General features: G+C 69.4%; 414 protein-coding genes and 2 tRNA genes (2 of these 416 cut by a window edge). 139 read left to right on the forward strand and 277 right to left on the reverse strand.

The features are described from left to right. The 7 genes from IT184_09190 to IT184_09220 all read right to left on the reverse strand — a co-directional run. A protein-coding gene (locus IT184_09190; GenBank protein ID MCC7008976.1) for an HlyC/CorC family transporter crosses the window boundary here: on the reverse strand, nucleotides 1–535 show its 5' portion. The gene continues 695 nt to the left of window position 1, outside the view; only the first 535 of its 1230 coding nucleotides appear in the window; it begins with the start codon at nucleotides 533–535; its stop codon lies beyond the left edge, outside the window. After that, a complete protein-coding gene (gene ybeY, locus IT184_09195; protein MCC7008977.1) occupies nucleotides 532–1029 on the reverse strand; it encodes an rRNA maturation RNase YbeY in 498 nt (165 codons plus the stop codon). Before ybeY ends, IT184_09190 begins: the two co-directional genes overlap by 4 nt. Beyond that, on the reverse strand, nucleotides 1029–1985 hold the full coding sequence (locus IT184_09200) for a PhoH family protein (GenBank protein MCC7008978.1): 957 nt from the start codon (nucleotides 1983–1985) through the stop codon (nucleotides 1029–1031). Before IT184_09200 ends, ybeY begins: the two co-directional genes overlap by 1 nt. Nucleotides 1986–2058: 73 nt before the next feature. Beyond that, complete coding sequence (locus IT184_09205) at nucleotides 2059–2952, reverse strand: ROK family protein (protein ID MCC7008979.1); 894 nt, start codon at nucleotides 2950–2952, stop codon at nucleotides 2059–2061. A 587-nt stretch (nucleotides 2953–3539) separates the two neighbouring features. After that, a complete protein-coding gene (gene aspS, locus IT184_09210) occupies nucleotides 3540–5312 on the reverse strand; it encodes an aspartate--tRNA ligase (protein MCC7008980.1) in 1773 nt (590 codons plus the stop codon). 9 nt (nucleotides 5313–5321) lie between these two features. Next, nucleotides 5322–6659, reverse strand: a complete 1338-nt coding sequence (hisS, locus tag IT184_09215) for a histidine--tRNA ligase (GenBank protein ID MCC7008981.1) — start codon at nucleotides 6657–6659, stop codon at nucleotides 5322–5324. Between the two features lie 8 nt (nucleotides 6660–6667). Continuing rightward, nucleotides 6668–7174 (reverse strand): gamma carbonic anhydrase family protein, encoded by a 507-nt coding sequence (locus IT184_09220; protein ID MCC7008982.1) that lies wholly within the window; start codon nucleotides 7172–7174, stop codon nucleotides 6668–6670. A gap of 225 nt (nucleotides 7175–7399) precedes the next feature. Between IT184_09220 and moaA the strand changes: the two genes are divergently transcribed. Both moaA and IT184_09230 read left to right on the forward strand, forming a co-directional pair. Next, nucleotides 7400–8425 (forward strand): GTP 3',8-cyclase MoaA, encoded by a 1026-nt coding sequence (moaA, locus tag IT184_09225; protein MCC7008983.1) that lies wholly within the window; start codon nucleotides 7400–7402, stop codon nucleotides 8423–8425. A 7-nt stretch (nucleotides 8426–8432) separates the two neighbouring features. Next, entirely contained in the window at nucleotides 8433–9644 is a 1212-nt protein-coding gene (locus IT184_09230) for an MFS transporter (protein ID MCC7008984.1), read from the forward strand. Nucleotides 9645–9648: 4 nt separating this feature from the next. Here IT184_09230 and IT184_09235 read toward each other — a convergent pair whose 3' ends face one another. Further along, nucleotides 9649–10494 carry a S1/P1 nuclease gene (locus tag IT184_09235; GenBank protein MCC7008985.1) on the reverse strand — a complete coding sequence of 282 codons (846 nt, stop codon included), beginning with the start codon at nucleotides 10492–10494 and terminating at the stop codon, nucleotides 9649–9651. A 44-nt stretch (nucleotides 10495–10538) separates the two neighbouring features. On the opposite strand from IT184_09235, the gene IT184_09240 reads away from it, so the two are divergent. After that, nucleotides 10539–11762: a TIGR00300 family protein gene (locus tag IT184_09240; GenBank protein ID MCC7008986.1), complete on the forward strand. Its 1224-nt coding sequence runs from the start codon at nucleotides 10539–10541 to the stop codon at nucleotides 11760–11762. A gap of 154 nt (nucleotides 11763–11916) precedes the next feature. On the opposite strand, the gene IT184_09245 is transcribed toward IT184_09240, so the two are convergent. From IT184_09245 to IT184_09285, 9 genes are all read right to left on the reverse strand, one after another. Then, nucleotides 11917–13197: an ammonium transporter gene (locus tag IT184_09245; GenBank protein MCC7008987.1), complete on the reverse strand. Its 1281-nt coding sequence runs from the start codon at nucleotides 13195–13197 to the stop codon at nucleotides 11917–11919. Between the two features lie 127 nt (nucleotides 13198–13324). Next, nucleotides 13325–13654, reverse strand: coding sequence for a P-II family nitrogen regulator (locus IT184_09250; protein MCC7008988.1), 330 nt, complete (start codon nucleotides 13652–13654; stop codon nucleotides 13325–13327). Between the two features lie 90 nt (nucleotides 13655–13744). Next, a complete protein-coding gene (locus IT184_09255; GenBank protein ID MCC7008989.1) occupies nucleotides 13745–14074 on the reverse strand; it encodes a P-II family nitrogen regulator in 330 nt (109 codons plus the stop codon). After that, nucleotides 14061–16640 (reverse strand): HD domain-containing protein, encoded by a 2580-nt coding sequence (locus tag IT184_09260; protein MCC7008990.1) that lies wholly within the window; start codon nucleotides 16638–16640, stop codon nucleotides 14061–14063. The genes IT184_09255 and IT184_09260 overlap by 14 nt, the downstream gene beginning before the upstream one ends. A gap of 56 nt (nucleotides 16641–16696) precedes the next feature. After that, on the reverse strand, nucleotides 16697–17587 hold the full coding sequence (locus tag IT184_09265) for a hypothetical protein (protein MCC7008991.1): 891 nt from the start codon (nucleotides 17585–17587) through the stop codon (nucleotides 16697–16699). 386 nt (nucleotides 17588–17973) lie between these two features. Beyond that, on the reverse strand, nucleotides 17974–19536 hold the full coding sequence (locus tag IT184_09270; GenBank protein ID MCC7008992.1) for a sigma 54-interacting transcriptional regulator: 1563 nt from the start codon (nucleotides 19534–19536) through the stop codon (nucleotides 17974–17976). Nucleotides 19537–19539: 3 nt separating this feature from the next. Beyond that, nucleotides 19540–21000 (reverse strand): glutamate synthase subunit beta, encoded by a 1461-nt coding sequence (locus IT184_09275; protein ID MCC7008993.1) that lies wholly within the window; start codon nucleotides 20998–21000, stop codon nucleotides 19540–19542. Beyond that, entirely contained in the window at nucleotides 20993–25579 is a 4587-nt protein-coding gene (gene gltB, locus IT184_09280) for a glutamate synthase large subunit (protein MCC7008994.1), read from the reverse strand. Before gltB ends, IT184_09275 begins: the two co-directional genes overlap by 8 nt. Nucleotides 25580–25708: 129 nt before the next feature. After that, complete coding sequence (locus tag IT184_09285; GenBank protein ID MCC7008995.1) at nucleotides 25709–26617, reverse strand: LysR family transcriptional regulator; 909 nt, start codon at nucleotides 26615–26617, stop codon at nucleotides 25709–25711. Between the two features lie 130 nt (nucleotides 26618–26747). Between IT184_09285 and IT184_09290 the strand changes: the two genes are divergently transcribed. Continuing rightward, nucleotides 26748–27731, forward strand: a complete 984-nt coding sequence (locus tag IT184_09290; GenBank protein ID MCC7008996.1) for a Gfo/Idh/MocA family oxidoreductase — start codon at nucleotides 26748–26750, stop codon at nucleotides 27729–27731. A gap of 67 nt (nucleotides 27732–27798) precedes the next feature. Here IT184_09290 and IT184_09295 read toward each other — a convergent pair whose 3' ends face one another. The 7 genes from IT184_09295 to IT184_09325 all read right to left on the reverse strand — a co-directional run bounded on the left by IT184_09295 (nucleotide 27799) and on the right by IT184_09325 (nucleotide 36776). Next, nucleotides 27799–29112 carry an MFS transporter gene (locus IT184_09295; protein MCC7008997.1) on the reverse strand — a complete coding sequence of 438 codons (1314 nt, stop codon included), beginning with the start codon at nucleotides 29110–29112 and terminating at the stop codon, nucleotides 27799–27801. Between the two features lie 110 nt (nucleotides 29113–29222). Further along, the gene (locus IT184_09300) at nucleotides 29223–30062 is read right to left on the reverse strand and encodes a fumarylacetoacetate hydrolase family protein (protein MCC7008998.1); all 840 of its coding nucleotides are present in this window, start codon (nucleotides 30060–30062) and stop codon (nucleotides 29223–29225) included. Between the two features lie 65 nt (nucleotides 30063–30127). Beyond that, nucleotides 30128–30910, reverse strand: a complete 783-nt coding sequence (locus IT184_09305) for an SDR family oxidoreductase (GenBank protein MCC7008999.1) — start codon at nucleotides 30908–30910, stop codon at nucleotides 30128–30130. Between the two features lie 36 nt (nucleotides 30911–30946). Next, nucleotides 30947–31903, reverse strand: a complete 957-nt coding sequence (locus IT184_09310) for a ThuA domain-containing protein (GenBank protein MCC7009000.1) — start codon at nucleotides 31901–31903, stop codon at nucleotides 30947–30949. Continuing rightward, nucleotides 31836–34262, reverse strand: a complete 2427-nt coding sequence (locus IT184_09315; GenBank protein ID MCC7009001.1) for a c-type cytochrome — start codon at nucleotides 34260–34262, stop codon at nucleotides 31836–31838. Before IT184_09315 ends, IT184_09310 begins: the two co-directional genes overlap by 68 nt. Before the next feature lie 242 nt (nucleotides 34263–34504). Beyond that, nucleotides 34505–36076 carry a PQQ-dependent sugar dehydrogenase gene (locus IT184_09320; GenBank protein MCC7009002.1) on the reverse strand — a complete coding sequence of 524 codons (1572 nt, stop codon included), beginning with the start codon at nucleotides 36074–36076 and terminating at the stop codon, nucleotides 34505–34507. 19 nt (nucleotides 36077–36095) lie between these two features. Then, the gene (locus tag IT184_09325; GenBank protein MCC7009003.1) at nucleotides 36096–36776 is read right to left on the reverse strand and encodes an HAD family phosphatase; all 681 of its coding nucleotides are present in this window, start codon (nucleotides 36774–36776) and stop codon (nucleotides 36096–36098) included. Between the two features lie 50 nt (nucleotides 36777–36826). On the opposite strand from IT184_09325, the gene IT184_09330 reads away from it, so the two are divergent. After that, nucleotides 36827–37930: an MBL fold metallo-hydrolase gene (locus IT184_09330; protein ID MCC7009004.1), complete on the forward strand. Its 1104-nt coding sequence runs from the start codon at nucleotides 36827–36829 to the stop codon at nucleotides 37928–37930. 125 nt (nucleotides 37931–38055) lie between these two features. On the opposite strand, the gene IT184_09335 is transcribed toward IT184_09330, so the two are convergent. The 3 genes from IT184_09335 to msrP all read right to left on the reverse strand — a co-directional run bounded on the left by IT184_09335 (nucleotide 38056) and on the right by msrP (nucleotide 41976). Further along, on the reverse strand, nucleotides 38056–40143 hold the full coding sequence (locus IT184_09335; protein MCC7009005.1) for a radical SAM protein: 2088 nt from the start codon (nucleotides 40141–40143) through the stop codon (nucleotides 38056–38058). A 185-nt stretch (nucleotides 40144–40328) separates the two neighbouring features. Further along, on the reverse strand, nucleotides 40329–40826 hold the full coding sequence (locus IT184_09340; protein ID MCC7009006.1) for a sulfoxide reductase heme-binding subunit YedZ: 498 nt from the start codon (nucleotides 40824–40826) through the stop codon (nucleotides 40329–40331). Between the two features lie 184 nt (nucleotides 40827–41010). Continuing rightward, nucleotides 41011–41976, reverse strand: coding sequence for a protein-methionine-sulfoxide reductase catalytic subunit MsrP (msrP, locus tag IT184_09345; protein MCC7009007.1), 966 nt, complete (start codon nucleotides 41974–41976; stop codon nucleotides 41011–41013). Between the two features lie 145 nt (nucleotides 41977–42121). Between msrP and IT184_09350 the strand changes: the two genes are divergently transcribed. Next, the gene (locus IT184_09350; protein ID MCC7009008.1) at nucleotides 42122–43477 is read left to right on the forward strand and encodes a nucleotide sugar dehydrogenase; all 1356 of its coding nucleotides are present in this window, start codon (nucleotides 42122–42124) and stop codon (nucleotides 43475–43477) included. A gap of 261 nt (nucleotides 43478–43738) precedes the next feature. Here the strand turns inward: IT184_09350 and IT184_09355 are convergent, their stop codons facing one another. From IT184_09355 to IT184_09375, 5 genes are all read right to left on the reverse strand, one after another. Next, a complete protein-coding gene (locus IT184_09355; protein MCC7009009.1) occupies nucleotides 43739–46480 on the reverse strand; it encodes a protein kinase in 2742 nt (913 codons plus the stop codon). A 97-nt stretch (nucleotides 46481–46577) separates the two neighbouring features. Beyond that, nucleotides 46578–46895 (reverse strand): FtsX-like permease family protein, encoded by a 318-nt coding sequence (locus IT184_09360; protein MCC7009010.1) that lies wholly within the window; start codon nucleotides 46893–46895, stop codon nucleotides 46578–46580. Between the two features lie 69 nt (nucleotides 46896–46964). Next, nucleotides 46965–47198, reverse strand: a complete 234-nt coding sequence (locus IT184_09365; protein MCC7009011.1) for a transposase — start codon at nucleotides 47196–47198, stop codon at nucleotides 46965–46967. Nucleotides 47199–47247: 49 nt separating this feature from the next. Continuing rightward, nucleotides 47248–48726 (reverse strand): hypothetical protein, encoded by a 1479-nt coding sequence (locus IT184_09370; protein ID MCC7009012.1) that lies wholly within the window; start codon nucleotides 48724–48726, stop codon nucleotides 47248–47250. An 18-nt stretch (nucleotides 48727–48744) separates the two neighbouring features. Beyond that, nucleotides 48745–49413 (reverse strand): PIG-L family deacetylase, encoded by a 669-nt coding sequence (locus tag IT184_09375; protein MCC7009013.1) that lies wholly within the window; start codon nucleotides 49411–49413, stop codon nucleotides 48745–48747. A 217-nt stretch (nucleotides 49414–49630) separates the two neighbouring features. Here IT184_09375 and IT184_09380 point away from each other — a divergent pair, with 217 nt between their 5' ends. Next, nucleotides 49631–50392 carry a PEP-CTERM sorting domain-containing protein gene (locus IT184_09380; GenBank protein MCC7009014.1) on the forward strand — a complete coding sequence of 254 codons (762 nt, stop codon included), beginning with the start codon at nucleotides 49631–49633 and terminating at the stop codon, nucleotides 50390–50392. Nucleotides 50393–50669: 277 nt separating this feature from the next. After that, on the forward strand, nucleotides 50670–53456 hold the full coding sequence (locus IT184_09385) for a chitobiase/beta-hexosaminidase C-terminal domain-containing protein (GenBank protein ID MCC7009015.1): 2787 nt from the start codon (nucleotides 50670–50672) through the stop codon (nucleotides 53454–53456). Here the strand turns inward: IT184_09385 and IT184_09390 are convergent. From IT184_09390 to IT184_09400, 3 genes are all read right to left on the reverse strand, one after another. Next, complete coding sequence (locus IT184_09390; GenBank protein ID MCC7009016.1) at nucleotides 53440–54822, reverse strand: right-handed parallel beta-helix repeat-containing protein; 1383 nt, start codon at nucleotides 54820–54822, stop codon at nucleotides 53440–53442. The two genes, IT184_09385 and IT184_09390, sit on opposite strands and share 17 nt — an antisense overlap. 13 nt (nucleotides 54823–54835) lie before the next feature. Next, nucleotides 54836–56266, reverse strand: coding sequence for a hypothetical protein (locus IT184_09395; GenBank protein MCC7009017.1), 1431 nt, complete (start codon nucleotides 56264–56266; stop codon nucleotides 54836–54838). Nucleotides 56267–56547: 281 nt separating this feature from the next. Then, a complete protein-coding gene (locus IT184_09400) occupies nucleotides 56548–57021 on the reverse strand; it encodes a hypothetical protein (protein ID MCC7009018.1) in 474 nt (157 codons plus the stop codon). 271 nt (nucleotides 57022–57292) lie between these two features. Here IT184_09400 and IT184_09405 point away from each other — a divergent pair, with 271 nt between their 5' ends. Both IT184_09405 and neuC read left to right on the forward strand, forming a co-directional pair. Beyond that, nucleotides 57293–58351: an N-acetylneuraminate synthase family protein gene (locus IT184_09405; protein MCC7009019.1), complete on the forward strand. Its 1059-nt coding sequence runs from the start codon at nucleotides 57293–57295 to the stop codon at nucleotides 58349–58351. After that, entirely contained in the window at nucleotides 58348–59505 is a 1158-nt protein-coding gene (neuC, locus tag IT184_09410) for a UDP-N-acetylglucosamine 2-epimerase (hydrolyzing) (protein ID MCC7009020.1), read from the forward strand. The genes IT184_09405 and neuC overlap by 4 nt, the downstream gene beginning before the upstream one ends. A 34-nt stretch (nucleotides 59506–59539) precedes the next feature. Here the strand turns inward: neuC and IT184_09415 are convergent, their stop codons facing one another. The 44 genes from IT184_09415 to IT184_09630 form a co-directional block, all read right to left on the reverse strand. Beyond that, nucleotides 59540–61696: a PQQ-dependent dehydrogenase, methanol/ethanol family gene (locus IT184_09415; protein ID MCC7009021.1), complete on the reverse strand. Its 2157-nt coding sequence runs from the start codon at nucleotides 61694–61696 to the stop codon at nucleotides 59540–59542. Nucleotides 61697–61744: 48 nt separating this feature from the next. Next, nucleotides 61745–63490, reverse strand: a complete 1746-nt coding sequence (gene asnB / locus IT184_09420) for an asparagine synthase (glutamine-hydrolyzing) (GenBank protein MCC7009022.1) — start codon at nucleotides 63488–63490, stop codon at nucleotides 61745–61747. 1 nt (nucleotide 63491) lies between these two features. Next, nucleotides 63492–64190, reverse strand: coding sequence for an acylneuraminate cytidylyltransferase family protein (locus IT184_09425; GenBank protein MCC7009023.1), 699 nt, complete (start codon nucleotides 64188–64190; stop codon nucleotides 63492–63494). 1 nt (nucleotide 64191) lies between these two features. Next, the gene (locus IT184_09430) at nucleotides 64192–65523 is read right to left on the reverse strand and encodes an NAD(P)-dependent oxidoreductase (GenBank protein MCC7009024.1); all 1332 of its coding nucleotides are present in this window, start codon (nucleotides 65521–65523) and stop codon (nucleotides 64192–64194) included. Continuing rightward, nucleotides 65520–66080, reverse strand: a complete 561-nt coding sequence (locus IT184_09435; GenBank protein MCC7009025.1) for a dTDP-4-dehydrorhamnose 3,5-epimerase family protein — start codon at nucleotides 66078–66080, stop codon at nucleotides 65520–65522. The genes IT184_09430 and IT184_09435 overlap by 4 nt, the downstream gene beginning before the upstream one ends. Before the next feature lie 3 nt (nucleotides 66081–66083). Continuing rightward, nucleotides 66084–66857, reverse strand: a complete 774-nt coding sequence (rfbF, locus tag IT184_09440) for a glucose-1-phosphate cytidylyltransferase (GenBank protein ID MCC7009026.1) — start codon at nucleotides 66855–66857, stop codon at nucleotides 66084–66086. A gap of 148 nt (nucleotides 66858–67005) precedes the next feature. Continuing rightward, on the reverse strand, nucleotides 67006–68013 hold the full coding sequence (locus tag IT184_09445; protein MCC7009027.1) for a glycosyltransferase family 2 protein: 1008 nt from the start codon (nucleotides 68011–68013) through the stop codon (nucleotides 67006–67008). Continuing rightward, nucleotides 68010–68741 carry an acyltransferase gene (locus tag IT184_09450; GenBank protein MCC7009028.1) on the reverse strand — a complete coding sequence of 244 codons (732 nt, stop codon included), beginning with the start codon at nucleotides 68739–68741 and terminating at the stop codon, nucleotides 68010–68012. The genes IT184_09445 and IT184_09450 overlap by 4 nt, the downstream gene beginning before the upstream one ends. A 19-nt stretch (nucleotides 68742–68760) precedes the next feature. Then, nucleotides 68761–70089, reverse strand: a complete 1329-nt coding sequence (locus tag IT184_09455) for an ATP-binding cassette domain-containing protein (protein ID MCC7009029.1) — start codon at nucleotides 70087–70089, stop codon at nucleotides 68761–68763. Between the two features lie 8 nt (nucleotides 70090–70097). Then, entirely contained in the window at nucleotides 70098–70781 is a 684-nt protein-coding gene (locus tag IT184_09460) for a 4'-phosphopantetheinyl transferase superfamily protein (protein ID MCC7009030.1), read from the reverse strand. Then, nucleotides 70778–72187 carry a 2-oxo acid dehydrogenase subunit E2 gene (locus tag IT184_09465; protein MCC7009031.1) on the reverse strand — a complete coding sequence of 470 codons (1410 nt, stop codon included), beginning with the start codon at nucleotides 72185–72187 and terminating at the stop codon, nucleotides 70778–70780. The genes IT184_09460 and IT184_09465 overlap by 4 nt, the downstream gene beginning before the upstream one ends. A 45-nt stretch (nucleotides 72188–72232) precedes the next feature. Next, entirely contained in the window at nucleotides 72233–73564 is a 1332-nt protein-coding gene (locus IT184_09470; protein ID MCC7009032.1) for an ABC transporter ATP-binding protein, read from the reverse strand. Nucleotides 73565–73590: 26 nt separating this feature from the next. Then, a complete protein-coding gene (locus IT184_09475; GenBank protein ID MCC7009033.1) occupies nucleotides 73591–74925 on the reverse strand; it encodes a 2-oxo acid dehydrogenase subunit E2 in 1335 nt (444 codons plus the stop codon). Beyond that, nucleotides 74915–76912 carry a pyruvate dehydrogenase gene (locus tag IT184_09480; protein MCC7009034.1) on the reverse strand — a complete coding sequence of 666 codons (1998 nt, stop codon included), beginning with the start codon at nucleotides 76910–76912 and terminating at the stop codon, nucleotides 74915–74917. The genes IT184_09475 and IT184_09480 overlap by 11 nt, the downstream gene beginning before the upstream one ends. A 31-nt stretch (nucleotides 76913–76943) precedes the next feature. Further along, on the reverse strand, nucleotides 76944–78620 hold the full coding sequence (locus IT184_09485; protein MCC7009035.1) for a hypothetical protein: 1677 nt from the start codon (nucleotides 78618–78620) through the stop codon (nucleotides 76944–76946). Then, complete coding sequence (locus IT184_09490; protein MCC7009036.1) at nucleotides 78617–79465, reverse strand: ABC transporter permease; 849 nt, start codon at nucleotides 79463–79465, stop codon at nucleotides 78617–78619. Before IT184_09490 ends, IT184_09485 begins: the two co-directional genes overlap by 4 nt. Before the next feature lie 6 nt (nucleotides 79466–79471). Then, on the reverse strand, nucleotides 79472–81481 hold the full coding sequence (locus IT184_09495; protein MCC7009037.1) for a polysaccharide biosynthesis protein: 2010 nt from the start codon (nucleotides 81479–81481) through the stop codon (nucleotides 79472–79474). 39 nt (nucleotides 81482–81520) lie between these two features. Further along, nucleotides 81521–82654, reverse strand: a complete 1134-nt coding sequence (locus IT184_09500) for a hypothetical protein (protein ID MCC7009038.1) — start codon at nucleotides 82652–82654, stop codon at nucleotides 81521–81523. 1 nt (nucleotide 82655) lies between these two features. Further along, a complete protein-coding gene (locus tag IT184_09505; protein ID MCC7009039.1) occupies nucleotides 82656–83060 on the reverse strand; it encodes a VOC family protein in 405 nt (134 codons plus the stop codon). Beyond that, entirely contained in the window at nucleotides 83057–84736 is a 1680-nt protein-coding gene (locus IT184_09510) for an HAD-IIIC family phosphatase (GenBank protein MCC7009040.1), read from the reverse strand. Before IT184_09510 ends, IT184_09505 begins: the two co-directional genes overlap by 4 nt. After that, nucleotides 84726–85040, reverse strand: coding sequence for a hypothetical protein (locus IT184_09515; GenBank protein ID MCC7009041.1), 315 nt, complete (start codon nucleotides 85038–85040; stop codon nucleotides 84726–84728). Before IT184_09515 ends, IT184_09510 begins: the two co-directional genes overlap by 11 nt. Nucleotides 85041–85051: 11 nt before the next feature. Beyond that, entirely contained in the window at nucleotides 85052–85939 is an 888-nt protein-coding gene (locus IT184_09520) for a polysaccharide deacetylase family protein (protein ID MCC7009042.1), read from the reverse strand. An 11-nt stretch (nucleotides 85940–85950) separates the two neighbouring features. After that, nucleotides 85951–87138: a DegT/DnrJ/EryC1/StrS family aminotransferase gene (locus IT184_09525; protein ID MCC7009043.1), complete on the reverse strand. Its 1188-nt coding sequence runs from the start codon at nucleotides 87136–87138 to the stop codon at nucleotides 85951–85953. Between the two features lie 16 nt (nucleotides 87139–87154). Beyond that, nucleotides 87155–87841 (reverse strand): sugar transferase, encoded by a 687-nt coding sequence (locus IT184_09530; GenBank protein ID MCC7009044.1) that lies wholly within the window; start codon nucleotides 87839–87841, stop codon nucleotides 87155–87157. Continuing rightward, nucleotides 87838–88884 carry a glycosyltransferase gene (locus IT184_09535; protein ID MCC7009045.1) on the reverse strand — a complete coding sequence of 349 codons (1047 nt, stop codon included), beginning with the start codon at nucleotides 88882–88884 and terminating at the stop codon, nucleotides 87838–87840. The genes IT184_09530 and IT184_09535 overlap by 4 nt, the downstream gene beginning before the upstream one ends. A 7-nt stretch (nucleotides 88885–88891) precedes the next feature. After that, nucleotides 88892–89590 (reverse strand): class I SAM-dependent methyltransferase, encoded by a 699-nt coding sequence (locus IT184_09540; protein ID MCC7009046.1) that lies wholly within the window; start codon nucleotides 89588–89590, stop codon nucleotides 88892–88894. A gap of 14 nt (nucleotides 89591–89604) precedes the next feature. Beyond that, nucleotides 89605–91008 carry a phenylacetate--CoA ligase family protein gene (locus tag IT184_09545; GenBank protein ID MCC7009047.1) on the reverse strand — a complete coding sequence of 468 codons (1404 nt, stop codon included), beginning with the start codon at nucleotides 91006–91008 and terminating at the stop codon, nucleotides 89605–89607. 10 nt (nucleotides 91009–91018) lie between these two features. Beyond that, the gene (locus IT184_09550; GenBank protein ID MCC7009048.1) at nucleotides 91019–92290 is read right to left on the reverse strand and encodes a glycosyltransferase family 4 protein; all 1272 of its coding nucleotides are present in this window, start codon (nucleotides 92288–92290) and stop codon (nucleotides 91019–91021) included. A gap of 4 nt (nucleotides 92291–92294) precedes the next feature. Continuing rightward, complete coding sequence (locus tag IT184_09555; protein ID MCC7009049.1) at nucleotides 92295–93479, reverse strand: glycosyltransferase; 1185 nt, start codon at nucleotides 93477–93479, stop codon at nucleotides 92295–92297. Continuing rightward, the gene (locus IT184_09560; GenBank protein ID MCC7009050.1) at nucleotides 93476–94825 is read right to left on the reverse strand and encodes an O-antigen ligase family protein; all 1350 of its coding nucleotides are present in this window, start codon (nucleotides 94823–94825) and stop codon (nucleotides 93476–93478) included. Before IT184_09560 ends, IT184_09555 begins: the two co-directional genes overlap by 4 nt. 83 nt (nucleotides 94826–94908) lie before the next feature. Continuing rightward, on the reverse strand, nucleotides 94909–96075 hold the full coding sequence (locus tag IT184_09565) for a glycosyltransferase family 4 protein (protein ID MCC7009051.1): 1167 nt from the start codon (nucleotides 96073–96075) through the stop codon (nucleotides 94909–94911). A gap of 1 nt (nucleotide 96076) precedes the next feature. Next, nucleotides 96077–96949, reverse strand: coding sequence for a polysaccharide deacetylase family protein (locus IT184_09570; protein ID MCC7009052.1), 873 nt, complete (start codon nucleotides 96947–96949; stop codon nucleotides 96077–96079). A gap of 1 nt (nucleotide 96950) precedes the next feature. Then, a complete protein-coding gene (locus IT184_09575) occupies nucleotides 96951–97985 on the reverse strand; it encodes a glycosyltransferase family 2 protein (GenBank protein ID MCC7009053.1) in 1035 nt (344 codons plus the stop codon). Next, on the reverse strand, nucleotides 97982–98902 hold the full coding sequence (locus tag IT184_09580) for a class I SAM-dependent methyltransferase (GenBank protein ID MCC7009054.1): 921 nt from the start codon (nucleotides 98900–98902) through the stop codon (nucleotides 97982–97984). The genes IT184_09575 and IT184_09580 overlap by 4 nt, the downstream gene beginning before the upstream one ends. Further along, nucleotides 98899–99645 carry a class I SAM-dependent methyltransferase gene (locus IT184_09585; protein MCC7009055.1) on the reverse strand — a complete coding sequence of 249 codons (747 nt, stop codon included), beginning with the start codon at nucleotides 99643–99645 and terminating at the stop codon, nucleotides 98899–98901. The genes IT184_09580 and IT184_09585 overlap by 4 nt, the downstream gene beginning before the upstream one ends. A gap of 5 nt (nucleotides 99646–99650) precedes the next feature. Further along, complete coding sequence (locus IT184_09590) at nucleotides 99651–100850, reverse strand: glycosyltransferase family 4 protein (GenBank protein ID MCC7009056.1); 1200 nt, start codon at nucleotides 100848–100850, stop codon at nucleotides 99651–99653. A gap of 8 nt (nucleotides 100851–100858) precedes the next feature. Beyond that, on the reverse strand, nucleotides 100859–102304 hold the full coding sequence (locus IT184_09595) for a hypothetical protein (GenBank protein MCC7009057.1): 1446 nt from the start codon (nucleotides 102302–102304) through the stop codon (nucleotides 100859–100861). 49 nt (nucleotides 102305–102353) lie between these two features. Then, nucleotides 102354–103199: a class I SAM-dependent methyltransferase gene (locus IT184_09600; GenBank protein MCC7009058.1), complete on the reverse strand. Its 846-nt coding sequence runs from the start codon at nucleotides 103197–103199 to the stop codon at nucleotides 102354–102356. Further along, nucleotides 103192–105555 carry a polysaccharide biosynthesis tyrosine autokinase gene (locus IT184_09605; GenBank protein ID MCC7009059.1) on the reverse strand — a complete coding sequence of 788 codons (2364 nt, stop codon included), beginning with the start codon at nucleotides 105553–105555 and terminating at the stop codon, nucleotides 103192–103194. The genes IT184_09600 and IT184_09605 overlap by 8 nt, the downstream gene beginning before the upstream one ends. After that, nucleotides 105555–106463, reverse strand: coding sequence for a polysaccharide biosynthesis/export family protein (locus IT184_09610; protein ID MCC7009060.1), 909 nt, complete (start codon nucleotides 106461–106463; stop codon nucleotides 105555–105557). The genes IT184_09605 and IT184_09610 overlap by 1 nt, the downstream gene beginning before the upstream one ends. Nucleotide 106464: 1 nt before the next feature. Continuing rightward, complete coding sequence (locus IT184_09615) at nucleotides 106465–107685, reverse strand: outer membrane beta-barrel protein (GenBank protein ID MCC7009061.1); 1221 nt, start codon at nucleotides 107683–107685, stop codon at nucleotides 106465–106467. 1 nt (nucleotide 107686) lies between these two features. Beyond that, nucleotides 107687–109069 (reverse strand): UDP-glucose/GDP-mannose dehydrogenase family protein, encoded by a 1383-nt coding sequence (locus IT184_09620; GenBank protein ID MCC7009062.1) that lies wholly within the window; start codon nucleotides 109067–109069, stop codon nucleotides 107687–107689. Then, nucleotides 109059–110081, reverse strand: a complete 1023-nt coding sequence (locus IT184_09625; protein ID MCC7009063.1) for an NAD-dependent epimerase/dehydratase family protein — start codon at nucleotides 110079–110081, stop codon at nucleotides 109059–109061. Before IT184_09625 ends, IT184_09620 begins: the two co-directional genes overlap by 11 nt. Nucleotides 110082–110152: 71 nt before the next feature. Then, nucleotides 110153–111193 (reverse strand): NAD(P)-dependent oxidoreductase, encoded by a 1041-nt coding sequence (locus IT184_09630; protein MCC7009064.1) that lies wholly within the window; start codon nucleotides 111191–111193, stop codon nucleotides 110153–110155. A gap of 541 nt (nucleotides 111194–111734) precedes the next feature. Between IT184_09630 and IT184_09635 the strand changes: the two genes are divergently transcribed. Then, nucleotides 111735–112319, forward strand: coding sequence for a UpxY family transcription antiterminator (locus IT184_09635; protein MCC7009065.1), 585 nt, complete (start codon nucleotides 111735–111737; stop codon nucleotides 112317–112319). A 262-nt stretch (nucleotides 112320–112581) separates the two neighbouring features. Here IT184_09635 and IT184_09640 read toward each other — a convergent pair whose 3' ends face one another. Beyond that, complete coding sequence (locus IT184_09640) at nucleotides 112582–112992, reverse strand: SET domain-containing protein-lysine N-methyltransferase (protein ID MCC7009066.1); 411 nt, start codon at nucleotides 112990–112992, stop codon at nucleotides 112582–112584. Between the two features lie 88 nt (nucleotides 112993–113080). Between IT184_09640 and IT184_09645 the strand changes: the two genes are divergently transcribed. Further along, nucleotides 113081–113761: an alpha/beta fold hydrolase gene (locus IT184_09645; protein ID MCC7009067.1), complete on the forward strand. Its 681-nt coding sequence runs from the start codon at nucleotides 113081–113083 to the stop codon at nucleotides 113759–113761. Between the two features lie 49 nt (nucleotides 113762–113810). Here the strand turns inward: IT184_09645 and IT184_09650 are convergent, their stop codons facing one another. The 3 genes from IT184_09650 to IT184_09660 are packed head-to-tail and all read right to left on the reverse strand — an operon-like array spanning nucleotide 113811 to nucleotide 119130. Beyond that, complete coding sequence (locus IT184_09650) at nucleotides 113811–117026, reverse strand: error-prone DNA polymerase (protein ID MCC7009068.1); 3216 nt, start codon at nucleotides 117024–117026, stop codon at nucleotides 113811–113813. Between the two features lie 19 nt (nucleotides 117027–117045). Then, a complete protein-coding gene (locus IT184_09655; GenBank protein MCC7009069.1) occupies nucleotides 117046–118389 on the reverse strand; it encodes a hypothetical protein in 1344 nt (447 codons plus the stop codon). Nucleotides 118390–118395: 6 nt separating this feature from the next. Then, entirely contained in the window at nucleotides 118396–119130 is a 735-nt protein-coding gene (locus IT184_09660) for a hypothetical protein (protein ID MCC7009070.1), read from the reverse strand. Between the two features lie 134 nt (nucleotides 119131–119264). Here IT184_09660 and IT184_09665 point away from each other — a divergent pair, with 134 nt between their 5' ends. The 5 genes from IT184_09665 (at nucleotide 119265) to rfbC (ending at nucleotide 124793) form a co-directional block, all read left to right on the forward strand. After that, on the forward strand, nucleotides 119265–120548 hold the full coding sequence (locus IT184_09665; protein MCC7009071.1) for an MFS transporter: 1284 nt from the start codon (nucleotides 119265–119267) through the stop codon (nucleotides 120546–120548). Beyond that, nucleotides 120548–121252 carry a response regulator transcription factor gene (locus IT184_09670; GenBank protein MCC7009072.1) on the forward strand — a complete coding sequence of 235 codons (705 nt, stop codon included), beginning with the start codon at nucleotides 120548–120550 and terminating at the stop codon, nucleotides 121250–121252. Before IT184_09665 ends, IT184_09670 begins: the two co-directional genes overlap by 1 nt. Further along, the gene (locus IT184_09675) at nucleotides 121249–123018 is read left to right on the forward strand and encodes a PAS domain-containing protein (GenBank protein ID MCC7009073.1); all 1770 of its coding nucleotides are present in this window, start codon (nucleotides 121249–121251) and stop codon (nucleotides 123016–123018) included. The genes IT184_09670 and IT184_09675 overlap by 4 nt, the downstream gene beginning before the upstream one ends. Before the next feature lie 321 nt (nucleotides 123019–123339). After that, nucleotides 123340–124227 (forward strand): glucose-1-phosphate thymidylyltransferase RfbA, encoded by an 888-nt coding sequence (gene rfbA / locus IT184_09680; GenBank protein MCC7009074.1) that lies wholly within the window; start codon nucleotides 123340–123342, stop codon nucleotides 124225–124227. Beyond that, nucleotides 124224–124793, forward strand: a complete 570-nt coding sequence (gene rfbC / locus IT184_09685) for a dTDP-4-dehydrorhamnose 3,5-epimerase (protein ID MCC7009075.1) — start codon at nucleotides 124224–124226, stop codon at nucleotides 124791–124793. The genes rfbA and rfbC overlap by 4 nt, the downstream gene beginning before the upstream one ends. Here rfbC and IT184_09690 read toward each other — a convergent pair. From IT184_09690 to IT184_09700, 3 genes are read right to left on the reverse strand one after another with little or no spacing between them, the layout of a single operon-like run. Beyond that, nucleotides 124779–127043 carry a tetratricopeptide repeat protein gene (locus IT184_09690; protein MCC7009076.1) on the reverse strand — a complete coding sequence of 755 codons (2265 nt, stop codon included), beginning with the start codon at nucleotides 127041–127043 and terminating at the stop codon, nucleotides 124779–124781. The two genes, rfbC and IT184_09690, sit on opposite strands and share 15 nt — an antisense overlap. Nucleotides 127044–127103: 60 nt before the next feature. Next, nucleotides 127104–128072, reverse strand: coding sequence for an inorganic phosphate transporter (locus tag IT184_09695; GenBank protein MCC7009077.1), 969 nt, complete (start codon nucleotides 128070–128072; stop codon nucleotides 127104–127106). 34 nt (nucleotides 128073–128106) lie between these two features. After that, a complete protein-coding gene (locus IT184_09700) occupies nucleotides 128107–128724 on the reverse strand; it encodes a DUF47 domain-containing protein (protein MCC7009078.1) in 618 nt (205 codons plus the stop codon). A gap of 210 nt (nucleotides 128725–128934) precedes the next feature. On the opposite strand from IT184_09700, the gene IT184_09705 reads away from it, so the two are divergent. The 3 genes from IT184_09705 (at nucleotide 128935) to asnB (IT184_09715) (ending at nucleotide 132598) form a co-directional block, all read left to right on the forward strand. After that, nucleotides 128935–129297 (forward strand): hypothetical protein, encoded by a 363-nt coding sequence (locus IT184_09705; GenBank protein MCC7009079.1) that lies wholly within the window; start codon nucleotides 128935–128937, stop codon nucleotides 129295–129297. Nucleotides 129298–129563: 266 nt separating this feature from the next. Next, on the forward strand, nucleotides 129564–130592 hold the full coding sequence (locus tag IT184_09710; protein ID MCC7009080.1) for a glycosyltransferase: 1029 nt from the start codon (nucleotides 129564–129566) through the stop codon (nucleotides 130590–130592). A 62-nt stretch (nucleotides 130593–130654) separates the two neighbouring features. Further along, entirely contained in the window at nucleotides 130655–132598 is a 1944-nt protein-coding gene (asnB, locus tag IT184_09715; GenBank protein MCC7009081.1) for an asparagine synthase (glutamine-hydrolyzing), read from the forward strand. Nucleotides 132599–132673: 75 nt separating this feature from the next. Here the strand turns inward: asnB (IT184_09715) and IT184_09720 are convergent, their stop codons facing one another. Next, the gene (locus IT184_09720; GenBank protein MCC7009082.1) at nucleotides 132674–134953 is read right to left on the reverse strand and encodes a tetratricopeptide repeat protein; all 2280 of its coding nucleotides are present in this window, start codon (nucleotides 134951–134953) and stop codon (nucleotides 132674–132676) included. Nucleotides 134954–135526: 573 nt separating this feature from the next. On the opposite strand from IT184_09720, the gene IT184_09725 reads away from it, so the two are divergent. From IT184_09725 to IT184_09735, 3 genes are all read left to right on the forward strand, one after another. After that, on the forward strand, nucleotides 135527–136264 hold the full coding sequence (locus IT184_09725) for a VPLPA-CTERM sorting domain-containing protein (protein ID MCC7009083.1): 738 nt from the start codon (nucleotides 135527–135529) through the stop codon (nucleotides 136262–136264). 517 nt (nucleotides 136265–136781) lie between these two features. Then, nucleotides 136782–138584, forward strand: a complete 1803-nt coding sequence (locus tag IT184_09730; protein MCC7009084.1) for a TIGR03790 family protein — start codon at nucleotides 136782–136784, stop codon at nucleotides 138582–138584. Further along, nucleotides 138581–139315 (forward strand): hypothetical protein, encoded by a 735-nt coding sequence (locus IT184_09735; GenBank protein MCC7009085.1) that lies wholly within the window; start codon nucleotides 138581–138583, stop codon nucleotides 139313–139315. Before IT184_09730 ends, IT184_09735 begins: the two co-directional genes overlap by 4 nt. A 171-nt stretch (nucleotides 139316–139486) precedes the next feature. Here the strand turns inward: IT184_09735 and IT184_09740 are convergent, their stop codons facing one another. From IT184_09740 to IT184_09755, 4 genes are read right to left on the reverse strand one after another with little or no spacing between them, the layout of a single operon-like run. Then, nucleotides 139487–140566, reverse strand: coding sequence for a nucleotidyltransferase family protein (locus IT184_09740; GenBank protein MCC7009086.1), 1080 nt, complete (start codon nucleotides 140564–140566; stop codon nucleotides 139487–139489). 26 nt (nucleotides 140567–140592) lie between these two features. Beyond that, entirely contained in the window at nucleotides 140593–141450 is an 858-nt protein-coding gene (locus tag IT184_09745; protein ID MCC7009087.1) for an HprK-related kinase A, read from the reverse strand. A 3-nt stretch (nucleotides 141451–141453) separates the two neighbouring features. Next, nucleotides 141454–141762 carry an HPr-rel-A system PqqD family peptide chaperone gene (locus IT184_09750; GenBank protein MCC7009088.1) on the reverse strand — a complete coding sequence of 103 codons (309 nt, stop codon included), beginning with the start codon at nucleotides 141760–141762 and terminating at the stop codon, nucleotides 141454–141456. Then, nucleotides 141753–141962, reverse strand: a complete 210-nt coding sequence (locus tag IT184_09755; GenBank protein ID MCC7009089.1) for a hypothetical protein — start codon at nucleotides 141960–141962, stop codon at nucleotides 141753–141755. The genes IT184_09750 and IT184_09755 overlap by 10 nt, the downstream gene beginning before the upstream one ends. Nucleotides 141963–142360: 398 nt before the next feature. On the opposite strand from IT184_09755, the gene xrt reads away from it, so the two are divergent. From xrt to IT184_09775, 4 genes are all read left to right on the forward strand, one after another. Continuing rightward, nucleotides 142361–143209, forward strand: a complete 849-nt coding sequence (gene xrt, locus IT184_09760; protein ID MCC7009090.1) for an exosortase — start codon at nucleotides 142361–142363, stop codon at nucleotides 143207–143209. Between the two features lie 5 nt (nucleotides 143210–143214). Next, a complete protein-coding gene (locus IT184_09765) occupies nucleotides 143215–143859 on the forward strand; it encodes an EpsI family protein (GenBank protein ID MCC7009091.1) in 645 nt (214 codons plus the stop codon). A gap of 329 nt (nucleotides 143860–144188) precedes the next feature. Then, entirely contained in the window at nucleotides 144189–144989 is an 801-nt protein-coding gene (pepA, locus tag IT184_09770; GenBank protein ID MCC7009092.1) for a flocculation-associated PEP-CTERM protein PepA, read from the forward strand. Nucleotides 144990–145077: 88 nt separating this feature from the next. After that, the gene (locus tag IT184_09775; GenBank protein ID MCC7009093.1) at nucleotides 145078–146913 is read left to right on the forward strand and encodes a hypothetical protein; all 1836 of its coding nucleotides are present in this window, start codon (nucleotides 145078–145080) and stop codon (nucleotides 146911–146913) included. Here the strand turns inward: IT184_09775 and IT184_09780 are convergent. From IT184_09780 to IT184_09805, 6 genes are all read right to left on the reverse strand, one after another. Then, complete coding sequence (locus IT184_09780) at nucleotides 146906–147763, reverse strand: class I SAM-dependent methyltransferase (GenBank protein MCC7009094.1); 858 nt, start codon at nucleotides 147761–147763, stop codon at nucleotides 146906–146908. The genes IT184_09775 and IT184_09780 overlap by 8 nt on opposite strands. Nucleotides 147764–147766: 3 nt before the next feature. Further along, nucleotides 147767–148432, reverse strand: a complete 666-nt coding sequence (locus tag IT184_09785; protein MCC7009095.1) for a class I SAM-dependent methyltransferase — start codon at nucleotides 148430–148432, stop codon at nucleotides 147767–147769. 1 nt (nucleotide 148433) lies between these two features. Continuing rightward, on the reverse strand, nucleotides 148434–149291 hold the full coding sequence (locus tag IT184_09790) for a ThiF family adenylyltransferase (GenBank protein ID MCC7009096.1): 858 nt from the start codon (nucleotides 149289–149291) through the stop codon (nucleotides 148434–148436). A gap of 36 nt (nucleotides 149292–149327) precedes the next feature. Next, on the reverse strand, nucleotides 149328–150137 hold the full coding sequence (locus IT184_09795; protein MCC7009097.1) for a hypothetical protein: 810 nt from the start codon (nucleotides 150135–150137) through the stop codon (nucleotides 149328–149330). A 202-nt stretch (nucleotides 150138–150339) separates the two neighbouring features. Continuing rightward, nucleotides 150340–150852: an OmpH family outer membrane protein gene (locus IT184_09800; protein MCC7009098.1), complete on the reverse strand. Its 513-nt coding sequence runs from the start codon at nucleotides 150850–150852 to the stop codon at nucleotides 150340–150342. Nucleotides 150853–150936: 84 nt separating this feature from the next. Further along, nucleotides 150937–151737: a hypothetical protein gene (locus IT184_09805; protein ID MCC7009099.1), complete on the reverse strand. Its 801-nt coding sequence runs from the start codon at nucleotides 151735–151737 to the stop codon at nucleotides 150937–150939. Nucleotides 151738–152235: 498 nt separating this feature from the next. Between IT184_09805 and IT184_09810 the strand changes: the two genes are divergently transcribed. The 6 genes from IT184_09810 to IT184_09835 are packed head-to-tail and all read left to right on the forward strand — an operon-like array spanning nucleotide 152236 to nucleotide 160990. Beyond that, nucleotides 152236–154509, forward strand: coding sequence for a tetratricopeptide repeat protein (locus tag IT184_09810; GenBank protein MCC7009100.1), 2274 nt, complete (start codon nucleotides 152236–152238; stop codon nucleotides 154507–154509). Beyond that, nucleotides 154510–156795, forward strand: coding sequence for a Gfo/Idh/MocA family oxidoreductase (locus IT184_09815; GenBank protein MCC7009101.1), 2286 nt, complete (start codon nucleotides 154510–154512; stop codon nucleotides 156793–156795). Next, nucleotides 156792–157592 carry an ABC transporter permease gene (locus IT184_09820; protein MCC7009102.1) on the forward strand — a complete coding sequence of 267 codons (801 nt, stop codon included), beginning with the start codon at nucleotides 156792–156794 and terminating at the stop codon, nucleotides 157590–157592. The genes IT184_09815 and IT184_09820 overlap by 4 nt, the downstream gene beginning before the upstream one ends. Further along, entirely contained in the window at nucleotides 157592–158830 is a 1239-nt protein-coding gene (locus IT184_09825) for an ABC transporter ATP-binding protein (GenBank protein MCC7009103.1), read from the forward strand. The genes IT184_09820 and IT184_09825 overlap by 1 nt, the downstream gene beginning before the upstream one ends. A gap of 49 nt (nucleotides 158831–158879) precedes the next feature. Next, nucleotides 158880–160073, forward strand: a complete 1194-nt coding sequence (locus tag IT184_09830) for a glycosyltransferase family 4 protein (protein ID MCC7009104.1) — start codon at nucleotides 158880–158882, stop codon at nucleotides 160071–160073. Further along, nucleotides 160070–160990, forward strand: a complete 921-nt coding sequence (locus IT184_09835; GenBank protein MCC7009105.1) for an FkbM family methyltransferase — start codon at nucleotides 160070–160072, stop codon at nucleotides 160988–160990. Before IT184_09830 ends, IT184_09835 begins: the two co-directional genes overlap by 4 nt. On the opposite strand, the gene IT184_09840 is transcribed toward IT184_09835, so the two are convergent. Genes IT184_09840 through IT184_09850 form a run of 3 tightly spaced genes read right to left on the reverse strand, consistent with a single transcriptional unit; the run spans nucleotide 160954 to nucleotide 164341 of the window. Next, complete coding sequence (locus tag IT184_09840) at nucleotides 160954–162090, reverse strand: glycosyltransferase family 4 protein (GenBank protein MCC7009106.1); 1137 nt, start codon at nucleotides 162088–162090, stop codon at nucleotides 160954–160956. The genes IT184_09835 and IT184_09840 overlap by 37 nt on opposite strands. Further along, nucleotides 162087–163277 carry a glycosyltransferase family 4 protein gene (locus IT184_09845; protein ID MCC7009107.1) on the reverse strand — a complete coding sequence of 397 codons (1191 nt, stop codon included), beginning with the start codon at nucleotides 163275–163277 and terminating at the stop codon, nucleotides 162087–162089. The genes IT184_09840 and IT184_09845 overlap by 4 nt, the downstream gene beginning before the upstream one ends. Further along, nucleotides 163274–164341, reverse strand: a complete 1068-nt coding sequence (locus tag IT184_09850; protein MCC7009108.1) for a glycosyltransferase family 2 protein — start codon at nucleotides 164339–164341, stop codon at nucleotides 163274–163276. The genes IT184_09845 and IT184_09850 overlap by 4 nt, the downstream gene beginning before the upstream one ends. On the opposite strand from IT184_09850, the gene IT184_09855 reads away from it, so the two are divergent. Continuing rightward, nucleotides 164326–165486 (forward strand): SGNH/GDSL hydrolase family protein, encoded by a 1161-nt coding sequence (locus IT184_09855; protein MCC7009109.1) that lies wholly within the window; start codon nucleotides 164326–164328, stop codon nucleotides 165484–165486. The two genes, IT184_09850 and IT184_09855, sit on opposite strands and share 16 nt — an antisense overlap. Here IT184_09855 and IT184_09860 read toward each other — a convergent pair. The 3 genes from IT184_09860 to IT184_09870 form a co-directional block, all read right to left on the reverse strand. After that, nucleotides 165380–166825: an O-antigen ligase family protein gene (locus tag IT184_09860; protein ID MCC7009110.1), complete on the reverse strand. Its 1446-nt coding sequence runs from the start codon at nucleotides 166823–166825 to the stop codon at nucleotides 165380–165382. The two genes, IT184_09855 and IT184_09860, sit on opposite strands and share 107 nt — an antisense overlap. A 131-nt stretch (nucleotides 166826–166956) precedes the next feature. Beyond that, nucleotides 166957–168108, reverse strand: coding sequence for a glycosyltransferase family 4 protein (locus IT184_09865; GenBank protein ID MCC7009111.1), 1152 nt, complete (start codon nucleotides 168106–168108; stop codon nucleotides 166957–166959). Beyond that, nucleotides 168105–168911 (reverse strand): glycosyltransferase family 2 protein, encoded by an 807-nt coding sequence (locus tag IT184_09870; GenBank protein MCC7009112.1) that lies wholly within the window; start codon nucleotides 168909–168911, stop codon nucleotides 168105–168107. Before IT184_09870 ends, IT184_09865 begins: the two co-directional genes overlap by 4 nt. A 155-nt stretch (nucleotides 168912–169066) precedes the next feature. Between IT184_09870 and IT184_09875 the strand changes: the two genes are divergently transcribed. The 7 genes from IT184_09875 to IT184_09905 all read left to right on the forward strand — a co-directional run bounded on the left by IT184_09875 (nucleotide 169067) and on the right by IT184_09905 (nucleotide 177379). Continuing rightward, nucleotides 169067–170269, forward strand: coding sequence for an acyltransferase (locus tag IT184_09875; protein MCC7009113.1), 1203 nt, complete (start codon nucleotides 169067–169069; stop codon nucleotides 170267–170269). Next, nucleotides 170266–171792 carry a hypothetical protein gene (locus tag IT184_09880; GenBank protein MCC7009114.1) on the forward strand — a complete coding sequence of 509 codons (1527 nt, stop codon included), beginning with the start codon at nucleotides 170266–170268 and terminating at the stop codon, nucleotides 171790–171792. Before IT184_09875 ends, IT184_09880 begins: the two co-directional genes overlap by 4 nt. Then, complete coding sequence (locus IT184_09885; protein ID MCC7009115.1) at nucleotides 171793–173187, forward strand: glycosyltransferase family 39 protein; 1395 nt, start codon at nucleotides 171793–171795, stop codon at nucleotides 173185–173187. It abuts the gene before it with no gap. Then, nucleotides 173178–174551 carry a hypothetical protein gene (locus IT184_09890; GenBank protein ID MCC7009116.1) on the forward strand — a complete coding sequence of 458 codons (1374 nt, stop codon included), beginning with the start codon at nucleotides 173178–173180 and terminating at the stop codon, nucleotides 174549–174551. The genes IT184_09885 and IT184_09890 overlap by 10 nt, the downstream gene beginning before the upstream one ends. Before the next feature lie 80 nt (nucleotides 174552–174631). Then, nucleotides 174632–175021, forward strand: coding sequence for a hypothetical protein (locus IT184_09895; GenBank protein MCC7009117.1), 390 nt, complete (start codon nucleotides 174632–174634; stop codon nucleotides 175019–175021). 189 nt (nucleotides 175022–175210) lie between these two features. Beyond that, nucleotides 175211–176332: a glycosyltransferase family 2 protein gene (locus tag IT184_09900; protein ID MCC7009118.1), complete on the forward strand. Its 1122-nt coding sequence runs from the start codon at nucleotides 175211–175213 to the stop codon at nucleotides 176330–176332. 81 nt (nucleotides 176333–176413) lie between these two features. Next, on the forward strand, nucleotides 176414–177379 hold the full coding sequence (locus IT184_09905) for a glycosyltransferase family 2 protein (protein MCC7009119.1): 966 nt from the start codon (nucleotides 176414–176416) through the stop codon (nucleotides 177377–177379). A 51-nt stretch (nucleotides 177380–177430) separates the two neighbouring features. Here IT184_09905 and IT184_09910 read toward each other — a convergent pair whose 3' ends face one another. The 4 genes from IT184_09910 to IT184_09925 all read right to left on the reverse strand — a co-directional run bounded on the left by IT184_09910 (nucleotide 177431) and on the right by IT184_09925 (nucleotide 182463). Further along, nucleotides 177431–178336 carry a sugar nucleotide-binding protein gene (locus IT184_09910; GenBank protein ID MCC7009120.1) on the reverse strand — a complete coding sequence of 302 codons (906 nt, stop codon included), beginning with the start codon at nucleotides 178334–178336 and terminating at the stop codon, nucleotides 177431–177433. A 27-nt stretch (nucleotides 178337–178363) separates the two neighbouring features. Next, nucleotides 178364–179431: a glycosyl transferase gene (locus IT184_09915; protein MCC7009121.1), complete on the reverse strand. Its 1068-nt coding sequence runs from the start codon at nucleotides 179429–179431 to the stop codon at nucleotides 178364–178366. A gap of 94 nt (nucleotides 179432–179525) precedes the next feature. Beyond that, nucleotides 179526–180476: a glycosyltransferase family 2 protein gene (locus IT184_09920; GenBank protein MCC7009122.1), complete on the reverse strand. Its 951-nt coding sequence runs from the start codon at nucleotides 180474–180476 to the stop codon at nucleotides 179526–179528. Nucleotides 180477–180639: 163 nt separating this feature from the next. Further along, complete coding sequence (locus tag IT184_09925) at nucleotides 180640–182463, reverse strand: hypothetical protein (GenBank protein ID MCC7009123.1); 1824 nt, start codon at nucleotides 182461–182463, stop codon at nucleotides 180640–180642. 699 nt (nucleotides 182464–183162) lie between these two features. Between IT184_09925 and IT184_09930 the strand changes: the two genes are divergently transcribed. The 9 genes from IT184_09930 to IT184_09970 all read left to right on the forward strand — a co-directional run bounded on the left by IT184_09930 (nucleotide 183163) and on the right by IT184_09970 (nucleotide 193127). Beyond that, nucleotides 183163–184260: a UbiA prenyltransferase family protein gene (locus IT184_09930; GenBank protein MCC7009124.1), complete on the forward strand. Its 1098-nt coding sequence runs from the start codon at nucleotides 183163–183165 to the stop codon at nucleotides 184258–184260. Further along, entirely contained in the window at nucleotides 184261–185241 is a 981-nt protein-coding gene (locus IT184_09935) for a glycosyltransferase (GenBank protein MCC7009125.1), read from the forward strand. Next, nucleotides 185238–186419: a glycosyltransferase gene (locus tag IT184_09940; GenBank protein ID MCC7009126.1), complete on the forward strand. Its 1182-nt coding sequence runs from the start codon at nucleotides 185238–185240 to the stop codon at nucleotides 186417–186419. The genes IT184_09935 and IT184_09940 overlap by 4 nt, the downstream gene beginning before the upstream one ends. A gap of 82 nt (nucleotides 186420–186501) precedes the next feature. Next, entirely contained in the window at nucleotides 186502–187011 is a 510-nt protein-coding gene (locus IT184_09945; protein MCC7009127.1) for an acyltransferase, read from the forward strand. Beyond that, nucleotides 187008–188237, forward strand: a complete 1230-nt coding sequence (locus IT184_09950; GenBank protein ID MCC7009128.1) for a TIGR03087 family PEP-CTERM/XrtA system glycosyltransferase — start codon at nucleotides 187008–187010, stop codon at nucleotides 188235–188237. Before IT184_09945 ends, IT184_09950 begins: the two co-directional genes overlap by 4 nt. A 4-nt stretch (nucleotides 188238–188241) precedes the next feature. Beyond that, the gene (locus tag IT184_09955; protein MCC7009129.1) at nucleotides 188242–188682 is read left to right on the forward strand and encodes a VanZ family protein; all 441 of its coding nucleotides are present in this window, start codon (nucleotides 188242–188244) and stop codon (nucleotides 188680–188682) included. Nucleotides 188683–188750: 68 nt separating this feature from the next. After that, the gene (locus IT184_09960; GenBank protein ID MCC7009130.1) at nucleotides 188751–190370 is read left to right on the forward strand and encodes a glycosyltransferase family 39 protein; all 1620 of its coding nucleotides are present in this window, start codon (nucleotides 188751–188753) and stop codon (nucleotides 190368–190370) included. An 8-nt stretch (nucleotides 190371–190378) separates the two neighbouring features. After that, nucleotides 190379–191803, forward strand: coding sequence for a VanZ family protein (locus IT184_09965; protein MCC7009131.1), 1425 nt, complete (start codon nucleotides 190379–190381; stop codon nucleotides 191801–191803). Further along, nucleotides 191793–193127, forward strand: coding sequence for an O-antigen ligase family protein (locus IT184_09970; protein MCC7009132.1), 1335 nt, complete (start codon nucleotides 191793–191795; stop codon nucleotides 193125–193127). Before IT184_09965 ends, IT184_09970 begins: the two co-directional genes overlap by 11 nt. Here IT184_09970 and IT184_09975 read toward each other — a convergent pair. The 14 genes from IT184_09975 to IT184_10040 all read right to left on the reverse strand — a co-directional run bounded on the left by IT184_09975 (nucleotide 193087) and on the right by IT184_10040 (nucleotide 208142). After that, nucleotides 193087–194247, reverse strand: coding sequence for an acyltransferase (locus IT184_09975; GenBank protein ID MCC7009133.1), 1161 nt, complete (start codon nucleotides 194245–194247; stop codon nucleotides 193087–193089). The two genes, IT184_09970 and IT184_09975, sit on opposite strands and share 41 nt — an antisense overlap. Before the next feature lie 25 nt (nucleotides 194248–194272). After that, nucleotides 194273–194458, reverse strand: a complete 186-nt coding sequence (locus tag IT184_09980) for a hypothetical protein (GenBank protein ID MCC7009134.1) — start codon at nucleotides 194456–194458, stop codon at nucleotides 194273–194275. Beyond that, nucleotides 194442–195635, reverse strand: coding sequence for a hypothetical protein (locus IT184_09985; protein MCC7009135.1), 1194 nt, complete (start codon nucleotides 195633–195635; stop codon nucleotides 194442–194444). Before IT184_09985 ends, IT184_09980 begins: the two co-directional genes overlap by 17 nt. After that, nucleotides 195632–196084, reverse strand: coding sequence for a hypothetical protein (locus IT184_09990; protein MCC7009136.1), 453 nt, complete (start codon nucleotides 196082–196084; stop codon nucleotides 195632–195634). The genes IT184_09985 and IT184_09990 overlap by 4 nt, the downstream gene beginning before the upstream one ends. Before the next feature lie 210 nt (nucleotides 196085–196294). Further along, nucleotides 196295–198151 carry a carbamoyltransferase gene (locus IT184_09995; protein ID MCC7009137.1) on the reverse strand — a complete coding sequence of 619 codons (1857 nt, stop codon included), beginning with the start codon at nucleotides 198149–198151 and terminating at the stop codon, nucleotides 196295–196297. Then, complete coding sequence (locus IT184_10000) at nucleotides 198148–199230, reverse strand: FemAB family PEP-CTERM system-associated protein (GenBank protein MCC7009138.1); 1083 nt, start codon at nucleotides 199228–199230, stop codon at nucleotides 198148–198150. The genes IT184_09995 and IT184_10000 overlap by 4 nt, the downstream gene beginning before the upstream one ends. Further along, nucleotides 199224–200108: a DUF3473 domain-containing protein gene (locus tag IT184_10005; protein MCC7009139.1), complete on the reverse strand. Its 885-nt coding sequence runs from the start codon at nucleotides 200106–200108 to the stop codon at nucleotides 199224–199226. Before IT184_10005 ends, IT184_10000 begins: the two co-directional genes overlap by 7 nt. A gap of 11 nt (nucleotides 200109–200119) precedes the next feature. Next, nucleotides 200120–201502 (reverse strand): TIGR03013 family PEP-CTERM/XrtA system glycosyltransferase, encoded by a 1383-nt coding sequence (locus IT184_10010; GenBank protein MCC7009140.1) that lies wholly within the window; start codon nucleotides 201500–201502, stop codon nucleotides 200120–200122. Then, complete coding sequence (locus IT184_10015; protein MCC7009141.1) at nucleotides 201495–202466, reverse strand: polysaccharide biosynthesis tyrosine autokinase; 972 nt, start codon at nucleotides 202464–202466, stop codon at nucleotides 201495–201497. Before IT184_10015 ends, IT184_10010 begins: the two co-directional genes overlap by 8 nt. A 25-nt stretch (nucleotides 202467–202491) precedes the next feature. After that, nucleotides 202492–203499, reverse strand: a complete 1008-nt coding sequence (locus tag IT184_10020) for an AAA family ATPase (protein MCC7009142.1) — start codon at nucleotides 203497–203499, stop codon at nucleotides 202492–202494. 6 nt (nucleotides 203500–203505) lie between these two features. After that, nucleotides 203506–205050: a hypothetical protein gene (locus tag IT184_10025; protein MCC7009143.1), complete on the reverse strand. Its 1545-nt coding sequence runs from the start codon at nucleotides 205048–205050 to the stop codon at nucleotides 203506–203508. Continuing rightward, complete coding sequence (locus tag IT184_10030; GenBank protein MCC7009144.1) at nucleotides 205037–206380, reverse strand: hypothetical protein; 1344 nt, start codon at nucleotides 206378–206380, stop codon at nucleotides 205037–205039. Before IT184_10030 ends, IT184_10025 begins: the two co-directional genes overlap by 14 nt. 8 nt (nucleotides 206381–206388) lie before the next feature. Beyond that, on the reverse strand, nucleotides 206389–207054 hold the full coding sequence (locus tag IT184_10035) for a polysaccharide biosynthesis/export family protein (protein MCC7009145.1): 666 nt from the start codon (nucleotides 207052–207054) through the stop codon (nucleotides 206389–206391). Then, on the reverse strand, nucleotides 207051–208142 hold the full coding sequence (locus IT184_10040) for a sigma-54-dependent Fis family transcriptional regulator (GenBank protein ID MCC7009146.1): 1092 nt from the start codon (nucleotides 208140–208142) through the stop codon (nucleotides 207051–207053). The genes IT184_10035 and IT184_10040 overlap by 4 nt, the downstream gene beginning before the upstream one ends. 430 nt (nucleotides 208143–208572) lie before the next feature. On the opposite strand from IT184_10040, the gene IT184_10045 reads away from it, so the two are divergent. The 7 genes from IT184_10045 to IT184_10075 all read left to right on the forward strand — a co-directional run bounded on the left by IT184_10045 (nucleotide 208573) and on the right by IT184_10075 (nucleotide 217474). Further along, nucleotides 208573–209742: a sigma-54-dependent Fis family transcriptional regulator gene (locus IT184_10045; protein ID MCC7009147.1), complete on the forward strand. Its 1170-nt coding sequence runs from the start codon at nucleotides 208573–208575 to the stop codon at nucleotides 209740–209742. A 357-nt stretch (nucleotides 209743–210099) separates the two neighbouring features. Then, nucleotides 210100–210477, forward strand: coding sequence for a hypothetical protein (locus IT184_10050; GenBank protein ID MCC7009148.1), 378 nt, complete (start codon nucleotides 210100–210102; stop codon nucleotides 210475–210477). Between the two features lie 63 nt (nucleotides 210478–210540). Then, nucleotides 210541–211794, forward strand: coding sequence for a glucose-1-phosphate adenylyltransferase (locus IT184_10055; protein MCC7009149.1), 1254 nt, complete (start codon nucleotides 210541–210543; stop codon nucleotides 211792–211794). A 143-nt stretch (nucleotides 211795–211937) separates the two neighbouring features. Further along, nucleotides 211938–212645: an ABC transporter ATP-binding protein gene (locus IT184_10060; GenBank protein ID MCC7009150.1), complete on the forward strand. Its 708-nt coding sequence runs from the start codon at nucleotides 211938–211940 to the stop codon at nucleotides 212643–212645. Beyond that, nucleotides 212642–215197: an FtsX-like permease family protein gene (locus IT184_10065; GenBank protein MCC7009151.1), complete on the forward strand. Its 2556-nt coding sequence runs from the start codon at nucleotides 212642–212644 to the stop codon at nucleotides 215195–215197. Before IT184_10060 ends, IT184_10065 begins: the two co-directional genes overlap by 4 nt. Then, nucleotides 215190–215996 carry an outer membrane lipoprotein-sorting protein gene (locus IT184_10070; GenBank protein MCC7009152.1) on the forward strand — a complete coding sequence of 269 codons (807 nt, stop codon included), beginning with the start codon at nucleotides 215190–215192 and terminating at the stop codon, nucleotides 215994–215996. The genes IT184_10065 and IT184_10070 overlap by 8 nt, the downstream gene beginning before the upstream one ends. Next, on the forward strand, nucleotides 215993–217474 hold the full coding sequence (locus IT184_10075) for a hypothetical protein (protein MCC7009153.1): 1482 nt from the start codon (nucleotides 215993–215995) through the stop codon (nucleotides 217472–217474). Before IT184_10070 ends, IT184_10075 begins: the two co-directional genes overlap by 4 nt. A gap of 61 nt (nucleotides 217475–217535) precedes the next feature. Here IT184_10075 and IT184_10080 read toward each other — a convergent pair whose 3' ends face one another. Both IT184_10080 and IT184_10085 read right to left on the reverse strand, forming a co-directional pair. Next, entirely contained in the window at nucleotides 217536–218051 is a 516-nt protein-coding gene (locus tag IT184_10080) for a histidine phosphatase family protein (protein MCC7009154.1), read from the reverse strand. Next, nucleotides 218035–218967: a CHAD domain-containing protein gene (locus IT184_10085; GenBank protein ID MCC7009155.1), complete on the reverse strand. Its 933-nt coding sequence runs from the start codon at nucleotides 218965–218967 to the stop codon at nucleotides 218035–218037. Before IT184_10085 ends, IT184_10080 begins: the two co-directional genes overlap by 17 nt. A gap of 153 nt (nucleotides 218968–219120) precedes the next feature. Between IT184_10085 and IT184_10090 the strand changes: the two genes are divergently transcribed. From IT184_10090 to IT184_10110, 5 genes are all read left to right on the forward strand, one after another. Next, nucleotides 219121–219918 (forward strand): phosphate ABC transporter ATP-binding protein, encoded by a 798-nt coding sequence (locus IT184_10090; GenBank protein MCC7009156.1) that lies wholly within the window; start codon nucleotides 219121–219123, stop codon nucleotides 219916–219918. Continuing rightward, nucleotides 219918–220595 (forward strand): phosphate signaling complex protein PhoU, encoded by a 678-nt coding sequence (phoU, locus tag IT184_10095; GenBank protein MCC7009157.1) that lies wholly within the window; start codon nucleotides 219918–219920, stop codon nucleotides 220593–220595. The genes IT184_10090 and phoU overlap by 1 nt, the downstream gene beginning before the upstream one ends. Before the next feature lie 81 nt (nucleotides 220596–220676). After that, nucleotides 220677–220892 (forward strand): DNA gyrase inhibitor YacG, encoded by a 216-nt coding sequence (gene yacG / locus IT184_10100; GenBank protein MCC7009158.1) that lies wholly within the window; start codon nucleotides 220677–220679, stop codon nucleotides 220890–220892. Between the two features lie 49 nt (nucleotides 220893–220941). Further along, entirely contained in the window at nucleotides 220942–222219 is a 1278-nt protein-coding gene (locus tag IT184_10105; protein MCC7009159.1) for a citrate synthase, read from the forward strand. Between the two features lie 4 nt (nucleotides 222220–222223). After that, nucleotides 222224–223135: a M28 family peptidase gene (locus IT184_10110; GenBank protein MCC7009160.1), complete on the forward strand. Its 912-nt coding sequence runs from the start codon at nucleotides 222224–222226 to the stop codon at nucleotides 223133–223135. A 39-nt stretch (nucleotides 223136–223174) separates the two neighbouring features. Here the strand turns inward: IT184_10110 and IT184_10115 are convergent, their stop codons facing one another. The 3 genes from IT184_10115 to IT184_10125 are packed head-to-tail and all read right to left on the reverse strand — an operon-like array spanning nucleotide 223175 to nucleotide 225395. After that, on the reverse strand, nucleotides 223175–223471 hold the full coding sequence (locus IT184_10115; protein ID MCC7009161.1) for a hypothetical protein: 297 nt from the start codon (nucleotides 223469–223471) through the stop codon (nucleotides 223175–223177). A 1-nt stretch (nucleotide 223472) separates the two neighbouring features. Continuing rightward, nucleotides 223473–225089 carry a SpoIIE family protein phosphatase gene (locus IT184_10120; GenBank protein MCC7009162.1) on the reverse strand — a complete coding sequence of 539 codons (1617 nt, stop codon included), beginning with the start codon at nucleotides 225087–225089 and terminating at the stop codon, nucleotides 223473–223475. Nucleotides 225090–225119: 30 nt separating this feature from the next. Continuing rightward, complete coding sequence (locus IT184_10125) at nucleotides 225120–225395, reverse strand: hypothetical protein (protein ID MCC7009163.1); 276 nt, start codon at nucleotides 225393–225395, stop codon at nucleotides 225120–225122. A gap of 86 nt (nucleotides 225396–225481) precedes the next feature. On the opposite strand from IT184_10125, the gene IT184_10130 reads away from it, so the two are divergent. After that, nucleotides 225482–226132, forward strand: coding sequence for a rhomboid family intramembrane serine protease (locus IT184_10130; GenBank protein MCC7009164.1), 651 nt, complete (start codon nucleotides 225482–225484; stop codon nucleotides 226130–226132). Nucleotides 226133–226159: 27 nt separating this feature from the next. Here IT184_10130 and IT184_10135 read toward each other — a convergent pair whose 3' ends face one another. The 5 genes from IT184_10135 to IT184_10155 are packed head-to-tail and all read right to left on the reverse strand — an operon-like array spanning nucleotide 226160 to nucleotide 232622. Next, nucleotides 226160–227152 (reverse strand): hypothetical protein, encoded by a 993-nt coding sequence (locus tag IT184_10135; protein MCC7009165.1) that lies wholly within the window; start codon nucleotides 227150–227152, stop codon nucleotides 226160–226162. A gap of 9 nt (nucleotides 227153–227161) precedes the next feature. Further along, nucleotides 227162–229663, reverse strand: a complete 2502-nt coding sequence (locus IT184_10140; protein MCC7009166.1) for a tetratricopeptide repeat protein — start codon at nucleotides 229661–229663, stop codon at nucleotides 227162–227164. Between the two features lie 4 nt (nucleotides 229664–229667). After that, nucleotides 229668–230222 carry a hypothetical protein gene (locus IT184_10145; GenBank protein ID MCC7009167.1) on the reverse strand — a complete coding sequence of 185 codons (555 nt, stop codon included), beginning with the start codon at nucleotides 230220–230222 and terminating at the stop codon, nucleotides 229668–229670. Then, entirely contained in the window at nucleotides 230219–231355 is a 1137-nt protein-coding gene (locus IT184_10150) for an NAD(P)/FAD-dependent oxidoreductase (GenBank protein MCC7009168.1), read from the reverse strand. Before IT184_10150 ends, IT184_10145 begins: the two co-directional genes overlap by 4 nt. Further along, nucleotides 231348–232622: a beta-ketoacyl-[acyl-carrier-protein] synthase family protein gene (locus tag IT184_10155; protein MCC7009169.1), complete on the reverse strand. Its 1275-nt coding sequence runs from the start codon at nucleotides 232620–232622 to the stop codon at nucleotides 231348–231350. Before IT184_10155 ends, IT184_10150 begins: the two co-directional genes overlap by 8 nt. A gap of 24 nt (nucleotides 232623–232646) precedes the next feature. Between IT184_10155 and IT184_10160 the strand changes: the two genes are divergently transcribed. Then, a complete protein-coding gene (locus IT184_10160; GenBank protein MCC7009170.1) occupies nucleotides 232647–233363 on the forward strand; it encodes an isoprenylcysteine carboxylmethyltransferase family protein in 717 nt (238 codons plus the stop codon). Between the two features lie 107 nt (nucleotides 233364–233470). Next, nucleotides 233471–233728, forward strand: a complete 258-nt coding sequence (locus IT184_10165; protein MCC7009171.1) for a hypothetical protein — start codon at nucleotides 233471–233473, stop codon at nucleotides 233726–233728. Here IT184_10165 and IT184_10170 read toward each other — a convergent pair. The 4 genes from IT184_10170 to IT184_10185 all read right to left on the reverse strand — a co-directional run bounded on the left by IT184_10170 (nucleotide 233701) and on the right by IT184_10185 (nucleotide 237882). Next, on the reverse strand, nucleotides 233701–234834 hold the full coding sequence (locus tag IT184_10170) for a hypothetical protein (GenBank protein ID MCC7009172.1): 1134 nt from the start codon (nucleotides 234832–234834) through the stop codon (nucleotides 233701–233703). The genes IT184_10165 and IT184_10170 overlap by 28 nt on opposite strands. Before the next feature lie 137 nt (nucleotides 234835–234971). Continuing rightward, the gene (locus IT184_10175) at nucleotides 234972–235583 is read right to left on the reverse strand and encodes a methyltransferase domain-containing protein (protein ID MCC7009173.1); all 612 of its coding nucleotides are present in this window, start codon (nucleotides 235581–235583) and stop codon (nucleotides 234972–234974) included. Then, complete coding sequence (locus IT184_10180) at nucleotides 235576–237408, reverse strand: bifunctional homocysteine S-methyltransferase/methylenetetrahydrofolate reductase (protein ID MCC7009174.1); 1833 nt, start codon at nucleotides 237406–237408, stop codon at nucleotides 235576–235578. Before IT184_10180 ends, IT184_10175 begins: the two co-directional genes overlap by 8 nt. A gap of 39 nt (nucleotides 237409–237447) precedes the next feature. Next, complete coding sequence (locus IT184_10185; GenBank protein ID MCC7009175.1) at nucleotides 237448–237882, reverse strand: NADH-quinone oxidoreductase subunit I; 435 nt, start codon at nucleotides 237880–237882, stop codon at nucleotides 237448–237450. A 121-nt stretch (nucleotides 237883–238003) separates the two neighbouring features. Here IT184_10185 and IT184_10190 point away from each other — a divergent pair, with 121 nt between their 5' ends. From IT184_10190 to IT184_10205, 4 genes are all read left to right on the forward strand, one after another. Further along, nucleotides 238004–239320 (forward strand): histidine kinase, encoded by a 1317-nt coding sequence (locus tag IT184_10190; GenBank protein MCC7009176.1) that lies wholly within the window; start codon nucleotides 238004–238006, stop codon nucleotides 239318–239320. A 1-nt stretch (nucleotide 239321) separates the two neighbouring features. Next, nucleotides 239322–240110 carry a response regulator transcription factor gene (locus tag IT184_10195; GenBank protein MCC7009177.1) on the forward strand — a complete coding sequence of 263 codons (789 nt, stop codon included), beginning with the start codon at nucleotides 239322–239324 and terminating at the stop codon, nucleotides 240108–240110. Between the two features lie 113 nt (nucleotides 240111–240223). Further along, the gene (lepB, locus tag IT184_10200; GenBank protein MCC7009178.1) at nucleotides 240224–240760 is read left to right on the forward strand and encodes a signal peptidase I; all 537 of its coding nucleotides are present in this window, start codon (nucleotides 240224–240226) and stop codon (nucleotides 240758–240760) included. Nucleotides 240761–240826: 66 nt separating this feature from the next. Next, entirely contained in the window at nucleotides 240827–241318 is a 492-nt protein-coding gene (locus IT184_10205) for a hypothetical protein (GenBank protein ID MCC7009179.1), read from the forward strand. A gap of 45 nt (nucleotides 241319–241363) precedes the next feature. Here the strand turns inward: IT184_10205 and IT184_10210 are convergent, their stop codons facing one another. From IT184_10210 to IT184_10235, 6 genes are all read right to left on the reverse strand, one after another. Beyond that, on the reverse strand, nucleotides 241364–243187 hold the full coding sequence (locus tag IT184_10210; protein ID MCC7009180.1) for a long-chain fatty acid--CoA ligase: 1824 nt from the start codon (nucleotides 243185–243187) through the stop codon (nucleotides 241364–241366). Beyond that, nucleotides 243184–243675, reverse strand: a complete 492-nt coding sequence (moaC, locus tag IT184_10215; protein MCC7009181.1) for a cyclic pyranopterin monophosphate synthase MoaC — start codon at nucleotides 243673–243675, stop codon at nucleotides 243184–243186. Before moaC ends, IT184_10210 begins: the two co-directional genes overlap by 4 nt. After that, entirely contained in the window at nucleotides 243668–244330 is a 663-nt protein-coding gene (locus IT184_10220; protein ID MCC7009182.1) for a redox-sensing transcriptional repressor Rex, read from the reverse strand. The genes moaC and IT184_10220 overlap by 8 nt, the downstream gene beginning before the upstream one ends. Nucleotides 244331–244496: 166 nt before the next feature. Further along, complete coding sequence (locus IT184_10225; GenBank protein MCC7009183.1) at nucleotides 244497–245279, reverse strand: 1-acyl-sn-glycerol-3-phosphate acyltransferase; 783 nt, start codon at nucleotides 245277–245279, stop codon at nucleotides 244497–244499. Nucleotides 245280–245343: 64 nt separating this feature from the next. After that, complete coding sequence (locus tag IT184_10230; protein MCC7009184.1) at nucleotides 245344–245937, reverse strand: CarD family transcriptional regulator; 594 nt, start codon at nucleotides 245935–245937, stop codon at nucleotides 245344–245346. A 207-nt stretch (nucleotides 245938–246144) separates the two neighbouring features. After that, on the reverse strand, nucleotides 246145–247905 hold the full coding sequence (locus tag IT184_10235; protein ID MCC7009185.1) for a M20/M25/M40 family metallo-hydrolase: 1761 nt from the start codon (nucleotides 247903–247905) through the stop codon (nucleotides 246145–246147). A gap of 125 nt (nucleotides 247906–248030) precedes the next feature. Between IT184_10235 and IT184_10240 the strand changes: the two genes are divergently transcribed. Both IT184_10240 and IT184_10245 read left to right on the forward strand, forming a co-directional pair. After that, a complete protein-coding gene (locus IT184_10240) occupies nucleotides 248031–248588 on the forward strand; it encodes a hypothetical protein (GenBank protein MCC7009186.1) in 558 nt (185 codons plus the stop codon). A 69-nt stretch (nucleotides 248589–248657) separates the two neighbouring features. Further along, nucleotides 248658–248746, forward strand: a tRNA-Leu gene (locus IT184_10245). A gap of 38 nt (nucleotides 248747–248784) precedes the next feature. Here the strand turns inward: IT184_10245 and IT184_10250 are convergent. The 10 genes from IT184_10250 to IT184_10295 form a co-directional block, all read right to left on the reverse strand. Further along, nucleotides 248785–249180 (reverse strand): hypothetical protein, encoded by a 396-nt coding sequence (locus IT184_10250; protein MCC7009187.1) that lies wholly within the window; start codon nucleotides 249178–249180, stop codon nucleotides 248785–248787. Nucleotides 249181–249318: 138 nt separating this feature from the next. Continuing rightward, nucleotides 249319–249765 (reverse strand): hypothetical protein, encoded by a 447-nt coding sequence (locus IT184_10255; GenBank protein MCC7009188.1) that lies wholly within the window; start codon nucleotides 249763–249765, stop codon nucleotides 249319–249321. Nucleotides 249766–249921: 156 nt separating this feature from the next. Next, complete coding sequence (locus IT184_10260; protein ID MCC7009189.1) at nucleotides 249922–251904, reverse strand: VWA domain-containing protein; 1983 nt, start codon at nucleotides 251902–251904, stop codon at nucleotides 249922–249924. Between the two features lie 103 nt (nucleotides 251905–252007). Further along, nucleotides 252008–252595, reverse strand: a complete 588-nt coding sequence (locus IT184_10265; protein ID MCC7009190.1) for a gluconate 2-dehydrogenase subunit 3 family protein — start codon at nucleotides 252593–252595, stop codon at nucleotides 252008–252010. Nucleotides 252596–252603: 8 nt separating this feature from the next. Beyond that, on the reverse strand, nucleotides 252604–254310 hold the full coding sequence (locus IT184_10270) for a GMC family oxidoreductase (protein ID MCC7009191.1): 1707 nt from the start codon (nucleotides 254308–254310) through the stop codon (nucleotides 252604–252606). A gap of 138 nt (nucleotides 254311–254448) precedes the next feature. Continuing rightward, nucleotides 254449–255312, reverse strand: a complete 864-nt coding sequence (locus IT184_10275; GenBank protein MCC7009192.1) for a class I SAM-dependent methyltransferase — start codon at nucleotides 255310–255312, stop codon at nucleotides 254449–254451. A gap of 177 nt (nucleotides 255313–255489) precedes the next feature. After that, entirely contained in the window at nucleotides 255490–256509 is a 1020-nt protein-coding gene (locus tag IT184_10280) for an SMP-30/gluconolactonase/LRE family protein (protein ID MCC7009193.1), read from the reverse strand. A gap of 195 nt (nucleotides 256510–256704) precedes the next feature. Further along, nucleotides 256705–257982 carry a hypothetical protein gene (locus IT184_10285; GenBank protein MCC7009194.1) on the reverse strand — a complete coding sequence of 426 codons (1278 nt, stop codon included), beginning with the start codon at nucleotides 257980–257982 and terminating at the stop codon, nucleotides 256705–256707. Nucleotides 257983–257989: 7 nt separating this feature from the next. After that, the gene (locus IT184_10290; GenBank protein MCC7009195.1) at nucleotides 257990–259129 is read right to left on the reverse strand and encodes an MFS transporter; all 1140 of its coding nucleotides are present in this window, start codon (nucleotides 259127–259129) and stop codon (nucleotides 257990–257992) included. A gap of 297 nt (nucleotides 259130–259426) precedes the next feature. Then, entirely contained in the window at nucleotides 259427–260119 is a 693-nt protein-coding gene (locus IT184_10295; protein MCC7009196.1) for a lectin, read from the reverse strand. Between the two features lie 138 nt (nucleotides 260120–260257). Between IT184_10295 and IT184_10300 the strand changes: the two genes are divergently transcribed. Beyond that, on the forward strand, nucleotides 260258–261301 hold the full coding sequence (locus IT184_10300; protein ID MCC7009197.1) for a YkgJ family cysteine cluster protein: 1044 nt from the start codon (nucleotides 260258–260260) through the stop codon (nucleotides 261299–261301). A 21-nt stretch (nucleotides 261302–261322) separates the two neighbouring features. On the opposite strand, the gene IT184_10305 is transcribed toward IT184_10300, so the two are convergent. Next, on the reverse strand, nucleotides 261323–262609 hold the full coding sequence (locus tag IT184_10305) for a 6-phosphofructokinase (protein MCC7009198.1): 1287 nt from the start codon (nucleotides 262607–262609) through the stop codon (nucleotides 261323–261325). Between the two features lie 8 nt (nucleotides 262610–262617). Continuing rightward, complete coding sequence (gene pruA / locus IT184_10310; protein ID MCC7009199.1) at nucleotides 262618–264261, reverse strand: L-glutamate gamma-semialdehyde dehydrogenase; 1644 nt, start codon at nucleotides 264259–264261, stop codon at nucleotides 262618–262620. 83 nt (nucleotides 264262–264344) lie between these two features. Here pruA and IT184_10315 point away from each other — a divergent pair, with 83 nt between their 5' ends. After that, on the forward strand, nucleotides 264345–264701 hold the full coding sequence (locus IT184_10315) for an STAS domain-containing protein (protein ID MCC7009200.1): 357 nt from the start codon (nucleotides 264345–264347) through the stop codon (nucleotides 264699–264701). A 35-nt stretch (nucleotides 264702–264736) separates the two neighbouring features. Here the strand turns inward: IT184_10315 and IT184_10320 are convergent, their stop codons facing one another. After that, nucleotides 264737–265273, reverse strand: coding sequence for a ferritin (locus IT184_10320; protein ID MCC7009201.1), 537 nt, complete (start codon nucleotides 265271–265273; stop codon nucleotides 264737–264739). Nucleotides 265274–265339: 66 nt separating this feature from the next. Here IT184_10320 and IT184_10325 point away from each other — a divergent pair, with 66 nt between their 5' ends. Next, on the forward strand, nucleotides 265340–266167 hold the full coding sequence (locus tag IT184_10325; GenBank protein MCC7009202.1) for a DUF3014 domain-containing protein: 828 nt from the start codon (nucleotides 265340–265342) through the stop codon (nucleotides 266165–266167). A 246-nt stretch (nucleotides 266168–266413) separates the two neighbouring features. Beyond that, on the forward strand, nucleotides 266414–267187 hold the full coding sequence (locus tag IT184_10330; GenBank protein ID MCC7009203.1) for an acyl-CoA desaturase: 774 nt from the start codon (nucleotides 266414–266416) through the stop codon (nucleotides 267185–267187). Between the two features lie 110 nt (nucleotides 267188–267297). On the opposite strand, the gene IT184_10335 is transcribed toward IT184_10330, so the two are convergent. From IT184_10335 to IT184_10345, 3 genes are read right to left on the reverse strand one after another with little or no spacing between them, the layout of a single operon-like run. Beyond that, the gene (locus tag IT184_10335) at nucleotides 267298–268395 is read right to left on the reverse strand and encodes a DUF3810 family protein (protein MCC7009204.1); all 1098 of its coding nucleotides are present in this window, start codon (nucleotides 268393–268395) and stop codon (nucleotides 267298–267300) included. Beyond that, complete coding sequence (locus IT184_10340) at nucleotides 268392–269639, reverse strand: NAD(P)/FAD-dependent oxidoreductase (protein ID MCC7009205.1); 1248 nt, start codon at nucleotides 269637–269639, stop codon at nucleotides 268392–268394. The genes IT184_10335 and IT184_10340 overlap by 4 nt, the downstream gene beginning before the upstream one ends. Nucleotides 269640–269651: 12 nt before the next feature. Beyond that, a complete protein-coding gene (locus IT184_10345) occupies nucleotides 269652–270068 on the reverse strand; it encodes a chromate transporter (protein ID MCC7009206.1) in 417 nt (138 codons plus the stop codon). Between the two features lie 171 nt (nucleotides 270069–270239). Here IT184_10345 and IT184_10350 point away from each other — a divergent pair, with 171 nt between their 5' ends. From IT184_10350 to IT184_10360, 3 genes are all read left to right on the forward strand, one after another. Beyond that, the gene (locus tag IT184_10350; protein MCC7009207.1) at nucleotides 270240–272273 is read left to right on the forward strand and encodes a molybdopterin-dependent oxidoreductase; all 2034 of its coding nucleotides are present in this window, start codon (nucleotides 270240–270242) and stop codon (nucleotides 272271–272273) included. Nucleotides 272274–272346: 73 nt separating this feature from the next. Next, nucleotides 272347–274863 (forward strand): hypothetical protein, encoded by a 2517-nt coding sequence (locus tag IT184_10355; protein MCC7009208.1) that lies wholly within the window; start codon nucleotides 272347–272349, stop codon nucleotides 274861–274863. Then, nucleotides 274860–275573 carry a hypothetical protein gene (locus IT184_10360; GenBank protein ID MCC7009209.1) on the forward strand — a complete coding sequence of 238 codons (714 nt, stop codon included), beginning with the start codon at nucleotides 274860–274862 and terminating at the stop codon, nucleotides 275571–275573. Before IT184_10355 ends, IT184_10360 begins: the two co-directional genes overlap by 4 nt. Here the strand turns inward: IT184_10360 and IT184_10365 are convergent. Beyond that, entirely contained in the window at nucleotides 275561–278608 is a 3048-nt protein-coding gene (locus IT184_10365) for a PD40 domain-containing protein (GenBank protein MCC7009210.1), read from the reverse strand. The two genes, IT184_10360 and IT184_10365, sit on opposite strands and share 13 nt — an antisense overlap. 85 nt (nucleotides 278609–278693) lie before the next feature. Between IT184_10365 and IT184_10370 the strand changes: the two genes are divergently transcribed. Genes IT184_10370 through IT184_10380 form a run of 3 tightly spaced genes read left to right on the forward strand, consistent with a single transcriptional unit; the run spans nucleotide 278694 to nucleotide 281331 of the window. Then, nucleotides 278694–278978: an oxidative damage protection protein gene (locus IT184_10370; GenBank protein MCC7009211.1), complete on the forward strand. Its 285-nt coding sequence runs from the start codon at nucleotides 278694–278696 to the stop codon at nucleotides 278976–278978. 23 nt (nucleotides 278979–279001) lie between these two features. Further along, complete coding sequence (locus IT184_10375) at nucleotides 279002–280528, forward strand: peptide MFS transporter (GenBank protein ID MCC7009212.1); 1527 nt, start codon at nucleotides 279002–279004, stop codon at nucleotides 280526–280528. Between the two features lie 5 nt (nucleotides 280529–280533). Next, entirely contained in the window at nucleotides 280534–281331 is a 798-nt protein-coding gene (locus tag IT184_10380; protein ID MCC7009213.1) for a hypothetical protein, read from the forward strand. 35 nt (nucleotides 281332–281366) lie between these two features. On the opposite strand, the gene IT184_10385 is transcribed toward IT184_10380, so the two are convergent. Continuing rightward, on the reverse strand, nucleotides 281367–282338 hold the full coding sequence (locus tag IT184_10385; protein ID MCC7009214.1) for a YvcK family protein: 972 nt from the start codon (nucleotides 282336–282338) through the stop codon (nucleotides 281367–281369). Nucleotides 282339–282508: 170 nt separating this feature from the next. On the opposite strand from IT184_10385, the gene IT184_10390 reads away from it, so the two are divergent. From IT184_10390 to IT184_10415, 6 genes are all read left to right on the forward strand, one after another. Further along, on the forward strand, nucleotides 282509–283204 hold the full coding sequence (locus IT184_10390) for a hypothetical protein (protein ID MCC7009215.1): 696 nt from the start codon (nucleotides 282509–282511) through the stop codon (nucleotides 283202–283204). Beyond that, complete coding sequence (locus IT184_10395; GenBank protein ID MCC7009216.1) at nucleotides 283201–284034, forward strand: TPM domain-containing protein; 834 nt, start codon at nucleotides 283201–283203, stop codon at nucleotides 284032–284034. The genes IT184_10390 and IT184_10395 overlap by 4 nt, the downstream gene beginning before the upstream one ends. 102 nt (nucleotides 284035–284136) lie before the next feature. Next, nucleotides 284137–284712, forward strand: coding sequence for a LemA family protein (locus IT184_10400; protein MCC7009217.1), 576 nt, complete (start codon nucleotides 284137–284139; stop codon nucleotides 284710–284712). Nucleotides 284713–284722: 10 nt separating this feature from the next. Beyond that, nucleotides 284723–285217, forward strand: coding sequence for a DinB family protein (locus IT184_10405; protein ID MCC7009218.1), 495 nt, complete (start codon nucleotides 284723–284725; stop codon nucleotides 285215–285217). Further along, the gene (locus IT184_10410) at nucleotides 285218–286693 is read left to right on the forward strand and encodes a hypothetical protein (protein ID MCC7009219.1); all 1476 of its coding nucleotides are present in this window, start codon (nucleotides 285218–285220) and stop codon (nucleotides 286691–286693) included. 70 nt (nucleotides 286694–286763) lie between these two features. After that, nucleotides 286764–287693 (forward strand): alpha/beta fold hydrolase, encoded by a 930-nt coding sequence (locus IT184_10415; GenBank protein ID MCC7009220.1) that lies wholly within the window; start codon nucleotides 286764–286766, stop codon nucleotides 287691–287693. On the opposite strand, the gene IT184_10420 is transcribed toward IT184_10415, so the two are convergent. Genes IT184_10420 through IT184_10455 form a run of 8 tightly spaced genes read right to left on the reverse strand, consistent with a single transcriptional unit; the run spans nucleotide 287686 to nucleotide 295557 of the window. Next, nucleotides 287686–288408, reverse strand: a complete 723-nt coding sequence (locus IT184_10420; GenBank protein ID MCC7009221.1) for a DUF72 domain-containing protein — start codon at nucleotides 288406–288408, stop codon at nucleotides 287686–287688. The two genes, IT184_10415 and IT184_10420, sit on opposite strands and share 8 nt — an antisense overlap. 3 nt (nucleotides 288409–288411) lie before the next feature. Further along, on the reverse strand, nucleotides 288412–289533 hold the full coding sequence (locus IT184_10425; GenBank protein MCC7009222.1) for an ABC transporter permease: 1122 nt from the start codon (nucleotides 289531–289533) through the stop codon (nucleotides 288412–288414). Beyond that, nucleotides 289530–290627 carry an ABC transporter permease gene (locus tag IT184_10430; protein MCC7009223.1) on the reverse strand — a complete coding sequence of 366 codons (1098 nt, stop codon included), beginning with the start codon at nucleotides 290625–290627 and terminating at the stop codon, nucleotides 289530–289532. Before IT184_10430 ends, IT184_10425 begins: the two co-directional genes overlap by 4 nt. Next, nucleotides 290624–291571: an ABC transporter ATP-binding protein gene (locus IT184_10435; GenBank protein MCC7009224.1), complete on the reverse strand. Its 948-nt coding sequence runs from the start codon at nucleotides 291569–291571 to the stop codon at nucleotides 290624–290626. Before IT184_10435 ends, IT184_10430 begins: the two co-directional genes overlap by 4 nt. Beyond that, a complete protein-coding gene (locus IT184_10440; protein MCC7009225.1) occupies nucleotides 291568–292911 on the reverse strand; it encodes a TolC family protein in 1344 nt (447 codons plus the stop codon). Before IT184_10440 ends, IT184_10435 begins: the two co-directional genes overlap by 4 nt. After that, nucleotides 292908–293852: an ABC transporter ATP-binding protein gene (locus IT184_10445; protein ID MCC7009226.1), complete on the reverse strand. Its 945-nt coding sequence runs from the start codon at nucleotides 293850–293852 to the stop codon at nucleotides 292908–292910. Before IT184_10445 ends, IT184_10440 begins: the two co-directional genes overlap by 4 nt. Further along, nucleotides 293852–294865, reverse strand: a complete 1014-nt coding sequence (locus tag IT184_10450) for an HlyD family efflux transporter periplasmic adaptor subunit (protein ID MCC7009227.1) — start codon at nucleotides 294863–294865, stop codon at nucleotides 293852–293854. Before IT184_10450 ends, IT184_10445 begins: the two co-directional genes overlap by 1 nt. Further along, nucleotides 294862–295557, reverse strand: coding sequence for a TetR/AcrR family transcriptional regulator (locus tag IT184_10455; GenBank protein MCC7009228.1), 696 nt, complete (start codon nucleotides 295555–295557; stop codon nucleotides 294862–294864). Before IT184_10455 ends, IT184_10450 begins: the two co-directional genes overlap by 4 nt. Before the next feature lie 108 nt (nucleotides 295558–295665). On the opposite strand from IT184_10455, the gene IT184_10460 reads away from it, so the two are divergent. Beyond that, a complete protein-coding gene (locus IT184_10460) occupies nucleotides 295666–296535 on the forward strand; it encodes an SCO family protein (GenBank protein MCC7009229.1) in 870 nt (289 codons plus the stop codon). Beyond that, nucleotides 296532–297227, forward strand: coding sequence for a hypothetical protein (locus IT184_10465; protein ID MCC7009230.1), 696 nt, complete (start codon nucleotides 296532–296534; stop codon nucleotides 297225–297227). The genes IT184_10460 and IT184_10465 overlap by 4 nt, the downstream gene beginning before the upstream one ends. A gap of 74 nt (nucleotides 297228–297301) precedes the next feature. Here IT184_10465 and IT184_10470 read toward each other — a convergent pair whose 3' ends face one another. Beyond that, nucleotides 297302–297547, reverse strand: a complete 246-nt coding sequence (locus tag IT184_10470; GenBank protein ID MCC7009231.1) for a hypothetical protein — start codon at nucleotides 297545–297547, stop codon at nucleotides 297302–297304. Between the two features lie 152 nt (nucleotides 297548–297699). Here IT184_10470 and IT184_10475 point away from each other — a divergent pair, with 152 nt between their 5' ends. Continuing rightward, complete coding sequence (locus IT184_10475; protein ID MCC7009232.1) at nucleotides 297700–298446, forward strand: endonuclease/exonuclease/phosphatase family protein; 747 nt, start codon at nucleotides 297700–297702, stop codon at nucleotides 298444–298446. A gap of 7 nt (nucleotides 298447–298453) precedes the next feature. Here IT184_10475 and IT184_10480 read toward each other — a convergent pair whose 3' ends face one another. Together IT184_10480 and IT184_10485 are read right to left on the reverse strand one after the other, a co-directional pair. Then, nucleotides 298454–298660, reverse strand: coding sequence for a hypothetical protein (locus IT184_10480; protein MCC7009233.1), 207 nt, complete (start codon nucleotides 298658–298660; stop codon nucleotides 298454–298456). A gap of 4 nt (nucleotides 298661–298664) precedes the next feature. Further along, nucleotides 298665–299195, reverse strand: coding sequence for a TlpA family protein disulfide reductase (locus tag IT184_10485; protein MCC7009234.1), 531 nt, complete (start codon nucleotides 299193–299195; stop codon nucleotides 298665–298667). Nucleotides 299196–299467: 272 nt separating this feature from the next. On the opposite strand from IT184_10485, the gene IT184_10490 reads away from it, so the two are divergent. Then, nucleotides 299468–302734 (forward strand): PD40 domain-containing protein, encoded by a 3267-nt coding sequence (locus IT184_10490; protein MCC7009235.1) that lies wholly within the window; start codon nucleotides 299468–299470, stop codon nucleotides 302732–302734. A gap of 78 nt (nucleotides 302735–302812) precedes the next feature. Further along, a complete protein-coding gene (locus tag IT184_10495; protein MCC7009236.1) occupies nucleotides 302813–303316 on the forward strand; it encodes an acyl-CoA thioesterase in 504 nt (167 codons plus the stop codon). Nucleotides 303317–303322: 6 nt separating this feature from the next. On the opposite strand, the gene IT184_10500 is transcribed toward IT184_10495, so the two are convergent. Both IT184_10500 and IT184_10505 read right to left on the reverse strand, forming a co-directional pair. After that, nucleotides 303323–304330: a type I pantothenate kinase gene (locus IT184_10500; GenBank protein MCC7009237.1), complete on the reverse strand. Its 1008-nt coding sequence runs from the start codon at nucleotides 304328–304330 to the stop codon at nucleotides 303323–303325. Between the two features lie 101 nt (nucleotides 304331–304431). Next, nucleotides 304432–304692 carry a ferredoxin family protein gene (locus tag IT184_10505; protein MCC7009238.1) on the reverse strand — a complete coding sequence of 87 codons (261 nt, stop codon included), beginning with the start codon at nucleotides 304690–304692 and terminating at the stop codon, nucleotides 304432–304434. 140 nt (nucleotides 304693–304832) lie between these two features. Here IT184_10505 and IT184_10510 point away from each other — a divergent pair, with 140 nt between their 5' ends. The 4 genes from IT184_10510 to IT184_10525 are packed head-to-tail and all read left to right on the forward strand — an operon-like array spanning nucleotide 304833 to nucleotide 309817. After that, nucleotides 304833–306053: a hypothetical protein gene (locus tag IT184_10510; GenBank protein MCC7009239.1), complete on the forward strand. Its 1221-nt coding sequence runs from the start codon at nucleotides 304833–304835 to the stop codon at nucleotides 306051–306053. A 1-nt stretch (nucleotide 306054) separates the two neighbouring features. After that, nucleotides 306055–306720 (forward strand): hypothetical protein, encoded by a 666-nt coding sequence (locus IT184_10515; GenBank protein ID MCC7009240.1) that lies wholly within the window; start codon nucleotides 306055–306057, stop codon nucleotides 306718–306720. Further along, complete coding sequence (locus IT184_10520) at nucleotides 306717–308444, forward strand: hypothetical protein (GenBank protein MCC7009241.1); 1728 nt, start codon at nucleotides 306717–306719, stop codon at nucleotides 308442–308444. The genes IT184_10515 and IT184_10520 overlap by 4 nt, the downstream gene beginning before the upstream one ends. Before the next feature lie 2 nt (nucleotides 308445–308446). Continuing rightward, complete coding sequence (locus IT184_10525; GenBank protein MCC7009242.1) at nucleotides 308447–309817, forward strand: sigma-54-dependent Fis family transcriptional regulator; 1371 nt, start codon at nucleotides 308447–308449, stop codon at nucleotides 309815–309817. Nucleotides 309818–310105: 288 nt separating this feature from the next. Here IT184_10525 and IT184_10530 read toward each other — a convergent pair whose 3' ends face one another. Beyond that, nucleotides 310106–310837 (reverse strand): metal-dependent hydrolase, encoded by a 732-nt coding sequence (locus IT184_10530; protein ID MCC7009243.1) that lies wholly within the window; start codon nucleotides 310835–310837, stop codon nucleotides 310106–310108. Nucleotides 310838–310875: 38 nt separating this feature from the next. Here IT184_10530 and lipA point away from each other — a divergent pair, with 38 nt between their 5' ends. Continuing rightward, a complete protein-coding gene (gene lipA, locus IT184_10535; GenBank protein ID MCC7009244.1) occupies nucleotides 310876–311802 on the forward strand; it encodes a lipoyl synthase in 927 nt (308 codons plus the stop codon). A gap of 16 nt (nucleotides 311803–311818) precedes the next feature. Then, the gene (locus IT184_10540) at nucleotides 311819–312514 is read left to right on the forward strand and encodes a uracil-DNA glycosylase (GenBank protein MCC7009245.1); all 696 of its coding nucleotides are present in this window, start codon (nucleotides 311819–311821) and stop codon (nucleotides 312512–312514) included. Between the two features lie 3 nt (nucleotides 312515–312517). Here the strand turns inward: IT184_10540 and IT184_10545 are convergent, their stop codons facing one another. From IT184_10545 to IT184_10595, 11 genes are all read right to left on the reverse strand, one after another. Then, a complete protein-coding gene (locus IT184_10545; protein ID MCC7009246.1) occupies nucleotides 312518–315100 on the reverse strand; it encodes a VWA domain-containing protein in 2583 nt (860 codons plus the stop codon). A 1-nt stretch (nucleotide 315101) separates the two neighbouring features. Then, on the reverse strand, nucleotides 315102–316868 hold the full coding sequence (locus IT184_10550) for a VWA domain-containing protein (protein ID MCC7009247.1): 1767 nt from the start codon (nucleotides 316866–316868) through the stop codon (nucleotides 315102–315104). Next, entirely contained in the window at nucleotides 316865–317731 is an 867-nt protein-coding gene (locus tag IT184_10555; protein MCC7009248.1) for a DUF58 domain-containing protein, read from the reverse strand. Before IT184_10555 ends, IT184_10550 begins: the two co-directional genes overlap by 4 nt. Nucleotides 317732–317881: 150 nt before the next feature. Next, a complete protein-coding gene (locus IT184_10560) occupies nucleotides 317882–318871 on the reverse strand; it encodes a MoxR family ATPase (GenBank protein MCC7009249.1) in 990 nt (329 codons plus the stop codon). A gap of 45 nt (nucleotides 318872–318916) precedes the next feature. Beyond that, nucleotides 318917–320308: a hypothetical protein gene (locus tag IT184_10565; GenBank protein ID MCC7009250.1), complete on the reverse strand. Its 1392-nt coding sequence runs from the start codon at nucleotides 320306–320308 to the stop codon at nucleotides 318917–318919. Nucleotides 320309–320781: 473 nt separating this feature from the next. Continuing rightward, on the reverse strand, nucleotides 320782–320925 hold the full coding sequence (locus IT184_10570; protein ID MCC7009251.1) for a hypothetical protein: 144 nt from the start codon (nucleotides 320923–320925) through the stop codon (nucleotides 320782–320784). Nucleotides 320926–321039: 114 nt separating this feature from the next. Then, nucleotides 321040–321351: a hypothetical protein gene (locus IT184_10575; GenBank protein ID MCC7009252.1), complete on the reverse strand. Its 312-nt coding sequence runs from the start codon at nucleotides 321349–321351 to the stop codon at nucleotides 321040–321042. A 74-nt stretch (nucleotides 321352–321425) separates the two neighbouring features. Next, nucleotides 321426–322853 (reverse strand): dihydrolipoyl dehydrogenase, encoded by a 1428-nt coding sequence (lpdA, locus tag IT184_10580; GenBank protein MCC7009253.1) that lies wholly within the window; start codon nucleotides 322851–322853, stop codon nucleotides 321426–321428. Between the two features lie 13 nt (nucleotides 322854–322866). Then, a complete protein-coding gene (locus tag IT184_10585) occupies nucleotides 322867–324216 on the reverse strand; it encodes a 2-oxo acid dehydrogenase subunit E2 (GenBank protein MCC7009254.1) in 1350 nt (449 codons plus the stop codon). A gap of 54 nt (nucleotides 324217–324270) precedes the next feature. Continuing rightward, complete coding sequence (gene aceE / locus IT184_10590) at nucleotides 324271–326946, reverse strand: pyruvate dehydrogenase (acetyl-transferring), homodimeric type (protein ID MCC7009255.1); 2676 nt, start codon at nucleotides 326944–326946, stop codon at nucleotides 324271–324273. Nucleotides 326947–327119: 173 nt separating this feature from the next. After that, nucleotides 327120–327875, reverse strand: a complete 756-nt coding sequence (locus IT184_10595) for a glycerophosphodiester phosphodiesterase (GenBank protein ID MCC7009256.1) — start codon at nucleotides 327873–327875, stop codon at nucleotides 327120–327122. 79 nt (nucleotides 327876–327954) lie between these two features. Between IT184_10595 and IT184_10600 the strand changes: the two genes are divergently transcribed. After that, nucleotides 327955–329478, forward strand: coding sequence for a sigma 54-interacting transcriptional regulator (locus tag IT184_10600; protein ID MCC7009257.1), 1524 nt, complete (start codon nucleotides 327955–327957; stop codon nucleotides 329476–329478). Between the two features lie 2 nt (nucleotides 329479–329480). Next, nucleotides 329481–330740, forward strand: coding sequence for a VWA domain-containing protein (locus IT184_10605; protein ID MCC7009258.1), 1260 nt, complete (start codon nucleotides 329481–329483; stop codon nucleotides 330738–330740). A 26-nt stretch (nucleotides 330741–330766) separates the two neighbouring features. On the opposite strand, the gene IT184_10610 is transcribed toward IT184_10605, so the two are convergent. The 13 genes from IT184_10610 to IT184_10670 all read right to left on the reverse strand — a co-directional run bounded on the left by IT184_10610 (nucleotide 330767) and on the right by IT184_10670 (nucleotide 342416). Continuing rightward, nucleotides 330767–331363, reverse strand: a complete 597-nt coding sequence (locus IT184_10610) for a hypothetical protein (GenBank protein ID MCC7009259.1) — start codon at nucleotides 331361–331363, stop codon at nucleotides 330767–330769. 52 nt (nucleotides 331364–331415) lie between these two features. Beyond that, nucleotides 331416–332018, reverse strand: coding sequence for a GTP cyclohydrolase I FolE (gene folE, locus IT184_10615; protein MCC7009260.1), 603 nt, complete (start codon nucleotides 332016–332018; stop codon nucleotides 331416–331418). Nucleotides 332019–332072: 54 nt separating this feature from the next. Continuing rightward, nucleotides 332073–333065, reverse strand: a complete 993-nt coding sequence (locus IT184_10620; protein ID MCC7009261.1) for a hypothetical protein — start codon at nucleotides 333063–333065, stop codon at nucleotides 332073–332075. A 62-nt stretch (nucleotides 333066–333127) separates the two neighbouring features. Further along, a complete protein-coding gene (locus tag IT184_10625) occupies nucleotides 333128–333964 on the reverse strand; it encodes an ABC transporter permease subunit (protein MCC7009262.1) in 837 nt (278 codons plus the stop codon). A 7-nt stretch (nucleotides 333965–333971) separates the two neighbouring features. After that, on the reverse strand, nucleotides 333972–334898 hold the full coding sequence (locus IT184_10630; GenBank protein ID MCC7009263.1) for an ABC transporter ATP-binding protein: 927 nt from the start codon (nucleotides 334896–334898) through the stop codon (nucleotides 333972–333974). After that, nucleotides 334895–335740, reverse strand: coding sequence for a hypothetical protein (locus IT184_10635; GenBank protein MCC7009264.1), 846 nt, complete (start codon nucleotides 335738–335740; stop codon nucleotides 334895–334897). The genes IT184_10630 and IT184_10635 overlap by 4 nt, the downstream gene beginning before the upstream one ends. Beyond that, nucleotides 335737–336642: an ABC transporter ATP-binding protein gene (locus IT184_10640; protein ID MCC7009265.1), complete on the reverse strand. Its 906-nt coding sequence runs from the start codon at nucleotides 336640–336642 to the stop codon at nucleotides 335737–335739. The genes IT184_10635 and IT184_10640 overlap by 4 nt, the downstream gene beginning before the upstream one ends. A gap of 140 nt (nucleotides 336643–336782) precedes the next feature. Further along, nucleotides 336783–337574 (reverse strand): hypothetical protein, encoded by a 792-nt coding sequence (locus IT184_10645; GenBank protein ID MCC7009266.1) that lies wholly within the window; start codon nucleotides 337572–337574, stop codon nucleotides 336783–336785. A gap of 38 nt (nucleotides 337575–337612) precedes the next feature. Then, complete coding sequence (locus IT184_10650) at nucleotides 337613–338098, reverse strand: NUDIX hydrolase (GenBank protein ID MCC7009267.1); 486 nt, start codon at nucleotides 338096–338098, stop codon at nucleotides 337613–337615. Between the two features lie 9 nt (nucleotides 338099–338107). Further along, nucleotides 338108–339229, reverse strand: a complete 1122-nt coding sequence (gene tsaD, locus IT184_10655; GenBank protein ID MCC7009268.1) for a tRNA (adenosine(37)-N6)-threonylcarbamoyltransferase complex transferase subunit TsaD — start codon at nucleotides 339227–339229, stop codon at nucleotides 338108–338110. Next, nucleotides 339226–340296 carry an S-methyl-5-thioribose-1-phosphate isomerase gene (mtnA, locus tag IT184_10660; GenBank protein ID MCC7009269.1) on the reverse strand — a complete coding sequence of 357 codons (1071 nt, stop codon included), beginning with the start codon at nucleotides 340294–340296 and terminating at the stop codon, nucleotides 339226–339228. Before mtnA ends, tsaD begins: the two co-directional genes overlap by 4 nt. Nucleotides 340297–340327: 31 nt before the next feature. Beyond that, nucleotides 340328–341149, reverse strand: a complete 822-nt coding sequence (locus tag IT184_10665) for a purine-nucleoside phosphorylase (protein MCC7009270.1) — start codon at nucleotides 341147–341149, stop codon at nucleotides 340328–340330. Nucleotides 341150–341156: 7 nt separating this feature from the next. Next, nucleotides 341157–342416 (reverse strand): NupC/NupG family nucleoside CNT transporter, encoded by a 1260-nt coding sequence (locus IT184_10670; GenBank protein MCC7009271.1) that lies wholly within the window; start codon nucleotides 342414–342416, stop codon nucleotides 341157–341159. A gap of 77 nt (nucleotides 342417–342493) precedes the next feature. Between IT184_10670 and IT184_10675 the strand changes: the two genes are divergently transcribed. From IT184_10675 to IT184_10700, 6 genes are read left to right on the forward strand one after another with little or no spacing between them, the layout of a single operon-like run. Next, on the forward strand, nucleotides 342494–342943 hold the full coding sequence (locus IT184_10675) for a hypothetical protein (protein MCC7009272.1): 450 nt from the start codon (nucleotides 342494–342496) through the stop codon (nucleotides 342941–342943). 55 nt (nucleotides 342944–342998) lie between these two features. Continuing rightward, entirely contained in the window at nucleotides 342999–344657 is a 1659-nt protein-coding gene (locus IT184_10680) for an alkaline phosphatase family protein (GenBank protein ID MCC7009273.1), read from the forward strand. Beyond that, the gene (locus IT184_10685) at nucleotides 344654–345037 is read left to right on the forward strand and encodes a methylated-DNA--[protein]-cysteine S-methyltransferase (GenBank protein ID MCC7009274.1); all 384 of its coding nucleotides are present in this window, start codon (nucleotides 344654–344656) and stop codon (nucleotides 345035–345037) included. Before IT184_10680 ends, IT184_10685 begins: the two co-directional genes overlap by 4 nt. Beyond that, on the forward strand, nucleotides 345027–345617 hold the full coding sequence (locus tag IT184_10690; protein ID MCC7009275.1) for an RNA polymerase sigma factor: 591 nt from the start codon (nucleotides 345027–345029) through the stop codon (nucleotides 345615–345617). Before IT184_10685 ends, IT184_10690 begins: the two co-directional genes overlap by 11 nt. Continuing rightward, nucleotides 345617–346336, forward strand: coding sequence for a zf-HC2 domain-containing protein (locus IT184_10695; GenBank protein ID MCC7009276.1), 720 nt, complete (start codon nucleotides 345617–345619; stop codon nucleotides 346334–346336). The genes IT184_10690 and IT184_10695 overlap by 1 nt, the downstream gene beginning before the upstream one ends. After that, entirely contained in the window at nucleotides 346333–347385 is a 1053-nt protein-coding gene (locus IT184_10700; protein ID MCC7009277.1) for a DUF4097 family beta strand repeat protein, read from the forward strand. The genes IT184_10695 and IT184_10700 overlap by 4 nt, the downstream gene beginning before the upstream one ends. Before the next feature lie 6 nt (nucleotides 347386–347391). On the opposite strand, the gene IT184_10705 is transcribed toward IT184_10700, so the two are convergent. The 8 genes from IT184_10705 to IT184_10740 form a co-directional block, all read right to left on the reverse strand. After that, on the reverse strand, nucleotides 347392–347823 hold the full coding sequence (locus IT184_10705; GenBank protein MCC7009278.1) for a hypothetical protein: 432 nt from the start codon (nucleotides 347821–347823) through the stop codon (nucleotides 347392–347394). A gap of 56 nt (nucleotides 347824–347879) precedes the next feature. Continuing rightward, nucleotides 347880–349523 (reverse strand): Rne/Rng family ribonuclease, encoded by a 1644-nt coding sequence (locus tag IT184_10710; protein MCC7009279.1) that lies wholly within the window; start codon nucleotides 349521–349523, stop codon nucleotides 347880–347882. A 212-nt stretch (nucleotides 349524–349735) separates the two neighbouring features. Further along, complete coding sequence (gene rodA, locus IT184_10715) at nucleotides 349736–350839, reverse strand: rod shape-determining protein RodA (protein ID MCC7009280.1); 1104 nt, start codon at nucleotides 350837–350839, stop codon at nucleotides 349736–349738. Nucleotides 350840–350872: 33 nt separating this feature from the next. Next, nucleotides 350873–352894, reverse strand: a complete 2022-nt coding sequence (gene mrdA / locus IT184_10720) for a penicillin-binding protein 2 (GenBank protein ID MCC7009281.1) — start codon at nucleotides 352892–352894, stop codon at nucleotides 350873–350875. Nucleotides 352895–352910: 16 nt separating this feature from the next. Then, a complete protein-coding gene (gene mreD / locus IT184_10725) occupies nucleotides 352911–353432 on the reverse strand; it encodes a rod shape-determining protein MreD (protein ID MCC7009282.1) in 522 nt (173 codons plus the stop codon). Further along, on the reverse strand, nucleotides 353429–354256 hold the full coding sequence (gene mreC, locus IT184_10730; GenBank protein MCC7009283.1) for a rod shape-determining protein MreC: 828 nt from the start codon (nucleotides 354254–354256) through the stop codon (nucleotides 353429–353431). The genes mreD and mreC overlap by 4 nt, the downstream gene beginning before the upstream one ends. Nucleotides 354257–354315: 59 nt before the next feature. Further along, nucleotides 354316–355341: a rod shape-determining protein gene (locus IT184_10735; protein MCC7009284.1), complete on the reverse strand. Its 1026-nt coding sequence runs from the start codon at nucleotides 355339–355341 to the stop codon at nucleotides 354316–354318. After that, nucleotides 355338–356813: a GGDEF domain-containing protein gene (locus tag IT184_10740; GenBank protein MCC7009285.1), complete on the reverse strand. Its 1476-nt coding sequence runs from the start codon at nucleotides 356811–356813 to the stop codon at nucleotides 355338–355340. The genes IT184_10735 and IT184_10740 overlap by 4 nt, the downstream gene beginning before the upstream one ends. Before the next feature lie 269 nt (nucleotides 356814–357082). On the opposite strand from IT184_10740, the gene IT184_10745 reads away from it, so the two are divergent. Then, nucleotides 357083–358996 (forward strand): peptidyl-prolyl cis-trans isomerase, encoded by a 1914-nt coding sequence (locus IT184_10745; protein ID MCC7009286.1) that lies wholly within the window; start codon nucleotides 357083–357085, stop codon nucleotides 358994–358996. An 18-nt stretch (nucleotides 358997–359014) separates the two neighbouring features. Here the strand turns inward: IT184_10745 and IT184_10750 are convergent, their stop codons facing one another. From IT184_10750 to IT184_10770, 5 genes are all read right to left on the reverse strand, one after another. Beyond that, nucleotides 359015–359623, reverse strand: coding sequence for a DUF922 domain-containing protein (locus tag IT184_10750; protein MCC7009287.1), 609 nt, complete (start codon nucleotides 359621–359623; stop codon nucleotides 359015–359017). Nucleotides 359624–359629: 6 nt separating this feature from the next. Next, nucleotides 359630–361354: a signal peptide peptidase SppA gene (gene sppA / locus IT184_10755; GenBank protein MCC7009288.1), complete on the reverse strand. Its 1725-nt coding sequence runs from the start codon at nucleotides 361352–361354 to the stop codon at nucleotides 359630–359632. Nucleotides 361355–361423: 69 nt separating this feature from the next. Continuing rightward, on the reverse strand, nucleotides 361424–362290 hold the full coding sequence (locus IT184_10760) for an SMP-30/gluconolactonase/LRE family protein (GenBank protein MCC7009289.1): 867 nt from the start codon (nucleotides 362288–362290) through the stop codon (nucleotides 361424–361426). Then, a complete protein-coding gene (locus IT184_10765; protein MCC7009290.1) occupies nucleotides 362290–363354 on the reverse strand; it encodes a mechanosensitive ion channel family protein in 1065 nt (354 codons plus the stop codon). Before IT184_10765 ends, IT184_10760 begins: the two co-directional genes overlap by 1 nt. A gap of 19 nt (nucleotides 363355–363373) precedes the next feature. Next, entirely contained in the window at nucleotides 363374–365386 is a 2013-nt protein-coding gene (locus IT184_10770) for a VWA domain-containing protein (protein MCC7009291.1), read from the reverse strand. Between the two features lie 90 nt (nucleotides 365387–365476). Between IT184_10770 and IT184_10775 the strand changes: the two genes are divergently transcribed. Next, entirely contained in the window at nucleotides 365477–365842 is a 366-nt protein-coding gene (locus IT184_10775; protein ID MCC7009292.1) for a DUF192 domain-containing protein, read from the forward strand. Between the two features lie 69 nt (nucleotides 365843–365911). On the opposite strand, the gene IT184_10780 is transcribed toward IT184_10775, so the two are convergent. Together IT184_10780 and IT184_10785 are read right to left on the reverse strand one after the other, a co-directional pair. Then, entirely contained in the window at nucleotides 365912–367351 is a 1440-nt protein-coding gene (locus IT184_10780) for a putative Na+/H+ antiporter (GenBank protein MCC7009293.1), read from the reverse strand. A gap of 4 nt (nucleotides 367352–367355) precedes the next feature. Next, a complete protein-coding gene (locus tag IT184_10785; GenBank protein ID MCC7009294.1) occupies nucleotides 367356–368300 on the reverse strand; it encodes a hypothetical protein in 945 nt (314 codons plus the stop codon). A 213-nt stretch (nucleotides 368301–368513) separates the two neighbouring features. Between IT184_10785 and IT184_10790 the strand changes: the two genes are divergently transcribed. After that, nucleotides 368514–368882 (forward strand): VOC family protein, encoded by a 369-nt coding sequence (locus tag IT184_10790; protein ID MCC7009295.1) that lies wholly within the window; start codon nucleotides 368514–368516, stop codon nucleotides 368880–368882. A 74-nt stretch (nucleotides 368883–368956) separates the two neighbouring features. On the opposite strand, the gene IT184_10795 is transcribed toward IT184_10790, so the two are convergent. After that, a tRNA-Leu gene (locus tag IT184_10795) sits at nucleotides 368957–369043 on the reverse strand. Between the two features lie 66 nt (nucleotides 369044–369109). Between IT184_10795 and udk the strand changes: the two genes are divergently transcribed. Then, the gene (udk, locus tag IT184_10800) at nucleotides 369110–369736 is read left to right on the forward strand and encodes a uridine kinase (GenBank protein ID MCC7009296.1); all 627 of its coding nucleotides are present in this window, start codon (nucleotides 369110–369112) and stop codon (nucleotides 369734–369736) included. A 119-nt stretch (nucleotides 369737–369855) separates the two neighbouring features. Here the strand turns inward: udk and zwf are convergent, their stop codons facing one another. Further along, on the reverse strand, nucleotides 369856–371223 hold the full coding sequence (zwf, locus tag IT184_10805) for a glucose-6-phosphate dehydrogenase (GenBank protein MCC7009297.1): 1368 nt from the start codon (nucleotides 371221–371223) through the stop codon (nucleotides 369856–369858). Nucleotides 371224–371279: 56 nt separating this feature from the next. On the opposite strand from zwf, the gene IT184_10810 reads away from it, so the two are divergent. Further along, complete coding sequence (locus IT184_10810; GenBank protein MCC7009298.1) at nucleotides 371280–374075, forward strand: glycoside hydrolase; 2796 nt, start codon at nucleotides 371280–371282, stop codon at nucleotides 374073–374075. 132 nt (nucleotides 374076–374207) lie between these two features. After that, nucleotides 374208–374981, forward strand: a complete 774-nt coding sequence (locus tag IT184_10815; GenBank protein MCC7009299.1) for a phosphatase PAP2 family protein — start codon at nucleotides 374208–374210, stop codon at nucleotides 374979–374981. Nucleotides 374982–375011: 30 nt separating this feature from the next. Here the strand turns inward: IT184_10815 and dut are convergent, their stop codons facing one another. Further along, nucleotides 375012–375446 carry a dUTP diphosphatase gene (gene dut / locus IT184_10820; protein MCC7009300.1) on the reverse strand — a complete coding sequence of 145 codons (435 nt, stop codon included), beginning with the start codon at nucleotides 375444–375446 and terminating at the stop codon, nucleotides 375012–375014. 101 nt (nucleotides 375447–375547) lie between these two features. Here dut and glgP point away from each other — a divergent pair, with 101 nt between their 5' ends. The 20 genes from glgP (at nucleotide 375548) to IT184_10920 (ending at nucleotide 397983) form a co-directional block, all read left to right on the forward strand. Beyond that, nucleotides 375548–377695 carry an alpha-glucan family phosphorylase gene (gene glgP, locus IT184_10825; protein ID MCC7009301.1) on the forward strand — a complete coding sequence of 716 codons (2148 nt, stop codon included), beginning with the start codon at nucleotides 375548–375550 and terminating at the stop codon, nucleotides 377693–377695. A gap of 51 nt (nucleotides 377696–377746) precedes the next feature. Beyond that, entirely contained in the window at nucleotides 377747–378205 is a 459-nt protein-coding gene (locus IT184_10830) for a hypothetical protein (protein MCC7009302.1), read from the forward strand. A gap of 90 nt (nucleotides 378206–378295) precedes the next feature. Continuing rightward, a complete protein-coding gene (locus IT184_10835; GenBank protein ID MCC7009303.1) occupies nucleotides 378296–379477 on the forward strand; it encodes an aminopeptidase P family protein in 1182 nt (393 codons plus the stop codon). A 130-nt stretch (nucleotides 379478–379607) separates the two neighbouring features. After that, nucleotides 379608–381131: a PDZ domain-containing protein gene (locus tag IT184_10840; protein MCC7009304.1), complete on the forward strand. Its 1524-nt coding sequence runs from the start codon at nucleotides 379608–379610 to the stop codon at nucleotides 381129–381131. A 38-nt stretch (nucleotides 381132–381169) separates the two neighbouring features. Further along, nucleotides 381170–381727 (forward strand): class IV adenylate cyclase, encoded by a 558-nt coding sequence (cyaB, locus tag IT184_10845; protein ID MCC7009305.1) that lies wholly within the window; start codon nucleotides 381170–381172, stop codon nucleotides 381725–381727. Next, nucleotides 381724–382638 (forward strand): NTP transferase domain-containing protein, encoded by a 915-nt coding sequence (locus tag IT184_10850; protein ID MCC7009306.1) that lies wholly within the window; start codon nucleotides 381724–381726, stop codon nucleotides 382636–382638. Before cyaB ends, IT184_10850 begins: the two co-directional genes overlap by 4 nt. Before the next feature lie 45 nt (nucleotides 382639–382683). Continuing rightward, nucleotides 382684–383688, forward strand: coding sequence for a phosphotransferase (locus IT184_10855; GenBank protein MCC7009307.1), 1005 nt, complete (start codon nucleotides 382684–382686; stop codon nucleotides 383686–383688). Further along, on the forward strand, nucleotides 383685–384569 hold the full coding sequence (locus IT184_10860) for a sugar phosphate isomerase/epimerase (protein MCC7009308.1): 885 nt from the start codon (nucleotides 383685–383687) through the stop codon (nucleotides 384567–384569). The genes IT184_10855 and IT184_10860 overlap by 4 nt, the downstream gene beginning before the upstream one ends. A gap of 15 nt (nucleotides 384570–384584) precedes the next feature. Further along, the gene (gene asnS, locus IT184_10865; protein ID MCC7009309.1) at nucleotides 384585–385877 is read left to right on the forward strand and encodes an asparagine--tRNA ligase; all 1293 of its coding nucleotides are present in this window, start codon (nucleotides 384585–384587) and stop codon (nucleotides 385875–385877) included. Nucleotides 385878–385968: 91 nt separating this feature from the next. After that, nucleotides 385969–387390, forward strand: coding sequence for a 30S ribosomal protein S12 methylthiotransferase RimO (gene rimO / locus IT184_10870; protein ID MCC7009310.1), 1422 nt, complete (start codon nucleotides 385969–385971; stop codon nucleotides 387388–387390). A gap of 86 nt (nucleotides 387391–387476) precedes the next feature. Next, nucleotides 387477–387983, forward strand: a complete 507-nt coding sequence (locus tag IT184_10875; GenBank protein ID MCC7009311.1) for a ribosome maturation factor RimP — start codon at nucleotides 387477–387479, stop codon at nucleotides 387981–387983. A gap of 16 nt (nucleotides 387984–387999) precedes the next feature. After that, complete coding sequence (gene nusA, locus IT184_10880; GenBank protein MCC7009312.1) at nucleotides 388000–389322, forward strand: transcription termination/antitermination protein NusA; 1323 nt, start codon at nucleotides 388000–388002, stop codon at nucleotides 389320–389322. A 51-nt stretch (nucleotides 389323–389373) separates the two neighbouring features. After that, nucleotides 389374–392151, forward strand: a complete 2778-nt coding sequence (gene infB / locus IT184_10885; protein ID MCC7009313.1) for a translation initiation factor IF-2 — start codon at nucleotides 389374–389376, stop codon at nucleotides 392149–392151. Between the two features lie 22 nt (nucleotides 392152–392173). Continuing rightward, complete coding sequence (locus IT184_10890; protein ID MCC7009314.1) at nucleotides 392174–392455, forward strand: DUF503 domain-containing protein; 282 nt, start codon at nucleotides 392174–392176, stop codon at nucleotides 392453–392455. A 4-nt stretch (nucleotides 392456–392459) separates the two neighbouring features. After that, nucleotides 392460–392873 (forward strand): 30S ribosome-binding factor RbfA, encoded by a 414-nt coding sequence (gene rbfA, locus IT184_10895; GenBank protein ID MCC7009315.1) that lies wholly within the window; start codon nucleotides 392460–392462, stop codon nucleotides 392871–392873. Further along, entirely contained in the window at nucleotides 392870–393871 is a 1002-nt protein-coding gene (locus IT184_10900) for a bifunctional oligoribonuclease/PAP phosphatase NrnA (GenBank protein MCC7009316.1), read from the forward strand. The genes rbfA and IT184_10900 overlap by 4 nt, the downstream gene beginning before the upstream one ends. A gap of 14 nt (nucleotides 393872–393885) precedes the next feature. Beyond that, complete coding sequence (gene truB / locus IT184_10905; protein ID MCC7009317.1) at nucleotides 393886–394803, forward strand: tRNA pseudouridine(55) synthase TruB; 918 nt, start codon at nucleotides 393886–393888, stop codon at nucleotides 394801–394803. Nucleotides 394804–394895: 92 nt separating this feature from the next. Further along, nucleotides 394896–395162: a 30S ribosomal protein S15 gene (gene rpsO / locus IT184_10910; protein ID MCC7009318.1), complete on the forward strand. Its 267-nt coding sequence runs from the start codon at nucleotides 394896–394898 to the stop codon at nucleotides 395160–395162. 91 nt (nucleotides 395163–395253) lie between these two features. After that, nucleotides 395254–397458: a polyribonucleotide nucleotidyltransferase gene (gene pnp, locus IT184_10915; GenBank protein ID MCC7009319.1), complete on the forward strand. Its 2205-nt coding sequence runs from the start codon at nucleotides 395254–395256 to the stop codon at nucleotides 397456–397458. Nucleotides 397459–397572: 114 nt separating this feature from the next. Further along, the gene (locus IT184_10920) at nucleotides 397573–397983 is read left to right on the forward strand and encodes a cupredoxin domain-containing protein (protein ID MCC7009320.1); all 411 of its coding nucleotides are present in this window, start codon (nucleotides 397573–397575) and stop codon (nucleotides 397981–397983) included. Between the two features lie 4 nt (nucleotides 397984–397987). On the opposite strand, the gene IT184_10925 is transcribed toward IT184_10920, so the two are convergent. The 5 genes from IT184_10925 to IT184_10945 all read right to left on the reverse strand — a co-directional run bounded on the left by IT184_10925 (nucleotide 397988) and on the right by IT184_10945 (nucleotide 405803). Continuing rightward, nucleotides 397988–399133, reverse strand: coding sequence for a M48 family metalloprotease (locus IT184_10925; protein ID MCC7009321.1), 1146 nt, complete (start codon nucleotides 399131–399133; stop codon nucleotides 397988–397990). Nucleotides 399134–399178: 45 nt separating this feature from the next. Then, nucleotides 399179–402868 carry a chromosome segregation protein SMC gene (gene smc / locus IT184_10930; GenBank protein MCC7009322.1) on the reverse strand — a complete coding sequence of 1230 codons (3690 nt, stop codon included), beginning with the start codon at nucleotides 402866–402868 and terminating at the stop codon, nucleotides 399179–399181. Between the two features lie 161 nt (nucleotides 402869–403029). Then, nucleotides 403030–404667: a S41 family peptidase gene (locus IT184_10935; GenBank protein MCC7009323.1), complete on the reverse strand. Its 1638-nt coding sequence runs from the start codon at nucleotides 404665–404667 to the stop codon at nucleotides 403030–403032. Nucleotides 404668–404687: 20 nt separating this feature from the next. Further along, nucleotides 404688–405491: a twin-arginine translocase subunit TatC gene (gene tatC, locus IT184_10940; GenBank protein ID MCC7009324.1), complete on the reverse strand. Its 804-nt coding sequence runs from the start codon at nucleotides 405489–405491 to the stop codon at nucleotides 404688–404690. A gap of 18 nt (nucleotides 405492–405509) precedes the next feature. Continuing rightward, nucleotides 405510–405803: a TatA/E family twin arginine-targeting protein translocase gene (locus IT184_10945; GenBank protein ID MCC7009325.1), complete on the reverse strand. Its 294-nt coding sequence runs from the start codon at nucleotides 405801–405803 to the stop codon at nucleotides 405510–405512. 206 nt (nucleotides 405804–406009) lie between these two features. Between IT184_10945 and IT184_10950 the strand changes: the two genes are divergently transcribed. Beyond that, nucleotides 406010–407851, forward strand: a complete 1842-nt coding sequence (locus IT184_10950; protein MCC7009326.1) for an OmpA family protein — start codon at nucleotides 406010–406012, stop codon at nucleotides 407849–407851. 15 nt (nucleotides 407852–407866) lie between these two features. On the opposite strand, the gene IT184_10955 is transcribed toward IT184_10950, so the two are convergent. Beyond that, nucleotides 407867–409321: a proline--tRNA ligase gene (locus tag IT184_10955; protein ID MCC7009327.1), complete on the reverse strand. Its 1455-nt coding sequence runs from the start codon at nucleotides 409319–409321 to the stop codon at nucleotides 407867–407869. Between the two features lie 79 nt (nucleotides 409322–409400). Here IT184_10955 and aroB point away from each other — a divergent pair, with 79 nt between their 5' ends. After that, the gene (aroB, locus tag IT184_10960) at nucleotides 409401–410486 is read left to right on the forward strand and encodes a 3-dehydroquinate synthase (protein MCC7009328.1); all 1086 of its coding nucleotides are present in this window, start codon (nucleotides 409401–409403) and stop codon (nucleotides 410484–410486) included. 24 nt (nucleotides 410487–410510) lie between these two features. Here aroB and IT184_10965 read toward each other — a convergent pair whose 3' ends face one another. The 14 genes from IT184_10965 to traF form a co-directional block, all read right to left on the reverse strand. After that, entirely contained in the window at nucleotides 410511–411086 is a 576-nt protein-coding gene (locus tag IT184_10965) for a hypothetical protein (GenBank protein MCC7009329.1), read from the reverse strand. Next, a complete protein-coding gene (locus tag IT184_10970; GenBank protein MCC7009330.1) occupies nucleotides 411083–411817 on the reverse strand; it encodes a hypothetical protein in 735 nt (244 codons plus the stop codon). The genes IT184_10965 and IT184_10970 overlap by 4 nt, the downstream gene beginning before the upstream one ends. A 2-nt stretch (nucleotides 411818–411819) precedes the next feature. Beyond that, on the reverse strand, nucleotides 411820–412890 hold the full coding sequence (locus IT184_10975) for a hypothetical protein (GenBank protein ID MCC7009331.1): 1071 nt from the start codon (nucleotides 412888–412890) through the stop codon (nucleotides 411820–411822). A gap of 2 nt (nucleotides 412891–412892) precedes the next feature. Continuing rightward, the gene (locus IT184_10980) at nucleotides 412893–413360 is read right to left on the reverse strand and encodes a prepilin-type N-terminal cleavage/methylation domain-containing protein (GenBank protein ID MCC7009332.1); all 468 of its coding nucleotides are present in this window, start codon (nucleotides 413358–413360) and stop codon (nucleotides 412893–412895) included. A 133-nt stretch (nucleotides 413361–413493) separates the two neighbouring features. Next, nucleotides 413494–414261 carry a prepilin peptidase gene (locus tag IT184_10985; protein MCC7009333.1) on the reverse strand — a complete coding sequence of 256 codons (768 nt, stop codon included), beginning with the start codon at nucleotides 414259–414261 and terminating at the stop codon, nucleotides 413494–413496. Next, nucleotides 414258–415151 carry a hypothetical protein gene (locus IT184_10990; GenBank protein ID MCC7009334.1) on the reverse strand — a complete coding sequence of 298 codons (894 nt, stop codon included), beginning with the start codon at nucleotides 415149–415151 and terminating at the stop codon, nucleotides 414258–414260. Before IT184_10990 ends, IT184_10985 begins: the two co-directional genes overlap by 4 nt. Continuing rightward, on the reverse strand, nucleotides 415148–415966 hold the full coding sequence (locus tag IT184_10995) for an ABC transporter permease (protein MCC7009335.1): 819 nt from the start codon (nucleotides 415964–415966) through the stop codon (nucleotides 415148–415150). Before IT184_10995 ends, IT184_10990 begins: the two co-directional genes overlap by 4 nt. Beyond that, a complete protein-coding gene (locus IT184_11000; protein ID MCC7009336.1) occupies nucleotides 415963–416904 on the reverse strand; it encodes an ABC transporter ATP-binding protein in 942 nt (313 codons plus the stop codon). The genes IT184_10995 and IT184_11000 overlap by 4 nt, the downstream gene beginning before the upstream one ends. Nucleotides 416905–416964: 60 nt before the next feature. Next, nucleotides 416965–418155 carry a thioredoxin domain-containing protein gene (locus tag IT184_11005; GenBank protein ID MCC7009337.1) on the reverse strand — a complete coding sequence of 397 codons (1191 nt, stop codon included), beginning with the start codon at nucleotides 418153–418155 and terminating at the stop codon, nucleotides 416965–416967. A gap of 119 nt (nucleotides 418156–418274) precedes the next feature. Continuing rightward, nucleotides 418275–418802 (reverse strand): prepilin-type N-terminal cleavage/methylation domain-containing protein, encoded by a 528-nt coding sequence (locus IT184_11010; protein ID MCC7009338.1) that lies wholly within the window; start codon nucleotides 418800–418802, stop codon nucleotides 418275–418277. 305 nt (nucleotides 418803–419107) lie between these two features. Beyond that, nucleotides 419108–420301, reverse strand: coding sequence for a type II secretion system F family protein (locus IT184_11015; GenBank protein MCC7009339.1), 1194 nt, complete (start codon nucleotides 420299–420301; stop codon nucleotides 419108–419110). Then, on the reverse strand, nucleotides 420298–421425 hold the full coding sequence (locus IT184_11020; protein MCC7009340.1) for a type IV pilus twitching motility protein PilT: 1128 nt from the start codon (nucleotides 421423–421425) through the stop codon (nucleotides 420298–420300). Before IT184_11020 ends, IT184_11015 begins: the two co-directional genes overlap by 4 nt. Nucleotides 421426–421427: 2 nt before the next feature. Then, the gene (gene pilB, locus IT184_11025) at nucleotides 421428–423161 is read right to left on the reverse strand and encodes a type IV-A pilus assembly ATPase PilB (protein ID MCC7009341.1); all 1734 of its coding nucleotides are present in this window, start codon (nucleotides 423159–423161) and stop codon (nucleotides 421428–421430) included. Nucleotides 423162–423185: 24 nt separating this feature from the next. Then, a complete protein-coding gene (gene traF, locus IT184_11030; protein MCC7009342.1) occupies nucleotides 423186–424169 on the reverse strand; it encodes a conjugal transfer protein TraF in 984 nt (327 codons plus the stop codon). Between the two features lie 204 nt (nucleotides 424170–424373). On the opposite strand from traF, the gene IT184_11035 reads away from it, so the two are divergent. The 5 genes from IT184_11035 (at nucleotide 424374) to fusA (IT184_11055) (ending at nucleotide 431195) form a co-directional block, all read left to right on the forward strand. Continuing rightward, nucleotides 424374–425105, forward strand: coding sequence for a YIP1 family protein (locus tag IT184_11035; protein MCC7009343.1), 732 nt, complete (start codon nucleotides 424374–424376; stop codon nucleotides 425103–425105). A 4-nt stretch (nucleotides 425106–425109) separates the two neighbouring features. After that, a complete protein-coding gene (locus tag IT184_11040; GenBank protein MCC7009344.1) occupies nucleotides 425110–426462 on the forward strand; it encodes an efflux RND transporter periplasmic adaptor subunit in 1353 nt (450 codons plus the stop codon). A 5-nt stretch (nucleotides 426463–426467) separates the two neighbouring features. Continuing rightward, entirely contained in the window at nucleotides 426468–427691 is a 1224-nt protein-coding gene (locus tag IT184_11045) for an ABC transporter permease (protein ID MCC7009345.1), read from the forward strand. 1 nt (nucleotide 427692) lies between these two features. Next, complete coding sequence (locus IT184_11050; GenBank protein MCC7009346.1) at nucleotides 427693–428976, forward strand: ABC transporter permease; 1284 nt, start codon at nucleotides 427693–427695, stop codon at nucleotides 428974–428976. Nucleotides 428977–429098: 122 nt separating this feature from the next. Further along, a complete protein-coding gene (fusA, locus tag IT184_11055) occupies nucleotides 429099–431195 on the forward strand; it encodes an elongation factor G (GenBank protein MCC7009347.1) in 2097 nt (698 codons plus the stop codon). Here fusA (IT184_11055) and IT184_11060 read toward each other — a convergent pair. From IT184_11060 to rpoC, 42 genes are all read right to left on the reverse strand, one after another. Further along, nucleotides 431192–432511 (reverse strand): M28 family peptidase, encoded by a 1320-nt coding sequence (locus tag IT184_11060; GenBank protein ID MCC7009348.1) that lies wholly within the window; start codon nucleotides 432509–432511, stop codon nucleotides 431192–431194. The two genes, fusA (IT184_11055) and IT184_11060, sit on opposite strands and share 4 nt — an antisense overlap. 105 nt (nucleotides 432512–432616) lie before the next feature. Beyond that, entirely contained in the window at nucleotides 432617–433198 is a 582-nt protein-coding gene (gene rplQ / locus IT184_11065; GenBank protein ID MCC7009349.1) for a 50S ribosomal protein L17, read from the reverse strand. Between the two features lie 112 nt (nucleotides 433199–433310). Then, nucleotides 433311–434291: a DNA-directed RNA polymerase subunit alpha gene (locus tag IT184_11070; GenBank protein ID MCC7009350.1), complete on the reverse strand. Its 981-nt coding sequence runs from the start codon at nucleotides 434289–434291 to the stop codon at nucleotides 433311–433313. A 125-nt stretch (nucleotides 434292–434416) separates the two neighbouring features. Beyond that, nucleotides 434417–435046 (reverse strand): 30S ribosomal protein S4, encoded by a 630-nt coding sequence (gene rpsD, locus IT184_11075; protein ID MCC7009351.1) that lies wholly within the window; start codon nucleotides 435044–435046, stop codon nucleotides 434417–434419. A gap of 81 nt (nucleotides 435047–435127) precedes the next feature. Next, nucleotides 435128–435568, reverse strand: a complete 441-nt coding sequence (gene rpsK / locus IT184_11080) for a 30S ribosomal protein S11 (protein ID MCC7009352.1) — start codon at nucleotides 435566–435568, stop codon at nucleotides 435128–435130. A gap of 9 nt (nucleotides 435569–435577) precedes the next feature. Further along, the gene (gene rpsM, locus IT184_11085; GenBank protein ID MCC7009353.1) at nucleotides 435578–435952 is read right to left on the reverse strand and encodes a 30S ribosomal protein S13; all 375 of its coding nucleotides are present in this window, start codon (nucleotides 435950–435952) and stop codon (nucleotides 435578–435580) included. Between the two features lie 12 nt (nucleotides 435953–435964). Then, entirely contained in the window at nucleotides 435965–436078 is a 114-nt protein-coding gene (gene rpmJ / locus IT184_11090) for a 50S ribosomal protein L36 (protein MCC7009354.1), read from the reverse strand. Nucleotides 436079–436086: 8 nt separating this feature from the next. After that, entirely contained in the window at nucleotides 436087–436314 is a 228-nt protein-coding gene (gene infA / locus IT184_11095; GenBank protein MCC7009355.1) for a translation initiation factor IF-1, read from the reverse strand. After that, nucleotides 436311–437099 (reverse strand): type I methionyl aminopeptidase, encoded by a 789-nt coding sequence (gene map / locus IT184_11100; protein ID MCC7009356.1) that lies wholly within the window; start codon nucleotides 437097–437099, stop codon nucleotides 436311–436313. The genes infA and map overlap by 4 nt, the downstream gene beginning before the upstream one ends. Continuing rightward, on the reverse strand, nucleotides 437096–437749 hold the full coding sequence (locus tag IT184_11105) for an adenylate kinase (protein ID MCC7009357.1): 654 nt from the start codon (nucleotides 437747–437749) through the stop codon (nucleotides 437096–437098). Before IT184_11105 ends, map begins: the two co-directional genes overlap by 4 nt. Before the next feature lie 29 nt (nucleotides 437750–437778). After that, complete coding sequence (secY, locus tag IT184_11110; GenBank protein ID MCC7009358.1) at nucleotides 437779–439164, reverse strand: preprotein translocase subunit SecY; 1386 nt, start codon at nucleotides 439162–439164, stop codon at nucleotides 437779–437781. Nucleotides 439165–439174: 10 nt separating this feature from the next. Beyond that, nucleotides 439175–439624, reverse strand: a complete 450-nt coding sequence (gene rplO, locus IT184_11115) for a 50S ribosomal protein L15 (GenBank protein MCC7009359.1) — start codon at nucleotides 439622–439624, stop codon at nucleotides 439175–439177. A gap of 3 nt (nucleotides 439625–439627) precedes the next feature. Next, nucleotides 439628–439813: a 50S ribosomal protein L30 gene (rpmD, locus tag IT184_11120; protein ID MCC7009360.1), complete on the reverse strand. Its 186-nt coding sequence runs from the start codon at nucleotides 439811–439813 to the stop codon at nucleotides 439628–439630. 8 nt (nucleotides 439814–439821) lie between these two features. Next, nucleotides 439822–440352, reverse strand: a complete 531-nt coding sequence (rpsE, locus tag IT184_11125; protein ID MCC7009361.1) for a 30S ribosomal protein S5 — start codon at nucleotides 440350–440352, stop codon at nucleotides 439822–439824. A gap of 17 nt (nucleotides 440353–440369) precedes the next feature. Beyond that, the gene (locus IT184_11130) at nucleotides 440370–440738 is read right to left on the reverse strand and encodes a 50S ribosomal protein L18 (GenBank protein MCC7009362.1); all 369 of its coding nucleotides are present in this window, start codon (nucleotides 440736–440738) and stop codon (nucleotides 440370–440372) included. A gap of 13 nt (nucleotides 440739–440751) precedes the next feature. Then, nucleotides 440752–441288, reverse strand: coding sequence for a 50S ribosomal protein L6 (gene rplF / locus IT184_11135; GenBank protein ID MCC7009363.1), 537 nt, complete (start codon nucleotides 441286–441288; stop codon nucleotides 440752–440754). Between the two features lie 68 nt (nucleotides 441289–441356). Next, nucleotides 441357–441755 carry a 30S ribosomal protein S8 gene (gene rpsH, locus IT184_11140; GenBank protein ID MCC7009364.1) on the reverse strand — a complete coding sequence of 133 codons (399 nt, stop codon included), beginning with the start codon at nucleotides 441753–441755 and terminating at the stop codon, nucleotides 441357–441359. A gap of 69 nt (nucleotides 441756–441824) precedes the next feature. After that, the gene (locus IT184_11145) at nucleotides 441825–442013 is read right to left on the reverse strand and encodes a type Z 30S ribosomal protein S14 (protein ID MCC7009365.1); all 189 of its coding nucleotides are present in this window, start codon (nucleotides 442011–442013) and stop codon (nucleotides 441825–441827) included. A 72-nt stretch (nucleotides 442014–442085) separates the two neighbouring features. Next, nucleotides 442086–442628, reverse strand: a complete 543-nt coding sequence (gene rplE, locus IT184_11150; protein ID MCC7009366.1) for a 50S ribosomal protein L5 — start codon at nucleotides 442626–442628, stop codon at nucleotides 442086–442088. Beyond that, a complete protein-coding gene (locus IT184_11155; protein ID MCC7009367.1) occupies nucleotides 442625–442957 on the reverse strand; it encodes a 50S ribosomal protein L24 in 333 nt (110 codons plus the stop codon). Before IT184_11155 ends, rplE begins: the two co-directional genes overlap by 4 nt. Before the next feature lie 2 nt (nucleotides 442958–442959). After that, nucleotides 442960–443328 (reverse strand): 50S ribosomal protein L14, encoded by a 369-nt coding sequence (rplN, locus tag IT184_11160; GenBank protein ID MCC7009368.1) that lies wholly within the window; start codon nucleotides 443326–443328, stop codon nucleotides 442960–442962. Nucleotides 443329–443330: 2 nt separating this feature from the next. Continuing rightward, nucleotides 443331–443582 (reverse strand): 30S ribosomal protein S17, encoded by a 252-nt coding sequence (gene rpsQ, locus IT184_11165; protein ID MCC7009369.1) that lies wholly within the window; start codon nucleotides 443580–443582, stop codon nucleotides 443331–443333. After that, entirely contained in the window at nucleotides 443582–443791 is a 210-nt protein-coding gene (gene rpmC, locus IT184_11170) for a 50S ribosomal protein L29 (GenBank protein MCC7009370.1), read from the reverse strand. The genes rpsQ and rpmC overlap by 1 nt, the downstream gene beginning before the upstream one ends. After that, complete coding sequence (gene rplP / locus IT184_11175; GenBank protein MCC7009371.1) at nucleotides 443788–444213, reverse strand: 50S ribosomal protein L16; 426 nt, start codon at nucleotides 444211–444213, stop codon at nucleotides 443788–443790. The genes rpmC and rplP overlap by 4 nt, the downstream gene beginning before the upstream one ends. A 13-nt stretch (nucleotides 444214–444226) precedes the next feature. Next, complete coding sequence (gene rpsC / locus IT184_11180) at nucleotides 444227–444907, reverse strand: 30S ribosomal protein S3 (protein MCC7009372.1); 681 nt, start codon at nucleotides 444905–444907, stop codon at nucleotides 444227–444229. 40 nt (nucleotides 444908–444947) lie between these two features. Then, a complete protein-coding gene (gene rplV / locus IT184_11185; GenBank protein MCC7009373.1) occupies nucleotides 444948–445370 on the reverse strand; it encodes a 50S ribosomal protein L22 in 423 nt (140 codons plus the stop codon). After that, entirely contained in the window at nucleotides 445370–445693 is a 324-nt protein-coding gene (gene rpsS, locus IT184_11190; GenBank protein ID MCC7009374.1) for a 30S ribosomal protein S19, read from the reverse strand. Before rpsS ends, rplV begins: the two co-directional genes overlap by 1 nt. Before the next feature lie 29 nt (nucleotides 445694–445722). Continuing rightward, entirely contained in the window at nucleotides 445723–446547 is an 825-nt protein-coding gene (gene rplB / locus IT184_11195; protein ID MCC7009375.1) for a 50S ribosomal protein L2, read from the reverse strand. Between the two features lie 2 nt (nucleotides 446548–446549). Next, nucleotides 446550–446840 carry a 50S ribosomal protein L23 gene (locus IT184_11200; GenBank protein ID MCC7009376.1) on the reverse strand — a complete coding sequence of 97 codons (291 nt, stop codon included), beginning with the start codon at nucleotides 446838–446840 and terminating at the stop codon, nucleotides 446550–446552. After that, the gene (rplD, locus tag IT184_11205; protein ID MCC7009377.1) at nucleotides 446837–447457 is read right to left on the reverse strand and encodes a 50S ribosomal protein L4; all 621 of its coding nucleotides are present in this window, start codon (nucleotides 447455–447457) and stop codon (nucleotides 446837–446839) included. Before rplD ends, IT184_11200 begins: the two co-directional genes overlap by 4 nt. Nucleotides 447458–447467: 10 nt before the next feature. Next, nucleotides 447468–448145 (reverse strand): 50S ribosomal protein L3, encoded by a 678-nt coding sequence (gene rplC, locus IT184_11210; GenBank protein ID MCC7009378.1) that lies wholly within the window; start codon nucleotides 448143–448145, stop codon nucleotides 447468–447470. A 61-nt stretch (nucleotides 448146–448206) separates the two neighbouring features. Continuing rightward, nucleotides 448207–448542: a 30S ribosomal protein S10 gene (gene rpsJ, locus IT184_11215; GenBank protein ID MCC7009379.1), complete on the reverse strand. Its 336-nt coding sequence runs from the start codon at nucleotides 448540–448542 to the stop codon at nucleotides 448207–448209. A gap of 3 nt (nucleotides 448543–448545) precedes the next feature. Beyond that, a complete protein-coding gene (gene fusA / locus IT184_11220; protein ID MCC7009380.1) occupies nucleotides 448546–450651 on the reverse strand; it encodes an elongation factor G in 2106 nt (701 codons plus the stop codon). Nucleotides 450652–450703: 52 nt separating this feature from the next. Beyond that, the gene (gene rpsG, locus IT184_11225) at nucleotides 450704–451177 is read right to left on the reverse strand and encodes a 30S ribosomal protein S7 (protein ID MCC7009381.1); all 474 of its coding nucleotides are present in this window, start codon (nucleotides 451175–451177) and stop codon (nucleotides 450704–450706) included. Nucleotides 451178–451186: 9 nt separating this feature from the next. After that, nucleotides 451187–451561, reverse strand: coding sequence for a 30S ribosomal protein S12 (locus IT184_11230; GenBank protein ID MCC7009382.1), 375 nt, complete (start codon nucleotides 451559–451561; stop codon nucleotides 451187–451189). Nucleotides 451562–451881: 320 nt separating this feature from the next. Further along, on the reverse strand, nucleotides 451882–453117 hold the full coding sequence (locus tag IT184_11235; protein MCC7009383.1) for a hypothetical protein: 1236 nt from the start codon (nucleotides 453115–453117) through the stop codon (nucleotides 451882–451884). 3 nt (nucleotides 453118–453120) lie between these two features. Then, nucleotides 453121–454203: a hypothetical protein gene (locus IT184_11240; GenBank protein MCC7009384.1), complete on the reverse strand. Its 1083-nt coding sequence runs from the start codon at nucleotides 454201–454203 to the stop codon at nucleotides 453121–453123. Nucleotides 454204–454224: 21 nt separating this feature from the next. Further along, on the reverse strand, nucleotides 454225–455337 hold the full coding sequence (locus IT184_11245; protein MCC7009385.1) for a hypothetical protein: 1113 nt from the start codon (nucleotides 455335–455337) through the stop codon (nucleotides 454225–454227). Nucleotides 455338–455349: 12 nt separating this feature from the next. Next, nucleotides 455350–456495 (reverse strand): hypothetical protein, encoded by a 1146-nt coding sequence (locus IT184_11250; protein ID MCC7009386.1) that lies wholly within the window; start codon nucleotides 456493–456495, stop codon nucleotides 455350–455352. A 5-nt stretch (nucleotides 456496–456500) separates the two neighbouring features. Continuing rightward, nucleotides 456501–457571 carry a hypothetical protein gene (locus IT184_11255; protein ID MCC7009387.1) on the reverse strand — a complete coding sequence of 357 codons (1071 nt, stop codon included), beginning with the start codon at nucleotides 457569–457571 and terminating at the stop codon, nucleotides 456501–456503. A 99-nt stretch (nucleotides 457572–457670) separates the two neighbouring features. Beyond that, nucleotides 457671–460112, reverse strand: coding sequence for a fused MFS/spermidine synthase (locus tag IT184_11260; protein MCC7009388.1), 2442 nt, complete (start codon nucleotides 460110–460112; stop codon nucleotides 457671–457673). Between the two features lie 337 nt (nucleotides 460113–460449). Continuing rightward, nucleotides 460450–461373, reverse strand: partial view of a DNA-directed RNA polymerase subunit beta' gene (rpoC, locus tag IT184_11265; protein MCC7009389.1) — the final stretch only. It continues 3294 nt past the right edge of the window; the window shows 924 of its 4218 coding nt (coding positions 3295–4218); its start codon lies beyond the right edge, outside the window; it ends in the stop codon at nucleotides 460450–460452.

The following is a 461373-nucleotide window of genomic DNA, read 5'->3' on the forward strand; positions in this document are numbered from 1 at the left end:
ATCGAAGCAGTTGGCTCTGTTCGCCCGGCTCCTGGGCGCCGCCGTCGGCCGGCGCGTGCGCATCGTCGGTCTGGCCGTCACCGGCGCCACCGCCGTTCGTCACGCGCGGCGTGCCCATCCAACTGATCACGAGCATCGTCAACGGCGCGACGACGTTGGCCGCCGCGGTGAAGGCCGGCAGCAGCATCTCGAGCACGCGTTCCGGCGCGCGCCGGACGATGAGCGTGGGGATGATCTGTCCAACGCCCACGGCGATGCCCGCTCCCGACGCCAGCAGCACGAGCCACCCGGGAAATCCGGGAGGGACCTTCTGCGCCAGCAGCGTGACGATCAGCGCGAGCAGCACGCCGCGCATCGATCGCGCCGGCACGAAGAAGCGCAGCGGGTCCTCGAGATAGGCCGCCAGGGCCTCGTTGTGGATCGCGCGCTCGGCCTCGAGCCGCTGAGGCAGGCGCATCAGCAGCCCGAACGCCGTCTCCACGAGCGCGAAGAACAGCAGCCCGCTCGACGCCAGGAGGACGAGAATCGGAATCATCGCGGTGGCCGAGGCGTCCGGCCGATCAGACCCGCCGGCAAACCGGCGCGCCGGCGCAATCGTTCTTCCAGCCGGCGCATCGTACCCCGATCCCGCTCGTGATCGTAGCCCAACAGGTGCAGCAGGCCGTGGAGAGCGAGCACCCTCAGCTCGACGGCCAGCGGGTGCCCGTACGCTCTGGCCTGCGCACGCGCGACGCCCACGGCGATCGCCAGCTCGCCCAGGACGCCCTCACGCTCGGGCGCGGCGAACGCTGCGTCGGCGGGAAACGACAGGACGTCGGTCGGCGCCGCTTTGCCGCGGAACCTCCGGTTGAGGCGGCGCATGTGCGCGTCGGACACGAGCGCGACGACGACCTCACCCCGGGCGGAGGCGGGCGCCGCCCGCGCCAGCCACTCGCCGAGGCCCGCCGCCGCGCGCGATCGCGGCCGGCCGACGATGATCACGCGCAGGTCCGCCCGGCGGCGACGGCCCGGCCTGGCTGCCGGCGTCATCAGGGTTTGTACGTCTCGTAGGCTTTGACGATCTTCTGCACGAGCGCGTGGCGGACGACGTCGCGCTCGTCGAAGTGCACCGTGAGGACGCCGCCGATGCCGGCCACCACTTTCAGCGCCTCGACCAGACCCGACACCCTGCCGGACGGCAGGTCGATCTGCGTGACGTCGCCCGTGACGACCGCCTTCGACCCGAAGCCGAGCCGCGTCAGGAACATCTTCATCTGCTCCGACGTGGTGTTCTGGGCCTCGTCGAGGATGACGAACGCGTCGTTGAGCGTCCGCCCGCGCATGAACGCGATGGGGGCGACCTCGATGACGCCCCGCTCGAGCAGCCGCTCGACCCGATCGGCGTCGAGCATGTCGTAGAGCGCGTCGTAGAGTGGGCGCAGGTACGGATTCACCTTTTCCTGGAGATCACCCGGCAGGAAGCCGAGCTTCTCGCCGGCCTCGACGGCCGGCCGCGCCAGGATGATGCGCGTGACGCGCTTGGCGACGAGGTAGGCGACGGCCTGGGCCATCGCGAGGTACGTCTTGCCCGTGCCCGCCGGCCCGACGCCGAAGACGATGTCGGCCTGATCGATCGCGTCGAGGTAGCGCCGTTGCGTGACGCTTTTCGGCACGACCTGGCGGCGTCCCGCGGCACGCGCGGCCCCCTTGAGGAAGTAGTCGCCGAGCTCGGTCTCGGGATCCTGCGTCAGCAGTTGCGCGGCGGTCTTCACGTCGCCGCGGCTGAACCGGTAGCCCTCGCGGAGCAGGCCGGCGAGCTGCCCGAACACGCGCTCGGCGCGCACGAGATCATCCGGCGTGCCTTCGACGACGACGTCGTGGCCGCGCGTCTTCAGCGAGACATTCAGAGCGGACTCGAGCTGGCGGAGGTTCTCGTCGAACGATCCAAAGAGCGTCTCGATGCCTTCATCCGGCATCGCGATGCGGCGGACGGCAGTCGCGGGCATTCCTCGGCTACAGACTAGCACGCGCCCGGACGCCGGGCGGCGCACCACCTCGCCGGGTTCGAGCCATGTCCGGTCATCGCCACAACCATGCGGCGCCGCGGACGCCGCTCGCGTCGCCGTACTTCGACGGCACGAACCGGGTGGCCACGGTATCCGAGAACACCCAGGTTCCCCAGAGCTTGGGGACGTCCGTGTAGATCGAGGCAATCCGCGAGAGCCCCCCGCCGACCACGATCACGTCGGGATCGAGCAGGTTGATGACGGTCGCGAGCGACTTGGCGAGGCGACGCGTCCAGGCCTCGAGTGACGCGCGCGCCAGCGGCTCGCCGCGCGCCGCGCGCTCCACGATCTGCTCGCCCGGCACCTCGCCACCGCCCCGCCGGCGGTAATCGGCCGACAGGCCGGGGCCCGACAGGAACGTCTCGATGCAGCCATCCAGGCCGCAGTAGCACGCCGGCCCGGGGCGTTCTTCCGCGTCCGGCCACGGCAAGGGGTTGTGTCCCCACTCGCCCGCGATCGCGTTCGGACCGGTGAGCACGCGGCCGTGGACGGCCACCCCGCCGCCGGTGCCGGTGCCGAGGATTACGGCGAACACCACGTCCGCTCCGGCCGCGGCGCCGTCGGTGGCCTCGGAGACGGCGAGACAGTTGGCATCGTTGGCGAGCCGCACTTCACGGCCGACGGCGATGTCGAGATCCTGTTTCAGCGGACGGCCGTTCAGCCACGTGGAGTTGGCGTTCTTGATCAGGCCGGTGGCCGGAGAAATCGCGCCAGGAATGCCGACGCCGACCGTGCACGTCTGCTCTACGGCCTGCTCGCCCTCGCGCACGAGACCGGCGATCGCCGCCACCGTCGCGTCGTAGTCGTGCCGCGGCGTGGGAACCCGACGCTCCCAGCGCACCTGGCCATCGGCACCGAGCACGACGGCCGCGATCTTCGTGCCGCCGAGATCAACGCCCAGCAGCATGATTCGGGTACGACGGGGACGACCGGTACGACGGGTACGACAGGTCCAAGGAACGAACTGACGCAGTCATCTTCTTCGACGGGGACGGCAGCTTCGGCGGGCACGACAGGTTCAAGGGAGATGCCGGAACGGTCATCGTCTTGTTCGTATTCCGACGGCACGATAGACGGCGGCACGCGCGGGTGCTGCGGTTGGCGTGCGCAGGGTGTGACGCAAGCTCCAGAGTCAAGTTGATAGCGTCAGCTCGTTCCCCGAACCTGTCGCGCCGGTCGTGCTCATCGTGCGTGCCCGTATCCTTCGTGTCCGTCGCACCCCAAACAACAGCTGCGTCAGTTCTTTCCTCGGACTCCTCGTACCGGTCGCACGCCTCGTCCCCATCGGGCGAAAAAAAATCGACAGCGTCAATCCGTTCCTTTGACCTGCCGTACCCATCGTACCAATCGCACCGGTCGCACCCGCCGACACTGAGTGCGTCAGCTCGTTCTTGGACTCGTCGTGTCGGCCGTACGCGTCGTTCCCGCCGCACGAAGAAGTTGACAGCGTCAGTCCGTTCCTCGGACCCGTCGTACCTGTCGTACCCGTCGAACTCATCTCAGCTTGATGTGCAGTTCCCGCAGTTGCTTCTCCGAGACCGGCGAGGGAGCGTGCATCAGCAGGTCTTCGGCGTTCTGCGTCATCGGGAACGCGATGACCTCGCGGATGTTGGGTTCCTGCGCCAGGAGCATGACGATCCGATCGATGCCCGGAGCGAGCCCGCCGTGCGGGGGCGCGCCGTATCGGAACGCCGACAGCATCCCGCCGAAGCGCTTCTCCACCTCGTCCGGACCGTAGCCGGCGATCTCGAAGGCGCGCAGCATGATGTCGGGCCGATGGTTGCGGATCGCACCGCTCGACAGCTCGACACCGTTGCACACGATGTCGTACTGGAACGCCTTGATCGACAACGGGTCCCGGCCGTTGAGCGCCTCGAGGCCCCCTTGCGGCATCGAGAACGGGTTGTGGCTGAACGCGATCTGCCCCGTCTCCTCGTCGCGCTCGTAGAACGGGAAATCCGTCACCCAGCAGCACCGGTACGCCTGAGGCTCGATCACGCCGAGCTCACGGCCGAGGTGGCCGCGCAGCCCGTCCACCGCGCGGCCGAGCGTCGCCGGCGGGCCGGCGGCGAAGAACAGCGCGTCGCCCGGACCGACGCCGGCGCGTTCACACACGTGCCGGCGCAGATCCTCCGGGAGGTACTTCGCCAGCGGCCCTCGCGGCGCCTCGCCGAGCACGAGATACGCCAACCCGCCGAGCCCGAGGGTTTCACCGACGCCGACCGTCTTGTCGAAGAAGCTGCGCGACCGCTCCGCGGCGCCGGGCGCTGGAATCGCCCGCACGACCTCGCCGGCCTCGACCGCGTTGGCGAACACGGCGAACGACGACCCGCGGAACAGATCGGTGACGTCGGCGGCACGAATCGGATTGCGCAGGTCCGGCTTGTCGGTGCCGAACGCGATCATCGCCTGCTCGTACGGAATCCGAGGGAACGGCGGCGGCGTGACCGTCCAGGTCGAGAACTCTTCGAACACCCCCGCCAACACCGGTTCGATCGCCGCGAACACGTCGTCCTGCGTGACGAACGACATCTCGACGTCGAGCTGGTAGAACTCGCCGGGAGATCGATCCGCGCGCGCATCTTCATCGCGAAAGCACGGCGCGATCTGGAAGTAGCGATCGAAGCCCGACACCATCAGCAACTGCTTGAACTGCTGAGGGGCCTGCGGCAGCGCGTAGAACTTGCCGGGATGGATGCGGCTGGGGACGAGGTAATCGCGCGCGCCTTCCGGCGAGCTCGACGTGAGGATCGGCGTCTGGAACTCGAGGAAGCCCTGCGCCTGCATCCGGTGGCGGATGCTCGAGATGATGCGCGAGCGCAGCACGATGTTCGCGTGTGGCCGCTCGCGCCGCAAGTCCAGGAACCGGTAGCGCAGCCGCTGTTCCTCCGGAATCTCCTGCGGCGCGCCCACCTGGAACGGCAGCGGCTCGGCGGCCGAGAGCACGTCGACCGCGTCGGCCGCCAACTCCACGAGACCGGTCGGCAGGGCCGGGTTGACGTTCTCGGCATCGCGGGAAACGACGCGGCCGGCGACGCTCACGACCGACTCGAGCCGAACGGACGCCGCCGTGTCGAATGCCGGCGACTCCGGCGTGAACACGCACTGCGTGATCCCGTCGTGGTCGCGCAGATCGATGAACAGCAGTTGTCCGTGATCGCGCTTGCGGCTGACCCAGCCCGCGAGCCGCGCAGGCTGTCCGACCTGTTCCGGCCGCAGCGCTCCGCACGTCGTGCTTCGATATGAATTCCCTCGTCGCTCGCCCACTCCCGCTCCCTATTCCGTGTCGCGCGTCAACTGCCCCACGAGATGCTCGACCGCGTCGGCGCGCGGCACCGTCGCCTGACTGCCGGATTGCATGTCCTTCAGCGTCACGCTGTCCTGCGCCTGCTCATCGTCGCCGGCGATGGCGACGAAGGGATACTGGCGCAGCGAGGCGTACTTGAACTGCTTGCCCGGCTTGTCCGCGTCGGGATAGACGTCGACCCGCAGGCCGCCCTCGCGGAACCTCGCGGCCAGCCGATGCGCGTCGGCACGCGACGCGTCGCTCCACAGCGCGACCATCACGTCCGCAGGCCCGCGCCCCACGGAGGCCGGAAACATCCCGCGCTCCGCCATGACGACGATGATGCGTTCGAGGCCGAGGGAGAACCCGCAGGCCGGCACGTCGCGCCCGAGGAACATGCCGATGAGCCGGTCGTACCGGCCGCCGCCGCCAAGGCTGCCGGCCAGATCCGGCACGGCGATCTCCATGATCGCGCCCGTGTAGTATGACAAACCCCGGGCGAGGCTCGGATCGACGCGGATCCGCCCCGCCGCCGGCGTCACCTCCGCCAGCGCGGCGATCGCGGCGACGTCCCGAACCGCCGTCCGCATCTCGCCGAGCTGCCGCTCGAGCCGCGCGATCGTCACGGCCGGACCGTCGTCCGGCGGCTGATCGAAGAGCGCGAGACAGGCGGACGCCGCGCGCGGATCGATCCCGCGAGCCGCCAGATCGGCGGCAACGCCCGCCGGGCCGATCTTGTCGAGCTTGTCGAGCGCGATGAGCGCCTCGGTCTCGAGCGCCGGCGGCACGCCCGCCTGCGCGAGGAGCGCCGCGAGCAGCCGCCGATCGTTGAGCCGGATCGTGAAGTCCGTGAACCCGAGCGCGGCGAGCACCTCGCTCACGGCCGCGATGACCTCCACTTCGACCGAGATCGACGTCGATCCGATCGCGTCGACGTCGCACTGGTAGAACTCGCGGAACCGCCCGCGGGCGGGCCGATCGGCCCGCCACACCGGCTGGATCTGGTACCGGCGGAAGAACTTCGGCAACTGGGCCTGATGCTCGGCGATCACGCGCGCCAACGGCACCGTGAGGTCGTAGCGCAGCGCGAGGTCTGCCTGCCCGGACGCCTCGTGCTCGCCACGCTTCAGAATCTTGAAGATGAGCTTCGCGCCTTCCTCGCCGTACTTGCCGAGCAGCGTCTCGAGGTTCTCGAACGCCGGCGTCTCCAGCGGCTCGAAGCCATAGCGCTCGTACACGCGCCGGACGATGGCGATGACGTGCTCCCGCCGGCGGAGGTCGGCGGGCAGGAAGTCGCGGGTCCCCCGCGCGGGCTGCGTGGATCCCATGCGCGCGGTCAGGCCCGATAGTCGAGACGGTACTGGACGTACTGGGCCGCCGACGCCTGCAGCGCCGCGACTTCGTCGTCCGACAACGCACGCCGGACCCTGGCCGGGCTGCCCATCACCATCGATCTCGGCGGCACCACCATGCCCTCGGTGACGAGCGTGCCGGCCGCGACGATCGAATCGCCGCCGATCACGGCGCCGTTCAGGATGATGGCGCCCATGCCGACGAGCACACGGTCGGCAATCGTGCAGCCGTGCACGATCGCGGCATGGCCGATCGTCACCTCGTCGCCGATCTCGGTGGGATGCGTGCCACGCATGACGTGGACGACCGTGCCGTCCTGCACGTTCGTCCGGCGCCCGATCCGGATCCGGTGCACGTCGCCGCGAATGACGACGTTCATCCACACGCTGCTCTCGGCGCCGATGACGACGTCGCCGATCACCTGGGCGCTCGGATCGACATAGGCGGACGGATCCACGGCCGGCTCGCGGCCCCGGTATGGGCGCAACACGACGAGATCATATTTGGAAATTTCGGAATTTGTCATTTGGGCATGGAATTCGCCGATTGGTCACCGAATCCGTGGTTCGGCCACGGACACGCCGGCAGCGATCCATCGGATGTCGGGCGTCCAGACGTCCCGATGACCAATCAGTTTCCAATGGCCAATGTCGCGATGACCGAATCAACGCCCTGACGACCATCCCCCGATTTGCCAAATGCGATAATCGCCATGATGGCTCTCCTCGACACCCTCGGCCGCCGAATGGGCACGCTGCGCCTGTCGGTGACCGATCGGTGCAACCTCCGCTGCCACTACTGCATGCCCGAGGAGGAGTACATCTGGCTCGAGCGGGACAACCTGCTCCGATTCGAGGAGGTCGTCACGCTCGCCGACCTGTTCGGGGAGATCGGCGTGGGCCGGGTGCGCATCACGGGCGGTGAGCCGCTGCTGCGCCGCAATCTGCCAACGCTCGTCGCCGCGCTCGCCGCGCGCCCCTGGGTGCGCGACCTGGCGCTCACGACCAACGGCGTGCGGCTGGCGGACGCGGCGTCGGATCTTCAGCGCGCGGGTCTCGGGCGCGTCACCGTCAGCCTGGACAGCCTGCGCCGCGATCGGTTTCTCCGGCTCGCGCGCGTCGATGCGCTCCCGGCCGTGCTCGCCGGCATCGACGCCGCCCGCCGCGCCGGATTCCGCGGCCTGAAGCTCGACACGGTCGTCACCCGCGGCGACAACGACGACGAGCTGATCGATCTGCTCGAGTACGCGCGGAGCGTCGGCGCCGAGCTGCGATTCATCGAGTACATGGACGTCGGCGGCGCCACGGCGTGGCGCCCGTCGGCGGTCGTCTCGTATGCCGACATCCTCGAGACGCTGACCGCGCACTACGGAACGATCCAGCCGCTCGAGGCCGACGACCCGGCCGCGCCGGCGAGCCGATTCCGCCTGCCGAGCGGCCAGACGTTCGGCATCATCGCGTCCACGACGCGCCCGTTCTGCCGCACCTGCGATCGCGCGCGGCTGACGGCCGACGGCGTGCTGCTGCTCTGCCTCTACGCGCAGCACGGCACGGACCTGCGTCGGCCGCTGCGCGCCGGCGCGCCGCTCGACACGCTCCGCCGGATGATCGCGGCCGTGTGGGAGGGCCGAGCCGACCGCGGCGCGGAGGAACGCGCGGCGAGCCGCGACCGGGCCCCGTTCATCCCGCTCGCCGTCCTCAGGAAGGACGCGCACCTCGAAATGCACACGAGAGGCGGCTGACGCGTCGATGTCGGGCCGCCCGTCGCGCACCTCGGTGGGGATTCTGATCGCGCTCAGCGCCGCCCACCTGATCAACGATCTGCTGCAGTCGCTGCTGCCGGCGGTCTACCCGATGCTCAAGCAGGCGCTTCGCCTGAGCTTCTGGCAGATCGGCCTGATCACCTTGTCGAACCAGTTGACGGCGTCGCTGCTGCAGCCGCTCGTCGGCCTCTACACGGACGCGCGCCCGCAGCCCTTTCTGCTGGCTGTCGGCATGGGCGTCACGCTGGGGGGCATCGTGCTGCTCGCCGGAGCGCACCAGTTCGCGTGGCTGATCGTGGCCGCGGCGCTCGTCGGCGTGGGCTCTTCGGTGTTCCATCCCGAGTCGTCGCGCATCGCCCGCGCCGCCTCCGGCGGACGCCACGGGCTCGCCCAGTCGCTCTTCCAGACGGGCGGAAACTTTGGCTCCTCGCTCGGCCCGCTGCTCGCCGCGTTCGTGGTCATCCCGTACGGACAAGGGAGCATCTCGTGGTTCGCCGCGATCGCGCTCGTCGGCGTGATCGTGCTCTGGCGCGTGGGCCGCTGGTACGCCGGCAGCGGCGCGGCGGTGCCGGCCGCCCATGCCGCCGCCGATCATCCGGCCCGCACGCTGCCGCGCCGCGACGTCCAGATCGCGCTCGGCATCCTGGTCGTGCTCGTGTTCTCGAAGTTCATCTACCTCACGAGCTTGACGAGCTACTACACGTTCTACCTGATCCAGAAGTTCGGCGTCTCGGTGCAGAGCGCACAACTGCACCTGTTCCTCTTCCTCGGCGCGGTCGCGGCCGGCACGTTCCTCGGTGGGCCGATCGGCGATCGTGTCGGGCGGAAGGTGGTCATCTGGATCTCGATCCTCGGCGCCTTGCCGTTCTCGCTGCTGCTGCCGCACGTGAACCTGTTCTGGACCGGCGTGCTCAGCGCCATCGTCGGGCTGATCATGTCGTCTGCGTTCTCGGCGATCCTCGTGTACGCCCAGGAGCTCGTGCCCGGCCGGATCGGGCTCATCGCGGGCCTCTTCTTCGGGGTGGCGTTCGGCATCGGCGGTCTCGGCGCGGCCGCGCTGGGCTGGATCGCCGACGCCGCGGGCATCGAGTTCGTCTACCGGCTGTGCGCATTCCTGCCCGCGCTCGGCCTCTTCACCGCATGGCTCCCGGACGTCCGGACGCGACCGCACGCCCAGCCCGCGATGGCCGCCGACTGACGCGTCAGCGCCCCAGCGCCGCGTTCAGCATGGCCGCGAGCCGCAGCCCGGCCAGCGCCAACTGCTCGTCGAGCGTCCGATCGAAGCGCGCGAAGTAACGATCGTCGAGGTCCGTGCCCGGTGGGACGAGCAGGCCGCTGGCGACGCGACTGCCGTCGAGCGCCCAGATGTCCGGCGCGGTCGGGCCCGCGCGCCAGAGGTTGGCCTTGATCGCGCGCTCCAGCCGGGCGGCCAACGCGGCGTCGCTCGTGTGCCGCCGCGCGATCGCCGAGGCGTCCCACGCGCCATGGAGCGTACACGCTCGGCGGTCGCCTCGCGCAGCCGACCCGCACTCGGCAGCGCCGAACACCGACACCCGTATGTCGTTGCCGCCGCGCGCGACCGCGGTCGTGTGGAGCGGCTGGTGCACGTCCGCCACGAGGTGCACGAGGAACTTCAACGCGCGAGCCCGAGCCTGCGCATCCTGGGTGCGATCGCCGAGCTGCCGGGCGAAGCCGATGATCCGATCGACCACGCAGTCGCGTGCGTCGTCGCCGCGGCGCGCCGACGTCGGACAATCCCGTTCCCGGTCGTACGTCGCGGCTCCCTGGCGGAGGTTCACGAAGTGCCAAGGAGCGGTCTCCGGCTCGGCACCACGGACGTCGTCCGCCCAGCCCGCGACGCTCGCGAGCGATGCGCCGCCGAGCAGCGCCGTCACGTCGCGGCGCGCGGCCACCCCCAGATGATTCCAGGCGACGAGGGCGACAACGCGGTGGCCCTGCGCTCCCCAGGCTTCGAGCGAACGGGCGGTCGAGAGCGCGGCCGCACACACGGCCGCTGCCGCGATCGCCCTCAGCCCGCTCGCCCGCATGGCGGTCTATAATTTCACGTTCCGCATCCCGCCCGACACACGCGATGACACCACGTTCCGCCCGTTACTCCGCAATCGTCAGCGCCGAAGGGCACCTGGTCGACTCGCAGTTGCTGAAGTCGATCTTCGATCGGATCATCGAGCGGGGCGGCGACTTCGAGGTCCTGCACTTCGAGCTCGGCCGCACGAACGACGACTTCTCGAAGCTCACGCTCAAGATCACGACCGCCGAGGAGCCGGTGCTCGCCCAGCTCGTCGAAGATCTCATCCCGTTCGGCTGTCGCGCCGTCGGCGAGCGGGACGCGCTGATCCGGCCGGCCGATCGCAACGGCTGCGTCCCCGAGGATTTCTACTCGACCACCAACCAGCGGACGCAGGTGCGCGTGAACGGCCACTGGATCGACGTCGATCGCCAGCGCATGGATGCCGCCATCGTCGTCACCGATGCGGGCGCGGTGTGCCGGAAGATCCGCGACGTGCGCGTGGGCGACCGCGTCGTGTGCGGGCTCGAGGGGCTCCGTGTCATTCCCGAGTTCCGGGATCGCGAGCGGAGCGACTTCTCGTTCATGTCGAACGAGGTGTCGTCCGAGCGGCGGGTGGAAGTGAGCGTCGCGCGCGTCGCGCGGCTGATGCGCGAGACGCGCGCGCGCGGCGAGCGCATCGTCTTCGTCGCCGGCCCCGTCGTGATTCACACGGGCGGCGTCGAGTACTTCAGCGCCCTGATCCGGAAGGGCTTCGTCAACGTCGTGCTGGCCGGCAACGCGCTGGCCGCGCACGACGCCGAGTTCGCGCTGTTCGGCACGTCGCTCGGCGTGGACCTCGAGTCCGGCACGCCGGTCGCGGGGGGCCATCGGCACCATATGCGCGCCATCAACGCCGTGAACCGCGCCGGCGGCCTCGAGCCCGCCGTCGAGACGGGCGTTCTGCCCCGCGGCATCATGGCCGAGTGCGTGCGCGCCGATGTCGAGTACCTGCTCGCCGGCAGCATCCGCGACGATGGCCCGATCGTCGACACGATCACGGACATCATCGTCGCGCAGGACCGCTACGCAGAGGCGCTCGCCAACGCCGGCCTGGTCATCATCCTCTCGACCATGCTGCACGGCATCGGCGTCGGCAACATGCTGCCGGCCTGGGTACCGGTCATCTGCGTGGACATCAACCCCGCCGTCGTCACGAAGCTCGCGGATCGCGGCTCGTCGCAGACGATCGGCCTCGTCACCGACGTCGGCCTGTTCCTCCACCTCCTGGCCACGCAGTTGCCTTGAGCCAGGTCGTCCGACCGGCGGAGCGTCCACAGCTCACGCGCAGGACCAGACAAGACGCTGGCCACCTGTCCCGGAAGACGAGGTGGCCAGCGTCAGATGGTTCGTGGAGTCTGTCGAGCCCGGCGTCTCCGCCGGGCCGGTCACATCCGCCCGCCTAGTTGCCCGTGGCGTGAATGTAGGCCTCCTCGCCGTGTTGCGTCGTGTCGAGGCCTTCCATCTCGGACTCGGCGTCGGCGCGGAGCGGGAACACGAGCCCGACGAGCTTCAGCAGGATGAAGCTGCCGATGGCGCTGAAGGCAATCGCGAAGACGACGGCCGTCGCCTGGATGCCGAGCTGCCCGGGATTGCCGTACAGCAGACCGTCGGCGACGCCATTCAGGCTCTTCTGCGCGAACACGCCGGTCAACAGCGCCCCCACCGTGCCACCGACGCCGTGCGCCGCGAGCACATCGAGCGAATCGTCGAAGCCGCTCTTCGCCCGGACGAGCAGCATGAAGTAGCTCGGCACCGCGGCGATGCCGCCGAGCAGGATCGCATTCATCGGCGAGATCAACCCGGCCGCGGGCGTGACGGCGACGAGACCGACCACGATGGCGGTCGCGGCGCCCACCGCCGTCGCCTTCTGCAGCCGCACGGCGTCGAGCAGCGTCCAGACGACCAGCGTCGCCGCCGGCGCGAGCATCGTCGTCGCGAACGCCAGGCCGCCGATGCCGTTGGCCGCGACCGCGCTGCCGGCGTTGAAGCCGAACCAGCCGAACCACAGCAGCCCGGCGCCGAGCAGCACGAACGGCACGTTGTGGGGCACGAGCGCCGCCTGCTTGTAGTCGGACCGCTTGCCGACGCAGATGACGGCGACGACGGCCGCGATGGCGGCGTTGATGTGGACGACCGTGCCGCCCGCGAAATCGAGCGCACCCATCTTGAAGAGCCAGCCGCCGCCCCAGACCATGTGCGCGAGCGGCGCGTACACCAGGATCATCCAGAGGCTGATGAACGTCACGTAGGCCGAGAATCGCATCCGTTCGACGATCGCGCCGGAGATCAGGGCCGCGGTGATGATCGCGAACGTCCCCTGGAAGGCCATGAACAGCACGTGCGGGATGAGCGCGGTGCTGACGCCGGTCGGCAGGTCCGTGCCGACGCCGTTGAGGAACAGCTTCGAGAGGTCGCCCACGTAATCGTTGCCGGCGCCGAAGGCGAGCGAGTACCCGACGCACGCCCAGAGCACGCCGACGAATCCGAGCGAGATGAAGCTCATCATCATCGTGTTCAGCGCGTTCTTCGAGCGCACCAGCCCGCCGTAGAAGAACGCGAGCGCCGGGGTCATCAGGAGCACGAGCGCGGTCGAGACGAGCATCCAGGCGGTGTCGCCGGCGTTGATCGACGGCGCCGGCGCCGCGTCCTGGGCGAACGCCACGGACGAATCCATTCCCATCACGAGTGCGAGGGCCAGCCCGGCGAGGGCGCAGCCTTTTCCGTACCGAATCGGTCCGCTGTGTCTACTGGTCATTGTCCGATGACTCCTGACGGTGCGGCGTGACGGACCCTCGCGTGAGGATCGATCACCCTTCCCGTTCCCCTGTGCGAATGTTGTAGCTCTGCTCGACGGACTGCACGAACACGCGTCCGTCCCCGATTTCCCCGGTGCGCGCCGCAGTGACGATCGTGCGAATCACGTCGTCCACGACGCCGTCGGCCACGACGACTTCGAGTTCAACCTTTGGAAGAAGACTGACGTTGTATTCCTTGCCGCGATAGATCGCGGTGTGCCCCTTCTGCCGCCCGTGCCCCCGGACCTCGGTCACGGTCATTCCCGGGATGCCCATGCTCTCGAGCGCGTCGCGCACGTCGTCGAGCTTGTTCGGGCGGATGATGGTCTTGACGAGCTTCATGGTTCGGCCTCCAAACGCTCCGCGGCACGCGAGACGTCGTTGTCGGGCGGGCCGGAGCGGCGAAGGCGGAGTTGTATCACGGCGCTCCCGTCAGGCGTCCTGCTCGCCGGTCCGGATGTTGTAGCTCTGCTCGACCGGCAGCACGAACACGCGGCCGTCGCCGATCTCGCCGGTGCGTGCCGCCTTGACGATCGCGCCGATGACGCTCTCGACCAGGCTCTCGGCGACGACGACTTCGATCTCCACCTTCGGCAGCAGGCTGACGTTGTATTCCTTGCCCCGGTAGATCGCCGTGTGGCCCTTCTGACGCCCGTGGCCGCGCACCTCGGTCACGGTCATGCCGGGAATGCTCATCTTCTCGAGCGCGTCCCGTACGTCGTCCACCTTGTTCGGGCGGACGATGGTCTTAATCAGCTTCATACGTCTCCTCCAGTGCCTGCTCCAGCGCGCGCTCGAGCTGCGCCTGGGCCGGCTCATCCAGCTTCCGTCCGTGCCGTATGACGTGCAGCACGTCCACGGCCTTCCGCCCTTCGGTGGAAATCAGGACCAGGTCGACGTCGCAGCCCTGGTCCGAGACCGTCCGGCTCACCCGGTGCAGCAGCCCCGGCGCATCGTCGGTCACGATCTCGAGCACCGTGTATTTCTGCGAGTGCGTGTTGTCGAGGTGCACGTGGGTGCCGACCTCGCGGCGCCGCCGGTAGACGATGCTCCGGCGCCGGCCGCGGAGCAGGGCGGCGACGTCGATCGATCCGGCGACCGCGCCGCGGAGCACCCGCGCGATCTCGTCGCGCGCGCTCGCGTTCTGGCGCAGGAATCCCTCCCCGTCGGTGAACTCGAAGATGTCGAGCACCAGGTGATCCGGCGTCGTCATCGCCTGCCCGCGGTGGATGTCCATGCCGAAGTAGGACAGCACGCCGGCGATGTTCGAGAAGAGATACGGCTTGTCGAGCGCGGCGACGGTCAGCTCCCAGATGTCGTCACGGCGTTCGAGCGACGCGTGCAGCTCGTCGGGCAGCAAGCCCCGCGCGAGCCGCACGTGCTGATAGATCGTCGACAGGCCGAAGACCGACAGATACCGGCGCGGCAGCCCCTGCAGGAAGCGCGTGAGCTCGGCTTCGGAGACGTCATTCGGGCGTTCCGCCATGACCGACGCGCGGCCGGCCTGGTCCTCCTGGATCAGCTCGTCGGCGTAGCCGAGCGTCACGCGGTTGTAGGCGTCGACGTACAGCCGCCACAACAGGTCCTCCTTCCAGGGCGTCAGCGTGCCGGGCCCGACCGCGTCCATGTCGACGAGCGTCATCAGGCAGAGCTTCTTGAGCTGCTCCTCGTTGCCCACCTCGACGGCGAACTGCGCGACGGTCTCCGGATCGGTGAAGTCGCGCCGGAAGACCACGCGCGACATCGCGAGGTGGTGGCGGATCAAGAACTCGACCGTCTGACGCGCCTCGTCGGGCAGCCGCAGCCGTGCCAGCATCGGGCGGGCGAGCCGCAGGCTCTCGACGGCATGGTCGTCCTCGTGCCACTTGCCGACGTCGTGGTAGAGGAGCGCGAGCGTCAGCAGCTCGGGCTCGTGCACCTCGTTGAGGATCGACGCGAAGCGCGCGCGGCTGGCGCTCGGGGGGTGCCAGAGCGACTCGAGCGCGCGGATCGCGAGCAGCGTGTGCTCGTCCACGGTGTACTTGTGGTAGAAGTCGCGGATGACCCGGCAGTGAATCTTCTCGAACTCCGGGAAGATCGCCGTCAGCAGGCCGCACTCGAGCATGTCCGACAGCCGCGCCGACAGCCCCGGCGTCGGGTGCAGCATCGATCGGAGCCGCAGCCGCCCTTCTTCGGTCGCCGTGAAGTAGTCCGCCGTGTAGCGGCCGACGTTCGCCTGCACGACCGACCGGACCTGCTCGGACACCGGCTCGCGGTTGGCGATCGCCAGCGCGAACGCTTCGAGCCAGACCGCGGGCTGCACGGCCGCCTTGTCGGGATCGACGAACTCGACGCCATCGGCGCCGATGGCGAGGCTCGCGGTCACGGGCCCCGCGTCGTCGGGCACCGCGGGCGGTCTGACGACCCGGCGCGACCAATCGAGGGCCCGGGTGACGGCCCGCGCGTGGCGGAAGTACTCGCCCATGAGCGCTTCCACCTGCTGGCGCAGATCCGCACCCGGCAGACCGAGGGCGCGGGCCACCCGATCCTGCGAATCGTGCGTCAACACGTTCGCGTCCCGGCCGTGCTCGAGGTGCAGGAGCGAACGGATGCGCAGGAGGAAGTCCTCGGCGTCCTCGAGCCGCTCGCCGTCCAGCCGGCCGCGCACGGCGAACGCCTCGCGCGCCAGCGTGCGCAGCCATCGGACCGCCGAGATGTCCCGCAGCCCACCTGGCGCGTTCTTCACGTCCGGTTCGAGCTGATACAGCGTGTTGTTGAACGACGCGTACCGCTCGTCGGTGAGCTTCAGCAGCGCGGTGACGAGATCGGCGTGCCGCGCCGCTTCCGTGCGATGCGTGCGCTCGAGCAGGTGGTCGAACAGGCGCACGTCGCCGGCGAGCAGCCGCAGGTCGAGCAATGCGAGCAGGAACTCCGGATTGTCGTCCTCCGCTTCGTCCAGCTCGCGAAGCTCCCGGATGTGCTGGCCGACGCTCAGCCGCAGATCCCAGAGCGGCTGCAAGACGGCGTTGACCACGCGCTCCTCGGCCGCACCGATGGCGCCGTCGAACACGAGGAGCAGGTCGATGTCGGAGTGCAGGCAGAGCGCACGCCGGCCGTAGCCGCCGACGGCGCAGACCACGAAGGGCGCCGCCGTGCCAACGACCGGCTCGACGAGCGAGCGGACGAGCCGGTCCATGCCGGCCGCGTACTGCGCCTGGACGCCGCGGCCCCCGCGGCCGGCCGTCGCGGCGGCCGTGTACTCGGCGCGCAGCGCGCCGAGCCGATCGGCGAGGGCCCGCCGCGCCGCTGCCTGCAGATTGAGATCCGATTCGCCGACCATGTCGTTCACCGTTCCTGCCCCGCCCGTGCGCGCATGCGCGACGATCGGCCGAGGGCGTCCCGCGCTCAGAACGTGAAACCCAGCCCGACCGTGCCGATCACCTGGGTCGCCTTGTCCTTGTTGGCCGCTTTCAGCGTGTCGCCGAAGCCGTAGACGAGCACCCCGCCGTGCAGATCGAGGTTCGGTGAGATCTTCCCGGTGGCCATGACGCCGACGCTGACGTAGCCGAACTTGCTGTCGCCGTCCGCGCCCTCGTAGTAGTCCTTCAGCGACAGGCCGAGCTTGACCGGAACCGTCAGGCTCACGGGCGAGCTCTCCATCGGAATGGCCGGCGTGACGCCGAGCTCCAGGTAGATGCCCTTGTTCGCCCCGCCGTCCGCGCTGTTCTCGCCCAACTCGAACGCCGCCGTTACGGTCGGCGCCATCGGCACGCTGCTGCCGCTGTCGTCGAACGCGGCGATGAACGCCAGCTCGTGGACCGTCTTGAACGCGTCCGCGGGGCTCGTGTAGGCGGTGTAGAGGATCGTGGGATTGACCTTGCCGCCCGGCGTCATCGCCACCGAACCGTAGATGTCCGACTCGTAGAACGCGCCGTAGCCGTCCTTCGTCGAGCCCGTATGGATGCTGTTCCAACTGCCGACGTTCACCGTGGCCTTGTCGGAGGCGGCGACCGCGACGTTGACGAACGGCTGAAACGTCAGCTTCGGATCGGCTTCCTGACGGATGCCGCGGAACAGGTAGAGCGTCGGGAAGTCCAGCGCTCCGGTGACCGTCACCTTCTTCGTCTCCGGCTCGGCCGGCGCCGCCTGCGTGGTCGTGCGCAGGAACGTCGGGCGCATCGTCTGCGCCTGCTCGCGTATCAGCGTGCTCAGCGACGGACCCGCCGCGCGCTCGTCAGCCGACGCCGGCGTGGCCACCACCCCTGCGAGAAGAAGTCCCCAAGCGATCTGCCTCATAACGCTCCCTTGTCTCGGCCGGGATCCCGAAGGCCCGGATGGGTTCACTGTCGGCAGAGAGAAGAGCAAGATGACGACCAACCCGGCCGGCGCCGGAATGATCGTGACTTCAGCCCGATGAACAGGGCTCGAAGTGCCACTCAGAGCGGCCAGCGTGCGAGCCGGCCCTAGGCTCGCCAAATCGACATAAATGTTCATGTCGAGATTGGCTTCCACACGGATGTGGAGCAGCGCCCCTAGCGGATCGGCGAGGCCGGACGCCGATCCAGACGTACGGCGGAAACGGTGGCCTCCGCGGGTGCGGGCAGCGACAGGAATGTGTACTGAACGGTCCGTTCGACAGGATTGTGGAAGGTGGAGCGGCGACGCGGGACGACGCCGGCGCGTCAGCCCTTGAAGCGGTCGCGATCGATGCCCAGCCGCTTGACCTTGTAGCTGATGATCCGCTCCGTCGAGTGCAGCAGCTTGGCGGCCTTGGAGCAGTTGCCACGGGCGCTCTTCAGCGCGTCCTGGATGAGCGTCTTCTCGTAGGCGGCCACGGCATCCGCGAGCGAAACGTCGCCGATCGTCCCCGAGGCCTCCGCCGTCTGGAGCGTGGGCGGCAGGTGGTGAGGGTGCACCACGTTGCCGTCGCAGACGAGCACGGCACGCTCGATCGCGTTCTCGAGCTCCCGCACGTTGCCCGGCCAGTGATAGCTCATCAGCATGTCGATCGCCGGCGTGGAGATCCGCTTGATCTGATGGCCGTGCTCGATCGAGTACTTCTCGAGGAAGTGATCCACGAGCAGGAGGATGTCGGGCTTGCGCTCGCGCAGCGGCGGCACGTAAATCGTGAAGACGTTCAGCCGGTAGTGCAGATCCTCGCGGAACGTCCCGGCCGCGATCGCCTTCTCGAGGTCCTGGTTCGTCGCGGCGATCAGCCGCACGTTGACCTTCACCGGGTCCGTGCCGCCGAGCCGCTCGAACTCGCGCTCCTGGAGCACGCGCAGCAGCTTCACCTGGGTCGAGAGGTTCACGTCGCCGATCTCGTCCAGGAAGAGCGTGCCGCCGTCGGCCATCTCGAAGCGGCCCTTCTTGCGGGCCTGCGCGCCCGTGAACGCGCCCTTCTCGTACCCGAACAGCTCGGACTCGATCAGCGAGTCGGGCAGCGCCGCGCAGCTCACCTTGACGAACGGCTTCTTCGCGCGCGGCGAGCTGTAGTGGATCGCGTGCGCGATGAGCTCCTTGCCGGTGCCGGACTCGCCGCGAATCAGCACCGTCGTGTTCGCGCGGGCGACCCGGGCGATCTGCTCGTACACCTGGCGCATCGGCCCGCTCGTCCCGACGATCCGGGAGAAGTCGTAGCGCTCGCGCAGCTCCTCGCGCAGGTGGATGTTCTCCTCGAGCAGCCGCTGCCGCTCCGCGTCGACCAGCCGCTCGACGCGGACGGCCAGCGCGATCATCGTGGCGACGAGCTTCAGCAGGCGGACATGGTGGTCGTAGTCCCGCTGACGGCGGAACGGGAAGTCCACGAGCAGCGCGCCGACCGTCTTCCGGTTGATCTGGATCGGCACGGCGATGAAGCTCTCGTCGCGGCGATCGAGGTCGGCGCGCGACGTGCGATCGCGGAACATGGGCTCGCGGCTCACCTGCGGCACCACCACCGGCTTGCCGCTCTCGACGACGCGAGCCGTGACACCGTCGTGCAGGCCGTAGCGCAGCCCCGACCGATCCACCGTCGCGCCATGCGCGGCGTCGATCTGCAGTTGTCCCGACGGGCTCAGCAGCGCCACCGCCCCGCGGAGGATCCCCTGCTGGCGTTCGAGGATCTCCAGCACGCGGACGAGGGCGGACCGCAGCCCCAGGGTCCCGGAGAGCGCCTGGCTGATCTCGGTCAGGCCGTGCACCTGCCGGATGTCGCCCGTCGCGTCGGCCGGCTCGCCGCCAGCGAGCGTCTCTGGAGGCGTCATGGATCAGGCCGCGCCCTGGCTCCTGACCGGCGCCGGCAGCATCGAGCTCCCCATGAGATGGGCATCGACGGCGTGCGCCACGCTCCGCCCTTCGGCGATCGCCCACACGATGAGCGACTGCCCGCGCTGCATGTCGCCGGCGGCGAACACGCCCGGCACGCTGGTCATCCAGCGCTCGTCGGTCCACACGGTGCCGCGCTCGGTCAGTTGCACGCCGAGTTCGGCCAGCATGCCCTGGTGCTCCGGCCCGAGGAACCCCATCGCGAGCAGCACCAGCTCGGCGGGCATCGTGAACTCGCTGCCTGCGATCGGACGGAACTCCGTGCGCCCGCCCTCCTGGATTCGCGCGACCTTCACGGCGTGCAACGCACGCACCTGGCCGGCGTCGCCGGAGAACCGGTCGGTCGACACGGAGAACAGGCGTTCGCCGCCTTCTTCGTGCGCGGCCGAGATCCGGAACACGTTCGGCCATTCCGGCCACGGGTTGTTCGGCGTCCGCTGCTCGGGCGGGCGCGGCAGCAGCTCGAGCTGCGTGACCGACGCGGCTCCCTGGCGGATCGCCGTGCCGTAGCAGTCGGCGCCGGTGTCCCCGCCGCCGATGATCACGACGTGCTTGCCCTTGGCGGTGATGAGCTCCCCGGCCGGGACGTGGTCTCCCTCACACACGCGGTTCTGCTGCGTGAGGTACTCCATGGCGAAGTGGATGCCGCCAAGCTCCCGCCCGGGCACGTTCAGGTTGCGGGGCCAGGCGGCGCCTCCGGCGAGCACCACGGCGTCGAACTGCGACCGCAGCTCGGCCGCCGGGATCGTGACGCCGACGTGCACGCCCGTCTTGAACCGGACCCCCTCCGCCTCGAGCACGGCGAGCCGGCGCTCGAGCACGCGCTTCTCCATCTTGAACTCGGGGATCCCGTAGCGCAGCAGGCCGCCGATCCGGTCATCGCGTTCGAAGACGGTCACGAGATGGCCCGCCCGGTTCAACTGCTGCGCAGCGGCCAGGCCGGCCGGCCCGGATCCGACCACCGCCACGCGCTTGCCGGTGCGCGCCGCCGGCGGCTCTGGCACGATCCAGCCTTCGTCGAACGCCCGGTCCGCGATCGTCTGCTCGATGGTCTTGATGGTCACCGGCTCGTCGTTGATGCTCAGCACGCACGACGCCTCGCAGGGTGCCGGGCACAGGCGGCCGGTCCACTCCGGGAAGTTGTTCGTCGCGTGCAGCCGGTCGATGGCCTCGCGCCACCGGTTCCGATACGTCAGGTCGTTCCAGTCCGGGATGAGGTTCCCGAGCGGACAGCCCTGATGGCAGAACGGGATGCTGCAGTCCATGCAGCGCGCGCCCTGATTGCGGATGTCCTGTTCCCGAACCGGCAGGTAGATCTCCTGCCAATCGTGCACGCGCTCCGCGACGGGTCGCGCCCTCGGCTTCGACCGGTGGATCTCGAGGAACCCGGTGATCTTACCCACGCGCCACCCCGACGAGCTCCTCGAACGACGCCTCGCGGTCCTCCAGCCGTGCGCGCGCCTCGGCCTGGAGCACGCGCTTGTAGTCGCGCGGCATGATCTTGACGAACTTCGCTCTCGACGTCCGCCAGCCGTTCAGGATGCGCTCGGCCCACGTACTGCCCGTGTACCGGATGTGCCGCGTGATGAGATCGCGCACGAGCGCGACGTCCTCGTCGCCCGCGAGCTTCTCCAGATCGACCATGGTGTGGTTGCAGCGCGCCTTGAACGTGCCCGACGGATCGTACACGTAGGCGATGCCGCCGCTCATGCCGGCGGCGAAATTGCGTCCGGTCCGGCCGAGCACGACCACGCGGCCGCCGGTCATGTACTCACAGCCATGATCGCCGACGCCCTCGACGACGGCGACCGCGCCGCTGTTGCGCACGGCGAACCGCTCGCCGGCGAGGCCCCGGACATAGGCTTCCCCACCCGTCGCGCCGTAGAGCGCGACGTTGCCGATGATCACGTTGTCCTCGGGGACGAACGTCGCGGTCTCCGGCGGATAGACGAGCAGCTTGCCGCCCGACAGGCCCTTGCCGAAGTAGTCGTTCGCCTCACCCTCCAACTGCATCGTCATGCCGCGCGGGACGAACGCACCGAAGCTCTGCCCGGCCGACCCAGTGAAGCGGATGTGAATCGTGTCATCGGGCAGGCCGAGGCCGCCGAACCGGCGCGAGACCTCGGCGCCGAGCATCGTGCCGACCGTCCGATTCACGTTGCAGATCGGGAACCGCAGGTCGACGCGCTTGCGAGCGGTCAGCGCTGGCTGACAGGCCTCGATGAGCTGGTTGTCCAGCGCCGCGTCGAGCCCGTGATCCTGCGTCGTGACGCGACGGCGCGCCGCGGTGGGGGCGACGGGCGGTTCGGTCAGCAGCGGCCCCAGATCGAGCCCGCTCGCCTTCCAGTGCGCCACGGCGCGGCGCACGTCCAGCCGCTCCACCCGCCCGATCATCTCGTCCATCGTCCGGAAGCCCAGCGCCGCCATCAGCTCGCGTACTTCCTCGGCGACGAACCGGAAGTAGTTCTCGACGAACTCCGGCTTGCCGGCGTACTTCGCACGCAGCGTCGGATCCTGCGTGGCGATGCCGACCGGGCAGGTGTTCAGATGGCAGACGCGCATCATGATGCAGCCGGTCACGACGAGCGGTGCGGTGGCGAACCCGAATTCCTCGGCGCCGAGCAGCGCCGCGATGACGACGTCGCGGCCGCTCTTCATCTGGCCGTCCACCTGCACGACGATGCGATCGCGCAGCCCGTTCATCAGGAGCACCTGCTGCGTCTCGGCGAGGCCCAGCTCCCAGGGCGCGCCGGCGTGCTTGATGCTCGTCAACGGCGACGCGCCGGTGCCACCGTCGTGCCCGGAGATGAGCACGACGTCGGCGTGCGCCTTGGCCACGCCGGCCGCGACGGTGCCGACGCCGACTTCGGCGACCAGCTTCACGTGGATCCGCGCCTGGTCGTTCGCGTTCTTCAGATCGTAGATGAGCTGCGCGAGGTCCTCGATCGAGTAGATGTCGTGATGCGGCGGCGGCGAGATGAGCCCGACGCCTGGCGTCGAGTGCCGGACCTTCGCGATCCACGGATAGACCTTGAAGCCGGGCAACTGCCCACCCTCGCCGGGCTTGGCCCCCTGCGCCATCTTGATCTGCAGATCCGAGGCGTTCACGAGGTACTCGCTCGTCACGCCGAAGCGCGCCGACGCCACCTGCTTGACCGCGCTGCGGCGCCAGTCGCCGTTCGGATCGCGCTTGAACCGGGCCGGATCCTCGCCGCCCTCCCCGCTGTTCGACTTGCCGCCGAGGCGGTTCATCGCGATCGCGAGCGTCTCGTGCGCCTCGAGGCTGATGGAACCGTACGACATCGCGCCGGTCGCGAACCGCTTCACGATGGACTCGACCGGCTCGACCTCGTCGATCGGCACCGGCGTCTCGGCCGGATTCAGCTCGAACAACCCCCGAAGCGTGCCGAGCTGACGGCTCTGGTCGTTCACGAGCTGCGAGTACTCGCGATAGACGGCGTACTGCCCGGTGCGCGTCGCGTGCTGCAGCTTGAAGACGGTCGCCGGATTGAACAGATGGAACTCCCCGTCCCGGCGCCATTGGTAGTCGCCGCCGGCGTCGAGCTCCGGCGTGCCGGCAGGCTGCGGCTCGTATGCGCGCGCGTGCCGGCGGCGCACCTCCTCCGCGACGACGTCGATGCCGATGCCGCCAATGCGCGACGAGGTCGCGGTGAAGTACCGGTCCACGAGCGCCGTGTCGAGCCCGACGGCTTCGAAGATCTGGGCGCCGCAGTAGCTCTGCAGCACCGAGATCCCCATCTTGGACATCACCTTCAGCACGCCCAGGTTCAGCGCCTTGATGTAGCCGGTCACGGCCTGCGTGTGCGTCAACCCTTCGATCTTCCCCTGCCGGATCAGATCGTCGAGCGTCTCGAACGCGACGTAGGGATTCACGGCGCCGGCGCCGTAACCGAGCAGCAGGGCGACGTGGTGCACCTCGCGCGCGTCGCCCGACTCGGTGACGAGCGCGCACCGCGTCCGCAGGCCCGTCCGCACGAGATGATGGTGCACGCCGGCCGTCGCCAGCAGGCTCGGGATCGGCGCCTGGCGGCCGTTCACGCCGCGGTCGGAGAGAATCACGATGCTCACGCCTTCGCGTACGGCCTCGGCCGCGCGCTCGCACAGCTCCGTCATGGCGCGCTCGAGCCCCGGGCCGTCCTGGCCGGGGTCGAACAACATCGGCAGCGTGATCGATCGGAAGCCGCGCACGCTGATGTGCCGCAGCTTCGCGAGCTGGTCGTTGTCGATGATCGGATAGGTGATCTTGATCTGCCGGCACGACTCCGGCGTCGGATCGAGCAGGTTCCGCTCGGGCCCGATCGTCGACTCCATGGACGTGACCAGCTTCTCGCGAATCGCGTCGAGCGGCGGATTCGTCACCTGCGCGAAGAGCTGCGTGAAGTAGTCGTAGAGCAAGCGCGGCCGCTCCGACAGGACGGCGAGCGCCGCATCGTTGCCCATCGAACCGATCGGCTCCTCGCCGGCCCGCACCATGGGCGCGAGGATGAGCTTCAGATCCTCCTCGGTGTATCCGAAGAGCTGCTGCCGGCGGCGAATGGTGGTGGGCTCGGGCAGCGGCAGCTCGGGCGCGTCGGGCAGGTCCTCGATCGCGACCAGGTGCTCGCGCAGCCACTCGCCGTACGGATGTTGCCGGGCGAGCTGCTCCTTCACCTCCTCGTCGTCCACGATCCGGCCCTGCGCCGTGTCGACGAGGAACACGCGGCCGGGATGCAGCCGCTCCTTGACGAGCACGTTCTCGGGCGCGACGTCGAGCACGCCGGCCTCGGAAGCCATGATGACGAGATCGTCCTTGGTGACCGTGTAGCGCGACGGGCGGAGGCCGTTGCGATCCAGCACGGCGCCGATCACCGTGCCATCGGTGAACGCGATCGAGGCCGGGCCGTCCCATGGCTCCATCAGCGACGCGTGGAACTCGTAGAACGCCCGCCGCTCGGGCGACATGCCTTCGTGCCCGCTCCAGGGCTCGGGGATCATCATCAGCACGGCGTGCGGCAGCGACCGGCCCGCCATGACGAGCAGCTCGAGCACGTTGTCGAAGATCGCCGTGTCGCTTCCGCCCTCGCGGATGATCGGCAGGATCTTCCGCAGGTCGTCGCCGAACGGATCCGACGCGAGCAGGGCTTCGCGGGCCTTCATCCAGTTGATGTTGCCGCGCAGCGTGTTGATCTCGCCGTTGTGCGCGACGAAGCGGTACGGATGCGCCAGCGGCCAGGACGGGAACGTGTTCGTGCTGAACCGCTGGTGCACGAGCGCCAGCGCCGACTCCATGTCCTCGTCCGTCAAGTCCGGGAACATCGTCGCAATCTGGTCGGCGATGAGCATCCCCTTGTAGATCAGCGTGCGCGAGGACAGGCTCACGACGTAGAACATGCGGCGGTCGGCGAGATCCAGCGCGTCGACCGCGTGTTCCACGCGCTTGCGGATGACGTACAGCTTGCGCTCGAACGCGAGGTCGCCGCCGGCCGACGCGCCCGGGGGCGGCAGGCCGGGGCCGCGGCCGATGAAGATCTGACGGAAGACGGGCTCGACCGCGACGGCGCTCGGCCCGAGGAGATGGTCGTCGCTCGGCACGTCCCGCCAGCCCAGCCACTGCTGGCCTTCTTCGGCGACGATCTGCTCGCAGATCGCCTCCACGCGCGCGCGCGCCGCGTCGTCACGCGGAAGAAAGACGAGCCCCGCGCCGTATCCGCGTTCGGCCGGCAGCGTGATGCCGATGGAGGCGCACGCCTTGCGCAGGAAACGATCCGGCATCTGGAGAAGGATGCCGGCGCCGTCGCCGGTATTGACCTCGCAGCCGCACGCGCCGCGGTGCAACAGGTTGATCAGCAACTGCAGCGCGTTCTCGACGATCGCGTGCGAGCGCTGGCCTTTGATGTGCACGACGAACCCGACGCCGCACGCGTCGCGTTCGAACGCGGGATCGTAGAGCCCCTGCGGAGATGGGAGTCCGTCGTACTGCACAAGCTGTTATCGCCCAGCGGTGCCAGCAAACGTAAGCGGAATTTTCTAATCGGGGGCATGCGTACGGCGTATATCGGGACCGGAGCCGGGTTCCGAGCCCCCCTACTGTCGTTCCACCCTTCGGAATCCCTACTCCCCAGGATCCAGCTTCAACCGAGGCTTGACCTCCTCGAGGATCCGCTTCATCTCCTGAACCGCGCGGGGCAACCTGGTAGAGCGCGCGTAGACCCAGCCCGTGTCTCGCAGCAGCTTGTGCCCGGCAATCCGGGCGCAGTGGAGCTGCCCGGCACCGACCTCCCGGGCCACCGCCTGGTACGGCACGATCGAGATCCCCATCCGGATGCGGACGAGCGCCTTGATGATCTCGACGTTCTCGGTCTCGGTCACGACCTTGGGGGCGATCTGCTCCTTGGCGAAGAACTCCTCGATCGTGCGCCGGCTGTTCGAACCGGCTTCGAACAGCACGAACGGTTGGCGCGTGAGATCCTCCGGCGCCACGATCTTCTTGCGCGCCAGCGGGTGCTGCGGCGCCGTGACGACCAGCAGTTCTTCCCGGATGACGGGTTCGGCGACGAGACTCTGGTCGTCGACCGGCAGCGTGACGAGGCCCAGATCCGCCGCGCCGGTTCTGAGCGCGCGGACGACGCGCGGCGTCGGGCCTGGCGTCAGCTTGACCTCGACGCCGGGATGCGCGCGACGGAACTCCTTGATGAGCGTCGGAAACACGTAGAGACAGACGGTCATCCCGCCCGCCAGGCGCAGCGTCCCGCCGAGCGTCTTCCGGCTCTCGAGAATCGTGGACTTCGCTTCGGCGATCTCGTCGAATACCCGCCGGCTGAGCGCGAGCAGCGTCGAGCCGGCCGGCGTGATCCGGATCTTGCCGCTGACCCGCAGGAAGAGCTGCTCCTCGAGCTCCTCCTCGAGCAGGAGGATCTGCCGGCTCACGGCCGACTGCGACAGGTGCAACTGATGGCCGGCCGCCGTGAACGACCCGGTCTCCGCCACGGCACGCAGAATCTCGAGCTGTCTCAAGTCCACGGGGAAATTCTATGCGGGTCTCGGCTCGGCTCCGCCTTCGAGTTCGGCGTCACACCGCGGCGCCCCAACGCCGACTGACCGAATCCGCAGTCACCCAATCGATGCCGGGCCCGCTACTATGAACCGACGCATGGACACGATCCGCTGGGGCATCATCGGGTGCGGCCGCGTATGTGAAGTGAAGAGCGGGCCGGCGCTGCAGAAGGCGAACGGGTCCGCGCTCGTGGCCGTCACGCGCCGAGACCGCGCGAAGGCCGAGGACTTCGCCGCCCGTCACGGCGTCCGGACCGTGCATGCCGACGCCGAGTCGCTCATCGCCGATCCCGACGTCGACGCCGTCTATGTCGCGACGCCCCCCTCGAGCCACTTGTCGCTCGCGCTCGGCGCGGCGGCGCGAGGCAAGCCCTGCCTGGTCGAGAAGCCGATGGCGCTCACCCACGCGGATTGCGTCCAGATGGTCGAGGCGTTTCGTGCGGCGCGCGTCCCGCTCTGGGTCGCCTATTACCGGCGCGCACTACCGCGTTTCAGGCTCGTGCGCCAATTGCTGGCCGACAACACCATCGGCCAGTTGACGTCGGTCCAGATCAGGCTGAACCGGCCGCTCGCCGACGACGACACGGTCGGCGACTGGCGGCTCGATCCGCAGGTGGCCGGCGCCGGGCTGTTCTTCGATCTTGGGTCGCACGCCATCGACTTGATCGACTTCCTCGCGGGCCCGGTGACCAGCGCGGCCGGCCTGGCCGTCAACACGGCTCGCCTCTATCCGCCCGAGGACGTAACCGGCGGCGTCTTCCAGTGCGAGGACCGCGCGATTGCGGTCGGACTCTGGAACTTCAACGCGGCGGCGCGTGCCGATCACTTGCTGCTCATCGGCACGGGCGGTGAGATCTCCACCGCCGTCTTCGACGACGTGGACGTCGTCGTCACGACTGGCGCGGGAACGACGACGCACGCGGTGCGGAATCCGCCGCACGTCCATCAGCCGCTCGTCCAGTGCATCGTCGACGAGCTGCGCGGCGACGGCGTCGCCGAGTCGACCGGCGAGAGCGCCGCGCGCACCTCGTGGGCGATGGAACAGTGCGTGGCCGCGTACTACGGACGGCGCGCGCGTTGATCGGCGCCGGCGGACCGCGGCCGCTCGACCAGACGTTCGACGAAGAACGGCCTCACCGATTCAGGAATCAGATTCCGTCTATCGGAGTCTCGGCATCCAGGAAGAGCCAGCAGATCGCCCCGGCGAGGTAAATCGATGCCGAGACCAGAAACGTGGCGGTCCAGTTGTCGCCCGTCCAGGTGAGCAGATACCCGACGAACGTCACCGAGAACGCGCCAGCGATGCTGCCCATCGTGTTCATGGCGCCCGAGACGGTGCCGGCATACCGGCCGCCCACGTCCATGGTGCCCGCCCACGCCGGCGGCATGATCAGGTCGTTGAAGAAGCCCGCGAGGCCCAACACGAACATCGCTCGAACCGGCTCGGCGATCGCGGTGAAGGTGAAGATCGACGCAGATGCGCCCACGAACCCGACGATGGCGACGATGCGGCGGGCCAGCATGACGCTGCCGACGCGACGCGCGAGCCGGGGCAGGACGGCGGCCGAGACGAGACAGCCGATGCCGCCGAAGAGCAGGGGCAGGCCGGCGAGCACGGCACCGAGCTGAAAGCTCGTGCCCCGCGCCTCGCGAAGATACGTCGGCAGCCAGTTGACGTAGAACCACCAGCCGTACGCCACGCACATGTACTGAATCGAGAGCAGCCAGACGGCGCGATGCGAGAAGAGCTGCCTCCATGGCACACCGCGGTGGGCGACGCGCCGTTCCGACGCAGACGGCAACAGCGCCAGCTCGGCGCGATTGACCGAGGGATGCTCGCTCGGATCGTCGCGGAACCACCGGTAGAACACCACGGCCCAGACGACGCCGAGCACGCCGAAGATCTCGAACGCTCGCCGCCAGGACACGGTGACGATCAGCCAGAGCACGAGGGTCGGCGTCAGCGCCGCGCTCAGCCGGGTCGCGAGCCACACGAACGCCTGTGCTCGTTCGCGTTCGCCCTTTGGCAGCCACCCCGTGAGGGTGCGCGTGATGCTGGGGAAGGCGCCGGCCTCGCCGGCGCCGAAGAGACCGCGCACCAGAATCAGCGACGTTGCGCCCGCGGCCCATCCGGTGGCCGCCGTGAACGTCGACCACCAGAGCACGATCCTCATGAGGACCTTGCGCGGGCCGATCCGATCCGCGAGCCAGCCTCCAGGGATCTCGAATGCCGCATAGGCGTAGCCGAAGATCGCCAGCGCCCAGCCCAGCTCGACGCGCGACAGCCCGAGGTCCTGAGAGATGAACGGCGCCGCCTGCGAGATCGCCACGCGGTCGATGTACGTGATGAGCGCGAGCACCACGCAGAACGCCACCGTGACGTGGCGCGCCCGCGACGGGCGTGATGACGGGAGCGCAGGCGATGCGGCTCGTGCGTGCCGTTCGGTCGCAAGCTCCGTCACAGGTCACTCCTCGGGTCAGGCTTGTGGTCAGGCTCACGGCTTACGGGGCGAGCTCGACTGCTCCTTGCATCCATTGCTCCACCATACGCGCGGAGCGGTAGCCTCGAGTCTCAACTGACGACGCGCTGCTGCTGCTCTCCGAGGCCGGCGACGCCGAGCCGCATCACGTCTCCGGCACGGAGGAAACGCTGCGGCTTCTGTCCCATCCCGACGCCCGGCGGCGTGCCGGTCGCGATGACGTCACCCGGTTGCAGGCTCATGAACCGGCTGATGAAGCTGACGATCGTGGGGACGCCGAAGATCATCGTCTTCGTCGAGCCATGCTGAACACGCTCGCCGTTCACCTCGAGCCACAGAGCGAGGTCATTCCAGTTTCCGACCTCGTCGGTGGTCACGAGCCACGGGCCGATCGGTCCGAACGTGTCGGCGCTCTTCCCCTTCAGCCACTGTCCCGTCCCTTCGAGCTGAAACGCCCGCTCGGACACGTCGTTGACGACGCAGAACCCGGCGACGTGCGCGATCGCCTCGTCCTCCGAGACGTACTTGGTGTGCGACCCGATCACGATGCCGAGCTCGACTTCCCAATCCGTCTTCTCGGATCCACGAGGCAACACCACGTCGTCGTATGGGCCGTTGATGCACGAGACGGCCTTCGTGAACAGGATCGGTTCCCGCGGCACCGCGGCGCCAGACTCCTTCGCGTGATCGGCGTAGTTCAGCCCGACGCCGATGAACTTGCCGACGGCGCCCACGCACGGGCCGATCCTCGGCGAGCCCGACACGAGCGGCAGCGATTCGGAATCAATGGCCTCGAGACGTTTCAGCGACGCCGGTGTCAGCACTTCCCCGGCGATGTCAGGGACCTCGTGCGACAGATCCCGGATACGCCCGTGCGCATCGAGCATTCCCGGCTTCTCTTGTCCACGGGGACCATACCGCAACAGCTTCATTCGGGCTCCTTCGATGTCGGATTACGGCTCACGGCCTACGACGTACGGCTTCCGGCTGCCAGATGTCATCTGGCCGTCCAGCCTCCGTCCACGAACAGCGCGCTGCCGGTGACGAACGACGACGCGTCGGAGGCGAGAAACACGATGGCGCCGCCGAGCTCGTAGGGTTCTCCCCAGCGTCCCATCGGAATCTGCGCGATGAATTCCTGGTACTTCACGGGATCGTCGAGCAGCGTGCGGTTCAGCTCCGTGCCGAACGGGCCGGGACAGAGCGAGTTGACGGTGACGCCCGTGCCGGCCCATTCGAGCGCGAGCGTGCGCGTCAGGTTCATGATGCCGGCCTTCGACGACGCGTATGGCGTCCGGCCCGCCATGCCGACGGCGCCGAGGATGGATCCCATGTTGATGATCCGCCCCCATCCGCGCGCCACCATGCCGGGGCCGAACGCGCGAGCGCAGAGAAACGGCCCCTTCAAGTTCGTGTCGATCACGGCGTCCCAGTCCGCCTCGGTCAACTGCTGGATCGGCCCGCGGATGTTGATGCCGGCGTTGTTCACGAGCACGTCGACGTGCCCGACGGTGTCCTCGAGATCTTTCGCAAGCCGCTCGACGTCCTCCAATCGCGTCACGTCGACCTGGAACGCGCTGACGCGCCGACCCGTCGCGGCGGCAATCTGACGGCCGGCGGCGTCGCAGCGTGCGCGATCGCGGCCGGCGAGCGCAACGTCGGCGCCGGCCTCCGCGAGCGCCATGGCCATCGACGTCCCGAGGCCGCGAGCGCCACCGGTGACGAGCGCGAGCCTTCCGTCGAGCCGAAAACCGTCGAGCACCTGGCGATGTGTGGTCATGCGTGCGGAAACAACGAAATGGCCGAGAGTCCGATGCTATGGCGTGGCGCCACGCGCCGGCGCACCAGCCCGGCCGCCACGCCCCGCGGCACCGCCTCCGCGCGCCGGCGGCGTGCGCACGGTCAGCAGCGAATCGACGGGCGCCTTGGCCGCCCAGGCGATGCCGCGCAGGATCATCGGCTGCACGCGAGCATCGGCGAAATTCGCGTAGGCGTGGCCCTGCATCCAGACGAACGCACGGGAGGGCTGGCCGCCGAACATCGTGCGCTCGTACGTCCAGACCTGCGGCACGACTTCGCCGGACGATGGCATCGGCGCGGTCGCCAGCACGTGGATCTTCGGCGACTCCGACCATGTCATCTTGAAGAACGCCTCGTCGTCGATCTCGAAGTCCGACAGCCCCTGCATGATGGGGTGCGCCTTGTCCGTAATCGTGTACTTGATCTTGCCGGCCGAGAAGTTCACTTCGCCGTGCTTCTTGGCGCCACCCACGACGGACGAGTAGAACGCGGGATCGTCGCCGCAGAGCGTGTCGTGAAAACTGACGAGCCCGCCGCCGCGCTTGATGAACGACTCGAGCACCGCCTTCTCGTCGGCCGTCATGTAGCCGGAATCACCTTTGTACATCACGATGACGTCGACGCTCGCGAGCTCCTGCGCCGTGGGAAAGTGAAGTCCGCCATCGACGACGGCGCCCCGAGCCGTGAGCACGTTGCTCCAGTCCGCGAGAAACTGCGGGTAGTCGTGGAGCCCAGGGCCGTGCGTCTTCAGACCGCCGCGAATGTACACGCGGATGGGTCTTCCCTCCATCGCCGGCGCGGCGCCGGACGGCACAGGCGGCTGCTGCGCCGCCATTGGCGTGAGCGCCGCAACGGCGAGTGCTGTCAGGCAGAACAGATGGACCTTCATAGCGGCTCCTCCAGTGTCACTGCTGCGCACCGCGGCCGGCGCCGCCTCGGCCGCCACGGCCGGCCGGAGGCTGCAGCTCCACATCGGTCCACGGCTTCGTGCGTCCTCGCGTGAGCCCGCGTACCTCGGCGACGTCGAGCGGGTTGATCGGCGACGCGGCGTGTCCCCAGGCTCGCCGCACGTACGTCAGCACCGCGGCCACGTCCTCGTCCCTCATGGTCGCGCCGGCGGGCGGCATGAGACCGAGGCTGCCCTCTTTGCCGCTCAGCATGATACGAGACAGCGCCGTGCCGTCGGGCGCCGTCACGAACGGCGATCCGACGAGATTCGCGCCGAGCCGGTCTCGACCGCGCCCATCGTCGTTGTGGCACCCGGCGCAAACGTTCCGGTAGATCTCCGCACCCGCAGCGTAGCGCTTCTGCTGTTCGACTGTGAGCGGCGTCGCCGGCACGACCGGCGCCGGCCGTCCAGGCCAGTCGAGTCTGGCGACGACGGCGGCGGCCGCACCGGCCAAGGGCCCGTTGCCGCGCGCAAGCACGGTCAACGATGCCGGCTCGGCTGGCAGCGACACGCCCCGACCTGGCGCGAGGGTGACGCGACCGCCTGGCGCGCTGATACCGGGCAGTCCGCTGCCACTTCGTCCGCGGCCACCGCCTGCGGCCGGAAGCGCGGCATCCAGCCCTTGGAGCAGCGCCCGCCGCCTCCAGAGAGGTTGGTGCTCGTCCGCAACTGCGGCGACCAGCCGCTGCACGTCAGCCGCGACGCCAGACTTCGTGATCGCCGCGGCCAGCATCGCGACGGCATCAGACGACACCGGCCGCGCACGATCCGTCGTCAACTGATCGAGGACGCGCGATTCCAACCCGTGCAGGCCGCTGAGGACGGCATCGACGACGACCGGATCGTCGCCGAGCCGAAGCAACAGCAGGCGCGCAGGATCGATCCGCGCCTCCTCCGGAAGCTCACCCATGGAGGCGGCGAGCTGACGCCGCACGCTCCAACTGCGGTCGTCCAAACGGCTCAGCACCGCGGTGCTCAGTGCATGGCCCGGCACTCGCAGCCAGCGCTCGGCGATCTTCACCGCGCCGGCCCGCACGTCGGCGGAGTTGTCCTCCAACGCTTGCCCGACGAGCTCCGGACGGATTGCCTCGAGTCCCGCCAAAGTCCACAACGCGTGCAGGCGGGTGCGCCAGTCTGGCGCCGTGGTGACGAGGCGCTCGAGCGCCAACGCGATCGAGCGATCGCCGCGCTGGACGAGCAACTGCTGCGCGGTATCGCGCCACCAGCCGTTCGGATGTGCAAGCGTCTGCACGAGCTGTCCCGCCGTGAACCGGCTGAGCTTGGGGGCAGGACCGCGCCGGCCGGCGTCGTTCCCGTGGACCACGCGCCAGATCCGGCCCTTTGCGACGGGCATCAAGAGATCGTGGGCCTTGATGTAGTCGGTCAGATACTCGGACCAGAGTCCGCCGGCCTGCACGACGCCGCGATACATGTCGACGACGTACATCGTGCCGTCGGGAGCCGACGCCAGGCTCACCGGACGGAATCGCTCGTCGGACGACGCGAGGAACTCGCCGCGCGCGTAGCCGTTCACGGCGGTCAGCCGTCCGGAGCCGTCGTCGACGATGCGCAGTCGATGCACGAGATTGGTCGGCGAATCGGTGATGAACGCGTTGCCCCAGAGATCCTTCGGATAGCGGTCGCCACGATAGATGGTCGGCGTCCCGGCCCCCTGGATGACGATCGACGATCCGTCGGCGCGGAAGAACGGCCCCGGGTGCCGATAGCCGCGATTGACGCCGACGGTCGGACGTACGGGATAGACGATCGCGGCGGACTGCTCGATCAGCAGCTCGAACAACCCTCGCGTGCGGACGAGATTCGGGTTCCGCAGGAAATAGCGCGACGGCGTGTAATCCACGTACAGCGGCGAGTCGTTGACGTTGCGGTACACGCGCCCGGCGTCGTCCTGCGAAATCAGCCACTGGCCGCGGCTGAGCGCAGGCACCGGCTCGAACTTGCCGCCGGCGTAGCGAAGGTCGAAGGTGTGCTCGGACGAGTAGAGGACGTTGTCCATCGCCCAGAGCACGCTGTTCGCGTTGTGCTCGATGTTGCCGCTGGCGTTGCCGTACGTGCTGGTGACGAGCGTCTTCGCGTCGGCTTTCAGATCGCCGTCGACGTCCGTGAACAGCCACAGGTTCGGCGGCTCGCCGACGAGCACGCCTCGCTCGAGCACCTTCAGGGCGCGCGGCATCACCAGCTCGTCGGCAAACACCGTCCGCTTGTCCATCCGGCCGTCGTCATCGGTGTCCTCGAGCACGACGACGCGGTTGATCGGCTCACGCGAGTCGCGGCCGGACAGGTCGGGCAGGAACGCCGGCATCTCGATCGCCCAGAGGCGGCCGTCGGCGTCGAAGTCGATGATGATCGGAGACTCGATCAAGGGCTCCGCTGCGACCAGCTCGACGCGAAACCCCGGCGGTACGGAGAACGTCTGCCGCTCTTCTTCTGGTGAGAGCGCCGGCGAATGTGCGCGCTGTGCCGGTCGCGGCGGCGGCCACATGTTGCCTGGCACGGCCGCGGACTGCTGCGCGGTCGGCGCTTCGTTCCCAGCGGCAACCAGCAACATCGCGCAAACGAAGGACACGGCGAACGCGAGACCAGGACGTGAACGGGGGCCGGCCTTCATCGCTGAGGAACGAGCCGTATGACGAGACCAGGCGTGGAAGCCGACAGAGGGAGACCCGTGCCGGCACCCGTGGGCTGTTGGAGCGCGATGTAGAAATACCCGTCAGGTCCCTGAACGACATCCCGAACACGGCCGAACTGGTTGAAGATCACTTCCTGGCTGACGACCGTTCGGTTCTTAATCTCGAGCCGGCGAAGCTGTTGGCCGGCGAGAGCGGCCACGAACAGGCTGGTGTTCGTCCAGGACGGATAGGTGGCACCGGTGTAGAACGAGATACCCGCGGGGCCGATCGTCGGCGTGTAGTACGCGATCGGATCCTCCATGCCGGGCTCCGAGCTCTTCGTGATTCCCGGTTGAGTGCCCTTCGTCGCCACGCCCCATCCGTAGTTGCGTCCCGGCTCGATGACGTTGATCTCGTCGCCGCCAGTCGGCCCATGCTCGGAAGACCAGAGCAAGCCCGACACCGGATCCCACGCGAGACCCTCCGGATTTCGGTGCCCGTAGCTCCAGATACTCGGCAACGCACCAGCACGAGCGACAAACGGGTTGTCCGCCGGAATGCCACCGACATCGGTCACGCGATGGATCTTTCCCGTGGGCTTCGACAAGTCCTGGGCGTCGGCGAGCACGCCGCGCTCACCGAGCGAGAAGAACAGGCGGCCTTGCTGGTCGAACAGCATCCGGCACCCGAAGTGCGACCCGCTCGGCGTGTACAGTTCGAGCGGCGCGCGATAGATGACCTCCTGATCCATCCAGCGCAGCTCCGGCGAGATGCGGCCACGCACGATCACCGTCATCGACGGAATCACGGGACCACGACCACCCCGCCCCGGCGCCGGCGTCTCTGGCGCTGCACCTGGTGGCGGCGGCACGAAGCCGGGACGGACTTCCGAGTACGCCAGATAGATCCATCCGTTCGCACGGTAGAGCGGGTGAACCTCGACGTCGAACAACCCGCCATCCTGCTGTACGTGCACCGAAGGTGTGCCGGCGACCGGCGCCGAGAGGGTGCCGTTGGAGAGGATGCGCAACCGGCCCGGGCGCTCCGTGACGAGCAGCCGGCCATCGGGCAGGAACGCGAGCGCCCATGGCGTTTCGAGATCGCGCGCGACGACCTCGACTTTCAATTGCTCGCGGCCGGCCCTCACGAGCTGCCCGCTCGGGTCGGCCATGAACGCCGGCTTCGGCGCGAGCGCACCAGCTTGCGTCCGGATGTACTGGACGATCTGCCAGCGCTCGGCCTCGTTCAAGTTCTGCGCGAACGACGCCATCTCGGTGCCCGGCTTCCCGTTCTCGAGCGCGGCGAGCATCTGCTCGTCTGTGACGGCGGCGAGCCATTTCTCGGTGAACAGACTGGGAGCGCGTCCTCCCGCGAGATCGACGCCGTGGCAGCCCGCGCAATACGTGGCGTAGAGCGACGCGCCTGGAACGCCTCGCCCACCCTGCGCGGCAGCGGCTGCCACCTGCGCGCCCGGTGGTGGCGCTCCCGCATCGGGAGCAGCCGCTCCGATCGCGAGCACACTCCCCAACACCGATATCGCGCCCGCCATCAGCAGGACGGGTCTCATGTGTGCCGGAGATGCTAACTCAGTTCACCGCAGGCCGCGACAACGACGGCACCCGGAGGATCTGTTCGAGGAGCCGGGCTGCTTCGTGGAGGGATCCGACGACGTGTGCGGCGAGCGCGCTGGTTTCGGGCGCCGGCTCCGCGCTGTCCGGGACCAGCACGGGCACCATTCCGGCCGCAGCAGCCGCCGCGATCCCCGGACCGGAGTCCTCCAGCACGACGCAGTGTCCGGGCTCCACGCCGAGCCGCACGGCAGCGTGCAGGAAGATGTCTGGTGCCGGCTTGCCGCAGGCGATCTCGTCGCCGCAGACGACCACGTCGAAGGCACCACGGATTCCGGCGCGGGCCAGCTTGTACTCGGCCAGTGCCCTGGCGGTGGATGTCGCGACCGCCCGCGGCACGTCGTGCAGACGAAGCCAGGCGAGAAGATCGTCGAGACCGGCCTTCTTCGGGACGCCTTCGGTCTCGAGCGCCTGCCGGTATCGCGACTGGGCGTGGGCAAGGAGCGCAGCCACGCCGTCGTTGAAGTGCTCTTCGAGCAGAACCCGCGTGGCGGCTTCCGGCCGTCCGACGAGGCGGGCGGCAATCTCGTCCGTCCAGACGAGTCCGAGATCCTGCGCGGCCTCGCGCCACACCCGGCGCGAGATGGCCTCGGTATCGAGCATGAGGCCGTCCATGTCCAGAATGACTGCTTCGGGCATCGAGAGTCTGGTTGATTATAGGGGTCGCCACCGACTGTGAGGAGGACTCGATGAACCCGATCGTCACCACCGTGCTGGCCGCCGCGCTCGTCTTCGGCGGCAGCCTCCAGGCGCAGCGCCGCGAGGCGCCGCTCGAGATCTACGTCGCCGATACGGAAGGCGGCAAGTCGGCGCTGTTCGTCACGCCCTCCGGCGAGACGGTGCTCATCGACAGCGGCAATCCCGGCCCGCGCGACGGCAGCCGCATCCTCGCCATGCTGCAGGAGGCTGGCGTCCGCCAAATCGATCACCTGATCTCGACCCACTACCACGTCGACCATGTGGGCGGCCTGGCGGATCTCGCGGCCAAGATCCCCGTGAAGCACTACGTCGACCACGGTCCGAACGTCGAGCCGCGGGAACAGGTCGCGAACTTCTCGCAGACCTACGCGGCGCTCTCCGGCGCCGCCAGGCGCACGGTCGTGAAGCCAGGCGACCGGCTGCCGGTCGCGGATCTCGACTGGCGGATCGTGACGGCCGCCGGGCGCGCCATCACGGCGCCGCTCGCCGGCGGCGGCCAGGCCAACCCGGCGTGCGCGGACTTCGTGAAGAAGAACGCCACGCCCGACGAGAACGATCAGTCCGTGGGCAGCGTCGTGGCGTTCGGCCAGTTCAGAGCGTTGGATCTCGGCGACCTCGTGTGGGATCGCGAGCACGACCTCGTTTGTCCGCGCAACCTCATCGGCCCGGTGGACCTCTACATGGTCACGCACCACGGCCTCGACATCTCCGGTGCGCCGGCCCTCGTCCACGCCGTGCGGCCGCGCGTGGCCGTCATGCAGAATGGCACGCGCAAGGGCGGCGCCGTCGCGACCTTCCAGACGCTGCGGTCCAGCCCGGGCTTCGAGGACATCTGGCAGCTCCACTGGTCGTACCACGCGCTCATCGAGCACAACGCCCCCGGCGTGTTCATCGCGAACGTGGACGACGCGCGGGTGATCGGCGGCGTGATCGCGCCGCCGGCCGACGCGCCGGCCTCCGGCGCGGGCCGCGCGACGGCGGCCGCCTCGGCACACGTGCCCGCGCACGCCATCAGGATCTCCGCATACCGTGACGGCACGTTCACGGTGACGAACACGAGGAACGGCTTCAGCAAGACGTACGGCCGCCGCTGAGCGCCCGGCCGGCGGCGCGCGAAAAGACAACGGGCCGGGTGACACACCCGGCCCGTTTCGGTATCGACGATCTCCTCCCGCGCCGCCATCGAAGCGGCGGCGCAGTCCAGAGAGGGCTTGCGCGCTTACTTCGCGACCGTCTCCGTCTCCGGCTCCGACTTCTTCCCGAGGCCCTGGATCTGGATCCCGGTCGCGATTTGCGGTTTCGGCTCCTTCAACACCACCTGGCGGTAGAGCTCGGCCATCTTCTCGTGTTCGTGCTGCGCCTTGCGGGCGCGCAGCTTCTCCTCACGAGCGTTCTTGGCGATGCCCTTCTCGTCGAGATCCGTCTGGCGGCCCTTGGCGACCGCTTCGGCGTCGAGCTGGAGCGAGTGCGCGGTCGAGTCGAGCGCCACCTTCTTGCCTCCAGCCACGATCTCGTGCCGGCCGTGCTCCTCGTACCACTTCGTGAGCGTCGCCGTCATGTGCATCTTCTCGACGATGTTCCGCCAGCCGATGCCGGTGTTGTAGGCGCAGAAGCTGATCTCCCCTTCCTGCGTCGCGTACGGGATGATGCAGCGCTCGGTGCGGCGGAAGTCGTAGTTGAAGAGGTCCTGGAACCACATGCCCGCGATGAACAGGAAGTTCCAGCGATCGGCGCGGCGGATCTCGATGTCCTTGTCGGTGCGATCGCCCTCGACCCTGCCGTACTTGCCCTGACGCGCGCCCTTCGTGGCGCCGAACGTCTTGTCGAACTTCTTCAGCAGGTCGGCGAGCTTGAAGTGCGTGGGCGATTGGAACGGGTCGTAGTTCTTCATGAGCGCGAGCGCCATGCCGAGGACCGACATCCCGCGTCCCCGCGCGGCGTCGTTGACCTTCGCGATGTCCTTGGCGAGCTGTTCGCCCTTGAGGAAGGCGGTCACGGGCACGGCTTCCTTGGTCTCCTTGTCGACCATGATCGCCATGCCGACGCCGCAGTTCGGGTGGCAACCGCACGAGAGCTGCCCGAACTCCGCCTGCGGCCCGTGCACGAGGTCGGCCCAGTCGCCGAACGTGCCCATGAACGAGATCGGGAACCAGTCGCGCACCGGCTCGCCGAGGCCGGTCTGCTTCTTCACGTCGTGCGCGAGGTGCGAGAGCGTATAGCGCTGCGCGTGCCGGCGCTCGTCCGTGATCTCCTCGTCGCGGCCGGTGAACGACACCGGCTGGAACGACAGGAAGGAGATGCGCTTCGGGTTGTCGAGCGCGAACTGGATGATGCGGCCGACCTGCTCGTTGTTCACGCCGTTGACGATCGTCGTCACGGGCACGATGTCGACGCCGGCGCGCCACAGGTTCTCGATCGCCCGCAGCTTGACGTCGAACAGGTTGCCGACCAGCCGGTGCGAGTTCGCGGCATTGCCGATCCCGTCGAACTGGAGGTAGGCGTAGCGCAGGCCGGCTTCCGCGGCGGCTTTCGCGAACTCCGGGCTCTTCGCGAACTCGATGCCGTTCGTCGCGGCCTGGACCGAGTTGTAGCCGACCTTGCGCGAGTACCGCACGGCGTCGAGGAAGTACGGCGACAGCGTGGGCTCGCCGCCCGAGAACTGCACCGACATCTGCCGCCGCGGCTTGATCGTGATCGCGTTGTCGAGCATGGTCTTGATCTCTTCCCAGCTCAACTCGTGCACGAACCCGACCTGGTTCGCGTCCATGAAGCACGGATCGCACATCATGTTGCAGCGGTTCGTCAGGTCGATCGTCAGCACCGCGCCGCGCCCGTACTTGATGGTCGACGAGCCGTGGTTGTGCAGCTTCTCGTCGTTGTGCGCCCGGATGTCGGAGCCGGGGAACGACTCCTCCAGGTGCTTGAAGAACGCCGGATCGATGGCCATCACGTCCTCGAAGTGGCCGTGGATCGGGCAGTCCTTCACCATCATGATCTTGCCGTCGCGCTCGACGATGGTCGCCTTGATCTCGCCGATCTTCTCGGTGAGCAGCACCTTGTAGTCGCGCTTCCCGTCGAGGATCTCCTGCCGCGCCTCGCGCACGCAGACCGGGCAGAGCGAGTCGGTCTCGCGCGGCCAGCCCAGCGGCGGCTTGACCTTCTGCCACGACTTCAGCAGCGGCTTCTCGGACCACGTCGGCGTGAACGACGCATTCGGTCGAATGCTGTTCAGCGCGTCGTAGACGACCCAGGCGCCCTTGGCCGCGACAGTCAGACCCTTCTCGAGGTACTTGACGGGCTTGTGCATACACCTCCGCGACGGAAAGGGATCGAAGCCCAAGACGGCCTCCAGCCCCTGTCGTCGATGCGAGGATAGTCGCGGACCCGTGGGGCGGCTACACAATTGTCTTCAACGGGCCGTAGCCGGGGGTGAGCTGGCAGGACGGACCGCTGAACGGCCCGCTGGCTACTTTGGCTTCAACACCAAACCGTTCAACGACTTACGGCCGGCTGGAGCCCGGGCCGGCGGCGCCGGAGAGCGTAGGCGACCCGAACTGCGAGCAGCACGGCCAGCACGGCGCCCCAAAGCAGCGGCTCCCGGATGTCCGCTTTCTGTCCCCACGCGAAGTGGACCACCCCCGTGAATGCGGCGACGTAGGCGAGCCGGTGCAACTGCTGCCACCGCCGGCCGAGCCGCCGCATCATCGCCGCCGTGGACGTCAGCGCGAGCGCGACCAGCAGCACGAACGTGAACATGCCGGCGGTGATGAACGGCCGCTCGGCGACGTCCTCCCAGATGGCACCCACGTCGCCCAGGTGGTTGAAGACGACGTAGATCAGCAGGTGCACGGCGGCATACGTGAACGACCAGAGCCCGGTCATCCGGCGGACGAGCTGAATCCGGTTCCACCCGGTCATCCGTCGCACCGGGGTGACCGCCAGCGTGATGAGCAGGATCGCCAGCGCATCACGCCCCGTCTCGTGGAGCATCGTCTCGACCGGATTCGGGCCCAGCCCGCCATCCCAGTCGAGCACGAGATCGGGCGCGAGCAGCGGGACGAGGAGCGGGGCGACCTGCCACACGAGGTACGCGAGCGGCGTCGCGCAGGCGACGAAGACGAGCCAGTAGAAGGCCCGGACCAGCCACGGCAGCGACGCGCGTCGAACCACGGGACTAGAAGTTCTTCACCAGATCGAGATTCGTGTACAGCCCGCCGACCTCGTCCGCGTAGCCGTTGAACAACTGTGTCGGCGTGCTGGCGAAGAGGCTCGGTAGCCGGCGCTCACGCGCCTGGCTCCAGCGCGGATGCGGCACGTTCGGGTTCACGTTGGCGTAGAAGCCGTACTCGTCCGGCGCCGACAGCGCCCAGGTCGTCCTGGGCATCTGGTCGGTGAACCGAATGCGCACGATCGACTTGCCGCTCTTGAACCCGTACTTCCATGGGATGTGGATCCGGAGCGGCGCGCCGTTCTGATTCGGCAGCACGTTGCCGTAGAGGCCGACCACCATGAAGGCCAGCGGGTGCATCGCCTCCTTCATCTCCAGCCCCTCGACGTACGGCCAGTCGAGGATGTTGCTCCGCTGGCCTGGCATCTGCTCGGGCCGCAGCAGGGTCGTGAACTCGACGAACTTGGCCGACGGCGCCGGCTGAACCTTGCTCAGCACGCTCGAGAGCGGCACGCCGATCCACGGGATGACCATCGACCAGGCTTCGACGCAGCGATGCCGATAGACCCGCTCCTCGAGCGCCTTGAAATCGACCAGGTCCTCGACGCCGTAGTTGCCGGGCTTGCCGACCATACCGTCCACTGTGACGGTCCAGGGCTTGACGACCAGTTGGCCGGCGTACGCGGCCGGATCGCTCTTCTCGAGGCCGAACTCGTAGAAGTTGTTGTAGGTCGTGATGTCTCGAAACGAGTTCAGCTTGTCGGAGGCGACGTACTTCGGGTTGCGGGTCGCGTTGAGCGCCGAGGGCGCCGCCTGCTCGGCCGTCGCGGCGCAGGCCTCGAGCGAGGTGGCCGCCACGGCCACGGCGCCGGCCGCGACGCTCTTCATGAACTCGCGGCGAGACCGGTAGACCGCCTCGGGCGTGACGTCCGAGTACGGCAGCTCCGATGGCCGTTTCACTCGCAGCAGCATGGGCCCTCCAGAATTGTGATCCGGCGGCGCAGGATCGTTCTACTTTACGCCGCGACACGGTGCGGGTGTTTCGGTGCTTTTTCGGATGGCGCGCCCGCAGCGAATGGCATAATACGAAGCCGTGTCGACACAGGCTTCTTCTCCGATTTCGCCGGCCACGACGGATCTCGCCGCGAGCTTGCGGCACAAGCTGCAGTCGCGCACGGCGCAGGTCGGGGTCGTCGGCCTCGGCTACGTCGGCTTGCCGCTGGCGGTCGAGCTGGCACGGGCCGGCTTCCGCGCGGTGGGCATCGACCTCGACCAGCGCAAGGTCGATCTGATCAATCAGGGCGAGTCCTACATCCAGGACGTCTCGACGGCCGACGTCGCGCGGTTCCGCGAAGCGGGACGGCTGAGCGCGACCACGGACCGCGCCGTCGTCCAGGAGCTGGACACGCTGAACATCTGCGTGCCGACGCCGCTGAACAAGACGAAGGACCCGGACCTTTCCTATGTGGTGTCGGCGGTCGAGATGATCGCGGAGTACCTGAGGCCCGGCCAGCTCGTCGTCCTGGAATCGACCACGTATCCAGGCACGACCGACGAGGTCGTCTCGCCCATTCTCGAACGGCGCGGGTTCAAGGCGGGCCGCGATTTCTTCCTCGCCTTCTCGCCGGAGCGCGTGGATCCCGGCAACGAGAAGTGGAACACGAGGAACGTGCCCAAAGTCGTCGGCGGCATGACGCCGACCTGCACGGAGCTCGCCAGCACGCTCTATCGCGCCTCGATCGACAGCGTCGTGCCGGTCAGCTCGCCGCGCGTCGCCGAGATGGTCAAGCTGCTCGAGAACACGTTTCGCGCGGTGAACATCGGTCTCGTCAACGAGCTGGCGTTGATGTGCGATCGGCTGGGCTTGAGCGTATGGGAAGTCGTCGACGCGGCGGCGACCAAGCCGTTCGGCTTCATGCCCTTTTATCCGGGCCCGGGCCTCGGCGGCCACTGCATTCCGATCGACCCCTTCTACCTCTCCTGGAAGGTCAAGGAGGTCGGCTTCGAGGCGCGGTTCATCGAGCTCGCCGGCCACGTGAACGGGGCGATGCCGCACCACGTCGTGGACAAGGTCGCCGAGGCGCTCAACGCCCACCGCAAGGCGATCAACGGCTCGTCGATCCTCGTGCTCGGCGTCTCCTACAAGCGGGACATCGACGACCTGCGCGAATCGCCGGCGCTCGACATCATGGCGGCCCTGGCACAGAAAGGCGGCCGGATCGTCTACCACGACCCCTACGTCGAGCGCATCGCGGCGCGTGACTGGCCGGGCGGGATCGATCTGGTCTCGGTGCCGCTGACGCCGCAGTCGCTGGCCGAGGCCGACTGCGCCGTGATCGTCACCGATCATCGGGCGTTCAACTACGACGAGATCGTGCGGCACGCACGGCTCATCGTCGACTCGAGGAACGCCATCAAGCGTGCCGCCGATCACATCTTCAAGCTCGGAGCGCCGTCAGCCGCACGGTCCTGAGCTCTCGATCCATCTCGCTCGAGGCACGCCGACGGCGGGCGCGTCATCGGTGTGGGTGCGATGGCGCTCGTGGTCGGGATGCTGGCGGCCCATCCCCCGGCGGCGCGCGCGCGAGTCGCGTTGATCCGCTCGTCACACTGCGGCACGACTAGGTCGCGAACGCCAATGTCTTACGTCGCGACCGCTTGAATTCGCTGCTCCGGCGTGCCCTGCCAAAACGAATCCGGTGGTTGCGATCTCGGGTTCGGACCTCCGCGCCGTTCACGGCAATCGAGCGAGCTCCGCCCGCGCATCCCGGAGAAGCGCCAGATCCGCGTCGGCGTTCTTCCACAACGTCAGCAGATCATTGTAGGCACTCTTCGCTTTCACGGTGTCACCCGACTGTGCGAGCGCCCGCGCCAACTGCAGCCGCGCCAGCGCCGTCATCGGATCGACGAGCGTGATGTAAGGATGATCGATGATGCGCTGAAACTCGGCGGCAGCGTCCGCGGGCTGGCGCGCGGCGAGGTAGGCCAGACCGCGGACGTAGATCGGATAAAGGCCGCCGAAGCGCCCGACGAAACCGAGGCGACCGAGGGCGAGATCGTACCGCGACGAGATCTGCAGCGCCTGGATCGCCGCTGCCGAATCGCCATTGCTCAGGGAGGACAGCGCGCGCAGCACCGGCAGATACATGAATTGCACCGATGTATCTTCGGGGAACTTGCGGGCGAGGTTCTCAGCCAGGGCGCGTGACTGCGGCACGTCACCGGAAAGGGCGAGCGCAAAGGCCGCCGCGTAGTCCACGTCTCGAAACTTGCCCAGGGCGAGCGCTCTGCCGGCACCTTGCCTCGCAGCCGTCGCATTCCCGTAGAACGCTTCCCACACAGCTCGTGCCGCCTCGAACATGCCGGCTCGTTCACGTCGACCCGACTGCTGCGCGATCTCGACCGGCACCGCAGATATTCGTCGGGCGTCTTGCAGACGGCCCGAACGAGCGAGGGCGAGCGCCTCCAAGTGCGGCATGAAGTCCTGCAAGTCAGAGTTCTTCTTCGCCTCGGTTCCCGTCCGTGTGATCGCGTCCGCATCGCCTTTCAAGAAGGCAACCAGGTAGGGAATCAGCACCAGCTCACTGTTGTCGATGTTGCGTTCTGTCGCGCGCTGCACCGTGAGCAGGGCATCGTCAGGACGATTCGCCAGGAGTTGATTCCGTGCCCGGCTGGAGTACGCGTTCGGTGAGTCGGGGTCCAGCGCGATGGTCTTGTCGGTCTGGGCAATCGCGCGCTCGTGCTGGCCGGTGCTGCTCAGCGCCAGACCCGCAGGCAAGTTGGTCGCATTGTCATCGCGAGGGTAATCCTGCGCCCACGCTTCCAGCGTCTGGAGTTCCCGTTCCATGTTACCGGTGACGTCGCGGTGGTACAGCGTGTCGATGTAGTAGCGTTCGACGTTGCTGGCTCGATGGCGAAGTTCGTACGCCCTGAGCAGGCTCTGCCGCGCCAGCGCCGATTCACCCACGGCACTGAAGCGGAATCCCAGGTGCGCGTGCGCCATGGCAAATTCCGGATCGAGTTCGATCGCGCGCTGGAGCAACGGTATGCGCCGCGATCCGTTCACCGCCATCCCCGCGCTATAGGCTTTCAGTGCGTCGAGGGAGGTGGTCGTGGCTTCCTCGAGCGGCATCGAATGCTCTTCGATGGTGGCGAGCGATTCGCCAACGCGCGTTCGGAATTGCGTGGCAATGACGCTGAGCGTGCCCAACACATCTTCTTTCTTTGCCGCCTGCGCCTGCTCGTTGGCCAGGATGTCGCCGCTCGTGCAGCTGGTCGCGCGGAGACCCAGGACGTACTGGCTGCCGAGCATCGCGATCGACCCTTCCAGCACGGCGGCGCTGGCCGTCCTCACGCACACACCGAGCGCCAGCTGAGGAGTCAATCTCGCGTCGGCCGACTGGTTCATCAGAAGCAGCGTTCTGCGGACGCGCTCGGTCGAGATCAGGCGGAGGAACGGCGACTGCTGAAGCTGCACGGCCAGTCCCTGTCGCAGCGTTTCATCGAAGACCGCGTCACCGGTCGTGTTGGTGAACTCCCCGAGGATGATCGTGTCCGTGTCGGTGAGCGTCGCCGCGCGCGGCCGATAGATCCATCCGGCGATCACCGCCACCACCACGGTCGCCGCAGCTGCGGCCGGCAGCCACCGGCGTTGCGCCGCCGGCCCCGCGACGGTCGACCGGGTCAGCCGCTCGAGATCGATGCGCAGGTCGGCCGCATGCTGATAACGAAGCTCGCGATCCTCGTCGAGACACTTCGCGATGATCGGCTCCAGCTCGGAATCGCCAAGGCTTCGCCGGCCGGCCGAAGAGGGTCGCGTGCCGCTGATCATCTCGTAGAGCACCATGCCGGCACTCCAGATGTCGGCACGGTGATCGACGACCTCGCCACCGGCCTGCTCCGGCGACATGTAAGCCGCGGTACCGACCACCACGCCCTGACGTGTGCCGACGACGGTGGTGGCGTCGACCGCGTGATGCGGCTGCGTTCGCATCTTCGCGACGCCGAAGTCGAGCACCTTCAGGTGATCGCGCGATCCGATGAACAGGTTGGCCGGTTTGATGTCACGGTGGATCACGCCGGCTCGATGCGCGGCGTCCAGCGCATCAGCGAGCTGCGTTCCGAGGCGCAGCACGGCGTCCCGCCGGAGTGGGCCCGCAGCCAAACGATCCTTCAGCGTCTGGCCTTCCAGGTACTCCATGGCGATGAACGACCGCCCGCCTTGTTCGCCGATGTCGTAGATGGTGCAGATATGTGGATGGTTCAGCGCCGACGCCGTCCGCGCTTCACGCTGGAATCGACCGAGCGCCTCCGCATCGGCCGCGAGACCTTCTGAAATGAACTTGAGCGCGACGGGACGATGCAGCCGCGTGTCTTCGGCTTTGTAGACAACCCCCATGCCGCCGACGCCGAGCTTCTCGACGATGCGGTAGTGAGAGAACGTCTGACCGATCAGCGGATCGCCGCCGCTGGACATCAAGCGGCGATTATATGCGCGGGACTCTCACTCCTGCCCAATGAGCTAATGTCCGTGGGGATAATCTGTAGAGATACTTCGGACAGATCCGGCCGGTTCACTGACTGCGCAGCACGCTCACCACGTCGGCGCGTGCGGCGCGTCGCATCGGTGCGTACGCGGCGAGCGCGGCAGCCGCGATCAACACGACAGCGGCGCCGCCGATCATCAACGGATCCATCGGCTGCACCTCGTACAACAGGCCGCGCAGGAAGCGCGCGCCGGCAACCGCGCCCGCGGCGCCGAGCAGTGCGCCGGAGCTGACAAGCCGACCCGCCTCAACCAGCACGAGTCGACGCACGTTCGCGCTGGTCGCACCCAGCACCAGCCGAACGGGGATCTCGCGATCCCGCTGCCGCACGTGCGTGGCCATCACGGAGTACAGACCCACGTCGCCGTACTCAAGCCGACGACGCGGCACGCCCGCCGGAGACTGACGCCGTGATCACGTTGGAGCAGGCCCACGGCGGCACGTTTCGCAGCGGGCCCCACCACCTTTCTTTTCCAGCACCGCTTTCAGCGCCTGAATGTCCAGCGCCTGCTCAGCGACCACGTGCTTCAATCGCCGGCTCTCGTCTTCGAGCTGCTTCACCCGCTGCCGCTCGCTCAGCTCCAGACCGCCGTGTTTCGCTTTCCACCGGTAGTACGTCTGCTCGGTGATCCCGTACGCGCGTGCCAGGTCGGGCGACGGTACAAGTCAGGATCCGGGCAGATGCCGCCGCAACGCGTCAGGCGTTGAACTTCCCCACATCGGCGCGGTACCGCCAGAGGTGGCTCTCGAAGCGGACGCCGTGCTTCCGAAGCACGTTGCGCACTTCGTCAGCCGCGCGGTTCATCTCGCCCTGGACCCGATAGGATTCCAGGTCGAAGTAGCAGCCGCCATAGCCTTCAGGGCATGGCCCGAATGCCGCCTGAACGATCGCAGAGCAATCGCCGGCCGGCCGGAGGCCGGTGTAGGCGGCCGATGCCGGATCCATGCCTGCCGCGCGCATCGCTTTCACGACTTCCGGCCAGACCCGCGCCCGCATGAGATGGTCCTTGGCGGCTGGGCTCAACTGGCCACGCACTGCCGTGATGGGCTTCGCCGGCACGCCGGCGACGATCGTGCGGGCCGGCACACGGCCCGTGATCAGGGAGTTGGCCAGGGCCTGCGAGCCGTCTTCCATCACGGTGCCGGGCGTGACGAGGCAGCCACCCGTGACCCAGACGTGGCGGCCGATCGTCACCGGTGCGAAGCTCGCCGTGTAGCCGTCCAGCACGTTCTGCCAATGGCTGTGCGTGTAGATCGAAACGCGAGGGCTGAGGCAACTGACGTCGCCGATCGTCACCGCGTGCGACGTGTTGATCAGACAATCGCTCGACACGAGACACGAATGCCCCACCGTCAGCGACGCCTCGGCGTTGAACGCGCCGCCCTGGCCGATCAGCACGCGGTTGACGAGAAACAGCATGTCGCCGAACCGGAGATGCCGGCACATGATGTCGTTGTCGTGGCCGAACAGACCGCCGACACCGACCACGAGCGACTCGGCCTGAATCACGGTGCGCGCGCCGAACCTACAGCCGCGCCCGACCTGGATGGAGGCGGCATAGATCGCCGCTCCCGGCTCGAACACCACATCGTCATCGACGAGCGCGCCGAACTGGCGATAGAGGCGGACCTTGAGATCGCTCGCCAAGTCCGCGAACCCACTGCCCGGCTTGCGGATGTCGGCGAGGAATGCCGGATCGAGTATTCCGGTGGCGGCCGGAGTCGCGGCTATCGAGGCAGCAGCGGCGACCGGCGGCCGAACGGCGGGCTCGGCGTCTCGTGGCGGCGCCTCCACTCGCGCTACCCCCTCGATTCGCGTTGACGGGTCCACGCGCGCCGGCGCCTCCACTCGTGTCGGCGCTTCCACTGGCGCCGCACCCTCGACTCGCGCCGACGCCCGCGGCAGCCCGGCGGACGGCGGACGGGCACCATCCGTCAACTGCCCGATTTCGGCGCCCACCGCCACGTCGTCACCTTCCGAGACCGCGAACCAGCAGTGCCCGTCAGCGGGAGACTCCACATCGAACGAGGCCTTCGTGGTCTCGATCACCGCGACGATGTCGCCGCGCGCGACGCGCTGACCAGGCTCGACGATGAGACGCGCCACGACGACGACGTCGTCGTTGACGCTGACGCGCGGGACGAGAATCGGCGTGACCGGATTCGACGATGGCATCGACGCGGGACTCGCGGCTCAGCGCCAGTAGCTGCGCAGCAGGGAGAATGGCTCGGCGGCGGGCATCATCATGCACTGCCCCCAGTAGTGCGCCCGCAGCCGCAAGTGCTCGAGCGACCGCGGATGGGGTGGATCGGGCGTCTGGCTGACGTAGCAGCGCATCGCCTCGATCTTCGTATCGAGGTAGTCGCTGATGTCGACGAAGTGGTTCGGTGAGAAGTTGTACGGCACGCCCCACTCGGTCTCGCTCGGCGTTTCGTACGCGAAGATCTGACGGATCGATCGAACCTTGCAGCGGGCGCCGACGAGCGCCGCATCCTGCGCGAGCCGATGATCGCGGTTGATGTCGCCGCGCCAGGGCACGTAGAGCACCGCCGGCTTCAACTCCTGCACGGCGCGCTCGATGGGCGCCGCGACGTCGACGAGCGACAGTTTGTCGAGCCCTTGGTCCGGCAACCCGACGAGCGTCCACGACGACAAGCCGAGCACTTCCGCCGAGGCGCGGCCTTCTCGCGACAGGAAATCGTCCGTCGCATCGGGATACCGCAGGCTCATCGCCTCACACAGCACGAGCGCGTGCACCTCGTCGCCCGCGGCGACATGCCGGGCGAGCGTACCGCCCAGGCCGAGCACCTCGTCATCGGGATGCGCGGCGACAACGAGCACGGGTCCAGCGGGCATGGTCATACGGTCGATGATCCTCCAGGCGCCGGCCCGATGCAAAAGCCGAACCCGGCGCAGCGCTGCTCGACGCGCCTGCAGATTTGACAGGCGGAGGCGTCGCTCTGGTGCAGTTGCCGGATTTCGGCCGCGAGAGTCGCCCTCCACGCCGACTCGCACCGGGGCCGCGCTGCGGCGATTCGCTGAGCCGGTGGTACACCGCTTGCCGATTCGGAAGACCAGGATGCCGTCACGTTTTTGTGTCGCGGCCGCGCGCGGCCTGATGGCCGCCGGAATCGTCGTGTCCTTGGCAGCGACGGCAGCGGCGACGCCGCTGACGCTCACCAATGCCGGGTTCGAGACCGACGAGCCGACGGCCGGGATGACCTTCAACGGGTTGCCGTCCACGACCGGACAGTGGGAGGGCGACGATTCCAGGCGCGTGACTGCGGAGCAGGGGATCGCGCCGTTCGAAGGCGAGGCGATGCTGCGCTTCCTCTCGAGCGCCAATCCCGCAGCCGGCTGGGGATGGGCGTCAGACGTCTGGCAACTCATCGACGCGGCGCCGGCGCAATCGGTCATTCAGGCCGGCGAGGCACTGGTCACGTTCTCCGCTCACTTCAATCGGATCGGCGGCAACACCGAGCCGCTGTTCTTCATCACGCTGCGCGCCTTCGGAGGCCTGCCAGCGGACTTCCCTCTCGCCGCCGAGTCGCCGCTCGCGACCGCGAACGCCTTCCTCACCTCGGACGACGACCCGAACACGTGGGAGCCGCTGAGCGTCACGCTGCTGCTCCCGCCGGGGACGACATTCATCGGCGTGCGTCTTGCCGCGAAGGAGACGATCGACGACACGCCCGTGCCGTTCGAGTTCCTGGGACACTACGCGGATGGGACCTCGCTCACGCTGACGCCGGTGCCGGAACCGGCGACCGCACTTCTCGTGCTCTCGGGCGCGGCAGGGCTCATCGCGCGACGCCGCCGCAGCCGTTCCGGGCAATTCTGAACGTCCGAGAATTCGGCGTCTCAGCGACATTCCTGTAATTTCGACACCCCCCTCTGACGTAACATCGTCGTCTCACACTGGGCGTTCGTCTTCCCCGCAGGGGAAACCCAATTCCTGATTTTGGCAGCTTTCTTGAGTTGCCGGTCCGGGCTGGGAAGATCCTCGGCCCGCGGTGTGTCACGACCGCGCAAGTACGAGCAAGAAAGTGGGAAGAAGAATGTCGAATTCCGATCGGAGCTGGTTCGCACACCGTTGCGCGAGAAGAGTGGGTTTCTGGGTGGCGGTGCTGTGCCTCGCGACGGCCGGGCCTGCTGCCGCCGCCAACTGGTACGTCGGCCCGCACGGGCGGGCCACCAATCCCGGAACCATGCTGGAGCCGCTGGATTTCGCCACCGCGGTCTCGGCTCAAAGCCCCGCGCGTGCTGGCGACACCGTCTGGCTGCTCGGCGGAACCTACGTCGGCACCTACATCGCGCGCGTGTCCGGCGCGCCGGCTGCGCCGATCACGTTCAGGCAGTATCCAGGACAACGCGCGACGCTCGACGGCGCGGGCTCGCCGCAGACCGTGCTGGAGATCTTCGGCAATTGGCTCGTGTTCTGGGGCTTCGAGATCACGAACTCGCACCCGGCGCGGCTGTCGAACGAGACGGGCCCGTGGCCGACCGATCTGACGCGCGGCCACGGCATCTTCGCCTGGGGCACCAATCTGAAGCTGGTCAACCTCGTCGTCCACGATCTGCAAAGCGGGCTCGGCCTGTGGACGGAGTCGGTCGGCAGCGAGGTCTACGGCAGCCTCTTCTACCACAACGGCTGGCAGGCGCCAGACGGTTCGCACGGGCACGGAATCTACACGCAGAACAAGACCGGGACGCGTCTCATCCGAGACAACATCACGTTCAATCAATTCAGCCACGGCATCCACGCGTACGGATCGAGCTCCGCCTTCTTGAACGACATCGTGCTCGAGGGCAACGTCGCGTTCAACAACGGCATCCTCGGGTCGAGCGGATTCGAACGGGATCTGCTCGTCGGCGGCGGCGTGGTCGCGCAGCGACCGGTGCTGAAGGAGAACTACACCTACGGCGGCGCCCAGAGCAATCTCGGCTATGCCGCCGGATGCGCGAGTGGCTCGGTCGTCGACAACTACCTCGTCGGCAGCACGCCCCTCATGCTCAAGTCGTGCGCGCCCGCGATGACGGGCAACCTGCTCTACAACCTGCAGGCCGCGCAGTGGGGATGGAGCGCGAGCGGATTCCAGCCGCAGAGCTACCCGCAGAACACGTTCCTGGCGCAGCGCCCCACGACCAACTTCGTCCGCGTGCGGCCGAACGCCTACGAGCCGGGCCGAGGACACGTCATCGTCTACAACTGGCAGCGGCTGGCGGAAGTCGCGGTCGATCTCGCGTCGCTGGGCCTCGAGCCCGGTGAGACGTTCGAAGTGCGCGACGCGCAGGACTTCTTCGGCCCGCCGGTCGCGGTGGGCACGTACGACGGGTCGCCCGTCCGGATCCCCATGGTGGGATTGCTGTTCGCCGCCCCGGTGGGCAACGTGCCGGTGACGCCGAGCCACACGAGCAGCGACTTCGGCGCGTTCGTGGTCGTCGGCACGACCGCCGGGAGCGTTGGCGCGCCATTGCCGGCGGCGTCGGCCCCGGCGATCTCGCCAGCGGGCGGGACGTTCACCGGCCCGGTCTCGGTCACGATGAGCGCGAGCGCGGGCGCGTCGATTCGCTACACCACCGATGGATCCGCGCCGACCTCGACGTCTTCTCTCTACGCGGGACCGTTCACGATCGCCGCGACCACGACCGTGCGCGCCCGCGCGTTCGCCGCGGGCATGACGGAGAGCCCGGTGACCGCTGCCGAGTTCTCGATCTCGACGCCAACGGTGGCGGCGCCGGTCATCACGCCGCCCGGTGGAACATTCAGCGCGCCGGTCAGCGTTGCGATCAGCTCCGCGACGTCCGGAGCCGCCATCCGGTACACGACGAACGGCGGCACTCCGACCGCCGACTCACCTCTCTACACCGCACCGTTCTCGGTGGCCAGCACCGCGACGATCCGCGCACAGGCGTTCGCGGCTGGCTCGACGCCGAGCTCGGTCACGAGCGTCACGATCACGATCTCCGTTCCGCAGGCGTCGCAGGCCGACAAGACGCGGCCGACGTTGACCACCCCGACCGTCGACGTGACCTCGACGAGCGCCACCGTGTCGTGGACGACCGACGAGGCGGCCGATTCGATGGTCAGGTTCATCGGGCTCTGCCCGAACGCCACCGGCGGATACGCGATCTGTGACACGCCCGTCGACGCCACGATGAGCACGCAGCACGCGGTGACGATTCAGGGCCTGCTGCCCAGCCGAACCTACACGTACCAGGCGTTCTCGAAGGACGCGGCCGGCAATGCCAACTGGACGCCGTACCTGTCGTTCCGGACGTCCGCGGCGGAGGCTCCGCCGGCCACGCCCACCGCGGCGACGCCGTCGATCACTCCGGGCGGCGGGACGTTCTCGGCGCCCGTCACGGTGAGCATCACGACCGCCACACCGGGAGCCGCCGTGCGGTACACGACCGATGGATCGGTGCCGACGACGAGCTCCGCGCTCTACGGCGGGCCGTTCGCGGTCTCCACGAGCACGACCATCAAGGCACGGACCTTCGCGGGCGGCTACCTGGACAGCGGAACCACCACGGCGCCGTTCGTGATCGCCAGCGCGCCGCCGCCGGCCGGCGGCTCGTCGGGATCGGGCGGCGCACCCGACAAGAGCAGCCCCGCCATCTCCAACGTGCAAATCGCCGACGTGACGACGCAGTCCGTGATCGTCACCTGGACGACGAATGAACCGTCGAATTCGATGATCCGGTTCATCGGGCTCTGTCCCGGCGCGACCGGCGGCTGGGCCGTGTGCGACTTGCCCGCCATTCCGGCGCTCGTGACGACGCACGTGGTCAGCGTCGCGAGCCTGATGCCGGATCGCGTGTACACCTATCAGTTGTATTCGAAGGATGCTGCCGGGAACGGGACCTGGTCGCAGTATCAGACGTTCAGGACGCCGCGGTAGGAAGGCGCCGCACGACGAAGACGCCGAAGACGGGCCCGGTGTGCCGGGGCCGGCGAGAAGCGACGCCCGCCGGCATCGCCGGCTCACGGCCGCTCATCGGCAGCATGACGGCCTGGCCCGTCCAGCGCGCGGCGAGCACGGGGGGCGCGAAGTAGTTCTGGACGTCGACGATCTCGAACGCATCCTGGTCGCGGAGAAACGCGCCGAGATCGACGGCGACGGTCGGACGCGCGTCCCAGTTGAAGACGACGAGCGACGCCCGATCGGGATCGAATCGATTGAGGCGCAGCCTCGTCACGAGGCCTTCACTCGGCGCCGTCTGGCGGTAGACGTTGTGGGGGCGGAGGAGCTCCCATTCGCCCATCGCGCCGATGAACGTGTTGCCCGTCATCTCCGGCTCACACTTGACGAGCATCAGCGGCGTCGGCGCGACGAAGTAGTTGTCGCGCACCACGCCGTCCTCGCACCCGGCCGCGTAGCCGAGGTTGTTCTGCGCGCCGAACGTCACGTTCTCCTCGAGCAGGGGCGCCACGGCGCGCCGGCCGCCGCCGAGCAGGATGTCCCGCTCGCCCCCGCTGGCCGCGATGGCGCCGTTGCCGAACACCACGTTGCCTCTGAGCTCGATGTGATCCAGCGAGGCCGCCGACGAGCCGTACGCGTGGATGCCGTGGCTGAACTGCCAGAACACGATGTTGTCGGCAATCTCTCGCACGCCCACGCGATTCTGCGTGTAGATGCCGTGCCCGTGCGCGCGGTCCGGCCCTTCCCACCCGTTGAAGAAGATCACGTTGCCGTACACGATGGTGTCGGACGCTTCCTCCCAGACGCCGAATCCGTCGCCCATGTCGTGCACGACCAGGTTGACGAACGCGTTGTTGGGTCCTTTGGCGAACACGCCGGCGCCGCGCCGGAGGTCTTCGGGCCACGGGCCCGCCTCGGCGACGTGACGGCGCCGATCCGAGTTCGTGATCTCGAAGTCCCGGAACGTCGTCCATCGGCCCAGCACCGTCAGCGCGGGCTTCGGCGACGGCTCGCTGTCGATGATCGCGCGCTCGCCCGGAAGCTGGCGGATGACGATCGGCGCCTCCGCCGTGCCCTGCAGCGTGCTCTCGAACGTGCCGCGGTACACGCCGCCGCGAAGCCAGACGGTGTCGCCTGGCCGCACCGGCCCTTCGTCGGACAGCGCGTCGCTCAGACGCAGCGGATCGTCAGAGGTGCCCGCAGCGTGCGGCCGGCCCGCTGGTGCAGCATAGAGCTGCCGATGACCGGCCGGCGTCCGCGCGGATCGCGGCGGCGCCGGGATCTCGAGGAGCGCGAACGCGCACACGAGCAGTCCGATGAGGGGTAATCGCGACGACAAACCCATCGCTTGACCGACGTCAGTTCGCGGTACGACCGGGCTGGGCAGATGAAGCAGGCAGGACGACGAGCGGCAAGAATTCCGGAGCCGTGGACTGCGGCACGGTCGGCACGGCCCCGATCGGCGCGGCTGGTGGTCGCGCCGTGGCCGGCACGCTGACCGGACGGCCCGCCGCATAGGTCCCCTTCAAGAGCGGCGCCCCGAAGAAGTCCTGCGCGTCGCGCAGCTCGAACGGTTCCCCGTCCCGCAGACCGCTGGCCGAGAGATCCACGTCGACCGAGGGTTGGCGATCCCAGTTCAGAACCGCCACGTGCGCCCGGCCCCGCACGTACTGGTTCGGCCGGACGCGCACGACCACGCCACGGGGCCGGCCGCGCTCGAACGTGTTCTGCGGGTGCGCGGTTGCGAACATCGGTTCCGAAACGAGAAACGTGTTGCCTCGAAGCTCCGGATCGCACTTGGCGAGCTGAAACGGCGTGGCGAAGTAGTTGTTTGTGATCGAGCCGCTCGTGCAGCCCGCGCCCATCCCGACGAGGCTGGGCGCGCGGCCATACATGACGTTGTCGGTCAGGATCGGGTTCTCGACGATCGACCCGCCGCCAATCAGCAGGTCGCGCTCCGCACCGCCGCGGCTGAGGGCGCCGTTGTTGAAGAAGATGTTGCCCTCGAGCGTCATGTTGTTGGTGGGATCGGTCGTGGAGGAGTACGCGATCACCCCGTGACTGAACTGATTGAAGATGAGGTTGTCCGCCAGCCGCCGGCGTCCCACGCGATTGTGGGTGTCGATCCCGTGCCCGTTGGCCGCCCCGTTCGGTCCTTCCCACCCGTTGGCATAGATGAGCGACCCGTACACCTCGGTGTCGATCGACTCCGACCCCACCTCGAACCCGCGGGTCATGTCGTGGACGATGAGGTCGATGAATCGAAGGTGGGATCCCTTCGTCGTGACGCCGGCGCCCCTGCTGAGGTCGCCCGGCCAGGCCACGGCCTCCTTGCTGCTCCGCCGCGGATCCGAGTTCGTGATCTCGAGGTCCCAGAACCAGATCCAGTCGCCGATCACGTGCAGCGCCGACTTGCCCGACGGTGCGCTGTCGATCGTGGCGCGCTCGCCCGGCGTGGCTCGGACCATGATGGGCGCGCCTTCCTGGCCTCGGATCGAGCTGACGAACTGCCCGCGGTACGTCCCGCCGCGCAACCAGATCGTGTCGCAGGGCCGCACGGGACTGCCGGCAGAGAGCGCGGTCGCCAGATCCATCGGCCGCTCGACGGCCCCGTCGTTGCCGGCGACGCCGTCGGGCGCCACGTGCCAGGCGCGGCCGGCCGCGCACGGTCCGTCGGTGGCCGACGGCTCGGCCGTCGCCGCACCGGGCGCCGAATCCGCCGACTGTCGGGACCCCATGCCGATCCACAGCGCCGCCAGGACACCCGCACCCGCCAACGCATACAACACGACGCGGCCGGCGCCGGTCGACTGACGACTCGACCGCCGTCCGGTGTGTGAATGCCTACCGGTGCCGTCCGACATGAGCATGTCCCCCGTCAACGAACAGACTGGATTGCGTTGAGATCGGCCCGGCGGGATGTTCCTTCACGAAACAACACCCGTGTGCACGACGGACCGCTCGCGCACGTGGGTCTGACAGGCGGATGCCCACCGAGGCGACAGATTAGCACAGCCAGGACGGGCGCCGAACTGCGCCCGGCCTCTGCGGAAGGATCGAGCCGCCGGCCTCAGGCCGGCATCGATTTCGGGGGAATGCCGCGCACGCGCGCGGCGAACATGGTCAACGGCGAGACGCCCTCGGACTTCCGAATCGGCCACGTGAGCTTCAGCTCGCCGTCGTTGACGACGAACTCGTCGTTCGTCAGCATGATCAGCGGCACGGCCGCGGCCGCCGGATCCGCGATCAGCCGGGCCTGCACCCGTCGCGCCCGGCGCAGCGAGTGCAACACGTCGAAGATGACCAGCACCGGCCGCTGGGCCGCGATCACTCGAATCGCCGCCTCGTCGGCGAAGGCCATCTCGCAGGTGAACCCGAGGCCGGTCAGCGCGTCGATCCGACGCAGCACGCTGATGAGCTGGTCGGACGCATGTCGCGATGGCGATCCCGTGTCCTGCGCCCGCCTGACGGCGTCGAGCACATGTTGATCGTCGAGCAGATAGAACAACCGGCAAGTCGGCTGGTCGGCCAGGTTCGCTTCCATGATGGCAGCCCTCGTACTGCGTCATGGGAACGTGTCTCAAGTCCGATGCCAATGCTGACGAACATGTCACGTCGATCAACTAGCCTGCGGCGCGGTCACGCCGCGATGACGGCGATGCCGGACCTCGGCGGCGCTTACAAAGTTGGGTGCCGGCAGACAGATCTGCGCCGCGGTTGCGCGGCGATCCGGCCGCTGCACTGGGGCGGTTCTGGACTACACTAACCTCGACGTTCTGCAGCCGATCGTCAGCACCCACACTTCACGGTCCCGGATGCCGCCCACCGACGCGCAGCAGATCTTCCAGAGTCCCGGTCGCTGCGCAGTCATCGGCGAGGTGGCGCAGACGCACGATGGCAGCCTCGGGCTCGCCCACGCGTTCATCGACGCGATCGCTGCGGCGGGCGCCGACGCGGTCAAGTTCCAGACGCACATCGCGTCGGCCGAGAGCACGATCGACGAGCCGTGGCGCGTGCGATTCAGCCTGCAGGACGAGACGCGCTACGCCTACTGGCGCCGCATGGAGTTCTCCGAGACGGCATGGGCCGGTCTCGCAGCCCACGCGCGGGAGCGCGGCCTCGCCTTCATCAGCTCGCCCTTCTCGATTGCCGCGGTGGACCTGCTCGCGCGGATCGGGGTCGATGCCTGGAAGATCGCGTCCGGAGAGGTCACGCATCACGCGCTGCTCGATCGACTGGCGCGTACGCCGGCCCCGGTCCTGCTCTCGTCCGGGCTGTCGACCGTCGACGAACTGGGGGCGGCGGTGCACCGGCTGCGCGGCCACGGGTTGCCCGTCACGGTGCTGCAGACGACGTCCGAGTACCCCTGTCCGCCTGAGCGCGTCGGGTTGAATCTGCTCGCGGAGTACCGCGAGCGCTTCGGCTGTCCGGTCGGTCTCTCCGATCATTCCGGCGCCATCTACGCCGGGCTGGCGGCCGTCACGCTCGGCGCCGCCGTGCTCGAAGTCCACGTGACGCTCAGCCGCGAGATGTTCGGCCCCGACGTGCCCGCATCCATCACGACCGCCGAACTGCGATCGCTCGTCGACGGCACGCGGCAGATCGAACGGATGCTCGCGCACCCCGTCGACAAGGACGCCGCCGCCGCGCGCCTCGCCGGCATGCGCGCGCTCTTCACGCGCAGCATCGCGCTCGTGGAGGATCTGCCGGCCGGCGCGATCCTCGCCTCCGAGCATCTGACGCTGAAGAAGCCCGGGACCGGCCTGCCGGCCGACGGGCTCTCTGCGCTCGTGGGACGCCGGCTCCGGCACGCGGTGCCGGCGCATCGCCTCCTGCAGGAATCCGATCTCGAACCGGGAGCTGCCCTCGTATGAAGCGACGTGTGTGTGTGGTCGTGACGGCGCGTCCGAGCTACAGCCGCATCAAGACAGCCTTGCGGGCGATTGCCGCCCACCCCGATCTCGAGCTCCAGCTCGTCGTCGCCGCCTCCGCGCTGCTCGACCGCTATGGCGACGTGTCGAAGCTGATCGAAGCCGACGGCTTCCGCGTCGACGCGCGCGTCTTCATCGTGCTCGAAGGCGAGACGCCGACCGCGATGGCCAAGAGCACGGGGCTGGGCCTGCTCGAGCTGGCCACCGTGTTCGACAACCTCCGGCCGCACGTCGTGGTCTCCGTGGCGGATCGCTATGAGACGCTCGCCACGGCCGTGGCCGCCGCCTACATGAACATCCCCGTCGCCCACGTTCAGGGCGGCGAAGTCACCGGCTCGATCGACGAGAAGGTCCGCCACGCCGTCACCAAGCTCGCCGACGTTCACCTCGTCTCGTGCGAGCCGGCGGCTGCCCGCGTCGTCCGCATGGGCGAAGAGCCCGGCACCGTGCACGTGACCGGCTGTCCGTCGATCGACATCGCGATGGAGATGCTCCAGAACCCGCAGATCGACTTCGAGCCGGTCGCCCGGTACGGCGGCGTCGGCGCGCCGCTCGATCTCGCCGCCCCCTACGTCGTCGTCATGCAGCACCCGGTGACGACCGAGTACGACGACGCGCGCCATCAGGTGCTCGAAACGCTTCATGCGGTCAACGGATCCGACATGCCGGCGCTCTGGTTCTGGCCCAACGTCGATGCTGGATCCGACGGCACGTCCGGCGGCATCCGGGCGTTTCGCGAAGAGCAGCGTCCCGCGCACATCCGGTTCTTCAAGAACATGTCGCCGGTCGACTTCCTGAAGGTGCTCTACAACTGCCGGTGCCTCATCGGCAACTCGAGCGTCGGCATCCGCGAGTGCTCGTTTCTCGGCGTGCCGGTCATCAACATCGGCAGCCGTCAGAGCGGCCGCGATCGCGGCCGGAACGTGATCGACGTCGACTACGATCGCCATGCGATCAGCGACGCGCTTGCCACGCATCTCGCGAACGGCGGCCGCTATCCCTCGGATCCCCTGTACGGCACCGGCCGTGCCGGGGAACGGATCGCGGACTGCCTCGCTGCCACGCAACTGACCTCCAGCAAGCGCCTGACGTACTGACGGGCTGGATGGCCGTCGCCTGGCCAGCCCGACGTCAGGGCCGCGCGGCCGATCCTCTGAGGATGGCGGCCGCGGCACCTTCGGCTGAGTCGCTGGCGCCCATGAGCTTGACGGGGGCGTCCGGGTCGAAGAGACGGAAGACGAAGAGCGTGCCGCCTTTGCGGAACGCGCGGCTCCCCTGGCTCTCGCCGGCGTAGTACATGCCGACGGCGCCGCCCATGCCGGACGCGACGGCCAGGTACTCGACGCCGTCCAGCCGGAACATGACCGGGCCGCTTCGGATGCCGGATCCGGTCTGGAAGGCCCAGAGCTTCGCGCCGGTCCGATCGTCGTACGCGACGATGTTGCCTTCGGCGTCGCCGAGAAACACGAGCCCGCCCGCAGTCGCCAGCGCCGATCCGGACATCGGCGATCGCGTCCGGACTTCCCACTTCGCATCGCCCGTGGCCGGATCGATGGCCACGACCTTGCCGTACGCGTCGATCGACCGATAGCGATAACCGCTGCCAGCCAGGCCTGCGTTCCTCGCCGCGATGTCGTCGAGGTAGAACGTCGCGCAGTTCTCGATGACCGGCAGATAGAGCCAGCGGGTGATCGGGCTGTACGCCATCCCGTTCCATTGTTTTCCGCCAGCCACGCCCGGACAGACCAGCGCGCCTTCTGCAGAAGGTATGGCTTTCGGATCCACGAGCGGCCGCCCTTCGCCGGTCAGGCCGAGCGTCCAGGTCGTCCGAACGTACGGCTTGCCGAAGAGAAACTGCCCGGTGAGCCGATCGATGGCGTAGAAGTAGCCGTTCCGGTCGGCATGGACGATGACCTTGCGGCGCGCACCCTTGAAATCGATCTCCAGCGGTATGTTCTCGTTCGTGCCGTCGAAGTCCCAGAGGTCGTGCGGTGTGAACTGAAAGTGCCAGCGTACGGCGCCGGTTTCAGGATCCAACGCAACGACCGAATCGGAGTACAGATTGTCGCCCGGGCGCCTGTCGCCTTCGTGAATGGGGAACGGCTGGCCTACGCCCCAGTAGATGAGGTTCGTCTCGGGATCGTACGTTCCGTGCAGCCACGGCGCGGCGCCGCCGGTACGCCACGCGTCCTCGGTCCAAGTCTCATGGCCGGGCTCGCCTGGCGCGGGCACGGTGTAGAACCTCCAGAGTCTCCGTCCCGTCGCCGCGTCGTAGGCATCGATGAACCCGCGGCTCGGCAGATCGCCGCCTCCGACGCCGATGAACAGGCGGTTGCCGACGACGAGCGGCGGCTGCTTCGCATTGAGATTCGTACGGCCCGGTTCCAGCTCGACGTCCCAGCGCACCTGACCCGTGCGCGCATCGAGCGCGACGAGATGCGCGTCGAGCGTCGGCACGTAGACCAGGTCGTTCCAGATCGCGACGCCGCGATTGGTGGGGCCGCAACAGTACCGCAGGTCTTTCGGCGCGGGCAGGCGCCGCTGGTAGTGCCAGATCTCCGCGCCGGTGCGGGCGTCGATCGCGAAGACATGGTTCCACGCGGTGCTCAGGTAGATGACGCCGTCGACAATCAGCGGCATCGCCGCCAAGCCATCCTGCACGCCCGTCTGGAACGTCCAGGCGGGCACGAGCCGTCGCACGTTGGTCCGATCGATGCTCGCGAGCGAACTGAAACGCCGCTGGCCGTAGTCGCCGCCATACATCAGCCACTCGTCGGGCGCGGGCGCGGCCAGACGCTCAGGCGACACGTTGACGGGTGGCCCGGTGACCGTGGACGACGGCACGTTCTGCGTGCGACTCCATTCGCGCAGCAGCCTCACAATCCCGGCGACGTCGCCGTCGTCGAGCGTCGTCCCGAAGGCCGGCATGGCGGTGGTCGGCACGCCCTGCCGAATGATGGTGGCTATCTGCTCGTCCGTACGCTCGGCGTGCCAGCGGGGGTTCGTCAGGTCCGGACCGAAAGCCCCCTGGCCCAGCGGTCCATGGCACGTCGCGCAATGATTGGCGAAGAGGCCACGGACGCCCGTCGAGGCGTCGCGCGATCGGAACGGACGCGACAGCGTCGCGACGACGTCCAGCGCGCCGAAAGCGCCCTGCGTCGCCGCGACCATCTGGGCTTGGCCCATCGACGTCACGGCCAGCCGGGCCTCGGGAACCGCCAGCGGCAACACGACAATCGCCGCCAGGGCGAGGCCGGCGACCAGACCAATCACACGACGTGAAGACATGATCAATCCAGGGACAAGCGCCTGTTCAGATGCCGGAAGTCTCGATGACTACGCGGTCGCAGTGCTCCGGCGCGCAGCACGGTCGAGCCCGCCGAGCGTGATCCACTGCCACACGTAGAAGCTGTTGTCGCTCGCGCCGGCGAGGTACGCCGCCCACTCGCGACGCACGACCGGCGCGCTCAGCCACTGACCGCCGACGCTGTCGAGCGCCTGCTCGATACGGTCCGTGGCCCAGGGGCGAAGGGGGCCCTTCAGCCATTCGCGCTGAGGCGTTTGCACGGGCCGCTTCGGCGCCTGCACGACGCCGTCGGGCACGAGCGTCGCCGCGATCTCGCGCAGCATCCACTTGCCGACCGCGCCGCGGCGCTTGCGGTCGGTGGGCTGACGCATGGCCAGCTCGACGAGCCGATGATCGAGGAACGGTTCGCGCAGCTCCGTCGACGCCCGCATGGACACGCGGTCGTTGAACCGCAGCGCGCGCGGCAGCTTCGACCGGGAGAGATCGCGATACTGCGCATTGCGCAGTGCATCCGGAAACGGCGTGTCGGCCGCGGACGGTTCGGCCAGCGCCCGGAATTCCGGTGTCAACGCATCGGGTCTCAACGGCGCGTCCGCGCTCCCCTGAATCAGAGCGGGCGGCGCCGAGTCGAGCGCGCGCGCGTAGTAGTCGTAGCCCGCCCACTGCTCGTCCATCCCCTGACCGTCGAGCAGCACGATCACGCCCCGCGCGCGCGCCTCCTCGAACAGCCGGGCATACGCAAGCGTCGGCAGGCCGCCAGATGGCCCATCCTGCGCGCGATCGACTGACGCAGCCAGGTCGGGCACCTGCTCCGGCGTGAGCCGGCAGACGACGAGCGGATGGCGAGTTCGCGCGAGCATCGCCTTCACCCACGGGAGCTCGTCGTATCGTTCGTCACCGGTGACGAACGTGAACGCCGCGACGTCGCTCTCGACGGGCTGCACGCGGTGAATCGCGCCGATCAGCACCGAGGAGTCGAGCCCGCCGCTCAGCGCGACGCCCACCGGCACGTCGGCGCGGAAGCGAAGCCTGACGCTCTCTTCGAGCAGCGCCTCGTACTCCTCGCGCACCTCGCTCTCGCTGCGCGCGTCGAACTCCGTTCCGATCCGCTGCGGCAAGTCGTACCAGCGCCACGTGCGAAGCGTGCCGTCGGTCCATTCGCCGGCCCATCCGCCTGGCAGCGCGCGAACGTCCTTCCAGAACGTCCGCGAGGTCCCGTCGAGCGTGCCGTACGCGAGATAGCTGGCCCACGCCGCCGGATCCGGATCTTCCGGTACACCGGCAGCGTGAAGCGCCTTGATCTCGCTCGCGACGATGAGCGACCCGTCGGCGCCGGTGTGCAGGTGCAGCGGTTTGACGCCGAAGCGATCGCGCGCGAGGAACAGGCGGCGGCGCCGAGCATCCCAGATGGCGAACGCGAACATCCCGAGCAGCCGATCGAGGCAGGCATCGCCCCAGCGTTCGTATGCGGCCAGCAAGACCTCCGTATCCGTGCCGGTGCGGAACGGATACTCGTCCAACTCGGTCCTGAGCTCGAGGTAGTTGTAGATCTCGCCGTTGAAGACGACCGCCGTCTGGCCGCTGGCGCTCGACATCGGCTGGCGGCCGGCGTCCGACAGATCGAGGATGGACAGCCGGTCGTGGCCCAGCACGACCCCCGGCGCGATGAGACGCGCTGCCTGCGCGTCCGGCCCCCGGTGCCCTTGCGCGGCGATCATGCGTTCGACCAGCGGCAGCGACGCGCCGGGGCCGCACATGGCGGCAATGCCACACATCTCAGCGCTCCCGCCTCGCCCGCAGCACGCGTGCGGCATCGACGAGGTCGGCCTCGGAATCGATGTTCACCGCCGAGTCGGCATCGACCTCAAGGCCCAACAACCGGCGGCCATAGAGCGTGCCGGCACGTAGGCAGTCGACCCGCGTCACGTACACGGACCCGGCGCGGTGATACGCCGGCGGCAACGCCTGGCGGCGCGCGATGGGTGCCGCCTCGCCGGTCGACAACCGCAACGAGCCGTCGTCGCCGCGGAAGTACACCCAGTGCGGGTTGTACTCGACGGGCACCGGCCTGACGGTCACGACGGCGTCCGCGGCCTCGGCATCGAGCAAGCGAACGCATGCGTCGATTTGCGCGGCCGTCACGCAAGGGCTCGTCGGCTGCAGCAGGCAGACCGCGTCGAACCGGTCGCCGCCTGCCTCGAGCACGTCGAGCGCGTGCTGGATGACCGGCAGCGTCGGCGTGTCGTCACGGCCCAGATCGGCTGGCCGGCGAAACGGCACTTCGATCCCGCACCCGCTCGCCACCGCCGCGATCTCCTCGTCGTCGGTGCTGACGATGATGCGCGCGAGGGTGGCCGCCGCAGACGCTGCTGCCGCGACGTAGGACAAGAGCGGGCGGCCCTCGAGCGATCGCACGTTCTTCCTCGGGACGCCCTTGGACCCGCCGCGTGCCGGAATCAGGCCGAGCACGCGCACGTCAGCCGGCCACCGCAGCGTCGGTCTGTCCGATCCGCGCCGACCATCCGAAGAACATCCGATCCTGCTCGTCTCGCAGCTCGTCGATGAGCCGGCCCGCCGGCAGCTCGACGTCCTCGTACGTGAGGACCTCGTCCTTGGCCACGTCACGGGTGAGGCGCCCGCCTTCGGCCACGCCGATGGGCAACAGCCGCCGCGCGTGCGTCACGTCGGCGTTCTCGCACAACCCGTAGGTCGCGTACCCTCCGAGACCGTCGAGTTCCTCCCCGGTCCTGAGGTCCCGCTTCGCCGCAGTCACGACATCCACGCGCGGCCCATGGTCGGGGGCGATGATGACGTCGCGATACAGCGCGACCCGCGCGACCGAGATCGGCACTTCCAGGGCCGTCAGGTGATAGGGCACGTAGAAGCTGTAGAGCGGGCCCTGGCCGAGCTTGCCGTAATCCAGATACACGCGCTGGATGTCGTCCTGGCGTTCGGCGAACACGAAGACCCCCGGGCTCGGTGCCGCACCGACCACGTAGTCGACGATGCCGCCGAGCGCACGCAGCTCGTCGACGTCGAACTTGCCGGTGAGCTCGTCGACGTGCCCGGTGTGCTCGAGACCGAGCATGCCGCGGCGCGCCACGCACATGCCCGTCGCATTGGCCACGATGGCCTGCTCGAACGAGATCTTGGTGCCGTCCGCGAAGCTCGTGACCATGTGGGGGGTCTGCCCCCACCGCGCGGCGAATCCTGCCTGCGTCGTGGGCGTCCGATACCGGTCCTGCAGCCCCTTGATGTTGCCGCACACCAACGGCCGCAGGCCGAGACCGCGGACGAACCGGACGAGGTTGAGCTGGACGCCCGGCTGATCGCCATCACATCCCGTGACGATCACGTCGGCCCGATCCGCGTGGACTTTGAGCAGCGGACCGACGGTGCCGTCGACTTCGGCGTTCATCAGGATCAGGTCCTTGCCACGCCGAATGGACTCGAGCGCGAACGACGCGCCGAACGGCACGGCGCCGGTGGCGTCGACGAGGATGTCGAGGGACTCGGCCGCTGTCAGGAGCCGCGCGTCCGACGTGATCCCGCAGGCGCCGCTCGCGATCGCGTCGTCGAGATCGGCCGTTGTCTCGGCGACGCGGACGTCGGTCAGCCCCGCCTCGCGACACGCGCGCGCGGCTCGATCGATCTCGCGGCTGAACACGGCCGAAATCCGGAGGCCGGGCGAGTAGTTGGCGAGCTGGTTGACGATCCCGCGCCCCATGAATCCCGCGCCGGCCAATCCCACCCGTACCGGTTTGCCGGCCACCGCCCGCGCCTTCAGTGCCGTGTCCACGATCATCATGTCCGGGGATCTCCTTCGACCTCGACGGGCCGCTCGAGCAACGGCCAGACCCGATCCTTGTCGCTCATCTCGGTCAACGGCAGCGGCCAGCGGATCTTGATCGCCGGGTCGTCGTAGCGCACGCCGCCTTCCGCCGCCGCATCGTAGACGGCGTCCACCCAATACGACAGCTCGGTCTCGTCCTCGAGCGTCTGATACCCGTGCGCGCAGCCGCGCGGAATCAGCAGGGATCGGTGATTCGCCGCCGTCAGCTCGACGGCCACGTGCCGCCGCCAGGTCGGAGAGCCAGGGCGGAGATCGACGACCACGTCGAGCACGGCTCCACGCGTGCAACGCACCAGCTTCGTCTCCGCCGACGGCGCGCGCTGATAGTGGAGCCCACGGATCGTCCCCGCCCGGCGGTTGAACGCGATGTTCGCCTGGACGACGTCGAGGTGCAGCCCGTGCTGCGCCAGCTCGTTCCGGCAGAACGCCCTGGCGAAGAACCCTCTCGCATCGTGCCGCGGCTCGACATCGAGCGTGTACGAGCCTGGAATGAGCGTCGGCGTCACGATCACGGTTCACCAGATCTTCCAGGGCGCCCGCTGGCTCGCCCACAGGCTCTCGAGCAGGTGTTTGTCGCGCAGCGTGTCCATCGGCTGCCAGAAGCCCTGGTGCCGATAGGCCGACAGCTCGCCGGCTCGCGCGAGCTGCTGCATCGGCTCCTGTTCCCACACCGTCTCGTCGCCGGCGATGTAGTCGAAGATCGCCGGTTCGAGCACGAAGAAACCGCCGTTGATCCAGGCGCCGTCGCCGTCCGGTTTCTCGTGAAACGTCTGGATGCGGTGGGCATCGCGGCCGAGCGTGAACGCGCCGAACCGGCCCGGCGGCTGCACGGCCGTGAGCGTCGCCTTGGTCCCCTGCTGCCGGTGGAACGCGACGAGCGCGGCGATGTCGACGTCGGCCACGCCGTCGCCGTAGGTCATGCAGAACGTCCGGTCGCCCAGGTGGTGGCGGACGCGACCGAGCCGTCCGCCCGTCATCGAGCCCTCGCCGGTGTCCACGACCGTGACGCGCCAGGGCTCGGCGCACGTCTGGTGGATCTGCATCTCGTTCGATCGGAGATCGAACGTCACGTCGGACCGGTTCAGGAAGTAGTTCGCGAAGTACTCCTTGATCACCTCGCCGCGGTACCCGGTGCAAATCACGAAATCGGTGAGGCCGTGCGCGCCGAAGATCTTCATGATGTGCCAGAGAATCGGGCGATGCCCGATCTCGATCATCGGTTTCGGCTTGACGATGCTCTCCTCGCTGATGCGGGAGCCCACACCACCAGCAAGAATGACGACTTTCATGCCCGTCTGCATGCGTTGTTCACCGTTGTTCCCCCTGGATGGCCCGTCGTGTCGTGCCTGCTTGGCATTTCGACGCCGTGTCTTCTGACCGATCCTCCGCCGAAATGCCAGCGAGTCCTGTCGCCGCAATCGTCGTGCGGCATCGCCGCTAGCGTGCCGACGCCGTCTCGCGCGGACGGACGACGCCCATCGCCTTGAGAGCGACGACGACGGGTCGGAACACGATGGCGGCCGGCGCGACCACGAGCAGCGCCAGCTCGCGCGCCAGATGCGAGCCGTAGCGGCCGAGGAATGCTCCCGTAAACGCCCGCGTCACCCTCGCCCTCGTCACGGCATCGACGCCGCGCGCCGAGCCGAGGTACCACACGCCGCGCGCGAACACGAGCAGGCACTTGAACCGGACGGTCGGCCATGCCGCGAGCTCCCTGAGCGACAGCCGTCGCGGCGAACCGAGCGGATCGTCCAGCGGCCCGGCCGTATGCCGATAGCGGACCAACGGGTCGGACAGGCGGCGAATCGGCCCGAGCTGCGCCATCTGGTAGAGCACGAGCGTGTCCTGTCCGCGGTGCTGCCGGAATACGGCCCGCCGCAGCGCGTCGAGCCCGTACAGGCCGTAGAGCATCGCGTTGTGCTGCAGTTGCGCGACGACCGTCGCCACGCGCTCGGCCGCATCGGCGCTGATGGCTTCGACGCGGTTCGCCACGGACACCGGCTCGCCGTTGGGGATCACGAGGTCGACGGGCCCGTGGACCAGCACCGTATCGGGATACTTTTCGAAAACGGCCACCGCGCGCGCGATCGCATCGGCCGGCCGCCAGTCGTCGGCGGCCTGCCAGAGGAAGTACGTGCCGCGCGACAGATCGCGCGCCCGGCAAAAGTTGGCGACGAGCGGAATCGTGTGCTCGAAGCGGTGGTAGCGGATTCGCGGATCCTTCGCGGCGAATTCGCGGCAGATGGTGCCGGTCTCGTCGCGTGATCCGTTGTCGACGATCACGAGCTCGTAATCCTGGAACGTCTGGGCCGCGATCATCTCCAGCGTCCGGCGAACGTACCGGCCGGCGTTGTACAACGGCATGCCGATGCTGACGAGCGGCGTCGCCGCCGTCGTGGAGGACGTGGCGGCCATCGACGGCACGGTCGGCCGGGCGCGGCTCACGATCCGCCGACGCGCCGATCCATCGGCGCCTCCGTCTGTGCCGTGCCCGCCAGTTGCCGGAATCCGATGACGCGGGCCGGCGTACCGGCCGCAATGGCGTACGGCGGCACGTCGCGCATCACCACCGAGCCGGCCGCCACGACGGCCCCCGTCCCGATGGTCACGCCGGACAAGACCGTCACGTTCGTGCCGAGCCATGCCTCCTCACCGATCGTGATGTCCCCTTTCGTCACGAGAGGCTGCCGGCGGATCGGGACCTCGGGCGCGATGCCGTGGTCATAGGGATACAACGCACAGCCGTAGGCCAGGCTCGCGCCGCGTCCGATGTGAATGGAGCCCTTGTACGCCATGAGCTGACACCGGGCGTGCACGGACACGTCGTCGGCGATCCCGATTGTCCCGTTCTCGCCCGTCTCGATGAACGACTCGCGATAGAGCTGCACGCGGTCTCCGATCGTGATTTCGCCCGAACCGTCCCGCGAGAAGATCACGACGCCCTCGGCGATGAAGGTGTGCCGTCCGCGATGACACCTCGGGTGATGGATCGTGGCACGCGGCGAGATGAAGCCGCCGGAACTGAGCCGCGCCAACTCGTTCTGCGCGCGATGCGGCGGCGCTGCCCAGCTCGCCACACGCATCGCGATCCGGCCGAGGCCGCGATCACCCGCCAGTCGCATCCACACCCGCATCCACAGCCGGCGCGGTTCACGCAGCGATCGCGCGGTCATCCCCACGATCTCGTCCGCCCTAGGGTTCACCCACGGCCTCGGGAATCGGCGCGGAAGCGTCGACCATCTCCAGTTCCTCGGTCGTCCACTCCAGCAGCGGCCGTATCGCGCCCGGAATGCCGGCCGGGTAGTCGCCGCGGGCGGTGTCGGCGTTCGGCGCGTCGAGGACCTGAAACGCCACGGCGTCGCGCTCCCAGAACTGCAGCACGTCGGGCTCGAGCGTCCGGACGGCCGGCCCAATCAGCATCATGCCTTCCGAGAGGAAGTTGCCCGGAATCCGTCCCGTCGTGACATACCGTCCGACCGGCCGCGGGCGCGATCGCCACGCGGGATCCTGGTCGTTCGCGACGAACGCGAACAGCCCTTGCCCGGTGTGCACGCTGAACTGCGGAAACAGGATCGCGCCCTCACGAATCACGTCGTATTCGAGCTCGATCGCGACCGGCTCGCGGATATCGATCGTGTCGACGATCTCGCCGTGCCGGTTCCGCACGCGCACGGCGCGCAGGCGCACGGCGTCGTGACCCGGCGCCCGGGCCGGATCCGGCCACTCGCGCGCCGCCGTCGTCCCCAGCCCCGAGTGCAGGTAGTGCGCCACGACGTCGGCCGCCGGCCCGTCGCGCCCGACCCGCCCATCGGCCAGCAGAATCGCCCGCGGGCACAGCCGCGTGATCGCCGGCATGCTGTGTGATACGAACAGCACCGTGCGCCCCTCGGCCCCCACCGCCTGCATCTTGTCCAGGCACTTGCGTTGAAACCGCGCATCGCCCACGGCCAGCACTTCGTCGACGAGCAAGATCTCCGGCTCGAGATGCGCCGCCACCGCGAAGGCGAGCCGCAGGTACATCCCCGACGAGTAGTGCTTGACCGGCGTGTCGACGAACTTCTCGACCTCGGCGAACGCCACCATCTCGTCGAACCGCCGGATCATGTCGCGCCGCGTCATCCCGAGAATCGCGCCGCTCAGGAAGATGTTCTCGCGGCCCGTCAACTCCGGATGGAACCCGGTGCCGACTTCGAGCAACGATCCGACCCGGCCCCAGAGGTCTACCGTTCCCTCGGTCGGATCGGTGATCCGCGAGAGGACCTTCAGCACCGTGCTCTTCCCTGCGCCGTTGCGGCCGATGATGCCGACGACTTCCCCGCGTTTGATCTCGAACGACACGTCGCGGAGCGCCCAGACGTGCTCCCGAGGAGGCCGGCGCGCCCGAAAGCCAGATCTCAGGCGCCCAGCGAGCCCACGCGTCGACGACACGAGCGAGTCTCGGAGGCTCTTGTACCGCTCCTTGTTCGCGCCAAGGCGATAGCGCTTTCCCAATCCGGCGACGACGATCGATGGCTGTGACATGGCGCGAGTCAGCGACCAGCCGTCGACGACGGCAGAACGACGACGGCCGCTGCGAGCGCTGCCGTGCGCGTCAGGCTGACGGCGTGCGGCAAGCGGCACGGCTGCGGCGGCGTCACGTGGTCCAGCCACGGACGCCCGCTTTCGTCGAGGCTGACCTGCAGGGCGCGAGGGTCCTCCCCCAGGAAGCGGGGATCGCACTTCTTCAGCGCCTCCTTCGCGCACCACCGCGCCGCGAAATGCCCACGCGGCTCTTCCTGCCTCGCGCAATAGCCGATCTCGGCCGCCGTGAAATGCGCCTGGTAGAACTCGTGCGTCCAGAAGTCGTCCGCCGACGGCATCGCCTCCACCAGCTCGATGTCGAGCCCAACCAGCAGGTCGTGCGTGCTCGTCGGATCGACTGGTGCGACGCGCATCGGCGCGGCGTCCGATAGCGGCCCAGGCTCCGCCGCGGAGGACGTGGACGGCGGTTCGCCGAACAGCGCCGCTTCGAGCTCACCGAACGTGGCCGCAGCCACGGCAGCCGACGAGTACACCCCGAGACGGCGTCGAATGGCGGCGAGCAGCAGGCCGCGGCCCGCCGAGCCGCGCAGCCGCGGGTGGCGCAGCGAGAAGTCCCGGCCGATCTGCTCGGCCGGCACTCCGTACATCTGCGCGACGATGCTTCGCAGCGTCACGGTGTCCGTGCGGCTCATGCGTACCAGTCCTGCAGGCAGACGGTGCACACGAGCTGTTCGGCACGGCCCGCGGCCGCGACCGCTCGCACCAGGAAGTGCCGCGTTTCCTCGAGCTCGTCGATGCTTCGCAGGCACAGCGCACATTCCGGCTCTGCCTTGGGCGGATCGGCGGTGATTCTTTTCGGAAGGCTCTGCTCGTGGCCGGCCAGCCGGTCTCGAAGTTCCTCGAGAAACGCCGTCGCCGACCGCCCGTCGGCCACCTGATGATCGAACCGCAGCACGAGATTGAAGATCTGGCTCCCCGGCGCGGGCGCGCACACACCGAGCACGGCCGACTGCCGCTCGCTCAGTACCGGCTGAACGTGCACGGCGCCCGTTGCCGAAAGATCCGTAATCGTGAACGTCGCTTCCGACAGGGCTCCCGGCGCCAGCGACTCGTCGAGGTAATCCATGATCAACTGCTGTTTCTCATCGAGGATCTGACGAACCGACTTCCGATCCGCCTCCTTGATGACGACGACCTTGAGGCCAAGGCCAAGGTCGACGGCGTAGCCGATATTGACGGCGCCGTACTGGTAGCAGGTGCCAGCGCTGTAGTAGGCATTGAGCCCCGGGTACCTCGACAGCAGCCGGGCACTTTCGAAGATCAGCGTGGCCGCGAACACTCCCGGAGCGCCGTCTTCCTCTGCGCTGAAGAGACGACCGTCGGTCGGCACCGGCACGGTCACCGAACTGGGAATCGTGTGCGAGTACGCGGCACGGATCTGATCGCCTTCGACGCGCTTGGCCCGGGGCAGGGGGACGGGAGTCACGCCGGCATGACCTCCGGCGCCGTTCGAGAGCGCCCCACCCGGTGAAGGCTCGATCACCTGCGCGGCCGGCCGCCGATCATCGTGCGCGGCAGCGTGCAGAAGCACGTCGCGCTCCCGAACGAGGAGCCGCCCTTCGAAGGCCCGAACGTCCACCGACAGCCGCTGCGCCACATCGGCTGCCCGCTCGCTGAACCGCGGTGCTCGACCGGGCGTTGCGCCGATCCGCAACGCCGGCTCGTCCCGGCCGCGCTCGCACGCCCTGCCGTCGTCGGCCGCCATCGACGCCGGTTCCGATGCTGTCGACGTACGAGCGGGCGGCTCGCTGCACACACGGTCGGGTCGCGACAGCGCCGCGGCTTGCGTCGACTCCGCATCAGGCCCGATGTGGCACAGCACCGCATCCACCGGGACGTCGTCGCCCTGCGCGGCGACACGCCAAACGACGCCGGACGCGGGCGCCGGCACATCGAAGGACGTCTTGGTCGTCTCGAGCACGACGAGCGGCGCACCGGCTTCGATGAAGTCGCCATCGTTGACGAGCCACTCGACGACGGCAACCGACGAGTCGTTCACTGATTCCACGGGAGGCCGCACCGGGACGATGTCAGACATGACCACCTCCGGCTGTCGTTCTTCTGTGAGGCCGGGTGGGACGTCTCACCCTGACACCGTCACGGGCAATGGCACGCAGCGATCGTCCTCGTGCCCCACCGTCCGCTCCTCGGTCGTCCACTCGAGCAGCGGCCGCACCGCGCCGGGCAGGCCTCCGGGGTAATCGCCGCGCGCCGTCTCGGCGTTCGGACAATCGATCACCTGAAAGGCCACCGCATCCCGTTCCCAGAACTGCAGAATGTCCGGTTCCAGTGTACGCATCGCCGCGCCGATGAACATCATGCCTTCCGACAGCAGGTTCCCCGGTATTCGCCCGACGCTCCGATAGCGTCCGGCCGGCCGCGGCCTGGATCGCCAGCGGGGATCCTGGTCGTTGCCGACGAACGCGAACAGGCCCTGTGCCGTGTGGACGCTGAAGTGCGGCAGCAGCGTCAATCCCGGGCGCAGCACGTCGTATTCGAGCTCGATCGACACCGGCTCGCGGATGTCGATCGCGTCGACGATGTCGCCCAGCCGGTTGCGTACGCGAACGGCGCGCAGACGCACGGCATCGTGTCCGGGCGCCCTGCCCGGATCCAGCCACTCGCGCGCCGCCGTCGTCCCCAGCCCCGAGTGCAGGTAGTGCGCCACCACGTCGGCCGATGACCCGTCTCGCGTCAGCCGGCCGCCGTCGAGCAGAATCGCCCGCGGACACAAGCGCGTAATCGCCGGCATGCTGTGCGACACGAACAGCACCGTGCGCCCCTCGGCCCCCACCGCCTGCATCTTGTCGAGGCACTTCCGCTGGAACCGCGCGTCGCCGACGGCCAGCACTTCGTCGACGAGCAGGATCTCCGGCTCGAGATGCGCCGCCACCGCGAAGGCGAGCCGCAGGTACATCCCCGACGAGTAGTGCTTGACCGGCGTGTCGACGAACTTCTCCACCTCGGAGAACGCGACCATCTCGTCGAACCGGCGGATCATGTCGCGCCGCGTCATCCCGAGAATCGCGCCACTCAAGAAGATGTTCTCGCGACCCGTCAATTCCGGATGGAACCCGGTGCCGACTTCGAGCAACGATCCGACCCGGCCCCACAGGTCCACCGTCCCTTCACTCGGATCGGTGATCCGCGAGAGGACCTTCAGCAGCGTGCTCTTCCCTGCGCCGTTGCGGCCGATGATGCCGACGACTTCCCCGCGTTTGATCTCGAACGACACGTCGCGGAGCGCCCAGATCTCTTCGCCGCGGCGCCCCGAGCGCAAACCTCGCCGCATCCGCTGAACGAAGGTGCGTGCGGAGGTGGCGAGGGAATCGCGCAGGCTCTTGTACCGTTCCTTGTTGGCGCCGAGCCGATATCGCTTGCCCACGCCCGACGCGACGATTGAAGGCTGTGACATGAGGTGACGAACGGAGTACGCGGCGTTCAGGCGCACCAGTCCCGAAGGCAGATCGTGCACACGAGCTGCTCTCCGCGGCCGACGCCGACGAGCGTGCGCACCAGCATGTGGCGGGCGCCCTCGAGCTCGCTCATCGGCCGCAGGCACAAGGCGCACTCGGGCTCGACGGTGCCGGCGGTATCGACCGCCGGGCGGGCCTGCTCGTGCGCGACCAGCCGATCCCGAAGCTCCTCGAGGAATGCGGCCGCAGCGCGGCCGGACACGATTCGGGCGTCGAACGCGAGCACCAGATGGAAGAACCCGCTTCCGGGCCATGCCGGCGTCATGGCCGACACCGCGAGCGCCGCGCTCTGTGCGCGGCCGACGACGGGCTGCGCGTCGACGACGCCGGCCGTCGACAGGTCGGCGATCGTGAACGTCGGCGCGGCCGCATCCGACGGCCCTTCGCCGCGCAGATACGCCCGCACGGCCTTCACGTACTCGTCGCCGATCGTCTCGAGATCTTTGCGGTCGGCGCCGCGGATCACCGACACCGGCGGCGAGGCCGCGAAATCCATGAGGTAGCCGATGTCGATGGACGCGTGCCGGTGCACACCGGCTTGCCAGGACGCGTTGAGATCGGGATACCGCACGAGCAGCCGCGCGCACTCGAACACCAGCACGGCACCGAGCGACGTGCTGGCCGATCGGTCGTCCGCGATCAAAAGCCGGCCGTCGCTCGGCACCGCGACGGTCACGCTGCCGGTCGTCGCGGTTGCCGGCGCCTCGTGGACTCCGAGTCCGCTGCCCAGCTCCGTCCGAGGCGCAGCGGATGTCCGCGACTCGTCCAACACCGTCGACGATCCGGCCACGCGTTCGCGGACATCACGCTCACGGACGAGCAGTCGGCCCGCAAAGGCCGCTGGGGCCACCGCCAGGGCCTCTGCGAGTGCTCGTGCGGCCGCGCTCAGGCGTGGGGCCCGCGGCGATCCGTCCGGCTCGCCCGCCCCGATCGACACGGCGGCCGACACGGCCCGTTCGCGAACGCCATCGGAAGCGGCGCGCTCAGAGCTCGGCACCACGGGCGGCACGACGCCCACGGGCGCGGGCTCGGCCGCAGCACGCACCGCGGCGTCGAGGCTGGGCCCGATGTGACACAGCACGGCGCCCACCGGCAACTCCGCGCCGGCTGGCGCCACACGACAGACGACCCCTGCGACCGGGGCGGGCACGTCCACCACCGTCTTCGTCGTCTCCAGCAGCACGAGGGGTCGCTCGGCCTCCACGCGCTCGCCGTCATCGACCAGCCACTCGAGCACCGTCACGCTCGCGTCGTTCACGGTCTCGAACGGCAACCGCACGGCCACCGTGTCATGCACCACGGACGATCTCCACGATGGCGGAATGGATCGAGGCCGGTCCGGCCAACAGTGCGGCCTCGAGCGGGCCGCAACTCGGCAAAGGATGCGGCGGCGCGCTGAGGCGCTTCAGGTGCCGGATCGCCCCGGGCCGCGCCTCGACGATCTGCGCGACGACCTCGGCGCCGAACGCCGAGAACCCCATGCCCTCTTCGACGATCAGCAGCCGCCCGCTCGCCCGCACCGACTCGACGACGGGCCGGCAGTCGAACGGATACAACTGCACGGGACAGATCACCTCCGCCACGATCTCTTCCTGATCGAACACGGTTTCGATGGCCTGTTCGACCTCGACGAGCATGCCGCCATAACAGAGGACCGTCACGTCCGGCGGCAGGTCGCTCCGGATCCGTGTCACCGGAAACCGCTCGGCGGTGTGCTCGACGACGAAACCGTCGGGATCATGCTCTGCCAGCCGCTGCGCATACAGCAGCTTGTTCTCGATGACGAGCGCGAATCGATCGAGCGTGTCGAACAGCTCGTCGTAGACGCGCCCGGGGTCGTACCGATGGTGAATCGCCAGCACCTGCGTCTGCGGCAGCCCGAGGAAGTGCTTCTCGAGGGACTGGCTGTGCGTCGGTCCGTATCCGCGCTTGCCGCCCATTGGCGTCCGCACGATGAGCGGCACCTGCACCTGGCCGTTGTACATGTACGGGAACTTCGACGCGTGGTTGATGATCTGGTCGGCCGCGAGCGTCAGGAAGTCGCCGAACATGATCTCGCAGACCGGACGCAGGCCGTTCATGGCCAACCCGATCCCCAGGCCGACGATCGCCGCCTCGCTGATCGGCGTGTTCAGCACGCGCGCGGGATGGCGATCGCTGAGACCGCGCGTCACCTTGAACGCCCCGCCGTACGGCGATCGAATGTCTTCGCCGAGCAGCACGATGCGCGCGTCGCGTGCCATGTTGCGATCGAAGCTCGCGCGGAGCGTTTCGACGACGCGCGCACGCTCGCGGGGGCGACTCGCGGACACCCAGACGGGATCCGCGATCCGCTCCGGCACGTCGCCGCCGCCGGCCGTCGAGAACGGGGCCTGACGCGCGGTCGCCACCGCCCGATCGAGCCGGTCGCGGATGTCCGCATCGAGCGCCTGCGCCTGCGCATGCTGCGAGAGAAAGAGGGCCACCGGATCCTTGGCCCAGTACGCCTCGACCTCCGCGCGATCGCGGTCGTCGTCCCCCTTCGAGTGCGCCATGAGACGGTAGGTGTCGATCTTGACGAACGCCGGCCCGCGTCCGCTGCGCACGTGGTCCAGCGAGGCACCGACGACGTCGGCCAGCTCCTCGGGCTGCCACGTCGAGCCCGCTCGCGCGTGCAGGCCGAACGCCATCGCACGTTCGAGCACGCCGCCGGCGAGCGTCTCGGCCTGCGGCGTGCTCTGCGCGTACAGGTTGTTCTCGAGGACGATGCACAGCGGCAGGCGCCACTTCGACGCGATGTTCATCGTCTCGTAGACGACGCCTTCGCCGAGCGTGCCGTCGCCGATGAACACCACCACGACGTGCGCAAGGCCGCGCTGCTGGTGCGCCAGCGCAAGGCCGGCCGCAATGGGGACGATGCCCCCTTGCACCCCGTTGCTGAAGAACCCATCGCGGCAGATGTGCTGGCTGCCGCCGCGCCCGCCGCACACGCCCGTCACGCGTCCCATGATCTCGGCGAGCAGCCCCTCGACGTCGCCCGTCCGCGCGAGGTAGTGCCCATGGCACCGGTGATTGCTGAACACCTGGTCGCCGGGGGCGAGATGCCGGGCGACGGCCAGGCCCGAGAGCTCCTGGCCGATGCAGGTGTGCACGGTGCCGAACAACTGCCCTTCGGAGAACAGTTGAAGCAAACGCTCTTCGAACCGGCGAATGAGCAGGGCCTCCGCGTACATCACCCCGCCCGCCGCCGCGGACAGCTCCTGCGAGGCCTCCACGTGGCGCGGGGTCAACTCTGGAATGCGCGACATCGGCTCCTCTCTCGCTCTCGACGCGTAGGCGTCAGTTGACACGGACCGAGGTGGTCGATTGCGGTACGAACACCCGCCGCACGACCTCCGCATGGGCGTACGCCCGCCTGACGAAGACGTGGAGCGTGTCGGTCGTTCCGGTCGGCACGCTGCCGACATGCTCGTAGTCCTCGCCGAAGCCCGGCGTCCGTGCGACGATCAGGGTCACGCCGCCGCCGCTGCGCGAACGGCCGGGATCAGCCAGAATCCTCGGCCCGTACGAGTCGACGTCGAGCACCCATTGCTCGCCAGCGATCTCGAACGGCTCGCCCGCGAGCCGTCGATCGGGAGAGGGCCGCTGGAGATTCATATCCGGCAGCACCAGCAGATCCGGCTGTCGGCGGGCCACGTACTCGGCCGTCACTCCCTCACGCGCGATCACTCGGTCGTTCAACCCGATGAGATCGAGGACCGGCAGCCGAGAGAAATACGCGAGCGCTCCCACGTCCGCCGTCGCCACGAGCGGCGGCGGCTGGAGCCGCGAGAGCGGTTCGAGCCGGCGTCCCAGCGCGACGAGATCGTGCTGCGCCGCGAAGTACGGCACCCAGCCGGGATAGATCGTTTCGCGCAGGCGGGCATTGCTGAGCGCCGTCGTCGCGAGCACGGCGGCGACGAACGCTCCGCTCGCGATGGTTCCGCCGAGGCGCGACGACCGCGCCGGCTGCATCAGCACGGCGATGCGGGCGGCTCCCACGAGGAGGATCGGCAGGGTCACGATCAGAAAACGGTAGCCCTGCCCCATGATGGGATCGATTCGCGTGAAGACGAGGCAGAACACGGCGGCCGGCACCAGCAAGAGCATCGCAATGGCATCACGCGCCACCCGCCACGGTCCGATGATCAGCGTTCCGAGCGCAATGAAGAGGATTAACGGCCACACGAGCCCGAGGTACGTCCTGACATACTGAGCCCCCGGGAACCCATCGGCCACGACCTTGACGTGCATCGTGTTCGGCACGACGTCGCCGAAATAGGCCCATCGCGCCGCGGTGATCGCGGCGAGCAGCGCGCCGGCGACCAGCGCGCCGGCGACCAGCGCGCGTCGAGGCGGTCGGGTCCAGACGGCCATGACCAGCCAGAGCGGCCCGAGCAGCGCCACGGCATCCGGCCGCACGGCAATCGTCACGACCGACCCCACCGCCAGCACCAACGCCCGTCGGGTCGTCAGCGGCCGGAGGACCACCGCGACCACGGCGAGCAGGACCGCGACGAAGACCATCGTCTCCAGTCCGTGAAAGACATGGAAGGCGAAGAGACCGTTGACGGCCAGCGCGCCCGCGATCACCAGGCTGCCGAACAGCACCTGCGGGCGATCCTCGCCGGCCTCGCTGGCTGCCGACCGAACCAGCACGGGCATCACCCACACCAGGAGCAGCACCCACGCGACCTGCGAACTCGCAGGCAACGTCACGTCCGGCGCGAGCCCGGCGAGCCGACGCATCGCGGCACCCAGCGCCACCGAGGCCGCACTCGTGAACCCCTCCACTGGCGCCTCGCCTGCATTCCACCGAAGGCCGGCGCCGCTGCCCCAATGCTCGGCGTACCGATACGTGATGTACGTGTCGTCGAACACGAACGTGCCGAAGAGCCGCGCCCAGCCGACGTAGGCGCCGACGCTGACGAGCGCGAGCAGGGCCGTGAGCCCGATGCGCTTTGGCGCCATGGTCATACGCGATCGGCGAACGAGCTCTCCATGCGCTTGAAGTAGTAGGCCCCACCGACGAGAACCACCGCGGCGACGGCCGCTGAGACGGCGACCATCGGACCTGGCGTCCCGCTCTGACCGAGCAGCGCCCACCTGAAGCCCTCGACGACGCCGCTCATCGGGTTGACGCCGTACCACGTGCGCCACGGGTCGGGAATCTCACGGCTGGAGTACGCGATCGGCGTCGCCAGCATCCAGAACTGCACGATGAACGGCACGACGTACTTCACGTCGCGGTACTCCACGTTCAGCGCCGACAGCCACAGGCCGACGCCGAGCGCCGTCGCCAGCGCCAGCAGCAGGAACGCCGGGAGCCAGATGACGTTGACCGTCGGATAGACGCCGTAATAGGCCATGAGCAGGAGCAGCACCGCAAAGGCGATCACGAAATCGACCACACCGGACAGCACCGTGGCGATCGGGATGGCCAGACGCGGGAAGTACACCTTTCGCAGAAGGTTGGCGCTGCCAGCCAGGCTGTCGGCCGACTGCGTCAGCCCGTTCGCGAAGAACGTCCAGGGCACGAGCGCGGCGTAGGCGAACAACGGATAGGGCAAGCCGTTCGACGGGATCTTCGCGAGCCAGCCGAAGAACAGCGTGAAGACGACCATCGTGAAGAGCGGCTGGATGATCGCCCACCCGGCGCCGAGCGCCGTCTGCTTGTAGCGGACTTTCACGTCGCGCCAGATGAGGAAATACAGCAGCTCGTGGTAGTCCCACAGATCGCGAAGGTGGAGGCGGACCCAGCCGCGCGGCGGCGCGAGCCGGACGTGAGCAATCGGACGAGCGTGCATCTGATCGACGGACATCGAGGTCTACCTTGCCGTGTCGGGCAGGTCATCGGCGTCCTGCCACGCACCCGAACGGCCGCCGACGGCCGCCGCCACCATCCGGCGCCGCGACGCGATGTGCGCCTCGGCCTCGGCGTTGCGCCGCAACAGCGCCGGATCCGGCGTGAACGACGGCACGACCCGGCTCAGCGCGGCGACGACCGCGCTCGCCTCGCCGAGCTTGGCGAGGCGAATCAACTGATCGAGCTCAACGCTCAAGTGGTCGGCGCCCCTCGGACGGCTCGCCACGCGCAGCACCTTCTCCACCGGCGACGGCGTCAGCTCCTCTTCGTCGGCGTGCAGGCGCTCCGACAGCTTCTCACCGGGCCGCAGGCCGACGAACTCGATCTTGATGTCGTCGGGCCCGAACCCGGACAACCGGATGAGGTTGTCGGCCAGCGTCACGAGCTTGATCTGCTCGCCCATGTCGAGCACGTAGATGTGATCGCCTTCGCCGAGCGCGGCGGCGTGCAGCACGAGCTGGACGGCCTCCGAGATCAGCATGAAGTAGCGCTCGATCTCCGGGTGCGTGACGGTCACGGGGCCGCCCGCGTGAATCTGCTTGAGGAACCTGGGCACGACGCTGCCGTTGCTGCCGAGCACGTTGCCGAAGCGCACGGTCGTGAACCGCGTGCCGCCGAACGGCGCCAGCGCCTGCACGGTCAGCTCCGCGACGCGCTTCGTCGCGCCCATCACGCTCGTCGGCTCGACGGCCTTGTCGGTGGAGATCAGCACGAACCGTTCGATGCCGTGCCGCTGGGCGGCGGCGGCCACCATGCGCGTCCCCATGACGTTGTTCTTCACGGCCTCGCAGCAGTTGAACTCCATCAGCGGCACGTGCTTGTGCGCGGCCGCGTGCAGGATGATCCGGGGCTGCCAGCGTGACAGCACGGCGTCGAGCCGGGCCTCGTCCGTCACGTCGCCGATGACCAGCTCGGTGCGCACATCGGGGAACGTGTCCTCGAGGTCGTGCGCGATCGTGTACAGGCTGTTCTCGTAACGCTCGAAGAGAATCAAGCGGCTGGGCCGGAACGCGGCGATCTGACGGCACAGCTCGGAGCCGATCGATCCGCCGGCGCCCGTCACCATAATCGACCGTCCTTCGATCAGCTCGCGGACCGGCCGATCGTCGAGCCCCACCGGCGGCCGCGCCAGCAGGTCTTCGATCGACAACTGCCGGATCTGGCTCACCGCGATCTTCCCGTCGATGAGATGGCGCAGCGGCGGGACCGTCGTGATCGGGACGCGGAACGGGCGAAGGACCCGCACAAGTTCCTGCGCCAGCGCCGTCTCGCGCTGCGCGACCGCCATGAGCACTTCGTCGGGCCGCGTCCGGGCGATCGCGCGCGGCAGATCCGCCAACGTCCCGAGCACCGGCACCCCGTGGATCCGAAGCCCGCGCTTGGTGCGGTCGTTGTCGAGGAAGCCGACGGGACGGTAGTCGCGGTAGTTCGACATGTCCCGCACGATCATCTCGCCCATGTCGCCCGCGCCCACGATCAGCACGCGCTTCCCGTTGCCGCTGCGGACGATGTCCCGGTAGATCCGCGGCACCAGGCGCAGCCCTCCGAGCACGAACACGAGTAGCAGCGCGTCGATGATGAACACGGATCGCGGGTAGTCCACGTACCCGAAGTACCGGTGCACGAGCGCGTACGCCGCCACCGATCCGCCGGCGACGCCGGCCATCAGGTTCCGCAGATCCCACATGCTGGAGTAGCGCCAGAGCCCTTCGTACAGCCGGAACGGCACGAAGAGGACGGCGCGGATCGCGAGCACCCAGGGCAGCATCGACCACCAGAGCCACAGCTCCCTGGCGGGGATGACGCCATCGAACCTGAGCCAGAACGCCGCGTAGCTCGTCGCGACCGGTGCCGCCAGGTGCACGGCGACGACGAGCGGCCGGCGATACCGGAGCAGACCGGCCCGCGTCCATCGAGCGAGCGTCAAGACGACGGCACGCAGTGCGTCGGAGGAGGATTGAAAGCGAGTCATGGTTGAACCACTGCAGGCGCGGCAGTCGCCGCGGCGCGGCTACAGATTCAGAGGGCCGTCCCCGTCGCCCCGCGTCAAGTGGCAGTCCTGCACCTGGGTGCCCGGCATCCCGAGCTCACGACGGAGCGCCGGCGAGACGGCGAACAGGTAGTTGGACGTGTGCTCGGAGAAGCCCGCGCGTCCAAGCGCCGTCGTCCAGATGCCGGACGCCTGGTTGCTGACGATCAGATCCACACCGCGCCCCGCCAGCATCTTCGTCGCCGCCGCGATCATCGGATCCGCATCGTCCGGGTCGCCGAAGCAGTCCACGATCGTGCCGACGCGGAGGTTGCCGAAGTACGAATGGCCGCGCATCCCGGTGTCGAGGGCGATGACCCAGCCGGTCAGGCGCGGACCGCGGCGGTACGCCCAACGCAGAAACCGTGATCCCGCGGGATACAACTGCGCGATCGTGTCCGCATCCCGGCGGGCCGCGAACCGATAGACGCCGCGGTGACGCTCCCAGAGGGCCGTGCACTGCGGATCGCCGTCGCCGAGCTCGTGAAGCGGCCCGAGCTCACCGCCTGCGCGCTCGCCGCCCGCTCGTTCGGCGACGGCACGAACGGCAGCGCGCGCTCGACGGGCCGCGACGACTGACGCCGCGGCGGCAAGGCCCGAGAACGCCGCCACGTCGAGCGCGAGCCGCCGCCACGGCGTCCGGCGGACGGCGTCGAGCCCGCGCGCCACGCGAAACGGGCGGACGAGCTTGAAGAGAAACGGCACCGGCGCGATCTCCCACCCCAGCGCCAGCACCAGCTTCGCGATCGTCTGGTCGCGGCCGCCGATCCCCAATCCGAAGAGCAGCGGCTGGCGCCGTGAGGCATGCGCGAGCAGTTGTGCCCCGACCATGCTGTACTGCCGGCTGATCAGCCCTTCGGACAACGGCAACTGCAGGAATCCCGCCGTGCGCTCGCGTCCGTTGATCCAGAACGTTTGCTCCTGCACCAGGTAGCCGCCGCGCACGTGCGCCTCGCGGTCCACAGCGACGAAGGCGTGCTTGCGGACCGGCGCGGGCTCCTCCGGCGGCAGCGCATCAGGGAAGCGGTAGGTGATCCCGCTCTCGGACAGGCGCCGGTTGAACGCGTTCAAGGCACCCGCGTGATCGGAACTGTAGGGGGCGATCGCGATTCCCATCTCAGACGTGAGACGCGCCTTCGACGAGCTCGATCAACCCGGCCGCTCGGCTGAAGAGCCACGCGATGCGTCGTCCATCGAACGCCGGCGCGGGGACGGGCCGGGCGAGCTGTACCAGACCGGCACGACGCGCTTGTGAGAGCGCACGGTCCAGATCCGGCACGCGGAAGCAGAGGTGCACGAGCACTTGCCCCTTCGTGAGGCTGTTGTCGATGGGCGACGCGCTGCCGAGCGGCTCGATCAGCTCGATGCGCACGCCGCCCCAATCGACGAACGCGACGCTGACGCGCTGCACCGGGTCCTCGATGACCGCCGTGTTCTCGTCTGCGAGATCCCGAATCGAGCGCACGGCCATCCCGACGTGATCGAAGACCGCGGCGCTGTCCAGCCAGGCGGGATGCGTCACGAGGCCACCTCGATTGCCTCATGGATCTCCACGTGGTCCGGCTTGGGGTACGGCGTCGCCAGATCCCACACGAACCGGTGCTCCGCCACGTGCGACAGACCCGAGCGTTCGAGAAACCTGAGACACGGGCGGTTCTTGGCGGTCGGCACGAACGTCGCGCCGAGCGTCGTCGCGCCCCGCTGTCGCGCGGCGTCGGCGACGATGTGCAGCATCACGTCCTCGATGTGGCGGCCGAACACCCGGCAGCTCAGGACGAAATCGACGATCTCGGCGCGGGGACCATCGATCTCGACGCTGGCCAGCCCGGTCAGCCCCGCATCACCGAACCGGTCCATGGCGCGGAACGTCCAGAACGCGCGCGCCGGATCTGCCGCCCACGTTTCGAGCGCGGCCGCGTCGAGCCGCCGCGTGCTGAGGTTCATCTGGTTGGTCTTGTTGAGCAACTGCGCGGCGCGCGGCAGCGTCCTCGGGCTGAGCCGCTCGACATGGACCGACAGGTCCAGCCTGGCGAGCCAGTCCTCGACCGAACCGGCGGCATCGCGCTCCCGCTCGCGGTCCCGCTCCGCAACGTACGCGCGCGTCCGTTCGCGATCCTCGTCGGTCACCGCGACCGAGTTGAAGCAGGTCAACCCGAGCAACGCGTCGACGTAGAGGAGCGGGCTGGCCGGCCACTCGGGCACGAGCACGTCCGGCAGGGCCTCCCGCACGCGTCCACGCTCGGCCGGGTTGTCGTCGATGAAGACCATCGCGTCGAGCCCGACGTTGAGCTGTCGGGCGAGCACGGCCACGTTCGCGGCCTTGTCGTCCCAGTTGATGCGCCAGCCGGCAAGGTCGCGCTGCCGGAGGATCATCTCCGGATGCCGATCGATGGCCTCGAGCGCGGTGGCCTCCTCGTTCTTGCTCACGACCGCCAGCATCACACCCCGCGCGGCGAACGCCAACAGCGCGCGCTGGAAGTCGCAGTAGGCCTCGCCGACGGCATCGTGCCCGCCGAGCCGCAATCCCGCCCATCCCACGTCGCCGACGATGCCGCCCCACAGCGTGTCGTCGAGATCCAGGACGATGACCTTTCGCACCTGTCCAACCGACGCCTGGAGCGCGCCCTTCACGTCCAGAACCGCGCGACGGAAGACGTCCGTACCGAACGGAATCTTCGCCGCGTACCAGAGCTTGGCTTCGTCGGGCCGGCGCTCCGCCGGCATCCAGCGGCTCGAGTCGAGCAACACGACGCCAGGCAGGGCCGCGACGAGCTCGGACAGCCGCAGGTTCATGTGCAGGAGCGCGTGCGCGGCGCCTCCTCGCGGCGACAGCGCCAGCGCGCCGAAGGCGCGGCCGAGCGGCGGCAGCGACCAGCTCATGACGATGAGGCGGCCACTTCGATCGCGAAGCCGTTTCAGTTCTCCGCCGAACGCGTCGACATCATGGAGGATGTCCGTCAGGCGGCCGTCGCCACGGGTCAGCAGCGCATCGTACGCCGGGCTCACGCGTTCGGGCCGGGTCCACACGACCGCCACGTCTGCGTGCGCCTCGTCCTGCGCCTCCGTCCACGCCGCCGCGCTGGGGCCGGCGCTGCGCGCATCGATCACCGGCGACCCAGCGTCGCGCGTCAGCAGCGATGCGAGATTCGCGGCATTGAAGTCGGCCAGCACGACGAGCGGCGTCCGTTCACGCGACATCCCGGTCCCCGGCGCCGAGGCGCAACAGATGCTCGACGAGCGACGCGACCGTCCGAAAGGCGCCGGCGCCCGGGTCGAAGCGTTCGTCGGCGAGCAGGCTCACCGGCGAGCGCAGCACCGCTTCGACGCGCGGCTCGAGCGCCACGATCAAGTTCACGACCCCCAGCGAGTCGAGCCGGCCAGCCTCCCCGACGAGCTCCGTTTCGAGCGTCTTCGGCAACTGATCGGTGGCGGGTCTGAGCGCGTTGACCTCGTCGATCGCGTCGAAGACCGCCGTCGTCAGCGCCTCACGAATCTCTGACATCCCGTTCATCCTCACCGTCTCGCCCGGCGCAGGTGGTCGGTCACGCGAAAGGGCGCGAGCGAGCCCGACACCTTCGCCCGAACGACCGCGGGCGTGTCCGTTGTGTAGACCTCGACGCGCGGCAGTTCCAACGGCCGGCTGGCCGCCGTGGCGAGCCCGAGGTCGGTCGTCATGGACGTGACGAAGCCCGCGTCCGCGACGGCGGCCACATACGCAGGGGTGACATGCCCGAGGCGCGAGCTCCCGTACGGATACGCGTACGACGCGATGCGCTCACGCCCGAGGCGGGCGGTCAGCACGTCCCGGCACTGCCCCGCCTCGTCAGCCATTTCCGTCGCCGTCAGCTCCAGACCGCTGCGGTGCCGGTGCGAGTGCCCGCCGACCTCGACCAGACCAGACCGCAAGCAGCGTTCGATCGACGGCCAGTCGATGGCGCGCCAGGCCGAGGCCGGCGCATCGGCCGCGTGCCGCCCTCCCCACCGGTCGAACGGCATCGGCGCCGGCTGGCCGATGTAGGCGGTCACGACGAAGAGCGTGGCCTTCGCACCGTAGCGCTCCAGGATCGGCAGCGCTTCGTCATGGAAGTTCTGGAAACCATCGTCGAACGTCAGGCACGCGAGCGGGCGACGGCGCGCCTCATGCCCGGCCAAGAGCGCGGGCAGCTCGTGAGCCCACACGAGGTCCGCGTGCTCGACGAGCGCGGCGATCTGTTTGTCCAACATTTCGGGATGCACGTTCCAGTCGTCGAGGCGCGGCTCGCTCACGCGCGCACGCGAGACGCGGTGATAGACCAGGATGCACACGGACGGATCGGGACGCGGCCCCGTCGTGCCGCGCAGCAGCACGCTCGCGATTCCCGCGGTTCGCTTGACCGCACGCTTGGCGACCAGCACGGACATGTCAGCTCGATCTAGATCGTGCCTGCGGCGGCCGGGACGACGGTTCGCACGCCACCGGCCGCGCGCCGAACGGCGTCGATGACGTCCTGGACGTCTCCGTCGGTCATCGCGGGATAGATCGGCAGCGACATGATGCGCTCGTAGATGGCCATGGCCGTGGGGAACGCCTCCGCGACGTAGCCGAACCGGTCGCGGTAGTACGGGTGCAGGTGCAGGGGGATGAAGTGCACCGACGTCCCGATGTTCGCGTGCCGGAGCGCGTCGATGACGCCATTGCGCCCGCCCGGCACCGCCGCCGGATCGATCTCGATCACGTACAGGTGCCAGGCGTGCTCGCGATCGGCACGCAGGCGCGGAACGGCCACGCCGGGCAGGTCGGCAAACGCCGCATCGTACTGCTGCGCGATCGCCCGCCGGCGCGCGAGGAACTCCTGCTGCCGCCCGAGCTGCGCGAGGCCGAGCGCCGCGGCCACGTCCGTCATGTTGTACTTGAAGCCCGCCTCGAGGACTTCGTAGTACCACGACCCTTCCGCGGTGTAGCGCTTCCAGGCGTCCTTGCTGATGCCGTGGAGCGACATCATCCGCATGCGGGCCGCCAGCGCCGCATCCTGGGTCGTCACCATGCCGCCTTCGCCCGTGGTGAGCGTCTTCGTCGCGTAGAACGAGAAGCACGTGACGTCGCCGAGCCGCCCGACCGGCGTGCCCCGGTACGACGCCGGCATCGCGTGCGCCGCGTCCTCGATCACGCGCAGGCCGTGCCGGCGCGCCAGCTCCAGGATCTCGGTCATGTCGCACGCCTGCCCGGCGTAGTGCACCGGCAGGATCGCGCGGGTGCGCGGCGTGATGGCGCGGGCCACCGCGTCAGGGTCGAGGTTGTAGGTGTCGCGCTGCACGTCCACGAGCACGGGCTTGGCGCCAAGGTAGATCGCCACCTCGGCCGTCGCCGTGAAGGTCAGCGTCGGCACGATGACCTCGTCGCCGGCCCGTACGCCGGCCGCTTCGAGACCGAGGTGCATCGCGGCCGTGCACGAGTTGACCGCGACCGCGTGCTCGGCGCCCACGGCCGTGGCGAATTGCGCCTCGAACTCGCGCACACGCGGGCCCGTCGTCAACCACCCGGACTTCATGGTCTCGACGACCGCCGCGATCTCGCCGTCGTCGATCGAAGGCAGGTGGTACGGAAGAAACGTTGATCGCATATCCCTCTCGATCCGGCTACTGCCGGGACGCCTCCAGCGGCACGCGGAAGTTCGGATCCGCTCGGCGGTTGCGGCCGGCGATGAGCAGGAGCACGTCGGCCATGAGTGTCAGGTCGGTCATGAACGTCCGGGTACGTTCGTACTGCAGATCCACGGCGATCTTCAGCGGCATGACGAACCGCGCGTAGGCGTCGTCGGGGTTCGGATGCCCGGCCAGGGCGCGCGCCTCGTCCGCGTAGACGAGCTGCGACAGGCTGGCCAGCCCTGGCGTGGCGTCGAGGATCGCGCGCTCGGCGTCGCTGTAGCGGGCGACGAATCGAGGGACCTCGGGCCGCGGCCCGATGATGCCCATGTCGCCGCGCAGGACGTTCCAGAGCTGCGGCACCTCGTCGATCTTCAACGTGCGGAGCACACGGCCGACCGGCGTGATCCGCGCGTCGTTGATCGACGTGACCTGAGCGCCGCTGGCCGGACGCATGGTGCGCAGCTTGTACAGCTCGAACGGGCGTCCGCCTCGGCCGATCCGCACCTGGCGGAACACGACGCTCCCGGGCTGGCTCAGCCGGATCGCCAGCGCGCCGAGCGCGAGCGGCACGCTCCCGACGACGAGCCCGCCGAGGGCGAACGCGCAATCGCAGGCGCGCCGCAGGCGCGCGCCGCGACGCATCGGCACACCGGCGGCCGTCTCGTGTCCGCGGCTCACCGGCTCGACCGCACCGCGAAGTCGGGCTGCCGGCCGGCCCCTTCGTTCGAAGCGCTTCCCCATCGATTCCGGAACGCGGCCAGGCCGACCAGAAATCCCCAGCCGTACGACAGGTGCAGGATCGCGAAGGCCGCCGACAGCGCCGACAGCGCGCGCCAGCGCGCCAGGCGCCGCGCCGACAGCGCCGTCGCGGCGAGGTTCGCCCCGACGTAGGCGACGATCGTCGCCGTGAGCGGAATCCGCGTCCACGGCGTCAGCGCGCTGCCGGCCAACAGCGAGACCACGAAGGCGAACGGCACGAACTGCCGCCAGCGCATCTGGCGGGGGTGTTTCTGCAGCACGCGCACCTTCCAGTAGCCGTACTGGAAGTACTGCCGCCACAGCGAGCGCAGTGAGCTGCGGCTGAAGTACCGCGAGCGGACGTCAGCGGCGAGCAGCAGCCGGCCGCCCATCTTCCGCAGCCGGTAGTTGTACTCGTCGTCCTGGTTGCGCACGAGCTCCATGTCGAACGGCCCCACCTTCTGCAGGACCTCGCGCGTGTACGCCGGGAACGCCACCGTATCGACGATCATCGTCCGGTCCGAGACCGTCCGGAACGCCGAGTTGCCGACGCCGAACGGCGAGCTCATCGCGACGGCGATGGCGGCTGCGGCGTCGGTCTGCCCGACCGTCTCGAGCGGGCCGCCCACGCCGTCGGCCTCGCCGCGCACGAGGTGCTCGACACAGCGGCGGACGTAGTCGGGCGCGACCTCACAGTGGCCGTCGACGCGGATGATGATGTCTCCCGTCGCTTCGGCGATCGCCAGGTTCAGGCCCGTCGCCACGATGCGCTTCGGATTGGGGATCACGCGCACCCGGCGGCCGGCGCCCGTCAGGCGCGAGACGATCTCGAGCGTGCCGTCGGTCGACGTGCCGTCGGCCACGAGCACCTCGATCCGATCGGCGGGATAGTCCTGCGCCAGGACCGCGCCGAGGCTGCGGGCGATGAAGTCGGCCTCGTTGCGAATCGGCATCACGATCGAGACGGAGGGAAGCGGCAGCATGCGTCCGTTACGCCTTTCGAATGATGCCCAGGTAGTGCGTGCGCAGCAACGGGACGGCGCGGAGCATCTCGTGGAGCGCGCGCGACCGCGGCGCGACGAGACGCGCCAGCGGCGCGGCCAGCGTCACGCGCCGGAGATCGATCGTGCAGCCGGGAAACACGCTCGCGATCTCGCGGCGCGACACGCCCCGCACGTCGGGATTCCTCGGGTTGTTCACGAAGTAGTCGTACCAGAGCACGACGCCTCCACCTGCCGCCGCGTCCAACATGGCCGCCGCGAGGGCCCGGCGCAGCTCGGGCGCCAGCACCGAGGTCATGACCATCGACTGCAGCACGATGTCGAACCGGCCGGCCCACGGCCGGTCGGCCGCGTTGCCGGCGATGAGCGTCACGCCGGGCGGGCACAACTGCCGCGCCTGCACGATGCGATCGGGCAGCAGATCGACGCCGGTCAGGCGTTCGGGCGCCGCGCCCCATTTCACGAAGTCGCGCAGCCAGGTACCCATGCCGCAGCCGACGTCGAGCACGCGCGCGTCGGCCAGCGACACGATGCCGTGCCGCCGGAACAGGTCCATGAGCACCCGTTCCCGCTCCTGCACCGCGAGCAGGTGCGCGGCGTTGAACCACGAGTAGCGCGACTCGCCCGTGCGCCGGGCGTACGCCTCGCGGATCCGCTCGGTCTCGGCGTCGACGACCACGGTGCTCATACCGTCGGCAATCCTCAGCTCGCCGCGGGCTGCCGGTTGGTGCGCGATAGATGGCTCACCACCGCCCGGAACTTGCCGTGCGCGGTGCGCGGCACCTGGTCCACACGCTCGCACACGACGTCCACCGATCCCAGGTAGTCGCGAAGCCGGTGGCGCAGCTCTTCCTCCAGCCCGAGGCCCGCCGCGCGCGCCGGCACGTACTTCACGCGGAACCGCGTGAAGGTCTCCTGCACGATCTGCGCTTCGGCGACCGCCAAGCCATGCTTGAACACCGGGTCGAGCCGGCCGACGCGCCGGCCGTCCTGCATCACGACCAGGTCGTCACAGCGCCCTTCGAGCGCGTCGACGCCGGGCAGATGGCGCCGGCATCGGCACTCGTGGCTCGAGAGCCGCACGGCGTCACCGGTTCGGTACCGAATCAACGGCATGTCCGCGTTCAGCAGGCTCGTGCTGATCATGTCGCCCACGGCGCCCGGCGGCACGGTCCGATCGCCGTCCAGCGCCTCGACGAGGCCGACTTCCGGCCAGAGGTGAAGGCGCCCATGCTCGCACTCGCTCGCCCCAGCCACGATCTCCGCGAGGCCGTAGGTCTCGCGCACGGGGCAGCGGAACGCGGCCTCGATCGTGTGCCGCTGGTGATCCAGCAGCGGCTCGGCGTTCGTGATCGCGACGGCGAGCCGGACGTCCTTCCGGCCGAGCCGCAGCGCCGTGTCCGCGAGCGCGTGCAGCGACGAGCTGTACCCGAACACGTACGTCACGTCGTAGCGGCGCAGCGCGTCGAGGTACGCGGGCACCAGGTCCGGCGCCAGATGATAGGACGACATGTAGAGCTGCCGCAGCGCCGAGTTCCAGATCCAGAACGGCGGCGTGCGCCGGCTCGCCGGCGTCACGACGCGGCCGCCGATGATCGCCCATCGGTCCTTGCGGGAGATGCCGTACCAGCGGCGCGACCGCGCCTCGTTGAGCGCATACCATTCACGCACGGTCTTGCGGCTCCACCACAGCTTCAGGGGCTTGCCGGTCGTGCCGCTCGTGTGCTCCGGGTACATCCGCCGGATGTCCACATCGTCGGCGAGGAACGCTTTCGGGTTCTCGCGCACGCTCTCCTTCTCGAGGATCGGCCAGTGCTCGAGGTACTCCCACGACCGCGTGTCGCCGGCCTGACGGCGCCGCGACCAGTGCTCGCGATAGAACGGCACCTGCGTGGCCGCGCGGTGCAGCACGAACGCCAAGCGCTCCTGCTGGTACTGGCGCCACTGTTCAGGCGTCCAATGGTCGCGCTCCAGCGTCGCGGCCACCAGCGCCTCGGTCTCCTTGCCGTAGCGCCAGCGGCGAAGATAAACGCCCATGGCGGTGGCGGCGGCCCACTGCGCAGGAGTCGGCAACCGATGGTAGACGTGCAGCAGCTTATCGCTCATGGCTTGCTCCTCACTTCGACGTGCAGGGACGCGCCTCGGCAGCGGACAGGGCGGCACCCGCGGGGCCGCCGCGGCGGCTCTGTGCGAGCCGGCGCGCGAGCGCCGGACCGTTCTGGCGCTGATCGAACAGCATCTCGGCGCGGCGCCGCGCCGTGACGGCAAGGCGCTGCCGGCGCGGCTCATCGTTCAACAGGGCCACGATGGCCCGGCCCAACGCGACCGGATCGGCGGGCGGCGTCAACACACCGGCGTCTCCGTCGCCGAGCAATTCGGGAATACCGGCGATGCTCGAGGCGATCACCGGCGTGCCGACCGCCATGGCCTCCTTGATGACCGTCGGCACGGCATCGCCGAGGCCGTTCGACGGGTGCACCAGCACCGTCGCCTGGCGCATCTCCTTCACGACCTCGTCCGGGCTGAGCCAGCCGCGGAAGTGCACGCGATCGCGAAGGCCCAGCGAGACAGCCAACGCCTCGAGACGCGGCCGCTCGGGGCCATCGCCGGCGAAGACGACCTCAACCGGCCGTTCGGGTGCCACCAACGCCGCGGCTGCGAGGAGATCGTCGAATCCCTTTGCCGGATGAAGGCCGCCGGCAGCCAGCAGCCGGTGAGGCGCACGCCCGCCGGGATCGAACGAGAGCTGCTCGAGATCCAGCGCGAGGTGATGGAGGTAGAGCTTCGGCGCCCACGCGGCGACCCGATCGGGATACGTCGCCGCGAGGAACTTGCGATTGAAGTCGCACACGACAATGACGTTGTCCGCGTAGTCGAGCTTCTGCCGCAGATACACGCGGGCGCGATACAGGTCGGTGCCGGCGTGCAGGCAGATCGAGAACGGCATCGTGCCGCCGATGGCGCGGTGAAACAGATACGCGCACGTGCCCGCGTAGTTGCCCCAATAGGCGAGCACATGGTCGAAGCGGCCACGGTGATCGCGCGCCCACGCGAGCGCTTTTGGCAGCACGTACATCGTCTTCAGCGCTTCCTCGGCTCCATGCCGCACGCCCGCGCCGGTGAGGGCGAGCATCGTGCCGACGTGGCGCAGCGCGCCGGGCGAGGCGGCGTGCGCCAGGCTCCGCTTCAGCGACGCGTGATGCACGCGGTCGCGCGGCAGGACCGACGGCGACAGGTCGGCCGGCACGTGCGCCCAATACGCCGGATCGAGCGGCAGGATCGCGAAGATCTCGACGTCCCATCCAGCGTCGATCAAGCCGCGCATGTCGCGCGCGAAGAACGTGTTGATCAGCCCGGGGAAGTGGCTGGTGAATACCGCAAGGCGCATGGCGTTACGCGATCCGGCGCGCGGCGTCGGCTGACGACTCCAGGGCTCTCCCGCCGTGGTCGAGCCCCCGTGCGTGCTCGTACACACGGAACAGACGATCCGCGAGGCCGCGGTCCTGGTACTCGGCCTCGACGCGCCGGCGGCCGGCTTCACCGAACTGCCGCCGCAGGCCGGGATCCCGCACGAGCCGGCGGATCGCATCGACGAGCGCGTCGATGTCGTCGGGACCGACGACAATCCCCGTCTCGCCTGCAACCACGACGGCGGCCGCATCGCCGGCCGGCGTCGTCACCACCGGCAGCCCGGCGGCCATTCCTTCGAGAAGCACGTTCGGAAACCCCTCGTGCGACGAGGTGGAGACGAGCACGTCCACTTGTCGGAGGATCGCCGGCACGTCGCTGCGCCGCCCGACGAACCGCACCGCCTCGGCGAGGCCGAGCGACACGGCCTGCTCTTCGAGCGCCGGCCGCTCCGGACCATCCCCGACGATGACGCCGCGCACCTCGGGTACGACGGCGCGCACGCGCGCGAGCGCCGCGAGAAACCGATCGACGCGCTTGGCCCAAACGAGCCGCCCGACCAGCGCCACGACCGGGCCCACTCCGGCATCGCGCAACTGGAGCGTCGTGGTGGCCGCGTCCTGCGCAGCGAGGTCGATGACGTTCGGCACGATCACGACCTCGTCGTGGCCTCGCCCCGACGCGCGGGCGAATGCCGCGCCGGCGGCCGAGTTGGCGACGAGCACCGTGGGCGTGCGCAGCAGCCACGGGCCCCATCCCGGGTTCTCCCGCAGCTCGAAGGCACCGTCGTTCCGGATGGCGCCGATCGAGACGGCGCGGCAGAGCTTGGCCGCGATACCGGCGTAGAGATTCACGAAGAAGTGGCCTGCCTGCACGACGTCCGGCCGGAACGCGCGCAACGATCGCGCGAGCGTCCACAGCCGCGCCGGCGGAGCGCTTCGCTGGCCGATCCAGATCGGGTCAAGGCCGGCGGCCCGGAATGCGGCTTCGTAGTGATCGCCTCGCGTCAGCGAGTAGCACCGCACCACCGCGCCGGCCGCCACGAGCGCGCGCCCCATGTACAGCAACTGCTTCTCGGCGCCGCCCTGCGACAGCCCGCCGGCGACGAGCGCGATGCGCCAATCGGCCGGACGACGCGGGACGGTCGCGGTCTTCGACGATGACGTCATCCGGTGACCGAGCTCGTGACACGCCGCGAGTGCCGCGTGACCAGGCGGCGCTGAACGATGCCGAAGCGCCTCGCTTCTGCGCCGAGCGCGCGCGCCATCTCCGCGCTCGACAGACGTGCGGTGCCGGCGGCGGCGAGCAGCCAGATCGTCTTGCCCTGGAACTCCGTCGTCGTCAGCGAGACCGCGAGACCCGCGGTGACGAGCAGCCCGAGCGACACGCTCCCGGGGCTCCGGCGCGTGAGGCCGCGCAGCGCAAACGATCCGACGTAGCCGACGAGGAGAATCATCCCCGGCCAGCCGTTCTCCGCGAGGATCTTGATCCACCCCGCGTGCGCCGGGAACTCTTCGCCGCGCTTGAAGGTCGAGAGCCCGGGCAGGAAGCCGACCTGCGCCCACGTCGCCGCGAAGCCGCCGGTGCCCACGCCGAGCGGGTGCTCGCTGAACATGTGCAAGCCGGCAATCACGAGGTCCGACCGTCCGCTCGTCCGGCCGGACGCCGTCTGTTCCTCGTCGAGCAGCTTGCTGAACCGGCGCAGCGTGTAGTCACCGAGCGTGGCGAACGCGATGAGGGCGATGCAGGTGATGCCGACGGCGGCGCCGGCCACGACGGCGCGATCCGTCTGACGCCGCATCGAGAACAGCACGAAGAGCAAACCGGTCGCGGCGATGAGCGCGCCGCCGCGGCTGCCGCTGAGGAACGCCCACACGACGTTCGTCGTGACGAGCAGGCCGAGGATCAGTTGTCCGTAACGCCGGTCCGCCGCGTGGTGGAAGCCGAGGCACGCGCCGAACACCGCGGCCTCGGGAAACAACGCGTACGCGTTGTGATTCATGAACGGCAGGCCGTCCTGCAGCGAGAAGTACATGAGCCCGCCGAGCGCGCCGGCCGTGCCGCAGACGAGGCCGACCGTGTACCAGATGTCGGGGTCGTCGCCGGCCTGCGCGAAGTACACGACCAGGCCGAACATCGCGATGATGCCGAGCAGGTGCTGAACGCCACCCGCGACGTCCGGGCTGAACACGAGATCGGCCGCGAGCAGCACGATGAGGAGCTTCAGCAGGCGCGAGTGCACGTCCGAGAGCCGCCAGACGAAGGCGCCGGCGAGCACGCTGATGCCGATCAGCATGAAGTTCAGGGTGTTCCAGCGAAGCACCGCGTTCGACAGGAAATGCCGCGTGAGCGGATCGAGCGTGCAGACGAGCGCCGCGCCGGCGACGCCGAATGCGGGCCGCCGAAACCCGGCGAGCAGCACCAAAAACCCGACGGCCGTGAGGAACGTGAGCGCGTTGAGAAAGCCGATGACCGGTGCGGACAGCCATCCGGCGGCCACGACGATCAGCAGCAAACGCCCCCACTCGCTCGCCGCGGACCTGCCGCCGAGAACCCGCGGGGCCGGTTGAGCCGGCGCAGGTTGTCCAACGATGCGCCTCACAGCCGAAGCCGTCCTTCCGTGAGCTGGCCGCCCCACTGCGCGGCGCAGAAGCGGCCGATGTCGCTGGCCCAGCGCTCGAGCGTGTAGGACTCGACGAAGGTCCGGCAACGCCGACGCAGGTCCGGCCAAGCCGCCGCGTGGTCCAGCGCCGCCACGATGCCGTTGGCCAGCGCCCGATCGTCACCCGGGGGCACGAGCCAGCCACGCTCCCCGGCGCGTCCCATGACCATCGGCGCCACGCCGACGTTGGTCGACAACACCGGCACGCCGTGCGCCATGGCGTCGAGCCACGCCTTGCTGAGCGACTCGGTCAGGGCCGGGTGCACGCAGAGGTCCGCATCCTGCAGTGCCGCAGACAGCTCGGGGCGGTTGAGGTATCCCTTGAAGCTGATTCGATCGTCCAGCCCGAGCGCCCGGCATTCCTGCTCGAGCGCCGATCGAGCCGGCCCGTCGCCGAGGATCTCCAGCCGCGCGTCGCCGGCCGGCGTCCCCTTCAGCCGCGCGATGGCGCGCAGGAGCACGTGCACGCCTTTCTCGGACGAGAGACGGCCGATGGCGACGAGCTTCGGCGGCCGTCCGAGCCCTCGATCGACGTCCGGACGAATCGCGTCGAGCTCGGCCTGCGTGAGCGCGGTGGAGAACACCCACCCCATCCCGGGCGCAGGCGGTTCCGCGCCTGAGCCCACGGCCAGCATCACGTTGCGGCCGCCGGCGAACCGCCGCATGACGGCCTTCACGAACCGTTGCGGCCGGGTCGTCTGCGCCGTGTCGGCCCAGGAGCTGCCGTATCGCGCGATCAGCCGCTTGCGAGACGCCAACGCGATCAGCAAGCCGAGCGCCGAGACGTCGCCAGGCAGCGGCACGTGCACGACGTCCGCGGCCCGCACGTGCGGCACGATCTGCCTCACGTAGCGAGGCAGGCGCCCGAGCATCGACACCTTGCGCCTGGCGTCGGCCCCGACGGGCGAGTCGAGCCCCACGATGCGCGCACGCGAAGGCAGCGGGAGGCCGCCCGCACGCGGCGCCGTCCGGACGACGACGAGCGTCGCATCATCGAACATCGCGGTGATGGCTGCCATCTGCAACGGGAACCCGCCGTCGGTCACCCACGTCCCGTCCGGCCGCTGCCAGCACGGTTTGAACGACACCACGCAGACGTGCACGTCACGCCACCACGATCTGCCGATCGGGCACGCCCTCGCGGGCGGCGATGATCTCGCGCGGCAACACGACGTCCAGCCGGCCGGCGCGCCGGTGCGCGCGCACGCGCTCCAGGAACGGCACGAGATGGCGCTCGTCCTGCGAGTTGCCCGCGTGCAACGAGTGCGGATGGCCGTACGCGACGATCAGCCCGCCCTCGGCCGCGCACGCATCGACCATGTCGAGAGCCGCCGCGTCGAAACCGCCAGGGGTGTTGAGCCGCACGCACGTGACGCCGCCGATCCGCTCGACGGTCGCGGGCCGATCGAGGCGGCGGCCGCGCCACCATTCCGCCGCCCGCTGCCACCACGGCCGATACGCGACCCGGCAGAACCGGTAGCCGCTCTCCACGAGCGCGCCGCAGAGCGTGCTCAGATCGATCCGGCCTGCACCCGCCTCGCGCCGCTCCGCCAGGCTGATCGACCCAGCGCGCCAGTAGTCGAACGGCTGGTTGAACGGTGGCACGAAGGCGCGCACCTCCGCGCCGATGCAATCCTCGAGCGCCGCCCGGCTCGCGCGCAGGGTCTCGAGGAGCTGATCGCGTGACAAGCCCGGCAGCCACTCGTGTCGATGCGAGTGGCTCGCAATCTCGTGGCCCGCCGCGTGTACCCGCCGCACCTGCTCCGGGGCGTGATACGGCGACGGCCCGGCGAGTGCCACCGATCCGACGACGGCGAAGCACGCCGGCACGCCAGCGTCGGCGTGGAGCTCCAGAAGCCGATCGGTGCACGAGGCCTCGAGCGATCCCCACGACTTCGGCCCGCCGGGCAGGCGCGATCGATCGGCGCCCCATTGAGCGTCGTAGTCCCAGAACATCAGCAGTTGCGCGCGCGCCATGTCAGACTCGGGCCTGTCGTCGCGCCAGGATGGCGGCCCCGCCGCGCACGCGGCCGGCGATTCGGCGCAGCCCGTCGGCCGCGCGGCCGGGCCGCATCGCGTCGCGCGCGAGCAACAGCGTGTCGAGCGTCCACGCGTACGCGAAGGCGAGGCGGTCGCGCCAGGCCAGGTTGCGGTACGTCCGACGCCAGATCAGATGGCGGTTCTCGATCTCCATCCGGCCCAGCCGAAACGCGTCGGGACGCCCCGCCGGCTCGTGCAGGTGGTCGCACGCGGCGGCCCCGACGAGCGCCACGGCGCCGCGCGCACGCAGCCGGAGCGAGAACTCCAGGTCTTCTCCCTGACCGTAGCCGGCGAGCACTTCTTCGAATCGCACGACCCGTGCGGCCGCTGTCTTCAGCATCATGGCGCAGCCCGGCAGCCAGTCCCCTTCCACGACCGCCGTCGTCGGCGCATGGAATCGCCAGGGAATCGATAGCCCGGTGCGCGTGTAGGTGCCGGGTTGAAGGTTCGGGACGATGCCGAGGGCCCGGCGAAGCCGCCACAGCGCCGTCGGCTGCATCCAGGATTCGGCGAAGCAACCGGCGCCGGCGAGCGCCGGCCGTTCGCGGTGTGCACGCTCGAGCTCGGCGAGGCACTCCGCCCCAAGCACGACGTCATCGTCGAAGAACGCGACGAGGTCTCGCGTGACGCGATCGAGACCGAAGTTGCGCTGCCGCGTCAGACCGCGGAGCGGCGGCTCGACCCGCCAGTACCGCACCACGGTGGGTGCCGGCCACGCGCGGACGATCGTCTCGGTCGCCTCGTCCGGGCTGGCATCGACGATGAGCGTCTCGTCCGGCAGACGAGCCTGGCGTCCAAGGCTCTGCAGAAAGCGCTGAACGCTCGCCGCGCGCCGATACGTGCAGAGCACGACCGAGACGCCCGGCGCGTCTCGCTCGGCGCTCGCGAGCTCACCCGCCCCGCGTGTCCAGTCCGCCACCACACCCGGAACGGCCGCGGTGGAGTGCGGCACGAAGGCGGCCACCGCGGTCATGCGTGCAGGCTCTCCGGTACCTCGACGTGCGCCGGCCCTTCGATCGCCGCGTCCATCTCCCTCGGCTCTGCGACCGCGTACAACATCGGCCCTGCCCCGGTGATCCGGCTGTAGAGGTTGCCGGTCTCCTGATGCGCGCGCCAGATCGCACCCTTGAGGTCCCCCGACATCAGCCTGGCGGTCCAGGTGCGCCACGGATAGAAGTCCTCCTGGAACGATCCGACCGTCGTGACCTCGAATCCGGCCGCGTGCAGCAGCCGCGTGAGCGACGCCGCCGTGAACAGGAAGATGTGGGCGTGTGGCGCGAGCTCAGGGGTCCAGCGGTGGCCGAGCCACCGGAAGATGCCGGACTCCATGTTCGGCGTGATGACCACGAGGCGACCAGACGTGCGCACGTACGGCCGGATGTCGGCCACGACGGCCCGTGGATCTGGCAGGTGCTCGATGACGTTGTCCATCACGCACAGATCCGCGACGCCCCTGGCGAGGTCCGTCTGGCCGATCGGACGGTCGTAGAACCGCACACGTGGGTACCGGCGCCGCGCCCTGGCGACGCGCGTCCTCGACACGTCGATGCCGACCACGTCGTCCCAGCCCGAACTGGTCAGCTCGTGACAGAGCACGCCGTCGCCACAGCCGAAGTCGATGGCGAGGCTGCCGACGCGTTCGAGATCGGGAACCTGCCGTGTGACGCGCCAGAAGCGGGAACGCCGTTCATGACCGTTGGCGGGACCGGAGTCCGGCCGCACCGCGTAGTACGCGGTGTAGAAGTCGCTGCCCTGTTCTTCGCCGGCAATCGGCGGCGGATCGATGCGAAACACGCCGCACGCCTCGCACCGGAGCAGCGAGAACCGCGGCGTGCGGATCCGCGTGCTGCCGAGCCGGCCGCCGCACCAGCACCGATCGCCGGCGCTCACGCGCAGTCCTCCGCGCGCGCCACCAGCACCCAGAGCAGGCTCCGGCGTGGCCGCGTGTTGACCGCCGCGTCGAGCACGCCGAGGCCGCGCGCCATCGCGCTCGCCGCCTGTCCGGCCGGCGATACCCATGCCGCCCGCGTCCAGTCCAACTGCTTCGCCAACGTGCCGACGCGACCGACGTGCGGCTCGATGACGTCGGGCACGAGCGACCCGGCCCGGCACAGCGCGACGAGATCCTCGCGCCGGAACACCTGATGCCAGCGCGGGCGCGCCAGGCCGCTCACGAACGGCGCCTCCGCGGCGCAGCGCGGCACGAGCGCCACCAGCCGTCCACCCGGTGCGAGCCACCGGCGCATGTTCACGAACAGCGGCTCGGTGCCCGCGAGCGTCGCTCCGTAATGGGCGGAGCAGATGGACAGCACCACGTCGAATCGATCCTTCGGCGCGAACTCGTCGAACGCGCACGCCTCGAACGAGACGTTCGGCCGGCCGCGCATCGCGAGCCGCTCGCGGGCCCGTGCGAGGGCGCTCTCGTCACGATCGATGCCGACGACCGTCCATGCCGGCCGGCGCGTCGCGATCTCCTCCGCCCAAACGCCGTCGCCGCAGCCCGCGTCGAGCAGACGCAAGCGACCTGGGCCGAGCGCGGCCAGGTGCGGCCACACGGCACGCCACTTCTGATAGAAGTGCAGGTCGGCGAACCGACGGCCGCGGACGTACCACTCACGCACCGGCAGCGCCATGGTCTTCACCCGCGCGGCGACGCCCCGCCCGCCGCGGTGCGCACGACGGTCCGCCGGCCGACCGACGCAGCGGCGTGCCGATCGATGCACGCCCGGTAGAAGTCGATATTTCGATCGAGCAGCCGATCCACGGTGAATTGCCCCTCGATCGTGGCCCGGCCGCGGTCGCCGTACGCCCGTGCGTCGGCCTCGCAGGTCAGCAGCCGAGTGATCGCCTCGGCGATCTCCGAGGGCCGGCCGGGGTTGACGGTCAACCCATCCACGCCGTGCGTGATCAACTCAGGGCCGCTCCCGAGCGCGCTGCCGATCGTGGGACATCCGGTGGCCATGGCTTCGAGCGGCGCAATCGCAAACGCTTCGGCGAACGACGGAAAGACGGCCGCCCGTGCGCGTCCGAGCGCGGCGGCGACTTCTTCTCTCGTGACGTGTCCGTGGAACGTGACGCTCGCCGCCGCCGCGCCGAGGCGCGCTTCGAGCACCCGCCGCATCGATTCGCCGGCCGTCGTCTCGCCATCTTTTCCGAAGACGTGGAGCCGAGCCTCGGGCACGCCCGCGAGGACGGCAGGCCACGCGGTCATCAAGGGCTCCACGCCCTTCTTCGGCGTCAACGTTCCCGAGAAGACCACCGTGTGCGGATCGCGCTCGCTCCACGCCGCAGCACCGGCCGGCGCGACCGGATTCGGCAGGATGGCATCGGCCGGACGCCCGAGATCGAACAGCGCGCGCGTGCGCTCCGCGGTGTAGCGGCTGACGGAACAGACGCCGTCGGTGCGCCGCAGCGAACGCCCTTCGAAATGCCAGGCCGACCGCCGCGGCGTCCGGCCCATCTCGACCGCGAAGTACGACGAGGATCCGTTCAGCCTCGCGACGACCGGCACCGGCAGCGCGGGCCAATACGCGGCCCAGCCCTGGTAGTCCGGCACCTCGACGAGATCCACGACGCCGTCGCGCGCGAGCGCCGCGACGTGCCGATAGAGCGCCCACCTCGCCCGCGGTCCCGACAGCGCGCCGTTCGGCTCCGCGAGCCGCGAGACCAGCACGCCGTGATCGTCTTCATCGACCCGCTCGGATCGTCCGGCGTAGATGCCGACGACGCGCACGTGATGGCCGGCGGCCGCGAGCGCGCGACCGAGCGTCTGTACCATCGAGCCAATGCCGCCGTGCCGGCCGGGCGGGTACTCCCCGCAGACGAAGCAGATGCGCATCGACTCGATCAGGACGCCGCGGCGGCCGCCATCGCCGGGACGTTCGACGCCCGCGCGGCCGTCGTACCTGCTCCCGCAATCTCGATCAGCGTGTCGACCACACGGCGGCTCGACTGGCCCGGCGGCACGCTCAATTGCAGGTCCAGCAGGCGCTTCCGGTTCTCCGCATGTAGCCCGGGATTCGCCAGGTACGTGTTCACGTGCGCGGTCAGCTCGTCCTTGGAGCGCGCGAACAGCGCAGCTTGGAGCTCGATGACGGGCCGGTAGTGCTCGAACTGGTAGTAGTAGTCCCAGAGCCGGTACGGGAACGGCGGAGGGCTCGCGACGTCGAACGCGATGTTGACCACCGGTCGATGGTGAATCGCGAAGTCGAGCGTCATCGTCGACGCGACGCTCACGTTGAGATCCGAATGATGCGCGAGGTTGGCGAGCAGCACCGGATCCTGCGGCTGCGGCAGCACGTGGCTCCAGTCGCCCTCGGTGACCGGCGTCCAGGCCGGCTGCGCGTAGAGGACCTCGGGATAGCGTTCCCGAACGCGTGCGAATCGCCGGCCGTCGACGGTCGGCGTCGGACGGAGCGCGACCTGGGGCCGGCCGTGGATGCGGCCGTCCCGGATCGACTGCAGCAGGATCTCGAGATGGTCGGCGTCTTCCGGCGTGCAGGAGGGATCGCCGGCCGAGAAGCAGATCAGCGGCCGCGCCGGATCGGCGCCGATGCGCGCGAAGAACTCGGCCTTCGAGAGCAGCGGGGCATGCGCGTGCGGGTCGAACTGCGGCGAGCCCACGATGTGGATCCGTTCCGCCGGCACCTCGGGGTAGAACGTGCGCAGCTCACGCTTCATGAGCTCGCTCCACACGAAGTAGTGATCGAACGGCGCGGCGATGCGGCCCTTGCTCGTCAGATTGTCCCAACTGAAGATGCACGTGGCGGTCGGGATGCCGAGCGACTGCGCCGCGAGCACCGCGGGCAGCACGCCGGTCGGCCGCTGGTTGGAGGAGAGCAGCACGTCTGGCCGCGTGCGCTGCAGCACCTCGCGATAGCGCGCGGTCTCCGGCAGACGGGCCGCGACGGCCGCGAACTTCCGATCGAGCCAGCGCACGGCGCCCACGCCCGCCACCAGGCGGCCCAGCACGCGGGAGGCTTCGGCCGCGACCCGCCTGGCACCGCGGCCGCCGACCGGAATCGCCCGGACGCACCGCATTCCCCAGGTCTGGATCGAGAACATGTGAGCGTAGCTCACCGTGTTGCGCAACAAGTAGAGCGCGGCCGTGTCGCGATACGCCTCGTAGGGCAGCCACTCGGTCTCGTCCCCGGCGTCGTACAGATGCCGGAACGCATCCGGCACCCGATCGAAGACCACGAGCGACAGCCGATCACCGCTCTCCTGCCGGAACGGGCCCAGCAGGAAGTTGCGGATGCCGACGCCATCCGGCAGCAGGAGAGCAACACGCACACGTGGAACGACAGCCGTCGTGACAGGACGATGCATAAGCGTGGGTGGTCTACTTGATCGCCGCGATGCGACCGAGCGCTTTGCGAAGCGGCGTGCGAGTCAGGATGCGCTGGCGCAGCGCCCCGGGCGCATGGCCCACCAGCCGTTCGACGGCGCACACGGGCCGGGCGCTCATGAGGGCCGTATGGCCGGGCCGCTGCACCGGCACCATGACGCGCCGGAACCCGACCTGTCGCAAGAGTCGCGACAGCTCGACGCTCGTGTATTCCTTCAGGTGGAACCCCGTGGCCTGCGCGTCGAAGTACTTCGACACATCGTGCGGTCCCGACAGGCGGTTCGGCGTGAACAGCACGTAGATGCCGCCGGGCCGGAGCGCCCGGTAGATTTCCCTGAGCTGCTCCAGCGCATCGTCGGGATGGAGGTGCTCCATCAATTGGTCGCTGAACGCCAGGTGCACGGAGCCCGGCGGCACGGGGATGTCGCACCCTTTCGAGATGATCAGTTGGCAGTTGTCCGGGAAGACCGCGGTGCTCGTGATCTCGGCCGAGACGTCGACGGCGAACACCTGACGGACGTGCGCCGCCATGGCGATCGACAACTGGCAATCGCCCGCCCCGATTTCGAGGAACGTCCCGTCGGGCCGGGCCAGCGGCCGCAGGAAGCCGAGCTGGCTCGCGACGACCCGCCGGCGCGCGTCCGCATCGAGCGTCAAGAGCGGGTGTTCCGGCACCTGGCGGAACAGCTCGTCGTAGAGCTCGCGGTACAGGTTCAGGCGTTCGGCGCGGGTCGACACGCGCAACCGCTCCGCCAGGCTGCGCTCCACGTCGTAGTGATGGCGCACCTCGTCATAGCGGCCGGCGGGCACCGGCCGGCGCGTGCGATGAGCGTTAGCCACGCTGCACCTTCTCGACCGGCGGCACGTCGACGTCGACCGCGGACTCGTCGTGATCGAAGACGTCGACCTCGTCGGCCTGCGCCGCCGGCATGTAGTACTTCTCGTACGCTCGCTTGTAGTACGGCGAGTAGTAGTACGCGTCGCGCCGGAGATGGACCCGGTTCAGCACCGCCCCGAGAAACGTCGCGTCCGCCGTCTCGAGCTGCTCGAGCGCGTTGAGCGCCGCCGCGCGCGTGGTCGTCTGCGCCCCGACCACGAAGAGGACGGCCGCCGCGCGGTTGGCGACGATGCTCGCATCCGTAACGGCGGCGACGGGCGGCGAATCGAGGATCACCCAGTCGAACCGCTTCAGCAGCGACCCGAGCATGCGCTCGAACCGCGGCGAGCTGAGCAGCTCGGCAGGATTGCCGACCGAGGCGCCGGACGGCATGACGTGCAGCCCTTGCACGGGGCTCTTGCGCAGCACCTCCCACCCCTTGGCCTTGCCGATGAGCAGGTCCGAGAGACCCGGCTCCTTCTCCATCCCGAACATCTCGTGGACCTGCGGCCGCCGCATGTCCACGTCGACGAACGCGACCGTCCGGCCGGTCATCGCCAGCCCGATCGCGAGGTTCGCGGCGACGAGCGTCTTGCCTTCCCCCGGCCCGGTGCTCGTCACGACGATCGACCGCGCCCGGTTCTCCGCCGTGAAGACGACGTTGGTGCGGACGCTTCGAAACGCCTCGGAGAAGAGCGGCGTGTAGGTCTCGCGATCGTGCAGGAGCGGCCGCGTGCCGTCCTTCTCGGTCACCGCCGGGATCATCCCGAGGAACGGCAGCGAGAGGTACGCCTTGATCTCGTCCGGTGTCTTGATGCGATCGTCGACGTACTCGAAGACGAAGGCGAACGCGACGCCGAGGAGCAGGCCGAAGAAGACGGAATACAGCAGGGTCCGGTTGCGCTTGGGCCAGACCGGCGACTGCGGCACCTGCGCCGGATCGATGACGCGCACGTCGCTGGCCTTCAGCTCGCCCGAGATCCCCTTCTCACGCGTCCGCGCGAGCAGGCTGTCGAAGATCTGCCGGTTGGTCGTCACCTCGCGCTCGAGCGCGCTGTAGGTGATGCCGGTCCGGTTCATGTCCATCACTTCGGTCTTCTGTGCCTCGAGCGCCTGCGTGAGGCTGTGCTCCAGCGTGCGGGCGGCGTCGACCTCGACGCCCATCGCTTCGACCTGCTTGGCCAGCTCCTGGCGGAACTTCGCCTCGGCCGCCGCGATCGACGTCCGCAGCTCGACGATGACCGGATTCCGATCGCCGAGCTCCTGCGATCGCTTGCTCAGGTCGCCCTGCAGCCGCGAGATGTCGGCCTTCAGTTGCTGGAGGTACGAGTTCGAGAGGATGGCCGGCAGCGTGTCGAGCGACGCCTCCTGCTTCTGGATCGCGAGCACCTGGTTGTAGACCGCCTCGCGGGCGATGCGATCGCCCTTGGCCTTCGTGACCATCGCGTTCAGATCCGACAGCTTCTGCGCCACGATGTTCTGCCGGTCCTCGAGCGAGACGGCGTCGTTGTTCTCGCGGTACTTCTGCAGCGCCTGCTCGCTCGTGTTGATGCGCTCGCGCTGCGCCGACAACTGCTCGGTCAGCCAGTCGGTCGTCTCCTTCGACGCGCTGATCCGGATCTCGAGGTTCTGATCGATGTAGGCCTTCGCGAGGGCGTTCGCGGCGCCGGCCGCGAACTTCGGATCTCCGGCGCGCACTTTGACGTCGACCAGGCGGCTCGTCTTCACCGGCGAAATCGTCAGGCGCGCGAGCAGCGCATCGATCGCCCGCGTCTGGGCCGGCGTCTCCTGGGTGCCCGCCGACGGCGGCGGCGCGGCAGCCGCGGGCGCGGCCTCGTTCTTCTCTCCACGCAGCCGCTGCACCAGGCGCGTGGCGGCGCGAAACACGCCGGAGAAGATGCTGGTCTGTTCGAGCGTCCCCTGAGCCAGCTCCGGATGGGTCCACGCGTTCATCGCCGCCAGCGTCCGCGATGCCAGCGAGCGGCTCTGCAGAATCGTGTACTGGGTGTTGTAGAAGTCCGTCGTTTCCCGATCCTGCGTGACCCCGGACTGCAGCGAGAAATTCTCCGTGTCGTGTTCGATCAGGAGCTGAACGGTGGCTTCGTAGATGGGCGTCGCGGTCTGGAGGTGCACGACGGCCAGCGTCACGATCACGGCCAGCGTCGCGACCGCCGCCCAGCGGCGCTTGACGAGGATCCGCACGTAGTCGAGCAGGTGCCGATCGAGCGTCGGCGGCCCGGATCGCCCCTCGGCCGACGTTGCGGCCCCGCGCGACTCGGCGAGCGATATCGGCGCCGACGAACGGGAGACGACGCGCATCAGAAGAACTTCTCCGGCACCATGATCGTGTCGTTGGCCTGTACGGTGTCGTTCAGCGTGACCTTGAGCTCGAGCTGTTTGCCGTTCATCGTCCGGACGATCTTGACGCGGCTGGTCGCGCCGCGATCGGTCGCGCCGCCGGCCATCGAGAGGTACTGCAGGACGGTCACGGTTCGGGAATAGCGATAGGGACCGGGGTTCTTCACCTGGCCGAGGATGAAGACCTGCTCGGCGCGGGTGACGAAGATCGTGTCGCCGGCCTGGATTTGCACGTTCTCGGCCAGATTACCCGTCGAGAGCGCGTCGAGGCTCACGCGCCGCACGTCGGCGGCCCCCGCTTGATCGGGACGCACCGGACCACCGGCGGCACCCGCACGCGGTCTCACGATGAGCACTTCGTCGCCCGCATCGGGCTTCGTCGATCCGGCACGCGCCAGCGCCTGGATCAGGGTCTCCTGGCCGCTGAGGTAGAAGCTGCCCGGCTGGTTCACCTCGCCGAGCACGAAGAACTGCTGGCTGCGATACGTCTCGACCGCGATGCTGACCTGCGGATTCCGCAGGTAGTCCGGCGAGAGCAGGCCGGTGAGCGTCATCTCGAGATCCCGCACGCTCAAGCCGCCGGCCTTGACGCGTCCGACCAAGGGAAACGCGAACACGCCGTCGGCTCCGACCGTGTAGCGGCCGGTGAGATCGGGCTGACCGAAGACGGTGATGAGCAGCACGTCGTTCGGCCCAACCTGGTACGCCCGCTCGCTCGCCGACGCCGCCGGCACCTGGGATGGTGCCGGCGCCGATCCTGGTGCGGGCGCCTGCGCGATCGCCGCATCGACGGAGACGGCCGTTGCCGCGATCAGCCACGCCGCACACCACATCCGCCGCAGCGAGAGACGTCGAGAGTGAAACGGCATCTCAGAATTCATAGCTTACCGAGTTCCCGATCTGCCAGGAGGTGTAACTGTGCCCCGGCTCGGCGGATTCGCGGCGAACGCCGCGCGCGTCGACGCCGATCCGCATGCCGCGCGCGAGGTGATAGCCCACGCCGACGCCGCCGCCGGAGAAGCGTTCCGGCCGCGTGCTCGCCACCGGTGTCGTTGCGAGCGTCCGGTACGTCATGCGCTGACGGCTGAGCGACGCCACGACGTCCCAACGACTGCCAATCCGCTCGGTGACGCCGACCGTCACGCCGGATTGCACGAAATACGGACGCGCGAGGTCGTACGAGTACGTCAGATCCCGAGCGAACGCCACGCTGAGCCTGGTCCGCGTCCGAATCACGCTGGCCAACCCGAGGTTGGCCACGAGGCCGCGAAACGCGGGCACGCCGGCTTGCGAGGGCGTCAACGATCGGAAGCCCACGTAGGCGGCGCCGGAGATGAGCGCGGTCCGCGCGAACTCCACGCCGGGCGCGAGCCGAAAGCCGTGCGCGTTCCGCTGCGGCGTGCGCGCGAACTCGTCGCGCAGCCATTCGCCGAGAACGACCACGGTCGTCAGCGGCGTCCGCGCGTAGCGGAGGCTGAGCGATACCGCATCGCCGCGCCGATTCAGCGCCGACGCCAGGCTCGTCCCCTCCACGCGCGCGGCCTCGTCGAACCCGACCGCGGCGCTCAGCAGATCCACTCGGAGCGTCGTCTTCGAGGCGACGCGGAGATCGGCGCCGACGACGACGTCTCGCTGCGATCGATGCACGCGCTCGTTGATCTCGAGACCGGGCCGCTCGCGTGCCTCGGTCGCCACGGCGCTTGCCCTGAGCAACACCCGATTGAACGGCCACTGGAATGCCACCGTCTGGCTGAAATTGCGCGTTCGCTGGTTGGCGTACCGGTGGTAGTAGCCGAAGCTCGGAACGGACGTCGCGGTGAGCTGCCCGCGCGAGAGCCGCATGCGAAGGTCGATGGCTGGCGTCAGCACGAAGGACGTGTCCTGCTTGGGATCGACCGGCTCGTTGAACACGTTGCTGTCGAGACCGAGGTTCGACAGCGTGATCCGCGGAATCACCTGCACGGCCCCGAGCCGTAGCGCTCTCGGCGCGCCGTCGTCCTGCCCTGCCGCCGGTGCCGCCGCGCCGGTGAGCAGGGCGATCAGCACGCCGCCCGCCATGACCGCACGCCCGGCCCGCGGCGGGCGCGACATCCTAGGCGTGCGCCGCGGCGGCGGCGACGACCGGCGGCCGGCCATAGTCGAGCCCGATGCCTTCGTAGCGGGCGAACTCATGACGCTGGAAGACGCGGCGCCCGTCGACGACGACCGGCTGCGGCTCGCGCGCATTGACGAGGCCGGGCAGGCTCGCCAGCTCCGGCCAGGACGTCATGACGACCGCCGCGGCGGCTGTCGCCACGGCCTGCTCGACGCTCGCGGCCAGCTCGATGCGTTCGCCGAAGATGGCGTGGGCCGTCTCGACCGCCGCCGGATCGTAGCCGGTCACGCGCGCGCCTCTATCGAGGAGCGCCGCGATCAGCGGAATCGCGGGCGACTCCCGCATGTCGTCGGTGCCGGGCTTGAACGCGAGCCCCAGCACGGCGATCTCGACGCCCGCGAGCGTCTCGAAGTGCTTGTCCAAGAGCGCGAGCACCCGCAGCGGCTGCTGCCGATTGACGGCGAGCACCGACTCGAGCAGCGACATCGACACGCCGGCGTCGTGCCCGTGAGCCACCAGAGCCTTGACGTCCTTGGGAAAGCAACTGCCTCCGAAGCCGCAGCCCGCCGCCAGGTACCGCAGCACCTCGGGGCCGGCGGGTGCCCCGAGCGGGGTCAACCGGCGATCGAGGTGCACGCCGCGCATCACGTCAACGGCATCGACGTTGCCGATCGCGCCGCACAGGTTCCCGATCTCGTTGCTGAACGAGATGAGCGTTGCGAGCAGGGCGTTCGCGGCGTACTTGATCATCTCGGCCGTTCGCGTGCTCGTGCGCAGCACCGGACAGGGATCGAACGGTGCGTACAACGCTGCGACCGCGGATCCGGTGCGCTCGTCGGCCGCGCCGATGACGAGCCGATCCGGATGGAGGAAGTCGCCGAGCGCCTCGCCCTGACGCAGGAACTCCGGGTTCATCGCCACGCCGAAGTCGACGCCGGCCCGTTTCCGGGACGCCCGCTCCAGGACCGGCATCACGACGTCGTCCGTCGTGCCAGGCACGACGGTGCTCTTGACGACCACGACGTGAAAGGACGGCTTGCTGGCGAGCGCGGCGCCGATCTCCTTGGCCGCCGCGGCCACTTGACGCAGGTCGATGTGCTCGCCGTCGAACGGTGTGCCGACGGCGATGAACGTGATGTCGGTCTCGGCGACGGCACGCGCGAGATCAGTGGTCGCCCTGAGGCGGTCGCCCGCGGCGGCGAGCAAGGCTTCGAGCCCCGGCTCGTAGAAGGGCGCGCGTCCCTCCCGGATGGCATCGACTTTCCGAAGGTCACGGTCGACGCAGGTCACGACGTGCCCTCGCGAGGCGAAGCACGCCCCGGTGACGAGGCCCACGTACCCCGTACCGACGATGGAGACCCGCGCGGCGCTACTTCGCATGAGCGGCATACCAGAGCAGCGACCGGCGAACGCCCTCGGCCAGCGTCACGCGCGGTTCGTAGCCGAGCTCGGCCCGCGCTTTGGCGATCGATGGACAGCGACGGGTCGGGTTGTCCACGAGATACTGCGGATCGCCGCTCACCTCGAACGCGAGGCGTCCCGCATAGCCAAACAGCTCCCGTGCCTGAGCGATGACGAGCTCGGCCAGCTCGCGCATCGTGATTTCAGGCTGCTCGGTGCCGATGTTGTACGCCTCGCCTGCACGGCCGCGCACGAGCACCTTGTAGTAGCCGATGACGGCGTCCGCGACGTAGCAGAACGTCCGCGTCGCCGTGCCGTCCGAGTAGAGCACCACGTCGCGTCCCTGCAACACGCACGACGCGAGATCGGGCAATACCCGCCGGTCGGCGATGTCCAGGCCGGGACCGTAGTTGTTGAACGGGCGCGCGGTCGTGATCGGCAGACCGTGCTGGCGGGCGAAGTTCCAGCACAGCGTCTCGCCGAAGCGCTTGGACTCGTCGTAGCACGCCCGCGGACCGGTGCAGGACACCAAGCCTCGGAAGGTCTCGTCGGTCGGAATCCGATCCGCCGGCGGATCGCCGTAGATCTCGCTGCTGGAGTAGAAGAGAAAGCCGCGGACGCGCCGGTCGGCCGGACGCGCCGCGGCATGGTCGAGCAACCGGCGCAGCCCGTGGATGTTCGCGTCCATCGTCTCGATCGGGTGCTGTCGGTAGAAGGTCGGCGATGCGATGGATGCCGCGTGCACGATGAAGTCGGCGGCGGCGGCGCCCGCCGGCAGCTCGCGCGTGATGTCGTGCTGGACGACCTCGAGCGACGGATCCTGCGCCGCAGCCTGCAGCCAGGCGGGGACGCCTCGGATGTAGTTGTCGTACACGGTCACGCGGATGCGACGTCCCGTCGTCACGTCGCGATTGCGATGGAGCACCGCCTGGACGAGATAGTGTCCGAGAAACCCGGCGCCGCCAGTGATCAGGAGGTGACTCCCGCTCATGGCGTCGAGCTCCTGCGACGCGCCGTCGCAGATGTAGGCAAGGTCGGTCTCGACGACGTCGAGCGTGGCGATCACGATGAGCGACTCCCCTGTTGCGCCCGCTGCGGCGGGAACGTGAACGGCGGCGCCGGGCCGCTGGTCTGCATCCAGCTCCGCAGCGCGCGGCGCAGTCCATCCTCCAGCTCGACGCGCGGCATCCAGCCGGTCAGCCGCCGGACCCGTGCGTTGTCCACGACGAGATCCGGACTGGCGGGCGCCGGCGCGGCGGACTCGGTCACCGTCACCCGCCCGAGCCCCGCCTCGGCCGCGACGCCGGCCAATGTCCTCGCCATCGTGCCGACCGAGGTGCCGACGCCGCTCGACACGTTGAGGATGCGCGAGGCGGTGCCGTCGCCGTCGGTGCAGGCGAGCGCAATCAACGCGGCGGCGGCATCGTCTTCGTACAGAAAGTCCTGCATCGCGCCCAGGTGGCGCAGCACGATCGCGTGGGCCGTCGTCGCCTGCGACAGCGCACGACCGACGAGCGTCGTGGCGTCGAACGATGTGCCGTACACCCAGGAGAGACGGGCGATGTCGCAGCGTACGCCGAGCCGAGACGCGGCCGCCTGCAGCGCCACTTCGGCCGCGAGCTTGCTCGCGGCGTAGACCGTCAGCGGCGCCGCCGGATGATCCTCGGTCACCGGCAGGAACTGCGGGTGGCCGTACACGAGCGCGGTCGAGACGTAGATCAGACGGGAGACCCCGCAGCGATGACACGCGTCCAGCACCTGGACGGCCCCCTGGGTATTGACTTCATAGGCGCGGACGATCTGCCGGCTGAGACATTCGGCCGGGCTGAGGCCTGCCAGGTGGAAGACGACCGAGCAGCCTCGAAAGGCCGCATCCACGGCGGACGGGTCGAGGATGTTGCCGACGAAGTGCCGGACCGACGGCCCGCACAGCGCCGGCTCGAGCACGTCGGGCGACTGGCGCCCGAGCGTCGTGACCCGCTCGACACCCGCATCGAGGAGCGCGGCGACGAGCGGTCGACCGAGCGCGCCTCGTCCTCCCGTGATGGCGACGCGCTTGCCTTCGAGGCGTGCGCGCGGCGATCCGGCCAACCCGGTGGGCATGGCCAACGACGACGGCGCCCCGGCGGATGCGGTCGACTGCTGGTGATGTGAGATGTCTTGCGGCACGATGCGAGGAAGCAACTCGAGTGCGTGTGGGTGCGTAGCTTCGCCCCGTAAGCACGGGTCGCCAAGTTCGCGGCGATCGTGCCCAAGCGTGACGTCGACTCCGTCTGTCTGCGGCTGCCAGGAGCACAGCCGCCTGAGGGGACCAGACGGGATGGTCGTTTCAGCAAGGATCAAGCCAGTGATGCCTCTCGGCGAATCGCGAAACGCCTGGTGAAACGCCATCTCGCAATCGAGATCGGAGGCGCTGCTCACCGCTGACGCGTTCGGTCAGGTCGTTCTAAGTCAGCTCTCGGGATTCCTTTTGTTTGCTTCTCCCGGCAGGGTTCGCTGAGCTCGCGAACCAGCGGTGCCATTCGGCTTTCCGAAATCGCCGGCGACGGCCGCCAATACACGGTCCACCGGCTGATACTAGCCCGCTGCCCGCGCTGGGCTGGTCCAGGCGACTTGGATGATCTCTTGCAGCTCCGCAAGGCGCATGAGTCGAGCTTCTCTGCACGAGACAGAAGTCGCCACGGGCAGCGACTCCTTCCGCCAGCCGGATATTGTCGATCGCGAGTCCAGTGGGCTCGGATCTCTGGTCTGGCACGCCGTGCTGACGCGCTACCGCCACGAGCGGAAAGTGTGCGACCAGTTGACGGGCAAACAGATCGAGGTGTTCTTCCCGACGACGTTCCGGTGGAGCGTGCACGGCCGGCACCGCAAGCGCGTCGAGTGGCCGCTCTTTCCTGGCTACTGCTTCGTCCGGATTCCCAGCCATCTGCTGATCCCGGTGCTCTCGTGCGCGGGCGTTGCGCACATTGTGTCGTTCGCCGGAAAACCCGCACCAATTCCCGATTACGAGATTGAGGCCATCCAACGGCTGATCACGACGTCGCTGGCATACGACGCGCTGCCATTCGTCAAGGAAGGCGCTCCGGTCCGCGTCATCCGCGGACCGCTCGCGGGCACGAGAGGACGGCTCGTCCGCAAGGGGCTCAACTACCGGCTCCTGCTGGCCATCGAGCTGCTCGGCCGGGTTCTCAGCGTCGAAGTGGATGCATCGGACGTCGAGCCGGCGTGACGTCGTACGTCCCCGAACGTAGCTTCGCCCCTTGGACGTGGGGAGTATTGCCCGCGTAACGCCTGTTTGGATTGTCGCTGCCGGGTGTGAACGTCACGTGCCCGAGTGGCAGCATGCTCCTGGAGAGCAAGTCTCGCGCCTCGCTGGAATCGAGACCAACAGACCAGTTCGGGCCGGCGTCGTTCTCTGACGCATGCTCGACGTTCTCAAAGTACGTCGTCCTCTACCCACAGCCTTCGGCTGTGGGTCTGGCCTGGCCGCGTCAGAGCCGCGTTCGACATCCGGGCCGGCATCGGCACGGGATGATCGCGTCGCCGTCCGTCCGGTAGTCGTACGAGAGCTCTTCACCCGCGGCGATGTTCCGCGACGCGCGGATCCAGATGACGTCGCCCACGACCTGCGAGTAGCAGTTCGGCCGGCACGAGTGGTTGATGAACCGCGCGAGATTCCCGCCGACCGACGCATCGCGCACCCAGCGCGCATCGACCGTGAAGCACCAGACCTCGCCGCGCGCGAGCTGCCGGCGCTCGCGGCGAAGGCTCTCGCGATGCGAGATCTTCTCGCCGGCGTAATCGATGATCCGGGTGTTCTTCGAAATGGCGACGTTCGTGTAGACGCCCCAACCGGCGATTCTCGATCGCCGCCGCACGAGCGCGCCAGGCGGTACAGGCATGAGGGATTCTAGCGGATGCCGTGGTCGTGTATAACTCCACCGGCACGGAGCGCACCGGGATCGGCCCGCTGACGCCTAGCGTGCGCTGGTGCTCGCGGTGCGTCCCGTCCGTCACGTGATCTATCTGCACGGCTTCGCGTCGTCTCCCGCGTCATCGAAGGCGCGCCGATTCGCGCAGGAGCTCGCAGCGCTCGGCGTCGAGTGCACGTGTCCGGACTTGAACCAGCCATCCTTCGAGACGCTGACCGTCACCCGCATGCTCGACGTCACGGCGCGCGCAATCACGTCGGTTGGCGACGGGCCGATCGCGCTCGTCGGGTCGAGCCTGGGTGGCTTCCTCGCCGTGCACGCGGCGGATCGCGACCGAACCGGCAGCGTCGATCGGCTGGTCCTGCTGGCGCCGGCGTTCGACTTCGGCGGAAACCGGCTGAGACAGCTTGGCGATCGGGGCATCGACGCATGGCGGCGGACTGGCCGCCTCGAGGTCTTCCACTACGGCGACAACGCCATCCGATCGGTGGGCTTCGCCCTGTGCGAGGATGCGGCCCAGTACGACGCCTTCGCCTTGCCGGCCGGGCCGGCCGCGCTCGTGTTCCAGGGACGCCAGGACGATACCGTGCCGGCCGAGAGCGTGGTCCGCTGGGCGTCGACTCGACCGAACGTCGACCTGCGCCTCGTGAACGACGGCCATCAGTTGGCGACGTCGATGGACGAGATCTGGCTGGCGTCGAAGGCGTTCCTGGGACTGGACGCGACGCAACTGCCCTGAGGGAAGTTGCCGTGGCCCCTGACGCGCGCCGGCGGCGACGCGGCGGCACTCAGTGGAAATCGTGCGACTGCACGGCCGGCCCGCCGTGCTCGAGAGGGTCGACACGGGCAGCCTTGATCGACACGGCGCCGTCCTGATTCTGCAGCACGCCGTCGACGAGCAGGTACGGGCTGTCCACGATGACGCGTTTGAAGGCGGCGAACACGTCGGGCGTGACGATCGCGTTGGCGATACCGGTTTCGTCCTCGAGCGAGAGGAACACGAACCCCTTCGCCGTGCCGGGCCGTTGACGCGTGATCACGGCGCCGGCCACGCGTACGCGTCGCCCTCCGCGCTGCCGATGGAGATCGATCGCGCGCGCCACACCTCGTGCGGTGAGCCAGGGCCGCACGAGCGCCATCGGATGCGGCCCGATCGTCAGCCCCGTCCGCGCGTAGTCGGCCTGCACCCGCTCGCGCATCGACATCCGCGGCAGCGGCGACGTCCGCGCCGCGGCCTGCTCGTCGTGATCGGCGAGCAGCGGGCCGGCCGGCCGGCCCGCCCGCTCGGCCTGCCAGAGCGCGCTGCGCCGATCGCCGCCGAGCGCCGCGAGCGCGCCACACTCGGCCAGCGCGCGCACCTCGTCCTGCCGCAGCCTGGCCCACGCGACCAGGTCGTCGATGGAGAGGAACCTGTCGTGTCCCCTGCGCCCAGCGGCCAGCTCGATTCGCTTCCCCGTGCTCTCCCGCACTCCCTTCACGTACCGCAGTCCCAACCGGATCGTGCCGTCCTCCGCGATCGTGCAATGCCACGCGGAGCGTTGGACGTCGATCGGCGCGAAGCGCACCCCGCGCCGCTGCGCGTCCTTGACGAGCGTCGCCGGGTGATAGAACCCCATCGGCTGGCTGTTGAGCAGCGCCTTGTAGAACGCCGACGGAAAGTGCGCCTTGAGATACGCGCTGGCGTAGACGATCAGCGCGAAACTGGCGGCGTGCGACTCGGGGAATCCGTACAGCGCGAACGACGTGATCGATCGCACGATGTCGTCGGCGGCCGCCCCGGTGATGCCCTGCCGGGCCATGCCTTCGCGCAACCGCCCCTCGATCTGCTGCATGCGCTTGACCGATCGCTTGAACCCCATCGCGCGCCTCAGCTCCTCGGCCTCTCCGCCCGAGAAGCCGGCGATCACCATCGCCATGCGCAACAACTGCTCCTGGAACAGCGGCACGCCGAGCGTGCGCGCGAGCACCGGCTCGAGCAGCGGATGCGGGTACGTCACCGGCTCGTCGCCGCGGCGGCGCGCCAGATACGGATGCACCATGTGTCCGACGATCGGCCCCGGCCGGATGATCGCCACCTCGACGACGAGATCGTAGAAGCAGGCGGGCTTCAGCCGAGGGAGCGTGGCCATCTGCGCGCGCGACTCGACCTGGAACACGCCGACGGTATCGGCCGCCTGCAGCATCCGGTAGACGGCCGGATCGTCAGGCGGCAGATGGGCGAGGTCGACGTTCCGCGCACAGGCTGAATCCACGGGGCCAGCGTGCCAGGAGGCCGAGCCTGCAGACGCCGTCCCCTGGCCTTCTCGACTTCTGGCCTCCTCGTCCCCCGGCTGTCGCGCGTTGATCGTCTCGAGCATCTCTTCGAGCGCCGCCATCATGCCGAGACCGAGCAGATCGACCTTGACGATGCCGAGATCGGCGCAGTCGTCCTTGTCCCACTGCACCACGACGCGGCCGGGCATCGACGCGTTCTCGAGCGGGACGACCTCGTCGAGCCGCCCCTGGCAGATCACCATGCCGCCGGAGTGCTGGCCGAGGTGACGCGGCAGATCCTGCAGGCTGGGCCACAGTCGCACGAACTGACGGTATCGTTCATCGCCCGGATCGAGGCCGGCGTCGCGAAGATGGCGCCCCAGCGTCTCCTCGGGATCGACGAACTCGAACTGCCCCATCAGCGTCGCGATGCGATCCAGCTCGTCGGGCGGAAGCTCCAGCACCTTGCCGAGCTCGCGCGTGGCGCTGCGGCCGCGGTACGTGATCACGTTGGCCGTCATGGCGGCACCGAGGGCGCCGTATCGCTGGTAGACGTACTGGATGACGCGCTCGCGCCGATCGCCGCTCGGCAGATCGAGATCGATGTCCGGCCACTCGCCGCGCTCGGCCGACAGGAAGCGCTCGAAGAGCAGGCCCATGCCCACCGGGTCGACGGCCGTAATCCCGAGCGCGTAGCAGACGGCGCTGTTGGCGGCCGACCCGCGTCCCTGCACCAGAATCCCGTGCTGCCGGCAGAAATGGACGATGTCCCAGACGATGAGGAAGTAGCCGGCGAGACCGAGCTGCTCGATGAGATCCAGTTCGCGCGCGATCTGCGCGCGCGCCGCCTCGTGATACGGCCGGTACCGATCGCGGGCGCCGGCCGTGGTGAGGTGACGCAGGTACGACGCTTCCGTCTCGCCGGCCGGCACCGGGTACTCGGGAAAGCGATAGCCAAGGTTCGCGAGCGTGAACTCGAGCTGCTCGGCGAGCGCCTCGGTGCCGGCGAGCGCCTGCGGCAGATCGCCGAAGAGCTTCGCCATCGCGGCGGGCGCCTTCAGATGCCGCTCGGCGTTCGGCGCCAGCCGCCGCCCCGCCCGCGCGAGCGTCGTCTTGTGCCGGATGCAGGTGAGGACGTCGTAGAGCGGCCGATCCGCTGGCCTGGCGAATCGAACGCCGTTCGAGGCCATGACCGGCACGCGATATGCCGCGCCGAGATCGAGGAGGGCCTGGATCTCCGAGGCCTCGCCGCGGCCGCGATGACGCTGCAGCTCGATCCACACGCGATCGCGGCCGAAGCATCCGACCAACTGATCGATCGGGCCGCCGAGACCATGACGATCGGCGCGCAGCACGTCGCGCCCGACGAGCGCCACGAGGCCCGCCGCCTGGCCGTCGAAATCGGCGAGCGTGAACCGCGCCTCGCCTTTTGGCGCGCGCAGCTTCACCCGCGTGATCACGCGGCACAGATGGCGATAGCCCTCCGCTGACGCGACGAGCACCGGCAGCGTCCAGGTGGACGCCAGGGGTGCGCCGGGCCGCCCCATCGTCAGCTCCGCGCCGACGATCGCCCGAAGCCCTGCCGCCTTCGCCGCGCGATAGAACTGCGGCGCGCCGTAGACGCCGTCGCGATCGACGAGCGCGATCGCGCCGTAGCCCAGCTCGGCCGCGCGCTCGATGAGCGTGCCCGGCAGCGAAGCCCCGTCGAGAAAGGAAAAAGACGACGCGCAGTGCAATTCGACGTACGACACGAAAAGTGGCCGATCCGTCCTAGTCCAGGACACCCTCAATCACCCAGTGCTTCGTGCGGCGGTCGCGCGCCAGCCGGTAGATCGTGCCGTCGGCGAGCGCGACGTCCCACTCGTCGCGATCCCAGCCGGCGTCGTCCTTCCACCACTCGCCGGATGTGCGCCATGGACCGGCACGACGCACGACGTCGCCGCCCTGCAGCGTCCTGACCGACGTGTGCACGCGCACCGGCACGCCACGGTCCTCCACGACCTTCGCGGCGATCGGCAGACGGAAGCGGCGGAGCACGGGCGTCAGCTCGTGCCTCGGCCCCGGCGTCGTCCGACGATCCCTGTCGTCCCGTGTCGCATCGATCCGAAACGGCGCCATGGCCACCCGCCGCGCATCGAAGCTGTCGAGCACGATCGGTGCGCCCACGCGCGACTCGCCGACGAGCGCGATGAGCCGGGCGAGCAGCGTCGTGAGATCCTCCGCCGACGGCAGCGACGGCGTGAACAGCGTGCCCAGCACGATGCGGCCCGGCATCACCTCGACGTGCAGGTCGACGGCATCGATGCCGGCGCTCGGCGGATGCGATTCGAGATCCAGCAGGACGAGCGTGCGCAGCACCCGCGCGTCGGCGATGGGCGCCGGCAGGCAGAGCACCCGTTCGTGCGTCTCCCGCGTGACGAGGCGCAGCCGCGTCCGCAGCACGATGGCGCCCCGATCCGCGCGGACGAGAGATGCCGCCACCTCGTCGGCGAGCCGCGCGACGACGAACGCCAGCGGTTCGAGCTCGTCGATCGGCCACTCGAGCGTCGTGCCGGCGACGAACGGCGGCACCTCGTCGATCGGCACGAACTGGAACGCGTCCTCGCCGGACGCCACCTGGTGCAGCGTCACGCCCACGGCCCCCATGCGCGCGTGCACGTCGCGCCGCGGCAACGCGGCGACTCCGCCCAACGTCATGAGCCCCCACTGCTCGAACAGGGCCAGCCGCTCGTCGTACAACGTCCGGATCGCCGGGTCGCGCGCGACGGCAGGATCCAGGTCGACGAGGGGTGCCAGCGTGGAGAGCGGCAGCGGCGCGAGCGTGCGGAGCACGGCGTCTGGCGCGACCACCGTCGCGCCCGCATGCGCTTCTGCCACGAGCCACGCTGCCGTTACGGTCGGTGCCACGCCGATGCTGACAGTGAGAGCGTGTGACGATGCGAGCGCGCGGACCTCGTGCGCGATGACGGCGGGTGGCCCGATCGTCCGCGCGCAGCCCGAGACGTCGGCGATCACGGCGGCCGCATGGCGCGCCACGCGCGGCGAGCAGGCTCTCGCCAGCGCCAACGCCGAGTCCGGCGCCCCGGAGACGAGGCAGAGAAACAGCGGCGCCACGTCCGATCACTCGTCGCGGCTGCCCGCCGGCCAGCCTCTCGTCCACGGCTGGCGCTCGTGCCCGTCGACATGAGGCCGCGGTGTCATCCCGTTGAACTGCGCGCTTTGCGCGCTCTCCCCTCCCCAATGCGGCGTCGCCGCGACCCGCACGGTCGCGCCGTGCGCGCTGCGCCCCACCGGCGCTTCGGCGACGATCAGCCCGGCAGTCGGCCGGCCGGCATTGGCGTGCGCGAGCCGAAGCCAGGTCGCGTGCGGCAACGCGCGCACGTAGCGAAGAGGGATGTCGGCCAGATCCAGCGCCGCGACCGCGAAGCCACCGGCCCGGATCACCAGATCGAAGGCACGGACGGCCTCGAGGACCGCCGCCTCGACGAGCGACGGTCGCGAGGCGTCCACGCCGATTGCCGGCCCCCGAACCCAGAGCACGCGCGACACGTCGACGCCCGCTTGCGCGGCCGAGGGAGCGTCGAACCGATCCACGGCGTCGATGAGCGCCACGATCGCGCCGCGCCTCGTCGCCGCCCTGAGCGTGGCGACGAGCGCCGTGGTCCGACCGCTCGAGCGGGCACCGATGAGCTCGGAGATTTGCCCCTGCCGCCACCCTCCGCCCAGCCAGTCGTCGAGCGCCGGCACGCCACTCGACACGACCGCCGGCGGAAGCGCCGCGAGCGACGGCATCGTCGCAGCCAGCCGTTTGATCTGAAGGAGCGATTCGAGATGCTGCAAGGCGGCGGATTTCATGGAAGGTTCGCCTAATTTTCGCTCAGCAGTATACCGCCCCCTTTCCCCTTTTCCCTTTCCCCTCTTTTGCCTTTACCTTTGCCCTTTCCCTTTGCCCTCTGCCCTTTGCCCTCTGCCCTTTGTAGACTTTCCCCGTGTCATCGCCGGCCGCCGATGCTGCCTCCGCCTCCGACGACCCCCGCCCCTGGCTGGAACGGGTGGCAGGGGCGCTGACCCATCGCAACTACCGGCTGCTCTGGTTCGCGGCGCTCGGCTCGACCATCGGCACCTGGATGCAGAAGTTCGCCCAGAGCCTGCTGATTTACGACCTGACCCAGTCGAAGTTCTACCTCGGGCTCGACGACTTCCTCAGCCAGTTGCCGATCCTGCTCTTCATGCTGATCGGGGGCGTCGTCGCCGATCGGCACGACCGCCGGAAGCTCTTGACCGGCTCGCAGTACGTGCAGGCCTGCTCCGCCTTCGCGCTGGCCATCCTCGTCTGGACGGGCTACGTGCACGTCGCGCTGATCTTCCTGCTCTCGTTCATTGCCGGATGCGGCCAGGCGTTCGGCGGGCCGGCCTATCAGTCCCTGATTCCGGCGCTCGTGCCTCGCCGCGATCTGCCGAACGCCATCGCGCTGAACTCCACGCAGTTCAACCTGTCGCGCGTGCTCGGCCCCAGCACCGGCGCCGTGATTCTCGCGACGATCGGCACGGCCTGGTGCTTCGCCGTCAACGGCCTGTCGTTCTTCTTCGTCGTCCTGGCGCTCGCCGCGCTGCACCTGCCCGCGCACACGCCGCCCGAGACGCGCCGCGCAATCTCGGCCGAGCTGAAGAGCGGCCTGCAGTACGTGCGCGAGACGCCGCTCGTCCGGACGCTCACCGTGCTCGTCGCGATCAGCACGTTTCTCGCGATGCCGATTCTCACGATGCTGCCGGCGTTCGCCGCGGAGGTGCTGACGACGGCCGGCACGCCGGAATCACGGCTGTCGATGCTGATGGCCGCCCAGGGGCTCGGCGCGATCGTCGGCGCGATCATCGTCGGCACCATCGGCACGACGCCGCACATGGGCCGGCTGCTGCTCGGCGTCCAGATCGGCCTGGGCCTGCTGATCTGCTCGTTCGCGCTCTCCTCGTCGCTTCCGCTCAGCCTCGGGCTGCTGTTCCTCGGGGGAATCTTCTTCATGGCGCTGTTCTCGATCAGCTTCTCGATCGTGCAGCTCGCAGTGCCCGACACGCTGCGTGGGCGGGTGGTGAGCATCTACATGGTCGCGCTGCGAGGCGGCGGTCCGATCGGGGGGCTGGCAGCCGGCGCGCTCGCGGATCGGCTGTCCACTTCGACCGTGATGGCGACGAACGGCATCCTCCTGGCGGTGCTCGCGACGGGCCTGCTGCTCTACCGGCGCGGGGCCGTGCTCGAAGCGATGGGGCGATCCTGATGCCCCGCGTCCTCGTCGTCGAAGACGACCCCGACATCGCGACCGTGATCCGTCACCATCTCGAGCGCGCCGGACACTCGGTCCAGCACGTCGCGTCGGGGCGGGACGCGTTGAGCGCGGCGCACGACGCCCGGCCGGATCTGGTGGTGCTGGATCTGATGCTGCCGGGCATGGACGGCACGCTCGTCTGCCAGGCGCTCCGCCAGGATGCCGCCACGGCTGGGCTGCCGATCATCATGCTGACGGCGCGCGGGGAAGAGGCCGATCGCGTCCGCGGGCTCGAGCTGGGCGCCGACGACTACGTCGTCAAGCCGTTCAGCCCGAAGGAGCTCGTCGCTCGCGTGGCGGCGCTGCTGCGCCGAGCGGATCGTGCGGACCGGCCGGCGGCACCGGCGGCCCGGCGATGGCTCGCTCACGGCCCGCTCGCGATCGATCTCGACGGCCATCAGGTGCTCGCCGACGGCCAGCCGGTCCGGCTGACGGCCAAGGAGTTCCTGCTGCTGCGGTACCTACTCGAGCATCGCGGCCGGGTGCTGTCGCGCGATCTGCTGCTGTCGGACGTGTGGGGCTATCAGTACACCGGCGGCACGCGGACCGTGGACGTGCACGTGCGGCGCCTGCGCGAGAAGATCCCGTGGCTGGCCGGCGCGCTCGTGACCGTGAAGCAGTTCGGCTACAAGCTCGAGGAGCCGGCGGCGCCGTGACGTTCCGCACGCGCACGTTCCTCAGCGCCCTGATCTCGACGGCGCTGGCGCTCGGCCTGTCGATGCTGCTCGTCGAACGCGCCGTGCCGCAGTTCATGAAGGAGGACGTGGATCGCGGGCTGCTCAACCAGGCGCAGCTCGCGGCATCGCTGCTCGGCCGGGCTGCCCTCGACGATCCCGACCGGGAGGCGGATGCCATCGGCGCGCTGCTCGGCGAGCGCGTGACGTTCATCGCGGCCGATGGCGCGGTCGTCGGCGACTCGGAGGTGGCGCGCGATGCGCTCGCGACGCTCGAGAATCACGCGTCGCGCGAGGAGATCGTCGCCGCGGGGCGGGCGGGCGAGGGCCTGGCGTCGCGCACGAGCCACACGACGGGCGTCGAGACGCGCTATGCGGCGGTGGCGGTACACGGCGGGCCGGTCGCGTTCGTGCGGATCGCCCTGCCGCTCACCGCGATCGACGCGCGCGTGGCCGCCGTCCGGCGGCTGGGGGTGCTCGGATTCGGCGCCGGGCTCGCAGCGGCGGTGGTGCTCACCGGGCTCGCGTCGGTGCTCCTGCACCGGCGGCTGCGGGCCGTCGCGGAGGCCGCCGCGCGCTACAAGGCGGGCGACTTCAGCCGCCCCGCCCGCGATCACGCCCGCGACGAGATCGGCATCGTCGCCAACGCGCTCGATACCACCGCGCGCGAGCTGGGCGCGCGGCTGACGGAGATCGAACGCGAGCGCGCGCACATGGCCGCGCTACTGGCCGGCATGGTCGAAGGGGTGATCCTCTTCAACGGCGCCGGACGGCTGGTGCTGACCAACCCGGCCGTGCGTTCGATGTTGCGGCTGCCGGATGCCGCCGAGGGCCGGCCGTACCTCGAGGTCGTCCGCCAGCCGGAGATCGCGCGAGCGGTCGCCGCAGTGCTCGACGGCGGCGACGCGGCGCCCGTCGAGGTGCAGCTCGACGGCGTGGACGCGCGACGGGTGTTCGTGGCGCACGTCGTGCCCGTGGCCCGCGAGCGGGGCGGCGGCGCCGTGCTCGTGCTGCACGACATCACGAGGCTGCGCCAGGCCGACCAGGTGCGGCGCGACTTCGTCGCCAACGTGTCGCACGAGCTTCGCACGCCGCTCACGGCGATCCGCGGCGCCGCCGAAGCGCTGATCGACGACGGCCGGATCGCGCCGGAGTCGCAGGCGTTCGTCGAGATGATCACCCGCCAGACGCAGCGGATGGAGCGGCTCGTGCGGGATCTGCTCCGGCTCGCGCGTCTCGACGCCGGCCAGGAAACCATCACCCGCGAGGCGTGCCGTCTCGACGGGCTCATCGCCGGCGTCGCGCGCGATCTGCACGCATCGGTGTCGAGCCGGGAGCAGCAGGTCCGCATCGATGTCGCGGCGGATGCCACGGTCGTGACGGCCGACGCCGCCAAGCTGGGCGACGTGCTCCGCAATCTGATCGAGAACGCCTCGAATTACGGCCCACCGGGCAGCGTCATCGACGTCCGCGCCACGCGGGATGCCGGCGCGACGGTCATCAGCGTCGCGGATCGCGGCCCGGGCATTCCGGAGGCCGATCTCTCGAGGGTGTTCGAGCGGTTCTATCGGGTCGATCGATCGCGCACACGAGACCCCGGCGGCACGGGCCTCGGCCTGTCGATCGTGCGCCATCTCGTCGGGTTGCACGGTGGTACAGTGACCGCGGCGAACCGCGACGGCGGCGGCGCCGTGTTCACGGTGACACTGGAGAGCACGGGTACGACAGGTACGACGGGTCCAAGGTAGGAGCTTCGCGGGTCATCGTTCAGATACGACGGGGACGACAGGTACGACCGGTACGACGGGTCCAAGGAACGAGCTTCGCTGGCCATCGTTCAGGTACGACGGGGACGACAGGTACGACCGGTACGACAGGTCCAAAGAACGAGCTTCGCGGGTCATCGTTCGGGTACGACGGGTGCGACAGGTACGACAGTCCGACGCCGGGGCTATCGCCAATCATCGTCCTTGAGATTCGCTGAGCATGGAGAATAAGGAAAAGATGACAAGCATCACAGTTCCTTGGACCTGTCGTACCCATCGTACCCGTCGTACCTGTCGTACCCGATGAAAGGCATTGTCCTCGCGGGCGGGAGCGGGACGCGGCTGTATCCGGTGACGCGCGGCGTCTGCAAGCAGCTCATCCCCATCTACAACAAGCCGATGATCTACTACCCGCTGGCGACGCTGATGCTCGCCGGCATGCGGGACGTGCTGTTCATCACGACGCCCGACGACGCGTCGGCGTTCAGGCGGTTGCTGGGCGACGGCTCGCAACTGGGGATGCGGTTCTGCTACACGGTGCAGCCGGCGCCCGAAGGCCTGGCGCAGGCGTTCGTGCTCGGGCGCGAGTTCGTCGGCGACGATCGCGTCGCGCTGGCGCTCGGCGACAACCTGTTCTTCGGCGAGGGGTTCACGGAGCTGGTTCGCGCGGCCGCCCGCCGCGAGGAGGGCGCGACCGTGTTCGGCTACCCGGTCCGCGACCCGCAGCGCTACGGGGTCGTGGCGTTCGACGAGCACGGCCAGCCGATCAGCATCGAAGAGAAGCCGGCGGCGCCGCGGTCGTCCTACGCCGTCACCGGCCTGTACTTCTACGACAACGCCGTGCTCGACATCGCGGCCGGCCTGCGGCCCTCCGCGCGCGGCGAGCTGGAGATCACCGACGTGAACCGCCACTATCTCGACCGCGGCCAACTGCACGTCGAGCGGCTGGGACGCGGCGTGGCCTGGCTCGACACCGGCACGCACGAGTCACTGCTCCAGGCCTCGCACTTCGTCGAGACCATCGAGGAGCGGCAGTCGCTGATGATCTGCTGCGTCGAGGAAATCGCGTACCGGCTCGGCTACATCGCGCAGGATCAACTGCTGGCGCTGGCCGAGCCGATGCGGACCAACGGCTACGGCCAGTACCTCATTCGTCTCGCGGAGAGCGAGGCCCCCGGCACACTCCTGTGAACGTGACGCCAACGGCGCTTCCCGAGGTGCTGCTCATCGAGCCGGCCGTGCACCGCGATGCGCGGGGCTTCTTCCTCGAAACCTATCAGGCCGCGCGGTACCGCGCCGCGGGGATCGACGTGACCTTCGTCCAGGCGAACCAGTCGCGCTCGGTGCGGAACACGCTGCGCGGGTTGCACTGGCAGGACGGCGCTCATCCTCAGGCCAAGCTCATCCGCGTCGTCGTCGGCGCCGTCTTCGACGTGGCGGTCGATATCCGCCCGCACTCGCCCACGTTCGGCCAGTGGGTCGGCGTCCACGTGAGCGCGGACAACTTCCTGCAGCTCTACATCCCGGTCGGATTCGCGCACGGCTTCTGCGTGCTGTCGGACGCGGCGGAGCTGGAGTACCAGTGCTCGGATGTGTACGACCCGGCGTCGGAGCGCGGCCTGCTCTGGAACGATCCCGATCTCGGCATCGCGTGGCCGGTTCGCAATCCGATCATCTCGGAGCGCGACCGGCGGCATCCGACGCTGAAGGACTTGCGCGGCCGCGCCGCCGGAGAGACCGGCCTACTTCGGCAGTGACGCCAGGGTCTTGCGCGCCTCGTCGGCGCCGTCGAACGGCGCCTTGGCGGCGAGCGACGCCTCCAGCGCCTTTCGTGCCTTGTCCGGCTCGCCCGACGCCGTGTACGCCATGCCGACGTGGTACTGATTGACGGGATTCGGATCGGCCGCCACGCTGCGCTCCAGTTGGGTGATGGCTTCCCGGTACTGGCCCTGCTTGTAGAGGATCCACCCGAGCGTGTCCGCGATGTTGGGCTCCTCGGGCAGGCGGCGGCTCGCCAGCCGCGACAGCTCGGCGGCCTCGCTGACGTTGCGGTTCCCGCTCACGTAGATCCAGGCGAGGTTGTTCGCCGCGATGGGCGCTTCGGGATCGAGCGCCAGCACGCGGCGGTACTGCGCTTCGGCGTCGGCCGTGCGCTGCTGAGCATCGAGGATCATCGCGAGCATCGTGTGCGCGGGGACCGATGACGGATTGCGCGTGGTGATTTCCCGGAAGTTGCGCTCCGCCGCATCGAGCCGGCGCTCCTGGATGTAGATCAAGCCGAGCAGGTTGTAGGCAGCCAGGCGGGTGGGATCGATCTCGATCGCCTTGCGGAGCAGCTCCTCCGCCTTGCCGGCATTGCGCACCGCCAGATACGCGCGCGCCGCCAGCACGTAGAGGGCCCCGTTCGGTGGCAGGCTCTTGATGGCGGTGTCGACGCGGGTGGTGGCGTCGGCCGTGCGCGCCGTGGCGAGATCCACGAGGATGAGGCCGCCGAGCGCATCGAGATCGTCGGGGGCGACGGCCGCCGCTTTGGCGAACGACGCGCGCGCCGCCGCGAACTGCCGCTCGGCGAACTGCTGCGTGCCGAGCAGCGTCAACACGGGCGGCGCGTTCGGAAACGCTTTCTGGAGCGCTGCCAGCTCCGTGCGGGCTTCCGCGAGCCGCCGCTGCCCGATCAGCACGCGCACGAGCTCGACGCGCGCGCCGGCGGCGCCGGGCGCGAGCTTGAGCGCGTCACGCGCGAACGACGCGGCTCGATCCAGCTCGCCACGGGATCGGTGCAGGCGCGCCAGCGCGACGAGCGCCCCCACCGGCCGCCGATCGCGCTTGAGCGCTTCGTTGAACGACTTGATGGCCTCCTCGGGGCGATCGAGCGCGGCCTGAATCGTGCCGATGAGCGCGTACGCGCCAGCGGCCGCCGGCCCTTCGGCGTCGTGCGCGACGATGGCCTGGCCCAGGGCGAGGCTCTCGTCGCGTTTGCCCTGAATGAGCAGCAGCCGGGCGAGAAAGAGCTGCACGGGCTGGTCGGTTGGCTCTTTGGCGAGCACGTCGCGCAGCTTCTGCTCGGCTGCCGCGCGCTGCCCGTCGTCGAGGTCCATCGCCGCGAGCCGGACCGTCGCGTCCCGGAAGCCGGCCGGATCGGCGGTCAGGGTCCGGAGAATCGTCCGGGCGTCCTCACGCCGCCCGGCGATGACGTAGTAGTCCGCCAAGCCCACCTGCGCGGCGGGAGTCTTCGCGGCCGCGGCGATCGCCTTGAAGTACGGCTCGGCCTCGGGCACGCGGTTCGATCCGACGTAGAACGTGCCGAGCGCCCGGTTGGCCGCCACGTTCGCCGGATCGAGGGCGAGCGCGTCCTTGAACGCGCGCTCGGCGTCGGCCGTCCTGGCCGTCGCCCAGTAGAAGCCGGCGAGTGCCAGGCGTGCCTCGAGCGATTTGGGGGCGACGTCGACGGCTTTCCGGAACGCAGCCTCGGCCTCGGTCGCACGCCCCTGGGCGATCTGAATCGCCGCCATGTTGCGGTAGGCGCGGTCGTCGGCCGGGCTCAGCACGAGCGCTTCCTGGTACTCGCGCAGCGCGCCGTCGAAGTCGCGGAGCATGCCGAGCGCGTTGCCGAGCAGGATCTGGGCGTCCACGTCTTTCGGGTCGAGCGCCAGCGCCTTCTCGGCGCGCGTCTTCGCGTCTTCGAACTGGCCGGCCGCGAGGAGCAGGATCCCGGCCTGCCGCTGGGCCGTGCGGTTGTCGGGCAGCAAGTCCGCCGCGCGCACGTACTCGCCGAGCGCTTTCGACGGCTGCTGGAGCTTCATGTAGACGTCGGCCAGCTTCAGCCGGACTTCGCCCCGGTTGGGATCGCCCTGCAGGGCCGCCCGGTACTCGATCTCCGCTTCGCTGAACCGCGACTGCGAGACGTACTCGTCGGCGCGCTTCACGTGTTCGTCCACCGACGGACCGCAGGAGGCGGCCGCCAGCATCAGCGCCAGGAAGAAACAGGCAAATCTGGAATGGCTCATGGCGTCCTCGGCTGTCCCGGACCGCTCAGTATATCGGCGCGGAGGGCGCAGGGACGAGCCTCAGGCGACGATGAGCCGCACCACCTGGTAGGTCAGCGCGCCGATCGTGGCCGAGGCCGGAATCGTCAGAACCCAGGCCCAGACGATCTGTTGCGCCACGCCCCAGCGTACGGCGCTCAGCCGCTTGGTCGCGCCGACGCCGATGATGGCGCCGGTGATGGTGTGGGTCGTGCTGATGCCGACGCCGAGGGCCGTCGCCGTGTAGATCGCGACCGCCGCGCCGGTCTCGGCGGCGAACCCGCCCACCGGCTGCAGCTTCGTGATCCGCGATCCCATCGTGCGGATGATCCGCCACCCGCCGCTCAGCGTGCCGAGGCTGATCGCGGTGTAGGAGACGACCTCGACCCAGACGGGCACGTGGAACGTCGTGATGTACCCGCCGGTGAACAGCGCGCCCGAGATGATGCCCATCGTCTTCTGCGCGTCGTTCGCGCCGTGCATCAGGCTGTAGGCCGCCGCGGAGAGCAGTTGCAGGCGCCGGAACCAGCCGTCCACGCGGCTCGGCGGCGTGTCGTGGAACAGCCACATGATGGCGAGCATCAGCACCAGCCCGACCGTCATCCCGATGAGCGGCGCGAGCACGATGAAGATGAGGACTTTCGTCCAGCCGGACGCGATGATCGCGCCGAACCCGGCCTTGGCGACCGCCGCGCCGGCATAGCCGCCGAACAGCGCATGCGACGAGCTCGTCGGCAGGCCGAAGTACCACGTGATCAGGTTCCAGATGATCGCGCCGATCAAGCCCGCGAGAATCACCGAGTAGGTGACGACCGACAACTGGACCATGCCGGTGCCGACCGTCGTCGCCACCGCCGTGCCCACGACCGCGGCAGCGGCGAAGTTGAAGAAGGCGGCCCACAACACCGCGAGCCCGGGCGAGAGGACGCGTGTCGAGACCACCGTCGCGATCGAGTTGGCGGCGTCGTGGAACCCGTTGATGTAGTCGAAGACCAGCGCGACCAGGATGATCAGGCCGATGGTCGTGAACGCGACAGACACGCGGCTAACCGTGCTTGACCACGACGCCTTCGATCACGTTGGCGACGTCTTCACAGGTGTCGGTGATGACCTCGAGCGCGTCGTACAGCTCTTTCCATTTGATGATCAGGATGGGATCGGTCTCGCTGTCGAACAGGCCCCGGACGGCTTCCCAGTAGATGCGGTCGGCCTCGTTCTCGAGACGGTTGATCTCGACCGAGTGCGGGTGCACCGGCTTCTTGGTCGCCAGCGCCTGCAGCGCCCCGGCGAGGTGCACGCCGGACGCCGACACCGTGTGCGCCAGGTCGCGCGCGCCGCGCCGCACCGTCTTGATGCGGTAGAGCTCCACGAGCGACGCCGCATGGTCGATGGCGTCCATCACCGTGTCGAGCGTCGTGGCCAGGCCGTAGAGATCCTCGCGGTCGAACGGCGTCACGAACGTGCGGTGCAGCCGCTGGATCGCGTCGTGCGTCATGGTGTCGCACCGGTGCTCGGCATCGCGGATCCGCGACACGATCGTGATGTCGGGCGGGTCGGCCGCCAGCAGCCGCTCGAGCAGCTCGGCAGCCGCCCGAATCTCGCCCGCCATCTGGTTGTACAGATCGAAGAACTGCTCGTCGCGCGGAAACAATCGCAGCCGCATGCGGGAGGCATTGTAAGTCATTACAGAATCGCGCTCTCGCGGCCCGCAAGTCTGCTGATTCGCGGACTTCCGATCGGACGGCGCGCCGGAACGATGTAAGAAGGTCGCGGCGCAAGCACCAAATCTGTGGGATTTCAGCAGGGTCGCCCTCGCCGTATGGGGAATCTGCCGAACGACGATCTGGCGGGCCAATTGCAGGTTCGCGCAAACATGGCAAGCAAGGAATGGGAAGACGCCGCATTGTCCCCGTACGGCCCGACGTCGCGGCCGGCGCTCCCGGCCTGGCGGCCGGACGTCCGAGCCTGGGCCAGCGGTTTCGGCAGCGCGACGCCGGCCGACGAGCTGTTTCACGAGCTCGACGGCGCCGAAGTCACGGTGATGGGCGCCGGCTCGTGGCGCCTGCAGGTGTTCAGCGTCCTCGACGACGGCCAGTGGCGCTGGATCCAACTCGGGTTGTCCGGCCTCGACGATGTCCTCGCGACGCTGCAGGTGCCGATCGGAGCCAGCGCAGCCTACGTGAACCTCGCCCTCAACGTCTGGTTCCAGGACCAACGCGTCCGGGAGCTGGCGTGAACGGAACGCCGCTCGAGCCCTCATGGGTCACGGGCGGCGCAGTCGAACCTGCTGCCGCCGTCGAAGCGGATCCATGTCGAGCCGACTGGCTTCCGGCTCGGATCGGCCTGCAATCGCGTGCTGCCTCGACTGTCAGACGCTCGACCCGTGATACATAGGGACGCCAAGAGGCTCCCGTTCCCCGTCTCCTGCACGTCCTTCTCAGCCTTCACCCTGGCGGCACCGAGCAGCTCGTCCTCGAGCTGGTCCAGCGGCTCCATGCGGACATGCCCGCCGCCGTCTGCTGCCTCGACGAGCCCGGCGCCTGGGCCCAACGGCTCGTCGACCGGGGGATCGTCGTCACGGCGCTCGGCCGCGCGCCGGGGTTTCACCCGTTGCTGGGCCGGAAGGTCGCGGCTGCCGCGAGGATGCACGGCGCGACCGTCGTGCACGCGCACCAGTACTCGCCGTTCGTGTACAGCGCGCTCGCTCGTCCCTGGCAGCCCGCTCTCGCCGTCGTCTTCACCGAACACGGGCGCCTGTCGGATGCCCCGCCTTCGACCAAGCGCCGGCTGGCCAATCAGGCGATCGGTGGGCTCGCCGATCGCGTCTACGCCGTGTCGGAAGACGTCAAGCGGCATCTCGTGGCCGAAGGCTTTCGCGCCGATCGCGTGGGCGTCATCTACAACGGCGTCGAGGTGGGCGCGCCGGCGGCCGCGGACGTGCGCCACGACGTGCGGGCGTCGCTCGGCGTGTCGCACGATACGCTGATCATCGGCACGATCGCGCGCCTCGATCCGGTCAAGGATCTCGCGACGCTGCTTCACGCGTCGGCCGCTGTCGCCCGCGCGCGCCCGCTCCGCCTCGTCATCGTCGGCGACGGTCCCGAGCGTTCGGCGCTCGAACGGCTCGCGGCCGAGCTGGACGTCGCGCGATGGACGGTGTTCCTCGGCAAGCGTGACGATGCGCGGCGATGGCTGGAGGGGTGTGATATCTACGTCAACTCCTCGGTGAGCGAAGGCGTGTCGCTGACGATTCTCGAGGCGATGGCGGCGGCGCTGCCGATCGTCGCGACGCGCGTGGGCGGCACACCCGAGATCATCGACGAGACGTGCGGCCGTCTCGTGCCGGCCCGCGATCCGCACGCGCTCGGCGCCGCCCTCCTGGAACTGGCGGGCGACGCGGCACACCGCGCATCGATCGGCCGCGCCGCGCGCGACCGGGTCGCGCGCCGCTTCACCATCGAGCGCATGGTGGACGAGTACCGCGCCGTGTACGAAACGGTGGGGAGCGCGTCGGCAAGTGGGAGATCGTGAGCCGTGAGTCTGCGTGGTGAGTTCTGAGTCGTGAACATGCGTGCTGAGCCCGGCGCCTGACGATGTGCGGCATCTCCGGACTGTATTCGGTTGACGGCGCGCCGTTGTCGCCCGAGCTGCGGGCGGCGCTGCGCACGATGAACGGGGCGATGGCGCACCGCGGACCCGATGGCGACGGGTTCCATGACGCGCCGGCAGCGGCGCTGGGACACCGGCGGCTGGCGATCATCGACCGCGCGGGCGGCCATCAGCCGATGGCCAACGAAGACGACTCCATCTGGGTCGTCTTCAACGGCGAAATCTACAACCACAAGGCGCTGCGCGCGCGGCTCGAGGGCCTCGGACACCGCTATCGCTCGTCGAGCGACACCGAGACCATCGTGCACGCCTACGAGCAGTTCGGTCCGTCGTGCGTGGATCACCTCGATGGCATGTTCGCGTTCGCCATCTACGACGGACGCCGCCACGAGCTGTTCGCCGCGCGCGACCGGCTCGGCAAGAAGCCGCTCTTCTACTTCGTCGACGACGGCACGTTCCACTTCGCGAGCGAGCTGCCGGCGCTGACCGCGTCGCCGCGCTGGCGCGGCGCCCTCGATCTCGCGGCGCTCGAGGGCTATCTCTCGCTCGGGTACTTCATCGCGCCGCGGACGATCTATCGGAACGTCTTCAAGCTCGAGCCCGGCCACTGGCTCCGTCTGGCCAACGGCCGTCTCGAGACGCGGCAGTACTGGGACGTGCGCGAGTTCGACACCGATCACCGGCCCGACGTCGAGCTGCTGCGCGAGATCGATTCGACCCTGCGGGCCGCCGTCCACGATCGGCTCGAGAGCGAGGTGCCGCTCGGCGCCTTTCTCAGCGGCGGCATCGACTCGGGGCTGGTCGTGTCCTACATGGCGGAGGCGCTCGGCGACCGATTGGTCACCGCGACGGTGGGCTTCGGCGACCGCGCGCACAACGAGCTCGAGGCGGCGTCGCTGACGGCCGCGCACGTCCGCAGCCGGCACTACGCCGACGAGGTCGAGCCGACGCTCGACGACGTCCTCGGTCCGGTGACGAGAGGTCTCGGCGAGCCGCTCGCCGACTCCTCGGCGATACCCACGTGGTACGTCTCGCGGTCCGCGCGGCGGCACGTCACCGTCGCGCTGAGCGGCGACGGCGGCGACGAGACGTTCGCGGGGTACGACTTCCGTTACGTGCCGCTGGCCATGGAAGCGGCCGCGCGTCGCTGGCTCCCGGCCGCCATGCTGCCGGCCGCGGGCTGGCTCGGACGCCGGTGGCCGCGCGGCCCACGCGTGCCGCGAGCGCTGCGCGCCGGCACGCTGCTCGAGAACCTCACGCGCGATCCGGCGGCGGCCTATTACGCCGACCTCGCGTTCCTGAAACCCGATCGCACGCGCGCGTTGCTCGGAGGCGCGCCCGATCCCGATCCGCGCGCGAGCCCGGTCTTCGACGCCGTCACCGAACCGTTCCGGCGCTGCCCCTCCGCCGATCTGCTGCAGCGTGCCGAGTACGCGGACCTGAAGGTGTACATGCCGAACGATCCGCTGGTGAAGGTGGACCGGATGAGCATGGCGCACAGTCTCGAAGTCCGTTCTCCCCTGCTCGACCGCCGCGTCGTCGAGCTGGCGTTCCGGATTCCGGCCTCGCGCAAGCAGGTCGGCCGCGAGGGCAAGGCTCTCCTGCGCGCGATCGCGCGTGACCGGCTGCCGGGCGGAATCTGGCGGCTGCCGAAGCGCGGGTTCACCGTCCCGATCGGCGCGTGGATCCGCGGTCCTCACGCCGAGCTGTTTCGGAGCGAGGTGCTGTCGCCGAACGCACGCGTCGCCGCGCACGTCGACACGCGCGCGCTGGCGGCCCTCTTCGACGACCACGTGGCCGGCAAAGCCGACGAGAGCTACGCGCTCTGGGCCGTGTGGGTGCTCGAGCGCTGGCTCGACGACACGGCACGGCAGTCCCGGACAGACGCCCCTCGACGAGCGGAGGTGAACAGGCCGCGACCGGCCTAGTCAGGGCGCGCGTCAGCCGCAGGCGCGTGAGGAACGCGGCGGCGGGCGGAGGCGTCCCGGCCTCCGCGAATCGGATCAGTACAGAAGCTTCGCCAACGCACGCTGGGCATCGACCGCGTTCGAGAACTTCGGATCGAGCTTGAGCGCCTGTTGGAGCGAGATGCGGGCGCGCGCGTCCTCGCCCGTCTGCGCGTACGCCAGGCCGAGGTGATAGTGATACAGCGCGACGTCGGGCGCCTGGTTCACGGCGTCCTGCAGCGTCCGCACGGCCTGCGCGATCAGCCCTTTCCGAAGGTAGGCCCAGCCGAGCGTGTCGATCACCTCGGCCTGCCGCGGCAGCTCCCCGCGGGCGATCTGGGCCAGCTCGACGGCCGCCTCGAGATTGCGGCCCTGCTCGGCGTACATCCAGGCCAGGTTGTTGGCGGCGGCCGCGGCGCGGCCGTTGATCTTGAGCGCGCGCTGGTACCACTGCTCGGCCTGCGCGGGATCGCGTTGCGCTTCGCAGATGATCCCGACCATCGTGGGCGGCGCCACGTTGGTCGGCTGCTGCTCGGTGAGGTGCACGAATTCCTGGCGGGCCTTGTCCAACCGTCCCTGCGCCAGGAACAGCGTCGCGAGCGATTGGTACGCGGTGATGTTCGAGGCGTCGAGCTCGAGCACCTTGCGCAGCAGCCGCTCGGCGGCCGAGGGATCCACCATCGCGTGGGTGTTCCCCGCGATGAGCAGCAGCTCGATCGAGTCGGGTGCCTTGCGCAGCTCGTCGTCTGCGCGTTGCCGGGCGAGCGCCGGCCGGGCCGCTTTGAGGTCGAGCTTGATGAGCTCGATGAGCGGCCGGGTGTAGTCGGGCGCGAGCTGCCGCGCGTGCTCGAAGTAGCGATACGCCGCGGCCGTGTCGCCGCGGCTGAGCGCCGCGAGGCCTGCCTCGTACTTCACCTCGGGCGATTTGGGATATCGAGTCAGCAGCAGGGCGACCTCGCGCGCCGCCTCTTCGTGGAGCGCCGACGAGTTCGCCATGACCCGAACGCGCATCAGCTTCGCCTCGACCAGGTCCGGGCTCACGCGGACGGCCTGATCCGCGTACTGCAGCGCCGTGTCGACGAGATTCTGGTCGAGATGGAGCTGCGCCAACTCGATCAGCGCCTCCGCCGACCGCGGGTTCAGCTTGACCGCCTCGAGGTACGCGTTCTTCGCATCCTCGCGCTGGCCCATGGCGCGGGCGGCCGCGGCGTGCGCGAACTGGGCGGCTTCGGACTTCGGATCCGCCTTCACGGCGGCTTCCGCCGTCTGGAGCGCTTCCACGCGGCGGCGGTTGCCGAGCAGCACGTGCGTCTTCAGCGCGAGCGCGTTCGCGTTCGTCGGCTGCTTCGCCAGCACCTCGTCGAGCAGGCGCATGGCCTGCGCCGGCCGGCGATCGATCGTCGCCAGCAGCGCCATCTTGACCGTCGCGTCCGCGTAGCTCTCCGGCCGCGCCCGCAGACCCTGCAGGATCCGGAGCGCAACCGGTCGGCGGCCGGTCGCCATGTAGTAGTCGACGAGCGCGAAGATATCCTCGCGCCGCCGGCTCTTCTCGGCGACTCGCGCGAGGTACGGCTCGGCCTCTCGCAGCCGGCCCGTCGTCAGATAGAACTCCGAGACGGCGCGGTTGGCCTCCAGATTGGCAGGGTCGAGCGCGAGCGCGTCTTTGTAGGTGCGCTCGGCGTCGGCGAGCCGGTTCTCGAGCGCGTAGTAGTCGCCGAGCGCCACGTGGGCGGTCACGGACTTCGGCTCGGCTGCGATCGCGGCCTTCAGCGTCGACTCCGCCTCTTTGCGCTGCCCCTGCTTGTACTGGAACGCCCCCAGGTTGATGTAGGTGCCGGCTCGTTTCGGATCGAGAGCGATGGCACGCCGGTTCGCCGCGAGCGCTTCGTCGAGGCTGCCGAGCCCCGCCATCGCCGCGCCGAGCATCATCAGCGCCTGGCTGTGATCGGGCTGCTTGCTCAGCACGGCCCGAAGCCGGATGCGCGCATCGTCATAGCGTCGCGCGAGCAGGAGCAGGTCGGCCGCCTTGAGCTGCGCGTCGAGCAACTCGGGATTGAGGTCGGCCGCGCGCACGTAGGCCCCGAGCGCGCCGACGACGTCGCTTTGCGCGGCGAGGGCCTCGCCAAGCTTGAAGTGCGCCTCGGACATCGTCGGCACGCGCTGAATCGCGTTGCGATACTCGATGACGGCCTCGGCGAACTTCCGTTCGGCGAAGAACCGATCGCCATTGGTCAGATAGGCTTTGGCGGCCGACTCCGGGCTGCGGCATCCGGCGAGGACGACGAGCGCGATCAGCACCACGGCGAGCTGGCGCGGGAGGGACGAGCGTCTCGACATCACCAGGCAATTTAGCAAGAATCACTCCGCGGCAGGCCTGACCGCTCAGGAAGACCTCGGCCGATTGGCCGCCAACGCGACATCCGGCGCCGGACGGCTCCAGAGGGCCTGCCGACAAATGTCGCCCTGCAGGCCGACCTTCACGACCTATCGGCCGCTCGGCCTGCGGGCCGGCCGGCTGTTTGCCCGGAAATGCTCCCAAAACCTGGCGAGGCTGGCACCCGGCCGAAGCGGGTCCCGCTGGCCCTCGAATTGCTACATAGCGGGCGGACGTATTCGTTGATGAAGCCGGGGGCTGACGTGAGGCGTTTCGCGAGCATGGTGGGAAGCAAGCTGAGGAGCAAGCTGGCGTTGGCGATGTTCGCCGCGCTGCTGGGTCTGCCGCAACTGGCAGGCGCAGCGACCTTGACGTTCGTGCCGCCCGATCCCGACTTCGACGACCTGGACCACACCTACATGTACGCGTGGCACCTCCAGGGGCTGAACACGGTCATCGGTAGCGAGACGATCACCGGCGCGCAGATCAAGATCAACGGCATCTACAACTGGGACACCGGCCCGAACAAGCTGTTCATGCACCTGCTCGATACCATCCTGTCGCCGACGGCGCTGGCCGCCAACGGCGTCGGCATACTGGAATCCGGCCAGCCGGGCGGACCGTCCCCCTATACGACGTTCGAAGCCGGCACGGTGACGCGGCAGAACGGCTCGACGACCGTCAGCGCGCTGAACAGCACGATTTACCGGTACCAGGACGAGTCGGACTCGACGCAGGGGAACATCAAAGACGATTTCGCGATGGATCCGAACGGCGCCAACGTGACGTCCGACCCTGAGTACTACTACATGAGCGACGGGCGCAGGTTCCTCGGCAGCAGCGCCTATCCGAACGACACGCCGATCGCCAACACGCCGCTCGGCGACCGGTACGCCGACTCGACCTATACCGAGACCAACGGCGTCGACAAGACCTACACGGTCAAGGAAGGGTGGGCGGACTCGCTGCCGAACGACGGGAGGACGGATTACTCCTTCTCCACCACCCCAGTCAACTACACCTACACGTTCACGTCGGGACAGCTCGAGAGCCTGAAGAACTACATCGCGGCTGGCGGCGACATCGCGTTCGGCCTGGATCCGGACTGCCACCTGTTCAACGAGGGTTTTCAGTTCATCATCACCACGCAAGCGAATGGGGCCGGCAGCCCAGTGCCCGAGCCGGCCTCGCTGCTCCTGCTCGGCAGCGGCCTGGCCGGGCTGGCTGGTCTGAACCGCCGTCGCCGGCAACGGCCGGGCGTGAAGACCGAGTAGCCTCCGCCGCGTCGCGGCCCGACACCGCTAGCTGTACCTCGCGCTCGTGCCTCCATCAGGAGGCACGGGCGCTTCGTGTTTCCAGGGAGGCCGTCGCACCCGTGCGGAGAACGGATAGCGCCAGCGTGGCCGGCCTGGACGGCCTCCGCCCGGTCGCCGCTGCCCTCGTCACCGCGCAGCACGCGCCGACGGTTTCCGGTCAAGGCAGCGTGGACCGACATCGCCAGGCTCAACATCGGACAACTGGACGGCCGTCGAGGCCGGCAGGACGAGCGGCGTCGCTTCGGTCGTCGCGGCGCTTGCCGGCGTGTCACGATCCAGCACCTGCCCGTCGCGGCGACGATCGCATCGGGCTTCACCTATGAGTACTATCTCGTGCATGGCATCGCGCTTCTCGGTGGGATTCGCATGCTGGGTCTGCCGCCGGCGCTCGGCACCGCGCTCGGTGTGGGGTCTGCCGCGGTGGCCGCCGTCGGCCTGCATCGCGCGACGGCCGGCCGCGCACGCTGAGGCCGCGGTGCCTTGGCGTGTCTTGACCCTGCTGGCGACGTCGCTCGCCATCGTGGCGTCGTTCGCGCGGCCCGCCGGCGCCCAGTCGGCCGACAACGTGCTGGTCGTCGTCAACGGCAACAGCCCGGCGTCGATCGAAGTCGGCGAGTACTACGCGAAGGCGCGGCAGGTGCCGGCCAGCCGCATGATCCGCCTCTCGACGAGCACGGACGAGACGCTGTCTCGGACGGAGTACGAGCGCGCCATCGAAGGTCCGGTCAGCCGCTTCCTCGTGAGCGGAGCGCTCCAGGACGTCGTCCTCTACATCGTCCTCACGAAGGGCGTGCCGCTGCGCATCGCGGGCACCGGCGGTCGCGACGGCACGGTCGCGAGCGTCGATTCGGAGCTGACCCTGCTCTACCGGAAGCTGCTCGGGCAGCCGCCCCCCGCGATCGGACGTGTGCCGAACCCGTACTTCCTCGATGACCGGCCAGCGTCCGAGGCACGTCCGTTCACGCGTACCGCGCAGGAGATCTACCTCGTGACACGTCTCGATGGGTTCACCGTCGACGACGTGAAGGGGCTGATCGATCGGTCGACGGCGCCCGCCGTGCGCGGCACGATCGTGCTCGACGAGAAGGCGACGTTGATCGATCGCGGCGGCGATCAGCGGCTCACCGAGGCCGCGGCGCGCCTCCGGGACGCTCCCGGCATCGCCCTGCTGCACGAGGAGACGCGCGCGCCGGCCGCGACCGACCAACCGGTGCTCGGCTATTACTCCTGGGGATCGAACGACGTCGGCAACGTGCGGCGGCGAAGCGGCTTGACGTTCGCGCCCGGCGCCATCGGCGGAACGTTCGTCAGCACGGACGGGCGGACGTTCATCGAGCCGCCGCCGGCCTGGTCTCCGTCGGGACCGGCGGGTGGCCCGCCCCACCGCGGCAGCTTCCAATCGCTCGCCGGCGATCTCATTCGCGACGGCATCACCGGCGTCGCCGCGCACGTCGACGAGCCGTTCCTCGACGGCACGGTCCGGCCCCAGGTGCTCTTCCCCGTCTACGTCGCCGGCCTGAACCTCGCCGAAGCGTTCTACGCGGCGATGCCATTCCTGAGCTGGCAGACGATCGTGATCGGCGACCCGCTCTGCGCGCCCTTCCGTCGCGACACGCTCGCCCCGGCCGCCATCGCCGAGGGCGTCGACCCGGACAGCGACATGCCGGCGATCTTCACGCGACGCCGCATCGCCGCGCTCGGCCAGCCGCTGGATCCGAAGGCCGTGAAGATGCTCCTGCGCCTGGACGTCGCGGTGGTGAAAGGCGAGGCGACGGACGTCGAGCCGGTGCTCGTCGCGGCCACCGCGATCGAGCCACGGCTCGGCGACGCGCATCTCCGGCTGGCGAGCCTGTACGGTGCGCGCGGCGACTTCGACCGGTCCATCGAGCGCTTCCGCCGCGTCGTCGAGCTCGCTCCGGGAAACGTGATCGCGTTGAACGATCTCGCCTGGACGCTGGCCGACAAGAAGCAACGGCCCGCTGAGGCGCTGCCGTTCGCCGAGCGCGCGCTGAAGCTCGCTCCGCTCCCACCCGTGCTCGACACGATCGGGTGGATTCATCATCTGCTCGGTCAGGATGACCGCGGCATCGCGTACATGGAGCGCGCGGCCGCCGCCGCGCCGCAGAGCGTCGAGATCCTCCTGCACGCCGCGACGATGCACCAGGCGCTCGGGTTTCGGGTGACGGCACGGCGTGAGCTGGCGCAGGCGTTGAAGCTGGACCCGAAGGCGGCCGAGCGTCCGGAGGTCAAGGCGCTGCAGGCGCTGCTGGCGCCGTGAACCTGACCGCACCTCACCTGCCCTTTGCCCTTCTCTGGTCGTTGCTCAAGTGGATCGATGCGCCTGGGTCGATCCCCTTTCTCGTCATCTGCCTTGCCGCGGGCCTGATCGTCCGGCTCGCCGCTCCGCGCGCGAGACGGGCGACCACGGCCTGGTTCGTCGCGGTCGCGGCGCTCTATCTCGCGCTCGCGTTGCCGGCCGTCGCCGCGCTCATCAGCGGAGCGCTGCCTCGCCCGCACGGCCGGGAACTTCGCGCGGGCGACCGCATCGACGTGCTCGTCGTCTTCGACGGCGACAATCGGCGCGGCCGCGTGCGCGAAGCGCAGCGCGTCTACCTAATGGCGCAGCCGAACGAAGTCTGGTCCCTTGGCTGGGAGCCGTGGATGCACGCCGCGCTCGCCCAGGCTGGCGTGCCGCGCGCACGTCTCTATCATGATGCCGCGACGACCACGACGCGCGAGCAGATCGCGTGGGTCGCGTCGCGCCTGCGTGCATCGCCGGTGCTGCAGCTCGCGGTCGTCGTATCGCGCCTGCAGGCGCCGCGTGTCGAGGCGCTGATGCGCGCCGAACGGCTGAGCCCGGTGCTCGTCGTGGCGCCAGCGGACGTCGAACCCGCCGGCGGGGGCCTGCGCGCGTTCGTGCCGACCTATTTCGCGCTCCGGATCAGCCGCGACGCTCTCTACGAGCACGCCGCTCTGCGGTACTACGCCTGGAGGCGATGGACGAGATAGAGAGGGCTCATGGCTTACGGCGCGTGTCAGAACTCCCGCGGCGGGGGTGGCGCCGGACGGGGCCGCCCCGCGTGGCGCGCAGGCGATACCCGTGATCACGCGCGTTGTGCCGAGCACCACGCGGGGCTGTCCGGCGACAGGACCCGCGCTCGCCGAGTTTGAAACGCACGCTTACGGCTCATGGCTCACGCGGTCGCGGAACGCCTTGCGCGTGAGGTGCCTGGCTAGCTGCAACGGAGGCATGCGGAGCCAGTGCGACCGGACGTAGAGCGCGAACGCCGCGGTGGACGACGCGTGGCCGGCCGGCCCTGGCAGCGCGCGGGTGACGAACGTGTCCATCGTGCGGCGAACGGCCGGCGGCGGTCCCCAGGCCCGTATCCGCTGCTGCACGTCGTCAGGGATCGGCGTGCCGAAGAAGCGCGCGGCGTAGCGGATCGCGTAGTACGCCGGACGACGAAGATCGAGCGCCTCGGCCTCGCGCGCCAGGTCCGGCCAGAAAGCCGGATCGGCGCCGTACGCGCGCAGCAACCCGTCCAGATCGACGAGATCGCGAATCGCCCCGGCGATCTCGCCATCGTGGAACAGGTGCGCGGCGGCATGGAGGACCATGTGCGCCGGACAGAGCACGCGCGCGCCGTTCGTCATGACCGCCCGGTCGATCAGCCGCGCCGGAGACGGCTGCAGGCGCCCCGTCCGCGGCAAGAGCGCGTGGTGGACGTCGACCACCGAGCCGCGAGCCTCGTGCGTCATCGGCGGCAGCTCGTGCATCCATTCGCGGTAGTACCGATCGTCGTAGGCGTCGACCTCGCCCGCCGACCAGCCGTGTGCGTTGAGCAGCCGCTCCGTCCGGCCGAGCTCGGCAGCCGGCACGAGGATGTCGATGTCGGCGACGCGCCGCCCGCGTCCGGCGGCGAGAGACGCCGTCAGGTACGCCGCACCCTTCAGCAGCACCCATGGCACGCCCTCAGGATCGAGCGCGCGCCGCAGGCGGTCGATTTCCCAACGGACCGCGCGATCGTATTCGGTCACGAGTGCGCGCGCGCTCGTGATTCGATCGGCCAACCACGCCGGCGCGCGCGACACGAGATCCAGCCGCTCGGCCTGGTTCACGAACCAGCCGAGCAACCGGGCGTCCTGGGCGGTGTCCATCGTCCGACTCACCTCTTCGGGCACGAGCGACGCGAGGATCTCGGGCGACCGCAGCACCCGCACGAGCAGCTCGTGGTCGGGTCCGGTGTCGAGGCGGGACATCGTCGGATCAGGGAATCAAGAAGGGATCAACTGCACGCCAGCTCGTCGAAGCGTCCCAGCGCGTCGTCGAGGTCACTGTACTCCAGCCGGTAGCACGCCGACGCCCGCACGAGGTGCTCCAACCCCCGAAAGCCGGCCGGGCCGACGACGTTGTAGTTGAAGGACTGATCGGCGAGGCGCGCCAGCGCGTGCGCCCTCGGCAGCGGCTCGAAGATCGTCGGGCTGCCCGGCACGTACCGGGGCAGCACGAGCCAGCCAGGCGTAGCAGGTTCGCTGCTGCGGCGGACGCTGTCGGCCGGTGGCCGCGCGTGCACGAAACGGGCGCCCTCGATGTCGATGCACTCCGGGCTGAGCGCGACGTCAGGATGCCGGCCGCGGATGATCTCGATTGAGGCGTTCTTCAGCGACAACGGCCGCGGCGCCGGGTGAATCGCGCCGGTCACCGGGTGCAGCAGTGCGAACTCGTCGGAGAAGAGGCGCCATCGCGAGTACGCCAGCGCGGCGCAGAGCGTGCTCTTGCCCGCACCTGGTGGCGCCGGCATCACGAGCGCCCGGCCGCCGCGCTCGAGCGTCGCCGCGTGCATGACCACCCACTGATGCGCCCGGGTGCCGATGCACCAGTTGAGGCTCCACTCCATCGATGGTCCGGCGAGATCTTCAGGGACGGGAAGATACGGCTCGATCCCGTGCAGGATCGCCCTCGCCTGCCGGCGGACCCACCGCCGCACGCCTCGTCCCGGCGCGACGACGACGTCGAAGTGGCCGGCGGCGCCTGGCCGCTGGCGGTAGTCGGGATAGAGCAGCGCCAGATGGCGCGACACGGCGGCGAGCGGCGATCGCACGCGGGCGAGGAAGGGACCGATCTCGAGCTGCGTGTCGACCACGCGTCAACCGCGTCCGCCGAACGCCGGGGCCACCAGACCCGCCTCGTCCAGGAAGGCCAGCGCGCGGGTGACGTTTTCGGTCGCGGTCGCCGCGTCGATCTCGAGGTCACGTCCGAGCGCCGCGATCAGGTCGGCGGCCGCGATGCCCTGCTCCGGCGGAATCAGCGACCAGATGCGATGGAGGATGGGCGCGACGAGGTGGATGTCAGCCGACGCCTGATTGAAGACGATCCAGTCGTCGCCGTCGTCGAATCTGACCCAGGTCGGCGTCGCGTGGCGGCGCCAGGTCGTGCGGCTGTCGGCTACTTGCAAGTCTTCGAGGGACGGATGGACGCGGCGCAGGATCCGCCGCCGTGCTGCCCGCCGGCCCACACGGCGCGGGGCCGGACGGTCGCGAGGACGACCGGCAAGCCGACGAGCGCAGCCTTGCGCAGGAAGGCACGGCGCTCGGCTTCGGCGCGCTCGGATTCTACCGCGTTGGACGTCTCTTCTGGGAGACTATTCTCTGCCACGATTCAACCTTCGCCTGTGCCGGCGCGACGGACCGGTGCCGGTAATCGGACCGCAAGCCATTCTGCCGCAACATGTACTGGCTCCGTTGCGTCGATGACGATTCGTGTCGCCGCCTGGCGGTCCATCACTGTGCAAACGCTGAGCCATCCGAACGCAGACCTGGACGATCGAGCCACCGGCCCGGTGCCAAACCTCAGATTCATGTCCACGGCTCAGCGCCGAAACAAAAGTCTGCCGCGCGCGGCATCTCTGATACCGTAACGGCGGAAACCAAGGGTCCTGGCACGTTGGAACTCCCGTCGCAGCAGCAGTTTACGCCACTCAGCGCCGGAAGTCTCGAAGAACGGCACGGGTTTTTGATTGAGAGCCAGATGTCCTCACCGCCTGGAATGGTTGAATGACGCTCAGCGCGAAGGCTCTTCTCGGACTTGCCGCCGTCCTCGGCGCGCTCGCCCTCCTCTATTGGCGCATCGGCGGCGAGCTCGTGCACGCCTGGTCGAACGACGGCAACTACTCCCACGGCTTCCTCATCCCGCCGCTCGCGCTGTACTTCGCCTGGGAGCGTCGCAGCCGGCTGACCGCGGCGGCCAGCCGGCCGTCATGGCTGGGGATGGTCCTCATCCTCGGCTCGGTCGGCGTGCTGCTCGCCGGCCTGCTCGGCTCGGAGCTCTTCCTCAGCCGCGTGTCGTTCGTCGGCATCGTCGCCGGCATCGTCTTGTTCGTGTTCGGATGGGCGCACCTGCGGATCCTCGCGTTCCCGATCGCCTTCTTGCTGTTGATGATTCCCATCCCGGCGCTGATCTTCAACCAGATCGCGTTCCCGTTGCAGTTGCTCGCCTCTCAGGCCGGTGAAGTCACGATGGCAACGGCCGGCATCCCGGTGCTCCGCGAGGGCAACGTGCTGATCCTGGCGAACACGTCGCTCGAGGTCGCGGAAGCCTGCAGCGGCATCCGGTCACTGATTTCGCTCATCACGCTTGGCCTTGTCTTCGGCTACTTCGCCGATTCGCGCGCCTGGGTCCGCGCGGCGATCGTGCTGTCGGCCATCCCGGTGGCCATCGTCTCGAACGCCGCCCGCGTCGCCGGCACGGGCGTGGCAGCGCACTACTACGGTGTGGCCGCGGCCGAGGGGTTCTTCCACGAGTTCTCCGGCTGGGTCGTGTTCGTCCTGGCGTTCCTGCTGATTCTCGCGATCCAGCAGGTCATCCTCCGGCTGGCGCCCCTGCGGTCGCCGTCGGTCGCCTGAAGGCCATGCAGCGTCGTCTCGTTCTCGTCGTCATCGTCCTGCTCGCCGCCGCTGGCGTCGCGACGCGAGCCAACCGGCCGGAAGACGCGCCGCCTCGCCTGCGATTCAGCAGCTTCCCCATGCGGCTCGGTAACTGGCAGGGCGTCGCGCAGCCGGCGATCGATCCGAAGGTCCTCGCTGTCCTTGGCGCGGACGACTACCTCTTCCGGTCGTACGTCCGGGAGGGGCGCGGCGTCGGGCTGTACGTCGGGTACTGGGGCAGCCAGCGGCAGGGCGACACGATTCACTCGCCGCTGAACTGCCTGCCCGGTGCGGGTTGGCAGCCCGTCACGCAGCAGATCGTCGATGTTCCGGATCCTCGCGGTCCGGAAGGCACGCAGATCCCGTTGAACCGGGTCGTGATCCAGAAAGGCCTGGACCGCCAGTTGGTCTACTACTGGTACCAGAGCGGCCGCCGGATCGTGGCCAGCGAGTACTGGGGCAAGTTCTACCTCGTCGCCGATGCGATGCGGTACAACCGGTCCGATGGCGCCATCGTCCGGCTGACGATCCCGTTGCCGGCCGGGACGGCAGCCGAAGACGCCGAGCGCACCGGGATGGCGTTCGCCGAGGTGCTCCTCCGCGAGCTGCCGGCCTACCTTCCCGAGTAGCGCGCCATGCTCTGGTCGCCTCCGAGCCGCGAAATACGAGACGCCGTCTTGAGTCAGCCTCACGGTGGACTTCCGGCTGAGGACGATGAGGAATCACGGGCTGGTGGTGGTGGAGAAGTGATTGATAATCAGTCACTTGGCACGACAGGGCTCGGCACGAAAGACGAGGATCTCGGACGGCATTGGAGTTGCTAGATTAGGGCGCGGACGATCGCCAGCAGTTCGGGGCGACGTCACGTGGGCCGATTCGCGACAAGCGCCTGGCCCCGTCTGGCTCAGGCCGTTCATGGTCAGGTTTGTTGAGACTCGGAGGATGCGGAGACGCTGAAATGATGACGAAAACTCTTGGCAAGTTTCTTACGACATCGGCCCTCGCGGCAGGGTTGCTGACAGTTGGCGCGCCGGCAAGCGCGGACTTCCTGGACTACACCGTTCATGAGGGCGTGGTGCCGGGTTCCGTCGTCAACAACTTCGTGGCTGACAAGCTCAACGGTGGCTACACCGAGCTCATCACCTTCGACGGTGTGGGCGGGTTCAAGGTCAGCGCCTACGCCACCTTCGGTCAGTACTTCAAGAACGAAGGCACGTCGCTCGTGACCCCGACGCAGGTCAACTCGATTGGCGGTTATGGCATCTACGCCCTCTTCACCGCAACCGGAACGTTCACGGGCGGAAACCTCGTCGGCACCAGCGCAAACGTAACGCTGTACTTGGATCCCGATCAGGACACGCTTCTGGACGGTATCCTGACCGGCCTGACGGCGGGCAACATGCCGACTGCCGGTGGTACGACGGGCGACGACCTGGCTGTGCTGACGGCATCGACCCTGATTTCCGGTGTTGGCATCCCTGGCGATCCCGGGACGTTCGACTTCAAGTTCTCGGATCCGACCCTGACGGCGTTCGGTGCGACCTACTGGACCTTCCCGTCCTCGCTGTTGATCCACACGACGGTCGACGGTGACATCGACGAATTCCAGTTGTCGGGCACGCAGACCGTCACGGGCGACCTCAGCGTCGTGTTCAACGACGCGACGGTGCCGGAGCCGGCGACCCTGAGCCTGCTCGGCCTCGGCCTCGGCTCGGCCGCCTGGGCCCGCCGCCGCAAGCAGAAGAACGCGAAGTCCTAGTTCTTCCGACTCGGGCACGACCAAACCCTGGAGCGGGCAACCGCTCCAGGGTTTCTTTTTGAAGGCCGCTCCACTACCCTTCATCGCCGTGCAGACAGCCGTCCGGTCGTCGAATCGCGACCAGGCGTCGAGCACCACAGGATCCTTCTGGCCCTGGCTCGCCGCAATCGCCTTGGTCGCGCTCGTCTTCGTCGCCTTCCAGCCCGCGCTCGACAACCCGTTCGTAGACTGGGACGACGAGGAGAACTTCGTCGAGAACCCGTACTACAAGGGATTCGGCTGGAGCCAGATCTGGTGGGCGTGGACCGGCGTGCGCGTCGCCGTCTACCAGCCGCTCGCCTGGATGCTGCTCTCGGCGCAGTACGTGGTCTGGGGATTGGACGCGCGCGGCTACCACCTCGTCAGCCTGCTGATCTACGCGGCGAACACGGTGCTGTTGTTCGCGCTCGTGCTCGCGCTCCTGCGCCGGGCGCACCCGATCCGATTCGCACGGCACTCGGGCCTCGCCGTGATGAGCGCGGCGACGGCGGTGGCGCTTTTCGCCGTGCACCCGTTGCGCGTCGAGCCCGTGGCGTGGGCGTCCTGCCAGCCCTATTTGCCCTCCGCCTTCTTCTACCTGCTGTCGCTGCACGCGTACCTGCGTGCGTTTCCAGACCAGAGTCTCCGGCGTCCTGGGTGGTTCTGGACGGCGTTCGCCTGCATGATCTTCGGCGTCCTCTCGAAGGCCGTCGCCGTCACGGTGCCGTTCGCCTTGCTCCTCCTGGACTTCTACCCGCTGCGGCGTGTCGCTCTTTCGGCCGATGCGACGGCGCGCACGCGCCTCCGCCGAGCGATCGTCGAGAAGTGGCCGTTCTTCGCCGTGAGCGTGCTGTTCATGGCGATCGCGACGATCGTCAAACCGCACGAGCCGCTCGTGGTCGTCGATTCGTCGCCGTATCTCATCCGGATCGTCCAGTCCGCCTACGCGATCTGGTTCTATCTCACGAAGAGCATCGCGCCCTCGGACATCAGCGCGTTCTACGGCAACCCGCGCGCGACGTTTCCGATCGCGGCGCCGTTCTGGCTCGCGCTGGTCGCGGCGGTCGCCGTCACGAGCGCCGCGCTCCGACTGCGCGCTCGATATCCCGCGTTCAGCGCGGCATGGCTCGGATACCTGGTCATCCTGGCACCGAACCTGGGTCTCGTGAAGATCACCACGCAGGTGGCGACCGACCGCTACGGCTATGTCGCCACCATGCCGCTCGCCGCTGGCCTCGCCGGCATCTTCTGGTTTCTGCTCACTGGATCCAACGCCCGCCGGCTGGCGGTCCCTACGTTGGCGGTCGCGATGGCGGTCGTGCCGGCATTGGTTCTGGGGAGCCGCGGACTGAGCCGCACGTGGAGCTCGTCTGAAACGCTGTGGCGACACGCGCTCGACCATGGCGGCCACGATGTTCCCGAGATCCACAGCCATCTCGGCGCGGAGTTGGTCCGTCAGGATCGGCTGGCGGAAGCCCGCATTCACTTGGAAGAGTCCGTCCGGCTTGCGCCCAATTCTTCGGGGCCGCAGAACAACTTCGGTGTCGTCCTGGCGCGGGTGGGCATGGTGGCGGAAGCGGAGAAGCATTTCGTCCAGGCGCTTCGGATCAATCCCCTTCATGACGAAGCCCGCGCGAACCTTGGCGCGGCGATGATCCGTCGCGGCGCCATCATGGAAGGGCTGGCGCAGTACGTCGTCGCGCTCGAGTCCGATGCCGAGAGCTCTGCGATCCCGAAAATGGAGACGCTGCTCGCGATGCACCGGCGCGATCTGGCCCCGTCCATCGTCGGACCGTTGGAAGCCGTCGTCGACGCCCCGCACGACGCCGGCGCGCTGGCGCGGCTCCGCGACGCGCTCGGCCCGCGCGTAGCGGAGGCCCGACGTGTTGGGTCCGCGCCTAGGTGAAGTGCCGGCTGCCTCGCATGGCGCGCAGCGTGACGTGCTCGCCCTTCATCGCGAGGCTCAGTCCTCTCCAGCGCCGGTCGATGTACGCCTGCAGCTCGGCGGCCGGCGCCACGCGACTCGGCGTCTGCACGAAATAGAAGAAGTCGAGCAGACGGCTGCGTGCGAAGGTGAACGGCCGCGGCAGCTCTGCCGCGGCGAACTCGCGAACGAGCGGGAGCGGGAACGCCGCCTGTAGTGAGAGGTCGTAATCACGAGCGGTGAGCGGCGGGGCGAGCCGCGCGACGTCCGCGACGAAGAGCCTGCGCGCCGCTTCCGATCGCAGCAGCGCGAAGTCGAAGAGGTAGAACGCGCCGCCGGGCTTGAGCACCGACCGGACCCGCCGGAACACCTGCCGCAGGGAATCCTCGTCCGGCAGATGGTGCAGCGCGGACGTCGAGATCACGACGTCCACGGACGCGTTCGGCAGCGACGGCAGCCGGCGGATGTCCTCCTCGAGCGTCGAGACGTTCGACAGCCCGTGCCCTTCCGCCTGCCTCGACAGCTCGCGGAGCATCGAGCTCGACAGGTCGGCGCCGATGAACGTCACGTCGCGATAGAACGGCGCCAGCTCGAGCAGCAGCGGTCCCGGCCCGCACGCGAGGTCGACGACGACGTCGCCGGGCCGGATGATGGAGGACAGCTCGCGCAGGTGGTGGAGTTGGAGCGCCGACGTCGGCCCGCCCCACGCGTACGCCTGGACGTAGGACCGCACCTGCTCGGCGTCGTCCATCGCCTCGGCCGGCTCCGGGCGCCGGATGGGCGAGGTGCGCGCCCGCGCTTCGTGCCAGAGAACCACCGGCAACGGCACCATGGGTTACGCCGGCTTGCGCGCGGTGACGTCCATGCAGTTGCCGTGAATGCGCTCCGAGATGGTCTCGAGGCCGGCGGCGGAGAGCGCTCGCCGCACTTCATCGGCCGCGTACGGCCTGACGAGGATTCCCTTGCGTTGCCCCCAGGCATTCAGCCGGCGCGCGATGGCACCGAACGGCCACACGCCACGCGGGTGCAGCAGGACGTTGATGGCCAGCGTGCCGCCCGGCTTCAGCACGCGCGCGATCTCGCGAAGCGCGCCGTCCACGTCCGGCAGGCAGTGGATGGCGTTGGCGCAGTTCGCGGTGTCGAACGTCCGGTCGGCGAACGGCATCGCCGCGGCGTCGGCACGACGCAGTTCGACGTCCGGCTGCCGCGCGAAGCGCGCCGTGGCGCCCGCGAGCATGGAGTCGGCGTAGTCGACGCCAACCACGTGTGCCGCGGGCAGACGCTTCCAGCGCCGCCATCGCAGGATCAGCTCGAGCAGCGTGCCCGTCCCGCACGCGACCTCGAGGTGCTCTCGGCCGATGTTCGGACCGAAGAGCCGGAGCTGCGTGCCGAGCGTGCTGTTGTAGGCGAACGTGAGGATGAAGAACCCGCGCAGGTCGTACCACCACGGCGGCGAGCTGTAGGCCGCGGCGATCTCGTCCCGGGATTTCGTGACAGCCACGTCAGAGTCCGAACTGCCGCTTGGCGATCGCGATGGCGGCACGATTCAGCGGATGACGGTTGCCGCCCGGGCGCCACGTGCGGCGCAGGCGGTTGCGGTAGGCGTCGATCTGAACGCCGTGCGGTGCCGACCACACCTTGCCGCGCCCGAGCAGCAGCTTCAATGCCTCGGCCGCGGCCACGCCCGCGCAGAGCTGGCAGGCAATCACGGTCGACGGACCTCGCCGCTCGCGCAGGTTCACCGCCGAGGGATCGACGAGGTAGGAGCGGTGCAGCAGCCCGGGTGCGAGGCCCACCAGGAACCGGATGGCCTTCTCCTCGTCGGAGCATCCAGACAACTGGAAGTAGTCCTCGAACGTCATGCCGCCGGGGACGAACGCGAGCAGCGCCGCGCTCATGCCGAGCGGCGCGACCGTGATGGCTGGGATTCGGCGCGCCGCGCAGTACGCGAAGACCGCTTCGCGCGCCGCGAAGGCGAAGGCGTCGAGCCCGTCGACGTACAGATCGGCGGCTTCGAAGAACTGCGGCAAGGTGTCGGGGCCGACACCACCGGGGAACACGTCGATGTCGCAGTCGGGGTTGATGTCGCGCGCCATGGCGGCGAGGACGTCGGCCTTGGAGCGGCCGATCGTCGACATCAAGGCGCCGGCCTGCCGGTTGAAGTTGGCGAGCTCGAACTCGTCGGGATCGGCGATGCGAAAGCGCTCGACACCCAGGCGAGCCAGCGTCAGGAGATGGAAGCCGCCCACGCCGCCGAGCCCGGCGATGGCGACGCGCTTCTCACGCAACTGCTGCTGCTCGGCAGACGTGACCCACCCGATGTTGCGCGAGAAGGCGGTCCTGTAGTCGAACGGGATCATCGGGACGGCGGCGCCGGCACGCGGCGCCGTAACGGGTCAGGCGGCGACGGACGCGCCGGCCGGGATCGCCGCGCTGGCGGCGGCAGGGGTGCACACGTCGACCTCCCCCAACACGTCCGCGAGCGCCCGCACGAGCCGCTCGTACCGGCTGTGGGGCCTGAGCGAGTCGAAGCGCAGGAGCTCCATCTGGCAGCCGTATTGAGGATCGAAGTACGGCGGCAGCACGACGCCGGCGTGCTCGAGGCGGGCGCCGCCGAGCCGCCGGAGCATCGCGGCGGACCCGTGACGGGTCGTCGCCGCGGCGACGGCCAGGGCACCGCCGAAATGCCGGAGCAGGCTGAAGGCGGACAAGGCGAGGACGACGCCGTCGGCTCGACAGCGGCGAGCCGCCGCGCAGGCCCAGCCGCCGACCTCGCCGTAGGGAGCCTCTCGGGCGGCGGCAGCCGCCAACTCCGCCTCGAGCGCGGCGCGCACGTGGCCGCCCCACGCGTCCTCGTCGAACACCGGAGCGGTGCTGACGCGAAGATCGTCGACCGGGCCCCGCGCATCATGCTCGAGATATCGGATACAGGCCGCGGGCTCGCCATCCTCGTCTAGACGGACGACGTGCCAGCACCGTTCGTCTTCGTCGGTCTCGTGCCGGCCGTCGGCCGAGAGCTGTCGCACGGCCCCGTCTTGCACGTACACGGCCCCGCGCAGTCGTTGCACGGCGTCGAGCATCGTCCGCCAGCGGCCGGGATCCGTGCGTACTGAGGTAAACGTCTCGGGTATCGCGCGACCTGGCGGGGCGAGGAGCAGCAGTTGGGAACCGGCGGACAGAATCTCACGCTCGAGCAGGGTGCGCATACGGCGTTCTCCCACCGCCCACACCCGACTTCCGGACGCGAGCGCGACGGGCGATTACAAGTTTCGTGCCGTAACTGTGAAGCGCTGTGCGCACTTTCGGTTCGACGATTCCCAACCTCTGGCCGCGCGGCGCAGCGTAGTTATGCCCTACCCGTGTAAGTATTTCAATCGAGAACTGCGCAGAAACGGGAAGATCCGGTCCTTATTGGGCGGCCGGCGCGTTGAGACGTTCGATGACGGCGTTCGTGAGGTCCAGCGAGGGACCCACCCAGACGACGGCGGTCTCGAGGTTGAGCACGACGTCGACGCCGCGTGCCTTCGCGAGCTCCTCCAGCACCGTCCTGACGACCCGGCCCAGATCGGCGTTGAGCTGACGTTGGAGCGCCTGGACGTCCACTTGGGCCTGGGCGGCCGAGCGTTCGAACTCCGCGCGCTGCTGCTGCTCTTCGCGAAGCAACGGAGCCAGCGCGCCGGCGTCGGGTGCCTGGGCAATCCGCTGCCGCAAGGCCTCGATGGCCTGCTGCCGCGTGCGCAGGTCGGCGTTCCGCTGCTGCTGCAGCGCCTGGACCTTCGCGACGGCCGCCTTGCCGGGCGCCGACTCGGCCGAGATCCGCTGGCTGCTGACCACGGCGATGCGCAACGGCGCCGGCGCCTGTGCGGCGTTGGCGGTGGACACAACGGGCAGGAGCCCGAGAAGGAGAACGAGCGTCCGCATGAAGCCTCCGTCGCCGCCGATCATACGTCGGAGGTCACGCGCCGCGCCGGCCGTGTCGAGAGGACTCAGACCGCGATTGTGGACTCACGCCACCGACGTCTCGGCCCAGGCCGGCGACGGCGACACGACCGGCACCTCGGCCAGTTGGGCCCGGAGGGCGTCGATGATCCGGTCGTATTTCGGGTTCACGGTGCGCGAGTCGAATCGCAGCAGCTCCATCTCGCAGTCGTACTTCGGATCGAAGTACCGCGGCACGGTCACTGCGCCCATCTGCAGCCGCGAGCCGCCGAGGCGGCGGAGGATCGTCGAGGAGCCGTGCCGGACCGTGGCGGTCGTCAGCCCCAACGCGCCGCCGAAGAAGCGCCCGAGGCTATAAGCGCCGAGCGCGAGCATGAGACCCTCGGCGGTGCATCGGCTTTCCTTCGACACGGCCCAGCCGCCGATCTCCGCGTACCGAAGCCGTTCCCACCGGGCGCGGTAGAGCTCGAGGGTGACGGCCTGGCGGAGCACGGTCTGCCACGCCGGATCGCCCGCCAATGGGCAGGACTTCACCCGGAGCTCGTCCATCGACTCCGCGTTCTCGTGCTCGAGGTACCAGACGCACGAGCTGATCTGCTCGTCGCGGTTCATCATCAGCAGGTGCCAGCTCCGTTCGTCCTCAGGCGTCTGGTGCAGCCCTCCCGCCGCCAGCTCGTCCGGCCGCACGGCCCCGTCGTCGATGTACACGCGCGCCCGAAGGCGCTGGATCTCGGTGATGAGCGCGCGCCAGCGTTGGCTGTCGCTCGTGACGTCCCGGAAGGCCGGCGGGACGGCTTGCCGCGGCGGTGCGACGAGCACCAGCCGGTGAGGGAGCGAGGCGATCTTTCGTTCCAGCAGGCTCAACATCCGCGTCTCCTGCCGGCGCGTCGACGCGCGCGCGGCGGCGCCACGCGACAGTCCAAACGCCGTGCCCGGTCGTCCGCGTGGGTGGCGCGCCGATGGATCGACGTGGTGCTGGCAGGCAAGACCCTTGTTCCTTCAACGACTTACGGGCTTCAGCACCGCGCCGTCACAGACGACGTGTCGGCCGGCATGTCGACGATCCGGACGAACGAACCGCACGGTTTCGACCGTCGCGGCACAGAGCTGTAAGCGGCACCGCCGAAGAGTCCTGACGACAAGGAGACAATCGATCGTCTTGCTGGAACCATTAGTCGCCTCGGAAGCAGACTCCGGCTTCAGGTCCAGGCATAACGTCCGCCAGGCCAAGTCGGAACACGCTGAGGCACAATGGCTTAGCGGCGCTGGCCGCGGGTAGTGGTCCGGGGCGAGCCCTTTGCTACCTTCACTTGCCGCTCACGTTCGGCCGGGCCTGGCCGAACACCACACCGAGGAGGCCGTGGAGTGAACGTTCGAACCCGATTGTCTGCCACCGGACTGTGCGTCGTGCTCGCCCTTGCCGGCTGGGCGTGCTCCAAGGATCCGGAGGTCGCCAAGCGCGAGTTCGTTCAGAGCGGCGACAGGTTCTTCGCGGAAGGCAAGTACAACGAAGCGATCATCCAGTACCGCAACGCCATCACCCAGGATCCGCGCTTCGGCGAAGCCCGCTTGAAGCTCGGCGATACGTACGTGCAGACGCGAGACGCCGCGGGCATGTTGCGGGAGTACGCGCGCGCGGCGGACCTCTTGCCCGACAACGTCGATGCGCAGATGAAAGCGGCGGAAGTGCTGTTGCTGGCGCGCCGCTACGAGGACGCGATTGCCCGCGCGCAGCAGGCGCTCGTCAAGCAGCCCGGAATGGTCGAGGCGCAGATTCTGCGCGCCAATGCGCTCGCCCGCATGAACAAGCTCGAAGACGCGCTGGCCGAGGTCGAGAGCGCGATCAAGAGCGATCCCGATCGCGCCGAGTCCTATGCGAGCCTCGGCGCCGTCCAGATGCTCCGCGACGATCAGACCAGGGCGGAAGCCGCATTCCGGCAGGCGCTCACCACGAACCCCAAGGATGAGCGTGTCCATCTGGCGTTCGCGAACTTCCTCTGGGCCACCGGCCGCCGTCCCGAAGCGGAGACGGAGCTGAACGTCGCCCGGCAACTGAACCCGAAGAGCCTCACCGCCAACCGGCTGCTCGCCTTCCTCAAGATTGCGTCCCGCAAGCCCGCCGAGGCGGAGCAATACCTCAAGGTCGTCGCGGACAACGAGCCGAACGGCGAGGGCAAGCTTCGGCTGGCGGACTACTACGTGCTGCTGCGCCGGGTGCCCGATGCCAGACGCGTCCTCGAGGACGTCGAGGCCAACCACAAGACCAGCGCCAGCAACGCGACCTTGCGTCTCGCCGCGCTCGGTTTCGAGCAGGATCGCGCGGCCGCCATGAAGCTGGTGGACACCGTCCTCGCCGCTGAGCCTGGCAACGCCATGGCCCACGTCGCCAAAGGTCAGATGCTCGTCGCGATGGGGCGCGCAGACGAAGCCCTGCGTTCCGCCGAGACGGCCGTGAAGTACGACCCACGGCTCATCGAGGCGCAGTTGCTGGCGGCTCGTCTGTACGACGATCGCGGCATGGAAGCTCAGGCCATCGCGGCGTTCACCGCGGCGCTCGACCGGAACCCGCGTCTGGCCGCGGCGCACTTCGGCCTCGCTCGCGCGCACTTGAAATCGGGCCGCATCAAGGAAGCCGAGCAATTCGCTCACAACGCCATCGGCATCATTCCCGGCTATCCGGACGCGCATCTGCTGCTCGCCCACGTCCAGTTGTCACGCGGCGACGTCGCGAAGGCCGACCCGGTCATCCGGGCAATCGCGAAGGCGTATCCCGGCTCAGCGCTGGCGCAAACTGAACTCGGCGTTTTGGAAGCCAAACGCAACAACAGGGCGGCGGCACGGCAGGCCTTCGACCGTGCCTTGAAGGCCGACGCTTCGTATCTGGATGCGTTGGGCGGCATCGTCGCGCTGGATTTCGCCGACGGAAAGCCCGAAGCGGCCAAAGCCACGATCGATGCAGCGCTCGGCCGGCGGCCAGACGATGTGCGGCTGCTGCTGCTGGCAGCGCGAACGGCGACCGCACGACAGGACGTGGGAACCGCGGAGCGCTACCTGACGCGGGCCGTCGAGGTGGCGCCGTCCAGCCTCGACGCGTACGAGGAGCTGGGGCAGTTCTACGTGCGGCAGCGTCGTCTACCGGAGGCGACCGCCCAGTTCCAGAAGCTGGTGGAGACCCAGCCGCAGGCCGTCGGCCCGCAGACGGCCCTCGGGACGCTGCTCTACCTCCAAGGGAAAGCGGGCGACGCGAGGAGCAAGTTCGAACAGGTCGTCGCGATGGATCCGCGCGCGGCGGTCGCCGCGAACAACCTGGCGTGGATGTACACGCAGAGCAACGAGAACCTCGACATGGCGCTGCAGCTCGCCAAGGCGGCGAAGGCCGAGCTGCCGAATCGTCCTGAGATCAACGACACGCTGGGCTTCGCGTACTACAAGAAGGGCCAGCACTCGATGGCGGTCGACACGTTCCAGGAGGCCATCAAGGCCAACCCGAAGAACGCGCTCTATCACTACCATCTCGGCTTGGCCTACGACGCGCTCGGACAGAAGGAGAAGGCGCGCGCCGCGCTGGAGGAGTCGCTCAGGCTCGACGGGACGTCTCCGGCGGCCGCGCCGGTCCGTCAGGCGCTGGCGGCGCTCTGAGTGGCGGCCAGCACGCAGGATGTGGCCGGCAGCGTCGACGTGAACGCTCCGCGCACCGGCAGCGGCCCCACGCCGCTCCGGCTCGCCGTCGTCGGCTGCGGCGCCGTCGCGAAAGCCAACCTGCTCCCGGTCCTGGCCGGCCACGACGCCGTGCGCCTGGCCGTGCTGGTCGATCGCGACCTCGGGCGCGCGCGCGAGCTCGCGTCCTCGTACGGCATCGGCCGCACCGCCACCGATCTCGACGCGGTCGTCGACGACGTCGATGCGGTGGTGCTGGCGACGCCGCCGGCGCACCATGCTCCCGCGACGCAGGCGCTCGCCGCGCGCGGCAAGCACGTGTTCGTCGAGAAGCCGATGGCCGTCACGCTGGCCGACGCCGACGCGATGGTCGCGGCGGCCGACCGGCACGGCGTCGCGCTCGCGGTGGGTCTCTATCGACGCGTGCTCCCTGCCGTGCGCCTGATGCGCGCGTTGCTCGAGCGCGGCGAGTACGGCCGGCCGGTCGCCATCGACGCCGAAGAAGGCGGCCCGTACGGCTGGCAGCTCGCCTCGCTCGACGGCCTGACGAAAGCAGCCGGCGGCGGCGGCGTGCTGATCGACATCGGCTCGCACGTCATCGACGTGGTGCTCCACATGGTGCCCGGCACGCCGCGCCTCGCGCGCTTCGAGGACAACGCGCGCGGCGGCATCGAGACCGACTGCGTCGCGCACGTGGATCTCGCGACAGGCGGCGGCACGATCCCGTGGCGGCTCGAGCTGAGCCGCACGCGCGAGCTGCGCGGCAGCATCAGGATCCGCTGCGAGCGTGCCACGCTGGAGCTCCTGCGCGGCAACTTCACGGAGGTGCTCGTCCATCCGAACGACGGCGACGCCGACTCGCCCTTCCGGATCACCGCGAGCTGGAAGGGCCAGGTGCCTTACATCGGCTACCAGGCGTTCCGCGACGAGCTCGACGACTGGATCGGGGCGGTGCAGCAGGGAACGTCGCCGCTGCTCTCCGGACGGTCGGTGCTCCCCGTGGTGGGGCTCATCGAGCAGTGCTACGCGACACGCCGGCCGATCGAGGAGCCGTGGACGGACGAAGGGCTCCATCCTGAGCAACGGCCGGCGCGAACCTCCAAGCGCGGCCGTGTGCTCGTGACCGGGGCCGGCGGGTTCCTCGGCGCGCGAACGGTCGAGCTGCTGCGCGAACGCCACGGATGGGACGTCGTCGCGCTCGTGCGCGAGCCGAAGAGCGCCGCGCGCCTGGTCCAGTGGCCGCAGCAGATCCGGCTCGGCGACGTCTGCTCCCGCGCCGACATGGACCGCGCACTCGAAGGGTGCGACGCCGTCGTGCACTGCGCCGTGGGCACGTCGTGGAAGCCCGAGGAGACGCGACGCGTCACCGTGGACGGCACGCGGGTCGTCGCCGAGGCCGCGCTCGCGGCGGGCGTGTCACGCTTCGTCCACATCAGCACGATGTTCGTGCACCGGCGGGACCGGGGCGACGTCGTGGACGAGTCGACGCCGCTCGAGCCGCCGATCGCCGATCGCTACGCCCAGAACAAGCTCGCCGCCGAGCAGGCCCTGGCGCAGGTGGCCTCGCGGGGGCTGTCCACCGTGATCCTGCGGCCCGCGCGCATCTACGGACCGTTCTCCAAGACCTTCACCGTGCGGCCGCTGCAGGCGATCGCGGACGGCACGTTCGCGATTCGCGGCAACCCCGAGGTTCCGGCGAACATGGTCTACGTGGACAACGTCGTCCATGCCGTCGCCTGCGCGCTCGACGCGCCCGCCGCCGCGAACGGCGGCGCCTTCCTGGTGTCCGAGCCGGACCAACTGTCGTTGGAGGCGTTCTACGCCTACTTCGCCGCCGCCGCAGGACGACCGATCCGCGTGGTGCCGGAACAGCCGGGGGTGACGCGTCCGGCGCCGACGCTGATGGGCCGCTGGATCGGCGGCCTGAAGACGATTGCGCTGGCGCCGGAAGTCCGGGCGCTCGTCCACCGCGTCATGGACACCGATCCGGTCGGCACGCTGCCCCGCCGCCTGTGGGAGGCGTCGCCGGCCATGCAGGCCAGGCTGCTGAAGCTCTTCCGCGTGGACGCGGCCGTGACCTACCGGCCCGCGCCCAGCGCCGGGGCCGCCGACCTCTTGTACTACGGCGACCCTGGCCTGGTTTCCGCCGCCAGAGCCGAACGCGATCTGAAGTACGCCGCGGCCGTACCGCCGGCCCGCGCCATGGCCCTCACGCTCGACTGGGCCATGTACGCCCGCCTGCTGACCCGCGGAACGACGACGACATGAACACGCTCTGGCTCGACATCAAGGAGATGCTGCGCGAGCAGTTCGAGTATCGCGAGCTGCTCTACCGCTTCACGACGCGCGACATCATGCTGCGCTACAAGCAGACCGTGATGGGCTTCGCCTGGGCCATCTTCATGCCGATCATCAACACGATCGTCTTCTCGGTGATCTTCACGCGCGTGGCACCGATCCAGACGCCCGTCCCCTACCCGCTCTTCGCCTATTGCGGGCTCTCGGCGTGGAATCTCTTCGCGTCGTCGGTGCGGTTCTCCGCGAGCTCGCTCAGCGGCAACCCCGGCCTGGTCTCCAAGGTGTACTTCCCGCGCGAGATTTTCCCGTTCTCGGCCATTCTCGTCTCGCTCGTCGACTTCGGCGTCGCCACGATTCTGATGGCCGCCATGATGGTCTACTACGGCGTGATGCCGACCGCCGCGATCCTGCTCCTGCCGGTCGTCGTCCTGGTCCACCTCACGTTCACGGCGGCGGTGGGCCTGATCGTGGCGGTCGCGAACCTGTACTACCGCGACGTGAAGTACCTGCTCGAGCTCGTGCTGACCGTGTGGATGTTCGTGTCCGCCGTGCTCTACCCCACGCAGCTCATGGGCGGCACCATCGCCGCCGTCGTCCGGTTCAATCCGATGACGCCGATCATCGATGGCTACCGGACGACGCTGCTGGGCGTGCCGATGGCGGACCCGCTCGCGTTCGCGGTCACGGCCGTGCTCTCCGCGCTGCTCCTGCTGTGGTCCTGGGTGATGTTCCATCGATCGGAATTCACCTTCGCGGAGAACATCTGATGCAGCCCCACGTCGTCTTCGACCATGTGTGGAAGAAGTTCCGGACGGGCGAACGGCACGACAGCCTCCGCGATCTGATTCCTGCGATGATCAAGGGCCTCGCGAGGCGGCGGCCGCCGGCGAGCGAGCTGCAGCAGCAGGAATTCTGGGCGCTCGAAGACATCTCGTTCGAGGTGTCCCCGGGGCAGGCGCTCGGCATCATCGGCCCGAACGGGGCGGGCAAATCCACGATCCTCAAGCTGCTCACCCGCATCTTGAGGCCCAATCGCGGCCGCAGCGAGGTCCACGGCCGGATCGGCGCGCTCATCGAGATCGCCGCGGGGTTCCATCCCGACCTCACGGGACGCGAGAACGTGTTCCTGCAGGGTGCGGTGATGGGCATGACGCAGGCCGAGGTCGCCGCGCGGTTCGACGAGATCGTGGAGTTCGCGGGCGTCGGCCAGTTCATCGACACGCAGATCAAACGGTACTCCTCGGGCATGAACGCGCGGCTCGGCTTCTCGATCGCGGCGCACCTCAGCCCGGACGTCCTGATCATCGACGAGGTGCTGAGCGTCGGCGACATGGCGTTCCAGGAACGCTGCGTCGAGCGCATGCGCCGCTTCAAGCGCGAGGGCGTCACGATCGTCTTCGTCTCGCACAACCTGCAGGCCGTGACCGAGCTGTGCGACGCGGCCCTCTACCTGAAGCGGCAGGTGCGAGCGATCGGCCCGACGCTCTCGGTGATCGATCAGTACGTGCGCGACGCCTTCGTGGCCCCGGAACAGGGGCCGGCGGGCGCGGAACTGACGATCGCGTCCGCCGAGCTCGTCGACGCGGACGGCCGGCCGGTGACCGGCGCCGTCTCGCCCGGACAACGGCTCCGCCTGGCCGTGGAGTTCACGAACGGCGTGCCGCTCTCGGAGCTGGCGCTGGCGTTCAGGGTGCTGCGATCGACCGATCAACTGCTCGTCTACGACGGGCAGTTCTCCCAGGCCGAGCTCGGCCTCGTGCTCGACTCGCCCGGCGCGTTCCGGATCGACTTCGCGTTCGACGTGAACCTCACGCGCGGGCAGTACTACATCGATCTGCTCGTCGGCCACAGCGGCTCGCAACGCCAGCTCGCGCGGATGACGCCGGCTGGATACCTGACGGTGTCGGAGACGCGCACGTGGGGCGGCGTCGCCGACCTCGATGCGCGCCCCTCCGTGCATGCCGGCGTGCGCCGCTCGCTCGAGGCCGCCGGCCGATCCGCGTGACGGGCCATCGGCTCCGTCAGAACCGCCGCACGCCGAGCGAGCGCCCACGATGAAGGTCGCGGTTCTCGTCCGCACGCGGATCTGGGGCGGGCTGGAAACCCATCTGGTCGGATTGCTCGCCGCCACGGCGGCGCGCGGGCACGAGCCGATGCTCGTGTGCGTGGGTGATGAGACCAGGATGCTCTTCGCTCGACACTGCCCGGACCTTTCCGCCGAGGTGGTGACCATTCCCGATCACGGCTCCCGCGGTTGGGCGTGGCATCGCGAGTTCCGTCGCCTCGGTGTCGACGCGTGTGTGTTCGAGAAGGGGACGCTCCACACCGGCTCGCTGGCGATGGAAGTCGGCCTTCGGCTGGCGTGTCCTGCCTTTGCCACGATCGAGCAGCTCGAGCCGCCCGTCCTGGCCGAAGGAGGCGTGCGACGACGTGTGAACGGCATCGTCCCGGGCATCGGCCTCTGGCGGGCCCGCGCGCGCGCCGCCGGATGGCTCAGGTCCCTCGCACCGCGCCGGATCATCTGCATCACGGAGGCCGTGCGGGGAGCGCTGGCGACGACCTATCGTTTCCCCGACCGCAAGATGGTCGTCGTTCACAACGGCGTCGACGTCAGCCGGTATCGGCCGGCTCCGGCGCTTCGCTCGGAGGCGCGAGCACAGCTCGGCATTCCTCCCGGCGTCTTCGTCTTCGGGTCGATGTGTCGACTGATCCACGACAAGGGCGTAGACGTCGCCCTCCAAGCGTTCGCGTCCTCGAAGGTTCGGAGCGCCTCCTCGCCGTGCTGGTACGTCGTCGCCGGCGACGGATCGGAACGGGCCGCACTGGAACGGTTGGCTCGCGACCTTCACATCGCAGACCGCGTGAGATTCGTCGGATTCCTCGGCGACACGGCGCGCTTCTACGCCGCCGTCGACACGTTCCTCGTTCCGAGCCGCATCGAGGCGCAGGGGATCGTCGTCCTCGAAGCGATGGCATCGGGATGCGACCTCATCGCCTCTCGAGTGGGTGGGATTCCCGAGATGATTCCGGGCGACAGCGTCGCGACCCTCGTGCGGCCGGACGATCACGAGGCGTGGGCCAACGCGATGGCGGACGCAGTCGTACGCAGCGCAACCGACCGCGGCACACGTGCGAGCGCCGCGGCCGATCACGTCTCGAAGCACTTCGCCGCCGATCGGCAATACGCGGCCGTGCTGTCGATCGTGGAGTCGTTGGCGGGTCATCCGCCGCGGTCCGGGGCCCGATGAACTGGCGGCGTCTGCTTCCGAGCCTCGCGTGGTACCTCCGCCACGTCCCGGATCACCCGGGCCGCTGGCGGTTGGCCTCACTTGCCGTCGAGTGGGCGCCGCACTTGAAAGAGCGGAAGACCCCGGTCACGATCCGCGCCCGGCAAGGGCGATTCCGGGTCGACGGCACGTCGCAGACCGGCCGGATGCTGTTCGCGACGGGCGAGTACGAGCCGGGCTCCACTCGCATTCTGGAGCGCGCGCTGAAGCCAGGTGACACCATGATCGACGTCGGCGCCAACATCGGCTACTTCGCCGTCGTGGCGTCGCGGGCCGTCGGACCGCACGGGCGCGTGCTGGCGTTCGAGCCGCAGCCAGACGTCCGCCGCCGGCTGGCCGCCAACCTCGACCTCAATGCGCTGACGAACGTCACCGTTCGATCCGAGGCGCTTGGCGCGTCATCCGGCGAGGTGACGCTCTACACCGGCCCACGCGACGACACCGGCCTGGCCTCGCTTCGTCCGCTGCCGGAATCCACGGCCGTGACGATTCCGCTCGTCCGGTTCGACGACCTGTGGGACGGATCACCGGTGCGGCTGATCAAGATCGACGTCGAAGGCGCCGAGATGGAAGTCCTCGCCGGCATGGCCGGCTGTCTTCGCCGCGATCATCCGGACGTCATCGCCGAGGTGACGGACGAGTATCTGCGCGCGCTCGGTTCCTCCGCGCGGGCGATGTTCGACTGGATGACGGCGTTCGGCTACCGCATGTTCGAGATCGCGCACGACGGCGCGCTCCGTGCCATCGATGGCCCCGACGATCTCGAGAGGAGCCCTTCGCAGTTCAACGCCCTGTTCTCGGTGGGCGCGGCAGGCGGGCACGAGCGTCAGGCCGGCGGCGGTCAGGTGGCCGCCGGGGAGCGGCTCAGCCGTTCGTAGATCCCGCGGAGCTTCTGAAAGCTCGCCCGTGGGCTGAACTCCGCCGTCGCGCGGCTGCGACCGGCATCAGCGAGGCGAGCGCGCAACTCCGGGTCCGTCGTGAGGGCTTCGACCGCGGCCACGAGACGCGCGAGATCGCCGTTCGGCACCACGATGCCGGCCTCGCCGATGATCTCGTGCACCGACCCGCCGACATACCCGACCACCGGCACGCCGCACGCCATCGCCTCACACACGCTGTTGCCGAAGGTCTCGTATTCGCTGGTGCTGACGAAGAGGTCCAAGCTTCGCAGGAACGGATCGATCGCATCTCGATGTCCGATCCATCGGAGTCGCCGTCCCAGGCCGGTCGCGGCGATCCGCTGCTCGATCGACGCGCGATACGCTTCCTCTCCCGGCACCGCGCCGCCGGCGATGAGGCCGACCACGTTCGGGTGGCGCGAGGCGAGCGCGGCGATCATGTCGACGAAATCGTGCAGGCGCTTGATCGGACGGAGCGCCGTCGCGGCGCCTATCGCCAGCTCGTCCGGACGGATGTCGAACGCCTGCCGCAGCGCGTCGCGCTCGTCGCCCGCTGGACGAAACACCGCCGGATCCGGCCCCAGCGGAATGAGATGCTGGCGTGCCTCCGGGACGATCCCGGCAACGGCCTCGACGCTGTCGGCGCGCTGTTGCGCTGTCGTCCACAGCAGGGCATCGGGCTGACGCCACGTGCCGAATGCCCATCGTCCGAATCCAGGATCGAGCTTGAACCGGACGTGGCAGACGATGGGCACTCGAAGCAGACGCGCGACCAGCACCGCGAACGGGTAGACGTCGTGTTCGTTGCAGTGCACCAGCCGCACGTGCCCGGCGCGCGCCCATCGCGCCACACGCCACACCGCACGCGCCGACGGCCATGGCCGCCACGGATTCAGCCAGGGCATCGCGCTCGCGAGCACCGGCACCTCGTGCTGGCGCAGCCATTCGAACATCTGGCCATCACCCGGCACCACGACCCTGCCGTGGATGCCGGCTTCGCGGCCGAGGGTGAGCCAACTGGTCAGGATGCGGCCGGTGCCGGCGAGCTGCCGGTTGTTGGTGAGATAGAGCACCGTCACGCGCCGGCCCCGACCGCGCGCCCCAGGTTGCGGCTGCCGGGGCTCGACGCGAGTGCGGCGTCGTAGATCGCGGCCACGCGCGCCGCGTGCGCCTCCGGGCTGAAAGCGGTCCTCGCGCGGCGTTGCCCGGCGCGGCCCAGCGCGCGCGCGCGATCCGGATCACGAACGAGCGCGCCGATGGCCGCGGCGAGCGCGTCGGCATCCCGCGGCGGCACGAGCAGGCCGGTCTCGCCCGGCACGATCATCTCGGGAATACCCCCGACGCGCGATCCGACGACCGGCACGCCGGCCGCCATCGCCTCCAGCGTCGCGTTGCCGAGCGGCTCGACGTGCGACGGCACCGCGACGACGTCGAACGCCGGCAGGAGACGCGGAGCGTCGGGCCGAAATCCGAGGAACCGGACGTGCGCTCCGAGCCCACGCTCCTTCACGCGCGCCTCGGCATCGCGACGCAGGGCGCCCTGCCCTTTCAAGTCGTCGCCCAGCACGACGAACGTCGCCGGCGCGTGCTCTTTGACGAGCCGCTCCGCCGCATCCAGGAACTCCCAGATGCCTTTGATGACCGACACCTGGCCCGTGATTGCGACGACCATCCGATCCGCCGGCAGACCCAGCTCATGCCGCAGGGCCCGCCGGGTGTCGTCGTCTGCGGCCGGCGCCTCGCGCACGCCGTCGTGGACGACCTCGCTGCGGCCGGCGAAGAGATCGGGCGCCGCGCTCCGTGCCTCGGCCTCGAGCGCGGCCGAGACGAACAGCGCGCGCGCGAATCCCGGCCGGAGAAACCACGCGAAGCCGTCGGCCGAGTCGGGAAACCGCACGTGCGTGATCGCCGGCACGCCGAGAAGCCGCGCGGCATAGCCGGCCGGCTGGAAGCTCGGCACGTCGTTGGCGTGCACGAGCGCGACGCGCTCGCGCCGGAGCAACGCCACCATCCGGCTGACGCTCGCGCCCCACGCCGGCAGGCGCTTCCAGTCGGCGTACGCCACCGGCACGTGCACGCAGGCGATCCCACGCGCCTCGATTTCCCTGGCGAGATCCGCGTGCGTGCCGACGGCGACGATCGGCGTGAAGCGCGTGCGATCGAGCGCATCGAGCAGAATGAGCAGCGCGCGCTCGGCACCGCTGAAGAACGGCGCCCATGCCGCGTAGAGGATCGTCCGCGGGCGTTCGCTGGCCGCTGCGCTCACGCCGCGCTCGCTTCCTTGCCGGCGATCATCGTCCTCACCAGCGCCACGAAGTACGTCTTCCAGCAGCGGATGCTCCACGGCCAGGCACGGAGCCCGGCGCGGTAGGCCGCCAGCGCTTCACGGCGCCGGCCGGCCGACCAGAGCACGGCGTAGCCGAGATGCCAGAACTGCTCGCGCGCCAGCCGCTGGGCCAGCTCGCGCCGCTCGGACGGCGTCCAGTCGAACTCCTGCACGAGGTCCTGGAAACCGCGCACGACCGGCTCGTACACCGCCAGCTTCCGCGCCGCGCTCTGTCCGGTGGCGGACCCGGACGAGTTCGCCTCGTGCACGTGATACTGCACGTGAACGGCGTCGAGGTATCCGAGCCGGTGCCCGCGCTTGAGTGCGCGGATGGCGAAGAGCTGGTCTTCGGCTTCGTTGCGATACGCGGCCTGGAACGGCCCGTCGTCGAACACGCGCCGCCGGAGCACCGAGTTCTGCAGCCCGCAGTACAGGCCGGATCGGATCGCGCACGCCACCACGCGTTCGTCGTCGATCACCCGCAGCGGTCCGCGCCGATCGTGCCGAAGCGACAGAAACGGTCTCGGCTGATCTCCGATGCGAAACGTGTCCCGCGACATGAGGGCGCCGGTGCCGTAGTGCACGATGCGGCACGCCGCGTAGACCCAGTCGACGTCAGGGTTGGCGTCGAGCGCCTGCACGCAATCCGTGAGGTGCTGCGGCAGCCAGAGGTCGTCGCTGTCGTAGAACGCGACGTACGGGTGCGCCGCCATCGCGAGCGCCGCATTGCGCGCCGCGTACGGCCCGGCGTTCTCCTGACGGGCGTAGCGCACCGGCGCGGGCATCGTGGCGGTCAGCTCCGTCACCACCCGTCCCGTCTCGTCCGTGCTCCCGTCGTCGACGATGACGAGCTCCCAGTGCGGATGGGTCTGAGCGCGGATCGCCTCGAACGCCGCCGGGAGGAAGGACGCCCGGTTGTACGTCGGCAGCAGGATGCTCACGGCGGCCGGACTCGACGCAGCGGTCGTGCTAGATTGCTGCACCTGACGTGCCGTCTCCTTCACGACCGCGCCTCCCCGCCATCGCCTGGCTCGCGTTCCTCGTGGCGATGGGCTACACCGCCCTCGGCCTCGTCGAGACCGGGTTTCAGATCTACGACAGGCTGACTGGCTCGATCTCGCGGCAGCTCTTTCCCGATCTCGGTCCCGGGGTGCGCAGTTGGACGGTGCACCATGCGCTGCGCCCCGGGTACGACGTGCCGCCGACGCGCACGAACAGCTTCGGCCTGCGATCGCCGGAGGTCGCGGTCCCGAAGCCGGCCGGCACGCGCCGCGTCTTGCTGCTCGGTGACTCGTTCACGTTCGGTTTCCAGGCCGGCGAGGACGTCGTCTTCGCGCGGCAGCTCGAGCGGCTGCTGCGGGAGCGCGCCGGCAGCCAGGCGATCGAGGTCGTCAACGCGGGCGTCGTATCGTACTGTCCCCTGCTCGAGTACCTGCAGTACCGGCACAGCCTGCACGTTCTCGAGCCCGACCTCGTCGTGCTGAACTTCGACATGTCGGACGTGCAGGATCATCTGCTCTACACTCGCGAAGCCGGCGCTCCCGATGCCGGGACGCTGCCGTTCGTGACCGAGCCGACGCTGCGCGAGGCACGAGGGCCAGGTGGGCTGCTGTCGGTGCAGTGGCTGACCAGGAAGCTCGACGCCTGGCGCGAACGACGGGCATCGGCGGCCGAGGCGGTGCCGTTCTACCGTGACGCCGATCGCTACCTGTGGACGCTCGACAACGGGCCGGACCTTTCGGCGTTCGCCGACCGGACGCTGGCGCCGGTCGCCGACCTGCAGCAACTGCTCGCCCACCACCACGTGCCCTTGCTGCTCGCCACGTACCCGCAGCCGTGGCAGGTCGCCGCGGACGCGACGCCGCTCCCGCCGATTCGCGACCAGTACGGAATCGGCCGGGGCACGGTCCACTTGAACGATCGCCCCTTCCGGCAGGTCGCGGCGTTTGCCGCCAGCCACCAGTTGCCGTTCGTCAACGCCACGCCGGCGTTTCGCGAAGCCGCCGAGCCGGCCGGCCTCTTTCTTCCGAGCGACTTCCATTTCAGTCCGCGCGGTCATGCGCTGTACGCAGAGGTGCTGGCGCGGGCGATTCTGCAGGACCGATTGCTGCCGGCATCCTCAGCAACGGCGCCGCTGACGGCTCGGTGACCGTGACGCCGCGCCGGGTGTTGACGGTCGCCATCACGGCGGCCGCGCGGGCGGTGGCCGACGGCAGCGCCGTCGCCGCAATTGCGGCCGGCACGCCGGCCGTCGCGTCCGCGGTGCGAGCGCCGTGATGCTTGAGCATCGCGGCGCCGAGCATCGCCAGGTAGTACGGCGGCTCGAGACCGGGCGCTGACACGAACTGGCCCGACACGACGAAGCCGACGATGCCGAGGACGACGCCGGACGCGAGCACGACGGCGTAGCGATTGTCCGGCGTCAGCGTGCTGCGGGCGACCGGCCAGAGCCGGATCGCGGCGATGAGGAAGAACGCCAGCAGCCAGAACGCGCCCGGGTAGCCGAGCTCGGCCGCCGTCTCCATCCACACGCTGTGCGCCGACTTGCCCGCCGGCCAGCCGTAGCGCGCGGCGATCACGCGCCAGTTCGCGGGGCCGACGCCGAAGGCCGGATAGTCGTTCGCGACCTGGAGACAGTCGCGCCACAGATCCAGACGGCTCTCCGCCGAGCTGTCGCGCTCGCCCTCGGAGACGAACGTCGTCGCATAACGGCTGAGCAGTTCCGGGCCGGTGAAGTACAGCGCCACCAGCGCGGTGGCGGCGAGGGCGCCGACCTGCAGCGGCCGCTTGGGCATCATGACGAACGCCACGACGCCGACCGCGAGCAACCCAACCATGGCACCGCGCGAGAACGTGAGCAGGATCGTGTGGAGGATGAACGCCGCGGCGAGGCCCGCCAACGCGCGCGTCCGCCAGGTCCGGCTCGAGATCATGAGCGTCACGGCCGGGCCCAACGACGTGACCAGGCTGGCGCCGAAGAAGTTGTTGTCCATGCCGCCGAAGCCGATCGCGGCCGTGTTGTAGCCCTTGATGAGGTAGTTCGAGTTCATCTCGAACCCGACGTAGCCCTGGGCCAGGACGATCGTCCACAACATCGGCCGCCATTCGGACTCGCGCTTCATCAGCGTCAGGCCGACGAGGACCGGCAGCACGAGCTTCGCCAGGCCCTCGATCGTCGCCAACGAGATCTCGGGCTCGAGCGCGAGCGCCGCCGACAGGGCGTACCAGCCGACGAACGCGAGGAGCGGCACGATGACCGGCCACGCCTTGCCGAACTTCCACGAGCCAAATCCCTGCAGAGCCCAGCCGATCAGGACGGCGACGCCGACGATCCAGCTCAACCCGGTGAGGTCGCCCGCGAAGCCGAAGATGAACTGCGGCCGGAGGATCGCCAGGCCAACGTAGACGTTCAGGCCGATGAGCGGGTATCGCAGCGCCGCGGCGGCGCCAATCCAGGTGACGAGGTGCGCGAGGATCAGCCCCTTCATGCCGGCATCTCCGGATGAGCAAACTCCGGCCCGGAGACCCCGACCGGGCCGTTGACCGCAAGTCTCACCCCGTCAGCTAGATAAGAGACAAAGGTCGCTGACATGACGTTCGAAGCCCCTCGCGAGGAAGACTAAGTTCCAGTGAAGAGCGCCATCGCACGAGGCACGAGCACGTCCCAACTGAAGTGCTCGATGGCCCAGGCGCGAGCCTGCTCGCCGAGCCGCGCACGCCGGACGGGATCCTCGAGCAGATCGATGCACGCAGCCGCCAGCGGCTCCGGCTCCTCGCACGCGATCCGCACCCCGGTGATCCCATCGCGCATCGTCTCGCCCGTACCGCCCGACGTGCCGGTGACGACCGGGCGCCCGCACGCCTGAGCCTCGAGCAGCACGATGCCAAACCCCTCGAAATCCCACCCGACCTGGCGATTCGGCAACGCGAAGAGGTCGCACTGCTGGTACAGCTCGACGAGCGCGGCATCGTCCGCGACGCCGACGAACTGGACGCAGTCGGATACGCCGAGCGAGGCCGCCAGCGACTCGAGCGCGGCGCGCTCCCATCCTTCGCCGGCCATGGCGTAGCGCACGTCTGGACAGCGCGCGCGAATAGCCGGCAGCGCCCGAACGAGCATGTCCTGTCCCTTCCGCCGCTGGAGCGCGCCGACGGTCAGGATCACTCGGCGCCCCTGCCATCCGAGCCTCGCCCGGACGACGGGGTCGATCGCGGCCGGCCGGAATCGTTCGATGTCCACGCCCGGCGTCAGCACCGCGATGCGGTCGTCGGGCAGACGCCACTGCTCGATCAGCAGCCGCTTGGTGTGCTCGCTGTTCGCGACGATCCGCTCTGCCCGGCCGAGCACGCGCGACGCGAGCCACCGAAGCTCGCGGCTGCCGGCCGCCAGCGTCAGCTCCTCGCCGTGCGCGAAGCACCAGAACGGCACGCCGGTCAGCCGGCTCGCGATCGACGCGGCGAGGCCTTCCGGCAGACACCGGCCACAGTGAACGACGTCGCGCCGTTCGCCGCGGAGGTCGCGCAGGATCCGGCGCACGACGGCGCCGTACTGCGGCAGGCCCCTGGCCCCCCAGCTCCCGAACATCGATCCGAACCGCTCGATGGGCAGCGGCGCGGCCCGGTCGAACGCCGGCGCGCCGGCGGCCGGGCCAGCCAGCACTCGCACGTCGAGCGCCGGCAACCGCCGGTACAGTTCCCAGAGCCATCGTCCCGATCCGCCATGTCGCGGCGGAAACACCTCGGTGACGAGCAGGATCCGATGCCGACTCACGCGCTGCGGCCGGTCAGATGCCGATAGAGCCACAGGTCGTCGCGCGTGAACTCGGCGGGATCCCTGACCACCTCGTCGATGTAGGGTCCGTCGTAGACCTGCAGCCGCGGCAGGAAGTCCGGGTCCTCCCAGCGATGCGGGAACATGTCGAAGAGCACGCCCGGCGTGCGATCCCACGTCGGCTTGCGTGCGTCGTGCTGCTTCGCCTGGGTCCGCCACTTCTGCCGCAGCCGCGCGGCGTGCCGCACCGTGCCGAAGTGATGCACCGCGATCGCGGCGTCGGCGGGTGCGGGCGGGTCGTCCGTGCGGCCGATCTCGCGGACGTTCGCGCCGTCTCCCCACACCTCGATCGTCGGCAGGTTGCGATGGATCCGCCAGCCGGTCTGCGGGGTGATCTCCGGCAAGTCGGCGATGAAGACGCGGTAATTCCCGTAGAAGTGCGTGAACCGCACCGGCAGGATCGCCTGGTCGGTCGTCTCGATGAGCCGCCGCAGCCGGCCGAACTCCCATTCGGGGATGAACTCGTCGCAGTCGAGCAGCACGCACCAGTCGCCCGTGCAGCGCGCGCGCGCGTCGTTCTTGAACTTGCGATGCCAGGCATTCGGGTCCGACCGGTCCTCCCGCTGCCGGACGACCTGGATCTTCGGGTCGATCTGCGTGATCGCCTCGTACGTCCCATCGTCGCTGTACCCTTCGACCACGACGATCTCGTCGGCGAGCGGGACGTGATGGCGCAGCATCTGGACGACGTGGAAGTCGTAGTAGAGGCCGTTGCGGACGAACGTGTAGACCGACAGCTTCATCGAGGTTCGCGCGACGTCCCGTATTCTACGCGGCGTGGCGCTCAACCCGCCGGGACGGAACGCCGATTGAATGACGGACGGGGCTGGTGCGGGCGGACGTGTGCGATCGCGGTCACCCGTGCGAACTACTCGGCTGATTCGACAACTTTTGTCGTATGGGGCACGAATATCGTGAGGACGGCCGATACGCGGCACCGGCACCCGGCCTGACCGCAACGCTCGGCCTCGTGGGGGCGCCGCGAGCGGCGCGCTACGAGACGCTCGATGCGTGGCGGGGCATCGCCTGCTTGGCGGTGGTCATGTACCACGCGGTGTTGCTGCAGCTCGCGTCCACGCCGCGCGCGGTCGGATCGCCGGCGCGCGCGATCCTCTCGCTGCTGGGCACGTTCTCGATTGGCGTGCCGATGTTCTTCGTGATCAGCGGCTACTGCATCGCGGCCGCGGCCGACGGTGCCCGCGTCCGCGGCACCGGCATCCGGACCTACTTCGCCCGACGACTCAAGCGGATCTATCCGCCGCTCTGGGCCGCGATGGCGGTGGCGATCGCGGTGTTCATCGTGGCCGACGTCCTCACGCCGGTGCGGCTGCTCAGCCAGGAGCCCTGGATGCAGCCGCGGCCCTGGTGGTATTCGCCGTGGCAGTGGGCGGGCAATCTCACCCTCACCGAGACGTGGCGGCATCACGTCGTGGGCGACATGCGCGCGCACTTCCCGGGGCAGGCGTGGACGCTGTGCTATGAGGAGCAGTTCTATATCCTCATGGGCCTCCTGCTGTTCTTCCCGCGCGCGCTCGCGCGCGGCGCCGCCGCCATCACGCTCTTCACGCTGGCCGTGATGCTCACCGCGCCCTTGGTGGGCTGGCCCATCGACGGCTTCTTCTTCGACGGCAACTGGCTCCCGTTCGCCGCCGGCGTCTTCGTGTACTTCGTGCAGAACTACGGCCGCGGGCGGCACGAGGTCGCGCTCGGCGCGATCCTCGTGGCGATGTTCCTGTGGGTCGCGCTGGCCACCGCTGATAAGCTGCCCACGCTCGGCGTCGGCGCCGCCTTCGCGCTCGTCCTGCTGGCCGTTAGGCGCTGGGACGGGACGCTGGCCACCGCGACCGCCGTGCGGCCGTTCGCGTGGTGCGGGCGGATGTGCTACAGCCTGTACCTCGTGCATCAGCTCCCCGTCAAAGCCGTGGCGAACGCGGCCAGACAGATCGGCATCACGTCGGACGCCGCCACGCTCGTCGTCACCGTGCCGGCGTGCCTCGCGGTTGCCCTGGTCATCGGCTATGGCTTCTACCTGACCGTCGAACAACGGTTTCTGAATTCCCCGGCGCGCTCGCCGCGCGTGGCCGCCGCGGTGCCGGCATGACGGCCCGCAGCACCTTGACGCTCGGCGTGAGCGGCGCGCGGCACAACGCGGCCATCGGCGTCTGCGCCGGCACCGATCCACTCGCCGTCTGCGAGCTGGAGCGCCTGAACCGGATCCGTGGCGCCGGCCTTCCGCACGGCGATCTGCCGGCGGACCTCGTCGACACGGTGCTGCGCGCGGCGCGCGGCCGACGCGCCGACGTCGAGGCGTGTGTCGTCGCCGAGCCGGAGATCGAGCTGCCGGCGTCGTGGCCGCTCGTCCGCGTCGACCATCATCGGGCTCACGCCAGCGCGGCCTTCGACCTCTCGCCGTTCGAAGAGGCCGCCGTGCTGATCTGCGACCGGCGCGCTGGCAGCCCCACCAGCGTGTGGACGGCATCGCGCCACGACGGCATTCGCGCAATCGACGAGGCCCGGGCGGTGGATTTCGCGTCGTGCTACGTCCAGGCCGCCGGCCGCTTCGGCCTGTCTCCGCGCCAACTGAACGAGCTCGAGGCGCTCGCCCGCCTCGACGAGGGCGACGACCGCTCGACGCTCGCGAGCCTGCTCCAGTACGCCGATGGCGAGCTCGTCGCGGCCGACGCGTGGGTCGACACGATCACCTCCTGGCTCGATGCGCGCCCGGGCAATCCCGCTCATCGGGCTCGCGTGGCGGCGTCGTTCCAACGCCACCTCGGCGATCTGCTCGTGGCGCTCGCAGGCGACGTGCGCCAGTGGACGGGGCGCCGTCGCCTCTGCATCGGCGGCGGGCTCTTCTACAACACCTACTTCACGACTCGCCTTCGCCAGTGCGGGCTCTTCGACGATGTCTTCACGGCGCCGAATCCCGGCAACGCCGGGCTGTCGATCGGCGCCGTGCTGGCCGCGAGCGACCAGCCGCGCCCGTCGACCTGCGCCCGCGTGTCGCCGTTCCTCGGCCCGCAGTACTCGACCGAAGAGATCAAAGCGACGCTCGACAACTGCAAGCTCTCGTACGAGTACGTCGGCGAGCAGGACGTCGTGGACATCGCCGCCCGCGCGCTCGCGCGCGGCGAGCTCGTCGGCTGGTTCCAGGGGCGCATGGAATGGGCGCACCGGGCGCTCGGCCACCGCAGCATCCTCGCGAGCCCGCTCTCGCCCTACGTGCTCGACAATCTGAACACGTTCCTCAAACACCGCCCACGGCATCGTGCGTACGGCGTGTCGGCGCCGATCGCCGAGACGGCCGCCTACTTCGACGGCCCGCCGGCCTCGCCGTTCATGGAGTACGAGTACCGGCCGCGCGATCCCGAGCGGTTTCGGCACGTCATGCCCGCCGGGCTCACCCGTGTCCGCGTGCAGACCGTCGACGACGAGGACCCGACCGGCCGCTTCGGCCGGTTGCACGCCGCGGTCGGCGCCATCACCGGCGTCCCGGTGCTCGTCAACACGTCGTTCAACGGGTTCCTCGAGCCGATGGTCTGCAGCCCGCGCGACGCGATTCGCGTCTTCTTCGGCACCGGCCTGGACCTCGTCGTGCTCGATCGCTTCGTGGTGCGCAAGTAGATGGCCCAGTCCCGCCGCTGGTTCGTGGCTGCGCTCGTCGCCGGCGCCGCGCTCCGCCTCGCGATCCTCTGGCAGACGTCGGGGCTCGGCCTGCGGATCGCCGACGAGTTCCAGTACGTGCAGCTCGCCGACAGCCTGGCCGCCGGCCGTGGCTTCGCCTGGCAGACCGGCGAGCTCACGTCGCTGCGTCCGCCGCTCTACCCCGCTATGCTGGCCGGCATCTGGTCGATCGCTGGCGCCCACAGCTTCCAGGTCGTGCGCGCGCTCCAGGCGCTGATGACGTTCGCCACCGCGTGGCTCGTCTACGACGTCGCGCGGCGTCTGTACGACGATCGGCGCACGGCCGCCCTGGCCGCCGCCGTCGTGTGGCTCTATCCCGCGCTCGTCTTCGTGAACGTCACGATGCTGACCGAGTCGCTGTTCACGCTCCTGCTCACGGCGTGGGTCTCGGCCACGGTCCGCCTGGTGCAGCGGCCATCCGTCTGGCTGGCGTGCTCGTGCGGGTTGCTGCTCGGCCTCGGCGCGCTCACCCGCAGCGTGCTCTGGCCGGTGCCGCTGCTCTTCTGCCCGCTGCTGCTCGTGCTCCTCAACGCGCCGTGGCGCCTCAAGGTGGGTACGGCCGCGCTCGTCTTCGCCGGATACGCGCTCGTCGTCGCGCCATGGGCCTGGCGGAACACCCGGCTGCAGGGCGTGCCCACGGTCGTCGATACGATGAGCGGCATGAACCTGCGGATGGGCAACTACGAGCACACGCCGGAAGATCGGATGTGGGACGCCGTCTCCGTGCAGGGTGAGCGGAGCTGGGTGCACCTGCTCTCCGAAGAACAGACGGCCGGCCTCGTCCCTTCGGCGGGCTTCACCGAGGGCATGAAGGACAAGTGGGCGCAGCGCAAGGCGCTCGAGTACATTCGCGCGCACCCTGGCACGTTCCTTCGCCGTGCCGCGATCAAGTCCTCGGACTTCTGGGGGCTCGACCGATCGTTCGTGGCCGGTGTGCAGCAGGGGCTCTACCGTGTGCCGAGCTGGTTCTTCCTGATCGGCGCACTGGTCTCGATCGCCGGATCCGCGCTGGTCATGCTGGCCGGCGCAGCCGGGATCTGGCTCGTGCCGCCCGCCTGGCGGTTTCACATCGCGCTGCTCACGCCGATCGTGGTGGTCGCCGGCATCCACAGCGTGGTGTTCGGCCATCCGCGCTATCACGACCCGCTCGTCCCCGTGCTGGCGATCTACGGCGCGGCGGCCGTCACGTCGCTTCGGTCACGCCAGACTTCGGTCCGAGCATCTGCCGCGCTCGGCGCCGGTCTGACTTCGATCCTTCTCGTCGGTATTTGGGTGCGTCAGATCATCGTCGTCGACGGCGAACGCATCCGCGCCCTGGTGCAGCAGTGGCTGTAGCGCGTGCTCGCCGCTACACCGTGGGCCTGTTCGCGATCGTCATGACGATCGCCATCGTGCTCCAAACCTATGGCATGCGGTCGTGGCCGATGGCTGACGATGAAGTGCCGTCCCTGGTGGAGCTGGGGATCCTTCACATCGGCGCCGAGCAGTTCTTCTCGGTGCCGGCCACGCAAATCGGCCGTCTACCCAGAGCCGTGCCGGTCTGGTACGGCTTCCAGCGGGCAGCCATGCGATGGATGCCGCAATCGGAAGCCGGATACCGGCTGCCGTCGGTCGTTTGCGGCCTGCTCACGACGCTGCTGCTGCTCACGGTCGCCTGGCGGTGGCGAGGACCGTGGTTCGCCGCGGCGGCGGCGATCGTGCTGCTCGGAAGCCAGCCGTTCATCTATCTCCAGCAAGTGGATCGTTTCTACGGCCTGCCGCTGCTTCTGCTGCTGCTGACACAGGTCCTGATCTGGTGGCCGGGCGGGAGGCCCGGCATCGTCGCGGCCGTCGTCGTGCTCGCCGGGCTGACGGTGCTCGCCCACAACATCACCGTGCCGGTGTTCGGGCTCGGGTTCCTCGCGGCGTTGCCCCTGTTCGTTCTTCGACGCGTGCCGCGCACCGTGGTGGTGCGCTCCGCGGCGGCGGCCGTCGTGGCCGCAGGGATCTACGTCGCCTACGTCCGGCCGCTGATGCTCGGATGGCACAGCACGGGAAACCCGACGCCCGTGCTCGTGTCGTTCGTCGCGCACGCCGGTACGCCGGCGCTGGCGCTCGGGTTGCTCGGCGCCTGGCTCGGCCTGTCTCGCCGCGACACGCCGGCGCTCATCCCGTGGAGTGCGGCCGTCCTGGCCGGCAGCTTCTGCCTGTTTCAACTGACGGCCGGGTCGATGAGCTGGAACCCGCGGTATTTTCTCTTCTACCTGCCGGCGCTGTGGATGCTGGCGGCGTACGCCATGGCTGTCGTCGCCGAGCGGCTCGGCGGCGGCGCGACTGCCGCGGCGTGGTATGCCGCGGTCGGGCTGATGCTCGCGCCGTCGATTCTCAGCCATCTGGCGGACGGCTCGCGGCACGACTACCGGCGCGCGGCCGAGGTGATCCGGGCGCAGCACGTCGAGGCGCCGATTCTCTCCGACGACGCCGAGACGATCTCGTACTACTTGCCGGCCGAGCTCCGGCAGCGGCTCGCCGTGCGCACGAAGGTCACGACGCCGCCGGTCGAATCGTTCTTCCTCGTCGCGCGGTCCAACGCGTGGATGCCGCAGCCGTCCGTGCCGGGCCGGCGTATCGACCTGCTAGCCGAAATCTCGCGCCGCCGGTTCGATCAGTTCTCACACGTGCTGCGGGTGTACCGCGTGGGTCCGGCTGAGGCACCCTGACCGCGTGCACCGCGCTCGCGCGACGACCCGTCCGGTGTCCGCGACGCGCTGCTGAGTGCCGTGATGGCCATGCGCGAACCGTGAGCGCCCTGCTCGACATGGTGATGCGCTTGCTCGAGGTTGTGCGGGCTCTGCCCGGGGCTGCGAGGGCTCTGCCCGTGACCGTGAGCGCGCTGCTCGGCGCGGTGAGGCTCCTGTTCGCCTCTGTGAGGGGCCTCCTCGCCGCGGTGGCGGCCCGGCTCTCGGCCGTGAGGGCCCCGCTCGGCATCGTGAGGGCCCGGCTCTGGACCGCGAAGGCCCTGCTCGGCACCGTCACGGGCTCGCTCGGCGCCGTGATGGCCCTGCTCGGCGCCCTGACGACGCTGCTGGCCTCTCTTCATGTGCTGTTGAGAGGCCTGATGCCGCTGACCGGCGCCGTGATGCCGTTGCTCACGAGCACGATGACGCTGCTCGGGGTGGCGCGTCCATAAAGTCTTCCCTGGAGCCGACATCCAGCCCCGTCGAGTTCAGCCAGGCGTGATGACCGGTCGCAACCCCTTGCAACATCACAGTTTATCGTGTTGCCATGGCGACTCCTGCAGCGGTGCGTCGCTTGCTGTCATGGTCACGCCGTGCCATCCTCCGTGCTGCCACATCCGGCGATGAGCGCTCAGGGAGCCATGTCCCGTCGTCGGCTCGACGCCGCCACGAGTTCATCGGTCACGGTCGTCATTCCCACGTATCGGGAAGCGGCGAACCTTCCCCACGTTCTCGACCGGCTGGCCGACGTGCGCGCGGCGGAAGGTCTCGCGCTCGACGTGCTCGTCGTGGACGACGACAGCCGGGACGGCACGGTGGAGATCCTGGCCGCGCGGCCCGAGCCGTGGATCCGGCTGATCGTGCGGACGCGCGACCGGGGGCTCAGCGCGGCGGTGCTCGACGGTCTGCAGCAGGCGCGCGGCGACGTGCTCGTCTGCATGGACGCCGACCTCAGCCATCCGGCGAGCGCCATCCCGAGGATGCTCGACAAGCTCGCGGACGGTGCGGACTTCGTTCTCGGATCGCGCTACGTCGATGGCGGCTCGACGGCCGACGACTGGGGATTCCTGCGCTGGCTGAACAGCCGGGTGGCGACGCTGCTGGCGCGGCCGCTGACGACGGTCAAGGACCCGATGTCGGGCTTCTTCGCGCTCAGGCGGACGACGTTCGAGGGTGGCCGAGGCTACGCGCCGGTGGGCTACAAGATCGGCCTGGAGCTGATGGTCAAGTGCGCCTGCGAGCGCGTCGTCGAGGTGCCGATCCACTTCGACGATCGCCGGTTCGGCGAGAGCAAGCTCACGCTGCGGCAGCAACTGCTGTTCCTGCAGCACCTGCGGCGGCTCTACATCTTCAAGTTCGGCGTCTGGACGCAGTTGACGCAGTTCCTGATCGTGGGCGCGCTCGGGACCGCGGTGAACCTCGGAATTCTGACGGCCCTGCTCCGTGTGGGGCTGCCGACACAGGGCGCCGTGGCCGCCGCGATCCTCGGCGCCATGGTCTTCAACTTCGTGCTGAACCGGCGGTTCAGCTTCGCGGGCGCTCGATCGGCCGCGTGGCCGAGGCAGCTCGCGCGGTTCGTGGGCGCGTCCTCGCTCGGCGCCATCGTCAACTACCTCGGCACGATGATCACGCTCGCGCGTTTCACCCCGGGGCATCCGCAACTGGCGGCCCTCGTGGGGATCGCGCTCGGGACCGGGTTCAACTTCATCGCCAGCCGGTATCTCGTGTTTCGAGAGGGTCACGTGCGGCTGACCCCGAGATGATCTGGCTACGCGCTCGGCCACTCGACGACGTGCCGCGGTCGAGGCGGACGAACGCGCCTCGTGACTTCGCTGAAGACGAGCATGTCAATCACGGAACCTAAGCTCTCCGTCATCATTGCGACTCGCAATCGCGTCGACCTGCTGGTCAAAGCGCTGGCGGCGCTCGTGAACCAGACGGTGGCGAGTCACGATTTCGAAGTGATCGTCGTCGACAACGGCTCCACCGACGACACGCAGGCCCGAGCGATGGCGTTCGCGGGCCGCGGGCTCGATGTCCGCTGCATTCTGGAGACGCGCGTCGGTCTCAACATTGCGCGAAACGCCGGCTGGCACGCCGCCCGCAGCCACTTGGTGGCGTACCTGGACGACGATGCCATTCCGGGGCGCGATTGGGTCCAGCGTATCGTGGAGGTATTCGAGCAGACGGTGCCGGCCCCTTCGTGCGTCGGTGGTCCCGTCCAGCCAATCTACGAGACTCCACCGCCATCGTGGCTGCGGGGTCCACTCCTCGATCTGCTGACCGTGGTCGAACACGCTCCTGAACCGGTGTTCCTCACGGACATCGTGCATCGGCAGAAGCTCGCCGGAGCGAACATGGCATTCAGGAAGGCCGACATCGAACGGGTGGGTGGATTCCACCCTTGGCTCGATCGCGTCGGAGACAATCTCTTGTCGGGAGGTGACGTCCTCATTCAACTGCAGTTCGAACGCGTCGGACTGCCGGTCTTCTACGATCCTCGGATTCGGGTACTCCATCATGTGGCGGCCACACGGTTGACCCGATCCTGGCTCGAGGAACGTGCGTATTGGGGCGGCGTGAGCGATGCCCTGCTCTCCTACCTGAATCGTCCGGCGACATTCTGGTGGGCGCTGAGAACGTTCGTTTGGAACACGCGCATGCTGCTTCTCTCGCCGCGGCTGATGCTGCAACTCGCGAAATCGGGCGACGAGCCGGAGGCCGTCACCGTCACGTGGCGGGCATGGCACCGGCTGGGCGGTGTGGTCGGAGGCCTTCGAGCAGTCAGCCTCGCGCTCGGCCGCACGTGAGCCCGTGCTCGCACACGGCACGACGCGGGACGGCGCGACGACTACCCGGCATCACAGGTAGTCGCGATAGTACTCGTTCAGATACTCCCTCAGACACACGCGCCAATCGCGCATCCTGTTCAGCCCGCGCAGATCCAGCTTCTTCGTGACGAGGCGTTCGGACGGTGGCCGCGGCGCGAAGTACTCGGCCGCGAAATGGTCCGATCCCACGGGAACGATCTCGACGACGGCGTCGCGCTCCATGATCGCCACGATCTCGCGTGCCACTTCCAGCCGTCCGGTCATCCCGCCGCAGACCATGTTGTAGACGCCCCACAGCCCCCGGTCCAAGAGCAGGCCGACATTGCGCGCGAAATCGTGCGTGTAGGTCGGCGTGCCGAACTTGTCGTCCACGACGAACAGCTCGCGCCGGCCCTCCTTGAGCTGAGCCATGATCTTCTGAACGAACTTCTTGTCCTTCCTCGGACCACCACCCATCATCCAGCCGGCTCGGCACACGAGGTAGTGCCGGCAGTTCTCGACGACATATCGCTCGCCCATGAACTTCGACCGCGCGTAATGGCCGAGCGGGCTCGGAATGTCCCAGTCGTCGTAGGTCTCTTTCAAACCGTCGAAGATGCCAGCCGTCGAGATGTAGAGCAACGGGATGCCGAGGTCGTTGGCGATGTGCACCGCATTCTCGACCGCCAGCGTGTTCGTGGCATACGCGTCGTCTGGATCGCGTTCGCACAGCTCGAGGCTCGTGTGAGCGCCCAGGTGAAAGAGCACGCTGGGATTGAACCGCTCGACGTCGAGCCGGTAGGCTTCATAGTCGCGGAAATCGAGAAACGACAACCACGGCTCGTTCACGTCCTTGTCCGTGCATCTGAGCTCGTGCTCTCCGCCGTAGACTCGATAGAAGCCTTCGCCGAGCATGCCGCCGCACCCGGCAATGTAGATCCGCTGCTGTGCACTCATCTGGTCCTGCCGTTGATCACGTGACGCCTAACGGTTGTCGGACGCGCCCGCCACGACGAGCTCGGCGGCTCGGGCGAGCGTTCGTCGCGCGACGCCCGGCATCATTCGAAGTCCAGCCTTGATGACCCTCGCAGCAGCAGCCTTGCTGCTCGATCCGACGCCGGAGCGTACGGTGAGCGCGTCCGGCGGCGCCGCGAACTGGCTCTTGAATCTGCGAACACCGCGATAGTCGTTTCGAACGAGCCTGTCCTGGTATTGCTGGAACAGCGGCACGAGGTCCGGCCGCTCGGCGAGCATGGGGACGGGCTGCTCCGGCCGTGTCGTGATGGCGTCGGGCACGTCCGGATTGTAGTGACTGAAGTGATAGAAGAGCAGAGGATGCGTTCCGTTGACAACGTAGCGCCCATCGAGCCCGCTCAACCTGCGTTCGAACAGGTTCCAGTACGCCATGTTGCAGCCAGGGTCGCGCTCGACGAGGACCCGCGGAACGTACGCGGGTGCCAAGACCGCCCAGAGCTGATCGACGAAGAGCCCGTCCCTGAAGCGCGCATAGCAGTACTCGACCAACCGCTTCTGCCACCACTGGAGGAAGGCGCTCGTGTGCTCGGTGCGACGAGTACCGAGGAAGCCCAGGTTGAACACACCGGTGCGCAGCATCGCCCGCTCATAGTGGACGTTGACCGGCCCATGACCGCTCATCGTGCAGCTGTGCGGCGTCAACATCAGATCGTGCTCGCGCAAGCGATCGGCCAGCGGAGCGAGGCTGCTCAGCACGAGCATGTCCGCATCGAGATACAGGACCGTGTCCACGCGCCGATCGCGCCGATAGAGGTGCTCGACGAAGAAGGGCTTCATCGCGCAAATCAGTTCGACGATGTCGTAGCGGGCGCGCATGCCGGCCAACTCCGGCAGGCCGAGTTGCTCGACCGGCAAGAGCTCGAAGCTCTCGAGATATGAGGCGTCGAAGTCGCCCGGGAGGTTGTCGACGAGACCAATGACGATCGAACAGGTGGGCATGTGCTCGCGAACGGACTGAGCGAGCGTCTTCGCATGCGCGAGATAGCTCGCCGAACACAGCGTCAGGATCGTCGTCATCGAATCAAGCGGACTCCAGCCGCACGGCGTGAGCACCGAACCTGCATCTCACCCACGAACAGACCGCGTCGTGTGCCATCGCTCGAGCGTCACGTCACTCGAACAGACACTGTCTGACCGCGCCCAGCGTCGGAAACGTACACAGCCCCTGCCAGGCGAAGCTCCGGCCTTCGGCCGCACGGCCATCACGCCGCAAGCTCCTTGCGAGCTGTCGTAGTCCCCAGGCCTCGCGAGCGCGCGCGTGGCGCCGCACGACGCGCGATCGGCACGTCAGCCGCAGGTGCTGCATCGCCATGACCTCCTGCAGCAGCGTGTCGAGCTCCGATGAACGCAGCGAGTGCGCGTCTCCGGCCGGAAGCCGGTAGTCCACGCAGGGCGTTGATCGGAACAGGATCCCTGACGCGCGATCGAGCAGGCGCATCATCAACTCGTAGTCCTCGGAGAACCAGACGCGCTCCCAGAACCCCCCAGCCGCCTCGAGCAGCGAGCGCCGCACGACCCAACAGTCCGGGTGGATCACGCGGCTCGCCACGACGTCGAGGACCGCCGGAAGATCCACGGCATACACATCCGGGAACCCGTCCACGGAACGACCACCGCTGAGCCGGCCGGCATCCGGGAACCAGACGTAGTCCGTGGGCTGGCCATCGCGCGACGCCACGAGATTGCAGAAGTAGAAGTCAGCCCCGGTCTGCTCGAGCGCACGCACGGCTGTCGAGAGATGATCGGCTCGGATCCAGCGGTCGTCGTCGTCGCAGAAGGCCACGAACGCGCCGCCCGCGGCGCGAATGCCTCGGTTGCGCGTCGCCGCCGGCCCCGTGCCGAGCGCCCCCGGATGCTCTCGCAGGATCCATTGCACCCGGCCACCGGTCGCTCGACCGATGTCGTCATAGGCGGCCAACGTGTCGGCGCCCGAACCGTCGTCGACGACGAGCAACTCCATGGCCGTGTGCGTCTGGCTCGTAATCCCGGCGAGCGCCTGCTGCAGGAGACCATGGCGGTTGCGGGTGGCGACGATGACAGAGACAGACGAATCCGCGCTCAACGTGCTCCTCTTGACCGCTGCATGCTCTCCTGATCACGTCGCACAGCTCGTACCACGGCTACTGGAGGCAATCGCCATCCCGGGGCGGTGGAATCAGCCGGTAATCCTGCGGCCCTTCGAGGCGGTACGCCGGCGAACGCAGGGATGTCACCTTCTAGGCAGACTATTTCGCCGCCGATCCCATGCCCATCCCGAAGATCATGAGCGCCATCAGGAGGAACGTGTGGTTCGCCTCCTGGTCCACGTGCTGCCGCACGACGCGCCGGAGCACGTCGGGCCGCACGATGCCGCTCTCCATGAGCGGCCCGCCGGTGAGCGTCGATTCCACGAGGGGACGCAGCTCGCGCCGGAGCCACAGGCCCAGCCGCTCGTAGGGCTGGTAGCCCTTGACCCCGAGCTTGGCGAACACGCGCATCCGGAACCGCGCCGCCTCGGTCACCAATCGTCCGGCGCCGACGCGCGCGCCGGTGTTCGCGTTCGTCACCGTCAGGAACGCCGGCCGCCGATGCGCCAGGATCGCCGCCTGCAGCGCATCGTCGAGCTTCAGCTCCGGCGGCATGGAGAACAGCACGTCGATCACGTCGTTGTCCATGAACGGCTGCCGCACCGTCGCGAAGCAGCCGAACGTGTGCATCGAGAGCGGCGTCTCGCGGTGCAGCCGCTCCCGCAGGAAGAGCCGCCACACGCGATCGACCGGCCGCGCGACCGGGCCGCACCGCGCCAACGCCTCGTCGAGGGACTGGCGGGCACGATCGCGCACGTCGAACGTGAAGAGATCGGGCGGCACGGCACCGAGCATGTATGCCGTGAGATGCGTGAACAGCCAGTCGCGAATGCCCGCGTCGTCCGCCCGCAGCGCCGCAGGGTCCACCGAAAACGCGTACGCCTTCGTCATGTGCAGCAGCTCGCCGCCATGCCCGCGCAGGAGGTAGTCGATGCCGAGCTCGCGGTACACCGCCATGGTCGGCATGACGATGCCCTGGTCGAGGTAGTGGCCGTCGGTGAGCCGCACCATCTCGCGCAGGTTGGGTTCGAACGTCGACAGGAAGTCCGCGTCGAGCACGAACGCGCGGTGCGCGACGCCCGACAGCGCGGCCAGGCGGGAGGCGCTCCGGTGATCGAGGCTGCCGTCGATGCCGAGGCTGACCGTCTTCAGATCCAGACCGGCCGGCATGAGCCCGAGGATCGTTCGCGCGTCGAGGCCGCCCGACAGCGAGAGCCCGAGGTGCTCGCCCGGCTGGGCTCGCCGCGCCACGGCCTCCGTGAGCCGATCGTCCAGGGCACGCGTGAGATCCGCGGGCGACCCGTTGACGACACCCGGGCGGAGCGTCCAGTACGCCCGTTCCGCGTACTGGCCGTCGCTCGTCCGGTACGTCGCAATCGTGGCCGCCGGCACTGCGCGGACGCCGGCGAACAACGTATCGTCGGCGATGAAGTGACCGAAGCTGAAGAACTGCGCGACGCCAGCCTCGGACCATGCCGTGTCGACGCCCGGCAGCTCGAGCACGGCTTTGATCTCCGACGCCGCGGCGAAGCCCGCGTCGGACGTGGCCACGTACACGGGCCGCAGGCCGAATCGATCCGTGACGACGAGGAGCTCGCCGCGCGAGCCGTCCCAGACCACGGCGGCGAACTCGCCGTTGAGCGACGCGAGAAACGCGTCGCCGCCGGCCATCCAGCCCGCGAGCAGCAGCGCGGCGTCGGACCGGACGCTCCGCGCATCCTCCGTGCCGGCGAGCCGGCGCCGTTCGGCGTCGCTCGCGAATATCTCGCCGTGAATCACCGCGTAGCGCCGGCCATCGGCGCTGGCAACGCAGGCCGACGGCGCCATGTGCGGCAAGGTGACGAGGCCGACCGCCACGCCATCCGCGACCGGCCGCGACAGCGGCTCCAGCCAGGGGTAATGCGCCATCCGGTCGAGCATCCGCCCGATCGGGAGCCCACCGGCGCGTGAGGGATCAGCGGCGACCGCCGCGAGGCCCGACATGAACGGGCTTCATTGTAGCGGCAGCCCGCCCGTCCATGCGGCGGCCGCCGGCTGCAACAGGATCCGATCTACGATCGGCCCTCGGAGGATCGGGTTACGCCGATCTCCTGCGGCACAAAGTCGCCAGAGAGGAAGACTTCGTGAACGTTCGCGCCGTCCTCTTCGACCTCGACGGCACGCTCTACGCCCAGCGTCCGCTGCGGCTCTTGATGGCCGCCGAGCTGACGACCCTGCCGTTGACGGGCTTCAGGCTGGCTGGGAAACGCCTGCAGGCCCTGCGCGCGTTCCGCAAGGCCCAGGAAACGTTGCGCAATGCCGGGCAAGCCGCTGGGCCAACCGCTCAACTGGAAGCAGCAGCCGCCGCCTCCGGCCTGACGGTTGCAGAGGTCTCCGCGCTGGTCGATGAGTGGATGATGAGGCGTCCCTTGAAGTATCTGCGCTGGTGCCGTGCGGGAGGGCTCACGCGTCTCCTCGACCTGCTGGAAAGCCGCGGCATCCGCACAGGGATCCTGTCGGATTACCCTGCAGAGTCAAAGATTCGGGCACTTGGGCTAGCAGGTCGATTCTCCCCTGTATTGACGGCTGCCGATCCGGAGGTCGGCGTGTTCAAACCGCACCCGCGGGGCTTCGAGCGAGCCTGCGAGGTCTGGGGGCTGGCGCCGAGCGAGGTGCTCTACGTCGGCGATCGCCCGGAGGTGGATGCCGAGGGCGCCGCGGCCGCCGGCATGCGGTGCGTCATCGTGGGCCGACAGGAGCCACAGGGCGCCTCCTATCGCGTCGTGCCCTCCTTCGAAAGGCTGTGCCGTGAGCTCGAGCGTCAGTGACGTGCGCGTCTCCGCCGGCATCTGGCCCTACGTCCAGATCGCGCGTGTGGACCACTGGTTCAAGAACGCGTTCATGCTGCTCGGGGTCATCCTGGCGGTGTTCTATCAACCTGACGTCGCGAACGTGTCGAGCGTGGCGCCGCTCGGCATCGCCGTCCTCGCCACGTGCCTCGTCGCCTCGAGCAACTACGTGCTCAACGAGCTGCTCGACGCGCCACACGATCGGCTGCACCCGGTCAAGAAGGATCGGCCGGTGCCGTCCGGGCTGGTCAAGGCGCCAATCGCCTACGCCGAGTGGCTGCTGCTGGCCGCGGCGGGCTTCGGCCTGGCCTGGGCGCTGAACCCGTACTTCTTCGCGTCGGCCGTCTTCCTCTGGGTGATGGGCATCGCCTATAACGTGCGGCCGCTCCGCACCAAGGAGTGGCCGTACCTCGACGTGCTGAGCGAGTCGGTCAACAACCCGATCCGGCTGCTGCTCGGCTGGTTCGCGCTCCTCACGACGCGCGTGCCGCCGCTGTCGCTCGTGATCTCGTACTGGATGATCGGCGCGTTCTTCATGGCGATGAAGCGGTACGCCGAGTACCGGCACATCGGCGATCCGCGGGTTGCGGCGGCCTACCGGGGCTCGTTCGAGTACTACACCGAGGAGCGGCTGCTCGTGAGCCTGGTGTTCTACTCGACGGCGTGCGCGCTCTTCGGCGGCATCTTCATCGTGCGCTATCACCTCGAGCTGATCCTGTTCGCGCCGTTCGTCGCCGGGCTGTTCGCCTACTACATGCACATCGGCATGCTGCCCGACAGCCCGGTGCAGAACCCTGAGAAGCTCTACCGGCAGCGCGGCTTCTTCGCCTACATGGTCATCTGCACGCTCGTGTTCGTGCTGCTGATGTTCACGTCCATTCCCGTGCTCTACGACCTGTTCAACGTCGAGCCGGTCCTGATGGACCCGCTCTGGACGCTCGGAGCGCGCTGAGTGCCGGCGCCCGCGGTGTCGTTCGTCGTGCCGGTGCGCAACGACGCCGAGCGGCTCGCGCGGTGTCTGGCGTCGATCCGGGCCGCCGCGCCCGCCGGCGTCGACGTCGAGATCGTGGTCGCCGACAACGGCTCGACCGACGGCTCGGCCGAGGTCGCGCGGCGCGCCGGCGCCACCGTGCTGTCGCTGCCGGGCCTGCGCGTGGCCGAACTGCGGAACCGCGCCGCCGCCATCGCTCGCGGCGACCTGCTCGGCTTCGTCGATGCCGACCACGAGATCGTGCCCGGCTGGATCGCGGCGGCGATCGAGCTCTTGCTTCCCGCGGCCCGTGGCGGCGCCGGCGCGCCATGCCGTCCGCCGGCGCGCGCCACGTGGGTCCAACGCCTGTACGATCGGCTCCGGCGACACCCACGAGCAACGGCCGAGCCGGTCGAATGGCTCGGCAGCGGCAACATGGCCGTCCGCCGCCGTGCGTTCGAAGAGGTTGGCGGCTTCGACGCGACGCTCGAGACCTGCGAGGACGTCGACCTGTGCCGAAAGCTGCGCGCGCGTGGATACGGTCTGGTCTCGGACCCGCGGCTCGGCAACGTGCACTACGGCGATCCGGCGACGCTGCGCCAGGTCTTCTACGGCGAGGTCTGGCGGGGGCGCGACAACGTTCGGGTGAGCCTGAGGGCGCCGCGCACGGTGCGCACGCTGGCCAGCGCCGCGATCCCGGTCCTGGGACTCATCGCCATCCTGACCGCTGCCGCGGGCCTGCTGCTCCTCGGTCCAACCGCCGGGTGGCGACTCGCGGGGCTCAGCCTCACGATCCCTCTCGTTCTCGTGGCGCTTCGCGCCACCGTGATGCTGCGCACGATCTGGTCGGCGGACTGGCCGAAGGCGCTCGCCGTCGCCGCGGCCTATGAAGCCGGACGGGCGATTGCCGTCGTCGGCCGCGTGAGCTACCGGCGCCGGCGACGCAGCGCCGCCGCCGCATGACCGACGTGACCCGCGTCCTCGAGCTGCGCAGCGTCCGCGGCACCGGCGGCGGGCCCGAGAAGACGATCCTGCTCGGCGCCGCGCACCACGATCCGCGCCGCTTTCGCGTCACCGTCTGCTACATCCGCGACGACCGCGACCGGGTGTTCGGGATCGACGAGCGCGCCCGCCGGCTCGACATCGAGTACGTCGAGGTCCGCGAGCGGCACTCGTTCGACCGGCGCATTTGGCCGGCGCTCGCGGCGATCTGCCGCGATCGGGCCATCGACGTCGTGCACGGACACGACTACAAGACCAACCTGCTGGCGTGGCTGCTCAGCCGGCGCCTCGACGTCGTGCCGATCGGCACGGCCCACGGCTGGACGGGCCAGAGCGCCCGCGAGCGCTGGGTGTACTACCCGCTGGATCGGCAGGTGCTCCGCCGCCTGCCTCGGGTGATCGCCGTCTCGACCGACATCCGCGATCGGCTGATCGCGAGCGGCGCCGATCCGGCTCGCATCACGGTGTTGCTCAACGGGATCGACCCCGACGCGTTCCGGCGCCAGCGGGGCGAGCGCGATGCCCGTCGGGCGGCGCTCGGCTTCCAGCCGCACCACCGGATCATCGCCACGGTCGGCCGCCTCGAGCGGCAGAAGCGCGTCGACCTGCTGCTCGAGGCGTTCGCCCGCGTACACGTCGCGCGTCCGGAGACGCGCCTCGTCGTCGTTGGCGACGGCAGCCTGCGGGCGTCGCTCGAGACGCAGTCGCGCCGCATGGGCGTGGACGCGGCGTGCCTCTTCCTCGGCCATCGGCTCGACATCGCGCGCCTGCACGACGCGTTCGACGTGTTCGTCCAGGCATCTGAGTACGAGGGCACGCCCAACGCGGTGCTCGAGGCCATGGCGCTCGAGACGCCGATCGTCGCGACTGACGTCGGAGGGACGCGCGAGCTGGCGCGGCCCGACGTCGACGCGCTGATCGTGCCGCCGCACGACACGCACGCGCTCGCCCACGCCGTCGAACAGGTGCTGGCCGATCCGGCCGCTGCCGCCGCGCGCGTGGTCTCCGCGCGCCGGCGCATCGAGCGCGACCTGTCGTTCGCCGAACGCACGCGTACCCTCGAACGAATCTACGACGAGCTGGTGCAGGCGCGGAGGCGGGCCGAACCGGCAGGCATGGTGGACGTCGGCCGTGCGTGACGCGCTCAAAGCCGCGGCACGCGCGCTGGCGGCGGTCGCGGTCGCGCCGGCCCTCCTGTCGTTCGTCGTGCGCCGCGCGGTCATGGGCGCGGACCGCGCGCTCGAAGGCTCGACGGAAGCGCTCGGCCTGATGCCTGGCCTGGCCGGCATCTACGTTCGGCGCGCGTTCCTGTCGCGCGCGCTGGCGCACTGTGCCCCCACCGCCACGATCGGCTTCGGCACGCTCTTCAGCCAGACCGGCGCGCGGATCGACGATCGAGCCTACGTGGGGCCCCGTTGCCATCTGGGCCTCGTCCACCTGGAACGCGACGTCCTCCTGGCCGCCGGCGTCCACGTGCCGAGCGGCGCCGCCACGCACGAGACGACCGACGCCGTTGTCCCGATTCGCGATCAGCCCGAGCGCCGGACGATGGTGCGGATCGGCGAAGGCACCTGGGTCGGCAGCGCCGCCGTCATCATGGCCGACGTCGGCTGCCACTGCGTGATCGGCGCGGGGGCCGTGGTCACACGTCCCGTTCCCGACCATTCGGTCGCCGTCGGCGTGCCGGCGAAGGTCATCCGCAATCGTCTCGAGGCGCAAATGCCCCGATGATCCGCTGCTTGTTCCTCACCCACCGCCTGCCGTACGCGCCCAATCGCGGCGATCGCATTCGCGCGTACCACCTCATGGAGGAGATGGCCCGATTCGCGGACGTGACGCTCTGCTCGCTGGTGCACGACGACGACGAGGCGGCGCAGGCCGCGAAGGTGCCGTACGCCACGCGTGTCGTCACGGTGCGGGTTCCTCGGATCGCCAACCGTGCGCGTGCGGCGATGAGCCTTGCCTCCGGCCGGCCGCTGACCCACGTGCTGCTGGACGGCGCCGTGGCGCCCACGCTCGAGAGGCTGGATGCGCCGGCGGCATTCGACCTCGTGCTCGCCTACTGCTCGAGCATGGCGCGGTTCGCGATGTCGCCGCCGCTCGCCGGCACGCCCTTCGTCCTCGACATGGTCGACGTGGACTCCGCGAAGTGGGATGCGCTCGCCCGCCGGTCGCGTGGGCCGCGCGGCTGGATCTACCGGCGCGAGGCCCGAACGCTCCGAGCGTTCGAGATCGAAGCCACCCGTCGCGCCCGCGGCACGATCTGCGTGAACGATCGCGAGGCGGAGACGTTGCGCGCGCTCGTGCCGGGCGGCGACATCTCCGTGCTGGAGAACGGTGTCGACCTCGAGGCCTTCCGGCCGCCCGCGCCGCTCGAGCGCGACGCCGCGGTCATCTTCTGCGGCGTGCTCGACTACGAGCCGAACGAGGGCGGCGTGCTCTGGTTCGCGCGCGAGGTGTGGCCGCGCGTACACGCGAGGCGACCGGACGCGCGCTTCCGGATCGTCGGTGCCCGCGCCACGCCAGCGATCCGCCGTGCGGCGGCCGCCGATCCGTCGATCGATCTCGTCGGTGAGGTGACCGCGGTGCCGCCGCACCTGTGGCGTGCCGCGGTGTCGGTGGCCCCGCTGCACACGGCGCGCGGCCTTCAGAACAAAGTGCTCGAGGCGCTCGCGGCCGGCCTGCCGGTCGTCGTCACGCCCGTCGTCCTCGATGGCCTGCCCATCGCCGTGCGGCCTGGATGCGTCACCGCGACCGACCCGGCCATCTTCGCGGACGCCGTGCTGCAACTGCTCGGCGAGCCTGCCGCGGTTCGCTCGCACCGCCTCGCCGCGCTCCGTCTCGACGAGCTGACCTGGCGGCGCAGACTGGCGCCGCTTCGCACGCTGCTCGAGAAGGCGGCCGGCGTGAGCGCCGGTTCGGCGACAGCAGGCCGAACCGCAACCGCGGTGAGATGAGACGATGGCGCACACATCGTGGCGTGTCGCGCGCGGCTGGGTGCTCGCCACTGCCGTCATCCTCGTCGTGACGCTCGCCCCGTTCGAGTTCAGCGCCGACGAGGAGATCGTCGCGATGAAGCTTTCGCGCGTCTCCCCCAACCCGTTCGTGAACACCTGGGGCCGCGGGCCGCTGCCCGCGATCGGCACGGCGCTCAACGTGGTGCTCTTCGTGCCGTTCGGCTTGACCGTGGCGCGGGCGCTCGCACGCCCCGGCCGGCGCGGCTGGACGGTCGTCGCGATCGTGAGCGCGGCTGGCCTCGCGCTCAGCCTGGCCGTGGAAAGCGCGCAGGCGTTCACGCGCTATCGCATCCCGTCGAGCACCGACGTGCTCACCAACGCGATCGGCGCATCTGCAGGCGCCGCGATCGTGGTCAGGCGCTCTGCCAGACGGGACGACACGTGATGGCGGCCTTCCGCAACAGCGCCTGGCGCAAGTGGAGGTCGGCGTCCCGGTCGAACCCACGACGAGACGTGCGGCGAGACCGGCTGGTGCTCATCGCCATCACGGCGGGCGCGCTCGGACTTCGCGTGTGGTCGGTCACCTGGGGTTGGCCGCACGGGTTGTACGGGGACGAATCGAACTACGCCCCCAACGCGATGCGGATGGCCGCAGACCGCACGCTCAACACGGGGCGTTTTCACAACAGCCATCTCTTCACCTACCTGTGCCTGGCAGAAGTCGGCGTCCTCTATCTTGCGGGGTACGTGGCCGGCATCTTTCACGGCGCACGGGAATTCGGCGCGTTCGCCTGGAGCCACGCGATTGTGATTCTGAGCCTTGCGAGGTTCACCACCGTCGCGTTCGGAGTGGCGACGGTGGTCGGCGTCTACATCGCCGGACGTCTGTTGCACGGCAGGGCCGTGGGATGGTTGGCGGCGATGCTGCTCGCGGTCTCTCCGCTGCACGTGTACTACTCAAAGGTCGCGGTCAATGACGTGCCGATGACGGCCTTCGTCCTGCTGACCCTCGTCGTCACGCTGTATCACCTGCGGACCGGCAGTGCGCGTTGGCTGTACCTCGCGGCATTCGCGGCTGGGCTGGCCGCGGGCGCCAAGTACAACGGCGGACTCGCGATCGTGATGCCGCTGGGCGCGGTCGGCGTCACGGCATGGCGCTCGTTCCAGACCGGCGCGTCTGGCCTGCGCACGGCAGCCATGACTGCCGTGCTGATCGGGCTCGTCGCGCTGGCCGGGTTCGTCCTGACGGATCCGTTTGCCGTGCTGAGCTTCAGGGAATTTCTCGCCGGCTTCGAGTTCCAGGCCGGGCTGGCGCGCGCGAGGTGGCCGACCCAGCCACCGGATCCGGTGCCGCTGCTGATGATCCGATCGGTGGCGGCTGGTCTCGGCGTTCCGTCGTGTCTCGCGGCAGTGGCCGGTCTTTTCTTGCTCCTTCGGCGCCGATCGGCAGCCGGTCTGACTGTCTGTGCCTTTCCGATCGTGTACGTCGGGGTCATGGCGCTCAGCCAACTGTTCTTCACCCGTTTCTTGCTGCCCATCTACCCGCCGCTGGCGCTCCTGGCCGGATACGCGGTCGTCGAGACCGTGCATTCCGTGCGACGTTGGTCACCATCAGCCGGCCGGCTAGCCGCGGGCCTGATCCCTGCCGTGACGATCGCCATCCCGCTCCAATCGGCACTGACCCTGAATGCCGTCCTGTGGCGCCAGGACACGCGTCTTCACGCTCGCGAGTGGCTCACCGCCCACGTGTCTTCGAACGACCACATCCTCGCTGACTCCGACGCGGCCGCAGCACTCGACACGCCATCCGACTGGCCGATGACGGTGCGCTTGACATCACAGAACCGCGAAGTGCTGGCTCGCGAGTGGACATGCGCCCGCATAGACCGCGAGCGGGTCACGTTCGTGCTCCTGTCATCGGCGTTCACGCACGCCGTTCGCGACCCGCGAGCCGCGGAACTCCAGGACTGCGTCGGAAGACGCGCCGCATCGGTCGTCACGATCTCGCCACTCCGCCCGGGTGTGACGGTGCCGGAGTTCGAGCTGTCGGAGGTGACGGATGTTCTGCGTGTCCTCGGTGCTCGCGCATCGAATGGGCCCTTGATTCGGATCTTCGAGATCACCCCTCGATGAACCGCGAGATGATGCCTCCTGCCCCCCGCCGTCATCACCTCGCGCTCGCGGCGCTGGCGTGGACGGCCTTCGCCGTCTACGGCTCGCTCGTACCGCTCGAGTACCGGCCGACCGCGTGGGACGACGCCGTGGCGCGGTTCCGGTCGCTGCCGCCGCTGTGGGTCGGCATCGGCACGCGCGCGGACTGGGTCGCCAACATCCTGCTGTTCATCCCGCTCACCTTCCTGTGGCTCGGCACCGTGGCGTGCGACCGCGGACGGATGGCGCGCCTGGCCGGCGCCCTCGTGGTGCTGCCGCTCGCCGCGGCCGGGGCCGTCGCGCTCGAGTTCACCCAGATCTGGTTCGCCCGCCGCACGGTCTCGCGCAACGACATCCTCGCCGAGGCGATCGGCGGCGGCCTGGGTGTGCTGCTGTGGTTCGTCATCGGCCAGCGGGCGGTGGCCTGGGCCCGCACCTACAGCCTCGACCGGCGGCCGCAGTCGCGCGTGCAGTGGCTGCTGCAGGCGTACATCGTCGGCTTCACGATCTGGTCGGTGATTCCGCTGGATCTGACGATCAGCGTGACCGAGCTGTACCACAAATGGGAGCGCGGCCAGGTGACGCTCCTGCCGTTCGCGTACCGCTACGAGTCGTGGAGCGCGCACCTCTACCAGGCGTTCGGCGATCTCATGGTGTTCGTGCCGCTCGGCATCTGGATCGCGATGTTCGACTGGGGGCCGCGGCCGAGCCGCGCCGTGCTCAAGCTCGCGGCCATGGGCGGCGCCGCGTACGGCACCGCGCTCGAGCTGGTGCAGCTTCTCGTCCTGAGCCGCTACACGGACGTAACCGACATCCTCTTCGCGGTCGCCGGATCCACGCTCGGCGCCTGGCTCGTCCTGCGCCAGCGTTCTGAGGCCGCGACGACGGCGACGGACGTCCCCGACGCCGCGACGCCAGCGACGGCGGTCCACGGGATCGTCGCGGCGGCCGTCAGGTGGGGCATAGCGATCGGGGCGTACACGGCGTTTCTCCTCGCGGGGTTCCTGTTTCCGTTCGAGGTGACGCACGATCGGGTGCTCGTCGCATCGCGGTTCCAGGAGTTCGCGCGCGTGCCACTCTTCTCGCTCTATATGGGCACGGAGTTCAACGCCATCCAGCAGGTGCTCGTGCGGCTGCTGCTGTTCGCGCCGCTCGGCGCGCTGTGGGGGCGTCTCGCGCTCCGTGCTCGAGGGCGCGCGGGCCGCATCGCGATCGGTCTCGCCGGCCTGGGCTACGCCGCCGCGCTCGCGCTCGCGATCGAGCTGGCGCAGCTCTTCATGCCGCCGAAGATCGCCGATCCGAGCGATGCCGCCCTCTGTCTGCTCGGCGCCGCTGGAGGCCTGTACGTCGCGGCGCGAGCCCTCGTGCCGGCTGACGATCGCGCCGCGACAGGCCGCACACGCGATGTGGCCTGATCGACTCGACGCCGCGCGGCGCGCTGCGGCTCTCGCGCTGCAGGTCCTCGCCATCGCGGCCGCGGTCGCGTGCCTCGTGCTGCTGCGCGATACGCCGCTCGTCCTTCGATGCCTCTGGACGGCCGGCCTGGCCGCCGGCGCCGCTGCGGCGCGGCGGCCGGAGCTCGCGATCGCCGCGTATGCAGCGTCGTTGTACGGCACGCCCCGGTATTCGCCGGATTCCAACGTCCTGGTGCGATCTGGAGTCCTCGACGGCATCGCCCTCTTCGCGGTCGCCGGGACGGCGCTGTGGCGAGCCTCGCATCCGCAGCCGCGCCCGTCGCGGCTGACGTGGGTCGCGGCCGCTCTCTTCGTCTGGATTGCGGTCGCGAGCGTTGCCAACTGGACCGTGGTGGACGCCTCGCGGCGAAGCAGCGGGCATGCGCCCATCCTTCTCGTTCACGCGGCGGCGATGTGCTGGGTGGCGAGCGCGGCCATGCCCGGACGAGCGGCCGCGCGGCAGTGGGCGTCCTGGCTGGGCGTGGGGCTCGGACTGCGCACGTTCCTTCAAGGCCGCGAGGGCATCGTGCTCGAGAACGACCTCGGACCCGTCGTGCTCATGGTCGTGCCCTTCGCGATTCTGCTCGCCAGGTGCGAACCTCGCCGGGTTGCGCGTCTCGCCTTCGGCCTCGCTGCCATCCTCGCCCTCGGCATCGTCGCGTTGACCTACAACCGGGCCTCCGCGGTGGCATTTGCCGCGGCCACGTTCGTGTTCCTTTGGCAACAGCGTCATCGCGGCCGCTGGATCGCCATAGGGCTGACGATCGCGGTGCTCGCGACGGGGTGGTTCGCATCGGGAGCGTATCGCGAGCGCTTCCTGCAGGCCTGGCAGGAACTGCAGGGCACGTCGTCGGGCAGCGTCACGGAACGCTTCGCGCTGTGGCGTGCCTCCGCCCGTCTCGTTGCGGATCACCCGGTCGTCGGGGTCGGGCCCGGCCGATTCGCCACCGAGGTGGCCGACTACTCGCCGAGCCTCCGCGGGATGGTCGTGCACAACAGCATCATTCACGCCGCGGCGGAAACGGGCGTTCCCGGCGCGGCGCTGTATCTCGCGCTGTTCCTCGGCGTCCTCGCGCTCACCGCGTCAATCCGGCGCCACACGTCCGACCCGTGGCAGCGGGAACTGGCCGGTGCCCTTCAACTGAGCCTGATCGTGTACCTGATCGCCGGTCTGTTCCTGAGCCGCCACGACATGGTGATGGCCTACATCCTCGCCGGATGGACGATCGGCCTGCGCCGCGAGCCTATCGACGGTCCACCCACCGGCGCAGCGGCCGCTCCATGACGAAGTACGACGCGCTCGCGACGAGAATCGTGAGCCCCAAGCTCACGAGAGCGAGCGTGCCGCGCACGGCCGGTGCCGATGACGGACCGACCTGCATCAGGCGAGCCACGGCCACCATGCACGCGAACTGGTAGATGTAGACGCCGTACGAGATCCGGCCCAGCGCGCGGAGCGGCCACACGCCGAACACGCGATCGGCGCTGGGAGACAAGGGCGCGGAGGCCAGCGTCGCGGCCAGTGCGACCGGCATCCACGGAAACAGGTAGCGGGCGTACGGCCACTGCAGCCGATCGGCAGCCGGGACGCATGCCAGCCACGCGACGGCCGCAACGCTGGTCCAGCAGACGACCGCCGCGATGCGGCCGGCTGCGCGGCGGCTTCCGGTGTCGTCCACGAGGACCACGGCGGCAGCCGCCCCGATCAGGAACAGCGGCAGATGGGCCAGCGGAGAGTGGCTGAGCACATAACCGTCGCGTGTGGTCAGCAGCGTCAGCGGCCAGCCGAACCACGTGTCGCGCGTCGCCATGAGCGCGGCATGTACCGCATAGGCACCGGCCGCGGCCATCAGCAGCGTGATCGCGACGCCCACGCCTCGAACGCCCGCACGGCGGATGGCGAGAAAGATCAGCGGCGCGATCACGTAGAACTGAACGAAGATCCCAATCGTCCAGAACTGCGGGCTGATGCTGTAGAAGGAGGGCTCCCGGAGATTGTTGACGAACAGAACGTGCGCCACGAGGTCCACCGGATCCGATGCGGCGTCGCTGGCGATCGCGAACGCAGCCAGGCAGGCCCAATAGGCTGGCACGATGCGGACGGCTCGGCGCAGAACGTAGCGCCAGGGGTTGTCGAACGGCTCGCCTCGATCGATCCGCTGCCAGAAGGACCGGCCAATCAGCAGCCCGCTCAGGACCATGAGCAGCGCCACGCCGACGCCGCTCTCCGCGAAGTAGCTCGCATCGAAGGGGCCGGCGCGTCCTGCCACGCTCATGCCGAGCGAGTGGTGGAAGTTCGCGACGAACACCGACAGGCACGCGAGCGCGCGAAGGCCGTCGAGCGCGCGCCACGAGCCTCGCTCGGCGCGAGCCGCCGTTGTCGCCTGACGGGCCGAGCTCGTCACGACGCCGCCTGATGACCGGGCGCGCTCAGAACAGCGTGTAGATGAACGGCGCGGCAGCCGTGCCGGACAGCACCACCAGCACCCCGAACGCCAGCAGAATCACGACGATGGGCAGCAGCCACCATTTCTTGGTCTGGCTGAGGAAGAACCAGAACTCCCCCACCAGGCCGCGGCCGGCCTCCTGCTTCGCGACGTCATCGAACTTCTCCATCAGGTCCTCCACCACCGGCCACCGGCTGCTCCGGCACCTCGAACTCGGGCCGCGTGCGGATGGCTTCGAACACCGCATCCGCGAGATCGGCGTTCCCGAGGGCCGAAAAGTGTATGCGATCGTACGGGATGAAGAGCTGGTCGCGGTCGAGCTGCTGCACGAAGACCGGCAGCGGGTCGACGACGAACAGCCCCAGCGCGTCGGCGATGGCGCGGACCCGCGTCTGATACTGCGCCTGCGGGTACTCGTGCTCGACCTGCGCCCGAATCGGCATCGTGACGACGCCGACGGCGAACCCTTGGGCGGCGCCGAGATCCCGGAACTGCTTCAACGACGCCTTGACGTCGGCCCACGCGCTCTCGATGGCCGGCGATTGCGTCCCGTCGAGCAGGGCCATCTCCCACTGCACCTGGTTGGTCGCCGCCGACGTCGGCGCGATGGCCGACAGCCACGCATGCCGCAGCGTGTAGAGCACGCGGCTCGATCGCAGCAGCCGGTTCCACTTCGACGGCTGGTTGCCGAGCCGGAACGTTCCGGGGCTCGTCGTGCCCGCGGCAGCCGGGACGACGGCCGCCGGGATCCCCGTGGACGCCGCCAGCCGGACACCGTCCGGCGAGACGCCTTCATAGGGCAGGTCGTTCCAGTACAGCCCGACCAGGACGATGTCCGGCTTCAGCCGCGGCGCGAGGCGCTCGAGCAGCTTGTAGTCGCGCTTGAGATCGTAGGCCGCGACGCCGCCGTTGACGACCTCGATGCGCCGCTCCGGAAACTGGTGCCGCAACAGGCGCTCGAGCTCGGCGCAGTAGGTCTCGCGATCGCCGACACCCCAGCCGAACGTGGTGGAATCGCCGACGGCCAGGACGCGCACGGCGCCGTCGGGCTTGGGATCCTCGGGCAGATCGCCGCGCAGTCCCAGAGCGTTGATCGTCGCCAGCCCGTCGTCGAGAAACCCGACCTGGTTCGGCACGTGCACGAATCCGAGCGCCGGGTCGGTCTGGTAGACGATCTGCGGCTCGCGAGCGGGCTCGGGCGGCGCCGGATAGAGCGCGCGCACGCCGATCTCGCAGAGCCCGAACGCGATGAAGATGGCGACGAGCGCGGCGGTGGCGCGGGCTCCGAGGCCCACGCTCGGCCGGCGGCGCCGCCGTGACGCGTCGTTGGTCATCGTCTCCCTCATGACTGCCTCAGGTACTCGGCCAGCCGCGCGGCCTGCGGCTTCGGCTGCCAGTAGCTGGCGGCGCGCGGCCGCCGCAGCCGCAGCACGTCACGCCCGGCGGCGCGGAAGACCCAGGCGAGCGGCGTCAGCACCAGGAAGAAGATCGCGCCGAGCGCGATGCGCGACACCGTCCAGCCGATCGGGAAGGCCGCGATCATCCAGCCGGTGAAGATCGGGCGGACCAGCGCCGGCCGCGCCAGCCCGGCCGCGCCGACGACGACCGCGGCGACCGCGAGCCCGATGGTCCAGCCATCGTGCGATCCCTTGAACCATCGCCACCCCGCCATGGCCAGGAACACCACGAGCCACAGCGCCGCGAACTCTCGCAGCGTCTTCTTCGCCGGCGGCTTGATCACCTCAGACCATTGCACGGTCAACTCCTTGACATCGACCATCGAGACATCGGACATCGGGACATCGCCTCGAACATCGGGCCATCGAGGCATCGCGCCATCGATGATCCGGGCATCGAGAGTGCTCCTGCTCGCCTCGCCGGATCGATGCGAGCCCGGTTTCCCGATTCGATCGATGCGATATCCCGATTGCTCGATTGATCCATGCGATGTCCCGATGAATCGATGCGATATCCCGATGTCCCGATGTCCGATGTCTGATGCCTATCAGTCGAGCTGGAACTGCGCGAGGTGCCGGTCGCGCTCGGCCGCGTCCACCTTGTCCGAAACGTCGCGCTTCAGCACGATGATGTCCTCGAGCACGAGCGCGTCCATCTCGGTCGCGAGGAGGCAGCGGTACGCGTCCTCGGGGCTGCACACGATCGGCTCGCCGCGCACGTTGAAGCTCGTGTTGACGAGGACGGGGCAGCCCGTGCGCCGCTGGAACTCACGGAGCAGCGCCGTCAGACGCGGGTTGCGCGCCTCGTCCACCGTCTGGAGGCGCGCGCTGTAGTCCACGTGCGTGACGGCCGGAATGGCCGACCGCGGGATGTTGACCCTGGCCCGAAGATCCGGATCGCTCGCCATCTGCCGCCGGGTCGCGTCGTCGATCGGCACGCGATGCGCTTCGTCGACCGGCGCGACCAGCAGCATGTACGGGCTCTCGTGCCGCGGCTCGATCCCGAACCAGCGCGACGCCTCGTCGCGGAGCACGATCGGGGCGAACGGCCGGAAGCTCTCGCGGAACTTGATCTTCAGGTTCATCGTGGCCTGCATGCGCGGCGACCGCGGGTCGCCGAGGATGCTGCGCGCGCCGAGCGCGCGGGGCCCGAACTCCATCCGCCCCTGGAACCAGCCGACGACCTGCTCGGACGCGAGCAGGTCGGCCGTCTGCCGCACGAGCTCGTGTGGCGAGCCGGCACGCGTGTAGGGCACGCCGAGGCCGTCGAGCCAGTCGGCGATCTCGTCCGACGAGAACCGCGGGCCGAGCAGGCTGCCTTTCTGGCTGTCGCGCCCCTGGGGCGCGCGCGGCTTGTCGAGCAACTGGTGCCAGACGAACAGCGCCGCGCCGAGCGCGCCGCCGGCATCGCCGGCCGCCGGCTGGATCCAGACGTCGTCGAACGGCCCTTCACGCAGCAGCCGGCCGTTGGCGACGCAGTTGAGCGCCACGCCGCCCGCCATCACGAGGTGCCGCATGCCGGTCTCGCGGTGCACTTCCCGCGCGATGCGCAGCATGATGTCCTCGGTCACGGCCTGGATGCTCGCGGCCAGGTCCATGTGCCGCTGCTCGATCGTGGACTCGGGCGAGCGCGGCGGGCCGCCGAACAGCTCGTGGAACGCGGCCGACGTCATCGTCAGCCCCTCGCAGTAGTTGAAATACCGCATGTCCATCCAGAAGCTGCCATCGTCGCGGACGTCGATCAGGTGCTTCTCGATGAGATCCCGATACACGGGCCGGCCGTACGGCGCGAGGCCCATGAGCTTGTACTCGCCGCTGTTGACCTTGAACCCGCAGTAGTAGGTGAACGCCGAGTAGAGCAGGCCGAGCGAGTGCGGGAACTGCAGTTGCTTCGTGAGCGTGATCCGGTGGCCTTCGCCGACGCCCATCGCCGCGGTCGTCCACTCACCGACGCCGTCGAGCGTGAGGATCGCCGCGCGATCGAACGGGCTCGGAAAGAACGCGCTCGCCGCGTGGCTCTCGTGGTGGTCGGTGAAGACGAGCGGCGTCTGTCGCCGGCCGCCCATCGCGCGGCGAATCAGCCGCGACTGCTGCAGCTTCTCGCGCAGCCAGACCGGCATCGCGGTCGCGAAGCTCGAGAAGCCGGCTGGCGCGTAGCCGACGTACGTCTCGAGCAGCCGCTCGAACTTCCGGATCGGCTTCTCGTAGAAGACGACGTAGTCGACGTCCTGCATCGACACGCCGGCTTCGCGCAGGCAGTACTGTACGGCCAGATCCGGAAAGCTCGGATCGTGCTTCTTGCGGGTGAACCGCTCTTCCTGCGCAGCGGCGACGATGTCGCCATCGGCGACGAGCGCCGCGGCGCTGTCGTGATAGAAGGCGGAGATACCGAGGATGCGGGTCACGGAATGCCTCGCACGATGTGCGGCCCGAGCGTGGTCGCCAGCCGCAGCGGCAGATGCTGCCAGAGCGCGATGGCCGTCGTGAACGTCGTGTTCGTCGGACCGTGGTCCGGAACGTCGGCGCGCGAGAGCAGCACGTACTCCCAGCAGAGCGGCCGCGCCACCGCGCCCCACTGCAGCTTGAACTGGTGCGTGCCGGCGCCGGGCGTCGATCGGCCGAAGTCGAAGGTGGTCATGCCGTCGGCCACCGCCCGCTCGAGCATCGACCAGTACAGCAGCATGTTCGGACACAGCGTCCGGTAGGCCTTGAGCGACGACGCCCACGGCACGAGCACGGTCCGGCGGAACGCGATCGTGACCGCTGCCGCCATGACCGTCGCGCCGCGGCGCACGACGTGGACGCGCGCGCGATCGCCGAAGGCCGTCAGCACCTCGTCGAAGAGCCGCTTGGCGTAGACCGGCGTTCCCAGATCGCGCATGTTCTCGGCGAAGACCCGATAGAACGCCGGCACCAGCTCCCGGCCGCCTGCAGCCGCCTCGAGACCTTCCTTCTGCGCCTTGCGCACCTGGTTGCGCACCTTCCGGTCCAGCTCCTGCCAGAGCGCATCGGACGACGACGGCAGCGGACGGACGAGGCTCAGCTTGTGCTCGCGGCACGGCAAGGCGGGAAACTGCCGGCGGCGATGCCGCAGCTCGACGTGTGAGGCGCCAGCTTCGGCGGCGATCTCTCGCGCCCGCGCGACCAGCGCCTCCGCCGCGGCGTCGTCGTCGGCCAGCACGCCGCCGTCGTTCAGGAACGGCAACGAGATCAGGGCGCGGCCGAAGAGCGGCGACCGGAACTTCACGAGCGGCAGCACGCCGACCAGCCGTCCGCCGCGGCGGGCCGCGAGGTACGCCGGCGCGTGCCGGAACACGCGAGCGACGAGCGGCCCCCAGGCCCAGAGATGATCGGCCGTGGCGTCGGGATGGGCCTCGACGTACGCGTCCCACTCGGCGGCCGAGCCGGCGGGCGTCACGAGGATCGGAGCCGTGTCGGCCGGCGCGAGCACCGCGCGATCGATCGGGGACGCGAGGCTCACCATACGTACGGCAACGGCAGGGCCAGGTCCGACGGCTCGTGGGCGCGCCGGAGCGTCTCGGCGATCACGGTCGCGACCGGCCCGAAACGGAAGTCGCCGAGCAGCCGCCGCATGCGCGCCTGCGCGTGCTCGAGGTTGCGGTAGTGGCGGAACCGGCTGAGCAGGCCGGCCGGCAGCCGGGGCTGATCGGGATCGAGCTCCCACGGGTGCAGGTAGAAGACCACGGCGCGCTGCTCCTGCCGGTTCACGCGCGCGATGCCCCACTTCGTCCACCAGTACGGCAGCAGCCGGAAGTAACCGCCGCCGGCGACCGGCACGTTCACCGGCCCGATCCGTGTCGTCGATCCCGGCACCTCCACGATCGCGCCGCCGCCGCGCCGGATGGCATACGGGCTGCGGTGGGACACGGGGATGCCGTAGCGGTCGTGGCGGATCGGAAAGATGCTGGAGTCGTACTCGTAACCTTCTTCGACGAGCACGTCGAGCGCCCAGAGCGATCGCGGCGTGATGGAGAAGCTCGGCGCGCGGTAGCCGATCACGCGGCGGCCCGACGCGTCCTCCAGCAGCGCTTTCGCGCGGCGGACGTCGTCGCGGAACGCGGCGAGCGTCTGGTCGTAGATCAGCCGATGACCGTAACCGTGCGAGGCGATCTCGTGGCCGCGCGCCGCGAGGCGGGCGATGAGATCGCGGTGCCGCTCGGCGACCCAGCCGAGCACGAAGAACGTGCTCCGCACGTCGAACTCGTCGAACAGATCGAGCAGCCGGTCCGTGTTGGCGACGACGCGGCTCTCCATGTCGTCCCAGCGGGCGCGGGGAACGAGCCCGTCGAACACGCTGACGTGGAAGTAGTCCTCCACGTCGATGCTCATCGCGTTCAGGATCGGCGCGCTCATCACGCCCCCCGCCTGAGGATCACCGTCTTGACCGTCTCGAACACGATCACGAGGTCGAGCGTGATCGACATGTTCTTGATGTAGTAGAGGTCGTACTGCAGCTTCTGCAGCGCGTCCTCGGTGCTGGCGCCGTAGGTGTAGCGGACCTGCGCCCAGCCGGTGAGGCCCGGGCGCACGACGTGGCGCTGGCGATAGTACGGGATGTCGCGCGTCAGGTCCTGGACGAACTCCGGGCGTTCCGGCCGCGGCCCGACCAGGCTCATGTCGCCCTTCACGATGTTCCAGAGCTGCGGCAGCTCGTCGAGACGCGTGCGCCGCAACCAGCCGCCGATGGGCGTCACGCGCGGATCACCGTGCTTCGACGCCCAGACCGGCCCGGTCGCGGCCTCCGCGTCGGCGCACATCGTCCGGAACTTGTGGACGGTGAAGACGCGGCCGTGCAGCCCGACCCGCTGCTGGTGATACAACATCGGGCCGGCCGAGGTGAGCTTCACGGCGACGCCGACGAGCAGCATCACGGGCGCGCCGACGATCAGGCCGACCGACGAGACGACCAGGTCCAGCAGGCGCTTGGCCGCCGCCTGCGCGCGGCTCTTGCGGAAGCCTTCCGAGAAAATCAGCCAGCTCGGGCGGAGATTCTCGACGGCGATCTTGCCGGTGTACTCCTCGTACACCGAGGCGAGGTGGTCGAAGGTGACGCCGTCGAGCTTCATCTCGAGCAGCTTGTCCATCGGCAGGCGGCCGCGCGCCTCGGCGAGGCTGACGACCACGCGATCGACGCCGCGCGCGCGCACGACGGACGGGATGTCCTCGATCGTGCCGACGACGCCCGGGTTGATCAGCGAGGTGCCGACCTTCGACGGATCGGGATCGACGAAGCCGACGATCTCGACGCCGAGCTCCGCGCGGCGATCGTACAGCTCGCGCGCGAGGCTCAAGGCGGCCGGGTTCGTGCCGACGAGCAGCAGCCGTTCGCGCGGGCCGAGCCGCGTGCTGAGCCAGTCGAACAGGACGCGCCAGCCGATGATGACCGTGAGCGCGAGCGCCGCGGCGATGGCGAAGACGCCGCGGCCGATCACCAGATCCGGAAACCAGTAGTACAGCGCCGCGAGCAGGAACGACGCGGCGGCGAGCGCCTGCAGCAGCCGCGTCAGGAGCTCGGTCCGATCGGCCAGCCGCCGCAGATCGTACAGATCCGCGTAGTACAGGCACGCTTGCGTGACGGCCGCCACGAGCAGCGTCTTGCGCATGCCGTTCTCGTGCTCCAGGACGAACCAGGCCCACTCACCCAGCCGAAGCCACGCCGCGAGCGCGACGGCGCCGAGGATCAGCGCCGTCTCGCAGGCGATCAGCAGCAGCGACCGCAGGGTGAACCTATGCATGCTTGCGCCCGAATCGGCCGAGCCATCGCGCGGCGAGCGTCGGCCTCGTCTCGTCCCGGCCACCGTAGTAGTAGTGGTAGTAGTAGCCGTGGCTGCCGAAGCTCTCCATGTCCGCGCGGTTCAGCACCGTCCCGAGCAGCCGGTCGCGGCCGATCGCCTCGACGGCGCGTTGCGCGAGCTGGTACGACGTCGACCCGGCCTTGACGACGAGAATCGCGCCGTCGGCCATGGCGGCGAGCAGGTTCGCATCGGTCATGAGCCCCACCGGCGGGGTGTCGATGATGACCCAGTCGAAGTGCTCCCGGGCCTCGGCGATCAGCCGGCGCATGCGGCCTGACGTCAGGCCCGCCATCGGATCCGAGCTGGGACGCCCCGCCGGGAGCACGGTCAGCCGCTCCGAGATCTGATGCGGCGTGAAGCCGACGTTCTCGATCGCGTTCAGCCCATCGCTCAAGCCCGGCGCCGGCTCGATGTTGAAGACGGTGTGCAGCGACGGGCGCCGAAGATCCGCATCGATCAGCAGCACGCTGCGGCGATACGACTCGCTGAAGGTCAGCGCGAGGTTCGTGGCCGTGAGCGTCTTGCCCTCGCCCGCCACGGCGCTCGCGATCATCACGACCTTCAGGCCGTGGTCGACCTGCGCGTGGTGCAGCGTCGCAGCGAGACGCCGGTACTGCTCGCGCGACGTGGGCGGCATCGTGCGATCGGCGACGAGCTTGCCCGTCATCCGCTTGTGCACGACGTCCATCAACCGCGGCGTTCGGGCGTCGTGCGTCGCGTTGAGCTCGAGGCCTGTCTCGGCCGCCGGCGCCTCCGGCACGGCGGGCGTCTCGTCCTCGGCCGGCGCCTCGACGGGAAACGCCTCGGGTGCCAGGACGCTCACGGCCGTGTCGGACTCGCCGGTGGCCGGCGGACTGCCGGCCTCGGCCGCCGCGCGGCGCATCGCATCTTCTACTCGCCCCATCGCTCTGCTCCTCGTCGCCGCCGGCTCATCGGAAGAGCCTCGTATGCCGGCGGCCGGACCATCCCGAGAACCAGCCGGCCGCGGTCGGACTGTCGGTCTCCGCGTCCGGATCGTCGGCCGCCGAGGACGCCGGCTCCGGACCGTTCGTCACCGGCCCGGCGAAGACACGGGGCGCCGGGCTCGCGGGCGCCGCGCCATTTTCGGCGGCGGCCGGGCTCGCGGCGCGGCCCACGCCGAAGTCCCGGCAGACCTCGCGCACGATGCGCGTGGTCACCGGCTTCTGTCCGGCGGCGAACCCGCCGAGCAGCGCGTTGTCGGCCAACACGTTGACGGCGCGCGGCAACCCCTCGGCGGCCTCGTGCATCAACGCGACGGCCTCGCGCGTGAACACCTCACCGCCGACGCCGCCAGCGGCGGTGATCCGGCCCGCGACGTACTCGGAGGTCTCCTGCAGCGTGAGCGATCGGAGCTGGCAGCGCAGCGCCACCCGCTGCTTGAGCTGCCGGAGGTTCGGCCGATCCAGCCGGCTGGCCAGCTCGGGCTGGCCGGCGAGGATCACCGACACGAGCTTCTGATCGTCCGCCTCGATGTTGGCGAGCAGGCGAATCTCCTCGAGGACGTGATCCGGCGCGCTCTGCGCCTCGTCGACGATCAACACGGTCACCTCGTTCTCACCGCGCCGAGCGCTGAGGAGCCGCTCGAGCTCGGCCAACATGATCGCCTTGGACGCGCTCGCCGCGTCCGACAACCCGAACTTGAGCGCCAGCAACTGGCTGAACTCCTCACGCGACAGCGTCGGGTTGCTCAAGTGCACGTGATGGACGCGCTCCGGCTGCGCCTGGAGCACCGCCCGAATCAGCGTCGTCTTCCCCGATCCCGGCTCGCCGAGCACGACGGTCACGCCCTTGCGGCTCGCGATGGCGTACTCGAGGTTGCTGAGCACTTCGCGATGCGGGTCCGTGAGCACGAGGTACTTCGGGTTGGGCGTCAGATCGAACGGCCGCTCCCGAAACCCGAAGAAACGTTCGTACATGTCAGGTCACCGGACGAACGTGTAGACGAGGATCGACAGGCACCCGGCGACGATCCCGCCGAGCCCGGCACCGATGAGCAGACGCCACCGCTTGCGGCGGCGCCGATCCTCGTCGGCCTCCATCACCGGCACGACGGCGAGGACCGGCAGCTTGAGAATCGCCGCCAGCTCGTCGTCCGTCTGCATGCTCGCGTTGCGGTACTCGAGCAGCCCGACGAGACCGAGCCCGATCGCCAGCCCGGCCGCCATGCCCATCAGGTTCAGACGCTGACGGTTCGGGCTGAACGGGCGGTTCGGGAGCCGCGCGGAATCGAGGATCTTGAACTGCGCGCCGATCTGCCGCGTCTCGAGGTTCCGGGCGAGGCTGGCTTCCTCCTTCTTGGCCAGGAGGTTGGCATACAGGCTCCCCAGGGTCGTGTAGTCGCGGTTGAGCTCGACCATCTCCGTTTCGCGGGTCGGTCCGGCCTCGGCGCGCTGGAAGTACGTGTCGGCGAGCTTGCGCAGCCGCTGCACCTCGGCGGTGTTGCGCGCGAGCGCGCGATCCAACTGGACGAGCTGAGACCGGGTCTCCTCGATGCGGCGCTGGCGGCTCTGCTCGGCGGGCGAGGCGTTGCGGCCGCCCTCGGTCGACAGCGGGCGCGACAGCGACTCGTTCTCGAGCTTCGCCTCGAGATCGCGGATCAGGCGTTTCTGCTGCTGCACGTCCGGATGGTCGGCCTTGAGCACGAGCTGCATCTGCGTGAGCTTCGCGCGCTCGGCGCCGAGCTGCTGGGCGGTGGTGCTGGTCTCGGGCCCGGCCATCGCGGACGGATCCTGGGCCGCCGCTTCCAGCTCCGCGAGCTGCCGCTCGAGGAGGATGCGGCGCTCCTGGTCGCGATCCATGGCCGTGACGAGCGCCTGGACCTGCATCTCGTTGCTCTGCACCGCCTGCAGATTCGAGTTCATCTGCGCGGGCAGCTCGCCCGCGTACTTGCGGCGGTACTGCTCGACCTTCTTCTCGTGCTCGATGAGCCGGCGCCGGGCGTCCTCGAGCTGCGACTCGAGGAACTGGTCGGTGCCTTCGAGCAGCATCGAGCGATCCCGGTTGCTCTCGTCGATGAGCAGCGAGGACACGCGGTCGGCCACCTTCATGACCGTGCGCGGGTCTTCCCCGACGTAGCGGACCTTGAACGCATCGCCGCGCACGATCTCGACCGCGATCGAATCGCGGACGCGCTCGACGATGTCCTCCATGATCCCGTTCTTCCGGTCGACGGGATAGAGGTCGAGGTCGACGATGATGCGCTCGAGCCGCGTGCGGCTCATGACCTGCTGCTGGATGGCGGGCAGCCGGTCCTCGAGCTTGGGCGGCGCGGCGGCCGAGACCATGTTCTCGGGCACGCGAGGCGGCTGCACGATGATGATCGCCTCGGACGCGTAGAGGTTCGGCAGGCGCCGGACGTACACCGCCGTCGCGGCGGAGATGACCGCGAACGGCACGAGCACCAGCCAGACGCGTCGCCAGAGGATCGCGAGGATGTCTTCGGGGGCGTACTTCCTACCGGGTAGCACGGCTCGGTCTCCTGGTGCGATGCAGCAGCGGCGCCCACGTGGTCGCGAACACGTTGACGAGCTGGCTTTCACTGCGCCGCCCGAGTCCGGCGGCCGTCACCACGTCGGCGCCGATCTGGCGGGAGTAGTAGCCGTAGCTGGCGCCGAGCGCCAGATACCGCGTGAGGCCGGCCTGCAGCATCACGATCGCGCTCGTGCGCGACAGGCCATTGTCGCCGCCCGAGAAGCCCACGGCGCCGCGCTGGTACGCCACGAGCGACGTGAAGGTCAGCCGGCGGCTCAGCAGCCCTCGCAAATCCGCCTGCGCGGTGTCGAGCAGCGTCGGTTCCAGCACGAACGACGGAAACTCGAGCGTCCGCCGATATTCGGCGCCCGTCTGCCACGTGCGGCCGAGCTCATGGTTTAGCCGCACGTTGCCCAACGCAAACAGACGCTCGGTTCCGTGCGAGTCCACGGCGGCGCCGAGACCTGCGTTGCCCGCGAGCGTCGTGCGCTTCGTCAGCCGCAGCGTGCCGCCTCGGTTGTAATCGACCCCCAGCTCCAGGCCTTGACTGCGGACCGGCCGGGCCTCGGGCGCGTCCACCGTGGTCTCGCTGAAGCGATAGCCGCCACGCACGCGGAGATGACGCGTCACGTTCACCATCACGCCGGCCATGCCGGTCCGCTCCAGCAGGTCGAAGTTCTCCGATCCGCCGAGCTCCAGCCGGCGCAAGAGGCGCGCATCGGCGACGACCGAGGCCCGCTCGGTCATGCGGTAGGTCACCCCGAGCGCACCGGTGCCCTCCACCGTCCGTCCTTCCATCGACGCGACGTCGGGCGGCAGGATGAGCAGCGGGTCGAGCTCGAAGCCGCTCGCGGTGCCGACCTGCCCCTGCATCGCGCTCATCGCCCAGAAGCTCGGACGCAGTTGCGCGCCCAGCATTCCGTTGACGCTGAAGCGAGGACTGAGTTCCCATGCGCGGCTCGTGTCGGCGGACAGGTTGTAGGTCGACTGCGTGAGCCACAGCCGCTCGGGGGCGGTGTAGCGCATGCCCAGCACGCCGATGCCCGCGTTCACGCGCAGCCAGGACAGCGCCAACACGTAGGCGAGGTTCGCGTTGGCCTGGCCGATGGTCGTCGAGTCCGGCAGCGGCTGGCTGAGCCCCGTGACCGACGGTGACGTGCCGATCGTGTCGAGAAACGACATGCCGAGCCGCGAATTCGCGCTCAGAACCTGCTCCGCGCTGCCGACGCCGCCGCCGAACAGCGCGCGATCGCCGCGCGACTGAGCTGCCGCCGGCGCGGCGGAGACGAGCAGCGCGAGCACGATCGCGAAGAAAGCCGGACGCATGCGCTCGCTCAAGGCACGACGATCGTATCGCCGACGGCGAGCTCGATGTTCTGCCTGAGGTTCTTGCCCTCGACGATGTCGTTGTAGTTCACACGGTAGCGCTTCGGCTGCCCCTGCTCCGTCCGGATGACGGCGATCTTGTCCCCCTTGGCGAACTCGTTGAGCCCGCCGGCCATCGCGATCATCTGGAGCACGGTGAGCTTGCCCGACAACGGGTAGGGTCCCGGCTTCGCCACTTCCCCCATGACGAACACTTTCCGGCTGTTGATCTGCTTGACCGACACGCTCACGACCGGCGCCTCGAAGAACTTCGTGGCGGCCGTCAGCACATCGGCGCGCAGTTGCTCGGGCGTCAGGCCGGCCGCGCGGATCTCGTTGAGCACCGGCAGCGTGATCTTCCCGTCGGGGCGCACGACGACGTCGGTGGTCATGTCTTTGTCGCGCCAGAACATGATCGAGAGAATGTCGTCGGGGCCGATCACGTAGTCGGGCGGCGTCTCCGGCTCGGCTGGCTTGGCGGGCGCGGCGACGCCGGCCGGGGCTGGCGCCGCCGACTGCGCCATGACGGCCGGCGCGAGCGCGATCAGCACGGCGCAGGCGGCGACGGCGCCTTTGCAGAGCGTCCGCGCCGCAGTGCCGCCGATCGCTGGACGAGGGACGATCCGGCGCGTCATCGGTACTCCTTGAAGGGAAGCTGACAGTCGTGCTTCCGGAGGAAGTTGAGGAACCGCTTGTAGTCGGCCGGCTCCATGTTGAAGAGCCGCAGCACGATCTTGTAGTTGCCGCGCGCCTCCTCGAGCCCCTTGTGCACGAGCTGGCGGACGTTGCTGCGCGTGATCTCGCGGTTCATGTAGAGAGGGTAGACCACGTGCCAGAACGACTGCCGTTCCTCCACGAGCTTCTTGAAGAGATCATCGACCACCGTGCGCCGGCGCTCCACCGCGGGCCGCGTGCCGAACTGCGCCGGCGCGAGAATCTCGTGCGGCAGGTCGGTGACCTGCACGACGTCGCGGCGTCCGGTGACGATGATCCGCTCGACCACGTTCTCGACCTGACGGACGTTGCCCGGCCACGAGTAGTTGCACATGACCTCGAGCGCTTCGGGCGAGAACGCGCGCACGGGGCTGTGCGCGTTGGCGCTCGTGCCGTTGCCGTTGCTGCTCGTGAACCGCCGCAGGAAGTGATCGATGAGCAGCGGGATGTCCTCGCGCCGCTCGCGCAGCGGCGGCACGACCAGGTGGATGACGTTGATCCGGTAGAACAGATCTTCGCGGAAGAGCCCCTGCGTGATCAGGTCGCGCAGGTTGCGGTTGGTCGCCGTGATGACGCGCACGTTGGTCACCTTCGCGACGCGTTCGGCGCCGACCTTCTGGATCTCGCCCGTTTCGAGGAACCGGAGCAGCAGCCCCTGCATGCGCAGCGTCATCTCCCCGATCTCGTCGAGGAAGATCGTGCCGTTGTCCGACATCTCGAGCTTGCCGGGCTTGTCCCGGTAGGCGCCCGTGAAGCTCCCCTTCACGTGCCCGAAGAGCTCGGACTCCAAGAGCGTCTCGGGAATGCCGGCGCAGTTGACCGGCGTGAACGCCTGTGCCGCGCGCGGGCTCGCGCTGTTGATCGCCCGGGCCACGACCTCCTTGCCGGCGCCGCTCTCGCCCGTGATCAGGACCTTCGCGTCCGACCGCGCCACCCGCTCGATCTCGGCTTTGAGCTCGAGGATTGGCCGGCTGACGCCAATCAGGTCCACGTGACCGTTGTGCCTCATCGACAATGCCTCACCTGAGGGAACGCGCGACGTGCGTTCCACGCGGGGCGGGACCAGTGCAAACGCGCGTCCGGCCCGGCGCCAGGCGGCCGCCGCCGGGATATCGCGTTGAGACGCAGGCTGTTAGGGCACGAGGTGCGAGCGATGAGGTCCAACGGTGCGGCCCGGTGAAGGTCGGACTCGATTGGCGGCAGGAGAAGAAAGTCGTCTCAAACGGAGACTTTCGTTTCGCGGCGCTATCGACAAATTTGCGGCGCCGCTGTGTCGTACTCGTCAATATTGTGCGAATTTCTGCGTGTCTCACGCCGAAACGCCGATTACAGCACTCGTCGTTGACGGCAGACTTCGTTCCCGCTAGTATCGCGCTGGTCGGAACTTTGTCGCGCCGTACGCGACAGATTGTCCGCGTCTTCCAGCAAAGGATTCCCCCGTGTCAGTGCTTTCGAGACCTCAGGACGTCCGCCTCGTCGGCCGCAGCGAAGCCATCCGCCTGCTCGAGACCGACATCGAGTGCGCGGCCCGATCGGACGCGAAGGTCCTCGTCACCGGGGAGACGGGTGTGGGCAAAGAGGTCGTCGCACGGCTGATCCACCAGCGCGGGACGCGCGCGTCGGCGCCGCTCGTCACCCTCAACTGCGCCGGGCTGCCCGATTCGCTGCTCGAGTCCGAGCTGTTCGGCCATGCACGCGGCAGCTTCACGGGCGCCTATCGCGACAAGCCCGGCCTGCTCGAAATGGCGCCGAACGGCACGGTCTTTCTCGACGAGGTCGGCGAGATGAGCACCCGCATGCAGGTCGTGCTGCTGCGCTTCCTCGAGTCGGGCGAGATCCAGCGCGTGGGGGCGGACCGGGTGCAGGGACGAGTGAACGTCCGGCTCATCACGGCCACCAACCGCGACCTGCAGCAGGGCATCCAGGCCGGGACGTTCCGCGAAGATCTCTACTTCCGTCTGAACGTCATCCGGATTGCGATTCCGCCGCTGCGCGATCGCGTCGAAGACATCCCGCTGCTCGTCGACTACTACGCCAAGGCCTACAGCCAGGCGCATCGTGTGCCGCCCGTCGAGGTGCTGCCCGACGCGCTCGACGTGCTCACCGCCTATCGTTGGCCCGGCAACGTCCGCGAGCTCAAGAACGTCGTCGAGCGCATCGTCCTGAAGACCGCCGGGCAGCCGGCGCGAGCGAGCGATCTGCCGGTGGAGCTGCTGCGCGGCGTGACGCCCGCACGCGCCGCCGCGACGACGGCGACGCCGGCGCCGCTGTCGCGGGCCGACGAGCTGGCCGCGCGCATGCTGGCGCACGGCGAGTCGTTCTGGGCCGCGGTCTATCCGCAGTTCATGTCGCGCGACATGACCCGCGCCGACCTCCGGCGCATCGTGCAGATCGGACTCGAGCAGACCAGCGGCAACTACCGGTCGCTCGTCCAGCTCTTCAACATGCCGCTCGAGGACTACAAGCGCTTCCTGAGCTTCCTCCGGAAGCACGACTGCCACCTCCCCTTCCAGCGCTTCCGCACGGTGCCGGCCAGGCTGCAGCCCGCGCAGCCGGAGATGCCGGCCGCCTCGGGCGACCCGATTCCCTGGGGCCGCACGCCGCACTGAACGCACGCCCGGTAGCGGCGCGACCTCTCGCCTCCATGGGCGCGCCGCGCGAAGCCGCGCGGGCGCTTTCGATTTCGTCAGAGCGCTCCGGCACGCAGACCTTAGTCTGCGCTTGAACGGAACTCTTGGCGCCGGCCGCGTTCATGGAACCTCACGCTTTTGCCCCGCGCGCTTGCATTTTCTTCGTTGCACGTGTAAATACCAGCACGCCTCCGGGGTCGATCACAAAACGGGCAGCAACCTTGCTCTCGACCACGTGGCCCCCTGATGACGCGTCGCGTGCTGATTGTCGATTCCGACGACCACTGCAGGCGGCTTGTCTTTCAGCTCGCATGTCAGGCTGGCCTGCACGCGACGATGCGTGAGACGTTCCAGGACGCACGCCGCGACCTGGCCGCCACGCCGCACGACATCCTCGTCACCAACGCGAAGCTCGGGACCTTCAACGGCACGCAACTCGTGTATCTGGCGCGTCAGGCCAACCCCGCCAGCACGTGCATCGTGCACGGCGACGACCCCGGCATGGCGCTCGACGCCCAGCAGGCCGGCGCGTTCTGGGAGCGATCCACCTTTCTCCCCTTCGGGCTCCCGCAGTTCTTCTCGTCCACGCTGCCGGCCTCCGATCGACGCGATCCGCGACGGCTCGATCGGCGCCTCACGTTCCGAGGCGGACGTCGCGCGACGGATCGGGTGGAGCTGCACGCTGCCGCGACGACGCTGCCGCGGCTGCTGTGACCTCGACGCACGACGCCGTCGCGCGCTGACGCGGCCGACGACCCCCACGGTACAATTGCCCGGATGACGGACGTCCTCACGATCATCCTCGGAGGCGGGCGCGGCACCCGGCTCTTCCCGCTGACGTTGCAGCGTTCGAAGCCGGCCGTGCCGATTGGCGGCAAGTGGCGGCTGATCGACATCCCGATCAGCAACTGCCTCCACGCGGGGCTCGAGCGCATCTACGTGCTCACGCAGTTCAACTCGGCGTCGCTCAACCGGCACATCGCGCAGACGTACCGCATGGACATGTTCTCGGGCGGCTTCGTCGAGGTGCTCGCCGCCGAGCAGACGCCGGAAGGCGACCTGTGGTTCCAGGGCACGGCGGACGCGGTGCGCCAGGCGACGCGGCACTTTCGCGACATCGAGGCGGAGTACTTCCTGATCCTCGCCGGCGATCACATCTACCGCATGGATCTGGCCGAGCTCGTCGAGGCGCACGTGGAGCGCGACGCCGACATCACGATCGCCGCGCAGCCGGTCGGTGCCGACGAGGCGACGCAGCTCGGGATCTTCAGCTTCGACACGAGCGGCCAGATCACGGGATACGAGCAGCGTCCGGCGGTCGAGCGGCTCACCGAGATGCGATCGAGCGCGCCCGCCCATTCCCCTGCCGGCCTGTTGACGGCCGACAAGCCGTTCCTCGCCTCGATGGGCATCTACGTCTTCTCGCGGGACGTGCTCTACGACGTGCTCGAGAAGAACCGCGCGGTGGATTTCGGCCGAGAGGTCATCCCGAGCGCGCTCGACACGCGCCGCGTGCACGCGTACGTCTACCGCGGCTACTGGGCCGACGTCGGCACGGTGCGATCGTTCTACGACGCAAACATGCTGCTCACGCAGAAGAAGCCGCCGTTCGACTTCTTCCACCCGCGCCGGCCCATCTACACGCGCCCGCGGTTCCTGCCCGCCGCCCGCTTGCACGACTGCCAGGTGACCGAAGCGCTCGTCTCGGAGGGCGCCTACCTCGATTCCTGCCAGGTGCAGGCGAGCGTCGTCGGCGTGCGGACGTCGATTCACCGGGGGGCCAAGGTCAGCCGGTCGATCCTGCTCGGCGCCGATTACTACGAGGACCAGTACAACGACTTGCCGCTCGGTGTCGGAGCCAACGCCGTGCTCGACGGCGTGATCGTGGACAAGAACGCCAGGATCGGCGACGGCGCCCGCCTGGTGAACGAAAAGAAGATCGAGGAGCACGACGGCGACGGGTACTTCATCCGCAGCGGCATCATCGTCGTCCCGAAGAACGGGGTCGTGAAGCCCGGCACCGTGGTCTGACGGGGACGATCGTCTGCAGACGTGGTGCTCGCGGTTCGACCGTGAGCCCGCCATGACGTAGGTTTCTCGGGACGCCGTGCGCCGATTCGTGCAGCCGGCCGTTGCTCAAGGCCCGCGGCGCGCGAGCCGATAGTTCCGGGGAGATGGTCCGGCTCGAGCAGGTCACCCGGCAATTCGGCGGCACGACCGGCGTCAAGGCCCTGGACGCCGTCACCCTGACGATCGCGCGCGGGGAGATGACGTCAATCGTCGGCCCGTCCGGGTCGGGCAAGTCGACGCTGCTCAACCTGATCGCCGCGCTCGATCGGCCGACCGCCGGCTCGGTCTGCCTCGACGGCATCGCCCTCGCGGATCTCGCCGATGATGCCCTGACCCGCGTCCGCCGCGACAAAGTCGGCATCGTCTTCCAGTTCTTCAACCTGCTGCCCAGCCTCACCGCCGTGCAGAACGTCGCACTGCCGCTCCATCTGCGGGGATGGTCGCGCGGCCAGGCTGCAGCCCGCGCGCGCGAGCTGCTGTCGCGCGTCGGGCTCGACGACCGCCGGTTCCATCGGCCCGACGAGCTGTCGGGCGGCCAGCGCCAGCGCGTCGCCATCGCGCGAGCGCTCTCGATCGATCCGCCGCTGCTCTTGGCCGACGAGCCGACGGGAAACCTCGACACGAGGACGGGAGCGGACATCCTCGCCCTGCTCCACGACCTGCACGCGCGGACGCGATGCACCGTCGTGATCGTCACGCACGACGACCACGTCGCGCGGTGCTGCGATCGGATGGTCACGCTGCGCGACGGCCGCGTCGTCGACGACGCGTGGCTCGCTCGATCGGCTGCACGCCTGCTGGCGGCGCGATGACGCTGCTCGCCCTGATCTCGTGGCCCTACCTCCGCCGGCACGTCCTGCGGACCGTCGTGACGATGGCCGGCATCGCGCTCGGCGTCGCGGTCTTCCTCGGGATGCACGCGGCCAACGACGCCGTCCTGCGCGGGTTCTCGCAGACCGTGGATCGCATCGCCGGCAGGACCGAGCTCCAGGTCTCGGCCGGCGAGACGGGATTCGGAGAGGACGTGCTCGACGCCGTCCAATCCGCGTCGACGGTACGAGTCGCCGTGCCGGTGATCGAGGTCGTGGCCGACACGCCGTTCGAGGCGGAAGGCAGCCTCCTCGTGCTCGGCGTCGACATGACCGGCGACCGGAGCCTTCGCGACTACGACCTCGAGGAGACCGGCGACACGCTGCTCGACGATCCGCTGATCTTCCTGGCCCAGCCGGACTCGCTGATCGTGTCGAAGGAATTCGCGGCCCGGCACGCGCTCGGGCTCGGCAGCCGGCTGCCGCTCGGCACGAGCGAAGGGCTCCGCACCTTCACCGTCCGCGGCGTCGTGCGATCGCCGGATCTGGCGAAGGCGTTCGGCGGCAACGTCGCCGTCATGGACATCTACGCGGCGCAGCGGATGTTCGGGCGCGGGCGCACGTTCGATCGGATCGACATCGGCGTGCGCGAGGGCGTCTCGATCGCCGAGTGCCAGCGGGAGATCCAGGCGATCGTCGGACGGGGCTTCGACGTGCAGCCGCCGTCGGCCCGCGGCCGGCAGTTCGAATCTCTTCTGGCCTCGTACTCGCTGATGGTCGGTATCTCGAGCGCCTTCGCCCTCTTCATCGGCATGTTCATCGTCTACAACGCATGCTGGGTGGCGGTCGCCGAGCGGCAGACCGAGATCGGCACGCTGCGCGCGCTCGGAGCGACGCCACAGCAGATCCGGACGATCTTCTTCGGCGAGAGCCTCGCGCTGGGCTTCGTCGGCTCGGCCGGCGGCCTGCTTCTCGGTTCGGCGATCGCGCGCGCGATCGCGGTCGGCATCGGCACGCTGCTCGGGAACGTGTACCGCCTCGGCCAGTCCGTGGAGGCCGTGACGATCAGCCCGTGGCTGCTGGCCGGCTCGTTCGCCGCCGGCGTGGCGACGAGCCTCGCCGCAGGCGCACTCCCCGCGCGCAGCGCGGCGCGGCTCGATCCGGTGCAGGCCCTGCAGAAGACGCGAGCGTATCGGCTGTCGCCGCGCCACCGAACCCTTCGCGTGGCGGGAGCCGCCGCGCTCGCGATCTTCGCGGCCCTGACGATCCGCAGTGACGCGACCGCGCGCCCGCTGTTCTACGCCGGGTACGCCGCGGTCATCGCGGCGGCGTTGCTCGTCACGCCGGTCGTCACGCTCGCGCTCGCCAGCACGCTGCGGCCGCTCGTCACGTGGCTCCGGCCCGTCGAAGGTGCGGTGGCCATCGACAGCCTGATGCAGGCCCCTCGCCGCACGGCGGCCAGCGTGGCGGCGCTGATGCTGGCCGTCGCCATCGCGCTCGCGTTCGACGGCATGGGGATCGCGAACACGCGCTCGGTGCAGGGCTGGATGGAGGCGGTGCTCAACCCGGACCTCTTCGTGACGCCGTCGCAGTCGCTCGACATGCGCACCGCGCGCTTTCCGGCCGCGATGGCCGCCGAGCTCGGCGCGGTGGAGGGCGTGGCGCGAGTGCAGACGGTGCGCAACGCGCGAATGACTTATCGGGGCGCGCCCGCCATGGTCGTCGCGCTCGAGATGGACAGCATCGCGGAGACGGTTCGCCTGCCGCCGGTTGCCGGCCGCGCCCCCGCGATGTACCGGCAGGCCGCCGCCGGAGAGGGTCTGATCCTGTCCGACACCTTCGCCCAGCTTCAGCGTCTGCGCGTCGGGGACGTGCTCGAGCTGGCGGCGCCGTACGGAACCGTTCGCCTGCCGGTCGCCGGCGTGATCGTCGACTACTCCGATCAGCAAGGCGCGATCCTGATCGATCGGCAGATCTTCGAGAGATTCTGGCGCGACGACTCGGTCAACGTCTTCCGCGTCTACACCGCACCGGCCACGGATCCGATGCAGGTCCGCGCGCGGATTCTCGAACGCTTCTCCGGCCAGCGCCGGGTGTTCGTGCTGACCAATGCGGAGCTGAAGCGCCACATCGCGGGCGTGCTCGATCAGTGGGGCTCCCTGACGACCGTGCAGGTCGCGGTCGCCGTCTTCGTGGCGGTGCTGGGCATCGTCAACACCGTCACGCTGTCGATCAGCGACCGGCGGCGGGAGCTGGGAGTGCTGCGGGCAGTTGGCGGGCTCAATGGGCAACTGCGCCAGTCGATCTGGATGGAAGCCGTGGGGATCGGGATCGTCGGTCTCGTGCTCGGCACGGCGCTCGGCGCCGTGAACCTCTTCTATCTGCTCGACGTCGCGCAGCGCGACGTCACCGGCATCCGCCTGGACTACCACTTCCCCGTCGGCACCGCGCTCGCGCTCGTGCCCGTCATCGCGCTGGCGTCGCTGGCGGCGGCCGTCTGGCCGGCCGAGTCGGCGGTCCGGGTGCCGCTCGTGGAGGCGCTGGAATATGAATGACCGTCATCGTTCCCGTTGCAGCGGCACGAGCGCGCTCGCGTGCGCGCTGGGCCTGGCCCTCGCCCTGCCGCCTGGCCCGTTCGTCGCGGCGGCCCCCGCTCCAGTCGAGGCGGCGGCGATCGTCGCAGAAGCGCAGCGGCGCACCGAGTCGAAGTCCCACCGCTACGAAGGCGTGCTGCGCTCGTTCGACGCCGGAGGCAAGGCCACGGAGAAGCGGTGGACGTACGAGCGGCTCGGATCCCACGGCGCGAGCAAGGTGGTCATCCGGTTCACGGCGCCCGCCGAAGTCAAGGGCGTCGCGCTGCTCATCGCCAACCATCCGGATCGCGCGTCCGATCAATGGATGTGGACCCCGGCCATCGAGCGCGATCGGCGGATCGCGCTGCAGGATCGATCGACGCGCTTCTTCGGCACGGACTTCACGTTCGAGGATCTCGAGGAACGCGACGTCGACCAGTTCGACTACACGCTCCAGGCCGACGCGACGATCGACGGCGCCGCCTGCTGGACCATTCAGTCGACGCCGAAGCCCGGCAAGCGGTCCCAGTACGCACGATCGATCCTGTGGATCCGCCAGGACGACTACGCCTTCGCCCGCATGGAGATGTGGAGCGGCGACGCCGTCGTCCGGCGGCTGGATTACGGGGCGTTGCGCAACGTGCAGGGAATCTGGACCGCGCACGAGCTGCGCATGGCCGACGTGCGGCGCGGCACGCGGACCGAGCTTCGACTCGACCGCGTGCAGTACGACGTGCCGCTGCGCGACACGGACTTCACGCTGGAGGCGCTCCGCCGGTGACCCGCGCCGCCGCCATCCTGATCGTCATCACGCTCGCCGCCTCCGCCGCGCGGGCGCAGTCGCCGGCAACGGCGTTCCCCGCGGCGGCGACGCTGCCGAGATCGGCGCCGGTCTTCTGGCTTCGAGACGCGGATTCCACGCGCATCCTGCTGCTGCCGGCCGGCACGCCTGTCCAGGTACTCCGGCGCGACGGCCCGTGGTACCGCGTGCGGTTCTCGACGCCGGAGGGCGATCAGCTCGGCCTGATCACGCCGTGGGACGTTCGAATCGATCCGCTCGCCGAGATGCCGGCCGCCGAGATGGTGACCGGCAGCGTCGCGTCGCGCGGATTCGTCGACCTTCAGGGCATGGCGTTCTCACACGCCGCGCCACAGGACGCGCGGCGCGCGATCGGCGATGCCCTCGTACGCCAGGAACTGTCCGCCCGGCCTGCACGGTGGCTGCAACTTGCCATGGGCCTCGATCTCCGGTCGAGCTCTCATGGACAGGTGGACGACGCGTGGACGCTCGACGTTCGCGACCGCGGCCTGCTCCGGCCTCGCGCCTCGCTCCGCCGGCTCTCGGCCGCCATCACCACTCGTCGCTTCACGCTCGATCTCGGCAAGCAGTTCATCCGCTGGGGCCGCACCGATGTGCTGAGCCCCGTCGATCGCTTCGCGCCGCGGGACTACCTGAACCTCGTGAACAGCGAGTTCATCCCAGTGATCGGCGCGCGGCTCGCGCTGCACGCCGCGGGCGAGACGGTCGAGCTGGTCTGGCTGCCGGAGATGACGCCCAGCCGCCTGCCGCTCCTCGATCAGCGCTGGGCGCCACAACCCTTGACCGCCGGCGGCGCGATGCTCCAAGAAACCGCGATCTCGTTCCCCACCGACCCCCAGCTCGGCGCGCGGTGGAGCCACTCCGGCCGGTTCGAAGCCGGCGTGTCGTACTTCGACGGGGTCAGCCATTTACCCGAGTTCCAGGCCACGCCGGACCTGGATCGGAACACGTTGGCGTTGTCTCGCACGTTCCCGCGCGTGCGATCGTACGGCGGCGAGATCGCCGTGCCGACTCGAGCGCTGACGCTGAAGGGCGAGGCCGCGTACTTCACGTCGCCGGCCGCCGCGAGCGACGACTACGTCCTCTACGTCGTCGAAGTCGAGCGCCAGGTCGGCGAATGGCTGATCGACGCCGGCTACGCCGGCGAGATCGTCACGACGCCGCGCGCCGGCGCCGCCTTCGCGGCCGAGCGCGGCATGGCGCGGTCGGTCATCGGTCGTGTTGCGTACACGATCAGCCCCACCCGCACGGTGCAGGTCGAAGGCGCCGCGCGGCAGAGCGGGCACGGTACGTATCTCAAAGGCGAGTACAGCCAGACACTCGGGCGCCACTGGCGCCTGACGTTGGCGGCCGCCGGCCTCGGCGGACGCGACGATGACTTCCTCGGGCAGTACAGCCGGAACTCGCACGCATCGGCCACACTACGGCTGAGCTACTGAGCGGGCCGGCCGCACGACGCAGCGCTCGGATTCCGAGTCCAGCGCACGATTCAGAAGGTCCCTAGCGGCCGCGCCGTCCCAACGCCCGAAGCATCTTCGGCGTCGCGAACCAGATCAGCGTGCCGCGTCCGGCCGCCGGTGGCCAGACCGGGGTGTCGACTCGACAGATGCCGCCCTTCTTGAACGGCAGCGGCTCGCGCGCGCCGAGCAGCCAGGCGGCCAGCTCGCCCATGCCGGGCTCGTGCCCCACCAAGGCGACGCCGGTCGCGTCGAGGCTGCCGGCCGCGCGCGCGACGTCGGCTGGCGCGTGGTCTGGCTCCAGCACGTCGACCTCGAGCAGCGTCGGTTTCGGCGACAGCCCGCGGACGAGCAGCGCCGCGGTCGACGCGGCACGAGCGTACGGGCTCGTCGCGACGAGGTCGATCGCCGGGTTCAGCGTCCGCAGCCCGGCGACGATCGCGCGCATCCGCGCGGCGCCCGCGGCCGTGAGCGGGCGCGCGCTGTCGTCGGGCCAGCGTTCGCTCCGCTCGTGGGCGATCGCGTGGCGGACGAGATACAGGCTACGCTCGGCGGGCATCGGCGACGGCGTGCAGCGTGGTCCTGGCCATACGCGTGGAACGTGGCGCCCGGCCATCGCCAGCCTGCCGTACGCGGATCGCGCTGACGGCAAGCGACGGGAGTCCTGCGAGAAGCTCGGCGTGCAGCGTCCGGCACTCCTCCTCGATCGTCTCAGCCGACATCGCACGATGCCGGCGCGATGGCCGGCTCGGCCGCCGGCCGGCGCGCGTCGACAAGGCGGCGGCCAGCACGTGGCGGTCGTGCCAGCGTCCGAGTTGCTGCTGGGTCTCTCGCAGCGTTTCTCGAAGCCCGATCAGATCCGGCGCGGCGGGCTCCAGCTCGAGCGAGTAGCGCAGCTTCTTCACCGCGATCCTCAACCGGTGCAACCGGACCGGATCGTAGTCCGCCCCGCACGCGATCACTGCCGAGGCCACGGCGGCCGCGCGCTTCGACGTGCGGCGGGCGAGCACGGCGCTCCATGCCGGCCCTCTACGGCGACGGCTCTCCGCAGCCAACCGGCGGCACGCCTCGGCGCACGCCTCCGCATCGGCGCGCGCGAGCACCCGCGCCAGGCGTTCGCGCGCGCTCGCGCGCTTCGCCTCGAGGGCGCGCCGCCACCGCATCACGTCGCGATCGGCCCATCGATGCCGTTCCTGCGCCGCCGCCAGTTCCTCCAGCATCACGTCGAGCTCCCGCACGTCGCCCAGCGCGCGCGTCAGCCGGCGGATGCGCCGGCGCAACCGCTTCGCCCCCGACACGTCACCGGCGGCCAGCACCGCCAACACCTCCCGCAGCCGCCGCGACGCCACCCTCATGCGGTGCACGTCCCGCACGCGGCCGTTCAGGACGCCGTCGGCGCGGCGGGCGATTTCGAGACTCTGCTCGACGGCCGCGCGCCCGAGCGCGCGCGAGAGCGTGGACGACGAGATCGACATCGGCAGATCCGTTCCCTCGATGTTACAGGCTTCGAACGCGAGGGCTCACCCGTTTGCGTCGTTACACGGAATTTACACCGCGGACATCGGCGCGAAATCGCCGGCCGTCAAAGTGGAGTCATGCCCGCGGTGACGCCCCGGCCCCTCGCGGTCATGCCACACGCCTCGGCGTCACCCGCCCCCGCGCCGCCGTCACCCGTCAAGATCCAGGCCGATCGGCTGAGCTTCTACTACGGCGCGAAGCGGGCGCTGACCGACATCTCGATCGACATCCGCGGCCACGTCGTGACCGCGCTGATCGGACCGTCGGGATGCGGCAAGAGCACGTTCCTGCGGACGCTCAACCGCATGAACGACATCGTGCCGGGCGCCCGCGTCGAGGGCCGGCTGACGATCGACGGCGCCGACGTCTACGCCAAGGGCACCGACGTCGTCGCGCTGCGCCGCCGCGTCGGCATGGTGTTCCAGAAGTCCAACCCGTTTCCGAAGTCGATCTTCGAGAACGTCGCGTACGGCCTGCGCGTCAACGGGTTGTTCGCCGACCGGCGCGACCTCGACGAGCAGGTCGAACAGAGCCTGCGCGCCGCGGCGCTCTGGGACGAGGTCAAGGACCGGCTGCACGACTCGGCGCTGGCGCTCTCGGGCGGCCAGCAGCAGCGCCTCTGCATCGCGCGCGCGCTGGCCGTCCGGCCCGAGGTGCTGCTGATGGACGAGCCGGCGTCGGCCCTCGATCCGATCGCCACGCAACGCATCGAGGAGCTCGTCTACGAGCTGAAGCGCCAGTACACCATCGTCATCGTCACGCACAACATGCAGCAGGCGGCGCGCGTCTCCGATGCGACGGCGTTCTTCTGGCTCGGCGAGCTGGTCGAGTTCGGGCCGACGGATCAGATCTTCACGAATCCAGGCCGGCCGTTGACCGAGGACTACGTGACGGGAAGGTTCGGCTGATGGAGACCGAGCGGCACGTCCGGCACTTTCAGGAAGAGCTCGAGGTCCTCAAGGCGAGGCTACTCGAGATGGGAGGGCTGGCCGAGGCGCACGTCCGGACCGCCATGCAGGCGCTCATCGATCGCGACGTGCCGGCCATCGACCAGGTGCTCGCGAGCGACGCCGAGATCAACCAACTGCACATCGAGATCGACGATCGCTGCGTCAAGCTGCTCGCGCTGCACCAGCCGATGGCCGTGGACCTGCGCGCCATCGTCGCCGCCGTGAAGATCAACAGCGATCTCGAGCGCGTCGGCGATCTCGCGGTCAACATCGCCGAGGCGGCGTCGCGCTACCTGCAGCACCCGCCGGTCAAGGAACTGATCGACATCCCGCGGATGGCGCTCATCGCCCAGACCATGCTCCGCGACGCGCTCGACGCCTTCGTGCGCCGCGACACGGCGCTCGCCCAGTCCGTGCTCGACAGCGACGACGCGCTCGACACGCTGAAGATGCTCGTCTTTCGCGAGCTGCTCCGCCACATGCTGCGGGACCCGTCCACGATCGAGCCCGGCCTCGACCTCGTGCTCATCTCGCGTCACCTCGAGCGGATCGGCGATCACGCGACCAACATCGCAGAGGACGTCATCTTCATGGTGTCGGCGCGCGACGTGCGGCACCATCGCGGCGACGCCTGACCGGCCGGCCCCGCGGCCACCGCGGTCGCGGCCGCGCGAATCGTGTTCGGGCGCCGCGCGAGATCCCATACAATGAGCGGAATGCCCGACGCTCCGCTGTGCGCGTACTGTCGCCGGCGGCCCGTAGCGGATCCCGTTCGGCCGTTCTGCAGCGAGCGCTGCAAGATGGCCGACCTGGGCCGCTGGCTGGCGGGCGACTACCGGCTCCCGGCCGGCGCCGACGACGATCTCGAGGCCGAACCGGGCGACTCTCACGACGGAGCACGACCGGAGGACGGTCCCCGCCCTCGCCGATGACGCGGGTCCGCCGGCGCGCTCCCTGGCCCGCGGGCACACTGCCACTCCCATGTCCGATTCGCTGACGATCACCGACAACCGCACCGGCAAGCAGTACGAGGTGCCCATCGAGCACGGCGCGATCCGCGCGATGGATCTCCGCAAGATCCGGACGTCCGACGACGACTTCGGATTGATGACGTACGACCCCGCCTTCCAGAACACCGCGGCCTGCAAGAGCCGGATCACGTTCATCGACGGCGACAAGGGCATCCTCCGCTATCGCGGCTACCCGATCGAGCAGCTCGCCGCCCAGAGCACGTTCCTCGAGACGGCGTACCTGCTGCTCAACGGCGAGCTGCCGACCCGATCGCAGCTCGAGACGTGGACGGCCGAGATCGCGCGGCACCGGCGTCTGCCCGCGAACGTCAAGTCGATTCTCGAGGGGTTCCACCTCGACGCCCACGCGATGGGCGTCTTCCTCGCCACGGTGGGCGCGCTCTCGACCGACTACCCCGACGCGAAGCAGATTCACGACAAGGCCCAGCGTGGTCTCCAGATCCGGCGGCTGATCGCGAAGGCCCCGAGCATCGGTGCGCACGTCTACCGCCACAGCCGTGGCTTGCCGTACATCGACACCGACGACGGCCTCGGCTACACGGCGAACTTCCTGCACATGCTGTTCAAGAAGGACGGACAGCCGTACCGGCCGGAGCCGGTGTTCGAGCGGGCCCTCGAGGTGCTGTTCATCCTGCACGCGGACCACGAGCAGAACTGCAGCACGCATGCGATGCGCGGCATCGGCAGCTCGCACGCGGATCCGTTCTCCGCGCTCGCCGGCGCGGCGGCGGCGCTCTACGGCCCGCTGCACGGCGGCGCCAACGAGGCCGTGCTCCTGATGCTGGAGGAGATCGGATCCGTGAAGAACGTGCCCGGGTTCATCGCCGGCGTCAAGCGCGGCGAGGGCCGGCTCATGGGCTTCGGCCACCGCGTCTACAAGTCCTACGACCCGCGCGCGCGCATCGTCAAGCAGACGGCCGACGCGGTGTTCGAAGTGACCGGCCGCAATCCGCTGCTCGACATCGCGCTCGAGCTGGAGCGGATTGCCCTCGAGGACGACTACTTCATCTCGCGCAAGCTCTACCCGAACGTCGACTTCTACTCCGGCCTGATCTACCAGGCCATGGGCTTCCCGGTGGAGATGTTCCCGGTGCTCTTCGCCATCCCGCGCACCGCCGGCTGGCTCGCGCAGTGGGACGAGATGCTGAGCGACGCGGAGCAGAAGATCGCGCGGCCGCGGCAGATCTACCTCGGCGAGGATCTCCGGGACGTGCCGGACCGGCCGTAGCGTCATGAGGCCGGGGTTCCTGTCCCGCCCACCGGGCAGCCGGCGGGTCCTGGCGGTACTTCTGGCGTTCGTCACGGCCGCCACGGTCATCGGGCAGGGCCCGGCTGGCTTCGACAGCGCGAGAGCCTGGGAGCACCTGACACAGCTCGTCGCGATCGGGCCCCGCCCGGCGGGCTCACCGCAGATCCGCCAGACGCGCGCCTACCTCACGCGGCAGCTTCGCGCCATGGGGCTCGTCGTCCAGGAGCAGCCGTTCATCGCGACGACGCCGCTCGGCCGCGTCGAGATGATCAACCTGATCGTCCGCCTGCCCGGACGCCGGCCGGATCGCGTGCTCTTCACCGGGCACTACGACACGAAGCTCCTTCGCGATCAGGTGTTCGTCGGCGCGAGCGACGGCGGCTCGAGCGCGGCGTTCCTGCTCGAGCTCGCGCGCGTGCTGGCCAGCCGTCCGCGGGAGCTCACCTACGATCTGGTGTGGTTCGACGGCGAGGAAGCCGTGATCGAATGGCAGGGCAACGACCACACGTACGGCAGCCGGTACTACGTGGAGGCGGAGAAGCGTGCGGGGGGCCTGACGTCCATCCGCGCGATGATCCTCGTGGACATGATCGGCGACCGGAACCTGACGATTCGCCGCGACGGGTTCTCGACGCCGTGGCTCACCGACGTGATCTGGGCCGCCGCCGGCCGGTTGGGACACGGAGGCGTCTTCGTCCAGGAAGAGACGCGCGTGGAGGACGACCACCTGCCGTTCCTCGGCGCCGGCGTCCCGTCGGTGGACATCATCGATCTCGACTATCCCGCCTGGCACACCGCCGACGACAACCTCTCGAACGTCAGCGCGCGGAGCCTGCAGATCGTCGGCGACGTGCTGCTCGCGGCGATTCCGGAGATCGAGCGGCGGCTGCAATAGGCCGCACCGGGCGCACTCGCCCCGGCCGACGGCGTTCGCTCACGTCACGCGGCGCGCCGCCGCGTCGCGCGGCCGGCGCGCACGATCCGTCAACGCCACCGTGGCCCACCCGCAGCCCACGATCACGACGGTCCACAGCGACGACGCGATGACGCCGTCGCGCGCGGCCCTGGCCATGACGTCGGCCATCGCGGCCGGCGACGTGCGCCCGAGCTCCGCCTCCGCCTGCAGTTGCAGGTAGTAGCGCGCGCCGCGCGAGACGTACAGGTCGAAGAAACCGTTCCAGACGGCGAACCCGATCGCGAGCCAGCCGACGAAGAGCAGGCGGCGGGTCACCTCATGTCCCGTGAGGGCCCAGATAGCGGATCACCATCACGGTGATGTCGTCGCTCTGCGCGGCGCCCTTCGTGAACGACCGCACGGCGCCGACGATCTCGTCGACGACGGCCTGGGCCGATTGGCCCGCCGTCCGCTGGGCGACCTCGATGAGCCGCGGTTCGCCGAAGTCCTCGCCCGCGCTGTTGAAGGCCTCCGACACGCCGTCGCTGAAGAGCACCACCACGTCGCCGGAATCGAGCCGCGTCTCTTCCTGCGCGTACGGCGCGGCCTCCAGCAGACCCACGACGGGCCCGCCCGCGCCGAGGCGGCGCAGGCCAGCCTTGCCGAGCACGAGCGCCGGGTTGTGGCCGGCATTGCAGTACGTCAGCTCGCCGCCGGGGCTCAGGATCCCGAACAGCAGCGTGACGAACCGCGCTTCGACGCCGCGCCGGCACAAAGCCTTGTTGAATCGCGTGATCGCCGCCGCCGGCCCCTCGGTCTCGGCCATGCCGGCGAACATGCCCTGCATCATGGCGCTCATGAGCGCGGCGGGCGGCCCCTTGCCGGCCACGTCGCCCAGCGTGAACCCGAACGACGTGTTCGGCTCGTCGAGGTAGTCGAAGAAGTCGCCGCCGATCGAGCGGCACGGCACGCTCGCCGCGGCCGCCTCGACGAAACCGAGGCTGGCCCTGGGCTTCGGCAGGAGCGCCTGCTGGATCTCGGCCGCGATCCGCATCTCCTGTTCCAGCCGCGCCTTCTCGAGCTTGTCCCGGTACAGGCGCGCGTTCTCGATCGCGACCGACGCCTCGGCGGCCAGCGTCTCGAGCGCCGCGCGCGTCGCCTCGGAGAGCAGCGTGCCGCGCTCGCGGCTGTCCAGGTACAGGACGCCGATCCGGCGGTCCTCGCCCTTCGCCTCCGCCGACTCGACGTACTGCACGAAGTTCAGCGGCACGCAGACCACGTGCCGGATGCCGAGCGCCACCGTGCCCATGTGGACGTCCGCGACGCCGGTGTCGAACAGGTCGGCGACGACGCGCGTCTTCCCGCTGCGGAACGCGTCCTCGGGCACCTTGCGGCTGACCGCGAACGTGCTGTCGGTGAGCGTCTGCTTGTCGCGGCCGCGCGCGAGCTTGAACTCAAGCACGCCCTCGGGATTCGACAGCATGATGAACGCCCGCTCGCCGCCCGACAGGTCGATCGCCGCGTCCAGCACCAGCGCGAGCACGTCCTGCAGGACGCGGCCGGACCCGAGCGCCCTGAAGCCCTCGAGCAGCGAGGTGATCTGTCGCAGGTCGTCGCGCGCCGCGGTCGTCCGGCTCGTGGAGATGACGTCGGAGTCGGCGGTCACGAACACGAGGTCGGCGCCGCCGCCGCGGCCGAGGCGGATCCGGTCGCCGGGCCGGAGCGGCGACTCGGTGATGCGGTCCCCGTTGACGAACGTCCCGTACCGCGATTCCCGATCGCGGATGATGATGACGCCGCCGTCGTTCGTGATCTGCGCGTGCTCGCGCGACACCTCGCTGCCGCCAAGCCGCACGTCGTTCGTCTCGCGCCGGCCGATCGTGAAAGGGAAATGGTCGATCGCGACGTCACGATCGCCGAGGCTGTCGCTGACGTGGAGTCGGGGATGGGCCATGCGGGCGGGCAAAGTCTACACGAACCCGCGTCAGCGGCGACCACGCCACCACAGGAGGCCGCCGCCGAGGAGCGCCGCCGCCGCGCCCGCCAGGCCGCCGATCTGCTCGGGCGACTCGAACGGTTGGCTCGCGCCGAACGCCGCCAACCCGGCCGCCGCGACGCCGGCCGCCGCGATCCCTGCCCATGACGTTCTCCGCCTCGCCGCCTGGGGATGCTTGGCCACGGGCGTGGACGTCGGCGCGCCGCACCGATAACAGATGATGGCCTTGTCGGCGATCGTCGCTCCGCACGTTCCGCACGTCATCCGATGATCTGTACCACGGACGCGAGCGGCGCCGCACCGGGCGTGTAGACTGGCGGGCGTCAGCCGGCGCCCCGTTCCGCCCGTCGATGCTCCCGATTCGCGACGTCATCCCGTCCCGCACCGCGCCGTGGCTCACGCTCGTGCTGATCGCGGCGCACGCCGCGGTGTTCGCCGCCACCGCGCTCGCGGCGCGCGACACGTTCGCCGGCATCGCCGTGGAGTACGGCTTGACGCCGGACCACGCCGGTCTTCTCACGGCCACGACCTCGATGTTCCTGCACGAGAACCTGGTCCACCTCGCCGGCAACCTGCTCGCCCTCTGGGTGCTGGGCGAAACGGTCGAAGACCGTCTCGGCCGCGGCCGCTATCTGCTCCTGTACGTGGTCGCCGGTTACGCCGCCGCGCTCGCGGAGGTCTGGGCCGCGCCGCGCATGGCGACGCCGCTCCTCAACGCCAGCGGGCCAATCGCCGGCGTCATCGGCGCCCATCTCGCGCTCTTTCCGAAGGCACGCCTGCTGGTGCTCTTCCCGTTCGACCTGGTCGAGGCGCCAGCCGCCGCCTTCATCGCGTGCTGGTTCGTGCTGCAGGTCGCGGGGGGGCTGGGGCGCCTGGCCTCGCCGGGCAGCGGCGACGTCGTCCTGTGGGCGCCGCTCGCGGGGTGCCTGGCGGGGCTGATGCTCGGCAGGGTGCTGCGCCGGCCGGAACGGATGACGATCGACTGGCTAGACCGCGCGTGAGCGGATCAGCCAGAGGCACGGCGGGCGTCACCGCGGCGCGGGCGTCTTGCTTCGAACCTCTCTCGACACCCTGGCCAGCTCCGTGAGGAGCTGCTCGAGCTGCTTGTCGAATTCCTCTGCCGGCATCGTGTCCTTGCGCCGCCGGAGGTCGTCCACCTGCTCGGTCAACTGCTGCTGCCGGACGAGCAGCCGCTGTAGCTCGGGATCGGAGGAGGTCGGCACGGCAACGCCGTCGAGGTAGGTGAGCGCGGCGATGCGGCCGTCGGGCCCTTGCTCGGCCGCGAGCCGCCCCTTGCCATCGCCGTCGTCATCGATCATCGCGGTCTCGGTCGCCATCGTGCCGCTCTGCTCGTAGTGCTGCGTGACGACGCGCGACGCGAACGTGAACGCCTCGAGCAGCGAGATGCGGCCGTTCTTGTCGGCGTCGGCGGTCGCGTCCGAGAACGCCTGGATGAACCCTTCCGGGAAGACGGTGTGGTACCGCTGCGCGGCCGTATTGGTCGCGGTGATGATGACCCGGCCGGGTGCCGAGAGGCCGGTGAGGTAGGGCGCACTCGCGCTGGTGGTGTCGACCAGCGCCAGGCGCCCGGGCACCGGTTTGAGCAGAGCCGCCCACTCCGCGACGCCGAGATCAGGTCCCACGAGATTGAACTTCACGTCGGCGCCCTGTCCGCTGCCGTGGCCGATGAGCACGACCACGAGCTGATCGGACGGCTTGATCGTCGCGGCGAGCTTCCCTACCGCCGCCTTCAGGCTGTCGGCCGTCGCGCGCAGCTCACCGGCCGACGGCTGCTCGGCGAGCACCACGAGGTGCGATGCGTCGTACTTGAACCGTGTCCGGAGGACCTCGACGAGCCCGTTGACCCACTTGCGGTGGAGCGTGGCGTATTGGTCCTCGCCCGACGCACCCTGGACGATCAGCACGTAGCGCTCGCCGCCCTGCGCGTGGGCGGCGCGAACTCCGGCGCCCAGCAGGAGGACGCCCGCCAGCGCCCCCGACATCAGCCGCTTCATCGTCATGATGGCCAATCAGGGCTCCGACGCCTCGAGGAGCAGGTCCTGCGCGCGCGCGAACGTCGGCGCCTGCTGCAGGGCCTCGAGCGCCTCGCGCCGCGCCTCCTGCCGGCGGCCGAGCTTCAGCAGCGCCTCGGCGGCATCGGCGTGCGCTTCCGCGAGGTTCGCCGGACCAATCGCCAGCGCAGCCTGGAACTCGCGGAGCGCGCCAGCCGCATCGCCCTTGGCGAGCAAACGCCCACCCAACCGGCTGTGCGCCACCGCGTCGAACGGATCCAGCTCGGCCACGAGCGCGAGCGCGTAGTCTTCGTTCGCGGCGTCGCCGCCGGCCGACGCCAGCGCGGCGAGACGACGCGCCGCGCCGATGTTGGTGTGATCGTAGGTGAGCAGCTCCCGCAGGAGCCGGCGCGCGCGCGCCGGATCGGTCTTCTCGACCATGCCGGCGAGCAACGCCTTGGGGCTCTCCTCGCCCATCGCCATGGGCACGAGGGCGGCGGCGCGCTCGAGCGGCTCGCGCGCACCCGTCGCGTCGCCCGATCGCAGGAGCGCACGGCCGAGCGCGAGCTGGCTCAGGAAGTTGCCGGGCGCCTTCTCGGCGCGCGCCCGCAGCGCCGCGACGTCGGTGGGCGCGACCTGGCTCGGCGGATCGGCCATCGCATCGCGGACACCCGCATAGCGCTCGTCCAGGAACGCCGCGAACGACTTCTCCACGTCGTCGACGCTTCGGCCGAAGGCTTTCGCGAACGCCTGATCGTCCTTGTCGCGATTGCCGTAGGCCTGCAGCAGCGTGCGGAGGCCCGCCTCGCCGTTGAGCGCGACGAGGTGCTCGACGAGCAGCGACGCTTCGAAATAGGCCAGCGACAGCGTCTCGGGGCGCTTGAACGCCTGCGGCAGCTTCTTGACGCCGAAGTTCTCCCCCTTCGCGAGCCGGTTGGCGAACTCGAGCGTGAGCTCGCGTCCCCAGGCCGGCTGGCGCCGGTGTTCCTCGTAGGTGGACACGCCCTCGGTGAGCCAGCGTGGCACGCGGTAGTCGGACGCCTGGAGCGTGAAGACGTGCGCCAGCTCGTGCCAGAGCGTGGCCTGCCAACTGAAGTCGCCCGGCGGTCGCGCGCGCGGCGAGTCCATCGTCACGACGCGGCCGAAGCAGGCGCCGAGCGCGCCGACGAGCCCGGGCAGGCCGAGCGTGCGCACGGCGAAGTCGTCGTGGCGCGGGAAGACCTCGACGAGCAGCGGCCCTTTCGGCGTGATGCCGTAGCGTTCGACGAACTGCCGATACGCTTCCTCGGCCAACGGGATCGCGAACACCCGCATGACGGCGGTTTCTTCCTTCGCGAACTTGAAGATGAAGTCCTCGTGGCTGACGATGTCGAACCCGTCGAGCCGGTCGAGCAGGTCGAGCAGGTTCTTCGTGAGCGGCGCGCTCTTGTCGAGATCCCACGAGGTTTCGAGCGCGGTGCGCGCGGCTGGCTCGTCGCCGGTCCGCATCAGCGCGAGCCCCAGGCTGAAGTGCGCCGCGGCATCGTCGGGATCGGCCTCGATGGCCTTGCGCGCGAGCGCCGCCGAGTCGTCGAACCGGTAGTCGTGCGCGGCCTGCTCGCTCGCCCGGCGGTAGCCGAGACCTGACGTCGGGTCGATCGCGCGGGCGCGCGCGGCCGATTCGTCGAGCGCCTCGATGCCGCGCTCCTTGTAGATCACGGCCATGCGCTCGGCCGCTTCCTCGATCGTATTCGGCTGGATGGCCGCGAGCTCGTCGAGCGCGGCGGCGGCCCCGGCCGGATCCTCGGCCTCGAGCCGCTGTTGCGCCGTCACCAGCGCGACGTCAGGGTGACCCGGCGCCTGTGCGCGCGCGGCCTCGAGCTGCTTACGCGACTCGGCTGGGTTCTCCGACGCGAGCGCACGCGCCAGCCCCAGCATCGCGGGCACCCACTGCGCGTCGATCTCGAGCGCCTTGCGATAGTTCGTCACGGCGTCGCCAGGCTGATGACGCTCGAAGAACATGTCGCCCCACTCGGTCTGGATGTCGGCGCGCGGAACGTCGGCGATGCGCTGATAGGCGTCGTTGGCGAGCAGGAACTCGCGCGTGCCGCGCGCCGCGCGCGCAAGGCGGAAGAAGTCGTCGGGCCCGGAGAACGACCGCACGGAGGCGAGCGCGTCGAGGCGACGCCGCGCTTCGGCGCGCCGGCCGGTCGCGAGATCGAGCAGCCCCAGTTCGAGTGAGGCGTCGCCGAGCGGCGCCCGTTCCGCCAACGGCGTCAGCCGGGCGCGCGCGTCCTCGTGCTTGCCTTCGAAGACCGCGACGAGCGCGAGGCCGAGCTCGCGCGCAGGCGCGTTGGCCGGCGGCACCGCCTCGGCGATCGTGCGCGCGGCGACGACGTCGCCGTGTCCGAGCGCGATCCGAACGAGGGCGACCGGATCGCTCGCCGCGCCGCGGCCTTGCGCGCCAACCGAGACCACGGCCAGCCCGATCGCCACCGACAGAAGCGCGGTCCGCCGCCAGACCGCGAGCGCTCGCACCATGGTTCTAGTCTACGCCGGCAGGCGAAACGCGTTTCGCCCGCGCATCGGCCAGCACCCGGCGCTCGAACCGCCAGCGCCTCCACAACACGATGCCGAAGCCTGCTCCAGCGATCGGGCCGGTCACGCGCGCCCCGACCATCAGCGCCGTCGCGACGAGCTCGCCGATGACCGCGATGTAGTTGGGATGATCGACATAGCGATACGGACCATCCGACACGAGCGGCCTGCCGGGCAGCACCAGCACGCGAAAGCTCCAGCGATGGCCGAGCGCGCGGATCGCCCAGTACTTCAGCATCTTGCTGACGACGAACAGCACGACGCCCGAGGCGGCCCACGACGGTCCGCCGGCCGCGGCTGCCTGGTGCGACGCGCGCCAGATCCCTTCGAGACCCATGATGAGGAACGCCGCGGGATACGTCAGCGCCAGCGCCCGATAGACATCGCCCGGCGGCTCGATGGCACCTTCCGCCCGCAACTGCTGCTCGTGGCGCGCGGAGGCTCGCTGTTCGGCCAGCATGAGGCCGAAGATCAGGGCGATGACGAACGCGACGGCGTTCACGGCACATCTCCCGCGTACCGCACGGCGCGCTCGAGCAGGGCGGGCGCCACGCGCGCGCCCATGTCGGCCAGGTGCACGGCCGCGGGCGAGTCCACCAGCCGTTTGACCGCGCGGTTGAACCGGAGCTTGCGTCCGAAGGCGGCCTGCCTGGCGGCCCGCAGCCGCGCGGGCGCGCCGGCGAGGTCGCCGCTCTCGAGCGTCCGGAGCGCTTCCTGCGCGGCCAGCACGGCGCTCTGCATCGCGAGGTGCAGCCCGTCGCCCGTCATCGGATCGACGAACCCGCTCGCGTCGCCAGCGAGCAGCACGCCGTGATCGCCGACCGCACGCACGCGCGTCGCGAGCGGGCCGAGCACGCGGATGTCGCTCTCGAACGTCATGCCGGCAAGCCGATCCGACAGCTCGGCATCCGCGGCGATCGCGCGCCGGAGGATCTCGCGCGGTGTCCCGTGATCAGGACCAGGCCGGCGGACGAGACAGACGTTGACCAGCCCATCGGCGACGGGCGCGAGCCCGACGTACCAGCCGCCGTGCACGTGCATCTCGCCGACGTCGGTCATGCCGGCGACGCCGGACACGTACGCGCCGTAGGCCCATCGACGCCGTCGGCCGCTTGGCTTCATCAGCCCGGCCGACTGGCCGACGGCCGATCGGCGGCCGTCCGCGCCGATCGTCAGCACCGCGGGCAGGCGCAGCGCACCGGTGCCGCCTCGTCTGGCCAGCAGAAGCCCGCGCACGGTGGGCACCCCGTCGTGGTCCTCCACGAGGACGCCGCGCGCCGTGACGCCGCTCTCGAAGCGCGCGCCGCTGCGGACGGCTTCGCGGACGAGCCACGCATCGAGATCGACACGGCGGACGGCAAGGCCGGAGACGCCGCTGCCGTAGCGCACGACCACGGCGGCGCGCGGCCCCGTCAGGCGCATGCCGTAGAGCGGGCGTGCCGTGTCGAGCGGGCCGCCGGTGAGGCCCAAGCCGGCGAGCAGCGCGATGGCGCCGGGGTTCAGCGTGTCGCCGCACAGCTTGTCGCGAGGGAACGCCGCGCGGTCGATCATCACGACGCGCGCCCCGGCGCGCGCGAGCACGATCGCCGCCACCGCGCCGGCGGGCCCGGCGCCGGCGACGAGCACGTCAAGCATCCGGATGCCCCAGCACGAGCGCGCTGTTCTTCGATCCGAACCCGAGGCAGTTGCACAGCGCCGCCTCGACGCGCGCTGAACGCGCGTGGTTCGGAATCACGTCGAGATCGCACGCCGGATCCTGGTGCTGGACGTTGATCGTCGGCGGCAGGACGCCGTGCGCGAACGCGAGCGCGGTCGCCGCCACGCCGGCCGCGCCGCTCGCCCCCTGCGGGTGGCCGATCATGGACTTGACCGACGACCCCGGCACGCGCCGAGCGGCCGGCCCGAGCACCTGCCGCACGCATCGCGCCTCCACCGCGTCGTTCAACACGGTCGACGTGCCGTGGAAGCTCACGTAGCCGAGGCTCTCGGCCGGCCGACCCGCTCGACCGAGGGCGAGGCTCATCGCGCGGACGATCTGGATGCCATCGGGATCCATCTGCACGCGGTGATACGCGTCGCACGTGGACGCGTAGCCGTCGACGGTCGCATACACCATCGCACCGCGGGCGCGGGCGCGATCTTCGCGCTCCAGCACGAAGAGCCATGCGCCTTCGCCGAGCACGAACCCGTCGCGGTCGCGATCGAACGGCCGCGACGCCGCGGCCGGCCGATCGTTGTACCGTGTCGAGAGCACGCGCATCCGGCTGAATCCGAACAGCATCCCCGGCGTCGCGCACGCATCGGCGCCGCCGGTGATCAACACCTCCGCTTCGCCGTGCCGGATGAGCGACGCGGCGTAGCCGATCGCGTCCGTCGAGCTCGTACAGCCGGTCGACAGCACGTGGCTCATCCCTCGAAGGCCGAGCGTGATCGAGATCTCGCTCGAGACGATGCCGACGATCGACATGGGAATGGCATAGGGCGAGACGCGGTGCCGATCGCCGGCGTGAAAGTCGCCGTACTGCCGTTCGGCGACGTCGATGCCGCCGGCGCCGCTGCCGACGATGACGCCGAGGTCGGCAGGCGCGGGATCGAGCCCCGCGTCGGCCAGGGCCTCGCTGGCGGCCAGCACGGCGATGCGCGAGACTTTGGCCGCCTTGCGGGCATCGATCCGCCCGTCGCGGCTCGCCGCGCGAGCTTCGCTCGCCGCCGCCTCCGCGTCCCCGAGCACGTCGTCGGGCACGACGGCCGCCACCCGGCACGACAGCTCGGAGACGTCGAACGCCGTCACCGTGCGCACCGCGCTTTCGCCGGCGCTGAGCGCCGCCCAATAGCGATCGCGGCCGACACCGAACGGCGAGACGACGCCGATTCCCGTCATCACGACGCGAACCTGAGGCATGGTCCCTATGATAGGACCTTGCCGGTGACGCCACGCCTCGCTCGCCTGCTCCGCGCCCTCTTCGTCGTCGGCGGCGCGCTCACGTTCGTGCTGGCGCTGGCGTATGGCGTCTGGCGGTACCTCACGGACTTCGGTGGCGGGAGCGCGGCGACCGTGGGCGCGTGGCGCGCCGTCGGCATCGACATCGTGCTCTTCAGCGTGTTCGCGCTCCACCATTCGCTCTTCGCGCGGATCGGCGCGAAGGATTGGATCGCGCGCCGGGTCTCGCCTGCGCTGGAGCGGAGCCTGTACGTCTGGGTGGCGAGCGCGCTCTTCATCCTCGTGTGCGCCGCGTGGCAACCGCTGCCTGGCGAGCTCTGGCACATTCGAGCGCCGTGGGCTGCCGGGCCGGCGGCGCTGCAGCTCGCCGGCGTGTTCATCACGGGCGCGTCCTCGCGGCGGCTCGACGTCCTCGAGCTGGCCGGCCTGCGCCAGGGACTCGGCGAGCGAACGCCGCGATCCGGCTTGATCACGGACGGCTGGTACGCCCTCGTGCGCCATCCGATCTACTTCGGCTGGACGCTGATGGTGTGGCCGGCGCCGCACATGACGACCACGCGCTGTCTGTTCGCCGTCGTCAGCACGGCCTATCTTGCGCTGGCGATCCCCTTCGAAGAACGGGGGCTCACCCGGCAGTTCGGCGACGCCTATCGGGCGTACGCCCGTCGCGTGCGGGCGCGCATGATCCCGTTTCTGTACTGAACGGCCGACCGTCGAATCGGCACGGCGATCGCGGGGCGGCCTGATAAGATGCCGCCGTGGCGCTTTCCGAACGCGACTTCTTCGTCGAGAAGTTCGAGACCCGGCCGATGTCGCTCGTCTGTCCGCTCTGCCGGCACCGCGCGGACTACCAGATCCGCTGGGCGCGGCGCACGAAGAAGGACCGGCCTCCGTCCGGAGCCGACGAGCGCGATCGCGCCCGCTACGCGAAGCTCCAGGATCACCTGTACCGCATGGACGACGTGGTGACGTGCGCCCGGTGCCGGAGGCGGTTCGACATCCCGTCACATCGATCGATGATCTTCCTCCACGAGCTCGATCACGGGATGACGGACGTCGAGGAGTGAACCGGCCGGCGAAGGTCCCGCAGCAGCGCCACCACCCGCTCGGCGCCATCGGTCGGCATCCGCTCGGGCGGATCGGGCTGAGCGCGCACGGCCTCTAGCGCCTCTCGCCACCGCCCGCCGAACAGATCGTCGTGGTCGATGAAGCGCGCCCGGACGTACCGGCGCAGCGCGGCGACGAGCACGTCGTATTCCCGAAACTGGCCGCGCGACGTGTACAGCACCGGCACGTCGGAGACGATGCACTCCGCGATGATGCCGTAGCCCGGCTTCGTGACCACGACGTCGGATGCGGCCACGAGATCCTCGTAACCGAACCCGCCGGCCGACAACGCCGGCGTGTCCACGAGACGCACGTGAGCCGGGAGGGAACCGGCGCCCGGGCTGCTGAGATCGGTCGTCACCACCGTCCAGTCGGTCCGGCAGTCCACGGCGGCAAGGTCGAGCGATGGCAGCCCGTAGCCGCCGAACGACAGCAGCACGACGCGCCCGCGCGCCGGCAAGCCGAAGTGCGTGCGGGTATCGGCTCGGCTGCGCGTGGGCTTGCGGCCGACGAGCGGTACCACCGTCACACGCGGGAAGACCTCGAAGCCGCCGGAGAACGGCAACTCGATCGCGAGCGCGGCCTTGCGATAGGCCGCGCGTATCCGCTCGAGCACGTCGGCGCCGCGCGGCAGGAACCCCGGATGCGTCTCGTAGATCCAGTCCCAGGTGAAGTTGGCGATCGCGACGCCGGGCACGCCGAGCGCGGCCGCGACCTCGAAGGCGAGCGGCGGCACGTCGCCCACGACGAGATCGACGCGCTCGCTCGAGAGCGCGGCCACCTCTGACGCGATGCGTGCGTCGAACGTGCGATAGAACTCGAGCGCCGCGTCGACGGTCGCCTCGTCGTCGTGCGCCACGCTCGTCGCCTGCACGATGCCGGTGTCCACCGGTACCGGCCGCAAGTCGAACGGCACGCCGATGCTGCGACGCAGCATCTCGGGCGAGACCGACGACCGAATCTGAATCCGATCGTCGGCGTCGCGGCCGAGCAACGTGACGATCGGTGCCTGGCGTGCCGCGTGGCCGAAGCCGTGGCCGGAGATGTAGAAGACGGTTGTGCTCACGAGGGTCGGTACGACAGGTGTATCAGGTACAACACGTCCGAGGCACGAGCTGACGCGGGCCGACCGATCGCATCACCACCGGGCTGACCCGACCCGAAGCGAAGGAAATACCCAGCGTCGTGCCGTCGGCCGGTCCGTTATCCCTGCTTGGTCCAGGTCAGAATCAGCGCCGGCGGGAAGTTCCGGACCACGAGGTGGACGTGCGGAAGGCTGCCCATGTGGCCGCTCATCTGTTTCCGGAAGGCAACGGCCGACGGCAGCTTGTACGCGTGCAGGTACTGGAACGTCGTGAACGTGCCACCCGGACGCAGCACGGCGGCGATCGACCTGAGGATCTGGCGCGTCACCGCAATCGGCAGGCTGACGAACGGCAGCCCGGAGACGATGTGATCGACCGGCGCCATGCCGCGGTCGACGACGATCGTGTCGAGCCGCTCGGCCGAGGCGCAGATGCACTCGATGCCGGGCCAGCGCTTCTGGATGTTCTTGCAGAACGCCGGATCGATGTCGATCGCCAGGAACTGGTTGTGCGGGCCGAGCCGCTCGACGATCGGCGCCGTCAGCGCGCCGGTTCCGGCGCCCAGCTCCACGATGCGCAGCGGCTTGCTGAAATCGAGATTGGCGACCATGGCCTCGCCAACCGCGCGCGAGCTCGGCGTCACGGCGCCGACCGTGCGGGGGCTCCGGAGAAACCGGCTGAAGAGCAGCATGTGTTCCCGCAGGCTGGTGCTGTTCGGTGCATCACGCATGCCGCAATCTCCCCACCTCGTTGAGCAGCCGCTCGGCCGTCTGCGGCGACCCGTGGAATGTCGTGACCTGCAGCCCGGCGACCAGCGTGCGCAGCCGGACGGCGATCTCGACGACAATGGCCAGGGCTTCGTCGGCCTCGTCGGCGGCGCGCCGCAGCCGGTCGAGCACGCCCTCGGCGACGCGCACGCCGACGACCTCGCTCGCCAGGAACTCGGCGTGACGGAGCCCGTCGAGCGCCGGCACGGCCGCAATGACCGGAACGCCCGCCCGCCGGATGTCGCCGAGCTTCGCCTCGAAGGCCTCGACGTCCAAGACCGGCGGCGTCACGACGAACTCCGCGCCGGCGTCGATCTTGAGCGCGAGCCGGCGCCACTCGGCGTCCTGATCGGCGGCGAACGGGTTGATCGCCGCGCCGATGTGGAACTGCGTCGGCGCGCCGATCGGCTGGCCCGCGATGTCCTGTCCCTGGTTCAAACGCGCCACCATGTTAATCAAGCCGATCGCGTCGACCTCGTAGACCGACGTCGCGTCGGCGTAGCTGCTCACGCGCGCCGGGCTGCCGGTGGTCAAGAGAACGTTCCGCACGCCCATCGCGTGCGCGCCGACCAGGTCCGACTGCATGCCGATCAGGCTCCGGTCCCGACAGGTGTATTGCAGCAGCGTCTCCACCTGCCCCTGCTCGATCAGCGCCGAGACGGCCAGCGCGCTCGCGCGCGCGCCCGATTGCGGGTAGTCCGGCACGTTCACGGCGCCGACGCCGAGATCCTTGAATCGTCTCGCGACGGCCAGAGCCGGGCCGAGGTCCACGCCGCGCGGCGTGGCGATCTCGGCCAGCACGACGAACTCCGCGTCGGCGAGGGCGCGCGCCATGCGCGACTTCTCCCGGCGCGCGACGGGCCGCGACCGCGGCGGCTGGTCGCCGGCCGGCGCGGCCGGCCGCGTGCGCGCCGCCGGCGACAGCGTCCGGACGGCGTCGGCAATCTGCCGCGTGTGGCCCGGGGTCGTCCCGCAGCATCCGCCCACGAGCCTGACGCCGACGTTCACGAAGCGCCGCGCGTAGCTTGCCATGTACTCCGGCGAACTCAAATAGAGGTTGCGCCCGTCGACTGCCCTGGGCAGGCCGGCATTCGGCTGGGCCGACAGGGGCGCGCTCGTGACGTGAGCCATCGCCTCGATCGTCTCGAGCATCGCGGCCGGGCCCACCGAACAGTTGAGGCCGATGACGTCCGCCCCGGCGCGCTCCAGCTCGGCGGTGAACCGGTCGGGCGGCGTGCCGTCCAGCGTGTGGCCGTCCTCGCCCGTCGTCAACTGCGCGACGATCGGCAGCGTCGAGACCGCGCGAATCGCGCGAACCGCCGTGGCCAGCTCGTTGACGTCCGTGAACGTCTCGAGGATGAACAGATCGGCGCCGCCGGAGGCGAGCGCTTCGGCCTGCTCGGCGAAGGCCGCGGCGGCCTCGTCGAGCCCGGTCCTCCCCCACGGTTCCACCCGCACGCCGAGCGGCCCAACGGACCCGGCGACCCAGGCCCGCCCATCGGCCGCGCGCCTGGCGAGACGCGCCCCCTCCGCGTTGATGCGCGTGAGCGCGTCCACCAGGCCGAACTGCTCGAGCTTGAAGCGGTTCGCGCCGAACGTGTTGGTCTCGAGCACGTCGGCGCCGGCCGCGGCGTAGTCACGATGGATCTCGGCGACGAGGTCGGGCCGCGTGAGGTTCAGCTCGTCGAAGCAGCGGTTGAGGAAGATGCCCTTCGCGTAGAGCACGGTGCCCATGGCGCCGTCGCACACGAGCACGCGCTGGTTCAGGGCATCCAGGAATGCCGACATGAAGGAAAGGAGGCCGCCGGGTCGCCCGGCGGCAGCGACTCAGCGCGCCGCCTCGGCGGGCGCAGCGGGCACGAGCAGATCCTGCTTGTCCCAGATGAAGTCGCGGTTGCTGTAGACGGCCAGCTCGTAGTCCTTGCCCATGAAGATCGCCGACACCGGGCAGGCTTCCTCGCAGTAGCCGCAGAAGATGCAGCGCGTCTTGTGAATCTGGTAGACCGACGCGTAGCGCGGACCGGCCGCGACCGTGCCGTCGTTCTCCGCCGGCTCGAGGTAGATGGCGTCAGCCGGGCAGGCCACCGAGCACAGCCCGCACGCGACGCACTTCTCCAGCCCGTTCTCGTCGCGCATCAGCACCTGCTTGCCGCGGTACTTCGGGAACATCGGCACCTTCTCGGCCGGGTAGTTCACCGTGTTCGGCCGCTTGAACATGTGCTTGAAGGTGGTGATGAAGCCGACAATGAACGGGCGGATCATGGTCGTCATGATAGCAAACCGTCACGAGGCCGTCGCCGCCGACGCGCGCCGACGGCGGCCGGACGCGGGTCGCGCTCGGCCGCATAACTCACGACGGGTGTTATAGTTATCTTCCCTGACCATGCACGAGTCCGGTCCGCTCACGCACGAATTCCTGCCGCCGATCGCGCTCATGGCGAACATCGCGGTGGCGGCCGTGCTAGCGACGATGCTCGTGCGGTTCCACTGGTTTCGGCGCATCCTGCTGACCGAGCGGCGCGACTGGCCCGAGCGCCTCGTGTTCGCCGCCGGCTTCGGCGTCCCGCTCGTCGCCGGCGTCGTGGCCCGGCTGATCCTGCGGTACGAAGCGGCGGACTTGACGCTGTCGGGCGCCTACCTGGCCGGGCTCATCGCGGGGCCGTACGCCGGCGCGATCGTGGGCGCCGCGCTCGGCGTGCCGCCGCTCTTCGCCGGCGAGTTCGGCGCCCTGCCGTTCGCCGTGGGCTGCGGGTTCGCCGGCGGCGGTCTCCGCGAGATTTGTCCCAAGGAAGAGATCTGGCGCTTCTCGCCGTTCTTCGTGACCAAGCTCCACCGATCGGCATGGCGGCTCGTCCGCAGCCTGCAGCTCGACTGGCAGGTGATCCTCGTCACGGCGCCGCTGTTGCTCGAGCTGATCCGCCAGAGCATCGACAGCCGGTTCCCGTCGAGCATCTTCGACTTCGCGCCCACCAACGGCTGGGTCCGGCTGCTCGTCACCATCACGCCCGTGCTCGGCGTCGCCATCCCGATCAAGATCTGGAACAGCGCGCGCATCGAGCACCGGCTGGCCGAGCAGGAGAAGCTGCTCATGGAAGCCCGGATCCAGGCGCTGTCGAACCAGATCAATCCCCACTTCCTGTTCAACACGCTCACGTCGATCACGTCGCTGATCCGCTCGCAGCCCGAGACGGCCCGGATGCTGATCGTGAAGCTCTCGGGTTTGCTGCGCCGGCTCATGCGGAGCCAGGAGCACTTCGTCACGCTGCGCGAGGAGCTCGCGGCGATGGACGAGTATCTCGACATCGAACGCGTGCGGTTCGGGCCGAGCCTGGTCGTCGAGAAGGACGTCGAGGAGGACAGCCTGGACGTCGTCGTGCCGAGCATGATCCTCCAGCCGCTCGTGGAGAACTCGATCAAGCACGGCCTGTCGCGCAAGATCGGCCAGGGGCGGATTACCATCCGTGCGGTCCAGCGCGCCGGCCACGTGGTCATCGAGGTCATCGACAACGGCATCGGCATCGCGAGCGAACGGCTCGAGGCCACGGCCGCGCACGGGATCGGCCTGCAGAACGTGAACGAGCGGCTGCGCGTCATCTACGGCGCGAACTGCCGGCTCCGCCTGCAGAGCGTCGCCGGCGAGGGGACGCTCGCGCGGATGGAGCTGCCGAAGATGCTCCTGCCCGAGCGGGCATCGGCCTGAGATGACGCGCCCGATTCGCGTGCTCGTGGTCGACGACGAGAAGCTCGCCCGCGAGGAGCTGATCTTCCTGCTCGATCAGATCGGCGGCACGGAGGTCGCCGGCGAGGCGACCAACGGGGTCGAGGCGCTGCGGGCCGCCGCCGAGCTGAAGCCCGACGTGCTCTTTCTCGACGTGCAGATGCCAGGGCTCACCGGCTTCGAGGTCGCCCGCCGGCTCATCGACGCCGGCGTCCAGCCGCAGATCGTGTTCGTGACGGCGTTCGATCAGTACGCCATCGAAGCGTTCTCGGTGAACGCCGTCGACTACCTGCTCAAGCCCGTGGACGAGGAGCGGCTCGAGCAGACGCTCGATCGCGTGAGACGACGGCTGGCGAGCGAGGAGACGGCCAAGCTGCCGCTCACGCCCGCCGAGCTGGAAAAGGTGATCGAAGCCGTGCAGGCGCGGCAGGGCCGGCGCGATCAGCTCGCCATCCGGGCCGGCGAGCGGTTCGTGCTCGTCCAGGCCGACGAGGTCGTCTACGCGTCTCTGGTCGATGAGGCCATTGTCGTGGTAACTAACACGGTGTCGGGAACCTCGAACTACCGGACGCTCGACGAACTGCAGGCTCGATTGGACCCGGAGTGCTTCTGGCGGGTCCACCGGTCGCACCTCGTGAACATCAAGAAGATCAAGGAGATCGTGCCGTGGTTCAGCCGGAACTACCTGTTGAAGATGAAAGACCCGAAAGCTACCGAAATTCCCGTCAGCCGATCGCAGACGCGGCGGCTGCGGGAGTATCTGCAGCTCTAGCGCCGCCGGCTGGCGCCGGGGGCATCACGGCCAGCGGCGCAGGATCGCTGGAGCACTCGTCGGACAGCCGCCTCGCCACGCACGCGCCGCGCCGGGATCCTGCGGGGCCCGGCATGCTGGCGCGCGTCGGCGAGGAGCTCGTCGCGTGGTTCAAGACGCTGGTCTCGGCCGCCGTCTACGCGACCCTGATCGTCACCTTCGGCTTCCAGGTCGCCCGTGTGGAAGGCCAGAGCATGGCCCCGACGCTCGAAGACCAGGATCGGCTCATCGTGAACAAGCTCGCCTACCGGCTGCACGATCCGCGGGTCGGCGACATCGTGATGCTGCTCTACCCGGAGGATCCCGAGAAGTCGTTCGTCAAGCGCGTCGTCGCCGAGCCCGGCGACACGATCCGCAGCGAGGACGGCCACGTCTATCGCAACGACGTGCCGCTGCCCGACGACTTCATCCCCGAGGAGTTTCGCATGCCGCACGACACGTGGGGGCCGAAGATCGTGCCGCAGGGCTACTACTTCGTGATGGGCGACCATCGGAACAACAGCTCCGACAGCCGAAGCTGGAACTTCGTCCCCAAGAAGTACATCATCGGCAAGGTCCAGCTTCGCTGGTGGCCGATCAAAGAAGCGCGCTGGTTCGAGGACTGGCAGTAGGCGCCGGCGCACGACACCGCGACACCTGCCGCCCGGACAATGCGCGCCCTGCGTCGACTGGCCAAGATGCTCCTTCTGATCCTGCTGGTGTTCGGGATCGTCGAGGTGTTTCGCGCCGGCACACCCGCGACGGCGTTCCGCCGGCAAATCGTGGCCGACGTCGGTCGCGACGTGACATGGACGCACTTCAACGAGATCGGCGAGTGGAAGAGCTGGCTCGGTGAGGCCGGCGCGCCCACGGCGACGTCGACGAGCGTGGCCGGCCCCGACACCGTGGCGACGTTCGCCGGCGGCGTCACGTTCCGCATGACGCAGTTCGAGCCGCCGTCCCATTGGATGTGGACCGGCAAGATGGGCTGGCTCACGGTCGACTACGACCACGTCTTCGAGCCGCTCGGTCCGCAGCGGACGCGCATCGTGTTCCACCAGACGGTGCGCGGGTTCGGCAACGACGCGGCGGCGCTGCTCATTCGAGGGCTCACGGCAGCCATGGGTCACCAGGCGGCGCTCGACCGGCTCGCCAGCGAACTGAACGCCCTCGGTCCCCAGGCCCGCTGACGCCGTCGGGCGTACGGCAGGGTGACGGCCGCGGGGACGCGAGACCTAAGCGTAGAACCGCTCGATGACGCCCTTGTAGCGCTCGGCGATGACCTGCCGCTTCACCTTGAGCGTCGGGGTGAGCTCTCCGGACGTGACCGAAAACTCCGCGGCGATGAGGGCGAACTTCTTGATGCGCTCGAACTGCGCCAGCGTGCGGTTCACCTCGTCGACCACCGCCTGATACACCGCCCGGACGTCCTCGTCCTCAAGCCGCGCGCGGAGCGTGGTCTCGTCGAGACGCAGCGTTCGGCTGAGTGCGGCGAACTCGGGTGAGATCAGCGCGGCCGGGAAGTGGCGCCGGTCGCCGACGAGGATCGCGTGGGCCACGAGGCCGTGAGCCCGCAGCCGCTCCTCGATCGGCTGCGGCGCGATCTTCTTTCCGCCGGAGGTCACGAGCAGCTCTTTCTTGCGGTCGGTGATCCGCAGATAGCCGTGCGGGTCGAGCTCGCCGATGTCGCCGGTGTGAAACCACCCGTCGCGCAGCGCGGCGGCAGTGTCGTCGGGCCGGCCGTAGTACCCGCGCATCACGTTCGGCCCGCGGGCGAGGATCTCGCCGTCGGGAGCGATCCTCAGCTCGACGTTCGGCAGCGGCGGCCCGACGGTGCCGAAGCGGATGCGGCCGGGGGGCGTGAGGGCGAGCACCGGGGCCGTCTCGGTGAGGCCGTAGCCTTCGAGAATCGGCAGCCCGACGCCGAGGAAGAACCGCGCGATCTCGACGTTCAGCGGCGCGCTGCCCGAGACGGCCCACCGCAGCCGGCCGCCGATCCCGTCGCGAATCTTCGAGAACACCATCCGATCGGCGAGGCCGGACGCAAGGCGCGCCCAGGCAGGCAGCGGCTCTCCCAGGCTGATCGCGCGGCCTCGAACCTTGGCCAGCTCGATGGCGCGATCGAAGATCGTGCGCCGCAGGCCGGTCGCGGTCATGCCCTTCTCGAGGACTCTCGCGTAGAGCTTCTCGAACATCCTCGGCACGCCGGACATCACCGTGGGCCGCACGACCGTCAGATCCCTGGCGACCGTGTCGATCGACTCTGCGAAGACGATCGACACGCCGCTCGCCAGGCAGACGTACGAGACCGTGCGCTCGAAGGCATGACACAGCGGCAGGAACGACAGCGCGGTGTCGTTCTCCGTCAGGTCGACCACCGAGAGGACGCCGGCGACGTTCGAAGCGATGTTCCCGTGCGTCAGCATCACGCCCTTGGGATCGCCCGTCGTCCCCGAGGTGTAGATGATGGTCGCGAGGTCGTCGGGCCCGACGGCCCTCGCCCGCTCCTGATACTCGCGGGCGACGCCCCAGCCATCCATGATCCGGCGATGGCCTCGTTCGGCGACGGAGGCCACCGACATGAGCTGCGGCTCTCGCTGCCCGACGTCGTCCTGTTGGTCAGCCTCCTCCGGAGCGTCCATCACGAGCACGATCCGAAGCGACGGGGCGATGTTCGCGACGGCCGCGATCTTCTCGGCATGAGTCGACGACGACACGATCGCGATCGTCGCGCCGCTGTCGCGGAGGATGAAGCCGACCTGTTCCGGCGACACCGTCGGGTAGATCGGGACCGTCACGGCGCCGGCGGTGAGGACGGCGAAATCGGCGACGAGCCATTCGGGCCGGCTCTCCGAGAGCAGGGCGACGCGATCGCCCGGTCCCATTCCCAGCGCCGAGAGGCCCAGGCTGAGGTCGCGCACCTGGTCGACGAGCGCGCGGCCGCTCATGGCCCGGACCTCGCCGTTCAGGCAGCGGCCGAGCAGATCCGGCTTGAGATACCGTCCCGCCACGAAGAACGGCAGGTCCGCAATGGTCGCGGGCGTGTCGGCCATGCTCATGCGCGCCGGAACGTGCCGCTGCGGCCGCCCCGCTTCTCCCGGAGGCTGATGGGGCCGATCACCATCGTCCGATCGACGGCCTTCAGCATGTCGTAGAGGGTCAGCGCCGCGGCCGACACGGCGACGAGCGCCTCCATCTCGACGCCCGTCCGGCCGACCGTGCCGACGCGCGCGACGATCAGATAGCCGTCGCGCCTGGCCGTGAGATCGACGTCGACGTGGGTGAGCGGGAGCGGGTGGCAGAGCGGGATGATGTCGGCGGTCCGCTTGGCGGCCATGATGCCGGCGAGCCGCGCCGTCTGCAGCGGATCGCCCTTGGCGACGCGCTTCGTGCGAATGGCGGTGATTGCCGCGCGTCCCATGCGGACATAGCCGTCGGCGACGGCCTCGCGCACGGTCTCCGGCTTCGGCGACACGTCCACCATCCGCACACGCCCGTCGGCATCCACGTGCGACAGCACCGGCGTGGGTCGTCCGTGCTTAGCCATGTTCCTCTCGCGCCAGGAAGAACGACAGGCTCTCGAGCGACACCGTGAGATCCACGTTCTTCAACTTGACGTCACGAGGCACCTTCAGGTTGCCCGGAGAGAAGTTGAGGATGGCGCGGATGCCCGTCTGCAGCACGGTGTTGACCACGGTCTGCGCCGCGGCGGCGGGGACGGCGACGACCGCGATGTCGATGCGCTCGCGCTGGACGAGCCGCTTGAACTCGGCGATGTCGTAGATGCGGACGCCGCCGCGCGTTCGCCGGCCGATCTTCGAGCGCTCGGAATCGAAGATGGCCACGATGGCGAAGCCCTCCTGCCGGAACCCCGGGTAGTCGGCGAGCGCGAAGCCGAGGTTGCCGGCGCCGATGATCGCGACGCGAACCGTTCGGTCGAGCCCCAGAATCGCGCGCAGATGACGCTTGAGCTCCTTGACGTAGTAGCCCACGCCGCGCACGCCGAATTCCCCGAAGTACGCGAGATCCTTCCGGATCTGCGCAGCGTTGAGCTGGAACTGCTCGGCCAGGGCCCTGGACGAGATGCTCTTCACGCCAGCGGCATCGAGCGCGTTCAAGCAGCGCAGATACACCGACAAACGGCCGGCGGTGAGCTCGGAAACCTGATCCCCGGACGTGCGCGCCTTGTCCCGATCCGTCACGAGCGACAGATTTTAGTTCGGTCCTGGGTCCCGTGTCCTGGGTCCCGGGTTCGCTGTGCCGGGACTGGTTCCATGGGCCGGTCCCGGGTGCCGAGTCCAGGGTCCCGGGTCCGCTGTTCCGGTCCCGCGGTCCCATGGTCCGGTCCTGAGTCCCGCATAGGCGAGCCTAAACCCGGTCCACTGACGCCGATCCGCGGTCCGGCGTTCCGGTGACGCCGATCGCCGCGGTCATGCGCGCGCGCACGTCGGCGATCACCTGATTCCTGTCCTCCACCGAGAGCCCGCGGGTCGAGACGGCCGGCAGGAACGTCACCGTCACGGTCGCCGGCCAGATGAGCGGGCTGCCTTTGCGCATGGCCGCACGGCCGCCGCTGACGATCACCGGCACGAGCGGCGCCTGCGCCTTGAGGGCCATCACGAACCCTCCCTTCTTGAAAGGCAGCAGCTCCCCGGTGCGGCTTCTCGTCCCCTCGGGGAAGATGAAGAACGAATGCCCCGCGCAGAGCGCGGCCGCCGCGCGGTCCACCGCCGGCCAGCTCTGCTCCTTGTTCGCACGTTCGACGGGGACGAACCCCGCCACGTCGAACGCCCAGACCAAGACGGGCAGCTTCCGGAGCTCGGCCTTGTACAGCACTCGCACGCGTGGGAACCGCGATCGAAGCGCGTAGAACACGGCGGGAGAGTCGACGTTGCTGGTGTGGTTGCAGACGTACACGGCCGCGCCCTGCACCATGTGCTCGACGCCGGCCGTCTTCACGCGGACGCCGGCGAGCGCGAAGCCCATCCGCACGCCCATCGCCGCGGCCGCATAGAGGAGGCGCGGGCGCTTCGAGATGACGGTCCAGAGGAGTACCGGAGGTCCCACGAGCAGGACGTAGCCCGAGACGGCGACGGCGGCGGCGACGGTGCGTATGGCAGCGACGAGCGTCATCGCCGGCCCAAACGACAACGGGGCCTCCCGACGAGCAGCGGGAGGCCCCGGAGATCAACGTTCACACGCGGAGGGTTGCGAACTACGACGCGCGAGCGGCACGGCGCGGCGTCGCGACCCTGCTGGCCGCCGCCGCTTTGCGCGGCGTGGACGCCGCCGCCTTGGCGCGTGCCTCGTTGCGCGCCTTGAGCGAGAAGCAGCGCTCCAGCGCCTGCTCGACCTTCTGCTCGACCTGCGGCGTCTTCTCCCCCATCACTTCCGTGATCTCGGAGACCACGAGGAACTTGGCGCGATCGAGCATGCGCTTCTCACGGAACGACAGGCTCTTGCCCTTGGCCAGGAACGTCAGGCTCTTGAGCACCTCGACGACGTCGTAGATGGAGCCGGTGCGCATCCGGTCGGAATTGTCTTTGAAGCGGCCTTTCCAGTTCTGGTGGCTGTCGATCTTGCCGTCGCTCAGCAACTGGAACAGCCGATCGACTTCGATGTCCGTGATCGCCCGCCGGAGCCCGACCCCGTCGACGTTGTCCACCGGCACGAACACCGTCGTCTCGTTCGCCATACGAAGCTGATAGAACCCGCAGGTCGTCCCCATGATGGTCTTCGTCTCGATCCGTTCGATCACGCCGAGACCATGGTTTGGGTAGATGACCTTGTCGCCGATCTCAAATGCCACGTGTCCCCCGAACTCTGAGGAATGACTTCCAGGTTGGCTAACCGCTAGCAGGAGCGCACCCGCTATTTTACCCGATCCGGCGGGTCGAAACAACGGAAAGTCCTGTAATTGAAGGGGTTTGCGGCCATTTCGCCTGACGTTCGCCTTCGCACGATATCCGGCAAGTTCAAGCGAGACAATCAGTTAGCAGCCACGGTGTCCTGTGCCTCAGTGCGCCGGCGTGGGCAGGCGGCCCGAGAAGCCTCGGCCTGCCCTGGGGCCCGCCTGATCCCGTTCGAGCACCCGGTCGGAGTCGGCCACGCTGAAGCCCGTCCGATAGACCAGGTCCGCGATCCTGATGAGCTTCGGAAACAGGATCTTGTCTGCCGAGTCGGTGTTCGCGTGGTAGTCGTCGTGGGTCCCGGTGAAGAAGAACGCGACGGGGATGCCCTTCGTGGCGTACGTGTAGTGATCGCTCCGGGTGTAGAAGGTGTTGACGTCCGACGGGTCGTTGAACTCGAAGTCCAGCGTGAGCGGCCGCGCCAGGGTGGCGTTCGTTGCGATGAGCAGGTTGTGAAGGTCGGTGCTGATGCGATCGGCGCCGATGACGTAGAGCGTGTTGGCCTCGCTCGGTTTGTCGTCGCGGTTGCGGCCGATCATGTCGATGTTGAACGACGCCTGGACTCGGTCGAGCGGCACCACCGGGAAGTCGGCCATGTACCGCGAGCCGAGCAGGCCGGCCTCCTCCCCGGCGTGCCAGATGAACACGACCGAACGCCGCGGCTTCGGCCCGGCCGCGAACGCCCTCGCGATCGCCATCAACGCCGCCGATCCCGAGGCGTCGTCGTCGGCACCGTTCCAGATGGGATCGGTCGTGACCGGCACGTTGACGGGCCCCTTCGGCTGGCCGGTACGGGCGTAGCCCACGTGATCGAGGTGCGCGCCGAAGAAGACGTACGTATCGCGCAGCACGGGGTCGCTGCCTCTCACCAACCCGACCACGTTCTGCGTGAAGTCTGTTGAAACGACGGTGTAGGTCTGATCGACGGCGATCGTCACCGTGACGTCGGGCAGGGAGAAACCGGGAAGCGGCTCGCCCTTCTCGAACTTCGCGCGCAGTTGACCGAACGGCACGGGGCCTCTGGCGAAGAGCCACTCGAGCACCGCCTCGTCGGCGACGATCGCCGGAGCGAGCCTCGCGTCCACGCGTTCAACCGTGACGAACTCGGGGGCGAGCGCGCCGCCGCCGCGCCCTGCCGCTGCGCCTGCACCGCTCGCCGCCCCGCCGGCCTCTGCCTGCGGCGCCTTGCCCGAGCCGGACGACGGCGGGCGAGACGGCTCGAACGTGAGCACCGCGCCCGCTTTCTGATTCCTGATGATCTCGTGCGACCGATCGGCCGTGGCCCCGCGTCCGGCCGAAGGCATGCCTCGGCCGCCCGGCAGGTACGCCACGAGACGGCCGCTCACGTCGCGTCCGGTGAAGTCGCCGGCCGGTCGGCCGGCATCGGGCGTCGGCTGCCCGTAGCCGACGAACTCGACGCCGCGGAACGTGAGCGTCTGCTTGCCTCCAGACTCCAGCGGAAACGATACGTGGTCGCCATCCTTGAACGTCCGCGATTCGCCGTTCACGTCGATCGTGAGCGTCGAGTTGCGCGTCACGCGGTAACCGCGCTGCGCGACCCGCTGCAGAAACGTGCCGTCGTCGCCAAGCGGCTCGATCCCCCAGCTCTTCAGATGGCCCGCCACGTACGCGGCCGCCAGGCCGTAGCCTTCGGTGAACACTTCCCTGCCCTCGAGCGCATCCGAGGCGAGATAGGAAAGCCACTCCCGCGTGTCGTCCTCCGAGAGGACCGCGAAGGGAACGCCCGCGGCGGGCTCTGGCGCCTGCGCGAGGACGACGGGCCGCTGCGGGGCCCCGACGAGCGCGAGCAGCAGGAGCGTGATGCGAACGGAGAACCCTGAACGGAAGCGACGATGGCGGGAATTCACAGGGCGCCACCCCAGATTACGCCCCGGCGACCAGGTGGTCAATTTTCGGAAGTCGTCGAACGGCGCTCGCCCGCGGTACCGCTCTTGCTCGTTCTTCACCGGCTCTCGAACGACGGAGGAGGCTGATGACCGACTCACTCAACCGCCTGACGCTGCTGCCCGCCATCTTCAGTGTCGTGCTGCTCACGACGCCGCTGGAGGCGGCCGTCCAGGACCACGCCGGCCACGCCGCGCAGGATCCGTCGGCGCCGCAAGCCAGCTCGATGTCCATGCCGGCGTACGACAAAGCGGCGGAAGCGACGTTCTCCGGCGTCGTCGAGCAGGTCGTCGAGATGAGCCACGGCGAGATGATGGGCCGCGGCGACGGCCAAGGTGGCGCCCGAGGTGGCGGTCGAATGATGGCGAAGCCGGCCATGCCGATGGGCATGGCCATGATGGGCGTCCACGTGAAGCTGAAGACGAGTGACGCCGTGCTCGACGTCCATCTCGGACCCAAGGCGTTCCTCGCCGATCGGCACCTGTCGATCGCGCAGGGCGATCGCCTGGAGGTGGTCGGCGCGAGGGCGACGATGAACGGCGCGCCGATCGTGATCGCGCGTCAGGTGACCAAGGGCACGACGACCGTCGTGCTGCGCGACGAGTCGGGACGGCCGTTGTGGCCAGCGAGGTGCTGCGGGTCGTGAGCCGCGCACGGTGCGACGGCCCGATGTTGCACGCTATACTTGGGTCCGACAGCACGTCCTTCCGTCGCCGCCGGAGTGGCGAAACTGGCAGACGCGCGAGACTCAAAATCTTGTCCGCTTCACGGCGGGTGTGGGTTCGATTCCCTCCTCCGGCACCAGTACCGCGCACCTGACGCACGCCAGGGTCCGCACCAGGCTACGGCTTCCGTAGCGTCACGACGATCTCAGAGGCGGGATAGCCTTCGGTGTGCTGGTTGCTGCCTTCGACTTTCGAGTAGGTCCTCGACTTGATGAAGACGCCTTCGATCGCCGTGCCGTTGAAGCGCCCGACGAACACGTAGTCGCGTCGCCCGGCGCCATCGTTCCCGCCAGCATCTCGCATGGCGAACTGGATGTTCGCGAGCTCCTGAGGCGCAGACTTGCCGAGTCCGCTGCCCGTGGGCTCTGTGACGACCGGCGAGAAGCTCAGGGCCTCCGGGCACGGCCGCAGAACCGTCGTGGTTTCGCGCCAACTGTCTCGCAAGTCCATGTGGTAGAAGCCCGGAAGCTCGGGATCCACTGCCTCGACCTCGAGACGGAGCGTGCCGGTCAAATCGGTCGCAAGGCGACAGTCTCGCCACGGCACCTGGCTCGGCGGACTCACGGTACGAAGGTGCCCGGTGACGCTCACCGAGTACGCGGCCTGATAGACACCGATCGGGCTGGCCGGCGGCGGGACGTAGGCCGAGGCCTACCTCATGGGACTGACCGGCGCGACGCCACCCGGTGTCGTCACGGTGCCCGAGATCGTCCCGCCTGACGCCGTCGCCGTGACGCTGTATCCTCCGTCGCCCGACAACGTGAACGTGTTCCCGGCGACCGTTCCGCTGAGCGACACGCTCGTGCCGTCTGGAAGGAGAAGCACGCCGTCGGCGCTGCCACTCTGCGCAAGCAGCCGCGGCTCGAGCAGGCCGGCGAGCCACTCCAGCGGGCCCACACCGGCCGCGGCCACGCGGCGCGTGGAGTTGATCACCACCACGCCGGTGCCGCCCGACATGGCCACCGAGCCCACGAAGCTCTGGCCCCCCGACGGGGTCGTCTGCTGGGCGGCGGGCTGTGTGGGCGTCTTCTTCCCACACCCCGCCGCATACGCCATCACGACGAACGCAAGGCCGAAAACCCCGCAGATTCTGGACATGGCGCCGGAGCGTCCTGAAGAGGCCACGGACCGTCAAGTCGACTGGCGCCGAACGCCGGTGCCCTGACTCCGCGCCTGCGGAGGCTCGCACCACCTCCTCGCGCCCTGCCCTGCCGCGGCCGGGCGTCGTCGGTTGACGATGGTCGTTCGAGACGATCACTCGATCTGGAATCGAAGCTGTCGCGTCGCGGTCTTGCCGTTCGCGCTGGCGTCGACGGTCAACAGGTACGATCCAGACGACAAGCCGGCCACGGGCACGTCGAAGAGGTGAGCGGCGCCGTTGCTGGCCGCACCCGCCGGGCTCGCGACGGTCGCGATTCGCTCGCTCACGCGCTCGTTCGTGGTGTCGATGATTCGCGCGGTCAACGTGACCAGCGTCGCCCACTTCTTCTGATACACACGCAGGAAGGCCGAGACCCGATCCGTGCGCCGGAACGTTCGGCGGACCGTCGGGACGATCGGCATCAGATCGGCCAACGCGTCGGACGACACGGCGTGCGCCGCCGGCTGCACGCTCATCACGAGCCCGGACAGCGAGATCGCTTCGCGCGAGAAGTTCGGCACCTCGGCGAACGTGTACACGCTCGACGTGAGGCCATCTCCGGTCTCGAGCCCGAGACGCACCTCGTATCGCCCGCTCGCCGCCGGCAGCCGCGCGACGACCTCGTAGTAGCCGGCCGAGGCGTAGTAGCTGGCCGAGGCCTCCGTTCCATTCCACGCGACGTCCAGGCGAAGACGGCGCGATCCGATCAACCTCCCGCTCTCCGGGTTGAAGAGGCTGGCGACGACCTCGGCGCGCTCGGCACGGGGAGTGCCGCCGCCGGCGGGGTTGGACGGATGGGTCGCGCCGAGCACGACCGCCAGCGTGCCCTGGCGATCGCCGCCGAAGGGCGCGATCGTGACATCCATCGGAAAGTCGCGCTTCGGCAGCACGCCTTCGATCGCTCCGTCGAGATCGCGCGAGGCGGCCGCCGCGGCGATGGCGTGGCGTTCTTTCGCCGTGGGGGCGTAGTAGCCCTTTCGCGTGCGGACCTCGAGATCGGGCCTGCCGACGCGGACGTCGATCTCGTGCAGGCGACCGTCCTGGACGAGGCCTGCCGATTCCACGCCGAGCAGGTAGTAGCTGCTGCTCTCGGCGAGCACGCCCGGCACCTCGAGGTCCATGTCGTTGTTGTTGATCACGGCTCGGCCGCCGGTGGACTCGGCCATGGTCCTGAGATACCCGGACTTCGACTCAGGGTCGTTCATTTCCACCCGGATCCCTTCCGGATCGATCGGGTTGATGGTCACGTTGGCGAGCGCGGCCTTCCGCAGCGCGCTCAACTGCGCTTCGCGCCGCAGCATGTTGCACGTCTCGCTGATGTCCGGCCGGACCGCCACACCCGAGCTGATGTAGATGACGATCTTGCGCTGCTGCGGAAGCGACCGCAGCGATTCGGCGATGTTCGCCAGCGCGTCGATCGAGCACGCGCCACAGTAGCAGTAGCCGTTCTGATCCGGGTTGTACGTCTTGCCGTACGACGTGCCGGTTCGACCGATCAACTGAGCCGGCGGGAGCAGCACGGATCCGTCGATCGCTCTGAGCAGCCGATCGCGGTCGCTCGTGAACCCCTGCGCGGTGTGGTTGTTCGACGTGAACACGACGGCGGCGACGTCGTCGGGCCCGAGCTCGTCGACGACGCGCCGTGCCGTCGCGCGCGCCTTGCGCATCCAGAAGCTGGGGCCGGCCTGGCTCGACATCGGGGCCACCGTGTTGTCGTCGATCAGGATGACGATCGCGCGTCCAGCCGGGTGCCTGTTGGTCGCGACATCCGGCGCGACGTCGCGCATCCACGGCGCGGACGGCGGCGGGAGGGGCGGCGGCAGCGTGACGGCCTTGAACGCAACGACCGGTCTCGGCTGGCCGTCCACGCGCACGACGAAATCGGCCGCCGTCAGGTCCGTCACCGGGTGACGGTTGCGGTCGAGGACGGAGACGTCGAGCTGGATCAGATCGACGCCCGATCGAAACGTGGACGACGGGTCCTGAGCTGGGAGGTTCTGACGCGCGGCGCTCAGCGCGGCCGCAAAGAGGACGACGGCCGCGGCTGTGCGTCCGGCCGTCGCCCTAGGAACGGCATACCGCGCGATTCGCCGCATGGATTCCGCGCTCCTCGCCTTGTCGGCCGTCCGCCGGCACTCGCCGGGCGGCCATCGAAGTCAAGACGGGCCGCGGCAGCCGGCGCGACCGGCACGCGCCGGCTCAGGTGGTCCAGTTGATGTTGCCGACGTCGGTCACCGGCACGCACGCGTCATAGCGCCCGGGGATCGGGTCGTAGTGCAGCACGTTCTTCCCGACCTCTTCGGAGGTGAAGTACCCGAGGATCGTCGCCGAGCGGATCTGCAGGAAGAAGCTGTTCGGCTCACGCTCAGAGGCGCGGGCCACGCCGCGCAGGATCTCGTCCTGGTCACCGGCGGCGAGCGACGCGAACGGCACACCTCGCGCCGCTCGGCTGGCCTGATCGACGGCGGCGAGGCCGTCGGCGAACCGCGCGCGCTCCTCCGGCGTCATGAACTGACGGTACAGCACGTCGATGAAGGCGGGCACGCCGGCATCGATCGCGCCCGGCGTGCTCGTGCGGGGCAGGATGCGCTCGGCAATCGCGGCCGTGAGCGTCATCTGCGATCCGCTGAGGCCGGCGGCAGCCTGCGCCTCCGGCACCGCCGGGCTGCCGTCCACCGACGCCAGCCACGCGGGCGAGACGACGACGCCGACCGCGAGCGCCGCACGGCGAATCGCCTCACGGCGGCTGATCAACGGGTACGCCTCGCGATCGGTCGGGTCTGTCATGGGTCGACTCAGAGGTTGCGCTTGTTGATTTCGTCGACGGCGTGGTCGCACGCCCGCGCCGTCAGCGCCATGTAGGTCAACGACGGGTTCACGCACGACGACGAGGTCATGCAGGCGCCGTCCGTGACGAACACGTTCGGCACGGTGTGCACCTGATTCCAGCCGTTCAGCACGGACGTCTTCGGATCGCGGCCCATTCGTGCCGTGCCCATCTCGTGGATGCACAGGCCCGGATAGCTCCCGTCGTCGTACGGCGTCACGTTCTTCAGGCCGGCGGCCTCGAGCATCTCGGCGGCGGAGTTCATGGCGTCCTTCCGCATGCTGATCTCGTTCTCCTTCCAGCCGGCGTCGAACGTCACGGTGGGCAGGCCCCACTTGTCGCGCAGGCCGTGGTCGAGCGTCATGCGGTTGTCGTGATACGGCAGGCACTCGCCCCACTGGCCGATGCCGAACCGCCACGGTCCCGGAGCGATGAGGTCGGCCTTGAGGTCCGCGCCGAAGTAGCTCAGCTCCTTGATGCCGCGCGCCCAGTTGTCGCGGCTCGCGCTGCCCTGGTACCCGAAGCCGCGCACGTAGTCCTTGCGTCGCGACCGATCGTCGAGGTTGCGGAACCTCGGGATGTAGATGCCGTTCGGCCGCTGACCCTTGTAGTAGCGATCGCCGAAGTCGTCCGAGACGCCGCTGGCGCCGACCTTGAAGTGGTGATCCATCAGGTTGTGGCCGAGCTCGCCGCTGTCGTTGCCCATGCCGTTCGGAAACCGGTCCGACACGGAGTTCATCAGGATGGAGGTCGAGGCGATGGCCGACGCGCACAGGAAGATCACGCGCGCGAAGTACTCGGTCGTCTGGTTCGTCTCGGCGTCGACGATGCGCACGCCGCGCGCCCGCCCCGTGGCCGGGTCGTAGATCACCTCGGTGACGATCGAGAACGGCCGGAGGGTCAGCCGGCCGGTCGCGTACGCGGCCGGCAGCGTCGCGGCGTTGCTGCTGAAGTAGGCGCCGTACGGGCACCCGCGGATGCAGCGGTTCCGGTACTGACAGCCGCCCCGGCCGTTGTGCGGCTGCGTGAGATTCGCCACGCGGCCGATGATCATCGGCCGGCCGTCGAAGGACCCGGCGATGCGATCGCGCACCTGCTGCTCGAGGCAGTTCATCGGCATCGGCGGCAGGAACTGGCCGTCGGGCAACTGCGGCAGGCCGTCGCGATTGCCGCTGATGCCCGCGAAGCGCTCGACGTAGTCGTACCACGGCGCGAGATCGGCGTAGCGGATCGGCCAGTCCACCGCGATCCCGTCGCGCGCGTTCGCCTCGAAGTCGAGCGCGTTCCAGCGGTAGGACTGTCGTCCCCACAGAAGCGATCGGCCGCCGACGTGATACCCGCGCATCCAGTCGAAGCGCTTGACCTCCGAGTACGGGTGCTCGACGTCGTTGACGAACCAGTGCGCCGAGGCGGGGTGCGTCGTGTAGCCGGTGCGGTCCTGCTTGCGCTGCTTGGCCAGCTCAGCCGGCGGCAGGCGGTTCCGTCCGGCGAACTGCCAGCTCTCCATCGTCGCGGTCGGATAGTCGGGATGTTTGACGTCCCGGCCGCGCTCGAGCACCAGCGTCCGCAGCCCCCTCTCGGTCAGTTCCTTGGCGGCCCATCCGCCGCTGATCCCCGAACCGACGACGATGGCGTCGTAGGTCTGCTGCGTGGTACCGGCGCCCTGGATGGACATGTCCGGGAAGGTTACCCCAGATGGACAGGACCGGGATCGCGTTTGCGCACGCCGTGTCGAAATGCGAACCGGCGCCTGCTCGCCGACGGCCGAGGCCGGCCGCGCGCCAGAGGCGGAGCTCGCCGGGACGAGAGCCGGTCAGGCTGCGGCAGTCTCCTGATACACGGACGCCGCGAAACCGCGGCGCTTCGTGCCGAACACGTAGAGGTGCGAGAACGGCACGCGGTAGTTCACCGTGGCCAGGCTCCTCGTGGGGTCGTACTCCTCCGGCCGAAAGAGATCGACGACCTGAAAGGACACGTCGTGGAAGCAGCTCGAGAGATCCTGGAGCACGCGGCCGAGCCGATCCGGCGTGATCCAGACGTCCGCTTCGGAGTTCGTGACGCTCGAGACGCGATGCTCGCCCCAGGGCGCATGGTCGCCGGGCACGCCGGCGGCATCGATCGACGGGTAGTACTGGAACTCCAGCGCCACCATGCCGTCGTGGCTGAGGCAGTCGGCCATCGCACGGAAGATGCCCATGCGGTTGCCCTGATGGCAGACGTGCTGAAGGCAGAAGAACGAGGTGATCAGATCGTACTGCCCGTGCGGGGCGTCGCCGCAGTCCGCGCCGCTGCCGAGGAAGAACCGCGCGCCGGTCAGCGCGGGGTTCGAGCGCGCGTACTCGAGCATCGCGCTGGAGATGTCGACGCCGTCGACGTGACGAAACCCGAACCCGCGCGCCGCTTCCATGATCCGCCCGACGCCGCAGCCGAAGTCGAGCAGCCGCATCGCGTGGATCGGTTGCGCGAACCTGCGCTGCCGGTATTCGTCCATCACGAACTGGAGAATCGACGGCATGACGCGCAATCCGTCTTGATAGCACCCCACGAGGGCGCGCGCATCCTCCAGGCTGTGGATGCGTTCGTCGTAGTACCGCCGCTGAAACGTCGCGTATTCCGTGGAGACCTGCGCTTCCGCCATGGACGACAGCGTCGGCAAGGCTCGTGCCGTCTCCGTCATCGGGCGCGTCCACGGCACGCGACGAGCCCACCCGCGCCGGGCGCGTCGGGTCGTCGACATGCCGGAAAAGCGACACCGGCCGGGCGGACGCTCACCGGACGGCTGCACCGCACGGAACGGCCGCGGCCGTATCGATGCGGGCCGCGGCGCACACGTTCGCGCGTACCGTCGTCGCCGCTACTTGATCGACACGAACGCCAGCGCGTTGTTCGCGTTCATCGGAATCACGAGCTGTTGCGCGCCCTCGTCGTAGCACATCGACGCGGCGCTCGGGATGTTCCGCGCGATGAGCTCCGCGGGCTGACCGGGCCGGATGCGCGACACGCCGCCGTTGACCACGCTGCTGACGTACTTGGTGCCGTCGGGCATGATCACGAGGCCGTCGTTGCCCGCCTGCGCGGCATGCTCGGTGGTGAGCAGCGCGCCGGACGGCGAGAACGTCAGGACGTCATCGATGCCCATGTTGACGACGACGACGTTGCCCTTCGGATCGATCGCGACGCCGTTCGGCTGCCGCAATGGTGCACCTTGCACGAAGATCGAGGCCGCGCCGTCGGGCGCGATCTTCCAGACCTGCCAGGTCGACGGATCGGCGTTCTGCCCGCCGGCGCCCGTCTGCGTCGCGTAGATCGTGCCGTCGGCCGCGACCTCGATGTCGTTGAACCACGCCGATTGCGTCACCCGCACTTCCCCGGCCGGCCGGCCCGTCTTCATGTCGAAGCGGCGGATCACCGCCACGCTCGGATCGGTGGCGCTCGTGCCACCGTCGCGGTCGGCGAGGTACAGCACGCCGTTGGCGATGTCGCTGCCGAGCGGCTCGTTGAGCACGAGCGGCGGCGAGAGCGCGGCACGCTCGCCCGGGTTCTGCACGCCAATCCATCGCGGCGTGTGCACCGATCCGTCGTGGTTGATGAACGACACCCAGGCGTTGTTCACCTGAACGTTCTGACCCACGCCGCGGTTCGGCACGACGATGACGCCGCGCGCGGCGTCGTACGAGCAGCTCTCCGCGGAGTAGATCGCGCCGTACACCTTCACGTTCGACGAGGCGGCATTGAACGCTCCGTCCGGCGCCGGCGTCACCGGCAGGCCCGTCGGGTTCCCGACGATGAACGGTGCCTGCCCCTGGGCAAGCAGCACGGCAGGGATCAACGCAAGCGCGAAAACGAGACTTCTCTTCCAGGTGACGCACGTCATCGGCATTTCTCCTCGAGGGCCTGCTCGAGCGGCAGGTGTCACTCGCACCACGGCATGTCGAGCCACATTCTCGTCGTTCTGCACCGGCAGTTCAAACGCGCGCCGCCACGCGCCGCTGGCGCCACGACCTCGGGTCTCGTTCCAGGCGCGGGATGACGTGCGCTGCGCGCTCGCCGCGCGCGACGTGGCCGACCGTCAGCGCAACAGCACGGCCGCGGATCGCGCGGGCAGCGTCAGCGCACGCACCGGCTCGTACGTCAGTGTGCCGCCGACATATCGGCCGCCGCGAACGGAGTCGTCGGTCACCAGCCCGCCGCCCGATGGCCGGACGAGACGAAGCGGCGCCGTCCACCCGACCGACACGGCGCGATCGTCCGGATTCACGAGCGCGAGGCCATCCGCGAACTCTCGTTTGTACACGCCCTGCCAGCGGTAACGCTCGATGTCGGCCGGCAGCGGATCGACCGCGCCGCCGATGGGCACGTCGTACTCCGGATAGAAGTACACACCGGCACCGGCGTTGTTGATGAACGTGCGACGTCCCTTCACGAGCAGGTACGACGCGAGGAGAAAGAGACGTTCGGCAGCATCGCGCGGGTAGGCCTGCGCGATCACGAACTTCCCCGCTCGCGTGAACTCGAGCGCGCGGTTCATCGCGAGCCGCCAGTCGACGGGCGACAGCCCCAGCGTGAACCCCTCGAACATCGCGCCGTCCGCTCTCGAGTACTCGGGCCACCACCACGTCGTCGCCAGCGTGACGTTCGGCACGAACATGAACCGCTCGGGCTCGGCGGCGAACCGGTCCGCCACGTACGCCATGAAGTCGGCTTTCTGCTGCCGCCACGTCGGCCCGCCGGCCCAGGCAGCGGGATCGGCTGGCGCCGGGCCGGCGAAGCGCGCGTCGGGCGGCGTCACGCCGTAGCCAGAGACCCCGGCATCGAAGCTGTCGGCGAACACCCCTTGGGCGCCGGATGCCCGCATGTCCGCGATCACCGAGCCGGCCCAGTACTCGCGAAAGCCGCGGTGCGTGAGGTCGTGGATGTCCCAGTTGCTCGTGGGCTCGTGGTGACGCCGGCCCTCGGCGTTGTGGAGAAACCAGTCTTCGTGCCGCGTGACCTCGTCCCAGTCCGAGCTCCACCGATCGCCGTGGACATACGCCGCCGGGCCAGACGACGATCCGAGACGATAGTGCAGCAGGACCCATCGAGGATTCACGCGCCGGAATCGCGCGTTGTCCTCGCGGCGCATCTTCTGCGTGCCGGCGTAGCGCGTGGCGACGAACCGCACGAGCGCGTCGGAGTAGCCCGGCTCGAGCTGATCGGCGAACAGGTGGATGCCGTCGGAGGTATTGGGCAGCCAGTCGCGCGGGTCCGCTTGCGGCCGTTCGTTGCCGGCGACACGGCCTGTTCCGCCGAGCGCGAGCGTGGCGGCGATCGCGGCGCCGGTCACGCGATACGCGATGCCACGCGTCACGCGCGGCTCACGCTGCCGCGCCATCGCCCCGAGGGAACAGCGCCCCTCGCGACATCAGCGCACCGACCGCGGCGAGCAGCGCCGCCGTCCAGGCCCAGGCCGTGAGCCACTGGCGTTGAATGAGCCAGCCGGCCACGACGGGCGCCACGATCGACGCCATCGACATGAGCGCTTGCGTGATGCCGGCGACGATGCCCTGCTCGTGGCGGCCGGCGTGCTGGGTAATCAGGCTCGTCACCGCCGGCCGGATGACGCCGTTGCCGAACGCCGCGAACGTGCCGGCGACGAGCAGCAGACCCGGGGCCGCAGCGAACCCGAGGCCGAAGTACCCGAGCGCGAGCACGGTGAAGCCGCCGGCGACCAGCGCCGACTCGCCGAACCGATCCACGAGCCGGCCAATGAGGCCGCCTTGCAGGATGATGCCGAGGAGCCCGACGTAGCCGAAGAGGACGCCGATCTCGCGCGGGCCGAACGGCCGGCCGTCCCAGGTGAACCGGCGCTCGGCGAAGAGCGCGAAGCCGGAGATGAACAGCGAGAACGCCGTGATGAAACAGAGGAACTGGAGCAGCCTGCCGCGCAGCTCCGGCCGGCCGAAGTACGTCGTGTAAGTGCGCCAGTGGAAGACCGCGCGGCGCTCGTCGAACGCGCGATGACGGCCGGCGCCCTCTTTCAGCAGCGTCGCCGTGCAGAGGATGCTCAGCGCCGACATGCACGCCGCGAGGTAGATCGGGGTCGTCATGCCGTGGTGCGCCGCGAGGAACCCGGTCAGCGAGGGACCGATGAAGAACCCGATGCCGAACGCGACGCCGATCAGGCCGAAGGCCTGCGCCCGCTGGTGCGGCGGCGTCGAGTCCGAGATGTACGCCTGCGCGAGCGAGAGGTTGCCGGCCGTCGAGCCGTCGAGTACCCGCGCGAGATACAGCACCCACAAGGTGTGCGCTCTGGCCATCACGAGGAACCCGAGGAACGTGCCCGCCTGGCTCACGAGCAGCATCCGTTTGCGCCCGAATCGATCGGACAGGTTGCCGATGACCGGCCCAGAGACGAGCTGACAGGCCGCGAAGACCGAGACCAGCAGCGTCGCCTGCAGCGGCGTCGCGTGGAACGTCTCGGCGTAGATCGCGAGCAGCGGCAGCACGAGCGTCATCCCGAAGACGTCGACCAGCACGATGAGGAAGACGGGCAGGAGGAAGACGATCGGATGTGCCGTTGGAAGCGGCGGGGCCGCGGCCGCGTGCGGAGCCGGGCCGGCGTCCGGCTCAGCGTGTCGGGACGAGGTCTTGCGGCTCACGTTCACCAGTATCGGCCATCGGGACGGTTGATCCCGCGAGAGCGGCTCGGCGTGCTCGGGCGGCGGTCGGTTGTCGCACCGCAAAGACGAACGCCGGCGCCGACGCCTCCAGGACGTCGGGCCGGCGCGTCGTGCGAGTCGAAACGGTGCGCCTCAGTTCTCGGCGAAGCAGTAGAGGTAGCCGTTGCCGCCGGTCGCAATCAGATCGGGCTGGCTGCACCCGCGGGACGCGTGCACGGAGTTCCACGACGTGTTGCCGCCGCCGGTGCGATCGGTGTGGCCGAGCTGCGCGCGGCCGCCGCTGTTGCTCGTCCAGTTGCTGCACGTGTGATCCTGGCCGTCGGTGTAGGCGCGGCCGTCCGGCATCGAGCCGGTGAGGATGTCGTGCTGGTTCGGCTGATCGCCGAAGCCCTTGACCGCCTCGGCCTTCTCGGTGAGCGCCGTCATCTTCGAGAGGTTGTTGCCGAGCCGCGCCTCGTCGAGCGTGTCGCCGTGCAGGTGCGACAGGTCACGCGCGACTTGCGCGCCGCGCGCGTTGTGCCACGGGCCCTTGCCGATGCGATCGCGCGCGTTCACGCGCGGGTTGTCGGTGCTGAGATACGCCCGCCACGTGCGGCTCCCCTGGCCGGCCGCGGCCCCGAGCTTCTGGCAGTGTGCGTCGGCCCCTTGGAGCCCGCCGAGATTGCCGCCGTCGCCGATCGGCTCGCTCGTCACGAAGAACGTCATGGGCGCCGGAGGGCCACCACCACGCTGCTGCGGAGCGGCGGTGAGATGCGCGAGCACGAATGACGAGACGGCCAATCCGGTCGTCACGGTCAGACGAAGAGCGTATTTCCTCGTGTCCATCCTGATCCTCCAGTTCCGGGCTAGTTATAGCACAGCGTCCTCCGGCCGATGCCGGCCGGGCGCGCGCTCGGCCGGCGCCGGGGCCGCACGATCCCGAGCTGCGCGACTAACATACGAGGGTCCCGCGAAGCGGGTTGCATGCACGGGTCCGTTCGCGTCCGCTCGATTCGCGTGCTGTCGGTGCACGCGCCTTACCGCTGTCAGCACAGCGGCGCCTGCTGCACGTCCGGCTGGCCCATTCCCGTCGAGCGCGATCGAGTGCCGGCACTCCAGGCCGCGCTCGCCGACGGACGGCTCACGTCCAGGTCGCCGGACGGCGATCCCTTCATCTTTCCGGCCGCCGCCCCGGCCGGCAGTCCAGCCATCGTCCGCTGGCACGACGAGGGGTGCACGTTCCACGACGGCGGCCGCGCGCGCTGCCGCGTGCACCGCGCGCTCGGGCACGCCGCGCTGCCGCTCGCCTGCCGCCAGTTCCCGCGTGTGTCGGTGCTGGATCCGGCCGGCGCGGCAATCACGCTCTCCCACTACTGTCCGACCGCCGCGGCGCTGCTCGACGCCGACCAGGCCAGCACGACGATCGTGCGCAACGCCCCGGCCTTCGCGCCCGACGGCGAGTACGTCGGGCTCGACGCGCGAGAGGCGCTGCCGCCGCTGCTCCGGCGCGACATGCTGATGGACTGGCCCGCGTGGTGGGCGTGGGAACGGCGGGCGACCGATCACCTCGGCCGCCGCGAGATTCCGGTGGATCGCGCGCTCGCGGACGTCGAGCATCTCGTCGAACGCGTGCGCGCCTGGTCCCCGGATCACGGACCGCTCGAGGGGGCCGTCATCCGGGCGTTCGACGACCTTCGCGGGACCGCGCCGGCCCGGCGCGCACGGCCGGGCCCGGACGCGTTGATCGACGACGTGCTCCAGGCCGTGCCGCGGGACTTTCGCCCGGCACACCTGGAGCGGACGACAGGCGTGGCCGAGCACGTGCGCCGCCGGTTCCTGGCGGCGCACGCCTTCGCCAACTGGACGGCGCACCTCGGCGGCGGACTGCGATCCTGGCTGCGCAGCATCGACGCCGCCGACGCCCTGCTCTCGCACGGCGTCGGCGTGCGTCAGGCCGATCTGCTGCTCCGGCACCTGGCGGACCCGCACGAGCTGACGGCGCGGTTCAGCGAGGCGGAGGATCGGTGATCGGCCGATCGGCCGGCGCGCCTAGCGCGCGTCCGTCAGCACGAGCGGCGCGGGCTCCTGCTCGACGAGATAGCCGAACTGCTCGCGGAACCGATCGGGCGTGAGCTTCGCCGCCTCTGCGATCCGGACGAGCGCGTCGGCGTCGGCGATGTCGTCCTGACGCAGCCGCACCATGTACCGGCGCGCGATGGCATAGCGGGTGGAGTGGATGTCGACGAGGCGCACCCGCGTGCGGCCCGTCTCCGGATCGACCATCTGCGAGAACGGCACCGGCACGAAGTGCCCGCCCTGCAGCGAGATCATCGACGCGCTGCCGCCCTCGATGAGGTACTTCGCGGCGCAGTAGCCCAGGTCGCGCGTGTACTCGATGTCGAACGGGATCGGGTCGGCGCAGCGAAGCTCGTAGCCGATGTTCTTCTCGGCGATGGTCGCCTTCAAGCCGAGCTCCTTCAGCCGCGCGCCGACGCGGGCCTTCAGGATCTCTCCGAGGTTGATCTCCGCCAGCCGGATGTGGCCGTGCTCGTCGCGCTCCGCGCTCTGCAGGCTCTCGAAGTCCTGCGGGTCGATCGCGAGCGACACGCCCTCGGCGATCACGGCGACGCCGTCGCGGCGCCCCAGGCTCATGCGCTTGATGATCGACGCCGCCAGCGTGTCGACGAGCGTCTTCAGCCGGAGCGGCCGCGAGAACTCCTCGGTGATGAGCGTGACGGTCGCGCCGGCCGCCTTCCCGATGCCGAGCGCGAGGTGGCCGGCGGTGCGCCCCATCGCGACGACGAAGTACCAGCGCGAGGTGGTGCGCGCGTCCACCATCAGGTTCTTGACGATCTCGACGCCGTAATGGCGCGCCGTCTGGTAACCGAAGGTGTCCACGTACGGCGGCAGATCCAGATCGTTGTCGATCGTCTTCGGCACGTGCACGACGCGCACCCGCCCCTGCGAGTGCTCTTGGACCTTCATCGCGGAGAACGCCGTGTCGTCGCCGCCGATCGTGATGAGCTGCGACACGCCGAGCGCCTGCAGCGAGGACACGACGGTGTCGAGGTGAACGGGGTTCCTGGTCGGGTTCGCTCGGGCCGTGCCGAGAATCGACCCGCCGCGGAAGTGCATGCGGCTCACGGCGTCGTAGTCGAGCGGGCGCACGTGGCTCGTATCGCCCTGCATGATCCACTGGAAGCCGTCCTGGATGCCGAGCACGTCGAGGCCTTCGAGACGCGCGCGGATGGTCGCCGCCGTGATGACGCTGTTGATGCCGGGTGCCGGCCCGCCGCCGACGAGAATGGCCAGTCTGCTGGAATGCGCTTCAGTCATAGGTGTGATCAGTCCGCCGTCATATGAGGGTAGAGGTGCTCGCGAGGCGGCGCGAACGTCTCCTTGGTCGCACGCGCGTTGACCCAGCGGAGCAGGTTGAGCTTCGAGCCGGCCTTGTCGTTCGTGCCCGACGCGCGGGCGCCGCCGAACGGCTGCTGGCCGACGACCGCGCCCGTGGGCTTGTCGTTCACGTAGAAGTTCCCGGCGGCGTACCGCAGCGCGCTCGCCGCGTCGCGAATGGCCTGCCGGTCGGTGGCGAACACGGCGCCGGTCAGCGCGTACGGCGACGTGCGCTCCACGAGCGCGAGCGTGTCGTGCCAGCGCCGGTCCGGGTAGACGTACGCCGTCAGGACCGGACCGAAGATCTCCTCGCGCATCAGCCGATGGCCGGGGTCCGTCGTCTGCACGAGCGTCGGCTCGATGAAGTAGCCCTCGCGCGCATCGGCGCCGCCGCCCTGGAGGATCCGCGCCGTGCGCTTCGCCAGCGCGAGGTAGCCGCTGATCCGGTCGAACGCGGCCCGATCGATCACGGCGCTCAGGAACGTGTCGAACTGCCGGACGTCGCCCAGGCGCATCGTCTTCATCATCGCGATCAGCCGATCGCGCACCGGTCCCCACAACGACCGTGGCACGTACACGCGGCTCGCCGCCGAGCACTTCTGCCCCTGGTACTCGAAGGCGCCGCGGGCGAGCGCGACCGCCACCTCCTGCGGGTCGGCCGACGCGTGCACGATCACGAAGTCCTTGCCGCCGGTCTCACCGACGAGCCGCGGGTAGGATCGGTAGCGCCCCACGTCGCGGCCGACGGCCGCCCACATGCCGTTGAACACGGCCGTCGATCCGGTGAAGTGCACGCCGGCCAGGTCGCGCGAGGCGAGCACGACGTCCGTGATGGCCGCCGCGTCGCCGGGCACGAGGTTGATCACGCCGGCCGGCAGGCCCGCCGCCATCAACGCCTGCATCACGGAGTAGGCGCTGGCGACGGTGGTCGACGCCGGCTTCCAGATCGCCACGCCGCCCATCATCACCGGCGCGGTGGCCAGATTGCCCCCGATGGCGGTGAAGTTGAACGGCGACACGGCGTAGACGAAGCCTTCGAGCGGCCGGTACTCCGACTGGTTCCACACGCCGGCCGAGTTGCCCGGCTGCTCGGCGTAGAGGTCCGCCGCGAACGCCGCGTTGAACCGGAGGAAGTCCACGAGCTCGCAGGCGGCGTCGATCTCCGACTGGTGCACCGTCTTGCCCTGGCCGAGCATCGTCGCGCTGTTGACCGTGGCGCGCCAGCGGGTCGCGAGGAGCTCGGCGGCCTTGAGCAGCACGGCCACGCGATCTTCCCAGGGCCAGGCCGACCACGCACGGTGCGCCGCGAGTGCGGCATCGATCGCGCGGCGCACGTGGCGCGGCTCGGCCGCGTGCCACCGCGCGAGCACGGTGTGGTGGCTGAACGGCATCACCGCGTCGCGCGTCGCCGACGTCCTCACCGGCTCGCCGCCGATGATGAGCGGGATCTCCATCGGGCCCGCCGACATCTCGGCGAGGCGCGCCTGCAGTTCGAGACGTTCCGGCGACCCCGAGAGATAGGTCCTGGCCGGCTCGTTGAGCGGAAGCGGAGGTTGCCGTCGCGCCGCCGCGGCGGCGATCGGATCGGCCATAGAAACCGTCATTCTACCGGCCAACGGCCCGGAGCGGACAAGGTCCGCGCCGTCTTTCGGTACAATGTGGGGCCGAGGCGCTTGTGGCACAGGTTCGAGAACGTCTCGAGGGCGGCATCGGGATCATCGAACTCGCCGGCCGGTTGACGGTCAACGATCAACCCGGCCTGTTGAAGGAGGCGGTCGCCCACGTCGTCGATCGGGGCGCGCGTCACGTGCTCGTGGATCTGTCCGGCGTGCCCTACATCGACAGCACGCGGCTCGGCGAGCTCATCGCCGCGCACGTCACGCTCAGCCGCCGCGGCGGCCGGCTGCACCTGTCCGGCACGCCGCGCCGGATCATCGACCTGCTCGTGCTCGCCGGGCTCGCGGACGTGTTCGAGCGGTTCGATTCGCTCGAGGACGCCACGCGCGCGCTCAGCCAGACGCAGCCGTCCTGAGCGGCGCCATCGCACGCGGCGACGGCTGCGGAACGCTAGTCCCGACTCGCCCCCTGGTGGTGCTCGCCGCCCTCGCCGTCGTCTTCCGGCCGGCGGGTCCCGAGCTCCCGATCGAGGTCGAGCAGCGATGCGGGGTCGTCGCGCACCATGTGCAGCTTCGCGACGATCTCGCGCGTCGTCTTCTCTTCCTCGACCTGCTCGGTGATGAACCACTGCAGCTCGGCCATGGCGGCGAAGACCTTCTCGTGGAACGCCAGCTCGTACAGCGCGTCGATCTGGCGGCTGACCTGCTCTTCCTGCGCGAGCGCCGTCTCGAAGACTTCCACGATGGACGGGAACTCGCTGCGCGGCTGATCGATGCCCGGCAGGCGGACGGCGTGGTTGCGCGCGAGCACGAAATCCAGCAGGCGCGTACCGTGGCCGAGCTCTTCCGCGCTCTGCAACCGGAGCCATCGGCCGGCGCCCATGAACTGCCGGTGCTCGCACCAGGCGGCCATCGAGAGATACGAGAACGCCGCGGCGAACTCGGCGCCGATCTGACGGGTAATCGCGTCGAGCAACGCTGGTGTCATGGCGGCAGTATTGTACAGAACCGGGCGCGATGTCGAACCCAGGTATAAGCTCGGGAAAGGCCGCTGATGCCGATTGACGACCTCCCGCTCGACCGCCCGGCGTCGCTGACGCCGGGCGCCGCGCCTCCCCCGTCGCCGTCCCCGTGGCGATGGGTGGTCGTGGGGCTTGGCGGGCTCGCGGCGGGCGCGCTGCTCACCTTCTGGTGGCTCGGCCGATCGCAGCCTCCCACGGCAACGCCGGCGCCGACGACGGCGACCGACATGGCGGTCGCCTCGAATCGCCCGAAGCGACAGTTCCTCAGCCTGCCCTCGCTCGACGCGTCCGATACGCTGCTCGCCGAGCTCGTCGCGACCCTGTCGCGGCACCCCACGCTGTCGCGGCTGCTCGCGACGAAAGGGCTCGTGCGAAGCGCGACGCTGGCCGTCGTCCAGATTGGCGACGGCCGGACGCCGGCCGCCCCGCTCGAGACGCTGCGGCCCGCAACGCGGCTGAGGTTGAGCGGCGCGTCACCGTCGCGCGTCGATCCGAAGAGCTACGCCCGGTGGGATGCCGCCGTCGGCGCCCTCGTCTCGATCTCACCCGCCGACGCCGCGCAGCTCTACGTCAACGTCAAGCCGCTCTTCGACCAGGCCTACATCGAGCTCGGCCATCCGGCAGGCGACTTCGACAACGCGATCGTCGAGGCCATCGCGATGCTCGACGATGTGCCCGAGGATGCCGAGCCGGCGCTGTTGGAGCGGCACACTGGCGGGTACTACGAGCACGTCTCGGACACCTTGAAGGCGCTGCCGCCCGTCCAGAAGCAGTTCCTGCTGATCGGTCCGGACCACCGCCGGAAGATCCAGGCGTGGCTGCACGCTTTTGCCTCGAATCTCGACCTCACCCTACGCTGACCGTCTCCCGATCGGCGCGGCTTCGCACCCGTTCGCGGTCCGGCGCGGTGCGAGCCTGCCCGCCGAGCCACCGACCCGCTGCCGGCCGACGCCGCCCGATGCCCGCCGATGCCCGCCGATGCCCCGCGATGATAGACTGATGCGGTTTTGTCCTGATGAAGGACGCAGACAGGGCCGTGAGGCGCGCCGGGAAACAGGTGAATGACTGAGGCAATCATCAAGCGAAAGAGTTACGACCTGGGATCGATGCTCCCGTTCATTCTGTTGCACGCATCGGTGCTGCTGGCGCTGACGGTGCCGTTCTCGGCGGAGATGATCGCGTGGTTCGCCGGCTCCTACTTCCTCAGGATGTTCGGCGTCACGGGCGGCTACCACCGCTACTTCAGCCATCGCTCCTACAAGCTCAACCGCTTCTGGCAGTTCTGGATGGCGTTTCTCGCGCAGACCTCGGGCCAGAAGGGCGTGCTCTGGTGGGCCGCCCATCACCGCGATCATCACCTGCACTCGGATCGCAAGACGGACCTGCACTCGCCGGTGCACGAAGGGTTCTGGTGGTCGCACCTCGGGTGGATTCTCTCGGACGAGTACGACGTCTACGATCCCAAGCGAATCGCGGACTTCAACCGCTTCCCCGAGCTGCACCTGCTGGATCGGTTCCACCTGGTGCCCTTCTTCCTCTACGGCGCGGTCATCTGGTGGCTCGGCGGCTACTCGGCCTTCGTGTGGGGCTTCCTCGTGTCCACCGTGGCGGTCTACCACGGCACGTTCCTCATCAACTCGCTCACCCACATCTGGGGAACGCGCCGATTCCAGACGCCCGACGAGAGCCGCAACAACTTCGTCCTCGCCATCGTGACGATGGGCGAGGGCTGGCACAACAACCACCACTACTACATGTCGAGCACGCGTCAGGGCATCCGTTGGTGGGAGGTCGATCTGACCTACTACCTGCTGCGAATGCTCTCGTGGGTCCGCATCGCGAGAGACCTGCGCCCCTTCAGAGCCGTCGCCCACGACTGAGCACCACTGCACCGGTCGGCGAATCCGCACGCCGCCCGTGCTGCGGCGCGTCCTGAAGTGTTAGGAGAGCTGCGCGATCCGTCAGGTGAACAGCCGCCGGCGATGGGCGATCACGGCCGTCCCGTTCCGGCACTCGTCATCGATGCGCGGATCGGCTCGGCGAGGATCAGCCTGAGCGCGCGGCTGTAGCTGGCGGTGCCATCGGCCACACGGTTGGCCTTGAGGTACCGATCGTAGACTTCCGACGCCGCGTGCTGGATGCGCGGCTGCCGGCGCTGCAGCCGGCGGCCGATGGCTTCGAGATCGCCCCGCACCTTCTCGTCGAGCGAGGGCCAGACGTGGCGGCGATCCGCAGGCGGCAGCGCCGCCGCTGCTTCGAGAATCAGGTACACGCTCCCGCTGTAGGCGAGCTCGGCGGGTCCCTGCATACACGCGAAGAACCCGACGGCGCTCGCTTCGGCCTCGTCGGCAAGGCCGGCCAGGTGTGACCATTCGTGCGCGAGCACGGACGCGCGCTCGAACGGCAGCAGCTCGGGGTGCACGAGCGACTCGAGCGCCAGCGGGTTGACCATGCCGTCGACGCCCGCGCGCGTGAAGAACGGCGTCAGCAGCAGCGAGAACTTGGGACGGCCAGGGCGGCTGAGCGGCGCGAGCTGCAGCGTGCGGAGCGCCGCGTTCAGGCGCGGATAGAGCCGCTCGGCGAGCGCCGGATACTCGACCGACGCGGCAGAGGCGGCGGGCCGGACGCGCGCGGCGAGCGCGCCCGCGTCGGCAATCGCCGTCCGCAACGCCGCCGAGCTGGTCGCCGACTCACCTCCGCTGCCGAGCCGGGACTCGAGCGGCAGGCGGCGATAGTTGCAGCCCCACGCGCACATGAAAAGCGCTACCACCACGGCTGCCGCGCGCACGGTGCGCCGCGCCCCCTCCCAGACCACCGCGAGCACGCCTCGGCGCGAGACGCCGTTGAACAAGCGCACGAGGCGGAACACCGCCAGCGCCGTCGCGCCGCCGATCAGCAGGTCCATCACGGCGATCGGCACGAGGTTGCTCGCGGCCGTCAGGGTCCACTGCAGCCGCGGGTACACGCCGCGCGAGTAGAGCGCGTCGACGACGGAGGCCGGCCACGGCGTCAGGAAGAGGGCCGCGGCGAACAGACTCGACGCCAACCATCCCCACACGCGCACGTGGGCCCTTCCCGCGCGTGTCATGCGTCCTGATGCGTGATGAGACGCACCGATCGTTGATACGTCGTGTACGACACGGCCCACTGCACCAGCACCGAGAGGCGGTTGCGGAATCCGATCAGCTTGACGAGGTGGACGAACAGCCAGAAGAGCCAGGCCGGATAGCCCTTCATGCGGAAGCGCGGCATGTCGGCGACGGCGACGTTGCGGCCGATCGTCGCGAGATTGCCGTAGCTGCGGTACGCGAACGGCTGCCGCGGCTCGCCGCGCAAGGCGCGTTCGATGTTGGCGGCCGCGTGTGCCGCCTGCTGGATGGCGACCTGCGCCACGCCGGGCAGCCACTGGCCATCCGCCCCTCTCAGCGCCGCGAGGTCGCCCACGACGCTGATCTCCGGATGCCCCGGCACCGTGAGATCGTCGCCGACGAGCACGCGCCCGGCGCGATCGAGCGGTGCGCCGAGCGAGGCGCCGAGCGGCGAGGCCTCGATGCCCGCGGCCCAGAGGATCGTGCTGGCTTCGATCACTTCGCCGCCGACGTGCACTCGTCCGGGGGCCACGTCGGTGACGAAGCTGTCGGTCCAGACCGCGACGCCGAGCCGCTCGAGCGCCGATCGCGCGTAGGCCGACAGCGGTTCCGGGTACGTGCCGAGCACGCGCGGGCTGCCTTCGATCAGAATGATCCTCGCGGCCTCGGGCGCGATCGCCCGGAAATCGTGCGCGAACGCGTGGCGCGAGATCTCCGCCAGCGCGCCGGCCAGCTCGACGCCGGTCGGCCCGCCCCCGATGACGACGAAGGTCAGCAGGCGGCGCTGCTCGCGCGGATCGGCGGCTCGCTCGGCCTCCTCGAAGGCCACGAGCACCCGCCGGCGCATCTCGAGCGCATCTTCCAAGGTCTTCAGGCCCGGCGCGTACGGCTGCCAGTCCCGATGGCCGAAATACGAATGGGTCACGCCGGCCGCGACGATGAGGTGGTCGTACGTGACCACGCCATCGTCCAGCCTGACGGTTCGCGTGGCGGGATCGATGCCGGTCACATCGGCGAGCCAGACGCGCACGTTGCGCTGCTTGCGGAGAATCCAGCGAATCGGCGACGCGATGTCGCCCGGAGACAGCGCCGCCGTCGCGACCTGGTAGAGCAGCGGCTGGAAGACGTGGTGATTGCGCCGATCGATGAGCAGCACCTCGACCGGCGCGTCACGCAAGCCCTTCGCCGCGCTCAGCCCCCCGAATCCTCCACCGATGATGACAACCCGGGGTGCATCGGCCATCGGCAGCGGCGGCTACTCGTGGTAGAGCGGGCGGATCTGAAAAAGGATGTACAGGCCGATCAACCCGCCCACCACGGCACCGACGAGGCTGCCGCTCAGCAACGAGTGCACGATCCCCACGAGCTGTGAGTAGAACAGCAACCGCCAGGCCGACATCTTTCGTTTGAACAGTCCAGGGAGCGCCATGACGAGCAACGCGACCTGGACGAGCAGCGCGATGACGGCGAGCCCCCAGCCGGTGGCGTAGTTGAGGCCGGCGAACGGCACGAACAAGGTGCCGATGCCGAGCACCACCAGCAGAGGCGGCAGCAGGATCACGAGCAGGACGATCGAGATCCAGGGACCGTACTTGACCAGCCATTCCCTGGCGCCATCCGGGATCTGAAACGGCGCCTTCTTGACGAGATAGAAGTCCAGAAACCCGATCAGGTCTTTCGGTGCCTGTTCAGCATCAGCCATGGGGGCGACTCCTCCGCGCTCGGCGCAGTATACGCGCAGACTCGCGGCACGGCGCTCGGCGCCCGGCGGCAGTGCGTCCCGCTCCGCTTCCCCTCGCCGCGCCCTTTGCCCTCAGCCGCTCGCCTTCGTACACTGTGGCGCATGGCCACCGACCGGATCAGCCCGCCTCGTTCCTGGGGGCGATCGACCGTCACGACGGCGTGCCCGCTCGACTGCCCGGACTCGTGCAGCCTGTCGGTCACGGTGGAACGCGGCGAGATCGTCAAGATCGACGGCAACCGGCATGCCCCGTCGACCGATGGGTACATCTGCGGGAAGGTCCGCCGGTTCGATCGGCGCGTGTACAGCGGCGAGCGCCTGCTCCATCCGCTCGTGCGCACCGGTCCGAAAGGCACGTCGTCGTTCGAGCGGCTCACCTGGGACGAGGCGATCGATCTGCTGGCCGGTCGCATTCGGCAGGCCTCGAGCGAGTTCGGCCCCGAATCCGTGCTGCCCTTCTACTACGGTGGCTCGAACGGCCTCTTGACGAGCGACTACGAGGACGCGCGCTTCTTCCGGCGGATCGGCGCGTCGCGGTTGGCGCGCACGGTCTGCGCCGCGCCGACCGGCGCTGCGGCGCTGGCGATGTACGGCAAGATGCCGGGCGTCGCCTACCCCGACTACGCCGCCGCCCAGCTCATCGTCATCTGGGGATGCAACGCCTCGGCCTCGGGCATCCACCTCGTGGCCCACATCCGACGGGCACAGCAGGCCGGTGCGCGGCTGGTCGTGATCGATCCGCGGCTGACGCCGCTCGCGCGGACGGCCGACCTGCACCTGCCCGTGCGGCCCGGCACGGATCTGCCGGTGGCGCTCGCGCTCGTCAACGCGCTGTTCGAGCACGGCCAGGCCGACCTTGCGTTTCTCGATGCTCATGCAGACGGTGCGGACGCGCTTCGCCGCGCCGCATCCGCCTGGCCGCTCGCGCGGGCCGCCGACGAGGCGGGCGTGCCCGTCGCGGACCTCGAACGTCTGGCCGCGTGGTACGCGGCGGCCTCTCCGGCGGTCATTCGCTGCGGCTGGGGCCAGGAACGCAACCGCAACGGCGGCTCCTCGTCGCTCGCGATTCTGGCGCTGCCGGCGATCGCCGGGAAGTTCGGCGTTCGCGGCGGGGGCTACACGATGAGCAACTCCGCGGCCTGGGGCGTCGACACCGAAGCGCTCATCGGCACGCCGGCGCCCGCGTCGCGGGTCATCAACATGAACCAGCTCGGAGGCGTGCTGACGGAGCCGCTCGATCCGCCAATCAAAGTGCTGTTCGTCTACAACTGCAATCCGCTCTCGACGATGCCGAATCAGAACGGCGTGCGGCGTGGGCTGGCGCGCGAGGATCTGTTCACCGTCGTGCACGAGCAGGTCATGACCGACACGGCGACGTTCGCCGACCTCCTGCTGCCGGCGCCGACGTTCCTGGAGCAGTACGACGTGGCGCGCGGCTACGGCGCCTACCACTTCCATCTCGTCCAGCCGGTGATCGCGCCAATCGGCGAGGCGCGCGCGAACCAGGACGTCTTCCGGGAGCTCGGCCTCCGCCTCGGCGTGAGCACCGACGACGCGCTCGGCGAGGCGGGCGCGATGATCGATCTCGCCTCGCGGCTGCCGGAGGGCATGGGCACGGCGCTGCTCGAAGCGGGGCAAGTGCCCGCGCCCCATGACGGACGGCCGGTACAGTTCGTGGACGTGCATCCTCGCACGGCCAACGGCCGCATCCAGCTCCATCCAGGCTCGCTCGCCCGCGACGCCGACCTCTACGCGTATCGGCCGGATCCGGCGACCGCGCGCTGTCCGCTGGCGCTGATCTCGCCGGCCAGCGAGCACACGATCTCGTCCACGCTCGGGGAGCTGCGCCCGGCCATCGCCCAGGTGAAGATCCATCCGCACGACGCGGCGCCGCGATCGATCGCCGACGGCGATGCGGTGCGCCTGTTCAACGACCTCGGCGAGGTGCAATGCCACGCGAGCGTGACGCCGGAAGTCCGGCCCGGCACACTGGCGATGCCGAAGGGCCTCTGGGCTCGCAGTACGTTCAACGGCTCGAGCCCGACGGCGCTCGTCCCCGACAGCCTCACCGACTTCGCCGGCGGCGCCTGCTTCAACGACGCGCGTGTGCAGATCGAGCTGCTGGGCCGGCACTGAACGCGCCTGACGCCGCCGGCGGCCGCGGCGCTTCGGAGTAGACTGACGCCCACTGCGATGGGTATCCGGCCCGATGATCCGTCTGCTGGCTGAGCTGCTGCTCCTGGCCTACCTGCCGGGCGCGGTGCTCTTCCGGCTGCCCGGCCGAACGCAAGCGGCGCGCGCCGCGCTGTCCTGGGAAGAGCGGCTCTTCTGGGCCATCGTGTCGAGCGTCGCCTGGTCGCTCGCCGTCGTGCTGGCGCTCGCGTTCGGCGGCTGGTACACGTTCGAACGGCTCCTCGCGATCGATGCCGGCGTCGTCGGCCTCGCCGTGCTCGGGTTCAACCGCCGGCTGCGGTTCGCCGCGCGGCCGACGCCGCCGGGCTGGAGCGCGGTCTGGCCGCTGCTGCTCGTCGCTGCCGCGCTCTGGTTGTACTTCCCGCCATCGGAGTACGTGATCGGCGGCAAGGATCCCGGCACGTACCTCAACGAGGGCGTGCAGATCGCTCAGCGGGGCGCGCTCCTCGTCAAGGACCCGATGGTCAGCGCGGTTCCGGAACCGCTGCGCGATCTCTTCTTCCCGTCGCACCAGCAGCCCTGGTACTACAGCATCCGGTTCATGGGCTTCTTCGTCGACGACCCTCGCACCGGCACCGTCGTCGGCCAGTTCCCGCACCTGTTTCCGGCGTCCATCGCGATCGGCTACGGGCTCAACGGCCTCAGCGGCGCGCGCCAGGCCGTCGGCTGCTGGACGATGCTCGGGCTGCTCGCCGTGTACTTCACGCTTGCCCACGCGCTGGGACGTCGTGTGGCCTTCGGCGCCGCGGCGCTCACGGCGATCAACGTGATGACGGTCTGGTTCGGCCGCTATCCGAACAGCGAGGTCGTGCTCCTGGCCCTCGTCTTCGCCGCGATGCTGGCGTTCGCGCGGGCGGTCGATCAGGGCGGCGTGTTCTTCGCGGCGGTTGCGGGCGCGCTGCTCGGGGGCCTGCTCTTCCTGCGCTACGACGCGGTGCTCGCGTTCGTCAGCTTCTGCGCCGTGGCGTTGATCCTCAGGGCGGTCGGCCAGCGCATCGGCCTCGCGTTCGCGGCGGCGCTCGCCGCGACGGCAATCCCAGGCTACGTCTACTTGCGCGGCCCGATGCAGGCTTACTCCGCCTACCCGCTGATCTTCACGCGCGATCACGGCCTGCTCGGGCTGGCGGCCATCGCCGGCCTCGTGCTCCTCGCGAGGCTCGCCTTCCGATGGGAGGCCACTCGGAACGCGGTGCGCCGAACGGTCCCGCCAGGGCTCGCGCTGACCTTCGCCGCGCTGGCGATCTACGCGTACTTCTTCCGGCAACAGGTCGGGCGGCTCGCCGAGCACGACGCGATGGCGTTTCGATCGTTCGGATGGTACGTCGGACCGTGGGTGCTCGCCGCCGGAGTGGCCGGCGTCGCCGCGCTGACGGCCGCGCGCTTCTGGCGGGCGCCGGTGCTCATCACGACCATCGGCGCCTTCAGCGTGTTCTTCTTCTACAAGACGCGCATCGTGCCCGAGCACTTCTGGGCGGCGCGCCGGTTTCTCGCGCTCATCCTTCCTGGCGCCATGCTCGGCGTCGCCTACGTCGCGGATCGGCTCTCACGATGGGCCGCCGCGTGGTTTCGCCCGGGTGCCATCGTGCACGACGACGTCGGGTCGTGGCCGCCCGCCCGCCCGGCCGTCGCCACGGCGATCTTCGCCGTCCTCGTGACGTTCGTCGGCTGGCACATGTGGCAGCAGACGAGCCCGGTCTGGCGGCACGTGGAGTACGCGGGATTGATCCCGCGTCTGGAACGGCTCGCGTCGGAGATTGGCGATCGTGACCTGCTGCTCGTCGAGTCGCGGAACGCGGGCTCGGACCTGCACGTGCTCGCCACGCCGCTCGCGTACATCTACGCGAAGCACGTGCTCGTCCTGGATTCGGTCGTGCCGCCCCGCCTGCCGATGTACGCCTTCGTGGACTGGGCCTCGGCGCGCTACGACCGCGTGCTCTTCCTCGGCGGCGGCGGCTCGGACCTGCTGAGCGATCGGCTCGTGGCGACGCCTCTCTCCGGCGAACGTTTCACCGTGCCCGAGTACGCGTCCGCGTGGAACGCGTACCCGTCGGGCGTCCGGCGCAAGGACTTCGAGTACGGCCTCTACCGGCTCTCGACGTCGCACGGCGCGACGGCCGCACGCGTGACGATCGACGTCGGCGGCCTCGACGATCTGAACGTCGTGCGGTTCTACGCCCGCGAGCGTTCCGACGATGGCGTGCCGTTCCGCTGGACCGGCGCGCAGTCGTTCGTCGTCGTCGCGGGACTGGCGGGCGCGCCGCACGAGCTCACCGTGTGGATGTCGAACGGCGGCCGGCCGGGCTCGGCACCGCCGGCGTCGGTCGAGGTGGCGTTGGACGACGTGGCGGTCGGCACCGTGACGGTGACGAGCGACGTCAGGCCGTACGCGTTCGCGCTGCCGGTCACGACGCGCGCGCCCGGCGACCCGCCGCGCCTGCGGCTGCGCGTGCCGACCTGGAATCCTCACGCGCTGCTCGGCGTGCCGGACACGCGCGATCTCGGCGTCATGGTCACGCGCGTCGAGGTGCGATGACTCGTGCGTCCGGCGCCTCGCCGGAGGGCCTTGCGGCGTCTCGATTCGCGCTCGCGCCCGCGGCAGCCGTGTGGCTGGACTACATCGCGCGTTCGACGGCGGAAGACGCCGTGGCGGTGTACGAGCAGGGAAAGGCGATCCTGGATCGCGGCGCGCTCGACGTGCCGCCGGCCTATTCGAACGAGGACTGGCGAGGCATCGACGGCCTCTGCTACACGCCGTTCGGCATCGGCCAGACGCTCTTCGACGTGCCGTTCATCTGGCTGGGGCCGCGTCGCGAGCCAGACGGTGCGGCTGGCGTCCGCCGGCGCCGACACGCTGCCGAAAGCCTTCGTCGCCGCCGCCAGCACCGTGCCGGCTGCCATCGCCGTCGGCTTCGCGTTTATCCTCGCGCTTCGGCTGTCCGGGCACGTCGCGAGCAGTCTCGTCGCGGCACGCCGTCCAGTTGCTGCCGGCCAAGGTGCGGTACCTCACCGGACGCGCGCCGCTTCCGGCCGTTCCCGCCGCGTCGGCGGCCGGCGGCTCGCTCGGCGACCGGCTGTCTTTCAGTCGACTTCTGGTGGCTGTACCTGGTGTATCTGCGCGCGCTTCCCATCGCGGCGGCCGCGCTGATCGCCACCGCGTTGCTGGCCGCCGCCCTGGCGATCCTGCGCCGGCTGTCCACCCGGGCGCGGATCGCTGACGAGCGCGCACCGGCTCAGAATCCCTGAAGGATCGACACCTGCCAGCGGACGCCGCGCTCGAAGCGGTCGAACGGATGCGACGCGGCGACTTCGAGCGCGATGAGACCGAACGCGTTGACGCGTACGGCGCCGCCGGCACTGCGCACGACGCCGCGCGACCCGCCGAGAAAGCTGGGCCGGTCGGTCGCCGTCCAGGCGACGCCCGCGTCGAAGAACGCGGCCACGTCGATCGGGACGGCGCCGTATTCCAGCTCGCCGGTGAACAGCCCTTTGAGCGGCGCCCGAACCTCGATGTTGGCGACGGCGAGCCGGCTGCCGATCAGCCGATCGAACACCGCGCAGTCGCCGCTCGCGCCGCCCGACGGGCAGTCGTTCGGCCGGAAGGATCCCACGCCGTAGCCGTGCACGAAGTCGGGATAGCCGGCGTACAGGCGAATGAGGCGATCCGAGTCGCTGTCGCGTCCGTAGCGCCCGTAGTGCAGCCCGCGGACGGCGATCGTGATCGGGCGCACCGGCATGAAGTACCGGCGCCAGTCCATCAGCAGCGTCGAGTAGCGCAGCGATCCGGTACTGCGTCCCCATTCGACGCGCGACCGCATGCCGTAGAGCGGCGCCGTCGCCCCGAAGTAGGACGAGTCGCGCACGAGGGCCACGCTGCCGACACCCAGGTACAGCGGATCGCCGCTCGGCCGCCGATCGACGCTCGTCGAGACGCGCTGCAGCGTCGACGGATCGTAGGTGGAGGTGCGCACCTCGCGGCTGAAGGAGAGCGCCTGGAGCGCGCCGGCCACCTCGACACGCGTCGACGTGCTGAACGGAAAGGACGCCGCCGCCTCCGCGCACCGGCAGGTCTGCCGCTCGATGACCTCCTCGACGGTGATCTGGCTGCTCGCGTCCACCCGCGTGAGGAATCCGAGCGCATACGGCGACACGCCGCCGGACGCTGCCCAGTTCCACCGGTGCCTCCGGCTGACGTAGACGAGCCCGCCGCCGATGTCCGCCCAGGATCCGGCGCCGCCCACCTGCGCGCCGACGCCGAGCAGCCGGTCGCCGAGCATGTCGCTGAACGACGCCGACAACCCGCCCTGGAACGACGTCCATCCGCCCTGGTAGACCGCGGCCTGGAGTACGGGCTGTCCGATCTGGTCGAGCTTCAGCCGCTGCTCGTACGGCTCGCCGTCGGTGAGCGCGGCCGCCGGCGGCCGGCCGCGCGCGAGATCGCCCAGCAGCCGGCTGACGTCGCCGGTCGGCGCCGATCGTCCGGGCAGCATGGCGGCGACCTGGTTCGCCGGCGGCGGCACGAGCACCAGGACGTCGTCGGGATCGAGCAGGTACAGCGCGTGTCCGTCGTGCTCGAAGACGCTGAACGCGATTCGCCCGGTGTGCGGCGCCACGCTCAGCGTCGGGCTGGTCGACGTGATGCCGGCGATGCCGGTGGGCACCGCGGTCCATTGCTCGACCGGCCCGCCCGTGATCGGCACGCGATAGACGTTGCTGATGCCGTCGGGATCGCCCACGAACAGCACGTGCGCGCCGTCGCGCGTCACCTGCGGGCTCACGTGCTTGCCCGTGAGGAACGCCGCGATCGGCCGGACCGCCCGGGTCGCGACGTCGATCGCGGCGAGACGCAGCGAGCCGAGCTGCAGCGTGTCGAGGTCCGTCGTGAAGCGCTCGGTCGTGAACACGATCGTGCGGCCGTCCGGGGTGAACGACGGCTCGACGTCGGCGAACGCATCGGACGTGAGCCGATCGATCGCCCGCGTCTCGAGCGACATCAGATAGAGATCGGTGAGCCCGCCGGCGTTTCCCGAGAGCACGATCGACCGGCCGTCCGGCGCGAACGCCGGGTTCGACGCGTCGTCGAGCCCGCCGAGCGGCAGCTCGGCCGTGATGCGGCCGGAGCGAGGATCCATCAGGACGAGCACGGGGCGGCCGCCGCGCATCGCGGTGAGGGCGAGCGTGCGGCCGTCCGGGCTCCAACTGCCGGCCGAGCTGATGAACTCGAGGCTGTCGAAGTGCGGATCGGTGGCGGTCTTCAGCAGCCGGCGCTCGATCCGTCCGGTATCGGCGTTCGCGAGGTAGAGGTCGATCGAGAACCGATCGCGCTCGGAGAAGAAGGCCACGCGCCGGCCGTCGGGGCTGAGCTCCGGCCCGACGTTGTAACGCGCGCCGGGCTGGCGCACCTCGATGATGCGCCGGAGGCGGCTCGCGACCGGCGGCATCTCGTCGGCGACCGCCTGCGTGCGCGCGCGGATCGCCGCGTGCCAGTCGGCCGTGAGCGTGTCGGGATCGGTGCCGAGCTGCCGCGCCAGGCCGGTGAGATCGAAGCGGGGGTTGGCGGCGGATCGGATCAGCGAGGCGACCGCGCGATCGCCGAACCGCGCGCCGATGTAGGCCCAGAACGCATGGCCCCACCGGTAGGGGAAGTAGCGCGGATCGTCGAGATCGCGGATGTGGGGCAGCGCCTCGCGCAGCGCGGCATCCCGCAGCCACATCGCCGTCTGCGCGTCGGCGGGCCCGAGCGACAGGTACTCCGCCATGCCCTCGACGAACCAGAGCGGAAAGGCGAGGATGCCCGGCGCCTCGCCGGCCATGTCGCGCGGATCGGCGCCCGTCATGTCGAACTGGAACGCGTGCACCAGCTCGTGCCCGAGCACGTGATCGGATTCGGCGAGCGAGCCCGACATTGGCAGCACCACCCGCCGCCTGAGCCCTTCGGTCACGCCGCCCGTGCCCTCGCCGATCAGCCCTTCGACGGCATTGGTCTGGCGGAAGTGCGCCGCCGCGGCGTACAGGATGAGCGGCTGCCGCCCTCGCAGCTCGTGGCTGAAGAACCGCGACAGCCGGTCGTACCACCGTTCGGCCAGGCGCGCGACGATGCGCGCGGCGTCGGCTTCTTCCGGGTAGTAGTAGATGTCGAAGTGATCGGTGCGGAGGATCTGGAAGTCGAACGTGCGGTACTGAACCTTGTTGCGCCCGAAGTACTGCGCGCTGGCCACGCTCGGCGCCGCCACGCCCGAGAGGCACAGCACGGCCACGAGCAGCCGACCGAGGGCGGTCATCGCGCCGCTCGCGCCGCCGAGACCCGCGCGCGTTTCGGATAAGATGCGGACATTGCCCATCATGCGGACAGAAGGTGATTCGATTATGGCATCTCCGGATTCGGCCGAACGGACGGTCTTCTGCGCGAAGCTCCAGCGGGAGCTGCCGGGTCTGGACGCCCCGCCGTGGCCCGGCGAGCTGGGACGCCGCATCTACGATCACATCTCGCGCGAGGCGTGGGAGATGTGGGAAGAGCGGATGAAGATGATCCTGAACGAGTACCGGCTGCTCCCCTTCCAAAAGGAGGCGCAGACGCTCGTCACGCAGCAGATGGAGGAGTTCCTGTTCGGCGGTGCCGGCACGTTGCCGCCCGGATACGTCCAGCCGTGAACGCCAGCGCCTCCGGCCGGCTGATGCCCGCCTCCGGTCTCGGCGAGGCGGCGGCCGATCGCGCGTTCTTCGGGCACCCCCGGGGACTCGCCACGCTGTTCTTCAGCGAGATGTGGGAGCGGTTCAGCTACTACGGGATGCGGGGGTTCCTCATCCTGTACATGACGGCGGCGGCGTCGTCGGGCGGCATGGGCCTCGACACGGCGACCGCCGCGGCGATCTACGGCACCTACACGTCGCTCGTCTACCTCATGAGCCTGCCGGGCGGCTGGATCGCCGATCGGCTCGTCGGCCAGCAGCGCGCGGTGTTCGCCGGCGGCGTGCTGATTGCCGCAGGCCACTTCGCGCTCGCGGTGCCGGCCGCCGTCAGCTTCTACCTCGGCCTGCTGCTGATCGTGCTCGGCACGGGCCTCCTCAAGCCCAACATCAGCGTCATCGTCGGCCAACTGTACGGCCAGCAGGACGTGCGGCGCGACGCGGCGTTCTCGATCTTCTACATGGGGATCAACCTCGGCGCGCTGTTCGGGCCGCTCATCACGGGATACCTCGCGCAGAGCGACGCGTTCCGGGCGCGGCTCGCAGGCTGGGGGCTCGATCCGAATGCGGCCTGGCACTGGGCGTTCGGCGCAGCCGGCGTCGGGATGACGCTGGGGCTGATCCAATACGTCGTGGGACGGCATTATCTCGGCACGGCAGGACAGCATCCCGCCGTGCCGCCCTCTCCCGCGCTGAAGCGTCGAGCGTCGGCATGGCTGGGCGGCGGGCTCGCCGCGCTCGTCGTGATCGGCGTGGTGCTCGCGAGCGGGATCACGGGCGCGAGCGCCAGCGACATCACCGACGCCTACAGCTACGCGCTGCTCGTCGTGACCGTCGCGTTCTTCACCTGGCTCTTGCTCGGCGGCGGCTGGACGCCGGTCGAACGGAAGCGGCTCGCCATCATCGGCGTGTTCTTCGTCGCGGCCGCGCTCTTCTGGTCGGTGTTCGAGCAGGCCGGGTCGACGCTGAATCTCTTCGCCGATCGCAGCACGCGCAACGAGATCGTCGGCCTCGCGTTCCCGAGCAGTTGGTGGCAGTCGCTCAACTCGCTCCTGATCCTGATCTTCGCGCCGCTGCTGGCGTGGCTCTGGGTGAGGCTCGGCGATCGACAGCCGGCGAGCCCGACGAAGTTCGCGATCGGCCTCGTGGGCGTCGGCGCGGGTTTTCTCGTGCTCGTGCCCGCCGCCCAGGATGCCGCGACCGGCGCGAAGGTGGGCGTCACGTGGCTGTTCCTGACGTATCTGCTCCACACGCTCGCGGAGCTGTGCCTCAGCCCGGTCGGCCTCAGCTCCATGACGAAGCTCGCGCCCGAACGGATCGTGGGCCTGATGATGGGCGTCTGGTTCCTCGGAGCCTCCGTGGGCAACCTGCTCGGCGGCCACGCCGCGTCGTTCTACGAATCGATGCCGCTCGATCGGCTGCTCGTCGCCGTCGCCCTCCTGCCGATCGCGGCGGGCGTCGTGATGTTCCTGTGCCGGCGGCCCCTCACGGCGCTGATGGGCGGCGTGAAGTAGGCGCCATGCCACTTGACGAATACCGGCGCAAACGGGACTTCGCGAGATCGCCGGAACCGTCCGGCGGACCTGGGCGGCGGCGATCCGAGGGCTTGCTCTTCTGCGTGCAGAAGCACCTGGCCAGCCATCTCCACTACGACCTGCGCCTCGAGCACGACGGCGTGCTGCTCTCGTGGGCCGTCCCGAAAGGACCATCGCTCGACCCGACGGTGAAGCGGCTCGCGATGCACGTCGAGGATCATCCGGTCGAGTACGGCACGTTCGAGGGCGTGATTCCGGAAGGCTACGGCGCCGGGATCGTGATGCTGTGGGACACCGGCACCTGGGTGCCCGAGGTCGCGGACGTCGGCGCGGCGCTCGCCAAAGGCGATCTGAAGTTCAGCCTCGACGGCTACAAGCTGAAAGGCTCCTGGGCGCTCGTCCGCACCCGCGGCTACGGCGGGTCGCGGGGCGACGGCCGGAGCTGGCTCCTCATCAAACACCGCGACGACTGGGCGGGCGACGTGGACATCACGACGTTCGCGCCGCTGAGCGTCAAGAGCGGCGGCGATTTCGCCGATATCCTCGCCGCCGACGATCCGGCGATCTGGCACAGCCACCGGCCAGCCAGCGGCGGCGAGACCGGCCGGATGCTGCAGGAGATCATCGACAAGGCCGTGGCGCTCAAGACCGGACGCGCGGCGGCCGCCGCGCCGCCGACGTCACGCTCGTCGACGATGGGCTCGGCTCGGCGTCCCACGGTGAAGACGTCCGCATCAGCGCCGCGCAAGCGAAGCACGCCGCGCAAGCCGAAATCGCGGTAGCGAGCGAAACGCCGCCAGCGCGCGCGCCGCCGACGTCACGCCAGCAGCAAATCGGCCAGCGCCACCCACACGGCGGCGTGCAGCCGGCGCCGATCGTGCCGCGCGATCGCGCGGCGCCAGAACGCGCCTTCGATCAGCCGGCAGGTCGCGGGAAGCTCACCGAGCGGCAGAGGCGTCTTGTGCTCGCGCGCATACTGCGCCAGCACGTTCGCATCGGCGGGCGTTGCGTTGTTGAAGATCACGACGTCGATCGGCCGGCCGATGGCGTCCGCCAACTGCGACATCGCCTGCCCCGCCGTGAAGGTCGCCATGCCTTGCCCTTCGGTCAGCAGGTTGGCGACGTAGACGATCGGACCGCGGACGTCTGCAAGCGCCTCCCGGCAGCCCTGGACCAGGAAGATCGGCAGGAGGCTCGTGAAGAAGCTCCCGGGGCCGACGACGACGGCATCGAGCGACCGGATGGCGCTGGCGGCCGACGGGTGGATCTGGACGGGCGGTTCGAGCCACAGCCGGCGGATCGGCCGGCCGCCGGCCTGCCCGGCATCGACCTCGACCTCGCCGCGGCTGACGAACCCGTCCTGGTACTCCGCGCAAATCGTGGATTGCTGCCCGGTGATGGGCCAGACGCGGCCGCGGCAGCCGAGCAGGGCGCGCAGGCCGTCGACCGCGGCGAGGAAGTCGCCGTGCGTGTACTGCTCCATCATCGAGAGCAGCAGGTTGCCGCCGGTATGGCCCGCCAGCCGGCCGTTCTCGAGCATCGTCAGCCGCGTGAGGAGGATGCGGCGCGCCTCGCGCTCGTTGCGCGCGAGCGCGAGCGCGCAGCGCAGCACGTCGCCCGGCGGAAGCACCCCGAGCTCGTCGCGCAGTTGTCCCGACGAGCCACCGCTGTCGAACATCGTGACGATCGCGTGCAGGTCGACCCAGGGATTGCGCTTGAGGCCGCCGAGCAGGCTCGGCAGCCCGGTACCGCCGCCGAAGCAGCCCACCTTGAGAACGCGAAGACGCACGGCACAATCCTACTGAAGTGATCGCGTGCGCGTCCCGTGTTTCTGACCTCGCCGGCTCGGCGTTCGCGCGCTCGGGCGCGCGACACGCGGATGTCACGCCGTCGTCGCGTCGCCGATCCGCGACGGACTGCGCCAGGTGGTGCAACCGTGACACCCGCTAGAATGACGGGGTGTCTCCCACGCTGACGCTCACGCCCTCCGCCCGGCGCACCTTCGATACGCTTGCGGCCGATTGCCGCCGAGTCTTCGACGATCGGCTCGTCGCGGTCGTCGCGACCGGTCCTGCGTCGAGCGTCGTGTTCGCGCACCCGATCGAGGCAGCCGATCTCGAGGCCCTCACGCCGCTCGTCGACGCGTGGGAGCGCGACGGCCTGGAGACGCCGCTGCTGCTCACGCCCGAGGAGTTTCGGCGCTCGCTCGATACGTTTCCGGTGGAGTACCAGGCGCTGATGAACCGGCATGCCGTCATCGTCGGCACACCGCCGTTCGCCGAAGCGGTCGTGCCACCGGAACAGCTTCGTCGCGCGTGCGAGGTGCAGGCGAAAGGTCATCTCATCCACCTGCGTCAGGGCTGGCTGCACGCCCGCGGGCGCGACGCGGCGCTCGCACGGCTGCTCGTGGAGTCGGCGAAGCCGCTTCGCGCCGTGCTCGCGAACGTCGCGCGCCTGCACGGCGTTCACCACGAACACGATCTCGCGCAGGCCGGGGCGCGGGTCGCCGGCCTGCCCGCGGCGCTCGTCGACGAGGTGCTCGCGCTCGACGACGCGCCCGAGCAGGCTCGCCATCTCGTGCGGCGCCTGCCGGACTATCTGGCGGCGGCCGAGCAGCTCTGGTCGTTCGTCGATCGGTGGTCGATCGAATCATGAGCAACCGGCCCGGGTGGCGGTCCGCCAGCCCACGGCGCTGGGCTGCGTGCCTGTTCGCGGCCGCCGCCGTCCTGACGGCATCGCAGACGCTCGCGCAGTCGCTGCCCACGCTCACCGAGCCGGTGACCGACCTCGCACGCGTCATCGATCCCGGCAGTGCGGCGGAGCTCGATCGCCGGATCCGCGTGCTCGAGCGCGCGACGGGCGACGCGGTCGTCGTGCTGACGGTGCCGACCTTCGCACCGTATGGATCGATCGAGGAATATGCGGTCAAGGTCTTCGAACGCTCCGGCCCGGGAGCGCGCAACGAGGACAACGGCCTGCTGATCGTCCTCGCCGTCAACGAGCGGCGCGTGCGAATCGAGGTCGGCTACGCGCTCGAGGAGTTCGTGACCGACGGGTTCGCCGGAGACACGATCCGGCAAACGATGCTGCCGGCGTTTCGCGAGGGCGAGTACGGCGCCGGCCTGCTCGCCGGCGCCACGCGCATCATCCAGCGGATTGCCGACCGCCGGAACGTGACGCTGACCGATCTGCCGCCGGAGCCGGTGGCCGATCGCGGTGGCGGCCTGTCGCTCGCGCACGTGATCATCATGGTCGTCGTGCTCCTCGCGATCATCGGCGCCATCCGTCGCGGAGGCGGCGGGCCTTCGATCCGGCGTCGCGGAGGCTGGCCGACGCAGCCCTGGGGCGGCGGTGGCTGGTACGGCGGGCTCGGCGGATTCGGCGGCGGGTTCGGCGGCGGACATCGGGACGGCGGGTTCGGCGGCGGGTTCGGAGGATTCGGAGGCGGCCGCAGCGGAGGCGGCGGCGCCTCCGGTGGCTGGTGACGCGCCGCGCGCCGCTGGCGACGCCAGCGCACCCGCAGCACGCACGATATCGTCCGCCGGGCCGTGGCGATTGCGGCTCGCGGCGAGACAAGGAGCGATGACATGACGAGGATCGACGGACTTCGGCGATGGACGGCCGCCGGCGCGCTGGTGGCCGCACTGGTCGGCGGATCGGGCTGCTCGTACAACCAGTTCACGACCCAGGAGGAAGCCATCAAGGCGCAGTGGGGCCAGGTCGAGAACCAGCTCCAGCGGCGCAACGACCTCATACCCAACCTGGTCGAAACGGTGAAGGGCTACGCGCAGCAGGAGCGCGACGTCTTCCAGGCCGTTGCCGACGCGCGCGCGAAGATGGCCGGCGCCACCACACCCGCCGACAAGATCGCCGCGGCCAACGCGGAGTCCTCGGCGCTCGCCCGCCTGCTCGTCGTCGTCGAGAACTACCCGCAGCTCAAGTCCGACCAGGTCTTTCTCGGTCTGCGCGACGAGCTGGCCGGTACCGAGAACCGCATCGCGACCGAGCGAATGCGCTACAACGAGCGGATCCAGGAGTACAACACGCTCCGCCGCCGGTTTCCGTCGAACATCACCGCGTCGATGTTCGGGTTCAAGGAGTACCCGTACTTCGACGCGCCGACGAGCGCCGAAGCGGCGCCGAAGGTGAACTTTGGCCGATAGCCAGGCGCTGATGCGCGAGTCGCTGCTCGCCGACCTCGATCACGAGCTCGCCGCGACCCGCCACGTGATGGAACGCGCGCCGCAGGCGTCGCTGGAGTGGCGGCCCCACGAGCGCTCGTTCTCGCTCGGCGGGCTCGTGACGCATCTCGCCAGCCTCCCCCGCTGGGGACAGCAGATCCTCGATCAGCCGGGCTACGATCTGGCCGGCGTCGAGGCCGGCACCCGGCGAGCGCCCGCGGTGTCCGTGCAGGAGGCGCTCGCGACGTTCGACGGCAACGTCGCGAACGTTCGGCGGTCGCTCGTCGCGATGACCGACGGAGAGCTCCATGCGCCGTGGACGCTGCGCCGCGGCGATCAGGTCCTCTTGAGCACGCCCAGGTTCTCGGCGCTGCGTCACTACCTCCTGCATCACGTCATCCATCACCGCGGCCAGTTGACGGTGTACTTGCGGCTGCTGGGCGTGCCGCTGCCGCCGCTCTACGGCCCGACGGCCGACGAGTCGTAGGTGAAGCTCGTCCCGGCGGCCGCGCTGGCGGCGCTGCTGTTCGCCGTGCTGGCGACGGCCAATTCCGGCGGCTACCGGTTCGGCGTCTCCGACCAGGCGTTCTACGTCCCGGCCGTCGAGCTCACGCTGAACGACTCGCTGTTTCCGCGCGACCGCGCGCTGCTCGGCCCGCAGATGCGGCTGTGGACCGGCGGCCCCGTGCTCGCCGGCATCGCGCGCGCCTGTGGCGGCAGCCTGCCGATCGCCTTCGGGCTCGCCTACGCGGTCACCCTCGTCGTGCTGTTCGGCGCGGCGGTCTCACTCATGCGCGGCCTCGGCGCCGATCGCCTCGCCACGGCCGCTGCCGTGACGCTGCTCACGCTGCGGCATCGCATCACGAAGACCGGCGCGAACTCGCTCGAAGGCTACATGCACCCGCGGATGCTCGCGTTCGCCTGTGGCGTCGCCGTCCTCGCGGCGATCCTGCGCGGCCGATTCCGAACCGCTGGACTCTGGCTGCTCGCAGCCCTGGTCATCCACACCAGCACGGGCCTGTGGTTCGCGGCGGCGCTGATCGCGGCCTGGTGGTGGCAGAGCGCAGGCGCGGCAGGCCGGCGCGCAGCGGCCTGGCTCGTACCCGCGTTCGTCGCGGCGATCGTCCTCGCGGCAGCGAGCGGAACGCTCGGCCGGATGGACGCCCCATGGCTGGCCGTGCTCGCCGATCGCGACTACCTGTTTCCCGCGGCATGGCCGGCATCCGCGTGGATCGCGAACCTGCTCTATCCGGCGGTGATCGTCCTCGTCCATCGTCGACGCCGCCTCCGCGCGGCGACGGCGCCGGGCGAAGCCGCGCTCGTCGCGGGGCTGCTGGCGCTCACCTTCATCTTTCTCGTCTCGGTGCCGTTCACGGCGTATGGCGTTGCGCTCGCCGTACAGCTTCAGGTCAATCGCGTCTTCTGGCTCCTCGACGTCGTGACGGTCTGCTACGTCGGGTGGTGGCTGCTCGGCGACGCTGGACGCCGCTGGCCGCCGGCGGCACGGCGCGCACTGGTGGCGGCGCTCGTGCTCGTGGCCGCCGCGCGGGGGTACTACGTCACGTCCGTCGAAGCCGATCGCCGGCTCGTGCAGGCGTCGCTGCCAGCGACGCCGTGGTCCGACGCGATGCGCTGGCTTCGCGCGCAGCCGGCGTCGATCCACGTGCTCGCGGATCCCGAGCACAGCCTGGTCTACGGCGCGAGCGTGCGGATCGCCGCCGCGCGCGATACGCTGCTCGACGCCGGGAAGGATCCGGCGATGGCGTTGTACGATCGAGACGTCGCGCTCGCGGTGGCCGAGCGCCAGGCGGCACTCGCCGGGTTCGCCGCGCTGTCGAGCGCCGACATCCGCCGGCTCGCCGTTCGGTACGATCTCGACGTGCTCGTCGCGACCGCCGAGCGCCCTTTGGACTTCCCGGTGGCCTATCGCAATGACCAGTTCGTCGTCTACCGGCTTCGCTGATCCTCCCGCCGCGGCGGTCTGGACGCCGCCGCACTTCACGCCGCATCGCCGGCTGAGGAATGGCCACGTCATGACGGTCGTGGCGTGGGTCGGCCGGCGGCAGTTTCCCGGGCTGCCCGAGCCGGAAGCGCGGCTGTTCCGCGTGGCCGCCGACACCCAGGTGCTCGCGCACTGTTACTGGCAGGCCGACCGCGCCGCCCGTCCCGCCCTCGTCGCGCTGCATGGCCTCGAGGGCTCGAGCCGCGTGCACTACATGCGCGGGCTCGCCAGCAAGGCGTGGCGCCGCGGCTGGAACGTCGTGCTGCTCAATCAGCGCAACTGCGGCGGCACCGAGGCGCTGACGCCGAGCCTCTACCATTCAGGGCTGACGGCGGATCCTCGGGCGGTGATCGAACAGGTCGCGGCGGTGGACGGCATCCGCCGCTTCGGCATCATCGGCTACTCGCTCGGCGGCAATCTGACGATGAAGCTGGCCGGCGAACTGGCAGGCACCTCGCCGCCGCTCGTCCGGGCGGTGGCGGCGATCTGTCCAACGATCGATCTCGATCGGTGCGTGCGCGCCATCGAGCGTCCCCGCAACATCGCCTATCAATTCAACTTCGTGCGCAATCTCAAGGCGCGCATGCGCCGCAAGGCGGCGCTCTGGCCCGGCGCCTTCGACCTCGCGCCGCTCGGCCGCGTCTGGACGATCCGGAAGTTCGACGACGTGTACACGGCGCCGTCGCACGGGTTCGGCGATGCGGCGACCTACTACGAGCGCGCGAGCGCATTGCGGGTGATCGATCGCATCCGCATCCCGTCGCTGATCCTCACCTCGGCCGACGACCCGTTCGTGCCGGTCGCCCAGTTCGACGAACCCGCGGTGCGGGACAACCCGCACGTTCGGGTGCTGGTGACGCCGCACGGCGGGCATTGCGCGTACATCGGCGCCGCGGACGATCAGGGAGACCGTTACTGGGCCGAGCGCGCCGCGATCGATTTCCTCTCGAGCGTCATGTGACGGTGATCCCGCGAGCGGCCAGCGCGGCGGTGAAGAGGCGTGCGAACTCCGGTCCCTTGCCCTCCTGCTCGTGCTTGAAATACACGTACGCGGCATCCCAGGCGTCCGCACCTGCGACCACGACGTCGGCCCACTGCTCGAGGTCCGCCGGGCCGTAGCCTTCGTCGCGCAGCCGAAAGTATCCGTACCGCGCGGTCGTCACGATCGGCGTCGTGCGATCTCCGAAATCGGCGATGCAGAGGGCGGCGCGTCGCGCGGTCAGGGCGCCGTAGACGTCGTCGGTCAACCACGAGTCGTGCCGGAACTCGAACGCGATCTCGAGATCGGCCGGCAGCACGTCCAGGAATGCGGACAAGCGACCGGCGTCCGCCCTGAGGTTCGGCGGCAACTGGAACAGGAGCGGACCGAGCGTGGGGCCGAGCGCTCGCGCGCTCTCGACGAAGACCGAGGCGAGGTCGGCACAGTCCTTCAGCCGCCGGTCGTGCGTGATCCGCCGCGGCGCCTTGAGCGCGTAGCGGAAGCCGGCCGGCGCCTGCTCACGCCACGCCGTCGTCGTCTTGACGGTGGGCATGCGGTAGAAGGTCGCGTTGATCTCGACCGTGCGGAACCGTTCGGCGTAGAAACCGAACATCTTGGCGCTCGGATAGCGCTCGGGATAGAAGCTGCCGCGCCACTCCGGGTAGTTGTAGCCGGACGTCCCCACGTGCACCTGCATCTGTCACACCCGTTTGCGCGACCGCGCGGCCGCCAGGCTCAGGACGACCGTTCCCCAGGCGCCGAGCGCCGCGAACTGCGGCCAGAGCACGTCGAACCCGACGCCCTTGAGGAAGATGCCGCGCACGATCACCAGAAAGTATCGCAGCGGGATGAGCGTCGTCACCACCTGAATCACACGAGGCATGTTCTCGATCGGGAACACGAATCCCGAGAGGTACATCATCGGGATCAGGAAGAAGAACGTCGAGGTCATCATGGCCTGCTGCTGCGTGGCCGAGATGGTCGACACGAAGAGGCCGAGGCCGAGCGTACAGAGCAGGTAGATCAGGCTGGCGCCCAGCAGGAGCCACAGGCTGCCGCGCAACGGCACGTCGAACCACCCCACTGCCACGGCGACGACGAGCAGCACGTCCACGAAGCCGACGAGCGCGTACGGCAGCAGCTTGCCCAGAATCAGCTCCCACCGGCCGATGGGCGTGACGTTCAGTTGATCGAGCGTCCCGCCCTCGCGCTCGCGCACGATCGCCATCGACGTCAGGTTCGCGGTGATCAGCATGAGCAGCATCGCCAGCACGCCGGGGATCATGAAGTTCCGGCTGTGGAGCTCGGCGTTGAACCACACGCGCACGCGGCTGTCGATGACGGGCGGCGCCCCGTCAGGGGCCGCCGTGAGCGCGTTGTACTGCCCGACGAGCCCCTGGACGTAGGCCAGCGCGACGCCGGACGAGTTCGCGTCGGTGCCGTCGGCGATCACCTGGACGGCCGCGCGCCCGCCGGTCTCGGCAGGCGGTGCCGCCAGCCGATCGCCGAAACCGGGCGGAATGACGATGGCCAGCCAGGCGAGGCCGCGCTGGAGGTCCTCGTCGACCGCGTCCGGCGTGAGCTCCTCGCGCACGATGTCGAAGTATGGGGACGCCGCGACGTGCTCGATCAAGCGCCGGCTCTCGTTGGAGCGATCGCCGTCCACGACGATGACCGGCACGTCACGGACGTCGGTCGTGGCCGCGTAGCCGAGAAGCGTCAGTTGGACCACCGGCGCGATGATCACGATCCGGAGCAACTGCGGGCTCTTGCGCAGCTCGATGAACTCCTTCCGGACCAGAGCGAGAATCCGGCGTCTCATTGCCGCCGCAGCCGGAGAGCCGAGACGCCAAGCGCCACGGCTGCGTAGAGGGCCAACGCGCCGAGCGGTTCGCCCAGCGTCGACAGCTCGCGTCCCTTCAGCACGATGCCGCGCAGCGCAGTGAGGAAATAGCGCGCCGGCACGATCGCGGTCACGTACTGCAGCGACAGCGGCATGCTGGCGATGGGAAAGATGAAGCCGGAGAGGATCAGCGTGGGCAGCATGGCGACGAGGGCCGCGGCCTGGAAGGCCACCTGCTGCGTGTCGGCGATCGTCGAGATGGCGAGCCCGGTGCCCAGCGCGCCCAGCAGGAACACGGCGAGGACGGCCATCAACGCGATCCACGACCCGCGCATGGGCAGATCGAAGAAGTACATCGCCGCCACCAGGATGGCGGCGGCGCCGATCTGTGACATCACGAGGTACGGCACGGTCTTGCCGAGGACGAAGGCCAAGGTGGAAACCGGCGCCATGCGGACCTGCTCCATCGTGCCCCGCTCCTTCTCCCGGACGATCGACAGCGCCGTCGACACGACGGCGGTGATCATCGAGATGAAAGCAATCAGGCCCGGCACCAGGAACACGGTGCTGCGCAGCTCCGGGTTGTACCAGATGCGCGGCTCCACGGCCGCGACCGTCACGGGCCGCGGTCCGCCGACGCGCGCCGACGCATCGGCGATCACCGCATCCACGTAGCCGAGCACGGTCGTGGCGGTGGTGGCGTTGTCGCCGTCGATGAGGACCTGCAGCGCCGCAGGCCGGCGCTCGCGCAGATCTCGCGAGAAGCCCGCCGGAATCACGATCACCGCGCGCGCCGTGCCGCGATCGATGAGCGCGCTCGCCTCCTCCGCCCGTCCGACGTCGGCGACGACGTCGAAGTAGCCGGAGCGCTCGAAGGCGGCGACGACCGCGCGACTGGCGGCGGAGAGATCCCGGTCTTCGACGGCGATCGCGACGTGGCGGACGTCGAAGTTCAGGGCGTAGCCGTAGAGAAAGAGGAAGAACGTCGGCAGAAAGACCAGGATCACGAGGGTGCGCCGGTCGCGCCGGATCTGCCGCAGCTCCTTGATGGCGACCGCCCAGGCACCCGTCACGCCCGCTCTCCTTGCGCCTCGAGCCGGTCGACCACGTCGAGGAACACGTCCTCGAGCGACGGCACGACCGGTTCGATCGTGCTGACGCCGACCTCTGGCGGCAGCGCCGCGCGGACGGCCGCGGCGTCGATCGCCCGGCGGCGCAGCACGGCGTGCACGGCGGTGCCGAAGAGGCTGGTCTTCTCGACGAACGGGAGGGCGTCGAGCGCCCGCATGGCCGCGACGGGCGTGGGCGATCGCAGCTCGACGATCGGCCGGTCCTCGAACACGGCCTTGAGCTCGCCCGTCGTGCCGAGCGCGGCGAGCCGGCCGGCGTGAATGATCGCCACCCGGTCGCAGCGCTCGGCTTCATCGAGGTAGTGCGTCGTCACGAGGACCGTCGTCCCGTCGTGCGACAGCCGATCGATGAGCCGCCAGAACTCGCGACGCGAGACCGGATCGACGCCGCCCGTCGGCTCGTCGAGGAAGACGATCGGCGGCTCGTGGAGGAGCGCGCATCCGAGCGCGAGCCGCTGCCGCCAGCCGCCGGACAGGCTTCGCGCCTCGGCCTCCTCCTTGCCCACGAGGCCGCCCATCTCGAGCGCGAACTGGCGACGCCGCGCGAGCCGTTCGCCCTCGAGACCGTACAGCCCGGCGTAGAAGCGGATGTTCTGATCCACGGTCAGGAGCTCGTAGAGGGAGAAGCGCTGCGACATGTACCCGATTCGCCGCTTCACGGCCTCCGGATCGCGGCCGACGTCGACGCCGTCCACGAACGCGCGGCCCGCGGTCGGCGTGAGCAGACCGCACAGCATGCGAATCGTCGTGGACTTGCCCGCCCCGTTCGCGCCGAGGAAGCCGAAGACTTCGCCGCGGCGCACGTCGAAGGTGAGCTCGTCCACGGCGCGGAACGCGCCGAAGTCGCGCGACAGGCCCTCGACGCGGATCGCGACGTCGTCCGTCATGGCCGCCGGCCCACGGCGCGAAGGAGCCGCGCCTCGCCGATCCGCAGTGCCGCCGCGAGGCGCGTCCGCTCGAGCTCGGCCTCGAGCAGCGCGACGTCGGCCTCGAGCACGTCGGTGCTGGTCGCCACGCCCGCGGCGAATCGCTCGCCGACCACGCGGCGCGCCTCGGCCGCCGCATCCACGGCGTCTCCCGATGCCGCCAGAGCCGCCCGACCGGCCTGCAGATCGAGCACCCGCTGGCGCAGCTCGACGTTCACGCCGGCGTCGAAGTCCTCGATCCGATGCGCGAGCGCGTTGGCCTCGGCCGTCGAGCTCGCCCGATCGGCGCGGGCGCGGCCGCCATCCCACACCGACCAGCTCACGTTCACGCCGAGATCCCACCCGGTGTTCCAGCGATCGACACGCGGCACGAACCGCGAGTTCGGACGAGCGGGCTCGACGGCGGCGATGACCCCCACCTGCGGACGGCCGGCCGCCGCGGCGGCCTCCGCCGCGAGCCGGAGCGAAACCTCGCGATCGCGGAGAGCCTGACGTTCCGGACGCGCGCCGAGCGCGCGGGCGCTCAGCGCGTCCGGCGTTTCACCGGCGAGCTCCGCAGCCGCCGGCGAGGGCTCGTCGACAGTCGAGATCGTCGAGATACGCTGTCCGACGGGCAGCCCGACCAGCCGCGCGAGATCGGCCTCGCCGACCGCCGCATCGTTCTGCGCCTGGATCAGCGCCACCTGCTGCCGCGCCCGCTGCGCCTGCGCCGACAGCACGTCGTTCGGCGGCAGCACGCCCGCCGCCGTCTGAGCCCGGACGGTCTCGAGCTGCGCATCGGCGCGCTCGAGCGCCCGCTCCAGCACGCGGATGCGCTCGCGCGCGAACGCGAGGTTCCAGTACGCCGACGCGACGGCCAACGAAAGATCCGCCTCGACCGTCCGGGTGTCGGCATCCGCTGCGCGGCGTCCCGCCTCTGCTGCCCGGACCAGATCGGCCACGCGGCCGCCCGTGTACACGGGCATCGTGAGCTCGGCGCGGGCGCGGTAGTTGGTGGGGATGTCCGGGAAGATGACCCGCGTCGTGCCGTCCGGCTGCGGGATGCCGAACTCGTCCACGTGGTTCGTTCTGAGGTAGCCGGTGCTGGCCGTCAGCGCGGGCCTTGCGAGCGCCGCCTGCGCCGCGATCGCCGCGTCGGCCGCCGACTCGCGCGCGCGCGCTTCCGCGACGCGCGGCGCATGCTCGACCGCGCGGCGCACCGCCTCGTCCACGGTGAGCGGCAGGGGCGACTGGGCGCCGACGAACGACGGGACGAACGTCGCCGCAGCGGTCACGATGACGGTGATGACGACGCGTGTCATGGCGAGGCCTCGCGAGAGAGGGTGGCGGCATCGTGCTCGACGGCTTCGATGAACACGTCCTCGAGGCTCGGCGTCACGTCCCGCAGCCGGGCCTCGGCGCCGAATCCCGCCCGCTCGATCGCCGAGGCCAACGCGCCGCGCGCATCCGGCGTCCGCACGTAGACGTGCAGCCGATCGCCGAACAACTGCACGTCGCGGCCGAGCGCGGGGCGCAGCACGTCGAAGAGGCGGCGCGGCGACGGCACGACGACTTCGACGACGCCGCCCCTCAGCCCGCGCTGCAGTGCCGCTGGCGCATCGAACGCCAGCGTCCGGCCCTCGCGCAGCAGCAGCACCCGGCTGCACCGCTCGGCCTCGTCCAGATAGGGCGTCGCCAGCACGATGGTCAGTCCCTGATTGAGGAACTCGGCGAGCAGCTTCCAGAACTCGCGGCGCGACACGGGATCCACGCCCGTGGTCGGCTCGTCGAGCACGAGCAGCGGCGGCTCGTGGACGAGCGTGCAGGCGAGCGCGAGCTTCTGCTTCATGCCGCCCGAGAGCCGATCGGCGAGCCGCGCCCGGAACGGGAGCAGGCCGGTGAGCCCCAGCAACCGTTCGCGGCGAGCCGCGAAGTCGCGCACGCCGTGGAGGCGCGCGAAGAACTCGATGTTCTCGTCGATCGAGAGATCGCCGTAGAGGCTGAACCGCTGAGAGACGTAGCCGATGGCTGCCGCCGCGGCGCGGCGCCGGCGGGCTGGATCCTCGCCGGCCAGCTCGACCGTCCCGCGATCCGGCGCAAGGAGCCCGCAGACGAGCCGGAGGAGCGTCGTCTTGCCCGCGCCGTCCGGCCCGATCACGCCGAACATCTCGCGGCGCTCGACGCTCGCGGTGATCCCGTCGAGCGCGACCGTCGCGCCGTAGTCCTTGCCGACGCCGGCGAGCGCGACGATGGGCTCCGGCATCACTCGGCCTTGCCGTTCGCGAGCACGACCTCGACCGGCATGCCCGATTTCAGGACGCCCTCGCGGTTGTCCACCGTCACTTTGACCCGGTACACGAGCTTCGCGCGCTCGGCGGATGTCTGGACGTTGCGCGGCGTGAACTCCGCACGAGGCGCGATGAACGATACCCGTCCCGGCAGCCGGTGGCCGTCGTCGGCGACGACGGTGACGGGCTGGTTCAACGCGATCGTGGGCACGAGGGGCTCTTCGACGTACGCGTTGACCCAAGCACGATCCAGGTCCACGATCACGGCCACTGGCGAGCCGACGGCGACGAGCTCACCAGGCTCGACCAGGCGGGACGTGACGATGCCGGCGCTCGGCGCGGTGATGGTGGCGTCGGCCCGTCGCTGGCCGAGCGTGGCGAGATCGGCGTCGATCGCGCGCACGCGCGCCTCGGCGGCGTCGAGCTCCTCGCGGCGTGCACCGGCGCGCAGGCGTGCGAGCGTCGCCTCGGCAGCCGCGATCCGGTCCGCGGCGCCCTTGACTCGCGCCTCCGCCAGCTCTCGTCGCGCCGCCGCGTCGTCGCGCTGCTTCGTCGTGCCGGCGCGGCGGTCGACGAGCTGTTGAAACCGCACTTCGTCGGTCCTGGCGGCGGCCAGCTCGGCCTCGGCCGCGCTGGCGTCGCTCTTTGCCGCCGCAACCTGCGCTGCGGCCTGCTGCACCTCTTCGGGCCGCGCACCGGCCCGCAGCAGACGCACCTGCGCCTCGGCCTGGGCGCGCTCGGCGCGCACCTTCGCGATCGCCAGGTCGGTGTCGGTCGTCTCGAGCGTCGCGATCACGTCACCCGCCGCGACGCGCGCGCCCTCCACGATCGCCACGGTGGCGACGCGCCCCGGTACCTTCGCGGCGATCTGGACGTCGGTCGCCTCCACGTACCCGCTCGCGCGGGTTGCGTCTGGCGCTCCTCGCCCGCCGCACGCGCCGGCGATGAGCACCACACAGGCGGCGAACACCGAGCGACCTCGCGTCATGACACGCTCCTCCGGCGCGCTACGCGCGCCGGCACTGGCGAAGACGGCGCCGACGGTCCCAGCGCCGCGAGCGCGGCGGACTCGACGTACGTCACCACGGTCTCGCGATCGAGATCCTCGAGGTAGGGCGCTGTGCGCCGGAGCTGCTCCCGGAGCGGCGCTGATGCCGCGACGAGCAGCAGCGGCGCGACGATGGAGATCTGGACGACGAACGGGTGGCTCGGACGGAACACCCCCGCCGACGCGCCGCGGTCGAGGATGCGCCGGAGCGCCGCCAGCACGTCGGTCAGGTGGCCGAGCACGACGGCGTCGAGATGCCGGCCGCCGTCGGCGACCTCGCGCAGCCAGATGGGCGGCAGGTGCGGGTGCGCCGCCATCTGCCCTTCGACGACGCGGACGAACCGCCGCAACTGGTCGGCCGGATCGCCACCGGCCTCGGCGTCGCGCGCCACGGCGGCCGCCACGCCTTGGAACACCTCGCCCAGCACGGCCCGGTAGAGCGCGGCCTTGCTCGCGAAGTGGTAGTAGACCATCGCCTTGTTGACGCGCGCGCGCCGCGCGATGCGATCGACCTTGGCGCCATCGAAGCCGCGGGCGGCGAACTCGGCCGCCGCGGCGGCGAGGAGCCGCGCGCGCGACGGCCGCCGGCGATCGCCACGCAGTCGACTAACCATTTGGTTAATACGCATCATGCGCCGGCGGGGGCCGCAGGGTCAAGCGCGCCCGCGAGACGGCCGCTCCGGTAGAATGCCAGCGAGACGGCAGGCGCTCGGGTTGGGCGCCCGCCGGGTCTCCAGGCCGTGCCGTTGCCAGTCTCCGCCGTCCGCCGCCTCGTCGTCCTGCTCGCGCTCGCCGCCTGCGGATGCCACACCACGCCGGAGCCCGCCAGCCAATACGTCCTCCACGGCCAGATCCTCGCCGTGCTTCCCGACCGGATGTCGCTGACGATTCGCCACGAGGCGATCCCCGGTCTGATGGACGCGATGACGATGACGTTCCCGGTGGCGGACCGGCGGCTGCTCGAGGGGCGTGTGCCGGGCGAAACCGTCGCTGCCACGCTGGAGGTGCGCGACGCGGTGGGCCGGCTCGTGTCGATCACCCACACGGGAAGCGCACCGCTGCCCTCGCCCTCTTCGCCGCCGGCCGGCGGCACGATCCGCCCCGGCGACCCGCTGCCCGACGCCGCCTTGATCGATCAGATGGACCGGCGCCGCAGCCTCGCCGAGTGGCGCGGCACGGCCCTCGTGCTCACGTTCACGCGCGCGGCGTGCCGCGAAACGGACGACTGTGGCCGCGTCGCGGCGCGTTTCTCGGAGCTCCAGCGCGCCATCGCCGGGGATGCGGCCCTCGCTGACCGCGTGCGCCTGCTCTCCATCAGCGCGGATCCCGCACGCGACACGCCGGCAGCTCTCGCCGCCGTGGCGGCGCGACTGCACGCCGATCCCGCACGGTGGACGTGGCTCACCGGCGATCCCGTCACCGTGCAGCGCCTTGCGAGCCGGTTCGGCGTGGACACGGCCGACGCGGCGGGTCAGTCGCCCGGCACGACGACCGTACGGACCGTGACGGTCGACGCGCGCGGCCGCGTGCGCGCCGTTCACGACGGCGTCGCCTGGACGACCGATGCCGTGCTGGCCGACCTGCGAGACGCCGCGCAGAGCGCTCCGTGACGCCGCCCGACCTCCAAGGCCTCACGCTGGCCGAACGCCGGCTCATTCGGCGCCTCCGGACGCCGCGTGACGTTCAGCGGTTCCTGAACCTCCTGCCCTACAACACCGAGCCGCCGCCGGAGCCGGCGACGCTGCGAAGCTTCCGCGGCGTGGTCGCGCGGCGCACGGCCAACTGCATCGAAGCGGCGCTCACGGCCGCCGTCGTTCTCGAGCAGCACGGCTACCCGCCGCTCGTCATGAGCCTCGAGTCCATCGACGCGCTCGACCACGTCGTCTTCGTCTACAGGCGCGGCGGCCGCTGGGGATCGGTGGCCAAGTCGCGCGATCCGGGCCTGCACGGACGCCGGCCGGTGTTTCGCACGCTGCGCGCCCTGGCTCGCAGCTACATGGATCCGTACATCGATCGGACCGGAATGGTCACGGCGTACGGTGTGGTCGATCTGAACGTGCTCGGCCGCTACGAGTGGCGCCTGTCGTCGCGCAACGTGTGGCGGGTCGAGCGGCTGCTCTTCGAGATCCCCCACCATCGCCTGCCGTCGTCGCGGCAGCGCGTGGCGCGATTGCGACGGCAATACGTCGAGTACGTCGAACGGCATGCCGGGCAAAAGCCGCTCTACTACGACCGATCGGCGTGGACCGCGATCCCGACGTACTTCACGCAGACGCGCGAGATGAACGGCCGCTCGGGTTGACGTGCGTCCGCCTCGGCCCGCCGAGCGCGCGAGCCGGTGCGAGCGGACACGCGACACGTCAGCCGCGTCGGAGATCAGTCGAGATCGAAATCGCGGCTCGGCTTGCTCACCGGTTCCTGGTGCGCCTGCTTCAGCGCCTCCTCGAAACGTCTGGCCAGGGCATCGCCCCGTGTGCGTTCCGAGGCCACGGACTGCTCGAACAGCGACTCCCGCTTCGCCTTCTGCTCGGCGAGGATCCGATGCGCCTCGTCGAGCTTGGGCTTGTCGGCGCGTTCGGGCTCGGCGTGGCGCACGACGCGTTTCAGCCCCGCGTCGATCACCAGCGTCGCCCCGCAGCACGGACACGTGACTTCGTACTCGGTCTGGAGTCGCGCCATGACTCGCCTCCTGCGCCTGCTCGATCCTGGCACTATGATACGCACATGCGCGCGTTCCGCCCACGACGTCGCGGCGCGGCGGCCCGCGCCTTCCCATGACGGAACTGCCGCGCCACCCGGTTCGCACCATCATCGACGTCCGGGTCGTCACCTACAACATCCACCGCTCGCGCGGTCTCGACCGGCGCACACGGCCCGAGCGGATCGTCGACGTGCTCGCCGGCATCGCCCCCGACATCGTCGCCCTGCAGGAAGTCATCGGACCGGGATTGACCGGGCCGGGTCATGCCGAGGCGATCGGGGCGGCGCTCGGCATGGGCTGGGTGATGGCGCCGACGCGCGAACTGCGTCAGCACCAGTTCGGCAACGTCGTGCTGAGCCGGTATCCGATTCACGAACACGCGCAGATCGATCTGTCCTGGAAGACGTGCGAGCCGCGCTGCAGCCAACGGGTGGCGATCAACCTCGGCGATCGCTGCCTGCAGGTGTACAACGCGCATCTCGGCACGGCACTGCTCGAGCGCCGCTACCAGGCGCCGCGATTGGCCGGCTGGATTCACGATCGCCGCGTGCCGGACCCGAAGATCGTTCTGGGGGACTTCAACGAATGGGGGCGTGGGCTGGTCGCCGACGTCCTGGCCGAGCGCCTCAACAGCGTCGACCTCTATTCACATCTGAGGCGCCGCCGCACCTATCCGGGGTTCTTTCCGCTGCTGCACCTCGACCACATCTACTTCAGCGGCAACGTGGAGATCCGGCGGGTGGAGTTGCCGCGCACGCGGTTGGCACTCGTGGCCTCGGACCACCTGCCGCTCGTCGCCGACGTCCGGCTGCGGTTCTGAGCCGCGCCTAGCCTTCCTCGTAATCGGACTGCTGCGGCGGCAGCGAACGCGTCGCGGGACGCAGCGCCTCGCGATGGTCGTAGACCGGCAGGTTCGCGACGTGCAGCGGGACGACGCACCCGTCCCCCTTGCGCGCGAGCACCACGGTGACGGGGCTGCCTCCGACGCCAGACCTGAAACTCAGCGTGCAGCCGCATGCCAGTCGTGCGGTCATCACCTCAATCCCCTTCGAACATCAGGCCGATGTTCTCCTCGAACCACTCTTTGGCGTGGATGCCCTGCGCCTTCGCCAGCAGCGTGCCGTCCGGCTTGATGAGCCAGGAAACGGGAATCACCGCCTCGGCATCATACGCCGCCTTGAACTCGTCCTGGCCGTCGCCCACGAGCATCGGGTAGTTGATCTCGTATTCGGCGGCGAACTTCCGGATCTCCTCCGGCGGGTCGTCGACCGAGACACCCAACACGGCCAGCCGCTTGTCCTTGTACTTCTCGGCGAACTCCACGAACCACGGGATTTCCGCCTTGCACGGCGGGCACCAGGTCGCCCAGAAGTTGATCAGGATCGGCCGGCCCTTCAGATCGGCCAGCTTCACGTCCTGGCCGTTCATGTCCTTCAGCACGAAATCCAGCCGGGGCGATCCGGCGGACGGCGCGCGTTGCTCCTTCGCGGCGCAGGCCGGCCAGGCGCCGAGCACGGCCGCCACGGCTGCCGCCCGGATCCACCGACTCTGCCACCAGCGCGTCATCATGCCTCGATCTGCTCGATCTGCGCGACGGAGGCCGCGCGACCTCTTCACATTACTACAGTCCTCTGGAGGCGTCGCCTCCAACGCCGGTCACGTGTCCTCGGAAGACCACGCGCGCCAGCGTGATGATCGGCGGGCCATCGCGACGACTGCAGGGCACGCGCTTTGCTGATCCGCGCCGCAGCGCGGGCCGGCCGCGCGCCTGGGCCCAGTTTGGCCGGGTGTAAGATTCGAGGACCGTGTTCCAGAGTCGACCGTCCCGTCGAGGTGAATTCATGTCGATGCGCTCCCTGCGCACCCTCCCGCTCCTCGTGGGCGTCCTGGCCATCGCGCTGGCGCCATCCGACGCGCTCGCGCAGCGCCGTCCACGGACCGTGCCGTATCACATGCTGCTCGCCGCGGGCGCCGACGCTCCCGGGACCGATCAGTCGCTCGCCTCGTCGCTCCAGCGTGCCTCGGCCGTGTCGCCGGCCGGCGTCCGCTGGCAGACCCCGTACGTGCCGTACTTCTTCCAGAACAAGGTGCGGTACGACAAGTTCGAGTGGCACATCTACAAGACCGATCACTTCGAGATCTTCTACTACCCGGACCTCGAGCAGCACCTCGAGCGCGTGACCTCCTACGCTGAGAGCGCGTACCAGCGGATCAGCGGCGAACTGAAGCACGACCTGGCCGGCCGGGTGCCCCTCGTCCTCTTCAAGACGCAGAGCGAGTTCCAGGAGAACAACATCTCCGGCGACACGCCGGAGGGCGTGCTCGCGTTCGCCGAGCCCGAGCGCAACCGCATGGTGCTGCCGATCGACGAGCCGCCCGATCAGCTCTACGCGTTGATCACGCACGAGCTCACGCACATCTTCGAGTTCGACATCATTCCCCGCGGCATCATCAGCGAAGGGCTGCCGCTCTGGGTGGACGAGGGGCTCGCCAACTACATGACCGGCACGTGGAACGTGCTGGACCTCGTCGCCGTGCGCGATGCGGCGCTCACCGACAACGTGCCGCCGATGAGCCGCTACGAAACGGCGCCCCTCTCCGGCCGGGCGCCGTACTCGATGGGGCAGGCCACGTTCGAGTTCATCGAGGCCCGCTGGGGCAAGGAAGGCCTGCGGCAGTTCCTCTTCTCTCTGCGCAAGAGCGTGCTCGGCGGAGGCGAAACCGCTTATGAAGAGGCGCTGAAGCTCAAGCCCGAAGACTTCGACGAGCAGTTCGACCGCTACATCAAGGAGCGGTTCAAGCCGTTCCGAGACAAGGAGCGGCCCGCCGACTACGGCCGGAACCTGGGGCCGGACCCCGAGCGCACGCCCTACGTCGCCGTCACGTCGATCGAGCCGTCGCCGAGCGGCGACATGCTGGCCGCCGTGGTCGGCAACCGGCGCGACCGCGAGTACGACATCATCCTGCTGTCGAGCAAGGACGGCCAGTTCATCCGCAATCTCACGACCGGCTTCGACAAGGACCGCGGGTTCGAGTACATCGGCACGCCGGGCGGCCTGCGCGGCAACATGGTGCCGTGGATCGCCTGGGCGCCGGTCGGCGACCGGATCGCGTACTTCGCACGGACCGAGAAGTCGAAGACGCTCGTGATCCAGCAGATCGTCTCCGGCCGCACGGAGAAACGGCTGCTGCTGAGCCAGCTCGACGCGCCCGAGTCGCCCGCCTTCAGCCCGGACGGCCGCAAGGTGGCGTTCGCCGGTATCTCCGCCGGCCTCACCGACATCTACGTCGTCGACATCGCAACCGAAGCGCTGACGAACGTGACGAAGGACACGATCGCCGACTACGCGCCGACGTTCTCGCCCGACGGCAAGGCGGTCGTGTACACGGCGCGGGTCGGATCGAACGACAAGCTCTTCCGCGTCGATCTGGCCACCGGGGCGAAGACGCAGCTCACCTTCGGCAGCCACGACGACACGGGCGCGAGGTTCCTCGACGAGCGCACGCTGGTGTTCACGTCGACGGCCACCGACCCGGCCGTCTCGATTCCCACCGAGGTCGCGCGGTGGGGCAACATCCCGAACGTGTGGACGCTGGATCTCGAGACGCGCCAGCTCCGGCAGCTCACCGACACGGCCACGGGCAACGTCTCCCCCATCGTGCTGCGCGACGCGGGCACGCCCAGGATCGCGTTCATCTCGTACTACAAGGGCCGCAACGGGATTCACACGATCACGGGCGAGAAGCCGATCGCGACCGTGGCGTCCGACGATTTCGGCGGTCCGGGCCCGGTCTTCGAGTTCACGGCGCCGATCAGCCACACGCTGCTCCGCGAGAACATCCGGAAGAAGGGCGCCTTCGAGAAGATGACGATGGCCGGCCGGCCGCCGGTGGCGCTCGGCGTCACGACGGGCGGCTACCTCTACGGCAACACCATGGTCACCTTCACGGACGTGCTGGGCGACAAGGAAGTCAGTTTCTACGCCCAGTCCGTGCTCCAGTACCGGACGACGGCGCTGACCTACGTGAACACCGGGCGGCGACTCCAGTACGCGCTCCAGGGCTTCTCGCAGGACCTGTTCTATTTCGGCGCCGGCCTGGCGGCGTCTGGAGCGCTCTACGACCCGGCGCTCGCGCCGTACATCTCGCGCGATCTGGCCGAAGCGGTCCAGAGCCAGCGCGGCGGCACCGCGTTCGCGATCTACCCCTTCAACCGGTACTCGCGCGCCGAGCTGTTCACCGGGTACATGCACGTCGACGAGCACTACACGAACCCGGCGCTGCAGGCCGAGGCGGAAGCCTACCAGCAGGAGACGTACGGCACGAGCTTGTTCCGCAGCGGTCACATGCTGCCGGTCGGCATCTCGTTCGTCACCGACCGGACGATCTTTCGCGAGTACGGCCCGGTGGCGGGCAACGCGTACAAGCTGACCTACAGCGGGTCACCACGATTCGGCGACAGTTGGCTGTCGAAGAACACGATGATCGGGGATATCCGGCACTACAAGCGGATCGCGGCCAACGGCGTCTTGGCGACGCGCTTCTACGGCCACCGGAGCTGGGGGACGAACCCGGACTTCTTCAACTTCGGCGGCAACTCCGAGATGCGCGGATACCAGTACCTCGAGTTCATCGGCCACAAGGGCTACTTCGCGAACGCGGAGCTGCGCTTCCCGCTCATCGAGGCGATGCTCACGCCGATCGGCGTCCTCGGGGGACTGCGCGGCGTGCTCTTCGCGAACGTCGGCGGCGCGAGCTTCAACGGCCAGCAGTTCACGACGCTCCGGCGGCGGTCCGAAACGGTCGAAGCGATCTCGTCCTACCAGCTCGATACGGCGGGCGACATCGTCGGCATGACGACGCAGCAGATCCCGGTCAGCGGGTTCCGGCTCGTCGACGCCCGCGGATCGTACGGGTTCGGCCTCGAGAGCTTCATGCTCGGCTTCCCCATGCACTTCGACTTTTCCTGGAAGACGCTCTTCAACAAGGGCTGGGAAGACGTGGTGTTCAGAGCGTGCGAGCAGACGGGGCCGCTGACCGTCACGTGCGCGCCGACCGACGAGTTCCGGAAGATGAAGTTCGACTTCTGGATCGGCTACGACTTCTGATGGTGGCCGATAGCTCTCGAGGCTGGGGGCCCGTACTGGACGCCTGCCGGCCGCCGGCGTGATGCCGGACGTGCGGCCATGACTGCCAAGCCGCCCGCCGACTCGGTCACCGAGATGGTGCAGGTCGTCCTGCCGAACGACGCGAACCCGCTCGGGTTCATGCTGGGCGGCTCCGTCATGCACCTCGTGGACATCGCCGGGGCCATCGCGTCGCACCGCCATACGCGGCTGCCGATGGTCACGGCCGCCGTCGACGGCCTGCAGTTCCTTCACCCGATCAAAGTCGGCGACCTCATCATCCTGCAGGCGAGGGTGACGGCCACGTTCACGACATCGCTCGAGGTGGAAGTGCGCGTGTACTCGGAGGGGACGCTGACGGGCACGCGTCAGCTCACGAGCGTGGCGTACCTCACGTTCGCGACGGTCGGCGATGCCGGACATCGGCCGCCGGTCCCGCCGCTCCGGCTCGACACGGCGGAGGATCGCCGCCTGGCCGCCGACGCGCTGGAACGCCGCGCCGCCCGGTTGAGCGCGCGGGCGCACCCGCGCGTCACGGCCGATCCGCGGCGCGAGCCGCGCTGACGCGTGTCAGATCCGCCGCAAGCGCACGCGCGTCACCGCGTGGTCGCGTCCCTTCTCCAGCACCAGCCGCGCCCGTTCGCGCGTCGGCCCGATGTTCTCGCGCAGGTTGACGCCGTTGATCGTCCGCCAGATGTCGTGCGCGACCGTCAGCGCCTCGTCATCCGACAGCTCGGCGTACCGGTGGAAGTACGATCGCGGATCGCGGAAGACCGTCTCGCGAAGCATGAAGAACCGCTCGACGTACCAACGCTCGATGTCGGCCTCGCCGGCGTCGAGATAGATCGAGAAATCGAAGAAGTCCGAGACGAACACACGCGGCCTGGCCGCCTCGCGCCGCCGCCCCTCTCGGCCTGGCGGCCGCGGGCCGTCTCCTGTCTGCAGCACGTTCAGCCCCTCGACCAGGACGATGTCGGGACGATCGACGAGCTGGTACTCGCCCGGCACGATGTCGTAAGCCTGGTGCGAGTACACCGGTGCCTGCACCGCGCGGTCGCCTGCCTTCACCTCCGCCATGAACTCGACGAGGCGCCGGACGTCGTAGCTCTCGGGAAACCCTTTGCGCTGGAGCAGCCCGCGCTCGACGAGCACGCGATTGGGGTACAGGAAGCCGTCGGTCGTGACGAGGTCGACGCGCGGGTGGGCCGGCCAACGCGAGAGGAGGGCGCGGAGGATTCGCGCGAACGTGCTCTTGCCGACCGCCACGCTGCCGGCGATCCCGATCACGAACGGCGTCGGCGCGAGCGGCCCGCCGAGGAACGTATCGGTCGCCTCGTGGAGCGTCTGCGTGGCGGCCACCTGCAGGTTCAGCAGGCGCGACAACGGCAGGTAGACGGCTTCGACCTCGGCGAGCGACACGCGCTCGTTGATGCCCTGCAGCTCCGCGAGATCGGCTTCCGAGAGCGTGAGCGGCGTGTTGGCGCGGAGACTGGCCCATTCGCGCCGATCGAAGTCGAAGTAGTAGCTGGCGGTCCCGGGTCCCGAGTCCCGGGTCCGGGGGGCGTCGAGTCGGTCCATGGTCCCGGGTCCGGTCCTTCAGTCCTCAGTCCCTGTCGTCAGTCCTTCGATCCGGCCGTGCCTTCGATCGCCGGCCGGCATCGGCGCGCGGCACCGGGCGGCTACTTCTTGAAATACGCCGCGTTGATCTCGATGTACTCCTTCCACTTGTCCGGCACTTCGTCGAGCGCGAAGATAGCTTCCACCGGGCAGGCCGGCACGCACGCACCGCAGTCGATGCACTCGTCGGGGTGGATGTTCAGCAGCTTGGCATTCTCGAACTCCGCCTCGTCCTTGCGGGGATGGATGCAGTCAACCGGACAGACGTCGACGCAGGCAGTGTCCTTGGTGCCGATGCAGGGCTCAGTGATGACGTAGGCCATTCGCTCCTCGAAGATGGCGCCGCTCGTCCTGCCCGATGGCGCACGGACGGACGGGGCCGAATGCTCGTTCGGGCATTGTTACATGCGGCGCCAGGCGGTTCAACCAACGCCGGACGGCGCGGAGGTAAGATCCGACCGACATGCCGCGGCGTTCCGCGTTCCGCCTGGCTGCCACGACCGGCGCGCTGTGCGTGGCCGGCCTGCCGCTCGCGGCGGCGCAGGCGGCGGGCGGCGCGCGCGAACCGGGCACGGGGCGGTTCGGCGCCGGCGGCGAGCTGACCGCCACCGTCAGCCGGCGCGATCAAACCGCGTACTTCAACTACACCGACTACGATCGCAACGCGCTGCGCATCGCACGGCTGCGGCTCTTCGGCGAGTGGCGGCCCGCCGCGCGCCTGTCCTTCCTCGCGGAGATCCGCAGCGAGAACGCCGACGGCGTCGAGGCCGCCGCGCTCTACGCGCGCTGGCAGCCGATCGCCGGCCACGATCTGTTCGTCCAGGGCGGGCGGATTCCGCCGGTCATCGGCGCGTTCGCCCGGCACGCGTACGGGCGCGACAACCTCGTCTCGGGACTGCCGCTCGCCTACCAGTACCTGACCTCGCTCCGTCCGGATGCCGTGCCGGCCACCGTCGACGATCTGCTCAGGATGAGCGGCCGCGGCTGGCAGCCCTCGTACCCGATCGGCTCCACGACGGCCGCGACCGGCGTACCGCTCGTCACCGGCTCGCGATGGGACACGGGCGTCTCGCTCACGTGGCGGCGCGGGTGGATCGAGACCGCCGCCGCCGTGACGCTCGGCTCACCCGCCGTGCCCGTCGTGCGCGAGACCAACGGCGGACGCATGTGGTCCGGGCGAATCGCCGCCCATCTGCCCGACGGCCTCGCGGTCGGCCTCTCCGCCGCGCGCGGACGCTGGCTCGACGAGAAGGTCCTTGCGCTCGTTCCCGGCGGGCTCACGCGCCCGGCGTCCGAGTCGGTGCTCGGCGTCGACGCCGAGTTCGGCGCCGGCCGCTGGCTCTTCCGGCACGAGTGGTGGCGCGCGACGTTCGATCTGCCGCTCGCGGCGGACGCGACGAACCTGCGGCTGGGCGCCTGGTCAGGGTTCGTGGAGGGACGCTACCGCTTCCATCCGCGCTGGCAGACTGCCCTTCGCGCCGAGCGGCTCGCATTCGCTCGCGTCCGCGGCGGCGCCGCGAGCGATCTCCCGTGGGACGCCGACGTGGATCGTCTCGAGCTCGTGCTGGGATTCCGGGCCAGCCGGCACGCGGAGATCCGCGCCGGCTACCAGCACAACTGGCGCGAGGGCGGCCGGATTCGCGCGCGCGGCTTCCCCACCGGAGCCCTGATCTACTGGTTCTGACGTGCCCGCCTCCACGCGCCTCCTGCTCCTCGTGTACGTCGCGTTCACGGCGCGCGCGGCGATCGCGCAGCCGCCGCTCGCCGGCGTGATCCGCGGGCGGGTCACGGCGACCGAATCGGCCGTCCGGTTGAATCGGCCGACGGTCGCCGATCCGTCGAACGCGCCGCCGCAGGCGCGTCAGCGCGCCGTCGTGTACCTGCAGACGGCGCCGCGGGAGGCGTTCGGCGAGCTGCCGGCCGGACGCGCGCGCATGGACCAGCGCGGCGAGCAGTTCGTGCCGCACGTGCTCGCCGTCACCGCCGGCACGATCGTCGAGTTCCCGAACAACGACAAGACGTTCCACAACGTGTTCTCGCTCTCGAGGACGAAGACGTTCGATCTCGGCCGATTCGCTCCGGGCCGCACCGGCGCGATCCGCTTCGATCGACCCGGCATCGTGCCGGTCTTCTGCGACATCCACTCCCACATGAGCGCCTACGTCCTCGTGTTCAGCCACCCGTTCTTCGCGGTGTCGGATGCCGAGGGCCGCTACGAGATCGCCGGCGTCCCACCCGGCACCTACACGCTGAACGTCTGGAGCGAGCTCGGCTCGGCGCCGGCACGGCGCGTGACCGTCTCCGAGGCCACGCCCGCCGAAGCAGACTTCCAGATCGGCCCGGCCCGATGAGCATCCTGTCATCGCTGACGAACCGGATCTTCCTCGCCAGCGCGCTCCTGCTCCTCGTGTCGATGAGCGTCGCCATCTGGCGGGTGACGGCATCGGTCACCGCGCAGGCCGAGAACGACCTCGACGCGGGCTTGAGCGAAGCGGCATCGCTCGTCGATCGGCTCAGCCGCACGGAGTTCGGCGACTTCGTCGTCAAGGCCCAGCTCATCGCCGATCTGCCGGTGCTCAAAGGCGCGGCCGCGACCGACGATGCGCCCACGGTGCTGCCGATCGCCCGCGAGTACCAGCAGCGCATGGGCGCCGACCTCTTCGTCGTCCTCAACCGCCGCGATCAGGTGCTGGCCCAGGCGGGCCGCGTGCAGATGGATCCCGCGCAGATTGCCCGCGTCGTCGGCGCCGCCCGTGGCACCCGTGATGGCACGGCGTTCTGGCCGAACGCCGGCGGGCTGCTCCACGTCGCCGTCGTGCCGATCGAGCCCGCGTTCGGGACGCTCGTCGTCGGCGTCAGCCTCGACGAGGAAGCCGTGCTGAGGATCCGGACCGTGACGAACAGCGAGATCGCCTTCGTCCACGGGGCGCAGATTCTCGCGTCGACGCTCGACGGCCTGTCGGCGGCCGACGCCGCGCTGGCGTCGCACGCCCGCGGCAGCTTCACCATCCAGGTCGGCGCCGAGGAATACGTCGCGCGCATTCAACCGGTCGGCGACGTCGAGCGCGGCAACGAACCGTTCGCCATCGTGCTGAGATCCCGCACGCAGCACCTGCGCTTCCTGCCCTCGCTGCGATGGCAGATCGCCCTCACCGGGCTGGCGGCCGTGCTCGTCGCGACGGTGGCCGGCTACCTCGTCGCCCGCACGGTCACGCGCCCCCTCCGCGCGCTGACGGGCGCGATGAGCGACATGGCGCGGACCGGCGATCTCACGCGGGCGCTGCCGGCGCTCGGGCGCTGGGACGACGAAGACGTCCGGCTCGTGGCGACGACGTTCCACCAGCTCACGAGCGCGGTCGACAGGTTCCAGCGCGAAGCATCGCTCAAGGAGCGGCTCTCGTCGCTCGGCCGGCTCTCGACGGTGGTGGCGCACGAAATCCGCAACCCGCTGATGATCATCAAGACCGCGGTCCGCCGGCTGCGGCGGCACCCGTCGCCCGATGTCGTCGACGTCGCGACCAGCATCGACGAGGAGGTGGGCCGGCTCAACCGTGTCGTCAGCGGGGTCCTGGACTTCGCGCGTCCCGTCCAGTTCGCCGTCGCGCCCGTGAACGTGCGCTCGCTGTGCACGGACGCGGCGCAAGCGGCGCTCAGCGCCGCCGACGACGTGCCCGTCCTGGTGACCGCCGAGGCCGGCTGGATCGCCACGGACGCCGAACGCGTCCGTGCCGTCCTGGTCAACCTGCTGACCAACGCGCAGCACGGCGTCCGCCTCCGTCGCGACAACGGTGGCCAGCTCGTGCCGGTCGAGCTCAGCGCGAGCCGCTCGGCGGCCGGCCACTGGCGGATCGTCGTCGCCGACCGCGGCGCGGGCATCAAGCCGGAGCACCTGCCCAGGATCTTCGACCCGTTCTTCACGACCCGGCGGACCGGATCCGGACTTGGCCTGGCTATTGCCAAGAACCTCATCGAAGGGCTGGGCGGGACGATCAGGATCGACAGCCGTTGGGGTGAGGGCACGATCGTCATCGTGGATCTTCCGTCCCGCTCGACAGCCGAGGAGACCCCATCGTGAGCGTGACCCGCGGATCGGTACTGCTCGTCGACGACGAGCCGAAGATCGGCCAGGCGCTGAGCGAGGCGCTGCGCGACGAAGGCCACGAGGTCGTGTGCACCGGCCGAGGGCGCGAGGCGCTGCGGCTGCTGAGCGAGCGCCCGTTCGACGTCTTGGTGGTCGACAACCTCATGCCGGAGCTGACCGGCCTGGATCTCATCCGCGAGCTCGTCGGCGCGACGGGCGTGGCCGAGCGGCCCCAGATCCTCATGATGACGGCGCACGCCACGGTCGAGAGCGCGATCGAGGCCATGAAGCTCGGCGCGCTGGACTACCTGCAGAAGCCGTTCGAGATCGACGAGTTCCTCGTGGTCGTCGCGCGGGCCGTCGAACTGGCGCGCCTGCGGACGCACCACGACTACCTGATCACCGAGCGCGACGAGCAGTTCGACCACTACGGCATCGTCGGCCGCAGCCGCCTGGTGCAGGAGGTGGTCCGAACCGCCAGGGTGGTGGCGCAGTCGCGCAGCACCGTGCTCATCACCGGCGAGACCGGCACCGGCAAGGAGCTCGTCGCACGCGCGATTCACGACTGGAGCCAGCAGCGGGAGATGCCGCTCGTACGCGTCAACTGCGCGGCGCTGCCCGACACGCTCATCGAGTCGGAGCTGTTCGGACACGTGCGCGGCGCGTTCACCGGCGCGGTCGGCAACAAGAAGGGCCGGTTCGCGCTCGCCGACGGCGGCACGATCTTCCTCGACGAGATCGGCGTGATCGCGCCGTCGGCCCAGGCCAAGCTGCTGCGCGTGCTCCAGGAGCGCGAGTTCGAACCGCTCGGATCGGAGCGGACCGTGCAGGTCGACGTGCGTGTGATCGCCGCCACGAATCGGGATCTGCGCCAGATGACGGCCGACGGGCGGTTCCAGGAGGATCTGTACTACCGGTTGAACGTCATCCCGATCGCCCTGCCGCCGCTCCGCGATCGGCGGGAGGACATCCCGCTGCTCGTCGAGCATTTCATCCAGCGGCACGCGCTGCGCGCGGGCAAGCGCATCGAGGGCATCTCGCCCGAAGCGATGAACGCGCTCGTCAACGCGCCCTGGCCTGGCAACGTCCGCGAGCTCGAGAACGCGGTCGAGCGCGCGGTGGTCCTCGCGCCGCAACCGGTGATCCAGGTGCGGGACGTCAGCCTGCTCAGCGCCGCGGCCAGCGCGCAGGCGGGCCTGCCGTCACTGATCCTCAAGCAGAACCTCGATTGGGCAGAGCGCGAGACCGTGCGCCGGGCCCTCGAGCAGGCGCGGGGCGTGAAGAAGGACGCCGCCGAGCTCATGGGGATCAGCCAGCGAGCCATGAGCTACTACGTGGCCAAACATCGGCTCGACGAATCGGGCTGACGACGCGCGTAAGCGTTTACGAAGAACGTCAGCGTCGTCAGTCAGCGCGGCACGCTCAGCGCGACGGGCCGCCGGCATCTCAGTTGCAGAGCACGACGGCAGTCCCGTTGGGAGCGAGGATGTGCCGGTCGGACGATTGGGGGACCGGCGGCCTTCTGACGCTGCCGTCTGAGGCCGACGGAAACGATCTCGACCGCACCCCTGACCCTCGTTCCCTTCGGGGCCGTTTCCGTCCGCCCCACGTTCGGATGGCGCACGCGGTTGCTCCGGGACCGCGTGTAACGGAGGTCACGTCGCCGTTTCGCCGGGCGCGAGTTCCAGCACGTCGATGCCGGTGCCCGCGAGATGGGCGCGCAACGCCGCCGGCGTGCCGGTCAGGAGCGGGAACGTCCCCCAGTGCATCGGCACGACCTGCCGGACGCCCAGCCAGCGAGCCGCGATCGCCGCCGTGTCCGGACCCATCGTGTAGTGATCGCCAATCGGCAGGAACGCAATCGCCGGGCGATAGATCTCTCCGATCGTCTTCATGTCGCCGAAAAGCGCCGTGTCGCCGGCGAAGTACAGCGTCGGCAGATCGGGCGCCCGCAGGACGAACCCCGCCGCCCCGCCGAGGTACACGAGGCGCCCCTGCTCGGCGATCGATCCGGTGTGCACGGCGGCGGTCATCGTGACGCGCAGGTCGCCGATCTGCTGGGTACCGCCGATCCCCATGTGGCGCACGCCTTTCAGGCCCTTGCCGGCGAAGTGCTCGCCGAGCTCGAACAGGCACACGACCGGTGCCCGGCTGACACGCGCGATGGCGAGCGCGTCGGCCGAATGGTCGTCGTGGCCGTGCGAGACCAGCACCAGGTCGACCGGGACGAGCGCGTCCGGCGTCGCGTACCGCGGCGGGCAGAGCGGGTTGCCGAGCCAGGGGTCGGTGATCACCCGCTGCCCGGACGGCAACTCCAGCAGGAACGTCGAGTGCCCGAGCCACGTGATGGCGAGCGGACGAGGGGACGGAGACGAATCTGGTGCCATGGCGATTGCCGCGATCGTGTTCGATAATAGAGCGAACGATGTCCGACGTCGCTCCCCTCCAGTTCATCCGCGGCCGCCGCGTCAAGGACACCACCTTCGCCCGTGAGCCGAAGCCGGCGTGGCTGAAGGTTCGCGCGCCAGGATCGCCGAACTACCTGCGGCTGCACGAGCTGATGCGCGGGCTCGGGCTGCACACCGTCTGCGAGGAAGCCCGCTGTCCGAACATCGGCGAGTGCTGGCATCACGGTACGGCCACGTTCATGATCCTGGGCGACGTCTGCACGCGGGCGTGCGCGTACTGCAACGTCGCGCACGGCACGCCGGCGCCGCTCGATCCGCACGAGCCCGAGAACCTTGCCCGCGCCGTGCACACGCTCGGGCTCTCGTACGTCGTCGTCACGTCGGTCGACCGCGATGACCTCGAGGACTTCGGCGCCGGCACGTTCGCGGCCACGGTCAGGGCAATCAAGGAGCACCGGCCGTCCTGCCGGGTGGAGGTGCTGATTCCGGACTTCCAGGGCCGCGCCGAGGCGCTGCGTACGGTGCTCGAGTCGCGGCCCGACATCCTGAATCACAACACGGAGACGGTTCCGCGGCTCTACCGGCTCGCGCGCCCCGGCGGGCGGTACACCCGCGCGCTCGAGCTGCTCGATCGCGCCCGCCAGTGGGCGCCCGACATTCCGACCAAGACCGGCGTCATGGTCGGGCTCGGCGAGACCTGGGACGAGCTCGTAGAGGTCTTCCGCGATCTGCACCGTGTGGACTGCCAGATTCTGACGATCGGGCAGTACCTGCGGCCGACGCTCGCGCACATGGCGATCGCACGCTACTACACGCCCGACGAGTTCGCGGAGCTCGAGCGCATCGCGCTCGACCTCGGGTTCGGCCACGTCGAATCCGGGCCGCTCGTCAGGTCGTCCTACCACGCCCACGAACAGGCCGAGACGTACGCGGCGCGCACGTGACCTTGCACGGACCGGCATGATTTCGACGCTCGACACGGTGCGGGAGGCGATCGTCGGCTGCGAGCGATGCCCTCGCCTGCGCCGGTACTGCAGCGAGATCGGGCGCACGAAGCGCGCGGCGTACCGGCACGCCACCTACTGGGCGCGGCCCGTGCCGGGCTTCGGCGATCCCGCGGCGGTGATCGCGATCGTGGGGCTCGCGCCGGCCGCCCATGGCGCGAACCGCACGGGACGCAACTTCACGGGCGACGGCCCTGGAGGCTCAGGCGACTTCCTGATGACGGCACTCCACGCCAACGGCCTGGCGAACCAGCCTTACTCCCGCGATGCCGACGACGGGTTGCGGCTCGAGACAGCCTGGATCGCCGCCGCGGCTCGCTGCGCGCCTCCGGACAACAAGCCCTCGCCCGGCGAGCTCCGCAACTGCTTCTCGCATCTGAGCAACGAGCTTGGCGCGCTGCTCAACGTGCGCGTGCTCGTCGCGCTCGGACGCATCGCGTTCGACGCCTGCCTCCGTCTTGCGGCCGAGCGCGGCTATCGTGCTTCACCGCGGCCGGTCTTCGAGCACGGCGGCGTGTACCGGCTCGGCCCGGATCTCACGTTGCTCGCGGCCTACCATCCGAGCCGGCAGAACACGAACACCGGCCGGCTGACGCCAGCGATGCTCTCGAGCGTCTTCCGAACCGCCGTCAGGCTCGCGCGTACGCCGTGAGCTCTAAGCCGTACGCCCTTCGAACAGCCTGATCCTTCGCAGCCACACGTCCGCCATCCACAGTCCGAGCGCCGTCACGACGAGCACAGGCCAGAGCGCGCGCCGCGCGCGCTGGTCCCCTCGCCCCTGGCCGGTCAGGTCGACCGCACGTGGCCTGAAAGTGCCGCCCGTCGCCGAGGCGACCGCGCGGAGCAGGGCCTCGTCGGGCGGCCTCAGCCGGTACTCCGCGTCGAGGTCCGGGACGATGTGGCGGACCGGCGAGGCAGTCGACGGATCCATCCCCGCGAGCGAGATGGTCAGCGGCCGATCGGCGATCGCGATGACGGTGCCTTCGTATCGGCCTGGCGCGACCTGCCTGGCCGACACGTTCACCTGCGCGCCGTCGTCTGCCTGTACGTGCACCACCGGCTGGAGCAGATCCCGGTAGCGGCCGGCCGCATCGCGAGCCTCGACGGCCACGCCGAGCGCCCGCGCGTTGTTCCGCACGGCGCCCTCTCGCAGCTCGATCGACAGCGGCTCCAGGTGCTGGCGCGCCACCGCGCGCACGACCGCTGAGAAGAAGGGCCCATATCCGCGCCAGCGCACCCACGCGGCCGCCCACCGATCCTTGACGTCCGATGCGAAGACGGCGGTTCGGCCGAGGCCGAACGGCCAGAACGCAAGGATCGGATCGTCGCGTCGGGTGGCCAGGACCTCGGTGGCGGTGTCCTTCAGCACCATGGCCGTGCGGCCGCGCAGCGCCGGGACGTCAGACAGGTCGACGCGGCTGAGCACGCTGCGCGCCTTGACCACCGGCACGATCGCTTCGCCTTCCTCGAACGCCGACATGGCCGTTCGCGCTTCCTTGACGAAGATCTGCGTGACCTCCGACGCATCCTGAACGACATAGGGCCGGCCGTTGCCCCACTTCGCGATGTTGGACAGCAGCGCGGCGTCGGCCGCCGGCCCGACGGCGATCGACGAGACGGTGATGCCGGCGTCCACCATCTTCTTGACGAGCCCTTCGTAATCGTCGGGGTACGACCGCCCGTCCGACAACAGCACGACGTGCTTCGCGCTGGCCTTCGTCTTGACCAGCATCAGGTAGGCCTGCTCGACCGCCGGGTAGATCAGCGTGTCGCCGCCGGGTTGGATGGCCGTGATCGCCTTTCGGATTTCGTCGCGATGCTGACCGACGTTGCGCGGCGTGACGTCCCAGGCGTAGCGATCGTCGAACGTGAGGATGCCCACGGTCTGGCGATCGGTCAGCGCATCGACCGCGGCTTGGGCTGCCGCCTTGCACAGCTCCATCACGCGGCCGTTCATGCTCCACGACTTGTCGAGCACGATGACGAGCGCGACGTCGGGCTCGTCCTTGCGCTCGAAGGTGACGGGCAGCATCCGCTCGAGCTCCGTGTGCCGGTATCCCGGCGGCCCGCTCTCGGCGTTCTCGCCGAACACCGACTCGCCGCCAGCCACGAGGACGCCGCCGCCCTCGCGCTCCACCCATGCCGACAAGGCGCTCATGGCCGCGTCCGGCACCGCGGTTCTCGGCACGTCACTCAGGATCACCGCATCCCACGCGTCGAGCGCGTCGGCGCCCGTCGGCAGCGCCGACGGCGGCTGGACCGTCACGTCGAAGCCGCCCTGATCGAGCGCGCCCTGGAGATACGTCGCGCTCGCTGGCGCCCCTTCGACGTACAGCACCTTGACCCGCGGCTGCACGAGCACCTCGCGCGAGAGCCGATTGTTGGCGGCGAGCGGATCGCCTGCCACCCGGAGACTGACCTCGACGACGTGCGATCCGGCCGCCTCGAACGTGGCGCCGAGCGGCACCTCGTTGGACCCGGCACGAAGGGCCGTTCGCGCGGTGGCCAGCACCCGGCCCGCGTCACGCAACTCGATCGTCGCGTCGGCGGCATCGCGCTGACTCCCGATGATCGCCGTCAGCGCCGCCGCGCCGCCGGCCGGAACGAGGTCGGGCACGTCGATCCCGTCGACCCATGCGTCGCCGAGGTCACGGACCTCGAGCGGCTCGACCGACACGGGCACACCCTCGGCGGCGAGCCGGAGCGCCGCCGCGTGCACGTCGCCGCTCGTCTCGTGACCGTCCGAGAAGAGCACGATGCGCGCCCGATGCCCTGGCGGCAGCTCGGCGCGCGCCTGCGACAGCGCGCGTTCGAGATCCGACCCGGCCCGGCCGATGTCATCCACCTCGCCAGCAGCGTCGACGCTCGCGACCGCCCTCAGCGCCTGCGTCCCGTCGAGCACGCGGGTCCCGCTGCCGAACGCCACGATCCTGAACGCATCGGGCTTCGCGGCCGCGTTCAGCGCGTCGATGCGCGCGGCGGCCTCGACGATCGCGCGGCTCGCGATGCTGTGCGACACGTCGACGACGTAGACGATCGCCTGGCGCGAGGACGCCGTCGACACGACGGGCCGGGCCAGCGCAGAAACGAGCAGCGCGAGGAGCAGCGATCGGACGGCGGCCTGGAGCACGCGCTGTTTCGCGTTGAAATTGGTGCGGCCGAACCGCAGCGCCGCCCAGACGATCGGAACGACGAGCAGCAGCCACAACGCGCCCGGCGCGGCCAGCGTCACCGTCATCTCACACCGTCACCCGGCGCTGCCAGGTGCACCACTCGACAGCGAGCAGCAGGATCGCGAGCAGGACGGCCGACGTCCACCACGGCCGTCCCGCGAGGCCGAGGGCGCCGCCATTGCGCCGCTCGTCGTCCGACAGGCTCGTCCGCATCAGATTCGCGATCTCCGGCGCCCCGACGTTCACGCCGACGACGCTGCGCGACCCTCCCGTCTCGACGAGATAGAAGCCCTGCGCGCGCAGGGTCGCGAACGCGCGATCGCCAGCGCGGACGAGCGGCACCACGCCGCCGTCGGGTGCGACGACACGAGAGGTGCTCGCCGGCAGCTCCATCGGACCAGGTTCCCGCGACTCGCCCGCGGCCGGCCGTGCCAGCCAGTCGATCGCGTTGCCGATCAGCACGGGGAAGACCGGCGCCGCTGCCAGGTTGGATTCGGCCAGGCTGAACGCGATCACGACGGCACGGCGCTCGCCCGCGTCGACGACCGACAAGAGCGCCGTGCCCTGCTCGGAGCGGGCAATCGCCTGCAAGCCGTCTCCGTCGTACTGCCTCGCCCGCGCGATGTCGAGCGTCAGCGGATCGACGCCGGCCAGCACCGCGTGCGTGCCGAGCGTCGTCCATCTCGGCGCGATTTCGGTCGTCGTGATGCGTCCGAGCCATGGCGATGTCGACGGCGCGATGTACAGCGCTGGGCGCGGCGGCGGCTGTGCCGGCACCCAGCGATCGAAGATCAGGACGTCGCCCGCGTCGGCCGACGAGTAGGCGGCCGGCGTCTTGAACGTGGCGCGGATGTTGGGGTCGTGCCGGAGCAGCTCGCCGATGGGCTGCGGGGCATCGCTCACGACCGTGACGGCAATCGGATCCGCCAGCGTCAGCCACGACACCGCGTCATCGTCGACGTCGAGCGCGTCGTCGGGCGCGCTCACATGGGCCCGGAGGCGCGCGCCACCGTCCGGCGTGAGCGCCACCACCTCCCGCGAGACCTCGCCGGGCGCCAGCGTCACGCGACGGTCGACCAGGACGGCCGTCTCGCGAGTGACCGTGATCCGCACGTCCTGAGCATGGGTCGCGAAGTTCGAGACTTCGAGATAGGCCGAGGGCGCGGCGGTGGACGAGGTCGCCGGCCGCGCGCTGAAAGCCGTGATGGCCACGTTCGGCGCCGGTTCGAACACCGAGTGCACGACCACGCCGGGCTGCCGCGGACGCACGACGGCGCCGTCGGTGAAGAAGTGCGTCGCGACGACGCCCTCGAGCGACGGCCAGGCGCCGCTGTCGCCGCCCGACGGCGAGAGCCGATCGAGCGCGGTCGCAACCAGCGCGACGTCGGACGTCGGCCCTTCGACCAGACCATCGGCGGTCGTCGCGATGGCGACGTCCTCGCTGCCGGCCGCCTGCGCGAGCGCACGCGCGGCCGACACGGCGTGGGCCCAGCGCGTCGCGCCGTCCGACGTTCGCGCGCGCATCGACCAGGACGCGTCGAGCACGATCAGCAGCCGTCCCCGGCTCGAGGCGCTCACCCGCGGGCCCGGCCGGCCGACGGCGACGGCGAGCGCCACCGCGACGAGCACCGTGATGGCCAGCGACACGACGCGGCGCACGCGCTCCCACCAGGTGAGCGCCGCGGCCCGATCGAACACCCGCCGCCAGAGGAGCAGCGACGGAACGACGATGCGCGGCGGACGCACCTTCATCCGGAACAGCAGCGCGGCTGCCACGCCGGCGACGGCGATCAGCGTCCACGCCTGCCAGGCCGACAGCGCCGCGAACGTCATGCGACGAGCCCTCCCTCGCGGAAGGCGGTCAGCACGATGTCCTCGAACGGCTCGTCGGCGCTCGCCCGGACGTAGACGAGCCGATAGCGATCGCAGAACGCTTCGATGGCATCGGCGTACGCGCTCCAAGCGTCGGCGTAGGCTTTCGCCAGGCCTGGCGTCACGTCCACGTCGCGGTACTCGCCCGACTCGGCGTCGACGAAGCGCACGCTGCCCATGGCCTCGAGGTCGCGCTCCGCGGACGAAACCACGTGAACGACGAACACGTCGTGCCCGGCGCCGGTGAGCAGCCGCAGGCCCGATTCGAACCCGGCCGGATCGAGGAAGTCGGACACGACGATCGCGAGGCCGCGACGGTAGGGCCGCGCCGTGAACTGGCGCAGGCTCTCGTGCAGGTCGGTCGGCCCGCCGGCCTCGAGCTGTTCCAGACGATCGAACACCGAGAAGATCCGGTTGCGGCCGCGGCCTGGCGCCGTCTCGCGGGCCAACGTCTCGCCGAACGGCAGGATCGTCACACGATCGAAGTGCACGAGGCCGATGTAGGCGAGCGCAGCCACGACGCGTTTCGCCTGGTCGAACTTGCGCAGCTCCCCCATCGACCGGCTCGTATCGAGGAAGAGATAGACGGGCAGGTCCTGCTCCTCGTCGAAGAGCCGCAACAACAGCCGGTTCAGCCGCTTGTAGGCCTTCCAGTCGATGTGCCGGATGTCGTCGCCGGGCGCGTACTGGCGATAGTCCGCGAACTCCATGCCGCGGCCGCGCATGCGCGCCAGGCGGTCGGCGCGGTCGCGCCCGACGAACGCGCGCGTCGACACGAGCCGCAGATACTCCAGCTTCTTGAGGAAGCCTTCGTCGAACTTCATTGCGAGGAGCTCCGCCTTTCGAGCACGCTCGCGTGCCCCTCGAACGTCTCGCTGCACACCGCCGACTGGTTCGCGGTCGCTCGCTCGTTTCGTGACCACACCAGCGGGTCAGCCCCTGCGGCCAACGACAACTCGAGGGCGCTCATCCCATCAGGCCTGCACCGACGCGACCAGCTCCTTCACCAGCAGGTCGGTGTCGATCCGCTCCGCCTCCCCTTCGAAGTTGAGCAGGACGCGGTGCCGGAGGGCCGGCAGCGAGACCGCGCGCAGGTCGTCGACGGACACGAAGGCCTGGCCGTGCCTGAGCGCATGGATCTTGGCGGCGAGCACCAGCGCCTGCGCGGCGCGGGGGCTCGCGCCGTAACGCACGTACTTCTTGACGAGCGGCGTCGCATACGGCGAATCCGGATGCGTGCCGAGCGTCAGCCGGATCGCGTAAGCCTGCACGGGCCGGGCGATCGGCACCGAGCGCGCGACCTGACGCATGGCCATGATCTGCGGGCCGTCCACCACGCGCGCGACCGACACGTCGCTCGGCTGCGTCGTCCGGTCGAGGATCTCGTGCATGGACTCCTCGGAGGGGTACTCGACCTTCAGCTTGAAGAAGAAGCGATCCATCTGCGCTTCGGGCAGTGGATACGTACCCTCCATCTCGATCGGGTTCTGCGTGGCGAGCACGAGGAACGGCTGCTCGAGCTGGAACGTCGTCTTGCCGACGGTGACGCTGACGTCCTGCATGGCTTCGAGGAGGGCCGACTGCGTCTTCGGCGTGGCGCGATTGATCTCGTCGGCGAGGATGACGTTCGCGAAGATCGGCCCCGGCTGGAACTCGAAGAACGTGCCGCCGTGCGGATGCTCCTGGACGATGTGTGTGCCGACGATGTCGGCTGGCATCAGATCGGGCGTGAACTGAATTCGCGAGAACTTCAGGTGCAGCACGTCGGCCAGCGTGTGCACCAGGCTCGTCTTGCCCACGCCGGGGATGCCCTCGAGCAGCACGTGCCCGCCGGCCAGCAGGCTCGTGACCGTGTGGTTCACGATGTCCTCGTGCCCGACGATGCGGCGGCCGACTTCGGAGGTGATACGGGCGAACTGCTCGCGGAACTGATCGATGTGCTGGGCGACGGCGGTGGCAGTCAACGGCGGTTCTCGCTTGAGGAAAATGGCGACGCGGAACGGCGACGCCTATTCACGGCGGTTCGGAGCGGTGGCCGGCGGCGCGGCACCCGGCTGATCCGCTGGCGCCGGCTGGCGCACGAAGTATCGTTCCACGAGCGGACGGCGGGCTTCGGGCACGAGCCGCGGCGCATCCACCCTGGCGCGATCGAACGCCGAGCGGCGGGCGACTCGACTGTACCGAATCGCGGACCAGCTCTGCTCGGTGCGCCGGCGCTTGTCTTCGTTGCGCAGGTCGGACGTGTCCACGTTCGCGGCGGCCTCGACCTGCTCGCGCTTGAGCGCCGCCGCCAGCTCGGTCGCCGGCATGGTGCCGTACTGGACGTTCCCCTTCTTGCCACCGAACGCGGACCCGGGATCGCCGCTCTCGCCGTTCTGCATCATCATCCCGGTGGCGCCTTGGGCGGCCGCCGGATCACGCGTCGGCACCTTGGCGCTGGCCTGCCCGCTGCTCGCCTCGCCCGATTCGCCGAGGGCAGCCTGCTCGCTCTTCGTCGACTCGCCGGCGGCCTGCTGCTCGGCCGAAGGCGCCTGCTCGTTCGACCGCGCCTGCTCGTTGGCCATCCGCGAGGCCGTGTTCTCGCGGGCCCACTGGACGTCGGTCGTGCTGGTGGGTGCCGGTGCCGCATCGGGCGCGCCGCCATGCGTACCTTCCTGCTGCCGTCGTCGTGCGTCCTCGACGGCCTCGGCGACGAGCTCCTGCACGTCCGGCGGTGCGTTCGTGAAGCCGGGAAGCTGCTTGATGCGGGCGAGCGCGTCGGCCGCCTTCAGCGTGCCGGCCTCGACCTGCGCGAGCAGGTCGAAGATCTGTGCCTGCAGCTCCGGCGGCAGCAAGGCGAGGTCTTCAGCCGGCAGCGCGGCAGCGGCGTTCGAGGCCGAGGCGGCGAGCCGCGGCGCCGCGGGCCAGGACGGAACGCCGGCGGGAAGCGCGAACGCGGCGACGACGAGCGCCAGCGTCGCGATCCATGCCCGGCGCGCGCGCACGGGAGGATAGACGTCGCCCCAGGTGATGCCGCCGAACTGCGAGGCGGCCCGGTCGAGATGGAACCGCACCCAGTCGTCGGCGCGCTCACGCACGGCGAACCAGTGCGCGCTCCGCAGCTCGCCGCGAAGATCCGCATCACGATCGATCCGCGCCGCGACCTCGTCGGTGAGCGGCCTCGCCCGTCGTCCGGCCCAAAAGACGGCCGCCGCCGCGATCAGGACCGCAACGGCGGCGCCTGCGACGACGACGAACGGCCAGTGGACGAAGTAGCTCACGACCGAGACGAGGAACAGCGCGCCGGCGAGCAGCGGCGCCACACGCGACACCAGGGTCGCGGCCTCACGCCGCCGGCGCACGCGATCGGCAGACGCGACGACGTCTCGAACGACCTCAGCAGAAGGGGTGATCTGGCTCACGGCTGCGCGAGTGATGGACCAACGATATCGCATTTTGGCTGGGCCGACGGCTGACCGGTCGCCGGCGACTCGGTGGCTCGGAAGCACCACGTCAGCCGCGAGCCGACGGCGGTGTTGGGCCGGGTCACTCCGGCCAGGCGCGCCGGCGTCGCTGGCGCCGGCATTGGACGTATCGTTTCTCGCTGACGTCGCGATGATCTGGACGACCTTCTTCTGGCTGGAGTGACCGGACGACTTCCTCGTCGTCCAAGGGCCGCCAGTGGGTTCTCATGCGTTCGCGCGCGTCTGCGTGGGTCGGGTCGGCGCCGATGCTTGGAGCATTACCCTCACGGATCTCTCAAGGGCCTGAGCCTTCGCGAATCTGCTCAAACGGTGCTTACGAACGCCGCGGAATCACCTGATGACGGCAGTACGCGATCGCTTCCGTGTCCACAAACAGCCGAGCAGGACCACCACCCCAAAGGCAATCGGGATCATTTGGGTCCGATTGGCAGTCTGTCGCGAATCTCGCGCAGCGTCTCGAGTTCCTTGTAGCGAAAGACGTAGTAGACGACCGTGGACACGAGACCGATACACGCGAATCCGAGCCCGACGTAACGGAAGAGGTCGGTGTCCATACGCGGCTATTCTACCGGTCAGTTCGGTTCGTGATCCTATACGGCGTGACGATCAGGTCGCGCGTTGCTCGAAGCGGGGGGACCGAACCGCAGGTAGCGCGGTCGAAGATGCCGCTACCGTGCGCCCTGGGCCGCCGGTCGGCCGTCGGTCCCGTCCGCATGTCGGAGGAACACGCCTCGGCCGTCCACCACACCTGGACAGCGCGCGAGCGGACCGTCGCACGAGAAGTAGGCGCTGTTCGGTTTGCCCACCCGAGACAGGTCTCCCCACGTACAGCCCCGGATACACACGAGGTTCACCCGACCGGGACCCGGGGCGTCGATCTCCAGCTCGAAGTCCGCATAGGACGATTGCGCGCGGCCGAACGACCATCCGCCGAGCACGAGGGCTGCTGCCAGAACAACACGACTGATTACGCGGCGCATAGGTCACCTCACGTCGATGAGCGCCAGCGATGAGCGCCAGCACCCCGCTCGCTCGGCCGCGCCCGCCGCGCGGTCTACGGCCGCGGCCGCTTCGGGCGGTACACGTGGGTGGAGTGGCCGAAGAACACCTCGGCGGACTCCATCAGCGTCTCGGAGAGGGTCGGATGCGGATGGATCGTGAGCTTCAGGTCCGTCGCGAGCGCGGCCATCTCGACCGCGAGCGCGCCTTCGGCGATGAGCTCGCCGGCTCCCGATCCGACCAGGCCGACGCCGAGCACCCGTTCGGACGTGGGATCGATGACGAGCTTCGTCAGACCATCCGGCCGGTCGATCGCGACCGCGCGGCCGAGCGCCGCCCACGGAAACTTCGCGACCTCGACCTGGCGGCCCTGCTTCTTCGCTTCCGTCTCCGTGAGGCCGCACCAGGCGAGTTCGGGGTCCGTGAAGACGACGGCCGGAATCGCCTGCGGCTCGAAGACGGCCTTGTGCCCGAGCGCCGACTCGACGGCGACCCGCGCCTCGTGCGACGCCTTGTGCGCGAGCATCGGCTCGCCGACGACATCGCCGATCGCGAAGATGTTCGGCTCGTGCGTGCGCATGGACGCGTCCACGGTGATGAACCCGCGATCGCCAACCTGGACGGCGGTCTTCTCCAGCCCGGGCACGGCCGAGTTGGGCTTCCGGCCGACGGACACGAGCACGCGGTCGAACGTCTGCTCCCTGTCGGCCGCGTCCAGCCCGTCGCCGTCGATCGTGACGCGCACGGCGCTGCCGGTGTCCTTCATCTCGACGACGCGCGCGTTGAGCAGGATCTTGTGCAGCGTCTGCTCGAGCCGGCGCTGAAGGACGGCCACGAGATCGCGATCCGCGCCCGGCAGGAGCCCGGCCGTCATCTCGACGACCGTCACCTTCGTGCCGAGCGCGGCGTACACGGACCCGAGCTCGAGACCGATGTAGCCGCCACCGACGACGAGAAGGCTGCCGGGAACCTCGGGCAGATCGAGCGCGCCGGTCGAGTCCATCACCCGCGGGCTGTCGATCGACAGCGCCGGCACGGCGGCCGGACGCGATCCGGTGGCGACGATCGCCTGCTCGAACGTCAACGTCTCGCTGCCGCCGCTCGCGAGCGCGATGTCGAGCGTGCGGGCGTCCTTGAACGCGGCACGGCCCTGGACGTAGGCGATCTTGCGCATCTTACTGACCTGCGCCAGCCCGCCCGTCATCTTCTGGACGACCTGATCCTTGAACCCGCGAAGCTTGGCGAGGTCGACCGCGGGGGCGCCGAACGACACGCCCCACGCCGCGGCATGCTTCGCCTCGCCGATGAGCTTGGCGACGTGCAGGAGCGCCTTCGAGGGGATGCACCCGCGGTAGAGGCAGACGCCGCCCGGATTCGGCTCGGTGTCGACGAGCGCCACCTGCATGCCCATGTCCGCGGCATAGAACGCCGCGGCGTAGCCGCCGGGCCCGGCGCCGATAACGACCAGTTGAGCTGAAGACATAGCGACGCAGGCCTCAGAGCAGCATCGACAGCGGCTGCTCGATGGCCTCGACGATGAAGCGGAGGAAGCGCACGGCATCCGCGCCATCGATGACGCGGTGATCGTAAGAGAGGGAGAGCGGCATCATCTGGCGCGGCACGAACTGCCCGTCCTGCCAGACGGGCTCGATCGAGCCGCGCGAGACGCCGAGGATCGCCACTTCGGGATGGTTCACGAGCGGCGTGAACGCGGTGCCGCCGAGCCCGCCGAGGTTGCTGACGGAGAACACGCCGCCGCTCATCTCGTCGAGACCGAGCTTCTTCTGTTGGGCCCGCTGCGCCAGATCGGTCAGCTCGACCGCAATCTCGATCAGCCCCTTGTGGTTGACGTCGCGGATCACCGGCACGAGCAAACCGTTCGGCGTATCGACGGCGACGCCGACGTGACGGTACTTGCGGAGGACGATGCTCTGCCGAGCCATGTCGACCGACGAGGCGAACTGCGGGAACCGGTCGAGCGCCGCCGCGACGATCTTCACGAGGGCGACCGTGACGGTGAGCTTCGCGCCCGCCTTCTCGACGCGTGGTCCGAAGTGCTTGCGGAACGTCTCGAGCGCCGTCATGTCGGCCTTGTCGTGCTGCGTGACGTGTGGCGCCTGCCAGCCGATCGACAAGTGCTCCGCCGTCTTCCGGCGGATGTTCGACATCGGCACGATCTCGATCTCGCCCCACTTGCCGAGATCGGGCAGCGCCGCGGCGCGCGCCGGCCCGCCGTTGGCGAAGACCTCGCGCACGTGCTGCCGGACGTCCTGCTGGCCGATGCGACCTCCTGGCCCGCTGCCGCTCACCTGGGCGATGTCCACGCCGAGCTCACGGGCATAACGGCGCACCGACGGCGCCGCAGGCACGAGCGTCGGGCCTTCCGGACGTTCCGCCGGCGCCGCAGGCCGGGCGGACATGATGTCGACGACCGACGCACGGGCCGCGGGGCGCGCCGGCTCGGCCTCATCGGCCGGCGCCACGGCCTGAGGTGGCGGCGCCGCGGCGGCTGCCGGTTGCGCAGGAGCCGGTGCGGGCGCCGGCGGCGCGTCGACAGCAGCGGCATTTGCCGCCTGCGCCGGCGGCGCGGTCTCAGCGGCCGCTCCCGTGTCGGCGTCGAGCGCGAGCACTGCCTGCCCCACTTTCACCTTGTCACCTGGCTTCACGCGCACTTCCGTGACGCGGCCGGCGACGCTCGACGGCACCTCGATGGTGGCTTTGTCGGTTTCGAGCTCGAGCACGGGCTGATCCTGCGCCACGACGTCGCCGACGTTGACGAGCACGCGGACGACGTCCCCCTTCTCGACGTTCTCCCCGAGCTCGGGAAGCCTGAACTCAACTGGCATGCCGTCTCCTACAGAGGATCCGCGAGCGACGCTCCATGAACGCCAGCGCCGCGATCAAATCGTCATGGGATCGACTTTGTCGGGGTCGATCTCGAGATCCTTGAACGCCTGCCGGACCACCTTGGCGTCGATCTCTTTCTCCCGCGCGAGCAGCGACAAGGTGGTCGCGGCGATGTGGCGGGCATCCACTTCGAAGAAGTCACGCAGCGACGCGCGATCTTCGCTGCGGCCGAAGCCGTCGGTGCCGAGCACGGCCATCGGACGCCCCACCCACTGCGCGATCATCGCGGGCTGGCTCTTGAGGTAATCGGAGGCGGCGACGACGACACCGGGCTGCCCCGCGAGACACTGGGCGACGTACGGCACGCGGGGCGTCTCCCCAGGATGCCGCAGATTCCAGCGATCGGCCTGCTGCGCGTCGCGGTAGAGCTGGTTGTAGCTCGTCGCGCTCCAGACGTCGGCGGCGACGCCGTACTTCTCGAGGATGCGCTGGGCCATGACGGTTTCGTTCAGGATCGTGCCGCTCCCGACCAACTGCGCCTTCGCCTTGGCCTTCGGCGTCTCGGACGCTTTGAGACGATAGAGCCCCTTGAGGATGCCGTCCCGCGCGCCCTCGGGCATCGGCGGCATCTCGTACTGCTCGTTCATCACGGTGAGGTAGTAGAAGATGGCCTCGCCATCCCCGTACATCCGCTTGATGCCGTCCTCGACGATCACCGCCAGCTCGTAGGCGTACGCCGGGTCGTACGCCCTGCACGTCGGCACCGAGAGCGCGAGCACATGGGAGTGGCCGTCCTGATGCTGCAGGCCTTCGCCGGCGAGCGTCGTGCGCCCCGCGGTGCCGCCGACCAGGAACCCGCGCGTCCGCGCGTCGGCCGCGGCCCAGATGAAGTCGCCGACGCGCTGGAACCCGAACATCGAGTAGTAGATGAAGAAGGGGATCGTGTTCACGCCGTGCGTCGCGTAGGCGGTGCCGGCGGCGATGAACGACGAGATCGAGCCGGCCTCGGTGATGCCCTCCTCGAGGATCTGCCCGTCCTTCGCTTCCTTGTAGTACAGCAGCGTGTCCATGTCGACCGGCTCGTAGACCTGGCCGATGCTGGAATAGATGCCGACGGCGCGGAAGAGCGACTCCATGCCGAACGTGCGAGCCTCGTCCGGGACGATTGGCACGACGAGCTTGCCGATGTCCTTGTCGCGCAAGAGCTTCGCCAGCAGGCGCACGAACACCATCGTCGTGGACGCCTTGCGCCCTTCGGTGCCCTTCGCGAACTCCTCGAAGACGCCGTCGAGCGCCGGCTGGATGCGCGGCGCACGCACGCTCCGCTTCGGCAGCGCGCCGCCCAGCGCGGCGCGGCGCTCCCGCATGTAGCGCAGCTCGGGGCTGTTCTCGTCGGGGCGGAAGAACGGCGCCTCGGCCACGCGTTCGTCGGGCACGGGGATGCCGAACCGATCCCGGAACGTGTGGAGATCGGCCTCGTTCATCTTCTTCTGCTGATGGGTGATGTTCTTCCCCTCGCCGGCCTCGCCCATGCCGTAGCCCTTGATCGTGCGGGCGAGGATCACGGTCGGTCCTCCCTTGTGGTTCACCGCCGCGCGATAGGCGTTGTACACCTTCAGCGGGTCGTGGCCGCCGAGCCGGAGACTCTTCAATTGGTCGTCGGACAGATGGCGCACCATCTCGAGCAGGCGCGGATCCGCTCCCCAGAAGTGCTTCCGGAGGTAGGCGCCATCCTCGACGACGTACCGCTGGTACTCGCCGTCGACGATCTCGCCCATGCGCTTGACGAGCAGCCCTTCGGTGTCGCGCGCGATCAGCTCGTCCCAGTCGCCCCCCCAGATCACCTTGATGACGTTCCACCCTGCCCCACGGAACATCGCTTCCAGTTCCTGGATGATCTGGTGGTTGCCCCGCACCGGGCCGTCGAGGCGCTGCAGATTGCAGTTGACGACGAAGATGAGGTTGTCGAGCTTCTCCCGCGCGGCGAGCGAGATCGAGCCGAGCGTCTCGGGCTCGTCGGTCTCGCCGTCGCCGAGAAACGCCCACACCTTCTGATCGGAGGGCGCCTTGAGCCCGCGGTTCTCCAGATAGCGGATGAACCGGGCCTGGTAGATCGAGGTGAGCGGCCCGATGCCCATCGACACGGTCGGGTACTGCCAGAAGTCCGGCATCAGCCAGGGGTGCGGATACGACGAGAGCCCGCCTCCGGGCCTGAGCTCGCGGCGGAAGTTCCGGAGCTGGTCTTCGCTCATCCGGCCTTCCACGAACGCGCGCGCGTAGAAGCCGGGCGCGGCGTGCCCCTGGAAGAACACGACGTCCGGCTCGCGGCCATCGTCGCCGCCGCGGAAGAAGTGATTGAATCCGACCTCGTAGAGCGTCGCCGCCGAGGCGTAGGTCGAGATGTGGCCGCCGATGCCGTCCGACTCGCGGTTCGCCCGCACGACCATCGCGAGCGCGTTCCAACGAACGAGGCTCTTGATCCGCCGCTCGAGCACCCGATCGCCCGGCACGGGCACCTGCTCGCTCGGCGCAATCGTGTTGACGTACGGCGTCGTCGCGCTGAACGGCGGACGGACGCCGGACGATCGGGCCCGAGCCGTCAGCGCGTCGAGCAGACGGATGACGCGGGTCTTGTCGCCCTCGTGGACGACGTAATCGAGCGACTCCAGCCATTCCCGCGTCTCGATGGCCTCGAGCGCGGCCGCGTCCGTCGGAGACAGATTCTTCATATGCCGAGCATCCTGTCGTTGACCCCGCCGCTCATTGTACTGCCTCGACTCATGGGGAAGATACCTGCTCCGGGCGCCGAATCGCCGACGCGCATGAGGGGCATCAGCAACCAACATGCTGCACGGAATGGCGAACGCGATCGCCGGCGACGCCTCGCGGAGCCCCCACGCGGTTACGCGCGCTCGTCCCTGACGATTGCGACCGCCTGATCTGGCCGGTCGCTGATCAGCCCCGACACGCCCCACGCGATCAGCCGACGCATCTCGTCGGGATCGTCGACGATCCACGCCTGAACGGGCAGACCGGCGCGCAGGAACGTGCGCACGAACGAGCGACGGAGCACCTGCCGGCCGCGGAACCGGACCGGTACCTGGAACAGCCGATAGCCGCTGGTGCGTGGGGGCAGCAGGAAGTACGAGCGGCGGATCGCCGCCTGCACTTCCTGCATCGATGCGCTCGTCGGGATGCCGGGCGCGCGCCGGCGGACGGCGTCGAGCACGCGGTGACTGAACCCGGCGAGGACGACCCGATCGGCCGCGCCCGCTGCGGTGACGACGTCGATCACCGGTTCGACGGCGCGCGGATCGTCCCCCTTGATCTCGACGATCACCGGGACGGCCGTCGCGCGAGCGAGCAACGTGGCCAGCCGCGGCACGCCCGTCGCGCCGCGAAAGGGCGTGGTGCCCGCGGTGGCGAAGCGCCAGCCGGCGTCCACGCGCTCGAGCTCGTCCGCGCTCATCGCCGACACGGGCCCGCGCGCGTCCGTCGTCCGATCCAGCGTGTCGTCGTGCACGACCACCGGCTCGCCGTCGCGCGCCAGCCGCACGTCGCACTCGAGCGCGTCGGCGCCGAGCGCCAGCGCGTGTTCGAACGCCAGCATCGTGTTCTCGGGACGCAGCAGCGAGCCGCCGCGGTGGGCGATGGCCATGGGACGCAGTGGGACGAGCAGCCGATCGATCACCCGTACAGTTCAGCACTGTTCGCAGGGAGCGCGCTACTATGCAGGTATGGCTCTGGCTTCTTCGTTGGGTGCTCTCCAAGACGCGGTGGCGGTTGGCCGGGTCCGCCATCGTTCGGTGAAAGACGAGCTGCGTGCGAACCTGATCGCACAGTTGCGCGCCGGCCGCCAGTTGTTTCCCGGCATCGTCGGCTATGACGACACCGTCATCCCGCAAGTCGTGAACGCGATTCTGTCGCGGCACAACTTCATCCTGCTGGGCCTGCGCGGACAGGCCAAGACGCGGCTCCTCCGGGCGCTGACCGGCCTGCTCGACGAGCTCATCCCCGTCGTCCCGGGCTGCGAGCTCCACGACGACCCGCTCGCGCCGCTGTGCGCCGAGTGCCGCGCCCGCGTCTCGACCGAAGGGCGCGACCTGCCGATCGGCTGGCTGCCGCGCGAGCACCGCTACGTCGAGAAGCTCGCGACGCCGGACGTGACGATTGCCGACATGATCGGCGACGTCGATCCGATCAAGGCCGCCCGCAGCGGCCGGCTGCTCGGCGACGAGCTGACGATGCACTACGGCCTGCTGCCTCGCGCCAACCGGGGCATCTTCGCGATCAACGAGCTGCCGGATCTGGCCAGCAAGGTCCAGGTCGGCCTGTTCAACATCCTGCAGGAAGGCGACGTGCAGATTAAGGGCTACCCGGTGCGTCTCCGGCTCGACGTCCTGCTCGTGTTCAGCGCGAACCCCGAGGACTACACGGCCCGCGGCAAGATCATCACGCCGCTCAAGGATCGGATTGGCTCCGAGATCCGGACGCACTATCCGCGATCACGCCACGACGCGCAGCAGATCACCGCACAGGAAGCGTGGGTGGATCGTGGCATCGAGGGCCCCGGCGCCCTGCCCGTGGAGGTACCGTCGTTCGTGCGGGAGGTGATCGAGGAGGTCGCCTTCCAGGCGCGCGCCGATCAGAAAGTGGACAAGCGATCGGGCGTCAGCCAGCGGCTGCCGATCACGGCGCTCGAGAACGTCGTGTCGAACGCCGAACGGCGCGCCCTGCTGAACGCCGAGCCGGTCGCCGTGCCGCGCGTCAGCGACATCTACGCGGCGATGCCCTCGCTGACGGGCAAGCTCGAGCTCGAGTACGAGGGAGAGCTCAAGGGCGCCGAACAGGTGGCCCGCGACCTCATTCGGCAGGCCGTCGCCACCGTGTTCGACGGCAGCTCGACGACGGTCAACACGTCGCCCGTCATCAAGTGGTTCGATCGCGGCGGCACGCTGGACCTGTCCGACGTGTCGTCCGCATCGGACCTGCTGGCGGCCGTCGCCGCCATCGACGGCCTCGCGGAGGTGGCCGCCGCGCTCGGCGGCCGGCCGCGCGATCCCGAGCCGCTGCGTGCCGCGGTCGCCGACTTCGTGCTCGAAGGGCTGTGCGCGCTGAAGAAGATCAGCCGCAGCGAGGACGGTCACCTGCACGGCACGCCGTCGCCCGCGCGCGCCCGCGGCGACGCGCGGCAGATCGACGACCTGCTCGCCGAAGACGACGAGCCGGCGTCCAAGGGCCGCAAGAAGTACTACAACTAGCCATGAAGTACCGCTACAGCAAGTTCGTCGAGGACCTGCTCGACTCGATCGACTTCGAGTCGCTCGTCTCGCAGTTGTCCGATCTGCTCCTCTCGAGCGGGTTCAACAACCCGTGGGATCCGCAGAACGACGACGACCGGACCATGCAGGCGCTGCACGACGCGATCCTCGACGCGCTGCTCAACGGCGGCGCGCTCTCCGAGGAGATGCTGCAGCGGCTGACCGGCGAACAGGCGAGCCGGCCAGGCGAGTTCGGCGGACGCGATCAGATCGAGGAGCTCATCCAGCGCATCATGGAGCGGCTCACGAGCGAAGGCTACGTCAGCGTCACGGGCCAGCCGCCTCCGCAGCGGCTCGAAGGAAGCGGCGGCGGTGCCGATGGACAGACGCGCTTCGAGGTGACCGACAAAGCCATCGACTTCCTGGGCTACAAAGCCCTCCGCGACCTGCTCGGTTCGATGGGCCGGAGCAGCGTCGGACGCCACGACACGCGCGAACTGGCCACGGGCGTGGAGGCCGGCGGCCCGCCGCGCGAGTACGCGTTCGGCGACACGATGAACCTCGACGCCTCGGCGACCGTGCTCAACGCCATCCGGCGCACGGGCTATCAGCCCGGATCGCCCAGCGGCCTCGACGTGGACTACGGCGACCTGATGGTGACCCAGGGCGACTACCAGAGCTCCTGCGCGACGGTGATCCTCCTCGACTGCAGCCACAGCATGGTGCTGTACGGCGAAGATCGCTTCACGCCGGCCAAGCGCGTGGCGCTGGCGCTGTCCAACCTGATTCGGCACCAGTACCCGGGCGACGCGCTGAACGTCGTGCTCTTCCACGACTCGGCCGAAGAGGTACCGCTCAGCCAGCTCGGCCGCGTGCGCGTCGGTCCGTACTACACGAACACCCGCGAGGGGCTGCGGCTCGCCCGCCGCGTGCTCGATCGGCAGCGCAAGGACATGCGGCAGATCATCATGATCACGGACGGCAAACCTTCGGCGGTGACCCGGCCCGACGGGCGGATCTACCGCAACGCGTTCGGCCTCGACCCGTTCGTGCTGCGGGAGACGTTCGCGGAAGTCGCCGCGTGCCGGCGCTCGGGCATCATGATCAACACCTTCATGCTGGCCCGCGACTACGATCTCGTGGCGTTCGTCCGCCGCGTCGCGCGCGTCTGCCGCGGCAAGGCGTACTTCACGACGCCGTACACGCTCGGCCAGTACGTGCTGCAGGACTACATGAAGAACAAGACCCGCACGGTCCACTGACCGGCGAGCGGGATCCGGCCCGGCCGCTACGGCCGGTACTGCACGCGGACGTTGCTGACGATCGCCACGGGCCGGCCCGGCGTGTCGTAGGTTTCCCCGCTGGCCCGCGTCATCACTCTGAGACGCACGCCGACGATGCCGACCGTCGTCACGCCGGCGGGAATCGTGATCCGGATGGACTCGCTCGGCCCCGGGGCGACCGCAATCACGCCGCCGGGGCGCGTGCCGCCGCCGATCTGATCGAACAGATCGGCCGGCGTGCGGAACTCCCCGATGACCGCCGCGCGCGACAGCACGTCGCCGGTCGGCTGTACGATGGCCACCATCGCTTCGTGGCGCGCGAACGTCAGCGCGCCGGGCACGATGATCGCCGGCACCGTGAAGCGATTGTGCAGCTCGAACAGCAGCGTGGCGGCGCCCGAGTGCCGCGGAATCGTGATCGCGATGCTGTCGGCCGGCGCCGCGCCGATCAGCACGTCGCAGAACGTGCGCGTCGTCTTGACGCCGGTGCCGAGCTCAGCGGCGCACGTCGCCGCGGTGCTCGTCCGGACGCTGCCCTGAGCCGGCAGCCCGGCGACGACGCTCGCGACCATCACTGCCGTCCACACGACCCGCATGCTCATCGAGTATAGCGAAGCGATTCTCGCGACGACCGCGCCAGCGCGCGGCCACCGCTCACTCGTCGCCGTCGACGACGCTGGCTTCGGTCAGCCGCCGCTCGTAGGACGGCGCCTGCCGGCGATGGATGAGCTCCAGGAACTCGTGGCGCGTCCGGGCGTCGGCATGGAACACGCCCAGCATCGCGCTCGTCGTCGTCACCGCGTTCTGCTTCTCGACGCCGCGCATCGCCATGCAGAGGTGCGTCGCTTCCATGACGACCGCGACGCCGAGCGGCCGGACACGCGCCCGGATCGTCTCGGCGATCTGCAAGGTGAGCCGCTCCTGGACCTGGAGCCGGCGGGCGAAGACGTCGACCAGACGCGGCATCTTGCTCAGGCCCATCACCTTGCCGTCCGGAATGTAGGCGATGTGACACTTGCCGAAGAACGGCAGCAGGTGATGCTCGCAGAGGCTGTAGAAGTCGATGTCGCGCACGATCACCATCTCGTTGTACTCGACGGTGAACAGCGCGTTGTTGATGATGCTGTCGAGGTCGGCCGTGTATCCGCTCGTCAGGAAGCGCAAGGACTGCGCGACGCGCCGTGGGGTTTCGACGAGCCCTTCACGCGACGGGTCCTCGCCGAGCTCCGACAGCAGCCGCCGGATGATCTCCTCCATCCGAGGATTGTACTTCGGCCGGAAGTCCGATCGGCCGCCGAGCCAGCCGGCGTGTCAGCGCCGGCCGCCGAGATTCGGCTGCGCCGCCGCGACGCCGCTCCGCAGCGCGTCCAGCGCTTCGGGCGGCACGGTAAAGGACACGTCGAGATTCGAACCCGTGCCGCGGGCCTGAACCGACTGCAGCACACTGTCGAGCCGCTGATCGCTTCCGGCCATGACGCGGGCGATCGCCAGCGCGCCGTTGACGACGCTCCGCAACGACTCGCCCGCTTCCGCGTCGCGAGTCTCGGCGCGCAGCCGGCAGTTCATCGCCTGGTCGATCGCCGCGGTCAGCGAGAACCACTGCACGCCGTCGAGCTGAGCGCGCATGGCGCCGGGCAGGCCGGCGCGCGCGGGCATCGCATCCAGCCGTCCGACGAGCCACGCATCGCCGTCGTCGGCGACGTCCTGCACGACGCTCATGACTGCTGTGTTGGCGGCGATGGATTCGTGGCGCTCGGCGCCCTCGATGGCGCGTTTGAGCGCGGTGAGCTGGCCGAGCCCCACGAGCCCGGGTTCGAGAAACGCCACCGCGGGCTCGTCACCCGCCGGCCCGGCCGTCCCGGCCGGATGCAGCGAGGTCAGGAGCCGCTTGCCCCGGAACTGTTCGACGGTGGCGCCGTGCTGGGCGGCCACCGATTCGATGTGGTCTTCGTTGAACCGGCCGCGAACCAGCACGACCGGCCCGCCTCCGGCGCTCGCAGGATCGAGCCCGGCGACGATCGAGTCGATGTCGCGCTCCAGATCGATGCCCGTGTCTTCGAGCAGCCGCGCCTTCTCGTGGCCGGACGGCATCATCGCGCGAAGACGCTGGTGGAACTCCGAGTGCACGATGTGGCGCAAATCGGCGTAGCCGACCGCGGTAACGCCGGCAGGGATGTACGCGAAGTCACTGGAGGGGACGGCCCGGCTGCCCGGCTCACCGTAGTAGGCGACCAACCCGGTTCCGAGCCCAATCGCCACAACGAGCCCTGAACCGAGCAGGAAATACCGGGTCCGCGGTGTCATAGGAGAGATCCTCTTTCAATTATACGGACGCGCGGGGCCCAGGTTCGGCGCCGGCTGGCCCCTCACTGCTCGAGCACGTACTCACGGCGGGCGACCGTCCGCGCCGCGAGCCACAAGCACACGACGGCGATCGTGGCCAGCCAGACGAGGCATTCGGTCAGCGATGGCGGGCGCGCCACGACAACCTGCAGCAGCGACACCAGCGAGTCGGAAGGCATCGCATGGGGCACCAGCCCTTGAAGGTAGTGGGCCACCGTGAACCGGCCGAAGGCGCCCGGCAAGGCGAGCGCGATCGACTCCCAGCCGAAGACGAACACGAGGCCGACGACGAGCGGCCGCTTCACCGTGGCGCCGACGAGCGCGAACAGCGCGCCGTACACGGCCAGGCCCGCGGCGAGGATCCCGAGGTCCTCGAGGACGTCCACGATGCCGCCGCCGAGCGATCCGCCAAGCGGGACGACGAGCAGCCAGACGAGCACGACCGCGGGCAGCACGACCGCGATGGTGCAAACGAGATACGCCAGATACTTGCCGAGAAGGACCGCCTCACGCCGGATCGGCCGGATGAACAGATAGGTGAGGGTCTTCTCCTCGACCTCGTCGGCAATGAGCGACGTGCCGTAGAAGACCGCCAGCACCGGCACGCCGAACCGCACGAAGAACGCCCAGACGATCAGCCCGAAGATCGTCGGGCCGTCGACAACCACACGGTTGAGCCGCGGGAGCGAGCCGCCCGCCTCGACGAGCAGCCGCACCGCGGCCGCCACGATCACGGGCAGTCCGACGACGAGCGCCATGAAGATCGTCCGGCGCGACCACAGCATCTCGCCGATCGTCAGATCGAAGACGCGCAGCGACGACGTCAACAGGCCCGGCGTGGAGGAAGAAGGTCGGCTCACCGCGCCCTCAGCTCTTCACCAGGTACTTGAAGACGGCCTGGAGGTTGTCGTCGGGCGACGTCACGGCGTCGACCGCGCCGCACTCCCCGCTGGCGACGAGCGCGGTCAGCCGGTCGTAGAACGCATCGGGCGTCCCGGTCTCGACCACGACGGCGCCCGGCTCGAAACGCAGGCTGATCACGTCGGCGTGCGCGAGGAACTCCCGCGCGAGCCTCCGCGGGTCGTCCGCGCGCACGTAGACCGTGTGCGGGTGCGCGTCGATCAGTTCACGGATCTGGTGCACGTTGCCTTCGGCGAGGATCCGCCCGTTGTTGACGAGCAGGATGTTCGTCGTCATCGACTCGATCTCGTGCAGGATGTGGCTCGAGACGATCACGCTCTTTCCCTGGCGCGCCCAGTCGCGAATCTGCCTGATCGTGCGCCGCCGGCCGAGCGGGTCCATGCCCGACAGCGGCTCGTCGAGAATCAGCAGGTCGGGATCATGTGCAAGCGCCTGCGCGAGCTTCACCCGCTGCCGCATGCCCTTGCTGTAGGCACCGATCCGCTTGTCGGCGACATCGAGCAGGTCGACCGCGCCGAGCGCGCGCTCCGCGGCGTCGCGTGCCGTTCGCTCGCCCGTCCCGTGAAGGCGCAGCAGCGCGCTGACCCACTGCCGGCCCGTCATGCGCTCATAGAACCGATCCTGCTCCGGGCAGAACCCCACGCGGAGGAACATCGCCGGATTGCCCCAGGCCGGCTCGCCCAGCACCGACAGCCGCCCCTGGCTGGGGCGCAGTTGGCCGGTCATGAGCTTCATGAGCGTGCTCTTGCCCGCGCCATTCGGCCCGAGCAGGCCGGTGATGCCGGGCGGCACCGTCACCGTGACGTCGTTGAGCCCGATCACCTGACCGTACCATTTCGAGACGTGCTCGGCGACGAGGACGGGCGCACTCACGACACGACCTCGACGCCGCGCACCTGACGATCGAGCACCGACAGCGACAGCACGACGAGGCCGGCCAGCACGATGACCGAGACGAGCACCGGCGTGTCGTAGCGGGCCGGCTGGCGGAAGATCGCGTCGTTGATGACGTCGAAGTTCCGCGGCAGCGAGACCCACGCGACGCGCGTGGACCCGGTAATCGCCCGCAGCAGCACGTACAACGCCTGCGAAAGGAACACGACGCCCGCGTAGGCCATCGCGACGAAGCGCGTGCTGCGAGAGGCCGACGACAGCGCCAGAATCGTCACCGACCACACCAGCACCTGCACGGACGTCGCCACCACGACAGCCGGCAGCAACCCGGGGTTCGCGCGCACGAACTCGAGGTTGCCCGAGAGCACCGCCTGCATGAGCACCAGCATCACGGCGGGTATCATCGTCGTCGCGACGAGGTACGACACGACGATCGCGAGCTTGCCCGCGACGTACTCGGCGCGCAGGAGCGGCCTGGCGAGGTAGACCTGCAAGGCATTGGCTTGTTTGTCGCGCGCGATCAGCCCCGCACCCACGAACACCGTGATGAAGAACACGAAGACGTCCTGGCCCTCGATGAAGCGCTGGAAGAGCCGCCGATCGACCGGCAGCACCTGGGCCGCCTGCGGATAGGTCACGACCGCGTAGATCTGGATCGTGCGCACGAGAAACGGCAGCCAGGCGAGCGCGAGCAGGCCGATGAACACCCGGCGCGAGAGCACGGCACGCATCCCAGTCCGGGCGATGACCGTCCACGCGCGCCCGAGCGGCAGGCGCGTCCCGCCGTATCGCCGATAGCTCTGATCGTGAACCGGCGTCATCGCTCTCCAAGCGCGCGGGCGAACACGTCCTCGAGCGTCGGGACGCTGGGCCGCAGATGGCGCACCTGCACGCCAGCCTGCCGAGCGAGCGCGCACAGCCGCCGCTGATCGTCACCCGAGAGGCCGGACTCGCCCGGCACGAACACGCGCATCGTGTCGTCGTCGGCGTCGTGGCACTCGAGGCCGGATTGCTGGAGGCGCGCCGCGAACGCGGCAGGATCGCCTTTGATCCGCAGTTCGTACACGCGGCCCGGCGGTCCCTTGAGCGTGGCGATCGACCCGGCCGCCGCGAGCCTGCCCTTGTCGAGCACCGCGACGTAGTCACACGCGTACTCGACGTCGGGCAGCAGATGTGACGACAGGAGCAGGCTCACGCCCTTGTTGCGAGCGAGATCCCGGACGAGGTCGAGCATCTCGTCGCGGCCTTTCGGGTCCATGCCGTTGGTCGGCTCGTCGAGGAACAACAGGTCGGGATCGTGGACCAACGCCTGCGCGAGCTTGATTCGCTGCTTCATCCCGGTCGAGTACGTCTCCACGTTGCGGTAGCGCGCCTCGCCCAAGCCGACGTAGTAGAGGACCTCGTGCGCGCGCTGGACGGCGTCGCCCCGCGGCAGGCCGGCCAATTCGCCGCAGTAGGCGACGAAGCCCACCGCAGTCATGCCGGGGATGTGCGCATCGCTCTCCGGCATGTAGCCGATTCGCGCGCGAATCTCGAGCGGCCGCTCGGCGACGTCCACGCCGAGCACCTGCAGCCGCCCCGACGTAGGGACGACGAACCCCAGCAGCGCCTTCAGCAGCGTGCTCTTGCCTGCACCATTGGGCCCGAGCAGGCCGACTGCGCCCGGTGGCAGGTCAACGCTGACGTCGCGCAGGGCGGCAGTACGCCCGTAGGACACGCTCACGTGCGCGAGGGTGACGGAGGACGTCGCGGTGGGGGTCGGCACAGAAGGCGCTGATCGGGACCTGGGCGGCCTCACCGTTAGACGACAGGTCGAGGCTCGAATGTTCTGCGATGCTGCGGGCCGGTGTCGCGGCCGAGGTCCTACCGCGCGGCGCCCGGCAGCATGCCGCCGACGCCGAAGGCCGGCGGCGGCACTTCCGTGAAGCCGGCCGGCACCTCGAAGGTATCGGCCGGCACGTCCACCTCGCGAATGGCCGTGACGACGGACTCCAGTTCCTGTGGCCCGAACAGCTCGCTGCGCAGCACGGAGCGCATCAGGAAGCCGGCGTTCGCCACCCCGTCGATCCCGAGCGAGCCGGCGAGGGCGCTCAGCGCACCCGAAGGTCGCGCGTACCGCTTGTGCGCGTCGGAGAACCACGCGTCCCCTGCCATGGTCAGCTCCGCGGGCAGCCCCGGGAGAGCGGCGCCCCCCGCGGGAAGCGGCATCCGGATCTCGACGTCGGCGTGCTCGGCGCGGACGCCAGCGATCGTGGCGAACGTGCCCGTGCGTTGCACCCTGACATCGGGCGTGATGCCGCCAGCCGTGCCGTCGAGCTTCGGCGCTTTCCAGAACGTCCGCGCCGGCGGGTTGACGACGATCGTGCTGCCGTCGGGCCGGACGATGACGGCACCGCCGGCCGGCACGATGGCGAAGGCACGGGGATAGTCGACGCGTGTACCCCGGTCCCCCACGGTCACGGTCATCTCGGTGCCCCCCGGCGGCGCAATCATCCCGAGCACGAGGCTGCTCAGCATCGTGAAGAGCGGGTTGGGAGCGGCGGCCGGCTTCACCGTCGAGGCGTGTGCCTCCGTCTTCAGCGTGTACTGCAGATCCGCCCGAAGCGGTGCGACAGACAAAGCCCCGAGCACGAGCGCCGCCGAGATCCCTCGCACACGCCGCCTGGTGGCTGCCGCCGCTGTCCGACGTCCGATCATTTGAAATGCCCCCCTGCAGTGTACATCTCGACCGCCCGGCGGATTACTGCAGTCGCCGCCCGGCTCAAGGCATAGGCGTCGAGCTTCGTCGTCTCCACCAGCCTCGCATCGTCCACATCGTCGCCCGGCGTGAGGACGCCGTCGAGGACCCGGCACAGGTAGTCCACGATCACGTAGTGGTACTCGAGGCGCCCGTCCTCGTCCGTCGACACGTGATCGACGACGTCGACGAGCGGACCGACGTCGACCGTGAGACCAGTCTCCTCGCGTGCTTCCCGCCGGACGCCGTCGCGCAGCGATTCGCCCAGATCGAGAGCGCCCCCCGGCAGCGTCCAGCGTCCCACGAGTGGAGGATGGCCTCGCCTGACGAGCACGACGCCGTCGCCGGCGAGGATCACCGCGCCCACGCAGGCGATCGGACGATCGGGATAGCGGCGATCGCGCGGCGGTCGTTCGTCGGAGCGGTCGCGGTCGGTGGCCACGCGATCGAGTCAGAAGATCGGCAGCGATGCGGCGGCGTTGAAGTCCGCGGGCGCGGGCGCGCCCAGCTCGAGCTTTCTCAACCCTGCGGCGGCGATCATCGCCGCGTTGTCGGTGGAGAGCGAGAGCCTCGGCACGAAGACGGGGACGCCTTCCCGCTCTCCTCTTGCCTGCGCGTCGCGCCGGAGCTGGCTGTTGGCCGACACGCCACCAGAAATGCCCACGCTCCGCGCGCCGCATTCGCGGGCGGCCTCGAACGTGCGATCGAGCAACGTGGCGACGACGACGCGCTGGAAGCTGGCCGCGATGTCGGCCACGTCCTGTTGCGACAGCGCGGAGCCGGCGTCGGCGTCGGATCCGGGTACTCCAGCGGCCACGCCGCGGAGCTGCAGGTGCCGGAGAACCGCCGTCTTCAACCCCGAGAAGCTGAACTCCGGAAGCGTGCGCGGCGCTCCAGCGTCGGCCGTCACGAGATCCGGCGGCGCCGCATTGCGATCCGCGTGCGTGAAGCGAGGCCGCGGCAGGTCGACGGCAGAGGGATTGCCGTCGCGCGCCAGCCGATCGATCACGGGGCCACCTGGATAGCCGAGGCCGAGCAGCTTGGCGACCTTGTCGTAGGCCTCTCCGGCCGCGTCGTCTCTCGTCCGTCCGATCAGCCGGTAGCGGCCAGGCTCCGGCACGAGATAGAGGCTCGTGTGCCCACCCGAGACGACGAGCACCAGTGCCGGCAAGGGCAGCGGCCCGTGGTCGAGAAACAGCGACTCGATGTGCCCGGCCAGATGGTGCACCGGCACGACTGGCTTCCCGAGCGCGGCCGCCATCGCTTTCGCGAACGAGACGCCGACGAGCAGGGCGCCGACGAGACCCGGCCCTTGCGTCACGGCGATCGCGTCGATGTCGGCGAGCGAGCGTTCCCCCTGCTCGAGCGCCCGCTCCACGACGCCGCAGATATCACGGACGTGCTGACGGGAGGCGATCTCCGGCACGACGCCTCCCCACTCGCGGTGGATGTCGGCCTGCGACGCGATCACGTTCGATCGGATCCGCCACGGCCGGTCGGCATCTCCCGTGGACTCGACGATCGCGGCCGCCGTCTCGTCGCACGACGTCTCGATGCCGAGCACCGCCGTCACACGGCGTCCCCGACCTCGCGTCGCGTCCCGGCGAAGAGCGCCGGCAGGCTCTCGGCGAACGGCGGCCGCGCAATGCCTTTCTCGGTGATGATGCCGGCGATGAGGTGAGCCGGCGTCACGTCGAATGCCGGGTTCCACACCGACGCGCCCTCGGGCACGACCCTAGCCGGGCCCGCGTGCGTCATCTCGCGCGCGGGCCGTTCTTCGATGGGAATGCGATCGCCGCTCGGTGTCCCCAGATCGATGGTGGACAGCGGGGCGGCGACGTAGAACGGCACGTCGTGCGCCCTGGCCAGGAGCGCGACCGTATAGGTGCCGATCTTGTTGGCGGCATCGCCGTTCGCCGCGATGCGGTCTGCACCGACGACGACGACGTCGACCTGGCCGCGTCGCATCAGGGGCCCGGCCATGCTCTCGGCGATGACGGTCGTCGGCACACCGTCGCGCACCAGTTCCCAGGCGGTCAGCCGCGCGCCTTGCAGGAAGGGCCGGGTCTCGTCGGCATACACCTGCGTGATCCTGCCTCGCTCGGCAGCGGCGCGGATGACGCCGAGCGCGGTGCCGTAGCCTGCCGTCGCGAGCGCGCCGGCATTGCAGTGAGTCAGCACGCGGCCGGTCGGCGGCACGATGTCGGCGCCGAATCGCCCCATGTCGCGGCAGCTCTGGACGTCTTCGTCGTGGATGGCGAGCGCCTCCCGCTCCAGGCGGGACGCAAGCTCCTCGACCGACTGGCCGGCCTGCGCCCCCTCGGCGAATGCCGCCTTCATGCGGTCGATCGCCCAGAACAGGTTGACGGCGGTCGGACGGGTCCGGGCCATCAGCTCGCACTGCTTGTTGAACTCGACGGCCAACTGCCGCGTGCCCTGCGCCCGGCTCTTGCGCACGCCGAGCGCGAGGCCCATCGCGGCGGCGACGCCGATGGCCGGCGCGCCGCGGATGACCATCGTCTTGATCGCGCGGGCGACCTCGGCGGGCGTCCGGCAGTGTACGTAACGTTCCTCGCCGGGCAGCTTGCGCTGATCGACCATCACGACGGCGTCACGCTGCCACTCGATCGTCGGGAGCATCGACCGATGATAAGGAAACCGCGGGGCCTTCTCAAATCCGGCCGATGATGCCTTCGAGCAAGGCGACGAACTCGGCGCGGACGCGGCTCGTCGTCTCGAGCACTTCCTCCTCGGTGACGGGATGGACGGTCATGCCTGCCGCCATGTTCGAGATGCAGGAGATGGCCAGCACCTCGATGCCCATGTGGCGCGCCGCGAGCGCTTCGGCCACCGTCGACATCCCGACGGCGTCGGCGCCGAGCGTGCGGAACGCCTTGATCTCGGCAGGCGTCTCGTAGCTCGGCCCCGTGACGCCGATGTAGGTGCCGTGCTCGAGCGCCAAGCCCATCGCCTGTGCCGTGTCCTGAGCGATGCGACGCAAGCGCACCGAGTACACCTGCGACATGTCGGGAAACCGCCGGCCGAACCGTTCGTCGTTCGGACCGATCAATGGGTTGGCACCGGTGAAATTGACGTGGTCCTCGACGAGCATCAGAGCGCCGCGGCTGAAGCGCGGGTTGATGCCGCCGGCCGCGTTCGTCAGGATGAGCGTCGTCACGCCGAGACGGCCGAGCGCGCGGACCGCGAACGTCACGGCCGGCATGTCGAGCCCCTCGTACGCGTGCACGCGGCCGGCGAGCGCCAGCACGCGCCGGCCCGCGACGGTGCCGGCGACGGCGAACCCCGGATGTCCCACGACGCGCGAGACGGGCCAGCCCGGAATCCGCTCGTACGGGATGCGGGTGCCGCCGCGGACGTTCTCGGCGAACGAGGACAGCCCCGACCCGAGCACGACGGCGACCGATGGCGGCTCGCCGAGCCGCCCGCGGAGCCAGGCCGCGGCCGCCTCGACGCGATCGAAGTACGTGGCCATGTCCCCGCTACAACAGTATCGCGGCGATGCAGGCCGATGCGAAGTTCGCGAGCGTCCCGGCAATCATCGCGCGCACGCCGAGCAGGGCCAGCTCCTGCCGGCGATCCGGGATCAGCGATCCGATGCCGCCGATCTGAATCCCGATGGATCCGATGTTCGCGAACCCGCAGAGGGCGAAGGTCGCCACCGTGAACGACCGCGGATCGAGCGACGCCTTCAACGGGCCGAGCTGCGCGTAGGCGATGAACTCGTTGAGCACCATGCGGGTGCCGAGCAGGTTGCCGATGACGGGCGCATCGCGCCACGGCACCCCCAGACACCAGGCCACGGGCGCGAGCAGCCAACCGAACACGAGCTGCAGGCTGAAGTCCGGCCGGCCGACGAAACCGCCCGCCCATCCGAGCAGCGCGTTCGCGAGCGCGACGAGCGCCACGAACGAGATCAGCATGGCCACGACGTTCAGCGCGAGCCACAACCCTTCGGAGCTGCCGCGCCCGGCCGCGTCGATCACGTTCACGTCGTTCGAGATCCGCCCCAGCCGCACGGTGCCGAGCGTGTCCGGCCTGCCGGTCTCTGGCACGAACATCTTCGCCAACACGATCGTGCCTGGCGCCGTCATGATCACGGCGGTCAGCAGATGCCGCGGTTCCATGCCGAACGCGATGTAGGCGACCATCAGCGCACCGGAGATGTGCGCCATGCCGGACGTCATGATGGTCATCAGCTCGGACACGGTCGCACGCGCGAGGTAGGGCCGAATCGTCAGCGGCGCTTCCGACTGGCCCATGAAGAGGCTGGCGGCGACGTTGACCGACTCGGCGCCGCTCGTGCCGAGCAGCCGATGCATCACGACGGCGAACAGCCCGACGACGATCTGCATGAGGCCGAGGTGATAGAGCACCGCGAAGAGTGCGGCGACGAAGATGATCGCGGGCGCGATCTGGAACGCGAAGATCGTCCCGTACTGCGCGCCGTCCGGTCCGAGCGCCGCCGTCATCAGCCGCTGCCAGACCGGCTGGTCGCCGATCGGGCCGAAGACGAACGACGAACCGACCATCGAGTAGCCGAGCAGCCGGCGGATCCGGTCGCCGATCACTTCGAGCACCGCCTGGCCGGCCGACGTCCGGAGCACGATCAGCGCGAACAGGAACTGCAGCCCCATGCCCCACGCAATCGCGCGCAACCGAATCGCCCGCCGATTCGACGACCAGGCGTACGCGACGAGCCCGATGAGGAGGAGTCCGAGGACGGGCTGCAGGCGGGCCATGGGTCAGTCCAGTCCGGTCCATCCCCGACGAAGCCGCGGATCGCGCCGAAATGGCGGGCCAAGTATAGTGGGAATCGTTGAACGACACCGTGCGGGTGGTGCTCGTGGCCGCAATCCTGTCGGCAGCGGCCGTGGCCGCCCTGGCATGGCGGGTGTTCCGTGAGGACGCGGCGTCGCCGGAACGTTTGATCGGCGAGCTGCGCCTGTCGCGGTGGGTGGCCGTGCTGTTGAGCGCCCTCGGCGCCTTGACGGCCGGCATGGCGATGACGGCGCCCGCAGCGCCGGTGGGCAACCTGGACGCCGCGGTCGGCCTGCTGCTCGTCGGGCTGGCGGGACTGCTCCTGCAGCGCGAACCGCCCGAAGGTCTCCTGATCGCCGCCGTTGGCTGTGCGCTGTTCGCACTCTGGAACGTCGCCCATCGTCCGGGCTGGCTTCCGGATGGCGAAGGCATGGGCGGGTATCGCGCCGCGGCCGCGCTCTACGCCGTGTGGCTCGGTGCCGTGAGCTATGGGGCGCGGCGCCGATGAGTGCCCGCACGCTGATAGAATCTCGCTTCCCTCGGAGTCCCTCGTGAGATCACCGATGCGCCTCTTCCTTCCCGCTGGCGCCGCGCTCGTGGCTGCTGTGCTCTCGTGGCCGTCGCTATCGGCGCAGGCGCCGGGAGCGGCGACCCCTGCGGTTCCCGCGCCTCCCCGCCTCGTCGTCGTCGTCGCCGTCGATCAGATGCGGGCCGACTACGTCTCGATGTACGGCGCGCACTGGAAGGCGGGCCTGCACGAGATCTTCAACAACGGCGCGTACTTCGTCGACGCCGCGTACCCGTACGGCGGGACGAAGACGTGCGCCGGCCACTCGTCGATCGGCACCGGCACGGTGCCGGCGACACACGGGATGATCGACAACGAGTGGTACGACGTCGAAACCCGCGCGTTCGTGACGTGCACCGAGGACGCCACCGCGCAGTCGATGCGCTTTCCGATCGGCTCGGGGAACGAGCACCACAGCGGCGCGAGGCTGCTCGTGCCGACGCTGGCCGAACAGGTCGCCGAGCAGCGGCACGGCCGCGTCGTCTCGGTCGCCGGCAAGGCCCGATCGGCGATCGGCCTGGGCGGGCACGGCGGCCCGAACGCGGTGATCGTCTGGCAGGAAGACAGCGGATCGTGGGCGACCTCGTCGCGGCTCGCGCGCGTCCGTTCGCCGGAGATCGTCCGCTTCGTCCGCGCACGGCCCGCGTTCTCGCTCGGCGACCAGACCTGGGGACGGTTCCTGCCCGAGGCCTCGTACCGCTTCGAAGACGCCGCCCCGGGCGAGCCTGCCGACAACACCTTCCCCCACCTGTTCGCCGATCCGATTCGAACGGCCCGGACGACGCAGACGATCGAGGACTTCTGGGCGCGCACGCCGGCGCTCGACAACTACATCGGCGCGCTGGCGAGCTCGCTCGTCGCCGATCTCGGGCTGGGACAGCGTCCGGCGGCGACCGACGTGCTGACCGTGGGATTCTCGGCGCTGGACCTCGTCGGTCACACCTACGGTCCGCGAAGCCACGAGGTCCAGGACGTGCTCGCGCGGCTCGACCAGACGATCGGCCAACTGCTGTCGCTGCTCGATCGCGCCGTCGGCCGGGACCGCTACGTGCTCGCCCTCTCCGCCGACCACGGCGTTGCGCCGTTGCCGGAGCAGGCGGCCGCTGGAACGGACGCCGGCCGAATCACCAGCCTGCTTCCGACGGGACGGGCGATCGACGGCGCGCTGCGCGCCGCGCTCGGGCCGGGCCGATACGTCGAGGCCATCTCCAGCACGTCCTTCTACTTCCGGCCGGGCGTGCTCGACCGGATCAAAGCGACGCCGGCGGCCGCCAATGCCGTGCAGTCGGTCCTGCTCGGCACGAAGGGCGTGCAGGCGATGTACTGGTCGTGGGACCTTGCGTCAGCGACGCCGACAACCGATCCGGTGCTCGCGATGATGCGCAAGAGCTACATGGCGCGCCGCTCAGGCGATCTCGTCATCGTGCTGAAGCCCTTGTGGGTGCTCGGCACCGAAGCCAACCACGGCTCACCGCACGACTACGACACACACGTGCCGGTCGCCTTCTACGGCGCCGGCGTGAAGGCCGGACGCTACGGCGGCCCCGCGACCCCGATCGACATCGCACCGACGCTGGCCCGGCTCGCGGGCATACGGCTCGCCCGCACCGACGGGCAGGTGCTGAGCGACGCGCTGACCAGACCGCAGCCGTGAACGCCGGACGGTCGCAGTTCGCTTCCCGCGTTCTGCGACTCGTCAGCCTCATCCCGCCCGGACGGGTCGCGACGTACGGCGACCTGGCACGGCTGGCAGGCCGTCCCCGCGCGGCGCGAGCCGTGGGCGCCCTGATGCGGGCGGCTCCGCGCGACGATCTGCCGTATCACCGCGTAGTCGCCGCCGGCGGCCGGCTCGGCGGCTACGGCGGACGCGAGGCGTTCAAGCGCGACCTGCTCAGAGCCGAGGGCGTCCCTGTCGTCGGCCAGCGCATCCGCCAGTTCGAGCAACACCGTTGGAAAGGGCAAAGGAAAGAGGGAAAAGGGCAAAAGATGGGGCCAACGGCGGCCAGCAACGTGCCGGCGGCGGATGCCGTCTAAGTCAGAGAACGTGCCCGTTTCGACTTACGCAGATCGTGCGCTCGCCGATCGGTGTCGCGCGCAGGTGCCCGGGGCATTCGAGGAGGTGTACCGGGCGTACGCGCCGCGGATGTTCGGTCTGATCTGCCGGATGACCGGGCGCAGCCACGCGGAGGATCTGCTGCAGGAGACGTTTCTGACGGCACACCGCAAGCTCGGCAGCTACCGAGGCGACGCGGCGCTCGGTACCTGGCTGTTCCGCGTCGCGACCAACGTCTGCCTCGACCATCTGCGGAGCCGGGGCTACCGTTCGGGCAGGCTGATGGACGAGTTGCCGGACGAAGTCCAGGACGAGCGCCGCCCCGAGAGCGCGGTGCTCGGCGTCATCGATCGGCTGGATCTCGAGCGCGCCGTCTCCGCGCTGCCGCCCGGCGCCCGCACCGTGTTCGTGCTGCACGACGTGGAAGGGTTCGAGCACCGGGAAATCGCCGCCATGTTGGACATCTCGGAAGGGACGTCGAAGTCGCAGTTGCACCGTGCCCGGCTGCGGCTCCGCGATCTGCTGGCGTCGCCGGCCGTCCCGGGAGAGCGGAGGGCGTGATGCGGACGTGCCGCGACATCGAACCGCTCCTCAGCCTCCTCGTCGACGGCCTGCTGGCCGACGACGCGCAGGCGGAGGTCCGGGCCCACGTTCGCGAGTGCCCCGCGTGCCGCGGCCTGTTGACGGATCTCGAGCGGCTGCGCTCGACGGCGAGGTCGCTCGGTCCGATCGCCCCGGCATCGGCGGCGTGGCACCGGATCGAGGATCGACTCAAAGTCGACGCAACCGTCCCGGACGCACCGGTCCTCGCGTCGGGCCGGCGGGCCTTGCTGCAGTGGTTCGGCCTCGCCGCGGCGCTGCTGCTCGTCACGGCGGTGGTGTACGTCGCGCGCGGGCGGGTGGCACCAGCCGATCAGTCGGCCGACGGCACGGCCACCACGGTGGACGGCGTCGCCGCCGAAGTGGGACGGGCAACCGCCTCGTACGAGCGCGCCATCCGCGAACTGGAGACGGCGGCGGCCACGACCGACGACGGCATGGCGCCCGCCGTCGTCGCGGTCGTCCGCACGAACATGGGAGCGATCGACACCGCGATTGCGGACAGCCAGGCCGCCCTGGAGGAGAACCCCGAGAGCGAGTCGGCGCGCACCAGTCTCTTCGAAGCGCTGCGGCGCAAGATCGCGCTGCTGCAGACGACCGTGACCTTGATCAACGACATGCGGGCCGGCAACGAGGAAGGCGCGGCCCAGGCCGCCGAACAGCTCGGAAAACAATCATGACCTACAGAATCTCTTCTCCGTTCGCCGCCGGACCCGCCGTCGCCATCGCGGGCCTCCTCTTCGCCGCGCTGCCGGCCGGTGCGCAGCCCGATCCGGCGCGATCGTGGCGGGATCGGCTGGCGCCGGCGTGGGACGCCGGCGCGCTCGCCGCACAGGGACGTGACGCACGGAGCGAGCGCGTCGATCGCAGCACGCGCACGATCGCGCTGGGCACGTCCGGATCGCTCGAGCTGAAGAACGTGTCGGGCGACATCAGCATCACGGCCGGATCGGGCCGCGACGTGACGCTCGACATCACCCGCCGCTCGCGCGGCCGCGACGACGCCGAAGCGGCGCTCGGGCTGCAGCAGGTCCAGGTCAACGTGGATCATCGAGGCGAGCGGGCGACCGTCGAAGTGATGTACCCCCACGAGCGGGACCGCGGGCGCGCCCGCTATCAGGTCAACGTGTCGTTCGTCGTCACCGTGCCGGCCGGCACGCGCGTCACGGCGCGCAGCGTCTCGGGCAACGTCTCCGTGAAGGGCGTCGCGGGCGACCTGGCGGTCGAGACCGTCAGTGGCAACATCGACGTCGCGAACGCGCGGCAGCTCTCCACGGCGAAGTCGGTCTCGGGCAACGTGGTGTTGAGCAACGTCGAGAGCAGCCGGGCGCTGTCGGCCGGAACGGTCAGCGGCGGCGTGCAGCTCTCGCACGTGCGCGCGAACCGCATCGCGGTGGACGTCGTGAGCGGTGACATCCGCACCGAGGACGTAACGTGCGCCAGCGCGCAGTTGAAGACGCTCTCGGGGACGGTGGACTACGTCGGCCGGTTCGAGCCGGGCGGACGCTACGAGTTCAACAGCCACTCGGGATCCGTGCGGATCACGGCGGCCGGGCCGGTTGGATTCGAGCTGCAGGCGACGACGTTCAGCGGCCGGATCCGCCCGGAAGGCCTGTCGCTGCAGGCCATGACGATGAACCGCGGGGCGCTCCGCGCCACTGTCGGCGACGGCTCGGCCGTCGTCGTGGCGCAGACGTTCAGCGGCGACGTCGTGATTACGAAACGGTGAACGCGCCTACTTGCCCGGCGCGAGGCCGAGGTGCACGAGGTACTGGGTCCCGCCGATGTTCGCCCAGACACGCAGGTACTCGGCGCCTCTGAGCAGTTGCACGCGGGCGGCGCCAGGCGCGGGCGGCGCGCTCTCCGCGACGTCCTTCAGCTCCGCCGGCCGGACGACGCTCGCGAGCTCCCGGCCCTTGACGGCGCCGCTCTGCACGAACTCCACCCAGCGCGTGCTCTCCTGCGACTGCCCGACCACCGGCTCGATCGGATCGTTCGCAAGGCGCAACGTGTAAGTGCCGGCCGGCAACGGCTGGCCATCGGCCAGAACCGCACGGGGAAGCCTCACCGACCCGACCGTGCCCGACTGCGCGCCCAAGGACGTGGCCCCCAGGCTCGCACCCACTGCCGCGACGACCGCCCACCTGATCAGATGTCCGACCGACATGCTGGCCTCCCCACCACCGCAGTATAAGGCCGCGCCGGCCGCCGGCGGCACGGCGGTTAGATGGCCATCAGATCGAACTGCTCGTGGTGCAACTGCTCGTCGGCGCGGACCGTGACGCGGCGGCCGACCGCTTCTTCCAGCTCGTGAAAGACGCTGCGGCTCTCGTCCTTGAAGGCGCGGGCGATCTCCGGATTCACGCGGAGGACCAGGCTGTAGCCGTCGAGCTCGTGGCGGACCTTCTTGATCTCGGTCAGGATGTCGTAGCAGATCGTGGCGCTCGCCTTGATCGTCCCGGTCCCGGAGCAGTACGGACACGGCTCGGTGAGCATCCGCTCGAGGCTGCTCTTCACCCGCTTGCGCGTGATGATGATGAGCCCGAAATCCGAGACCTGCACCGACTTCGACGGCGCCCGATCCTTGCGGAGCTCCTGCTCGACCGCCTGCGCGACCTTCTGGCGGTTCTTCTTCTCCTCCATGTCGATGAAGTCGAGCACGATGATGCCGCCGAGATCGCGGAGCCGGATCTGGCGCACGATCTCGCGAACGGCTTCGAGGTTGGTCTTGACGATCGTGTCCTCGAGCCGGCCCGCGGACTTCTTGCCCACGTACCTGCCGGTGTTCACGTCGATCGCGACGAGCGCCTCGGTCTGGTTGATGACGATGTAGCCGCCCGACTTGAGCCAGACCTTGCTGCGGAGCGCCTTGTCGATCTCGCTCTGCACGCCGTACTCGTCGAAGATCGGGTAGTCCTTGCTGTAGTGCTTCACGCGCCCGACCATGCCGGGCATGATGCGCTGCACGAACGCCACCACCCGCCGGTACTCCTCGGCATCGTCGATCCGGATGGCCGAGAACTGGTCGTTGAGCAGGTCGCGCAGCAGCTTCGTGACGAGGCTCTCCTCGCGGAACAGCACGGCCGGCGTGCGTTCGCCGTCGCGCCGGCGCTGAATCTCGGCCCAGACCTGCTGGAAGTAGGTGAGGTCGGTGAGCAGATCGTCCTCGGAGCGGTTGGCCGCCGCGGTCCGGATGATGCAGCCGCCCGGCAGCCCGGACTGCTCGCGAAAGCGCTGCACGACGCCGCGCAGCCGGCGGCGCTCGTCGCGCGATTCGATCTTGCGGGACACGCCGATGTGATCGACCGTCGGCATGTAGACGAGGAAACGCCCCGGAAGGCTCAGGTGCGACGTGATCCGCGCGCCCTTGGTGCCGAGGGGCTCCTTGACGACCTGGACGACGACCTCCTGCCCTTCCTTGAGCAGGTCTTCGATCTTGGCCGTGGGGGGCGTTCGCTCGCGGCCGCGGCGATCGCGGCTGGTGGGTCTGGTCGAGTCCGGCCCGTCAGGGGACGTCTCGACGGCGACCGCGGCCTCCGTGTCGAGGTCTGGAGACACGGCATCGCCTTCCTCGGCGCCTGCCACCTCGGCGGCCGCGACGGCCGCCGGCTCGTCGTCGTCCTCGAGCGATTCTTCAGTCGGGCTGATGACGTCCGAGACGTAGAGGAACGCGTCGCGCTCGAGCCCGAGGTTGACGAAGGCCGACTGCATGCCCGGCAGGACCTTCGAGACGCGTCCCTTGTAGATGTTGCCGACCACGCCGCGCGAATGTTCCCGCTCGATGAAGACTTCGACGACCTGATCGTCCTCGAGGATGGCCACCCGTGTCTCGTGGCGCGTCGAGGAGATCACCATCTCCTTGTTCATGCGCGTAGCTCCAGCGGCGCCGCGCGCGTGCACCGACCCCGCCCGTCATCCTGCGGATCGGTCCAGCCGGCGCGCACACCGCGGCGGTGCACAGCAGCATCAACTGGAGGGCGAGCAGATCGACAAGCGGGGTGATCACGTGCGTGGCCCGTAACTCCGCGTGAGGCCGAGAGAGCCCCACGACAAACGGCCAGCCAGCGGTCATGCGGCCGCTAGTTGGTGAAGCGCCTCATCCGGACGTTCAGGATGAGGCCGAAACTGGCGAGCGTGGCGACGAGCGACGACCCGCCGTAACTCATGAGCGGCAGCGTCAGGCCCTTGACGGGCGCCAGCCCTGCCGACATGGTGATGTTGTACACCACCTGGAAGGCGAACCCCGAAAGAATGCCGATGACGAGGAAGGCCCCCACGCGATCTTTCGCGACCTTGGCCGCCTCGAGCGACCGGAGGATGACGAACAGGTAGAGCCCCAGCGCGACGAGCACGCCGAGAAACCCGTGCTCCTCGGCGTGCACCGAGAAGACGAAGTCGTTGTCGGCGACCGGCAGAAAGCCGTTGCGGCCCTGGGTCCCCTGCTGAAAGCCCTTTCCGTAGAAGCCGCCGGACCCGACGGTGATCTTGGCCTGGAGCTGCTGGTACCCGGCACCGCGTGGATCCTTCGAGGGATCGAGGAACGTCTCGATCCGCTCGCGCTGGTACGCCTTCAGCCCGTAGTTCCAGACCACCGGCGACAGCAGCACGCAGACGGCGCCGGCCACCGCCACCCAGCGGAGCGGCAGCCCGGCCAGGAAGACCACGCCGATGTACACGGGCAGGAGCGTGACGGCGGTGCCGAGATCCGGCTGCCGCACGATCAACAGCACCGGCACGGCAACGAGCGCCCCCGAGGCGAGCAGCTCGGTCCACGACCGCGCGGTCCGGCGATAGTCGCCGTAGAACATCGCCAGAACCAGGGCCACGACGATCCGGGCGAACTCGGACGGCTGCAGGTTGACGCCGCCGAACGCAATCCAGCGGCGCGATCCGCCCGCGACGACGCCGAAGAACGAGACGTAGATCAGCGACAGCACGAGCGCGCCATAGAGCAGCAGCGACCGCTGCGCGAGGCTGCGATAGTCGATGACGAGACAGATGACGAAGGCCACCATCGCGACGGGCACGGCATAGAGCTGCGCCCAGAACCTGGCGCCGGGCCGCGCCAGCCGCACGTCCCACGTCACGCTGTAGATCGTGGCCAGGCTCATCACGATGATCGCGAGGATCGCGCCGATGAGCGGCCAGTCGATGTGGGGAATCAGGCGGCGGTCAACGATCATGGCCGTCCAGGTCGAGCGCAGGGATGAGCGCGATCACGGGCGGTTCGCCTGCGGCGTGCCGTCGGAGAGCGCGGCGCGCGTGCCGGCCGGCACGGGCGTTTCGACAGCCGCAACCTCGCCGGGCGCCGGCGCGGGCTGTGCCGGCGCGGGCGGCGGAAGCACCGGAATCGGCTGGACGGGCGTGGGGTTCGGCACGAGCGCCGGCTTGACGGGCGGCAGCGGCAACCCGTCCCGCTTGGCGAAGAACGTCTCCAGCACGTGTCTCGCGATCGGCGTCGCCGTCGTGCCGCCGTGCCCGCCGTGCTCGACGAAGATCGCGCCGGCAATCTGCGGGTTGTCGCGCGGCGCGAAGAACACGAACCAGGCGTTGTCGCGCAGGTCCTTGTCCGTGCGGCCGCGGGCCGCCGCTCGCCCTTCGTTGGAGATCACCTGGGCAGTCCCGGTCTTGCCCGCCACGTCGCGGCCGGCGATGCGCGCCCCGCTGCCCGTCCCCGCTTCGTTGACGACCATCCAGAGACCGTTGCGGATCCGCTGGAGGTGATCGGGCTGGATCTGCAGATTCGACTTGGGTGCCGGCGTCGGCATCGGCGACCACGCACCGTCACGTTCGACCGCCTTGACGAGATGCGGCGTGACGAGCGTCCCGCCATTGGCGATCGTCGCGATCATCGTCGCCAGGCCGACGGGGGTGACGTTCACCGCGCCCTGCCCGATCGACACCGAGATCGTCTCGCCCGGGTACCACGGCTGCTTGCGCGCGCGCTCCGACCACGCCGTCGAGGCTACGAAGCTCTCCTGCTCGCCGGGCAGGTCGATCCCGGTCTTGCCGACCAGCCCGAGCCGCGCGGCGTAGTCGTGGATCGTGTCGATCTTCATGCGCGACCCGACGGTGTAGAAGAACACGTTGCACGACTTCTCGATCGCGTGGCTCAGGTCCATCAGCCCGTGTCCGCGGCCGTTGGGCAGGCTGCACTTGAACGATCGCCCGCCGAACTCGAAGTGGCCCGGGCAGTAGACGGTGAAGTCCGGCGGAATCGCGCCGGTCTCCAGCGCCGCCACCGACATCACGATCTTGAACGTCGATCCCGGCGAGTAGGTGCCCTGGATGAGCCGATTGGTAATCGGCTTCAGCGGGTCGTTGATGAGCCGCGACCACGCCTGACCGTCGATGCCGACGGCGAACAGGTTGGGATCGAACGATGGCTGGCTCGTCATCGCGAGCAGCTCGCCGGTGCGCGGATCGAGGATCGCCGCCGCGCCGGCGTAGCCGCTCATCCGGAACGCATCCTCCACGGCCTTCTGGACGTCGTAGTCGATCGTCAGTTGCAGCCGGTGCCCGTCGGTCGGGTACTCCGTCTTCAGGTCGGCGATCTCGCGCCCGACGCTGTTCACGCGGACGAACCGGCTGCCGTCGACGCCCATCAGCTCGGCGTTGTAGATGCGCTCCACGCCGGCCTGGCCGACGATGGCGCCAGCCTGCAGACCGCTCGACGCGAACTCCGACGACGCGAGCTGCGCTTCCTGAATCTCGCCGACGTAACCGAACAGGTGCGCCGCGAAGCCCTCGGGATACGTCCGCGTCGGCACCTGCTGGACCTCGACCTCCGGCAACTCGCGGCGGCGCGCCGCCACCGCGGCGACCTGCGCGAACGTCGCGTGCTCGACGACGGGAAGCGGCCGGAATGCCTGCTCCGACCGGCGCCGCTGGACGGCCTGGCGGATCCGCGCGTCCGGCACGCCCGTGACGTCGGCGACCTTCCGGATGGTCTCGTCGAGGTTCCGGGTGCGCTCGCGCACGATCGCGATCGTGAACGAGCTGCGGTTCTCGACCAGCACCCGGCCCTGGCGGTCGAACAACACGCCCCGGGGGGCGCGCAACGGAATGGTCTTGAGGTGGTTGTTCGCCGCGATCTCCTCGTACTTGTCGTGCTGCGCGACCTGCAGCACCCAGAAGCTCACCGCCAGCGCACAGAAGACCAGGATGGCGCCGACACCCCAGGCCTGCAGGCGCGTCTCGCTCATCCGCCGATCTTCGAAGCCGGCCGGGGTCAGCATGTCGATCGTCCTCGTCTCACCACTGCCGGCGGCTCAGGCTCGACCGCCGGTTCACGCGCTGCCGCTCGACGGCGGCCGGAAGCATGTGAATCGCGTAGAACACCAGCAGCGCCGCGGCGGCGTTGAGCCCGGTCTCAGCAAGAATAGCGCCCCACGACACGGCCGGCCAGTGCTGGTCGATCAGGCCCCGCAGCATCAGGATCATGGCCCGATGCACCACGGTCGCGAAGGCGACGATGATCATCCGCGCGTGCGATCGGACGAGCACGAACTGCGCGCCGACGACCCCGGCGGCCCAGCCGACCAGCGTCTTGGCCAACGCCCCGACGCCGATGATGTCGCCCGAGAGCAGGTCCTGCAGCAGGCCGCCGACGGTGCCGGCGAGAATCCCGGCGACCGGCCCCCACTCCAGAGCCGCGAACACCGCGCCGACCAGCACGAGGTCGAACACCACCACGCCCCCGACGGTGAACCTCGCGAGCGCGACCTGCAGGAACGTGGCGCCGACGACCGTCAGCAGCACCGCGGTGAGCTTCACTCGGGCGACTCCGTCGCCGGCCGGCTTATCGGCACGACGAGGACGAGATCCAGATGGGAGAAATCGACCGCAGGCGTGATCAGGACCTCGCGCTCGCCTCCGGAGGGCCGGGTCACGCGCTCGACGGTGCCGACGAGGAACCCCTGGGGAAACACGCCGTCCTGGCCCGACGTCACCACTCGCTCCCCGGCCTGCACGTCAGCGGCGGCCGGGACGTATTCCGCCCGAAACAGGTCCCCGGCGCCGCCGACGACGATGGCGCCGCTGCCCGAGCGTTCGAACGTGACCGCGACGGCCGCGAGCCGATCGGTCAGCAACTGGACGGTGGCGGCGCCTGCCGAGATCGGCGCGATCACGCGCCCGACGACGCCGCGCGTGGCAATCACGGGCAAATCCGGCCGCAAGCCATCGCCGGCGCCGCGATCGATCGTCACCGTGAAGGTGCCGGGCGATGGGTTCGCGCCGATGACGCGCGCGGCCAGCGTCGGCACGATGACGCTCTGCTTCAGCCCGAGCAGCGCCTCGAGCGCTTGCGCGCGCGCGGCCAGCGCCTGGCGTTGCTGCAGCTCACCCTGCAGCTCGAGGAGGCGGCGGCGCAGCTCGTCGCGCTCGCGGGCGGCGCCGTGGACGGCCAGATAGTTCGTCCAGGTGCCGCGCACGCCGTCGACCGCCGCGGTCATCGCCTGCTGCACGCGCGCGTACGCGGCGAAGACCACGCTCTCGAGCACGGGAACGCCGCTCTTCGACTGCACCTGCGCCGAGATCAGCAGCACGTGCCCGAGGCAGATCACGATCAGCAACGACAGGGTCTGACGATGGATCACCTGGCGGCCTCGGGGCCCATGGGCCGAAGAATACGCCGGAACGGCGCGGGCCGGCCTCGCTAGTCGAGGGAGATCTTCCGCAGCAGCTCGAAATTCGACAGCATCTTGCCGGCGCCGAGCACGACCGTCGACAGCGGATCCTCGGCCATGGCGACCGGCAGCCCGGTCTCCTCGCGCAGCCGCTTGTCGAGGTTCTTCAGGAGCGAGCCGCCGCCGGTCAGCACGATGCCTCGATCGACGATATCGGCCGACAGCTCCGGCGGCGTGCGCTCGAGCGCCACCCGCACGGCGTCCACGATGACGTTCACCGTTTCGGCCAGGGCCTCGCGGATCTCCTCGTCGGAAATCGTGATCGTCTTCGGCACGCCCTCGATCAGGTGCCGGCCCTTGATCTCCATGGTGATCCGCTCGTCGAGCGGGAACGCCGAGCCGAGCTCCATCTTGATCGCCTCGGCCGTCCGCTCGCCGATGAGCAGGTTGTACGTCTTCTTGATGTACTGGATGATCGCATCGTCCATCTCGTTGCCGGCGACGCGAATGGCCTTGCTGTAGACGATGCCGGCGAGCGAGATGACGGCGATGTCGGTCGTGCCGCCGCCGATGTCGACGACCATGTTGCCGGACGCCTCTTCGATCGGCATCCCGGCGCCGATCGCGGCCGCCATCGCTTCCTCGACGAGGTAGACCTCGCTCGCCTTCGCGCGATAGGCGCTGTCCTTGACCGCCCGCTTCTCCACCTGCGTGATCTCGGAGGGCACGCCGATGACGATGCGCGGGCGCACCCACATGGTGCGGTTATGGGCCTTCTTGATGAAGTGCGCGAGCATCTTCTCGGTCACTTCGAAGTCGGCGATGACGCCGTCCTTCATCGGCTTGATCGCGACGATGTTGCCGGGCGTGCGCCCGAGCATCTCCTTCGCTTCCTTGCCGACGGCCTCGATGCGTCCGGTGACCTTGTTGATCGCGACGATCGAGGGCTCGTTGACGACGATGCCCTTGCCGCGCGCGTAGACGCATGTGTTGGCGGTGCCGAGGTCGATGGCGAGGTCGCTCGAGAAGAGCGCAAAGAGCGAGCGAAGGTTCAACGAGGCTCCTGTTCCTCGGTGGGGACGCGGACGGCGCCCGAGTCGCTGCCCGCGATGTGGATGCCGTTCTTGCCGGAGCTCTTCACCTTGTACATCGCGGCGTCGGCGGCCTGCAGGAGGCCTTCGGCCGAGTCCGCGACGTCCGGAAGCGTCGCCACGCCGATGGACGCGGTCAGCCGGCTGCCCGACGTACGATCGGCGAGGAAATTGAAGCGCTGGATACGGTCACGAAGACGCCGCGCCACCGAGTGCGCCCCTTCGAGGCCCGTTTCCGGCAACAGTATCGCAAATTCGTCGCCGCCGAAGCGGGCGACGATGTCGGTCTCACGGGCGCTCGATCGGATGACCTCGGCGGCCTCGACGAGCGCGCGGCTGCCGAGCAGGTGCCCGTGCGCGTCGTTGATCCGCTTGAAGCCGTCGAGATCGACGAAGAGCAGCGAGAGCGGCCAGCCGCTGCGCATCGCCCGTTTCGTTTCCTTCCGCAGCAGGTCGTTCAGGTATCGCGAGTTGAAGAGCTGCGTCAGATCGTCGGTGACCGAGAGCGCCTCGGCCCGCACGATCCGCAGGGCGTGCGCGAGCGCGTACGCGGCGGGCTCGAGCAGGCGGACGAAGGCATCGTTGAGCGCCGACGACATCTCCGGCAACCGGCGCGCCCTGCCGGCATCGAGCCCCGCGAGCACGCCGACGACCGTCCCTTGAACGACCAGCGGCCAGCCCACGACGGAGGCCTCGACGCGCTTGGCCTGGTCGCTGGCGGGGTTCGCGCGCTCATCGAGGTAGGTCGTGACGCGCACCGACGGCTGTCCCGTTCGCACGACGAGCTCGGCCAGCGACTGCACGACCGCGTCTCTGCCTTCCGAGCCCGCCTCGCCGATCAGGCGCGGCTGCCCGTCGGGCTCGACGATGTACACCTGCCATTCGGTCAACGGCAGCCACTCGTTGGCGTGCTCCACGAGCGTCTTGGCGACCTCGACCGGCTCGGTCGACAGGTTGACCGCGCGCATGATGCCGGCGATCGCGTCGGGACGCGCCGCCAGGTTGATGATCCGCGGCGACGCGCTGTCGATCCGATCGGCGAGATCGAGCAGCGGTCCGAGCCCGAGCGCCCGCTCGACGTCGTCGAGCTGGAACGGCCAGACGAGATGCTGCCGGAATCCGAGCACGCGCGACAGATCGGCGAGCCCGGCGTGGCGGGTCAAGCTGAACGAGACCGCAGGCAGGCTGTCGATGAGCGCCGACACGAGCCGCTGCGATCCATCCTCGAGCGACAGCTCCCAGAGCAGGCCCGCGACGTCGTTGGGAACGGTCCAGAGCGCGCCGGCCTGGAGGAACTCGAAGCGCGCGCCCGTCGATTGCAGTGCGGTGAGACGCTCGATCGAGTCCTCGCCGCGGTGGTACACCGCGAGCACGACGGCGCCGTCCGGCGCAGTGTGCTCAGGCGCGGAGGATCTGCGCGGGAGTCGCTCGGGCATGTGGCGGCATGACGGCGGGCCGCGTCCGCCCGCCAAACGCCGAAACTATAGCACGCCGTCTCGCGTGCTCATGCGCCGCCCGCGGCCAATATCTCGCGTGATTGCGAGGAATATTTTCGCGGCGCGCGGCCGCGCACGCGCGAACAGTTTTCGTCACCGCCGTATCCGAAGTGCGACACGTTGCGGGCCGGCGACGCGGCGCGCGGCCGAGGGACGACAGGGTTGTCATGAGATAATCCACGGTCGTAACCGAAGGAGAGACCCCAGCGATGACGATGCTCGACCGGATGCGGCGCCACAGAGCCTGGCTCAAGTGGAGCCTCGGCATAGTCGTGGCGACCTTCGTCCTGCTCTACATCCCGCAGTTCCTCGGCAACCCGGTCGCCGGCACCAATGCCGAGGTGATCGCGACCGTCGACGGCCGGGAGATCTCCGCCGGCACGTACCGGATTCAGTACCTCCAGCAGGTCTCTCAGATCCGCGCGCAATACGGCGCGGAGATCACCGATCAGCTCCTCAACCAGCTCGGCGTCGGCCCGCGCATCGTGCAGCGGCTCGTCAACGACGAAGCCATGATGGTCGAAGCGGAGCGCCTCGGCATCACGGTGACGGACGGCGAGCTGAAGGAACGGCTCGTGCGGCTCCCGATGTTCCAGGAGAACGGACAGTTCGTCGGCGAGGCGGCCTATCGGCAGATGCTCGCCAACGCGCGCCCGGTGCTGCGCCCCGCGGACTTCGAGCGCGACCTGCGTCGATCGCTCGTCGCCGAGAAGTTGCAGGCGGCCGTCACCGGCTGGCTGCGCGTCTCCGACGCTGACGTGGAGCAGGAGTTCCGCCGCCGCAACGAGAAGGTGAAGCTCAACGTCGCGGTCTTCACCGCCGACAAGCTCGCCGCCGCGGTCCAGCCGACCGACGCCGAGCTCCAGGAGCACTTCTCCGCCAACCAGGAACGCTACCGCGTGCCCGAGAAGCGCCGCGTCCGGTACCTCGCCGTGGACGCCGAGACCTTGCGCGGCAAGATGACCGTCACGCCCGCCGAAGTCGAGGCGCGCTACAAGGAAAGCCTCCAGACCTACTCGACGCCGGAACAGGTCCGCGCGAGCCACATCCTCTTCAAGACGGACGGCAAGGACGAGGCGGCCGTGCGCAAGACCGCCGAAGGCGTGCTGGCCAAGGCCAAAGCGGGCGCCGACTTCGCCGCGCTGGCCAAGCAGTACTCCGAGGACGAGGGGTCGAAAGCGTCGGGCGGCGATCTCCAGTTCTTCAGCCGGGGCGCGATGGTCAAGGAGTTCGAGGACGCGGCCTGGGCGCTGAAGGATGGCGAGATCAGCGGCCTGGTGAAGTCGCCGTTCGGCTTCCACATCATCAAGGGCATGGGCAAGAAGGCCGCGACGACCAAGACGCTCGACGAAGTGCGCAGCCAGATCGAGGACGGGATCAAGTTCGAGAAGGCCCGCGCCGAGGCGAGCCGGCTCGTCGCCGAGATCGGGCCGCAGCTCCAGACGCCCGCCGATCTCGATCGCGTGGCCAAGGAGCGCGGGTTGACCGTCGGCGATTCCGGGCTCTTCGCCCGCGACGAACCGCTCGCCGGCATCGGCTTCGCGCCAGCGGTGGCGGCTGAAGCGTTCACTCTCGACGCCGGCAAAGTGAGCGCCGCGCTGAGCACGAACAACGGCTACGCTTTCATCACCGTCACGGAAGTGAAACCGTCCTCCGTGCCGGCATTGAGCGAGGTGCGCGAGAAAGTGCTGGCCGACGTGGCCCGGGCCAAGGCGGTCGAGCTCGCCAGACAGCGCGCGGCGGCGCTGACCTCGGCGAAGACGAACTTCCAGTCGGCCGCCAAGGCCGCGGGAGCGGCGGTGAGCACGACGGACGCGATCGCACGGGGCGCGGTGCTGCCGGTCGTCGGCGTCAGCGACGCCGTCGACCGCGCGGCCTTCGCGCTGAAGCCCGGCGAGGTGAGCCAGCCGATCGCGACCGACGAGGCCGTCGTCGTCGTCCAACTCGTCGACCGGCAGGACGTCTCGCCCACCGTGCTCGAGGCCGAACGCGAATCGATCCGCGGCGAGCTGGCCGACCAGCGCGGCGGCGCCTTCTTCGAGGCCTACATGGCGAAGGCGAAAGCGCGGATGAACATCCAGTACAACGATGCCGCGCTGCGCGCGCTGACCGGTAACAGTTGAGCGGTACGCGCTACCCGATCACGGCCTGGTGAACGCCTCGAGCGAGGTGAGCATCTCGGCGACGCGTTCGGTCCAGACGCGCTGGCGGGCGGGCACCAGGCCGTATCCGGTCTCGTCGTCGTAACGCTGCTGCGCGGCGGCTTCTTCCTTGACGAAGCGGTCGACCGCCGCATCCACCTGCGCGTCGCTCAGGCCGCAGGCATCGTAGAGCCCGGCGAAGTACTTCCGCATCCGCCGCGCATGGACCTCCGTGAGATCGAAGTGCGTCTGCTCGTGCTGGAGCACGCGGACGCTCTCGCGCGGGCTCGCGAGCACATCGGCCTTCACCCACGACTCGTCGGGGACGAACACCGCCTTGACGTCGAACGTGAAGGTCTTCCCGTGGCAGCGCGATTCGTACCGGAGCAGATAGACCGTCCGGGCGCCTTCCATGCCGCCGGCCGGCGCGGTGCCACGGAACTCCGCCCAAGTCAGCGGCCGTGCCGCCGACCACGCCCGATCCGGCGAGGCGACGGGCTGCGGCGGGGCCTGGCCGGCCAGACGCTCGGCCGGTGCGGCCGCGGTGCCGATCGCGTGCCCCGCGGTCAGCACCAGAAGACCCGCCGCCACGAGGGCTTGCCTGATCACCCGACCTCAGTGCACGAAGACGTTCGGCAGGATCGCGAGCGGCTCGCCGCGGCGGAAGAGATTGAGCATCGACGTGGCGGACTGGATCATCCGCACGTCGGGCCGCCGGAACAGCGCGTCCACGGCCGCCGACGCGCCGCCGGAGACGCCGAACGGATTCGAGATCAGGTCGTACAACGTGCGCCGCGGGGGGTAGATCACGAGGTCCACGTCCTTCGCCGCGTCGAGCTTCGCGCGCTGCTTCGCGAGCCGGACCGCGTCAGCGAGCCCGCCGAGCTCGTCCACCAGGCCGATCTCCCGGGCCTGACGCCCCGTCCAGACCCGTCCCTGAGCCACCGCATCGATCTTGGTCGTCGCCTGGCGACGGCCGTCGGCCACGCGCTTGAGGAACAGCTCGTAGGTCGCCTGGAGCTGATCCTCGACCCGCCGGCGCTCTTCCGGTGAGAACGGCCGGAACGGCGAGTTCATCTGGGCGAACGTCCCGTCGCTGACGGCATCGACGCCGATCCCGATCTTGTCGAGCGTGCCGCGCAGCACGAACTTCCCGGTCAGCACGCCGATCGATCCGGTCAGCGTGCCGGGGTCGGCAACGATCGCGTCGGCGGCGGCGGCCATGTAGTAGCCGCCCGACGCCGCGACGTCGCCCATCGAGACGATCACGGGCTTCACGTCGCGGGTCAGCATGATCTCGCGCCAGATGACCTCGGAGGCGATCGCCGATCCGCCGGGGCTGTCGATGCGGATGATCACCGCGCGGATGCCCGGGTCGACGCGCACCTTGCGCAGCCACTGATTGAACGTGTCGGAGCCGATGACGGCGCCCGAGGGCGCGTCGAACGAGCTCTTGCCGCTCGCGATCGTCCCGATCGCGTACAAGAGCGCGATCCTGCCGCCGACCTCGCGCCGCTCGCCGGCCGGCGCGCCCTTGCCGTACTGCTCGCCGTCGATCGACTGCGTGCCCAGCATCGGCCCGCGGTCGTCGAGCTGATCCTCGTAGCCCAGCTCGTCGACGAGCCGCGCCTTGACGGCGCCCTCGCCCATGTACGGCCCGCGCTCGAGGGCGCTCCGCGCCTCGGCCTCGGAGAGCGTCCGCCCCTGCGCGACGGCCCGCACGATCTGCTCGTACCAGTCGCGGTTGAGCGACTGGCTCATCTCGCGATGCGCCGGCGTGAACCCGCGTTCGGTGAACGTGTTCGACGCCGTCTTGTACTCGCCGACGTGGAGCAGGTCGGGATAGACGCCGATCTTGTCGAGCGCCTGTCTGAAGAAGAGCTCGTACGACGCCAGCCCGGTCACGTCGAGCTGGCCGGCCGGCATGAGCACGATGCGATCGGCGGCGGACGCGAGGTAGTACTCGGCCGCGCCGGCCGACTCGAGGAACGCGGTCACCGGCTTCTTCGAGGTCTTGAAGTCCTCGATCGCCGCGCGCACTTCCTGCAACTGCGCCCACAGCGCGCCGCTCGCGGACGGCCGGATGACGAGCGTCCGCACGCGCGCGTCGGCCTTGGCCTTGCGGATGACGTCGAGCGTGGCGCGCAACGTCGACGAGCGCGGGATGATCTGACTCAGGACGTCGGGCGGATCGATTTCGCTGAACGGCGCGTCGAGGCGCAGCGACAACGTCGCCCGCTCGGGCACCGACACTTGCGGCGTCGACAGCGCCGCGAGCACGAGCAGGCCGCCGCCCGAGACGAGGACCGCGATCGTGATGAAGGCGAGAACGAGCAACACTCCGCGGCGCCGCGACACTCGGACCACTCCTGTCCGCAGTATAGCGTCAGGCGCCGCGCCGGCCCCGGGTCAGCCGGCGAAACGATACGGCAATCGTCCGCGAGTGCCCGGCCGGCAGCGGAAGAGCCGGCCCGCCAGCGGCTGGTCGGCACGTTCGCCCGCGCTCAATCCCGTCCGGGCGGTCGTCACGTAGAGGTCCCCGAGATCGGATCCCGCGAAGGCGCATTTCGTGACGAGCGCGACGGGCAGCGCAACGATCCGGTCGAGCGCACCATCCGGGGCGTAGCGCCTGAGCGCACCGCCCTGCCACAGCGCCACCCAGACGTATCCCTCTGCGTCGACGACGAGCCCGTCGGGCCGGCCGTCGTCCGGCGCGATGATCGCGAACGGGCGGCGGGCGCCGGGCTCCCCGTTGCCGTCGACGTCGAATTGGTCGACTCGCCCGGTCCGTGTGTCCACGTAGTACATGATGCGAAGGTCCGGGCTCCAGTCGATGCCGTTCGAGGTCGTCACGGGCTCGAGGATCGTGTGGACGCGGCCGTCGGCATCGAGCCGATAGAGCGCCCCGCGTTCGCGCTCATGCCGCAGGCTGAGCGTGCCGGCCCAGAACCGTCCCCACGGGTCCACCGCCCCATCGTTCATCCGCACGTCGTCGCGGCCGGGCGCCGCATCGGCCATCGGCGTCACGCGGCCGGAGTCCGGATCGAGACGCGAGAACCCGCGGCCGGCGGCGATCAGCCAGTCGCCGCGCGTCGAGCAGACGACCGCCCCGACCGGCTGGCCCACGTCGTACACGCGCGCTCGGCCGGACCCCGGGTCGAGCGCGTGCACGTGCCCCTGCATGATGTCGACGAACAGCAGGCGCTGTCGGACGGCGTCCCACAGCGGGCCTTCAGCGAGGTCGAACGGCCCGATTGGAACCGGCTCGATCGTCATCAGGACTGGCGGCCCGCTGGCGGTTCACGCTCGGGAGCCACGAGCAACGGCTGGGCGACGAGCCCCACGGCCGGGATCATGACGCCTTCGGCCGCGTAACGCGCCTGAACGCGCTTCAGGAACTCGTGCTTGAGGAGGAACTGGTCCGCGAACGCGACCGCACGCAGCCCGACCGAGAAGCCGATGCCCGCCGGGCCGAAGGTGTGGAATCGGACGGCGGGCTCCGCCGTCCGCACGGCGCCCGGCACCTCACGCATGACCTCGCGCGCGACGTCGAGGGTGATCCGCTCGATGGCCGCGAGGTCCGAGGCGGGATGCACCTGGAGATCCACGGACATCCCGAACTCCGGATCCGAGTAGCTCGTCACGATGGACTGCGCGAGCTTCGCGTTGGGCACGATCACGATCGGATTGCCCAGCGTGCGGATCGTCGTCGTGCGCCAGTTGAAGTCCAGGACGTGGCCCTCGACGCCGTCCGAGAGCCTGACGTAGTCGCCGATCCGGACCTGGCCCGACACGCTCATCGCGATGCCGGCGAAGAAGTTCGACAGCGGATCCTGGAGCGCCAGCGCCACGGCGAGACCGGAAACGCCGAGCGCGGTCAGGTACGGTGTGATGTTGATGCCGAACGAGCCGATGATGACGAGCGCGCCCAGCACGATCACGACCGTGCGGACGACGTTCTGCGTCAACGCCGACACCGGCGCGTTCGGCGTCACCCGCGGGCCGTACGCCCACACCAGCCGGCCGGCGACCGTCGCGGCCGCGATGGTGGCGGACGCAATCGCGATCGCGCGCAGGATCGTGACGGCGAGCACCTCGCGCTCGACCGGCAGCCGCCATCGAGGCAGCACGACGTAGAGCCCGATGAGCACGCACCAGAACGGCAGGCGCCGCCCGATCTCGTCCACGAGCGCGTCGTCCCAGTCGCCGTGCGTGCGCCGCACGACGCGCGCGAGGCGGCCGGTGAGGAGCGCGTTGCCGAGGTGTCCGACGAGGTAGCCCACCACGACCGCGCCGGCCGTCCACAACAGTGCGTTCAGCCACTCGGGCCAGTCAACCATGCCGCGATCGTCTCTCCCGTCATCGCTGATCGGGGGCCGTATAGCCGCCCCGCGACTCGACGATCAGCCCCTGGCGCTTCGGCCGGATCTCCACCTTCCGCCATGCGCCGTCACGGGTGCGGTTGGTCGAGTCGTAGCTCAGGATGTACCGGCGGCGCAGATTCTCAAGGATACGCCGGTACTCCTGTTCGAGCGCAGCGACGTCGGACGGGAAATACGACTCGCCGGCCGACGCCTCCGCGAGCCGCTCGAGCACGTCGCGATCGACGCGCGGGCCGAGACCGATCGTGTACACCGTCGTATCGACGGCGCCCAGCATCTGGAGCACCTGATCGAAGGTGTGCGTGCTGCCGGGCGCGGTGCCGGGATTGTTCTCGTCGCGCCCATCGGTCATGACGACGAGCGCGGTGCGGCCCTCGGTGTGCTTGAGCCGAGCGAGCCCTTCGAAGACGGCGTCGTAGAGGGCGGTGCCGCCGTCGGCCGCATAGCGGCCGATCGCGCCGAGGCTCGCCGCCCGCGCGGCGGTGAGCTCGTGCGCCCACTCGACGCGATCCGCGAACGTCAGCACGGCGAGCTTGTCCTTGGCCGGCAGGGCTTCGACGAACGCTTTCGCCGCGCTCGTCACGGCCCCCGCGTCGCGGCGCATGCTGCCGCTCGAGTCGAGCGCGAGCACGACCGACACGGGCGCGAGCGCCTCCTCGAACGCGTTCACCTGCTGCGACACGCCGTCTTCGAGCACCTCGAAGTCCTCCGCCGTCACGTCGATGAACTCGCGGTTCAAATCCTTGATCGTCATCTCGATCTGCGGCCGGATCGGCGGTGGAGACGGCGCCCAGTAGCCGTTCCGCACTTTGACCGCGTGCGTCGGATCCCCGGTCGTCATCGCGATCGTGCGCCACGTCCCGTCCTGCCGGCTGTTGGTCGACGAGTAGGTCACGACGTAGCGTTGCTGGATGTCGTCGGCGATCAGGCTGTGCGTGTCGGCGAGCTGCGTGTTCCGGGCCGGGAAGAAGGCTTGCCCGCCGGTCTCGACCGCCAGCCGCCGCAGCAGGCCCTCGCCCTTGAGCGACACACCGGCCACGCCGCCGATGGCGATGACGTAGACGGTCGCCTTGGACGCCGCCACGGTCTGCAGGGCATCGTCGAAGGCGATTCGGCTGTTCTCGTCGTAGCCGTCGGTGATGAGCACGATGATGTGGCGGCCGTCGACGGACGACACCTGCCGCGCGGCCTCGCTGAGGCAGTCGAGGATCGCCGTGCCGCCGCTCGCCTGGATCGCCTGGATCGCGTCGGCCACGGTATCGCGATCCAGCGTCGGCCCGGTGACGGCACCGAGCGTGCGGGAGAACGGCACGACGACGACGCGGTCGTGCGGGCGGAGGAAGCCGACGAACTGCGCGGCCGCGTTGCGGACGAACGGCATCCGGCGCGACATGCTCTGGCTGCTGTCCACGAGCAGGGTGTAGACGGCCGGCAGCGTATCGGGCACCGCGAGGTCGACGAGCTGCGCGATGCCGTCCTCGGTGACGTGGAAGTCCTCGGCCGTGAGCCCGTTGATCGGGCGCCCCTTCCGATCGAGCACCAGGGGCTCGAGCAGGACGCTCGACACCTCGGTGATCTCGTACATCTCCTGGGCTTTCAACTGCACGCGGTCCTCCGCGTGCCGGCCGAGCGAATCGGTGACGTCGGCGACGATCACCCGATCTTCGAACGGGTTCCTGTCGACCCACTCCACGGCGTAGGGCGGCCCGTCGGTGTCCTCGCCGACGAGCTTGCCGTCGACCGTGAACCGGATCGGACCGATCTTCGCGCTGGCGTCGGTGACGACGCGCGCGACGATCCGGATGGGGCCCTCCATGCCCGTTCGGCCGAGCGGTGAGGTCAGGTGGATGCCGAGCCCGGGCCCTTCCTGCGCGGGCGCAGGGATCGAGAGCATCGCGAACGCGACGCCGACCAGGATCGGAAGACGAGGACCGCGCCGGCCCTCCGTCCGGCGGTTCGGACGGCGTTCGTCCCGTCGCGCTGCATTCATCAGATCTGGAAGCCTCGGACCCGAACCGTCTCCTATAATCCGGACCGGTCCAGGTCCTCCGTGAGCGCCCCTCACTTCCTCCAATCGGCCATGGGCCGCGCCGCTGAACCCCACGCGCTCTGGACCGCCGATCGCGCGCGGATCGTGGCGACCTCGGTCGAGCTGGCCACCGACTCCGCGTCGCGCAACCGCGGCCTGCTCGGGCGCGACGGGCTCGCCGACGGCGTGGCGCTCGTGATCGCGCCGTGCTGGGCGGTGCACACGATCGGCATGCGCTTCCCGATCGACATCGTCCACGTTGCGCGCGACGGGCGGATCGTCAAAGTGCGCCGCTCCGTGCAGCCGTGGCGCATGAGCGCGGCGCTCGGGGCGTTCGCGACGATCGAGATGGCCGTCGGGGCGATCGGCCGCGCCGGGCTCGAACCCGGCATGCGGCTCATCGTCAGGGGAGCGTGAGGCGCCTGGTCGGAAGATGGGGAGGTGCGTAGACGGTACGCGACCTCGACCTCAGGCCGTCTCGGGCAGTCAGGCGCTCAGCCTGAACAACAGCGCGGCAATCAAGGTCGGCACCGCGGCGCCGGCGAGCAAGCGATGCGGCGCGACGGACCCGCCGAAGAACCGGCTGAGCAGCGCCTGTCCGGCAGGATTCGGGGCATTGGCGATGACGGTCAGGCCGCCGCCCGTGACGGCGCCTTGCACCACCGCGATCTTCAGGGCGTCGTGGAAGCCTGGCGCGAGCGTGGCCAGGTAGGTGATGAGGGCGTTGTCGTTGAACGCCGTCAGCACCGTGGCGCCGAGGAACAGCGGGAATTCGGCCAGGCTCGACAGCACTGGCGCGATCCACCAGCCCTGCAGGCCGCCGTGGATCACGAGGCCGCCGAGAAAGAACCCGACGAGCAGCGGTGCGCGCAACTCGAGCCGGCTTTGAAACACGGCCGTCGCCTTCGCGAACCCGAGGAAGAACAGGAACCCGCCGACGAAGAGCGCCGGCTCGTGCGCCGTGAACACCGTCCAGCCCATGAACGCCACGTGGACGGCCGTGATCCACGCGGGCACTGGCAGCAGCGTTTGGGCCCTCCGCGGCGCCGCCTCGTCGGGTTCTTCGAGATCGAGCGTCGCGAGGCGCCGATTGAGCGCCAGCAGTTCGCGCCGGAACAGCAGGAAGTAGAGCGCGGTGGACGCGACGATCGCCGCGAACGCCCCGGCGCCGAAGTGCACGAGCATGAAGGGCGTATCCCAAGCCCACACGCGGGCGACCATCAGCACGGGCGGCGCCGAGAAGTGCGTGAGCGTGCCGCCAATCGAGACGTTGACGAAGAGCAGCCCGAGCGTCGCGTACTTCAGCGCCGGCGTGGGATCGAGATCGTAGAATTGGCGCGCGAGGAGCAGCGCGCAGATCGTCATCGCCGCCGGCTCGGTGATGAACGATCCGAGCAGCGGACCGAGGACGAGAATCGTCGCCCACCATGCCGCGGGCCCTCCCCCGCCGAGGTTGGCGATCCGCCGCAGCAGGCGTTCGGCCAGCCCCACGATCGGCCTCGTGGACGCGAGCGCCATGATGACGACGACGAACATCGGCTCGGTGTAGGTGACACCGTGCGCGACGTAGTCACGGGCGGCGTCCCAGCCCTTGGCGTACGCCGCGGCGGCCAGCAGCACGGCCGCCCACAGGCCGAACACGACCTCGACCTCGCCGGCAAGGTGCAGCAGCTCGGCCAGCACGCTCGGATGCGCCGAGCGGCCCGCGGCCCGTTCGGCTTCGTCGTGGGCGCGCTGCACGCGGTGCGCGAGCCCGCTGAGCCGGGACGCGGCGAACGTGTGCAGGATGGCGACGACGAAGATCGCGGTCGCAATCAGGTTGAAGGGATCCGCCGCGATGCGCGCGCCGAGCGTCTCGAGCAACGCGCGCCCGCGATCGTCGTACGCGTCGAGCGGCAGCGGAAACGACGTAGCGGCGGCAGGCACCGCGTCAGCGTACTACGCCGCGTGCGGTCCTCGGCGCCAGCGCGGGCCGCGCCGGACGGGCCGCGCCGCGACGCCAGAATCGGCCGGCGTTCCAGACGGCGCCGGCCTGGATGGCGCGTGGCTGCACGCCGGCGGCTGGCAGCACGCCGCTCACGTCGAATGCGAGCCATGGGCGCGCGGTCACCGTCAGGCCGGCGAGCACACCGGCGGCGCGCGAGCGCCGGCGGTCCTGCGCGACGTCATGGATACCGAAAATCTCGGCGCCCCACGCGAGCGGACCGGCGATCGGTCCGCCGCCAGCAGCCGCCCACATCGTTTCGGACGTCCACGCGTCGGCCGCGTCGCCGCGCGCGCGCCGCGCGTACCCGACGTTCAAATCGAGCGAGACGCCGCGCACGGTGATGCTCGAGATCAGGACGAGGCCGGCACCCGGCGACGCGTCCGCGGCGTGCAACGCCGGAACCTGCACCGACGGCAGCAGCGCAACAGCACCAAACAGCGGCACGTCGTCAGCGAGGCGCCACTTCAGGGAGAGCGCGACCGACTCGGCGGTGAACCCGTCGCCGCCCGCCACGTGCGTCGGCATCATCGAGATCGCGAACTGCACGGCCGGCGCGACGCCGAGCTTGACGTTCAGCGGCAGGCTCATGTCGAGGAAGACGCCGTGCGACGACTCGCGGCCGGCGCCGAACTCGAGCTCGAGCCAGCCGGGCGCGACGGTGGCGGCGTGCGTGGCGACGCTCGGCCGTTCGGGCTGGACCGCGTGCGGATCGGGGGGTTGCGCCGACACGACGGGCGGCGCGCAGAAGGCCGCGGCCAACAAGCAGAGCCGCACGATACGGCCGCGACCGGGAGGTCGGGCGAAGAGGAGCGCCGGCGGCCGCTGCGGCGGCCGGTTCCGCTCGACCGCGATCGCTGGCGGATTCGGCCGTGGCGTCTTCTCGCTCATCGGCCTAGTCTGCCCCAGTCTGGGACGTCGCACGTCGGTCGAGGGGGCATGGTAGTCTTCTGCCGTTCCTAGCGGGGCTTCAGCCGATCGTCAATCAGAAGCCCCTACCTGCCGCCCCTTTTCGCAGGACTGCAGACGTAGGCGGACGCGAACACGAGGAAGAAGTGTGCGCGGCGCCGGGCTGCGCGCCACCTTGCGCACGAGGGAGTGGTCATGTTTCTCGGACTGAGAACCGTCATCTATCACGCGCCGAATCTGGCCGCGGCGAAGGCGTGGTACACGTCGGCGTTCGGCGTCGCGCCGTACTTCGACCAGCCGTTCTACGTGGGCTTCGAGATCGGCGGCTACGAGCTGGGCCTCGATCCGGACGTCGCGCACGTCACGGTCGGCGACAACGCCGTCGCCTACTGGGGCGTGCCGGACATCGCCGAGGCGCACGCGCACCTGCTGGCGCACGGCGCCGCGCCACGACACCCAATCCAGGAGGTCGGCGAGGGGATCAAGGTCGCGACGGTCGCCGATCCGTTCGGCAACGTGATCGGGATCATCGAGAATCCCCACTTCAGGGCCGCAGTGCAGTGAGGTGGAGCACGGCGGTCGCGTTCTCTCGACGCTCACAACGGAAAAGCCCCGACGAAATCGGGGCTTTTTCAAGCTGGTGCGGAAGAGAGGACTCGAACCTCCACGGGATTGCTCCCACAAGCTCCTGAGGCTTGCGCGTCTGCCAATTCCGCCACTTCCGCGAACGTGCCGCGCCGCTGCCCGGGCGGGCAGCAGGAACGTCACAGTATACCAAGCACCGCACTAGAATCCGCCCGATGCCTCTGATCGTCGGCGTGGCGGGCGGGTCTGGCAGCGGCAAGACGACGCTCGTCGGCCGCCTGCTCGAACGGCTCGGCCCCGATGCCGTCGTCATCGTCCAGCACGATCGGTACTATCGCGATCTGTCGAACATCCCCTTCGACGATCGCGTCCAGCGGAACTTCGACCATCCGGACGCGCTGGACACGACGCTGCTCGTCACCCACCTCGAGCAGCTCCGTGGCGGCGCGCGCGCCGAGATCCCAATCTACGACTTCGCCCGTCATGCTCGCACGCGTGAGGTGGAGGTCATCCACCCACGCCCCGCGATTGTCATCGAAGGAATCCTCGTGCTCTCGGATGTCCGCCTGCGGTCGTTGATCGATTTGAAAGTGTTCGTGGACGTGGACAGGACGACTCGACTGCGGCGACGGGTCCAGCGGGACGTCGCGGAACGTGGGCGGTCGGTGGCGTCGGTGGAGGAGCAGTTCGCCGCGACCGTCGCGCCCATGCACGACACCTACGTCGAACCGGCGCGCCGGTACGCCGACGTGATCGTCGAACGCGGCGGCTTCAACGAGGTCGCGCTCGAACACCTCGTCGCGGCGATCAACGAACGGATCGACCTGGGTTGAAGCGAGCGCACCGTGGCGGGCGAGTCCGGCGGAGCGACCGCAGGATCCGTGCGGTGAACCAGGGACCGCTGCAGCGTGACGGGAGAACCGGCACCCAGCAGCAGGCACACGGCGCTGACTCAGACCGGATCGTGCCAGCTCGCATCGCCGAGCAGCCGGTCAGCATCGGCCGGTCCCATGCTGCCGGGCGCGTAGAGCCGGACCGGCGCATGCGTGGTCAGCACGGGCTCGACGACCCGCCACGACGCCGAGACGGCGTCGGTTCGCGCGAAGAGCATCTGGTCGCCGCGCATCGCGTCGCCCAGCAGCCGCTGGTACGCCGGCACGGTGTGGCTCGTGCTCCGGCACGCGTCGAGATGGACGGCCTCGCCGGCCATCGCGTCGCCCGGGCGCTTGGCGCGCGTGCCGAGCTCGATGACGACGTCCGGGCTCAACCGGAACCGTACGTGATTCGGCGCCGCGGCGACGACGTCCTCGAAGACGGCGAGCGGCGGACGCTCGAGCACGACCGTCACCTCCGTCGCGCTGCCGCGGAGCCGCTTGCCCGCGCGGATGTAGACAGGCACCCCCGCCCACCGCCACGAGTCGACGTGCAACCGGAGCGCGGCGTAGGTCTCGACGTCCGAATCGGGCGCCACGCCGTCCTCCTGGCGATAGCCGTCGTACTGGCCGCGCACGACCTCCGCCGGATCGAGCGGCCGCATGGCGGCGAACGCCAGCGCCTTCGCGTCGCGGATGGCCTCCGAATGGTGGCCGGCCGGCGGCTCCATCAAGAGCAGCGCCGCGACCTGCAGCAGGTGGTTCTGGACGACGTCGCGAATCGCGCCGAGCTCCTCGTAGAGCCGTCCACGGGCGCGAATGCCGTCTTCCTCGGCCATCGTGATTTCAATCCGCTCGACGTGATCGCGGTTCCAGATCGGCTCGAGGAACCGGTTGGCGAACCGGAAGTACAGGAGGTTCTGCACCGGTTCCTTCCCGAGGTAATGGTCGATGCGGAAGATCCTGGGCTCCTCGAAGTGCTGGTGCAGCACGCGATCGAGCTCGAGCGCCGACGCGAGATCGCGGCCGAACGGCTTCTCGAGCACGACGCGGGCGCCTTCGGTACAGCCGGCGCGCGCCAGGCCGTCGACGACGTCCGGGAAAGCGCTCGGCGCGATCGCCAGGTAGAACAGCGGATGCCGCGCACGGCCGAGCGCGCGGCGAAGCGCCGCGAACGTCTCAGGATCCCGATAGTCGCCGCGCACGTAGCGCAGCCGATCGGCCAGCGAGCCGAAGCGCGGCTCGTCGAAGGCCCCGGCGGCTTCGAGGCTCGCCCGCGCCCGGCTCACGAGGTCGTCGCGGGTCCACTCGGACCGCGCCACGCCGATCACCGGCACCTCGAGCTGCCCGGCGTCGGCGAGCCCCTGCAGCGCCGGGAAGATGCTCTTGTAGACGAGGTCGCCGCTAACCCCGAAGATGACGAGCGCGTCGGACGAGAACGGCGGCACGGAGACCTCCGAGCCGAATCATAGCGGACCTCTTTGCTAAGATCGTCGCACTCGACGTGAGCGCACCCTCGACCATGCGTGCCGCGATCGCGTTTGCCGCGCTGGCGCTCCTGGCGCCGCGCCTCGTGGCCCGCGATCAGGCCGGTGCCGATCCGTCCGTGCTGCAGGATCTGCGCTGGCGAAGCCTCGGGCCCTTCCGCGGGGGCTACGCGACGGCCGTGGCTGGCGTCGCGTCGCGACCCTTCGTGCTCTATCTCGGGACGGCGGACGGCGGCGTCTGGCAGACGACCGACGCCGGCCGCACTTGGCAGCCGCTCTTCGACGAGCAGGCCGTCGGCTCGATCGGCGCCATCGCGGTCGCGCCATCGAACCCGCAGATCGTCTACGCCGGAACGGGCGCGCGCGCGGATCGCGATCGAGCCAACCGCGGCGGCGGCATCTACCGCTCCGCCGATGGAGGCCGCACGTGGACGCGCCTCGGGTTGACGTCCACGCAGCACATCGCACGCATCGCGGTCGATCCGCGGGATGCCGACCGCGTGCTCGTCGCGGTCCTCGGGTCGCCGTCCTCAGCCGACGCCGAGCGCGGTGTCTTTCGATCCATCGACGGCGGGCGCACGTTCGCGCGCGTCCTGTCCGGCGGATCCGATACGGGCGCTGCGGACGTGGTGCTGGATCCCAGCGCGGCGTCGATCGCGTACGCGTCGTTGTGGCACGTTCGCCGGCGGCCGTGGGATGGCGAAGCCGTCAGCGGAAGCGAGTCGGGCGTGTACAAGTCCACCGACGAGGGCGTGACGTGGCGCAGGCTGGACACGCCCGCGGCAGCGTCCGGTCCGTTCACCGGCCGCCTGACATTGGCCGTCGCGCCGTCCGACAGCACGCGCGTGTTCGCGCTCGCTTCCGGCGGGCCGGGTGCCGGGCTCTACGTCTCGACCAACGGCGGCGAGCGGTGGACCGCGGCCGGCGGCACGGCAGCGCTCGGCGCCAGTGAAGCTGGACGCGTCGTCGCCGCACGCGACCCGTCGGGCCGGTCGATCCTGTACGTCACGGGCGCGAGCGTGTGGCGCTCGACCGATCTGGGCGGCTCGTTCTCGCGCTGGATCGACGATGCCGGCGACGCCCGCTACGAGGATCTCTGGATCAACCCCCAGGCCGAATCGGTGGCGGCCGTGGCGGGCAGCCGCGGGGCGCTCGTGACGGTCAACGGCGGCGAATCCTGGAGCGAGCCCGACACGCAGCCGTTCGGCGAGTTCTCGAGCGTCGCGATCGACACGGTCTACCCGTTTCGTGCGTGCGGCTCGGACCCGGCCTCGGGAGCGGGCTGTCTCGCGCTTCGAGGCGACTCCGGGCGCGTGACGCGGCAGGACTGGCGCCCGATCGGTCCAGGCGACCGCGGCGTCGTCCGTCCGGATCCGAACGATCCCGACGTGCTGTACAGCGGCGGCCTGTCGCGGCACGATCGGAGGACCGGCCAGACGCAGGAAGTGGGGCCCGACATCGGCGAGCGCAACGGTCGACCGGCGCCGCCGGTGACCTTCGCGCCGGCCGACACGCGCGCGCTGCTCGTCGCCGGCGACGTCATCTGGAAATCGACGACCGCGGGTTACACGTGGACCGCCATCAGCCCGCCGCTGGCAAAAGACGTCGACGCCGGCGTCGGCCGCGTCCGCAGCCAGGTGGCCGCGCTCGCGCCGTCCCCTGTCGACGCGCGAACGATCTGGGCCGGGACGGACGGCGGCGCCGTCCATGTCACGCGCGATGGGGGCACGACGTGGCGCGACGTGACGCCCGCAGCCACACAGGACTGGTCGCGCGTCGCCGCGATCGAGCCGTCGCACTTCGACGGCAATACGGCCTATGTGGCCGTCGATCGCCGGCGTCTCGGCGACGCCGCGCCTCACGTGCTGCGCACGCGCGATGGCGGCACGACGTGGACGGACGTCGGCTCGTCGCTGCCCGCCGACGCGACGGCCTACGTTGTCCGCGAGGATCAATTCCGGCGCGGGCTGCTCTTCGCCGGCACCGCGCGGTCGGTGTTCGTCTCGTTCGACGACGGGGATCGGTGGCAACCGCTCCGCCTGAACCTGCCGCCGACGGCCGTGAAGGATCTGGCGATCCGCGAGTCCACGCTCGTCGCCGCGACGGGAGGCCGGGGCTTCTGGGCGCTCGACGATCTCTCGGTGCTCCGCCAGATCACCGCCGACATCGCTCGGGCCAGCGCGTTCCTGTTTCGTCCCGCCACGGCCTGGCGCACTGGTGCCGTGACGCCGAGCGAGCGCCCGGCCGAACCGGGCTCGGCCCCCAACCCGCCCACGGGCGCGTGGATCTTCTACTTGATCGGCGCCTCGGTTTCGGAGCCGGTGACGCTCGAAATCATCGAGACGGCGACGAACGACGTGATCCGGCGGTTCTCCTCGGCCGACGCGCCCGCCGCGCTCGATGGTCGTCCCGGTTTGCACCATGTCGTCTGGGATCTGCGGTACACGCCGATCGAGGGGCGCGCGCCGATGGTCGTGCCGGGCGCCTACCAGGTGAGGCTGACCGCCGCCGGGCAGCCGCAACGGCAGGCGGTGCTCGTGCGGCTCGATCCGCGGCTGCGCACACCGCCCACCGAGCTGGCGGCCTTGCTCAAGCTCGGTCGGACGATTCACGCGAAGCGGGCCGAGCTCGTCGCGGCGTTGGAACGGACGGCCGACGCCGAGCGGCGCGGCGATCTCCGCCGGGCGCTCGACCGATTGAATCTGCTCTTCGACGTCGTCCAGCAGGCCGACGTGCGGCCGACCGCCGCCGTGGACGCCGCGATTGCGGCGGCCATGGAACAGGCCGCGACCGTGCTGGCGCCGCTTCCCTGACGTCCACCGTGTGCTCGCGCGACGCTTGCACGACGGGAATGAATCAGCGACGATGAGCGCCGCCTGAACGGTGCGCCGCAGTCGACCGAGAACCAGGTCAATTCAGGCCCCCCTGAAGAGGAGAACGACGACATGCTCGGTGCCGCGTCGCTGCTCGCCGTCGGCCTGACGATTGCCGGCGCCGCGCAGGCGCCCGTGCCGGCGGCCGCCGCGCCTCCTCCCGATCGGCCGTTCACCGGCCTCATCGCCAACCTGGGCCACGACGTCGCGGCCCTGCCGTCAACCGCGACCGCCGCGGCGTTGGCGGTCGGCGGCGTCGGAGCACTCGTCACGCATCCGTCCGACGACAACGTGGCCGGTTGGATGGCCGCCAGGCCGCATGCGGCGTACACGTCGGTCGGTCGCGTCGCTGGCGACGGCTGGACGCAGGCGGGCATTGCGGTCGGCACGTACGTGCTCGGCGTCGCGGTGCACCACCGCCCGACGAGTCATCTCGGCGCGGACCTCATCCGCGGCCAGTTCCTGACCGGGCTCGTGACGCACGGGCTCAAGCTCGGCGTCGATCGCCGCCGCCCGAGCGGCGGCCCTCACTCGTTTCCGTCGGGTCACACCTCGTCGGCGTTCCTCACGGCAGCCGTCGTGGGCGAGCACTACGGCTGGCGCGCCGGCCTGCCGGCCTACGCGCTGGCGGGCTTCATCGGGTGGACGAGAGTACGTGACGACGCGCACTGGATGACCGACGTGATCGTGGGCGGGACGGTGGGCACGATCGTCGGACGGACGGTGGCCCGCGGCCATCGAGCGCAGAGCTGGACGGTCAGCATCTCGCCGGGCGCCGGCGGGTTCGCGGTGTCGATCGTCAGGATCCCGTCGGATCGGACGCGCGCCGCGCGGTCGTCGCGCTGAGTGCGCCGGATGAGCCGCCGTGCCGGCGCGCTACCGGGTGCCGGTGGCGCCGAAGCCGCCGCGCGTCTCGCGGCCGATCTCGCGCGTCTCCTGCCACGCGACCCGTACGAACGGCAGGACCACGCCTTGCGCGAGACGGTCGCCAGCCTCGACGGTCACGGGTCGCGACGTCACGTTGATCACCTGGATTTTGATCTCGTCACCGGGCCCGCAGTAGTCCGAGTCCACGACGCCGACGCCGTTGGCGACCATCAGGCCGCGACGCAACGGCGTGCTGCTCCGGGCGAAGATCGCCAGGAAGTGGCCGGCCGGCACTTCGATGACGAGGCCGGTCGGCACGAGCGCCACTTCCCCAGGCCCGATCGTCATCCCGAGGCTGGACGCGAGATCGAAGCCGGCCGCTCCGGCCGTCTGATAGCTCGGCAGCGCGAGGTCGTCGCGAAGTCGAGTTATGCGTACCTCCATGGTTGGCGTAGCATATCGTGGCGGCGCGGCACCGATCGATTGACGGATGCCCCGGCGCCTTCTCGCCGAATCCTCGTTCATTTCGTGTCCCCGGCTGTCGCATGAGTTTTCCTGAACCTCTCGAGCTTCCTCTTCGTGTCAACCGGCTGCGCGAGCTCGCGCACGATCTCTGGTGGGCGTGGCACCCGGCGCGTGAGACGTTTCGCCGGCTCGATTACCACCAGTGGCGCTACACCGGGCACAACCCGGTCCGCATGCTGGATCGGCTGAAGCCCGAGACGCTGGCGCGGGCGCTGCAGGATCCGGTCTTCCTGTCGTACTACGACTCGGCGATCACGGCGCTCGACGCGATGCGCGCGGCGACCACGACCTGGTGGCAGGAGCACATCGACCCGGACCGGAGCCACGTCGTGGCGTACTTCTGCGCCGAGTTCGCGCTCCACCAGTCGCTGCCGATCTATGCCGGCGGCCTCGGCGTCCTTGCCGGCGATCACTGCAAGGAGGCCAGCGACCTCGGGCTGCCGCTCGTCGGCGTCGGCTTCATGTATCCGCAGGGCTACTTCCGGCAGCGCGTGTCGCCCGAAGGCTGGCAGCAGGAGGTGTACGAGCGGCTCGACTGGACGAGCGCGCCCGTCTCGCACGCGTACACGCCCGACGGCCACCCGTGCCTCGTCACGGTGCCGCTCGGCACCCGCACCGTGACGGTCCGCGTGTGGAACGTGACGCTCGGCCGCGTGCGGCTGGTGTTGCTCGACACCGATCTCGAGGACAACCAGCCGTGGGACCGCGAGCTGTCCGCACGGCTGTACGGCGGCGGGCAGGACACGCGGCTGCAGCAGGAAGTCGTGCTCGGTCTCGGCGGCGTGCTCGCGCTGCGAGCGCTCGGGCTCACGCCGGCCGTCTGGCACCTGAACGAAGGGCACGCCGCGTTCGTCGTGCTGCAGCGGCTCCGCGACTTCCTCGCCGCGGGCCGGTCCTGGGAGAACGCGCTCGACGAAGTGCGCCGCACGACGGTGTTCACGACGCACACGCCCGTACCGGCGGGCCACGACGCCTTCCCGTTCCATCTCGTCGAGCAGCAGCTCGCGCACTGCTGGGGCACGATGAACGGCCACGCCAGCGAGTTCCTCGGCCTCGGCACGTACGACTCCGGCATGGGCTCGCAGTTCAACATGACGGCGCTGGCGATGCGGTCCGCCGGGTTCGTCAACGCCGTGAGCCAGCTCCACGGCGACGTCACGCGCGACATGTTCGCGCCGCTCTGGCCCGACGTACCGTCGCGGGAGCGGCCGGTGAACACCATCACGAACGGCGTGCACGTGCCGTCGTGGGTCGCGGCGACGATGGCGAAGCTGTTCGAGAAATACGTGAGCCCGGCCTGGCGCGAGCAGTACGACGACCGGACCATGTGGCAGCGCGTGCTCGACATTCCGGACGCCGAGCTGTGGGCCGCGCGCGAGGCGCTTCGCGCCTACCTGATCCAGTTCGCCCGTGAACGCGCGCGCACGCGCTGGGCCGACGAACAGGCCGCCGCGAACCGCATGATGGCGAGCGGCCTGCTGCTCGATCCGTCCGCGCTCACGATCGGCTTCGCCCGCCGGTTCACCGCCTACAAGCGTCCGGATCTGCTGTTCCGCGACCTGGATCGGCTGGCGCAGCTCGTCACCGCCCTCGACCGGCCCGTGCAGTTCGTCTTCGCGGGCAAGGCGCATCCGGCCGACGAAGCCGGCAAGCACCACCTCCAGCACGTGTTCAGAGAGGCCGTCAATCCGAGGTTCAGCGGCCGCATCGCCTTCGTCGACGATTACGATCTGCACGTCGCGCACCTGCTCGTGCAGGGCTGCGACGTCTGGCTCAACACGCCTCGCCGGCCGCTCGAAGCCAGCGGCACGAGCGGCATGAAGGCGGCGATGAACGGCGTCCTCCACCTGAGCATCGCCGACGGATGGTGGGCGGAAGGCTACAGCGGGCACAACGGCTGGCAGATCGTCGGGCGGGCGGCCTCGCCCGATCCCGGCGCGCAGGATGCGGCCGACGCCGAAGCGCTGTACGAGCTGCTCGAGCACGAGATCGTGCCGACGTTCTACGACCGGGACGCGGCGGGCGTGCCGCGGCGCTGGCTGGCGATGGTCAAGCAGGCGATCCTGACGATCACGCCGCGCTTCTCGGCGCGCCGCATGCTCAAGGAATACGCCGAACGCGCGTACGCCCCGGCCGTCAGGTCGCAGGCGCTGCAGGCGCAGGAGTAGACAGGCGGAGACGCCGCGATGCGGCGTCTCCGGTTTCATATAATTCCTCGAATGGCCCGAAAGACCGCCGAACGTGTCCGCTGTGCGCTCTGTGGCGCGAAGGACGTCTCCGAACCCCGCGGCGACGAGCGCTACTGCCACGAGTGCTGGGACAAGAAGATCGCCGTCGAGGACATCGTCGCGCGCGAGTTCACGCTGAAGCGCTACATCCGCGCGCACAGCGCCGAGAAGTACCTCGTCTATCATTCGACGCAGAAACGCCCCGTCGGCCAGGTGCAGGTGATCGACGACGGCTTCGACCTCTTCCTGACGGTGCTGCTCTACCCGACGTTCGTCTGGGACGACGAGGCGTATCACCTGGAGAACGACCCGGAGCACCGCAGCTTCGCCGAAATCCTCGTCGACGTGGTCGCCGCCGACGTCATCGAGCCGTGGGGCGGCGGCAAATGGCACCTCGAGGTCTTCCGATCCACGGCGTCCGAGCCGGACGACTGGAACGGCGAGATGTGAGGCCGCGGCCGGTTGCGAAAACTTTCCACGCGCCGCCGCCGTCCTAGTACGCAGCTTGGTGCCGATGGCACGGGAGCTGCTCATCCGCGCATGCCGCTCGACATCGGGAAGGTGCAGGAGCAGTTGAGGACCGATGGGCTCGACGGCTGGCTCCTGTACGACTTCCACGGACAGAATGCCATCGCCGCGAAGCTCGCCGGGCTCGCCGGCCGGCACACCACGCGGCGGTGGTTCTATTTCATCCCAGCGGACGGGGCACCGAGAAAGCTCGTCCATGCCATCGAACCGGGAGTGCTGGATGAGCTTCCCGGCGAAGCCGAGACCTACGCCGGCCGCGAAGAGCTCGCGTCGCGTCTTCGCGCGCTGCTCGCGGGCGCGCCCGTCGTGGCGATGGAGTACTCGCCGGACAATGCCGTCCCCTACGTGTCGCGCGTCGACGCCGGGACGGTCGAGTTCATCCGCGGTCTCGGCGTGCGCGTGGTCTCGTCCGGCGACCTGGTCGGCCGCTTCGAAGCCGCCTGGAACAACGAGGCGATCGCGTCACATCGCGCCGCCTCGGAGAAGCTCTATCGGGTGAAGGATCGGACGTTCGAGCTCCTGGAAGCCCGCCTGGGCGCTCGCGAACCGCTCCACGAGTTCGAAGTGCAGCAGACCATGGCGGAGTGGATGCAGTCCGAAGGGTTGGTGACGGACGCGCTGCCCATCGTGGCCGTGGACGAACATACGGCAAATCCTCACTACTCACCCACCCGCGACCAGAGCGGGCGCATCGGATCGGGCAGCCTCGTGCTGCTGGACCTGTGGGGCAAGCTGGATCGGCCTGGCGCCGTCTACGCCGATATCACCTGGATGGGATACTCGGGCGACGCGCCGGCCGAGATCCACACGGCGTTCGCGCTCGTCGTCGCCGGACGCGACGCGGCGGTCCGATTGGTGCAATCACGCGTGGAGGAGGGGCGGCCGGTCCGCGGTTGGGAGGTCGATCGGGCGGCTCGGCAGGTCATCGCCGACGGCGGATACGGTGCGGCGTTCATTCACCGGACCGGGCACAGCCTGGGCGAGGGCGTCCACGGAAACGGCGTGCACATGGACGACTTCGAGACGCACGACGACCGGCGGCTGCTGGAGGGGACGGGCTTCACGATCGAGCCCGGGATCTACACGCCGGCGTTCGGCGTGCGGACGGAGATCAACGTGGTCGTCGGCGCCCGCACCGTCGAGGTGACCGGCCCGAGGCAGCACGAGCTCGTGAGGATTGGAGTACGAACGTGAAGGACGCCCGCCGCCCGGCGACATCGATCGCGGGCGCCCGGCGTCGAAATTGAGGACAATGAGTACTCCGAAGGAAGGACGAACGGAGCTTGATATGTCGAGGAACAAGTCAGCTTTCTTTTATGGCGTCTTGATCGCTCTCGTCTCGGTGGTCGGCGGCATGATCCTGGCGTCGCGCCTGGATCTGGCGCCTGGGTCGTTCGCCAACCCGTTCTCGGTGCCGGTGGCCAACAGCGCCCCGCTGTCGGGCCCCGTGGACGCCACGACGTTCCGGAACATCGCCCGCGACTCGAGCCCGGCGGTGGTGAGCATCAAGGTCATCAGCAGCCGTCCGGCGGCCGACGATGACGAGGAGATGTTCGGGCTGCAGTTGCCGTTCCCGTTCGGCAACCGTCCGCCGCAGCAGCAGGGCCGTCCGCGCGAGATGCCGACCCAGGGCGACGGCAGCGGGTTCATCATCGACAAGGTCAACGGCTACGTCCTGACGAACAACCACGTGGTCGAGAACGCCAAGTCGATTGAAGTCACGTTGTCGAGCATGGGCGAGAGCGACGAAGGCCTCGCGGCGAAGGTCATCGGCCGCGACGAGCTGAGCGACACCGCGCTCATCCAGCTCACGACGGTGCCGAAGGACCTGCAGGAAGCCAAGTTCGGCGACTCCGACCAGATGGCGCCGGGCGACTGGGTCATGGCGATCGGCAACCCGTTCCGGCTGTCGAATACCGTGACGGTCGGCGTCATCAGCGCCGTGGGCCGGCACAACCGCGTCAGCAACGGACGGTTCGCCGACTTCATCCAGACGGACGCGGCGATCAATCCTGGCAACTCCGGCGGGCCCCTCTTGAACATCCGCGGCGAGGTCATCGGGATCAACACGATGATCTACAGCACCGGCAACGTCCTCGGCCAATCGGGCGGCAACATCGGGCTCGGGTTCGCGATCCCGATCAACACGGTGCGCGACCTCCTGCCGCAGCTCCACAAGGGCAAGGTCACGCGTGGCCGCATCGGCGTGACGATCGACTCGCGCCCGCTCACGCGCGAGGACATCGAGGATCTCGGGCTGCCCGCGAAGGGCGGCGCCGTCGTCAGCCAGCTCCCGGATGGTCCTGCGCGGCGCGCCGGTCTCCGCGTCGGAGACGTGATCGTCGACTTCAACGGCCAGCCGGTGACGAGCAGCAACGACCTCGTCAACCTCGTGACGCGCACCGCGCCGGGCACGACGGTGCCGGTCAAGGTGGTGCGCGACAAGAAGACGCAGACGCTGAACGTCACGGTCGAGGAACTGGATCTCGCGCAGGAACAGGGCCTGGCCCAGCGCGCCCAACCGCGTGACGAGCGGGCCGAGCCGACCGATACGGAGTTCGGCATGTCGGTGCAACCGCTGCTGCAGCGCGAGCGGCGCGCGCTGCAGGTGCCGGCCGGACGTGGCGGCGCGGTCGTGAGCGAGGTGACGCCGTTCGGGCCGGCGGCCCAGGCGGGCGTGCGCGAAGGCGACGTCATCCTCGCCGTCCAAGGGCAGGCCGTGGACTCGGTGCAGGACGTGACCGGTGCCTTGTCGGCCGTGCAGAACGGCCGCACGGCGCGCCTGGTGATCTGGCGCGTCGAGGGAGGCCAGGGCCAGGAAGTGCTCGTCCAGCTTCGCAAGCGATAGAGCGATAGAGTGATGGGCCCGGCGGATGCCGGGCCGTCATGATCGAGCAGGAAGTCAAGCTGTCGTTCCCGCACGTCGAGGCGGCGCGCCAGGCCATCGTCGAGGCCGGCGGCCGCCTCGTCGTGTCACGGCGGCTGGTGGACGACCGGCTGTTCGACCTTCCAGACGGGCGGCTGCGCCGACGCGGGATGACGTTGCGGACGCGGCGCGACGCGGCCGACGCGTATCTCACCGTCAAAGGGCCGGTCCTGGCCGGGCCCGTCAAGTCGCGCGAAGAGCTAGAGACGCGCGTCGACGACGTGGACGTGCTCGAGGCGGCGCTGTCGGCGATCGGCTTCGTGCGAACGTTTCGTGCACAGAAGTACCGCGAGGAATACGCGCTCCCCTCCGCGCGCCTGACCATCGATCAAGTCCCGTTCGGCGTCTTCGTCGAGATCGAGGGCACACCCGACGTCATCGCCCGCGTCGCGGGGTCGCTCGGCCGTACGCCGTCCGACTACCGGCTCGAGTCGTACCCGACGCTGTGGCGCCAGTGGTGTGCGGCCGCGGGCCGGCCCGAGGACGACATGCTGTTCGACGATTCGCGCAACGCATGACGCTGCCGGCCCTGGTCCTCTCCGCCGGCCTCGGCACGCGGCTCGATCCGCTCACGCGTCTCGTCGCGAAACCGGCCGTGCCGCTCGGCGATCGCACGCTCGTCGAACGGGTGCTGAGCTGGCTGGCGACGCAGGGCATCCAGCAGGCCGTCCTCAACCTTCATCACAAGCCGGAGACCATCACGGCCGCGGTTGGCGACGGCGCGCACTTGGGCCTGACGGTGCGCTACTCGTGGGAGCAGCCGCTGCTCGGATCGGCCGGCGGTCCGCGGCATGCGCTGCCGCTCGTCGCTGCGGACGTCTTGCTCATCGTCAACGGCGACACCTTGTGCGACGTCGACGTGCCGGCGCTCGTCGCCGCGCACGCCGCCTCGTCGGCGCGCGTGACGATGGCGGTGGTGCCGAACGTGCAGCCGGAGCAGTACAACGGCATCGCGGCGACGCCGCAGCACGAGGTCACCGGCTTCGTGCCTCGGGGCGAGCGCGCCGTGGGCAGTTGGCACTTCGTCGGCGTGCAGGTGGTGGACGCAGCCGTCTTCGCGGCGCTGCCCGACGGCGTCGCGGCCGACACCGTGCACGGCATCTATCGCGATCTCGTCGCCGGCAGTCCGGGCACCATTCGCGTCTGGCCGGCAGCGCGCCCGTTCATCGACGTCGGCACGCCGGCCGACTACCTGCGGACGGCCCTGCGATTCGGTGCGCCGACGGCGGCTGGCGACGCCGCCGGATCCGTCATCTGGCCTGGCTGCACGATGGGCCGCGACGTCGTGCTCGACGAGTGCATCGTCGCCGGCGGCGTGCAGGTGCCCGACGGATTCCGCGCGCGCAGGTCGATCGTGCTTCCCGCGGCGGTGTGCCGGCCAGACGACCGTGTCGACGTCCGCGACCAGCTCGCCGTCTTCCCGTTGTGAGCACGAGACTCGGGTGCGCGAGAACGGTTCGCGTAGACTGATTCGGTGACCGATGCGCACCTGCCCGCGGCCGTCGCGGACTACCTTCGCCGCCATCACGTGGAGTCGGCGGGCGTCGTGCCGCTCACGGGTGACGCCTCCGATCGCCGGTACTTCCGCGTGCTGCCCAGGACCGGCTCGTCGTACGTGCTCGCCGTGTACGCCGCGCCGTTCGACTTCGCGACGCTGCCGTTCGTCAACGTCGCGACGCTCCTGGCCGAGATGCCGGTACCGATCCCGCACGTGCGCGGCGAAGCGTCCGATCTCGGCGTGCTGGCGCTCGACGACCTCGGCGATCTCACGCTCCAGGCGAGCATCGGCGCGGCCAACGCCGACGAGCGGCTCGCGCTCTACCGGCAGGCTGTGTCGTACATCGAGATCTTCCAGCGCCGGGGCCGCGAGCTGATGCGCGCCGAGTTCCTGCCGTACGGCGTGGCGTTCGACGTCGACAAGCTCACCTGGGAGATGAACTTCTTCATCAAGCACTTCCTCGAGGGCTATCGCGGCGCGTCGATCGTGCCGGCGGATCGCGCGGCGCTCGACGCCGAGCTGCTGCGCATCAGCCGGGAGCTCTCCGCCGAGCCTCGGGTGTTGTGCCATCGCGATTACCACAGCCGCAACCTCATGCTGGTCGGCGGTCGGCTGTACGTCATCGATTTCCAGGACGCGCGGATGGGGCCCGACACGTACGATCTCGTGTCGCTGCTCCGCGACTCGTACGTGGATCTGCCGGACGAGGTCGTCGACCGGCTGCTCGAGGAGTACCTGGCGATGACGGGCCGCGCCGGCGCCGGCCAGCACTTCCGGCAACGCTTCGATCTGATGGCGCTCCAGCGCAACCTCAAGGCGCTCGGCACGTTCGGCTACCAGATGACCGTCCGGAGCAACCCCGTCTATCTCCAGTACATTCCGCGGACGTTGCGGTACGTGCACGACAATCTGCAGCGGCACCAGCGGTTCGCGCGTCTGCGCGAGCTGCTCGGGACGTACGTCGCGGAGCTGCGGCCGTGACCGGCAGGCCCGGCTTCGGCATCTCGACGCACCTCTTTCACGGCGAGCGGCTGAGCCGGCCGCACCTCGAGGCGATCGCGTCGGCCGGGTTCGAGCTGGTCGAGGTCTTCGCCACGCGGACGCACGTGGCCTATCACGAGCCGTCGAGCGTTGCCGACCTGCGCCGTCAGCTCGACGCGCTGCACCTCGAGGCGTGGAGCGTCCATGCGCCGATCTGCGACGGCTTCGTCGGCGGAGTCTGGGGACGGCCGTACTCGAACGCCACGACCGACGCGCGCGCCCGTGCGGAAGCCGTGAGCGAGACGAGGCTGGCCATCGACGCCGCCCGCGTCCTGGGCTGCCGGATGATCGTGCTCCACCTCGGCCTGCCCAACGGCCAGCCGATCCCGAGCAACGACAACGATCGGAGTGCGTTGCAGCAGAGCCTCGAGCCGATCGCGGAGGCCTGCGCGGCGGCGCGGGTCCGCCTCGCGCTGGAGGTCATCCCGAACGATCTCGCCACGCCCGAGGCGCTGGTCGAGTGGCTCTCCGGCGACCTGGAGCTCGGCGACGCCGGCGTCTGCCTCGACGTGGGGCACGCGCACCTGGTCGGCGGTGCGCCCGAAGCAGCCGAGACCCTGGCGGGCTACGTCATCACCACGCACATCCACGACAACCGCGGGCGGTCCGACGATCACCTGGTGCCATTCGACGGCACCATCGACTGGCACGCGACGCTGATGACGCTGTCGAAGATCGGGTACACGGGGCCGCTCGTCTTCGAGCTGCCCGATCACGGGGACGCGGCCGGCGTGCTCCGGCGCGCCGTTGACGCGCGGCGGCGCCTTCAGGCCATACTGGATGATCTGGCGCAACCGCTCGACTTCGTCGTCGAGGACTAGGCGCCCCAACCACACATGCAGGTCTACATCGAGGACATCGCCCGGCATGCGGGCGAGCGCGTCACGATTCGCGGCTGGCTCGCGAACCGCCGGTCGAGCGGGAAGATCCACTTCCTCCAGGTGCGTGACGGATCGGGCTTCATCCAGGCCGTCATGTCGAAGGCCGCCGTCGGGCCGGAGACGTTCACGCGCGCCGATCATCTGCCGCAGGAGAGCGCGATCGTCGTCACCGGCACGGTGCGGGCCGACAGCCGCGCGCCCGGCGGCTTCGAGATCGACGCCGACGGGTTCGAGGTCGTGCACGCCGCGCACGAGTACCCGATCACGCCGAAGGAACACGGCGTCGAGTTCCTGATGGACCGCCGGCACCTGTGGATCCGATCGCCGAAACAGCACGCCGCGCTCCGGATCCGGCACGAAGTCATCGACGCGGTGCGCGACTACTTCAACGGCCGAGGGTTCGTCCTCGCCGACACGCCGATCCTGACGCCCTCGGCGTGCGAGGGCACGTCGACGCTCTTTCCCGTGCCGTATTTCGACGAGCACACGGCGTATCTCACCCAGAGCGGCCAGTTGTACGCCGAGGCCAACGCCATGGCGCTCGGCCGCGTCTACTGCTTCGGCCCGACGTTCCGCGCCGAGAAGTCGAAGACGCGGCGTCATCTCACGGAATTCTGGATGGTGGAGCCCGAGGTCGCCTATGCGACGCTCGACGACATCATCGAGCTCGCCGAGGGCCTGGTCGCCGATGTCGTGGCCCGCGTCCTCGATCGCCGTGCCCGTGAGCTGTCGGTGCTGGAACGCGATACGACGGCGCTCGCGCGCGTGCGGCCTCCGTTCCCCCGGGTGACCTACGACGACGCCGCGTCGAGATTGCAGGCCAAGGGACTGCCCTTCCAGTGGGGCACGGACTTCGGAAGCCCGGACGAGACGGCCCTCTCGGAGATGTTCGACCGGCCGCTCGTCGTGACGGGCTACCCGTCGGCCATCAAGGCGTTCTACTTCAAGCCGCATCCCGATCGGCCGGAGATTTCGCTCTCGGTGGACGTGCTCGCCCCGGAAGGCTACGGCGAGATCATCGGTGGCGGGCAGCGCATCGACGACTACGATCTGCTGCTCGAGCGCATCGACCAGCATCATCTGCCGCGCGAGGCGTACGAGTGGTACCTCGACCTGCGGCGGTTCGGCAGCGTTCCGCACGCGGGCTTCGGCATGGGCATCGAGCGCGTGGTGTCGTGGATCTGCGGCCTCGAACACCTGCGGGAAGCCATTCCCTACCCGCGCATGCTCCATCGGCTCACGCCATGACCGTGCGGCATCGGCACATCGCCACGCCAGCGCCAGGCTCGGCCGGCCTTCAGATCGCGCACGTCCGACTGACGTCGCCTCCACTGTCCAGATGAAAGTCGGTCTGCTGTCGCTCGGCTGCCCGAAGAACCTCGTCGACGGCGAGGTGATGCTCGGCATGGTCCGCAACGCCGGGCACGACGTCACGGCGGACGCGTCCTCGGCCGACGTCGTGATCGTGAACACGTGCGCGTTCATCGACCGCGCCAAGGAGGAATCGGTCGACGCCATTCTCGAGATGGCCGAGCTGAAGAAGCGCGGGAGCTGCCAGCGGCTCATCGTCACCGGCTGCCTCGCGGAACGCTATCGCGATCGGTTGCGCGCGGAGATGCCGGAGATCGACGTCGTGCTGGGAACGGGCGAGGTGCCCGCAATCGTGGGCGCCGTCGCGGGGACGTCGTCGGCGCCGCACGCCGCGCCCGTCACGCTCTTCAAGTCCAGGCGCGACGTGTCGGCCGCCGCGCGCGCGGCCGGCCCTGCGCTGCTCGACGCTCCGTCCCGGCCCACCTATCTCTACGATGCGACGACGCCGCGCCTCGTCACGACGCCGGCACACTACGCCTACCTGAAGATTGCGGAAGGCTGCAACTACACCTGCGCGTTCTGCATCATTCCGACGTTGCGTGGCGCTTACCGCTCGCGCGACGAAGACTCGGTCGTGGAGGAAGCGCGCGCGCTCGCCGCGCGAGGCGTCCGCGAACTGCTGCTCGTCTCGCAGGACACGACGTTCTACGGCCACGACCGCGGCCAGCGGGGCGCGCTCGCGAGGCTGCTCCGGCGGCTCGACGCGATCGATGGCCTCGAGTGGATCCGGCTCCTCTACCTGTACCCGACCACCATCACCGACGACGTGCTCGACGCGATGGCGGAATGCGAGCGCGTGTGCCGCTACGTGGATCTGCCGCTCCAGCACGCGGCATCGAGCGTCCTGCGGCGCATGGGACGGCCCGGCACGCGTGCGGCCTACGAGGCGCTTCTCGCGCGCATCCGGGCGCGCGTGCCCGGCGTCACCCTCAGGACGACGTTCATCGTGGGGTTTCCCGGCGAGACGATCGAGGACGTCGACGAGCTCGCGGCATTCGTCGAGGCCGTCCAGTTCGACCACGTGGGCGTCTTCACGTACTCGCACGAGGAGGACACGCGCGCATTCGCGTTCGCGGAGGACGTGCCCGCCGCCGAGAAGGAGGCGCGGCGCGAGCGGATCATGCGCCTCCAGCGCGGCATCGTCGCGGCGCGGCGGCGCGCGCAGATCGGGGCCGTGACGCGTGTGCTCGTGGACGGCCCCTCGCCGGATTCGCCGCTCGTCATGACCGGCCGGACCGAGGGTCAGGCCCCCGACATCGACTCGAGCGTCGTCTTCACCGAGTGCGATCCCTCGTCGCTCGCCCCCGGCCAGTTGGTCGAGGCGCGGATCGTCGACAGCGTGGGCTACGATCTTCTCGCCACGCCGTTGCCCGACGAGCGCCCGGCTTGATATACTTTGGGGTGGTCTGAGCGGGAATGCCTTTGTAGTGGGCCCGTGCCCACTTTTTGCATTTTAGGGCCCTCAGGACACATCGCGTGATCTCGACCGAACGTGTGGACCGGCTGCGGGCGGTCGTGGCCCGCGTGGCGGCGAGCCACGGGCTCGACATCTTCGACGTCCAGTGCCGGCGCGAAGCGTCCGGCTGGGTCGTGCGCGTGGTCATCGATCGGCCCGCGCCGCCGGACGGACGGCCCGAAGGGCTCGACGAGGCCGTGGGCATCGAGGACTGCCAGCGCGTGAGCCAGGACTTCGGCGCGCTCCTCGACGTCGAAGACGATCTGACGTCGTGGCTGCCCGGCGGCTACACGCTCGAGGTTTCGTCGCCGGGCTTGGATCGGCCGCTGCGGCACGAGGCGGACTACCGGCGGTTCGCCGGCCGCCTCGCGAAGATCGTCACCGAGACGCCGATCGACGGTCAATCGGCGTTCGCCGGCCGGCTGTCGGGGATCGAGCACGGCGAGGTGCTCTTGACGGAAGGGCGCCGGGTCCATCGAGTGCCGCTCGCGAAGATCCGGCGAGGCCGGCTGGACGTGGAATTCTGAGTGGGACGGGACGCGTATGCCAACTGAGTTGCAGCAGATGATTGAGGTCGTGGCGAAGGACAAGGGCATCGACCCGTCCATCGTCATCGGAGCGATCGAGGACGCGTATCTCGCCGCCTCGCGGAAGGTGTTCAAGAGCGAGGAAGACCTGCGCTCGCGCTTCAACCTCGACACCGGCCAGGTGGAGTTGTACGCCGTCCGGCAGATCGTCCCTGAAGTGACCAATGCCGCCCGCGAGATCTCGCTGCAGGAGGCGCAGGACCTCTATGGCGACGAGGCCGAGGTCGGCATGGAGATCGAGTTTCCGAAGGACACCGAGAAGCTCGGGCGGATCGCGGCGCAGACGGCGAAGCAGGTCATCGCGCAACGCGTGCGCGAGGCCGAGCGCGAGAAGATCTACGCGGAGTTCAGCCAGCGCATCGGCGAGGTCGTCAATGCGACGGTGAAGCGGTTCGAGAGCGGCGACATCATCGCGGAAGTCGGCCGCGTCGAAGCGCAGGTCCCGCGCAAGGAGCAGTCGCGCGCCGAGAACTACTCGATCGGCGATCGCGTGCGGGCCGTGATCAAGGCGGTGTCGAAGAACGCCAAGGGCCCGCAGGTCATCCTGTCGCGGACCGATCCGGCGCTGCTCATCAAGCTGTTCGAGCAGGAAGTGCCCGAGATCTACGACGGCACGGTCGTGATCCGGGGCGCCGTCCGGGAGGCCGGCGATCGCGCCAAGGTCGCCGTGTACTCGCGCGAACGCGACGTCGATCCCGTGGGCGCCTGCGTCGGCATGCGCGGCACGCGCGTGCAGGCGATCATCCGTGAGCTGCGCGGCGAGAAGATCGACATCGTCGAGTGGTCCGAGGATCCGGTCACGTTCGTCACGAAAGCGCTCAGCCCCGCGCGCGTGCAGCGCGTGACGATCGTCGACGACGAGCAGCGGGTGATGGAAGTGGTCGTCGAGGATCGGCAACTCTCGCTCGCCATCGGCAAGAAGGGCCAGAACGTGCGCCTGGCCGCGAAGCTGAGCGGGTGGAAGATCGACATCAAGAACGAGGAAGAGAAGCGCAAGGAAGTCGAGGCGCAGCTCGAGGGGCTGACGGTGGGACCGTCGGCGGTGGAGTCGCGGCCGCTCAGCCTGCCCGGCATCCACGACGAAGTCGTCGCCGGCCTGAGAGCCGCGGGATACGACACGGCCGACAAGGTGCTGGACGCGGATCCGGCGCAGCTCGCATCGCTGCCGGGCTTCGATCAGGACACGGTGGACGCCGTGATCGCCGCCGCGAGAGCCGAGATTGCCGCCAGCGAGGATGCTGGCGCCGCACCGGCGCCAGCCACCGGGCAGGAAGAGTAGCGGGCGGCGCGCACGAGCCGCCGGAGTCCGCAGGGTACGCAAGGAGCCGCATTGGCCACAGTCCGAATCTACAAAGTCGCGGAATTGCTGGGTCTCTCCAGTCATGACGCCATGACCCTGCTCAAGCAGGAGACCGGCATCGACGTGAAGAGCGCGTCGAGCTCGATCGAGGAGATCGTGGCGCGGCAGTTCGTCGAGCGGCAGGCGCGGAAGCGCAACATCACGCTGCCGGCTGGCCCGCTGTTCGCCGACACGCCGGTGGCCAAGAAGCCGGGCGGCAAGGCGGCACCGGAGCCGCCCGCCCCGGCCACGACGCTGCGCCCGCGGCTCGTCAAGACCGTCAGGCCGTCCACCGCGGCCGACGAGGCGGCAGCATCGGCCCTGGCGGAAGCACCGGCGCCTGAACCTGTTGCGCCGGAGCCGTCTGCGATTGCGGCACCGGTGGCTTCGGCCGAGATCGAGACGCCGCCGCAGGCTCCGGACCGCCCGGCCGAGACACCCGCCGCGGTGGCGGCGCCGCCCGCCGCGCCGGCTGTTCCTGCCGCCGTCGTTCAGCCGGAACCGCCCGTCGTCGAACCGGAGCCGGCGCCGCCTGCCGCCGCTGCCGAGGCGCCGCGAGCCGTCCCGCAGCCACAGCCGCCGGCGCCTGCGCCGGCCGCACCGCCGCGGCCGATGGGCCGCCTGGTGCCGCCGACTCGCCGGCTTCGCATCGAGGACCCGCTCACCGGCGAGGCCCCCGCCGCTCGGCCTTTGCCGACCCGACCGCCGATTCGGCCGCCAGTGCAGCCGCCGGCGCCGGTGCGGCCTTCGCCAGGAGCCGGCCTCGCGGCCAGACCTGGTCTCGCTCGGCCTTCGGGCCCCGCACCTCGTCCGCCGCTCGGCGGCCCGCGGCCTCTTCCGTCACAGCCGATCCGGCCCGCCGGACAGCAGGTGCCCGGGCGCCCGCCGATGTCGCCGCAGCGGCCCGGACAGCCGCAGTTCCGCGCGCCAGCGCCTCAGCGGTCCCGGTCCGTGCGCCGGGACGATCGGCCGATGGCGATGCCGCAGCAGGAAGCGCCGCCGCCGATCACCAAGCTCATCACCCTTGCGGAGGGCATGACCGTCAAGGACCTCGCCGACAAGCTCGAGGTGAAGGTCAAGGACGTGCTCAAGAAGCTCATGGACCGCCGGATGATGATGACGATCAACTCGACGCTCGACGCCGAGTCGGCGACGACCATCGCGCGCGACTTCGGCGCGGAGGTGCTGATCCGCAGCTTCGAGGAGGAGCTGACCGAAGTCGAGACCGGCACGTCGAATCCCGCGGATCTGAGCCCGCGCGCGCCCGTCGTCACCGTGATGGGCCACGTCGACCACGGCAAGACGACGCTGCTCGACGCGATTCGGGAGACGAAGGTCGCCGAGCGCGAGGCGGGCGGCATCACGCAGCACATCGGCGCCTATGCCGTGAACGTGAACAAGCGCCGCGTCGTGTTCCTCGACACGCCGGGCCACGAGGCCTTCACGATGATGCGGGCCCGCGGCGCGCGCGTCACCGACATCGTCGTGCTCGTCGTGGCGGCCGACGACGGCGTCATGCCGCAGACCAAGGAAGCGATCGATCATGCGAAGGCGGCGAACGTGCCGATCGTGGTCGCGGTCAACAAGATCGACAAGGCCGACGCGAACCCCGAGCGCGTGAAGCGGGAGCTGTCCGACCTCGGCCTCATGCCGGAGGAATGGGGCGGCTCGACGGTCACGGTCGAGGTGTCGGCGCGCCAGCGCAAGAACCTGGACCAGTTGCTGGAGATGATCCTGCTCGTCGCGGACCTCGCGGATCTGAAGGCGAACCCGAAGCGCATGGCCCAGGGGACGGTGCTCGAAGCCAAGCTCGATCGCGGACGCGGCCCCGTGGCGCACGTGCTCGTGCAGGACGGCACGCTCAGCGAGGGCGACCTGTTCATCGCCGGCACGGTGGACGGCAAGGTGCGCGCGCTCTTCGACGACCTCGGCCGCAAGATCAAGTCGGCTGGCCCGTCGACGCCCGTCGAAGTGCTCGGGCTGTCGTCCCTGCCGGCGCCCGGCGACACGTTCCAGGTGGTCGATGACCCGATCAAGGTGCGCCAGGTCGTCGCGTATCGGCAGGCGCAGGCGAAGGAGAAGACGCTCTCAGGCAAGGGCGGCCGGCTGACGCTCGAATCGCTGCAACAGCAGATGACCGAAGGCGGCATGAAGGAGCTGCCGATCGTCATCAAGGCCGACGTGCAGGGATCCGCCGAGGTGCTGGCCGATACGCTGACGAAGCTCAGCGACGACCGGGTGAAGATCCGCATCATCCACACCGGCGTCGGCGCGATCAACGAGTCCGACGTCCTGCTGGCCACGGCGTCGAACGCGATCGTGATCGGGTTCAACGTGCGGCCGGACCGCAACGCGGCGGACGTCGCCGACCGCGAAGAGGTGGACATCCGGCAGCACTCGATCATCTATCAGGTCACCGACGAGATCCGGAAGGCCATGTCCGGCCTGCTGGAGCCGACGCTCAAGGAGACGCGCATCGGCGTGGCCGAAGTGCGGCAGCTCTTCAAGACGCCGAAGGCCGGGGCGGTGGCCGGCTGCATCGTCACCGAAGGGCGCATCACGCGGAGCGGCGACGTGCAGGCACGGCTCGTCCGCGACGGCGCCGTCGTCTGGCAGGGACGGTTCGGATCGCTCCGGCGGTTCAAGGACGACGTGAGCGAGGTCAAGAGCGGGATGGAGTGCGGCATCACGCTCGAGCGCTTCAGCGACGTCAAGCCCGGCGACCTGATCGAGGCGTTCATGGTGGAACGCGTCGCGCAGGCGATGTAACGCCCCGCAGCGCGCTTCAGCGATGACCGTCGCGCTGCTGTCCGTCGAGCTGTTCCTGCCCACCGCCCACTCACTGAAGGAGAAGCGGTTCGTCGTCAGGCGGCTGAAGGATCGGCTGGGTGCGATGAACGTGGCCGTGGCGGAGGTCGCCCACCAGGATCTCTGGCAGCGCGCCGGCCTCGGCATCGTGACCGTCGCTTCGTCCGACACGATCGCGGAGCAGACCCTGTCGGCCGCGCTGGCCGAGATCGAACGGCTCGAACCTGGCCTGGTGACCGGCAGCCAGGTGGAGTTTCTACGGTGAATCCATGGCTCAAGGCTCCCGACCCGAACGAGTCGGCGAAGAGATCCGCCACGAAATCGGCCAACTGATCGCGCGCGAGGTCCACGACCCAGGGCTGGGCTTCGTCACGATCACGCGCGTGAAGGTCTCGCCCGATCTGCAGCAGGCGCGCGTGTACTACACGCTGCTCGGCGACGAGCGCGCGCGCAAGGACACCGAACGCGCCCTCGGGCGCGTGACGCCGTTTCTGCGGCGTCACATCGGCGCGCGGATCCGCCTCCGGCGCGTACCCGAGCTGACGTTCGAGTTCGATCGCAGCGTCGAGTATCAGGATCGGGTCGAGCGCATCATCCTGGAGCTCGCCGAAGAGCGGAAGGCGCGCGAGACCGCGGATGCGGTCGAGCCCGAGCCGGCACCGAAGAAGGATCCAGAGTCGTGAAAGGCTCCGCGGCGGATGTGGCGGCCGCGCTGCGCGCGCGCCGTTCGTTCGTGGTCACCTCGCACGCCAGGCCGGATGGCGACGCCGTCGGCTCCTCGGTCGCGCTGGCGCTCGCGCTCGAGGCGCTCGGGAAGACCGTCACGGTCGTGCTGAAGGATCCCGTCCCGCTCCCCTACCGCGGCTTCCCCGCCGTAGACCGCATCCAGCAGACGGCCGAGGTCGGTGCGCCCGCGGACGCGGCTGTCGTGCTCGAGTGCAGCGACATCAGCCGGCCCGAGATCCAGGGCCTCGACCGCTACTTCGTCGTCAACGTCGACCATCACCTGGGAAATCGGCAGTACGGCGCGGTCAACTGGTTCGACGCCTCGGCGGCCGCGTGCGGAGAGATGGTGGCCGAGATCATCGACGCGCTGGGCGTGACGTGGTCACGCGCCATCGCCGAGCACCTCTACCTCGCCATCACCACGGACACCGGCGGATTCCGCTATGGCTCGCTCTCGCCGCGGACGTTCGAGATCTGCCGCCGCATCGCGGCGACGGGCGTGGACGTGGCGGAGCTGTCGCGGCGGATCTTCGACAGCTTCTCGATCGGGCGCGTCAAGCTCACCGGCGCGCTGCTCGCGGGCATGGAACTGCACCACGGCGATCGGCTCGCGATCCTCGCCTTCGACGATGACATGCTGGCCCGTTGCGGCGCGGCGCTCGACGACACCGAGGGTCTCGTGAACCTGCCGCTGTCGGCACGCGAGGTCTCAGCCGTGGCGTTGTTCAAGCGGCAGCAGGCCGATGGCGTGTATCGCGTGAGCTTGCGCTCGAAGGGCGCGGTGGACGTTCGGGTCGTCGCCGAGCGATGGGAAGGCGGCGGCCATCGCAACGCCGCGGGCTGCACGATGCGCGGCGTCTATCCCAGCCTGCGCGACGAGATCGTCGCCGCGTTGTCGGCCGCGATCGACGCCGCCGATCGGTCCTCCGCCGGCGTCGTGCCGGCCAGCCGGTAGATCGCGTTCGTCCAATGCCGGCTCGTACGACTCACCCGGACGTCGATGGCGTGCTGCTCGTCGACAAGCCGGTCGGACCGACGTCGCACGACGTCGTCGCCCGGGTTCGCCGGACGCTCGGGCAGCAGCGCATCGGTCACACCGGCACGCTGGATCCTCGAGCCAGCGGCCTGCTCGTCCTCGTGCTCGGCCGGGCGACGAAGCTCGCCGCCGCCCTCACGGCCGGACGCAAGACCTACGACGCGACGATCCGCCTCGGCGTGCGGACGACGACCGACGACAGCGAAGGCGAGCCGATCGGACCCGCCCTGCCGGTGCGCGCGACCGGCGGCGAAATCGAGGCGGCGTTGTCGCGGTTCCGCGGAACGATCGCGCAGGTGCCGCCGGCGCACTCGGCCAAGAAGGTGGGCGGCGAACGTGCCTACACGCTCGCCCGCCGGGCTGCAGCGGTCGAGCTGCGGCCGGTGCCGGTCACGATCCATGCGCTCGACCTCGTGGAGCGTCACGGCGACGATCTCCACGTCCGCGTCACGGCGGGCTCGGGCTTCTACGTCCGATCGCTGGCGCGGGACCTCGGCGAGGCCCTGGGCTGTGGCGGCCACCTGGCGGCGCTGCGCCGCACGGCCAGCGGCCCTTTCGCCGTCGCCGACGCCATTGGACTCGGCGAGGCGGAGCGCCTCGGCCGGGAACTCGCGTCGCGCGTGATTCCTCCGGCAGCGGCGCTGCCCGACCTCGAGGCGGTTTCGCTCACCGAGACAGGCTGCCGCCGCGCGCGACACGGCAACGCCGTCGGACCAGAAGATATTGTAGGAACAGGAGTTGCCGTCGGACGCGCGCAGGCACTGGTGCGGCTGTTGTCGCCGGAGGGGCACCTGCTGGCGCTGGCCAGGCCGCAGGGCGGCGCTTTGCATCCAGTGACGGTACTCGGCTAACATCTGGTCTTTGGCGATCCTCTCGAGGACCTCGCCGTACGGCGATTTGGTGCGCTCTCTGGCGCTTCTGGGTCGTCCGTGGAGGGCACCGCGTGCTGACTAACGAACGCAAGACGGAGGTCATCGGGACTTTCCGTAAACACGACACCGATACCGGCTCACCTGAAGTCCAGGTGGCGCTCCTGAGCGAGCGGATCAGCTACCTGACCGAACATTTCAAGACCCACGCGAACGACCATCATTCCAGGCGCGGCCTGTTGAAGCTGGTCGGTCAGCGTCGCCGGCTGCTCGACTACCTCAAGCGCAAGGACGCGGAAGGGTATGCCGACCTGATCCGGCGGCTGGGCATCCGGAAGTAGGAGCCGCGGGCGCGGCAGGCGCCGCCGGATGGCGCGCCTGCCGGGCTCGGGGTGTCCGCAATTCTGCAGAGTCGTCTCCCCTACTGTTGCCATGATTCCAACCACTCATTTCCGAGAAATCACCGTCGGCTCCCGTCGCATCTCCATCGAGACCGGCAAGCTCGCCAAACAGGCCGATGGGGCCGTGATCGTCCGATCGGGCGACACGATGGTGCTCGTCACCGCGTGTCACGCCGCCACCCCGCGCGTGGGCATCGATTTTCTGCCGCTCACCGTCGACTACCGTGAATACACGTACGCGTCCGGCCGCATTCCCGGAGGCTTCTTCAAACGGGAAGGCAAACCTACCGAGAAGGAGGTGCTGACGAGCCGGCTGATCGATCGGCCCATCCGGCCGCTGTTCCCGTCGGGCTGGCACTTCGAGACGCAGGTCGTCGCGCTGCTCATGTCGGCCGACACGGAGAACGACTCGGACGTGCTGGCGATCACCGGCGCGTCGGCCGCACTCGCGCTGTCGTCCATCCCCTTCCAGTCGACGATCGCCGGCGTCCGCGTCGGTCTGGTCGACGGCGCCTACGTCATCAACCCGACGTATGCCGAGCGCCGGCAGAGCAAGATCGACCTGGTCGTCGCCGGAAGCCACGAAGCGATCATGATGGTCGAGGCGGGGGCGAAGGAGGCGACCGAAGAGGAGATGATCGGCGCGCTCGACGCCGCGCACCAGGCGATCCGGCAGATCGTCGCGGCCATCGACGACCTGCAGGGCGATGCCGGCAAGGACAAGCAGACGGTGACGTCGAAGATCATCGACGCCGCCTTCGTCCGCGACATCGAAGCCAAGGCCTACGAGCCGCTGGCCGAGGCGATGCGCCTGAAGGACAAGCTCGAGAACTACGAGCAGGTCGACGAGGTGCTCGGCAATCTCGTCGGCGCCCTCCCGGAGGATCAGCCGCAGCAGCGCGAGGACGCCAAGCGCATCTTCAAGAACCTGAAAGAGAAGGTGATGCGCGACGAGATCCTCGAGCGCGGCCAGCGGCTCGACGGCCGGCGCTTCGACGAGATCCGGCCGATCTGGATCGAGACCGGCGTGCTGCCGCGGACCCACGGCTCGGCGGTCTTCACGCGCGGCGAGACCCAGGCGCTCGTGACCGCCACGCTCGGCACCGAGGACGACGCCCAGAAGATCGAGTCGGTCGAGGGCGAAGCGTACAAGCGCTTCATGCTGCACTACAACTTCCCGCCCTTCTCGGTCGGCGAGGTGCAGTTCCTGCGTGGCCCGGGCCGGCGTGAGGTGGGCCACGGCGCGCTCGCCGAACGGGCGATTACGCCGCTCATTCCGTCGGAGACCGAGTTCCCCTACACCGTCCGCGTCGTCTCCGACATCCTCGAGTCCAACGGCTCGTCGTCGATGGCATCGGTGTGCGGCGGAGCGCTGGCGCTCATGGACGCCGGCGTGCCGCTGCGCGCGCCGGTCGCCGGCGTCGCGATGGGCCTCGTGATGGACGAAGAGAGCGGCAAGTGGGCGGTGCTCACGGACATCGCGGGCGCCGAAGATCACTACGGCGACATGGACTTCAAGGTCGCCGGCACGCGGGCCGGCATCACGGCGCTCCAGATGGACATCAAGGTGGCCGGCATCACGCTCGCCATCATGCGCAAGGCGCTCGAACAGGCGCGCCACGGCCGGCTCGAGATCCTGGATCTGATGGCGAACGCGCTCGCCGCGCCGCGCGAGAACATCTCCTCGTTCGCGCCGCGGATCGTGACCATCCGCATCCCGACCGAGAAGATCCGCGACGTCATCGGCCCAGGCGGCAAGATGATCCGCAGCATCATCGAGAAGACCGGGGTCAAGATCGACGTCGAGGACGACGGCCGCGTGAACGTCGCCTCGGCCGACGAGTCGGCGGCGAAGATGGCCATCGACATGATCAAGTCGCTCACCGCCACGCCGGAACTCAACGCGAGCTATCTCGGCCGCGTCGAGCGGATCACCGACTTCGGCGCGTTCGTCGAGATCATGCCGGGCGTGGACGGGCTGCTGCACGTCTCGGAGATCGCGAACTACCGCGTCAAGGACGTCCGCGACGAGCTCAAGGAAGGCGAGCAGATCATGGTCAAGGTGATCAACGTCGATCCGTCCGGCAAGGTGCGGCTCAGCCGGAAGGCGCTGCTCGCGCCCGACGAGGGCACGGCGCCGCGCGAACCTCGCCCGACGCACGACACGCCCGCAGGCGACGGCCATCGCGAGCGCGGCGGCCGCCACGAGCGCGAAGGCCGGCCGCGGCGCCACTGAGCTACAATCGATCCCGAGGCCGGCGCGTCACCCGCGCCGGCCGTCGAGCAACCTCACGATGCCGTCCCTCCCGGCCGGAGTGAGGAGGGCCGCGTCTCAAGTGAGGAGGATCTCGTGACCAAGGCGGGTCGCTGCAACAGGCGGACGTTCGCCGCGACGGCCTTCGCGCTCGCCGCCGTCTGCGGCGCCGCGATTGGCCTGACGGCACAGGCACGGCGCGACTTCAACGTGACGGCCCGTAACTACGCGTTCGAAGTGGGCGGCAGCTCGGCGCCAGAGATTCGGGTCTCGCAGAACGACCTCGTCCACATCACGTTCACGGCCGAGGACATCCCGCACAGCTTCACGATCGAGGACCACGGCGACAGTCACTACCGCATCATGCGGCGCGCCGAGCCCGGCAAGCCGGTCTCCTTCGACTTCCGCGCCGACACGGCGGGCCGCTTCCGGTTCTACTGCAGCCTGTCGATCGACGACCGGTGCAAGAGCATGCAGGGCACGCTCGTGGTGCAGCCGAGAGAGTAGACGGTCACCCGTCCGCCTGAGCCCGCCACTCCGGGCCCTGATCTCTCCTGAACGATTCCGCCGCATCGAGACGCTCGGCGACCGACGGATGGCGGTGATACAGCCATCGCGTCGCCAGGGAAGGACGCTCTTCCGCGAGGTGGCGTGAGCCGAGCCGCCGCACGGCCGCCGTGAATGCGTCGGGGCGGCCCGTCAGCGCGAGCGCGAAGCGATCCGCCCGCCGCTCCTGGGCGCGAGAGCACGCGTGCCGCACCGGCGTGAAGGCCAGCCACACGCCCACCGCCACGAGCGCGATCAACGGCAACGCGGCCAGATCCGATGACGACGTTCCGGAAGACGGCGGCAGCACGGAGAGCGCCCACTGCGACGCGAGCAGCGCAGCCCACAGGATCGCGACGTCGACCAGCAGGGCGCGCCACAGATCTCCGCGTGCCACGTGGCCCAGCTCGTGTGCGACCACCACGGCGATCTCGTCGTCGCTCCAGTCCTGGACCAGCTCCGACGCGACCAGAACGCGACGGCCGGCGCCGGCGCCGGTGACCAGCGCGCTCGCCCCGGCTGCGCGGCCCACCCGCCATTCCAGGATGCGGGCGATCGGCACGTTCGCGCGGCGAGCCAGCTCCTCCAACCGATGCACGAGACCCGGACGTTCGATCGGCTGGACTCCGGCGACGCGGCTCAGCAGCGCGGGCGCGAGATGGAGGGCGGACACGAGCCCTGCGGCGAGCAACGGCCCGGCCATCACCCACCACCACGATCCGGCGGCGACACGAGAACCGGCAACGATCGCGGCGGCGGCGACGGCCGCCGGCATCATGACAGCCAGCGCCTGGACGTGCGTGCCCAGCACGTCGTCGGGCGACAGCTCGGCGTCGCGCCGGTACCGCCGGTTGAGCCGCAGCGCGACGTACAGGCTTGCCGGAAGGGTCGCGAGGTCCACGACGAGCACGACCGCGAGGACGAAGAGAACAAGGGCGGCGGCGGCGCCACCACCGAATGCGCCTCGCGCGGCTTGGGAAACCGCGTCGCCGAGCCGCCCTCCGGCCGGCGTCAGCGCCAGCAGCGCGAGCGCGGCGCCAGCGCAGGCTGCCTCGATCACGCGCGCCCGGCGCCTGAGGCGCTGGTACCGCGTGGCTTTCGTCTCGTTCATCCGCCGACCCTCAGCCGCGGGCGGTCAGGGCAGGCTCGCCGTCGATCAGTTCAGCTCGAGCGAGATGAGCTTCGACACCCCGGGCTCTTCCATCGTCACGCCGTACAGCCGGTTCGCGATCTCCATCGTCTTGCGGTTGTGGGTGATGAGGATGAACTGCGTGTGGGCCTGCATCCCGCGCAGCATCTCCACGAACCGGCCGATGTTCGCATCGTCGAGCGGCGCGTCGATCTCGTCGAGCAGGCAGAACGGGCTGGGACGGTACGTGAACACCGCGAACATCAGGGCCATCGCCGTCAGCGCCTTCTCGCCGCCCGAGAGCAACTGCACGTTCTGAAGGCGCTTGCCGGGCGGCTGCGCGATGATGTCGATCCCGCTCTCCTGGTCGTTCTCGGTGTCGATGAGCACGAGCCCTGCCCGGCCGCCTCCGAAGAGCGTCGAGAACGTCCGTTCGAAGTTGCGGTTGATCGATTCGAAGGCCTCCGCGAAGCGTTCACGCGTGGTCTTGTCGATCTTGCGGATGGCCTCGCCGGTCTGCGCGATCGAGTCGAGCAGGTCCTGTCGCTGCGTCGTCAGGAACCGATGGCGGGATTCGAGCTCGTCGAACTGCTCGATCGCCATCATGTTCACGGGACCGAGTCGATCGATGCGGCTGCGAAAGAGCGCGACGATTTCGTCGGGGCTCGTGGCGACCGGCTCGGGCTCTCCGGCAACCTCGACACCGGCGGCCGCATCTGCCGGCGCCTCGAGATCCTCGTCCTCCTCGGAGACCTCGGCGGTGACGGGACGGCTCCGCCGGCTCGGCGGCACCAGGTCGCCTCGCGCTTCGAGCTCGGCCACGACGGCATCGACCTCCTCGAGCGTGCGGCCGACCGCTTCGAGGCACGTCGCGGCCAGGTGCTCCTGGTCGGCAAAGGCCTTGGCCCGGGCGACCTCGGCCGCACCGACTTCGGCCCGCACCTTCTCGAACTGATGCCTGGCTTCGCGGATAGCCTGATCTCGCGCGGTGAACTCGGCGCGCAACGCCGTCACGCGCTCGTCGAGCCCGCGGATGTCGGTCTTGAGCGCCTCGAAGGCTCGGACCTCCTCGTCGAGCCGACCCTCGAGCTCGACGATGCCCTCGCCGAGCTGGCGGCGTCTGACGTCGGTGTGCTGGATCTCCGACGTCCGCGTCACGATCCTGGCCTCGAGCTCGCGCTGCGCGTCCTCGAGCCGCGCGACCTCCGCGGCCAGCGCCGATGCTCTTTCCACCAGGGCCGCCTGCGTCGTACGGCTGTCGGTGACCAGCCGCGAGCGCGCCTCGGCGGCCTGGCGGGCCTCCTGCAACCTCGCGGCCACGCTCCCCAGGCTGGCTTCGGCGTCGCGCTGTTCCGCCTCGTGCGTCTGGATGGCGGCAAGCGCCTCGTCGCGCCTGGCCTCGGCGGCGGTCTGCTCCTCGGTCGCCCGCGCGCGCTCGGTGCTGACGAGCTCCAGCCGCCGGGTGACGCGCGCGTGCTCCTCGTGCAGGCGCGAGAGCTGCCCATCGAGCGCGACGATGGCCTTCTCGCGTTCGTGCAGATCGGCCGTGAGGGCGAGCACCGTCTGCTGATCGGCGGCTGCGGCCTCGGCCGTCGATGCCAACGCGCTCGTGAGCGTCGAGACCGCCTCGCGCGCGGCCTCGACGTCGTCACGAAGCCGGGACACCTCGGCGCGCGTCTCCAGGATGCCTTGGACGTCGCGGCGCGTTCCGCCCTGTACCAGCGAGCCGTTGCGAAACACCTCGCCGGTCGCCGTCGCCATCGGCACGGACACGGCGCTGGCGAGCCGTTCGGCGGTCGCGTAGTCGTTCACGATCAGCGCCTGGCCGAGCGCGCCGAGCACGGCGTCCGCCTCGTGGCCCGTGCCGCTGACGACGTCGGCGAGCGCCCGTGCCCCCGAGGGTGCGTCGAACGGCGGCGGCACGCCCTGCGCGCGATCCAGCACGAGGAAGCCGCAGCGGCCTGCGCGGCGCTCCTCGAGCAACGCCAGCGCACGACGCACGTCGTCATGGCTCTCCACCAGCACGTATTGCAACAGCTCGCCGGCGAGCGCGTCGACCGCGCGTTCGTAGGAGCGCTCGACGTCCAGATGGTCGGCGACGGAGCCGTGCTGGCGGATGCCGGCCTGCGTGTCGGCGAGCACGAGCCGCGCCGCGTCGCCGTAGGTCGCGCGGCTGGCTTCGAGTTCCTCGAGCGATCGCAGCCTGGCTTGCCGGCCGGCGAGCTCCCGTTCCTGCCGGCCGAGCTCGGCCGAGAGCCGTTCGTGTTCCGCGCGCCGTGCGGCGAGCGTGCGCTCCGCTTCCGCTCGCCGGGTTCGCACGGCATCGAGCACCTCGCGCATCGAGCTCAGCGTGTGGGTCTGCTCGTCCCGCTGGCCTCCAAGGCGCTCGACCTCGGCCGCCAGCTCTCGCGCCTCCACGCCCAGCCGCTCGAGCTCGGCGGCAACGCGGTCCCGAACTGTCGCGGCGTGGTCTCTCGCCTGCCGCAGCGCGGACAGCGTCGTGGTGGCGGCCATGACGGCCGCCCGCGTGCGGTCCGCGTCCTGCTCGATCACCTGCACGGCGGAGAGCGCGACGCGGTATTCCGCTTCCCGCGCGGCGACGTCGGCCCCGGCGCCGTCGAGCGCGCCCTGCGCCTCCTGCGCGGCGGCCTGCCGGCCCGCCAACGTCTCGGCTGCCGGGCCGCGCCGCTCCTCGAGCTCGTGGACTTCGGCGGCGAACCGATCGGCCTGCCGCGCCAGATCCTCGATCTGATGCCGGTTGAACGCGATCTGCTGCTGCAGCCGCCCGATTTCCAGTTCGCGGCCGTGCGCATGATCCCGCGCAGCGGTCGCCGCGTGCTCGACTTCGGTCAGCGTGAGGCGCGCCGCTTCGAGCGCGCTCTCCAACTCCGCGACGCGGGCCGCGGACGCAGCGGCGCGAACCGACGCGTCCTCGAACGCCGCCTCGGCGGCGGCGACGTCGCGCGACAGGAGCGCCGATCGCCGGGCGAACTGCACCTGTTCCCACTTGCGAAGCTCGTCGCGGAGCTGGCGGTAGCGGCGCGCGCGCGCCGCCTGGCGCTTCAGCGCGCCGCGCTGCTTCTCCACTTCGAAGACGATGTCCTCGACGCGCGTGAGGTTCTGCTGGGCGGCCTCGAGCTTCAGCTCCGCGGCCCGACGCCGCGACTTGTACTTGGTCACGCCGGCCGCTTCCTCGATCAGCATCCGGCGCTCGGCCGGCCGCGACGAGAGGATCTGCCCGATCTTGCCCTGCTCGATCACGGCGTAGGCCTTGACGCCCAACCCCGAGTCCATCAGCAGATCGTGGACGTCGCGCAGCCGGCAGACCTCGCCGTCGATCAAGTACTCGCTCTCGCCGGACCGGTAGAGCCGGCGGCCAATCTCGACGTCGCGCACGAGCACGGGCGGCTCGTCCACGAGCTGGTCGTCGGACGCTACCACCAGACCGGCCTGGGCCACCTGGGACAGCTTCAGCCGCACCTCGGCCGTCGCCGTCGGCTTGCGCCCCTCGCTGCCGTTGAAGATCACGTCTTCCATGCGCTCGCCGCGCAGGCTCTTGGCGCTTTGTTCCCCCAGCACCCACGTGATGGCGTCGACGACGTTGCTCTTGCCGCACCCGTTGGGGCCGACGATGGCGGTCACGCCGTCGCCGAACCCGAGTTCGGCGCGGTCCGGGAAGCTCTTGAAGCCGGCGATATGCAGTTTCGACAGTCGCATGTGAAGGGAAAGCGAAGCCGGGTCTTCTGGCGGACCGTCTGGAACCCGTTTCGTTAGCGCGTCAGTTTAGCAAGCACCATTTGGCGGGGCAATAGAAAAGCCCGGCCCCAGATGTTGGGGCTGCGGATGACCCGCAAGACGAGGAAGGAGGATGGAACGGGTCAGCGCGATGCGAGCAGCTTCGCCGCGTCGTCGAAGAAGCCGAGCGCACCCCGGACCTGGGGATCGACGGCCGAGAGATTGCGGCGCGCCTCTTCTACGCCGAACAGATCGACGTCCACCTCGTACTTGATCATGGCCTTGATAAACGGCAGATCGGCGGCAAAGGCGGCCTCGTCGATCGACAGGCGCTGGTCCTGGAGGTATTGCCGGAACTCCTGCACGAGATCGTCGGTCACTTGCCAGCCGGCCGACACCCGATGGGCTTTCGCCGACGAGCGGGAGCCCGGGCGCTCGTCGCCTTCTTTCGTGAAGCGCTCGGCAAATCCAACGAACCGTCCCGACTGCTGGAGCGACCGGCCGAACCGGCTCGGGTTGAATCCCTCGGGACCGGCGATGAAATGGTCCGGCTCGACGCCACCGCCGCTGTACACCTTGCGCTTGCCGTCCGTGAGCTTGAGGTCGGCCGGCGAATGGGGGCGCGGCTCTTCCTGATCGCGGAGCGCATAGGTGAGGTACTCGTCGAAGGCGCCGTCCCACGGACGCTGGATCAGCCGGCCGCTGGGCGTGTAGTACCGGCCGGTCGTGAGTGCCAGCCCGGCGCCGTTCGAGAGGTTGTACACCGACTGGACGAGAGCCTTGCCGAACGTCGTCTCGCCGACGACGAGCCCGCGATCGTGATCCTGCATCGCGCCGCTCACGATCTCCGAGGCGCTGGCGCTCTGCCGATCGACCAGCACGATGAGCGGCACGTCGGTGTAGTCGCCCGTCTGCGGCGCCAGGTAGTCGTCGTCGGAATTGGGGATGCGGCCGCGCGTGTAGACGACCATCTCGCCTTTTCGGAGGAAGCGGCTGGCCACTTCGATCGCCTGGTTCAGCGGACCGCCAGGGTTGTCGCGCAGATCGAGCATCAGCCGCTGCATGCCCGCGGCCTTGAGCTTCGTCAGCGCCTGGCCCAGCTCGGCGTTGGTGGTCTCGGAGAAGTCCTGCAGGCGGACGTAGCCGGTGGCCGGCTCCAGCATGAACGACGCCCGGACGCTGGGGATCCGGATCTCGTCGCGCGCGACCGTGAGCGCAATCAGCTCGTCGACGCCTGGACGACGGATGCCGATGTTCACGGTGGTGCCCTTCGGCCCCTTCACGCGGTCCACGACATCCTGCGTGGACCAGGTGTCCTGCGCGTCCTCGCCGTTGATGCGCGCGATGACGTCGCCGCGGCGAATGCCGGCCCGGTACGCCGGCGATCCCTCGAAGAGCGACGTCACGACCACGCCCGGCGGCGTCGTCATGGGCGCAATCTGGATCCCGATGCCGGAATAGCGGCCTTCCTGCCGTTCGCGCATCAGCCGGAAGTCGCGCGGCGTGAAGAAGCTCGAGTGTGGGTCGAGCGTCCGCAGCATTCCGTCGATCGAGTCGTAGACGAGCGCTTCCGTCCCACACGGCGCATCGCGGGAGCTCGTGCAGCGGGCGTCCACCGGCTCGACGTAGCCCTGCTCGATTTCCGCGAGCGCCTGCGCGTAGATCATGTAGCGGGCGCGCACGCGTTCCTGCGTCTGCGCCGTGGCGGCGCCGACGCCGAACCCGATTGCCGCGGCGAGCACGGCCACCACGGCCGCAGAAGGCACGCGAACCCTGCGCATGGACATCATCCTAGCAAGCCTCAGGCGTCGGCGGGGCGTTTCTTGCCGAACAGCCACGCCACCCCGATGCTCACGATGTAGAGCACGATCATCGGCGCCGCGATGACCGTCTGGCTGACGACGTCGGCCGACGGCGTGATGACGGCGGCCAGCACGAAGATGACGAGCACGGCGTACTTGAAATGGCGCGCCAGGAACTTCGCCGTGACGAGCCCGAAGCGCGCGAGTGCGAACACCAGCATCGGCAACTGGAAGACGATGCCGGCCCCGAGCAGCGTGTAGACGTAGAACCCGAACGTGTCGTCGAGCTGCGGCAGGAACTTCACGCCGGCGATCTGATAGCTCGCCAGGAACCGCCACATCGTCGGGAATCCCACGTAGTGCGCGAACGCGGCGCCGGCGAAGAAGAGCAGCGACGAGAAGAAGACGAACGGCACGGCCATCCGCTTCTCGCGACGGTAGAGACCGGGCGCGACGAACAGCCAGACCTGCATGAAGACGAAGGGCGACGCGACGACCAGCGCCGCGAGCCCCGAGACCTTCAGGCTGAACATGAAGCCGGCGGTGGCGTTCGTGTACACCACTTCGCCGCCGGCCGAGTTGTCGCGGAAGTAGCTCACGAGGTACCGGAACATCGGCTCCCAGTACCAGAACGTCACGGCCACGCAGCCGAGCACCGCGTAGAGCGAGTAGAGAATCCTGCGTCGAAGCTCGTCCAGGTGGTCGAGGAACCCCATCCTCGACCGGTCGTCGAGTTCCTCGGCCTGCTCGAATTCAGCGTCGTGGGCGATGGTCTGGCCGATGCGTGAGGAGTCGGTGCTCATCGGCGGCGTCGGACGGAATCACGCGGACTGCTGCCCCCGAGCCACGGTGTCCGGCTCGACGGCAGGGGCGTCGTATGACGACGTGGCCGGCGCCTCGACACGGGCCGGCTCGACCGGCGTGGTGATCGCCGACCGCCGCTCTTCGTTGCGGATTTCGTCGTCGAGCGTGTTGCGCAGGTCGTTGGACGCCCGCTTGAACTCCGACAGGCCCTTGCCGAGCGACCGGCCCAGCTCGGGCAGCTTCCTCGGCCCGAACACGAGCAGAGCGATGACGAAGATCACGACCATTTCCGGAAAGCCAAGTGGACCCATAGTGCGCTCCTGACCCGCGATCGGTCTCCGGCCAGTATAACGTGTCCGACGCGGCGTGCCTCGCCATCATGGGGCCGATCGACGCGAGCGGGGGCGTGTTTTCGTTGACTTGTCTTCGGGGCGGGTACTACCATGCCGAAAGGGGTCTCGGCGTGACCACCTGTCGCTTCCCAGCCGACCGCCGGGCCCTACATGACGGGATACCTATGACGCGACTGGCTGGAGCAAGCCTCATCATCATGGTGGTCTCCGGATCCACCGCCCTCGCCGCCCCCCAGCAATCCAGCGCCCCCGCGCCGCAGCAGACCAGCGAGTCGACGTCAGCGCGCAAGACCACGACGACGACCTCGGGCACGACCGGGATGTGGTTCGTGCCGACGAGCGACGTGCTGCCATCGCGGAAGTGGTCGGTCTCGTTCTACCGGACCAACCTCGATGACGGCCAGGGCTTCGCCGACATCTCGACGTTCCCGGCGACGGTCGCAGTCGGCCTCGGCGACCGTGCGGAACTGTTCGCCAGTTGGTCGCTCCTCACGCGCATCGACCGTGACACGCGTCCGCTCTTTTTCAGCGGAGACGACTCATTGGGCACCGGCGGCGGGATCATCCCGAACTTCCCGCTGCTGCGCCGCGAGTGGGTCAGCAAGCGGGGCGACCTCTGGCTCGGCGGCAAGGTGGGCTGGCCGGTCGGCGGACCAGGGGGGCCGGCCGGGTTCGCCGTGCGGGCCATGCTCAGAGCGCCCACGGGAGACAAGGACGCGGGTACCACCAGCGGCAAGGCTGACGTCGCCGTGGACGCCATCGTCTCGGGCGGCAACCGGGTGGTCGAAGTCGCCGGCTACGGCGGCTTCATCTCCCGTGGAAACCCGTCCGGCTACTCGTTGACGAACGGAATCCGCTGGGGCGTCGGCGCGGCGTTCCCTCAGCGCTACAACCTCGGGCTCCGCGTCACGACCGAGCTCTTCGGCGAACGGTATCTCGACGACACCGTCACGGCGCCGGCCGGGCAGTTCGGCAGCGACGGGTCACCCGTGCCGACGAGCACCACGGTCAAGGGACCGGTGGTCGCCGCGATCGGCTTGACCTGGCAGGCACCGAACGGCTTCTTCGTCGGCGCGGCCGCGAGCTGGAACGTCGGCATGCACAACCGCGAAGATGCCGGGTATCCGAACACGCCGAAGGACGACAAGGGCCTCCAAGTGCGAATCGGGTTCCACCCCTCCGGCCGGAGCGAACGCGCGCCGAGCCTGGCGGGGCCCGGTGGTCCCGGCGGTCCAGCCGGACCCGTTGCCGGCGGACCGGCAGGACCAGGCGGGCAGGCAGGACCGGGTGGGCCGGCGGCGGCCCCAGCGGGACCCGCCGGCGGCGGCCCCGCGCAGCCTGGCGCGGGCGGCCCTGGCGGACCAGGAGCGGCACCAGCGCCGACCGCGGCGGCCAACCGGCCGCCGACCGTGAAGGCCGACTGCAATCCCTGCTCGGTGGAAGTCGGCCGCACGTCGGTCGTCACCGCAGATGCCCAGGATCCAGACGGCGATCCGCTGACCTACCAGTGGACCGCCCCGTCGGGGACGCTGGCCTCGCCGGCCAGCCGGCAGTCGAACTGGACGGCGCCGATGAGCCCAGGGTCGGTCCCCGTCAGGGTCGGCGTCAACGACGGCCGCGGCGGCACGGCGAGCGACACGGTCACGATCCAGGTCACCCAGCCTCGGCAGTTCACGTTCGAGGACGTGCACTTCGAGTTCGACCGGTTCAACCTCCGGCCCGACGCGCTCCAGGTGCTCGATCAGGCCGTGACGGCGATGCAGGCCAATCCGACGCTGCGTCTCGACATCGAGGGGCACACGTGCAGTATCGGCACGGCCGAGTACAACCTCGCGCTGGGCGACCGGCGCGCGAGAGCCGTCCGCGACTACCTACTCAGCCGAGGCATCCCCACCGCCCGACTGCGGACGGTCAGCTACGGCGAGGAACGGCCCAAGTACGACAACTCGCGCGAGATCACGCGGCGCCTGAACCGCCGCGCCGCGCTCGTCGTGACGCTGCAGTAACGCCGCGCCGCGCGGTCAATACGCTTTGGCGAACCAGGCCTTCACGGAGGCCTGGTTCCCGCACCGCACGCAGCGCGCCTCGACGCGCTCCACGGGAATCGGGATGTTGCGGAGCGTGGCCTGGGTCTCGGCCTTGATGGCCGCCTCGCAAACCGCGTCTCCGCACCACGGCGCGACCACGAATCCAGGCCGCCCTTCCATCGCGGCCTGGAAGGCGTCCCAGCCACCAACCTCGACGGTGTGCTCGTCTCGGAACTGCCGCGCGCGCACGAACAGCGCGCGCTGGATGTCGCCCAGCATCGCCTCGACGCGGGCCGGCAGATCCGCGAGCGGCAGCGCCTCCTTGGCCCGCGTGTCACGCCGCGCCGAGAATACCTGCGCCTTCTCGATGTCCTTGGGACCGATCTCGAGGCGCAGGGGGACGCCGCGCAGCTCCCACTCGGCGAACTTCCACCCGGGCGAGTTCTCTTCGGACGCGTCGAGCTTCACCCGAATCCCGTGTCGCGTCAGCTCGTCGCAGAGCGCCTCGGCCTTCGGCAGCACGGTCTCCTTCCAGTTGCCGCGAGGAATCGGCACGATCACGACCTGATAGGGCGCCACGTCGGGAGGCAGGATCAGCCCGCTGTCGTCGCCGTGCGTCATGATCAGCGCGCCGATCAACCGCGTCGACACGCCCCACGACGTCGTCCAGGCGTGCTGCAGGGCTTTGTCGCGGCCCTGGAACTGGATCTCGAACGCCTTCGCGAAGTTCTGCCCCAGGTTGTGCGAGGTGCCGGCCTGGAGGGCGCGCCCGTCGCCCATCAGCGCCTCGATCGAATAGGTGCGGGATGCGCCCGCGAACTTCTCGCTGTCGCTCTTGATGCCGGCGATGACCGGCACGGCCAGCGAGTTCTCGACGAAGTCCTGATAGAGCTCGAGGATCTTCAGCGTCTCGGCTTCGGCCTCCTCGGCGGTCTCGTGCGCGGTGTGCCCTTCCTGCCACAGGAACTCGGTCGTCCGCAGGAAGGGCCGGGTCACTTTCTCCCACCGGACGACGTTCGCCCACTGGTTGATGAGCACCGGCAGGTCGCGCCACGACTTGATCCACTTGGAGTACATCGTGCCGATGATGACTTCGGAGGTCGGCCGCACGACGAGCTTCTCCTCGAGATCCTCGTCGCCCCCCTTCGTGACCCACGCGACCTGCGGCGCGAATCCCTCGACGTGCGCCTGCTCCTTCAGGAGCAGACCTTCGGGGATGAACAGCGGGAAGTACGCGTTGACGTGGCCGGTCGCCTTGAACCGCGCGTCGAGAATCCGCTGGATGTGCTCCCAGATGGCGTAACCATAGGGACGGATCACCATGCAGCCCTTGACCGGCGAGTAGTCGGCCAGCTCGGCCCGCCGAACCACGTCGAGATACCAGCGGGAGAAGTCCTCCGATCGGGGCGTGATCTCCGTAACGAACGCGTCTTTCTTCTGCTCGGCCAAGGGCAGCTCCTCGAGCCTGCTATCCTAACAGGCCCGCTCCCGCGGCACGCCTTGGCCTCGGGGAACGCCGGCAGTCGACATGGATCCCATCCGCCTGAACGTCAGGAGCGAACGCACCACGTATCCGGTGGTCATCGGATCCGGAATCCTCGAACGCCTGGGCGATCTGCTGGCCGAGCAAGGACTCGATCGTCAACGCATCGTGGTCAGCGCCTCGCCGGTCTGGCGATCCCAGGGCCATCGGCTCGATCGGCTGATGCAGAAGAAGGAACGCCCGCTGCTGCTTCCCGACGGGGAGCGCGCGAAGGTGCTGTCGACGGTGACGCGCATCTACGACGCCTGCGTGCGGGCGAACCTCGACCGCTCTGCGGCGCTCGTCGCCTTCGGCGGTGGCGTCGTCGGCGACGTGACGGGCTTCGCGGCCGCGACCTACCTCAGGGGCATCGCGCTCGTGCAGGTGCCGACGACGCTGCTGGCGCAGGTGGACAGCGCGATCGGCGGCAAAGTGGGCGTGAACCTCGCGGCCGGCAAGAACCTCGTCGGAGCGTTCCATTCACCAGCAATCGTCGTCTGCGACCCGAACGTGCTGGGGACGCTCGCGCGGCGCGAGTTCAGGTCGGGCCTCTACGAGGTCGTGAAGTACGGCGTCATCGCCTCACGCGCGCTCTTCGAGCGCGTCCGCGACGGGCTCAACGCGATCTTCAACCAGGATGCGGCGTATCTCACGCCGATCATCGCCGAGTGCTGCCGGATCAAGGCCGGAGTGGTCACGGCCGACGAGCGGGAGCAGGGACCGCGGCGCGCGCTGAACTTCGGGCACACCGTTGGACACGCTCTCGAAGCGGTCACGAGCTATCGCCGATTCCGGCATGGCGAAGCGATCGGCTACGGCATGCTCGCCGCCGCCAGGCTATCGGCCGCGCGTGGGCTCATGTCGCGGGAGGACTCGCAGCAGCTCGGCGAACTGCTGCGGCACATGGGGCCGCTTCCCCCCGTGGCGGACCTGAAGATCTCGGACGCGCTCGACGTCATCGGCCACGACAAGAAGGTCGTGAGCGGCACGCTGCACTTCGTGCTCGCCCACGGCATCGGCGCGACGGAAATCGTACGCGACGTGCACTCGCGCGAGCTCGTGGACGCCATGCGCGCGATCGGCATGAAATAGCCGCCGGCGCTGCGCCCGCAGACGCTACGGGCGCAGCCACCCCGGAGGCACGCCGCGCCGCCGCGCATCCTCCCGCAGCTTGTCGATCTCGGCCTGGTTCGATTGCAGCGTCGTCCGCAGACGCTCGGCCTCGGCGAGCGCTTTCGACAGGCCCTGAGCCAGCGATGCGCGCTGCACGGGATCGTCGCGGCGCAACAGGTCGTTCTGCAACGCCGCCACGCGCGACTCCAGGGCCGCGGCGAGCGTGCGATTGCGCTCGAGCTCCGCCGTCAGCCCGGCGACCTTCGTGCGCCACTGCGCCTCGTCGGAAGGAGCCGCTTTCGCGGGCTCAGCCGCAACAACGGGCTTCGCACCTGCCGGCGAGGTCTCCGCCGGCGACGACGTGTCCTGCTCCGGATCTTCGGGGGCGGGGGCAGGAACGGCGATGTCGCTCGGCCGAAGCGTTGGCAGCGTCTCGTTGGTCAGCACGGCGGACGCCGCGGGCAGGAGCGCGCGGCGCACCGCTTCGTGCCGCGCCGCGTCGGCCAGCGATACCGGCGGTGCGTTCAACCAGGCGAGAATCGCTCCGATCAGGGCGGGTAACTGCCAAACGCTCGTCACGGAGCTTCCCTCCAAGCCATCACGCGCACGACGCCAGCCGAAGTGGAGTCGACGTCCTGCTGAGGCAAGAACTGCGCCACGCCTGGCGGCGTCGTCTCGGCGTCCTCGCCGGCAGGCGAATGGCCCGCGCTTACAGGACTGTCCGGCGCGCGCGTCGTCACGAACAACTCCAGCGTGCGCACGCGCCGGCCCAGCCTCGCCTGTGCCCGAACCATCACGATCCCGTCCGAGTCGAGATTCGAATCGCCATCGCCGTCAGTGGGGTTGTCGGCGACCCACGCCGCGAGATACGGGCAGGACGCGGCCGCCTCCGCAGGAATCAGCCGGTCGAGCGCGCTCCACGCGAACAACCGCCAGACCGGCGTGTCGCCGCCTCTCGGCCAGCGACGGTTCGTCCGCTCCTGCAACGTTGTCGTCTCCTGCTCGAGGTCGAACAGGTTGCCCCACGAAGTGCGAACGACGCGCGAGGAATCGGACAGTCCGGACCGTGCGTCGGCCTGAAGCGCTGCGCCGAACCCACCGGCACGTTTCAGCGCGCCGACCACGTACGCGCCGATCGCATCGGCCGCGTACGCCACGCGGGCGTCGTCTCGGAAGTTCGCGGACATGGCACGATCCGAGGCGGACAACGTCATCAGGCCGGCGCTGGCAGCCAGGACGCACCCGAGCACCATCACGGCGAGCAACACGGCGCTGCCGCACTCACCCGCGCGCGCGCGATACACCCGCATCGTCACTCGACCTCCAGATTCGGCGGCGCCACGTCGAACGACGCGGCGAGATCGGGCACCCACGCCCATGCGCTGCGACTCGTGCCCGCCAGCGCGAATCCGGCACCACGGCCGCGCAGCGTGCTCGACGCGACCTGGCCCGTGACCGTGACGCGCACACGACGGATCCGCAGGAGGTCGGCGTCGAACGCCGTCGCTCCTGTTCCGCACCATGGCCCGTCCGCCAGGATCGACAGCGGCAAAGCCGCAAGGCCGTCGTCATCCGGCGTGAGCAACGAGCCGCCGATCGGAGCGCCCGACGCCTCGTAGAGACAGTTGGCCGTTCCGGCGGGCGGCTTCGGTACCAAGGCCGGAGCCGGCGTCCCGAAGTACTCGATCGCCAGGCCGGCGATTTCGTCCAGGATCGTGACGTCTGCTGCTCCGTCGCTCAGCCGTAACTGCCGAGCCGATCGGTCGAACGTATAGGTGCGTGCGACCACGCTCGCGACCGTCGCGCCGGCCGCATAGGAAAATGGCGACGTGCCGCCGCGCGGGCTGAGATGGATCTCGCCGCCAACCGCAGCCGTCACGGCGAAGAGATCGAAGTGCCCGACGCCGTCGGCGATCAACACCGTCGTTCCCTCGCCGAAGCCGCAGCCCGGCCGGCTGCCGTCGCAACCGGCTCCGGGCTCGAGCGTCGCCGTGCTCCCCACCATCGGCGCCGCGAGCGTGGTCTCCACCCCATCCACCGGCACCCACAGCATCGTCACGGCGTCGGGCCGGACGACGGTCGACGCGTCGGGCGACGACGTGCCGAGACGACGGGGCACGAGAGGAGGTAGAAGACGACGGAGCGTGCCGGCTGCCGGACCGATGGCCAGGCCGGCGCCAGCCGCGCGCAAGTCGCGCTCGAGCGTGCGGCTTGCCGCCCGGACCCGCTGCTGCAAGTCGAGCGCTTCGGGCTGCGCACGCGCGCTCTGGACCGTCGGGATCATCATGGCGACCAGGCTGCCCGCCAGCACCATCGCCAGCACCAGCGCGACGAGCACTTCGATCAGCATGAACCCGCCTTCAGCGTGTCGCCCATCGCCCATCGTCATCTCGGCAGTCGAACGGTCGATAGCTGCACGGAGGAGCCTCGCCGCGAAACCTGTCCATCGGCCGAGACGGCTGGCATCACGAGAACCGTGACCGTCTCGAGCGGCACGCCCGTCACCGCGACGAGATCGCCGGTCCACCGGCGGACGTAGAGGCCGGCAAATGGCACGTTCGATCCGCTGGCGAAGGGCTGCCCGCTGGAATCCACGACGTCGAAGAAGCCTGCGACGTTGCTGTCGAGTGCGCCCGGCGCGAGCGCGAGCGGTGCCGGGCTCGACCGCAGGCTCTCGAGCTTCTGACGGGCGAGCAGTGCCGCGATCGTCCTGGCGCGCGCCTCCTCGCTCGCACGGATCGACAGCCCCAGCAGCGCGCCCACGACGGAGAGCGCGATCGTGACCAGGTTGAGCGCGATCAGGACTTCGATCAGCGTGAAGCCATCCGGTGGCCGGCTAGCGGCGTTGCGCATGCTGGACACGACGCATTGCAAGCGCCGATCCCTGGCGCAGCCGCGCCGTTCTATTGAGGCAGCCGAGATGGATCGCAGTTACTGCGAGCTTGGCGACGCCGGCGATCGCAGGATCTGCGAGCCCCGCGTGCGCTCACAGGAACTGGGCGTACCAATCGATGAGCGCTTCGCCCACGAGCGACGCCACGAACGCCGAGAAGGCGAGGAACGTGCCGAACGGCAGGCGATAGTCGAGCGACTTCCGCTGGAGCGCAGCCACGCCGAGCCCGACGAACGCACCGCTCAGGCTCGACAGGAACAACACGACGATCACCTGACGCCAGCCGAGAAAGGCACCGATCATGGCGAGCATCTTGACGTCGCCGAGCCCCATGCCGTCCACGCCGGTGGCCCGGCGCCAGGCCCATCGAATCAGCAGCAGGACGCCGGCGCCCAACGCCGCTCCGTACAAGCTGTCGGCAACGCCCGGCGGCAACAGGAAGCTGAAGCTCACGCCGATGACGATCCCAGGCAGCGTGACGACGTTCGGAAGGCGCTGCGTCTCGAGGTCGGTGCCGAAGAGGACGATCAGCAGCACGGTGAAGACCAGCCGCGCGGCGAGCAGGGGCCAGTCACCGCCCGTGAAGATCCCTTGGAGCACGAAGGCGCCGGCCGTGGCCAGCTCGACCAGCGGATATCGCAGCCCGATGGGCGCGCGACACGCGCGGCACCGGCCGCCGAGCACGAGGTAGCTGGCAACCGGCACGTTGTCGTGCCAGCGGATCGCCGTTCGGCACGACGGGCAGCGCGACCCCGGCCAGACGATCGACTCGCCGAGCGGCAGCCGGCCGATGCACACGTTCAGGAAGCTGCCGATCACCAGGCCGAACAGCCCCAGCAGGATGAGCGCGATGGCGCTCATCGGGCGAGCGCCTGGGGGAGGGGCGACAGGCTGGACTGCGGCGACAGCGAGACCGCGCCGGTGGTCTCGTCGTAGACGAAGGGCATCCCGGTCGGGTCGAGGGGGATGCCGGGAATGCGGCCAGTCCGCACGAGGTCTTGCCATTCGTGGGGCGGGCGTCCCGCGTCGCGCGTGTAGCGATCGACGTCGGCCTGGAGTCGATCGATCACGTCGAGCGCATCGAGCTGGGCGAGCGAGCGTTCGGCGGCGCTGCGGATATAGCGTTCCTCGGACGTCCGGAGCTCGTGGAAGAGCCGGCGCGCGCCGGCGCGATCGCCGCCCTGCGCAAGGGTGAGCGCCGCCAGCGGCTCGAGCCAGTCGGGCGCGCCCGGCAGCGCCGCCGCCTTCCGGAACCAACGCCCGGCCGACTCGTAGTCGCGCCGGTACCAGTAGTGGATGAACCCGACGTCGTGCGCGTACTGCCACCGCTGCGGATTGGCCGCCATGCCCTTCTCGAGGAGCTGGACGGCCTGGTCCGGCCGGCCGGGGCCGTTCGGCGGGGCCATCGACAGGAAGATCGCGCCGAACCGGTACGCGATGTTGAAGTGCGGATCGAGCCTCGTCGTCAGATCCAGCAGCGGCTGGAGGAACTGGAACCGGTCGGTCGTCCGCGCCGATTTGCGGTCGCGCCCGTAGTGCTGGATCGTGCGAATCCAGTACAGGTCGGCGGCGATGGCATCGAAGGACAGGTACAGGCGATCGGCCACGGCGCCGGACGTGAGGTACATCAGCCGCGCCGTCGATTGGGGCAGCGGATGCCTCGTCTCCCTGGCATACAGCACGCCCGACGCGACGCCCAGGCACGCCAGCGCGAGGAGCGCTCGCACGAACGCCGCGCGGCGCGACGTCATACGAACTCCCGCCGCCCGAAGACCGCGACGGCTGCACCGACCAGCCCCGCGGCATAGAGGATGGCGTAGGCGACGGTGAACGCCACGAAGCCGTTCGGCAGCACCAGGCCGTGAACGACCGATGCCTTCACGTCGAACGCGGAGAACGCCGGCACGGCCCAGCCGACGAGCCCCACGAGCCAGGCGACGGCGGGCGAGACGTCCACGACGTCGCCGAACCCGCGAAGATCGGCGCTGTACAGCCCGGTGACGAACACGCCGACCGTGAAGGCCACCGACAGGAGGGCGTTGGACGAGAACGACGAGAAGAACAGCGCCACGGCCGTGAGCAGCGCCAGCTCGAGGAGGATCATCCCGACCGCCAGCAGGAGCCACGGATCCATCGCCGGCGCGTCCCAGGCCCGGCGCTCGACCGGCAAGGCCTGCCAGTCGAGATAGCCGAGGACGAGATACAGCGCGGCCGTCATCGCCGCGAGGTTCACCGCAATCGTGGCGACCAGCCCGATGTACTTCCCCGTGACGAACTCCCAGCGCGGGAGCGGCTTCGCGAGCAGGCTGAAGATGCTGCGCCGATCGATCTCGCGCGCCACGAGCCCCACGCCGATGAACACGCTCATCAGCGCGCCGGCCAGCTCAAGCGTCGAGAGCCCGAGGTCCTTGATGATCTTGACGTCCTCGCCGGCCGACAACTGCGCAATCGCGATCGACGCGATCACCAGCAGCAGCGCAAACGCGCCGATGCCGTAGAGCACGCGGTCGCGCACGCTCTCCTTGAAGACGTGCCAGGCGACGAGGCCGATCCGTCGCAGCGTCACGCCGCCGGCGCCTCGCCCAGCGCCTTCAGGAACACGTCCTCGAGCGTCGTGCGCATCGGCGTCACCGACACGAGCGACGCGCCGCTGGCCGCGAGCTCCGCGATGATCGTCTCCGGACGCGCGGTCGCGTCGATCTCGAGGCTGTACCGGCCGTGGTCGATCCGTGTCACGCGGCGCACCCGCGGCCGGATGCGTTCGATCACGTGCGGTTCGAGCCCGCCCATGACGATCTCGGCGCCGCCGGTGCCGTGGCCGGTGAGATCACTGAGGGCGCCGGACGCGACCAGGTGCCCTTTCGACAGGATGCCGACGCGGCTGCACAACAGCTCGGCATCGCTGAGGATGTGCGAGCTGAACAGCACCGTGCGGCCCTGATCCCGCCATTCCAGGATCATCTCGCGGACGTCGCGCCGGCCGAGCGGGTCCAGCCCCGACATCGGCTCGTCGAGGACGACGAGCGCCGGGTCGTTCACGATGGCCTGCGCGAGCCCGACCCGCTGCAGCATCCCTTTCGAGTACTGCCGCAGCGGCTTGTGGCGCTCGGCGTCCAGTCCCACGCGCGCGAGCGCTTCGCCGACGCGCCGGCGTCGATCGGCGCCCGCGAAGCCGAAGAGTCCGGCGAAGTAGGTGACGAGCTCCTCCGCCGTCAGATGATCGTAGAAGGTCGGGTTCTCGGGCAGGAACCCCAGCCGTTGGCGCGCTTCGACGTCGCCAGCCGGCCGGCCGAGCAGCTCGATCCGTCCCGACGTCGGGCGCAGCAGGTTCAGCAGCAGCTTGAGCGTGGTGCTCTTGCCCGCGCCGTTGGGCCCGAGCAGGCCGAAGACGACGCCCTGCGGGATGTCGAACGAGATGTCGTCCAGCACGCGCTTCGGACGCGGCCGCCAGAAGCCGGCGAGGAAGTCTTTGCTCAGTCGTTCGACCCGGACCACGGTTGTCATCTGGGTCTCTCTCGGGGGCCGGCCGTCCGCAGCCACGACGCCGGCTCGCCGGCGCGCGGGTCAGGGACGATTCAGTTCGATCTCGATCGCCAGCTCGAAATACGCCGGCAGCATGCCGCTCGGCAGCTTCACGCCGTTCAGGTAGTAGGTCGGCGTCCCCTGAATCCCCAGCACTCCTCCATCGGCAATATCGCTGCGGATCGCTGGAAGCTTCAGGGCGTATTCCTTGTCGAAGTCCTTCACGCCCAGGATTCGGCCCGCGGCTTCCCTCACCTGCGCCGGCGGCACGCCCTGGTGCGTGTAGAGCCAGCTCGTCATCTCCTCGTACTTCGCCGCGCTCTGATCCTTGGCGATGCGCGCCGCAGCCGCCGCATCGCACGCCGCTTCGTGCCCGGGAATCGTCGAGCGCGTGTTGAAGTTGCACTTGCTGTTCCAGGGCCAGTCCTTGACGACGTATTTCACCGCGCCGGGGCGGGAGGCTTCGAACTTCTTCAGCACCGGCTTGTAGAACAGCTCGGCCTGCGCGCAGGACGGGCATTCGAAGTCGTTGAACTTCACGACCACGACTTTGGCGCCGTCGGCCGGCACGCCAACATCGACCCGCGGCTGCCTGGCCCAGGCGGCCTCGAAATTCGTCCGGGCATCGCCCGTGACCGCCGGCGCCGACGCGGCCTGCTCCGAGACCGTCGACTCCCTTGGAAAGAACGCGACGACCGACGCGGCGCCCGCGAGGTACAGCAGCACCGCCGCGAGCACGACAGGCCGGCGCAGGGCCGTGCCGAGATCACCAAGGAGCCGAGCGGGAAGGTTGCCCAACGATTCCCCTTTCGCGCGCCAAGCCAGCACGAAGATGGCCGCGACGCAGACGTACGTGCCGATGCAGAGCAGACAGCCCGTCCTGATGACCAGCGACGAGACATACCCGAGGTAGAGCACCACGCCGAGCCCGACGACCGCGAGCGCCTGCAGGTAGCCAACCGCCGGGTTGTCCTCGCGGCGGCCGTCGCCGAACACTGCGATGAGCGCGACGAGACCGAACCAGATCAGCCCGCCAATGGCGACCGGCACGCCGAAGAGCGATCCGAACCGGCTGAGATACACCTGACTGCAACTGAAGGTGGTGTTGACGTCGCACGGGCTCACGTAGCCAGGATCGGTCAGCAGCCGATAGTGAACCCACGTTGACGATGCCGCCATGCCGAAGCCGACGGCCGCGAACGCCAGGATCAGCCAGCGAAGGCGTGAGGACATGCGCTGATTATAAAGAAACCGGGTTTCCGCGGCCTGGCGCGGAAACCCGTCGGAAGGTGCTGAGGCACCGGGTTTCCCGAACAATCGGCGAAAACCCGGTGCCTGAGGCGCGCTGGACCTTACTGGACCGGCGTGACGGTCGCGCTGGCCGTGAACGGCTCGCCCGGGGCCACGCCCGTCGAGTCCTGCCAGATCGTGTTGCTCGCGTTGACGGCGAACCCGCGCGTGCCCGTCGTGCCGGCCGTCTGCGGGATGGCCGTCGCCAGCCACGCCGTGATCGTGGCTCGGCCCGCTCCATCGTTGGGTCCGGCGATCGAGCCGGCGCCCGCGCCGAGCACGAACCTGTAGCCGCTCTTGTCCACCGGGGCCGCGTGGCCGAGATCCGCCGAGATGAACGCTTCCGTCGTGCCGGTCGGAGGCGTGCCCAGGATCTCGTAGGTCGCCGCGTAGCCGCCGTTCCCCCACGAGGCCGAGTACGCGACCTGCGACGAGGTCGTGACCTTCAGCGACGCGATGGCGGACGTCTCGTTGCCGGTCATCCTGGCGCGAAGCAGCCCTGGCACCGCGATCGCCGCGATGATGCTGATGATCGCGACGACGATCAGCAGCTCGATGAGGGTAAAGCCCTGTTCTCCTTTGGCCTTCATTGTCTGTGCTCTCCTGAAGCTAGAAATGTGCATGAACTCCAACATTCACAGGCGGCCAGGACGTTCGCGAGTCTTGCGCCATCAATCCCGCGCCGGTGCCCCACTAGAGCAACGGAGGTGCCAAACAGGGCTTTCGTTCGAGAACCGACGCTAACCTTCTGATTGTAGCCGGTTTGTCCAGCGCCAACCGTTTCGCCGCCACCCGCCGGCCCAGGCCGATCGCAACGCCTGCATGACAGGCTTCGACGACGATCGACGTTTCTGACATCCTGCGGCCGCGACCGCCGGCCTCCATCCGCGGGGCCCTACGACAACTGGCTGATCAGGTCGAACAGCGGCAGGTACATCGAGATGACGATGCCGCCGACGATGACGCCGAGCACGCAGATGAGCGCAGGTTCGAGGATCGTCAGCAGGCCGGCGACCGCGACGTCGACTTCGTCCTCGTAGAACTCCGCGATCTTCGCGAGCATCGTGTCGAGAGCGCCCGTGCTCTCGCCGGCGCCGATCATCTGCGCGACCATCGGCGGGAACACGCCGCTCGCGCGCAGCGGCTGCGCGATGGTGTCGCCGCGCTCGATGCGCGCGCGCACCTGGTTAAGCGCGGTCTCGATCACGGCGTTGCCCGACGTCTTCGCCGTGATGTCGAGGCCGTCGAGGATCGGCACGCCCGATCCGAGCAGCGTCGACAGCGTCCGGCAGAACCTGGCGACCGCGACCTTGCGGAAGATCTTGCCCACGAGCGGCAGGCGCAGCAGCATCCGATCGATGCGCATGCGCCCCGCGGGCGTCTGGTAGTAGCGCCGCACCGCATACGACAGCCCGAGAGCCCCCACGACCATGAACGGCAGGGCGACGATGAGCTGCTTGCTCGCCCAGATGACGATGCGGGTCGGCAGCGGCAGCGTGGCGTTGAGCCCCTCGAAGAGCGCGGTGAACGTCGGGATGACCTTCCAGAGGATCACCATCACGACGACGACCGCGATGCTCAGGACTGCGATGGGATAGATCATCGCGGAGCGCACCTGCGAGACGAGCTTCGCCTGCTTCTCGATGAACGTCGCCAACCGCTTCAGGATCACGTCCAGGATGCCGCCGGCTTCTCCGGCCGCCACCATGTTCGTGTAGAGGGTGTCGAACGCGTAGGGCCGCCGCTGCATCGCGTCGGCGAGCGAGGCGCCGCCTTCGACGTCGGCCTTCACCTGCTCGACCGCGGCCGACAGCCGCTTGTCGGGCTCCTCCTTCGCCAGCAGCTCGAGGCACTGCACGAGCGGCAGGCCGGCGTCGATCATGACCGAGAACTGCCGCGTGAAGATGGCCAGGTTCTTCGGCGGCACCCGCCGGATGCGCCGCTCCTTCCTCGGCGCCACCTGGACGCTCGTCACGAGGATCTGCTCGCGGCGCAGCGCGGCGGTGAGCGCCGTGCTCGATTCCGCCACGCGCTCGCCTTTCACGAGCTGGCCGGCGCGCGTACGTCCCGCCCACGCGTAGCTCGTCATCGCGTCGCTCCCTGGGTGACGCGGTACGGAGCCGCGACGGCAGGCGCCGGCACGGGATGGGCGGAGCCGCGCTCGAGCATGAGCGACAGCTCCTCACGATTCGACGACGTGGAGAACGCGACATCGCGGGTGATCACGCGCCGCTCGACGTACCGCGCGAGCGCCTGGTTCATCGTCTGCATCCCGTACTTCTCCTGTCCGGCCTGCATCGTCCCGTAGATCTGGTGGATCTTGTCCTCGCGAATGAGGTTGCGGATGGCGGGCGTCGCGGCGAGGATCTCGAGTGCGGCGACGCGCCCCTGGCCGCCCGCTTTGGGGACGAGCGCCTGACAGACGATCCCCTCGAGGACGAGCGACAACTGCGTGCGGATCTGCGCCTGCTGGTGCGCCGGAAAGGCGTCGACGATACGCGTGATGGTTTGGGCCGCCGAGTTGGTGTGGAGCGTGGCCATGGTCAGGTGGCCCGTCTCGGCCAGCTTCAGGGCCGCCTCCATCGTCTCGAGGTCGCGCATCTCGCCGACGAGCACGACGTCGGGGTCCTCGCGCAACGCGGCGCGCAGCGCCTTCGAGAAGCTCTGCGTGTCGGAGTGCAGCTCGCGCTGGTTCACGAGGCTGGTCTTGTGCTGGTGGAGATACTCGATCGGATCCTCGATCGTGAGGATGTGGGCGTGCCGCGAGAGGTTGATGCGATCGATCATCGCCGCGAGCGTCGTGGACTTGCCGCTGCCCGTGGGCCCCGTGACGAGCACGAGGCCGCGCGGCCGGTCGGCCAGCGCGGCGAGCACGGGCGGCAGCCCGAGCTCCTCGAGCGGGCGGATCTTCTCCGGGATGAGCCGGTAGACGGCGCCGACGCCCCCCTTCTGGTTGAACACGTTGCAGCGGAAGCGGCCGACACCGCGCAGGCCGAACGCGATGTCGAGCTCCCACGTCTCTTCGAACTTCTTCTTCTGCGCGTCCGTGAGCACGCTGTAACAGAGGGATTTGATGACGTCGGGCGTCAGATCCGGCAGATCCAGCCGGCGCAACTGTCCGTCCACGCGCACCTGGGGCGGCGAGCCCATCGACAGGTGCAGGTCCGAACCCTTCAGCTCGAGCGTCGCCTTCAACAGGTCGGGCAAATTCATCGTCACATCGTCTCCCGCACGACTTCGTCCAGCGTCGTGACCCCTTCGCGCACTTTCTGCAGCCCGCTCTGGCGGAGCGTGACCATGCCTTCGGCCATCGCGAGCTTCCGCAGATCGGTCGCCGAGGCGTTGCCGACGATCAGCTCGCGCAGCGCGTCGGTGACTTCCATGACCTCGAAGAGGCCGACGCGCCCCTTGTAGCCCGCCCCACCGCAGCGGTCGCACCCGCGGCCGTGGCACGCGCGCACCGTGGTGGCCTCCTCACGGCTGAAGCCGGCTTCTACGAGCTTGGCGGGCGAGAGATCGAGCGGCTCGCGGCACGCGTCGCAGATGCGCCGCACCAGCCGCTGCGCGCAGACGAGATTGACGGAGTTGCCGACGAGGAACGGCTCGACGCCCATGTTGACGAGCCGGTTGAGGCTGCTCGGGGCGTCGTTCGTGTGCAGCGTCGAGAGCACGAGGTGGCCCGTGAGCGCGGCTTTCACCGCAATCGCGGCCGTCTCGCTGTCGCGGATCTCGCCGACGAGGATGATGTTGGGATCCTGGCGGAGGAACGCGCGCAGCACGTTCGCGAAGTTCAAGCCGATGTTCTCGCGGACCTGGACCTGGTTGATCCCCGGCAGGTTGAACTCGACCGGATCCTCGGCGGTGATGATGTTGACGCCGGGCTGGTTGATCTGCGCGAGCGACGAGTAGAGCGTGTTCGTCTTGCCGCTCCCCGTCGGCCCCGTCACGAGCACCATGCCCCACGGCTTGCGAATCGCGTGATCGAACTTCCGGAGCGCGTCGGGATCGAAGCCGAGCCGCGACATGTCGAGCTTCAGCCCCTCGGGATCGAGCAGCCGGAGCACGACCTTCTCGCCGAACAGCGTCGGCAGCACCGACACGCGGAAGTCGATGTCGCGGTTGCGCCCCCGATCCAGGAACCGCGCCTTGATCCGGCCGTCCTGCGGCAGCCGCTTCTCGGCGATGTCGAGCCGCGCCATGATCTTCACGCGCGACACGATCGGATCGCGATAGCGGAGCGCCGGCGTCATCACCGGCAGGAGCTGTCCGTCGATGCGGAACCGGATCCGCATCTCCTTCTCGTACGGCTCGATGTGGATGTCGCTCGCGCCCTTCTGGATCGCCGAGAGCATCAGCGCGTTCACGAGCTTGACGATCGGGGCATCGCCGCCCTGCCGCTCGAGGGCCGCGGCGTCGATCTCCTCGGCGTCGGTGACGACCTCGAGGTTGTCGGTCTGCAGCCCGAGCTCCTCGAGCGCGCGATTGGCCAGATCGGCGCCCTTGCCGCCGGCGGCCGGTTCGGGACGGGCCGTGTAGTACCGGGCGATGCCGTCGCGAATCGCCGTCTCGGAGGCGACCACCGGCTCGACGTGCAGGCCCGTCATGAACTTGATGTCGTCCATGGCGAACACGTTCGTCGGGTCCGCCATGGCCAGCGTGAGCGTCGTGCTGGTGCGTGCGACGGGCAGGACGTTGTACTTGATCGCGCTCTCGGCTGAGACGAGCTTGACGACGGCCGTCTCGAGCTCGACTTCGCGGAGGTTGATGGCCGGGACGCCCACCTGGCGGCTCACGGCCGCGGTGATGTCCTCCTCAGCGAGGAAGCCGAGCTTGACGAGGCTCGCCCCGAGCCGCCCGCCGTTGAGGCGTTGATGGTTCAACGCCTCCTGAAGCTGGTTGGGCGTGACGCGCTTCTCGCGCAGCAGGAGTTCGCCAAGTCGGACAGCCATGCGTCTCGGGAGCCATGGCGACCGTCACAGGCCGGCGCGCAGCGCAACGCCGAATTCACGAGCTTCGTCGCGGTCCCGGCGTTGAGCCCAGTGCCCGTCGAGCCACAGCCCGCGGCGGATGGCCACGCTCATCCCCGCGGACGCCGACAGCCGACGGGGCCCTTCGAGGCTCCACTGGAGCCCCGACCGGACCGCCAGGTGCTGGCCGATCCGGCCCTCACCTCCCACGGCACACGCACGACGAAGGTCGCCCCCGAGGTCGACCGTCTCCAGGTCGAGGTCCATAGCAAGGGTCAGGCCATCGACCGGCAGGACCGCAAGACCAAGCCGCGCCTGCCTGGGCAGCGTCATCTCGCCCACGGCCGCATCGCCGAACGAAGGGGATCGCAGATTCTTCCACGCGAGCCCGACGCGCAGCCGACCCATGTCGGCCATCAGGCCGGCGTCGAGATCCAGCGTGCCGCGCGTCTGCCCTTTCACGTCGTCGGTCCGATCGAGCGCTGCGCCGACCGTCAGATCGCTCGACAACGCCGAGACCACGCTCCCGCGCACGTAGTTGAGCGTCGCGCCGACGACGAGCCCGTCGACGATGGTCTGCAGCACGGTCCCGCCGAGCTGCGTCGTGCGCAGCGTGCGCACCTCGACGTCGCTGCGCCCCTCGGGACCCGCGCCGAGCGTGGTCATCTCGAACGTCCCGTACGAAATGCCGAGCGGCCACGTCCCGAGGCTCGTGAACCGCGTGCTCCGTCGTCCGGGGCCGGCCGAGAGCGGGCTGTCCGGATTACCGGTTTGAAAGCGGTGCCACCCTATTGTCATGCCGGCCGGCCCGCCGACGGCGAGCCCGGCCGGATTCCAATGCGTCGCCGTCGCGTCGTCCGCGACGGCGACGAACGCTCCGCCCATGCCGAGCGCCCGTTCGCCGGCCGACTCGAACGTCGGCTGCGCGGCCGCCATCGTCGGCCGAAGCGCCGCCAGCAGCACGAAGACCAGACCTGCACACAACCGCATCACCACGGACTCCCCGGCCGTGCTGGAGTTGTCGGCAGCGCCATGGCGAAACTTTGGATCGTCGCCTTTCGTAATTCGATCCGAGCCATTGCGGCTCCCTGCCGCCGATCGCCCCGCGGGCCCACAGGTTCACGGCTGAAAACGCACGGAACGCTCTAGTATGGTCTGGATCGGCCATACTCATCGGACCGGATGAGGCCGCCTATGTCTCAGTCAGTCGCGGGAACCGAGTCGAACACCAGCATCCTCGCCCGTGCGATTGGCGTCGTGACCGCCCCGGCCGCCACGTTCGCGGAGGTCGTCCGCTCGCCCCGGCCGGCCGGCATCCTGCTCCTCGTCAGCCTGGTCGTCGGCCTCCTGACGGCCCTGCCGCAGTTCACCGAGCGCGGGCAGCAGCACCTGCTCGAGATGCAGCGGCAGCAGATCACCCGCATGGGCATCGCGATCTCGCCGGAGATGGAGGAAACGCTCGCGCGCCGCGCGCCCTACCTCGGCTATCAGACGCTCGTGTCGGTGTTCGTCGCGCTGCCGATCGTTTCGGTCGTCATCGCCGCATTCTGCTGGGCGCTCTTCAACATCGTCCTGGGCGGCACGGCCACGTTCAAGCAGGTGCTCGGGATCGTGACCCACAGCCAGGTGATCAGAGCGCTCGGCGTCGTGGCGGCCGCCCCGATCATCTGGATGCAGGGCCTGCAGAACATGGCCGGCCCGTTCAACCTGGGTGCGCTCGCGCCGATGCTGGACCCGGCGTCGCGTCTCGCCGGCATGCTGGCGGGCCTGGACTTCTTCACGCTCTGGCAGATCGTCGTCATCGGCATCGGCCTCGGCGTGCTGTATCGCCGCCGCGCGCTCGGCATCTCCGTCGGACTGCTTCTGATCTACGTGGCCGTCGTGGCCGCGGTCACCGCCGCGTTCTCGGCGGTCTTCCCCAGGTAACCGCATGACCCGTACAAAGAAGATCGCCATCGCGATCGGTGTCGTCGCCGTCGTCGGCACGCTTGGATTCGTCAATTACCGGTACCGCAGGAACACCGCCCCGTCGGTCACGACCGAGAAGGTCGCGCGGCGGGATCTCGAAGCGATCGTGTCGGCGAGCGGCAAGATCCGCGCGAAGAAGACGGTCAACATCAGCGCCGAGACGATGGGGAAGATCGTGACGCTGGCCGTCACGGAGGGCGAGCGGGTCAAGAAAGGTCAGCTCCTGCTCGAGATCGATCCGCGGAACCTCGAGACCGCCGTGCAGAACCGCCAGGCCAGCCTCGACTCCGCCCGCTCGCAGCTCGAGCAGACCCGCGCCCAGGTCGAGAGCGCGCGTGTGGCCCTCAAGCAAGCGCAGGAGAACTACCAGCGACAGACGGATCTCTGGCGGGCCGGCCTGGTCGCTCGCGACGTCTACGAGCGGACGCAGAACGAGCTCAAGGCACGGGAAGCCGATCTGGCGGTCAGCGAGCAGGCCGTCCGCACGCAGGAGCAGCGCATCCGCGTCGAGGAGGCCAACCTCACGAGCGCCCGCTACGACCTCAACAAGGTTCGCGTCGAGTCGCCGATCGACGGCGTCGTGATCAAGCGAAACGTCGAAGAGGGCGAGACCGCGGTCGTCGGCACGATGAACAACGCCGGCACCGTGCTGCTGCAGATCGCCGACATGTCGGTCATCGAAGCCGAGATCGAGGTGGACGAGACCGATATCCCGTTCGTGAACGTCGGCCAGCCGGCGCAAATCCAGATCGATGCCTTCCCGGACCAGAAGGTCCGCGGCCGGGTGACCGAGGTCGGCAACAGCCCGATCACGACCACCGGAACCAGCAGCACGACCGGCCGCGCGACGAACTTCAAGGTCGTCGTCCAGGTCGAAGGACCGGTCCCCGACGTCCGGCCTGGTTTCACCTGCACGTCCGTGATCACGACCGCGACCCGCGCGCGTGCGCTGGGCGTGCCGATCCAGGCCATGACGATCCGCGAGTTCATCGTCGACGCCGAGGGACAGGTCGTGAAGCCGCCCGCGGCCGCGGCGAACGGCTCCGGCAGCCCGCCGCCGGTCCAGGAGCCCGGACCAGGACAGGAGCGCAAGGAGCTCGAAGGCGTATTCGTGTACCGGCAGGACAAGGCCGTCTTCGTGCCGGTCCGAACGGGGATTGCCGGCGAGAAGTACTTCGAGGTGCTGAGCGGCCTCAACGAGGGTGACGAGGTCATCACGGGCCCGTTCGCGTCCGTCCGGTCGCTCAAGGACGGCGACGCCCTGCAGCGGGCGAAGGCCGACGCGAGCACGGGAGCGGCAGCCACCACGCCGTAGCCGCCATGGGCCAGTTCCTCGAAGCCGCGACGATCGCGCTCCAGGCCATCTGGACGAACAAGCTGCGATCGCTCCTCACGGTGCTGGGCAACGTCGTCGCCGTCACGTCGATCATCGCGGTCGTGTCGCTCGTCCAGGGGCTGAACGCCAGCGTCACGGACGCGATCCAGTCCGAGTTCGCCGCCGACTCGTTCTCGGTACGCCGGCGCGGGTTGACGCAGACCGACGAGGAGAATCAGCGGGCCGAGAGCAACCCGCGCGTGACGGCTGAGGATGCGCGCGCGATCCGGGAGTTCTCGGGCGACGTCCGGCTCGTGATGGCGGAGGCGAACACGGGCGCGCAGGTGAAGTACCGATCGGACGCGCTCGACAGCGTCGGCGTCCGCGGCGTGAGCAAGGAGTACAACGATCTGCCGTCCACGCAGATCGAGCGCGGCCGGCCGATCACGGCGAGCGAGTTCGATGCGGGCCGGCAGGTCGCCGTGATCGGCTGGGGCGTCGCGGACCGGCTCTTCAGCGTCCTCGAGCCGCTCGACAAGACCATCACGGTCGCCGGCGTGCACTTCCGCGTCGTCGGCGTGGCCCCCAAGAAGGGATCGATCTTCGGGGAATCCCAGGACGAGTACATCGTGATCCCGCTCGCCGCGTTCCAGCGCCTTTTCGGAATCCGGCAGTCGCTGGCGCTCACGGTGCTGCCCGTCAGCTCGGCGCGCATGGAACAGACGATGGACGACGCGCGGGTGGCATTGAGGGTCGAACGGCGGCTGCGGCCGAGCGAGCCGGACAACTTCGGCATCCTGTCGTCGAACACGTTCCTCGACCTCTACCGGACGGCGACGACAGGCATCTTCACCGTGCTGATCGGCGTCGTCAGCCTGTCGCTCGTCGTCGGCGGGATCGTCATCATGAACATCATGCTGATGGTCGTGAGCGAGCGCACGCGCGAAATCGGCCTCCGCAAGTCGCTCGGCGCGCGCCGGCGCGACATTCTGTGGCAGATCCTGACCGAGTCGATCACGCTTTCCACGTTCGGCGGGTTGTGCGGGACGGCGCTGGGGTTCTTCACCGCGTGGGTGATCAGCCAGGTCAGCCCGCTGCCGGCGATCATCGAGCCGTGGTCGATCGCGCTCGGCATCTCCGTCACGGCGTTCGTCGGCCTGTTCTTCGGCCTCTACCCGGCGATGCGCGCGGCGCGGCTCGACCCGATCGAGGCGCTGAGGCGCGAATAGCATGCGCAGCGGGCTGTTCGCCGAGATCGTGGCGATGTCGTGGGAGACGGTGCGCGGCAACAAGCTGCGATCGTTTCTCACCGTGCTCGGCATCGTGATCGGCATCACGTCCATCGTCGGGATGACGTCGCTCATCCGGGGGTTCGACGAGTCGGTCCGCAGCCTGATGCGCGATCTCGGCCCCAACACGATCTTCGTGGCGAAGTTCTCGGGCGTGAGCTTCGCGTCCGGCGCCAGGTTCGAGGACCTGATGAAGCGGCCGAACATCACGCCGGCCGACGCGGAAGCCATCGCCAGGGACGCGCCCTCGATCGACATCGTGGACATCACGTTCGGCGGCGGCGGGCCAGGGTCGCAGCAGCAGCGCGTCTACTACGGCAACCAGCGGACGAAGCCGATCATGGTGTTCGGCACGAGCGAGCGCTGGCCGTTCGCCGTGCAGTTGAAGGTCGACAGCGGCCGGTACTTCACCGGCACCGAGGTCCAGCGGCGGGCCAAGGTCGTGGTGCTCGGCCAGTCCCCGGCCGACGCCCTGTTCCCGCAGCGGGATCCGCTCGGCAAGAAGGTGCGGATCGGCCTCGACGAGTTCGTGGTCGTCGGCGTCATGGCCAAGCGCCCGAGCCCCGGCGGCTTCAACATCGGCGCCGACGACTTCGTCGTCGTCCCCTACACCGCGTACGCGAAGCTCTTCGGCATTCGCGCGAACGACGTCGGCCGCGGCGAGATGCGGAGCACGCAGGTCGCCGCGGTCCCACGCGAGGGGATCTCGCGTGAGACGGCGATCCAGCAGGTCGAGCAAGTGATGCGGATCCGCCACGGGCTCCGGGTGGACGAGCCGAACGACTTCGACCTCGTCACGCAGGATGCCGTGCTGGCCATCTGGGACCAGATCAGCCAGGCCAGCCTGCTGGCGCTCGTCGTGCTCTCGTCGATCGCGCTCATGGTCGGCGGCATCGGCGTGATGAGCATCATGACGATCAGCGTCACGGAACGAACGCGCGAGATCGGCGTCCGCAAGGCGCTCGGCGCCCGCCGGGTCGAGATCCTGTGGCAGTTCCTGCTCGAAGCCGTGTTCCTGACGCTCGCGGGCGGCGTGCTCGGCGTGCTGCTCGGCACGACCGTCGGCGTCGGCGTCCACCTGACGACCGGCTTCCCCGTGTCGCTCCCCTGGTGGTCGTTCGCGATCGGCGTCGGCTTCTCGGCGGGCGTCGGCGTCTTCTTCGGCATGGTGCCGGCCTTCCGCGCCTCCCGCCTCGATCCGATCGAAGCCCTCCGCTACGAATAGCCCACCGGCCGATCCGGGCATCGGATCGCCGGCCGTCACGCCGGCATCGTCTCCTCGCCGCGGCGGCCGGCGATGATCCGATGTCCGATGTATTAGGATTCGCCTATCGGGAGGCGATCCATATGAAGGTCTTCGACGCGGCGGCGATCCGGAACGTGGCGCTCGTAGGGCACAGCGGCAGCGGCAAGACGCAGCTGGCTTCCGCGCTGCTGTTCGACGGCGGCGCCTCGACCCGACTCGGGAAGGTGGACGAAGGAACCACCGTGACGGATTTCGACGAGGAAGCCATCGCGCGCAAGCACACGCTCGCCGCGTCGCTCGCCTACTTCGAGTGGAACAAGTGCAAGATCAACCTGATCGACACCCCGGGCGCCGGCAACTTCCTCTCCGAGACGCGCGCCGCCTTGCGCGTCGTCGACGCCGCGGTCGTCGTCGTGGACGCCGTGGCCGGCGTCCAGGTCTCGACGGAGAAGGCGTGGGAAACCGCCGAAAGCCTGGGGCTGCCCCGGCTCGTCGTCTGTAACCGTCTCGATCGCGAGCGGGCGAGCCTCGATCGGGCGCTCGAGTCGATGCACGCCACGCTCGGCCGGGCGTGCGTGCCGGTGCAACTGCCGATCGGGGCCGAGCGCGACTTCCGCGGCGTCGTGGATCTCGTCACCATGAAGGCGTTCACGTTCGCGACCGACGAGTCGGGCAAGACGACCGAGGGCCCGGTCCCGGACGCGCTCTCGGCCGAGGCCGAGGCGGCGCGGACGACGTTGATCGAGATGGTGGCCGAGGCCGACGACTCGCTGATGGAGAAGTTCTTCGAGGCCGGCACGCTGACGCAGGACGAGCTGACCGCCGGCCTCACCAGGTCGGTCCGGGCGGGCCGCCTCTTCCCGGTGTTCTGCGCCTCGGCGGTTCGGAACATGGGCGCGCAGCCGCTCGCGACGGCCATCGTCACCTACGTGCCGTCGCCAGCCGATCGACCGTTCAGCGGAACGACCTCCACGGGCGAACCGGCCACGCTCGAGGCCAGCGACGCCGCCCCGCTCCTGCTCTGGGTCTGGAAGACGATGGCGGATCAGTTCGCGGGACGGGTGACGTTGTTCCGCGTGCTGTCCGGCGTGCTGCGCGCGGACTCCACCGTGCACAACCTCACTCGAGACGTCCCGGAACGCATCGGCCACGTGCTCGTGCTCGAGGGCAAGACGCAGACGCACGTGCCGGAGCTGCACGCGGGCGACCTCGGGGCGGTCGCGAAGCTGCGCGATACGCGCACGAACGACCGGCTCGGCGACCGCAGCCTGACGTTCACGCCGGCCCCGATCACGTTCCCCAGCCCGGTGCTCTCGTACGCGATCGAGCCGAAGAACCGCAGCGACGAGGACAAGATCGGGCCGGCCATGCAGCGGCTGGTCGAGGAGGACCCCTCCATCGGCTACACGCGCGACCCGCAGACGCACGACCTGCTGCTGTCGGGACAGGGCCAGCTCCACATCGAAGTCACGGTGGCGAAGCTCAAGCGCCGGTTCGGCGTCGAGGTGACGCTGAAGCCGCCCCACATCCCCTACCGCGAGACCATCACGGTCCGGGCGGAGGCGCACGGCCGCCACAAGAAGCAGACGGGCGGCCACGGCCAGTTCGGCGACTGCAAGATCCGCGTCGAGCCGCTGCCCCGCGGCGCCGAGTTCGAGTTCGTCGACGACATCTTCGGCGGCTCGATTCCCAGACAGTTCATTCCGGCCGTGGAGAAGGGCATCCAGGATGCTCGGGTGCGAGGCCATCTCGCCGGCTACCCGATGGTCGACTTCCGCGTGGTGCTGACCGACGGGGCCTACCACGACGTCGACTCCAACGAGCTGTCGTTCAAGCTCGCAGGCCGGCTCGCCTACAAGGATGCGATGTCCAAGGCGCGGCCGACGCTGCTCGAGCCGATCATGACCGTCGAGGTCTATGCGCCATCCGATTTCGCCGGCGACCTCATGGGCGATCTCAACAGCCGGCGCGGCAGAATCGCCGGGATGGAGACACGCGGCAACGGAACGGTCATCAAGGCGAGCGTGCCGATGGCGGAGATGCTGACCTACGAGCAGACGCTGACGTCACACACCGGCGGCCGTGGCGCCTATCACATGGAGTTCTCCCACTACGAAGAGGTCCCGAGCCATCTGCACGCGAAGATCATCGCCGCGTCGAAGGCCGAGCGTGGCGAGATGAAGGAAGAAGAAGCCTAGGCCGGCGCGGACAGCCCGGCCGGCGGCGTCCATCCGCCGAACAGATCGTCCCAGCACGCGTCGATCCGTGCCCGCTCCGCGTCGGGGATTCCGGCCGTGAACGGCAGCACCGGCATCCGGGAGAGATCGTCCAACCACGTGGCGACGGCCGACACGTCTCTCGCGATCACGCCGGTGGACACGCGGCTCAGATCGTCGTCCGGCCGATGATGGAAGAAGCGGCCGGTGTCGCAGTTGACGCGGTAGTGGAAGACCCCGGCGATGCCGCACGCGACGAACGGAAAATGATCCGCGTACGGCACGACGCTCGTGACGGTCTGGTAGTACAGGCCGGCCTCGCGGAACCGCGGGCGCAGCGCATCCTCGAAATCGGGATGGGCGTTGACGTGGAGCTGCAGCCAGCCGAGGTGCGAACCGTAGCTGTCGAGGTTGTACATCAGCCGCCCCCGGCGCGAGACCTCGGCACGATGCGCCCGCACGTACGTCGCGGCTCCGACCGACAACTGCTCTTCGGCGCCGAACGAGACGAGGCGAATCGTCCGGCGGCGCGGCCGGCCCGCGAGCAGGCGCGCCATCTCGAGCAGACCGGCGACACCCGATCCGTTGTCGTCGGCGCCGGGCGACGACGCTTGCGTGTCGTGATGAGCGCTCGCGTAGAGAATCTCGTCCGCGAGGTCGGTGCCCGGCAGATCGATCACGACGTTCTGTGACGTCGCCGCCTGCATCCCTCCCGTGACGCGGCAGCGTGCGCGAGAAGCGCCGCGGGCCACCCACGACCAGGCGTCCTGGTACGCGACATTGAGCGTCGGCACCGCGCCGATGGCCGACGTGTACGCGGGGAACATGCCGTCGGCGAGCGGCGTCGCGCCAGGAAAGCGGGTATCGACCATCAGCAGGAACGCCGGATGCGCGTCGATCAGCCGCCGGTAGGCCGCCCGCGATTCGATGTGGCAGCCGAGGTGAATGACGGCCTTCCCGGTGATGTCTCCGAGGTCGTCGCGCTGGTAGTCGGTGGGCGTCAGGGTGACGAGCTCCCCGCTGCGCCATTCGCCGTCCGTTCCTGGAGTGCTGCTGAAGAGCGAGCACGGGTACGGGCGCCACGCGCCGTCGATTAGCACCTCCAGCGCTTCCTCGGCCACCTCCCTCGCGTGCACTGGGAAGGTCTCGTCCCAGACCTCGGCGCCAGCCTCGCGGGCGCGACGGACGACGTGGTCGGCGGCGGCACGTTCGCCGGCGGTACCGGCAAGCCTGACGCCGATCTGCCCGGCGAGGACGTCGAGGTCGTGAGCGAGCCGGTCGGGCGAGGCGCGAAGCATGGGCGTGATCGGAGAAAACAGCACGAGCCGGCGCCTGTCGACATCCGGCGTCGGCGGGCATCGGCTCGTGCGATTGCCATCCGCGGGAGACGCCCGCGGCTGTTGCTAGCTGCCGCCTGCCTTGCGCGGGGTGGTGCTTCGGCGGCCGGCGCCCTTGGCGGCCTTGTCGGCCTTGGCCTTCGGCTGCTGGCTCTCGTCTTTCTTCTTCCGTCCGCCCGTGAGCGCCTCGCGGATGCGGCCGCCGACCGTCTTCTTCTTCGGCGCGTCCGGCGCGGCGTCGCCGCCCTTGGCCGTCTTCACCGCATCGGGGTTGAACTCGAACCCGACGAGCTCCACCTGCGCGACGTCCGCTGCGTCACCGCGGCGGTGACCGAGCCGGAGCAATCGCGTGTAGCCGCCCGCCCGATCGACGTACTTCGGCGCGACCGTCTCGAACAGCTTCCGGAGCACGGCGCGGTCGACGATGTCCTGCCCGACGGTTCGGCGGGCGGTCACGTGATGCGTGCTGCCTTCCGGCGCGCCGAGACTGCGCTTGGCCACCGAGATGATCCGCTCGACGAACGGCCGCAGCTCCTTCGCGCGGGCGACGGTCGTCTCGATGCGCTCGTGCTCGATCAACGCCGACGCCTGGTTGCGGAGCATCGCGATGCGGTGCTCCGTGACGCGGCCGAGCTTCCTGTATGCCACTCTGTGACGCATGTTCGATCCTTGCAGGCTCGAGCGAGGCGCCGTGAGTCGCGGGACTCACCGCGCATCGCTCTCGCTCATCACTCATTGCTGACCGACGTACCGCGACTCCTCACGCCCCCGTCTCGTCTCCCTGATCGAGCCGCATGCCGAGGCTCAGGCCCAGGCTCGCGAGGATTTCCTTGATCTCGTTGAGCGACTTGCGCCCGAAGTTCTTCGTCTTCAGCATCTCGCCCTCGGTCTTCTGGACGAGCTCGCGCAGGGTGCGGATGTTCGCGTTCTTCAGGCAGTTGTACGACCGCACCGACAGCTCCAGCTCCTCGACGCTCTTGTCGAGGTGCTCGTTGACCGACGAGGCGGGCTGATCGGACGCGCCTTCCAGCGGCTGATCCGCGGCCTCGTCGAGGCCGACGAAGATCGTGAAGTGATCGCGGATGAGCTTCGCCGCGAGCGACACGGCATCGCGCGCCGTGACGGCACCGTTGGTCGACACCTCGAGCGTCAGCTTGTCGTAGTCGGTCACCTGGCCGATGCGCGCCGCCTCCACCGTGTAGTTCACGCGCTTGACGGGCGAGTGCACCGAGTCAATCGGAATCCAGCCGATGCCCAGGTCCTCGTCGAAGTTCTTGTCGGCCGAGACGTACCCGCGGCCGCGCTTCACGCGCAGCTCCATCTCGAGGCGGCCGCCCTCGCTGACGGTCGCGATGTGCGCGTCCGGCTCCAGGATCTCGACGTCCGCGTCGGCTTCGATGTCGCGCGCGCGCACCTCGCCGGGCTTCAGCGCGCGCACGAGCAGCGTCTTCGCCTGATCGGTGTGCAGCTTCAGCGGGATCTGCTTCAGATTCAGGATGATGTCGGTCGCATCCTCCACCACGCCCTGAATCGGCGCGAACTCGTGGAGCACCCCCTCGATCTTCACCGCGGTCACGGCCGCGCCCTCGATCGACGACAGCAGCACGCGCCGCAGCGCGTTGCCCACCGTCGTCCCGAACCCGCGCTCGAACGGCTGGGCGGTGAACCGGCCGAACCGGTCGGTCAACGTCTCCCGTTCGAAGTCGAGTCGCTTCGGACGCTGAAATCCCTTCCAGAGCATTGGTCTCGTTCCTTTCGCCTGCGCGCCGGCTCAGCCGGCGGCCAGACCTGCATGACGATCACCGGCCTCCCGCGGCAGGCCTGAGCGCTGCGGGCCGGTGACTGGCTTCATTGCCACGGCCGCGCTTACTTCGAATACAGCTCGACGATCAACTGCTCCTGAACCGGCAGGTTGATCTGCTGGCGGGTCGGAAGCTGCACGACGCGGCCGGCCCGGCCGCCCGCGTCGAACAGCAGCCACTCGGGAATCCCGCGTCCCTTCACCTCTTCCATCGCGTGCTGGATGATGGCGTTCTCGCCGCTCTTGGCCCGCAAGGCGACCACGTCTCCCGATCGCACCGCATAGGACGGGATGTCCACCTTGCGGCCGTTGACGGTGAAGTGGCCGTGGCGGACGAGCTGGCGCGCCTGGGGACGCGACGTCGCGAAGCCCAACCGGTAGACGACGTTGTCGAGCCGCCGCTCCAGCATCTGGAGGAGCAGCTCGCCGGTGATGCCCTTCTGCCGGTCGGCCGCCTCGAAATAGCGGCGGAACTGGTTCTCGAGCACGCCGTAGGTGCGCTTGACCTTCTGCTTCTCGCGCAGTTGAATCCCGTAGCCGACGAGCTTCGCCTTGCGGGATCGGCCGTGCTGACCGGGCGGCACGTTCCGCTTCTCGATCGCGCACTTCTCCGTGTAGCAGCGTTCCCCCTTGAGGAACAGCTTCATGCCCTCGCGCCGGCACAACCGGCAGACCGGACCGATATATCGAGCCATCTAATCCTCTTCAGCTAATCACGACCGCGCCACGCACCTCGCGCGGCCCGACGATCCGCCCCTGCGATTCCCCGCGCACGCCTAGACCCGCCGCCGCTTCGGCGGCCGGCAGCCGTTGTGCGGAATGGGCGTGACGTCGCGAATGGACTTCACGTCCATGCCGACCGTCTGCAGCGCGCGCACCGCCGACTCGCGGCCGGCGCCCGGCCCCTTCACCCGCACTTCGAGCGATCGCATGCCGTGGGTCTTCGCCGCGTTGCCGGCCGCCATCGCGGCCTGCGTCGCCGCGAACGGCGTGCCTTTCCGGGATCCCTTGAACCCGATCCCTCCCGCGCTCGACCAGGCAATCACGTGCCCCTCGAGATCGGTGATCGTCACGATCGTGTTGTTGAACGACGCCTGAATGTGCGCGTAGCCGTGGTGGACGACGCGCTTCTCGCCGCGCTTCTTGAACGTCTTCTTCTTCGCGGGCGACTTGCCGCCCTCGGGAGCCGCTGCGCCTTCTGGTTGCGTCTTGGCCATGTCCGTGTCCTACTCGACCTTCTTCTTCGGCACCGCGCCCTTGCGCGGGCCCTTGCGCGTGCGGGAGTTGGTGCGCGTGCGCTGCCCGCGCACGGGCAGGTTCCGGCGATGCCGCGCGCCGCGGTAGCTGCCAATCTCGACGAGCCGCTTGATGTTCATCGAGATCTCCTTGCGGAGATCGCCTTCCACACGCCCCTCTTCCTCGATGACGCGCGTGATCTTCCGCACATCGTCTTCCGACAGGTCCTTCACGCGGATGTCGGGGCTCACGCCGGCGGCGCCGAGAATCCGAGCCGATCGGGTCCGCCCGATGCCGTAGATGTACGTGAGGCCCACCTCGACCCTCTTGGTGCGGGGCAAATCGACGCCTGCAATCCGAGCCATTCTCGCCGTCTCCTATCCCTGGCGCTGCTTGTGCTTCTGGTTCGAGCAGATGATCCGCACGACGCCCTGCCGGCGCACCACCTTGCACTTGTCGCAAATCCGCTTCACCGATGCCCTGACCTTCATCGCTGCTCCTACCGCTTTCCGACGATGCGCCCTCGCCCGGCGTCGCGCGGGCTGATGGCCACCTGAACCCGATCGCCGACGACCAGCCTCACGAACGTGCGTCCCGGCCCCGTGCGCGCGTGCGCGACGACCTCGCGCCCCTGGCCGACGCCCACTCGATACAGCGCCCGGGGCAGGATCGCCGTTACGGTCCCGGTGACGTCCGCCCCCGGCGTCTCCCGCTCGTCGTCCATCACGACCTGACGGGATGCATGCCGGCGAGCGGCCGGCCCGATCGCACCGTCAACACCTGCGGGCCGTCGGCCGTCACCGCGACCGTGTGCTCGAAGTGCGCCGCGAGGCTGCCATCCCGCGTGACGGCCGTCCATCCGTCGGCGAGCACGCGCGTCTCCGGCTTGCCCATCGCCACCATCGGCTCGATCGCCAGCACCATGCCGGCCGCGAGCTTCGGCCCGCGTCCCGGCGGGCCGTAGTTCGGAATCTGCGGGTCCTCGTGCAGGCGCTCGCCGATGCCGTGCCCTACGAACTCCCGCACGATCGAGAACCCGTGCTGCTCCACCCACTGCTGCACGGCGTGCCCGATGTCCGACAACCGTCCGCCCACCGCAACGGCCGCGATCGCGCGCTCGAGCGACTGGCGCGTCACGTCGAGCAGCTCCTGCGCCCGCTCGGCAATCCGGCCAACCGCCACGGTCAGCGCCGAATCGCCGTAGAACCCGTTCACCTTCACGCCCATGTCGAGCGAGATGATGTCGCCGTCGCGCAGCACCCGCTTCGCCGACGGGATCCCGTGCACCACTTCCTCGTTCACCGACGCACACAGCGTGGCCGGGTAGCCGCGATACCCCTTGAACGCCGGCTCGGCCCCCGCGTCGCGCACCAGGCGTTCGGCGAGCTGATCCAGGTCCTTCGTCGTCACGCCCGGTGCAACTTCCGCCGCGAGCGCCGCGAGCACGTCGGCCACCAGCGCATTGGCCGGCCGCATCCGCTCGATTTCCGCCTGCGACCGGCAGATGATCACGGCCACCCTCCCGCCACCGAGGCGATGGCCGCCGCGATATCGGCCGCCACCATGTGTTCCGGCTGGTCGCCATCGACGGATCTGAACGTCGGACGCCGCCGGTAGTACTCGACGATCGAGCGGGTGTCCCGGACGTAGACCCGCAGCCGCTCGCGAATCACCTCGGGATCGTCGTCGGGACGCTGCACGAGCGTGCCGCCGCACTTGGCGCACTGCCGGTCGCCCGCCCGCGCCGTCGTCCCGCACTGCCCGCAAATCCTGCGCTGGCTGAGGCGGGTGACGAGCGCCTCCTCCGGCACCTCGATGTCGACGACGATGAGCGGCCGCCGCGGGTCGACGAGATCGTCGAGCGTCTCGGCCTGCACCAGCGTCCGCGGAAAGCCGTCGAGCACGAACCCGCGCTCCGCATCCGGCCGCGTCAGCCGTTCCCGCACGATCCCGATCACCAAGTCGTCGCTCACCAGGCGGCCGGCGTTCATCGTCGCCTTGGCGGCGCGGCCCACGTCCGTGCCGCCCTGCACCGCTTCGCGGAGGATGTCGCCGGTCGCGATCCGCGGAATGCGGCGCTCCCGCGCGATCCGTTCCCCCTGCGTGCCCTTGCCCGCTCCCGGCGGCCCGAGCATCACCAGTCGAACCGCCCCGTCCGCCATCTGTCGATCCCCGACGGCCACGCGGCGCGCTACCCGCGCCGGCCCCGGATCCGCGTCTTCTTCATGAACCCGTCGTAGTGCCGCATGATCAACTGCGACTCGACCTGCTGCACGGTGTCCATCGCGACGCCGACGATGATCAGCAGCGACGTCCCGCCGAAGTAGAACGGCACGCCCAGCCCCTCGGTGATGAAGCGCGGCATGATCGCGTCCAGCCGGTCGCCGATGAACGGGATCGGCTGCACTTTGAACCCGGTCAGCAGCAGCTCGGGCAAGAGCGCGATCGCCGCCAGGTAGAGCGCGCCGGCGAGCGTCACCCGCGCCAGGATCTGATCGATGTGCTCGGCCGTCCGTTTGCCCGGCCGGATGCCGGGCACGAACCCGCCGTACTTCCGCATGTTCTCGGCGACGTCATCCGGATTGAAGATGATCGCCGTGTAGAAGTACGCGAAGAACACGATCAACCCGACGTAGAGCAGGTTGTAGAGCGGGTACCCGATGCTCAACTGGGTAATCGCCCGGTCGGCGAAGCTCGTCGCCGCGAACATCGGCTTCAGCGTCTGTGGAAACGCCAGAATCGACGACGCGAAGATCACCGGCATGACGCCGCCGGTGTTGACCTTGAGCGGGATGTGCGTGCTCGTGCCGCCCATCAGCCGCCGGCCGACCATCCGGCGGGCGTACTGCACGGTGACCCGCCGATGGCCGCGCTCGACGAAGACGACGGCGCCGACGACCGCCACCATCAGCACGACGAGGATGATCAGCGTGAACAAGCCGATGCTGCCCATGCGCAACTGCTGGATCGTGGCCAGCGCGCCGCGCGGCAGCCCGACGACGATCCCCGCGTAGATCAGGAGCGACATCCCGTTGCCGATGCCGCGCTCCGTGATCTGCTCGCCGAGCCACATCACGAGCGTCGACCCGGTCGAGAGCGTCAGCACCGTCATCAGGCGGAAGCCCCACCCCGGGTTGGTGACGATCTGGTAGCCGCCCGCCTGCGACGCGTTCTCGAGGAAGATCGCGATCCCGAGCGCCTGCACCACGCTCAGGAGGATCGTCCCGTACCGCGTGTACTGCGTGATCTTCCGGCGTCCGAGCTCGCCTTCCTTGGACAGCCGCTCGAGATACGGCCAGACCACGGTCAGAAGCTGCAGGATGATCGACGCGCTGATGTACGGCATCACCCCCAGCGCGAAGACCGTCATCTGCGAGAGGTTGTAGCCCGAGAACATGTCGTACAGACCGAACAGGTTGCTCGCCGCCGCCTGCTGGGTCAGCTCGTACAGCGCGTCCTTGTTGATCCCGGGCGTCGGGATGTGGCCGCCCAGGCGGTACGCCGTCAGGATCCCGAACGTGAACAGCACGCGCTTGCGCAGCTCGGGAATCGCGAAGATGTTCTTCAGGCTGTCCATAACGCCGCCTCTACGACGGGATGACCACCGCCGCGCCGCCGGCCGCCGCGATCTTGCCGGCCGCCGAGCCGCTGAACTTGTGCGCCTTGACGGTCAGCGGCTTCGCGATCTCGCCTCGGCCCAGCACCTTGATCGGGCCCGACGCATCGCGCACGACGCCCCGCTCGCGCAGGATCTCCGGCGTGACCGAAGCCCCCGACTCGAAGATCTGCTCCAGCGTATCGAGGTTCACCACGTGGTACTCCACGCGGAACGGGTTGGTGAACCCGCGCTTCGGCAGCCGGCGGTGCAGCGGCGTCTGGCCGCCCTCGAACCCGCGCTTGAACCGGTACCCCGATCGCGACTTGGCGCCCTTCGCGCCGCGCGACGCGGTCTTGCCGTGACCCGAGCCGGGCCCGCGCCCGACGCGCTTCCGTGGATGCTTGGCGCCCTTCGGCGGGCGCAGATTGTTCAGCGACATGGGTTACTCCTCGACGCTCACCAGGTGCCGCACCTGAAGGATCAGGCCGCGCGTGGCCTTCGTGTCCTCGACCTCGACCGTCTGACGGATGCGCCGCAGACCGAGGCTCCGCAGCGCGGTCTTCTGCTTCTTGTCGAACCCGATGCCGCTGCGCAACTGGGTCACTCTGAGCTTCTTGTTCGCCGTCATGCCCGCCTCTACCGCGCCGCCGCGCCCGCGCCGACGAGCTCGTCGACGTCCTTGCCCCGCAACCGCGCGACCGACGACGGATCGCGAAGGTCCGTCAGCGCCGCGAAGGTGGCGCGCACGACGTTGTGGCCGTTCGCCGACCCGAGCGACTTCGTCAGCACGTTGTGGATGCCGGCCGACTCGACGACCGCCCGGACCGCCCCGCCCGCGATGATGCCGGTGCCGTCCGGCGCCGGCTTGAGCAGCACGCTGCCGGCCCCGAACCGGCCGAGCACCGGGTGCGGGATGGTCGACCCGGCCATCGGCACGCGAATGAGCGACTTCTTCGCCGACTCGATCGCCTTCTTGATCGCAGACGGCACTTCCTTCGCCTTGCCGATCCCGAACCCGACCACGCCGTGGCCGTCGCCGACGACCACGAGCGCGCTGAAGCTCAGGTTCTTGCCGCCCTTGACGACCTTCGTCACCCGGCTGATGGACACGACCGTGTCCTTGAGTTCGAGCTCCGACGGATCGATCTTCTCGCGAGACTGCGCCATGAAATCCTCTCAGTGCCTCAGAACTCGAGCCCGGCCTTGCGCGCGGCCTCGGCCACGGCCTGGATCCGCCCGTGATACAGGTTCCCGCCGCGGTCGAACACGACGCGCGTGATGCCTTTGGCCTTCAGCCGCTCCGAGATCACGCGGCCGATGGCCTCGGCGCCGGCCTTGTTGCCGCCCCGCACGTCGCCAGAAAACACGCTCTTCAGCGACGGCTCGATGCTCGACGCCGAGGCGATCGTGTGCCCCGCGAGATCGTCGACCACCTGGGCGTAGATGTGGCTGGCCGATCGGAACACCGCCAAACGCGGCCGCTCCGCCGTACCGTGAATCCGCTTCCGCTGCCGCAGCCGGATGCGTTCCCGCCGATCCTTCTTCGTCCGAATCTTCATGGCGTCCCTAGGCTCCCGTCTTGCCGACCTTCTTCTTCAGCACTTCGCCGGTGTAGCGCACGCCCTTCTGCTTGTACGGATCGGGCTTGCGCAGACGCCGGATGTCGGCGGCGACCTGCCCGACGAGCTGCCGATCGATGCCCGTCACGGTCACGTGCGTCTGCTTGTCGATCGTCACGTCGATGCCGGGCGGGATGTCGAACACCACCGGGTGCGAATAGCCCAGCGCGAAGACGACCTGCTTGCCCTTCACCTCGGCGCGATAGCCGACGCCCACGATGTCGAGCTCCTTCTTGAAGCCGTCGGTCACGCCGGCCACCGCGTTGGCGACCAGGCTGCGCGCCAGCCCGAAGTACTTCTTCAGCGCCGGGTCCTCGCGAACCATGTCGGCGCGCAGCTCGGCGCCGCTCTGCGAGAACGAGACGCCCGGCGGAAGGCGCTGCGTCAACGCGCCCTTCGGCCCCTTCACTTCCACGGCATCCGAATGCACCGTCACCGTGACGCCCTTCGGCACCGGGATGGGTTTTCTGCCAATTCGAGACATCTGCGATCCTTCTCAGGCTCTCAGGCCCAGGCGCCGGGCGCGCGGCCCGTCCGCCCCGGCCACGAGCCCTACCACACGTTGCAGAGCACCTCGCCGCCCACGCCGACGCGCTCGGCGTCGCGGCCCGTCATCACGCCGCGGGACGTCGTCAGGATGCTCGTCCCCAGGCCGCCCATCACCTTCGGCACCTCGTCACGTCCGAGGTACACCCGCCGGCCCGGCCGGCTCACGCGCTCGAGGCCCGAGATCACGTTCTCGCCGCGCGGCCCGTACTTGAGCGTGATCCGGAGCGACGGACGCACCGCGTCCTCGGCCTCCACCACCTTCACGGCCGCCACGTAGCCTTCCTGCTCGAGGATCCGGGCGATATCCGCCTTCAGGCGCGACGCCGGGATGTCGACGCGCGGATGCCGCGCGTGCACCGCGTTGCGGATTCTCGTGATCATGTCTGCGATCGGATCAGTCATTGGTACCTTCTCGATTGCGTGCCGACGACGCCTGCGCTCTTCCGGTCCGCGCCGGGCGAACCGGCTCTGCTACCAGCTGCTCTTGATGACGCCCGCGACCTCGCCCCTCAGCGCGAGCTCGCGGAAGCACAACCGGCACAGCGCGAACTTGCGCATGTAGGCGCGCGGCCGGCCGCACTTGCCGCACCGGTTCCGGTGCCGGATGCCGTACTTGGCCGACTTCTTCAGGTCCTTGACGCTCTTCGCAATCGTCGCCATCGTGTCTCAGTCCTCTCGTGCCGGCGGATCCTCCGGCGGGCCGCGGCCCTCCAGGCCGCGCCGACAATGCCGTCAGTTCTGCCGGAACGGCATGCCCATCAACTGGAGCAGCCGCCTCGCCTGTTCGTCGGTCGTCGCCGTCGTCACGACGGAGATGTTCATGCCGCGCGCCTTGTCCACCTTGAGATAGTCGATCTCGGGGAACATCAACTGGTCGCGCAGGCCCAGCGTGTAGTTGCCGCGGCCGTCGAACCCGCGCGCCGACACGCCCCGGAAGTCGCGCACGCGGGGCAGCGCGATCGCAATCAGCCGGTCCAGGAACTCGTACATCCGGTCGCCCCGCAGCGTGACCATCGCGCCGATCGGCATGTTCTTGCGGACCTTGAACTGGGCGACCGACTTGGTCGCGCGACGAATCGACGCGCGCTGGCCGGTGATCTTCGCCAGCTCGTCCGCTCCGGCGTCGACGATCTTCGCGTTCTGCGTCCCTTCGCCGAGCCCCATGTTGATCACGATCTTCGTGATCTTGGGCACGGCCATCACGTTGGCGAAGCCGAACTCCTTGCGGAGCGCCGGCTGCACCTCGTTCACGTAGCGCGATCTCAGGCGGGTCATTTGTCCACGACTCCGTTGCACTTCACGCAGTACCGCACGCGCCGGCCGTCCTCGAGCTGCCGCCGGCCCACGCGCGTCTTCGCCCCGCACTCCGGGCAGACGAGCTGCACGTTGGACGCGTGCAGGGCGGCTTCGCGCTCGACGATCCCGCCCTTGATGTTGCGCTGCGGGTTCGGCCGCGTGTGCCGCTTGATCATGTTCACGCCCTCGACCACGACGCGGCCCTTGTCCGCGATCACGCGCAGCACGCGGCCGCGCTTGCCGGCGTCCCGGCCCGTGATGACGACGACGTTGTCGTTCTTCTTCAGCGCTCCAGCCGGTCGCCCCATGCCTACAGCACCTCCGGCGCGAGCGAGATGATCTTCATGAACCGGCGCTCGCGCAGCTCGCGGGCCACCGGCCCGAACACGCGCGTCCCGATGGGCTCGCCATCGTTGTTGATCAGCACCGCGGCGTTCCGATCGAACCGGATGTACGAGCCGTCCTTCCGGCGCAGCTCCTTCCGGGTGCGGACGATCACCGCCTTGACTACCTGGCCCTTCTTCACGGTCGCATCCGGCGTCGCTTCCTTGACCGACGCCGTCACGATGTCGCCGATCCGCGCGTAGCGGCCGGTCGATCCGCCGATCGGGTTGATCACCGCGATCTTGCGCGCGCCGGAATTGTCCGCGACGTCGAGAATCGATCGCATCTGCACCATGGCTAAATCTCCTTCGCCCGCTCGACGATGCGCGTCACGACCCAGCGCTTGCGGCGCGAGAGCGGCCGGGAGGGCACGAGCGCCACGCGGTCACCCACCTTCGCCGTGCTCTCCTCGTCGTGGGCCATGAAGCGCGAGGTCAGCCGCTGCCGCTTGCCGTACGTGTCGTGCCGCACCTGCCGCTCGACCGTGACCACCACGCTCTTGGCCATCTTGTTGCTGACGACCGTGCCGACAATTTCCGCCTTTGCCATCACGCTTCTCCGACGCCCTTCTCCCGAAGGATCGTCCGGACCCGCGCCGATTCACGGCGCAGCGGCCGGATCTTGTGGCCGGCCTCCGACTGCCCCATCGCCTTCTGCAGCCGCAGCCGGAAGATCTTCTCGTCCAGATCGCGGGCCCGCTGGCGGAGGTCCTCCTCCGGCAGCCCGCGCAGCTCCGTCAACAGATCGGTCACCTTCATGACGCCTGCTCCTGCCCGAACCGCGTCGCAAACCGCGTCTTCATCGGCAGCTTGGCCTGCGCGAGCCGCATCGCGTCGCGGGCCTCGCCCACCGACACGCCTTCCATCTCGAACAGCACCCGGCCCGGCTTGACGACGGCCACCCACGCCTCGGGCGCGCCCTTGCCCTTGCCCATGCGCGTCTCCTGCGGCTTCTTGGTGATTGGCTTGTCCGGAAACACGCGGATCCAGATCTTGCCGCCGCGCTTGATTCCGCGCGCGAGCGCGACGCGCGCCGCCTCGATCTGCCGATCGGTCAGCCAGCACGGCTCGAGCGACACGAGCGCGTAGTCGCCGAACGACAGCGTGGACCCGCGCCAGGCCAGGCCGCGCATCCGGCCCCGCTGCTGCTTGCGGTACTTGACCTTCTTGGGCATCAACATCGCGATACCTCTCCTACCCTCTCGCCGCGCGCCTTGGCTGCCGGTACTCTTCCTCGCGCCCGGTCCTCGGCGACAGCCGCTCGCCCTTGTAGAGCCACACCTTGACGCCGATCGCGCCGTAGGTGGTGTAGGCCTCCGCGAAGCCGTAGTCGATGTCCGCCCGGAGCGTCTGGAGCGGCAACTGCCCGTGCAGATACCACTCGGACCGCGCGATCTCGGCGCCGTTCAGCCGCCCAGACACGCGCACCTTGATGCCGCGCGCGCCGAACCGGAGCGCCGACTCGACCGCCTTCCGCATCGCACGGCGGAACGCGACGCGCTTCTCGAGTTGCATCGCCACGGACTCGGCGATGAGCTGCGCATCGAGCTCGGGCTTCTGGATCTCGAGGATGTTGATGAACACCTCGCGGCCGGTCGTCTTGTGCAGCTCCTGCCGGAGCTTGTCCACCTCGGTGCCCTTGCGTCCGATGATGATGCCGGGCCGCGACGTGTGGATGTCGACCTTGAGCTTGTTGGCCGCCCGCTCGATGTCGATGCGCGCGACGCCCGCGTGCGCGAAGCGCGACTTCAGCTCGCCGCGCAGCTTCAGGTCTTCGTGCAGCAGCTTCGCGTAGTCCTTGTCCGCGTACCACCGCGACCGCCACGTCTTGTTGAACCCCAGCCGGAAGCCGTAGGGATGAACCTTCTGCCCCATACTTCACCAGTCCTCAGTCGCCCGTGTCGTCCGCCGACCCTCAGGCGTTCGTGTGATCCGACGTGCCGCCGGCCTTCGCCCGGCTCCCGCGCGCGCCGCGCACCGGGCTCGCCGCCCGCGCCGGCCGCTCCGCCACCTCGACGGTCAGGTGCGTCATCCGCTTGACGATCCGGAACGCACGGCCCATGGGCGCCGGCCGCGTCCGCTTCATGCTCGGCCCCTGACCCGCCCAGCAACGCGCCACGTAGAGCCGGTCGACGTCGCCGCCGAACCCGTCCTTCTGCTGCACGTTCGCGATCGCGGATCGCAGCGTCTTCTCGATGTCGCGCGCCACGAGCTTGCGCGAGAAGCGCAGCGTCGCGAGCGCCTTGCCGACGTCCGCGCCGCGGATGAGCGCCAGCACGAGCCCGGCCTTCTGCGCCGAGCTCCGGATGTACCGCGACGTCGCCTGCGCCGCGGCCATCACGCGCCTCCCCTTCCGCCGGCGGGAGACGCGCCCGCCGCCGCGACCTGCGCGGCCTTCTCGGCCTTCGTCGTGTGGCCCTTGAAGAAGCGCGTCGGCGCGAACTCGCCCAGCCGGTGACCCACCATGTTCTCGGTGATGTAGACCGGGATGAACTTCTTGCCGTTGTGCACGGCGATCGTGTGGCCCACCATTTCTGGCGTGACGGTCGACCGCCGCGACCAGGTCTTGATGACCTTGCGGTCGCTCTCGCGGTTCATCGCCTCGACCTTCTCGAGCAGGTGAAGATCGATGAACGGCCCTTTCTTGAGTGATCTGCCCATAACGCTCTCGCTCTCGTCCCTGTCGCCGTCTACTTCTTCCGACGCGCCACGATGAAGCGGTCGCTGCGCTTGTTGCGCCGCGTCTTGTAGCCCTTGGTCGGCACGCCCCACGGCGTGACCGGATGCCGGCCGCCCGAGGTCTTGCCTTCGCCGCCGCCCAGCGGATGGTCGACCGGGTTCATCGCGACGCCGCGCACGTGCGGCCGCCGGCCGAGCCAGCGGCTCCGGCCGGCCTTGCCGATCGAGACGTTCTCGTGATCCAGGTTGCCCACCTGGCCCACCGTCGCCAGGCACTCGACGCTGATGAGCCGGATCTCGCCCGACGGCATCTTCACGGAGGCGTAGTCGCCTTCCTTGGCGACCAACTGCACGGCCGCGCCCGCCGACCTCGCGATCTGACCGCCCTTGCCCTGCTTGAGCTCGACGTTGTGAATCATCGTCCCAAGCGGGATCGCCCTCAGCGGCAGGCAGTTGCCCGGCAGGATGTCGACGGTCTCACCGGACATCACCGGATCGCCGACCTTCAAGCCAAGCGGGTGCAGGATGTAGCGCTTCTCACCGTCCGCGTACGTGATGAGCGCGATGCGCGAGGACCGGTTCGGGTCGTACTCGATCGTCGAGACCTTCCCCGGGATGTTGAACTTGTCGCGCTTGAAGTCGATCACGCGATAGTTCCGCTTGTGTCCGCCGCCGCGCCACCAGGCCGTCAGCTCGCCGCGGTTGTTGCGGCCGCCCGATCGGTGGAGCTTCTCGACGAGCGGCTTGTGCGGCTCGCTCGCCGTGATGTCGTCGAAGGTCTGCACGGTCTGGAACCGGCGACCGGCGGAGGTCGGTCGATACGTGCGAATCGGCATGATCAGGCCCCCTCCAGGAACTCCGGCAGCTTCTCGCCCGGCTTGAAGCGGACCCAGGCCTTCTTCCAGTCGGGCCGCTGGCCGACGAACCGCCCCTGACGCTTGAACTTTCCGTGCGCGATCCCGGTCCGAACCGACGCGACCTTCGCGCCGAACAGCTTCTCGACCGCGCGCTTCACGTCGATCTTCGTGGCGTCGCGCGCCACCTCGAACACCGCGACGGCGGCCGTCTCGCGGGCGATCGTCGTCTTCTCGGTGACGAGCGGCCGGCGGATGACGTCGGTGAGCTTCATGCGAGCACCTCCTGCAGCCGCTCGAGCGCCGCGCGCGTCGCGATGATCCGGCGCGCGCCCACGACGTCGCGCGCCGTGAGACGGCCGCTCGCCACGAGCGTGATGCCGGCGATGTTGCGCGCCGACCGGTTGAACTTGTCGTCGAGCTTCACGTCCACGACGAGCGTGCGCCCGCTCGCGCCGAGCCGGCGCAGCAGCTCGGCTGCGGCCTTGGTCTTGATCTCGGCGGCCTCGAGCGCGTCGACGACCGTGACGGCGCCTTCCTGCAACCGCGACGCCAGCGCCGCGCGCAGCGCCCCCCGCTCGACCTTCCGCGGGATCGCATACGCGTAGCTGCGCGGCTGCGGGCCGAACACCGTGCCCCCGTGCCGCCAGAGCGGCGTCCGCGTCGACCCGACCTGCGCGCGGCCCGTGCCCTTCTGACGATAGGGCTTCTTGCCGCTCCCGCTGACGAGCGCGCGGTTCTTCGTCATGTGGGTGCCGCGCCGCTCGGACGCGTTCTGGTGCACCACCGACTCCCAGATGAGGTCGGTCTTGACGAGCCCCGCGAACACCGCGTCGTTCAGGTCGAGCGAGTCGATCTTCTGGTTCTGCGAGTTCACGACATCGAGTTTCATGACGCAGTCCCTACTTCTTGCCCTTCTTCTTGACGACCTGCACCTGCGGCTCCGGCTTCGCCGCGACCGCCCGCCGCACCACCACCACGCCGCCGGGCGCGCCCGGCACGGCGCCGCGCAGCACGAGCAGATGGCGCTCGACGTCCACGCCGACGACCTTCAGGTTGCGCGTCGTCACGCGCCCGCCGCCCATCCGGCCGGCCGCGCGCATGCCCTTCACGACGCGCGACGGAAACGACGATGCGCCGATCGACCCGGGCGCCCGGTGGAACATCGAGCCGTGCGTCGCCGCGCCACCGGCGAAGTGATGCCGCTTCATGACCCCCTGGAACCCCTTGCCGCGGCTGGCGGCGACGACGTCCACGCGGTCGCCGGCGTTGAACATGTTCACGAGCACCTGATCGCCGGGCTTGGGCGCCTCAGCGCCCTTGACCACCTTCATCTCCCGCCGCAGAGCGGTCGGCGGCACGTTCGCGCGCTTGTGATGTCCGACCGTCGCCTTGTTCGCCTTCGCCGGCCGCTCGTCCACGAGGCCGAGTTGCACGGCCTCGTAGCCGTCCGTCTGCGCCGTCTTGGCCTGCACGACGACGCACGGCCCGGCCTTGATGACGGTCGCCGGCACGACGGTCCCGTCCGTCTCGAAGACCTGGGTCATCCCCACCTTGCGACCGATGATTCCGCTGACCATCACTCACCCCTCACAAACGCCGGGGCGGCACCGCGTGCACGCCCCGGGCGCTTCGTCGCGCTTACTTGTGTTCCTTGCCGAACGCCTTGATTTCGACGTCGACGCCGGCCGGCAGATCCAGCTTCATCAGCGCGTCCACCGTCTGCGACGTCGGCTCGAAGATGTCGATCAGCCGCTTGTGCGTCCGGATCTCGAACTGCTCGCGCGACTTCTTGTCCACGTGCGGCGACCGCAGCACCGTCCACTTGTTCAACTCGGTCGGCAGGGGCACCGGCCCAGCCAGACGCGCGCCCGTGCGCTTGGCCGTGTCGACGATCTCGGTCGTCGACTGGTCGAGCAGCCGGTAGTCGTACGCCTTCAGGCGGATGCGGATCTTCTCACTGAACGCTGTGGCCATGGGCTATTTCCCCTGCACCTTCGCAATGACTTCTTCACTGACCGACCCCGGCGCCTGTTCGTAGCGGTCGAAGTGCATCGAATAGGCGCCCCGTCCCTGCGTCCGGGACCGGAGGTCGGTCGCATAGCCGAACATCTCGGACAGCGGCACGCGCGCGTTGATGACCTGCGAACCGCCGCGCGCCTCCATCGACTGCAGATGGCCGCGCCGGCTGGTGATGTCGCCGATCACGTCGCCCATGTACTCCTCGGGGACGACGACCTCCACCCGCATCACCGGCTCGAGCAGCACGGGATGGGCCTTCTTCGCCGCGTCCTTGAAGGCCATCGACCCGGCGATCTTGAACGCCATCTCGCTCGAGTCGACGTCGTGGAACGAGCCGTCGTACAGCTCGATCTTCACGTCGTCCATCGGGTACCCGGCGAGCACGCCCGTTGTCATCGCCTCGCGGATCCCCATGTCGATCGGCTTGATGAACTCCCTGGGGATCGAGCCGCCGACGATCTGGTTGTCGAACTCGTAGCCCTCGCCGGGCTTGCGCGGCAACAGCCGGATCTTCGCGTGGCCGTACTGGCCCCGGCCGCCCGTCTGCTTGACGTACCGGCCCTCGCCCTCGGCGCCGCGGGTGATCGTCTCCTTGTAGGCGACCTGCGGCTTGCCGACCGTCGCCTCGACGCCGAACTCGCGCTTCAGCCGGTCGACGATGATCTCGAGGTGCAGCTCGCCCATCCCGCGGATCACGACCTGCCCCGTCTCGACGTCGGTGTTGACGCGGAACGTCGGGTCCTCGGCCATCAGCTTGGCGAGGCCGAGACCGAGCTTCTCTTGATCGGCCTTGGTCTTCGGCTCGATCGCGAGCGAGATGACCGGCTCCGGGAAGTCCATCGCCTCGAGGATGACCGGCGTCTTCTCGTCGCAGACGGTGTCGCCCGTCGAGACGGACTTGAGGCCGACCGCCGCGGCGATGTCGCCCGCGTAGACCTCCTTGATCTCTTCCCGCTTGTTCGCGTGCATCTTCAGCAGCCGCCCGATCCGCTCGGACTTCTGCTTCGTCGCGTTGTAGACCGCCATGCCGGAGGTCATGACGCCCGAGTACACGCGAATGAAGGTCAACTGCCCGACGAACGGGTCGGTCATGATCTTGAACGCCAGCGCGGAGAACGGCGCCTCGTCCTTCGCCGCGCGCTCGACGGTCGCGCCCTCGGCGCCGTTCGGATCGATCCCGGACACTGCCGGGATGTCCACCGGCGACGGCAGGAAGTCGACGACCGCGTCGAGCAGCGGCTGGACGCCCTTGTTCTTGAACGCCGACCCGCAGATGACCGGCACGAACGCCGCGTCTTCCGAGCGGACGGAGTCGACCGTGCGCTTGCGCAGCGCCGCCTTGATCTCGTCCTCGGTGACGTCCTGCCCGTGGAGGTACTTCTCGAGGATCCGATCGTCCACCTCGCTGACCTTCTCGATCAACTGCTCGCGGAACTCCTTCGCCTGGTCGACCATGTCGGCCGGGATCTCGCCGACGACGTAGGCGGCGCCCATGGCCTCGTCCTTCCACCGGATCGCCTTCATCTGGATGAGATCGACGACGCCGACGAACTTGTCCTCGGTGCCGATGGGCAGGTGAATCGCGACCGGGTTGCCCTGGAGCTTCGTCTTGATTTGCTCGAACGTGCGCAGGAAGTTGGCGCCGATCCGGTCCATCTTGTTGACGAAGCAGATCCGCGGCACGCGGTACTTGTCGGCCTGGCGCCAGACCGTCTCGGACTGCGGTTCGACGCCGGCGACCGAGTCGAACACCGCGACGGCGCCGTCCAGCACGCGCAGCGACCGCTCGACCTCGGCGGTGAAATCCACGTGGCCGGGCGTGTCGATGATGTTGATCCGGTGATCGCGCCACGTGCAGGTCGTCGCGGCCGACGTGATCGTGATCCCGCGCTCCTGCTCCTGCGCCATCCAGTCCATGACGGCGGTCCCTTCGTGCACCTCACCGATCTTGTAGGTGATGCCGGTGTAGAAGAGGATGCGCTCCGTGGTCGTCGTCTTGCCGGCATCGATGTGGGCCATGATGCCGATGTTCCGACAACGATTCAGGGGTACTTGGCGAGCCATTGCAGCGTGTCCGATTCCTGGGCGCCGGCGTCAGGCCGTGGCGCCGCGTCCGTTACCAGCGATAGTGGGCGAACGCCTTGTTCGCCTCGGCCATGCGATGGGTGTCTTCCCGCTTCTTCACGGCCCCACCGCGGAGATTCGCCGCGTCGAGGAACTCGTTCGCGAGCTTCTCCTGCATCGTCTTGCCGTCGCCGCGCTCGCGCGCGTACGACGCCACCCAGCGAATCGCCAGCGACAGACGACGATTCGGGTTGACCTCGACCGGCACCTGATAGTTCGAGCCGCCGACGCGGCGCGACTTCACCTCGAGGCTCGGGCGCACGTTGTCGATGGCTTTCTTGAACACCTTGAGCGGATCGTCGGCCGACTTCTCCTTCACGATCTCGAGGGCCTGGTACATGATGCGTTCGGCCGTCGAACGCTTGCCGCCGCGCATGATCGTGCTGATGAACTTCGTCACGAGCGGGCTGCTGTAGATCGGGTCCGCCGGGACCTCGCGCTTCGGAATCTCTCGTCGTCGTGGCATGACCGGTTCCTACTTCTTCGGGCGCTTGGCGCCGTATTTCGACCGCCCCTGCATGCGACCCGCCACGCCCACCGCGTCGAGCGTGCCGCGCACGACGTGGTAGCGCACGCCCGGCAAATCCTTCACGCGGCCGCCCCGAATCAGGACCAGAGAGTGCTCCTGGAGGTTGTGGCCGACGCCGGGAATGTAGGTCGTCACCTCGATGCCGTTCGTCAGCCTCACACGCGCGACCTTGCGCAGCGCCGAGTTCGGCTTCTTCGGCGTCTGCGTGAAGACGCGCACGCAGACGCCGCGCTTCTGCGGACTGCTCTGCAGCGCCGGGCTCTTCGTCTTGCTCAGCACCTTCTCGCGCCCTTGGCGGACCAGTTGGCTAATCGTCGGCACTAGACACTCCACCCCGAAATGGGCCACCCACGCGCCGCCCGCGGCGCGCTTCCTTCGTCCCCGGCCTAAGAGGCACCCCTCGGCGCCCGGGACTCTCCCCTATTGCTGCGAGTCAGCATGGCAGCGAGCCGTGCGACACCATCGGCGTCGCGTCGCTGCGCGGAAACAACCAGGAAGCTGAAGCGCTTCGACTGGAGCGAGCCTAGATAGGGTGTCCCAGGCTCGAAAATAACCTTGCGAGATTAGCACGGTGGTTCCGGCGCGTCAAGGAACCGGCGGCCGAGTCTTTGCTCCCGGCCGCCTGACTCGCCCCGCCGCAATCAGCGCGACCGCTCGTTGAGGCTGAAATACGAGGTGATCCGCCCGGCGGTCGCGTCGCGCACGAACGCCTTGATGGGGTCGAGCGCGCTCGCGCGCCCATCGGGGCCGAGCATCTCCCCGGCATAACCGAACCTCGCCGACACCGATCGGATGAACGTGCTCGACTCGTCGAGCGGCAGCGACGCGACGTTGTGCGCGAAATCGTCGAACAGGCCGTCCTGGAAGAGGTACTGCTCGACGTTGGAGACGTAGAAGGCCGACACCGTCGCGCCACGCTGGCGGAGGTACCGCCCGACGCCGCGCAGCGCCTTCGGCCCGGCGAAGTTGCCGACGACCGGCACGACCAGGTTCCGCTCCTGAAGGCCCCTGAGGAACCGGTAGTTCGCCTCGGAGGCGAGGTAGCTGCGCGGGCGCCCCTCCCAATCGGTCACGACCATCAGATCCTGATAGGTCGGGAAGTTGCCCGGCCCGCCGCGTCCGCGCCAGCCGAACGACGGCCCGGTGGAGTACCGCAGGCCGGGACCGTCCCAGAAGAACGCGAAGTAGATCGACTCGAGCTGATCGAGGTCCGTCGCCGACAGCGGCAAGCCGTGCTTCCTGAGCAGCACGTCGCGGATCCGCCGCGCGTTCTGGCGATAGAGGTCCTCGCTCGTCGCCACCGGCGCGAACGCGGCGAACAGCGCGTCGACGCTGGCCGACGCGGCGATACCCGGCGGCCGGGGCTTCGAGAAGAGCAGCGCCAGGAAGTCCGCGCGATCGGCGGACAGCTCGATGATGGCCTTGTACATCAGGTGCTCGAGCAGGTTGCCCCGCCGGATGTCCACGATGAAGGCCATGCGCGGCTCAGTCGCCACGATGTAGGTGAAGTTCTGATCCGGAGCCACGCCCAGATAGACGCCGCCGCGCGGCACCAGCCGCTGGAGCGCCGGGATGACGTACTGATACGTGTGCTCGTTGGAGACGAGGTTCTCGGAGCGGAAGAAGCCGTTCGGCTCCGACAGCTCCGTCGACAACGTCCAGAACTGTTGATCGGTGAGCCGCGCCGGGAGGCGCGAGCGGGCCTCGGCGCGCGTCGCCTGCTGGACGGCCGGCGCATCCGCGCGCGCGATCCGCGTCCGGTCACCGACGCCGGACCGGTGTGCCCCGGCAGTGCCGGCCAGGCCGGCGAGCGCGGCGACGAGGACCGCGATCGGCCGCCACCACCTGACCACGAGCCGACGCGGTTCCCTCGGCATCGACTACCGCACGGCGCCGCGGCTCGTCACGTCGGAATACACCGTGATGCGGCCGGCCTCGACCTGCTGCAGCAGATCCCGAATCGGGTCCATGACGTTGCGCTGCAGCGCCGACCGGATGATCACGCTGCGCTCGTCGATGGGCAGCGCCCCCAGGTTCGCATAGAACAGCTCGGCGACGGCGTTGCGGAACAGGTACTGCTCCACGTTCGAGGTGTAGAACGCCGAGACCACCGCACCGCGGGCCGAGAGATAGGCCCCGATGGCCCGCAACGCCTTGGGGCCGGCGAAGTCGCCCACGACGGGGACGAGCAGATTCCGCGTCTGGAACGCCCGGAGCCACTGGTAGTTCGTCTCGGTCGCGAGGTACGAATGGCGCTCGCCGTTGAGATCGGTCGACGTCAGCATGTCGGCGTACTCGGGCATGTTGCGCATCGCGAACCCGCCCATCGAGTACGTCAACGACGGGCCGTGCTCGAAGAACATCCGGTAAATGGTCGTGAGACCGCCGACGTCGGCCTCCGACAGGTCGAAGCCGTGCGTCTCGATCAGGTGCGCCAGGATCTGCTGCAGGTTCGCCGCGTACAGCTCCTCGCTCGGCACCGCCGGACGGTAGGCGTCCACCAACGCAACCACGGGCGTGCGGTCGTCGAGCCCGTCCGGCCGTGCTCTCGAGAACAGCCGCGACAGGGACTCCGCGCGGCTGGCCGACAGCTCGATGATGGCCTTGTACATCAGGTGCTCGAGCAGGTTGCCGCGGCGGATGTCGACGATGAACGCGAGGCGCGGCTCGAGCGCAACGATGTAGGTGAAGTTCTGATCCGGCGCGACGCCGAGGTACACCCCCTGCCGTGGCATCGCGCGCAACGCAGGCACGACGTGCTGCAGCGCACGCTCGTTGCCGACGAGGTTCTCCGACTGGAAATAGCCACCCGGCTCCGAGAGCTCGTCGACGAGCGCCCAGTACTCCTTGTCGCTGAGCGACTCGGGCAGGGCCTTGTTCTGGACGGCGCCCGACGCCGGCAGCCACACCACCGAGGCCGCCAGCACCACCGCGACGGCCAGCCCGCGGCGACGACGATCCATGCGCACGGCGCGAATCATCGCCTAACGTCCATGACCGTGCGCGAGCACGTCCCGATACGACCGGACGCGGCCGGCGCTCAGGTCCGCGATCAGCCCCGGCATCGAGTCCAAGAGCGAGACGGCGCGCGATCCGCCGAACGAGGAGCAACTGTCGAAGCACGATCGGATGAACGTGCTGTGCGGCGCAAGCGGCATCGCCGCCACGTTGTTCATGAACGTCGTCCACGTGCCGTCCTGGAACAGATAGCGCTCGACGTTCGACGTGTAGAAGACGCTCACCACCCCTCCGTGACCGGCGACGTAGGCGCCAATCGCCCGCAACGCTTTCGGACCGCCGAAGTTCCCGACGATCGGCACGATCGCGTTCCTCTGCTGGAGGTCCCTGAGCCGCTGGAACCGTTGCTCGTCGGCGAGATAGCCGCGCTGCTGGCCCGCCGCATCCGTCGCCACCTGGATCTCAGCGAACGTCGGATACCAGTTTCCGGACCGGCTGCTGACGAACCGGAGCTCCGGGCCAGCGGCAACGAACTGCTCGTAGACATGTCGAATCTCCGGCAGATCGTCCGCGTCGAGTGCAAACCCGTGGCCCTGCGTCAGGTTCTGCGCCACGGCCGCCATCGTTGCCTCGACGTACTCGCGGTCGGGGCGCGCCTCGCCATAGGCACGCATCAACGACTCTACCGTGGAGCCGGGCCCCACGCCCGCCGGCACGCGCCTGCCGAACAGCCGCGACAGGAACTCCGCGCGCGACGCGGACTGCTCGATGAGCGACTTGTAGAGCAGGTGGAGATGCAGGTTGCCACGCCGCACGTCCGTGATGAACGCCAGCGCCGGCCTGACCGCGATGATGTACGAGAAGTTCTGCTCGGGACCGACGCCGAGGTAGACGCCGCCGGGAGGAATCGTCTGGACGAGCTCGGGGATGACGGTCTGAAAGGTGTCCTCGTTCGACAGGAGGTTGTCGGAGTCGAAGTAGCCGTTGGGCTCGGAGAAGTCGGCGACCAGCCGCCAGAACTCCGAATCCGCCAGACGATCGGGGAGCGTGGAGGGCGCTGCACGGGTGCCGAGCGACACCGACATCGACGCCGCACACAGCGCCAGCACGACACCGAGCAGCCACCGGCGTCTCGTCATTGCCCGGCGCCCTCAGCGTGACGGCACGGCACATCCATGCGTCTCGGCCTGGATCCCCGCGAGCGACGACGTGAACATCGCGCCGCCGCGGCCACCGCCACCACGCACCGTCCGGACGAACGTGCTCGACGCCGTCGTCGGCATTGCCGCGACGTTGGCGCAGAACGCCGTCCACTTCCCGTCCTGCCGGAGGTACTGCTCCACGTTGGACAGGTAGAACGCGTCCACCGTGGCGCCGTGCTGGCGCGCGTACTGCCCCACGGAGCGCAACGCTTTGGACCCGGCGAAATCGCCCACGACCGGCACGATGAGGTTGCGCATCTGGAGATCCTTCACGAAGGCGAAGTTCGCCTCGGTCGCGAGGTAGCTGCGCTGCTCACCGGCGCCGTCGTCCATGGCCATGAGATCGGCGTAGGTGGGCGTGCCCATTCCTCGTCCGCCGAATCCGCGCGGCCCCTGGCCCGTCAGGCGGTAATTCAGATCCGGACCGTCCGCGAAGAAGGCGGTCCGATAGACGTACTCGATGCCGGCGCGATCCTCGGCCGTCAAGGGCAGCCGCCGGCCCGTGGCGAGCCGTTCGAGCACATCGTTCAGCGTCCGGCGATACCGCGTTTCGCTGGCCGGCACGCCCTCGATCGCCGCGAACAGCGCTTCGACGCTCGCTCCTCGCGGCAGCGACGGCCGCTCACGCGAGAACAGCCGCGCCAGGAAGTCCGCGCGGTCGGCCGACAGCTCCATGAGCGCCTTGTACAGCAGATGCTCCTGCAGGTTGCCGCGGCGGATGTCCACGATGAACGCCATCCGGGGCCGCACGGCCGCGATGTACGTGAAGTTCTGCTCCGGGCCGACGCCGACGTAGAAGCCGCCCGGCTTCACCCGGCGAAGCAGGTCGGGAATGACCGTCTGGAAGCGGCCCTCGTTCGACACGAAGTTGTCGGAGTGGAACGTCCCGCCTGGCTCGGAGAACGACGAGGACAAGGTCCAGAACTGCTGATCGGTCAGGTGCTCCGGCAGCTCCGCCGCCGTTGCAGCGATGCCAGCTCGGCCCAACATGGCCGGCCGCGCGGCCACCGCCCCGCCGATGGCGCAGAGCAGGATCGCGGCGAACCACAGGCGGCGAAGGCGCCGGCGATCGTCAGACAGCCGGCGGCGCCCCACGACCATCAGTCCTGCGAACCGCCACATACGCGCGTTTCGGCCGCCATCGATCCCAGCCGGTTGGTCAACCCGCCGCCCCAGCCGAATCCGCCGCCGCCCGACCGGATGAACGTGCTCGACTCGTCGAGCGGCATCGTCGCCACGTTCGCGCAGAAGGTGCTCCAGATGCCGTCCTGGTTCAAGTACTGCTCGACGTTGGACAGGTAGAACGCCCCCACGACGGCGCCGTGTTCGCGAACGTACGCGCCGACGGCTCGCAGCGCTTTCGGCCCGCCGAAATTGCCGACGATCGGCACGACCAGGTTCCGCGCTTCGAGCGCGCGAAGGAAGGCGAAGGCTTCCTCGGACGCCAGATAGCTCGTCGCGGCGCCGGCATTGTCGGTCACGGTCATCAGCGCCGCGTACGTCGACATGCTGCTGCGGTTGCCGCCGCCGCTCGACGAGTTGTAGGTGATCGAGGGGCCGAACCAGTAGAAGTTGCGATAGACGTACTCGATGCCGTCGAGATCCTCGGCCGAGAGCGGGAACCGGTGCGGCGACTTCGTGAGATGGTTCCTGATGGCCTCGAGGTTCTCGCGATAGACCTCCTCGCCCGAGGTGGCCACTTCGGCGAACCGGCGCACGATCTCGGACACCGGCGCATCGTCGGCGAGCCCGTCGGGCCGCGGCTTCGTGAAGAGACGCGCGTAGAAGTCCGCGCGCGTCGTCGACATCTCGACGAGCGCCTTGTACATCAACTGGGTGTGGAGGTTGCCCCTCCGCACGTCGGTGATGAACGCCATCTTCGGCTTCAGCGCGACGATGTAGTTGAAGTTCTGCTCGGGGCCGACGCCGAGGTAGACCGCGCCAGGCTTCACCCGCTGCAGAAGATCTGGGAGCACCGCCGGGTAGTAGATCTCGTTCGACAGCAGGTTGTCGGACCGGAAGTAGCCGTTCGGCTCCGACATCTGCTGCGAGAGCGTCCACAACTCCTGATCGGTGAGCCGCTCAGGGAGCGTGTCGGGCGCCGCACGCACCCGGACGGCCGCTGGTGCCAGCACGACGAGCATGCACGCCGCAATGGCTGCGCCACGCACGCGGGTTGGAATCATAGGGAGTCTCGCGCTTCAGTCTACACCGGAGCCTCGAGCCGTGCGCGGCGCGCCGACGAGCAACGCGGTGGCGACCGGGCGCACCTACCGGCCGAGCGTGCGACCGATCGTCCGCTGGATGCCGTCGCGAACCGCCTGGATCGACGCGGGCGATCCCTCGAACAGGTGCTCAGGATACTTGGCGTACTGGAGCATGTCGGCGTAGATCGGACCGCTCTGATAGAGGTTCAGCCCCATCCCGGCGAGATACTGCAGCTTCAGGTTCCGGTCGCGATTGATCGCCGCGTCCTTGAGCCACGGCGCCAGGTCGCTGGCCGTGCCGGCGTAGTTCGAGAGCAGGTCCACGGCCGAGAAGATGCCGATCTCCGCCAGCGACTGCTTCACCTGCGCGAACTTCGGATCGTCGAGCCTGGCCTGCAGCTCGTCGACGTTGATCTTCGTCGGCTCGACCTGGCCCATCAGCACGAGGTCGTAGCCCTGCCCGTTGTTCGTGTTCCCCCAGACGACGCCGTTGGGAAACGCCTCGAGGAAAGTGCCGATCTCGCTCTTCACCGCCGCGGGATTGCTCTCGTAGAGCTGCACGAACAGCGTCACGACGCCGCCGGGATTCAGATGCCGCTTCACGATCTCGAAGAACTCCCGCGTGTAGAGCGTCGCCGCCCCCTTCACCCACGGGTCGAGCGGGTCCGACGTGATCGCGTCGAACATCTGGTCGGTCGTCAGCAGGAAGTGGCGGGCATCGTCGATGTGGACCGTGACCTTGGGGTTGTCCACGACGTTGTAATTGTGCTCGCCGAAGTACTTCGAGACGGACGCCGGCACCAGCGGCTCGATCTCGGCGATCGTCATGTGCTCGACGAGCGGGCCGATCGACACCGCGCCGGCCGTGACGCCGGCGCCGCAGCCGATGACGAGGGCGTTCTTCGGCGCCTTCGGAATCAGGTGCGTGAAGTGGCCGAGCATCCGCTGCAGCCGCATGTCCTGAGGCTCGCTCGAGGCCTGCACCTTGCCGGCGTTGTGGTAGTTGCGGACGCCGGTCGACGTCTGGGACACGGCGACGAACGCATTCATCCCTTCGCCGACGTAGATGATGTCGGTGAGCCCGACCCAGGTCGCGGCGTAGCGGCCGTACGCGACGAGGATGCCGGGCACGTCCGGCATCGAACGCACGACGAGGCCGGCGGCACCGGTGGCGGCGACGAGCAGCACGGTCATCACCCATCGCTGCGTCCTCGACCCGACCTGCTCGGTAATCACGGGGGCGAGCAGCATCAGCCCGGACAGGGCCGAGACGATAATCAGGATCTGCTGGGCTTCGGGCGTGCCGAAGTAGACGACCATCACCAGCCCCGACACGAGCGATCCGACGATGGCCCCCACGGTATTGGCCGCGTACACGCCGCCGACGAGCCTGCCGGCATCCTGCCCAGGCGCGGCGACCGCAGCGAGCGCAAGCGGAAAGCTGGCGCCCCAGAGGATCGCGCCAGGCAGCACGACCCAGAGGCATCTCACCATGTCGAGCTGGAAGTTGAACCACGGGTCCGACGCAATCGACGGATTGATGGGCCAATACGGCAGCGAGCGCATCAGCATGTATGCCGCCCAGCCCATGGCGCCGCAGAGCAGGAGCTGGCACCAGCCGAGCGCCGCGCGCGGCCGTGCCGTGCTGCGCGCGATCGCCGACCCCAGGCTGCTGCCGATGCCGAGGCCGAACAGGAACACGCCGAGAATCAGCGAGAAGGCATAGACCGTCGCCCCGAACAGCAGCGACAGCAAGCGCGTCCACAGGACCTCGGACGCGAGCGCCGTCATGCCCGACAGCGCAATCGCCAGATAGACGACGCCCGAGCCTTCGGCCCGGACCACGCCGCCGGCCGGTTCCGGCTCGGGCTCGTGCGAGGTCACGCGCGTGATGGCGAGCGCCGCCACCGCCACCGCCACGTTGAGCGCCGCGGCGACGAACGTCGTGACGGCGCTGTCGTACACGCGCAGCAGATAGAAGCCGGCGCCGAGGCTGCCGAGCACGGCGCCCGCGATGTTGCCTCCGTAGAAGAACCCGAGCCAGGACACGCCTTCGGGCGTCGTTCGGACCCAGCGGGCGATGGCCGGCAGCGTCGCGCCCATCATCAGCGTCGGCGGCAGCAGGCACAACGCGGCGACGATCGCGCGCACGGCCACGTGGCCGCCACCGATCGCCGCGTAGATGCCGTTGACGAGCGGCATGCCGAACAGCAGGAGCAATCCCATCGCGCCGATGCCGAGCTCGAGGTAGGCATAGACGCGAAGAGGATGGTGCCGCGGATCGATGTACCGAGGCAGGACGAAGCTGCCGAGGCACATGCCGCCCATGAACGTCCCGAGCAGCACGCCCAGCGAGATCGCCGAGGACCCGATGACCAGCTGCAGGAGCTGGAACCAGACGATCTCGTAGATCAGGGCCGCGCACCCGCTGCCCACGAACAGCAGGAGAATCGCCGGGAAGTAGGGGTTGGCCGTGCTCAGGGGTGAGGCCGATCGGTCGTTCATAAGCTGGGGGATCCTATCTCAAAGCGACAGCGGCACGGGCCTTACTACGACAGGACGGGCGCTGGCGTTCACCGGGACCGGCGAACGGGCCGGCACCGCGTCTAGTCTACACAGCGAAGATGACCGGATCGACGGCACGCGCGCGACCGCGCCGCGTCCTGAACACACGAACCAACGTTCGCCGCCGGTCGCAAGCGGCTCTGCTGTCCGCGCCAAACACAACGGGCGCGCCGGTGTCCCGGCGCGCCCGTCGCTGACGCTCACTCGCGCGATCCGCCGATCCTCACTCGCCAGCGCAACCGGCCATCCTCGAATGGCCGATCGGTCCGGCGCGCCGTCACTCCATGTCGTCCTTCATGTTGAAGTCGATGTCGGCGTAGTCGTCCATCTCGCGCTGCGCTTCGAGCTCCTCGGGCGACGGCGGCGGTGGCGGTGGCGGCTCGTCCCGCGGGATGCCGATGTGCCGGTACCACTCGAATCCGGTTCCGGCCGGAATCAGGCGGCCCATCGTGACGTTCTCCTTCAGCCCGCGCAGGTAGTCCACCTTGCCCGAGATCGACGCCTCGGTCAGCACGCGCGTGGTCTCCTGGAACGACGCCGCGGAGATGAACGAGTCGGTCGACAACGACGCCTTCGTGATGCCGAGCAGCATCGGCCGTCCCTTGGCCGGCATGCCGCCCTGCGCGAGGACGCGCTCGTTCTCCTCCTGGAAGCGGAACTTGTCCACCTGCTCCTCAATGAGGAACTCGGTGTCGCCCACTTCCTCGACCCGCACCCATCGCATCATCTGGCGGACGATGACCTCGATGTGCTTGTCGTTGATGCTGACGCCCTGCAGCCGGTACACCTCCTGGATCTCGTTGACCAGGTAGGCCTGCAGCTCGCGCTCGCCGAGCACGGCGAGGATGTCGTGCGGGTTGCGCGGGCCGTCCATGAGCGGCTCGCCGGCATGGACCCGGTCGCCCTCCTGCACGTTGACGTGCACGCCGCGCGGCAGCGAGTACTCGCGCGGCTCGCTGCCATCGTCGGGCACCACCAGGATCTTGCGGAGCCCCTTGACGATGCCGCCGTGGCGGACCGTGCCGTCGATCTCCGAGATGATCGCCGTCTCGCGCGGCTTGCGCGCTTCGAACAGCTCCACGACGCGCGGCAGACCGCCGGTGATGTCCTTCGTTTTCGTCGTCTCTCGGGGGATCTTGGCGAGGACGTCGCCCGGGTAGAGGGCCTCGCCGTTGGCCACCATGAGGTGCGCGTTCGACGG

This window comes from Acidobacteriota bacterium (genome assembly GCA_020853395.1).
GTDB lineage: Bacteria > Acidobacteriota > Vicinamibacteria > Vicinamibacterales > SCN-69-37 > JADYYY01.

Excerpts from the sequence above, each read along its gene's own strand:
- rpmJ (MCC7009354.1), bottom strand. The coding sequence starts at position 436,078 with ATGAAGGTCAGGGCATCGGTGAAGCGGATTTGCGACAAGTGCAAGGTG.
- IT184_11070 (MCC7009350.1), bottom strand. The coding sequence starts at position 434,291 with ATGCTCTGGAAGGGATTTCAGCGTCCGAAGCGACTCGACTTCGAACGG.
- IT184_10745 (MCC7009286.1), top strand. The coding sequence starts at position 357,083 with ATGACGATGCTCGACCGGATGCGGCGCCACAGAGCCTGGCTCAAGTGG.
- IT184_09945 (MCC7009127.1), top strand. The coding sequence starts at position 186,502 with ATGGGCGCGGACCGCGCGCTCGAAGGCTCGACGGAAGCGCTCGGCCTG.
- IT184_09955 (MCC7009129.1), top strand. The coding sequence starts at position 188,242 with ATGGCGCACACATCGTGGCGTGTCGCGCGCGGCTGGGTGCTCGCCACT.
- IT184_10375 (MCC7009212.1), top strand. The coding sequence starts at position 279,002 with ATGCCCGCCTCCGGTCTCGGCGAGGCGGCGGCCGATCGCGCGTTCTTC.
- IT184_10520 (MCC7009241.1), top strand. The coding sequence starts at position 306,717 with ATGAGCATCCTGTCATCGCTGACGAACCGGATCTTCCTCGCCAGCGCG.
- IT184_09265 (MCC7008991.1), bottom strand. The coding sequence starts at position 17,587 with ATGAGGCAGATCGCTTGGGGACTTCTTCTCGCAGGGGTGGTGGCCACG.
- IT184_10325 (MCC7009202.1), top strand. The coding sequence starts at position 265,340 with ATGCCGATTGACGACCTCCCGCTCGACCGCCCGGCGTCGCTGACGCCG.
- IT184_09510 (MCC7009040.1), bottom strand. The coding sequence starts at position 84,736 with ATGTCGCGTGAACGGACGCCGCTCGTCGTGCTGGCCGACTTCAATGCC.
- IT184_09240 (MCC7008986.1), top strand. The coding sequence starts at position 10,539 with ATGACACCACGTTCCGCCCGTTACTCCGCAATCGTCAGCGCCGAAGGG.
- IT184_10710 (MCC7009279.1), bottom strand. The coding sequence starts at position 349,523 with ATGAACAAGGAGATGGTGATCTCCTCGACGCGCCACGAGACACGGGTG.
- IT184_09590 (MCC7009056.1), bottom strand. The coding sequence starts at position 100,850 with ATGCGCATCTGCTTCGTCTGCGGGGAGTACCCGCCCGGCCGGCACGGC.
- rfbA (MCC7009074.1), top strand. The coding sequence starts at position 123,340 with ATGAAAGGCATTGTCCTCGCGGGCGGGAGCGGGACGCGGCTGTATCCG.
- IT184_10260 (MCC7009189.1), bottom strand. The coding sequence starts at position 251,904 with ATGCGGCGAATCGCGCGGTATGCCGTTCCTAGGGCGACGGCCGGACGC.
- IT184_11000 (MCC7009336.1), bottom strand. The coding sequence starts at position 416,904 with ATGACAACCGTGGTCCGGGTCGAACGACTGAGCAAAGACTTCCTCGCC.
- IT184_10190 (MCC7009176.1), top strand. The coding sequence starts at position 238,004 with ATGCACGAGTCCGGTCCGCTCACGCACGAATTCCTGCCGCCGATCGCG.
- IT184_10635 (MCC7009264.1), bottom strand. The coding sequence starts at position 335,740 with ATGACGCCGGTTCACGATCAGAGCTATCGGCGATACGGCGGGACGCGC.
- IT184_11015 (MCC7009339.1), bottom strand. The coding sequence starts at position 420,301 with ATGACGAGCTACGCGTGGGCGGGACGTACGCGCGCCGGCCAGCTCGTG.
- rplV (MCC7009373.1), bottom strand. The coding sequence starts at position 445,370 with ATGGCCGCGGCGCAGGCGACGTCGCGGTACATCCGGAGCTCGGCGCAG.
- IT184_10770 (MCC7009291.1), bottom strand. The coding sequence starts at position 365,386 with ATGAATGCAGCGCGACGGGACGAACGCCGTCCGAACCGCCGGACGGAG.
- IT184_09320 (MCC7009002.1), bottom strand. The coding sequence starts at position 36,076 with ATGAGACCCGTCCTGCTGATGGCGGGCGCGATATCGGTGTTGGGGAGT.
- IT184_10765 (MCC7009290.1), bottom strand. The coding sequence starts at position 363,354 with ATGGTTGACTGGCCCGAGTGGCTGAACGCACTGTTGTGGACGGCCGGC.
- IT184_10440 (MCC7009225.1), bottom strand. The coding sequence starts at position 292,911 with ATGACACGCGTCGTCATCACCGTCATCGTGACCGCTGCGGCGACGTTC.
- IT184_11235 (MCC7009383.1), bottom strand. The coding sequence starts at position 453,117 with ATGCCGAGGGAACCGCGTCGGCTCGTGGTCAGGTGGTGGCGGCCGATC.
- IT184_10585 (MCC7009254.1), bottom strand. The coding sequence starts at position 324,216 with ATGCCAGTTGAGTTCAGGCTTCCCGAGCTCGGGGAGAACGTCGAGAAG.
- IT184_09535 (MCC7009045.1), bottom strand. The coding sequence starts at position 88,884 with ATGCTGCCGCTTCCCTCCGTCTCGATCGTGATGCCGATTCGCAACGAG.
- IT184_09585 (MCC7009055.1), bottom strand. The coding sequence starts at position 99,645 with ATGGCGCTGCCGGTGCGTGAGTGGTACGTCCGCGGCCGTCGGTTCGCC.
- IT184_09480 (MCC7009034.1), bottom strand. The coding sequence starts at position 76,912 with ATGTCGCGCATTCCAGAGTTGACCCCGCGCCACGTGGAGGCCTCGCAG.
- IT184_09340 (MCC7009006.1), bottom strand. The coding sequence starts at position 40,826 with ATGCTCCACGAGACGGGGCGTGATGCGCTGGCGATCCTGCTCATCACG.
- cyaB (MCC7009305.1), top strand. The coding sequence starts at position 381,170 with ATGATCGAGCAGGAAGTCAAGCTGTCGTTCCCGCACGTCGAGGCGGCG.
- IT184_09415 (MCC7009021.1), bottom strand. The coding sequence starts at position 61,696 with ATGTCTTCACGTCGTGTGATTGGTCTGGTCGCCGGCCTCGCCCTGGCG.
- IT184_10990 (MCC7009334.1), bottom strand. The coding sequence starts at position 415,151 with ATGACGTCGCGCCGCGCGGCGTTCGTGCGAGCGCTCCTCGCGCTGGCG.
- IT184_10690 (MCC7009275.1), top strand. The coding sequence starts at position 345,027 with ATGCCGTCTAAGTCAGAGAACGTGCCCGTTTCGACTTACGCAGATCGT.
- IT184_10400 (MCC7009217.1), top strand. The coding sequence starts at position 284,137 with ATGACGAGGATCGACGGACTTCGGCGATGGACGGCCGCCGGCGCGCTG.
- IT184_11240 (MCC7009384.1), bottom strand. The coding sequence starts at position 454,203 with ATGGATCGTCGTCGCCGCGGGCTGGCCGTCGCGGTGGTGCTGGCGGCC.
- yacG (MCC7009158.1), top strand. The coding sequence starts at position 220,677 with ATGCCCGACGCTCCGCTGTGCGCGTACTGTCGCCGGCGGCCCGTAGCG.
- IT184_10040 (MCC7009146.1), bottom strand. The coding sequence starts at position 208,142 with ATGAGGCACAACGGTCACGTGGACCTGATTGGCGTCAGCCGGCCAATC.
- IT184_10210 (MCC7009180.1), bottom strand. The coding sequence starts at position 243,187 with ATGAGCATGGCCGACACGCCCGCGACCATTGCGGACCTGCCGTTCTTC.
- rpsD (MCC7009351.1), bottom strand. The coding sequence starts at position 435,046 with ATGGCTCGATATATCGGTCCGGTCTGCCGGTTGTGCCGGCGCGAGGGC.
- rfbF (MCC7009026.1), bottom strand. The coding sequence starts at position 66,857 with ATGAAAGTCGTCATTCTTGCTGGTGGTGTGGGCTCCCGCATCAGCGAG.
- aceE (MCC7009255.1), bottom strand. The coding sequence starts at position 326,946 with ATGAAGAATCTGTCTCCGACGGACGCGGCCGCGCTCGAGGCCATCGAG.
- IT184_09640 (MCC7009066.1), bottom strand. The coding sequence starts at position 112,992 with ATGCCTGTACCGCCTGGCGCGCTCGTGCGGCGGCGATCGAGAATCGCC.
- rpsS (MCC7009374.1), bottom strand. The coding sequence starts at position 445,693 with ATGGGCAGATCACTCAAGAAAGGGCCGTTCATCGATCTTCACCTGCTC.
- IT184_10790 (MCC7009295.1), top strand. The coding sequence starts at position 368,514 with ATGTTTCTCGGACTGAGAACCGTCATCTATCACGCGCCGAATCTGGCC.
- IT184_09300 (MCC7008998.1), bottom strand. The coding sequence starts at position 30,062 with ATGAAGCTGTTGCGGTATGGTCCCCGTGGACAAGAGAAGCCGGGAATG.
- fusA (MCC7009380.1), bottom strand. The coding sequence starts at position 450,651 with ATGGCTCGCCAAGTACCCCTGAATCGTTGTCGGAACATCGGCATCATG.
- IT184_09795 (MCC7009097.1), bottom strand. The coding sequence starts at position 150,137 with ATGCGCACCCTGCTCGAGCGTGAGATTCTGTCCGCCGGTTCCCAACTG.
- aroB (MCC7009328.1), top strand. The coding sequence starts at position 409,401 with ATGGATCCCATCCGCCTGAACGTCAGGAGCGAACGCACCACGTATCCG.
- IT184_10180 (MCC7009174.1), bottom strand. The coding sequence starts at position 237,408 with ATGTCGGCATTCCTGGATGCCCTGAACCAGCGCGTGCTCGTGTGCGAC.
- IT184_09660 (MCC7009070.1), bottom strand. The coding sequence starts at position 119,130 with ATGAAATCCGCCGCCTTGCAGCATCTCGAATCGCTCCTTCAGATCAAA.
- IT184_10950 (MCC7009326.1), top strand. The coding sequence starts at position 406,010 with ATGACGCGACTGGCTGGAGCAAGCCTCATCATCATGGTGGTCTCCGGA.
- IT184_09805 (MCC7009099.1), bottom strand. The coding sequence starts at position 151,737 with ATGTTGAGCCTGCTGGAACGAAAGATCGCCTCGCTCCCTCACCGGCTG.
- IT184_10240 (MCC7009186.1), top strand. The coding sequence starts at position 248,031 with ATGACCGACTCACTCAACCGCCTGACGCTGCTGCCCGCCATCTTCAGT.
- IT184_09875 (MCC7009113.1), top strand. The coding sequence starts at position 169,067 with ATGGGGCACGAATATCGTGAGGACGGCCGATACGCGGCACCGGCACCC.
- IT184_09800 (MCC7009098.1), bottom strand. The coding sequence starts at position 150,852 with ATGCGGACGCTCGTTCTCCTTCTCGGGCTCCTGCCCGTTGTGTCCACC.
- IT184_10480 (MCC7009233.1), bottom strand. The coding sequence starts at position 298,660 with ATGACCGCACGACTGGCATGCGGCTGCACGCTGAGTTTCAGGTCTGGC.
- IT184_09470 (MCC7009032.1), bottom strand. The coding sequence starts at position 73,564 with ATGTCACAGCCTTCAATCGTCGCGTCGGGCGTGGGCAAGCGATATCGG.
- IT184_09690 (MCC7009076.1), bottom strand. The coding sequence starts at position 127,043 with ATGAGCCATTCCAGATTTGCCTGTTTCTTCCTGGCGCTGATGCTGGCG.
- IT184_10575 (MCC7009252.1), bottom strand. The coding sequence starts at position 321,351 with ATGCGCCGCGTAATCAGTCGTGTTGTTCTGGCAGCAGCCCTCGTGCTC.
- IT184_09765 (MCC7009091.1), top strand. The coding sequence starts at position 143,215 with ATGCAGCGTCGTCTCGTTCTCGTCGTCATCGTCCTGCTCGCCGCCGCT.
- IT184_09255 (MCC7008989.1), bottom strand. The coding sequence starts at position 14,074 with ATGAAGCTGATTAAGACCATCGTCCGCCCGAACAAGGTGGACGACGTA.
- IT184_09270 (MCC7008992.1), bottom strand. The coding sequence starts at position 19,536 with ATGACGCCTCCAGAGACGCTCGCTGGCGGCGAGCCGGCCGACGCGACG.
- hisS (MCC7008981.1), bottom strand. The coding sequence starts at position 6,659 with ATGGGATCCACGCAGCCCGCGCGGGGGACCCGCGACTTCCTGCCCGCC.
- msrP (MCC7009007.1), bottom strand. The coding sequence starts at position 41,976 with ATGCTGCTGCGAGTGAAACGGCCATCGGAGCTGCCGTACTCGGACGTC.
- IT184_11035 (MCC7009343.1), top strand. The coding sequence starts at position 424,374 with ATGTCTCAGTCAGTCGCGGGAACCGAGTCGAACACCAGCATCCTCGCC.
- IT184_10815 (MCC7009299.1), top strand. The coding sequence starts at position 374,208 with ATGCTCGGTGCCGCGTCGCTGCTCGCCGTCGGCCTGACGATTGCCGGC.
- IT184_10065 (MCC7009151.1), top strand. The coding sequence starts at position 212,642 with ATGACGCTGCTCGCCCTGATCTCGTGGCCCTACCTCCGCCGGCACGTC.
- IT184_10270 (MCC7009191.1), bottom strand. The coding sequence starts at position 254,310 with ATGTCCATCCAGGGCGCCGGTACCACGCAGCAGACCTACGACGCCATC.
- IT184_10295 (MCC7009196.1), bottom strand. The coding sequence starts at position 260,119 with ATGGACACGAGGAAATACGCTCTTCGTCTGACCGTGACGACCGGATTG.
- phoU (MCC7009157.1), top strand. The coding sequence starts at position 219,918 with ATGGAGACCGAGCGGCACGTCCGGCACTTTCAGGAAGAGCTCGAGGTC.
- IT184_10080 (MCC7009154.1), bottom strand. The coding sequence starts at position 218,051 with ATGCCCGCCGAGCGTAGCCTGTATCTCGTCCGCCACGCGATCGCCCAC.
- IT184_09780 (MCC7009094.1), bottom strand. The coding sequence starts at position 147,763 with ATGGTGCCGTTGCCGGTGGTTCTCTGGCACGAAGCGCGGGCGCGCACC.
- IT184_09325 (MCC7009003.1), bottom strand. The coding sequence starts at position 36,776 with ATGCCCGAAGCAGTCATTCTGGACATGGACGGCCTCATGCTCGATACC.
- IT184_09900 (MCC7009118.1), top strand. The coding sequence starts at position 175,211 with ATGTCCCGTCGTCGGCTCGACGCCGCCACGAGTTCATCGGTCACGGTC.
- rimO (MCC7009310.1), top strand. The coding sequence starts at position 385,969 with ATGAAAGTCGGTCTGCTGTCGCTCGGCTGCCCGAAGAACCTCGTCGAC.
- rplP (MCC7009371.1), bottom strand. The coding sequence starts at position 444,213 with ATGTTGATGCCCAAGAAGGTCAAGTACCGCAAGCAGCAGCGGGGCCGG.
- IT184_09545 (MCC7009047.1), bottom strand. The coding sequence starts at position 91,008 with ATGAGCGATAAGCTGCTGCACGTCTACCATCGGTTGCCGACTCCTGCG.
- IT184_09830 (MCC7009104.1), top strand. The coding sequence starts at position 158,880 with ATGAAGGTCGCGGTTCTCGTCCGCACGCGGATCTGGGGCGGGCTGGAA.
- ybeY (MCC7008977.1), bottom strand. The coding sequence starts at position 1,029 with ATGACGCCGGCAGCCAGGCCGGGCCGTCGCCGCCGGGCGGACCTGCGC.
- IT184_09720 (MCC7009082.1), bottom strand. The coding sequence starts at position 134,953 with ATGTCGAGACGCTCGTCCCTCCCGCGCCAGCTCGCCGTGGTGCTGATC.
- IT184_09870 (MCC7009112.1), bottom strand. The coding sequence starts at position 168,911 with ATGAAGCTGTCGGTCTACACGTTCGTCCGCAACGGCCTCTACTACGAC.
- IT184_09355 (MCC7009009.1), bottom strand. The coding sequence starts at position 46,480 with ATGTCCAGCGGCGGCGATCCGCTGATCGGTCAGACGTTCTCTCACTAC.
- IT184_10350 (MCC7009207.1), top strand. The coding sequence starts at position 270,240 with ATGGCCACCGACCGGATCAGCCCGCCTCGTTCCTGGGGGCGATCGACC.
- IT184_10610 (MCC7009259.1), bottom strand. The coding sequence starts at position 331,363 with ATGAGCATGCGGGTCGTGTGGACGGCAGTGATGGTCGCGAGCGTCGTC.
- rplC (MCC7009378.1), bottom strand. The coding sequence starts at position 448,145 with ATGGTCAGCGGAATCATCGGTCGCAAGGTGGGGATGACCCAGGTCTTC.
- IT184_10595 (MCC7009256.1), bottom strand. The coding sequence starts at position 327,875 with ATGGCCATCGCCCACCGCGGCGGCTCGCTGCTGCGTCCCGAGAACACG.
- rpsC (MCC7009372.1), bottom strand. The coding sequence starts at position 444,907 with ATGGGGCAGAAGGTTCATCCCTACGGCTTCCGGCTGGGGTTCAACAAG.
- IT184_10355 (MCC7009208.1), top strand. The coding sequence starts at position 272,347 with ATGATCCGTCTGCTGGCTGAGCTGCTGCTCCTGGCCTACCTGCCGGGC.
- pnp (MCC7009319.1), top strand. The coding sequence starts at position 395,254 with ATGATTCCAACCACTCATTTCCGAGAAATCACCGTCGGCTCCCGTCGC.
- IT184_09405 (MCC7009019.1), top strand. The coding sequence starts at position 57,293 with ATGCCGCCCACCGACGCGCAGCAGATCTTCCAGAGTCCCGGTCGCTGC.
- mtnA (MCC7009269.1), bottom strand. The coding sequence starts at position 340,296 with ATGCTCCCGACGATCGAGTGGCAGCGTGACGCCGTCGTGATGGTCGAT.
- IT184_09430 (MCC7009024.1), bottom strand. The coding sequence starts at position 65,523 with ATGATGATCGTGGACACGGCACTGAAGGCGCGGGCGGTGGCCGGCAAA.
- IT184_09820 (MCC7009102.1), top strand. The coding sequence starts at position 156,792 with ATGAACACGCTCTGGCTCGACATCAAGGAGATGCTGCGCGAGCAGTTC.
- IT184_10985 (MCC7009333.1), bottom strand. The coding sequence starts at position 414,261 with ATGAGCGCCATCGCGCTCATCCTGCTGGGGCTGTTCGGCCTGGTGATC.
- IT184_09880 (MCC7009114.1), top strand. The coding sequence starts at position 170,266 with ATGACGGCCCGCAGCACCTTGACGCTCGGCGTGAGCGGCGCGCGGCAC.
- IT184_10035 (MCC7009145.1), bottom strand. The coding sequence starts at position 207,054 with ATGACGCGCCGGATCGTCCCTCGTCCAGCGATCGGCGGCACTGCGGCG.
- IT184_09310 (MCC7009000.1), bottom strand. The coding sequence starts at position 31,903 with ATGTGGAGCTGCAGCCTCCGGCCGGCCGTGGCGGCCGAGGCGGCGCCG.
- IT184_10665 (MCC7009270.1), bottom strand. The coding sequence starts at position 341,149 with ATGGCCACGTACTTCGATCGCGTCGAGGCGGCCGCGGCCTGGCTCCGC.
- IT184_09740 (MCC7009086.1), bottom strand. The coding sequence starts at position 140,566 with ATGTCCCGCCTCGACACCGGACCCGACCACGAGCTGCTCGTGCGGGTG.
- IT184_10175 (MCC7009173.1), bottom strand. The coding sequence starts at position 235,583 with ATGCGTGATGCACCGAACAGCACCAGCCTGCGGGAACACATGCTGCTC.
- IT184_10760 (MCC7009289.1), bottom strand. The coding sequence starts at position 362,290 with ATGACGATCGAGCCGGTTCCAATCGGGCCGTTCGACCTCGCTGAAGGC.
- IT184_10050 (MCC7009148.1), top strand. The coding sequence starts at position 210,100 with ATGCGTGAGACGTTCCAGGACGCACGCCGCGACCTGGCCGCCACGCCG.
- IT184_11145 (MCC7009365.1), bottom strand. The coding sequence starts at position 442,013 with ATGGCGACGATTGCGAAGAGCGTCAAGGACCTGAAGAAGTCGGCCAAG.
- rplD (MCC7009377.1), bottom strand. The coding sequence starts at position 447,457 with ATGAAACTCGATGTCGTGAACTCGCAGAACCAGAAGATCGACTCGCTC.
- IT184_09990 (MCC7009136.1), bottom strand. The coding sequence starts at position 196,084 with ATGTCCGATGTCTCGATGGTCGATGTCAAGGAGTTGACCGTGCAATGG.
- nusA (MCC7009312.1), top strand. The coding sequence starts at position 388,000 with ATGCCAACTGAGTTGCAGCAGATGATTGAGGTCGTGGCGAAGGACAAG.
- rplB (MCC7009375.1), bottom strand. The coding sequence starts at position 446,547 with ATGCCGATTCGCACGTATCGACCGACCTCCGCCGGTCGCCGGTTCCAG.
- lipA (MCC7009244.1), top strand. The coding sequence starts at position 310,876 with ATGTCCGACGTCGCTCCCCTCCAGTTCATCCGCGGCCGCCGCGTCAAG.
- IT184_11050 (MCC7009346.1), top strand. The coding sequence starts at position 427,693 with ATGCGCAGCGGGCTGTTCGCCGAGATCGTGGCGATGTCGTGGGAGACG.
- IT184_10195 (MCC7009177.1), top strand. The coding sequence starts at position 239,322 with ATGACGCGCCCGATTCGCGTGCTCGTGGTCGACGACGAGAAGCTCGCC.
- IT184_11045 (MCC7009345.1), top strand. The coding sequence starts at position 426,468 with ATGGGCCAGTTCCTCGAAGCCGCGACGATCGCGCTCCAGGCCATCTGG.
- rpsK (MCC7009352.1), bottom strand. The coding sequence starts at position 435,568 with ATGGCCAAGACGCAACCAGAAGGCGCAGCGGCTCCCGAGGGCGGCAAG.
- IT184_10070 (MCC7009152.1), top strand. The coding sequence starts at position 215,190 with ATGAATGACCGTCATCGTTCCCGTTGCAGCGGCACGAGCGCGCTCGCG.
- IT184_09335 (MCC7009005.1), bottom strand. The coding sequence starts at position 40,143 with ATGCACAAGCCCGTCAAGTACCTCGAGAAGGGTCTGACTGTCGCGGCC.
- moaA (MCC7008983.1), top strand. The coding sequence starts at position 7,400 with ATGGCTCTCCTCGACACCCTCGGCCGCCGAATGGGCACGCTGCGCCTG.
- rplO (MCC7009359.1), bottom strand. The coding sequence starts at position 439,624 with ATGTCGCTGAACAATCTGCGCCCGCCGAAGGGCGCCAAGCATCCACGG.
- IT184_10060 (MCC7009150.1), top strand. The coding sequence starts at position 211,938 with ATGGTCCGGCTCGAGCAGGTCACCCGGCAATTCGGCGGCACGACCGGC.
- IT184_09490 (MCC7009036.1), bottom strand. The coding sequence starts at position 79,465 with ATGTCCGTCGATCAGATGCACGCTCGTCCGATTGCTCACGTCCGGCTC.
- IT184_11010 (MCC7009338.1), bottom strand. The coding sequence starts at position 418,802 with ATGAAGGCCAAAGGAGAACAGGGCTTTACCCTCATCGAGCTGCTGATC.
- folE (MCC7009260.1), bottom strand. The coding sequence starts at position 332,018 with ATGGAGGAGATCATCCGGCGGCTGCTGTCGGAGCTCGGCGAGGACCCG.
- IT184_09230 (MCC7008984.1), top strand. The coding sequence starts at position 8,433 with ATGTCGGGCCGCCCGTCGCGCACCTCGGTGGGGATTCTGATCGCGCTC.
- IT184_11105 (MCC7009357.1), bottom strand. The coding sequence starts at position 437,749 with ATGGCGGACGGGGCGGTTCGACTGGTGATGCTCGGGCCGCCGGGAGCG.
- IT184_09885 (MCC7009115.1), top strand. The coding sequence starts at position 171,793 with ATGGCCCAGTCCCGCCGCTGGTTCGTGGCTGCGCTCGTCGCCGGCGCC.
- IT184_10185 (MCC7009175.1), bottom strand. The coding sequence starts at position 237,882 with ATGATCCGCCCGTTCATTGTCGGCTTCATCACCACCTTCAAGCACATG.
- IT184_10570 (MCC7009251.1), bottom strand. The coding sequence starts at position 320,925 with ATGGACACCGACCTCTTCCGTTACGTCGGGCTCGGATTCGCGTGTATC.
- IT184_11020 (MCC7009340.1), bottom strand. The coding sequence starts at position 421,425 with ATGAATTTGCCCGACCTGTTGAAGGCGACGCTCGAGCTGAAGGGTTCG.
- IT184_10360 (MCC7009209.1), top strand. The coding sequence starts at position 274,860 with ATGACTCGTGCGTCCGGCGCCTCGCCGGAGGGCCTTGCGGCGTCTCGA.
- xrt (MCC7009090.1), top strand. The coding sequence starts at position 142,361 with ATGACGCTCAGCGCGAAGGCTCTTCTCGGACTTGCCGCCGTCCTCGGC.
- IT184_09790 (MCC7009096.1), bottom strand. The coding sequence starts at position 149,291 with ATGATCCCGTTCGACTACAGGACCGCCTTCTCGCGCAACATCGGGTGG.
- IT184_10030 (MCC7009144.1), bottom strand. The coding sequence starts at position 206,380 with ATGCGTCCGGCTTTCTTCGCGATCGTGCTCGCGCTGCTCGTCTCCGCC.
- IT184_11245 (MCC7009385.1), bottom strand. The coding sequence starts at position 455,337 with ATGACGAGACGCCGGTGGCTGCTCGGTGTCGTGCTGGCGCTGTGTGCG.
- IT184_10165 (MCC7009171.1), top strand. The coding sequence starts at position 233,471 with ATGTCGCTCGTCTGTCCGCTCTGCCGGCACCGCGCGGACTACCAGATC.
- rplF (MCC7009363.1), bottom strand. The coding sequence starts at position 441,288 with ATGTCTCGAATTGGCAGAAAACCCATCCCGGTGCCGAAGGGCGTCACG.
- IT184_09670 (MCC7009072.1), top strand. The coding sequence starts at position 120,548 with ATGCCCCGCGTCCTCGTCGTCGAAGACGACCCCGACATCGCGACCGTG.
- secY (MCC7009358.1), bottom strand. The coding sequence starts at position 439,164 with ATGGACAGCCTGAAGAACATCTTCGCGATTCCCGAGCTGCGCAAGCGC.
- IT184_11060 (MCC7009348.1), bottom strand. The coding sequence starts at position 432,511 with ATGCTTCGCGCCTCGCCCGACCGGCTCGCTCACGACCTCGACGTCCTC.
- neuC (MCC7009020.1), top strand. The coding sequence starts at position 58,348 with ATGAAGCGACGTGTGTGTGTGGTCGTGACGGCGCGTCCGAGCTACAGC.
- IT184_10305 (MCC7009198.1), bottom strand. The coding sequence starts at position 262,609 with ATGACTGAAGCGCATTCCAGCAGACTGGCCATTCTCGTCGGCGGCGGG.
- moaC (MCC7009181.1), bottom strand. The coding sequence starts at position 243,675 with ATGGCTAAGCACGGACGACCCACGCCGGTGCTGTCGCACGTGGATGCC.
- asnB (MCC7009022.1), bottom strand. The coding sequence starts at position 63,490 with ATGTGTGGCATTGCCGCCATGTGCGGCCCCGGCGCGTCGCTGCCGCTG.
- IT184_09630 (MCC7009064.1), bottom strand. The coding sequence starts at position 111,193 with ATGCCCACCGGGTTGGCCGGATCGCCGCGCGCACGCCTCGAAGGCAAG.
- pepA (MCC7009092.1), top strand. The coding sequence starts at position 144,189 with ATGATGACGAAAACTCTTGGCAAGTTTCTTACGACATCGGCCCTCGCG.
- IT184_10150 (MCC7009168.1), bottom strand. The coding sequence starts at position 231,355 with ATGCTTGACGTGCTCGTCGCCGGCGCCGGGCCCGCCGGCGCGGTGGCG.
- IT184_10475 (MCC7009232.1), top strand. The coding sequence starts at position 297,700 with ATGACGGAACTGCCGCGCCACCCGGTTCGCACCATCATCGACGTCCGG.
- IT184_10265 (MCC7009190.1), bottom strand. The coding sequence starts at position 252,595 with ATGACAGACCCGACCGATCGCGAGGCGTACCCGTTGATCAGCCGCCGT.
- rpmC (MCC7009370.1), bottom strand. The coding sequence starts at position 443,791 with ATGAAGGTGACCGATCTGTTGACGGAGCTGCGCGGGCTGCCGGAGGAG.
- IT184_10110 (MCC7009160.1), top strand. The coding sequence starts at position 222,224 with ATGAGGCCGGGGTTCCTGTCCCGCCCACCGGGCAGCCGGCGGGTCCTG.
- IT184_09965 (MCC7009131.1), top strand. The coding sequence starts at position 190,379 with ATGATGCCTCCTGCCCCCCGCCGTCATCACCTCGCGCTCGCGGCGCTG.
- rbfA (MCC7009315.1), top strand. The coding sequence starts at position 392,460 with ATGGCTCAAGGCTCCCGACCCGAACGAGTCGGCGAAGAGATCCGCCAC.
- IT184_09500 (MCC7009038.1), bottom strand. The coding sequence starts at position 82,654 with ATGGGAATCGCGATCGCCCCCTACAGTTCCGATCACGCGGGTGCCTTG.
- IT184_09915 (MCC7009121.1), bottom strand. The coding sequence starts at position 179,431 with ATGACGACGATCCTGACGCTGTGTTCGGCGAGCTATCTCGCGCATGCG.
- glgP (MCC7009301.1), top strand. The coding sequence starts at position 375,548 with ATGAGTTTTCCTGAACCTCTCGAGCTTCCTCTTCGTGTCAACCGGCTG.
- IT184_09515 (MCC7009041.1), bottom strand. The coding sequence starts at position 85,040 with ATGTCAGAGATTCGTGAGGCGCTGACGACGGCGGTCTTCGACGCGATC.
- IT184_10450 (MCC7009227.1), bottom strand. The coding sequence starts at position 294,865 with ATGACGCGAGGTCGCTCGGTGTTCGCCGCCTGTGTGGTGCTCATCGCC.
- IT184_09615 (MCC7009061.1), bottom strand. The coding sequence starts at position 107,685 with ATGTCGCGCCCGCCGCGGGCCGGGCGTGCGGTCATGGCGGGCGGCGTG.
- IT184_10415 (MCC7009220.1), top strand. The coding sequence starts at position 286,764 with ATGACGGTCGTGGCGTGGGTCGGCCGGCGGCAGTTTCCCGGGCTGCCC.
- IT184_10090 (MCC7009156.1), top strand. The coding sequence starts at position 219,121 with ATGCCACACGCCTCGGCGTCACCCGCCCCCGCGCCGCCGTCACCCGTC.
- IT184_11005 (MCC7009337.1), bottom strand. The coding sequence starts at position 418,155 with ATGTCCTCACGCCTTCGCTGGCTGATCCTGGCGTTCGCGGCCGTCGGC.
- IT184_09705 (MCC7009079.1), top strand. The coding sequence starts at position 128,935 with ATGGCAAGCAAGGAATGGGAAGACGCCGCATTGTCCCCGTACGGCCCG.
- IT184_10330 (MCC7009203.1), top strand. The coding sequence starts at position 266,414 with ATGCTCCCGTTCATTCTGTTGCACGCATCGGTGCTGCTGGCGCTGACG.
- IT184_10605 (MCC7009258.1), top strand. The coding sequence starts at position 329,481 with ATGAAGTACCGCTACAGCAAGTTCGTCGAGGACCTGCTCGACTCGATC.
- rpsG (MCC7009381.1), bottom strand. The coding sequence starts at position 451,177 with ATGCCACGACGACGAGAGATTCCGAAGCGCGAGGTCCCGGCGGACCCG.
- IT184_10495 (MCC7009236.1), top strand. The coding sequence starts at position 302,813 with ATGACTGCCAAGCCGCCCGCCGACTCGGTCACCGAGATGGTGCAGGTC.
- IT184_09330 (MCC7009004.1), top strand. The coding sequence starts at position 36,827 with ATGAACCCGATCGTCACCACCGTGCTGGCCGCCGCGCTCGTCTTCGGC.
- IT184_10010 (MCC7009140.1), bottom strand. The coding sequence starts at position 201,502 with ATGCATAGGTTCACCCTGCGGTCGCTGCTGCTGATCGCCTGCGAGACG.
- asnB (MCC7009081.1), top strand. The coding sequence starts at position 130,655 with ATGTGCGGCATCTCCGGACTGTATTCGGTTGACGGCGCGCCGTTGTCG.
- IT184_09525 (MCC7009043.1), bottom strand. The coding sequence starts at position 87,138 with ATGCGATCAACGTTTCTTCCGTACCACCTGCCTTCGATCGACGACGGC.
- rpsH (MCC7009364.1), bottom strand. The coding sequence starts at position 441,755 with ATGACTGATCCGATCGCAGACATGATCACGAGAATCCGCAACGCGGTG.
- IT184_10540 (MCC7009245.1), top strand. The coding sequence starts at position 311,819 with ATGATTTCGACGCTCGACACGGTGCGGGAGGCGATCGTCGGCTGCGAG.
- IT184_09540 (MCC7009046.1), bottom strand. The coding sequence starts at position 89,590 with ATGAGCACCGTGGTCGTCGACGCCGAGACCGAGCGGATCCGCGAGGCG.
- IT184_10120 (MCC7009162.1), bottom strand. The coding sequence starts at position 225,089 with ATGGCCCATCCCCGACTCCACGTCAGCGACAGCCTCGGCGATCGTGAC.
- IT184_10545 (MCC7009246.1), bottom strand. The coding sequence starts at position 315,100 with ATGACGGTGACGCTGGCCGCGCCGGGCGCGTTGTGGCTGCTGCTCGTC.
- IT184_10455 (MCC7009228.1), bottom strand. The coding sequence starts at position 295,557 with ATGATGCGTATTAACCAAATGGTTAGTCGACTGCGTGGCGATCGCCGG.
- IT184_10320 (MCC7009201.1), bottom strand. The coding sequence starts at position 265,273 with ATGACACCAGCGTTGCTCGACGCGATTACCCGTCAGATCGGCGCCGAG.
- IT184_10830 (MCC7009302.1), top strand. The coding sequence starts at position 377,747 with ATGGCCCGAAAGACCGCCGAACGTGTCCGCTGTGCGCTCTGTGGCGCG.
- mrdA (MCC7009281.1), bottom strand. The coding sequence starts at position 352,894 with ATGCTGACCCCGGCCGGCTTCGAAGATCGGCGGATGAGCGAGACGCGC.
- IT184_09460 (MCC7009030.1), bottom strand. The coding sequence starts at position 70,781 with ATGAGCCGCACGGACACCGTGACGCTGCGAAGCATCGTCGCGCAGATG.
- IT184_09710 (MCC7009080.1), top strand. The coding sequence starts at position 129,564 with ATGCCCGCCGCCGTCTGCTGCCTCGACGAGCCCGGCGCCTGGGCCCAA.
- IT184_10510 (MCC7009239.1), top strand. The coding sequence starts at position 304,833 with ATGCCGCGGCGTTCCGCGTTCCGCCTGGCTGCCACGACCGGCGCGCTG.
- lepB (MCC7009178.1), top strand. The coding sequence starts at position 240,224 with ATGCTGGCGCGCGTCGGCGAGGAGCTCGTCGCGTGGTTCAAGACGCTG.
- IT184_10290 (MCC7009195.1), bottom strand. The coding sequence starts at position 259,129 with ATGACGCTCGTGCTGCCGCTGCTCGCGATCTACGCCGAGACGTTCCAC.
- IT184_10205 (MCC7009179.1), top strand. The coding sequence starts at position 240,827 with ATGCTCCTTCTGATCCTGCTGGTGTTCGGGATCGTCGAGGTGTTTCGC.
- IT184_10970 (MCC7009330.1), bottom strand. The coding sequence starts at position 411,817 with ATGCGGGTGTATCGCGCGCGCGCGGGTGAGTGCGGCAGCGCCGTGTTG.
- IT184_10395 (MCC7009216.1), top strand. The coding sequence starts at position 283,201 with ATGAGCAACCGGCCCGGGTGGCGGTCCGCCAGCCCACGGCGCTGGGCT.
- dut (MCC7009300.1), bottom strand. The coding sequence starts at position 375,446 with ATGGAGGTACGCATAACTCGACTTCGCGACGACCTCGCGCTGCCGAGC.
- IT184_10555 (MCC7009248.1), bottom strand. The coding sequence starts at position 317,731 with ATGAAGTTCGACGAAGGCTTCCTCAAGAAGCTGGAGTATCTGCGGCTC.
- IT184_09725 (MCC7009083.1), top strand. The coding sequence starts at position 135,527 with ATGCACCTGCTCGATACCATCCTGTCGCCGACGGCGCTGGCCGCCAAC.
- IT184_09380 (MCC7009014.1), top strand. The coding sequence starts at position 49,631 with ATGCCGTCACGTTTTTGTGTCGCGGCCGCGCGCGGCCTGATGGCCGCC.
- IT184_09930 (MCC7009124.1), top strand. The coding sequence starts at position 183,163 with ATGCCGAGGGCGCCGCGGCCGCCGGCATGCGGTGCGTCATCGTGGGCC.
- smc (MCC7009322.1), bottom strand. The coding sequence starts at position 402,868 with ATGCGACTGTCGAAACTGCATATCGCCGGCTTCAAGAGCTTCCCGGAC.
- IT184_10000 (MCC7009138.1), bottom strand. The coding sequence starts at position 199,230 with ATGGTGAGCCTCGCGTCCCCGATCGATCGCGCGGTGCTCGCGCCGGCC.
- IT184_10740 (MCC7009285.1), bottom strand. The coding sequence starts at position 356,813 with ATGCCCGAGCGACTCCCGCGCAGATCCTCCGCGCCTGAGCACACTGCG.
- IT184_10600 (MCC7009257.1), top strand. The coding sequence starts at position 327,955 with ATGGCTCTGGCTTCTTCGTTGGGTGCTCTCCAAGACGCGGTGGCGGTT.
- IT184_10835 (MCC7009303.1), top strand. The coding sequence starts at position 378,296 with ATGCCGCTCGACATCGGGAAGGTGCAGGAGCAGTTGAGGACCGATGGG.
- asnS (MCC7009309.1), top strand. The coding sequence starts at position 384,585 with ATGCAGGTCTACATCGAGGACATCGCCCGGCATGCGGGCGAGCGCGTC.
- IT184_10365 (MCC7009210.1), bottom strand. The coding sequence starts at position 278,608 with ATGACCGCCCTCGGTCGGCTGCTCGTGGCCGTGCTGTGCCTCTCGGGC.
- IT184_10335 (MCC7009204.1), bottom strand. The coding sequence starts at position 268,395 with ATGACACGCGCGGGAAGGGCCCACGTGCGCGTGTGGGGATGGTTGGCG.
- IT184_09450 (MCC7009028.1), bottom strand. The coding sequence starts at position 68,741 with ATGACCGCGCGATCGCTGCGTGAACCGCGCCGGCTGTGGATGCGGGTG.
- IT184_10505 (MCC7009238.1), bottom strand. The coding sequence starts at position 304,692 with ATGGCCTACGTCATCACTGAGCCCTGCATCGGCACCAAGGACACTGCC.
- rplE (MCC7009366.1), bottom strand. The coding sequence starts at position 442,628 with ATGACCCGCCTGAGATCGCGCTACGTGAACGAGGTGCAGCCGGCGCTC.
- rpsJ (MCC7009379.1), bottom strand. The coding sequence starts at position 448,542 with ATGGCCACAGCGTTCAGTGAGAAGATCCGCATCCGCCTGAAGGCGTAC.
- IT184_10425 (MCC7009222.1), bottom strand. The coding sequence starts at position 289,533 with ATGAGACGCCGGATTCTCGCTCTGGTCCGGAAGGAGTTCATCGAGCTG.
- IT184_09570 (MCC7009052.1), bottom strand. The coding sequence starts at position 96,949 with ATGGCGCGCGCGCAACTGCTGATGTTCTGGGACTACGACGCTCAATGG.
- IT184_09985 (MCC7009135.1), bottom strand. The coding sequence starts at position 195,635 with ATGAGGGAGACGATGACCAACGACGCGTCACGGCGGCGCCGCCGGCCG.
- IT184_09860 (MCC7009110.1), bottom strand. The coding sequence starts at position 166,825 with ATGAAGGGGCTGATCCTCGCGCACCTCGTCACCTGGATTGGCGCCGCC.
- IT184_10085 (MCC7009155.1), bottom strand. The coding sequence starts at position 218,967 with ATGTCGATCTCGTCGTCCACGCTCTCGCGCGCGCTCGGGCGCGCGGCC.
- IT184_10435 (MCC7009224.1), bottom strand. The coding sequence starts at position 291,571 with ATGACGGACGACGTCGCGATCCGCGTCGAGGGCCTGTCGCGCGACTTC.
- pilB (MCC7009341.1), bottom strand. The coding sequence starts at position 423,161 with ATGGCTGTCCGACTTGGCGAACTCCTGCTGCGCGAGAAGCGCGTCACG.
- IT184_10370 (MCC7009211.1), top strand. The coding sequence starts at position 278,694 with ATGGCATCTCCGGATTCGGCCGAACGGACGGTCTTCTGCGCGAAGCTC.
- IT184_09925 (MCC7009123.1), bottom strand. The coding sequence starts at position 182,463 with ATGTCGGGCCTCGCGGCGGTCGCCGCTGATCCCTCACGCGCCGGTGGG.
- IT184_09835 (MCC7009105.1), top strand. The coding sequence starts at position 160,070 with ATGAACTGGCGGCGTCTGCTTCCGAGCCTCGCGTGGTACCTCCGCCAC.
- IT184_10975 (MCC7009331.1), bottom strand. The coding sequence starts at position 412,890 with ATGGGCGATGGGCGACACGCTGAAGGCGGGTTCATGCTGATCGAAGTG.
- IT184_09970 (MCC7009132.1), top strand. The coding sequence starts at position 191,793 with ATGTGGCCTGATCGACTCGACGCCGCGCGGCGCGCTGCGGCTCTCGCG.
- IT184_10935 (MCC7009323.1), bottom strand. The coding sequence starts at position 404,667 with ATGCGCAGGGTTCGCGTGCCTTCTGCGGCCGTGGTGGCCGTGCTCGCC.
- IT184_10015 (MCC7009141.1), bottom strand. The coding sequence starts at position 202,466 with ATGGGGCGAGTAGAAGATGCGATGCGCCGCGCGGCGGCCGAGGCCGGC.
- IT184_09250 (MCC7008988.1), bottom strand. The coding sequence starts at position 13,654 with ATGAAGCTCGTCAAGACCATCATCCGCCCGAACAAGCTCGACGACGTG.
- IT184_11200 (MCC7009376.1), bottom strand. The coding sequence starts at position 446,840 with ATGAAGCTCACCGACGTCATCCGCCGGCCGCTCGTCACCGAGAAGACG.
- IT184_10380 (MCC7009213.1), top strand. The coding sequence starts at position 280,534 with ATGCCACTTGACGAATACCGGCGCAAACGGGACTTCGCGAGATCGCCG.
- IT184_10275 (MCC7009192.1), bottom strand. The coding sequence starts at position 255,312 with ATGACGGAGACGGCACGAGCCTTGCCGACGCTGTCGTCCATGGCGGAA.
- IT184_10530 (MCC7009243.1), bottom strand. The coding sequence starts at position 310,837 with ATGGCACCAGATTCGTCTCCGTCCCCTCGTCCGCTCGCCATCACGTGG.
- rpsE (MCC7009361.1), bottom strand. The coding sequence starts at position 440,352 with ATGGCGCAGTCTCGCGAGAAGATCGATCCGTCGGAGCTCGAACTCAAG.
- IT184_09950 (MCC7009128.1), top strand. The coding sequence starts at position 187,008 with ATGATCCGCTGCTTGTTCCTCACCCACCGCCTGCCGTACGCGCCCAAT.
- IT184_10125 (MCC7009163.1), bottom strand. The coding sequence starts at position 225,395 with ATGACGTGCGGAACGTGCGGAGCGACGATCGCCGACAAGGCCATCATC.
- IT184_10020 (MCC7009142.1), bottom strand. The coding sequence starts at position 203,499 with ATGTACGAACGTTTCTTCGGGTTTCGGGAGCGGCCGTTCGATCTGACG.
- IT184_10340 (MCC7009205.1), bottom strand. The coding sequence starts at position 269,639 with ATGGCCGATGCACCCCGGGTTGTCATCATCGGTGGAGGATTCGGGGGG.
- IT184_09370 (MCC7009012.1), bottom strand. The coding sequence starts at position 48,726 with ATGCCATCGTCGAATCCGGTCACGCCGATTCTCGTCCCGCGCGTCAGC.
- IT184_10490 (MCC7009235.1), top strand. The coding sequence starts at position 299,468 with ATGTCGATGCGCTCCCTGCGCACCCTCCCGCTCCTCGTGGGCGTCCTG.
- IT184_10695 (MCC7009276.1), top strand. The coding sequence starts at position 345,617 with ATGCGGACGTGCCGCGACATCGAACCGCTCCTCAGCCTCCTCGTCGAC.
- IT184_10705 (MCC7009278.1), bottom strand. The coding sequence starts at position 347,823 with ATGTCGGTCGGACATCTGATCAGGTGGGCGGTCGTCGCGGCAGTGGGT.
- IT184_10700 (MCC7009277.1), top strand. The coding sequence starts at position 346,333 with ATGACCTACAGAATCTCTTCTCCGTTCGCCGCCGGACCCGCCGTCGCC.
- truB (MCC7009317.1), top strand. The coding sequence starts at position 393,886 with ATGCCGGCTCGTACGACTCACCCGGACGTCGATGGCGTGCTGCTCGTC.
- IT184_09550 (MCC7009048.1), bottom strand. The coding sequence starts at position 92,290 with ATGCGCCTTGCGGTATTCACCAGCCACTTCCCCGGGCTGATCAACACG.
- IT184_09245 (MCC7008987.1), bottom strand. The coding sequence starts at position 13,197 with ATGGGAATGGATTCGTCCGTGGCGTTCGCCCAGGACGCGGCGCCGGCG.
- IT184_09635 (MCC7009065.1), top strand. The coding sequence starts at position 111,735 with ATGAGTCGAGCTTCTCTGCACGAGACAGAAGTCGCCACGGGCAGCGAC.
- IT184_10280 (MCC7009193.1), bottom strand. The coding sequence starts at position 256,509 with ATGACGTGCGTCACCTGGAAGAGAAGTCTCGTTTTCGCGCTTGCGTTG.
- traF (MCC7009342.1), bottom strand. The coding sequence starts at position 424,169 with ATGCGGTTGTGTGCAGGTCTGGTCTTCGTGCTGCTGGCGGCGCTTCGG.
- IT184_09465 (MCC7009031.1), bottom strand. The coding sequence starts at position 72,187 with ATGTCTGACATCGTCCCGGTGCGGCCTCCCGTGGAATCAGTGAACGAC.
- IT184_10140 (MCC7009166.1), bottom strand. The coding sequence starts at position 229,663 with ATGGTGCGAGCGCTCGCGGTCTGGCGGCGGACCGCGCTTCTGTCGGTG.
- IT184_10775 (MCC7009292.1), top strand. The coding sequence starts at position 365,477 with ATGGGCCGCGCCGCTGAACCCCACGCGCTCTGGACCGCCGATCGCGCG.
- IT184_10130 (MCC7009164.1), top strand. The coding sequence starts at position 225,482 with ATGCTCCCGATTCGCGACGTCATCCCGTCCCGCACCGCGCCGTGGCTC.
- IT184_09555 (MCC7009049.1), bottom strand. The coding sequence starts at position 93,479 with ATGACGTCATCGTCGAAGACCGCGACCGTCCCGCGTCGTCCGGCCGAT.
- IT184_10155 (MCC7009169.1), bottom strand. The coding sequence starts at position 232,622 with ATGCCTCAGGTTCGCGTCGTGATGACGGGAATCGGCGTCGTCTCGCCG.
- IT184_09520 (MCC7009042.1), bottom strand. The coding sequence starts at position 85,939 with ATGTCCGTGCTGGTCGCCAAGCGTGCGGTCAAGCGAACCGCGGGAATC.
- rpsM (MCC7009353.1), bottom strand. The coding sequence starts at position 435,952 with ATGGCTCGGATTGCAGGCGTCGATTTGCCCCGCACCAAGAGGGTCGAG.
- IT184_09575 (MCC7009053.1), bottom strand. The coding sequence starts at position 97,985 with ATGACCGCGGTGGCCGCCTTCGTGCCGCACTCCACCGCGGCCGTTCCG.
- IT184_10680 (MCC7009273.1), top strand. The coding sequence starts at position 342,999 with ATGCGCCTCTTCCTTCCCGCTGGCGCCGCGCTCGTGGCTGCTGTGCTC.
- tatC (MCC7009324.1), bottom strand. The coding sequence starts at position 405,491 with ATGAGCACCGACTCCTCACGCATCGGCCAGACCATCGCCCACGACGCT.
- IT184_09825 (MCC7009103.1), top strand. The coding sequence starts at position 157,592 with ATGCAGCCCCACGTCGTCTTCGACCATGTGTGGAAGAAGTTCCGGACG.
- IT184_09290 (MCC7008996.1), top strand. The coding sequence starts at position 26,748 with ATGGACACGATCCGCTGGGGCATCATCGGGTGCGGCCGCGTATGTGAA.
- IT184_10105 (MCC7009159.1), top strand. The coding sequence starts at position 220,942 with ATGTCCGATTCGCTGACGATCACCGACAACCGCACCGGCAAGCAGTAC.
- rpmD (MCC7009360.1), bottom strand. The coding sequence starts at position 439,813 with ATGACGGCGAACAAGAAGCTCAGAGTGACCCAGTTGCGCAGCGGCATC.
- IT184_10420 (MCC7009221.1), bottom strand. The coding sequence starts at position 288,408 with ATGCAGGTGCACGTGGGGACGTCCGGCTACAACTACCCGGAGTGGCGC.
- IT184_10850 (MCC7009306.1), top strand. The coding sequence starts at position 381,724 with ATGACGCTGCCGGCCCTGGTCCTCTCCGCCGGCCTCGGCACGCGGCTC.
- IT184_09400 (MCC7009018.1), bottom strand. The coding sequence starts at position 57,021 with ATGGAAGCGAACCTGGCCGACCAGCCGACTTGCCGGTTGTTCTATCTG.
- IT184_09235 (MCC7008985.1), bottom strand. The coding sequence starts at position 10,494 with ATGCGGGCGAGCGGGCTGAGGGCGATCGCGGCAGCGGCCGTGTGTGCG.
- IT184_10300 (MCC7009197.1), top strand. The coding sequence starts at position 260,258 with ATGCACGGGTCCGTTCGCGTCCGCTCGATTCGCGTGCTGTCGGTGCAC.
- IT184_09700 (MCC7009078.1), bottom strand. The coding sequence starts at position 128,724 with ATGCGGCTGCGATTGTTTCCGCGCGACGAGCAGTTCTTCGATCTGTAC.
- IT184_09610 (MCC7009060.1), bottom strand. The coding sequence starts at position 106,463 with ATGCCGTTTCACTCTCGACGTCTCTCGCTGCGGCGGATGTGGTGTGCG.
- pruA (MCC7009199.1), bottom strand. The coding sequence starts at position 264,261 with ATGGCCGATCCGATCGCCGCCGCGGCGGCGCGACGGCAACCTCCGCTT.
- IT184_09910 (MCC7009120.1), bottom strand. The coding sequence starts at position 178,336 with ATGAGTGCACAGCAGCGGATCTACATTGCCGGGTGCGGCGGCATGCTC.
- IT184_11260 (MCC7009388.1), bottom strand. The coding sequence starts at position 460,112 with ATGAACGACCGATCGGCCTCACCCCTGAGCACGGCCAACCCCTACTTC.
- IT184_10670 (MCC7009271.1), bottom strand. The coding sequence starts at position 342,416 with ATGGCCCGCCTGCAGCCCGTCCTCGGACTCCTCCTCATCGGGCTCGTC.
- IT184_10890 (MCC7009314.1), top strand. The coding sequence starts at position 392,174 with ATGACCGTCGCGCTGCTGTCCGTCGAGCTGTTCCTGCCCACCGCCCAC.
- fusA (MCC7009347.1), top strand. The coding sequence starts at position 429,099 with ATGAAGGTCTTCGACGCGGCGGCGATCCGGAACGTGGCGCTCGTAGGG.
- IT184_09205 (MCC7008979.1), bottom strand. The coding sequence starts at position 2,952 with ATGCTGCTGGGCGTTGATCTCGGCGGCACGAAGATCGCGGCCGTCGTG.
- IT184_09620 (MCC7009062.1), bottom strand. The coding sequence starts at position 109,069 with ATGCGAAGTAGCGCCGCGCGGGTCTCCATCGTCGGTACGGGGTACGTG.
- rodA (MCC7009280.1), bottom strand. The coding sequence starts at position 350,839 with ATGATCGTTGACCGCCGCCTGATTCCCCACATCGACTGGCCGCTCATC.
- IT184_09980 (MCC7009134.1), bottom strand. The coding sequence starts at position 194,458 with ATGGAGAAGTTCGATGACGTCGCGAAGCAGGAGGCCGGCCGCGGCCTG.
- IT184_09625 (MCC7009063.1), bottom strand. The coding sequence starts at position 110,081 with ATGAGCGGGAGTCACCTCCTGATCACTGGCGGCGCCGGGTTTCTCGGA.
- IT184_09375 (MCC7009013.1), bottom strand. The coding sequence starts at position 49,413 with ATGACCATGCCCGCTGGACCCGTGCTCGTTGTCGCCGCGCATCCCGAT.
- IT184_09940 (MCC7009126.1), top strand. The coding sequence starts at position 185,238 with ATGACCGACGTGACCCGCGTCCTCGAGCTGCGCAGCGTCCGCGGCACC.
- IT184_10620 (MCC7009261.1), bottom strand. The coding sequence starts at position 333,065 with ATGACACCGCGGACCCGGTATTTCCTGCTCGGTTCAGGGCTCGTTGTG.
- rpsQ (MCC7009369.1), bottom strand. The coding sequence starts at position 443,582 with ATGGCAAAGGCGGAAATTGTCGGCACGGTCGTCAGCAACAAGATGGCC.
- IT184_09200 (MCC7008978.1), bottom strand. The coding sequence starts at position 1,985 with ATGCCCGCGACTGCCGTCCGCCGCATCGCGATGCCGGATGAAGGCATC.
- IT184_09495 (MCC7009037.1), bottom strand. The coding sequence starts at position 81,481 with ATGACTCGCTTTCAATCCTCCTCCGACGCACTGCGTGCCGTCGTCTTG.
- IT184_11040 (MCC7009344.1), top strand. The coding sequence starts at position 425,110 with ATGACCCGTACAAAGAAGATCGCCATCGCGATCGGTGTCGTCGCCGTC.
- IT184_09455 (MCC7009029.1), bottom strand. The coding sequence starts at position 70,089 with ATGTCACAGCCATCGATCGTCGTCGCCGGATTGGGAAAGCGCTATCGC.
- IT184_09390 (MCC7009016.1), bottom strand. The coding sequence starts at position 54,822 with ATGGGTTTGTCGTCGCGATTACCCCTCATCGGACTGCTCGTGTGCGCG.
- IT184_10945 (MCC7009325.1), bottom strand. The coding sequence starts at position 405,803 with ATGGGTCCACTTGGCTTTCCGGAAATGGTCGTGATCTTCGTCATCGCT.
- IT184_09305 (MCC7008999.1), bottom strand. The coding sequence starts at position 30,910 with ATGACCACACATCGCCAGGTGCTCGACGGTTTTCGGCTCGACGGAAGG.
- IT184_09485 (MCC7009035.1), bottom strand. The coding sequence starts at position 78,620 with ATGACCATGGCGCCAAAGCGCATCGGGCTCACGGCCCTGCTCGCGCTC.
- lpdA (MCC7009253.1), bottom strand. The coding sequence starts at position 322,853 with ATGTCTTCAGCTCAACTGGTCGTTATCGGCGCCGGGCCCGGCGGCTAC.
- IT184_10980 (MCC7009332.1), bottom strand. The coding sequence starts at position 413,360 with ATGCGCAACGCCGCTAGCCGGCCACCGGATGGCTTCACGCTGATCGAA.
- rplN (MCC7009368.1), bottom strand. The coding sequence starts at position 443,328 with ATGGTGCAGATGCGATCGATTCTCGACGTCGCGGACAATTCCGGCGCG.
- IT184_10255 (MCC7009188.1), bottom strand. The coding sequence starts at position 249,765 with ATGTCCAGAATCTGCGGGGTTTTCGGCCTTGCGTTCGTCGTGATGGCG.
- IT184_11155 (MCC7009367.1), bottom strand. The coding sequence starts at position 442,957 with ATGGGGCGACCGGCTGGAGCGCTGAAGAAGAACGACAACGTCGTCGTC.
- IT184_10500 (MCC7009237.1), bottom strand. The coding sequence starts at position 304,330 with ATGGACCGACTCGACGCCCCCCGGACCCGGGACTCGGGACCCGGGACC.
- IT184_10925 (MCC7009321.1), bottom strand. The coding sequence starts at position 399,133 with ATGAACGAGACGAAAGCCACGCGGTACCAGCGCCTCAGGCGCCGGGCG.
- IT184_09605 (MCC7009059.1), bottom strand. The coding sequence starts at position 105,555 with ATGCGCGTCGTCTCCCGTTCGTCGGCGCCGATATCGCTCGCCGAGTCG.
- IT184_10135 (MCC7009165.1), bottom strand. The coding sequence starts at position 227,152 with ATGACGATGAAGCGGCTGATGTCGGGGGCGCTGGCGGGCGTCCTCCTG.
- IT184_10485 (MCC7009234.1), bottom strand. The coding sequence starts at position 299,195 with ATGATGACGCGCTGGTGGCAGAGTCGGTGGATCCGGGCGGCAGCCGTG.
- IT184_10445 (MCC7009226.1), bottom strand. The coding sequence starts at position 293,852 with ATGCCGGAGCCCATCGTCGCGCTCGCCGGCGTCGGCAAGGACTACGGC.
- IT184_10405 (MCC7009218.1), top strand. The coding sequence starts at position 284,723 with ATGCGCGAGTCGCTGCTCGCCGACCTCGATCACGAGCTCGCCGCGACC.
- IT184_10785 (MCC7009294.1), bottom strand. The coding sequence starts at position 368,300 with ATGAGCGAGAAGACGCCACGGCCGAATCCGCCAGCGATCGCGGTCGAG.
- IT184_10550 (MCC7009247.1), bottom strand. The coding sequence starts at position 316,868 with ATGACGTTCGCGGCGCTGTCGGCCTGGCAGGCGTGGACGCTGATCGCC.
- IT184_10055 (MCC7009149.1), top strand. The coding sequence starts at position 210,541 with ATGACGGACGTCCTCACGATCATCCTCGGAGGCGGGCGCGGCACCCGG.
- IT184_09905 (MCC7009119.1), top strand. The coding sequence starts at position 176,414 with ATGTCAATCACGGAACCTAAGCTCTCCGTCATCATTGCGACTCGCAAT.